This window comes from Pseudoxanthomonas suwonensis, assembly GCF_000972865.1.
In the GTDB taxonomy this organism is placed as follows: domain Bacteria; phylum Pseudomonadota; class Gammaproteobacteria; order Xanthomonadales; family Xanthomonadaceae; genus Pseudoxanthomonas; species Pseudoxanthomonas suwonensis_B.
In genome coordinates this window covers 170,456-620,281 of sequence record NZ_CP011144.1, presented here as the reverse complement: position 1 = coordinate 620,281, position 449,826 = coordinate 170,456, and the positions used below count along the sequence as shown (strand labels likewise).

Genomic DNA, 449,826 nt, shown 5'->3' with positions numbered 1-449,826 from the left:
CATCCCCAGCGGTGCGCCGGTGCAGTACGTGCGCACCGAGCCCGGCCGTGCCGCCTTCGCCGCCTTCACCGGCTACATGGCCGCGCTGGACGCGGCACGCAATTCGCTGCGTGCCTGGGCGACGACCCACGGCTACGAGGTGACCGAGCGCCCGTACGAAGTCTGGAAGGGCGGCGTGGACAAGTCGTTCACCGCCGAGGGCACCTACGACATCTACTGGGCGATCAAGTAACCGGCCGCCGGCAGCGCCGGCACGGATACGAAGTCCCCGATGGAAAGCGCCGCGCAAGCGGCGCTTTTCGTTTAGGCTCGCGCCAGCGTCCGGGCAGGCACGGCGACGGAGGAGCGGCAATGGCGTTCGGAACCCACGGGCGGGCGGGAACCTGGCTGGCGGCCGCCGGCGCGGTGCTGGCGGCGCTGGCGATCGGGCTGTCGGCGTATGCGGCCCACGGCATCGCCGACGCCCATGCGCGCGGCAACCTGCAGACCGCCAGCCTCTACGCCTTCGGCCACGGCGCGGTGCTGGCGGTGCTGGCGCCGGCGGTGGCCCGGCGTCTGCAGTGGTTCGCGTTGGCCGGGCTGCTGTTGGGCACGCTGCTGTTCGCCGGCAGTCTGGCCGGCGGCGCGCTGTTCGGCTGGCCGACGCGGCTGGCGCCGTTCGGCGGCACCCTGCTGATGGCCAGCTGGCTGCTGCTGGCGGTCGACGCGGTGAGGCGCTGATGCCGCGCCACGCCCGCGGGTTCGACGTGGAGGCGGCCTATGCGCACCTGGCGCGCCGCGACCGCAAGCTCGGCGCCTGGATGAAGCGGCTCGGCCCGCTGCCGGCCGAGCCGCGCTGGCGCAAGCCGTTCGACCCGGTCGACGCGCTGGCCCGGGCAATCCTGTTCCAGCAGCTGTCGGGCAAGGCGGCCGCGACCATCGTCGGGCGGGTGGAGGCGGCGATCGGCAGCACCCGCCTGCACCACGACACCCTGGGCCGGATCGACGACGCGGCGCTGCGCGCCTGCGGCGTGTCCGGCAACAAGACCCTGGCCCTGCGCGACCTGGCCGCGCGCGAGGCGCGTGGCGAGATCCCCGACCTGCGGCGGATGTCGACCCTGCACCAGGACGAGATCGTGGCCGCGCTGGTGCCGGTGCGCGGCATCGGCCGCTGGACGGTGGAGATGATGCTGATGTTCCGCCTCGGCCGTCCCGACGTGCTGCCGGTGGACGACCTGGGCATCCGCAAGGGCGCGCAGAAGGTCGACCGCCTGGAGGCGATGCCCACGCCGAAGGAACTGCTGGAGCGCGGCGAAAATTGGGGCCCGTACCGCACCTACGCCAGCCTGTACCTGTGGCGCATCGCCGACCTGGCCAGCGAGGCCAGGGCGCCGACGCCGCGTTCGCAGGAGTGACGGCGCATCCCCGACTGCGCCACGGCGTTCCGCTCTTCCCTGTAGGAGCCGACTTCAGTCGGCGACACGGGTGTCGGAACCCCGGGGGAGTCGCCTGTGCCCATGGCCTTGCCGGCGTGCCTGCTTCCCGCGAAAGGCAAGAGCGCCGTTGCCCCCCCATGCGTCGGAACGACGCGGCGCTGCCTGGGCCCCCGGCGTCGTGTCGCCGGCTGAACCCGGCTCCTACAACAGCCGTGGTGCGCCCGCTCTTCTGTAGGAGCCGACTTCAGTCGGCGACACGGGCGTCGGAACCGCGAGGGAGTCGCCCGTGCCCATGGCCTCGCCGGCGTGCCTGCTTCCCGCGAAAGGCAGGAGCGCCGTTGCCCCCCCTGCGTCGGAACGATGCGGCGCTGCCTGGGCCGCCGGCGTCGTGTCGCCGGCTGAACCCGGCTCCTACAACAGCCGTGGTGCGCCCGCTCTTCTGTAGGAGCTGACTTCAGTCGGCGACACGGGCGTCGGAACCGCGAGGGAGTCGCCTGTGCCCATGGCCTCGCCGGCGTGCCTGCTTCCCGCGAAAGGCAAGAGCGCCGTTGCCCCCCCTGCGTCGGAACGATGCGGCGCTGCCTGGGTCGCCGGCGTCGTGTCGCCGGCTGAACCCGGCTCCTACAACAGCCGTGGTGCGCCCGCTCTTCTGTAGGAGCTGACTTCAGTCGGCGACACGGGCGTCGGAACCACGAGGGCGTCGCCTGCGCCAATGGCGTCGCGTAGTGGGCAAGCCCGGCTCCTACAAAGACGGGTGGTGGCGCCAGTGCCAGGGTTCGTACACGATCCCGTGCGGGTTGCCGCGCGGGTAGCTCATCGCGAAGCCGTGGTCGCCGGCGTGCGCGGCCAGCCAGGCGAAGGCCGGCGTGGCCTCGAACGATTCCTCGGCCGGCGGCTCGCCGGGCGTGCCGATGTCCAGCGCGTCGCCGCCGTGGTGTTCGCTGTAGCCGGGCGCGGCGTTGACCGCCAGGATCTGCGCCAGGTCCTGCCCGCGCGCCCGTTTCCGCTCGAAGATGCCGAGCTGGTAGTCGTGGCTGCGGTAGCCGGAGATGGCTTCGAGCACGACGCCGTCGGCCGCCGCCGCCCGCCGCATCGCCTGCCATGCGCGCGCCGCGCCGGGCAGCAGCCACAGCGGCCGCCGGTAGCGGTCGAAGCCGGCCAGCAGCAGCCAGTCCGGTTCGGGCACCAGGCCCAGGCCGGCGCGCTGCGCGTAGCCGTCGTCGATGCCGAGCGCCTGCAGCCGTTCCTGCAGGCGGTGCAAGGGCAGGGGATACGGCGGCTGGACCGCTGCGCGGCCGCGTGCGTCGCCGGTGTCGAGCAGGTCGAGCGCCTCGTCGATGCCGGCTTCGCGGGCCAGCCGCGGCACCAATGGCAGCAGTCCTTCGGGCAGTGCCGCGGCCAGGTAACGGCCGTCGCGCTTGCGCCGCAGCACGGTGTGGGCGCGCGATAGCGCGCGTGCGTCGGTGTTGCCGCGCGCGCGCAGCAGCGCGGCCGGCCACAACTCGATGTCGGCGGTGTTGAACAGGCGGGCGTGCAGTGGAGCCGGGGGCGTGCGCATCGCGGCAGCTTAGCCGCTCAGCCGCGGCCTGCGGGCGTGGCCAGTTCGCGCAGGCGGGCCAGCAGCGCGCCCGGGTCCTTCGGCTCCAGCAGCAGGTCGTGCTTGCCGTGGGCGGGCAGCCACAGCTTGCGGCGGCCGTCGGCGGTGGCGACGAAGGCGCGCCGGCGGTTGCGCAGCAGGAACCAGCCGCTGTGGAAGCCGGGCAGGGCGAAGCCGTTGGTCTTGAGCATCGGTCGCAGTTCGATGTGCTCGTCCAGGTCGACCACACGGGCCTGGTCCAGCTTCAGCTCCGACAGCAAGGTGCGGCTGCGGTAGAAGCTGGAGCGCACCTCCAGCGCCTCGGCCGACAGCGACAGCGCCTGCCGGCGCATGAACCTCGAAAGCACCTGCCACAGCACGCCGCACAGCAGGATCACCCCGCCCAGGGCCAGGTAATCCGCCAGGCCGGCGCCGCCGCTCCTCGATGCCGACACCGCCACGGCGACCACGGTGATCGCCACGGGAAGCACGAAGGTCAGCGCGAACAGCCAGAAGCCGCTGCGCGCGCCCGGTTGGGCCAGTTGCAGGCGGGGATCGGTGTGGTCGGTCATGGTGCGGATCCCGGAGCGAGCAGGGGAGCGGCGACGTGCAGCACGAGGTCGGCGCTGAAGTGCGCCAGCATCGCCATCTCGATGCCGCGCTTCCAGTACAGCCAGCCGAACGCCACTCCGGCGATGCCGTTGAGCAGCAACGTGCGCAGCACCACCACCGGCTCCAGTCCCCAGATCTGCGCCGCGGCCGGCAGGTGCCCGGCACCGAACAGCAGCGCCGCGGCGACGATCGCGGCCCAGTAGGCCCAGGCCGGCGGCGTGCGGCCGCACAGCCGTGCCACGATCCACAACAGCAGCGTCATCAGGAACAGCCGCAGGATCAGTTCCTCGACGATGCCTCCGTAGAACGAGGCCAGGAAGCCGTTGAGCGCGGTCGCGCCGGCGCTGGCCGTCGCCGGCGGCTGCAGCATCGGCGGCATCGCCCGGTCGATCAGCGGGGCGAGGGCGAGGATGGCCAGGGCGGCGGCGATGCCCAGCAGCGCCGCGCGCGCCGGCTGCAGGCGCGCCCAGTCCGGGCGTTGCCGCCGCACCAGCCAGGCGTGCATCACCGGGCTGCCGAGGCCGACCCGGTGCCCCATGCGCAGGCCGAGCCAGGCCAGTACGCCGGCGACGGCCATGGCCTGCGCGCCCTGCGCGGCGGCGATCACGCCCAGCGGCAGCGGCACCTTGGCGAAGACCTCGGGCATGAGCTGGGCGACGTACGGAATGAGTGCCGCCGCCGACAGGCCGGCGAGCACGGCCCAGGTCGCGGCGATCTTCAGGTCTTCCAGCGCGGAGGCGGGCGCGACGGAGGCAGGGTGCGTGGTGGCCATGGGGCGGGCCGGGTTCAGCGCGCGAGCAGCGCCGCGCCGGCGGCCAGCGCCAGCGACGCCAGCAGGACCAGGAACAGCGCCACGTAGGGCGCGCGCCGGCCGCGGCGGCGTTCGATCAGATGCACGACGTGCAACATGGCGTCTCCTCAGCCTTCGCGCTTGAACACCGCCAGCAGCGCCATCATCGTGCCGGGCGACACGACCCCCACCAGTTCCCAGCCCTGCCGCCCCTGCTGGGCAAGCGCTTCCTGTACCGCCTCGGGCTTGAAGCCGCCCAGCATCGTCGGCTTGATCTCGACCACCTGGTATTGCCAGCGCGTGCTCATGATTCCTTCTCCCGGTTGTCGCCCGGCTTCGGCAGCCGGCCCGCCTTGCGCAGCGCGTCGCGCAGCACGTATTCGATCTGCGCGTTGAGGCTGCGCAGCTCGTCGTCGGCCCAGCGCTGCGCCGCCGCCAGCACGTCGGCGTTGATCCGCAGCGGATAGGCCTTCTTCTCGCTCATCGTCCCGCGTCCCGGTCGCCGCGGCGCAGGTGCAGGACCAGCGACACCGCCAGCGCGTTGACCGCCACCAGCATCGCCACCACCACCGCGGTGGTCCGCGTCCGCTCGCCGCCGGCCCAGTACAGGGCGCCGGCGCCGAGGAATATCGCCAGCGCGATCAGCGCCCAGCGCAGGGCGATGCCGCGGGCGTGGGGACCGGCGGCATCGCTCGTGTACCAGGCGGCGATGCCCAGCGCCGGCAACCCGGACACGGCGACCAGCAGCGGCGCCAGCGCCTCCATCAGTAGATCGACCCGGCGTTGAGGACCGGCTGCATGCCGCGCTCGCCGCACAGCACGACCAGCAGGTTGCCGACCATCTGCGCCTTGCGCTCCTCGTCCAGCTGCACGACGCCGTTCTTCTGCAGTTCGGCCAGGGCCATCTCGACCATGCCCACCGCGCCGGCGACGATCCGGGTCCGCGCGGCGATCACCGCGTTGGCCTGCTGCCGCTGCAGCATCACCTGGGCGATCTCCGGCGCGTAGGCCAGGTGGCTGATCCGCGCCTCGATCACTTCAACGCCGGCGGTGCCCAGGCGCTCGGCGATCTGCGCCTGCAGATGCTCGGAGATCTCCTGCGGGTGGCTGCGCAGCGCGGTCTGGCCCTCGTCGTGCTGGTCGTAGGGGTAGCTGGAGGCCATCGCCCGCAGCGCCGCCTCGGACTGGATGTGGACGAAGCTCTCGTAATCGTCGACGTTGAACACCGCCTCGGAGGCGTCGACGACCTGCCACACGATCACCGCGGCGATCTCGATCGGGCTGCCGTCCAGCTCGTTGACCTTGAGCTTGCCGCTCTCGAAGTTGCGCACGCGCTGGCTGACCTTGCGCTTGGAGTAGAAGGGGTTGTTCCAGCGCAGGCCGGCCTCCTTGACCGTGCCCACGTACTTGCCGAACAGGCTCAGCACCGCGGCCTGGTTGGGCTGGATCGAGTACAGGCCGACGAGCGTCAGCACGACGACCAGGGTCAGCACGGCCGCGGCGGCGACGTAAAGGCCGCCGCCCGGCGGGCCGGCGATACCGACGCCGCGCATGAACAGCCAGACCGCGGCGATTCCCGCGAGGATGGCCGCGATGAGGACGGGGATGCCGGGCAGGGAACGGATCGGAAGCTCTTTCATGGCGAGGTCTCCTGGGTCGCGAATGAAAGATATCAAAATGATATCAATTGTCAACGGCCCCGGCTGCGGCGCCGTCATCGGGCCGGAAAGTGGGGGCCGTTAAACTGTGCGGCCTTCCACCAGCCTCTTTGCCGACCATGGTCCGTATCGGAACCCCGCTGTCCCCCCACGCCACCCGCGTCCTGCTGCTGGGCTCGGGCGAACTGGGCAAGGAGGTCGCCATCGAACTGCAGCGGCTGGGCGTGGAAGTGGTCGCCGCCGACCGCTACGCCGACGCCCCGGCGATGCAGGTCGCCCACCGCAGCCACGTGCTGGACATGCTCGACACCTTCGCCCTGCGCGAGCTGGTCGCGCTGGAGCAGCCCGACCTGATCGTCCCGGAAATCGAGGCGATCCACACCGAGACCCTGATCCAGCTGGAGCAGGAGCACGGGCAGAAGGTGATCCCGACCGCGCGCGCCGCGCGCCTGACCATGGACCGCGAGGGCATCCGCCGCCTGGCCGCCGAGACCCTGGGCCTGCCGACCTCGCCGTACCACTTCGTCGACACCCTCGAGGAATACCGCGCCGCGATCGCCGCGGTCGGCCTGCCGTGCGTGGTCAAGCCGGTGATGTCGTCCTCGGGCAAGGGCCAGAGCACGGTGCGCGCGCCCGAGGAGATCGACGCGGCCTGGGAGTACGCGCAGACCGGCGGCCGCGCCGGCGCCGGCCGCTGCATCGTCGAGGGCTTCGTCGACTTCGACTACGAGATCACCCTGCTGACCGTGCGCCACGCCGGCGGCACTTCGTTCTGCGAGCCGATTGGCCACCTGCAGCGCGACGGCGACTACCGCGAGAGCTGGCAGCCGCAGCCGATGTCGCCGCTGGCGCTGGAGCGGTCGCAGGCGATCGCCCGCGCGATCACCGACGACCTCGGCGGCTGGGGGCTGTTCGGGGTGGAGCTGTTCGTGAAGGGCGACCAGGTGTGGTTCTCGGAGGTGTCGCCGCGGCCGCACGATACCGGCCTGGTGACGCTGATCTCGCAGGAACTGAGCGAGTTCGCGTTGCATGCGCGCGCGATCCTCGGCCTGCCGATCCCTGCGATCCGCCAGAACGGCCCGTCGGCCTCGTGCGCGCTGCTGGCGCAGGGCCATGGCGTGCCGGTGTTCTCGAACGTGGATGCGGCGCTGCAGGCGCCGGACACCGCGCTGCGCCTGTTCGGCAAGCCCAAGGTGGAAGGCCACCGCCGGGTCGGCGTGACCCTGGCGCGCGCCGACGGCATCGACGCGGCCCGCGCCATCGCCCGCGAGGCGGCCGCGGCGATCGGAATCGACGTACGGATCGACTGACCCGCCGGCTGCTTTCCCTGTAGGAGCCGACTTCAGTCGGCGACACGGGCGTCGGGAATACGAGGGCGTCGCCTGTGCCGACGACGTCGGGTCGCCGGATGAATCCGGCTCCTACAAGAAGCGAGGAGCGGCGCCGCTACGGCGCCAGGTCGACCCAGACCAGGTGGTGGTCGCTGCCGTCGGCGATGGCGGCGGCCGGGTCGGCGGACGGCGGCCAGAACACGCCGCTGCCGCGTAGCCCGAAGCCGGTCGACGGCAGCACGTAGTCCAGCCGCATCGCCCCGGTGCGCGGACCGAAATCGCCGGTGACGTGCCCGGGCGCACCGCGCCGCACCAGGCCCTGGGCCGCATACGCGCGCGCGGTTTCCGCACCGCCCTCCGACGCCGGCGTGGCCATGCGCAGCACGCGCGGGTGCTCCAGCAGTTCGAGGATCGCCTCGTGGCGCCCGTCGCCGTCGACCGGGTCGTTGTTGAGGTCGCCGGCGATCACGAAGCGCGCATCGGCATCCAGGCCGCCGCAACGCCCGTCGTCGTCGCACAGCCAGTCGCCGGCTGCGGACGAGATGTACTCCTGCCACAACCGGATCTCGTCGGCGTTGCGCGCGCCGTTGCGGTCCTCCGGGCCGTCGAACACCGGCGGGGTCGGGTGCGAGACCAGGAAGTGCACGGTGCCGCCGGGCGTGCGCACCGGCACGTCCCAGTGCGACTTGGACGACAGCCGCAGCTGCTGCCACACCGCGTCGTCGTGCCACGGCTTGCCGGTGGCCGGATCGAGCGGCCGCCGCGCATCCGGCATCGCCGACCAGCGCAGCAGGCGGAAGCTGCGCACCTGCTCTTCGTCGATCGGATGCTTCGACAGCACCAGCATCCCGTACTGGCCCGGGTGCAGGCCGTAGCCCCAGGCGTCGTTGCCGCGGTCGCGGCCTACGCCGCCCACCGTGCCGTTGCGGTCCAGGTCCAGGCCGCTGGGCACGCCGGTGTTGACCTCGGCGAAGTAGCGGTACGGGTAGTGCAGTGCCTCGCCGCCGCCGGGCTGCGGCCGTTCGAGGTAGTCACGCTGGAACAGGTCGGCCGCCATGCCGGCCGCGTCGTAGTCGAATTCGTTGAGCAGCACCAGGTCCGGGCGCACCTGCTGCAGCACCGCGGCGACCTTGCGCGCGCCGTCGTCGCCGGCCTGCAGCCGCCGCACCAGGCCGCCGGCCTGCTCGTCGTAGAGCGAGACGTTGTAGGTGGCCACGCGCAGGGTGGTCGCAGGCGGGGTATCCGCTGCCGCGTCGTCCGCGGCCGGGGAACTGGCGCAGGCGCAGAGCATGGTCAGGAGCAGGGCCGAAGGCAGGAGGCGGGTGAACGTAGGCATGCGCCGATTCTGGCATGCGCCGATGACGCCGCTGCGTCCTTCCTTCGTCGCTGCCGCATGCTCAGGCGGCGAAGCGCCGCCAGCGCCGGCCGTCGAACGCTTCCAGCGGCCGGAAGCGGCGCTTGTAGTCCATCTTGGCGTGGCCGTCGATCCAGTAGCCCAGGTACAGGTGGTCCAGGTGTTCGCGGCGGGCCCATTCGAGCTGCTGCAGGATCGCCAGCGTGCCCAGCCCGCGCTGCGGCAGCTCCGGCTCGTAGAAGGTGTAGACCGCCGACAGGCCGTTGCCGACCCGGTCGGTGACGGCGACCGCCAGCAGCCTGCCCGGGCCATGCGCGGCTGGTTCGCGCATCTCCACGAAGCGCGTGTCCGACCAGCTGCCGACCAGGAACTGGTCGAACTCGGCCACGCCGTGGCCGTCCATCCCGCCGTCGCGGTGGCGCGCGCCGAGGTAGCGCCGGTACAGCTCGAAATGCTCGGCGGTGCGCCGTGCCGGGGCGATCCGGGTCTCGATGTCGGCATTGCCCGCCAGGCAGCGGCGCTGGCTGCGGTCGGGCGCGAACGCGGCCACCGGGATGCGCACCGCCACGCAGGCGCGGCACTGCGCGCAGTGCGGGCGGTAGACCAGGTCGCCGGAGCGGCGGAAACCCCAGTCCAGCGCCTGCGGATAGACCTCGGGCAGGCGCGGGTCGCGCGGATCCAGCACCAGGTCGCGCGCGCTGCGCTCGGGCCAGTAGCCGCAGGCGTGGCCGCCGGTCTGGAACAGGCGCAGGTCGTCGGTCGGGGAGGAGTCGTTGCCCATGGTGGTGCCGTCGACGGATGGCCGCAGCATACCGCTGCCCGCTCCCATGGGGTGCGACGTGAGGACGGAGATGCGAGTGCCGCGACCCGGCCGCCAGCTGAACGGTGCCGCGGCCCGGTCAACCGCCGGCGGCGCCCGGCGTTTTTCCCTGCGTGGCCAATCGAGTCCACGACTTCTGGAGATGCCCGTGAAAAAGACCCCATTCCTGATCGCCGCCGCGTTGCTGGCCGTCACCGCCGGGGCCGCCCTGGCGCAGTCGGACGCCCCGGCCACGGCTGCCGCGCCTGCGGCTGGCCCGAGCGCCGCGCGCGCGCCGCTGGATGCCAACCGGGACGGCGTGATCGACCGCAGCGAAGCGGCCGCGCATCCGCGCCTGGCCGCGCAGTTCGACACCCTCGACAAGAACCAGGACGGCAAGCTCGACCGCAGCGAGATGCCGCGCCGCGCGCACGGCGGCAAGGGCAAGCATCGCGGCGGCCATCCGTTCGCCGCGCTCGACAAGGACAACGACGGCCGCATCAGCCAGGCCGAAGCCGCCGCCGATCCGAAGTTCGCCGAGCGCTTCGCGAAGCTCGATGTGAACCAGGACGGCTACGTCGACCGCGCCGACCGCGAGCAGGCGGCGAAGCAGCGCCGGGACGCGTGGTTCAAGGCGGCCGACAGCAACAACGACGGCAACCTGAGCAAGGCCGAGTACGACGCCGCGCATGCCAAGCGCGCGGCCGAGGGCCGCAAGCACGGGGGCTGGGGCCGTGGCCCGGCGGCGGACGCCGCGGCGAAGTGACCGGCAACGTGCTGGCGGGAGTCGGGCTTGCCCGGCTCCCGCGCAGTGAAGCGAAGTGCTGAAAGCAGATGGGAAACGCCACGCCCTGCGAACGACCCGATGTTTGTAGGAGCGGGCATGACCGCGACACGGGCGTCGGAACCACGAGGGCGTCGCCTGTGCCACCGTCGTCGCGTCGCGGTCATGCCCGCTCCTACATGGAAAAGCGCGGCGCCGCGGTGGTTGCAGAAGCCGGGTTTGGCTGCGGCACCCCTGCGAAGTTGGGGAGTGGATGTCCCAGCGGCCCCAGCTACGGCGCCTGGTCGGCCGGCGGCGGCGGCGGCGGGGAGATGCGCACGCGGATCTCTTCTTCGTCGTCGCCGACTTTCTCCTGCGTCGGCGCCTGCTCGGTCGCAGGCGTGACCGGCACCGCGGCCGGCTTCGGCTGCCGGCCCATCCAGATGAACACCACCACCGCCGCGATCACCAGCAGCAGGCCGATGCGCACGCGCCAGGCCCAGCGGCTGCCGCCGCCTTCCTCGAAACGCGAGGGGGGGAGCTCGGTGACCGTCTGCGACGCGCCCGAGTACGAGCGCGTGGTCGCCAGCAGGCCGGCCTCGCGCAGCAGTTCGCGCGCGCGCGGCTGGTCTTCGGGGTGGCGCACCCAGACCCCCGGCTGCTGGTTGGCCGGGGTCGGTTCGGAGTAGCTGAACTGCCCACGGCGCTTGCTGCGATAGGAGCGCGGCTGGCTGATGTGCACCGGGATGCCGGCGTCCTCGAGCAGCTTGGCGACGCCTTCGACGGTTTCCAGACGCTGGCTGGTGAATACCTGGCGCATGGTCAGTCCTGCGCCGGGACCAGCCGCGCGCTGCCCGGATCGGGCACTACCCGGATCAGGCCTTCCTGCGCGGTACTGGCCACCAGCCGGCCGGCGCGGTCGAACACCTGGCCGCGGGCCAGGCCGCGCGAGCCCTGGCTACTGGGGCTGTCGAGCGAGTACAGCAGCCACTCGTCGGCGCGGAACGGGCGGTGGAACCACAGTGCGTGGTCGAGCGAGGCCATCTGCACGTTCGGCTGGTAGTAGCTGATCCCGTGCGGGAAGGTCGCCGTGCCCAGCAGGTGGAAGTCGGAGGCGTAGGCGAGCAGGGCCTGGTGCAGTTCGGCCGGGATCTCGCCGACGGGTTCGCGCAGGCGGAACCAGACCTGCTGGTAGGGCGGGCGCTTGGGCGGGTTGAGCTCGTCGCGCGGATACACGTGGCGGAATTCGAACGGGCCGCCGCGCGAGAGCCAGCGCTGGACCTTCGTCGGCAGCGTCGCCATCACCTCCGGCGGCACCGGCGCGGCCGGGGCGATGTCCTCCGGCTGCGGCACCTCGGGCATGGTCAGCTGGTGCTCGGCGCCGGGCTCGTGGTCCTGGAACGAGGCGGCGCAGAAGAAGATCACCTTGCCGTGCTGGATCGCGGTGACCCGGCGCACCGAGAAACTGCCACCGTCGCGGGTGCGGTCGACGTCGTAGACGATCGGGTGGTCGATGTCGCCGGCGCGCAGGAAGTAGGCGTGCAGCGAGTGGGCGTGGCGGCCGTTGTCGATGGTGGCCTGGGCGGCGGCCAGCGCCTGCCCCAGCACCTGCCCGCCGAACACGTACTTGGTGCCGATGTCACGGCTCTGGCCGCGGAACAGGTTGTCCTCCAGCCGCTCCAGGGCGAGCAGGTCGATCAGTTCGGAAGCCACGGGGCCGAGGGCGGGGGACAAGGGCGGAACCATGCGGTGCGGGAAAGGCGGCGATTATACCGGCGCGGGGGTGAGGAACTGTCCGGCGTGCACCGATGGGACCGCCTGCGCCCTGTGTGGCCGGCGGCTTCCTGTAGGAGCCGACTTCAGTCGGCGACACGGGCGTCGGAACTGCGAGGGAGTCGCCTGTGCCAGGTCGTCGTGTCGCCGGCTGAACCCGGCTCCTGCAACGGCAGGGGCGCGGCCGCCATCTTGTAGGAGCCGACTTCAGTCGGCGACACGGGCGTCGGAACTACGAGGGAGTCGCCTGTGCCAGCTCGTCGTGTCGCCGGCTGAACCCGGCTCCTACAACGGCAGGGCGCGGCCGCCATCTTGTAGGAGCTGACTTCAGTCGGCGACACGGGCGTCGGAACTACGAGGGAGTCGCCCGTGCCAGGTCGTCGTGTCGCCGGCTGAACCCGGCTCCTACAACGGCAGGGGCGCGGCCGCCATCTTGTAGGAGCTGACTTCAGTCGGCGACACGGGCGTCGGAAACACGAGGGCGTCGCCTGTGCCCCGGTCGTCGTGTCGCCGGCTGAACCCGGCTCCTACAAGGGCAGGCGCTGCAGGGGGACCTGGGCCAGCACGCGCGGCCACGGGAACAGCGGGCCCGGGTCCAGCTTGCGTTGGACCCGCACGGACGGATCGTCGCTGGCCGGCACCTGCTCGCGATCCAGGTCCTCGTGGCCGGCGATGTGGCGCAGCGCGGGCAGCCGGACGGCCAGGTGCCGCAGTAGCGCGACCAGCGCGTCGATCTGCGCGTCGGGATAGGCCTCGTCCATCGCCTGGTGGCGCGAATCCAGCCAGTGCGGGAAGCGCCCGCTGTTCACCAGTTCGATGCCGATGGCGCGCGTGTTGCAGCCGCGCACGTGGTGCGCGGTGCGGTCGTCGGGCACGTAGCGCAGCACCGTGCCGTCGCGGTCGACGTAGTAGTGGCCGCTGTTGCCGGTGCCGCTGGCGTAGAGCACGCGCTCGCCGTAGGCGCGCGCGGTGGCCAGGTCGGGCAGTTCAGTGCAGTGCACGACGACCAGGTCCACCTGTGCCAGCGGCCGTCGTTCGAGCTGGTCCACGTAGGGCAACGGCGCGTCGACGATGGCGGGCGAGGACGGGGTCGGCATGGGTCGGGATGCTAGCATTCGCGCATGCAACCGGACCCGCAAAGCCCGCTCGGAAAACTGATGGCGACCCTGCCGCGCGGCGGCCGGGTCGAGTGGATCGGGCTGCGCCCGGCGCGCGACGTGGCCATGGTCGAGGTCGATCGCGCCGAGGCCGCCACCGGCGCAGGCCTGGCCGGCGACCGCTACCAGGGCGGCAGCGGCAAGCGCGGGGTGACCCTGATCCAGGCCGAGCACCTGCCGGTGATCGCCGCCCTGGCCGGCCACGCGCAGGTCGCGCCGGCCACGCTGCGCCGCAACCTGGTGGTGTCCGGTATCCCGCTGGTCGCGCTGAAGGGCCGCCGTTTCCGCGTCGGTGACATGGTCCTGGAAGGCACCGAATCCTGCGATCCGTGTTCGCGGATGGAGGACGCGCTCGGTCCTGGCGGCTTCAACGCGATGCGCGGCCACGGCGGCCTGTGCGCGCGCATCGTCGAGGGCGGGACGGTGCGCGTCGGCGATGCGGTGGAGGCGCTGTGAGCCGCGGCCACTGCATCCTGTCGCACGGCTTCGAGAGCGGTCCGGACGCGACCAAGGTCACCGCGCTGGCGCAGGCCGCCGAGGCGCTGGGCTGGACCACCGAACGTCCGGACTACACCGACCTGGACGCGCGCCGCGAGATCAGTTCCGTGGGCGATGTGCCGGCGCGCCTGCAGCGTCTGCTGGGCATCGCCGGGGACGCGGCCACGCGCGGCGGCCCGGTGGTGCTGGCCGGCTCCAGCCTGGGCGCCTACATCTCCGCGATCGCGTCGCTGCAGGTGCCGACCCGCGCGCTGTTCCTGATGGTGCCGCCGACCACGATGGGGCCGATGCCGGTACTGGACGCGGCGCCGGTGCCGACGTCGGTCGTGCACGCCTGGCACGACGAACTGATCCCGGCGGCGGAAGTCATCGCCTGGGCGCGCACGCGCTCGGCGCAGCTGCTGCTGCTCGACGACAGCCACCGCCTGACCGGGCACGTGGACGCCACCGCGCGCGCCTTCGCCGGGCTGCTCGAATCGCTCTAGCGCCGCCTGGCGGTCGCACCGGATTCAGCCTGGCGCCTGCGTGGCGGGTTAGCATGGCCGCCCCGATCGTTCCTGCTGGAGGATGCGCACGATGCGCCACTGATGCCGCCGTCGCCGACGGCCCGAGTCTCCGCCGCCCCCGTGGCCGGCTGGAGTTTCCTGGCATCACACCGGAGCGCACATGCCGCATCCTTCCCTGGCGCTGGAAGGCGTCACCCAGGTCCTGGCCGACGGCCGGACCCTGTTTTCCGATCTCCACGAACGCTTCGATGCGCGGCCGACCGCGCTGGTCGGACGCAACGGTGTGGGCAAGAGCGTGCTGGCGCGGATCCTGGCCGGACGGCTCGTGCCCACGGCCGGGCGCTGCGTGCGCAGCGGGCGCGTGCACTTCCTGCCGCAGCAGGTCGTGCCGGCCGCGGGCGACAGCGTCGCCGATCTGGCCGGTCTCGGTGAGGTACTCGCCGCGCTGGCGCGGATCGAGGCCGGCGGCTGCGATCCGGCCGATTTCGAACGGGTCGGCGAGCGCTGGACCCTGCGTGGCGAGCTGCAGGAGGCACTGCACGCACAGGGCCTGCGCGGCATCGATCCGGATACGCCGGCGACGCGGCTCAGCGGCGGCGAAGCGATGCGCGTGGCGCTGGCCGGCGCCTGGCTGTCGCAGGCCGATTTCCTGATCCTCGACGAACCCGGCAACCACCTCGACCGTGGCGCGCGCCAGCGCCTGCTGGCGCAGTTGCGGCAGTGGCGGCGCGGGCTGCTGGTGGTCAGCCACGAGCGCCCGCTGCTGCAGGCGATGGCGCGCATCGTCGAACTGACGCCGGCCGGCCTGCGCAGCCACGGCGGCGGCTACGGGGAATTCCTGGAGCAGCGCGAGCGCGAGGGCGCCGCCGCGCAGCGCGACCTGGCCCATGCCCGCGCCGAGCGGGCGCGCCTGCGCCGCGAACTGGCGCTGCAGCACGAGCGCGAGCAGCGCCGCCAGTCGCGCGACCGCCGCCAGCGCCGCGACGCCAACCAGGCCGCGATCCTGCTCGACCGCCAGCAACAACGCAGCGAGCAGTCGGCCGGCCGCCGCACGCTGCTGCGGCAGCAGGCCGGCGACCAGGCCGAGCGGCAGGTGCGCGAGGCGGCCGCCCGCGTCGTCGACGAGGCGCCGGTGGCGATGTTCGCGCCGCTGCCGGCGACGGCGACGCAACGGCGCGTGGCTGAACTGGAGGACGTCGAGCTGCCGTTCGCGCCGCGGGCTGCGGGCCGGCTGTCGCTGGCCGTGTCCGGCACGCAGCGGATCGGCGTGGTTGGCGACAACGGCAGCGGCAAGTCGACCCTGCTGCGGGTACTGGCCGGGCAGATGCCGCCGGTGCGCGGCCAACGCCGCGTGCGCGTGCCGGTGGCGTTGCTCGACCAGACCCTGTCGATACTGCCGGCGCAGGCCACCGTGCTGGCGTCGTTGCGCCTGGCCGCGCCGGGCATCGACGAGGCCACGCTGCGCATGTGGCTGGCGCAGTTGGGGCTGGACGCATCGCGGATCGCGGTCCCGGCCGCCGCCCTGAGCGGCGGCGAGCGGCTGAAGGCTGCGCTGGCATGCGTGCTCCATGCCGCCGAGCCGCCGCAACTGCTGCTGCTGGACGAGCCGGACAACCATCTCGACCTGGCCTCGAAGGAGGCGCTCGAGCGGATGCTGTGCGCCTATCCCGGCGCGCTGGCGGTGGTATCGCACGACGACGGTTTCCTCGACCGGTTGCGCCTGGATACGCGCCTGCAGGCTGGCGGCGAGGGCTGGTCGCTGGCGCCGTGGTGACCGTACCGGCGGTGCCGGGCTGGCGTTGCCCGTCCCGATGCCCGACCATTCCCGCCCATCCGCATCCGCGAAGGCCACCGGCCGGCCGGGTCGATCCCCCCGCCGCGAGTCCGTTCCCGACATGAAGTTCTTCGTTTCCTGCGCCAAGGGCCTGGAATACCTGCTGGCCGACGAGCTGGTCGCGCTCGGCGCGGAGAAGGCGACCGCCACCATCGCCGGTGCCAACGCCGAGGGCACGCTGGCCGACGCGCAGCGCGCGGTGCTGTGGTCGCGCCTGGCCAGCCGGGTGCTGTGGCCGCTGGCCGCGTTCGACTGCCCCGACGAGCAGGCGCTGTACGCCGGCGCCGCCGCGCTGCCGTGGCACGAGCACCTGCGCGAGGGCGACACCCTGGCGGTGGACGCGCATGTCTCCGGCGAGACGATCACCCATGCGCGCTTCGCCGCGCAGCGGGTCAAGGATGCGGTGGTCGACGTGTTCCGCGCGCAGGGCCTGGAGCGCCCGTCGGTGGACGTGGAGGCGCCGGGACTGCGCCTGAACCTGTCGCTGCGCAAGGGCCGGGCCACGCTGTCGGTCGACCTGGGCGGCGGCCCGCTGCACCGGCGCGGCTGGCGCGCCTCGGCGCACGAGGCGCCGCTGAAGGAGAACCTGGCCGCGGCGGTGTTGCTGCGCGGCGGCTGGCCGGCCTTGTACACCGAGGGCGGCGCGCTGCTGGACCCGATGTGCGGCAGCGGCACGCTGCTGGTCGAAGGCGCGCTGATGGCCGCGGACGTGGCGCCGGGACTGGGCCGGATGGGCGACGTGGTCGCGCTGGACGCCGGTGACAGCACGGCCGGCAGCGCAGGAGCCGCGAACGGTGCCGACGCCACGGCTGCGGGATCCGCGCCGGTGGGCGGGGTTTCCACGGCCGGCAGTCCCTGGCAGGCGGCCATGGCGAAGCTGGCGCCGGATGCGCCGGATGCGCCGGGCGTCGCCGCGGGCGACATGCGCGCGCCGCCGGAGGCGTCCGCTGCATCCGCCGCCGCACCGTTGCCGACCCGCTGGACCGGCTTCGATGCCGCCGGCTGGAGCGCACTGGTGGACGAGGCCCGCGCCCGTGCCCACACCGGCATGGCCGCGCTGCGGCCGGCCTTCCACGGCAGCGACGTCGATCCGCAGGCGATCGCGGCCGCGCGCGCCAACGCGCAGGCCGCCGGCGTGGCCGGCGCGATCGCCTTCGAGGTGCGCGACATCGACGCCTTGCCGGCACTGCCGGAGCCGCGCGGCCTGGTGGTGTGCAATCCGCCGTACGACCGCCGTCTGGCCGCCGACGGCGCGCTGTACCGCCGCCTCGGCGCCGCACTGCAGCGCGCGGTGCCGGGCTGGCGCGCCAGCCTGCTGTGCGGCGACGCCGAGCTGGCCCACGCCACCGGCCTGCGCGCGGCGAAGAAATACCAGCTGTTCAACGGCGCGCTGGAGTGCGCGCTGATCGTCTGCGACCCGGTGCAACTGCCGGCGCGCGAGGACGCCGCCGCGCGCGCGCTGTCCGAAGGCGCACAGATGGTCGCCAACCGCCTGCAGCGCAACCTGCGCAAGCTGAAGAACTGGCGCAGCGGCGAGGGCGTGACCTGCTACCGCGCCTACGACGCCGACATTCCCGAATACGCGTCGGCGATCGACGTCTATGCCGAGGACGGCGGCGCGCAGCGCACCTTCCTGCACGTGCAGGAGTACGCACCGCCGGCCGAAATCCCCGAGGCCGACGTGCGCCGCCGCCGCAACGAACTGCTGGCCGCCGCGCGCGAGACCTTCGCGGTGCCGGCCGAGCGGGTGGCGCTGAAGACCCGCGAGCGCGGCAAGGGTGGCTCGAAGTACGGCAATTTCCGGCAGCAGGGCGAGCGCTTCGCCGTGCGCGAGCATGGCGCGCGGCTGTGGGTGAACCTGTTCGACTACCTCGATACCGGCCTGTTCCTCGACCACCGCCCGCTGCGCCGGCGCATGGCCGCGGAGGCGAAGGGACGCCGCTTCCTCAACCTGTTCTGCTACACCGGCGTGGCCAGCGTGCAGGCGGCGGTGGCCGGCGCCGCGTCCACGACCAGCGTGGACCTGTCGGCGACCTACCTGCAGTGGTGCGCGGACAACCTCGCGCTCAACGGGCTGGGCGGCACCGCGCACCGGCTGGTCCAGGCCGACGCGGTCGCGTGGCTGGAAGCCGAGCGCAGCCGCTACGACGTGATCTTCTGCGACCCGCCGACCTTCTCCAACTCGGCGCGCGCCGACGACTTCGACGTGCAGCGCGAGCACGTGCGCCTGCTGCGCGCGGCGGTGGCGCGGCTGGTGCCGGACGGGGTGCTGTACTTCTCCAACAACTTCCGCCGCTTCCGCCTGGACGCCGATGCGGTGGCGCAGTTCGCCGAGTGCGAGGAGATCAGCGCCGGCACCATTCCGCCCGATTTCGAGCGCAACGCGCGCATCCACCGCGCCTGGCGGCTGCGGCATCCGCTGGGATGAAAGACGGCCGGGCGCTAGGCGCGCCTGTGCATTCCGCGGCTCAGGCGCCGGGCAGGCGTTCGGCCTGCGCGACCTCGTGCCAGGCGTGGAAGGCCTGCATCGCCTTGGCGGCCAGGGCCTGGCTGTAGAGGAACCCCTGCGCCATCGGGATCCCGGCCTCGCGCAGCACCTGCGCCTGCATCGGCGTTTCCACGCCTTCGGCGATCACCTGCAGGTCGGTGGTGGCCAGCAGCGCGGCCAGGCCCGCGAGCCAGTCGGGCCGGGGCCGTTCCGGCCCGATCTCCGCCAGCAGCGCCGGTGCGATCTTGATGATGTGGAAGGTCGAGCGCGACAGCACCGCCAGGTTCGCTCCGTCCAGGGTCACGTCGTCCAGGGCGAAGCGCACGCCGTTGCGCGCGGCTTCCTCCATCTCGGACACGCCGATGCCGTCCGGGATGCCGCGTTCGGTGATTTCCAGGACGATCTGGTCGCGCAGGCTGTGCTGGTACCCGGTCTTCTGCGCGGCGTAGGCCAGGCCGCCGCGGCCCAGCAGCGCGGGCGGCACGTTGATGCTGATGAACAGGTGCGGACGCTCGAGCAGCCACGCCCCCTGTTCGCGCGCGACCGTCTCGATCGTGTGGTAGGTCAGCAGTCCGCCGAGCGAGGTCTCCTCGGCCACCGGGATGAACTCGCCCGGCCCGAGCACGCGGCCGAAGCGCCGCCAGCGCAGCAGCGCCTCGCAGCCGACGCAGCGTCCATCGGCCAGGGACACGATGGGCTGGTACTGGAGGAAGAATTCCCCGCGTTCCAGGCCTGCCTGGATATCTGCTGGAGTGACCATGGCGCCTCCTGCTGCCGGGCCAGCATAGCAGGGGCGTGGGGCGGCGGCGGGGCGGCTCCGGGGGCTTGTGGAGCCCCCGGATCAGTCGCCGACCAGCAGCACGAACGGCCCCAGCTGGGAGTTCATCAGCAGGGCCAGGCTGCGGTCGCGGTCGGCGGCCAGGCGCTCGGCCGGGGTGGACAGGTCCGGCGGGAACGCGCGGTACTGCACGTCGTCCGGCAGCACGTTGCGCACCACGTAGCCCATCAGCACGTTGACGATCTCGCCCAGCCCGTCCAGCGCCAGCGCGTCGTCGCAGCGCTCCGGGCCGATCTTCAGGAACGCGCAGACCATCGCCCGCATCGTCTCCAGGTTGGTGGCCATGCCGATGAACAGCGGCCGCTCGCCCTCGATGCGCACGTGGGCCGCGTACGGGAACAGGTCCATGTCGTCCGGGCCGAGCAGGCCGGCGGCCTGGCACGGGCCCTCGAGCATGCGCGGGAACAGCCGGCCGCACAGGGCGATGGCGCCGTTGGCCAGTTCGGCCAGGGCGTGGTCGGCCACCCCCACCGCCAGCGCGTGGTTGGCCGCGTCCTGGTCGGCACGGTGCGCGGCCAGTTCCGCCTCCAGCCGCGCCTGGTCGACCACGCCCTGCTCGAGCAGGACCTGGCCGAACAGCTTGCGCCCGGCCTTCTGCGCGGCCAGCAGCGATTCCACCTGCGCGGTGTCCAGCAGCCCCAGTTCCAGCGCGATGTCGCCGAAGCGGCGGTCGTCCACGCGCTGGCGCTCGTTGATGCGGCGCGCCTGCGCCTCGGTCAGCAGGCCCTGGCGCACGGCCAGTTCGCCCAGCAGGGGGTTGGAGGCGCGCTGCGCCTCGATCGCGGCCAGCAACTGCTGCGGCGTGATCACGCCGCGTTCCATCAGGAACTGGCCCAGGAATTTGACAGCCATCGGATGCTCCCTAGCGATAGTGCGGATGATAGCCGTGGCTCAGGCCAGCGCGGCGCGGAGCACGCGTTCCATCGCATCCGGGTCGATCGGCTTCTGCAGGTAGGACTTCGCGCCCAGGCGCAGGCAGTCCTCGATGTCGCTCTGCGCGCCCAGCGAACTGAGGATCACCACCCGCGCCCGCGGGTCGGCCTGCAGGATCCGCGCCAGCGCCTGGCGGCCGTCGGACTGGGGCATGACCAGGTCCAGGAGCACCAGGTCGGGCTTGAGCGCCTGGAACTGGGCGACGGCCTCCAGCCCGTTGCCGGCCTCGCCGGCGACCTCGAAGCCGGCTTCCTCGAGCTGGCCGGCGGCCAGCATGCGCAGCGCGCGTGAATCGTCGCAGAGAAGCACGGTCGGACGTGCGGACATGTGGTGGTTCCCCCTGGTCGGTTGTCTAGTGGGCCGCAGGAAGGCCCTGTACGGCTTAGCGGCAGGTTGCACGGGATTCTTTAGTGACGCCGGTCCGGTTTCGTGGTTCTTCGCCGATCGGGGGGATGTGTCCGCGACGCAACCGCAATCGGGGCGGCAATGGCAACCGCAAAGTCAAAAGCGCCGGGTGTGGTCGGCTTCGGGCTGAGCCGCGGCGGGTCGGGAGTATTGCGGTCGTCTCGGCGGCACATCCCTGTGCCGACTCGCCGACGCGGCCATCCATGGCCGCTGCCGCAATACTCCCGGCCCGCCACGTCTTCGGGAGCTTCCAGGTCGCGGCTTCGTTCACAGGCGATGAGCAGCGCACGGCTTTTGTAGGCGGGCATGACCGCGACCCGACGCCGTCGGCGCAGGCGACGCCCTCGTGGTTCCGACGCCCGTGTCGCCGACTGAAGTCAGCTCCTACAGAAGAGCGGCCGCGCTGTGGCTGTTGTAGGAGCCGGGTTCAGCCGGCGACCCGACGCCGTCGGCACAGGCGACGTCCTCATGATTCCGACGCCCGTGTCGCGGTCATGCCCGCTCCTACAAAAAGCAGCGCCGTCGTGGGCTTGCCCCCTCCCTTCGCAGGTGAAGGGGGAGGGCCGGGGAGGGGTGCCTTTGCTGTTGCACCTCCGATCGAAGCCACGCCCTCAAAGCTCCCGAGGCCGTCGTGCCCAGGGGGTCTGGCGCAAGCAGCACAGGGATGTGCTGCGGTCGCGACTCGGAGGCAGGACGCCGCAGCGGAGCGATGCGCCAGACCCCCTGGGCACGACGGCCCAGTCCGAAGCCGGCGCTTCTGCTTCTGTCTCTGCCTTTGCCCTGGCGCGCCAGACCCCAGGACACGGCGGCCCCTCCGGAGCCGGCGCTTCTACTCTGTCCGGAGAGCCGGCGCTCTTGCTCCAGACATCGAATACAGCGGCCCCTACAACGGCGGGGTGCGGTCGAGCAGGACGATGACGGCGTGCAGGATCAGGCCGATCAGGCCGCCGACCAGGGTGCCGTTGAAGCGGATGTACTGCAGGTCGCGGCCGACGCTCAGCTCCAGCTGCTCGACCAGGTGGCGTTCGTCCCAGGCCTTGACCGTCTGCGCGATGTAGTCGGTGACGCCGCCGCGCAGGCGCAGGGCCAGCTTTTCGGCACCACCGAGCACGTGCTGGTTGATCGCCTCGCGCAGCGCGTCATCCCGCGCCAGCGCCTGGCCCAGCCCGGCCAGCGACTGCTCCAGGTGACGGGCCAGCACCCCGTCCCCGTTTTCCAGGTCGCGGCGCAGGCTGGCGTGGATCTGGTCCCACAGGCCGCGCACGTACTCCTGCACGCTTTCGTGCCCGATCAGGTTCTGCTTGATCGCCTCGACCCTGGCCGCCAGCGCCGGGTCGCGGCGCAGCCGCTGCACGTAGTCCTGCAGCCATTGCTCGTAGTCGCGGCGCAGCGGGTGTTCGGGCTGGGAGAGGATCTCGTTGAGCTCGTCGAGCAGGGCGCGGGCGATGCGGTCGGCCAGGTTGTCGGCGATGCCCTCGATCGGCTTGACGAAGTCGACCGTGCCGACCAGCCGTGGCCATTCCTTGCGCGCGTGCTTGACCAGCAGCCCGGAGGCGCGCTGCTTGACCGCCTCGTCGTCCAGGTAGGCGCCGAGCCGGCGCAGCGCCTCGTCGAGCAGCGCCTGGTGGCGGCCGTCGGCGGTGAGCAGGCCGAGCACGTCGCCGGCGGTGGCCGCAGCGTTCCAGTTGCGCAGGCGGGCGATGACGAAGGCCTGGATGGCCTCGCGCACCGCGCGCTCGTCGAGCAGGTCCAGCGCCTGCAGCGCCCAGCCGCGGGCCAGCTGCGCCAGCCGGCGCGACTGCTCCGGCCGCGACAGCCAGTCGCCCAGCTTCGCCGCCGGGTCGAACACTTCGAGCTTGGCCAGCAGCGTCTGCGGTTCGAGGAAATGGTCGCGCACGAATGCGGCCAGGCTGTCGGCGATGCGGGCCTTGTTGCGCGGGATGATCGCGGTGTGCGGGATCGGCAGGCCGAGTGGATGGCGGAACAGCGCCACCACCGCGAACCAGTCGGCCAGCGCGCCGACCGTGGCCGCCTCGCAGAACGCCGACACCCAGGCCCACACGCCCTGGTTGCCCATCGCGTGGCTGAGCACGAACCCGGCCAGCATCGCCAGCAGCATCGCCAGGGCGATGGCCTTCATGCGGCGCAGCTGCGCGCGGCGCGGGTCTTCGCTGCTCATCCCGGTCCTGTGGAATGGATATTCGCCTTGCCATGCGTGGCGCCAGGAGGCCTGCGGTCCCGGCATGGCGGCGGCGCGATGCAGTGTAGCGGTCCGCGCGTGGATGCCGCATCGACGGCGGGCTGGCGGCGGTGCGCTTGCCGCGTACCCATGTGCTGTTGCTGTTTGTAGGAGCGGGCATGCCCGCGACCCGGGCGTCGGGCAAACGAGGGCGTCGCCTGTGCCGACGGCGTCGTGTCGCGGTCATGCCCGCTCCTACAAGGGGGCGTCGCCGGATTGTGGCTCAGCGCATGGTCGGCATCACGAACTCGGCGCCACCCGCGCCTTCCGGCCAGCGCGCAGTCACGGTCTTGAGCCGGGTATAGAACCGCACCCCGTCCGGCCCGTGCATGTGCAGTGGCCCGAACAGCGAGCGCTTCCACCCGCCGAAGCTGTGGAAGGCCATCGGCACCGGGATCGGCACGTTGATCCCGACCATCCCCACCTGCACCCGCCGCGCGAACTCGCGCGCCGCGCCGCCGCTGCGGGTGAACACCGCGGTGCCGTTGCCGTACTCGTGCGCGTCCACCAGCGCCAGCGCGGACTCGAAGTCCGGCACCCGCACCACGCACAGCACCGGGCCGAAGATCTCCTCGCGGTAGATGCGCATCTCCGGCGTCACCCGGTCGAACAGGCTGCCGCCGAGGAAGAACCCCTCGCGCCGCGTGCAGGCATGCGCGCGGCCGTCGACCACCAGGGTCGCGCCCTCGGCCACGCCCAGGTCGATGTAACCACGCACGCGTTCGCGGTGCGCCGCGTCGACCAGCGGGCCCATGTCCGGGTCGTCCAGGCCCGGGCCGATGCGCAATGCCTCCACCTTCTCCGCCAGCGCCGCGACCAGCCCGTCGGCGGTGGCGTCGCCGACGCATACCGCGACCGAGATCGCCATGCAGCGCTCGCCGGCCGAGCCGTAGCCGGCGCCGAGCAGGGCGTCGGCGGCCGCGCCGAGGTCGGCGTCGGGCAGCACCACCGCGTGGTTCTTGGCGCCGCCCAGCGCCTGCACGCGCTTGCCGGCGGCGCTGCCGCGCTCGTACAGGTATCTCGCCACCGGGGTGGAACCGACGAAGCTCAACGCCTGCACGCGTCCGTCCTCCAGCAGCGCATCCACCGCCTCGCGACCGCCATGGACCACGTTGAACACGCCCTCGGGCAAGCCGGCTTCGCCCAGCAGCGCGGCCAGGTGCAGTGCGGCCGAGGGCACCTTTTCAGAGGGCTTGAGCACGAAGGCGTTGCCGCAGGCCAGCGCCACCGGCGCCATCCACAGCGGGACCATCACCGGGAAGTTGAACGGATTGACGCCCGCGACCACGCCCAGCGGCGCTCGCTCGCTCCAGCTGTCCACGCCGCGGCCGACTTCGGCCGAATGCTCGCCCTTGAGCAGGTGCGGGATGCCGCTGGCGAACTCGACCACCTCCAGTCCGCGGGTGACCTCGCCGCGCGCGTCGGACAGGGTCTTGCCGTGCTCGGCGGTGATCGTGCGCGCCAGCGCATCGCTGTCGCGCTCGATCAGCGCGCGCAGGCGGAACAGCACCCGCGCGCGCTGCAGCGGCGGGGTGGCGGCCCAGGCGGGGAAGGCGGCCCGGGCGGCGTCCACTGCCGCGCGCACGTCGCCGGCGTCGGCCAGCGGCACGTGCGCGGCGACATGGCCGGTGGCAGGGTCGTACACGTCGCCGTGCCTGCCGCTGCTGCCGGGTCGTTCGCGGCCGCCGATGTGGTGGTGGAGCTGTCGGGTCATGGGGCCATGTCCGTTGCTGTGCCATCTCGTCGGCGCGTCGCCGCTTTGCGTGGTGGCGCGCCGGTGAACACACCGCCACCGTCGTCCCGGCGCACGCCGGGACCCAGTGCCTTTACGCTTTAGCCATGCATCGATTCTGCGATGCCGTCGTGCAAGTCGCTGGGTCCCGGCGTGCGCCGGGACGACGGCGGAAGGAATGCACGGGTGGCGCATGAGGGACCGTCGCGGCTACGTCGCCAGCGCCTCGTTGGCCGGCGTGAACGGTAGGTTCAGCCCCTCGGCCACCGCGCGGTAGGTCAACCTGCCGGCGTGCACGTTCAATCCGTTGCGCAAATTCACGTCGTCGGCCAGCGCCTGCACCGCGCCCTTGTCGGCCAGCGCCAGCGCGTGCGGCAGGGTGGCGTTGGTCAGGGCGAAGGTGGAGGTGCGGGCGACGCCGCCGGGCATGTTGGCCACGCAGTAGTGGATGATCCCGTCGACCTCGTAGGTCGGCTCCTGGTGCGTGGTCGGCCGGCTGGTCTCGAAGCAGCCGCCCTGGTCGATGGCCACGTCCACCAGCACCGAGCCGGGCCGCATCAGCTTCAGCTGCGCGCGCGCGACCAGCTTGGGCGCGGCCGCGCCGGGGATCAGCACCGCGCCGATCACCAGGTCGGTGTAGGGCAGGCGGTCGGTGATCGCGTCGTGGTTGGAATAGATCGTGGTCAGGCGGTCGCCGTAGAGCTCGTCGATGTATCTGAGACGATCCAGCGAGCGGTCCAGCAGGGTGACGTGCGCCCCCAGGCCCATGGCCATGCGCGCGGCGTGGAGGCCGACGGTTCCGCCGCCGATGACCATCACCTCGGCCGGCTTCACCCCGGGCACGCCGCCGAGCAGGACGCCGGAGCCGCCCTGGGCCTTCTCCAGCGCGTGCGCGCCGGCCTGGATCGACATGCGCCCGGCGACCTCGCTCATCGGCGCCAGCAGCGGCAGGCCGCCGCGGTCGTCGGTGACGGTCTCGTAGGCGATCGCGGTGCAGCCGGAGGCCAGCAACGCCCGGGTCTGCTCCGGGTCCGGCGCCAGGTGCAGGTAGGCGTACAGCACCTGGCCGGGGCGCAACATCGCGCACTCGGCCGGCTGCGGCTCCTTGACCTTGATCACCATGTCGGCGCGGCCGTAGACCTCGGCGGCGCTGTCGACGATCTGCGCGCCGGCCGACTCGTAGGCCTCGTTGGCCAGTCCGATGCCGGCGCCGGCGTCGCGCTCGACCAGTACCTGGTGGCCGCGCGAGGCCAGTTCGCGCGCGCCGGCCGGGGTCAGGCCGACGCGGTACTCGTGGTTTTTGATTTCCTTCGGGACGCCGATCAGCATGGTGGATCTCCGTGGATGGTTGTCTGCGGCGTGGGGGGCGCAAGCGTTGCGGTGTTTCGTGTGTGGTCCGTCGGTTTCCTGTAGGAGCCGGGTTCAGCCGGCGACGCGACGCCGTCGGCACAGGCGACGCCCTCGTTTTCCCGACGCCCGTGTCGCCAGCAAGCTGTGCTCCTGCAAGGGTCGGCGCAGTTGCGGGGTGCCAGTCACAAACCGTCCAGCACCTCGCCCAGCATGGAGAAGATGTCGTCGATGTGGCGTCGTTCCACGATCAGCGGCGGAGACAGCGCCACCGTGTCGCCGGTGATCCGAACCAGCAGGCCCTTGCGGAACGCGCGCTCCAGAACCTGGTAGCCGCGCGCGCCCGGCGCGCCGTCCTGCGGCGCCAGCTCGACCGCGCCGATCAGGCCGTAGTTGCGGATGTCGATCACGTGAGGCTTGCCGCGCAACGCGTGCAGGCCTTCCTGCCAGTACGCCTCCAGCTCCAGCGCGCGGGTGAACAGCCCTTCTTCCTCGTAGGTGTCCAGCGTAGCCAGCGCGGCGGCGCAGGCCAGCGGGTGGCCGGTATAGGTGTAGCCGTGGAACAGGTCGATGGCGCTGTCGGCGCCCTGCATGAAGGCCCGGTGGATCATCTCCGACACGAATACCGCGCCCATCGGCACGCAGCCGGAGGTCAGGCCCTTGGCCGTGGTCATCATGTCCGGCGTGACGCCGAATCGCTGCGCGGCGAACGGTTCGCCGACCCGGCCGAAGCCGGTGATCACCTCGTCGAAGATCAGCAGGATGCCGTGGCGGTCGCAGATCTCGCGGATGCGCTGCAGGTAACCGGGCGGCGGCAGGATCACCCCGGCCGAGCCGGAAATCGGCTCGATGATCACCGCTGCAATCGTCGAGGCGTCGTGCAGCTGCACCAGCCGCTCCAGGTCCTCGGCCAGTTCCACGCCGTGCGCCGGCAGCCCGCGCGAGAACGCGTTGCGGCCGATGTCGAGCGTGTGGCGCAGGTGGTCCACTGCCGGCAGACCGGGACCGAACCACTTGCGGTTGTTCGGCAGTCCGCCCACCGAGATGCCGCCGAAGCCGACCCCGTGGTAGGCATTCTCGCGCCCGATCAGGCGGATGCGCTGGCCTTCGCCGCGGGCGCGGTGGTAGGCCAGCGCGATCTTCAGCGCCGTGTCCACCGACTCCGAGCCCGAGTTGGTATAGAACACGTGGTCCAGCGGCCGCGGCGCGATCGCCTTCAGCCGCTCGGCCAGCACGAACGGCAGCGGCGAGCCCATCTGGAAGTTGGGCGCGAAGTCGAGGGTGGCGACCTGCCTGGCCACCGCCTCCACGATCCGCGGCCGCGCATGGCCGGCGTTGCAGCACCACAGCCCGGCGGTGCCGTCGAGAATCTGCCGCCCGTCCACGTCGCGGTAGTACATGCCTTCCGCGCTGGCGAGCAGGCGCGGGGTCCCGCGGAACTGGCGGTTGGCGGTGAACGGCATCCAGAACGCGTCCATGGCCGCCGGCGCCGCCAGGTTCTGCGCGGCGTAGTGGTCGGCCAGGGCGGTGCGGCGGAGGGCGTCGTCTTGCGGGCTCATGGGCGCTCCGGGGCAGGGGCGGCGCCCGCGGACGAAGGCGCGGTGCCGTTCGATAAATTCAACGCTGCGGCCGAGTCTACGCCAAAAATTGACCCGGGCGGGGTGGCATGTAAAGTATCCCGCAACACGCCGGGACGCCGGCCGGGACGTATCACATAGGAGCCGCCAGACGGGATGGACATCGGCGCACGCCTGCAGCGGGTACGCACCGCGCGCAACCTCAGCCAGCGCGAGCTGGCCCGCCGCGTGGGCGTCACCAACAGCACCATCTCGCTGATCGAACAGAACAAGGTCAGCCCCTCGGTCGGCTCGCTGAAGAAGGTGCTGGACGGCATCCCGATCTCGCTGGCCGACTTCTTCACCCTGGATTTGGACCCGGGCCCGCCCGAGCAGCCGTTCTATGCAGCCGACGAGCTGCCCGACGTGGGCAACAACGACATCCACTACTACCTGGTTGGCCAGCACCGTCCGCAGCGGCAGATGTGCATCCTGCGCGAGGTGATGCCACCGGGCACCGATACCGGCGAGACGATGCTGGTGCACGAGGGCGAGGAGGGGGGCGTGATCGTCGCCGGCCGGGTCGAGGTCACCGTCGGCGACCAGGTGCGCGTGCTCGGCCCGGGCGAGGCCTACTACTTCGAGAGCCGGGTGCCGCACCGTTTCCGCAACGTCGGCGACGGGGACGCGGTGATCGTCAGCGCAAATACGCCGGCGACGTTCTGAGCGGAGGGCCGGCATCCGATGCATCGTCGAGAACGCGGCCACCCCTCACTATCCGTCGTCCCGGCGCACGCCGGGACCCAGCGACTTCCATGCGCATCCCTGCCGTTCCGCGCGCAGCCTGTCCTGCGACCCTCGATCGAAGAAGCGTCGTTCCCGCGTAGGCGGGAACCCAGTGACTTCCCCTGCATGCTCCTCGCCCCCGCGGCTTTCCACGGACGGATGTCTGTTACTGCGGGGATCCAGCGACTTTCCCCGTCGCAACAAAGTCGCTGGGCTCCCGCCTCCGCGGGAGCGACGGCATAGAGAACCGGAGCTTCCCATGAACACCTCGCGCACCCGCGCCGACTGGCAGGCGATGGCCCACGGTCTCGACCTCCGTACCCGCGCCTTCATCGACGGTCGCTACGTCGACGCCGCCGATGGCCGCACCTTCGACTGCCTCAGCCCGATCGACGGCCGTGTGCTCGGCCAGGTGGCACGCTGCGGCCAGGCCGACGTCGACCGCGCGGTGCGCGCGGCGCGGCGCGGCTTCGAGGCCGGCGGCTGGTCGCAGGCACGGCCGGTCAAGCGCAAGAAGACCCTGCAGGAACTGGTGGCGCTGATCGAGAAGCACGCCGACGAGCTGGCGCTGCTGGAAACCCTGGACATGGGCAAGCCCATCGATGACGCGCGCAACGTCGACATCGCCGCCACGATCCGCTGCTTCGCCTGGACCGCCGAGGCGCTGGACAAGGTCTACGGCGAGATCGCGCCCACCGGCCAGGATGAACTGGGCCTCATCACCCGCGAGCCGCTGGGCGTGGTCGGCGCGATCGTGCCCTGGAACTTCCCGCTGCTGATGGCCGCCTGGAAGCTGGCGCCGGCGCTGGCCACCGGCAACTCGGTGGTGCTCAAGCCGTCGGAGAAATCGCCGCTGAGCGTGCTGCGCCTGGCCGAACTGGTCGCCGAGGCCGGCATCCCCGATGGCGTGTTCAACGTGGTGCCCGGCTTCGGCCAGGAGGCGGGAGAGTCCCTCGCCCTGCACATGGACGTGGACGGGCTGGTGTTCACCGGGTCCACCGCGGTGGGCAAGCGCCTGCTGCAGTGCGCCGGCCTGTCCAACATGAAGCGCGCCTACATGGAGTGCGGCGGCAAGAGCCCGAACGTGGTCTTCGCCGACGCCCCGGACCTGGCCAGGGCCGCCGAGGCCGCGGCGTCGGGCATCTTCTACAACCAGGGCGAGGTCTGTACCGCCGCTTCGCGCCTGCTGGTGGAGCGCGGCATCAAGGACGAGTTCGTCGCCCGCGTGGTCGAGGCCGGCAGGAAGATGCAGCCGCGCCACCCGCTGGAGCCCGGTGCGCCGATGGGCGCGATGGTGGACGAAGGACAGACGAAACGAGTGCTGGACTACATCGGCAAGGGCCAGGCCGAGGGTGCGACGCTCGCCCTGGGCGGCAATCGCGCCGAACCGGTCGCCGGCGGCAGCTACATCGAGCCGACCGTGTTCGACGACGTGCGCCCCGAGCACACCATCGCCCGCGAGGAGATCTTCGGCCCGGTGCTGGCGGTGATCCCGTTCGACGACGAGGCCCAGGCACTGCGCATCGCCAACGACACCGAATACGGCCTGGCCGCGGGGGTATGGACCGCCAACCTGTCACGCGCCCATCGCATGGCCCGCGGCCTGCGTGCCGGCAGCGTCTGGGTCAACTACTGGGACGGCGGCGACATGACCGCACCGTTCGGCGGCTACAAGCAATCCGGCAACGGGCGCGACAAGTCGCTGCATGCGTTCGACAAGTACACGGAGATGAAGGCGACCTGGATCAATCTGTCGGATTGATTGGGGACGTCCGCTCCCGGCCAGAAGGGGGCAGTAGTGCACAATGTGCGGGCAGTGGACGACTGGGTTTGACCGCAGAACCGTTATTTTGGAGTGCCAATGGATCGAAACTTGGGGGGTTCCAGTTTGATGCGGCGACCAAGATACCCAAGCCCCACCCCATGCATCTGTTGATCTTGCCTCGATTGCTCGGGCCTATGCTCATCTGCGCTTTGGCAAGTTGCAGTTCCAGCGATCCATCGATGAGTAGTACTGGATCGCGAGATGACACGGAACGCAGCGCCTTGCGCACTACAGGCGTTGGCGAGGGAACGTTCACGCACTCAATCAATCGCCAGGAAAACGCACCACTCGTCGCCTTGCGCAGCGATGGAGGAGGCTTGCAATACGGTCTTTATGGTGAGCGAGGCACGGTGCTTGCGCGCAACATCGTGCCGGATTTCTCGCGCGCGGGTTACCGGGGCGGCGGCGTCGCCCTGCCTACCCGGGCGAGTATCCCCGTGTACAAGACCCTCGCGCCGACGGGACACGATGACGCCCCGCGCATTCAGGCGGCAATCGACGCGGTCGCCGCATTGCCTCCGGACAGTCGTGGCCTGCGCGGCGTGGTGCTGCTGGAGCGCGGCCGTTACAGGCTGGACAGTACCCTGTTCATTCGTGAGAGCGGCGTGGTGCTGCGCGGCGAGGGACGTGGCGCGGAGGGGACGGTCCTGCGCTCCACGATCCGCGGGAAGCAGGGCAGAATCATCGAGGTGGGCGACGGTGAGCCCCGGATGCCGCGTGCGTCAGACGATCCGCGCCGGACGGCGATCAAGGCCGATTACGTGCCGGTGGGCGCGATGCGGATCGAGGTGGCGTCTGCGGCGGGCTATGGCGTCGGCGACAAGATCGCCATCGCCAGGGAGCCCAACGCCACTTGGCTCGGACCCGCCGGCATCGATACCGCGCGCTACGGCTGGCAAGCCGATGACTACGCCATGTACTACGAGCGTGTCGTCACGGCGGTGGACGGCGACACGATCAGCGTCGATGCGCCCGTCGTGGACGCGATAGAGGCGCGCTTCGGTGGCGGCAGCGTATACCGCATCGACGTGTCCCGCATCGCGGAGGTGGGCATCGAAGACCTCCGTGTCGAAGGTGATCCCGATATTGGTACTGCCAACGGCACTCCGGATACAGGCCCTTTCACCGCGATCCGCTTCGGCGGAGTCCGCGACTCCTGGATCCGCAACGTCACGGTGCGCTACGTGTCACATGGGTTCGCAACCCGCAGCGGCGCCTACTTCAACACGTTCGAGGACATTGCCTACCTCGATCCGCGCTATGGCGAAACCGAGGGTGCCCGGCGCTATGTATTCCTCTACGAGGGCAACTCCGCCTTCAACCTGACCCAGCGCTGCTACAACCGAGGCGGCCGGCACTCGTTCGTGGTCGGCGCGAAGGTGCCCGGCCCAAATGTGTTCCTGGACTGTGTCGCGGTGGATGACAGCAACGACAGCGGGCCTCACCATCGCTGGTCCACCGGCATCCTGTACGACAACACCAAGGGCTACATGCTGCGTGCGCAGAATCGGCGTTACAGCGGCTCCGGCCATGGCTGGGCGGGCGCACAGCAGATGTTCTGGAACACCGAGCACGAGCAATACGTCGTCCAGGCACCGCCCTTCGCGATGAATTGGAGCGTGGGGCAGGTGGGCGATATGACGGCTGGAAAATTCCCGCCCGAAGAACCCACTGGCATCGTGGAGGCGTCCGGCCAGATGGTGATGCCGCGCAGCCTGTATCTGCAGCAACTGCGGGATCGTTTGGGGGAGCAGGCGGTGATCAACGTCACCACCGACACGCAACGGAACGGACGAGTATGGGACATCCTATCGGCACGTGCCGGGGAGTAGGACTCCTCCCAAAGCGATGCGGAGATTGCCAATAGCCGACGGCTGCTTTGGATCGTGAGTGGACTTTGGAGTCGAATGTACGCTTCCGGCCGGAAGCGGAAAGCCGCAAGGCGAGCATCTGGATCATGCCTGTGCGCTTACCTGGCGGCGCTGTGTGAGGCGGGGCTGTTGGATTCATGACAGGCCAACACCCGTGGGCGGTGGTGGGTCGTCGAGCGTGCCGGCGCACGGGTCCGGCGGTTCTTGCCATGTGTTCCGTGCCACAGTAGGGGCGAGTCTGCGTCGCCGTGGTACGTCAACCGGTACCCGCCCTGGGCTCAACCTATCGACTGCCTGCCAGGAAATCCATGAAGAACCAGATCGCAATCTTTAGATTCACCCTAGGCAGCGGGCAAAGCATTGGTCCCGCCGACCTGAAGGCCATGTGGATGGATGCTTGCCAGGCGTCGAACGTGAGTGTCGGGCGCGTCGAGGACACTCGAGGTGCCGACAAGTCGGTCTATTCCCTGTATGCACCCCTGGATATCGCCACCCAGCCGCAGGTCGAGCAACGGCTCCGCGACCTGCTCGACCAGCGTCGCCTGAGGGCTTCGCTGGTTTCCGTCTTCTAGCAAGGTCAGGCGCGGGAGCGATGCGGGCCGCGCCCCAGTCTTCGCCAGCTTCCATCTGGCGCAGCAAGCCGCCATTGCCGGGCGCGGCGTCGCCTTGGGCTTGAAACTGGCGAACCTGTCCGGCTGGACAGGGTCGTCAGCGTCGACGGCATCGGACTTTCCCGTTTCGCCGGGCAGCCCGCCTCGACAGTCGATGCTGCGCGGCTACTGCGGCTCCCCCAGGAAATCCCGTACGGCCGCCGCGACCACGGCCGGATGCTGGTGGTGCGGCGCATGGCCCGTTTCGGAGAAGTAGACGAACCGGGCATTGCGCATGCTGCCGATCAGGGGGAACCAGTTTCCGCCGGCGGTGCTGGTGTCGTGGTCGCCGCACAGGACCAGGATGGGGAGCCCGGTCCGGCCCAGGCGCTCGCGCCTGCCCGCCGCGTCCACGTGGAAGCCCTTGGCGGCCTTGAAGTAACGCTGGAACTGCTCGGCGGACGCGGGTATGCGATCGACCACCCCGGGCCTGGCGTTGATGCGCGCATGCGAGGCCTTCGCCAGCTGCGTGCTCCGCGCCGAATCCGGGACGAAGAACAGGACGTATTCGTCGTCCAGGTCGTTGACCGGCTTGAGTGCGCGCTCGAGGAACCCCGGTTGTAGTTGTATCTGCAGCTGTCCCGGCGGATTGGTCGCTAGCAGGACCGCATGCGTCAACCGTTCCCCATGGTCGAGCAGGTAGGCCTGGGTCGCCAGTCCGCCCCATGACCAGCCGAGCAGGGCGAAGCGGTCGATGCCCAGCGCGTCGGCGAAGCGGTCGATGAAGGCGGATGCTTCTTCCATGCTTTCCGGTATCTGTCCCTCCGAGTACCCGACCCCGGGGAAGTCGAACAGGATGAGCGTGTGGCCTTGCGCCAGAGCATCCAGGAACTGGGGATCCCAGGTATCGAGCGTGCCGCGGAAGCGGTTGGCCAGCAGGAGCGGAGGGCCGGCGCCAAGCCGCCGGTAGGCGACCCGATCTTCTCCGACCGCCACCTCCAGGGTGGGCGCATCGATGGCGGCGGCTTCGCGTGCGCGGACTTGTGGCGCGGGCAGCACCGTGGTCAGCATGGCAAGCAGCAATGCGGCGATATGCGTGGATGCGGCCATCACGGTTTCTCCTTCAGGGCTGGGGAAGGGACTCTCCTCGCTGGACCTGTCGCTGGACCCGAAGCAGTCATCGGCGATGCCGATGGTCCAGCCGCCGCGCCGGTGCCGGATGGGCTCGCCGGACCGTCGACGGTGCCGTGCCCGCTGATCCGTTCAGCCGCCAGGACACGGCTTCCGGCGAGGAAGCCGAGGGTCATCGCCACCACCAGCAGCGCGCCCTGCCAGCGTGGCGGCGCCGGCAACGGCAGGTCGAGCAGGCGGCAGCCGACGCCGATCAGCAGCGCGGTCGCCAGGCCGACGAGGAACAGGATCATGGTGGCTGCCGGCGGCTTTCGCCGCTCGGTCCGCCGCAGTGCGGTCGCTGTCGTGCATCGCGCTGAGCCAGCCATGCATCGGCAGCCTGGTAGCCCAGGGTCATCGCCACCACCAGCAGCGCACCGGCCAGCACTGGCGGCGCCGGCGCCGGGATGCCGGTCGCGCCGCAGGCGAAACCGATCCCCAGCCCGAGCACGACTGCGGTCGCCAGGCGCCAGTTCATGGTGCGGTACCCCCCGCAGGCGGAGCGAATGCGCCGCCGATGAAGTGGCGTACCCGTGGCAACGATTCGCCGCGATGCAGCCGCCGCAGCCTGTCCTGCAATGCGCGTTCCTCGCCGGTCACGCGCTGGTGCTGGCGCAGGTGCTCCAGCCAGGAGCCGACCAGGAAGTACTCCAGGAACACCCCCGGTCCGGCCGCGTCTTCCAGCACGCCCCAGCGCAGCGCGCCGTCGCGGCGGCGGCTGCGGCCGAGCAGGCGCATGCATTCCTGGAAGGCGTCGCGGTCGCCGGCGTCGATGTGGTACTCCACGGTGACCAGCACCGGTCCGCGTTCGCCGGGGTCGGCCAGCGCCAGCACCGGCTGCGGCCAGTGCGCCGACGGCATCAGGTCCAGCGTCTCGCCCGCGGCCAGACGCAGCCGCGACATGGCCAGGGCGGCCAGCAGCAGGCCGCCGCCGGCCAGCGACAGCGCCAGCGGCGTGCCCCAGCGCTGGGCGACGGCGCCCCACAGCAGGCTCCCGGCAGCCATGCCGGAGGCGAACACGAGGATGTACAGCGAAAGCGCGCGCGCCCGCACCCAGGCGGGGACCGCGACCTGGGCGCCGACCTGCAGCGAGGAGAGGACGCAGATCCACGCGATGCCGTTGAGCAGCATCACCGGCACCAGGGCGCCGACCGCGCTCGACCAGGCCACGCCGAACAAGGTCGCCGCGCACAGCAGCGAGGCGACCAGCACGAGCCTGTCGGTACCCAGCCGCGCACGCAGCCGCGGCAGCAGCAGCGCCCCGGCGATGGCCCCGATCCCGATGCAGCCCAGCAGCAGGCCGAAGGCGCCGGGACCGGCGTCCAGGCGAACGCGGACCACGATCGGCAGCAGCGCCGGCAGCGCGCCGGCGAAGACGAAGAAGCCGGCGGCCTTGGCCAGCACCGCCTGCAACGCCGGCGCGTGCGCGGCGAAGCGCAGGCCTGCGCGCAGGCCGCCGAAGAACCGTTCCGGCGGCAGTTCCGGGGCCGGCACCCGGCGCTTCCAGCGCAGCAGCACGATGGCCACGCCGAGGAAAGTGACCGCGTTGATGGCGAAAGCCCATTGCGCGCCCCAGCGCGCCACGACCACGCCGCCCAGCGCCGGCCCGAGCGAACGGGCGATGTTCATCCCCAGCGAGTTGAGCGCGACCGCCGGCGCCAGCATCGGCCGCGCGACCAGTTCCGGGATGACCGCCGCCTGTGCCGGCATGGCCATCGCCGCGCCGCAGCCCAGGGCGAAGGTCAGCGCCAGCAACCAGGCCGGCTGCAGGCGGTCGCTGCCGGCGAGCAACGCCAGCACGGTGGCCACCGCGAACATCCAGCACTGCGTGAGCAGCAGGTAGCGGCGCCGGTCGACGATGTCGGCCAGGGTGCCGGCGATCAGCGCCAGCAGCACCACCGGCAGGGTGGTGGCGGCCTGTACCGCCGACACCCACAGCGGCGAACCGGTGCGCTCGGCCATGACCCAGGCGGCGGCGACGTCGTGCATCCAGGTGCCGACGTTGCCGACCAGGATCGCCAGCCAGAGGGCGCGGAACAGCGGCTGCCGCAGCGGCGACCAGGGGCCCGCTGGCGGCACCGGCACGTCTGCGGCGGGAGCGCCCATGTCAGAAGGCGAAGCAGTTGCAGCCGAACGCGCCCCAGAAGGCGCGCACATCGTCCACCGGGGGCGCCGCGGCGGGCATGCGGCCGTGGTCGTGCACGCAGCAGGCGCGCGAGTGCTGCCGATGTACATGCGCCGGCGGCGGCCGCGGCAGGTTCGCCGGCGACCAGTCCGGCATCGGCCGCGGCAGCGGCGGCGCCAGTCCGGCGAACCCGCCGCTGCCGTGCACGATGCGCCCGCCGACCACGGTCAGCTCGCTCTCGATGTCGGGGATGGAATCCTCGGCCACCGCGAAGTAGTCGGCCGACAGCAGCGCGAAGTCGGCGTAGCGGCCGGGCTCCAGGCTGCCCTTGTCCGCCTCCTCGCCGGAGAACCAGGCGCTGCCGCCGGTCCACAGCCGCAGCGCCTGTTCGCGGTCCAGCACGTTGTCCTCGCCGTACATGCGCAGGCCGCCGACGCTGCGGCCGCTGACCAGCCAGTACAGCGCCACCCACGGGTTGTAGCCGGCCACGCGGGTGGCGTCGGTGCCGGCGCCGACCGGCACGCCGGCCTGCAGCATGCGCCGCACCGGCGGCGTGTGCGCCAGCGCCTGCAGGCCGTAGCGTTGCGCGAAGTACTCGCCCTGGTAGGCCATCCGGTGCTGGATGGCGATGCCGCCGCCGAGCGCGCGGACGCGGTCGATGTTGCGCGCGGAAATGGTCTCGGCATGGTCGATGGTCCAGCGCAGCCCGTCGAACGGCAGGTCGCGGTCGACCTTCTCGTAGACGTCGAGGATGCGGCCGATGCTCTCGTCGTAGGTGGCGTGGATCCGGAACGGCCAGCGCTCGCGCAGCAGCAGGCGCACCACCGCCTCCAGCTCGGCCTCCATGTTCGGCGCGAGCGCCGGGCGCGGTTCGCGGAAGTCCTCGAAGTCGGCGGCGGAGAACACCAGCATCTCCCCGGCGCCGTTGTGGCGCAGCAGCGCATCGCCCTGCCGCGGCCGCAGCATCGCGCTCCAGCGCTCGAAGTCGGCCAGCTCGCCGCCCCGGTTCTGGGTGAACAGATTGTAGGCGATGCGCACGCTCAGCTGATCGCTTGCGTGCAGGGCCTGGATCACTTCGTAGTCTTCCGGGTAGTTCTGGAAGCCACCTCCGGCATCGATCACCGAGGTGATGCCGAGGCGGTTGAGCTCGCGCATGAACTGCCGGGTCGAGTTGGCCTGGTATTCCGCAGGCAGGCGCGGACCCTTGGCCAGGGTCGCGTAGAGGATCAGTGCGTTCGGCCGCGCCAGCAGCAGGCCGGTGGGGTTGCCGGCCTTGTCGCGTTCGATCAGGCCGCCCGGCGGATCGGGCGTGTCACGTCCGTAGCCCACCGCGCGCAGCGCGGCGCGATTGAGCAGGGCGCGGTCGTACAGGTGCAGCAGGAACACCGGCGTGTCCGGCGCGATCGCATTGAGTTCGGCCAGGGTGGGCAACCGCTTCTCGGCGAACTGGTGCTCGCTGAAGCCGCCGATCACCCGCACCCACTGCGGTGCCGGGGTGCGGTCCACCTGTGCCCTGAGCATCGCCATCGCCTCGGCCAGGCTGGACACGCCGTCCCAGCGCAGCTCGAGGTTGTAGTTCAGCCCACCGCGGATCAGGTGCGTATGGCTGTCGTTGAGGCCGGGGATCAGGCGCCGGCCGCCGGCATCGACCATGCGGGTGTGCGCGCCGGCGTGGGCCATGACCGCGGCCTCGTCGCCGATGGCGAGCACGCGGCCGTCGCGCACGGCCACGGCGCGCGCCTGCGCGGGCGTCGGCGCAGCGGCGCCCGCCAGGGTGGCGATGCGGGCATTGCGCACGATCAGGTCGGCCATCGAGGCGCTCCGGTTCCATGCGGATGAGGCAAGCGGCGTGGCGGCCGCAGCGGCGACCAGGCCCTGCACCAGCCGTCGTCGCGCGGGGTCATGCATCGCCGGGGCCGGCGGCGGTCCGCATCGGCCGGGGTGCCGCGGCGGGAGCGACCTGCACGGCTGCCATCGCTTTCGCGCCGGGGGAGGGAGCGGCGAGGCGAAGGCAGCCGGCAGGTCGGTTCGGTGCCACTAGTGGCCTTCCTGCGCGCCGAACATGGACTTGGCGTACTGGATGCCGATGCCGTAGCCGCCGGCGTTGCTGCGGGCGATGCCGGTCACCAGGTCGTAGGTCGCGCCGCGCGCCCAGTCGCGCTGCAGCTCCAGCAGGTACTGCAGGCTGGTCAATGCCTGCGCGCCGGCCTGGAGCATGCGCTGCACGGCGCGCTCGTGGGCCTCGTCGCTGACGTCGCCGCAGGCATCGGTGATCACGTAGACGGGGAAGCCCTGTTCCAGCGCCGACAGCACCGGGCCGACGATGCACACGCTGGTCCACAGCCCGGCCAGCACCAGTTTCTGCCGGCCGACCTCGTTCACGCGCGCGATGAAGCTGGCGTCTTCCCAGGCGTTCATGGTGGTGCGGTCGATCACCGGCGCGTCCGGGAACACCTCGGTGATTTCCGGGAACAGCGGGCCGGAGAAGCTGGCCATGGCCACCGAGGTCAGGATGGTCGGGACGGCGAATCCGTCCGCCGCCTTGCTGATCAGGCCGGTATTGGTGCGCAGCAGGGCGACGTCGATCGAGCGCACCGGGAAAGCCATCTGCGACTGGTGGTCGATCAGGACCAGGACGTGGTCGTCGGGGGTCAGCAGGTTCGCGGCGGCTGCGGGGGTGGCCTTGGCCATGGGTGGACTCCTCGGGGGTCGGGAAGGAAAGGCGGCTCAGCCGTGCAGCCGGATCGCGGTTTCGGCGACCACGCGGCCCTGGTAGCGCGCACCCTGCAATTCGTTGTCGGTCGGCTGGCGGGAGCCGTCGCCCCCGGCGATCGTGCTGGACCCGTAGGGCGAGCCGCCGGTGATCTCGTCCAGGGTCATCTGTCCGGCGTGGCCGTAGTCCAGGCCGACGATGACCATGCCGAAGTGCAGCAGGTTGGTGATGATCGAGAACAGCGTCGTCTCCTGGCCGCCGTGCTGGGTGGCGGTGGAGGTGAACGCCGCGCCGACCTTGCCGTGCAGCGCGCCACGCGCCCACAGGCCGCCGGCCTGGTCGAGGAAGCTGGCCATCTGCGAACCCATGCGGCCGAAGCGGGTGCCAGTGCCGATGACGATGGCGTCGTAGTCGGCCAGTTCGGCCACGGTGGCCACCGGGGCGGCCTGGTCGAGCTTGTAGTGGGCCGCGCGCGCGACCTCGGCCGGCACCAGTTCCGGCACGCGCTTGACGTCGACCTGCGCGCCGGCGCCGGCGGCACCCTCGGCGACCGCGCGCGCCATCGCCTCCACGTGCCCGTAGGCGGAGTAGTAGAGCACCAGGACCTTGGCCATTGTTCGTCGCTCCTCAGGGGCATGCCGGGGCATGCGATGGATGGGGTTCGCCGTGCAGCCGGGCTGCGCCGGACGTCGCCCCGTGCCGGCACTGGCGCGAGAACGCGCGCGGCGAGATGCCGGTGGCGCGGCGGAAGGTGCGGGTGAAGTGGCTCTGGTCGAAGAAGCCAAGCTCGGCGGCGGTGGCGGCGATGCAGCGGTCGCCGTGGGCCAGCATTTCCTTGGCCCGCTCCAGGCGCATCCGCATCACGTAGGCCATCGGGCTGCAGCCGGTGCGCGCCCGGAACAGGCGGGCGAAATGGAAGCGGCTGATGCACGAAGCGGCGGCCAGTTCGGCCAGGGTGAAATGCTCGCCCAGGTGCAGGACGATGAAGGCATGGGCGCGCTGGAAGGCGCGGTCGTTGAGCCCGGGGGCGCCGCGGGCAAGGGTGCGGTGGAGATCCTGGCAAGCCTGCATGATCGGGTACCGGTTGGTCCGGCGGCGTCCGCGGCCGCACGCGATGTGGAGTTCCCCTGGGACACAGGCTGCGCCGCTCCGGCACTGCGCGGCACCCCAATCGGCGTAGCCGGAGCGTCCCCCGATCGGGGTAGGCCGTCGCGACTGCCGATCGACGTTGCTGTCGTTAGGATGGGGGCGGGGATGTCCCCGCGCGGCTGGCGACGGATCCTGGTGACCGGATGCTCTCCCTGGCGGCTCGCATGCGGGCTCGCCCTGACCTGGGCTGCCTGCGTGGCGGCAGCGGCAGCGGCTGTCCCGGCCCCGGTGCGCCCGGGGCTGGCCGACTTCCAGCACACGGCATGGACCACCCGCGATGGTGCGCCGGCCGACATCTGGGTGCTGGCCCAGGCCGCGGACGGCCACCTGTGGCTGGGCACCGGCAGCGGCGTCTACACGTTCGACGGCATCGGCTACTCGCGGGTGCCGGCGCCCAAGGGCAGCCGCTGGCTGTCGGGCAACGTCACCGCGCTGCTGGTGCGCGCGCCGGACGATGTCTGGGTCGGCTACTTCGGTGGCGGCGCGAGCCGGCTGCACGCTGGCCGGCTCGATCATTACCCGCCGGGCTCAGGGCTGCCCACGGGCGCGGTCTACCGCTTGATCCAGGACGATGCGGGCGAGGTCTGGGCCGCGACCAGCGGCGGCTTGGCGCGATGGCGCGATGGCCTATGGATGCAGGCGGATCGCGCGCTGGGCGTGCCGCCGGGTCCGGCCTTCTGGGTGCACGCCGACACGCATGGCGACCTGTGGCTGGCGGCGGGTACGCACTTGCTGCGCAGGCGCCGCGGTCAGGAGGGATTCGACCCGTTGCCGTTCGCGATCGGCGTGGAAGCGGTGATGGCCGAGTCCGCCGACGGGACACTATGGCTTTCGGACGCCGCGCATGGCACCCGTCGCCTGATCGCGGAGGGCGGCACGGTCCGGATCGAACCGGTGCCCGGACTGGCCGACGTGCCGGCCAAGCGCATGGCCTTCGCCGCCGATGGCAGCCTGTGGTTGACCGATGCCCGCAACGGCGGCGTACTGCGGCTCGAATTCCCCGCCCAGGCCGGTGCGGCGGCGCAGGCTTTCCGCCGCCGCGACGGGCTCAGCTCGGACATGGCGGTGCCGGTGCTGCAGGACGTGGAAGGCAACATCTGGATCGGCACCAATCTGGGGCTCAACCGCTTCCGCCGGCGCGACGCGATGATGCTGGCGTCGACCCTGGACATGGCCCATCGCGGGCTCGGCATCGCAGGCACGGCCCAGGGCATCGCGATAGCGACCGGCGGCCGCCTGTTGCGCGAGGACGATGGCCACTGGGTCGCGGCCGACGGATTCCCGGAGGTGCTTTCGATGGTCGCTGCCGGCGACGGCGGCTTGTGGCTCATGGGCCGGGCGCTGTGGCACTGGCGCGAAGGCGCTCTGCAGGAAGTGCCGCTTCCGTCGCCGGCCTCGGTCACCACCTACGACGTCCAGGCGATCGCGACCGCGCCCGATGGTGCGTTGTGGATGAGCCTGCTCGGCGCCGGGTTGTACCGGCGGGACGAGCCAACCGGATGGCAGTTGCAGATGCCGGCGAGCGTGTCGCAGCCGCGGGCCATGGCGTTCGACGCGGCCGGGCGCCTGTGGACCGGCGATGCGGCCGGCCGCGTGTTCTGGCACCACGCGGGCCAGCGCGGGCGCCTGCCGACGACCGGCCTGGACGTGGGCGCGATCACCGCGCTGCTGCCGGGCAGGCGCCATTTCCTGGTCGCAGGCGAACGCGGACTGGCGCGCTTCGACGGCCGCCGCTTCCATACCCTCGACGAAACGCGCGTGGCCGAACTGGTCGCCGTCACCGGCATGGCCGAGGCAGGCGACGGCCGTCTCTGGCTCAATGGCGGGCGTGGCGTGGTGCTGTTCGAACCGGCGCAGGCCGCCGCCGCGTTCATGCCAGGCGCACGCCCGGCCTACCGCCTGTTCGACGAACGCGATGGCCTGCTGGGCGTGGCGGTCCAGTCCAATGCCACTCCCACGCTGGTGCAGGGCGGCGACGGGCGCCTATGGTTCTCGACCAACCAGGGCGTGGCCTGGATCGACCCGACGCGCATCGGGCGCAACCCGCGTCCGCCCCAGGTCCTGCTGCGCTCGGTTTCCGCGGGCGACGTGGATTACCCGCCGGGTCCGCCGCTGGAGTTGCCGGCGCATACCCGGAACCTGCAGGTCGATTACACGGCCACCAGCCTGGGCATGCCCGAGCGCGTCGCCTTCCGCTATCGCCTCAAGGGCGTGGACGACACCTGGCAGGAGGCCGGCACCCGACGGCAGGCGTTCTACACGAACCTTGCGCCCGGCAGATATCACTTCGAGGTGCTCGCCGCCAACGAGGACGGCGTATGGAGCCCAGAACCGGTCACGCAGGTGCTGCGCATCCGGCCGGCGTTCTACCAGACCTGGTGGTTCATGCTGCTGTGCCTGCTGCTGGTGGCCGGAGGCTTATGGCTGGCCTACCTGATGCGGCTGCGGCAGCTGGGCCAGCACATCCGCGGGCGCCTGCAGGAGCGCCACGCCGAGCGCGAGCGCATCGCCCGCGAGTTGCACGACACGCTGCTGCAGAGCATCCAGGGCCTGATCCTGCGCTTCCAGGCCGTGTCGGTGACGCTGCCGCCGCTGGATCCGGCACGCAGCGCGATGGAGCAGGCCCTGCAGCGTGCGGACGAAGTGCTGGTGGAGGGGCGCGACCGCGTACTGGACCTGCGCGCCACCGCGCCCGACGCCGGCGACCTGGAGGACCTGCTGGCCGCATTCGGCGAGGAGCTGGCGCAGGCGACGGACGTGCGGTTCGACGTGAGCGTGCAGGGCACGGCCGAGGCGCTGGACCCGATCGTCCGCGACGAGCTCTACCGCATCGGCCGCGAGGCCATGCTCAACGCCTGCCGCCATGCCGAGGCCGGACGCATCAGGGTCGAGGTGGACTATGGTCCCGGCGAGCTGCGGTTGCGCGTGTTCGACGACGGCCGCGGGATCGATCCGGACATGCTGCAGCGTGGCGGCCGGCCCGGCCACTGGGGCCTGCACGGGATGCGCGAGCGCGCCAGCCGGATCGGCGCGCGGCTGCGGATCTGGTCGCGTCCCGGTGCCGGCACCGAGGTCGAACTGCGGATGCCGGCCGGCAGCGCCTACCGTCCGTGCCTGCAGGCCTCGCGCCAGGCCTGGCTGCGCGCTATCTTCGGCGGCAAGCCCGCCTGATACCCGTCCCATGGCGCCGCTGTCCGTCCCCGCTCCCGTGTGCGCCGCCGCCGGCCCGATCCGGGTCATGGTCGTGGACGACCATCCGCTGCTCCGCGAAGGCATCGCCGCGGTGCTCGGCACCCAGCCGGACATGCTCCTGCAGGCCGAAGCCGAAGAGGGCGGGGAGGCGGTCGCGCTCTACCGCCTGCACAGGCCCGACGTGGTGCTGATGGACCTGCAGATGCCGGGCATGGACGGCATCACCGCGATCGGCGCGATCCGCGCGCAGGACCCTTCGGCGCGGATCGTGGTGCTGACCACCTACCGCGGGGACGTGCAGGCCCTGCAGGCACTGCGGGCGGGTGCCCAGGGCTACCTGCTCAAGAGCATGCTGCGGCGCGAACTGGTCGACACGATCCGCGCGGTGCACGCCGGCGGGCGACGGGTGCCGCACGAGGTCGCGGATGCGTTGGCCGCGCATGTGGGCGAGGACTCGCTCAGCATGCGCGAGATCGAGGTGCTGCGTGAGGTCGCCGATGGCAACGCGAACAAGCGCGTGGCGCGCTGCCTGGGCATCTCGGAAGAGACGGTCAAGGCGCACATGAAGAGCATCATGTCCAAGCTCGACGCAAACGACCGTACCCACGCGGTCACCATCGCGATCAAGCGGGGAATCATCCAGCTCTGATCCGCCAGCTCCGGCGCGGGGTGGAGCGCACGGATATGCAAGAGCAAAGCGTTGCCTGCAGGCACGCTCAGGCCACTCGCAGCACCCTCACAGGCTCGCCGCCGCATGAATGTTCCGACCGACAAGCCCGGTGATCCCGAGCGACGCCGCGTGATCCTCGCCGGCGCGGCGGCGATGGTCTTGCCTGCGTGGCCGTGGCCGGCCACGGCCGCGCCTCCTTCCCCGCAGCATCCAGACGAGCACGCACGCATGGGCACTTTCACCACCCGCGATGGCACCACGATCTACTTCAAGGACTGGGGCAGTGGCCCCGTCGTCTCCTTCAGCCACGGCTGGCCGCTGTCGGCTGACGCCTGGGATCCGCAGGTGTTCCACCTGGCCAGTCATGGCTTCCGTTGCATTGCCCATGACCGGCGCGGCCATGGGAGATCCAGCCAGCCCTGGCACGGCAACGAGATGGACACCTACGCCGACGACCTGCAGCAGCTGTTCGAGCACCTCGGGGTCAAGGACGTGATGATGGTCGGCCACTCGACCGGTGGCGGCGAAGTGGCTCGCTATATCGGCCGGCACGGCACCGGCCGGGTCGGCAAGGCGGTGCTGATGGGTGCGGTGCCGCCGATCATGGTGCAGACGCCGGCCAACCCGGGCGGGCTGCCGCTGTCGGTGTTCGACGGTTTCCGCCAGGCCTACCTGGCCGACCGTGCGCAGTTCTTCCTCGACGTGGCCAGCGGTCCGTTCTTCGGCTACAACCGGCCTGGCGCCAAGGTGTCCGAAGGCAATATCCGCTCGTGGTGGACGCAGGGCATGCAGTCCGGATTCAAGAACGCCTACGACTGCATCAAGGCGTTCTCCGAGACCGACTTCACCGAGGACCTGAAGAAGTTCGACGTCCCGACCCTGATCATCCATGGCGATGACGACCAGATCGTTCCGATCGATGCATCGGCCAGGCTGTCCGCCAAACTGGTTCCTGGCGCCACGCTCAAGGTCTATGCGGGCGGCTCGCACTCGCTGGGAGATACGAGCCGGGACCAGCTCAATGCGGACCTGCTTGCCTTTGCCCGTGCCTGAAGCCCGCGCCGCGGGCGCGGGTCCCGGTGCCCCCTACGGAGAACCGCCATGCTGGATACGCTGACTCTTTCGACATTCGGTGCGTTCCATACCCTGATCGCACTGGTTGCGGTGGCGTGCGGCATCGCCGCCCTGGTGCGCCATGGCGAGATCGCCACCGCTTCCCGGTCCGGACTTGCCTACGTCGTGCTGACCGTGGCGACGTCGGTCACCGGCCTGTTCATCTTCCGGCACGGCGGCTTCGGCGCGCCGCATGCACTGGCGATCCTCACCCTGGTGGTCCTGGCGGTCGCGTATGTCGCGGAGAAGCGGGGGCGCACTGGTGGCTTGGCCCGCTACGTTGCGGTGCTGGGGTACTCGCTTACGCTCTTCTTCCATCTGATTCCGGGGCTTACCGAGACCGGCACGCGGCTGCCCTTGGGAAGCCCGGCGTTCAGCAGCCCCGAAGACCCGTTGCTCAAGGCGCTGGTGGGCGTCGGGTTCGTCGTCTATCTGGCCGGCGCCGCGTGGCAGGTCCTGCGGATACGCCGATCGTCCCGGATTCCGGTGGGCGTCGCGGCGCGCTAGTCCCGATCCGGGGCCGGGCGACGTCGAAGTTCCGGGCCGTCGGGATCTGCCATGAGGGCCGAGAGAAATCCTCACCGGCCCGGTTGCCGGCACCGGGCCCGAAGCAATCCGTGGCCATGGCTTTGCCTGCTGGGAGCCGTACTCGTCACCGGCTGCACCTCGCTGCCGGTGGAGGTGGATGCGTCCGGGCATGCCGGCCCGTCGGCGGGCGCAGACGCTTCTCCCGGTTCGGTGGATGCGGCACTGAAGCTGGCCCGGCGGGCCGAGCTGCTCCCGGATTCGCCTGCGCGGACGCGTTTGCTGCTGGACTGCATCCGCATCGCCCAGGCCGCGCTTCCCGCAGCGGAATCCGCTTCCGACGTCGGCGTGGACCTGATTGGACGCTGCTCGGACCAGGCGCTGCTTTCCGAATTCCGCCGCCGCCCGCGTGGATGGAGCGACGGCAGGACCACCATCGCGGGACGGACCGTCGACGTTCGGATCGTCGGGACGAGCCGGATGTTCCGGGGCGCCTACGCGATCACGCCTGCGTGGGACGTCGAGCTCCCTCCCGGCTGGAACTTCAGGCAGCCCGGATTCGGGCTCCCGGTGGTGCTCAGGACCGACCGCTGCGTGGACGATCCGAGATGCGAGCTGTATCCGGCCGAGGGCATCTACCAGTGGGCGACCGCCTGGATCGAGTATGGCGAAGACGGATCGCCGGTCCTGCATGTCGTCGACCCGGCCCGGTCCGATCCGGTGGTCGTGGCCGGACGCAGCGTGCATCCGTATTTCGACGCGTTGTCGTTCTACCAGCTCGGCGCTTCCGCATCGCGCCTTCCGCGGCAGGGCGTCTATGGCCTGATCGGCGGCAGGGGCATCGGCGCGCGTGCAGGGGTCTACCTGCTCCAGGACTACGATCCGGACCGGGTTCCGGTCGTCATGATCCATGGGCTGGGCAGCAACCCCATCATCTGGTCCGAACTGTCCGGTGCGATATGGGCCGATCCCGCGCTGCGGGAGTCCTACCAGGTGATCCATGTCGTCTTCCAGACCAATGCACCGCTGCTGATCTCCAGGCTCCGGGTCCAGCACTACCTGGACCGGATGTGGATGCTGCTGGATCCGGAGCAGGACGATCCGGCGCGTGGGAAGATGATCGTGATCGGGCACAGCCTGGGTGGCGTGGTATCCAGGCTGCTTGCGGTCGACAGCGGGACGACGCTGTGGGATGCCGCGTTCACGGTGCCCCCCGACCGGCTCGAGGGCTCGGCCGAGGACGTGGCGGGAATCCGCGCCACCTTCCTGATCAAGCCCTATCCAGGGGCCTGTGCGTTGATCCTCCTGGCCGCGCCGCACAAGGGAAGTCCCAGGGCCACGAGTCTCACCGGGAGAATCGCCCGCCTCCTGGTCGGAAGGCGCGCCCCGGAGATCCAGGCTTTGCGGCGCGTGGCGGACGCCTATCCGGAATCGGTCCGGCCGGAACTGCTCGACAGCTATCGCCTCGCCAGGCTCAACAGCATCACCACCCTGCAGGCGATGCAACCGGTACGCCGCGCGGGCGAGGCGTTGCTGCCGGCGGCGGGCATCCGCTACCACACCATCGCCGGCGATCTCGATGGGCAGGGCAGCGACGGCGTCGTTCCGCTCGAGAGCTCGCTTCTTCCGGGTGCGCATTCGACCCTGGTCGTCGACGCCGGCCACACCCTGTACCGGAACCCGGAAGCCATCGCCAGGATCATCTGGATCCTGCGCGAGGAACAGGGTCGCCGCTGCGACGCGGGCGCCGAAGCCGGCCAAGGACTGGATCGCAACGGCGCGTCCGCAGGAACGCCGGGCAGCCCGCGAGCGATCAATGCGGACCGGCCGCGGATCGACCCCGCATCCCGGAGTTCCAGGCGCGACGACATCGAGGTGCAACCATGAACAGCGAAGACGCATCGGTCTATCCCGCGAATCCGGCGCGGCGCGCGTCCAGGTGTTCGCGCGGGGAAGCTGGGGCGGAGAATGACACCCGGATTTCGCCCCCCGGGACGGCAACCTGATCGCCAAGGAGCACTGGGGCGGGAGCGAGTTCGCGAACACGGACCTGGACTTCCTGCTGAGGCAGCATGGCATTGGCCATGTCGTCCTGATCGGATTGATCACCAACACCTGCATCGAAACGACCGGGCGGTTCGCCTCCGAACTCGGCTACCACGTGGCCCTGGTGACCGACGCGACGGCCGCGTTCACCCCCTGAGGCAATGCGCGCGGCGCATGCGATCAACGGCCCGACGCATGCGCACATCATATGCACCACGAACGAACTGCTGGGCCGGATGCCCGAAAATTGATCGTTCGAATCGAACCTGCGTCGCAGGGCACGAGGCCCATCGAACGCAAAGATGGGCGCAGGTCGCCAGACTGCCGCCCGCCCGCAAGACGAATGCGGGGAAACCTCGGCCTCCGTCGCCTTTTGGCCAAGCGCTTGGCCGTTGTTTCCCCGCCTTCCCGTTGGCTCCGTTGATGAGCCAGGACCGGCCTTGCCGGTTCCTGGCCATTGCTGTCCTGAACGGAGAGCCGGACGTGGCAGAAGCGGCGGAACGAATCTTCATTTCCATCGCCGTCTCCAGGCCAGGGGGCGGACTGGACGAACTGCCCGGGGCCATCAAGGCCGCGGAAAGAATGGCGGCCTGGGCGGCCGCCCAGGGCTATGCGACGGTCCTTGTCCATGACCGGAAGCACAAGGAAATCACCGTCGACCTGCTGCGCAAGAAGATCGCGGCGGCCATCAAGCGGGTTACCGATGAAACCGAGCTCAAGCGCCTGGTGGTGTTCTTTGCCGGGCATGGCGCGGCGCTGGCCGTCGGCGACCAGTACTGGATCCTGACCCACTGGAAGAAGCGCCCGACCGAAGCCATCAAGGTGTCTTCGCTCCAGCGCATGCTGGAGTACTACGGCCCCAGGCAGGTCGCCATCATCGGCGACGCGTGCCAGGAGTTCTCGGCCAGCTTCCTCGACATCGTCGGCAGCCCGGTGCTGGACATGCCCGACGAGGAGCAGCGTCCGTACGAGCTGGACCAGTTCTTCGCGGTCGATGTGGGGAAACAGGCCTTCATGATCAAGGCCGCGGGCGGCCAGGACGATTTCTGCCTGTTCACCGAGGTGCTGCTCGATGCGCTGGAGGGCGATGCGGCGCAAGCCTCGTTCGAGCAGATCGGCCAGGACAGGGTCGTCACCAGCCAGTCGCTTGCCCGCTACCTGGACAGCAATGTCGCGCAGGAGGCCGGGAAATACGGCGTGCGGATGATTCCGCGTCCCAAGCCTGGCTTCTATACCGACCGCACCTATCTGAAGGTGCCGCCGCCGGCGACCGAAGGCCGGCCGGAGCCCGAGATCGGCGACTCCGTTGCAGATGCCGTGCTTGAGGATGACGCGTCCAGTTCCGCCGGCGCTGCGGCCCCGCCGCGCGCCAGCAGCGGGAGGGGGGGCTCTCGCCCAGGCAAGGGCTCCACGCAGGCGTCTCGCGCGGTGGAAAGGATCGCGCTGGCCAGGCCGAAGGCGCCGGCGCCTGCGCTGGCCGCCCGGAACAATGCAATCGCCAAGGCGCGCGAGGCGCGGCGCCGGGCGTTCGCCGACGAGGTGGGCAGTGCCACCGTTCGCGACCATTTCGAAAGCGGTTGCGGCATCTGCGTCAGCGGCGCCGAGGTCGCCAAGGTCGAGGCCTCGTTCGGCGAGGAATCGCGCGTGGATGGACAACCCAACTGGTTCCGCATCTGGCTGGGAGGCGAGAGCAACAGCCTGGGGTGGAGCGACACGCTGGTCACGCTGGCGGATGGGCGCATCTATTCGGTCTGCGTGGTCCAGGGTTTCGTCGCCGCGCTGCACGTCATGGGCGATGGGTTCCTCAGCCTGTTCCATCGTCCCATCGGAGCCGGCGCATACGAAGGCCAGATGGCCATCGATCTGCTTGCACAGGCGCATTCCGGCCTGCTGAGCCAGGAGGAGATCATCAGCACGGCGGCCTTCCTCCGGCACGGCAAGCACCGGATCATCACCCTGGGCTGCATCGCGGCGCAGTTCTACGACACTATCCGGGATGTCGACAGCCTGCGTTCGATGGCGAGTTTCTATGCCTCGCACGCCCAGCCGGTCCCGCTCGACATCGTCCTCTACGGCGGCGGCACCATCAGCGAATCGGAGGGACGGCTGTACGCCGACATCCCCGCGGTGGCCGCGCGCAAGCCGCGTACCCCGGAAGAGCAGAGGCAGAGCTTCACTTTCGATCCCACGCCGGGTTTCGAGCGGCATCCGATCGCCGGGCGGATACCCTGGATGCGCCAGGCCTGGGGGGCGGTCGTGACCGCCAACTGCGACAAGAGCGCAGAGGGCTGGCGCAAGCAGGCGCTGGCGGCGATGGCCCATCTGGCGCCCGGCGCATTCACCAATGTGGCGCCCGGCGGGCGACAAGCGCTCGTCAAGCTGGCGGGCATCAAGACCGGCAAGCGGAAGGCCCGACAACTTCTGTCCGTATAGCTAGCGGAGTGAACAACCATGCGCATGGTCCTGGTCCACGGCATCAACCAGCAAGGGAAAAGCGCCCAGAAGATCCAGGATGATTGGCTGGGCGCACTGCGCGCCACCTACGCCAGGCATGGCCCCGATCCCCTGGGCAAGCTGTCGCGTATCGACGCCGCGTTCTATGGCGATACGCTCGAGCAACTGAGTTCGGCCAGGGTGACCAGCCAGGCCATCGCACTGGGTGCGGAAGACGCGCCTGCCGATTTCGACGAATTCGCGGTCGATGCGCTGAAGGAAATGGCGTTGCGCATGGGCGCGACCGAGGAACAGATCCAGGCCGAGGTTGCGGTGACGGCGGTTCCCCAGGGCGCCGGACTGCACAAGAAGTGGGTCAAGGCGATTTCGCGCGTCGTCGAAACCGTTTCTCCCTTCCGCGGGACGCTGGCCTTGCGCGTCCTGGGGCAGGCGCATGCCTACATACGCAACCAGCATGTCCACGACGAGGTCAACAAGCTGGTCCGGCCGATCTTCGAGGACGACGAGCCGGTGATCGTGGTGTCGCATTCGCTGGGCACCATCGTGGCCTATTCGCTGCTGCGGGAGTTCGCCCGCAACGGGCGCCCCCGGCAGTCGCCGCTGTTGATCACCCTGGGCTCGCCGCTGGGCATCGACAGCGTCCGCAAGGGCTTCCCGAAGCCACGGACCCGGCCGGACAACGTACAGCGGTGGATCAACGGCTCCGATCCGGAAGACTTCGTTGCGCTGCGCGCCGAACTGACCCAGGGCAACTTCGGTCCAGGGATCGAGAACTACCCGGACTTCGAGAACGGCTACGACGACCCGCACTCCATCGCCGGCTACCTGGGTGACCCGCGTGTTGCCAAGGCTATCGCGGAGGCCATCGGCTGACGGAAGCAAGACAACCCGTCGCTGCCCCGACAGGGGACCGCCAGCGAAGCCTGCAAGCAGTGGACCGGAGGCGCGCCGACTTCCCGATGTCCGTTCCCGCGGAAGCAGCTCCCGGTTGAGGGTGGATCCCGACTCGAAGCGGACGGCCATCAATCAGTCGGCGCCTCACGAACCCCCTCGCGCATAGCGACCGGGCGACCGCCCCACATGCCGGCTGAAGGCCGTGCTGAAGGTACTGGCCGAGGCGTAGCCCACGCGCTCGGCGGTCTCGGCGATGCCCAGGTCATGGCGGCGCAGCAGGTCCTTGGCCAGCGCCATGCGCCACGCCAGCAGGTATTCCATCGGCGCCACGCCCAGCGTGCGCGTGAAGCGGTCGAAGAACGCCGAGCGCGACAGCGCCGCCGCGTCCGCCAGCTGCGCCACGGTCCATGCGCGCGCGGGGTGCGCGTGCAGCTGCCGCAGTGCCGGCGCCAGGCGCGCATCCGCCAGCCCGCCCAGCAGGCCCGTCGGCGCATCGCGTCCGGGCGCCGCGCGCAGCGCCTCCACCAGCAGCAGTTCCACCAGCCGGGTCAGCACCACCTCGCGCCCGGGCCGGTCGTCGCCGGCTTCCTCGCCCAGCATCCGCACCAGCTGCGACAGCCGCGCCACGCCGCGGACATGCACCAGCGCCGGCAGCAGCGACGCCAGCAGCCCGGGTTCGTCCGCGTCGAACAGGAACCAGCCGCCGAGCAGCCGTACGTCCGGCGGCCCGTCCTGCACGCCGTGGCGCACCTCGGCGGTGGGCGCGGGCGCCTGTTTCGGATCGATGTGCGTGGGCGTGTCCGCTTCCTCTCCCGACAGGGTGAAGCCCGGCGTGGCCGGCAGCAGCACGAAATCGTCCGCCTCCAGCGTGATCGCGTCGTGGCCGTCGACGGCCAGCCGGCAGCGCCCCTCCAGCACCGCGCAGAAGCTCGGCTCGCCGAATTCCGAGTAGCGCACCGCCCACGCGCCGGCGCCGCCGATGCCCTTGGAGAACACCGCGCGGGGCCGCAGCAGGTGGACGACGTCGGTCAGGGGGTCGCTCATCTCTGGACGATGGCAAATTAAATATGGACTTTGGCGCGTAGATGGTCCTGGGATGCTCCCCTATCGTGTGCCCCGGATCAACTGCTCCCGATAGGAACCCCCCCATGAAGACCGTGCTGATCACCGGCTGCTCCTCCGGCTACGGGCTGGAGACCGCCCGCCACTTCCATGCCCGCGGCTGGCGCGTCATCGCCACCATGCGCACGCCGCGCCCCGAACTGCTGCCCGTCGACGACCGCCTGCGCGTGCTGGCGCTGGACGTGACCCGGCCCGAGAGCATCGACGCCGCGCTGGAGGCCAGCGGCCCGATCGACGTCCTGGTCAACAACGCCGGCATCGGGCTGTTCGGCGCGTTCGAGGCCACGCCGATGGCGACGGTGCGCGAGGTGTTCGAGACCAACACTTTCGGCGTCATGGCGATGACCCAGGCGGCGATACCGCAGTTGCGCGCGCGCCGGGACGGGGTGATCGTCAACGTTACTTCCAGCGCGACCCTGGCGCCCATGCCGCTGGTGGCCGCCTACACGGCCAGCAAGACCGCGATCGAGGGATTCACCGCCTCGCTCGCGCACGAACTCGGCGCGTTCGGCGTGGCGGTGAAGCTGGTCGAACCGGGCTATGCGCCCAGCACGCGCTTCACCGCCAACGGCGAGGAGCGGATGCAGGGCCTGATTCCCGAGGCGTACGCGCCGTACGCGCAGCGCATCTTCGCCGGGCTCGCCGGGGTCGCTGCCGTGACGCAGGAGTCCGACGTGGCCGATGCGGTCTGGCACGCGGCCACCGATACGGCGGGCCGGCTGCGCTTCCCGGCGGGTGCCGACGCCGTTGCGCTGGCGGGGCAGGGCTGACGGACACGGCGAAAGGCGGCGGGAATCCTTTCCCGCCGCCCGTTTCACACTCGATCGCTCAGTTCTTCCTGGCCTGCGGGATATTGACCTTGTCGATCCCGTGGATCATGCCGTTGCTGGACTCGATGTCCTGCGAGGTCACATTGGCGCCATCGATGCTGAGGTTGCCGCGCGACAGCTGGATCGGCGCGTTCTGGCCGTGGACCGTGCGTGCCGCTTCCCACTTGCCGACGTCCACCGCGTTCCGGCGGCCCTTGACGACGTGGTAGTTGACGAGCGCCGCCAGTTCTTCCTTGTTACCAGGCTGGAACAGCTCGTCCAGCCTGCCGGCGGGAAGCTTGGCGAACGCTTCGTCAGTGGGTGCGAACACCGTCATCGGGCCCGGGCCGGCGAACATGTCGTTGAGCCCGGCCTTGTCGACGGCGCTGGAGAACGTCTTGAAGGTGCCTTTCTGGGCGAAGGTGGACAGGATGTCCTGCTGCGTGCCGGAGGGGTTCTGCCCGGAATCTTTCCGTTGGGTTTCCATGGGGTATGTTCCTATCTCATTTCAGGATCCGCATCGCGTCCGATGGGCGTTTCGCGAATCGAGCAAGCGGCCGAGGCCGTGGCCTGCCTCGTCGAGGCAGGCGTGGTCTCAATGCGGGAAATGGGATGGGTTGCGCGGCAGAGGGGCCGATACGGTGTTGCACCGTAGCCGGGGCACCATGTTCCCTTCACGGTGACGGCCGCGTGAGGGAGGCCTCCGGAGGCGTGTCTCGCATGGAGTGCGGCGTATGATTCAGTGCTAGCTTGCGACTGTGCACGATCCGGTTGCAGCGGCATTTCCTGCGCCCGAAGCGTGCCGGCCCGCACGGTACCCGGGAATCCGCATGCGAACCACAAAACTCCATCGTGTCGTCACGCAGGACTTCCCTGTCCTGCTGGCTGTCCTGCAGTCCGCCGAGGCAGTGGCATGTGCGGAGAACGAAGGCTGGCCGATTCCGGAAGACGGACTGGATCCATCGGCGGACCTCGCCGGATCAAGCACGGTGACTAACCTCGATGTGTCCCCGATCCGCTTCTGAGCGACACATCGGGCCGACAGCCGGCGGTTCACTCCCTGGCAGGTAGTTGACCAGTCTGTCTCGCGAGGTTGCCTTCCTTCCTATCGGTTTCCGGAACAACGATCGCGTGGTCAGGAGGGCATGCCCCGGTCACTGGTTCGCCGTGGCGCTTAGAATCGGCGTCTTCCGTCAAGTCAGCGCCTGCCGATACCCATGACCCTTCCTTCTATCCCCCTCCGCGGCAGCATCGTCGCGCTCGTCACCCCCATGCATCCGGACGGCAGCGTCGACTACGGCGCGCTGCGCCGGTTGGTCGACTGGCACGTGGCCGAGGGCACCGACTGTATCGGGGTGGTCGGCACCACCGGTGAGTCGCCGACCGTGGACGTGGAGGAGCACTGCGAGATCATCCGGGTCGCGGTTGAGCAGGCTGCCGGGCGGGTGCCGGTGATGGCCGGCTGCGGCGGCAACTCCACCGGCGAGGCGATCGCGTTGGCGCAGTTCGCACGCCAGGTCGGCGCCGACAGCCAGCTGCAGGTGGTGCCGTATTACAACAAGCCGGGACAGGAAGGGCAGTACCGCCACTTCAAGGCGATCGCCGAGGCCACCGGCGAACTGCCGATCGTGCTCTACAACGTGCCCGGCCGCACCGCCGCCGACCTGCAGCACGACACCGTGCTGCGGCTGGCGCAGGTGCCGGGCATCGTCGGCATCAAGGAGGCCACCGGCAACATCGAGCGCGCGCAGTGGCTGGTACGCGAGGCGCCGGAAGGCTTCGCCATCTATTCCGGCGACGACGCCACCGCGGTGTTCCTGATCCTGGCCGGTGGCCATGGCAACGTCAGCGTCACCGCCAACGTGGCCCCGCGCCTGATGCGCGAACTGTGCGCGGCAGCGCTGGCCGGCGACGTCGCCACCGCGATGGCGATCCAGATGCGCCTGCTGCCGGTGCACAAGCAGCTGTTCGTGGAGGCCAACCCGATCCCGGTGAAGTGGGCCGTGCAGCGCCTGGGGCTGTGCGGCGGCGTGCTGCGCCTGCCACTGACCGAGCTGGAACCGGGCAACCAGGCCAGGGTCGAGGCGGCGCTGCGCGAGGCGGGCCTGCTGCCCGCATAAGGCCCGGTCCGGCTGCCGGGCGCGGCCATCCGGCCCGGTCAGCGATCCGCGAGGCGGACCGCCGCCCCGGGATATCCAGCAGCGCATGCTCCGGTCCCGACCGGGGAATTGTTCCTCCGGGGACAATGTGCCGCCCTGCCTTCGGATAGGGTCCGAGCCGCCCCCTGTACGAATCATGGGGCGGCGGCTGTTTGTCCTCCTGCGCACGAACGGAGCGGAAAAATGAACCTGACCCTATTACGGCATGCCTTCGTGCTGGTGGCAGTGTTGATGGCCGCCGGGTGTTTGTCGAAACAGGAGGCGGAGATGCCGGCGGCAACTTCGGTGGCTCCCGCGACGGAGGCCACGACGACCCAGGTTCCGGGGCCCGTGCCAGGCACCCGCATCACCGAAGCCTATGCCCGGATGCTGGCGCGGGACGCGTACCTGTGGGGCTGGCCGATGGCCAACATCTACAACAAGCGCTTGGGGTTCGGCCAGGCGCCCGAACCTGGGCTGCTCGGTGGCGTCCTGCCCTTCGCGCCGGTCAACCGCATGGCCATGCTCACCGACTACATCGATCCGGCGGAACGCGCTGTCGCCTGCCCGAACCAGGACGTCGTCTATGGCGGCGGCCCGCTGGCGCTGGACGTGAGCCCGGTCGTACTGCAAGTCCCCGATTTCGGCGACCGCTTCTGGGTCTACCAGATCGTCGACCTGCGTACCGACAGCTTCGCGGACATGGGCGCCATGTACGGTACCGAGCCGGGGTTCTACCTGCTGGTCGGGCCGGATTGGGATGGCGAGGTGCCGGCGGGCATCAAGAAGGTCTTCCGCTCGCCGACGAACACGGGCTTCTTCGCCCCGCGTGCGTACCAGGACGACACGCCGGAAGACAAGCGCGCCATCCAGGACGTCATCAACCTCATCGACGCGTACCCGCTCGCCGAGTTCGACGGCACAGTGAAGAAGCGCGACTGGTCCAAGCTGCCGGTGTTCCCGCAGCCTGAAGGCGACGGCGCCGAGACGAAGTGGGTCTTCCCCGAGACGTTCCTCGACCAGCTGGCGGTGCTGCTGGACGATGCGCCGCCGCTGCCGGGCGAGGAGCCGCGCTATGCCGCGCTGCGGGAACTGCTCGCGGCGGCGGAGCGGGACCCGAAGCTGAAGGCGGCGATGGTCGACGAGGTGAAGAAGGCGGACAAGGACCTGGTCGCGCCACTGTTCGAATTCCGCAACTACGGCGTCCCGTTGCCGCACCACTGGACCACGATCGACAACGGCGCGGCGTTCGGCACCGACTACTTCACCCGCACCGCCGTCGCCAAGTCGAACATCCTGGTCAACAAGCCGCAGGAGACCAAGTACTTCTACCAGGACCTGGACGCTGACGGGCAGCGGCTGAGCAGCGCCCACCGCTACACCGTCACCTTCGCGGACGGCGAGCTGCCGCCGGTGAAGGGCTTCTGGTCGCTCACCATGTACAACCGGCACCACTTCTTCGAGCCCAACGACATCGGGCGCTACTCGGTGGGCACCAAGAACAAGGACCTGCAGAAGGCGGCGGACGGGTCGCTCACGATCTACGTGCAGCCGGACGAGCCGCAGGATCCGGTCCAGCGCGCCAACTGGCTGCCGTCGCCGAAGGATGGCGAATTCTCGCTCTATGTGCGGTCGTACTGGCCGGAAGAAGCGATCACCAGCGGCAAGTGGACGCCGCCGGCGGTCGTGAGGGCGCGTTGAAAGCCGATCGGGCCGTGAAGGAATAGGGAGGTTGCAATGATGCGCTTCAGGGATATCGCAGCGGTCGGGATTCTTCTCGGCTGCTACGCCATGGCGGAAGCCACCGAGCTCAAGCACTGGCCCGCGCCGGCGGCGGAGGCGCTGGACAGGATCATCGCGGCCAACGCCGATTCTGGCGCATATGCGGTGTTCGACATGGACAACACCAGCTATCGCCACGACCTCGAGGAGGCGCTGATCCCCTTCCTCGAGATGAAGGGCGTCCTGACCCGCGAGACGATGGACCCGTCGCTGAAGCTCCTCCCGTTCAAGGACGTGGACGGGAACAAGGAAAGCCTGACCAACTACGCCGCCCGGCTCTGCGCCATCGACGAGAAGGTCTGCATGCCTTGGGCCGCGCAGATCGTCTCGGGCTTCAGCCTGAAGGAGTTGAAGGGTCATGTCGACGAGCTGATGGCCCGGGAGGAGCCGATCAAGACGACCTACTACGGCGAGAACGACGTCGTGGAGACGATCGAGATCCCCCCGCCGAGGATCTTCGCCGGCATGACCGAGCTCTACAGCCGGCTGATGGAGCACGGCATCGAAGTCTACGTCGTCACCGCCGCCCACGAGGAGCTGGTGCGGATGATCGTCTCGGACCCGAAGTACGGCTACAACGTGAAGCCGGAGAACGTCATCGGCGTCTCCACGCTGCTCGAGAACCCGGCCACGGGCGAACTGACGACTGCACGCAAGATGATCGCCGAAGGCACCTACGACTGGAAGGCGACCATGGACTACATTGTCCGCCCTTACCTCTGGACGCCCGGCACCTGGATGGAGGGGAAGCAGGCGGCGATCCTCGCCTACATCGACCAGTGGCGCCCTGCCGCGCTCGTCGCCGGCGACTCGCCCGACAGCGACGGCTACATGCTGCTGCACGGCGCCGATACGGCCAAGGGCGGCCGCATCTGGGTCGGCCGGAGCGAAAAGTCCCGCAAGCTGCTCGACGAGAAGTGGATTGCCGGCAACGCCAGGCAGCAGCAGGCGCTCGGCCAGCCGGTGACGGCGGACAAGGGCTGGATATTCGTCACACCCGAAGAGATCCAGTAGCCGGGATCCGGGTCAATCTCTTTTCCGGTCCTGCGGGCCCGCTAATCGCGTTCCCCGCCGCTGGCGAACGCCTGCAGCCCCGCGATGTCGCGCAGGATGACGGTGCGGTAGCTCTTGCTGATCCAGCCCTTCTCGGAGAAGCGCTTGAGCGCGCCGTTGACCTGCTTGCGCGAGGCGTTGGACATCAGGCCAAGCTCGGACTGGGTCAACGGGATCGGGATGTCGTTGGCCCCGCCGATGCGGCACAGGGTGGCGGCGATGCGCCGGTTCTCGTCGGGGTTCTGGATGTCGCAGAAGGCACGGACGAGGATGTCGGTGTTGATCAGCAGGATCTGGGCGAAGCGACGGATGGCGGCAGGGTCCTCGGCCGCGATCCGGTCCATCGTCTCCAGAGGCAGGTAGGCCATCCAGGTGTCCAGCACCGCGGCCAGGCCGACGCGGCGCGGCTCGCGGGAAAGGAACGGGCCCTCGCCGATCCAGCTGCCCGCGGTCGCGTAGTGGAACAGGTGCGGCGACGCCTGCGGCGGGGCCGTGGTCACGATCACCGAACCGGAGACCAGTCCGTAGACGCCGCCGATCGGTCCACCCAGCCGGTAGACGGTCTCGCCGGCGGCGTAGTGGCGCAGGACGAGGCCGGAAAGCACCTTTTCCTGGAACGCTTCCGGTTGCCGCGACAGCCAGCCGACGCGGGTGAGGAGGGTGCCGGCGGTCTCGATGTCCAATCGATCTCCTTCGGGTCGGATCGGGTCGAGTCGGAATAGGAACAGGAACGGATGAAATGTTCCTGCAGGGACAAACTGCGGTCCATGGAAGGCGTAGCGTCCACCCATCCGCCGGGAGGAATGTGCCACAGGCGCGTCTCGGACGGCCGCTGGACGTTCCCGGAGCGCAGCCCGTGCGATGGGTCCGTTCCGGACCGACAAACAAGGAGGAACGTCATGAAGTCATGGTTCGGGCTGGTCGCCACGCCCCTGATCACCGCCTCGGTCGCGGTGAGTGGCCACGCGCCGGCGCAGCCGCTGGACAAGAAGGCGGTCGCCGATGCCTACGTCTACCTGCTCGGACGGGCCATCCCGATCCGGCAGGAGCATACCGACCTCAAGGAGCCCGGGGTCGACTACAACGTCATCAAGTACAACCCGCGCGGTTCGGCGGATTTCGTCAACCCCAACCTGGACGTGGCCTATCTGGAGGCGTGGATTGCGGTCGACGACGACACTCCCGTGCTGCTGGAGGTGCCGAAGGTGGAGGGGCGCTACTACGTCGCCCAGATCCTGGACGAGTGGGGCGAGGTCATCACCAACATCCACGGCCGCGACTACCCGCACAATCCCTACGGCAAGTTCGCCTTGGTCGCCCCCGGCTCGCAGGCGAAGATCCCCGCGGATGCGGTACGGATCGAGCTGAACTCCTACAAGGCCAAGCTGCTGGGCCGGGTGGAACTGAAGGACGATCCGGACGGGGCAATGGCCCTGCAGAAGCAGTTCAGGCTGACCCCGCTGGGCACGCCGAAGATCCGGCCGGCGGTGCCGATCCCGATGTTCGACAACAAGAGCCTGATGGGCGTGGAGATATTCGATCACGCCGACGCGATCATCGACAGCGCGCACGACGTCTCGCCTGTCGCCGCGCAGATGCAGGCCCGCGCGCGCCACTACGCCAGACTGGCCAAGGACCCGGTGCAGCGCAAGGCGCTGGACGAAATGATCCGCAAGGAGGTCGTGCCGGAGTTCCTCGACTATGCGGTCACCAAGTCCGCGGTCTACGAGAACCAGTGGCTCGGTTCGCTGGGTATGGGCAACTACGGGTCCAACTACTGGACGCGCACCTCGGTGAATCTGGTGGGCCTGTGGGGCAACACCAACGCCGAGGTCGTGTATTACGTGGGCACCGTGGATGCGGACGGCAAGCCGCTGAACGGCGCCAACCGCTACGTCCTGGAGTTCCCGGCCGACAGCCGCCCGGAGACGGTGGTGGACGCCTACTGGTCGATCATCCTGGTGGACGTGCCCGATTACCGGGTCGTGCCGAATTCGCTGAACCGGTTCAACTTCAACAACTATTCCGGGCTCAAGGACCAGGCGGACGGTTCGTTGAGGATCCTCGTCTCGGCCAGGCCGGACGAGGCGATCGCACCGGAATCGAACTGGCTGCCCGCCCCCGACGGCAAGGGATTCTCGTTGACCCTGCGCCTCTACGTGCCCAAGGAGGCGGTCAGGAAGGGCCAGTGGTTCCCGCCGGCACTGAAGCGGGTTCCGTAAGGAGAAACAGGACATGGAAGTGAACGGCCAGCACACCGGTGCAGGTCCGCTCCCGGCGCCGGTTGTTCCCGCCACGCGTCCCGCCATCCGCAGGGCAGTCCCTCTCCTGCTGCTTGCGGTGGCGGGCGCATCCCAGGCCCGGGACACCGGCTGGAACTGGATGATCGAGCCGTACGCCTGGGCGGCGACCATCGGCACGGACCTGCAGACGCGTTCGCCTCCCATCGAAGGCGAGGGGGAGCTGCGCTTCCCGGACATCCTGGACAAGCTGGACGGCGTGTTCCAGCTGCGCGTCGAGGGCCAGGGCGACCGCGCCGGCCTGTTCGCCGACTTCACCTACATGGGCATATCCAGCGACAGGACCGGCCGGGTGGCCGAAACGAGTACGGACCTGGACATGCGGCTGTTCGAGGCCGCCAGCACCTGGCGCACGGGCAGTGCGCGCGGGCAGGGACTGGAACTGTTCGCCGGCGTCCGCCATATCGATGTCGACCTGAAGGTCGGCTTCGATCCGGTCAATCCGCTGCTCGTCGGCCGGGTACTGGACGAGGGACGCAGTTTCACCGACCTCATGCTGGGCGCCCGCTACACCTGGGCCCTGTCCGATCGCTGGGGGCTGACGTTGCGCGGCGATGGGTCCCTCGGCGATACCGAGGGGACCTGGAACGCCGGTCTGACCGCCCACTACCGCACCGGCGGCGGCGCATGGCTGTTCGGCTACCGCCATCTCCAGGCGGACCTGGAGACGGACAACGCCCAGGCCGAAGTCGCCATGAGCGGACCGACGATCGGCTACGGATTCAGGTTCTGACCTTCATTCCGACACAGAACAGGATGGCCTCCACCATGAAAACCGCACCCGTTTCCCGTCCGTTGCTGCAGCTGGCGGGCCTGCTGGCGATCGTGGCGATCGCCGCGACCGCGATCGCCAGGCCCTCCAACAAATGGCGCCTGGAATTCGCTGGCAAGTCGAAAGTCGCCGGCGAGATCGAACTTTCGGTGACGCCGCAGGGCGGTATCGCGACGTCCGTGGTGGTCGTGGTTCCGGCGAGGTCCGGCGAGAACGCCACGGCCCGCCTGGTCAGCGACAGCCTGAAAGCCACGTTCGGCGACGTCTACCACGTCGAAGTCGACGACGGCGAGGACGTGCTGGTCAAGGCCCGTGGCGGTGCGCCGGATTTCGAGGTCGTCACGATCCGCAACACGGCCGAAGGCATCAGGCTGGGGATCGATCGTGAATGATCCGGGCCGCGGCGATGCTCCAGGGAGGAATGCATCCATGGGAATGATCCGTCTCGCCGGGATCGCGGCCTTGTGCCTTGGCGCCGCTCCATGGCCGGCGCATGCGCAGGAGCAGCCCGAAGCGGCGAACAACGGCACCGATCCGACCAAGTTCATCACCACGGCCGCGGCCATCTACGAATACAACGACCTGATCCCCGGGATGTCGCGCCATGCGCCCAGGCTGGAGTACATCCAGCCCTTCGGCGGGAAGCGCGATTACCAGCTCCGCGTGCAGCTGCCGATGGTCAGCAACGATGTCGCCGGCAACGATGGTTTCGGCCTCGGCGACATCGCGGTGCGGCTGGGCCACGTGTTCGGCGTGACCCGCGAGCACGGCATGGTCGTGCAGGGCGAGATGATCTTCGACACCGCCTCGCGCGACGAACTGGGCACCGGCCAGAACGTGTTCAAGGGGACCTTCATCTATGCCCGGTTCCTGCCCGGCGGCATCTTCGCGCCGGCGATCGTGCACAGCGTCGACGTATGGGGCGACAGCGACCGCGCCGGGGTGAACAGCACCACGCTCGATTTCTACTACGTGCCCAGGTTCGAGGATCCGCGGAATTTCATGACCCTGGACCCGGCATTGACCTCGGACTGGCATAACGACCGGCAGTTCGCCAGCTTGGCGGTGACTTTAGGACGCACGCTGGGCCAGGCCTTCGGCGGCAACTGGCAGCTCTACGCCAAGCCGACGGTGTTCGCCGGCGCCGAGCGTCCGGGCGACTGGAGCATCGAGGTCGGCTACAAGGTGCTGGGGTTCTGACGATCGGGTCTGCGCGCAGTCGCGGCACGACCGGGGCCGGTCAGGGCAGGGGACGGACCCGGGCGCGCCACGGCTCACCGCGCGCAAGCACGTAGTGCCGCCACACATAGCCCCACGGCAGCGCCAGCGGCACCAGCACCACGCCCATCAGGCAGGCGAACAGGGTCTCGCTGCCGTAGGCGTCCAGGGTGCCCGCGCGCCAGGCCGGCAGCGCGGTGGCGACCACCCAGATGACCTTCCAGGCCAGCTCGAACAGCAGCAGCGGCAGCATCCGCAGCGGGTAGCGCAGGCCGAGCAGGCACATCAGCGACAGCCCGCCAAGCAGGGCGCGGATCACCGAGTGCGGGTCGGCCGCGGTGCCGGTCGGGAACAGGATCGAAGGCCACAGGGTCAGGCCCAGCCCCACCGCGATGAGCAGATACATGCCGCGCAGCAAGAGCAGGCGCAGGGTCGAGACTTCGGACATGCACGTTCCCCATCGGGCGACGGCTGCAGGATAGCCGGCGCCGCGGCGCCGGCCATGTGCCGGTGGTGGGTTGAACCACGGTCATGGGTTGCGCGCCTGAACGTTCCCGCTATTGCGGATGTCGGATGGCAAGCGCAGGCCTGATCCTTGACGCCTGCTTACGCAGGCCGGATCCATCTTGGCTGCAAGCATCCGACCCCGGAGAACGAGATGGCCAAGTCCAATCCCGGCGTGCCCGACGCGCCGGAAGACGGGATCCGCCTCGGCGATGCCAGCGTGCCGTTGACCGATGGCAGCGGACCGGCGCTGAAGGACCCGCGCGCGCAGGCGGCGATCGACAACATCGGCGTGGACGACCAGGCCGACCTGCTCGATCCCGAACTCGACGAACAGCCCGGCGACCGCGATGCCAGCGGGCGCTCATTCGCCGACGACGTGCGCAGCGACGCGCAGGGCGCGGGCATACGCGAAAGCGGCGACAGCTGATCCCGCACCCGAACGTGCCCCGGCACCGGGGCGCGAGAGCCACGCACGCGATGCGCGGCGGTTCGTGCATCGCGAGCCGGCTAGCCCAGCGGCAGCGAAGAGGCCATCGCCTGCAGCCGTGCGCTCACGTACGAGGCATGCTCCGGGCCGGCCGCTTCGGCGATGGCCTCGGCCTCGGCGGCGAAGACCTGCATCAGGTCGTCCGGCGGCGTGTCCATGACCAGGCGGACCAGGTTCGCCTCGAGCGCATCGAGCATCGCGACGACTTCGGGATCGACTTCGTACATGCGCGCGCCGGTGTCCGTGGAGGGCGGTATCGGTGCCGAGGATAGCGCAGGGTGGATGGCATCTCACGCTTCGCGCCTGTTTCGCAGTGGCGGCACGGCGCTGTCCCGAGCCGATCCCTTCCCTGGCGCGCGCCGGATTCACGACCATCCGCTGATCCGGCCGGCCGTCCCGGGTGGGAGCCGTGGCGGTGCCCGTCGCCGGGTACCGCCTGCGGCGCTCAGTGCGGCTGCGGCTCCGGCTCGCCCGGCGCGCCGTCGGTCTCGGTCTCGGTCGCGTCGGCGCGGTCCAGGCCATGGTCGCGGGCCAGGTACAGGTACACCGCCGGCAGCACGAACAGGGTGAACGCGGTGCCGATGGTCATGCCCGAGGCGATGGTCATCCCCATCGAGAAGCGCGCCGCGGCGCCGGGGCCGTCGGCGATCAGCAGCGGGACCATGGCGAACACCAGCGCGGCGGTGGTCATCAGCACCGGGCGCAGGCGGATGCCGGCGGCCTGCTCGATCGCCTCGCGCTTGGACAGGCCCTGCTGCTGCAGCTTGTTGGCGAACTCCACGATCAGGATGCCGTGCTTGGCGATCACGCCGATCAGGGTGACCAGGCCGACCTGGGTGTAGATGTTGATGCTCATGCCCGGGAACGCCTCGATCCCGGCGAACTGCAGCACCCCGGACAGCAGCGCCAGAGCGTTGAGCACCAGCAGCGCGCCGGAGATCGCCATCGGCACGGTGATCAGCATGATCAGCGCGTCGCGGAAGCTCTCGAACTGCGCGGCCAGAACCAGGAAGATCGCGATCAGGGCGAACGCCAGGGTCACCATCATCGCCGCGCCTTCCTGCTTGAACTGGCGCGACTCGCCGGCGTAGTCGACGCTGTAGCCCTGCGGCAGGACCTCGGCTGCGGCCTGCTCCAGCACCCGCAGCGCCTCGCCCTTGGACACGCCGGGGCGCGGGGCGAAGGTGATGCCCACGGCATTCAGCTGCTGGAAGCGCTTGAGCGTCTGCGGCTGCGCGGTCTCCTTCAGGGTGACCAGGGTCGACAGCGGCACCAGCTGCCCGTCGCGGGTGCGGGTGTAGTAGTTCTCCAGCTGCTGCGCGTTCAGGCGGTCGCTGCGCTGCACCTGCGGGATCACCCGGTAGGAGCGGTTCTCCATGGCGAAGCGGTTGACGTAGCCGCCCGACAGCATCGCCGCCATGTCCGCGGCCAGGGTGCGCATGTCGATGCCGAGCATGGCCGCCTTCTCGCGGTCGATCTGCACTTCGATGCGCGGCTTGTCGATCTTCAGGTCCTTGTCCAGGAAGATGAAGCGGCGGCTCTCCATCGCCTTCTGCAGGATCGCGTCGGACAGTTCGCTGAGCTGCTCCAGCGAGCCGATGCCCAGTACCAGGAACTCGCCGCCGCCGTCGCCGCCGGCGCTGGGCAGCGAGGGCGGGACCATGGCGAAGGTGTTCAGGCCGGTGATCGAGCCCAGCTTCGGCTGCAGGTCCTGCTGCAGGACCTGGTTGGTCGAGCGGTCGCGCTCGCTCCACGGCTTGAGCACGAAGCCGCCCATGGCGCTGTTGCTGGCGCCACCACCGCCGCCGAAGCCGCCGTTGAACAGGAAGAAGTCGCTGATCTCGGGGACGTCCCTGACCGCGGCCTCCAGCTCCTCGGTGTAGCGCTCCACGTAGTCCAGGGTGGTGTAGGCGTCGGCCATGCCGACGGCGAAGATGAAGCCCTCGTCCTCGATCGGTGCCGGTTCCTTCGGCGCGATCATGTACAGCAGCGCGCACGACACCAGCACCAGCACGCCGAACACCGCGATCACCCCGCGCGTGTCCAGCGCGCCGTGCAGGCGCCGCTCGTAGCCGGTGCGCAGCCATTCGAAGCGCGCGTCCAGCCACGCCTCCAGCCGGGTCTTGCCGTGCGCGCTGTGCGGCTTGAGCAGCCTGGCGCACATCATCGGCGACAGGGTCAGGGCGATGATGCCCGACAGCAGCACCGCGCCGGCCAGGGTGAAGGCGAACTCGGTGAACAGCACGCCGGTCAGCCCGCCCTGGAAGCCGATCGGCAGGTACACCGCCACCAGGGTGGTGGTCATCGCCACCACCGGCCAGGCCAGTTCGCGCGCGCCCTTGATCGCCGCGTCGTGCGGGCTCATGCCCTCCTCGATGTGGCGGTGGATGTTCTCCAGCACGATGATCGCATCGTCGACCACGATACCGATCGCCAGCACCATCGCCAGCAGGGTCAGCAGGTTGATGGTGAAGCCCATCAGCAGCATCAGGAACAGCGCGCCGATCAGCGACAGCGGTACCGTCACCGCCGGGATGATCACGCTGCGCAGCGAGCCCAGGAACAGGAAGATCACCACGATCACGATCACCACCGCCTCGATGATGGTCTTGACCACCTCGTTGATCGCGTCCTGGATCGATTCGGTGCTGTCGTAGGGGATGGTGGCGACGATGCCTTCCGGCAGCTGCGGCAGGATCTCCTGGTCCCACACCCGGCGGACCTCGGCGATCACGTCCAGCGAGTTGGCGTCCGGGGAGACGAAGATGCCCATGAAGGTGGCGGCATCGCCGTTGATCCGCACCGAGGTGCCGTAGTTCTCCGAGCCAAGCTCGACGTCGGCGATCTCGCCCAGGCGCACGATCGCGCCGTCCTGCTCGCGCACGATCAGCCGGCGGAACTCCTCGGCGCTGCGCAGGTCGGTACGCGCGGTCAGGTCCACCGACACCATCTGGCCCTTGGTCGAGCCCAGCGCGGAGAGCACGTTGTTGGCCTGCAGCGCGGCGTGCACGTCGCTGGCGGTCACGCCCAGCGCCGCCATCCGGTCGGGCTTCATCCACACGCGCATGGCGAAGGTGCCGGCACCCATGATGTCGGCGCGCTGCACCCCGGGGATGGTGGCGATCCGCGGCTCCACCGCGCGCATCAGGTAGTCGGTGATCTGGTTGTTGTCGAGCTGGTCGCTGGCGAAGGACACGTACATCGCCGCGATCTGCTGGCCCTGCTGCAGGTCGATCACCGGGTCCTCGGACTCGGCCGGCAGCTGGCTGCGCAGCTTGTTGACCTTGGCCGCGATCTGGGTGAGCGCCTCGTTGGCATCGTGGTCCAGGCGGATGTAGGCCTGGATGGAGCTGATGCCGGCCGCACTAGTCGAGGTGAGGTAGTCGATGCCCTCGGCACTGGCGACCTCGCGCTCGAGCGGGGTGGTGACGAAGCCCTGCATCAGGTCCGCGTCGGCGCCGTAGTAGGCGGTGCTGACCGTGACCACCGCGTTCTGCAGCTCCGGGTACTGGCGCACGTTCAGTTCGTTGAACGAGCGCAGCCCGAGCAGCAGGATGAACAGGCTGACGACCATCGCCAGCACCGGCTTGTTGATGAAGATGTCGGTGAATTTCATCCGGGTCCTCCGCCGCTCCGCTCGGGAGCCGGCCGGAAAGGGAAGGGCGGCGCCGTCGCCGGCGCCGCGGGGTGCGTCAGCGGTTCTCGGGCTTCGGCGCGTCCTGTGCGTCCGGCTGCACCTTGTTGTTGATGGTCACGCCGGCGTCGTTGCGCAGGCGCAGCAGGCCGCTGGTCACCACCACCTCGCCGGGCTCCAGGCCCTGGGTGATGCCGACCAGGTCGCCGCGCGCCGGGCCGGTGGTGACGAAGCGCTGCTTGACCACGTGGGTGGCCTGCGGCATGCCTTCGACGGGCTTGGCGTCGCCAGCCGGCTTTGGCGCGTCGACCACCACGTAGACCGAATTGCCGTACGGGTTGAAGCTGACCGCGGTCTGCGGCACCACCACCACGTCGCTGGCCTGGCCCAGTTCGAAGCCGACCCGGCCGAAGGTGCCAGGGCGCAGCACCGCGTCCGGGTTGGGCAGGGTCGCGCGGACCTTGAAGTTGCGGGTGCTGGCGTCGACCGACGGCTCGATCGCGGTGACCTTGGCCTCGAATTGGCGGCCGGGCAGGGCGTCCACGTCCAGCCGCACCGGCGTGCCGATCGCGACCTGGTTCATGCGTTGCTCGGGCAGGGTGAAGTCGATGTGGACCGGGTCCAGCGCCTGCAGGCCGACGATCGGGTCGCCGGGGTTGAGGTACTGGCCGACGTTGACCTTGCGGATGCCGAGCACGCCGGAGAACGGCGCACGGATGGTCTTCTGCGCGATCAGTGCGCGCTGCGCATCGGCCTGGGCCTGGGTGGTGGCCGCATCGGCGATGCGCTCGTCCACTTCGGAACGGGAGACCAGCTTCTGTTCGCCCAGCTCGCGCCAGCGGTCGCGCTGGGTGACGGCCAGCCGCGCCGCAGTGTCCAGCGCCTTCAGCTGCGCCTCCTCGTTGGCGGTGTTCAGCTGGATCAGCAGGTCGCCCTGGCGCACGGCCTGGCCGGACTCGAACGCGATCTGCCGGACCACGCCGCCGGCCTCGGTGGTGACGTCGGTGCCGTTGTCGGCCACCAGCGTGCCCACCGCCTCGGCGGTGCTGCTCCAGTGCTCGGCGCGCGCCTCGAAGGTGCTGACCTCCACCGGCGGCTGCGGCATGTTGTCGAAGAACTCGTTGGTCATGCGGCTCATGACCGCCTTGACCGCGAACACGCCGCCGAAGGCCACGGCGACGCCGATCAGCATCAGGGTCATGCGGCGCGCGAAGGCGGGCTTGCGCGCGGTACTGGGGGAGGGGCTGCGTGGGGCCATGGTGATTCCGTTCTGCTGCTGCGTCGGGCGATGGGCAGGCCGCTTCGGCGCGCGAGCGTCGGAGGCCTGGGCGGTCACTGCGTGTGCGGGGCGGCGCGCGTGGGGGGGGCGGGCGTTGCCGGCTGCGGTCGCGATGCGGCGGGGTACGGCGGATTTTGCCGGCGAAGCGCGCGTCGGGCAACGCTTGCGTCCGGACCGAATCCGTGGACAACGGCCGTGGCCGGTTCCGGGCTCGCGCCGGAAGGCCGTACCACCAGGTCGGTGCGGAGGCCCTGCGGGAATGAAGATCGGTTCCGGCAGCCGTGCGCATGGCCGAGGGTGGCGGAGGTGAGGGCGATGGCGCGGCTGTTGCCGATCCGGCCGCGGCGACCGGAATCGGGCCGATGTTTATCTGCCAGAATCGGCCCGACTTCACGCCACCTTCACTGCCCGCCGATGAGTGCACCCGCTTCGCCACGCCGCATCCTGTTCGCCAGCCTCATCGGTACGACGATCGAATTCTTCGATTTCTACATCTACGCCACCGCCGCGGTGCTGGTGTTCCCGCACCTGTTCTTCCCCTCGGCCGACCCGGCGGCGTCGACCCTGCAGTCGCTGGCGACCTTCGCCCTGGCGTTCTTCGCCCGGCCGCTGGGCTCGGCCCTGTTCGGCCACTACGGCGACCGGGTCGGGCGCAAGGCCACCCTGGTGGCGGCGCTGCTGACCATGGGCATCTCCACCGTGGTGATCGGCATGTTGCCGACCTACGCGCAGATCGGGGTGGCCGCGCCGGCGCTGCTGGCGCTGTGCCGCTTCGGCCAGGGTCTGGGCCTGGGCGGCGAGTGGGGCGGGGCGGTGCTGCTGGCCACCGAGAACGCGCCACCGGGCAAGCGCGCCTGGTACGGCATGTTCCCGCAGCTGGGCGCGCCGCTGGGATTCCTGTGCTCGACCGGCGTGTTCCTGCTGCTGGCGCACTTCCTCGACGAAGGCCAGTTCATGGCCTGGGGCTGGCGCATCCCGTTCCTCGCCAGCGCGGTGCTGGTGCTGGTCGGGCTGTGGGTGCGGCTGCGGATCACCGAGACCCCGGCGTTCCAGAAGACCCTGGACCGCGACGAGCGCGAGCGGCTGCCGATGGCCACCGTGCTGACCAAGCATGCGGGCACGCTGGCGGTCGGCATGCTGTCGCTGATGGCGACCTTCGTCCTGTTCTACCTCATGACGGTATTCGCGCTGAGCTGGGGCACGTCGGCGCTGGGCTACGGTCGCCAGGAATTCCTGCTGCTGCAGATGGTGGGCGTACTGTGCTTCGCCGCGACCATCCCGCTGTCGGCGATATACGCCGACCGCAGCGGCCGGCGCCGCGCGATGATCCTGGCCACGCTGGCGATCATCGGCTTCGGCATGCTGTTCGAGCCGCTGTTTGCCGCCGGCAGCGTCTGGAGCGTGCTGCTGTTCCTGTGCCTGGGCCTGGGCTTGATGGGCCTGACCTACGGGCCTTGCGGCACGATCCTGGCCGAGATGTTCCCCACGCCGGTGCGCTACACCGGCGCCTCGCTAGCGTTCAACCTGGCCGGCATCCTCGGCGCCTCGCCGGCGCCGTACATCGCCACCCGCCTGGCCGGCAGCCACGGCATCGGCGCGGTCGGCTGGTACCTGAGCGGGATGGCGGTGCTGACCCTGCTGGCCTTGCTGCTGGTCCGCCGCGATACCAACTGAGCCGCCGCACTCCGTTTTTTGTGTAGGAGCCGGGTTCAGCCGGCGACACGCCACCTCGGCACAGGCCACACCCTCGCATTCCCGACGCCCGTGTCGCCGGCTGAACCCGGCTCCTACAGGAGACGTCGGTCCGTCCCGCGCGGCCCGCCGTACCACTCAACTCAATGGAACAGCCGCCTCACCGTCCGCGCCAGCCAGCCGCCCTGCTCATGCTCGCGCGCGAAGCGGTCCAGGTGCCGGCGCACCTGCCTGGAATAGGCGCGGTCATCGTTGCGGATGTGGTTGAACAGCCAGCGCGAGAGCAGGCTTTCGAGCTCGTCGACCACGTCCTCGCCGGCCTGGTAGCGCAACCGGTACTCGCCCACGCGCCTGGTGAACACCTCGTGCGCGCGCCTGTGCGCGGCGCAGAACGGGTAGCCGGCCTCCTCCATCAGTTCCTCCTCGAAGGCGAAGTGGGACAGGGTGTAGTCGACCAGTTCGTCGATCACCTCGCCCACCACCCACGGCGAGGCGCCGGTCCGCGCCTGATGCAGCTGGTTGACCATCGAGACGATCCGGCGGTGCTGGTCGTCGATCACCTCGATGCCGGTGTCGAGGTCGTCTTGCCAGAGCAGGAGTGCCATGCGCGGTCAGGGGGATTGCGGGGGGTGTACGCAGGCTAGTGGCGGTCGCTGCGGATCGCCTTGATCGCGATCAATCTTCCTTCGCTTCGAGCTCTCACTGCAGGAGCCGGCTTCAGCCGGCGACACGGGCGTCGGAACCATGAAGGCGTCGCCCGTGCCGACGGCACCTGAAATGGGGTCAGGTTCATTTTCCCTGGAAAATGAACCTGACCCCATTTCAGGCGCTCACCACAGCGCGTCGCGCAGCTTGTACCAGGCCATCGCCAGCACCAGCAGCGGCGTGCGCAGGGCGCGGCCGCCGGGGAAGGGCGCGTGCGGGATCTTCGCGAACAGGTCCAGGCGCTCGGACTGGCCGCGGATGGCCTCGGCGATCAGCCGGCCGGCCAGGCCGGTGCTGGCCACGCCGTGCCCGGAGAAGCCCTGCGCGAAATACACGTTCGGCGCCAGCCGGCCCCAGTGCGGGGCGCGGTTGAGCGAGATGTCGACGTAGCCGCCCCACAGGTACTCGATGGGCATGTCGTCCAACTGCGGGAACACGTTGTGGATGCGCCGGCGCATCACTCCGCGCAGGTTCGGCGGCGGCCAGCTGGAGTAGCTGGCGCGCCCGCCGAACAGCAGGCGGTGGTCGCGACTGAGGCGGAAGTAGTCCAGCGCCCAGTTCACGTCGGCCACGGCCATGTCGTTGCGGATCAGAGCGCGCGCGCGTTCGACGCCCAGCGGTGCGGTGGCGGCGATGTAGGTGCCGACCGGCATCACCCGCGATTCCAGCTCCGGCGCCACGCCGCGCAGCCAGGCGTTGCCGGCGAGCACCGCGAAGTCGGCGGCGACCTCGCCCTGCGGGGTGCGCAGCCGCGGCCGGGCCCCTCGTACCAGTTCGACCACCGGCGAGCGCTCGAAGATGCGCACGCCGGCGGCCAGCGCCGCACGGGCCAGGCCGAAGGCGTATTCCAGCGGGTGCAAGTGGCCGCTGGCCGGGTCGTACACCGCGCCCAGGTAGCGGTCGCTCTCCAGTTCGTCGCGCAGGCGGCGGCGGTCCCACCACCGCAGAGGGTAGTCGTACTTCTGCGCCATCTCGACGATGCCGGCGCGCAGTGCGCGCTCCTGGCGCGGCTTGACCGGCACGTGGGCATGGCCGTCGCGCCAGTCGCATTCGATGCGGTGGCGGGCGATGCGCGCGCGCAGCAGGTCCATGCCTTCGCGCGAGAGGCCGAACAGCGTGCGTGCGGCGTCGTGGCCGAGCAGGTCCTCCAGCGTCGACTGCTCGCAGCCGTAGCCGACGATGGCTTGGCCGCCGTTGCGGCCGGAAGCGCCCCAGCCGATGCGCTCGGCTTCCAGCACCACCACCCGGTAGCCGGCCTCGGCCAGTTCCAGCGCCGCCGACAGCCCGGTGTAGCCGGCGCCGAGGATGCACACGTCCGCGTCGTCAATGCTGCCGCGCAGCGCCGGCTGTTCCTGCAGCGGCGCGGCGCTGTCGGCGTACCAGCTGGGTGGATAGGTGGACGCGGCGTTCATGGGTTCGTCGGAGACACCGGCGTGCCTGCTTTTTGTAGGAGCGGGCATGACCGCGACACGGGCGTCGGAACCATGGAGGAGTCGCCTGCACCGACATGACGTGTCGCGGTCATGCCCGTTCTTACAAGCGAGCGGCTGCGGTGGGCAGGCATGTCCCGCCGCTCACACCGTGCGCAGGTACCAGGCATAGTCCAGGTCCGGGACCAGGGCATGGAAATCGCGCATCTCCTTGAGCTTCTGCTGCCCGTAGATGTGCCGGAAGGATTCGCCGTACCAGCGCGCGGCGAACCCGCTGCCGAGGAAGTCGTCGATCGCGTCGCGCCAGTACGGCGTCTGCACCGGGTATTGCTCATAGGCATTCCCGGTCGTCGGCGGGCCCGGATCCAGCTGCTGCTCGATCCCGTCGAGCATGCCGGCCAGCACCGCCGCGGCGACCAGGTAGGGGTTGGCGTCGGCGCCGGCGATGCGGTGCTCGATCCGGGTGTCGGCCGCGCCGCCGTGCGGGATGCGCATGGCCACGGTGCGGTTGTTGTGGCCCCAGCTGTCGTTGAGCGGGACGAAGGCGTTGGCCACGAAGCGGCGGTAGCTGTTGGCGTGCGGCGCGAACAGCAGCAGGTTGTCGCGCGCGCTGGCCTGCAGGCCGCCGACCGCGTGGCGCAACGCGTCGGCCGGCGCATCGGTGCGATCGCCGGCGAACAGGTTGCGGCCGCCGCCGTCGAGCAGGCTCACGTGCAGGTGCAGGCCGCTGCCGGCCTGGCCGGCCAGCGGCTTGGCCATGAAGCTGGCCAGCGCGCCCTGCTGCTGCGCGATCGCCTTGATCGCGCGCTTGAGCAGCACCGCGTCGTCGCAGGCGGCCAGCGCGTCGGCGCGGTGCTTGAGGTTGATCTCGAACTGGCCCGGCGCGTACTCGGCCACCGCAGTGTCGGCCGGAATCCCCTGGGCGCGGCAGGCGCGGGCCACCGCGTCGATGAAGCCGGCGTTCTCGTCCAGGTCGTCGATCGAATAGACCTGGGTACTGGCGTTGCGCGCGCCGTCGCTGGCATTGAGGGTGGGCTGCGGCCGGCCATCGGCGCCGGGCAGGCGGTCGAACAGGTAGAACTCCAGTTCCACCGCCATCACCGGGACCAGGCCGAGCGCGCGGTAGCGCTCGAGCACGCGTTCCAGCACCCGGCGCGGGTGCGCCTCGAACCAGCCGCCGGCGCCGTCCTCCATCGCCAACAACAGCTGCAGCGCTGGCCGCGGCGACCACGGCACCGGGCGCAGGCTGCCGGGGACCGGCCGGCAGATCCGGTCCTCGTCGCCGATGGCGTAGCCCAGGCCGGTTTCCTCCACCGTGTTGCCGGTGATGTCGGCGGCGACCAGCGACATCGGCAGGCACACGCCACCGGCGTAGACCTTTTCCAGTGCGTCGGCGGGGACCCGCTTGCCGCGCAGCAGGCCGTTGCAGTCCGGCAGCAGCAGGTCCACGTGCGCGGCGTCGTGGCCGGGCAGCGCGCGCAGCGTGGCCAGGTCCTCCGGCGGCAGCGCGGACGGGGCGGATTCGCGGTTCATCGGAAGCCTCGCGGGTGGCCGGACGAGAGTAGCAGGCGGGCGCCTCGTCAAGAATACTCAACGGATTCCCGGCCGCCCGGGCCGAATCTGTGCACCAAAGCGGGGCATTGGCCTCGCCGGGCGTCCTCGTGTTGTAAAAATAAAACGGCCGGGGTAAGTTGCCCGGACGCCACCGGACCCTTCCGCGCATGGCCCTGCCGCCCTTGGTCGGCCTGCCTTCCGACCGCAAACAGATCGGCCCGCATCCGTTCCTCGCGGTCGGCGAGAAGTACGTGCGCGCGGTGGTCGACGGGGCCGGTGCCACCCCGGTGCTGCTGCCGGCACTGGAGCCGCCGGTGGCCGCGGACGAATGGCTGGGACGGCTGGACGGCCTGCTGTTGACCGGCGCGGTCAGCAACATCGAGCCGCACCACTACGGCGACGAGCCCAGCTGGGAAGGCAACCTGCACGATCCGGCGCGCGACGCCACCACCCTGGGCCTGATCCCCCGCGCGGTGGCGATGGGCCTGCCGATCCTGGCGATCTGTCGCGGCTTCCAGGAGGTCAACGTGGCCTTCGGCGGCAGCCTGTTCCAGAAGCTGCACGAGGCCACCGGCTTCGCCAACCATCGCGAGGACCCGGACGATCCGCTGGAGCTGCAATACGCCCCCGCGCACGAGATCCGCCTGGCCGATGGCGGGCGGCTGGCGGCGATCGCCGGCGCCACCCGGGTGCGGGTCAACTCGCTGCACGGGCAGGGCGTGGCCCGGCTCGGCGACGGCCTGGTGGTCGAGGCGATCGCGCCGGACGGGGCGATCGAGGCATTCCGCCGCGACGGCGGCGGCTTCCTGCTCGGGGTGCAGTGGCACCCGGAATGGCAGGTCACGCAGAACCCCTTCTACCTGGGCATCTTCCGCGCCTTCGGCGATGCCTGCCGCGCCTATGCCGTGCGCCGCACCGCCGCGCGCCCGGGCGTCCCGGAGCCGGCATGAGCGTCCGGCCCGCCCGCCGCAAGCCGGCCAGCACCGCGCAGCAGGAAAGCTCGCTGCGGCGCTGGCTCAAGGAGCGCCGCATCACCGAGGTCGAGTGCCTGGTCCCGGACATCACCGGCAATGCCCGCGGCAAGATCATCCCGGCCGACAAGTTCAGCCATGACTACGGTACGCGCCTGCCCGAGGGGATCTTCGCCACCACCGTCACCGGCGAGTACCCGGACGACTACTACGAACTGACCTCGCCGTCGGACTCGGACATGATCCTGCGCCCGGACCCGGACACCGTGCGCATGGTGCCGTGGGCCACCGACCCGACCGCGCAGGTCATCCACGACTGCCAGACCAAGGATGGCCAGCCGCACGAGCTGGCCCCGCGCAACGTGCTGCGCCGGGTGCTGGCCGCCTACGAGGAACTGGGCCTGCAGCCGGTGGTGGCGCCGGAGCTGGAATTCTTCCTGGTGCAGAAGAACACCGACCCGGACTTCCCGCTGCTGCCGCCGGCCGGCCGCAACGGCCGCCCGGAAACGGCACGGCAGTCGTACTCGATCGATGCGGTCAACGAGTTCGACCCGATCCTGGACCTGATGTACGACTACTGCGAGGCGATGGAGCTGGACGTGGACACGCTGATCCACGAGTCCGGCGCCGCCCAGCTGGAGGTCAACTTCACCCACGCCGACGCGCTCTCGCGCGCCGACCACGTGTTCCTGTTCAAGCGCACCATGCGCGAGGCGGCGCTGCGCCACGGCATCTACGCCACCTTCCTGGCCAAGCCGATGGAGAACGAACCGGGCAGTGCCATGCACATCCACCAAAGCCTGGTGGACGTCAGGCGCGGAACCAACGTGTTCGCGGGCAAGAAGGCCGGCGAGCACAGCACCGTGTTCAGGCATTACCTGGGCGGCCTGCAGAAGTACGTGCCGATGGCGATGGCGTTCTTCGCCCCGAACGTGAATTCCTACCGGCGCCTGGCCCTGGGCCAGGTGGCGCCGATCAACGTGCACTGGGGCTACGACAACCGCACCTGCGGCCTGCGCGTGCCGATGGACACGCCGGAGAACACCCGGGTGGAAAGCCGCTTCGCCGGCTCCGACGCCAATCCCTACCTGGCCATGGCCGGCACCCTGGCCTGCGGCCTGCTCGGCATCCGCGAGAAGCTCAAGCCGATGCCGGCGATGGACAGCAGCGCCCAGGACGCCGGCTTCGCCCTGCCGCGCTCGTTGAACCAGGCGCTGGACGGGCTGGAAGGCTGCGCCGAGCTGCAGGAGCTGCTCGGCCCGCGCTTCGTGCGCGCCTACGTCTCGGTCAAGCGCAAGGAATACGAGACCTTCTTCCGCGTTATCAGTTCGTGGGAGCGGGAGTTCCTGCTGTTGAACGTTTGAGTTGGCGCTGTTGTTCTTGCTCGTCATCCCCGCGCAGGCGGGGACCCAGTGACTTTCGCTCTCGAAGGTTTGGACGTCGTCGGTATTCCCGAGACGACGGCACTATCGGACTTGGACACGGATCCCAGGGAAAAGCCGCCCACGATGACGATGGACATCCGCGAACTGCAACGGCTCGACGCCGCCCACCACCTGCACCCGTTCAACGACAACGCGGCGCTGGCGAAGCGGGGCACCCGGGTGCTGACCTGCGGCGAGGGCTGCTACGTCTGGGACGCCGACGGCAACAAGCTGCTGGACGCCTTCGCCGGCCTGTGGTGCGTGAACATCGGCTACGGCCGTCCGGAGCTGGGCGCGGCCGCCTCGAAGCAGATGACCCAGCTGGCCTACTACAACAGCTTCTTCCAGTGCACCACCGAGCCGACCATCCGCCTGGCCGCCAAGCTGGCCGAGCTGGCGCCGGGCGACATCAACCACGCCTTCTTCGTCAACTCCGGCTCGGAGGCCAACGACACCATCCTGCGCCTGGTCCGCCACTTCTGGGCGGTGCAGGACCAGCCGCGCAAGAACATCTTCATCGGCCGCCACAACGGCTACCACGGCACCACCATGGCCGGTGCCAGCCTGGGCGGGATGAAGGCGATGCACGGGCAGGGCGGGCTGCCGATCCCGGACATCCACCATATCGAGCCGCCGTTCTGGTTCGCCGACGGCGGCGACCTGGACGAGGACGAGTACGGCCTGCTCGCCGCGCGCCGGCTGGAGGACAAGATCCTGGAACTTGGCCCGGAGCGGGTGGCCGCGTTCATCGGCGAACCGATCATGGGCGCGATCGGCGTCTACATCCCGCCGCGCAGCTACTGGCCGGAGATAGAACGGATCTGCCGCCGCTACGACGTACTGCTGGTGTCCGACGAGGTGATCTGCGGCTTCGGCCGCACCGGGCAGTGGTTCGGTGCGCAGTACTTCGGCTTCCAGCCGGACATCATGCCGGTGGCCAAGGGGATCACCTCGGGCTACATCCCGCTGGGCGCGGCGCTGTTCAACGACCGCGTCGCCGGCGTGCTCAAGGACGCCGGCGGCGAACTGGCGCATGGCGCGACCTATTCGGGCCACCCGGTGTGCGCGGCGGTGGCGCTGGAGAACCTGCGCATCCTGGAGCAGGAACGCATCGTCGAGCACGTCCGCGACCAGATCGCCCCCTACCTGGCGCAGCGCTGGGCTGAACTGGGCGAGCACCGCCTGGTCGGGCAGGCGCGGATCGCCGGGCTGATGGGCGCGCTGGAGCTGGTCCCCGACCGCGGCCGGCGCGCGTTCTTCGAGGAGCGCGGCAAGGTCGGCGCGCTGTGCCGGGACATCGCCCTGCGCCACGGCCTGATCCTGCGCGCGACCTGGGATTCGATGCTGCTGTCGCCGCCGCTGGTGATCACCCGCGCGCAGGTGGACGAGCTGTTCGACAAGGCCTGGAAGGCGCTGGACGAGACCGCCGCCGAACTGGGCAAATGACCATGGCGGCGGTACGCTGCCCCGACCCCCCGAAACCGTGACAAGGAGCACCCTCATGAAGCTGCGCCTGCTGACCACGAGCCTGCTGACGGCCGGCATCGCCGCCACGCTGCTAGCCGCCTGCGGCGGCAAGGACGGCGGATCCGCCGCCGGCGCGGAGAAGGTGCTCAACGTCTACAACTACTCGGACTACATCGCCGAGGAAACCATCCCCGACTTCGAGCAGCAGACCGGAATCCGCGTCACCTACGACGTCTACGACAGCGACGAGGTGCTGGAGACCAAGCTGCTGGCCGGTTCCAGCGGCTACGACATCGTGGTGCCGACCCTGAACTTCTTTGGCCGCCAGATCCAGGCCGGCGTGTTCAAGCCGCTGGACAAGAGCAAGATCCCGAACCTGGCCAACCTGGACCCGGCGATGATGGAACGCATCGCCTCGCAGGACCCGGGCAACCAGTACGGCGTGCCGTACATGACCGGCACCACCGGCATCGGCTTCAACGTCGACAAGATCGAAGCGGTGTTCGGCAGCACCGACGTGACCGACAGCTGGAGCCTGGTGTTCGATCCGGCCAAGCTCAGCAAGCTCAAGGACTGCGGCGTGACCCTGCTCGACACTCCGTCGGACATGATCCCGATCGCGCTGCACTACCTGGGCGAAGACCCGCACAGCAGCGATCCGGCGACGATCCAGAAGGCGGCCGAGCTGATCAAGGGCATCCGCCCCTACGTGCAGAACTTCCACTCCAGCCAGTACGTCAGTTCGCTGGCCAACGGCACCACCTGCCTGGTGGTGGGCTGGTCGGGCGACATCATCCAGGCGCGCGACCGCGCCGAGGAGGCCGGCAACGGCGTCAACGTCGGCTTCTCGATCCCGCAGGAAGGGGCGCCGCAGTGGTTCGACATGCTGGCGATCCCGGCCGACGCCCGGCACCCGGACAACGCCTACGCGTTCATCAACTACCTGCTGGAACCGCAGGTGGCGGCCAACAACACCAACTACATCCAGTACGCCAACCCGGTGCTCACCGCCACGCCGCTGGTGGACGAGGCGATCCGCGACGACCCGACGATCTATCCGCCGGACGACGTGAAGGCCAAGCTGTTCACCTACGCGATCAATTCGCCGGAGACCGACAAGCTGTACACGCGGCTGTGGACGGAGATCAAGACCGGCCGCTGACGCCGGCGGCGTGAACCCGGCCGGCCGCGACCGCGGCCGATCGGGGGGCGGGAGCGGCGGTGGACACGGTCGCGTCGCGGTGGAGTGCAAGGCAGGTGTGGGGGAGGGTCGAAGGGAGGGGAACCCGGGGACGCCCGCCGCATGGTGGCGTCGTGGACAACCGACAGGCCCTGCGGGGCGATGGGGATACGACGATGGGCATGAGCAAAGTGGATTGGCGGCTGACGGGACTGGCCGCGGGCATCGCGATACTGGCGCTTGCCGGGTGCGGCAGGCAGGAACCGGCCGCGGGGAATGCGGCGGCGAACGCGGCGGGCGTGCTGAACGTCTATAACTGGTCCGACTACATCGCCGAGGACACCGTGCCGGACTTCGAGCGCGAGTACGGCACCCGGGTCAACTACGGCGTGTTCGACAGCAACGAGGTGCTGGAGGCCAAGCTGCTGGCCGGCGGGTCGGGCTTCGACGTGGTGGTGCCCTCGCTGAACTTCCTCGGCCGGCAGATCCAGGCCGGCGTGTTCCAGCCGATCGACAAGTCCAGGCTCAAGAACTACGGCAACCTCGATCCGGCACTGCTGGAGAGCATCGCGGTGCAGGACCCGGGCAACCAGTACTCGGTCCCGTACCTGTGGGGCACCACCGGCATCGGCTACAACGTCGACAAGCTGACCGCGGCCTTCGGCGGCACCGAGATCGCCGACAGCTGGGACCTGGTGTTCAAGCCGGAGAACATCGCCAGGATGAAGGACTGCGGGGTGATTTTCCTCGACACCCCGTCCGAGGTGGTGCCGGTCGTCCTCAACTACCTGGGCGAGGACCCCAACAGCACCGACCCGGCGGTGATCGACAAGGCCACTGCGCTGCTCAAGCGGGTGCGCCCGTACGTGCAGACCTTCCACTCCAGCCAGTACATCGACGCGCTGGCCAACGGCAGCGCCTGCCTGGTGTTCGGCTGGTCCGGCGACGTGCTGCAGGCGCGCGACCGCGCCGCGGAGTCCGGCAACGGCGTCAACGTGGCCTACTCGATCCCGAAGGAGGGCACGTCGCTGTTCTTCGACATGCTCGCCATCCCGGCGGATGCGAAGAACCTCGACAACGCCTACGCGTTCATCGACTACCTGCTGCGCCCGGAGGTGGCGGCGGCCAACACCAACTACGTCAGCTTCCCCAACCCGGTGGCGCCGTCGCTGCCGCTGGTGGACGAGGCGATCCGCGACGATCCGACCATCTACCCGCCGGACGAGACCGCGGCCAAGCTGTTCACCCTGGCGGTGCTGCCGCCGGAGGTCGACCGCCAGTACACCCGGCTGTGGACCGAACTGAAGACCGGCCGCTAGGCTGATCGCAGCGGCGCGGGCCGGTCCACCGGTCCGCCCGCCTTCCCACCTCCTGGAGCGGCCATGGTGGCGAACAACGAACGCGGCAACGGATTCCCGGCCGAAGCCGGCAGCGAGCGCTACCTGCGGATCGAGGGCGTGCGCAAGGAGTTCGACGGCTTCGTCGCCGTCGACGACGTCAGCCTGGACATCCGCAAGGGCGAAATCTTCGCCCTGCTGGGCGGCTCGGGCAGCGGCAAGTCGACCCTGCTGCGCTGCCTGGGGGGCTTCGAGAAGCCGACCAAGGGCAAGATCGTGCTCGACGGCGAGGTCATGAACGAGCTGCCGCCGTACGAGCGGCCGATCAACATGATGTTCCAGTCCTACGCGCTGTTCCCGCACATGACCGTGGAGCAGAACATCGCCTTCGGCCTCAAGCAGGACGGGCTGGGCAAGGACGCGATCAGGAAGCGCGTGGCCGAGATGCTGGAGCTGGTGCAGCTGGGCAAGCTGGCCAAGCGCAAGCCGCACCAGCTCTCCGGCGGCCAGCAGCAGCGCGTGGCGCTGGCACGCTCGCTGGCCAAGGGGCCCAAGCTGCTCCTGCTCGACGAGCCGATGGGCGCGCTGGACAAGAAGCTGCGCTCGCGCATGCAGCTGGAGCTGGTCAACATCATCGAGGGCTCCGGGGTGACCTGCGTGATGGTCACCCACGACCAGGAGGAGGCGATGACCATGGCCACCCGGATCGCGCTGATGGACCAGGGCTGGATCCAGCAGGTCGGCACCCCGGACGAGATCTACGAGCAGCCGGCCAACCGCTTCGCCGCCGAGTTCATCGGCTCGGTCAACCTGGTCGACGCCACCATCGACCAGGACGAACCGGACTACGTGACCCTGCGCACCCCGGCGTTCGACGGGACCATCCACATCGGCCACGGCATCACCGGCTTCGAGGGCCAGCAGGTGTCGTTCGCGCTGCGCCCGGAGAAGCTGGGCATCGGCAAGGACGAGCCGGGCCAGCCCTACAACAAGGCGCGCGGCACCATCGAGGACATCGCCTACTTCGGAAGCCATTCGGTCTACCACGTGCGCCTGCCCAGCGGGGTCAGGCTGATGGCCAACTTCACCAACCAGCAGCGCTGGGCCAGCGAGGGCATGACCTGGGGCGACCAGGTGTGGCTGTGGTGGGGCGACAACGACGGCGTGGTGCTGACCTCATGAACGCGCGCGCGCTGAAGCGGTTCGTGCCGGGCGGCCGCTGGGCGGTGATCGCGGTGCCGTTCCTGTGGCTATTAGTATTCTTCGCGATCCCGTTCCTGATCGTGCTGAAGATCTCGTTCTCGCGGCTGGCCATCGCGATGCCGCCGTACACGCCGGTGCTGGAGTACGTGGACAAGGCGCTGACCCTGCGCCTGAACCTGGGCAACTACGTGGCCCTGTTTACCGACGCCCAGTACGTGCTGGCCTACCTGAGCTCGATCAAGATCGCGGCGGTGTCGACCCTGCTGTGCCTGGCCATCGGCTACCCGATGGCCTACTTCATCGCGCGGATGAAACCGTCGACCCGCAACATCGCGCTGATGGCGGTGGTGCTGCCGTCGTGGATCTCGTTCCTGCTGCGGGTCTACGCCTGGGTCGGCATCCTCGACGCCAACGGCATCCTCAACCGCACGCTGCTGTCGCTGGGCGTGATCGACACGCCGCTGCGCATCCTCTACACCCCGCTGGCCGCCTACATCGGCATCGTCTACTGCTACCTGCCGTTCATGGTGCTGCCGCTGTACGCCAACCTGGTCAAGCTGGACCTGCGCCTGCTGGAGGCGGCCTACGACCTGGGCGCCAAGCCCTGGCAGGCGTTCCTGCGCATCACCGTGCCGCTGTCGCGCTCGGGGATCATCGCCGGCTGCATGCTGGTGATGATCCCGGCGGTGGGCGAGTTCGTGATCCCGGAGATGCTGGGCGGGCCGGACACGCTGATGATCGGCCGGGTGCTGTGGGGCGAGTTCTTCAACAACCGCGACTGGCCGGCGGCCTCGGCGGTGGCGATCGTGATGCTGTTGCTGCTGCTGGTGCCGATCCTGATCTTCAACCGCTTCCAGCAGAAGGAAATGGAGGGCCGGCTGACATGAACCCGACCTTCGGACAACGCCTGCTGCGCTGGTCGGTGCTGGCGCTGGGCTTCGCCTTCCTGTACCTGCCGATCGTGCTGCTGATCGTGTACTCGTTCAATTCCTCGCGCCTGGCCACGGTCTGGGCCGGGTTCTCGGTCAAGTGGTACGGCGAACTGCTGCGCGACCGCCAGATCCTGGAGGCGGCCTGGGTCAGCCTGCGCATCGCCTTCTGGACCGCGACCGCGGCTACGGTCATCGGTACCCTCGGTGCGATGGTGATGACCCGCTTCCGCCGCTTCCCCGGCAAGACCGTGTTCGGCGCGCTGATCACCGCGCCGCTGGTGATGCCGGAGGTGATCATCGGCCTGTCGATCCTGCTGATGCTGGTCTCGGTCGGTGCGTCGATGGGCATCCCGTCCAAGGGCATGGTCGCGATCTGGATCGCGCACGTGACCCTGACCGTGTCCTTCGTCACCGTGGTGGTGTCCTCGCGCCTGCAGGACCTGGACAAGTCGCTGGAGGAGGCGGCGATGGACCTGGGCGCCAACCGGCTCAAGGTGTTTTTCCTGATCACCCTGCCGATAATTGCTCCTGCCCTGGTCAGCGGCTGGCTGCTGGCCTTCACCCTGTCGCTGGACGACGTGGTGATCGCCAGCTTCGTCGCCGGGCCGGACTCGACCACGCTGCCGATCAAGATCTTCTCCTCGGTGCGGCTGGGGGTGAGTCCGAAGATCAATGCCCTGGCGACGCTGATGATCATGTTCGTGTCGATCGCCGCGGTGATCGGCTGGTGGCTGATGTTCCGCGAGGACAGGCGCCGCCAGCGCGACATGCAGCTGGCGCTGCAGGAGAACGGGTGAGGCGGCGCGAATACGGCGATGGACCGACTCAGTTCTTGCTCGTCGTTCCCGCATAGGCGGGAACCCGGCACTGCCAGCTCCCTTGGTGACCACATGCGTACGCGATTTGTTGCCGCGCTCCTTTTTTTACTGCAGGCAGCCTGTGCGCAGGAGGCGCCTGCGCCTGAGCAGGTTCCCGCCACATATGAGAGGGACTCCTCCAGATCCGAGCAGCTCGAAGAGGTTGTTCGATGCGTAGTTTTCGGAGCCGATACAGTGGTTCTAGCCCAAGATCGAGTTACGGACAGCGAAGTGTTGTCAGACTTGGGAGGCACGGTTTATGTGACTGATATCGATGTGCTCCGCCAATACAAGGGGAATCCTGTCTCCTCCTTTAAGCTGCTTGTCAGGCGAGACGACCCTCATGAACCCGGACACAGGACAAGGGACGGAAAAGCAAGAATTCTATTCTTGAGAGACGGAAAGTCTGGTCCGACGTTTGTTAGCAATCGAATTCCATTCTTGGATTACGACGATGGCATTCACATGGGTGAGAGGGTGCTTACGGAGGAGCAGTTCACTGATATGACAAGTAGAGCTGACGGTAGGGCGTGTGAACTTCTAGGTATAGACATCTGGAGTGACAGACTATGATGTCGAAGGTAGAGCTGGGCTCAGTAGCAAGTCACCTGGTATTCGGCTACGAACTGCCGGAAAAGTAGGTACCCTGAAAGCAAAGTCAGTGGATCCAAGTCTCCGTGGGGATGGCCCCACTATTCAGACCTTCCTAACGCCACGGACGCGACACTTCCGTTCCGTGCATAAGCCGAGGGCAGGCGATAACGCGATGACCGTCGAGACCATCAACCCCGCGACCGGCCAGGTCGAATACCGCCACGAGCTGATGGCGCCGGCGCAGGTCGACGCGGTGCTGGCCGCCGCGCAGGCGGCGTTCCCCGGCTGGTCGCAGCGCAGCCTGGAATCGCGAGGAGAGGTGCTGCGCGCGATCGCCGCCGCGCTGCGTAGCCGTCGTGGCGACCTGCAGCAAACCATGACCGCCGAGATGGGCAAGCTGCGCAAGGAGGCGCTGGCCGAGGTCGACAAGTGCGCTGATGCCTGCGACTACTACGCCGCGCACGCCGCCGGCTACCTGCAGGACCAGGCCATCGCCACCGACGGCCGGCGCAGCTACGTGCGCTACGAACCACTGGGCTGCGTGCTGGCGGTGATGCCCTGGAACTTCCCGGTCTGGCAGGTATTCCGCTTCCTTGCCCCGGCGCTGATGGCCGGCAATGTCGCCGTGCTCAAGCACGCCAGCAACGTGCCGCGCTGCGCCGACCTGATCGCGCAGGCGCTGGAGGAGGCCGGATTGCCGCCGGGCGTGTTCGGTGTGCTGCACATCGACAACGAGCAGGCCGCCGCGGTCCTGCGCGACCCGCGCGTGGTCGCGGTGACCCTGACCGGCAGCGAGCGCGCCGGCCGCTCGGTGGCCGGCACCGCCGGCCAGCAACTGAAGAAGTGCGTGATGGAACTGGGCGGCAGCGACGCCTTCGTGGTGCTGGAGGACGCCGACCTGGACCAGGCCGTGGCCGGTGCTGTGGCCTCGCGTTTCGGCAACTCGGGACAGACCTGCATCGCGGCCAAGCGCTTCATCGTGGTGGAAGCCATCGCCGACCGGTTCGTGGAGCGGTTCGCCGAGGCCGCGGCGAAGCTGCGCCTGGGCGATCCGGACGACGCGGCCACCACCCTGGCGCCGCTGGCGCGCCAGGACCTGCGCGACGAACTGCACAAGCAGGTGCGCGACAGCATCGCCAAGGGCGCCAGGCCGCTGCTGGGCTGCGAGCCCGATGCGTCCTACGCCGGCTACCCGGCATCGATCCTCGACGCGGTCGCACCGGGCATGCCGGCCTACGAGGAGGAGTTGTTCGGCCCGGTCGCCAGCATCCTGCGGGTCAAGGACGAGGCCGAGGCCGTGCGGGTGGCCAACGACACGACCTTCGGCCTCGGCGGCAGCGTCTGGAGCGGCGATCCGGAGCGTGGCGAGCGGGTCGCACGGCAGCTGCAGGTCGGCGCGGCCTTCGTCAACGCCATCGTCCGCAGCGACGTGCGCCTGCCGTTCGGCGGGACCAAGCGTTCGGGCTTTGGCCGCGAACTGGCCGAGCACGGCATCCACGAATTCATGAACATCAAGTCCGTCTACGTTGCCTGAGTTGCGCGCGCGGGCGCATGCTGCACGGGGATAGGGAGGGGGCGATGCGCTGGAACCGCCTTGGCTGGGTGGCGATGGCCGTGCTGGCGTTGGCGGTGGCGGCGTACGCCTTTGCCGTCGCGCTCACACCGGAGTGGCGTCCGCCACTGGTGCGCGACCTGTTCGGGCAGCGGCCGCTGGCGGCCTGGGGCCATCTCCTGGGCGGCGGCGTGGCGTTGGCGGCCGGTGCGTTCCAGTTGAACACCCGACTGCGCAACCGCTGGCTGGGCCTGCACCGCTGGCTCGGCCGCGTGTATGCGGCGGCCGTGGGCGTCGGCGGACTGTCGGCGCTGGTACTGGCCCCGCACGCGCTGACCGGGGCGGTGGCCGCGACCGGCTTCGCGCTGCTGGGCCTGTGCTGGCTGGCGACCACCGCGCTGGCGGTGCGGGCGATCCGCGGTCGCCGCCTGGCCGCGCACCGCGACTGGATGGTGCGCAGCTACGCGCTGACCCTGGCGGCGGTGACGCTGCGGATCTACCTGGGATCGAGCCAGCTGGCCGGCATCTCGTTCACGGTCGCGTATCCGGCCATCGCCTGGCTGTGCTGGGTGCCGAACCTGCTGCTGGCGGAGTGGTTCGTGCGCTCGCCGCGGGCGCGCGCCATGCTGGCGGCCAGCGCCGTTCCGGAGCGCTGGCGGCGGATGCCGGAGCCGCCACGCGCCTGAGCGTGCCGCCGCTGCTTGGCGCGGATCGGCGACGGCGATGGAACGGACGGTTACGCGGTTGCCGGTTCCGCGGCGGCCGGTACGCCGCCATCTTGCCGGTCATGCCCATGCCGGAACTGGAGACCCATGCCATGAACGCGTCGCTCGACACCACCCCCGCCCGCATCGTCCGCACGATCCGCGGCCGCGCCACTTCCGACGGCGCCGGGGTCAAGCTGACCCGGGTGATCGGTGGGCCGGACCTGCCGGAACTGGACCCGTTCCTGCTGCTGGACGAGTTCGGCACCGACAAGGCCGAGGACTACATCGCCGGCTTCCCCAGCCATCCGCACCGCGGCTTCGAGACGGTCACCTACATGCTCGACGGGCGCATGCGGCACCAGGACAACCACGGCAACGAGGGCCTGCTGACCCCGGGCAGCGTGCAATGGATGACCGCCGGCCGCGGCCTGGTCCATTCGGAGATGCCCGAGCAGGAGTCCGGGCGCATGCGCGGCTTCCAGCTGTGGGTGAACCTGCCGGCGCGCGAGAAGATGACCGACCCGCGCTACCAGGAGTTCGCCCCCGACCGGATCCCGGTCGCGCGGCCGGCGCCGGGGGTGGAGGTGAAGGTGATCGCCGGCCGGGTCGGCGACACCGTCGGCCCGATCGCGCAGCCGGCCACCGATCCGCTGTATCTGGACATCGCGCTGGAACCGGGCGTGGCCTGGCAGTACGCGCTGCCCGCGGGCCACAACGCCTTCGCCTACGTGTTCGAGGGCGCGCTGGCGGTGGGCGAGGGCGAGGACGCGCGCCCGCTGGAGAACCATGAGATGGGCGTGCTCGGCGGCGGCGGCGCGCTGGCGCTGCGCGCCGGCAGTGGCGGCGCGCGCCTGATCCTGGTCGCCGGCACGCCGCTGCGCGAGCCGGTGGCGCGGCACGGGCCGTTCGTGATGAACACCCGCCAGGAGCTGATGCAGGCCTTCGTCGACTTCCAGGAAGGCCGCTTCTGACGAACGCGCGCCGCGCCGGCCGGCCCGGCGCCGGCGCGGAAGGTCCGCGGCGTCAGTACAGGGCGATACCCCGCGCCAGCGACAGCAGCTGCTGCAGTTCGTCGTCGCTGGCCGCGTCGACCCAGACCTGGGCGTAGCGCTTCTTGCCCAGTTCCACCACCGTGACCCGTTTGCGCTCGCTGGTCGGTGCGACGATTTCCGGCTGGTACCAGTGCACCTCGTGCAGGCCGATCGCGCCTTGCTCCTCGCGGTAGCGGCGGCGCAGGGTGACGGTCGGCTGGCTGGTCAGCATCACCCCGAGCACCTGCCGCTCGCCGTCCAGCGCCCGGCAGACGGTGAAGCCGTCGCCGGCCTGCTGCTGCCAGTGCAGGTGGGAGCCGGCGGGCAGGGCCGGGCAGGCGGCCTCCTGCGCAGCGGCGGGCACCGCCCAGGCGGCGGCGAGCAGTGCCAGCAAGCGAAGCTTGTTCATGACGCGTTCCCCCGGCCTGCGTGCAGGCCCATGTTCCCCGGATCGCGTGCGGGCGGCGCAGCCGCGTGGCGTGGGCGGTGCATGCCGGAGCCGGCGCGATCCGCTGCGCCCGCACGTTGCTTCCTCCCCCGAGGCCGTCCGTCGCATGTTCGCGCAGGCCGGCCTCCCTCGGCCCGAACTTAACCAGCCTGCCGGGACGATGCAAACGCCGGCCTCAGAAACTGCGCTGGAAGTCGAATTCCTGGCGGCGGCCGTCGGCGACCACGGTGACCCGGGTCCGCAGCGTGTCGCGCGGGCTGATCCGGACGATGCCGACGTGGTCGATGTAGTCGCCGGTGGCGACCTTGCGCAGGGCCACCGCCTGGCGGCGCCCGGCCAGGTCGACCACCTCGGCGGTGACCTCGCCGTCGGCCGCGGTCTCGTCGCCGTCGCCGGTCGGGCGGCGCAACGCCACCACCAGCAGGGCCGAATCGGGCGCCCGGACCACGCCGTACTCGCGCGCCACCGCCTCGCCCAGCGCCAGGGTGGGCAGCAGGTTGTAGCGGGCGCGCAGCGGGCCCTGCAGGTCGGTGGCGCTGGGCGCGGGCGGGACGAAGCGGGCCGGCTCCGGCGCCGGCCCGCCGCAGGCGGCCAGGGCCAGGACCACTCCCAGGGCCGCCAGCCGGAAGCGGGCGCGGCTCACGGATCGCCCGCCGCGGCCAGCGCGGCGCCCCGCTCGCGGGCGGCATGCACGGCGCGCGCGACCAGCGCCTCGAAGCCGCCGGCCTGGAAGGCCTCGATCGCCGCCTGGGTGGTGCCGCCGGGCGAGGTGACCCGCCGGCGCAGTTCGGCCGGCGCCTCGCCGGCCTCGTCGAGCATGCGCCCGGCGCCGAGCAGGGTCTGCACCACCAGGGTGCGCGCGTCGGCGGCCGGCAGGCCCTCGGCCACCGCCGCCGCCTCCATCGCTTCGGCCAGCAGGAAGGCATAGGCCGGGCCGCTGCCGGAGACCGCGGTCACCGCGTCGACCAGCTCCTCGCGCTCGACCCAGACCGTGGCGCCGGCGCTGGACAGCAGCTCGTCGGCGCGGTTGCGCTGCGCCGCATCGACGCCGTTGCCGGCGTACAGGCCGGTCACGCCGGCGCCGAGCAGGGCGGGGGTGTTGGGCATGCAGCGCACCACCGGCAGCCCGCCGCCGAGCCACTGCTGCAGCCGGGCCACCGGGATGCCGGCGGCGATCGACACCACCAGCGGCCGCTGCGCCTGCGCCGCCGCGGCCAGCGGCTCGCAGGCCGCGCGCATCATCTGCGGCTTGACCGCCAGCAGCCACAGGCCGGCGCCGGCGACCGCCGCCTCGCCGCGCTCGAACGCCTGCACGCCGAAATCGGCCACCAGCGCCTCGCGCGCCGCCGCCACCGGTTCGGCGACGCGGATCCGGCGGGTGTCGGCGCCGCGCCGGGCCAGGCCGCCGATCAGGCTGCGGGCCATGTTGCCGCCGCCGATGAAGGCGAGGCTGTCGTGTTCGCGGGTCGGTTCGGTCATCGCAGGGGATTCTCTGAAGAAGGGGGGCGGGAATGCGCCCGGCCGCTCACCCGGGCCGCGGCCCGAACAGGGCAGTGCCGATCCGCACCAGGGTGGAGCCCTCGGCGATGGCGACGGCGAAGTCGTCGCTCATGCCCATCGACAGGGTATCGACCCCGGCGTGGCGGGCGGCCAGTTCGTCGAACAGCACGCGCATGCGCCGGAACGCCGGGCGCCGCTGCTCGGGATCCGGGTGCGGCACCGGGAGTGACATCAACCCGCGCAGCGCCAGCCGCGGCTCGTCGGCGACCCGTTCGGCCAGTGCCGGCAGCTCGTCGGGTCGGCACCCGGACTTGCCGGCCTCGTCCTCCACGTTCACCTGGATGAGCACGTTCAGCGGACTGCGCGCCGGGTCGCGGTGGCGGGCCAGGGCGGCTGCCACGCTCGGCCGGTCCACGCTCTGCACCCAGTCGAACACCTCCGCGGCCAGCGCCGCCTTGTTCGACTGCAGGTAGCCGATCAGGTGCCATTGCAGGGACGGATGTGCCTCGCCCAGGGCCCGGCGCTTGGCCGCGGCCTCCTGCACGTAGTTCTCGCCGAAGGACCGCTGGCCGGCCGCGGCCAGTGCCGCGACCGCCTCGGGCGGATGGGTCTTGGACACCGCCAGCAGGGCAGGGGGTGGCCGGCCCGCCGCGTCGGCCGCGTTCACAATGCGCTGCAACACGGTTCGCAGGCGGTCGGCGGGCATGGATGGACGGACCATTGGCGGCAGCGATGGGAGCGCTATACTGCCCCGCGGGGATGTATCGTTCCAGCCTGCGCCGATGCGCAGGCTACTGGTGGATCAAGGGGGAACACGCGCATGGATATCGCCGAACTGCTGGCCTTCTCGGTCAAGAACAAGGCTTCCGACCTCCACCTGTCGGCCGGCCTGCCGCCGATGATCCGGGTCGACGGCGACGTCCGCCGGATCAACATCCCGGCCCTGGACCACAAGCAGGTGCACGCGCTGGTCTACGACATCATGTCGGACAAGCAGCGGCGCGACTACGAGGAGTTCCTCGAGGTCGACTTCTCGTTCGAGATCCCCTCGCTGGCCCGCTTCCGCGTCAACGCGTTCAACCAGAACCGCGGCGCCGGCGCAGTGTTCCGCACCATCCCCTCCGACGTGCTGACCCTGGAGGACCTGGGCTGCCCGCCGATCTTCCGCGAACTGATCAACCAGCCGCAGGGCCTGATCCTGGTCACCGGCCCGACCGGCTCGGGCAAGTCGACCACGCTGGCGGCGATGATCGACCACATCAACAAGGACGAGTACGGGCACATCCTCACCGTCGAGGACCCGATCGAGTTCGTCCACACCTCGCAGAAGTGCCTGATCAACCAGCGCGAGGTGCACCGCGACACCCACGGCTTCAACGAGGCCCTGCGCTCGGCGCTGCGCGAGGACCCGGACTACATCCTGGTCGGCGAAATGCGCGACCTGGAGACCATCCGCCTGGCGCTGACCGCCGCCGAGACCGGCCACCTGGTGTTCGGCACCCTGCACACCTCCAGCGCGGCCAAGACCATCGACCGCATCATCGACGTGTTCCCCGCCGGCGAGAAGCCGATGGTCCGCTCGATGCTGTCCGAGTCGCTGCGCGCGGTGATCTCGCAGGCGCTGCTGAAGAAGGTCGGCGGCGGCCGCACCGCGGCCTGGGAAATCATGGTCGGCACCCCGGCCATCCGCAACCTGATCCGCGAGGACAAGGTCGCGCAGATGTACTCGGCGATCCAGACCGGCCAGCAGTACGGCATGATGACCCTGGACCAGCACCTGCAGGACCTGGTCAAGCGTGGCCTGGTCACCCGCCACCAGGCCAAGGAATACGCCAAGGACAAGCGTCTGTTCGAGTGACGGCCGCGGCATAGCCCGGCCCGACACCCACGCACTTCCGGAGCACCGCCATGAGCAGCATCGACTTCACCTCGTTCCTCAAGCTGATGGCGCACCAGAAGGCGTCGGACCTGTTCATCACCGCGGGCATGCCGCCGTCGATGAAGGTCCACGGCAAGATCAGCCCGATCACGCAGACCCCGCTCACGCCGCAGCAGAGCCGCGACCTGGTGCTGAACGTGATGACGCCGGCGCAGCGCGAGGAGTTCGAGAAGACCCACGAGTGCAACTTCGCGATCGGCGTGGCAGGCGTCGGCCGCTTCCGCGTCAGCTGCTTCTACCAGCGCAACCAGGTGGGCATGGTCCTGCGCCGGATCGAGACCAAGATCCCGACGGTGGAGGAGCTGAACCTGCCGCCGATCATCAAGACGCTGGCGATGACCAAGCGCGGCATCATCCTGTTCGTCGGCGCCACCGGCACCGGCAAGTCGACCTCGCTGGCGGCGATGATCGGCTACCGCAACCAGAACTCGACCGGCCACATCATCACCATCGAGGACCCGATCGAGTTCGTGCACAAGCACGAGGGCTGCATCATCACCCAGCGCGAGGTCGGCATCGACACCGACACCTGGGAGAACGCGCTGAAGAACACCCTGCGCCAGGCGCCGGACGTGATCATGATCGGCGAGGTCCGCACCCGCGAGGGCATGGACCACGCCGTCGCCTTCGCCGAGACCGGCCACCTGGTCCTGTGCACCCTGCACGCCAACAACGCCAACCAGGCGATGGACCGCATCATCAACTTCTTCCCCGAGGACCGGCGCGGCCAGCTGTTGATGGACCTGTCGCTGAACCTCAAGGGCGTGGTCGCCCAGCAGCTGATACCGACCCCGGACGGCAAGGGCCGCCGGGTGGCGATGGAGATCCTGCTGGGCACGCCGCTGGTCCAGGACTACATCCGCGACGGCGAGATCCACAAGCTCAAGGAAGTGATGAAGGAGTCCACCAACCTGGGCATGAAGACCTTCGACCAGAGCCTGTTCGAGCTGTACCAGGCCGGCGAGATCAGCTACGAGGACGCGCTGCGCTACGCCGACTCGCAGAACGAGGTGCGCCTGCGCATCAAGCTGTCCCAGGGCGGCGACGCACGCACCCTGGCGCAGGGGCTGGACGGCGTCGAGATCGCAGAAGTGCGGTAACGGATGCAGATGCAGCGGGCGCCGTCCTGCGGCGCCCGGCCGGTCGTGCGCGGGCGACGGTATGGCCGGTTCCACAGGGGGTCGCCATCACAGGGGGAATCCATGCAGTCGGACGTTCCGAATCCGTACCAGGCGCCTGCCGCCATCGCCGCACCTCAGGGCCTGCCGCCCCGCCTGGAGGCCGCGGCGGTCGACACCACCGCGCTGTTCGCGCCACCCGCCCTCAAGCTGGTGGTGATGTCGTCCTGCACCTTCGGCCTGTACGTGCTGTACTGGTTCTACTGCAACTGGAAGGCGATCAAGCTGATCGACCGCCCGGACGTCATGCCATTCTGGCGCGCGCTGTTCTCGCCGATCTGGGCCTACAGCTGCTTCAAGGCGATGGCGGGCATCGCCGAAGGTCGCCGCCGCTCCCTCGGCTTCTCGCCCGGCGCGCTGGCGATCAGCTATTTCCTGCTCAACCTGGCCTCGCGCCTGCCCGATCCGTACTGGGTGCTCAGCTTCCTGATCTTCGTGCCGCTGCTGCCGGTCAATTCCCTGGCGCGGGCCTACAACCAGGCCGAGCGCATCGGCGACCCGGTCGCCGATGAGTATTCGGTCTGGAACTGGTTGGCGATCGTGTTCGGCGGCGGCGTCCTGCTGCTGCTGCTCCTGGGCCTGATGCTTCCCGATACTTCCTACTAGTTGCGGCTCGGGCGCCGCACCGTCGGTCAGTACCATCGAGGCCGCCTTCGGGCGGCCTCGCCGTTTTCGGCGGAGGAGGCGCGGGACCGCATGCGGCCAGGAGCCGGCTGGTGTCTAATACGCGCCCCCAACGCGGTACCGCAAACGTGAATCCCCCCGATCCGGACCTCCGGCCCGGGCAGGAAACCCTGCCCGAAGACGGCGCCGTCGTCACCGCCGGCCCGCTGACCCCGCCCCCCGATTCCGCAGGAACCGAGGCGGGCGACCGTGCTTTTCACCATTCGGTGGCCGAGGACGTCCAGGGCATGGTCCTGGCCACGCTGGTGGCCTCGCTGGGCCTGACCGTGTTCGCCCAGGGCGGGATCATGATCGGCGGCATGGCCGGGGTCTCGTTCCTGCTGCACTACGCGCTGGGCTGGAACTTCGGCCTGGTTTTCGTGCTGGTGAACCTGCCGTTCTACTGGATCGCGGTGCGGCGGATGGGCTGGGAGTTCACCCTCAAGACCTTCGCCGCGGTCGGCGCCTGCGGCCTGCTCACCGACCTGCTGCCGCGCTGGGCGTCCTGGTCGCAGATGACCGGCCTGTATTCGGCGCTGGTCGGCGGGGCTCTGTGTGGGCTGGGCATCCTGTTCTTCATCCGCCACCGTGCCAGCCTGGGCGGCATCGGCATCCTGGCGGTGTACCTGCAGCGCGAACGCGGGATCAGCGCCGGCAAGGTGCAGCTGGCGTTCGACTCGGTGCTGATGGCCTCGGCGTTGTTCGTGCTGGCGCCGTCGAAGGTGCTTTACTCGGCGATCGGCTCGCTGGTGCTGAGCCTGGTGCTGATGTTCAACCACCGCCCGCACCGCTACATGGGCGTGTAGGGCGGGGCGCGCCGCTCGTGGCCGAACCGCCCGCCGCGCGCGGGACGCCGCGGCGCTAGAATGTCGGCATGTCCGTGCCGAACGACAACCTGGCCAACCAGCTGCTGATCGCGCTGCCGGCCCTGGCCGACCCCAATTTCGCCCGCACCGTGGCCCTGATCTGCCAGCACGACGAGCAGGGCGCGATGGGCGTGGTGGTCAACCGCGCCTCCGAGTACACGCTGGGCCAGGTGCTGTCGCAGATGGGCATCGGCAGCGACGACGAGGCGCTGTGCGCGCGCACCGTGCTGCACGGCGGGCCGGTGCACCAGGAACGCGGTTTCGTCCTGCACGACGGCGGCCGGGAATGGGATTCGAGCCTGCAGGTGGGCGAGGGCCTGTACCTGACCACCTCGCGCGACATCCTCGAGGCGATGGCCGCCGGCGAGGGCCCGGCGCACGCGATCGTGGCCCTGGGCTGCGCCGGCTGGGGCGCCGGGCAGCTGGAATATGAGCTGGGCGAGAACACCTGGTTGACCGCGCCGGTCGACGCCGAGGTGCTGTTCGACCTGCCGCTGGAGCGCCGCTGGCAGACCGCCGCCGGGCGCATCGGCGTGGACGACCTGTTCCGCCTGGCCGACTACAGCGGGCATGCCTGACCCGTCGCCGGCCGCCGCCGCGATGCCGCCGGCCGACGCGATCGTGCTGGGCTTCGACGTCGGCGCGCGGCGCATCGGGGTCGCCGTGGGCAGTGCCCTGGGCGGCGCGCGCGCGGTCGCGGTGGTCGACGTGCGCGAGTCCGGGCCGGACTGGAAGGCGATCGAGCGCCTGCACGGCGAGTGGCGCCCGCGCGGGCTGGTGGTCGGCGATCCGATGACCCTGGACGGCGGCGACCAGCCGATCCGGCGCCGCGCCCGTGCCTTCGCCGGCGAGCTCAAGGCGCGTTTCCGGCTGCCGGTGGCGATGGTCGACGAGCGCTCCAGCTCGGTCGAGGCCGCGCAGCGCTTCGCCCGCGACCGTGCGGCCGGCAACTGCCGCCGCCGCGACGCGGCCGCGCTGGACGCGGCAGCCGCCGCGGTGATCGTCGAGCGCTGGCTCGCCGCGCCGGAGGACGCCACGCCGGTGTAGGAGCCGGGCTTGCCGGCGACTCGCCACCTCTTGTACACAGCTTGCCCATGAAGTCCTGACCCTTGTCCGTCCAGCACCCCGCAACCGGAAGCACCCGTGTCGCGGGCAAGCCCGGCTCCTACACACAGAACCCGAACGACGCCATGACGCCCCAACTCGATTCCGATGGCCGCCTCCGCCACCTGCTGACCCTGGAGGGACTGCCGCGCAGCACCATGCTGCAGCTGCTCGACCGCGCCGGGCAGATCCGCGACGCGGCCGTCGGCCGGGTCGGCAAGCGCACCGTGCTGGCCGGCACCGCGGTGTGCACGCTGTTCTTCGAGCCGTCCACGCGCACGCGCAGTTCGTTCCAGCTGGCCGCGCAGCGGCTGGGCGCGGACGTGCTCAACTTCGACGCCTCGACCTCGTCCACGCGCAAGGGCGAGACCGCGCGCGACACGCTGAAGAACCTGGAGGCGATGGGCGTGCGCGGCTTCGTCGTGCGCCACCCGGACGACGGCGCGGTGCAGGCGCTGGCCGACGTGGCCGGCGAGGGCACCGCGCTGGTCAACGCCGGCGACGGCCGCAGTGCGCACCCGACCCAGGGCCTGCTCGACATGCTGACTCTGCGCCAGGCCAGGGGTGGCGACTTCGCGAAGCTGAAGGTGCTGATCGTCGGCGACGTGAAGCATTCGCGGGTGGCGCGTTCGGACCTGCACGCGTTGCGTGCGCTCGGCGCCGGGGAGGTCCGCGTCTGCGGCCCGGCGGCGTTGCTGCCGGAGGCGGACATCACCGCCGGTTGCGTGGTCGGCACGGACTTCGACGCGATGCTCGAGGGCGTGGACGCGGTGATGATGCTGCGCCTGCAGCGCGAGCGGATGGAGGAGGGGCTGGTGCCGTCGCTGGAGGACTACCACGCGCGCTACGGCCTGACCGTCGAGCGGCTCGGGCGTGCGGCGCCCGAGGCGGCGGTGCTGCATCCGGGCCCGATCAACCGCGGGGTGGAGATCACCGACGAGGTCGCGGACGGTCCGCAGTCGTGGGTGCTGCGCCAGGTTGCCAATGGCGTGGCCGTGCGCATGGCGGTGCTGGAGCATCTGCTCGGCTGACGCCGGGTAGGGCGGGTGCCTGCGATGGCAACCGCGACGGTGGTAACCGCAACCGCAACCGCAACCGCACAATCAAAAGCGCCGGGTGTGGTCGGCTTCGGGCTGAGCCGTGGCAGGCCGGGGGTATTGCGGTCGTCTCGACGGCACATCCCTGTGCCGACTCGCCGACGTGGCCATCCATGGCCACTGCCGCAATACCCCCGGCCCGCCACGTCTTCGGGAGCTTTTGGGTCGTGGCTCCGTTCACAGGCGATGAGCCGCGCACGGCTTTTTGTAGGAGCGGGCATGACCGCGACCCGACGCCGTCGGCGCAGGCGACGCCCCCGTGATTCCGACGCCCGTGTCGCGGTCATGCCCGCTCCTACAAAAAGCGGCGCTGTCGCGGATTCGCCCCCCTCCCTTTCGCCGCAGACGAAGGGGAGGGCCGAAGGGTGCCTTTGCCTTTGTTCGTCCAATCGAAGCCACACCCCCAAAGCTCCCGAGGCCGTCGTGCCGAGGGGGTCTGGCGCAAGCAGCACATGGATGCGCTGCGGTCGCGACTTGGAGGCAGGACGCCGGAGCGGAGCGATGCGCCATACCCCCTGGGCGCGGCGACCCCTTCCGAAGCCAGCGCTTTTTCTCCAGCTACCAGACACACGCGGCCCGATCCGGGGCCGAGGCTTGTGATCTGGAGCAAAAAAGCAAAGCACCCCTCCCCGGTCCTCCCCTTCACCTGCGGCGAAAGGGAGGGAGAAGAGCACGGCTGCTGCTGGCGCGGTCGGTCACTTCAATATCGCGTGGATGACCGCGCCATGCGCATCAGTCGGCCGCGATCGCCGCTGCTGCACCGGTGGAGTCGGCGGCGGTGATCTGCCGCGCCGACTCGACCAGGTCGACGAACTCGCGGCGCAGGCCCCAGCGGTCCTCGCCGACGGCGCCGCGGGCGCTGGTGGCCACGTCGTCCCAGGTCCAGCCCTCGACATTGGTGCCGCCGCGCAGCAGGTCGGCGTAGCCGGCGACCGCGGCGGCGAAGTGCAGCGATTCGCTCGGCTGCGCGCGCAGCGAGGAGCGCAGCACCGGGGTTTCGACCAGCCGGCTGCGCTCCTGCCCGGGCAGCTTGTAGCGCAGGCGCAGGTGGGCCAGTTCGCCGCCCTTGGCGTCACCCGTCGTGGCGCTGCCGTAGCGCAGCGGCGGCAGACGTTCGCCACCGGAGCCGACCAGCGCGATCTCGTACAGCGCGGTGACCTCGTGGCCGGCACCGATGTCGCCGGCGTCGACCCGGTCGTTGGCGAAGTCCTCGCGGGCCAGCAGCCGGTTCTCGTAGCCGACCAGGCGGTACTCGGCCACCTGCGCCGGGTTGAACTCGATCTGGATCTTGACGTCGTTGGCGATGGTCAGCAGCGTGGCCTGCATCTGTTCGACCAGTACCTTGCGCGCCTCCTCGGGCGTGTCGATATAGGCGTGGTTGCCGTCGCCGGCGTCGGCCAGGCGCTCGGCCATCGCGTCGTGGTAGTTGCCCTGGCCGAAGCCGAGGGTGGACAGGGCGATCCCGGACCTGCGCTGGTCGGCGACCCAGGTCTCCAGCGTGCCGCGGTCGACGGTGCCGACGTTGAAGTCGCCGTCGGTGGCCAGCAGGATCCGGTTCACGCCGCCTTCGACGAAGCCCTGGCGCGCCACCGCGTAGGCCAGGCGGATGCCGTCGCCGCCGTTGGTGCTGCCGCCGGCCTGCAGCCGTTCCAGCGCGGCCAGGATCTCGGCGTGGCGGTCGCCGGGCGTGGGCGGCAGCACCAGACCTGCCGAACCGGCGTAGACCACGATCGAGACCCGGTCCTGCGCGCGCAGCTGCGGCACCAGTTGGGCGAAGGCCTGCTTGAGCAGCGGCAGCTTGTCCGGCGAGTGCATCGAGCCGGAGGTGTCGATCAGGAACACCAGGTTGGCCGGCGGCAGCTGCGCCTTGGCCACGTCGTAGCTCTTGATCCCGACCATCAGCAGCTGCCGCTTCGGGTTCCAGGGCGAGGGCGCCAGTTCGGTGGTCACCCGGAACGGCACCTCGCGGGTGGCCGGCGCCGGATGCCCGTAGCCGAAGTAGTTGAGGAACTCCTCGACCCGCACCGCGTCGGCCGGCGGGCGCACGCCCTGGCGCAGCATCCGCCGCACGTTGGCGTAGCTGCCGGTGTCCACGTCGATGGAAAAGGTCGACAGCGGCTGCTCGCCAGTGCGCTGCACCGGATTGTCGTCGCGCGCCGCATAGCGTTCGGTGTTGGCCGGTGGGGCGATGGGGACCTGGAGGTAAGCCGTGGCCGGCGCGATGGCCGCCTGCCGCCGCTGCATGTCCATCAACGCGGCGGGGGCGGGCGGGGACGGTGGAGGCGCGGCGGCGTAGGTGTCGGTCGGCCGCGGCCCGGCGATTTCCTTCGCCGTTGCCGCGGCGGCGTCGGCCTCGGCCGCTTCGGTGCGCGCGGTGGAGGGGCCGGAGCGGCAGGCGGACAGGGCCAGGGCCAGCAGCAGGATGCCGCCGCTGGCGGCGGCCTGGAACAATGGGGACGGCGGGGCGTTGCGCATGTCGGTACTCCCGGGTTGGACGGGAGATCGAACGCGCCAGCCGCGGCGGCGGGGTTAAACCCCGGCGATGCGGTCCCGGGCTAGCCGAGGAACAGCCACACCGCGCTGAGGCCGCCGGCGAACAGCAGGCCCAGGCTGATCGCGAACACGGCCCGGTAGTGCGGGACGAAGCGGTCCTGCTCGATGTCGCGGCTGACCCGCCAGAACCGCCACAGCGACCACAGCAGCAGGCCCAGGCCGATCACCACCATGCCCAGGCCGATGTTGCCGGTGTCGCGCAGCATGCGCGAGGGCGCCTCGGCGATCTGGTCGTTCTGCTGCAGGTAGATGCTGAAGCGGTTGAGGGTGATGCCGAAGCCGATCAGCGACACCGTGGTGCGCAGGTAGGCCAGGTGGGTGCGCTCGTTGGCCAGGTGCGAACGCAGGTCCGCCAGGCTGGTGCGCTCGGCGGCCAGTTCGTTGGAGGTCTTGGCGGGCTCGGTCATCGCGGTCTCCTCGTGCAGGTTGCGTCCTCGTCCCGGCCGCCGGCACCGCCGGGCGTCAGGCGACCATCGGCTGGAATTCGATGCCCAGCCCGGGCATGCCTTCCTTCTCCGCCAGCAGGTCGGCGCGCAGCAGCGGGCGGGTCTCGATCCAGTCCCGGTCCAGCACCAGCTGCAGGCGGTTGCCGCCGACCGATGCGGCCAGCATGGCGATGTCGTCGCCATCGTGCGAGCGGTGCAGCAACACCGCCAGGCGCAGCAGCGCGGCCTTGCGCCGGGCCGACAGCAGCAGGCGGTCGGGCAGGGCGTCGAAGGCGCTCTTCGGCACGCCGCGACGGTGGGTGCGGACCAGCGCGGCCAGGACCTGCTGTTCCTGCCGCGAGAAGCCGGCGATGTCCGAGTGCTCGAGCACGTAGGCGCCGTGCACGTGGTACTGGCTGTGGGCGATGGCCAGGCCCAGCTCGTGCAGGCGCGCGGCCCAGCCGAGCATGCGCGCGTCGTCATCGTCCAGCGCCCAGTCGCTGGCGACCTGTTCGAACAGGCGCATCGCGGTGCCTTCCACGCGCGCGGCCTGGATCTCGTCGATGCCGTAGCGCCGGGTCAGCGCCTGCACCGAGGCGTCGCGCGGGTCGGCGGCGCCGCCGCGGCCGAGCATGTCGTAGAGGATGCCTTCGCGCATGGCCGCCTTGCTCACCAGTAGTTTCTGCAGGCCCAGGGCCTGGAATGCGGCCTCCAGCACCAGCACGCCGCCGGCGATGATCGGGCGGCGGTCGCCGGACAGGCCGGGCAGGTCGATCTCGTCGATGCTGTCGGCCTGCAGCAGGCGCTCGCGCACCTGCGGCAGCGCCTCGGCGGTGATCGCGCCCTTGGTCAGCTTCATCGCCGCGCAGATCTCGCCGATCGACTTGTGCGTGCCCGAGGAGCCCAGCGCCTCCTGCCAGCCCAGCGCGCGGTACAGCCCGGCGAACTGCTGGAACTCGGCGCTGATCTCGGTCAGCGCGTCCTTCCACTTCTTCTTCGACAGCCGGCCGTTGGGGAAGAAGCGGCGGGTGCTGGCGATGCAGCCGGCCTGCAGGCTCTCGCGCTCCACCGGCTCGAAGCCGTGGCCGATGATGAACTCGGTCGAACCGCCGCCGATGTCGATCACCAGGCGCAGCTGGCCGGGCTTGGGCGGCTGTGCGTGGGCCACGCCCAGGTAGATCAGGCGCGCCTCCTCGCGGCCGGACACCACCTCGATCGGATAGCCCAGCGCCGCCTCGGCCGGTGCCAGGAACGACTGCGGTTGGCGCAGCTGGCGCACGGTGTTGGTGGCCAGCGCGCGCACGTGCAGGCGGCGCACGCCGCGCATGCGCTGGCCGAAGCGGGCCAGGCAGTCCAGCGCGCGCTGCCGCGCCGGCGCGGACAACCCGCCCTCGCCGTCCAGGCCGTCGGCCAGGCGCACGGTCTCGCGCAGACGGTCGACCACGCGCAGCTGGCCCAGCATGTGCTGGGCCAGGACCATGTGGAAGCTGTTGGAGCCCAGGTCGATCGCGGCCAGCGCGTCGCCGTCCTGGACCTGGGGACGGGAAGAGGCGCGTGTCTGCAGGGAGCCGGGCATGGCGCGAATCTTAGCGGATGGCCGGGCCGGCGCCTCCGCGTCCACGCTACAGCGCCTCCAGCAGGGCCTGCTGCGCCGAGTAGGGGGCCTCGCCCTCGCCGGGCGCGCACTTGTGGTAGCGGCCGTCGGCGCCCAGTTCCCAGGCGTTGAGGTTGTCGGCCAGGTAGTTCTGCAGCGCCTCGCGCTGCACCCGTTCGGCCAGCGCCGGCTCGAGGATCGGGAAGCAGGTCTCGACCCGCCGCAGCAGGTTGCGCTCCAGCCAGTCGGCGCTGGCGCCGTACAGGTCCGGCTTGCCGTCGTTGCCGAACCAGTAGACCCGGCTGTGCTCGAGGAAGCGGCCGACGATCGAGCGCACCTTGATGTTGTCCGACACGCCCGGGATGCCCGGGCGCAGGGTGCAGGCGCCGCGCACGATCAGGTCGATCTTCACCCCGGCCTGCGAGGCCGCGTACAGCGCGCGCACCACCTGCGGTTCGTTGAGCGCGTTCATCTTGGCGATGATCCGCCCGGGCCGCCCGGCGGCGGCCAGCCGCGCCTCGCGTTCGATCCGCTGCAGGATCCCGCTGTGCAGGGTGAACGGCGACTGCAGCAGGCGCTTGAGCCGGATCGAGGGCGCCAGCCCGGACAGCTGCTGGAACAGCATGTGCACGTCGTTGCCGATGTCCGCGTCGGCGGTGAGCAGGCTCAGGTCGGTGTAGGCGCGCGCGGTGCCGGAGTGGTAGTTGCCGGTGCCCAGGTGCGCGTAGCGGCGCAGGCGGCGGCCCTCGCGGCGCACGATCAGCAGCATCTTGGCGTGGGTCTTGAACCCGACCACGCCGTACACCACCTGCACCCCGGCCTCCTGCAGGCGGTCGGCCACGCCGAGGTTGGCGTCCTCGTCGAAGCGCGCGCGCAGTTCGACCACCACGGTCACGTCCTTGCCGTTGCGCGCGGCCTGGACCAGCGCGTCGACGATCGCCGAGTCCTTGCCGGTGCGGTACAGGGTCTGCTTGATCGCCAGCACGTCCGGGTCGGTGGCGGCCTGGCTGAGCAGTTCGAGCACGCCGGCGAAGGAGTCGAACGGATGGTGCAGGAGCACGTCGCCGCGCGCGATCCTGCGGAAGATTGCCTCGTCCTCCAGCCGCTTGCGCGACGTGAACGGCGGGTATTTCAGTTCCGGGCGCTGGACCAGGTCGTGGACCTGGATCACCCGGTTGAGGTTGACCGGGCCGTCGATGTAGTAGACCGCGTTCTCGCCCAGTTCGAAGTTCTGCAGCAGGGTGCGCACGATCGGCCTGGGGCAGTCGTGGGCGATCTCCAGCCGCACCGCCGGGCGGTAGCCGCGGCCGACCAGTTCGCTGCGCAGCGCCGAGGCCAGGTTCTCGACCTCGTCCTCGTCCACCACCAGTTCGGAGTTGCGGGTCACCCGGAACTGGTAGGCGCCGCGCACGGTCATGCCCGGGAACAGTTCGTCGACGAACGCGGCCAGCATCGACGACAGCAGCACGAACGCCTGCTTGCCCTTGCCGGCCAGGCTCGGCGGCAGTGCGACGATGCGGCTGAGCGAGCGCGGCGCGCGGACGATGGCCAGGTGGCTGGGGCGCCCGAACGCGTCCATCCCCTCCAGCACCACCACCACGTTCAGCGACTTGTTGAGGATGCGCGGGAACGGATGCGAGGGGTCCAGCCCCAACGGCGACAGCACCGGCATCACCTTGTTGCGGAAATAGGCGCGCAGCCAGCGCCGCTGGCGCGCGTTCCAGCTGTTGCGGCCGAGCACGCCGACCCCGGCCTCGGCCAGCGCCGGCCGGATCACCTCGTTCCAGCAGTGGTACTGCGCGTCGACCAGCTTGGCGGCGCGGTCGTGGATCAGGTCCAGCAGCTGCGCCGGGGCGATGCCGTCGGACTGCGCCGGCAGGCCGAGGTCGACCGCGTGGCGCACGGTGGCGGCGCGGATCTCGAAGAACTCGTCGAGGTTGGTGCAGGAAATGCACAGGAAGCGCAGCCGCTCCAGCAGCGGCACCTGCGGATCCTGGGCCTGCGCCAGCACGCGGAAGTTGAAGTCCAGCTGCGACAGCTCGCGGTTGAGGTACAGCGCCGGGTCGCGCAGGGCGTCGCCGTGCGCGTCGTGCTCGTGGATCGCGGGTCGGGAGTCGGGCAGGGGGGTGTCGGTGTCCATGACGGGGCCTGGGAACGGGAAGTCAGTGGCCGGTGCCGCCGGCCACCGGAAGGGCGAGGGGATCCGCTTCGCGGACCTGCACGCGCTCAGGGCCGAAGTGGACGGCGAACACGCTGCCCTGGCCGACCGTGCTCTCGATCGACAGCCGCGCCTGGTGCAGGCCGAGCACGTGCTTGACGATCGACAGGCCCAGGCCGGTGCCGCCGCTCTCGCGCGATCGGCTGCTGGAGACCCGGTAGAAGCGCTCGGTCAGGCGCGGGATGTGGGTCTCGGGGATGCCGTAGCCGGTGTCGCGCACCGCCAGCATCGCACCCCCGTCGGGCGTGCGCGAGAACTCGACGTCCACCCGGCCGCCGGCGGGGGTGTAGCGGATCGCGTTGGTCACCAGGTTGGAGAAGGCGCTGTGCAGTTCCTGGGTCGAGCCGAGCAGGTCGCAGCCGGCGTGGTCGTGCACTTCGACCGCGTGCCGGCCCTGGCTGTAGGCCTCGGCCTCGCGGCGCAGCGTGGCCAGCATCGGCGCCATCGCCACGGTCTCCTCCGGCAGGCTGTCTCGCGATTCCAGCCGCGACAGGGTCAGCAGGTCCTCGACCAGCCGGGTCATGCGTTGCGACTGCTTCTGCATCTCGGCCAGCATCGGCTGCCACTGCGGGAAGTCGGTCGGGTCGAGCATGTCCAGGTAACCATGGACCACGGTCAGCGGCGTGCGCAGCTCGTGCGAGACGTTGGCGACGAAGTCGCGGCGCATCTGCTCCAGCCGCAGCAGCTTGCTGACGTCGCGCGCCACCAGCAGCCAGTAGTCGTCCGAGTAGGGGATCAGGCGCAGGTTCAGGCGCACGCGGTCGTCCACCGGCGACGGCGCGTCGAGCATGGGCTCGGCGTTGCGCCCGGAGGCCAGCCAGCGCGCCAGCGGCAGCGGCTGCAGCCGGTCGACCACCGAGGCGCCCAGGTCGCGCGGGTGGCGCAGGCCGAGCAGGTCGGTGGCCGCGCGGTTGAACCAGATCGTGCGCTGGGTGTTGCGGTCGACCACCACCACCGCGTCCGGCAGCGCGGCGGCGGCGGCGCGGTAGGCGCGCAGCATGTCCAGCAGGCGGCGCTTGCGCGCGCGCATCTCGCTCTGGCTGCGGTGCAGCAGGTGGTCCAGCTCGTTCCAGGCGCCGGTGCCGTGGGCCGGCTCCCAGCGGCGGCGCGCGGTCAGCCCGAGCAGCACCCGGCGCAGGCGCCAGTAGTGCCAGGCCAGTACGCCCAGCGCGGTGGCGGCCAGCACCCAGCCGACCTGGCCGACCAGCAGCCCCGCCAGCACCGCACCGGCCAGCAGCGCGGCCAGCACCGCGAGCGTGCGCCGCCAGGCCGCGCGCAGGTGCGGCGGCATCCGCTCGATGTTCGTGGCCTTGTCCCGGATGCGCGGTGGCGGCGTGGCGTGGGGGTCGTTCATCCGGTCCGGCGCATCCTGCGCCCTCAGGTGGCGGTCGAGAAGCGGTAGCCGGCGCCGCGCACGGTCTGCACCATGTTGTCGGCGCCAAACGGCTCGAGCGTCTTGCGCAGGCGGCGGATGTGCACGTCGATCGTGCGTTCCTCCACGTACACGCTGCCGCCCCAGACGTGGTCGAGCAACTGCGCGCGGCTGTAGACCCGCTCGGGGTGGGTCATGAAGAAGTGCAGCAGCCGGTACTCGGTCGGGCCGATCGGCACCGCCGCCTCGCCGGCGAACACGCGGTGCGCGGCGCCGTCGATCCGCAGCGTGCCGACCGCGACGCTGCCGTCCTCGTCGTCCTCGCGCGCGCGGCGCATCACCGCGCGGATCCGCGCCAGCAGCTCGCGCGCGGAGAACGGCTTGACCACGTAGTCGTCGACCCCGGCCTCCAGGCCGCCGACCCGGTCGTTCTCCTCGCCGCGGGCGGTGAGCATGATGATCGGCACCTCGCGGGTCAGCGCCTCGCGGCGCCAGCGCCGGGCCAGTTCCAGGCCGCTGGTGCCCGGCAGCATCCAGTCCAGCAGGATCAGGTCCGGCACGCGGTCGGCGATGGCGGCCTGGGCCTCGCGCGCGTCGCCGGCGTGCACGGGCGCGTAGTCGCCCTTGCGCAGGGCGAAGGCGACCATGTCCCGGATCGCGGGCTCGTCATCGACGATCAGGATCTGCTTCTGCACGGCATACCCGACAGGTTGGGGGTGACGGCGGGATTAGACTACCGTCCGATGACCGAATTGTGACAGCGACGGCCGCGCGGGGCAGCGGCGTGTCAGCGGCGTTGCATGTCCGGGTCACGGATGCCCTGGCGGCGCAGTTCCAGCACGGTGGGCGTGATCGCCGCGATGCGGGCATCGACCCGGGCGCGAGTCACGTAGTCCAGGTCGCCGCGCTTCTTCAGGGTCTCCAGCTGGATCAGCGCCTGCTCGGGCCGGCCGTTGAGGAAGGCGGCCTCGGCAAAGGCTTCCGCGGCGCGGTGGGTGTCGCCGGCCTGTTCGCTGGCGCGGGCGTAGGTCTGCTGGAACACCGGGTCGGCGCCGGAGCGGGCCAGCAGCGGGCGCAGCACTTCCTGGGCACGGCGCCCGGCAGCGGCGCCGCCCTGTTCGACCAGCACGCGGGCGTAGGTCAGCGCCACCGGCCGGCTGCCTGGCATCCGCCGCAGCAGTTCGTCGAAGCGGCGGTTGGCCTCGGCGGCGTGGCCGGAGCGCGATTCGGCCTCGGCCAGGGCCAGGACGACCCAGAGGTTGTCGGGATGCTCCTCCAGCAGCGCGGCCAGCTCGCCGGCCGCGGCTGCGGGCTGCCGCGCCATCTGCGCCAGCGCCAGACCGTATTGCTGGGCGTCGGACAGGCCCTTGGGAGAGGCCCGGCGCAGCGCCTCGTACTCGCGGATCGCCGCATCGGGCGTGTTGGCAGTCAGCGCGCGCAGCCGCTCCTGCGCCCAGCCGAACTGGCTGCCGGCGACTTCGGCAACCGGATCGAAGGCCTCGATGCGGAAGCCGGCCGGCAGCAGCGGGTTGCCGGCGGCCGGCGGTGGCGCCTGGATCCGCGTCGGGTCCAGGCGCTCGACCCGCTCGCCGCCGCCGGGCACCGAGGTGGTGGCGGTGACCGTGCCGCGCTTGAGCTGCTCGGCGCGCTGCTTGGCCTCGCCGATGCGGGTGGTGTTGACCGGGTGCGTGCGCAGGTAATCCGGGACGCTGTAGCCGCCCTCGTTGCCGCGCATGGCAAACGACATGCGCTCGAAGAACCCGGCCATCGCGTCGACGTCGTAGCCGCTGCGCGACAGGGTGCGGATGCCGAGCCGGTCGGCTTCCGATTCGTTGGAGCGGGTGTAGTTGATCTGGTTCTGGTGGATCAGCGCCATCGCGCTGGCGATTGCCGCCTGGGTGGCGTCGCCGGAGGAACTGCCGCCGGCGGCCTGCGCGGCCACGATCGCCGCCAGCATGCCCAGCAGGATCGGCACCTGGTCGCGCTGGGCGCGCTCGACCCCGCGCAGCACGTGCTGCTGGGTGACGTGGGCGACCTCGTGCGCCAGCACCGCGGCGACCTCGTCCTCGCGCTCGGCGGTCAGCACCAGGCCGGCGTTCATGCCGATGTAGCCGCCCAGGGTGGCGAAGGCGTTGATCTGCCGGTCCTTGAGCATGAAGAAGGTGTACGGCTGCTCCGGCCGGTCGCTGTTGGCGCCGAGGCGGTTGCCCATCGACTGCAGCCAGTCGTCCAGCAGCGGATCCTCCAGCAGGTAGCCGTAGTTGCGCAGCTCGCGCAGCAGCATTGCGCCGTACTCGGCCTGCTTGGCCGGGGTCAGCAGCTCGCCGGCGGACGATCCGATGTCGGGCAGGCGTGGCTCGTCCTGCGCCGGGGCGCGCAGGGGGGCCAGGGTCAGCGACAGGGCGGCGGCCAGCAGCAGGATGCGCAATCGGGTTCTCCGTGGATCGGCGGGAGGATGGGGGCGGCGCCGCGGATCCGGGTGAATCGGCGGTTAACCCGATGTGTTCCATCCGTGGAGGCTGCCCGGGACGGCGCCGCTACCATATCGGTATTGACCCCATCCGTCCCGCGGAGTTTCCCGTGTCGCTGTCTGCGCCCCCGATCACGATCTATTCCACCGCCATCTGCCCGTACTGCGTGGCCGCCAAGAACTTCCTGAAGAGCCAGGGCCGGGAGTGGACCGAAGTCCGCATCGACCTGGACCTGGCCGAGCGCGAGAAGATGCTGAGCCTGGCCCGCCGCACCAGCGTGCCGCAGATCTTCGTCGGCGACGTCCACGTCGGCGGCTACGACGACATGATGGCCCTGCACCGCGCCGGCCGGCTGCTGCCGCTGCTGGACGGCAAGGCGCCGGAGGCCTCCGCATGAGCGCCGGCCAGGATTCCGCCGGGGATCCGGGTGCCGACCGCGTCCGCGAGTTCACCGAGTTCCGCCAGCGCATGAACCAGCGCATCCTGGCCGAGCCCAACCAGGTGGTGCGCCGCTTCTTCGCCCTCGACACCCAGACCTACCAGGCCGGCGCGCTGGACGTGAAGACCAAGGAACTGCTGGGCCTGGTCGCCTCGCTGGTTCTGCGCTGCGACGACTGCATCAGCTACCACGTGGCCCAGTGCCGGGAAGCCGGGGTGAACCGCGACGAGTTCTTCGAGGCGTTCTCGGTCGGGCTGGTGGTGGGCGGCTCGATCGTGATCCCGCACCTGCGCCGTGCGGTGGATTTCCTGGACCGGCTGGAGACGGGCGAGGGCACCGCAGTGCAGGCCCACGACCACGGCTGAGCGCGCCGGCCCGCCCGTCCGGCGGGCCCCTCCCAAGGTCGATCTGGGGCGTTCACCGCGGATCGGGCATAATTTCACCACAAACTTTCCCCTCCCCCCACGCGCCGCGCCCGCCTTCCGGGCCCGTGCGCCTGTTCCCGGAACACACTACCCATGACCCAGAAGATCACGGTCATCCGCGGCGATGGCATCGGCCCGGAGATCATGGACGCGACCCTGCACGTGCTCGAGGTGCTGGGCGCCGGCCTGGCCTACGAGGAGGCCGATGCCGGCCTGGTCGCGCTGGAGAAGCACGGCGAGCTGCTGCCGCAGGCGACCCTGGATTCGATCAAGCGCAACGGCATCGCCCTGAAGAGCCCGCTGACCACCCCGGTGGGCGAGGGCTTCAGCTCGATCAACGTGGCCCTGCGCCGCCATTTCGACCTGTACGCCAACGTGCGTCCGGCCAAGTCGTTCCCCAACACCAAGTCGCGCTTCCCGACCGGCGTGGACCTGATCACGGTGCGCGAGAACACCGAGGGCGCCTACATCGGCGAGGGCCAGTCCATCTCCGAGGACGGCGAGACCGCGCTGCTGACCCAGAAGATCACCCGCAAGGGCTCCGAGCGCATCGTCCGCTACGCCTTCGAGCTGGCCCGCGCCACCGGCCGCAAGAAGGTCACCGTGGTGCACAAGGCCAACATCCTCAAGACCACCTCGGGCCTGTTCCTGAAGGTGGCGCGCGAGGTCGCCGCGCTGTACCCGGAGATCGAGTGCAACGAGATGATCGTGGACAACACCTGCATGCAGCTGGTGATGCGTCCGGAGCAGTTCGACATCATCGTCACCACCAACCTGTTCGGCGACATCATCTCCGACCTGTGCGCCGGCCTGGTCGGCGGCCTGGGCCTGGCCCCCGGCGCCAACATCGGCAAGGACGCGGCGATCTTCGAGGCGGTGCACGGCTCGGCCCCGGACATCGCCGGCAAGGGCATCGCCAACCCCTGCGCGCTGCTGCTGGGCGCGGCGCAGATGCTGGACCACATCGGCCAGCCGCAGAACGCCGAGCGCCTGCGCAAGGCGATCGTCGCCACCCTGGAGGCCAAGGACTCGCTGACCCCCGACCTGGGCGGCACCGGCAACACCATGTCCTTCGCCCAGGCGATCGCCAGCCGCGTCTGAGCGGGGCGACAACCGGGACCACGGAAACGGGACGCGCAGCGTCCCGTTTTTGTTGGCGGCTGTGCCATCCATGGCGTTGGTCGTGGCGATGATGCAATGCACAATCCGCGGCCTGCGTCCCAAGGTCCTCCCGCCATGTCCGTCCGCCCCAGCGCACTGGCGCTGACCCCGCTGCTGCTGTTCCTGGCCCTGTTCTTCGGCGCCGGGCTGTACTACACGGCGCAGGGCGAGCCGATGGGCTTCTACCAGCTGCGCGCGCCGGTCGCGATCCTGCCGGCACTGGCCCTGGGCCTGTGGCTGGCGTACCGCCGCGGCGTCCCCGGGCAGCCGACCCTGCTGGCCGGCATGGGCGACGCCAACGTGATGCTGATGTGCCTGATCTTCCTGCTGGCCGGCGCGTTCGCGATGGTGTCCAAGGCCATCGGCGCGGTCGACGCGGTGGTCGCGCTGGGCCTGGGCACGCTGCCGCCGGCGCTGATCCTGCCGGGGTTGTTCCTGGTCGCCTCGTTCGTCTCGCTGTCGATCGGCACCTCGATGGGCACGGTCGCGGCGGTGACCCCGATCGCGCTGGGCGTGGCCGACGCCTCCGGCCTGGACCGGGTGCTGGTGACCGGTGCGGTGGTGGGCGGGGCGATGTTCGGCGACAACCTGTCGATCATCTCCGACACCACCATCGCCGCCACCCGCAGCCAGGGCGCGGAGATGCGCGACAAGTTCCGCGAGAACTTCAAGATCGCCGCGCCGGCCGCGATCGCCACCGCGCTGCTGCTGGCCACGCTGGGCGACAGCGCGCCGGTGCTGGAGGCCGAAGCCGCCTCGCCGTGGCTGGTGCTGCCGTACGTGCTGGTGCTGGTGCTGGCCCTGGCGGGCCTGGACGTGGTGCTGGTGCTGGGCATCGGCCTGCTGGCGTCGGGCGTGTTCGGCCTGGTGCTGGCGCCGGGCTACGGCGCGGTCGAGTTCGCCGGCGACATCTACCTCGGCTTCGAGAGCATGGTCGAGATCACCCTGCTGTCGATCCTGATCGGCGGCCTGGCCGCGCTGATCAAGGTCACCGGCGGGCTGGACTGGCTGGCGCAGGTCATCGCCCGGTTCGCCCGCGGCCATACCGGCCGCCGCTCGGGCGAGTTCAGCATCGCCGCGCTGTCCGCAGGCGCCGACGCGCTGACCGCGAACAACACCGTGGCGATCCTGGTGACCGGCAGCCTGGCCAAGGACATCGCCCAGCGCCACGGCATCAGCCCGCGCCGGTCGGCCAGCGTGCTCGACATCTTCGCCTGCGTGGTCCAGGGCGTGCTGCCGTACGGCGCGCAGATCCTGCTGGCCGCCTCGCTGGCGGCGGTGTCGCCGCTGGCGCTGGCCGGCAGCGTGCACTACTGCTGGCTGCTGGCGCTGTCGGCGGTGGCGTTCATGCTGTGGCCGCAGCGGAGCAAGCCCCCCGCATCGGTGCCGGCCGCGGCAGACTGATCCGCGGGCCCGAAAGGCCGGGTATCGTCAAAAGAAAACGGGGCGCCAGAGCGCCCCGTTTCCGTATCCGACAGCTGGCTGCCGGGATTAGCGCGACTGCAGCTTCGACAGCAGGCGCAGGAATTCCAGGTACAGCCACACCAGGGTGACCATCAGGCCGAAGGCGCCGTACCACTCCATGTACTTCGGCGCGCCCCGCTCGACGCCGGTCTCGATGAAGTCGAAGTCCAGCACCAGGTTCATCGCCGCGATCACCACCACGAACAGGCTGAAGCCGATGCCGATGATCCCCGACTCGTGGATCAGCGGGATCTGGATGTTGAAGAAGCCCAGCACGATCGTCGCCAGGTAGACCAGGGCGATGCCGCCAGTGGCGGCGACCACGCCGAGCTTGAAGTTCTCGGTGGCCTTGATCAGCCCGCTGCGGTAGGCGAACAGCATCGCGAACAGCGTGCCCATGGTCAGCAGCACTGCCTGCATGACGATGCCGTTGAAGCGCGCGTCGTACATGGCCGAGATCGCGCCGAGGAACACGCCCTGGGCCAGCGCGTACAGCGGCGCGGTGACCGGCGCCCAGGTCTTCTTGAAGATGGTGACCAGGGCCAGCGCGAAGCCGGTGAGCAGGCCGCCCCACAGGTAGACGCCGATGGCCGGGTTGACCGTGCCGTCGGCGCCGAACGCCTGGCTCCAGGACCAGGTGCCGGTGAGCACCGCCAGCAGCAGGAGCAGGCCGGTCTTGTTGCTGGTGCCGGTCAGGGTCATCGTCCCGCCGTCGCGGGAGACCACCGTGCCGGTGCCGAGGTCGAGGAAGGTGGATTCCTGGAGGGCGGGGTTGCCGCTGCGCATCGGGACTGACTCCGTGTGTGGCGTGGATGGGGGAAGGATACACGGATGGCGTGCAGGCTCCCTCCCTGCGCGTGAGGTGCGCAGGGGGAGGGCTGGGGAGGGGCTCTAGGGACGGTCCGAACGGCTCGGTTTTTGCTCGTCATTCCCGCGTAGGCGGGAACCTAGAGACTTTCATCTTTCAAGGCAAAGCCCATGCGCTTGCAGGGCGCAACTCGCGACGGCTCGTTCATCCGGCGCCTGCGCTTCGGTGCATTCCCGGCGTGGTGCGAAAGGCGGGACTCGAACCCGCACGGGGGTTACCCGCTGGAACCTAAATCCAGTGCGTCTACCAGTTCCGCCACTTTCGCGAGGCCGCCGGCATTCTAACCGCCCGGCCGCCGTCGGGTGCGGTGCCGGAAAACGAAAAAGCCCCGCCGGGGCGGGGCCAAGTCGCTGTATCGGTGGTGGGCCGTCAAGGATTCGAACCTTGGACCTACTGATTAAGAGTCAGCTGCTCTACCAACTGAGCTAACGGCCCGATGCAACAGGTACAACCGAGTCGCGCATTCTAGCGGATTCCGCTTTCCTGGCAAACTCCGCGGCCTGCGCCGCGATGGAACAAGTGGGGTGGCTGAGGGGATTCGAACCCCCGACCACTGGAATCACAATCCAGTACTCTAACCAACTGAGCTACAGCCACCACCGAAAAAACAAGACCTGAAACCGCATCCGCCGGCGCCCTGGATGGCGCGCCCGGCAGGAATCGAACCTGCAACCGCCGGCTTAGAAGGCCGGTGCTCTATCCGGTTGAGCTACGGGCGCACAACTCGGCGTCGAACCGCCTGCCTGACGGGAAGATGGTCGGGGTAGAGGGATTCGAACCCCCGACATCCTGCTCCCAAAGCAGGCGCGCTACCAGACTGCGCTATACCCCGGTGTGCTGGGTCGGTCCGGCATCGCCTCGAGCTTCGGCCCGCCGGGCCCGGCTCCCGGGTGCCCGGAGGCCCCTGGAAGGCCGGCTATTGTTCGGGAAGCGCGCCGGGGCTGTCAATGCCGCCGCCGCCGCGGACTGGCGCGCCCGCGGCCGATAGGCGAAACTAGCGCGTTCCGCCGGGCCGGCAGGAAAGCCGGTGCCGAACCCCAACATACCCGTCGATTTCCGCTGCGGCAGGAGCCGCGGCCGCAGGAGCCAGACCACCATGCAAGTTTCCGTCGAATCCACCGGCAACCTCGAGCGCCGCATGAACTTCAGCCTGCCGGCGGAGCAGCTGGAGTCCAGCGTCAGCGGCCGCCTGCGCGAAATCGCGCGCACCGCGCGGATCAAGGGCTTCCGCCCCGGCAAGGTGCCGGCCAAGGTGATCGAGCAGCGCTACGGCGAGCAGATCAAGGCCGAGATCCTGGGCGGCCTGGTCCGCCAGACCTTCGATTCGGCCGTGCGCGAGCACGACCTGCGCCTGGCCGGCAACCCGCGCATCGACCGCTCCGGCGAGGGCGAGCTGGACTTCGTCGCCACCTTCGAGGTGGTGCCGGACTTCGGCGACGTCGACGTGTCCAAGCTCACCGTCGTGCGTCACGCCGCCGAGGTGGCCGAGGCCGACATCGACCAGATGATCGAGAACCTGCGCCTGCAGCGCCGCACCTGGAACCCGGTCGAACGCGCGGCGCAGGAGGGCGACCTGGTCGCCGGCGCGCTGTGGACCCAGGTCGAGGACTTCCGCCAGCCGGCCGAGGGCGCCGAGCAGTTCAATACCCTGATCGGTTCGGGCCAGCTGCTGCCGGCGCTGGAGAACGCGCTGGCCGGCCTGGAGCCGGGCGTGGAAACCATCATCGACGTCGCCTTCCCGGAGGGCTGGCGCCAGCCGCAGCTGGCCGGCAAGACCGCCCAAGTGCACGTCACCCTGGCGCAGGTGTCCGAGCCGGTGCTGCCGGAGGTCGACGCGGCCTTCATCAAGAGCTTCGGCGTGCGCAGCGGCGAGACCGACAAGTTCCGCGAGGACATCCGCAGCAATCTGGAGCGCGAGCTGAAGGGCGCACTGATGAACCGCCTGCGCCGCGAGGTCGGCGAGCAGCTGACCGCGACCTGGGCCCACGTCGAGCTGCCGCCGCGCCTGGTCGAGAACGAGGCCCGGGCCATGCTCGCCCAGCAGCTGGAGCAGGTGCGCCGCGGCGGCCGCGATCCCGGCCAGGTACCGGCCAACGCCCACGAGGCGTTCCTGGAGCCGGCGCGCAAGCGCGTCCTGGCCGGCCTGCTCGTCGGCGAGGTCGCCCGCCGCCACGACCTGCGCCTGGACCCCAAGCGCCTGAACGAGACCCTGCGCCTGATCGCCTCCACCTACGAGGAGCCGGAGCAGGTCATTGAGATGTACCGCAACGATCCCCAGCTCATGTCGGGACTGCAGAACCGGGTGATGGAGGAGCAGGTGATCGACTGGATCGCCGAGCGCGCCCAGCACACGGAAACGCCGCTGTCGTTCCAGGAGGCGATCCGGGTATGACGGCGGGCGGGTGCGGCCTGATCGCCGCCCCCGCTATGCTGGTCCCGCGCATCCGTCCCCGGCGGATGCCGACCCCTTCCCTGGAGCGCACGCACCGATGAGCATGATTCCGACCAAAGCCCTGAACCTGGTCCCGATGGTGGTCGAGCAGACCAGCCGCGGCGAGCGCGCGTACGACATCTACTCGCGCCTGCTGAAGGAGCGGGTGATCTTCCTGGTCGGCCCGGTCGAGGACCACGTCGCCAACGTGATCATCGCCCAGATGCTGTTCCTCGAGGCCGAGAACCCCGAGAAGGACATCAGCCTGTACATCAACTCGCCCGGCGGCCTGGTCACGGCCGGCATGGCGATCTACGACACCATGCAGTACATCAAGCCGGATGTGAGCACGATCTGCGTCGGCCAGGCGGCGAGCATGGGCGCGGTGCTGCTGGCGGCCGGCGCAGCCGGCAAGCGCTATGCACTGCCCAACTCGCGGGTGATGATCCACCAGCCGCTGGGCGGCTTCCAGGGCCAGGCTACCGACATCGACATCCACGCGCGCGAGATCCTGAGCATGCGTGCCCGGCTGAACGAGATCCTGGCCCAGCACACCGGCCAGAGCATCGAGACCATCGCCCGCGACACCGAGCGCGACAATTTCAAGAGCGCGGCCGAGGCCAGGGTCTACGGCCTGGTCGACGAGGTGCTGGAGCGCCGTTCGGACGAGTCGATCCAGGCCGGCTGAACCCAGCCCGCGACAGCCCCCGTACGGCCCGTGAAACCGGTCCGGTACGGGGCTTGCAAGCCCCTGAAAGCCCGGTCCGGCGCGCTTCTGGCGCGATTCCGGCCCTGTGCTATTCTCGCCCCGAAGTCCGCCCCAGCGGGCTGCAACACTGGATAGAACCAAGCATGAGCGAAGACCGCCAAGGCCGTTCCGGCGACAGCAACAAGATCCTGTACTGCTCGTTCTGCGGAAAGAGCCAGCACGAGGTACGCAAGCTGATCGCCGGCCCGAGCGTGTTCATCTGCGATGAATGCGTGGAGCTCTGCAACGACATCATCCGTGAAGAGCTGGAGGAGAAGGCCCAGTCCGCGCGCAGCTCGCTGCCCAAGCCGCGCGAGATCCTCGAGGTCCTGGACCAGTACGTGATCGGCCAGCAGCGGGCGAAGAAGACCCTCGCGGTGGCGGTGTACAACCACTACAAGCGGATCGAGAGCCGCCAGCGCAACGAGGACGTGGAGCTGGCCAAGTCCAACATCCTGCTGGTCGGCCCGACCGGATCGGGCAAGACCCTGCTGGCCGAGACCCTGGCACGGCTGCTCAACGTGCCGTTCACGATCGCCGATGCGACCACGCTGACCGAGGCCGGCTACGTCGGCGAGGACGTGGAGAACATCATCCAGAAGCTGCTGCAGAAGTGCGACTACGACGTCGACAAGGCGCAGCAGGGCATCGTCTACATCGACGAGATCGACAAGATCTCGCGCAAGAGCGAGAACCCGTCGATCACCCGCGACGTGTCCGGCGAGGGCGTGCAGCAGGCGCTGCTCAAGCTGATCGAGGGCACCGTGGCCAGCGTGCCGCCGCAGGGCGGGCGCAAGCACCCGCAGCAGGAATTCCTGCAGGTGGACACCAAAAACATCCTGTTCGTGGTCGGCGGCGCGTTCGCCGGGCTGGACAAGATCATCCAGCAGCGCAGCAGCGACGCCGGCGGCATTGGTTTCGGCGCCAAGGTGAAGAGCCAGGCGCGCAAGGCCGACACCGGCAAGCTGCTGGCCGAGGTCGAGCCGGAGGACCTGATCAAGTTCGGCCTGATCCCCGAGTTCGTCGGCCGCCTGCCGGTAGTGGCGACCCTGGAGGAACTGGACGAGGCCGCCCTGGTCAAGATCCTGACCGAGCCGAAGAACGCCATCACCAAGCAGTTCAAGAAGCTGTTCGAGATGGAGGGCGTGGAGCTGGAGTTCCGCCCCGACGCGCTGGCGGCGATCGCGCGCAAGGCGCTCAAGCGCAAGACCGGCGCGCGCGGCCTGCGCACCATCGTCGAGTCGGTGCTGCTGGACACCATGTACGACCTGCCGTCGCAGGAGAACGTCGGCAAGGTGGTGGTGGACGAGTCGGTGATCGAGCACAAGACCGAGCCGTACCTGATCTACCAGACCCCGCCGGCGGCCCCGCCGAAGGTGGCCTCGGCGGAGTGAGCCGGCGCGTCCGCACCGGACTTGCATTCAGGAAGTTGAAGAAGCCCCGGCCCCGTCCGGGGCTTTCCGCATCTGGCTGATCCGTAAGGATATTCCGGACCCTTCTTGCAACGCTCCCGGCTTGCCCCCATAACGGGGCCAGGACGGCGCCAGCCGTCATCCCACGTCCCCCGGAGCCTTCATGTCCCGCAACCGATCCGACGCCCTCGACCTGCCCGTCCTGCCGCTGCGGGACGTGGTGGTGTTCCCGCACATGGTCATCTCGCTGTTCGTCGGCCGGGACAAGTCCATGCGTGCGCTGGAACAGGCGATGGAGGCCGACAAGCAGATCCTGCTGGTCGCGCAGAAGTCGGCCGAGACCGACGACCCCGACGCTGGCGACCTGTACGCGGTCGGCACCCTGGCCCAGGTCCTGCAGCTGCTCAAGCTGCCCGACGGCACGATCAAGGTGCTGGTCGAGGGCACCGCGCGCGTGCACGTGGACCGCATCGCCGAGCGCGACGGCGCGCTGCACGGCCGCGGCGAGCTGATCGAGGCCGGCAGCGGCCGCAGCGAGCGCGAGGTCGAGGCCGTGGCGCGGACCCTGACCGGGCTGTTCGAGCAGTACGTCAAGACCAATCGCAAGCTGCCGCCGGAGCTGCTGCAGACCCTGTCGGGCATCGATGATCCCGGCCGCCTGGCCGACACCATCTCCGCGCACATCGGCGTGCGCCTGGCCGACAAGCAGCGGCTGCTGGAAAGCGCCGACGTCGGCGAGCGGCTGGAACTGCTGGTCGGCTTGGTCGAGGGCGAGATCGACGTGCAGCAGATGGAGAAGCGCATCCGCGGCCGGGTCAAGTCGCAGATGGAGCGCAGCCAGCGCGAGTACTACCTCAACGAGCAGATGAAGGCGATCCAGAAGGAACTGGGCGACCTGGACGATTCGCCCGGCGAGATGGAGGAGCTGGTGCGCCGCGTCGCCGAGGCCGGCATGCCCAAGGCGGTGGAGGCCAAGGCCCGCGCCGAGTTGAACAAGCTCAAGCAGATGTCGCCGATGTCGGCCGAGGCCGCGGTGGTGCGCAACTACCTGGACTGGCTGCTGGGCGTGCCGTGGAAGAAGCGCAGCAAGGTGCGCAAGGACCTCAAGGCCGCGCAGGACACGCTGGACGCCGACCACTACGGCCTGGAGAAGGTCAAGGAGCGGATCCTCGAGTACCTGGCGGTGCAGACGCGGGTCAAGCAGATGAAGGGCCCGATCCTGTGCCTGGTCGGACCGCCGGGCGTGGGCAAGACCTCGCTGGGGCAGTCGATCGCCAAGGCCACCAACCGCAAGTTCGTGCGCATGTCCCTGGGCGGGGTGCGCGACGAGGCCGAGATCCGCGGCCACCGCCGCACCTACGTCGGTTCGATGCCGGGCCGGATCGTGCAGAACCTGAACAAGGTCGGCACCAAGAACCCGCTGTTCGTGCTCGACGAGATCGACAAGATGTCGATGGACTTCCGCGGCGACCCGTCCTCGGCGTTGCTGGAGGTGCTGGACCCGGAACAGAACCACTCGTTCAACGACCATTACCTGGAGGTCGACCTGGACCTGTCCGAGGTGATGTTCGTGGCGACCTCCAACTCGCTGAACATCCCCGGCCCGCTGCTGGACCGCATGGAGGTGATCCGCATCTCCGGCTACACCGAGGACGAGAAGCTCAGCATCGCGCTGCGCTACCTGGTCCCCAAGCAGCTCAAGGCCAACGGCCTGAAGCCGGAGGAACTGGCGATCGCCGAGGACGCGATCCGCGACATCGTGCGCTACTACACGCGCGAGTCGGGCGTGCGCAACCTCGAGCGCGAGATCGCCAAGATCTGCCGCAAGGTGGTCAAGGAGATCGCGCTGAAGGGCCCGCAGCCGGCGAAGAAGGCCGCCACCAAGAAGGCATCCGCGCGCAAGGCCAAGGCCGCGCTGGTGCAGGTGTCCTCGAAGAACCTGGACAAGTACCTGGGCGTGCGCCGCTTCGACTACGGCCGTGCCGAGGAGCAGAACGAGATCGGCCTGGTCACCGGCCTGGCCTGGACCGAGGTCGGCGGCGACCTGCTGCAGATCGAGGCCACCCTGGTGCCGGGCAAGGGCCAGCTGATCCTGACCGGCCAGCTCGGCGACGTGATGAAGGAGTCGGCCTCCGCCTCGCTGTCGGTGGTGCGCGCGCGCGCCGAACGGCTGGGGATCGAGACCGATTTCCTGCAGAAGCACGACGTGCACCTGCACGTGCCCGACGGTGCCACGCCCAAGGACGGCCCCAGCGCAGGCATCGCGATGGTCACCTCGCTGGTGTCGACCCTGACCAAGGTGCCGGTGCGCGCCGACATCGCCATGACCGGCGAGATCACCCTGCGCGGCAAGGTCACCGCGATCGGCGGGCTCAAGGAGAAGCTGCTGGCCGCGCTGCGCGGCGGCATCCGCACCGTGGTGATTCCCGAGGAGAACCGCAAGGACCTGGCCGACATCCCGGCCAACGTCACCGAGGGGATGAAGATCGTGCCGGTGCGCTGGATCGACGAGGTCCTGGACCTGGCCCTGGAGCGGCCGTTGCGGCCGGCGGCGGACAAGGCCGGTGGCCGCGGCAAGGCCGGCGGCCGACGCCGCTCGCCGGCGCAGGACCAGGCCGGCGTCAAGCACTGACGCGACCGCGAACAGGCACCGGCAGGCGATGGCGCGGGCGGCAGAAACCCGCGCCATTGCTGCATTTTCGGCTTGCGGCAGGGGGGCGGCGCCCTGTATAACGGGCGCACCCGCCAGCGGCCAGGTCGCGTGGCGGCACAGGACCATCGGGCACGCCCGACACGGCGCGGGCCCGGTCACTCATCTCGCGGCGCGGCCGCACAGGGAGCAAAGAAGAATGAACAAAACCGATCTGATCGACGCCGTCTCCGGCGAAGCCGAAGTCACCAAGGCCGAGGCCGCCCGCGCGGTGGACGCGGTCATCAACAGCATCACCAAGGCGCTGAAGAAGGGCGACGCGGTGACGCTGGTGGGCTTCGGTACCTTCCAGGTGCGCAAGCGCGCCGCCCGCACCGGCCGCAACCCGAAGACCGGCGAGACCATCAAGATCAAGGCTTCGAAGAACCCGGCGTTCAAGGCTGGCAAGGCCCTGAAGGACGCGGTAAACTAATCGGCCCGCCGCCAAGGGCAGGGTGCATGCACCCGGGTGCTTAGCTCAGCGGTAGAGCGTCGCCCTTACAAGGCGAGGGTCGGGGGTTCGAAACCCTCAGCACCCACCAGCTTTTGGTGCGGCGCAGGAAAATTTGTACGGTGGTCTAGCGCATATGCGGGAAACCGGCGTACAATAGCTGTCTCGACGCGGAGTGGTAGTTCAGTCGGTTAGAATGCTGGCCTGTCACGCCGGAGGTCGCGGGTTCGAGTCCCGTCCACTCCGCCACAATCCGGAAAGGCCCTTGGGAAACCAGGGGCCTTTCTCTTTTCCGGATCCGGGCGCGCGATGGCTCCGCCGCGCGCTGCCATGAGCGGACCAACGGCCGCCCGGCCCGGGTTCCCCGGCGGCGCCAGGGTCGCCCGCGACAGGTTAAACTGCCCCGCTTAATTCTTCCGCCGTTTATCGACTGGACTGGCAACAATGCTGCAGAAACTCCGCGACAGGTCATCGGGCTGGGTGGCCACGATCATCATCGGCCTGTTGATGATCCCGTTCCTCTTCGTCGTCGACCAGAGTTATCTCGGCGGCATGGGTGCCAACAACGTGGCCCAGGTCAAGGCGCCGCCGACGTGGTGGGAAGGCGCACCGAAGTGGTGGCCGGCGTCGATGCTGTGGGAGCACCGCGAGGTCGGCGTGAACGAATTCCGCCAGCGCTTCGAACAGGAGCGCATGCGCCAGCGCCAGGAGCAGGGCGACGACTTCGACCCGCGCGCGTTCGAGACGGTGGAGAACAAACGCAAGGTGCTGGACCAGCTGATCGACGAGACGATCCTGCAGCTGGCCGCCGAGCGTGCCGGCGTGGTGGTCGGCGACGCGGCGGTGCGCGAGTACATCGCCACGATCCCGGCGTTCCAGGTCGACGGCAGGTTCGACGCGAACACCTATCAGCTGGCGCTGGCCTCGCAGGTGCCGGCGCGCACGCCGATGCAGTTCGAGCAGCTGGTGCGCGAATCGCTCCAGCAGTCGCTGGTGCCGCTGGCCGTGGGCACCTCGGCATTCGTGACCGACGCCGAGTTCGACCGCATCCTGCGCCTGTCCGGCGAGAAGCGCGACGTCGAGCTGGCGCTGCTGCCGGCGGCCGTCGAGGACGATGCGGCGGTCGGCGACGACGAGATCCAGGCCTGGTACGACGCGCATCCCGGCGACTTCACCCGTCCGGAGGCGGTCACCATCGAATACGTGGAAGTCGACGGCAACCGGCTGCAGGTGGCCGCGCCGGCCGACGAAGCCGCGCTGCGCAAGCGCTACGAGGAAGAGAGGGCGCGCTTCGTCGAGCCCGAGCAGCGACTGGCCTCGCACATCCTGATCCGGGTCGAACCCGATGCCGATGCGGCCACGCTCAAGGCGGCCGAAGACAAGGCCCGGCGCCTGGCCGACGAGGCCGCCGCGTCCGGCGCCGATTTCGCCGCGCTGGCCCGTGCCCATTCGGAAGATCCGGGTTCGCGCGACGATGGCGGCGAGCTGGGCTGGGTCGAGCGCGGCATGATGGTGGGGCCGTTCGAGGAGGCGCTGTTCGCGATGCAGCCCGGCGAGGTGCGCGGCCCGGTGAAGACCGACTTCGGCTTCCACGTGCTGCAGCTGCGCGAGCTCAAGCAGGGCGCGCAGGTCGAGTTCGAGCAGGTGCGCGAGGACCTGGCGCGCGAACAGGCCCAGGTCGACCGCGAGCGTGCCTACAGCGAGCTCACCGGCCGCCTGACCGACCTGGTCTACCAGAACCCGTCCTCGCTGGCGCCGGCCGCTGAGCAGGTCGGCCTGCAGGTGCAGACGCTGGGACCGTTCACCCGCCAGGACACGATCGGCATCGGCGCTTCGCCGGACGTGAAGCGGGCTGCCTTCTCCGAAGTCCTGATCGAGGACGGCACGGCCAGTGATCCGATCGAGCTGGGTCCGGACCACAGTGTCGTGATCCGCGTGATCGAGCATGTGCCCGAGCAGCCTCGGCCGCTGGCCGAGGTGCGCGACCAGGTGATCGCCGCGATCCGCGCCGACCGCACCGGCAAGGCCGCCGCCGCCGCTGCCGATGCGCTGGTCGAGCGCCTGCGCGCGGGCGAGGCGCTGTCCGTCGTGGCCGCGTCGGTCGACGCCGATGTGATGCCGCTGCCGGGCCTCCCGCGCGGCGTGCCGGTGCCGTCGCCGGCGGCCAACCGCGGGATCTTCGCCGCGCCCGCGCCTGCCGAGGGCCAGGCGTCCGCGGGCCGCTTCGAGATGCCTGACGGTCGCTACGTGGTGTTCACGGTGACCGGTGTGCATCCGGGCAACCCGGAGGAACTGCAGCCGGAGCAGCGCGAGATGGTGCGCAGGCAGTTCGAGCAGGTCGACGGTGCCGCCGCAGCCGAGGCCTACGTCCGCGAGCTCCGCAAGGGCTTCCAGGTGGTGGTCGAGGAAAGCCAGCTGTAAGCCGTGCGTTCCCCGCGCACCGCGTGCACGGGAGACGAAAGCGAAGGGCGTGGAGGCATCGCTTCCACGCCCTTCGTGTTTCCTGGGCCCGGCTTCGCTGCGTGCGTCGGCCGGGTGCGGTCGAGCGCCCATGCGTGACCAGGAAGCCCGCGTGCCCGGTGGGCCGCTCCGGCGTCACTGCACCCGCAGCACCATTCCCGGACGCAGCACGCTGTCGGCGCGCAATCCGTTCAGTTCGAGCAGGTGGCGCGGACTGACGCCGTAGCGTCGCGCGATGCTCCAGGCCGAATCGCCCTTGCGCACGGTGTGCGTCGCGGCCTGCGGATCGGCTGCGGCGCCGGCCATACCCGCGGCGGTGGCGGCGGCCGTGGCACCGGACGCCGTTGCCGTTTCCGGCACCAGCGCCCACGGCGTGTCGCGGCTGGGCCAGCGTCCGGCCAGGGCAGGGTTGAGGCGCCGCAGCGTGGCCGGGTCCTGGCCGTGCCTGGCCGCCCACGCATCCAGCGACCGCGCGTCCTCCAGCGCCCGGGCCTGCAGTCGCGGCACCGGGTGATCGAGGCCCGCGCGCCATTGCGGCTGCTCGCCGGCCTCTTCGATCAGGCAGGCCAGCGCATGCAGCTTCTCGACATAGGCATAGGTCACCGGCGGCAGGCCCCTGATGCTGCCGGGCGCGACGCCCGCCGCGTCGCCGCCGCTGTGCCGCAGCGCCTGCAGCACGCGGTATTCGCCCGCGTTGTAGGCCATGGCGGTGAGCCGCCAGTTGCCGTCGAACCGGTCGTACAGCGTCTTCAGGTACTGCACGGCTGCGCGGGTGGACTCGGCGGGCGACAGCCGTGCGTCGTAGCCGGGCTCGATGCGCAATCCATGGTGGCGCGCGGTGACGCCGATGAATTGCCACAGCCCGGCCGGGCCGGCCTTGCTGCGTGCACCCGGCGCGTAGCCGCTCTCGATGAACGGGATCAGGGCGAACTCGGTCGGCAGCCGCGCTTCGCGCAGCGTTTCCACGACATGCCCGAACAGCGCCAGCGTGTCCGAACCGGGATCGCCCAGGCGCCGCGGCGCGTGCGCGAAATGCTTGTGCCAGCGCGGCTGGGCGTTGCCGCACTGCGGCTCGGCCAGGCCACCGCGGAACGCGTCGTAGATGGACAGGCCGGTCGCGGTGGACGGGGGCGGAGGCAAGACGATGTGATCGCCCTGCGCCGCGGCCGGCGGGGACGATTCCTCCGGCTGGATATCCGCTGCCGCGGCCTCGGGCGCGCTCACCGGCGTGCCGGCATCCGGCGCGACCGGCCGCGACGGCGCGCCGGTGCAGCCCGGTAGTACCAAGGCCGCCACCGCCAGTGCGCAGCACAAGGCCAGGCCGCGATCCGGACTCATGCGCGGAAGCCGTCCTTCCAGCCGCGAAGGACGGCGAAGGTCTCAACCTCGTCGGCCGGTGCGCGGCCGAGGTGGCGTGCGGCGGCTTCGCGCACCGCCGGCACCGCGCAGCGCAGGAATGGATTGCAAGCGCGTTCGTCGTCCAGCGTCGTCGGCAGGGTCGGCACGCCCGAGGCGCGTTGTTGCACTGCCTCGGCGCGGCGCGCCGCCAGTGCCGGATTGCCGGGTTCGACCTCGCAGGCGAATCCGGCGTTGGCGAGCGTGTACTCATGGCCGCAGCAGACCCGGGTGTCGCCGGGCAACGCCGCCAGTCGCTGCAGCGAGCCGAGCATCTGCGCCGGCGTGCCCTCGAACAGGCGCCCGCAGCCCAGGCTGAACAGCGTGTCGCCGCAGAACAGGTGGCCTTCCACCACGTAGGCCACGTGGCTGCGCGTATGCCCCGGCACGGCGAGCACCTGCGCCTGCCAACCGAGCAGCTGCAAGCGGGTACCGTCGCCGACCCGTTCGCTGGCCAGCTCGATCCGCGCGTCGTCCGGCGCGTACACCGGCAACCCGGGCCAGCGTTCCAGCAGCGCGGGCACGCCGGCGCAGTGGTCGGGGTGGTGGTGGGTGAGGAGGATCGCGGCCGGCTCCAGGCCGTCTCGGGCGGCGGCCAGCACCGGCGACGCGTCGCCTGGATCCACCAGCAGCGCGCGCCGCGCGTCCCGCAGGACCCAGATGTAGTTGTCCTCGAATGCGGGCAGAGCGCTCAGTCGCATAGAATCGCGACCATGCCCGCCGCCGTGTCCAGCCGTCAACCCGGCGCCTCGATCCGGTTCAGCGGGCGGGAGGCGGGATGGCTGCTGGCGCAAGAGCGACGGTGGCTGTCCGCGCGGATGGCGTCCCGCCCGGCGCGCCCATGGCTGTGGCTGGCGCCGCCCACCGGATCGCCTCCGGACTGGGACACGCCGCCGCCGCGCGGGCTGCTGTTGCAGGAGAACGGCGACGGCTTCGCCGGGACCGTGCGCTGCGGCCTGCCGCTGCCGCTGCCCAACGAATGCCTGGGCGACGTGGTGCTGCAGCATCCGGCGCGCGACCACGCCGGCGACCTGCTGGAGGAGTGCGTGCGCGTGCTGATCGACGGTGGGCGCCTGTGGCTGTTCCTGGTCAACCCGTGGAGCCCGTACCGGTTGCGTCGCCCGCGCGACCTGCCCGCGTCGGCCGGTGGGTATTGGGAACAGCGCCTGCGCGCGCAGGGCCTGCAGGTCGACGTGCCGCGGTTCATCGGCCCGCGCTGGCGCATGCTCGAACGCGCCGACGCGGAAGACGCACTGACCGCACCGCTGCGCGCCTGCCGCGTCGTCGTCGCCGAGAAGCGGGGGCTGGCGCCGGTGGCGCCGGCGCCGGTGGCCTGGCGGCGCGGCGCGGCGCCGGCGGCATAGAACGAAACCAGAAGGAACGGATGAAGACGATCGAGATCCACACCGACGGCGCCTGCCTGGGCAATCCCGGCCCCGGCGGCTGGGCCGCGCTGCTGCGCTACAACGCCCACGAGCGCGAACTGGCTGGCGGCGAGGCGGACAGCACCAACAACCGCATGGAACTGACCGCCGCGATCATGGCCCTGGAGACGCTGCGCGAGCCGTGCGTGGTGGCGCTGTACACCGATTCGCAGTACGTGCGCCAGGGCATCACCGAATGGATGCCGGGCTGGGTGCGCCGCGGCTGGAAGACCGCCGGCGGCGATCCGGTGAAGAACCGCGACCTGTGGGAGCGGCTGCATGCGGCCGCCGCCCGCCACCGGGTGGAGTGGCACTGGGTCAAGGGCCATGCCGGCAATCCGGACAACGAGCGTGTGGACCTGCTGGCGCGAGCCGCCGCCCAGCAGGTACGCGACGCGAGCGCGGTAAACTGACCGCGCATGCGCCAGATCATCCTCGATACCGAAACCACCGGCCTGGAATGGAAGAAGGGCAACCGCGTGGTCGAGATCGGCTGCGTTGAACTGCTGGAGCGGCGCCCGAGCGGGCGCAACTTCCACCGCTACCTGAAACCGGATTGCGAGTTCGAGGCCGGCGCGCAGGAAGTCACCGGACTGACCCTGGAGTTCCTCGCCGACAAGCCGCCGTTCGAGGACGTGGTCGACGAGTTCCTCGCCTACATCGACGGCGCCGAGCTGATCATCCACAACGCTGCCTTCGATCTGGGCTTCCTGGACTACGAACTGTCGCGGCTGGGCGACGGCTATGGGCGCATCGCCGACCGGGCCAGCGTGGTCGACACCTTGCGACTGGCGCGCGAGCGGTTCCCGGGACAGCGCAATTCGCTGGACGCGCTGTGCAAGCGGCTGGGCGTGGACAACTCGCACCGGCAACTGCATGGTGCGCTGCTCGACGCGCAGATCCTGGCTGACGTCTACGTCGCCCTGACCTCCGGCCAGGAGGAGATCGGCTTCGGCGAGGCGCAGGCCGCGTCGCAGCCGGCCGCGGTGGCAAGCTTCGCCCCGGTGGCCGGTGAGCGCCCGCGCATCGCCGCGTCGCCGGCCGAACGGGAGGCGCACCTGCGGCGGATGGAGACGCTGCGCAAGAAGGCCGGGCGTGCGCTGTGGGACGAATCCGAGGCAGCCGCGGAGCCGGCCCTGGCCGGCTGAACGGTGGTCCGCCGCTGCGCTGTGCGGCCTGCTACTGGCAGCGCACCAGCACCGCGGTGACGTTGTCCGAGCCGCCGCCGTCCAGGGCCGCGGCGACCAGCGTGTCCACGCATTCCTGGGCGCTGCACTCCTGCTCGCCCAGCGCGTTGGCGATGCGCTGGTCGTCCACCTCCTCGGTCAGCCCGTCGCTGCACAGCAGCAGCTGCATCCCCGGGCGCAGTTCGCCGGCCATGGTCGATACGTTCAGGTGGTTCGGGTCGGTCACGCCCAGCGCCTGGGTGACCACGTTGCGGTGCGGGTGCGAGCGGGCCTGCTCGGGGGTCAGCGTGCCCTGCGCGATCAGGTCCTGCACGTAGCTGTGGTCCTGGCTGAGCTGGGCCAGCTTGCCGTCGCGCCACAGGTAGGCGCGGCTGTCGCCGACCCAGGCCACCTCGAAGCGCTGGCCCTGGACCCGCGCGGCGACCACGGTGGTGCCCATCGGCAGGGCGTCGTTGCGCCGGCGCGAGACCCGGATGATCTCCTCGTCGGCGATACGGATGGCCTGGGTCAGCGGGGTGCCGCTGCGGATCTCGCGGACGATGGTCTCGCGGGCCAGGGCGCTGGCCACCTCGCCGCAGGCGTGCCCGCCCATGCCGTCGGCCACCAGCCACAATCCCAGTTCGCCGTCGCCGTAGTAGGTGTCCTCGTTGAGCTGGCGGCGCAGGCCGACATGGGTCAGGTGTCCGAATTCGATCATGTCGTCCCAACGGGAGGGTCTCAAGGATGCATACGCGATCATCCGGGCGGACAGGACAGTCGGCAAGGCGACGCCCGCGATGCCTTCATCGCCGGTATCGGCAGGCCGTACGGGAAGTCGAGGGGGAGCCGTGCACCGGCTTGTCCGGCGAAGGCCGGCCCCGTATCATTCACGGCCCCGGCCGCGCCGGGGACCGCGGAGAGGTGGCAGAGCGGTTGAATGTACCTGACTCGAAATCAGGCAGGCGTTTATAGCGCCTCGAGGGTTCGAATCCCTCCCTCTCCGCCAACGAATTCAAGGGGTTGTGCCCATGGGCACAACCCCTTTTTCATGGTCTTCGCCGATCCGAGGGGGATGGCCGCACCGCAACCGCAACGACGCGGGAAGCGAAGCGGCACGGCAACGGCAACGGCCAGAGCGTTCGGGGTGGTCGGCTTCGGTCTGAGCCGCGGCAGGCCGGGTGTGTTGCGGTCGTCTCGGCGGCACATCCGTGTGCCGACTCGCCGACGCGGCCATCCTTGGCCGCTGCCGCAACACACCCGGCCTGCCACGTCTTCGGGGCGCTTTGGGGTCGTGGCTTCGTCATCGCCAACGGCCTGTCCGGCTCCGTTCGTCGCCCGAGGACCTGCTCTTGTGCAGGAGCCGGGCTTGCCCGCGACGCGACGCCGTCGGCACGGGCGACGCCCTCGTGATTCCGACGCCCGTGTCGCCGACTGAAGTCAGCTCCTACAGAGAGCGGTGACGGCGCGGCTGTTGTAGGAGCCGGGTTCAGCCGGCGACCCGACGCCGCCGGCACAGGCAGCGTCCCCCGCTGTTCGACGCCTGCACGGCGGCCCCCGGCCGAAGCGATGCTTTTGCCCTGCAGGCGGCGGCTTCACGCCAAGCCGAAACTCGCGGAGCCGGCCGAGCCCGGCGGCGGCGAGTGTTGGCGGTAGACTGGCGGCCTTCCCGCACGCGCATGCCGCCATGTCCGAAATCCTGGTGCCCGTTTCCTTCGGCGAACTGCTCGACAAGATCGCGATCCTGCAGATCAAGTCCGAGCGCATGACCGATCCGGCCAAGCTGGCCAACGTGCGCAAGGAGCTGTCGGCGCTGGAGCGCACCTGGATGCAGCACCCGGCCGCCGGCGGCGCCCCCGGATCGGGATCCGGGGCGGGCATCGCCCAGCTGCGCGCGCAGCTGAAGGCGGTCAACGAGCGCCTGTGGGACATCGAGGACGAGGTCCGGGTCAAGGAGAAGGCGCAGGCGTTCGACGCGGATTTCGTGCGCCTGGCGCGCAGCGTGTACTTCGAGAACGACGAGCGCGCGCGGGTGAAGAAGGAGATCAACCTGGCGCTGGGCTCGGCCTACGTCGAGGAGAAGTCCTACCGGGACTACCGCGGCGGCCCGGCGCCCTGAACCGCCGCCGCCTGCGCGCGGCGCCCGTCCTCCAGTTCCAGCGCGCGGATCCGCACGAAGTGCCGGACCATGCGCAGCCGCGCGCTGTGCGGCAGCGCCACGCCGTAGCCGGCGTGCAGCCGTTCCACCTCGTCCGGCCGGCCGATGCCGATGGCGCCGAGCTGGGCGATCAGCAGCGCCTGTTCCTGCACCTGCGGCGGCAACGCCTGTGGCAGCTGCAGCAACGCTTCGCCGCTGGCGCGCATGGCCGCCGCGTCGCGGGCGGCGGCGGCGGCGTACATCGCCAGCATGCGCCGCACCGGTTCCGGTTGCAGCGACGGATCGATCCAGGCCGGTTCGATCCAGGCGCCGCGCAGGTCGTCGGCGGGCAGGTGCCCGAGCGTGGCCATCGCCATGGCCGACGCGGCGTCGGCCCAGGTGGCCGGGTCGGCCACCGCGCCGCGCGACAGGCCCAGCAGCGCCTGCAACTGAGCCTCGGCGGCGGGCGCGTCGCGTTCGCGCAGGGCCAGGACGCTGGCGTGGCCGCCGTCGCGCAGCGCGCCGGCCAGCATGATCGCCCGTTCGCGCGCCAGCAGCAGGCCGTGGCCGGGCAGGGCGCGGGCGGGCTCGGCGGCCGGCGGCGGGGTGCGCCCCTCCAGCAGGTCCAGCACCGGCAGGCCGTTGTCGGCCAGGCGCTGCAGGGTGTCGGCGCGGTCGCCGCGGAAGCGGGTGCGCGGTCCCTGCAGGGCCACGACCGGGTGGAAGTCGCTGTGCGGCTCGGCCTGCAGCGCGCGGACGTAGGTCTGCAGCAGCCCGCGTCCGCCGATCCGGCGCAGCTGCAGCGCGGCATCGCTGTCGAAGCCGACCCGCGCGGTCTCGCGCGCCAGCGCCGCGGTCGCTTGCAGGCGCTGCGCATCGGCGGCCGGGCAGCGACTGCGGCAGGCGACCACCACCAGGTCGTTGTCCTGCGCCACGTATACCTCCGCGTCCGGGAATGCCTGCAGCAGCGCGGCCACGATCCGCGCCAGCAGCGCGTCGTCGATCTCGTAGGTCTGCAGCCACTGCACCAGCAGCCCGTCCTCGGCCAGGTGCCCGTGCAGGAACGCGTAGAACTCGGCCGTGAACAGGCTGGCGACGCCGCTGACCCAGGGGTTGGACGGTTCGGAGACGACGACGTCGTAGCGGCGCCGCTGGCTGGCGAAGAAACGCCGTGCGTCGTCGAAACGGATCGCCGAGCGCGGGTCGTGCAGCGCGCGCTCGATGCGCGGGGCGAAATGGCGCGAGGCGGCGGCGTGGACCATCGGCTCGATCTCCACCGTCTCCACCCGCTGCACGCGGTCGCTGCCCAGCAGGGTGTGGGTCGACAGGCCCAGGCCCAGGCCGATCACCCCGACCTGCCGCGGCTGCGGGTGCAGCGCCAGCGGCAGCGCGCCGAGGCTGACCATGGTCAGCTCATCGCCACCGGGTGGCCCCTGCAGGGTGGCCGACATCGCGCCGTCGGACTTGCCGTTGGTCAGCAGCGACAGCGTCCCGTGCGCCGGCGAGCGGGCGACGCCGATCGTCGCGGTCTTGCCGTCGCGCAGGAACGGCACCTGCAGCCCCTCGTCGAGCCGGGCGAAGCCGGTGCGGAACACGCCGGACAGCTGCGCGCGCGGATCGGGCCGCCCCCACGTCGCCACCACCGCGAAGGCAGCGGCCGCGGCCAGCGCCAGCCCGGCGATCCGGCGTGGCGCCAGTTCGCCGCGGGCGTGCGCGAGCAGCCAGAAGCCGAGCAGCACGTCGCCGCCGGCGGCCAGCATGATGCCGATGCGCACGCCGACCAGCGGGATCAGCAGGTGGACCATCAGCAGCACGCCGACGATGGCGCCGATGGTATTGGCGGCGTACAGCCGGCCGATCGACGCCTCGCCGGCGCCGGTGCGGAGCAGGGCCAGAGTGAACAATGGCAACGTGGTACCGGCGAAGAACGCGGCCGGCAGCATCACCGCCAGCGCGATGCCGGCGCTGCCGAGCAGGTACAGCCGGTAGCCGCCGTCGGTGCGCGACAGCGACTGCACCAGCGCCGCGGTCCATTCGAACGAGTGGGCGAAGGCGAGCAGCGACAGCAGCGCGGCCACGCCCATCGCAACCTGTGCCAGCGCCGCGGTGCGCAGCGGATCGGCCAGCCGCGGCGCGCGCCGGTAGACCCAGGCGCCGCCGAAGGCCAGGCCCAGCAGGAACGCGGCCAGCATCAGTTCGAAGCTGTGCAGGGTCGTGCCCAGCGCCTGGTTGAGCAGGCGGATCCAGCCGATCTCGTAGACGAACGAGCAGGCGCCCGACAGCAGCGCGATCCACAGCACTGCGCGCGTCAGCCCGGTACGCGCCGCCACGCGTTCCTCCGGCCACGCAGCGACGGCCGCCGCAGGGGCGGACGCGCACTCGTGGCGCTGCGACAGCCACCACGCGGCCGCGGCCACCGCCAGGTTGGCGATGCCGGCCACGGCCATCGCCCCGGGCATGCCCAGCCGCGGCAGCAGCAGGAAGGTCGCGCCGAGCGCGCCCGCCGCCGCGCCCAGGCTGTTGGCGAAATACAGCCCGCCGAGCACGCGCGCGTCCTGGCCCCGGCCACGATTGCGGTCGCGCTCCGCGGCACGCAGCCAGCCGGCGCTGAGCAGGGGGAAGGTCGCGCCGAGCAGCAGGCAGGCCGGCAGGATCAGCAGCGCCGCCGACAGCCACGGATACGCGCGTCCGGCCATCCCGTCGCCGAGCGCCGGCAGCACCGCGTCCGACAGGCCCAGGTAGCCGAGGAACAGCGGATGGAAGGCCAGGCCGAGCACGCCGATGGCGGCCTCTGCCAGCGCGTAGGCGCGCAGCAGCCGGGTCCAGTGCAGGCCCATCCGCGCCGCCAGCCACGCGCCCAGCGCCATCCCGCCCATGAAGATCGCCAGCACCAGGCTCTGCGCGTAGGCGGCATGGCCCAGCACCAGGCCCAGGTAGTGCGACCACAGCGACTGGTACACCAGCCCGGCGAAGCCGGAGACGACGAACAGGACCAGGACCGCCGAGCCGGGCAGGGGGCGGAAGGCGGCCGCTGCGGCGACGCTGGCGCCTGCTTTCATGCCGCCGGCGTCCCGGCCGGACATGCCGGCTCAGCCGCCGTGATCGGCGCGATAGCGTTCGAAGGCATCGATCGCGTCGTCCACGGTGACCAGCTCCATCACGCCCTCGTGCTCGATCTTGGTCCCCCACTTGAGCGCCGCGGCCGGCTTGCCCAGGTAGCGGCGCGCGGCGTCGTCGTAGCGGTCCACGCAGTAGCGGCGATCCGAATAGGGGCCGCTGCGGGCCGGGTTGCTGGCCGCGTGCAGGCCCAGCACCTTGGTGCCCATCGCGTTGCCGATGTGCATCGGCCCGGAGTCGGGGGTGACCAGCAGGCTGGCGCGTTCGAGCAGCGCCGGCAGCTGCTTGAGCGTGTCCTTGCCGACCAGGTCCAGGGCCGGGGCGCGCATCGCCGCCAGGATCGCGTCGGCGGTCTGCCGTTCCAGTTCGCTGCGGCCGCCGCACAGCACCACCCGCCAGCCGCGTGTGGCGGCATGGTCGGCCAGCGCGGCGTAGCGGTCGGCGTACCAGTTGCGGCGCACGTGGCTGGAGCAGGGCGAGACCATCAGCACCGGGGCGCCGTCGTCGGGCCACTGGTCGTGGGCCCACGCCCGCGCCGCCTCGGGCACCGGCAGGTCCCAGGTCACGTCGGTCTGCTGCAGTCCCAACGGTTCGCAGAAGCTGCCGATCGCATCCAGCACATGGATGCCGGGGCGGTCGGGAATGCGTTCGTTGATGAAAAGCCCGTGCAGGTCCTTCGAGCGCGACCGGTCGTAGCCGATCCGCCGGCGCGCCGGGATGTACGCGGACAACAGGTTGGCCCGGAACGCGACCTGCATCTGCAGCAGCACGTCGAAGCCGCCCGACGGCAAGGCGCGGCGCAGGGCGCGCATGCCGGCCAGGCCGCTGCGCTTGTCGTAGACGTGGAACACCACCCCGTCCAACCCGTCGAGCAGGCGCAGGCCGGCCGGGTCGATGACCCAGTGCAGCGGCGGGGCGTCCGGCCAGGCGCGCTGCAGGGTGCGCACCAGCGGCACGACGTGGGTCACGTCGCCGAGGGCGGACAGGCGCAGCAGGCAGAGTGAGGGGCGCATCGCTTGCGGGTGTTGTTAGACTCGTGCGGATGGTCGCCTTCGACGCCAGCGAAGCCCTGACGCCGTACCGCGCGGAGAGCGGGTACGGTGCCATTCTCTTCGACCGTCAACGGCTGCGGCAAGCCGGCGCCGATCTGTTCTCGCCGGCGGCCTGGGGCGAGCGGGCTCGGCCGGTGGGCTCCGGCGGCCGCGGTGGCGCCTGGTTCGTCGACGCGCCATTCGGTCCCTGCGTGCTGCGCCAGTATCTGCGTGGCGGCCTGGCCGCCCGCTTCAGCCGCGACCACTACCTGTGGCGCGGCGCCTCGCACACGCGCAGTTTCGCCGAGTTCCGGCTGATGCGCGAACTGCTGGGCCGTGGCCTGCCGGTGCCCAAGCCGCTGGCCGCCAGTTATGCCCGCGACGGTTTCCGGTACCGCGCGTCGATCCTGCTGGAGCGGCTGATGGACGTGCGCTCGCTGGCCGACCGCGCGCTGGTGGCCGGCAACGGCGCGCCGTGGGAGGAGGCCGGCCGGCTGATCGCGCGCTTCCACCGCGAGGGCCTGGACCACGCCGACCTCAACGCGCACAACCTTCTGTTCGACGGCAACGGCCGTGGCTGGATGATCGATTTCGACCGCGGCCGCATGCGCATCCCGGCCACGCACTGGCGCGAGGCCAACCTGCGCCGGCTGCAGCGCTCGCTGCTCAAGCTGCGCGGCGAGCGCGCCTCGGCCGAGGTCGAGGCCGACTTCGCCCGCCTGCGCCGGGCCTACGACCTAGCCTGGAAGCGGGGCTGCTGATGGACGCCTGGTCGCTGCGGTTGCACGGGGTCGGCAATGCGTCGGCGGTGGAGCTGGGCTCGGCCATGGCCAGCATCGAGCACCAGGGCAAACCGTGGCTGACCATCGACTGCGGCGCCGAGGGGCTGAGCGCATTCGAGGCGCAGTACGGCCATCCGCCCGGGGCGGTGTTCATCACCCACGTGCACATGGACCACGTGGCCGGGCTGGAGCGGCTGTTCGTGTCGACCTACTTCGATCCCGAACGCCAGGGGCGCACGCGCCTGTACGTGCCGGCGCCGGTGGTGCCGCTGCTGCAGCGGCGGGTGGGCGACTATCCCAACGTGCTGGCCGAGGGCGGCGCCAATTTCTGGGACGCGTTCCAGCTGGTGCCGGTCAGCGATGCGTTCTGGCACGACGGGCTGCGGCTGGAGGTGTTCCCGGTGCGCCACCACTGGCCCGACACCGCCTTCGGCCTGCGCCTGCGCGGCAGCGTGGTCTGGAGCGGCGACACCCGGCCGATCCCGGAGATGCTGGCGCGCCACGCCGACGCAGGCGAGCTCATCGCCCACGATTGCGCGCTGCACGGCAATCCCTCGCACACCGGGCTGGACGACCTGGAGCGCGAGTACGGCGAGGCGCTGCGCAAGCGCATGCTGCTCTACCACTACGCCGGCCACGCCGACGCCACCGCGATGGTGGCCCGCGGCTACCGGGTGGCGCGCCCGGGCGAGTCGTGGCCACTGGCCGCGCCGCGGGCGACGATGCCGGCGCTGCCATGAACCTGGCCCGGCCGCTGCAGGCGCTGCCGCACGACCGCCTTGGCCGGCCGCTGCGCGACCTGCGCCTGTCGGTGATCGACGCCTGCAACTTCCGCTGCGGCTACTGCATGCCGGCCGACCGCATTCCCGACGACCACGGGCTGGATTCGGCCGCGCGGCTGGACTTCGACCAGATCGAGACGCTGGTGCGCGGTTTCGCCACGCTGGGCATGCACAAGCTGCGCCTGACCGGCGGCGAGCCGCTGCTGCGCAGGCACCTGCCGGAGCTGGTCGCGCGGCTGGCCCGGATCCCCGGCATCGACGACCTGGCGCTGACCACCAACGGCTCGCTGTTGGCTGCGCAGGCACGCGCGTTGCGCCAGGCCGGGCTGCACCGGATCACGGTCAGCCTCGATGCGCTCGATCCGCAGGCGTTCCGCGCGATGTCCGGCGGGCGTGGCGAGGTCGGCGCGGTGCTGGCGGGCATCGCCGCGGCCGAGGCGGCCGGCTTCGGCGCGCTGAAGATCAACTGCGTGGTTCGCCGCGGCGCCAACGAGGACCAGGTGCTGCCGCTGCTGGAGCGCTTCCGCGGCAGTGGCCACGTGGTCCGCTTCATCGAGTACATGGACGTGGGCACCTGCAACGGCTGGCGCCAGGACCAGGTCGTGGCCTCGGCCGAACTGCGCGACCGCATCGCCGCGCGCTGGCCGCTGCGCCCGCTGCAGTCCCGCTACCGCGGCGAGGTGGCCGAGCGCTACGCCTTCGCCGACGGCGGCGGCGAGGTCGGTTTCGTCAGTTCGGTCAGTGCGCCGTTCTGCGGCGACTGCCACCGTGCGCGCGTGTCCGCCGACGGCCGGCTCTACACCTGCCTGTTCGCCGGCGAGGGGCATGATCTGAAGCCGGCGCTGGCGCAGGGCGCGGCGGCGCTGGCCAGCCGCGTGTCCGGCCTGTGGGCGCGGCGCGGCGACCGCTACAGCGAGATCCGCGGCAATCCGCAGGCGCCGCGCAAGCACATCGAGATGTACCTGATCGGAGGTTGAGTGGCGACATCCAGGTTTTCCAGCGGTGGCAAGTCTTCCCTCGCCAAGCCGACCCACCTGGACGCCGCCGGGCGCCCGGCGATGGTCGACGTCTCCGGCAAGGCCGTGTCCGCACGCAGCGCCACCGCCGAGTGCCGGGTGAAGTTCCCGGTGCAGGTCGCCGCGCAGCTGCGCGCCAGCGGCCTGCGCGCGGGCAAGGGCGGGATCGTCGAGACCGCGGTGATCGCCGGCACCCTGGCGGCCAAGCGCACCCACGAGCTGATCCCGTTCTGCCACGCGCTGCCGCTGGAAGGACTGCGCATCGCCATCGACTGGCACGGCGAGCGCGAGCTGCGGATCGAGTGCAGCGCGCGCACCACCGCGCGCACCGGGGTGGAGATGGAGGCGCTGACCGGGGCGACGGTGGCGGCGTTGACCGTCTACGACATGAGCAAGTCGCTGTCGCATGCCATCGTGCTGGGCCCGGCGCGGCTGCTGGGCAAGCGCGGCGGCAAGCGCGACTTCGGGAAGGCGGGCTGATGGCGATGGTGCGCCTGCTGTATTTCGCCAGCCTGCGCGAGGCGGCCGGCTGCGACGGCGAGACGGTGGACAGCGCCGCGGCCGACCTGGCCGCGCTGTATGCCGAGGCCGCCGCGCGCCACGCGCTGCACTGGCCGCGCGAGCGCCTGCGGGTGGCGGTGGACGGCGCGTTCGCGCACTGGGACGACACGCCGCGCGAGGGCAGCGAAGTCGCGTTCATCCCGCCGGTATCGGGAGGCTGAGATGGCGGCTCTGGAGCGCGAACCCGGCGAGCCCGTCCTGGCGCGTTTTGAACTGGCGGAGGCACCGTTCGATGTCGCCGCGCTGCGCACCCGGCTGCTGCGCGACGAGGCCGGCGCCTACGCCAGCTTCGAAGGCTGGGTTCGCGACCACAACGAAGGCCGCCCGGTGCTGGGCCTGCGCTACGAGGCCTACGCCGCGCTGGCGGCCGCGGAGGGGCAGCGCATCGTCGAGGAGGCGGTGGTGCGTTTCGGGGCCTGCGGCGTGCACTGCGTGCACCGCACCGGCGAGCTGGCGATCGGCGAGCTGGCGGTCTGGGTCGGGGCCAGCGCCGCGCACCGCGACGCCGCTTTCGCCGCCTGCCGCTTCGTGATCGACGAGGTCAAGGCGCGGGTGCCGATCTGGAAGCACGAGCGCTACGCCGACGGCGCGCGGCAATGGCTGCACCCGCAGCCGGCGCCGGCCGCCCGCGAACCTGCCCCGGAGGAACCACGATGAAGCGCATGTCCCTGCCCCTGCTCATGGCGGCGATGGCCGCCGCGTTCGCATTGCTGGTCGCGCCGCGCACGCACGCGGCCGAACTGCTCGTCGGCAACAAGTCCGCCGACACGCTCTGGCGGCTGTCGCTGGAGGACGGCCGCAAGCTGGGCGAGGCGCCGACCGCGCCCGGGCCGCACGAGATCGCGGTGAGTCCCGATGGCCGCCTGGCGGTGGTCAGCGAGTACGGGCGGCAGGCGCCGGGACACACGCTGGGGGTCTACGACACCGCCGGTGGCCAGCTGCTGCGGCGGATCGAGCTGGGCACGCACACCCGTCCGCACGGCATGCGCTTCACCGTCGATGGGCGGCGCCTGCTGGTCACTACCGAGGGCAGCGACGCGTTGCTGCTGGTTGATCCGGCCGGTGGGGTGGAGCGTGCGATCGACATCGGGCCCGGTACGGGCCACATGGTGGCGCTCGCCCGCGACGGCGCGGTGGCCTACGTCAGCAAGCTCCGTGCCGGCACCGTGGCACGCATCGAGCTGGCCAGCGGCGAGGTACTGGAGAAGCCGGCCGGTGGCGGCGCCGAAGGCATCGCCATCGCCGCCGACGGTACGGTGTGGGTGAGCAACCGCGAGGACGGGACGGTGACCGTGCACGATCCGGCCACGCTGGACGTGCTCGACACCCTGGACAGCGATGGTTTCCCGATCCGCGTGGTGTTCACGCCCAGCGGCCGGCATGCGCTGGTGACCAACGCGCGCGCCGCCACCCTGGCGGTGTTCGATGCGGTCTCGCGCAGGCAGGTGGCGTTGGTCGAGCTCGCGCGCCCGGACGTGGAATACCGCGACACCATGCTCGGCCGCGCCGCGCTGCCGATCGGCGCGATCGCCGATCCCTCGGGACAGCGGGTGTACGTGGCCATCAGCGGCGGCAACGAGATCGCCGTGGTGGATACCGCCAGTTGGGCGGTGGTGGAGCGCTGGCCCACCGGCGACGAGCCGGACGCGCTGGGGATCGTGGCCGTGCCGGCGGCGCCCGGCGCCGGCCCGTAGCGGGATAGCTCTCGCCATACGTCGTCACGACAACGACAACGGCAACCGCAACCGCAACCGCATAGTCAAAAGCGCCGGGTGTGGTCGGCTTCGGGCTGAGCCGCGGCGGGCCGGGAGTATCGCGGTCGTCTCGGCGGCACATCCCTGTGCCGACTCGCCGACGCGGCCATCCCTGGCCGCTGCCGCAATACTCCCGGCCCGCCACGTCTTCGGGAGCTTTGGGGTCGTGGCTTCGTTCGCAGTGAGGCGATCAGGGCCCGGCTTTTGTAGGAGCGGGCATGACCGCGACTCGACGCCGCCGGCCCAGGCGACGCCCTCGTGGTTCCGACGCCCGTGTCGCCGACTGAAGTCAGCTCCTACAGAAGAGCGGCCGCGCTGTGGCGGTTGTAGGAGCCGGGTTCAGCCGGCGACCCGACGCCGTCGGCACAGGCGACGCCCTCGTGGTTCCGACGTCTGTGTCGCCGACTGAAGTCGGCTCCTACAGAAGGCAGCGCCGTCGCAGGCTTCGCTCCCTTCCTTTAGCCGCAGGCGAAAGGGGGTGAAGAGGGCTGCTTGCACGCCATTGGCGTGCAGTCCGATGAACGCCCGAAGGCTATGCCTGAGGGCCGGACGGGTCGGGGAGGGGGCTTGCCTCGGCCGCACCCTGGCGTTCATTCCCAGTGAGAAGGCATGAGCCATCGCCACGGCGCGTCGCGGCATCAACGGCTGGCGTTGCTTCACCGGCCCCGAAAAGGTGGCGGCCCCGCCGGCTTGCCTCGGCGCCCGCGTCGATCGATACCGTTGCTGCCTTCCGGCCCTGGCGGGATTTTCGACCTAGCGTCGCGAGGGGCCGACGGGGCCACCATAGGACTGGACCGCCTGGCGCGCGATCCGGAGAGCGCGGCGGAACGGGACGGCCACCGGGGGCCGGCCGCCGCGCATGCGGGATGCGGATTCTAGCCGATCCGCGGGGCGAGCCGCCATGGCACGGTGCCCTGCCGGGCGCGGGTTTCGTTCCCGCTCAGGCCGGCATGCCCTCTGCCGCGCCCGTGCCACGCTTCACGAACGGCACGTCCCAGGTCAGGTAGGTGCCGGCGCGCCACAGCCATTCCAGCGGCCCATACCAGAACCGCCTGAACCACAGGTGGGCGAAGACCAGCTGCGCCGCGAACGCGGCCAGCCCCAGCAGCAGCGCCTGCACCTGGCTCATGCTCGCGTGCAGGCCCAGGCCGTACCCGTAGAACACCGGCACGAACACCAGCGATTGCAGGACGTAGAGGGTCAGCGTCATCCGCCCGGCGGGCGCGAGCAGGCCCAGCGCCCGGTCGCCGCCGCCGTAGTAGATGCCGATGAAACCCAGCATCAGCACGGCCATGGCCGCCAGGTCGAACAGGCTGGCCAGCAGCGCGCCGGTCAGCGCGCGCGGCATGGACATCGCGTCGGTCGCGGGAACCAGCTGGGTGAGCGGTTCCCGGGCGAGGTACAGCGCCACCGCGCAGGTCAGTGCGATCGCCAGGCCCACGGTCCGCGCCCGCACGAATGCTTCGGGACGGGCGAAGAAGCCGATCCGGCCGAGCAGCATCCCGACCAGCGACAGGCCGAGCAGCTGGCTGAGGCGACCGGACTCGTACATGAACAACCACTTGAAGCCGTGGCCGTCGACCACGTTCATCCGTACCGTGCCGGCGAAGTCGCCGTCGAGGTAGACCTGCGGAATGGTGGCGCTCCAGAAGCGCAGCGGCTGATTGGCCCATTCCGCGCCCGCCAGGCCGGCGGCGATGCGGACCAGCATCAGCGGCTGCAGCAGGAAGAACACCGCCACAGCCAGCAGCAGCCGGTTCGAGCGCACCCGCTGGAACGGGACCAGGAACAGGCCCATCACCGCCAGCACTTCGAGGATGTCGCCGCGATACCAGAGCCCGTGCAGCAGGCCCATCGCCGCGAGCAGGACCAGGCGCCAGACGAAGCGCCCGGTGAAGTCCACGCCCCGGCGCGCGGCCCGGTCCATGATGATGAAGAAGCTCACGCCGAAGCTCAGGGCGAGCAGGGCGAAGGCCTTGCCGGCGAACACCAGCCACACGGCGTCGTGCACGGCCAGCTGCAGCGGATCGGTGGCCGGGTGCGCCCAGTACAGTTCGAACAGCTCGGGCATGTGCACGATGAACAGCCCGAACAGGGCGAAGCCGCGCAGGGCGTCGAGCCCTTCCATGCGCGGGATGTAGCCGACGTTGCCCATGATGGTTTTTCCCCGCCCCCGGTCCGGGCAGCAAGGCCGGCGCATGCCGTCCGCGGTTGGCGGCAGGCATGTCCGGCGGTTGCTCCCGGTGGCGCGAGGATAGCCGGCGCGGCGTTGCGGACGACAGGGAGGGCCGATCAAGGGCGGAGCGTCGAGCGGTCCCCGGAAAGCAAAAGCCCCCGCCATCGGGCAGGGGTTTTCGGCGGATATGGTGGAGAGAGAGGGATTCACTCGGCCCCTGCGGGGCCTCGCCCTTCGGGCGGTGGCTGCGCCACCGTGCAACCCGCTGCACGGGTTGTCGAACCCGTTGGGGGTTCTCGTCAGATCACCTCTCTCCGCCAGATACGCAAAAGCCCCCTTGCGGGGGCTTTCGCATATCTGGCGGAGAGAGGGGGATTCGAACCCCCGAAGCGCGGTTTAGACGCTTACACACTTTCCAGGCGTGCTCCTTCAACCACTCGGACACCTCTCCGGGACCTGTCCGGAGCTCGAATCAGCCACGATCAGGGTCGCGGATTCTAGCGCCCGCGGGCACTTGCCACAAGCGCGGCCGGCGTGTGGGGCGGGCGTGGCACAATGCCGGTCCTGGTCCAAACGGTCGTCCGATGTCCTACCTCGTCCTGGCCCGAAAGTGGCGCCCGAAGCGGTTTTCCGAGCTGGTCGGGCAGGAGCACGTCGTGCGCGCGCTGGGCAACGCCCTGGACACCGGCCGGATCCACCATGCCTTCCTGTTCACCGGCACCCGCGGCGTGGGCAAGACCACCATCGCCCGGATCTTCGCCAAGTCGCTGAACTGCGAGAAGGGCACCAGCGCCGAGCCTTGCGGTGTCTGCCCGGCCTGCACCGACATCGACGCCGGCCGCTACATCGACCTGCTGGAGATCGACGCGGCCTCCAACACCGGCGTGGACGACGTGCGCGAGGTGATCGAGAACGCGCAGTACATGCCCTCGCGCGGGCAGTACAAGGTGTACCTGATCGACGAGGTGCACATGCTGTCCAAGGCGGCGTTCAACGCGCTGCTCAAGACCCTGGAGGAGCCGCCGGGGCACGTGAAGTTCCTGCTGGCCACCACCGATCCGCAGAAGCTGCCGGTGACCGTGCTAAGCCGCTGCCTGCAGTTCAACCTCAAGCGCCTGGATGAGGGCCAGATCGAAGGCCAGATGACCAGGATCCTGGCCGCCGAGGAGATCGAGGCCGATGCCGGCGCGATCCGCCTGCTGGCGCGCGCGGCCGACGGCAGCCTGCGCGACGGCCTGTCGCTGCTGGACCAGGCGATCGCCTACGCCGGCGGCGCGCTGCGTGAGGACGTGGTGCGGGCCATGCTCGGCAGCGTCGACCGCACCCAGGTGGCCGCGCTGCTGGACGCGCTGGCCGACGGCGACGGGCAGAAGCTGCTGGCCACGATCGAGACCCTGGCCGGCTTCGCCCCGGACTGGGGCAACGTGCTGGAGGCGCTGGCCGAGGCGCTGCACCGGATCCAGGTGAAACAGCTGGTGCCGGGCGCCACGCGCGAGGACGAAGGGCTGGACGTGGCGCGCTACGCCGCGCGCCTGCGTCCGGAAGTGGTGCAACTCTGGTACCAGATGGCGGTCAACGGCCGTCGCGACCTGGAACTGGCGCCGGCGCCGCGGGTGGGCTTCGAGATGAGCGTGCTGCGGATGCTGGCGTTCAAACCGGAGGCCGATGCCAATCCGGCGGCGGACGGGCAGGGCGCCGGCACCGGCGCCAGTGCCGGCACGGCCCGCGTCGCGGCCACCGCGGCAGCGGCTTCCACGCCGCCGGCAGCTACCGCCCGGTCGGTTGCCGCCGCCTCCGATCCGCCCCCCTGGGATCCGCCCGCGCCGGCCGCGCGGCCGCCGGTGAGCGACCCGGGTGTGGCTGTCGCTGCCGCCGCGCACCGGCCACCTGCCGTGGAAACGCCGCCGCCGCGCCCGGCCACCGGCAGCGCGGTGCCCGCCGCTGCGGCTGCGCTCGACCGCGGCATCGTCGTGGCGCCGCCGCAGCAACAGCCACCTGCGCCGCCGCCGGAAGCGCGCCCGCCGCAGCCCGCGGTCGCCGGCGTGGCGATCGCCGACGCCGAGGACTGGCTGCAGCGCGTGGCCGCCTGCGACCTGAAAGGTCCGGCGCGCGAACTGGCCGCGCACACCGCCTTCGTGTCGCATGCCGACGGCGTGCTGACCCTGGCGCTGGCGCCGGGGTTCGAATACCTGAGCACCGAGCGCTCCACCGGTGCGCTGGCGGCAGCGCTGGCGGCTTCGCTGGGCGCGGCGCCGCGCATTGCGATCCAGAACGTCGTTGCGCCGGCCGAGACGCTGAACGAGCGCCGCGACCGCGAGCGCGATTCGCGCCAGAGCGCGGCAGAGGACGCCTTCCTCAACGATCCGGGCGTCAAGCGCCTGATCGAACAGCACGGCGCCCGCGTCGTGCCCGACTCCATCCGACCTCTAGACGAGAACTGACGACATGCGCGGCAATATCGCCCAGCTGATGCAACAGGCGCAGAAGATGCAGGAGAACCTGCAGCGCGCCCAGGAGGAACTGGCCAAGCTGGAAGTCACCGGCAGCGCCGGCGGCGGCATGGTCAGCGTGACCCTCACCGGCGCCAAGGAGTGCCGCAAGGTGCGGATCGACCCCAGCATCCTCTCCGACCAGGAAATGGCCGAGGACCTGATCGCCGCAGCGTTCAACGACGCCGCCAACAAGGTCGACGCCGAATCCAAGGCGAAGATGGCCGAGGCCTCGGCCGGCATGCCGCTGCCGCCGGGAATGAAGCTGCCGTTCTGATCGCCACCGCGCGCCGCCGTCCATGAGTTCGCCGCTGCTGGAGCAGCTGATCGAAGCGTTCCGGGTGCTGCCCGGCGTGGGCCGCAAGACCGCCCAGCGCATGGCCTACCACGTGCTCGAGCGCGGCCGCGACGGCGGCCGCCGCCTGGCCGAGGTGCTGGCCGAATCGGTCGAGCGGATCGGCCATTGCAGCCAGTGCCGCGACTTCAGCGAGACCGACGTGTGCGCGACCTGCGCCAGCGCCGGCCGTGACCGCCAGCAGCTGTGCGTGGTCGAATCACCGGCCGACCGCCTGGCGATCGAGACCGCCACCGGCTACCGCGGCCTGTACTACGTGCTGCAGGGCCGGCTGTCGCCGCTGGACGGCATCGGCCCGCGCGAACTGGGGCTGGACGCGCTGGCCGCGCGGCTGGCGGCCGGCGAGGTCGCCGAACTGATCGTGGCCACCAGCGCCACGGTCGAGGGCGAGGCCACCGCGCATTACCTGGCGCAGCTGGCCCGCCGGCACGGCGCGCGGCCGAGCCGGCTGGCGCAGGGCCTGCCGCTGGGCGGGGAACTGGAGTACGTCGACCGCGGCACGCTGTCGCATGCGTTCGGCACGCGTGGCGAGATGCCCGAGTGACGTGGTGAGGCGGAAGTGAAGGGAGTGGGGGAGCGGAGTAGGGGAATGCGCCCCGGTTGCCGCAGCGCTAAGCTCCATGCCATCCCCTTCACTTCCCGCGCGCCCATGAACGACACCCTCTTCGGCAGGATCATCCGCCGCGAGATCCCCGCGGCAATCGTCTACGAGGACGACGACATCCTCGGCTTCAAGGACATCGCGCCGCAGGCGCCGGTGCACGTGCTGTTCGTGCCCAAGGGCGAGGTCATCCCGACCCTGGACGACACCACGCCGGAACAGGCGCAGCTGCTGGGCCGGCTGATGCTGGCGGCGGCCGACTATGCAAGGCGCGAGGGTTTCGCGCGGGACGGCTACCGGGTGGTGATGAACTGTCGGGAGCACGGCGGGCAGACCGTGTTCCACGTGCACCTGCACTTGCTGGCCGGCGCGCCGCTGGGGCATTTCGGTACCGCGTAGGGCGATCTGAACACCCGCCCGGGTGAATCCTTCAGGTCTAGCCCGAGCCCCGCCTTCCTGAGCCCGCCCGCATTCTTGGTGCGTCGCAAAGCAAAGCGCCGCCCGAAGGCGGCGCTTGCACGTTGCACGGCGGCGCAGAAGGGCGTCGGGACTACCAGCCCCACCAGCCCCAGCGTCCCCACGGGCCCGGACCCCAGGGACCCCAGGGACCCCACGGATCGTGCACCACCCGCACTTCGCGAATGATCGGCCACAGGTAGACGACGTCGGCGGCCATCCTCGGCAGCCGGTAGTCGTACTCGCCGATGCGCACCGACTCGGTGTCCTGCACGCGGCCGACGAAGGTGACTTCGCGGCCGGGCGTGAACACCGCCGGATCGTAGAAGCCGGCGCGGCAGGCGACGAAGCGGCCCTGGGCGTTGTCGGCGGCGTTGCTGTCCGGGCGGCCGCTGGCGTTCAGCGGCGTGGCCACGACCTGGAAGCAGGTGCTGTCGGCGCCGGGCGTGGTCTGCACGATCCGGCCGCCCCAGCGGACGCTGGCGCCGACCTGCTGGCCGATCACTGCCTGCTCGGGGGTGACGGGAAGGAAACTGCCCTGCAGCGGCTGCGGGGCGGTGGCGCAGGCGCCGAGCAGCGCGGTCGCCGCGGCGGCGAGTACGAGGCGGAACGAGGTGCGGACAGACATGGCGGGCCTCCGGTTCAGGGGCGGTGCCGCGCCAGGTCATCCAGCAGCCGGCGCATCCCCCCATGCCGGCCAGCGTAACGCGCCTCGGCGAAACGCCGGCTGAGCGCGAGCAGCGCCTGGCCCGAGCGCGGATGCGCGGCCGCCACGCGCACGGCCCAGGCCAGCGCCGGCTCGTGCGGCGCCCGCCCCAGGCCCAGCCGCGCGTAGCGGCGGCCCAGGCGGTGCCAGGCGCGCAGCAGCGGATCGCGCTCGCGTTCGCCACGGGCCAGCAGCCAGACCATGCCGGCCAGGGCCAGGGCCGCGGTGGCCACGAACAGCAGCAGCAGCTGCGACGGCTGCAGCCGCTGCAGGCCCAGCGGGCGCAGCAGCGCCTGCTGCCGGTTGGCGTCGAAGCCCAGCACCAGGTCGTTCCAGCCGCGCCGCAGCCAGTCGGTCAGGTCGCCGAGGCGATCCAGCCGCAACGCATCCAGCCCGCCGCCGCCGGTGCCGATGCGCCGCTCCAGGGTGTCGTAGATCCGTTCCGGCGCCACCGCCGCGGTCGGGTCCACCCGCACCCAGCCCGGACCATCGAGCCAGACCTCGACCCAGGCGTGCGCGTCCATGCGCCGGATGATCCAGTAGTCGCCGAACGGATTGCGGTAGCCGCCGGTGTAGCCGGTGACCACCCGCGCCGGGATGCCGGCTGCGCGCATCAGCACCGTGAACGCGGAACTGAAGTGCTCGCAGTAGCCGGCCCGGGTCTCGAACAGGAATTCGTCGACCGCGTGGCGGCCAGGCAATGGCGTGTCGAGCGTGTAGGCGAAGTCGCTGCGGATCCAGCCCAGCGCACGGTCGACGATGGCCTGGTCGTCGGTGCCGGCGTCCTGCCGCCATTGCCGGGCGAGGGCGTGCGTGCGCGGGTCGCGGTCCGGCGGCAGGGCCAGCGCGCGCTGGCGCACCAGTTCGCGCAGCTGTGGCTCGAACCGCGTGGGTGGCGCCGACTGCAGTTGCCAGCGGCTGGGAGCCGACAGCGGGCGCGGCGTCACCAGGCTCAGGCCGTGCAGCTGCTGGGTCCCTTCAGGCACGACCAGCGGCAGGTCCAGCGCCGGCAGGTCGCGGCGGTCGGTGGCCTCGACCTCCAGTTCGTAGCGCCAGCGGATCGCACCCGGCTCGGTGCGCGCCGGCGGCAGCGATTCCAGCCAGCGGCTGCGGGTCCAGGTACGGCCGTCATAGTCCAGCAGCACCGGGCCGCGCCAGTACATCTGCTCCGGCCGCGGCACCGGGCCCTGGAACTTCGCACGCATCGCCGGGGTGTCGTCGGCCATCAGGTCCAGCCAGCCGCCCGGGCTCATGCTGTCGGACAGGCCGAGCTGGGCGATCGCGCGTTCGGGCACGCCCCACAGCGGTGTGTCCAGCCGCGGGAACAGCCAGAAGGCGAGCAACGCCAGCGGCAGGCCGATCGCCACCAGCCGTCCCATGGTGGCCAGCCGTTGCCGCGGCCGCGGCGGAGGGATGCCGGCCTCCAGGTCCGCCAGCCGCTGCAGGGTGAGCAGTCCGGCCAGCACCGCCGCCAGCGCGAAGGCCATCACCAGCGGTCCCTGGTCGAGCAGGAACGCGGCGAACGGCGCGAACAGCGCGAAACCGACCAGGCTGCGCGCATCGCGCAGGGTGCGCAGCTCGGTCGGCTTGATCGCCAGCATCGCCGCCAGCAGCGCGCTGCCGGTGTCGCGGCCCAGGCGTGTGCCCATCACCGCCAACACCGCCATGACCATGGCCAGGGCGAGCAGCATGCGCAGCCAGCCGGGCAACGGGCGCCGCCATGCCAGCCACGCCATCACCGGCGCGGTCAGGCCGAAGCCGAAGCCGAGGCCGGACGGCAGCGTCATCAGCAGCGGCAGCAGCGCCAGGCCGGCCGCCGCCAGCGCCCAGCCGCGGCTGCCACGATCCAGCAGCACCGGGGTTCCGGCGGAGGGGGCGATGGCGCTGGTGGCGAGGGCGCTCATGCGTCCGGCAGCAGCGCCAGCGCGCGCAGGCAGGCGTGGCGATGTTCCGGACCACGGCCCGGGCCGAGCTCGGGCTGCGCCGGCAGGCGCAGGCGGTAGCGACGCCCCTCGCGCTCGGCCTGGTCGACCCAGGCCGCCAGGCGCGAGATGCGCGGTTCCCGCGGCAGCGCGCGCAGCGTGTCCCAGTCGAGCGGCACGTCCTGCTGCAGCGCGCGTTCGTATTCGCGTACCACCAGGCTGTCGCGCCGCGCGCTGTGCTTCCAGGTGATCGTGCGCGGCGCATCGCCGCTGCGGTAGGGGCGCAGCTGGTGCGGTTCCTCGCCCAGCGGATGCACGCGGCTGTGCTGCGCGTCGCCGCCGCTGTCCGGCAGCGGCGGCGGGTTGGCCTCGGCGCGCGGGTACACCAGCAGCGGCTGCCGCGGCCACACCCGCGACCAGGCGCGGGCCAGGCCGAGCGGCTGGGTGGTCGACAGCCGGATCCGGCCGGGGTCGAGCCAGCCGCGGTGGTGGGTGGGAACGGACAGTGCGAGCTCGGCGTTGCCGTCGGCGCCGGTGCCGGTCCAGGCAACGGCGTCGTCGAGGTCGCCGCGCAGGCCGCGGCGTCGGCGTCCGTCGCGGGTCGACAGCGACAGGCGCAGCCACAGTACGTCGCCCGCCGCGACCGGTTCGGCCGACAGGGCTTCCACCTGCAGGCCCGACAGCTGCAGGTGGCCGGCGATCAGGCTGGCCAGTCCGGCCGCGCCCAGCAGCAGGGCCAGCAGCAGCGCCGGGTTGTTGTTGTAGTTGAGCGCGCCCAGGGTCATGGCCAGCACCAGCAGCCCGTAGAACAGGCCGAACGGCGTGGGCAGCACGTAGATGCGGCGGCGTCCGATCCGGACCGGCAGCGGCTCCGGTGCGCGCGGCCGCTCGAACGCCTGCAGCCGCGCGTGCAGGCGGCGCAGCGCGGCCCGCATCAGTCCACCGGCACCGCGTGCAGCACCGCCTTGGCCAGCGCTGCGCCGCTGCCGGCCTCGGCTTCACCGGCCAGCCGGTGTCCGGCGACGGCGATGAACAACGCTTGCACGTCCTCCGGCAGTACGTGGCCGCGGCCGAGCAGCAGCGCGTACGCGCGCGCGGCGCGCAGCAGCGCCAGGCCGGCGCGCGGCGACAGGCCGACGCGGATGCCCGGGTGCTGGCGGCTGCGCGCGAGCAGGGCCTGCACGTAGCCGATCAGCGCCTCGCTGGCGTGTACCTGTTCCGCGGCGCGGCGCAGCGCCTGCACCTCGCCGTCGGCCAGCACCGGCAGCGCCCGTGCGATCAGTTCGCGGCGGTCGGCACCGGTCAGCAGGGCGCGCTCGGATTCGGCATTGGGGTAGCCGAGCGAGAAGCGCAGCAGGAAGCGGTCCAGCTGCGAATCGGGCAGCGGGAAGGTACCGGACAGGTCGACCGGGTTCTGGGTGGCGATCACGAAGAACGGGTCGGGCAGGTTGTGGGTGACGCCATCGACCGTCACCTGTTGCTCGGCCATCGCCTCCAGCAGCGCGCTCTGCGTGCGCGGCGGCGCGCGGTTGATCTCGTCGGCGAGCAGCACCTGGGTGAACACCGGCCCGGGATGGAACCGGAACTGGCGCGAATCGGCCTCGTAGACCGAGACGCCGAGCACATCGGCGGGCAGCAGGTCCGAGGTGAATTGGATGCGCTGGAACCCCAGGCCCACGGTCGCCGCCAGCGCATGCGCCAGAGTGGTCTTGCCCAGCCCCGGCAGGTCCTCGATCAGCACATGACCGCCGGCCAGCAGTGCGACCAGGGCCAGCCGCACTTCCTGCGGCTTGCCCAGCACCAGGGCATTGACCTGACGTTGCGCCTGCGCGAGCGAGTCGTGCAGGGCGTCGGTTAGGATGGGGCTCGATGGTTCCGCGGTCCGCGTCATCGTCTTCCTGTGGGCTGGGATCGGAATGGAGTGTAGCGGCAGAGATGGAGGCTGAGCACCGCGCGCGGCGCGCATTCATCGCCTGGTGGACGCTGGCCTGCGCGGTCAAGCTGGTGCTGGCCTCGCGCTTGCCGTTGTTTGTCGATGAAGCGTTCTACTGGCAGGAAGGCCGGCATCTGGCGTCGGCCTATTCCGACCTGCCGGGAATGACCGCCTGGCTGGCGCGCCTGGGCACGGCCCTGGGTGGCGAGCATCCGCTCGCGCTGCGCCTGCCGTTCCTGGCGATGGCGGCGCTGCTGCCGTGGTGGGTGGCGCGGATCGGGCGGCGCTGGTTCGGTGCGATCCATGGCTGGCGCGCCGGCACCCTGGCGGTGCTGCTGCCGCTGCTGGGCACGCTGGGCCTGCTCGCGCTGCCGGACGTGCCGATGGCGCTGGCCACCGTGCTGTGCCTGCATGCGGCCGCGCGCCTGCTGCACGAGGTCACGCCGCTGGCGGCGGTGGAGCTGGCGCTCGGACTGGCGCTCGGCGCGCTGAGCCACTACCGGTTCGCCGGCGTGGTCGTGGTCGGCGCGCTGGTGGTGCTGTACCTGCCGCAGGGCCGGCAGCTGCTGCGCGATCCGCGGGTGCTGCTGGCGCTGGTGGTCGGGCTGCTGGCATGGCTGCCGCTGCTGCTGTGGAACCTGGAGAACGGCGAAGCCGGGCTGCGTTTCCAGCTGGTCGACCGCCATCCGTGGACGCTGCACGCCGGCGGCCTGGCGTTCCTGCCGCTGCAGGCGCTGCTGGTCACCCCGCTGCTGGCCTGGGCCATCCTGCAGGCGGCCTGGGTCACCGGTTGGAAACGGCGGCTGGCGCGCCCGCAATGGCGCTTCCTGGCCCTGTTCGGTTCGCTCGTGCTCGCCGGCCTGTTCGTGCTGGGCTTCTTCACCGACAGCGAACGCGTGAGTTTCCACTGGCCGGTGCCGGCCTACCTGGCGCTGTTGCCGGCGGCGGCGATGCTGCTGGGCAACTGGCCGCGGGCATGGCGCCGCCTGGCCTGGGTCACCGCCGGGCTGGGGCTGTGCGCGGCCCTGGCCTGGATGGCGATGGTGGCCTCGCCGCAGTGGCGCCAGGCCAGCGCCAGCTCCAAGCACTATCCGCGCAATTTCGCCGGCTGGGAGCCGCTGGCGGCGGCCGTGCGCGAAGAACTGGCGGCGATGCCGCCGGGAACACGGCTGCTGGCCGAGAACTTCAAGCTCGGCGCCGAGCTGGGTTTCGCCCTGGGCGATCCGGGCATCGCCGTGCTCGACCATCCGCTCAACCATGCGCACGGGCGCGCGCCGCAGTTGCGCTTGTGGGGCCTGCAGGCCGACGCCGTTCCCGCCGCGCCGACGCTGCTGGTGCTGGCGCCCGGTGACCTGCCATTCAAGCAGTGGCTGCAGCGCTACCACGAACTGTGCGCATGGCTCGGTCCGCTGCCGCCCGCGCGCAGCGTGCGGGTGGACCATGGCGCGCAGCGATTCCTGCTGATGCGGCTGGTGCCGCAGCCGTCCCCGGGCGCCTGCGTCACCCCGGCGATGGCCTGGATCGACACGCCGCGTCCGGGGCAGTCGCTGCCGCCGCATTTCGAGGTGCGCGGCTGGGCGTTCAAGGACGGCGTCGGCCTGTCGCGGGTGGAGATCACCCTGGACGGCGCGGTGGTGGCGCGTGCCGAGTACGGTTCGGAGCTCGACGTCGCCGGACATTTCCCGCATTCGGTGGATCCCAATCATCCGCGGGTCGGCTTCCACGCGCGGGTCGACCTCCCCGACAGCCAGGCGGGCCGGCGCTGGCTCGGCCTGCGCCTGCATGGAGCCGACGGCAGCGTGGAGGAGTGGCCCGAACAGCCGGTGCGGATCGCCGCCGGCGGCGGCGACCGGTAACATGCGCGCCGGTTCGAGGGAGCACGGCATGCGTGGCGTGGACAGGAAGGCACACGGGGATGGCGGCGACGGCGGGCCGCTGCGGATCGCGTTGCTGGTGCCGTGCCGGAACGAGGCGGCGACCGTCGCCTCGGTGGTCGAGGCCTTCCGCGCCAGCCTGCCGGCGGCGCGCTGCCATGTGTTCGACAACCGCTCCGACGACGCCACCGCGGCCATCGCCCGCCAGGCCGGTGCCGACGTGCATGCGGTGGCGCTGCGCGGCAAGGGCAATGTGGTCCGCCGCGCGTTCGCCGACATCGAGGCCGATGTCTACGTGATGGTCGACGGCGACGCCACCTACCACGCGGCGGCCGCCCCGGCGCTGGTGCGGCACCTGCTCGACCACGGGCTGGACATGGTGGTCGGCGCGCGCGTCGACCGGGACCCGGCGGCCTACCGCGCCGGGCACCGCTTCGGCAACCGCCTGCTCACCCGCTGCGTCGGGCTGCTGTTCGGCGACAGTTTCGACGACATGCTGTCGGGCTACCGCGTGTTCTCGCGGCGCTACGTGAAGTCGTTCCCCGCGCACGCGGCCGGCTTCGAGATCGAGACCGAGCTGGCGGTGCACGCACTGCAGTTGCGCATGCCGGTGGCCGAGTTGCCCACCGCCTACGGCGCACGGCCGGAAGGCTCGACCAGCAAGCTCAACACCTGGCGCGACGGCGTCCGCATCCTCGGCACCATCGCGCGCCTGTTCAAGGCCGAGCGGCCGCTGCTGTTCTTCTCGCTCGGCGCCGGCGCCAGCCTGCTGCTGTCGCTGCTGCTGGCGGTGCCGCTGGTGCTCACCTACCTGGAGACCGGGCTGGTGCCGCGCTTCCCGACCGCGATCCTGTGCTCGGCGCTGGTCCTGCTGGCGGCGGTGCTGCTGGCCTGCGGCCTGATCCTGGACACGGTCACGCGCGGGCGGATCGAGGCCAAGCGCCTGGCCTACCTGGCCATCCCGACCACCCGCGGCGCCGTGCCGGACGTGCCGGCGGCCCTGGGTGGCGGCAACCGAGACGCGGAATCCGCCGAGGCCACGCCCGGTGGCCGCTGACCCGGGCGCGGTACCGGGACGGCTGGCGCGCCTGCGGGCGCGGTTGCGCCCGCAGCTGGCACGGCTGGAACGCACGTTCGGCTTCGGCACGCGCGGTGGCGTGATCAACGCGACGCTGGCCGTTTCCGCGCTTTGCGCGCTGCTGTCCCTGCTGCGCGGCCAGGACGCGAACTGGGACCTGCGCAACTACCACGTGTACAACGCCTGGGCGCTGCTGGAAGGGCGCCTCGGCATCGACCTGGCGCCGGCGCAGCTGCAGAGCTACTTCGTGCCGCTGCTCGACGTGCCGTACTTCCTGCTCGTACAGCACGCGCCGGCGCCGCTGGCCGGCATCCTGCTCGGCCTGCTGCACGGGCTGGCGTTCCTGCCGGTGGCGTGGATCGCCCGCTGCGCGCTGGCCGGCGACCCGCGCCGCGACTGGCTGGCGCCGCTGCTGGGCCTGGCCGGGCTGGCCAGCGCGGCGTTCCTGTCGGAACTGGGCAACACCATGGGCGACGCCAGCACCGCGCCGCTGGTGCTCGGCGCGCTGGCGCTGATGCTGCCCGACGACCACGGGCGGTGGCGCACGCGCCGGACCGTGCTGGCGGGCGCGCTGCTGGGCGCCGCGGTGGCGTTCAAGCTGACCAATGCCATCTACGCCGTCGCGCTCGGCCTGGCAGTGCTGGCGCCCTCGCTGCCGTGGCGCGCGCGGATCCGCGCCGGCGTGGTCCTGACGTTGGCCGCACTCGCCGTGTTTGCGCTGCTGGCCGGACCGTGGCTGTACCGGCTGTGGAGCGTGTTCGGCAATCCGCTGTTCCCGCAGTTCAACGCCTGGTTCCAGGCGCCGCTGGCCGCGCCGGTGGCGGTGGCCGATACGCGCTGGCTGCCGCAGGGCTGGGGCGAGGCGCTGCTGCGGCCGCTGCTGTTCACCGCCAATCCGTACCTGGTCAGCGAGATCGCCCTGCTGCAGGTGACCTGGGCACTGCTGTACGTGGCGGCGCTGGCCGCATTGGCGATGTGGCTGATCCGCCTGCCCGGCCGGCGCCGCGAGGGAGCGCCGCGCGACGGCACCCGTGCGCGGCGCATGCTCGGCGTCTTCTTCCTCGCCGGGTTCGCGCTGTGGCTGGCGATGTTCAGCATCCACCGCTACCTGGTGGTGCTGGAACTGCTGGCGCCGCTGGCGCTCTGGCTGCTGCTGCACGGGCTGCTGCCGCACCGGATCGCCGGTCGCGCGGCGGTCGCCGCGATCGGGCTGGGTGCGCTGGTGGCGCTGGCGGGCTGGAACGACTGGGGACATGCGGGCTGGGCGCGCACCGCGTTCCGGGTGCAGCCGCCGCCGGGTGCACCGGTCGGCACGGTGCTGCTGGTGGGCAGCGAACCGCAGGCCTGGCGGGTGCCGTTCCTGCCGCCGGGACCCGCCTACGCCTCGGTCGGGTCCAACTTTCCCGAATCGCCGGCTTATGCAGCGCGGGTCGAAGAACTGCTCCGCGCAGGCGGCGGCGAGGCCGCGGCGATCCTGCCGGTGGTGATGGACCGGCGGGCCGAGAGCGTCGACCGCCGCAACCGCTGGGCGGGCAGGCTGGGCCTGGATGCCGGCGACTGCCGGGTGCTGCGCTGGCTGGCCGGACGCAGCCGCAGCCTGCGGCTGGTCGAACCCGCGCAGTCGCCTTCCGGGCGCTGCCGCCTGGCCCAGGCTGCCGACCGCGTGCAACGCGCGGAAGACGCCAACCAGGCCCTGCTCGCCGATGCCGCCACGGTCCTGGCCCGCTACGGACTGCGCCTGGATCCGGCCGCCTGCGCGGTCGTGGACAGCCGCATCGGCCGGCAGGCGCACCCGTACCACTGGTGCCGGCTGGCGCCGGAGCCGGGCTGAGCCGGCGCCGGTTCAGGGCACCGCGTAGCCGGTCTGGCGCAGCAGCGCGGCCAGCGCGATCAGCGGCAGGCCGACCAGCGCGGTCGGATCCTGCGACTCGATCGCGTCGAACAGTGCGATGCCCAGGCCTTCGCACTTGAAGCTGCCGGCGCAGTCGAACGGCTGCTCGGCGGCGACGTAGCGCTCGATCTCGGCGGCCGACAGCTCGCGGAAGCGGACCCGGGTCAGGTCCGCCGCCGCCAGCTCCCGCTCGCCGCGACGCAGGCAGACGGCGGTATGGAAGAGGACGCTGCGGCCGCCCATCGCCGCCAGCTGGGCGAGGGCGGCGGCCTGGCCACCGGGTTTGCCCAGGATCCGCCCGTCCAGGTCGGCGGCCTGGTCCGAGCCGATCACCCAGGCCTGCGGATGCAGGCGGGCCACCGCCGCCGCCTTGGCCCGGGCCAGCCGGTGGACCAGTTCGGCCGGCCGTTCACCTGCCAGCGGGGTTTCGTCCACCTCGGGGCGGGCGCATTCGAACGGCAGGCGCAGGCGCTGCAGCAGTTCGCGGCGGTAGGGCGAGGTCGAGGCGAGGATCAGCATGGGCGGCGCGGACGGCGGGGCGGGGACGGGCAGTGTCGGATGCCGCCGCCCGGCGCGGCAATGCGCCGGCTCGCCGCTCGGCCGGTTTGACACGGGACCGGGCGGTCCTTAACATTCAGCGGCTTATGTCCGCAGGTGGGTCCGTCGTGCAGCTTCCCGAAACGCTGGATGCCTGGCGGATGGTCGCTGCAAGGCGGCAGTTCGAAGGCTCCTTGCCGTTGTCGGCGATGCCCCGGCTCGCCGGCAGCCTCGCCGACAGCGAGGGCGAATGCCGCTTTGCGCTGGAATTCGGCCAGGACACGCTGCAGGTACCGTTCGTCGAGTTGTCGATCGAAGCGGGCCTGCCGCTGCTGTGCCAGCGCAGCCTGGAGCGGTTCGTGTTCCCGGTGCAGACCGTGCAGCGGCTCGGCCTGATCCGCGACGAAGCCGACGAGGCCGCGTTGCCGCCCGGGTACGAGGCGCTGCTGGTGCCGGAGGACGGCCAGCTGCGTCCGGCCGAGCTGGTCGAGGACGAGCTGGTCCTGGCCATCCCGGTGGTGCCGATGGCGTCCGACAGCGCGCCGGTCGAACGCACCTGGTCGGCGGGCGAAGAGGAAATCCAGGCGGCCAGCCCGTTCGCGGCGCTGGCATCGCTGAAGAAGAAGTAGGACGGTCGCGCCACCGACGAAGGCGCCCTGGAACGGCACCGGCGGGTGGCTTCGAGGTCCCACAAGACACGCAATTCAACCGAGTTTGGAGCAATCCCATGGCTGTGCAGAAATCCCGAGTCACTCCGTCCCGCCGCGGCCAGCGCCGTTCCCATGACGCGCTGACGGCCAAGCAGCTGGCGACCGACCCGACCACGGGCGAGATCCACCTGCGCCATCACGTCACCGCCGACGGCTACTACCGCGGCAAGAAGGTCATCGCCACCAAGACCTCGGCGGTCGAGGAAGACTGAGCCTGACCTCCGGCGCGCGCGGCCCGCGCGCGCCCGGCCTGCGGTAAACAACGTCCCGGCTCCCGCAGGGAGCCTCCAGCGGGAATGCGCATGAGCGAGCGGATCTATTCGCGCATCGCCGGAACCGGCAGCTACCTGCCGGAGAAGGTGGTGACCAACGACGACCTGGCCAAGGTGGTCGACACCAGCGACGAATGGATCCACTCGCGCACCGGCATCCGCGAACGGCGCGTGGTCGCCGAAGGGCAGACCACCAGCGACCTGGGCTACCAGGCCGCGCTCAAGGCGATCGAGGCGGCGGGCGTGACCGTCGACGAGATCGACCTGATCGTGGTCGGCACCACCACGCCCGACCTGATCTTCCCGTCCACCGCCTGCCTGATCCAGCAGAAGCTGGGCGCGCGCGGCTGCCCGGCGTTCGACGTCAACGCGGCCTGCTCGGGCTTCGTGTTCGCGCTGAGCGTGGCCGACCAGTACGTGCGCAGCGGCGCGGCCAAGACCGCGCTGGTGATCGGCGCCGAAACGCTGACCCGCATGGTCGACTGGAGCGACCGCACCACCTGCGTGCTGTTCGGCGACGGCGCCGGCGCGGTGATACTCAAGGCCGATGCCGAGACCGGCATCCTCAGCACGCACCTGCATGCCGAAGGCAGCAAGAAGGAACTGCTGTGGAATCCGGTCGGCGTGTCCGCCGGCTTCGACGCCGACGCGCCCAACGCCGGCGTGCGCATCGTCATGGCCGGCAACGAGGTGTTCAAGCACGCGGTCAAGGCGCTGGACTCGGTGGTCGACGAGACCCTGGAAGCCAATGGCCTGGACAAGCACGACCTGGACTGGCTGATCCCGCACCAGGCCAACCTGCGCATCATCGAGGCCACCGCCAAGCGGCTGGACATGCCGATGGAGCGCGTGATCGTCACCGTCGACCGCCACGGCAACACCTCCGCCGGTTCGGTGCCGCTGGCGCTGGACGAGGCGGTGCGCTCCGGACGCGTGCAGCGCGGCCAGCTGCTGCTGCTGGAAGCCTTCGGCGGCGGCTTCACCTGGGGTTCGGCGCTGCTGCGCTATTGAGTCGCCCAGCCCGGTCCGGTATTGACCGGTAGCGTTCCGTTGCGGCCGACGCGCCGCTCCCAGGAGGCGACATGTCCGTGCAACCGATGGACCTGGCGGGCCGAACGGCCTGGATCAAGCGCTATGCGCTCGGTCGCCGCAGGCTGAGCCTGGGCCCGCTCGACCTGGTGACCCGCAAGCTCGGGCTGGCGCCGCTGCGCCCGCCGCCGCACCACGGCGGCAGCCGGGCCAAGGAAACCGAGCGGCGTCGCATCGCCGAACTGCGTGCGCTCGGCGTGCGGGTGCCCGAGGTGCTCGGCGAGAACGACGACACCCTGCTGCTCGGCGACATCGGTGATTCGCTCGCCTCGCGCCTGCGTGCCGCCGCCGGCGATGCGCGGGCGCTGGACGCGCTGACCCGCACCGCGACCGCGGCCATCGCCGACGCGCACCGGCGCGGCGCCTACTTCGGCCAGCCGGTGCCGCGCAACATCACCGTGGACGCGCATGGCGCGGTGGGGTTCATCGATTTCGAGGAAGATCCGCTGGAGGTGATGACCCTGGCGCAGGCGCAGGCGCGCGACTGGCTGCTGTTCGCGTTCGGCATGGCCAGGCACTACGACGCGCGGCCTGAGGCGCTGGCGGACATGCTCGGCGAGGTCATGCGGATCGAGCCGCGGCCGGTGGGGCGGCATGCCCGCCGTGTCGGCCGTCGCCTGCACGGACTGGCCCGCATCGTTCGCCGCCTGGGGCGTTCGGCGCGGGCTTTCGCCCACGCCGTGTTCGTGATCCGCGGTGCGACGACCTGGATGGTGCTGGCGCTGATCCTGCTGCTGGACTGGAGCGGCGACGGCGAACTGGACCTGCTGCTGGGCATCTTCAGCTGAGGCGCGCGCCGGCGACGGCGTCGAGCGCATACGCCCGGGTACAGACAAACCCGCGGGATCGCCCGTATCATCGCCGCTCTTTCCCGCACTGCGCCCGCGCGTGACCGAACCGACGCTCGCCTTCGTTTTTCCCGGACAGGGTTCCCAGTCCGTGGGCATGCTCGCCGAACTGGCCGAACTGCATCCGCAGGTCCGCGAAGCCTTCGCCGAGGCTTCCGACGGCGCCGGCGTCGACCTGTGGGCGCTGTCGCAGGGCGGCCCGGAGGAAATGCTCAACCGCACCGAATACACCCAGCCGGCGCTGCTGGCCGCGGGCATCGCGGTGTGGCGCGCCTGGCAGGCGCAGGGCGGCGCGCAGCCGGCGCTGCTGGCCGGGCACAGCCTGGGCGAGTACACCGCGCTGGTCGCCGCCGGCACGCTGTCGCTGCGCGACGGCGCGCACCTGGTGCGCCTGCGCGGCCAGCTGATGCAGGACGCCGCGCCCGCCGGCACCGGCGCGATGGCCGCGGTGCTCGGCGCCGAGGACGCGCTGGTGCAGGAAGTCTGCGAACAGGCCTCCGGCAGCCAGGTCGTGGTCCCGGCCAACTACAACTCGCCCGGGCAGATCGTGATCGGCGGCGACGCGGCGGCGGTGGACCGCGCGCTGGCGCTGCTGGCCGAGCGCGGCGTGCGCAAGGCGGTGAAGCTGGCGGTGAGCGTGCCCTCGCACACGCCGCTGATGCGCGAGGCCGGCAACCGCCTGGCCGAGGCCATGGCCGGCCTGGAATGGCATCCGCCATCGCTGCCGGTCGTGCAGAACGTCGACGCACAGGAACACGACGGCCTCGACGCGATCCGCGGCGCGCTGGTGCGCCAGCTGTACCTGCCGGTGCAATGGACCGGCTGCGTGCAGGCGCTGGCCGCGCGTGGCGCGACCCGGGTGGCCGAGTGCGGCCCGGGCAAGGTCCTGGCCGGCCTGGTCAAGCGCATCGACAAGTCGCTCGACGCGCGCGCGATCGGCGCGGTCGGCGATTTCGAGTCCGCGCTGGCGGACTGGCGCTGATACGCTACGCGGCGCTGCGGGCCGTGCCCGCGCCGCTTTCTCCGCACACAAGAGGTCCACGATGAGCAACCTGCCCCTTACCGGCGAAGTGGCGCTGGTCACCGGCGCCAGCCGCGGCATCGGCGCGGCGATCGCCGACGAGCTGGCCGCGCGCGGCGCGACCGTGGTCGGCACCGCCACCAGCGACGGCGGCGGCGAGGCGATCGGCCAGCGCCTGGCCGGCAAGGGCGGCCACGGCCGCAAGCTGGACGTCACCGACGCGGCCGCGGTCGAGGCGCTGATCGACGGCATCGCCAAGGAATTCGGCCCGGTCTCGATCCTGGTCAACAACGCCGGCATCACCCGCGACAACCTGCTGATGCGGATGAAGGAAGAGGACTGGCAGGCGATCCTGGACACCAACCTGACCAGCGTCTACCGCACCTCCAAGGCGGTGATGCGCGGGATGATGAAGGCGCGCAAGGGCCGCATCGTCAACATCGCCTCGGTGATCGGCGCCACCGGCAATGCCGGCCAGGCCAACTACGCCGCGGCCAAGGCCGGAATCATCGCCTTCTCCAAGTCGCTGGCCAAGGAGATCGGCAGCCGCAACGTCACCGTCAATGTCGTGGCGCCGGGCTTCATCGACACCGACATGACCCGCGACCTGCCCGAGGACGCCAAGGGCGCGATGCTTGGCCAGATCGCGCTGGGCCGCCTCGGCGAGCCGGCCGACATCGCCCGTGCAGTGGCGTTCCTTGCCGGCCCGGACGCCGGCTACATCACCGGCGAAACCCTGCATGTCAACGGCGGCATGTACATGGCCTGAGCCCGGCACGAAGCCAGGAATGCAAGAAGAAGGATTTCAAAAGCCGCGTAAGCTTTTGATCCGGTTGCGGTTGCAGGCCAGTGCCCGCTGCCGCGGCTTTTGACTACACTATCCGCCCTGTGGACAGTGAACCCCGCGCCGCCGCCTGAGCGACGGAACGTATCGACAACCACTCCGCCTGGAGCAGCAAACCCATGAGCACCATCGAAGAACGCGTCAAGAAAATCGTCGTCGAACAGCTCGGCGTCAAGGAAGAGGAAGTGACCAACAGCGCATCGTTCGTCGACGATCTGGGCGCCGATTCGCTCGACACCGTCGAGCTGGTGATGGCGCTGGAAGAAGAGTTCGAGTGCGAGATCCCGGACGAGGAAGCCGAGAAGATCACCTCGGTCCAGCAGGCGATCGACTACATCAAGGCGCACGTCAAGAGCTGATGCGCGTCGCGACCGCGGGCCGGGTTCCGGCCCGCGGAGCCGCAACACAACCGGGGCCGCTGCGTGCGGCCCTGTGCGCGTCTGGCGCATCGCGCCGGCGCCACCGCAACACATCGATACCGAAGAACCCGTTCCGAAACACAGAAGGGAGCCGTCTATGAGCCATCGTCGCGTCGTCGTCACCGGCATGGGCGCGGTCACGCCGCTGGGCAACGACCTGGCCAGCAGCTGGGACGGCATCGTCAACGGCCGTTCCGGGATCGGCCCGGTCACCCATTTCGATGCTTCGGGCTTCACCACCCGCATCGCCGGCGAGATCCGCGATTTCGACCCCACCGCCTTCGTGTCGCCCAAGGACGCGAAGAAGATGGAGCCGTTCATCCACTACGGCCTGGCGGCCTCGTTCATGGCCCTGGACGATTCCGGGCTGGAGATCACCGAGGCCAACGCCGAGCGGATCGGCGCGATCATCGGCTCGGGCATCGGCGGCATCCTCGGCATCGAGGAGCAGACCGCCAAGTACATCGAGGGCGGCCCGCGCAAGATCTCGCCGTTCTACGTGCCCAGCACCATCATCAACATGCTGCCGGGCCAGCTGAGCATCATCCGCGGCCTGAAGGGGCCGAATTTCTCCGCGGTGTCGGCCTGCGCCACCTCCAACCACTCCATCGGCACGGCCATGCGCATGATCCAGCACGGCGACGCCGACGTGATGGTCGCCGGCGGCGCCGAGCGCGGCTCCTCGCCGACCTCGATGGGCGGCTTCTGCTCGATGAAGGCGATGTCGACCCGCAACGACGAGCCCGAGCGCGCCTCGCGCCCGTGGGACGCCGAGCGCGACGGCTTCGTGCTCGGCGACGGCGCCGGCATCCTGGTGCTGGAGGAGTACGAGCACGCCAAGGCGCGCGGCGCGCGGATCTACGCCGAGCTGGTCGGCTTCGGCGCGAGCGCCGATGCCAACCACATGACCGCGCCCAGCGAGGACGGCGACGGCGCGGCGCGCTGCATGCTGGCCGCGCTGCGCGACGCCAAGATCGATCCGGCGCAGGTCGGCTACCTCAACGCGCACGGCACTTCCACGCCGCTGGGCGACCTGGCCGAGACCCTGGCCATGAAGCGCGCCTTCGGCGACCACGCCTACAGGATGATGGTCAGCTCGACCAAGTCGATGACCGGCCACCTGCTCGGCGCGGCCGGCGGCGTGGAGGCGATCTTCTCGGTGCTGGCGATCCACGACGGCATCGTCCCGCCGACCATCAACCTGGAGAACCCGGGCGAGGGCTGCGACCTGGACTACGTGCCCAACGTGGCGCGCCAGGCCAGGGTCGACGTGGCCGTATCCAACGGCTTCGGCTTCGGCGGCACCAACGGCACCCTGGTGTTCAGGCGGGTCTGAGCGGCATGGCCTGACCGCGGCGGCCGCCCGCCGCGCGGCCAGGACGGCCGGGGCCGGCTTCCCCCGCATCGCGGCGTCCTGGGCCGCGTGCGGGCGGCACCGGCCCCGCGCCGTTTCCGCATCGTCCGACCTCCGACAGGCACGCATGCTCCGTTTCCATCCGCTCCCCGCTGATACCGACCTGCTGGCGCTGCACCGGCTGGCGCCGTCGCGCTACCCGCTGCTGCTGGAATCGGTGGCCTCGGGCACGGCACAGGGGCGCTGGGACCTGCTGCTGGCCGCGGACGGGAGCGGCCTGCGCCTGGATGCCGACGGCACCACCCGCGACCTGGCCGGCGACGTCCAGGCGGGCGGCTTCCTCGATGCGCTGGATGCGCAGTGGCGGCGCCAGCGCAGCGCGGCCGAGGAACCGCGCTGGCCGTTCCACGGCGGCTGGGCGCTGCTGCTGGACTACGAACTGGCCGCGCAGGTGGAACCGGTGCTGGAGCTGCCGATGCGCGAGGCGGGCGGCCGCCCGCGGGCGCTGGCCCTGCGCTGTCCCGCGGCGGTGCTGCGCGATCGCGCCAGTGGCGAGTGCATCGCGGTGGCCGAAGCGGCCCATGCGGCGTTGCTGCAGTCGGTCGCCGCCGACGTCGAGGCCGCGCGCGGCCTGCCGCCGTTGCCGCAGTGGCGGCCGCCTGGCGAGATCGTCGAGGACCCGCCGCAGCGCTTCCTCGACGGTGTCGGGCGCATCCTCGACTACCTGCGTGCCGGCGACGTGTTCCAGGTGAACCTGTCGCGCGGCTGGCGCGCGCGCTTCGACGCACCGCTGGACCCGGCCGCGCTGTACGCGCGCCTGCGCCAGGCCAACCCGGCGCCGTTCGCCGGGCTGTTCGCCGGCGACGGCTGGGCGGTGGCCAGTTCCTCGCCGGAACGGCTGGTCTCGGTGCGCGGGCGCGTGGTCGAGACCCGGCCGATCGCCGGCACCCGTCCGCGCTTCGAAGGCGACGACGACGCGGCGCGGATCCGCGAACTGGTCGGCCATCCGAAGGAGCGCGCCGAGCACGTGATGCTGATCGACCTGGAGCGCAACGACCTCGGCCGGGTGTGCGTGCCGGGCAGCGTGCAGGTCGACGAGCTGATGACGGTGGAAAGCTACGCCCACGTCCACCACATCGTCAGCAACGTGCGCGGCATCCTGCGCGAGGACGCCACGCCGGGGCAGGTGATCGCCGCGGTATACCCCGGCGGCACCATCACCGGCTGCCCGAAGGTGCGCTGCATGCAGATCATCGCCGAGCTGGAGGCCACCCCGCGCGGCGCCTACACCGGCGCGATCGGCTGGCTCGGCCGCGACGGCGACCTCGACCTCAACATCCTGATCCGCAGCGCGGAAGTGCAGGGCGACGAAGCGATCTTCCGCACCGGCGCGGGCATCGTCGCCGACTCGGTGCCGGAGCGCGAGCTGGACGAGACCCGGGCCAAGGCGCGTGGCCTGCTGCGCGCGCTGGAGCCGGCAGCATGAACATGGCATGCCAGTACGCCAATGACCAAGGGCTCCGTCATCCCCGCGCAGGCGGGAGGCGCATCACGACAGCGCGCAGCGCTGGTCATCCAGCGACTTACGCTTTTCGCCGCTGAAAGACACCGGGTTCCCGCCTCCGCGGGAACGACGGTCGGTTTTCCGCGGCATGGCGAGTCGGGGCCGGTGCGCCGGAACCCCGCACAAGCGCGGCAAGGACACCCGCCCGGCGCGGTATGCTGGCGGCATCGCATTCGAAGAGGTGGCTGTGGCTGCAGGACGTAGGAGCGCGCTGCGCTGGGTGTTGGGAGTGCTGTGCCTGCTGCTGCTCACCGCGGCCGCGCTGGGCGGCTGGGGCTGGATGCATTACCAGCGTTTCGCCGACGCGCCGGCCGCCAGTGGCGGCACCGCCGAAAGCGTGCGGATCGAACGTGGCGACGGCTTCACCCGGGCCCTCGGACGCTTGCGCGAAGCCGGCATCGACGCCGGCCACGACCTGGAATGGCGGCTGCTGGCGCGGCAGATGGACGCCGCCGGCCGGCTTAAGGTCGGCGAGTACGCGCTGGACCCCGGCCTGACCCCGCGCGAGCTGCTGCAGCGCATGCGCGACGGCCGCGTCATCCACTACCGGGTGACCCTGGTAGAGGGCTGGAACTTCCGCCAGCTGCGCGCGGCGCTGGCCGCGGCCGATCCGCTGGCGCACGAGACTTCCGACCTGGATGACGCAGCAGTGATGGACGCGCTCGGCCATCCCGGCCGGCACCCGGAAGGCCGCTTCCTGCCCGAGACCTACCTGTACCAGCGCGGGGACAGCGACCTGGACATCCTGCGCCGCGCCCACGCGGCGATGGAGCAGGCGCTGGCCCAGGCCTGGGAATCGCGCGCGGCCGACGTGCCGCTGAAGTCGCCCGACGAGGCGCTGATCCTGGCCTCGATCGTGGAGAAGGAGACCGGGCAGGCCCACGAGCGCCCGCAGATCGCCGGCGTGTTCGCCCGGCGGCTGCAGAAAGGCATGCTGCTGCAGACCGACCCGACCGTGATCTACGGCATGGGCAGCGCCTACGACGGCAACATCCGCAAGCGCGACCTGACCACCGACACCCCGTACAACACCTACACCCGCGCCGGCCTGCCGCCCACCCCGATCGCCATGCCCGGCCGCGCCGCGCTGCAGGCCGCGGTGAACCCGGCGCCGGGCGATGCGCTGTATTTCGTCTCGCGCAACGATGGCAGCCACGTCTTCTCGGCGACCTATGCCGAGCACCGCGCGGCGGTGGACTGCTACCAGCGGCGCCGTTGTCCACCTTCGGCGGGCAACGATGGGCGTGCGGCCCCGCCTTCGGCGGTCAACGACAATGGCGCGAACCCGCCGGCCAGGACGGAACGGCGATGAGCGCCGCGATCCTGACCCACCCGCGCTTCATCAGCCTGGAAGGCGGCGAGGGCGCCGGCAAGAGCACCGCCATCGCCTCGCTGCGCGACGCGCTGCAGCGGCGCGGGCACGAGGTGGTACTGACCCGCGAGCCCGGCGGCACGCCGCTGGCCGAGCGCATCCGGGAACTGATGCTCGGCCACCGCGACGCACTGCGTGGCGACGGCGAGGACGAGCCGCTGGCGGCCGAGGCCGAACTGCTGCTGGTGTTCGCCGCGCGCGCCCAGCACGTGCGCCAGGTGATCCGCCCGGCGTTGCAGCGCGGCGCGTTCGTGGTCAGCGACCGCTTCACCGACTCCAGCTACGCCTACCAGGGCGACGGCCGCGGCCTGGACCCGGCCTGGATCGCCGAGCTGGAGCGGCGCGCGGTCGGCTTGCGCCCGGGCCTGACCCTGCTGCTGGACCTGGACGTGCGCGAGGGCCGTGCCCGCACCAGCGGCCGCGACCTGTGGCCGGACCGGATCGAGAGCGAACAGGACGATTTCTTCGAGCGCGTGCGCGCCGGCTTCCGCCGCCGTGCCGCCGCCGAACCGGAACGCTTCCGCGTGATCGACGCCTCGCGCCCGCCGCGCGAGGTCGGCGAGGCGGTCGCCGCCACCGTCCACGCCTGGCTGGATTCGCAGTCGTGAGCGCGGCGTTCTCGCCCTGGCAGCAGCGCATCCACGACCAGGCGATGGCCTCGCTGGGCGCCGGCCGGCTGGGCCATGCGCTGCTGCTGTGCGGACCTGCCGGGCTGGGCAAGCGCGCGGTGGCCGACCGGCTCGCCGCCTACGTGCTGTCCGGCGGCGAGCCGGCCGCCGAGGCGCGCAACCGGCCGCTGATCGCCGCCGGCACGCACCCGGACCTGCACGTGGTCTCGTTCGTGGCCAACCGCGAGGGAACCCGCCTGCGCACCGAGATCGTGATCGAGCAGATCCGCGAACTCGGCCGGCAGCTGTCGTTGACTCCGCAGTACGGCGTGGCCCAGGTGGCGATCATCGACCCGGCCGACGCGCTCAACACCGCCGCCTGCAACGCGCTGCTCAAGACCCTCGAGGAACCGGCGCCGGGCCGCTACCTGTGGCTGGTCAGCGCGCGGCCCGCGCGGCTGCCGGCGACCATCCGCAGCCGCTGCCAGCAGCTGGAGTTCCGCTTGCCGCCGCGCGGCGAGGCGCTGGCCTGGCTGCGGCAGCAGGGCCACGAGGACGCCGTGGCCGCCGACGCGCTGGACGCCGCCCGTGGCCATCCCGGCCTGGCCGACGAATGGCTGCGCGGCGCCGGCCTGGCGCTGCGGCGCGAGGTCGCCGCCGACCTGGGCGCGGTGCAGGCCGGCCGCGCCGATCCGCTGGAGGCTGCGCTGCGCTGGAGCGGCGACGAGCAGGCCGGCGAGCGCCTGCGCCATGCCGCCGAGCATGTCCTCGACCAGGTGCGCGACCAGGCCGGTGACGCCGGCTTGACCGATCCGGATCGATTGCACAAGCTGGCGGCCTGGTTCGACGCCGCCAACCGTGCCCGCGAATTGCTGCGCAGCACGGTGCGCGCGGATCTGGTGATGGCCGATCTGCTGCTGGCCTGGCGCGACGCGATGCGTCCGCAGGCGGGCAAAGGGGACAACCGATGAGTGCTGCAAGCGGGCGCCAGGGCATCCTGTCGCTGGCGGTCAAGGACAAGGCCGCGCTTTACAACGCCTACATGCCGTACATCCGGCATGGCGGCATCTTCGTGCCCACGCCCAAGCGCTACTTCCTCGGCGACGAAGTGTTCCTGCTGCTGACCCTGCCCGATTCCAGCGACCGCCTGCCGATCGCCGGCAAGGTGGTGTGGGTGACCCCCGCCGGCGCCCAGGGCAACCGCACCGCCGGCATCGGCGTGCAGTTCCCCGAGGGCGTCGAGGGCGAGGCGGTCAAGAACCGGATCGAGACCCTGCTGGCCGGCACCCTCAACGCGGACAAGCCGACCCAGACCATGTGAGCGGCGACGGCCGCGACCGCCGGCCGGGGAGGATGCGATGCGGCGTGCGCTGATCGTGGGATCGGGGCTGCTGGCCGGCGTGCTGGCGACGGTCGCGTTCGAGGCGGTGCCGGCGGATACCGCCGTGCCCTCGCAGGTGCGCCTGGAGAGCCCGAAGCTGCGGATGGAAGTCTCGCCGCGCCTGGGCGGTCGCGTGCTGCATTTCTCGCTGCCGGACTCCCCGAACCTGCTGCGGATCGGTGCGGCGGTGGAGGCGCAGCCGGAGCCGAAGGTGCAGGCCGCCGGCGGGAACATTCCCTACCTCGGCCACGAGGTGTGGGTGGGACCGCAGGCCGACTGGTGGCGCGACCAGGCCGTCAATCCCGCGCGGCGCAAGGCGGGCGCGCAATGGCCGCCGGATCCGTGGCTGGCGCATGCGCCGGCGCGGGTGGTCGCGCACGGAGACGACCGGCTGGTGCTGGAGGGGGCGGCCAGCCCGGTCAGCGGCGTCCGTCTGACCCAGACCTTCTCGATCGCGGCGGACCGGCCGCACACCGCCGAGCTGGCGGTGGAGATGCGCAACATCCGCAAGGCGCCGGTGTCGCGCGACATCTGGTTCAACACCCGCGTGCATCCGGAGACGCGCGTCTACGTGCCGGTCGCCGCCGACGGCAGCCGCGTGCGCGTGCGCTCGGACACCGGCGACGGTTTCGACGGCCTGGTCAGCAGCAGCGCCGACGGGCTGTTCTCGCTGGAACTGCTGCCGCCTTCGGACGGACTGAGGGGGCGCCGCGGCAAGGTCTTCATCCAGCCGCGCGCCGGCTGGATCGCCGGCTTCAATGCCGGCCAGGCCTTCCTGATCCATTTCGAGCGGCAGCCGCTCGAGCGCATCCACCCGGACCAGGGCCAGGTCGAGCTGTACCTGGACTGGCGTCCCGGGCAGGACGATACCGGCGTGCTGGAACTGGAAGTGCACGCGCCCTACGTGACCCTGGCGCCGGGCGATTCGACCACCGCGCACGAGTGGTGGGTGGTACGCCGCTACGACGGGCCGGACCGGCGGGATGCGCAGGTCGCATTCCTGCAGCGGATGCTGGCCGAGGCGGGCGTCGAGTAGAGCTTGGTAGACGGCTCCTTCTCTAAAGAGAGGACCAGCATGCTTTTCCTTCTCCCTCCGGGAGAAGGTGCCCGAAGGGCGGATGAGGGTAGGGGGCGCGACGGACATCTGGACCATCGCAGGCTTCCCGACCCTCACCCCCCAACCCCTCTCCCGGAGGGAGAGGGGCTTTCGAGCCCTGGCTCGTTATCCAGGTACGCCGTCTTCGCGCGGACAAGCGTTCCCGGAGGGAGAAGGGAAAACCCCCGTTACTCCGGCGGCTGCCGCAGCACGGAGGCGTCCCAGCCCGGCCGCGGCACGAAGCGGTCGCCGTAGCGCGCCTGCAGCGCCTTGAGCCGCTCCAGCAGCGCATCGGCGCCGGTGGCGCGGATGTGCTGGATCGGGCCACCGCGGAACGGAGCGAAGCCGGTGCCGAAGATCACCCCGGCGTCGAGCAGGTCGGCATCGGCGACCACGCCGTCGTGCAGGCAGGCCACCGCCTCGTTGAGCAGCGGCAGGATCAGCCGGTCTTCCAGGTCCGACGGCGCCTGGTAGCCGGCCGGCGCTTCCGGCTTGACCGGCTTGCTGCCCTTGTCGGTCCGTTCCCACTTGTACAGGCCCTGGCCATCCTTCTTGCCGCGCTTGCCTGGCTCGACCGACGCCAGCGCCGCCGGCACCTGCAGGCCGAGGAACGGCGACAGCTCCGCGCCCACGCCCTGGGCCACGTCCAGGCCGACGGTGTCGATCAACTCGATCGGTCCCATCGGCATGCCGAACTTCACCGCGGCCTTGTCGATCACCACGCCGGGCACGCCCTCGGCATGCACCGTGGCGGCCTCGAGCATGTACGGGAACAGCACGCGGTTGACCAGGAAGCCCGGGGTGCCGGCCACCGGCACCGGGAACTTGTCCAGCGCCTTGCAGAACGCGGCCAGGCGCCGGACCACCGCCGGGTCGAGGCGGTCGTGCTGGACGATCTCCACCAGCGGCATCTGCGCCACCGGGTTGAAGTAGTGCAGGCCGGCGAAACGCGGCGCGCGCGCGATGTGCTCGCGCAGTTCGTCCAGCGGGATCGACGAGGTATTGGTGGTGAGCAGCGCATCGTCCTTCAGCCGCGGCTCGAGCAGGTGGTACAGGTCGCGCTTGGCCTCGGGATTCTCGATGATCGCCTCGATCACCAGGTCGGCCTCGCCTACACCCTGACCCGCCAGGTCGCCCTTCAGCCGCGCGGCCACCGCCGGGCGCTTGGCCTCGTCCTTCACCTTCCTGGCGAACAGTTCCTGCGCGCGGGCGAGGGCGCCGTCGATGAAGCGCTGCTCGCGGTCCTGCAGGGTGACCTCGAAGCCCTTGTAGGCCGACCAGGCAGCGATGTCGCCGCCCATCACCCCGGCGCCGACCACGTGCACGTGGCGGATGCCATGGTCCTTGCCGCCCAGTCCCTTGAGCCGTTCGGTCAGGAAGAAGATCCGGATCAGGTTGCGCGCGGTCGGGGTGCCGGCCAGCTTGACCACCGCCTTGCGCTCGGCGTCGAGCCGGGCCTGGATGCCGCTGCCACCGCTGCGCTCCCATGCGCCGATCAGCGCGTAGGGCGCGGGGTAGTGGTCCTTCTTCGCCTTGCGCGCGACCTGCTTGGCCATCTGCGGGGCGAGGACCTTGCGCGCCGGCCAGGTGTTGGTCGCCCAGCCCAGGAAGCGCTGCTTGAACGGCCGCTGCGTCCCCTTGAGCGTCAGCGCGGCAGCCGCATCCTCGAGCAGGGCCGGCTCGACCACCTTGTCGACCAGACCCGTCCCGCGCGCGGCCGAGGCCGACAGCGTGCGTCCGGTCAACATCATGTCCATCGCCGCCGGCGCGCCGACCAGGCGCGGCAGCCGCGCGCTGCCGCCCCAGCCGGGGAAGATGCCCAGCTTGACCTCGGGGAGACCGATCCGGGTGGAGGCATCGTTCGACGCCACGCGGTAGTCGCAGGCCAGCGCCAGCTCGGTGCCGCCGCCCATGCAGAAGCCGTGGATCGCGGCCGCGGTCGGGCAGGGCAGCTCGGCCACCTTCTGGAACACGACCTGGCCGCGGCGGATCGCGTCGTTGACCGTGCCCTTGCGGTCGAAGTCCTGGAATTCCTTCAGGTCGGCGCCGGCGATGAAGCCGGAGGCCTTGGCCGAGCGGAACACCACGCCCTTGGGCGGGTCGATCGCCAGCCGCTCGACGATGTCGCCCAGCTCGATCAGCACGTCCTGCGAGAGGGCGTTGACCGGCGCACCCTGCCGGTCCAGCGCCAGCACCACGACGCCGTCGTCGCGCTGCGTCGCTTGCCAGTGGCTGAATCGCAGTCCATCGAAGCCTGGGAGCATGGCCTGACCATCCGGTTGTGTATGGAAGGGGCCGCTATCATCCCGAGGTTGTTTCCGCGGCGTCAAATCCCAATCAAGGACCGGAGCCGTCGCGGATGGCGGCTTGCCCGACCATACTGGGCACGCGGTTAAGGTCCTGCATGTCGCCCCGGACAGGCGATGGCGCGGGGCGGCGAGCGCGGTGCCCGCGGCGCGCGGCCCATCCGGACAGCGGCTTCCGCCAGGCCGCTGAACTTTTTCCGGCAACGGCGGTCACAGGGCCCGGATCGCTGGGCCGACAGGAGTGTGGCCCGGCATGGCCGAAGGAACGTCCAAGGATCCGACCCAGGAGCTGGACCTCGAGCTGGTCCGTCGCGTGCAGCGCGGCGACAGTGCGGCATTCGACCTGCTGGTGCGCAAGTACCAGCACCGGATCACCGGGCTGATCGGGCGCTACGTCGCGGACTGGAGCGAATGCCAGGACGTGGCCCAGGAAACCTTCATGCGCGCCTACCGCGCGCTGGGGAATTTCCGTGGCGACGCCCAGTTCTATACCTGGCTGCACCGGATCGCCGTGAACACTGCCAAGAACCACCTGGTCGCCCACAACCGCCGTCCGCCCACGGACGACATCGACGCCAGCGACGCCGAGCAGTACGACGTCGGCACCCGCCTGCGCGACACCGACACGCCCGAGCGCGAGGCCATGCGCGAGGAGCTGGAGCGCACGGTGATGAAGGCGGTGGACGCGCTGCCGGAGGAACTGCGGACCGCCATCACCCTGCGCGAGGTGGACGGCCTGAGCTACGAGGAGATCGCGCAGAAGATGGATTGCCCGATCGGCACGGTGCGCTCGCGCATCTTCCGCGCGCGCGAAGCCATCGACGTCGAACTTCGGCCCCTGCTTGATGTCCAAAGCGCCACACGCGAACGAAACCGTCCATGAGCCACGATCCCCGCGATACCGACGACAAGTTCGAGAACCACTACCGGCAGCAGCTGTCGGCGCTGGTCGACGGCGAGCTGGCGCCCGACGAGGCGCGGTTCCTGCTGCGCCGCCTGCAGCACGACGACGAACTGTCCGGCCGCTTCGAACGCTGGCAGCTGTGCGGCGACGTGCTGCGCGGCCAGGTCAGCCGCGTCGTCGCCGCCGATTTCAGCGCGCGCGTCGCGGCCGCGATCGCCGCGCCGGCGCCGGCCGGCGAAGCCCTGCCGCCGATGGCCGCCGCCGGCGGACGCCGGCTGGCCCTGACCCGCTGGGGCGGGGGCGCCGCGTTGGCCGCCTCGGTCGCTGCAGTGGCGATGCTGGTCGGACGCCAGGCCGCGCCCGATCCGGCGGGCATGCCCGCACCGGCGGTGGCCGTGCAGACGCTGCCCTCGACCGACGCGGTGCTGGTGGCGAGTGCGCCGGCACCGGCCGCTGCTCCCGCCGCCGCGGTGCCGGCCAGCCCGTCGCAGGCCACGCGTGCCGCCGCGCCGCCGCGCGTACAGCGCGAGTCGCTCGGCGACGTGGCGGTGGCGTCCGCATCCACCGGTACCGGTCGCGCCCCGGCCCAGGCCGCTGCCGCCGCTGCCGCACCGGTGTTCGTCGCCCTGGCCGATACCCAGGTGGCTGCCGCCGCCATGCCGGCGCTGTCGCCGGCCGACCCGTTCGCCTCCTCGGCGCCGCTGCAGGCACGGCCGTGGCCGCGCGCCGTGCTCCCGCAGCCGTCGGGCAGCGGCTACACCGCCAACCTCGGCGGGCAGGGCCAGGCCCGCGCCTTCTATCCGTTCGAACCGAGCCTGCCGGCGCAGCCGCCCGCGTCCGATGGCAGCGATCGCGCCGCGCCCAATGGCAGCGACCGCGGCGAGCTGCCGGCGCCACCGGACGATGACGGGCAGCGTTGACCTGTCCGTCGCGCCGGCCAGGCCGCTCCCGCATCCCTCCGTTCCCTGCTTCCAGCTAACCCCGTCCGTGTTGCCACGGCCCGGCCCGCCGTGGCCGAACAACCCAAGTCCAAAGGCATGACCCTGATGAACTCCCGTGTCCGTCCCAGTCTCCTCGCCGCCCTGGTCCTGACCGCGCCGCTGATGGCTTGCGCCCGCGCGCCGGAGGCCGACGCTCCCGCCGCCCAGGCCGCTCCCGCCGCCGTGGCCGCGCCGGCCGCGCCGCTGGTCACCGGCCTGCCCGACTTCACCCGCCTGGTCGAGCAGGTCGGCCCGGCCGTGGTCAACATCGAGGCGCGCATCCCGGCGCGCTTGGCCGGCCGCAGCATGCCCGGCAACGACCAGGTGCCGGAGATCTTCCGCCGCTTCTTCGGACCGGGTTTCCCGGGGCAGCCCGGCCAACCCGGCCAGCCGGGACCCGACGCGCCGTCGGGCCGTTCGGTCGGCTCGGGCTTCCTCATCTCCAACGACGGCTACATCCTGACCAACCACCACGTGGTCGATGGCGCCGACAGCATCACGGTCCGCCTGTCCGACCGCCGCGAGTTGACCGCCAAGCTGGTCGGCAGCGACGAGACCTACGACGTGGCCTTGCTGAAGGTCGACGGCAAGGGCCTGCCGGCCCTGCGCCAGGGGCAGTCGTCCGCGATCAAGCCGGGCCAGTGGGTGGTGGCGATCGGTTCGCCGCTGGGCCTGGACCAGTCGGTCACCGCCGGCATCGTCAGCGCGGTCGGCCGCACCGGCGGCCCCGGCCAGCAGTACGTGCCCTTCATCCAGACCGACGTGGCGATCAACCGCGGAAATTCCGGCGGTCCGCTGCTCAACACCTCCGGCGAGGTGGTCGGGATCAACTCGCAGATCCTGAGCAATTCCGGCGGCTACATGGGCGTGAGCTTCGCCATCCCGATGGACCTGGCGATGGGCGCGGTCGAGCAGATCAAGAAGACCGGCAAGGTCAGCCGCGGCATGCTGGGCGTGCAGATCCAGGGGATCGACGCGACCCGGGCCCGGGGCCTGGGCCTGCCCAACAACAACGGCGCGCTGGTCAACAGCGTCGAGCCGGACAGTGCCGCGGCCAAGGGCGGCATCGAGATCGGCGACGTGATCGTGTCGGTCAACGGCCAGCCGGTCGCCACCAGCGCCGACCTGCCGCCGATGGTCGGCATGCTGCCGCCGGGCAGCAAGGCCAAGGTCGGCGTGATCCGCGACGGCAAGCCGCGCGATCTGACCGTGACCCTGGGCGAGCTGCCCAGCGATGCGCAGCGCGTGGCCAGCGCGCCGGATGCCGGTGACGGCGGTCCGGCGGCGGTCTCGAACGTGTCGCAGCTGGGCCTGCGCGTGGCCGACCTGGACGTGCAGTCGCGGCGCCAACTGGGCCTGGAGGCGGGCCAGGGCGTGCGCATCACCAGCGTGGATGGCGTCGATGCGCGCGAGGCCGGCCTGCAGCCGGGCATGGCGATCCTGCGCGTGGGCCGCACCCCGGTGGGCAGCGTCGCCGAGCTCGAGCGGCAGCTGCGCGGCAGCCGTGCCGGCGATGCGGTAATGCTGCTGGTGCGCGATCCGGCCGGCAGGACCAGTTTCGTAGCCCTGACCGTCGGCTCCTGAGCGGGCCATGACGCCGCGCGGCGCCCCGGGCGGGCGCCGCGCCGGCAGGCCGGGCGGCCCGGCGGGACCGGGCGCCGGGCGGGGAACCGCGCCGGCGTGCGATAATCCGCCGTTGTCCGACGACGGCCGAGACCGCCGCCCCCATGTCTTCCGATTCCATGCGGTTCATCCGCAACTTCTCCATCATCGCGCACGTCGACCACGGCAAGTCGACCCTCGCCGACCGCATCATCCAGCTGTGCGGCGGGCTGGAAGCGCGCGAGATGGAAGCGCAGGTGCTCGACTCCAATCCGATCGAGCGCGAGCGCGGCATCACCATCAAGGCCCAGTCCGTCTCGCTGCCGTACACGGCGAAGGACGGCAACACCTACCAGCTGAACTTCATCGACACCCCCGGCCACGTCGACTTCTCCTACGAGGTCAGCCGCTCGCTGGCCGCCTGCGAGGGCGCGCTGCTGGTGGTCGACGCCGCCCAGGGCGTGGAGGCGCAGTCGGTGGCCAACTGCTACACCGCGGTGGAGCAGGGCCTGGAAGTGGTGCCGGTGCTGAACAAGATCGACCTGCCCACCGCCGACATCGAGCGGGCCAAGGCCGAGATCGAGGCGGTGATCGGCATCGACGCCGAGAACGCGATCGCGGTCAGCGCCAAGACCGGCCTGAACGTGGGCGACGTGCTCGAGGCCATCGTCCACCGCATCCCGGCGCCGGTGCCGCGCGACACCGACAAGCTGCAGGCGCTGATCATCGATTCCTGGTTCGACAACTACCTGGGCGTGGTCTCGCTGGTGCGGGTCATGCAGGGCGAGATCAGGCCGGGCAGCAAGATCCTGGTGATGTCCACCGGCCGCACCCACCTGGTCGACAAGGTCGGCGTGTTCACCCCCAAGCGCAAGGAGCTGCCGAAGCTCGGCGCCGGCGAGGTGGGCTGGATCAACGCCTCGATCAAGGACGTGCACGGCGCGCCGGTCGGCGACACCCTGACCCTGGCCGGCGACCCGGCCCCGAAGCCGCTGCCGGGCTTCCAGGAAATGCAGCCGCGCGTGTTCGCCGGCCTGTTCCCGGTCAACGCCGAGGACTACCCGGACCTGCGCGAGGCGCTGGAGAAGCTGCGCCTGAACGACGCTGCGCTGCGCTTCGAGCCGGAAAGCTCCGAGGCGATGGGCTTCGGCTTCCGCTGCGGCTTCCTCGGCATGCTGCACATGGAGATCGTGCAGGAGCGGCTGGAGCGCGAGTACGACCTGGACCTGATCAGCACCGCACCGACGGTGGTCTACGAGGTGCTGCGGACCGACGGCACGGTGATGCCGCTGGACAACCCGGCCAAGCTGCCGCAGAGCAACCTGGTCGACGAGGTCCGCGAACCGATCATCCGCGCCAACATCCTCACCCCCGAGGCGTACATCGGCGCGATCATCAAGCTGTGCGAGGACAAGCGCGGCGTGCAGGTCGGCATCCAGTACCTGGCCAGCCAGGTGCAGATCAGCTACGAGCTGCCGATGGCCGAGGTGGTGCTGGACTTCTTCGACAAGCTCAAGTCGGTCAGCCGCGGCTATGCCTCGCTGGACTACCACTTCCTGCGCTTCGAGCCCGGTCCGTTCGTGCGCGTGGACACGCTGATCAACGGCGACCGGGTCGATGCGCTGTCGCTGATCGTCCACCGCAGCCATGCCGACCGCCGCGGCCGCGAACTGTGCGAGAAGATGAAGGACCTGATCCCGCGCCAGCAGTTCGACGTGGCCATCCAGGCCGCGATCGGCTCGCAGATCATCTCCCGCTCCACGGTCAAGGCGCTGCGCAAGAACGTGCTGGCCAAGTGCTACGGCGGCGACATCTCCCGCAAGAAGAAGCTCCTCGAGAAGCAGAAAGAGGGCAAGAAGCGGATGAAGCAGGTCGGCCGCGTCGAGATCCCGCAGGAGGCCTTCCTGGCGGTGCTGCAGGTGGATAGCAAGTGATGATGAAGCGGGGGACGGGGAACAGGGAGCGGGGAATGTCCGTATCCGGCGTGCCGGTGAGGAACGGTTCCCGTCCCATTCCCCGTTCCCTGTTCCCCGTTCCCGCTACTTAGGATCCCGCATGAAATGGTTTGAACTCGGCCTGGTCGTGCTGACCTTCGCCACCGGCCTGATCTGGCTGGTCGACCGCCTGTTCTTCGCCAGGCGCCGCGCCGCCGAGGGCGGGCTGCTGGACGAGGAGCCGGTGATCGTCGATTACTCGCGCGCCTTCTTCCCGGTGCTGGCGGTGGTGCTGGTGCTGCGCAGCTTCGTCGCCGAGCCGTACAAGATCCCGTCCAGTTCGATGATGCCGAACCTGCTGATCGGCGACTTCATCCTGGTCAACAAGTTCTCCTACGGCCTGCGGCTGCCGGTGAACAACCACAAGTTCCTGGCCCTCGGCGAGCCCGATCGCGGCGACGTGGTCGTGTTCAAGCCGCCGCACGCACCGGACCAGAACTGGATCAAGCGGGTGGTCGGCCTGCCGGGCGACCGCATCGGCTTCCACGGCGATACCCTGTACATCAACGGCGAGGCGGTCCAGTACGAGAAGCTGGGCGAGTTCGTCGGCACCGGCCGCGGCGCGGAGATGACCGGCGCCTCCCTGCTGCTGGAAAAGCTGCCCGGGCGCGAGCACCAGGTGCTGGAATGGCTGGACCGGGCCAACCCGGCCGGGCAGGGCGAGTGGACGGTCCCGGCCGGCCACTATTTCGTAATGGGCGACAATCGTGATAATAGCGAGGACAGCCGGTTCTGGACCCAGACCCATTTCCTGCCCGAGGAGCACCTGCGGGGCAGGGCGTTCCTGATCTGGCTGAACTGCGAGGGCTGGTTCTGCAAGGGGAGTTTCGATCCTTCGCGGATCGGGACGAAGATCAAGTAACGCGCTGCCGGGATGGCATACAACCGGCGTGCGTCCGAGGCATCCGAGTCAAGGGGAATGGCAATGAAGCGCAAGCAAAGCGGTCTGAGCCTGTTGGGGTTCCTGGTGGTGCTGGCCGTGGTCGGCTTCGCCGCCTACATCGGCATGAAGCTGTTCCCGATGTACCAGGAGTACTACTCGGTGCAGTCGGCGATGAAGGGCCTGGCCAACGAGCCGGGCGTGGCGGACATGGACCCGGCCAAGGTCCAGGACCTGTTCTTCCGCCGCCTGTACATCAACTACTCCGAGAACGTGAAGCCGCAGAACGTCAAGTTCGAGCGCATCGAGAGCGGCTGGCGGATGCGGGTCAACTACGAGGTACGCCGTCCGCTGGTCGGCAACCTGGACGTGGTCGGCCGTTTCGACAAGACCCAGGACCTGACCCGGCGCGGTGGTGGCGGCTGAGCGCACCGTCGTCCGCGACCGGATCGGCCACGACTTCGCCGATCCGTCGCTGCTGGCGCAGGCGCTGACCCACCGCAGCGCCGGCACCCCGCACAACGAACGGCTGGAATTCCTCGGCGACGGCGTGGTCAACCTGCTCGCCGCCGAGGCGCTGTACCGGCGCTGGCCCGGTGCCGACGAGGGGGTGCTGACCCGGGCCCGGGCCGAACTGGTGCGCGAGGCCTCGCTGGCCACGATCGCCCGTCGGCTGGAACTGGGCGAGCGGCTGACCCTGGGGCCGGGCGAGCTGAAGTCCGGCGGTTTCCGTCGTGATTCGATCCTGGCCGACGCGCTGGAGGCGGTGGTCGCGGCGGTCTACCTGGACGCCGGCTACGAGGCCTGCCGGCACGTGGTGCTGCCGTGGTTCGAGGAGGCCCTGGCCGCGCTGCCCGTCGGGCGGCCGGAGAAGGACGCCAAGACCCGGCTGCAGGAGTGGCTGCAGGCGCGGCAGCGCCCCTTGCCGGCCTATGAACTGGTTTCCGAGAGCGGCGAGGACCACGCCAAGGTCTTCCTCTCCCGGTGTACCCTGAGCGAACCCCCGGTCAGCGCCGAGGGGCAGGGCACCTCGCGCCGGCTGGCCGAACAGGCGGCGGCGGCGGCGGTGCTGGAACGGCTGGAGCCTTCGCCCCGGCAGCCATGAGCGTTTCTCTCCAGCTTTGAGTCAAAGTGAATTCCGAACAGAATCCAGATTCCCACCGCTGCGGCAGCGTCGCGGTGATCGGCCGGCCCAACGTCGGCAAGTCCACCCTGGTCAACGCCCTGGTCGGGGCCAAGGTCAGCATCGTCTCCAACCGGCCGCAGACCACCCGGCACCGGCTGCTGGGCATCGCCACCGTCGAGGGCGGCCAGCTGCTGCTGGTCGACACCCCCGGCCTGCACCGCGGCCAGGGCCGGTTCAAGGCCTCGGCGATGAGCCGGGTGATGAACCGCACCGCGCGCAGCGCGGTGGAGGACGTGGACGCGGCGCTGATGGTGGTCGAGGCCGGGCGCTGGGACGAGGAGGACACACTGGTCTTCAACGTGCTGCGTGCCGGCGGCATCCCGGTGGTGCTGGCGGTCAACAAGGTCGACCGGCTCAAGGACAAGAGCGCGTTGCTGCCGTTCCTGGCCCAGGTCAGCGAGGGCCGCGACTTCGCCGCGATCCACCTGGTGTCCGCGCTCAAGCGCAAGGGCCTGGAGCAGCTGCTGCGCGACCTGCTGAAGCTGGTCCCCGAGGCGCCGCCGGTGTACGAGGAGGACGAGATCACCGACCGCAGCCAGCGCTTCCTCGCCGGCGAGCTGGTCCGCGAGCAGCTGATGCGCCAGCTCGGCGACGAGCTGCCGTACGCGACCACGGTGGAGATCGAGCGCTTCGCCGAGGACGGCGAGCTGCTGCGGATCGGCGCGGTGGTCTGGGTCGAGCGCGAGGGCCAGAAGCCGATCGTGATCGGCAAGGGCGGCGTGCGGCTGCGCGAGATCGGCAGCAAGGCGCGGCAGCAGATGGAACGCCTGTTCGGCCGCAAGGTGTTCCTGGAAACGTGGGTGCGCGTGCGCGAGGGCTGGTCGGACGACGAGGCGGCGCTGAAGGCGTTCGGGTACGAATGAGGGTCGGGGAACAAGGAATGGGGGAATGAAAAAGCGGGAATGACAGGGCGCTGCTGCCCGGGCCTCGCGATTTCCTTCATTCCCCATTCCCTGTTCCCCGCCCTTACTCCATGCGTATCGAAGGCGACACCGGCTTCGTCCTGCACGCGCGGTCCTGGCGCGAGACCAGCCTGCTGGTCGAGGTGCTGAGCGCCGGACACGGTCGCATTGGCCTGGTCGCGCGCGGGGTGCACTCGCCGAAGCGGCAGGTGCTGCGCGCGGCGCTGCAACCGCTGCAGCACATCCGCTTCGACGCGGTCCTGGTCGGCGAACTGGCGCAGCTGCGCGCGGCCGAGGCGCTGGACGCAGCCCCGCCGCTGGCCGGCGACGCGCTGCTGGCCGCCTTCTACCTCAACGAACTGGTGCTGCGGCTGGCCCCGCGCCAGGATCCGCTGCCCGAGCTCGGCGCCGCCTATGCGCGCACCCGCGAGCGGTTGCGTGGCGGCGAGCCGCTGGCCTGGACCCTGCGCCGGTTCGAACGCGACCTGCTCGAGGCGCTGGGCGTGGGTTTCGAGCTGCATTGCGACGGCGACGGCGAGCCGCTGGATCCGGCTGCGCGCTACCGACTGGATCCGGAACACGGCCCGCGCCGCCTGCTCAGCGACCGCGGCCAGGCCGAGCGCAGCGCCGCGGCCACCGGCCGCGCGCTGCTGGCGCTGGCCGTCGACACGCGTCCCGACGCCGCCGACCTGGCCAGCCTGCGCCTGCCGCTGCGCGCGGTGCTGGCCCACCACCTTGGCCCGCGCGGGCTCAAGTCGTGGGAGATGGCCGCGCTGGGTCGTTTCGCCCCATCGCGCTGACCCATGCCGCGTGTAGGAGCCGGGTTCAGCCGGCGACACGGGCGTCGGGAGAATGAGGGAGTCGCCTGTGCCGAGGTGGCGTGTCGCCGGCTGAACCCGGCTCCTACAGGAAGCGGCGATCGCCAGGTTGTGCCGGGTCTGGTTGCAACCGTTGCCACTGCGTCATCAGCCTGCGCCGGACATGCGGCCTGCCGTGCAGGCCGGTCGCGTCCGCCTGTCTTCGACCACCTGCGGCACGCCGCCACGAAGTCGCTGGCGGATAGAATCCGCGCATGTCCAATCAGCCCGAAATCCGCCGGCTGCGCGGCCACGCCATCGCGCCGTGGCTCGACGACATCGCCCGCCTGCGCATCGCCGTGTTCCGCGAGTGGCCCTACCTGTACGACGGCCAGGCCGACGACGCCTACGAGCGCGAGTACCTGTCGGTCTACCTCGGTTCGCCCGACAGCGTAGCGGTGCTGGCCCTGGATGGCGGCCGGGTGGTCGGCGCGTCCACCGGGCTGCCACTGGCCGACGATCCTGATGCGTTTTCCAGGCCGCTGCGCGCTGCCGGCCTGCCGGTCGCGCAGGTCTTCTATTTCGGCGAATCGGTGCTGCTGCCGGGCTACCGCGGGCTGGGCGTGGGCCATGCGTTCTTCGACGAGCGCGAGGCGCATGCGCGTGCGCTGGGACGGTTCCGCTGGACCGCCTTCTGCGCGGTGGACCGCGACGCCGACGATCCACGGCGGCCGCCCGGCTACCGTTCCAACGATTCGTTCTGGCACAAGCGCGGCTACGCGCGCCTGCCGGGGATGACCGCCTGGCTGCCGTGGAACGAGGTCGACCGCGGCGAGGTGCAGCACCCGCTGACCTTCTGGCTGCGCGAACTGAAGGACGCGGCATGAGGGTGGCCGTCTGCAAGTACCGGGTGGGCCAGCCGGCCGACTTCGAAGCATTCGCGCGCCGGCAGCGCGCGCTGCTGGGCGATGCCGCCGACTCCGGTGCCCAGGTCGCGGTGTTGCCCGAGTACCTGTCGCTGGAACTGGCGGCGGTCTTCCCCCCGGAGGTGCATCGCGACCTGCGCGCGTCGCTGGCGGCGATCCAGCCCCTGCGTGCGGCATGGCTGGAGTTGTTTGCCGGCCTGGCGCGCGAGACCGGCATGCACGTGGTCGCCGGCAGCTTCCTGCTGGCGCAGGACGATGGCCGCCATCGCAACCGCAGCGACCTGTTCGCGCCCGACGGCGGCCACCTGTGGCAGGACAAGCTGCAGCTGACCGGCTTCGAGAAGGCCAGCGGCGCGATCGCCGGTGGTGACGCGTTGAAGGTCGCCGAACTCGGCGGCATCCGCGCCGGTATCGCGGTCTGCTACGACAGCGAGTTCCCGTTGCCGGTACGCGCCCAGTACGAAGCCGGCGCGCGGCTGCTGCTGGTGCCCAGCTGCACCGACACCGCCGCTGGCGCCACCCGGGTGCAGGTCGGCTGCCTGGCGCGCGCGCTGGAGAACCGCATGTTCGTCGCCCAGTCGGTCACCGCCGGGCAGGCGCCGTGGAGTCCGGCGCTGGACGAGAACACCGGCGAGGCCACGCTGTACGCGCCGATGGACGCGGGCTTTCCCGCTGACGGCATCCTCGCCCGCACCCGCGGCGACGAGGCCTGGGCGGTGGCGGACCTGGACTTCGACCTGCTCGAGGCCACGCGCGGCCGCGCCCAGGTCGCCAACGACCGCGATTGGCCCGGCCAGCAGCAGCCGGCGCTGGCCCGCGCCCGGGTCGAGGGCTTCACGTCGTTGTAGGAGCCGGGTTCAGCCGGCGACACGGGCGTCGGGAGAATGAGGGAGTCGCCTGTGCCAGCGTGGCGTGTCGCCGGCTGAATCCGGCTCCTACAACAGCACCGCGCCGAGCCAGAGCGAGGCACCGGCCAGCAGCGATCCGATCGCGGTTGCGGCCAGCACGTCGCTGGGATAGTGCAGCCCCAGTACCACCCGCGACACCGCCACCGAGGCGGTGAACGGGATCAGCAGCGCCGCCAGCCATGGGTAGTACGCCAGCGCGACTACGCTGAAGGCGACCGCGTGCAGCGTGTGTCCGGAGGGAAAACTGAACTCGTCCAGCGGCGCGACCCAGGCGCGGATGCGCCCGTCGGCGGTGAACGGCCGTGGGCGCCGGGTCCAGCGCTTGAGCCGCTTGTACAGGGTCAGCGCGACCACGCCGGTGGCGGCCAGGTGCACGGAGGCGGACAGGCCCTGCAGGCCGTCGAACACCACCAGCGCGCCCATGAGTCCATACCAGAACACGCCGTCGCCGAGCCGGCTGACCACGGCGAAGTAGCGGCGCACCGCGCCACGCGCGCCCCAGCGGTTGGCGCGCACGCACCAGCCGCGGTCGCGGGCGCGCAGGCGCGCGGCGCGGCGGCGCGACGGCGCCAGCGCGGGCAGGATGCGTTCAGGCGGCGAGGGCGGCACGGCTGTCTCCCCGGCGGGCCAGTCCCGCCAGCAGTGCATCGAAATCCGCGGCGACCTGCTCCGGGCGCAGCCGCAGCACCGCCGCGCGCGCGGCCCGGCCCATCGCCCACAGGGTCTCGTCGTCGCCGGCCAGGCGCACGGCGGCATCGATGAACCCGGCCTCGTCGCGCGCCAGCGCGCCGTGCACGCCGTCGCCCAGGTGCTCGCGCGCGGCGCCGGAGTCGAACGCCAACGTCGGCACGCCGCTGGCCATCGCTTCAAGAGTGACATTGCCGAAGGTCTCGCTGCGGCTCGGGAACAGGAACAGGTCGCCGCTGGCGAAATGCCGCGCCAGTTCGGCGCTACGCTGCACGCCGCAGAACACGAAGTCCGGGTTGGCCTGCGCCAGCGTTTCGCGCGCCGGCCCGTCGCCCACCCAGACGAAGCGGGCCTGCGGACGCCGCCGCTGGATCGCGCGGAACGCACGCACCGCCAGGTCCAGGTTCTTTTCCGGCGCGATCCGGCCGACGTGGATCGCCACCAGCGTGTCCGCGCCGGCGCCCCAGGCGGCGCGCAGGGTGTCGTCGCGCAGCGCCGGCGACAGTTGCGTGGTGTCGACCGCGCGCGCCAGCCGGGTCACGCGCTCGAAACCGCGCATGCGCAGGAAGTCCAGCAGCTCGACGGTCGGCACCAGGGTCGCGTCGGCGCGGTTGTGGAAGCGGCGCATCCAGGCCAGCGCGGTGCCTTCCAGCCACGGCATGCCGTAGTCGCGCATGTAGTGGTCGAACCGGGTGTGGAGGCCGGTGGCCACGGGGATGCCCAGCCTGGCCGCCGCGCGCAGCGCGGACCAGCCCAGCGGGCCTTCGGTGGCCACGTAGAGCGCGTCCGGCGGCGCATGCTTCCAGTGGCGCAGCAGGGTGCGCGTCGCCGGCAGGCCGAAGCGCAGTCCCGGATAGCGTGGCAGCGCGGCGCCGCGCAACAGCAGGGTCGCGATCGCACCTTCGCCGGTGCCGTCCGCCGGATCTTCTGGTTGACGCGGCCGCACCACTTCCACTGCGTGTCCGCGGGCGAGCAGGCCGTGGGCCAGCCCTTGCACGGTCAGGGCGACGCCGTTGACCTCCGGCGGCCAGGTTTCGGTGACGAGGGCGTAGCGCATGCGCGGCGGCTCCGGGTTTTGCCCATCCTCCGCCGCATGGATGCAAGCGCCGTTACGCTGGGATGACCGCCGGGTGACGCACCTTCCTGTGCAGGAGCCCACCAATGGGCGACACGGGTACCGCAATCACGGGGGTATCGCCTGTGCCGACGGCGTCGGGTCGCCGGCTGAACCCGGCTCCTGCAGAAAGCAGCGTGGTCGCTACGGATTCGGCTCCGGAGGATCAGGCAGCACGCCCTCGACCGACAGCGCCAGCACGCCGTCGCGCACGCGCGCCTGCAGGCGGTCGCCGGGCGCGGCCTGCGCCACCGACTGGACCAGCCGGCTGTCGTCGGCACGGGTGAGGATCGAATAGCCGCGCGCCACGGTGGCCAGCGGGCTGCAGGCCTCCAGTGAACGGGCCAGCGCGCGCAGCTGCAGCGCATCGCGCTGCAGGGTGCGGGCGATGGCCGCCTGCGGCCGGGCACCGAGCCGCTGCAGCCGTGCCTGCAGCTGCGCCATCCGGCGCGCCGGATGGTGTGCGCGCAGCACCGCGGCGGCATGGCGCAAACGCGCCTGCCGGTCCAGCAGGCGCTGCTGCCACAGGGCCTGCAAGCGGCGCTGCAGTTCGGCGTGGCGCTGCCGGAGCAGGCGCAGCCGCGCCTGCGGCGATTGCGCCTGCAGCCGCAGCGCGGCGCGGTCGGCGCGCTGCATGGCCTGGCGCAGGCGATGGCGCTGCAGCGAATGCACGCGCTCCTGCAGCGCGCGCAGCCGCGCCTGCAGGTCGCGCCGGTCCGGCACCAGCAGTTCGGCGGCGACCGACGGAGTGGGCGCGCGCACGTCGGCGGCGAAGTCGGCCAGGGTGAAGTCGGTCTCGTGGCCGACCGCCGACACCACCGGCACCGGCGAGTCGGCGATCGCGCGCACCAGGCGTTCGTCGTTGAACGCCCACAGGTCTTCCAGCGAGCCGCCACCGCGGGCCAGCAGCACCGCGTCGTAGCGGCCGCTGGCGCCGGCGCGGCGCAGCAGGTCGGCGATCTGCGCCGCGGCGGTCTCGCCTTGCACCAGGCTGGGCAGGATATCCACCTCCAGCAGCGGGCAGCGCCGCGCCAGCACGCTGAGCACGTCGCGCACGGCCGCGCCGGTGGGCGAGGTGATCACCGCCAGCCGCCGTACGAAGGCCGGCAGTTCGCGCTTGCGCCCGGTGTCGAACAGGCCCTCGGCTTCGAGCTTGGCCTTCAGTGCCTCGAACGCGCGGCGCAGCGCGCCTTCGCCGGCTTCCTCGAGGTGGTCGAGCACCAGCTGGTAGTCGCCTCGCGCCTCGTACAGGGTGAGGCGGCCGCGGCCGAGCACTTTCAGGCCCTCGCGCGGGACGAACTTCAGCCATTGGCTCTTGGGCTTGAACATCGCGCAGCGCACCTGGGCGCGCGCGTCCTTCAGGGTGAAGTACAGGTGCCCGGAACCGGGGCGGGTGATGTTGCCCAGCTCGCCCTCGACCCAGACCAGCGGGAACGCGCTCTCCAGCAGGTCGCGCGCCAGCGTGTTGAGCTGGCTCGGGGTGAGGACGGGATTCTGCTCGGACATCGGGCGCGTGGCGGTCGGTGGGACAGGATAGCGCGACGGTGATGGGCCTGCTTTCGCGCGCTTGCCACCTGGGAGAGTGGCGGAAGGAACCGCAACCGCAACCGCGAAAAGCGTCGGGTGTGCGTCGGCTTCGGTCTGAGCCGCGGCAGGCCGGGGGTATTGCGGTCGTCTCGACGGCACATCCATGTGCCGACTCGCCGACGTGGCCATCCCTGGCCACTGCCGCAATACCCCCGGCCCGCCACGTCTTCGGGAGCTTTGGCGTCGTGGCTTCGTTCAGGCGTGGAGCAGCGCACGGCTTTTGTAGGAGCGGGCATGACCGCGACCCGACGCCGTCGGCCCAGGCGACGCCCTCGTGATTCCGACGCCCGTGTCGCGGTCATGCCCGCTCCTACAACAAGCAGCGCCGTCGTGGGCTTGCCCGCCGGCGAAGGAGAGGCCTGGGGGATGCCGGTGCCATTGCTGTTGCTGTTGCTCGTCCGATCGAAGCCATGCCCTCAAAGCTCCCGAGGCCGTCGTGCCCTGGGGGTATGGCGCAAGCAGCACAGGGATGTGCTGCGTTCGCGACTCGGAGGCAGGACGCCGGAGCGGAGCGATGCGCCATACCCCCAGGGCACGGCGGACCCTTCCGAAGCCAGCGCTTCCGCTTCGCCTTTAGAGCTTTCGCTTAGCTAGGCCCAGGCACGGCCATGGGAAGAAAGCTAGCGTCCCCGCCACCGATCCACGATCACGATCCCCCCGCAGGCGACAACCCCCGCACGCCATCCGCATGCCGCGCCAGCGCCCACTGCACATGCTCCCGCACCACCGGCGACGCATGCTCGCGGCGCGACGCCAGCGCGGCGAGCACCTCCGGCGTGGATGGCGCATTGCCCAGCGCCACGGCGATGTTGCGCAGCCAGCGCTCGTGGCCGCTGCGGCGGATCGGGCTGCCCTCGGTGCGGCGCAGGAACTCGTCCTCGTCCCAGGCGAACAGCTGAGGCAGGGTCGCGGTGTCCAGGTCGTTGCGCGCGCGGAAGTCGGGTTCGTCGGTGCGCCGGGCGAACTTGTTCCAGGGGCAGACCAGCTGGCAGTCGTCGCAGCCGAAGATGCGGTTGCCGATCGCCGGGCGCAGGTCCTCCGGGATCGGGCCGTCATGCTCGATGGTCAGGTAGGCGATGCAGCGCCGCGCGTCGAGCCGGTACGGCGCGACGATGGCCTGGGTCGGGCAGACCTCGATGCAGCGCATGCAGGTGCCGCAGTGCGCGCTGGCCGGCGCGTCCACCGGCAACGGCAGGTCGACATAGATCTCGCCGAGGAAGAACCACGAGCCGCCGTCGCGATCGATCAGGCAGGTGTGCTTGCCGATCCAGCCCAGCCCGGCGTTGCGTGCCAGCGCGCGCTCCAGCACCGGCGCGGAGTCGACGAACACCCGGTGGCCGAACGGGCCGATCTCGGCCTGCACGCGTTCGGCCAGCTTCTGCAGGCGGTTGCGCATCAGCTTGTGGTAGTCGCGCCCCAGTGCGTAGCGGGCCACATAGGCGCGTTCGCCGGCGCGCAGCGTGTCCCAGGCCTCCTCGCTGTCGTTGCGGCCGTAGTCCAGCCCGACCGAGATCACCCGCAGCGTGCCCGGGATCAGATCCTGCGGCCGCGAGCGCTTGTCGCCGTGTGCGGCCATCCAGTCCATGGTCCCGTACAGGCCGCGGGCGAGCCAGTCGCGCAGGTGTGCTTCGTCCTCGCCCAGCTCGATGCCGGTGATGCCGCAACGCTGGAAACCGAGCTCGCGGGCCAGTTCGCGCACGCGCCGGGCCACCGCCGCCGGATCGGCGGGGACGGGAACGGCGGCGGGCAGGGCGCGGGACATGGGCGGATTATAGGGATCGGGTCGTTCGGGCCCGGTTTCCGGCAGCGCGTGGTCCGGGCGCGCCGCGGCTAGAATTGCCCGGTGCCCAGCATGACCGCCCTCTACGACTCGGCCGCCGCGCGCGAGCTTGACCGCCTTGCCACCGCCGCGCTGGGCGACGACGGCTACGTGCTGATGCAGCGCGCCGGGCAGGCCGCGTGGCGCGTGCTGCTGCAGCGCTGGCCGCAGGCGCAGCGGATCGCGGTCGCCTGCGGCAGCGGCAACAACGGCGGCGACGGCTACGTGCTGGCGCGGCTGGCGCTGCAGTCGGGCCGTCGCGTGCGGGTGCTGCACCCGGCCGACGGCGGCCCGCGCACGCCGCTGGCGCAGCGCGCCTGCACCGACTACCTGGCCGCTGGCGGCCACGTCGACCTGTTCCCGGCGCCGCTGGACGATGCGGACGTGCTGGTCGACGCGCTGTTCGGCATCGGCCTGCAGCAGGCGCCGCGTGACGACATGGCGGCCCTGGTCGAGGCGCTGGACGCCGCCGCCGCGCCGGTGTTCGCATTGGACGTGCCCAGCGGCGTCGACGCCGACCACGGCAGCCTGCCGGGAGCCGCACTGCGCGCCGACTGCACGCTGCAGTTCATCGTCGCCCATGCCGGCCTGTACACCGGCGCCGCGTTGGACCGTACCGGCGAACTGCTGCTCGACCGCCTCGATGTCGATGCCGGGTCGTACGCCGATGCCGTTCCGCCGGTAGCCGGCCTGCTGGACGCGTCCGCGCTGCGTGGCTGGTTGCCGCCGCGCCGCCGCGACACGCACAAGGGCGAATCCGGCCGCGTGCTGTGCGTCGGCGGCGACCATGGCAGCGGCGGTGCCATCCTGCTCTGCGCCGAAGCGGCGCTGCGCGCTGGCGCCGGGCTGGTGGCCGTGGCCACGCGCGCCGAGCACGTGCCGGCGGTCCTGGCGCGGCGCCCGGAGGCGATGGTGCGCGCGGTGGAAGGCACCGGCGAGTTCGCGCCGATGCTCGACGCGGCCGGCGTGGTCGCCTGCGGCCCGGGCCTGGGACAGGACGAATGGGGCGCGGCGCTGTTCCAGCGCGCGCTCGACAGCGGCAAGCCGCTGGTACTCGATGCCGATGCACTGAACCTGCTGGCCGCCGCGCCGCGCTCGCTCGCCGACGCGATCCTGACCCCGCATCCGGGCGAGGCCGCGCGCCTGCTCGGTACCGACACCGCCGGCGTGCAGTGCGACCGTCTCGCCGCCGCGGCGGCACTGGCCGAGCGCTACGCCAGCACCGTGGTACTGAAGGGCGCCGGCACGATCGTGGCCGCACCCGGCCACCTGCCGCGCGTGCTCGACGCCGGCAATCCCGGCATGGCCGTGGGCGGGATGGGTGACCTGCTCACCGGCACGATCGCCGCGCTGCGCGCGCAGGGACTGCCGGCATTCGACGCGGCCTGCGCCGGCGCGCTGCTGCATTCGCTGGCCGGCGACGCGGCCGCGGGCGAAGGCCAGCGCGGCCTGCTGCCGTCCGACCTGCTGCCGCACCTGCGGTGGCTGGCCAACCCGCAGGACCCATGATGCGCATCGCCCTGGCCGACAGCGAAGCCACCGAGCAACTCGGGCGCCTGCTCGCCGCCAGCCGGCCGGCGCAGGCAGTGGTGCACCTGCAGGGCGACCTCGGCGCCGGCAAGTCCACCCTGGCGCGCGCGCTGCTGCGCGAGCTCGGCGTCCAAGGCCCGATCCGCAGCCCGACCTACACCCTGGTCGAGCGCTATCCGGTACCCGGGGGCGAGGCCTGGCACCTGGACCTGTATCGCATCGGCGACGCCGGCGAACTGGATTTCCTCGGCCTGGACGGCGACGAGGCCACGCTGTGGCTGGTCGAATGGCCCGAACGCGGCGCGGCGGCCTTGCCGGCGCCGGACCTGCGGGTGCGCCTGGCGCAGGACGGGCCAGGGCGGCAGGCCGGGCTGGAAGCCGGCACGCCGGCCGGCGAGGACTGGCTGGTGGCGGTAGGGGGAATGGCCGGTTTGCGGCCTGTTTCTCTGGATCGACCCTAGGAAGGTTTCCCAGGCCCCGGATTATTAAGGGAAAAGTGCTTGCATTCCCCGGGGCATGGTGCTTGAATCCCGGCCATGCGCCAGGGGATTACCCGGATCGGACGGTGGAGGGTGGGCTTCGTGCTCGCCGCGCTGTCGTTCGCCGGCGCCGCCTGGGCCGGCCAGGTCAGCTCGGTGGCGCTGGAGCAGGGTGCCACCGGCACCGGCACCCGCGCCGAAGTCCAGTTGCAGGGCGCGGGCCAGTACAAGACCCTGTCCCTGTCCGATCCGCACCGGCTGGTGCTGGACCTGCCCGATTCGCAGGCGGTCCGCGGCCTGCAGCTGCCGGCGCCGACCGGCGTGGTCACCGCGGTGCGTACCGGGCAGCCGGTGCCGGGTACCTTCCGCATCGTCTTCGAACTGGCCGCTCCGGTGGCCGCGCTGCCGCTGCGCGTGGAGCCGTCGAGCGGCGGCGCGCGGCTGCTGATCGAGTGGCCGGGCGACGGTCCGGCTTCTTCTGGCGCGTCCGTGGCCACGGGCGTGGCGACCGCCGCACCATCGCCGGCGGAGGCCGTGCCGGCCGCCGCTTCCAGCGGGAACGCCACGCCGCCGCCGCAGGATCCGCGTTCCGAGGCGGCGCGCGCCACCGCGCTGCTGACCGCGCAGGTCACCGAAGCACTCAATCGCCCGGCCGCCACCGGCGCACCCGGCGAGGTGCCGCCATCAGGCACGACGGTGTCGCCGCAGGCGATCCTCGAGGGCCGCGCCGCCAGCGCGGCGGCAGCCGCGACGACGGCGCCGGCGACCGCAGGCGTGGCCGCGCAGGACGGCGTCGCCGCATCGTCTGCCGCGCCTGCACCGGTGGCCACCCAGGCGCCGGCTCCCGCGCCACCGCGCCCGGCCATCTCCGCCGCCGGCATGCGCACGCTGGTCGTGGCCATCGACGCCGGCCACGGCGGCCAGGACCCCGGTGCCATCGGCCCGACCGGCAAGCGCGAGAAGGACGTGACCCTGGCCATGGCCCGCGAACTGGCGCGCCAGGTCAACGCCACCCCGGGCCTGAAGGCGTTCCTGGTGCGCGACTCGGACGTGTTCCTTCCGCTGCCGATGCGCGCCCAGCGCGCGCGCGCGGCCAAGGCCGACATCTTCGTCTCCATCCACGCCGATGCGGCGGAGAACCGCAACGCGCGCGGTTCCTCGGTGTACGTGCTCTCGACCAAGGGCGCGTCCTCGCAACGCGCGCGCTGGCTGGCCGACAAGGAGAACGCGGCCGACCTGGTCGGTGGCGTGCGCCTGCAGCAGACCGAAAACGTGCTGGCCAGCGTGTTGCTGGACCTGGCCCAGAGCGGGCACATGCGCGCCTCCGAGGACGCGGCCAACCACGTGCTCGGTGGGCTCAAGCGGGTCGGCAACAACCACAAGCCGAACATCGAGCGCGCCAACTTCGCGGTGCTGCGCACCGCCGACATGCCGGCGATGCTGGTGGAGACCGCGTTCATCTCCAACGCCGAGGAAGAGAAGCGGCTGGTGGATCCGGCCTACCAGCGCAAGGTGGCGGGCGCGGTGGTGGACGGCATCAACACCTACTTCACCCGGCAACCGCCGCCGGGCACGTTGTTTGCCGCGCGCGCCGAGGCCGAGAGTCTGGCGATGGCAGGGGGCGGCACGCCCTGATCCTGTCGCCGTGCGTCGGGCAGGGGTCGGTCCTGCGGCGGCATGGGCGGATGTCGGAACCGCATGGGTCATGGGCCGAAACGCGCCGCCGCGCTCGATCGGAGCGATCGATCCGGTTTTTTTGTAGGAGCCGGGTTTGGCCGGCGACCGCCACGTCTGCACAGGCGACTCCTTCGTGGTTCCGACGCCCGTGTCGCCGGCTAAACCCGGCTCCTACACAGCTGCGCAGCATCCAGGCTGTGGGCATCGCCATCGTGAGGCGCCCGACTGCCGCGTGGCACACCGGGCAGGAAAATCTCCGGCACGGGCGGCCGCCGGCGCCCGGCTGCGGCTATCATCACGTGCATGTCTTCCGATCCGGCGCCCGACGCCGCGACGCCGTGCCGATCCGACCGCTTCCGGACACCCTGATCAACCAGATCGCTGCTGGCGAAGTCGTCGAACGGCCGGCCTCGGTGGTCAAGGAACTGGTCGAGAACGCGCTGGACGCCGGCGCACGCCGGGTCGACATCGACCTGGAGGAGGGCGGCGTCCGCCTGATCCGGATCCGCGACGACGGCGGTGGCATCGCCGCCGAGGAGCTTCCATTGGCGGTGTCGCGCCACGCCACAAGCAAGATCGCCTCGCTGGACGACCTGGAGGCGGTGGCCACGCTCGGCTTCCGCGGCGAGGCGCTGCCGTCGATCGCTTCGGTCAGCCGCTTCCAGCTGGCCTCGCGCCGGCCCGGCGACGAGCACGGCGCGGCGCTGCAGGTCGATGGCGGCCGGGTCGGCGAGATCGTGCCCAAGGCGCATGCGCCTGGCACCACGGTGGAGGTGCGCGACCTGTTCTTCAACGTGCCGGCGCGGCGCAAGTTCCTGCGCGCCGAACGCACCGAGCTGGGCCACATCGAGGAATGGCTGCGCTCGCTGGCGCTGGCGCGCCCGGACGTGGAACTGCGGGTGAGCCACAACGGCAAGCCATCGCGCCGCTACAAGGCAGGCGACATCGACGCGGCCGCACGCCTGGCCGAGACCCTGGGCGAGGATTTCGCCCGCAGCGCGCTGCGCATCGACCACAGCGGCGCCGGACTGCGGCTGCACGGCTGGATCGCGCAGCCGCACTACTCCCGGGCAAGTGCGGACCAGCAGTACCTGTACGTCAACGGCCGCTCGGTGCGCGACCGCAGCGTCGCCCACGCGGTGAAGCTGGCCTACCAGGACGTGCTGTTCCACGGCCGCCAGCCGGCCTACGTGCTGTTCCTGGAGCTGGATCCGGTGCGGGTGGACGTGAACGTGCACCCGGCCAAGCACGAGGTGCGCTTCCGCGACGCGCGCCTGATCCACGACTTCGTGTTCCGGACCCTGCAGGAGGCGCTGGCGCACACGCGCGCCGGCGGCGAGGCGGCGGTGCCGGCGGTGATGGAGGCCGGGGGTGCCGTGCGGCTGCCGTCGACCGGCGCGCCGGCGTGGACGCCGCAACCGCAGCCGCTGGGACTGCGCGTGGACGATGCCGTCGGCGCCTACGCCGCGCTGTACGCCGCGCCCGCCGCGGCCAACGACCTGCCCATGCCGCTCCCGCGCCAGGACGCCGCGCTGCCGGCAGGCGACGGGCAGGTGCCACCGCTGGGCTACGCCATCGCCCAGTTGCACGGCATCTACATCCTGGCCGAGAACGCCGACGGCCTGGTGGTGGTGGACATGCACGCCGCGCACGAACGCATCGGCTACGAAAGGTTGAAGAATGCGCACGACGGCATCGGCCTGCGCGCGCAGCCGCTGCTGGTGCCGCTGGCGCTGGCGGTGGGCGAGCGCGACGCGGACGTAGCCGAGCGCGAGGCGCAGACCCTGGCCGAACTCGGCTTCGACGTGGTCCGCAGCGGACCGCAGACGCTGAGCGTGCGCAGCGTGCCGGCACTGCTGGCGCACGCCGAGCCGGAGGCGCTGCTGCGCGACGTGCTGGCCGACTTGCGCGAGCACGGCGCCAGCCGGCGGGTGGCCGCCGCGCGTGACGAACTGCTGTCGACGATGGCCTGCCACGGCGCGGTACGCGCACACCGGCGCCTGACGGTGCCGGAGATGAACGCCCTGTTGCGCGACATGGAAGCCACCGAGCGCTCGGGGCAATGCAACCACGGCCGCCCGACCTGGGCGCGCTTCAGTCTGGGGGAGATCGATCGATGGTTCCTACGGGGAAGATGAGGGTCCTGTGCGTCGCCGGCATCGCCATGGGGATGGCGCTGCTGGCCGGGTGCGACGGCGGTACGGACGGAGGCGATGCGCAGAAGGCGGCCGCGCCCAAGGTCGACCAGGCGTTCGTCGCCGAGCAGCAGGCCTGGCGCAACCAGCGCGTGGAGGACCTGCTGCGGCCGGACGGCTGGACCAGCCTGGTGGGCCTGCACTGGCTGGAACTGAAGGCGCACTACGTGGGCAGCGGCGAGCGCATCGGCAACGGCGTGCGCTTCGCCTTCGGCCCGGCGAAGATGGGCATGGTCTCGCGCGACGCGGCGGGCTGGTGGTTCACGCCGGAAAGCGGGGTCGACCTGACCTTCAACGGCGAGCCGCTGAAGGGACGGGTGGCGCTGCGCAGCGACCACGATCCCGAGCCGAGCACGATCGGCTTCGACGAGGGCAAGGGCGTGGTCACGCTGCTCAGGCGCGGCGACCGCCACGCGCTGCGGGTCAAGCACGCCGACGCGCCGACCCGGCTGCAGTTCGCCGGGCTGAAGTACTGGCCGACCGATCCATCCTGGCGGATCGAGGGGCGCTTCGTGCCGAATCCGCCGGGCAGGACCCTGCCGATCGCCGACATCGTTGGCACCCAGAGCGATTCGCCCCATCCCGGCGCGGTGGAGTTCCAGCGCGACGGCCGCACCTTCCGCCTGGAGGCGCTGGGCGAGCCGGGCCGCGACCTGTTCTTCGTCTTCGCCGACCGCACCAGCGGCCACGGCAGCTATCCGGCGGGCCGCTTCCTCGAGGCGGCCTGGCCGGGCGCCAACGGCAAGGTGGTCCTGGACTTCAACCGCGCCTACAACCCGCCGTGCGCCTTCACCCTGTACGCGACCTGCCCGCTGCCGCCGCCTGAGAACCGGCTGGACGTGGCGATCGAGGCCGGGGAGAAGAACTACGTGTCGCCGTTGCAGTGACGGCGCCGGCCATCGCCCAGCCGCCGCCACCTCCAGGATGACGCCGATGTACCGAGCCTTGCGCCGCTTCGCCGCCGTACTCCTCGCCTTCGCCGTCGCCCTGCCGGCCAGCGCGGAGCCACCGGTGCCACTGCTGTGGAAGGTGTCCGACGCCGACAATTCGGTCTACCTGCTGGGCTCGTTCCACCTGCTCTCCGCCGGCGACTACCCGTTGTCGGCCGACGTCGATGCCGCGTTCGCCGATGCCGAGGCGCTGTTGTTCGAGCTGTCGCCGGAGGAAGCCGGTTCGCCGGCGCTGGCGGGCCTGATGGCGCAGGCGGCGCTGCGCCAGCGCGCGGGCAGCCTCGAACAGGACCTGGGGCCGGCGCTGTGGGCACGGCTGCAGGCGTACGCGGCGGCCGGCCAGTTGCCGCTCGCGCAGATGGCGATGTTCGATCCGTGGTTCATCGGCCTGACCGTCGGCCTGATCGAGATGCAGAAGCAGGGCCTGGATCCGGCGCTGGGCCTGGACCGGCATTTCATGGATGCCGCCGCGCACGCGGGCAAGCCGGCGGCGGGACTGGAACTGGCGGCCGACCAGATCCGGGTCCTGGCCGGGATGACCCTGGAGGAGCAGAAGCAGCTGCTGGCCGAGGCGCTGGAGCAGGCCGAGCAGGGCGCGGAGCAGTCGCGCGAACTGCATGCGGCCTGGCGCGCCGGCGACGCGGAGCGGTTGTGGAACGACATGGCCGCGCAGCTGAAGCGCGACTACCCGGCGCTCTACCGGCGCATCAACATCGAGCGCAACGACGCCTGGCTGCCCAGGCTGGAACAGCGGCTGGCGCAGGAGCAGGACGACACCCTGGTCGTGGTCGGCGCGCTGCACCTGCTGGGCGGGGACGGGCTGGTCGAGAAGCTGCGCGCGAAGGGTTACCGGGTCGAGCGGATCTGTTCGGCCTGCGCGCCGTGATTGCCTTTGTAGGAGCGGGCATGACCGCGACCCGACGCCGTTGGCCCAGGCGACGCCCCCCATGATCCCGACGCCTGTGTCGCCCTTGTAGGAGCTCACTTCAGTGGGCGACTCCCGACACCTCGGCGCAAGCGACGCCCTCATCTTCCTGACGCCCGTGTCGCCCACTGAAGTGAACTCCTACAAGGAGGGCGCCGGCTCCATCACGATGCAGTCCACCGGGCACGCCGGAACGCACAGTTCACAGCCGGTGCACAGCGGGTCGATCACCACGTGCATGAGCTTGGAGGCGCCGACGATCGCGTCCACCGGACAGGCCTGGATGCACTTGGTACAGCCGATGCAGTCGGCTTCGACGACCACGGCCACCTGCGGCGGCTTGTGTTCGCCGCGGCTGCGGTCGTAGGAGGGCGGCGGCGCCACCCCGAGAAGCAGCGCCAGCGCGCGCGCGCCGGCGTCGCCGCCGGGCGGGCAATGGTCGGGACCGGCCTCGCCACGCGCCATCGCCTCGGCGTAGGGACGGCAGCCCGGATAGCCGCACTGGCCGCACTGGGTCTGCGGCAGCAGGCGGTCGAGGCGTTCGACCAGGTCGATCGGGAGCGGAGCGGCGGTCATGCGTGGCGGAAGGCTTGCGCGTCCGGCGTTGCCGGGTGCGCATTATCGCCTGTTGCCGTGCCGAAGGGCCGCGCCGCCGCTTGCACGGGCGTCGGAACCCGAGGGTGTCGCCTGGGCGAGGTCGTCGCGTCGCCGGCTGAACCCGGCTCCTACAACAGCCACGGTGCGGCCGCTCTTCTGTAGGAGCCGACTTCAGTCGGCGACACGGGCGTTGGAAACACGAGGGAGTCGCCTGTGCCAGCGGCGTCGCGTCGCCGGCCAAACCCGGCTCCTACAACGGCGGCCGCATCGGCCTTGCTGTAGGAGCCCGGCTTGCTGGCGACACGGGCGTCGGCACTGCGAGGGCGTCGCCCGCACCGAAAGCTGGCACATCACCGGTAACACCGCATTCCCGCGGCAGTGCGACCGGGATCAGCCGATGCGCCGGCCGCGGTACCAGCGCTCGTGGGCTAGGGCCAGCATCGGCCGGTCCTCGCGGCTGTCGCCGTAGGCGTGGATGCGCGGGTAGCGGGCAAGGTCGTAGCGCGCGCGGATGTCGGCGGCCTTGTGCGCGCCGCGGTCGCCGTCGAGGTAGTGGCCGGTCAGGCGGCCATTGCTGCTTTCCAGGCGGTTGCACACCAGTTCCAGCCCGTGCCGTTCGCACCAGGGGCGCAGGTAGGCATCCAGCGATCCGGAGACCACCACCACCGTGTCGCCCTGCCCGCGGTGCCAGGTGATGCGTTCCATCATGTCCGGGCGCAGCAGGCCGGGCAGCACCTCGTCGGCATAGCACAGGCCCGCCGCCTCGACTTCCTGCGTGGTGCGCCCGGCGAACACCAGCCGGGTGACGCGGATGCGCAGCGCGGCGGCCGACACCAGGCCGAGGCGGTAGCCGGCCAGCCAGGGGCCGACGCTCCACTTCGCGCCCGCCAGCTGCTCCGGGGTGGCAATGCCGCGCAGGAAGCGCGCGTAGGTGTCGCAAGTGGTGACGGTGTGGTCGAAGTCGACCAGGGCGAGGTTCATCGATGCAGGGTGCCGGCTGGGAGCCCCCTTTGGTAAAGGGGGCGGCCGCGAAGCGGCGGGGGATTTGGCGGGCAGGAAGCGGGGCCCGCGGTTTGCGTCAGCAAGCCGTGGTGGACTTGTCCGCGCAGCGGGCAAGGCCGCGCTGTCAGCGCACCGGCATGCCGGGCAGGGCGCCGGCGTCGGCGTCCAGCAGCGCCAGTGCGCCGCCGTCGAAGCCGGCCGACAGGATCATCCCTTCGCTGACGCCGAAGCGCATCTTGCGCGGAGCCAGGTTGGCGATGAACACCACGTGCCGGCCGACCAGCTGGTCCGGCTCGCCGTAGCTGGCGCGGATGCCGGAGAAGATCTGGCGCTGGCCCAGGTCGCCGGCGTCGAGCAGGAAGCGCAGCAGCTTGTCCGAGCCGTCGACGAAGCCGCACTCGAGCACCTTGCCGATCCGCAGGTCCAGCCTGGCGAAGTCCTCGATGCCGATGTACTGCGATGCGGCGCCGTCCGCGGCGGGAGCGGCCGGCTTCTCCTCGGCCTTCTTCGCCGGGGCAGCGGCGGGGGTGGCGGCGAGGGTGTCCTTCGAAGCGTCGGTCATGGCGTCGATCAGTTTGGGGTCAATGCGGGTGAACAGCGGCGAGTAAGCGTTGATGCCGTGCGCGACCAGCGGCGCGTCCAGGTCGGACCATGCGCGCACTGGCGCGCCGAGGAATCCGGCGGCTTGCGCGCTGGTGCGAGGCAGCACCGGCGCCAGCGCGGCGGCCAGCACCCGGAACAGGTTCAGGCCCTGGGTGCACACGGCCTGCAGTTCGGCATTGGCGCCGTCCTGCTTGGCGATCACCCAGGGTTTCTTCTCGTCGATATAGCGGTTGGCCTCGTCGGCCAGGGCCATCACCTGGCGCAGCGCGGCCGCCGGGTCGTTGCGCTCGTAGGCCGCGCGCACGTGTTCCAGTACGCCGACGAAGCGCGCGTACTGGCCCGGGTCGGGCAGGGCGTCGGCCAGGCGGCCGCCGAAGCGCTTGTCGACAAAGCCGGCGCAGCGGCTGGCCAGGTTGACGAACTTGCCGACCAGGTCGGCATTCACGCGTGCGGTGAAGTCGGCCAGGTTCAGGTCCAGGTCGTCGACGCCACCGGAGGACTTGGCCGCGTAGTAGTAGCGCAGCGCTTCCGGGTCCAGGCCCGCGTCCAGGTAGGTGCGGGCCATGATGAAGGTGCCGCGCGACTTGGACATCTTGGCGCCGTCCACGGTCAGGTAGCCGTTGACGTGCAGCCGGGTGGGCGCGCGCAGGCCGGCGCCGTGCAGCACCGCCGGCCAGAACAGGCCGTGGAAGTTGACGATGTCCTTGCCGATGAAGTGGTGCAGTTCGGCCTCGCTGTCCGGCGCGAGGAACGCGTCGAAGTCGGCGCCGTTCTCCGCGCACAGGTTCTTGAAGCTGCTCAGGTAGCCGATCGGCGCGTCCAGCCACACGTAGAAGTACTTGCCCGGCTGGCCGGGGATCTGGAAGCCGAAATAGGGCGCGTCGCGGGAGATGTCCCAGGCGCGCAGGCCGCCCTCGGTGTCCAGCCACTCCATCAGCTTGGCCTTGACCCCGGGCAGGGCCACGTCGCCGGCCAGCCACTGGCGCAGGAAGCCCTCGAAGCGGCCGACCTCGAAGAAGAAGTGCTCGGAGTCGCGCACTTCGGGCGTGGCGCCGGACAGCACCGACTTCGGTTCCTTCAGGTCGGTGGGCGAGTAGGTGGCGCCACAGACCTCGCAGTTGTCGCCGTACTGGTCGGCCGCGCCGCAGTTGGGGCAGATGCCCTTGATGTAGCGGTCGGGCAGGAACATGCCCTTGGCCGGGTCGTAGAACTGGGCCACGTTGCGGTGGGCGATATGGCCGCCGGCCTCGAGCCGGGCGTAGAACTGCTCGGTCAGTTCGCGGTTGGCCTCGGAGTTGGTCGAATCGTAATGGTCGAAGTCCACGCCGAAGGCGGCGAAGTCGCGCTCGTGGCTGGCCTGCATGCCGGCGATGAAGGCTTCCGGGGTGATCCCGGCCTTCTCCGCGGCGAGCATGATCGGGGTGCCGTGGGTGTCGTCGGCGCAGACGTAGTGCACGGTGTCGCCGCGCAGGCGCCGCGCCCGGACCCAGATGTCGGCCTGGATGTAGCCGACCAGGTGGCCCAGGTGCAGCGGGCCGTTGGCGTAGGGCAGGGCGTTGGTGACGAGCGCGGAGCGGGGCATGGGAGGCGTGCGGCTGGGGGTTGGCGATTATCGCATGGGGCCTGGCACCGGACCGGCGCCCCGATTGCCGTGGTGGCTCCCAAAAGAAGCGACCCGGTCGAAGCCGGGTCGCGGGCGCGGTGCGTGGGCGGGGCGCGTGCTACTGCCGCAGCCAGGTCTGCGACTTGCAGATGAAGGCGACGCAGCCGGACACCTCCAGCTTCTTGCCGCCCTCGACCAGCTCGATCTTCGACTTGTAGACCTTGCCCTCGTCGGGCTTGAGGATGGTGCCGCCGGCGTACTTGCCGCCGCCTTGCGGCTTCATCCCGCGGATGATCTCCATGCCGGTGATCGGCTTGTTCTTGCGGTCGTCGCTGCACTTGTCGCAGACCGGATTCGGCTTGCTCGGGTCGAGCAGCTCGACGATGTGGCCGCTGAGGGTGCCGTCCGCCGACTGGGTGATCTCGACGATCGACTTGGGCTTGCCGGTGTCGCTGTCGACGGTCTTCCAGCGGCCGACCGCCGAGTCGGCGGCCATCGCCGAACCGGCCGCGGCGGCACCGCCCAACAGCAGGGCAGGCAACAGCAGGGCGGCGAGAAACGATTTGGAACCGGTACTGCGCATGTCCCCTCCAGGATGTGGCGCCCCGGCCATGGTGGCCGAGGCGTGGCTGCACTCTAGCGCAGCCGGTCCCGGCTGCCTACGCCTGCGTACGGTGGCGGTGGCCAGCGGGTGCCGGGACAGGTGGCGTCGGTTCCCCCCGGTCCAGCCGAAGGCCAGACGGCCGGTGCGCCTGGCGGTGATCCAGGGCAGGGCCAACCGCGACGGCCTCAATCCTGATCGTCGGGCACCGGCTCCGGATCGACCTCGCCCTGTATCGCGGGTGCCGACAGCGTCGCAGGGGACGCGTCCCTTACCTGCTCCACATCGCCCACGTCCACCCTTCCTATGCGGACGTCGTGCCAGATCGAATCCTGATATTCGCGATACTGCTTCGGATCCCAGTACCTGGGGTTGTAGTACTGGGTCGAGTCGATCGTGCCTACACCCGGCACGACGATCTGCACCGGGCTGGTCGCGGATCCCACACGGCTGCCGGTCGCCTTGTTGAGTTCCCGGCGCAGGACGACTGCCAGGCGCGGCTCCGCGACCGAATCGGCGTACTCGGCGCGGATGGCCGGGCCCTCGCTCTCGGCCCGGGCGCGCTCGGTTTCGTCGAGCTGCTGCCAGTACAGGTCGCGCTTCTCGCTGAAGCTGCGGTAGCCCCGTTCGGCGGCCAGGCTCATCCACACATGGGCCAGCGCCCGGTCCTTCTCCGTGCCCAGGCCGATCCAGAGCATCTCGCCGACGATCGCCTGCGAAGGCTTGTCCGAATACCAGGCAGCCCGCTTGAACGCATTGAACGCCTTCTCGTGGTCCTTCTTGCCATAGGCGTCCAGTCCCCGAGATCGGTGAAGCAGGTCCGGATGGCTGTCGAGGAAGCCTGCAGCCACCAGCATTGGATCGATGGTGGGGTCGCCGCCCCGGGCCTTCTGCTGGGCGAGAAGGGGTGCAGTGGGGATCGTGAGAACCGCCAAGAGCAAGGGGGCCAGGAATTTTGGGGACATGCTCGGGATCGGCTGGAAGGGCTCCAGGGAATCGTACAGGGTGGAGGCGCTCCGGGAATCCCTCGTAAGTCATGCCCCCACGTTGCCGTAGCCCGGCCAGTGGAGAAGGGGCACCTGGAAAAAGAAGCGGCGCTTTCGCGCCGCTTCTGGTGTTGCCGTGGTTGGTTCCGTTCCGCGATCAGAACTTGTAGTTGTAGCGGACGAACAGCGAACGTCCGAACAGGTCGTACTGCGTTGCACTCCACGGGACATTGCCGATGCGGGTGTAGCCGACGCTGTTGGAAATGGTATCCGGTTCGGCATCGAACAGGTTGCGGACGCCGACCAGAACGTCCCAGTTGGGCTGCTGATAGCGCACCGAGACGCTGTGGTACAGGCGGTCTTCGGCCACGGTATCGTAGACGGCCCGGATCCATCCGAAATAGTTGGCTTCATTCGGGGCGTAATCGGCAGTGGCACCGGTGGCGGGAGTGAGGCGGGTCAGGCGCTTGCTCTTGCCCACGTACTCCATGCCCCAGGTGTAGGTCCAGTCGCCGCGCCTCAGCCTGGAGATCAGGTTGCCCACCAGCTTCGGCCGGCCAATGGCGCCGTTGCGATCGTTGGTGGCCAGGCCGTCGGCCGCAGTCGCGCTGAAGGTGCGGGCGTAGTCCTCGGTCATGTAGGTGAATTCACCCTGGATGTCGAGCTTGCCGTACGAGTAGTCACCTTCGTAGCGGGCCAGCAAGTCATAGCCGCGCACCTTCTGCTTGTCCACGTTGACGTAGGTCGGATACACCACGTTGATCCGGTTCGGATTCGTCGCGGCGGTCGACGGGTTGCGCTCCAGCCTCGTGCAGTAGTAGTTCGGGAACACCTCGGCGTAGTAGCAGCCGGCGAGGATCTGCGCGGAGGTCAGCTCGGCGATCTGATTGTTGACCTCGAACTCGAAGTAGTCCAATGCCAGGCTGAGCGGAACGAACGTCGGCGTCCACACCATGCCGGCAGTGAAGGCCTGGGAGGTTTCCGGCTCCAGGTAGTCGCCTGCGCCCTGCTTGAACGCTTCGAAGGTGACCGCATTGCCGTTGTAGGTTTCGGGAATGCCGACGGCGGCGCAGTTGGCGCGCAGGAAGGCATTCTGCGACAGTCCCCACTGGACGCAGGGGTCGGTGCCGCTGGCCGCGGTCTGGCTCACGAAGCTGGACTGGTCGCCCAGGAACAGCTCGTACAGGCCGGGGGCGCGGAAGGAGGTGCCCTTGGTGGCGCGCAGCTTGAACGAAGGCACGACCTGCCAGCCCAAGCCGGCCTTCCACACCGAGTCCGAGGTGTTGATGGTGTCGTAGTCGAAGGCGCGGGCGGAGAGGTTGAGGGTCAGGGCCTCGACGGCCGGCAGCCCCTTGAGCAGCGGCACTTCGATTTCAGTGAAGAGTTCCTTCACCTTCTCGGTACCCTTGGTTTCCTGCGCAGTGCTGACGCCCCAGACCGCAGCGGTCTTCTCCAGTTCGTCCGGCTGGTCGTCGATGCTGAACTGGCGGTATTCCACTCCGAACGCCGCAGCGACGGCGCCGGCCGGCAGGTCGAACAATTCGCCGGTAGCAACCGCGTTGAACACAAACTGGTCGTACACGGTATTGCCTTCGTACCAGACGCCTGTGGCTGCGACCAGGGCATCGATACCAGTACCGTCCAGATAGCCCTTGCTCTGGTCGTAGTAATCGACCACCGGGGAAGTGCTGACGTACTGCAGGTCGCCGCTCTTGCTCTTGTCGATACCCAGTACGTTGTAGTCGCCGCTGGAGCGCGAGTACGAGCCGTTCACGGTCCAGGCCCAGGTATCGGTGGACTTGAACAGGCCGTCGAGGCTGGAGTTCAAGTAGAAGTAGTCGATATCGATTTCCTGCTTGTACCAGTACGGCATGACCGGCTGGGCGATGCCGGAAGGCACCGGCGTGGAGAAGCTGCTGCCGTCCGTGTACCTGTAAGACGGAATGACCGCAGTGGTGCCACCGGTCAGCGGGAAGAACTGGCGCAGGCTCTGCGAACTGGTCTGGCGCTTGTTGTACAGGAGCTCGGTGTTCCAGTTCACATCGCCCAGCGAGAAGCTGGCGCTGGAGAACACGCTGTAGCGCTCGTTCTTCGGGATGATCTGGACGTCTTCAAAGAACGGAAAGTTCAGCCAGTCCTCGTAAGACGCCTGGCCGCTGTTGCCGGGGCCGTAGTTGGGGTTCAGGCGCGGGCGATAGCCCGGCATCAGGCCCACCGTGACGCCGTTTGGCGAGGGGACGTAGCGCAGGCCGGAAACCGCATCGATGACCGTGTTGGCGTACAGGTTGGTGGAGTTGCAGCCTTCCAGGCCGGTGCCGACCAGGCTGGAGCGGTCTTCGCGGTCGATGATGTTGCCGCTCTGGTCGCGGACCAGGTCCTGGGCGCACCTCAGGTATCTGCGGGCCCCGGCAGTCAGCGGATTGATCCGGTAATACTCGGCGGCAAGGACGATGTTGCCGCTGTCGAAATTCCAGCCGGTGGCGCCGGAAACCTGCCAGATCTCGCCGCCACCCAGCACGAAGGGCAGGCGGGTGTTGAAGGTGAGCTCGGGCCGGTCGATGTTCTTGCGGGTGATGATGTTGGCCACGCCGGCCAGTGCGTCGGAACCGTAGATCGACGAGGAGCCGTCCTTCAGGATTTCGATGCGCTGGACGATGGACGAGGGGATCACGTTCAGGTCGAAGGCCGCGACGGCGCCGCGGGTACCGGCCGGGCCGGGGCGGTGGCCGTTGAGCAGCACGGCGGTGCGTTGGGCACCCAGACCGCGGAGGTTGACGGTCTGCACGCCGGCGCCGCCTTCGATGACGGAACTGCTGAACTGCTCGCCGATCTGGGTGGAGCCGGCGGCGATGCTGGAGTTCTGCAGGAATTCGGCCGTATCCACCATGCCGACCGCGACGCTGGCTTCGGCGGTGATGATTTGGACGGGCGAAATGGAGTCGTACTCGACCCGGCGCAGCAGCGAGCCGGTCACGGTGACCTTGTCCAGAGTGGTGGTGGCGCCCGATGTGCTCCGCTGCTCCTGCTCCTGCTCCTGGGCTTCTTCGGTTTCATCCGCAGGAGTGGACTGGGCGAGGGCGGAACCGCCATAGAGGCAGCCCATCACCGCGACGAAGAGCGGCAACTTATTGAATTTGCGCGTGTTTTTCTCGAGTCTCATGTGCGTCCCCATGTTTTCCCCAAAAAAAGAAGTGATGCAGATCACAACCCAGTCGTTATGCTTGGGTTAAGGCTGAGTATAGGGAGCGTTTCGTGGCTTTCGCAACTAATGGCACATGCGTACGTCATGCGATTGTCATAGCGGGAGTGCATAAGCGTCCGGACGGTGGTCCCGGAGCGACAAAAAAACCCGGGCCGCCCCCCGGCCCGGGTTCTGGCTGGCTGGCGATGGCCAGCCGGCGTTGCCGCTAGGCCCGTCAGGGGCGGGCTGGCGGCATCAAAGTCCCCCCGGCCCGCAATCCTTCGCCAGGTACTGTTCGATCAGCGCCAGCGTCTGCGTCTGGTGGCGCGGGTACCACGGCATGCTGTGCGGCATGTCGGCGATCAGTTCGAACCTGGCCGGCACATTGCCCTTCACCGCATTGTAGAAGTCGCGGGCGTGGAAGGAGGGGGTGCGCACGTCGCGGTCACCGACGTAGGTCAGCAGCGGGATGTTGGCCTTGTGGGTATTGAGCATCGGATCCATGCCAGTCACCGTGCGGCCCTGCAGGATGCGTTGCACGCGGTTGTCGCTCCAGGAGCGGCCCAGCTTGCCAAGGTTGGCGACCGGGGCGCCGGCGATGGCGCACTGGTAGGGACTGTCCGGGCGAACGACCGCCGCTGCGGCGGCGAAGCCGCCGTAGGAATAGCCGAAGATCGCGATGCGGTTGGGGTCGGCGATACCCTGCTGGACCAGCCAGGCCGCGCCGTCGTCCTTGTCGTCCTGCATCTTATGCCCCCATTCGGCATCGCCGGCCAGCCACAGCTTGCGTCCGAGCCCGGCCGAACCGCGGTACTGCGGCCGCAGCACGGCATAGCCACGCGAAGTCAGGAATGGCACCCAGCCAGAGCCGTCCCACCCGGTGTAATCGCGCGCCCAGGGGCCGCCGTGCGGATGGATGATGGTGGGCAGCGAGTCGTCGCCCTGTTTCCAGCCTGCCGGGAGGTCAAGGATGGCCGGGATCTTCATGCCGTCGCGTGCGGTGTAGGTCACCCAGCGCTGCTCGCCGATCTGCTTCGAATCGATCCAGGGACGCTGGCCGCCCAGGAGCTTCGACCTACTGCGGTCCAACAGCAGGTAATAGGCCGGTGCGCTGCTGGCGCTGGACGTGGCGTACAGCACCCGTGACAGGTCGTCATTGTAGCCGGTGATGGAGACCGTCTTGCCCGGATAGGCCTGCTTCAACCCGTCGTGGATCGATTTCATGGCCGGGTCGACGTAGGTCGTTTCAGGTTGCGGGCCGTCGATGCTGAAGCCCAGCACGCGGTTGAAGTTGCTAGGCTGTGAGCCGAGGATCAGGTTCCTGATCGAGAACTCGGGATGTGCCAGCAGGGGCTCGGCATCGAACTGGCGAGTCGCCGGATCGTACATCCAGGCCTGCACCAAGTCGGAGAACAGGTCGGTGAGCACGTAGAACTTGCCGGTTTCCTCGTCGATGCCGACGATGTCGACGGTGTAGCGCTCGCTGAGCTTGCGGGTGAGGTTGTCGTGGACCTCGAACTTGCCGGACTGGCGGTTCTTGATATGCACGCGCTGCTCGTACTCGCCGGAGGCCACGCCTTCGAGTTCGGTGCGGGTCAGCAGGTCGCCGGTGCGGGGGTCGAACAGGCCGGGGCTCGTGCGCCCACCGGCGCGCAGCAGCAGCTTGGTCTCGTTGGTGCGCAGGTTGTACAGGTAGTAGTCCCCGCTCAACGTCAAGATGTTGAACTGCTGGATGATGACGTTGTCCGGATCCAGCGGCAGCGTGTTGACCAGGCTGGCCGAGCCGCCGATCTCCAGGCAGCGCTTCATCTCCTCGCTGACCCCCAGCTTGCGGGTGTTGTCGGCGAACGCCTCGCCGAAGCGCTTGTGCCTGGCATCAGTGAGATAGGCCTTGGTGACGAAAGTCTTGGTCGCGCCGGTGGCGCTGCCCTCGCCGCAGCCGGCCAGTTGCCCGGTCCATTCCTGACGGCCGATGGCCAGAACCCTATCCGCCTTCATCGCATTGGCGCCGATGAACTTCATGCGGTCATTGGAGGGCGTGATCATCGGGCCGGCGTCCAAGTTGGCCAGGTCCCAGGTGGCCAGCGCCGTGTCCTGTCTATCGCCGACGGGGGAGACGACCAGCGCGACCAGGTTCTTGCCATCGGTGCTCATGGAGACCGACTGGATCTCCGGCATCTTGGCGAATGCTTCGGCGGGAATCGGCTCACGCGCCAGGACGCTCCCGGAGATGAGCAGTAGCGAGGCTGCAACGGCCTTGGTGATCTTCATGGGCATGGATGATCTTGTCCTCGTGGTCGCTGGCGGGCGCGAAGGCCGGCCACCTTGGGATTTCCCTATCGGATTCGGTGTTCCGCCGCCATCGGGGCCAGGCCGCGGATGGATGCTCGGGCAGATGTCCCCGAGTGGACCATGAAAAGCATGCAACTCCCCGTCCGGCATAATGTGGCAGGACACCGCCCGTGTATAGGCCCGGGACCGGGGCGCGGTGGACAGTCCCGGTCGCTCGCCTTCACTTTGGATCAAGCACATGCACGTCCGCGCCCACGCCGTACAGCCGGGTCTTTCGCCTTCTCCGCGCGTGCGCAACGTCATCGCCGTCGGCTCGGGCAAGGGCGGGGTCGGCAAGTCCACCACCGCGGTCAACCTGGCCCTGGCCCTGCAGCGGCTGGGGGCGAAGGTCGGCGTGCTGGACGCGGACGTCTACGGCCCCAGCGTGCCGGCCATGCTTGGCCTGTCGGGGCGACCGGAAAGCCCGGACGACAAGTCGATCGAGCCGATGCGCGCGTTCGGGGTGGAGGCCATGTCGATCGGCCTGCTGGTGGATGCCGACACGCCGATGATCTGGCGCGGGCCGATGGCCACCTCGGCGCTGACCCAGCTGTTCGCCGACACCCGCTGGGGCGACCTGGACTACCTGCTGGTCGACCTGCCGCCCGGCACCGGCGACATCCAGCTGACCCTGGCGCAGAAGATCCCGGTGGCCGGCGCGGTGATCGTGACCACGCCGCAGGAGATCGCCACCCTGGATGCGCGCAAGGCGCTGAAGATGTTCGAGAAGGTGCACGTGCCGGTGCTGGGCATCGTCGAGAACATGGCGGTGCACGTGTGCTCGAACTGCGGGCATGCCGAGCACCTGTTCGGCCAGGGCGGCGGCGAGGCGATGGCGCGGCAGTACGGGGTGCCGTTGCTCGGGTCGCTGCCGCTGGACCTGCGCATCCGCGAGCAGGGCGACGCCGGCGTGCCGGTGGTGGCCGCCGCCCCCGACTCGGCGCCGGCCCAGGCCTACCTGGCCGCGGCCCAGGCGATGGCCGCGCAGCTGGCCACGCGGCCGCGCGCCTCGATCCCGATCGCCTCGACGCTGGCCTGAACCGGGCGTTTCCCTTGTAGGAGCGGGCATGACCGCGACACGGGAGTCGGAATCACCGTGGGCGTCGCCTGTGCCAACGGCGTCGTGTCGCGGTCATGCCCGCTCCTACAAGGGAAGTGGGCTCGGCTAGAATCGGCCGGTCACGGGCCGCCGCGCCCCAGGAAACACCGCATGAGCATCAAGAGCGACCGCTGGATCCGCCGCATGGCCGAGCAGCACGGGATGATCGAGCCGTTCGAGCCGGGCCAGGTCAAGCACGCGGCCGATGGCCAGCGCATCGTCAGCTACGGCACTTCCAGCTACGGCTACGACGTGCGCTGCTCGCGCGAGTTCAAGGTGTTCACCAACATCAACTCGACCATCGTCGACCCCAAGCACTTCGACCCGAAGAGCTTCGTCGACGTCGAGGCCGACGAGTGCATCATCCCGCCCAACAGCTTCGCCCTGGCGCGCACGGTCGAGTTCTTCCGCATCCCGCGCGACGTGCTGGTGGTGTGCCTGGGCAAGAGCACCTATGCGCGCTGCGGGATCATCGTCAACGTGACCCCGCTGGAGCCGGAGTGGGAAGGGCACGTGACCCTGGAGTTCAGCAACACCACGCCGCTGCCGGCGCGGATCTACGCCAACGAGGGCGTGGCGCAGATGCTGTTCTTCCAGTCCGACGCCGACGACGTCTGCGAGACCTCGTACCGGGACCGCGGCGGCAAGTACCAGGGGCAGACCGGGGTCACCCTGCCGCGGACCTGATCGATCGCGTGCCGGCAGGCGGTAGCGCGGAAAGCACCGTCGGCCGTCGTCCCGGCGAACGCCGGGACCGGCGCCTTGGCTTTCCGTCCCTGAGACAAACAGCAGAAGTCGCTGGATCCCGGCGTTCGCCGGGACGACGGTGTTGCGCGTGCACGGGCCCGCTGTGACCGATGGAGACGTTGCGCCGCGGACCGGTGGATCCGGGGCTACTTGCGCTTGAACAGCAGCCCCACGCCGACCGCGACCAGCAGCGCCGGCCACCAGGTGGCCAGCAGGCTGCCCAGCCCGCTGTCGATCCATCCCAGGTTGCGGGCCAGGAAGAACAGGCCCAGGACGATCAGGACGAGCGCGGCGAACAGGTTGGAGCCCATGGCGGAGGGTCGGCGATAGGGATGAGGGCGCCTATCCTAGCCGCGAACGCCACGCCGCGGCACGTGCGGCCAGCGCGTCGGCCTCGTGGCGCACCGCCGCGCCGCTGCCCCAGACCGGGCCGGGCCAGGCCGGATCGCCGGCATGGCGGCCGACCAGGTGCACGTGCAGCTGGCGGACGATGTTGCCGAGCGCGCCGATGTTGAGCTTCTCCACCCCCGGCTCGCCGTGCAGCAGCTGCGCGGCGCGGTTGAGCTCGGCCAGCAGCAGGCGCTGCTGGCCGCCGTCCAGGTCGATCCACTCGCTGGCGCCGGGCACGCGCGGCACCAGCAGCAGCCAGGGAAAGCGGGTGTCGTCCATCAGCCGCACCTGCGACAGCGGGCCGTCGGCGACGAACACGCTGTCGGCGGCCAGCCGCGGATCCAGTTCGAACGCGCCGCCGTCGCTCATTGCAGGTGCTCGGCGAGGAAGTCCAGGCTGCGCTCGCGTGCCAGCCGGGCGCTGCCCTTGTCGTAGGCTTTCGGGTCGACGTCGCGGTTGAAGGCGTGGCCGGCCGGATAGGTGAACACCGGCATGGCCGGCAGCCGCCGCCGGTGGGCGTCCACCGCCTCGGGCTTGATCGAGGAATCGTGTTCGCCGAAGTGGAACATCACCGGCGCCTTAGGCGCGTCCACCAGCGCCGGGTCGTCGAGGTGGGGCAGGTTGCGCGCGCCGTAGTAGCTGACCGAGGGCAGGCCGAGCCTGAGCGCCGAGAGCATCGCCACGGTGCCGCCCCAGCAGTAGCCGACGGTGCCCACCGCGGGGTTCGCCTGGAAGGCGGCCAGGTGCGCGCGCAGGTGCGAGGCGGCGGACTCGACGATGCCCAGCGCGCGGTCCATGCCCAGCCGGTCGACCAGTTCGCGGCCGCGGGCGAAGCCGGCCTCGTCGTAGCCCAGTTCCATGCCGGGCTCGACCGGATCGAAGAACGCCGGCGCCAGCACCGCATAGCCTTCGGCGGCGTAGCCGTCGGCCACGTCGCGGATGTGCGGGTTGACCCCGAAGATCTCCTGGATCACGACCAGGCCGGCCTTCGGCTGCGCGGCCGGGTCGGCCTGCCAGGCGGCGACGGTGCCTGCGGGGGTGTCCAGCTGGATCCACTGGCCCATGGGGCTGCTCCGGTGGGAAGGGCCGCCCAGTGTAGGCGCCGGTTGGTGGGCGTGCCGTCATGCCCGGCGTTCCGGTGCGCCGTCCATGGAGGGAGGGGCCTGCCATCCGGCAGCCCAGAGAATGAGGGTTCCGGGAAAAACCAGTCACCGTCGTCCCGGCGTCCGCCGGGACGACGGGCGCGGAGGACGGGCCGGTTACTGAACGCCGGTCCAGGCGGCGCGGGCCGGCCGCGTATAATTCCGCGCCCCGGCCGCGCCGGGTCCGCCACCGTTCCGGCAGCCCGTTCACCGAATCTCCTATGTCCCTGCAGAACCCCAAGGTCGGCTTCGTCAGCCTCGGCTGCCCGAAGGCGCTGGTCGACTCCGAACGCATCCTCACCCAGCTGCGGGTCGAGGGCTACGCCATCGTGCCCAGCTACGACGACGCCGACGTGGTGGTGGTCAACACCTGTGGCTTCATCGACTCGGCGGTGGCCGAGTCGCTGGACGCGATCGGCGAGGCGATGAACGAGAACGGCAAGGTCATCGTCACCGGCTGCCTGGGCAAGCGCTCGGAACTGATCCGCGAGCAGTACCCGGACGTGCTGGCGATCTCCGGCCCGCAGGACTACGGCAGCGTGATGGAGGCGGTGCACGCGGCGCTGCCGCCCAGGCACGATCCGTTCGTCGATCTGGTTCCCCGCGGACGCCTTGGCGTCCGCGATGAAGAGGATGTCGGGATCAAGCTCACGCCGCACCACTACGCCTACCTGAAGATTTCCGAGGGCTGCAACCACCGCTGCAGCTTCTGCATCATCCCCTCGATGCGCGGCGACCTGGTCTCGCGCCCGGTGGACGAGGTGCTGCGCGAGGCCGAGCGGCTGGTCAAGGGCGGCGTGCGCGAACTGCTGGTGGTCTCGCAGGACACCTCGGCCTATGGCGTGGACCTGAAGTACGCCGCGCGGCAGTGGCGCGGCCGCGAGTACCAGACCCGGATGAAGGCGTTGTGTGAGGGCCTGTCCGAACTGGATGCGTGGACCCGCCTGCACTACGTCTACCCGTATCCGCACGTGGACGACGTCATCCCGCTGATGGCCGAGGGCAAGGTCCTTCCCTACCTGGACATCCCGTTCCAGCACGCCAGCCCGCGCGTGCTCAAGCTGATGAAGCGCCCGGGCGCGGTCGACAAGACCCTCGAGCGCGTGCAGCGCTGGCGCGCGGCGTGCCCGCAGCTGACCCTGCGCTCGACCTTCATCGTCGGCTTCCCCGGCGAGACCGAGGCCGAGTTCGAGGAACTGCTCGACTTCCTCGACGAGGCGCAGCTGGACCGGGTCGGTGCCTTCGCCTATTCGCCGGTGGATGGCGCGGCGGCCAACGCGCTGCCCGACCCGGTACCCGAAGAGGTCAAGCAGGAACGCCTGGCCCGCTTCATGGAGCGCCAGGGCGAGATTTCCGCCGCGCGTCTGGAAGCCAAGGTCGGCACCGTGCAGCGCTGCCTGGTCGACCTGCTCGATGGCGAGCTGGCGCTCGCCCGCTCGATGGCCGATGCCCCGGAGATCGACGGCACCGTGCAGATCCAGGACGGACGCGATGCCGGCCTGCAGCCGGGCGAGTTCGTCGACGTGCGGATCATGGGCAGCGACGAGCACGACCTGTACGGCGAGGTGGAGTATGCCGAGGCGTCGGGCGATTCCGCGCCGCTGGGGCTGCGCCTGGTCTAGGCCGTTCGCTCCGTAGTGAGGCGCTCCTTCCTGCAGCCGACCGTCATCCGACCCAACGCCGCCACCATCACCGTCGTTCCCGCGAAGGCGGGAACCCAGCGACTTTGCACGCCGTGGCCGATAGCGGCGCATCAAGTCACTGGGTGACCAGCCATTCGGCTGTGGAAAAGCGCCTCACGCCTTCGCGGGAACAACGGCTTCCTTGTCCCTAGCGCGGACGACGGTTTTTTCTTGCGGTGGATTGCCGATACGGCGCGGGCTCAGCCGCCGTACTCCACCGACACGATGGCGAACCGCGCCGCCCCACCCGGCAGCTGCGCCTCCATTTCGTCGTCGACCCGCTTCTTCAGCAGCGCCCGCGCCAGCGGTGAGTCGATGCTGATCCAGCCGGCCGCCGCGTCGGTTTCGTCCGGGCCGACGATGCGGTAGCGGACCAGTTCGCCGCTGTCGATCCGCTCCAATTCGACCCAGGCGCCGAAGAACACCGCCTCCGGATCGGACGGTGCCGCGTCGATCACCCGCAGCGCCGGCACGCGCTTGCTCAGGTAGCGCACGCGCCGGTCGATCTCGCCCAGTTGCTTCTTGCGGTAGGTGTACTCGGCGTTCTCCGAGCGGTCGCCCTCGGCCGCGGCGGCGGCCAGCGCCTTGACCACCTCCGGGCGCCGCACCCGCCACAGCTCGTCCAGTTCGGCCTTCAGCCGCTCGTGGCCGGCGCGGGTGATCAGCGCGGTGCTCTTCTCGGGTGGGGGACGCCAGCGGGACATGCGGGTCTTGCGGCAGTGACGGGCCGGTATTGTGTAGGAGCCGGGTTCAGCCGGCGACACGCCACGTCGGCACAGGCGACGCCCTCATGATCCGACGCTCGTGTCGCCGGCTGAACCCGGCTCCTACAAGAGCGTCAGCGCTTCTTGCCGCCGAACACGCCCAGGATCCCGCGCACCACCTGGTTGGTGATGGTGCGCGCGGCCTGCTTGCTGGAGGCCTCGATCACGCCCTGGCGGCGGCCGTTGCCGAACAGCACGTCCTGCACCGCCTTGCCGAAGCCGCCGTCCTGCGCCGGTGCCTGGGTGCGCCCGCCCGTGCCACGGCCACGCGCCGGTGGCGCCTCGGCGGCGTCGGCCGCGGCCTGCGCGCGGGCGGCCAGCATTTCCGCCGCCGATTCGCGGTCGATGGCCTTGTCGTAGCGCGTGCCCAGCGGGCTGCCGGCACGCACCTGCGCGCGCTCGGCTTCGCTGATCGCGCCCATCCGGCAGCGCGGCGGCGCGATCAGGGTCTGCTGCACCGGCGAGGGCACGCCCTTGTCCTGCAGCGTGGAGACCAGCGCCTCGCCGGTGCCCAGCTGCGACAGCACCGAGGCCACGTCGAGTCGTGGATTGGTCACGAAGGTCTCGGCCGCGGTCCTGACCGCCTTCTGGTCGCGCGGGGTGTAGGCGCGCAGCGCGTGCTGCACGCGGTTGCCGAGCTGGCCGAGGATGTTGTCCGGCACGTCGTCGGGGAACTGCGAGCAGAAGTACACGCCCACGCCCTTGGAACGGATCAGCCGCACCACCTGCTCGATGCGCTGGCGCAGCGCCGGTGGCGCGTCGTCGAACAGCAGGTGGGCCTCGTCGAAGATGAAGGCCAGCCGGGGCTTGTCCAGGTCGCCGACCTCGGGCAGGTTCTCGAACAGTTCCGACAGCAGCCACAGCAGGAAGGTGGCGTACAGGCGCGGCTTGAGGATCAGCTGGTCGGCGGCGAGGATGCCGATCACGCCGCGGCCGTCGTGGTTGACCCGCATGATGTCGGCCAACTCCAGGGCCGGTTCGCCGAAGAAGCCCTCGCCGCCGTCCTGCGCCAGGCGCAGCAGCGCGCGCTGGATCGCCGCCACCGACTGCGGGCTGACCAAACCGTATTCGGTGGAGACCGCCTTGCGCTCCTCGGCCACCAGGTTGAGCAGGGCGCGCAGGTCGGCCAGGTCCAGCAGCAGCAGGCCGCGGTCGTCGGCCAGCTTGAACACGATGTCGAGCACGCCGGCCTGGGTGTCGTTCAGTTCCAGGATGCGGCCGAGCAGGGTCGGGCCCATCTCGCTGACCGTGGTCCGCACCGGGTGGCCCAGCTTCCCGTACAGGTCCCAGAACACCACCGGGCTGGCGGCGGGCGCGTAGCCGGCCACGCCGATCTCGTTGGCGCGGTCGAGCAGCTTGCCGCTGGCCTCGCCGGCCACCGCCAGTCCGGCCACGTCGCCCTTCACGTCGGCCATGAATACCGGCACCCCGATCCGCGAGAAGCCCTCGGCCAGGGTCATCAGGGTCACGGTCTTGCCGGTGCCGGTGGCACCGGCGACCAGGCCGTGGCGGTTGCCGTACTTCGGCTGCAGGACGACAGGAATGTCGTCGGTGATGCCCTTGCCCAGCAGGATCGGGTCCATTCGCTGCCTCCTGGCGGAATCGTATGGGTGTCCCAGCCGATTCTAGCGGCACGTCCAGCGGCCCGCCGCGGCTTGCCGCGCGCGCCGGCGGGGGGCTAACCTGCCAGTCGCTCCGTCTGCCGATGTGTCCCGATGTTCTCCCGTTTGCGTAAAGGCTGGCCGCTGGCCGCCGTCCTGCTGTTCTGCTTCACTCCCTCCGCCTTCGCCCAGCGCGTCCCGGCCAAGGACAAGGCCGCCGCCGACGTGCTGGTCCAGCGCATGGCCGCCGCCGAGCAACGCTACCGCGACGCCCTGGTCCTGGCCGCCAACGGCGATCCCAAGGGCACGACCGAGAGCAACGAGGCGCTGGAGGACATGGAGGACGTGGTCGATGCCTGCGTGAAGCAGCGCGGCTGCCCGATGTCCGACCTGCTGGCGACCTGGAAGCGCCTGCTCAAGGCCGAGGTCGACGTCGCCGGCGAGGAACTGGACGAGGACCCGGGCGAGGACGAACTGCTCGAGGCCGACACCGCGCTGGCCGCCGACATCCCCGAGGCGGCGCGCACCGCCCGGCTGGTCGGCGACGACAACCGCCACGCCTTCGACCGCATGGTCCAGTTCAACCCGGCAGTGCAGGCCGGCATCCGCCGCTGGCTGACCGACATGCGGCCGGCGCTGATGACCAGCTACGAGAACTACCAGGCGATGCGCCACCTGATGTGGCCGGAGTTCGAGCGCCAGGGGCTGCCCGAGGCGCTGCTGTTCGGGATCATGGCCAAGGAATCCAATGGCCGCGTGCACGCGGTGTCGCGCGCCGGCGCGGCCGGGCCGATGCAGTTCATGCCCGCCACCGGCCGCCGTTTCGGCCTGGGCCCGGACGACACCGGCTTCGATAGCCGTTACGACCCGCGCAGCGCGGCCATGGCCAGCGCGGCCTACCTCAACGAACGGTTGCGGCAGCTCAACAACGACATGGAACTGTCGCTGGCCGGCTACAACGGCGGCGAGGGCCGGGCCCTGCGCGTGCACCGGGCCAGCGGCGGCACCGGGTTCTGGAACGCCTCGGTCTACGACCAGTTCCCGGCCGAGACCCGCGATTACGTGCCGATGGTGATCGCCGCGGCCTGGATCTACCTGCACCCGCGCCAGTATGGCGTGACCTTCCCGAAGGTCGACGCGCACCCGGCCCAGTTCAAGCTCACCCGTCCGGCCAGCATCTACGAACTGACCATCTGCCTGGGCAACCAGGGTTCGCACAACGGCTACATGCGCACCCTGCGCAACCTCAATCCGCGCTACGAGGCCGATGCCTGGATCCCGGCCGGGACCACGCTCAACGCCACCACCCGGATCGCCGGCCTGTACCACCGCCACTGCAGCGGCGGCGCGCGCGCCGACCTGGCGCGGGCGCTGGTCACCGCCGACGTCAACATGGCGCTGGTGCGCGACACGCCGTACGGGAATGTCGCCGTGGGCAACGTGACCCCGCTGCCGGGCGCGCCACGGGCCGCGGCCGCGCCGGCGGCCAAGCCGAAGGTCCGCAGCTACAAGGTCGCCCAGGGCGACACCCTGGGCCGCATCGCCCAGCGCCACGGCTGCGACGTGAAGACACTGGCCCGCGCCAACGGTCTCAAGGCGCCCGCCTACAGCGTGCGCCAGGGCCAGCAGCTGCAGCTGGAAGGCTGCCGCATGTAGGAGCCCACATCAGTGGGCGACACGGGCGTCGGGATCACGAAGGCGTCGCCTGTGCCGAGGGCGTCGTGTCGCCGGCTGAACCCGGCTCCTACAACAGCTGCGACGCGGCCGCTTTCCTGTAGGAGCTGACTTCAGTCGGCGACACGGGCGTCGGGATCACGAAGGTGTCGCCTGTGCCGAGGGGGTCGTGTCGCCGGCTGAACCCGGCTCCTACAACCGCCGCGACGCGGCCGCTCTTCTGTAGGAGCTGACTTCAGTCGGCGACACGGGCGTCGGGATCACGAAGGTGTCGCCTGTGCCGAGGGGGTCGTGTCGCCGGCTGAACCCGGCTCCTACAACCGCTACGACGCGGCCGCTCTTCTGTAGGAGCTGACTTCAGTCGGCGACACGGGCGTCGGAAACACGGGGGCGTCGCCTGTGCCGACGGCATAGCGTCGCGTGCAAGCCCGGCTCCTACAAAGGGTTCAGCGCGTGCGGTAAGCCAGCGCTTGCCCCAGCCGCACCGGTGATTCGGCCGCCAGCCCCGGCGCCAGCGTCGCCGCGCCCGGCGGCAGCAGCACGATCACCGTGGAGCCATAGTTGAAGCGTGCCATCTCGGCGAAGCGCTCCAGCACGATGCCCTTGCCGCGCCAGTCCTTGCGGGTGACGGCGTCGCCATAGGCGGGGATCTCCTCGCCGCTCCACACCGTCTCCACCCCCGAGACCAGCAGCGCGCCGACCATCACCGAGGCCATCGGCCCGAAGTCGGTGTCGAAGTGGCAGACCAGGCGCTCGTTGCGGGCGAACAGCCGCGGCACCTTCGCCACCGCCGCCGGGCCGACGCTGAACAGCCGCCCGGGCACGTGCACGGTCTCGCGCAGGGTGCCGGTCCAGGGCATGTGCACGCGGTGGTAGTCGCGCGGCGACAGGTACACGGTGGCGTAGCGGCCGCCGGCAAACGCGCGTGCGGCCTCCGCGTCGCCGAGCAGTTCCTCGACGCCGAACGACTGGCCCTTGGCCTGGAAGCAGCGCCCGTCCTCGATCGCGCCGAGTTGGCTGATCCGGCCGTCGGCCGGCATCAGCAGCGCGCGCGGGTCCGGATCGGGCATGCGCGCACCGGGCTTCAGCGCGCGGGTGAAGAAGGCGTTGAAGCTCGGATAGGCGGCCGGGTCCGGCTGCGCGGCCTCGTCCAGGTCCACGCCGAAGCGGCGCACCACCGTATCGATCAGCCGCTGCTTCAACCACGGCTTCTGCGAATACGCGGCGCGGCGCGCGAGCGAGGACAGCAGCCGGTGCGGCAGCGCCCAGCTCAGGGTGGTCGCCAGGCTCACGGCGCGCGGTCCTGCGCGGTCAGGCGTGCCAGGTCGTCGGCGATGGCCGCCGGCTGGAACGGCGGCCGGATCAGCCCGGCCAGCCGGCCCTGCGGGTCGAGCACGGCGATGTTGGCCGAATGGTCGACGCTGTAGTCCTGCGGGTTCTGCTCGAAGCCCTTGCCCGGCACCTTCATGAACACGAAGCCGACCGAGGTGGCGAACTTTTCCAGCGCCGGCACGTCGCCGGTCGCGGCCAGGGTGTCGGGGTGGAACGCGTGCGCGTATTCGCCGGCCTTGCGCGGGTCGTCGCGCTCGGGGTCCACCGACACGAACAGCACCCGCGGGCGGGTCGATTCGGGCAGCGCCTCCCACTGCTTCTGCGCCTGGGCCAGCTCGGCCAGGGTGGTCGGGCACACGTCCGGGCAGAAGGTGAAGCCGAGGAACACCAGGGTCCAGTGCCCGGCCAGTTCGCCCGGCACCAGCGGCGTGCCGTCGGACTGGCGCAGGTTGAACGGCGGCAGCTCGCGCGGTTGCGGCAACAGGGTGACGGTCTGTAGGGCCGGGGCGGACGGGACGTCGTCGCGGCCGAGCAGGTGGTAGGCGGCCAGCAGCCCGAGGCCGGCGGCGAGCGCGGCGACGAGGATGTAGCCGAAGGTGCGGTTGAACATGCGTCAGCGGTCCGGAGGCGGCTTTCAGGCCGGCCATGATACCGGCAGCGCCGGGAGGCCGACGTCATGGCCCCGGGGGCGATGGCCTATAATCGCCGGCCTTTCCCGACCGACGCGCCCGCGCGGCGCCGCGCCATGACCGCCGACCCGGCCGCCGAGCTGCACACGATCATCGACCTGATCCGCTACGGCGGCAGCCGCTTCAACGCGGCCGGGCTGACCTTCGGCCACAGCTACGACAACGCCATGGACGAGGCGACCCAGCTGGTCCTGCACGCCCTGCACCTGCCGCACGACCTGAGCCCGGTCTACGGCCAGTCGCGGCTGACCACGGAAGAGAAGCGCACGATCCTGGCCCTGTTCCAGCGCCGCATCGACGAGCGCGTGCCGGCCGCCTACCTGACCGGCGAGGCCTGGTTCGCCGGGCTCAGCTTCAAGTCCGATGCGCGCGCGCTGGTGCCGCGCTCGCCGATCGCCGAACTGATCGAGAACGGCTTCGAGCCGTGGCTGGGCGGGCGCGAGGTGCGCCGCGCGCTGGACCTGTGCACCGGCTCGGGCTGTATTGCCATTGCCATGGGCCACCACAACCCGGACTGGCAGGTCGACGGCGTGGACATCAGCGACGACGCCCTGGCCCTGGCCTCCGAGAACAAGGCGCGCCTGCACGCCGACAACGTGACCCTGCTCAAGTCCGACCTGTTCGCCGGCCTGACCGGGCGCCACTACGAGCTGATCGTCAGCAACCCGCCGTACGTCACCGACGACGAGACCGACGCGCTGCCGAAGGAATATTCGTACGAGCCGGAACTGGGCCTGCGCGCCGGCCCCGACGGGCTGGACCTGGTGCTGAAGATCCTGCGCGACGCGCCGCTGCACCTGTCGCAGGACGGCCTGCTGATCTGCGAGGTCGGCGAGTCCGAGCGGCACCTGGTCGAACTGCTGCCGGAACTGGACCTGGCCTGGATCGAGTTCAAGGTCGGGCAGATGGGCATCTTCGCGGTCGAGTGCCGCGACCTGATCGCGCACAACGCGCGCATCGCCGAGTTGGCCGCGGCGCGGAGCTGAGGTTTCGCAGGCCGGAAGGGCAAAGGCAAACGCGAACGCGCTGGCTTCGGAGGGAGTCCGCCGTCCTGCGGGGAGGGGGCGCACCCTTCGGGACGACATCCTGTCTTTACTCAGGGCCGTGGCACATCCATGTGCCACTTGCCCCCCCCTCCCCGCAGGCCGACGGCCTTCGGTGCGGGTCCGGGTATGCGCTTCGGTGGAGCAAGAGCTACGGCCAGGCCAAAGCGCTGCTTTGTCTCCCGCGCGACCGAAGACACAGGTCTTAAAGATCGCGAAAGTCCGCCACCGCATGGGGGATGGACCAAGTGGCACATGGATGTGCCACGACCCGAGTAAAGACAGGATGTCGTCCCGAGGGATGGGCCATCCCCCACGCGGTGGCGGACTCCGTCCGAAGCCAGCGTTCTTGCCTTGTCCGGTTGGTGTGCGGGTAACGCTCCCCGTTTCGATCCGCCGAAACCGTTGCCAAGGCAACGTTTCGACCTGGCCTGACGCACTGCAGCAACCGCGCCGATATGCGATCCTTGCGCGTCTTCCACCGGTTCTCCCCCGCGGAGCGCGCCTTGAGCAGCAACACCTTCGGCAAGCTGTTGTCGATCACCACCTTCGGCGAGTCGCATGGCCCGGCCATCGGCTGCGTGGTCGACGGCTGCCCGCCAGGACTGGAGCTGGCGCCGGAGGAGTTCGCCCACGACCTGCAGCGCCGCGCCACCGGCAAGTCGCGCCACACCTCGGCGCGGCGCGAGGCTGACGAGGTCGAGATCCTGTCCGGCGTCTACGAAGGCCGCACCACCGGCACCCCGATCGCGCTGCTGGTCCGCAACACCGACGCGCGCAGCAAGGACTACGCGAACATCGCCGCGCAGTTCCGCCCGGGCCATGCCGACTACAGCTACTGGCAGAAGTACGGCATCCGCGACCCGCGCGGCGGCGGCCGCAGCTCGGCGCGCGAGACCACCATGCGCGTGGCCGCCGCGGTGATCGCCAAGAAGTGGCTCAGGCAGCGTTACGGCGTGACCGTGCGCGGCTTCCTGGCCCAGTTGGGCGAAGTCGCACCGGCCGGCTTCGACTGGAGCGCGGTGGAAGACAACCCGTTCTTCTGGCCGCACGCGGCGCAGGTGCCGGAGCTGGAGGCGTACATGGACGCGCTGCGCAAGTCCGGCGATTCGGTCGGAGCACGGGTCACGGTGGTCGCCGATGGCGTGCCGCCGGGCTGGGGCGAACCGATCTACGGCAAGCTCGACGGCGAACTGGCCGCGGCGCTGATGAGCATCAACGCGGTCAAGGGCGTGGAGATCGGCGACGGTTTCGGCGTGGTCGCGCAGAAGGGCACGCACCACCGCGACCTGATTGCGCCGGAAGGCTTCGCCAGCAACCACGCCGGCGGCATCCTCGGCGGCATCTCCACCGGCCAGCAGGTGGTCGCCTCGCTCGCGCTCAAGCCCACCTCCAGCCTGCGCCTGCCCGGGCCGACCGTGGACGTGGACGGCAACGCGGTGGAGGTGGTCACCACCGGCCGCCACGATCCGTGCGTGGGCATCCGCGCCACGCCGATCGCCGAGGCAATGGTCGCGCTGGTGCTGATGGACCAGGCGCTGCGCCACCGCGCCCAGTGCGGCGACGTCGGCGAGGTCGCGCCGCGCATTCCCGCGGGCGCCGGCGATATCGGCGCGGCCGGGCAGGGGAGCCGGGACTAGGGCCATGGCCGGATCGCGTCCGCGCGTATGGGTGTCGCAGCCACTGTTCGACGACATTGTCGGGCAGCTCGCGGCGCACTGCGACGTGGATGCGGTCGCGGAGGTCACCGAGCACGACCCGGCCGCCATCGCCGCCGCGCTGCGCGAGGCCGACGGCGCGCTGGTCACGCTCAACGAGCGCATCGGTGCGCAGGAACTCGCTGGCGCCCCGCGCCTGCGCGCCATCGCCAACGTCGGCGTCGGCTACAACAACCTCGACATTCCCGCGCTGGATGCGGCCGGCATCGTCGCCACCAACACGCCCGAGGTGCTGAGCGAGACCACCGCCGACCTCGGCTTCGCACTGCTGATGGCCGCCGCGCGCCGGATCACCGAGTCCGAGCGCTGGTTGCGCGAAGGCCGCTGGAAGCAGTGGTCGTTCTCGACGATGCTCGGCGCCGACATCCACGGCAGCACCCTGGGCATCCTTGGCATGGGCCGGATCGGGCAGGGCATCGCCCGCCGCGGCCACCACGGCTTCGGCATGAAGGTGCTGTACCACAACCGCTCGCGCTTGCCGGAGACGGTCGAGCGCCGGGTGGGCGCGCGCTACGTCGATTTCGACACCCTGCTGGCGCAGGCCGACCACCTGGTGCTGGTGCTGCCGTATTCGCCGGCCAGCCACCACCTCATCGACGCGGCTGCGCTGGCGAAGATGAAGCCCACGGCCACGCTGGTGAACGTCGCCCGCGGCGGCCTGGTCGACGAACCGGCGCTGGCCGACGTGCTGGCCCACGGCCGCCTGGCCGCGGCCGGGCTGGACGTGTACGAGGGCGAGCCGGCGGTGCGCCCGGAGCTGCTGGCGCTGCGCAACGTGGTGCTGACCCCGCACATCGGCAGCGCCTCGCTGGCCACGCGCCGGGCGATGGTGCAGCTGGCGGTGGACAACCTGCTGGCCGCGCTCGGCGTCGGGCCGCGGGCCGGCCACCCGGCCAACCCGGTCACCGCGAAAAAGACGACCGCCATCGCCGGCCAGGGCGAGGGCAAAGCCGCGGCCGGCAAACGACAGGGAACCTCCGCCTAGCCCGACGGGCTGCACCCGGAGGGAGGTTCCCCGAACCCGGCCGCACGCGCGCACTGCGCGACCCCGCAACGAATCCGAATACCCCACGAATCCGAGAACACCCCATGAGCAATGCAGAACGTCGTTTCACCGTCGCCGTCGTCGGCGCCACCGGCGCGGTCGGCGAGACCATGCTGGCCATCCTGGCCGAGCGCCAGTTTCCGGTCGGAAAGATCATCGCCCTGGCGTCCGAGCGCTCGGCCGGGGGCGACGTTGAATTCGCCGGCCGCAAGATCGAGGTCCAGGACCTGGCCGGCTTCGATCCGACCGGCGTGGACATCGCCCTGTTCTCGGCTGGCGGCGGCGTGTCCAAGGAATACGCGCCGAAGTTCGCCGCGGCCGGCGCGGTGGTGATCGACAACTCCTCGGCGTTCCGCTACGACGACGACGTGCCGCTGGTGGTCTCGGAGGTCAACCCGGAGGCCGCGAAGCACCGTCCGCGCGGGATCATCGCCAACCCCAACTGCTCGACCATGCAGATGCTGGTCGCGCTGGCGCCGCTCCACCGCGAGTACGGCATCGAGCGGATCAACGTGGCCACCTACCAGTCGGTGTCCGGCGCCGGCCGTTCGGCGCTGGAGGAGCTGGGCCGGCAGACCGGCGCGCTGCTCAACTTCCAGGACGCCGATCCGCAGCGCTTCCCGGTGCAGATCGCCTTCAACCTGATCCCGCACATCGACGACTTCCAGGACAACGGCTACACCAAGGAGGAGATGAAGCTGGTCTGGGAGACCCGCAAGATCCTCGGCGACGACTCCATCCAGGTGAACCCGACCGCGGTGCGCGTGCCGGTGTTCTTCGGCCATTCCGAGGCGGTGGCGATCGAGACGAAGAAGAAGGTCACGCCGGAGGCCGCGCGCGAGCTGCTGGAGCGCTCGCCCGGCGTGGAGGTGGTGGACGAGCGCAGGGCCGGCGGCTACCCGACCCCGGTCACCCACGCCTCGGGCAACGACGCGGTGTACGTGGGCCGGATCCGCGAGGACTTCTCGCACCCGCGCGGCCTGAACCTGTGGATCGTGTCCGACAACATCCGCAAGGGCGCCGCGCTCAACGCGGTGCAGGTGGCGGAGCTGGTGGCGCAGGAAGGCTGAGGCCGGTGCGGCGCGGGCTCGCAGCCTGCGCCGCGCTTTCTTGCAGGAGCGGGCATGACCGCGACCCGGGCGTCGGAATCCAGAGGGCGTCGCCTGGGCCGACGGCGTCGGGTCGCGGTCATGCCCGCTCCTACAATGGCGGGGCCTCGGCTATAGTGCGGCGCATGAGAAGCAGGGGACGGGGCGCCACGCGCCCGTGGCATTGGTTGCTGGCGCTCGCGCTGTTGCTGCTGAGCGGCGGCGCGATGGCGCTCGGCCTGGGCCAGATCCGGGTGCTGTCCGCGCCCGGCCAGCCGCTGCTGGCCGAGATCCCGATCATTTCCAACGAACCGGGCGAGCTCGAGAACGCGCGTGCGCGCCTGGCCTCGCCGGAGACTTTCGCCCGCGTCGGCCTGCAGCCGCCGTCGGGGCTGGTCCGCGACCTGCAGTTCGAGATCACCACCGATGCCCAGGGCCGCGCCGTGGTCCGGGTCACCAGCAGCGCGCCGGTCGACGTGCCGGCCGTGGGTTTCCTGGTCGAAGTCGACTGGGGCCAGGGCCGGCTGGTGCGCGAATACTCGGCGCTGGTCGCCGCGCCGCGGACCGCCGAGGCGATCGAGGCGCCGGTGATCGAAGCGCCGCGGGCGATGCCTTCGGACGCCATCGTGCGCGAACCGCAGCCCGTGCCCGTCGCGCCCGCGGCGGTACCCGCGCCGCCTGCCGCACCCGCCGCGCCGGCGCCGGCGCCTGCGCCTGCGCCTGCGCCTGCGCCACGCGCCGCGGCCAGCGTCGCCACCGCCGCGCCCGGCGAGGTGCTCGCGCGGATCGAGCGCGGCCAGACCCTGTCGCAGATCGCCGCGGGCATGGACCGCGGCGGCCGCAGCCTCAACGAAGCGATGGTGGCGCTGCTGCGGGCCAATCCCGAGGCCTTCATCGGCGGCAACATCCATCGCGTGCGCGCCGGTGCGGAGTTGCGGATGCCGGGCGCGGCCGACTACGAGGCCGACGCGGCCAGCGCCGCGGCGCTGGTGCGCGAACAGACCGCGCAGTGGCGGCAGGCCGTGCGCCCGATCCCACAGCCGGCCGATGCCGGCACGGTGCCGGCGACCGCCGCCGCGTCCGCTCCGGCCGCGGCGCCGCCAGCGGCAGCGTCCGGCGCGCGGCTGGAAATCGCGCCGGCGGCCGCAGCGGCCGGCACCCAGGCGACAGAATCCGGACTCGGCGCCGGTGGCGAGGGCGACATGCTGGCAAACGAACAACTGCGCCAGGCCCGGGAAGACCTGGCCACGCGCGACTCGGAACTGGCGGAACTGCGCAGCCGGGTCGAGGAACTGGAGAAGCTGCAGCAGCAGCAATCCAGGCTGATCGAGCTCAAGGACAGCGAACTGGCCGCCGCGCAGCAGACGCTGGCGAAAACCAATGCCGCGTCCGCGGCGCAGGGCGACGGCGCCGCCCCGGCCTGGCTGTGGGCCGGCGTCGGCCTGCTGCTGGTGGCCGCGCTGGTGTGGTGGCTGGCGCGCCGGCCCAAGCCGTTGCCGATCCCGGTCGCCCGCAGTGGCGGTTTCGACGCGGCGGCGCTGGCCGCGGCGGTGCCACAGCCGCAGACGTCGGCCGATCCGACGCTGGCGGCCGACACCCCGGAAGAGGCGCACCATCCCTACGAGGACACCCCGTACCCGGCCGCGACCCATCCGGACGACGGCACGGCGCCGGCCTGGCATACCGGCACGGCCGGCGCGGCGATCGGCCTGGCGCCGCTGAACCCGGCCCCGGCCGGGCGCGAGCGCCTGGAGCTGGCCATCGCCTACCTCGACCTGGGTGACGTGGAGACCGCGCGGACCCTGCTGCACGAGGTCGCCGCCGGCCACGATCCGTCCGCGCGCGACGAAGCGGCGCAGCTGCTTCGCGAGATCGGCTGATCCGGGAAGCGCCGCGGTCATGCGTTACGCGCTGGGCGTCGAATACGACGGCGGCGGCTTCCAGGGCTGGCAGGCGCTCGGGCCGTCCGGGCCGCCGACCGTGCAGGCTGCGCTCGAGCGCGCGCTGAGCTCGGTGGCCGACCAGGCCATCACCGTGACCTGCGCCGGGCGCACCGACGCCGGCGTCCACGCCGAATGCCAGGTCGTGCATTTCGACAGCACCGCCGAGCGCGACCCGCGCGCATGGACCCTGGGCGTGACCGGCCGCCTGCCGCCGGCCGTGTGCGTGCGCTGGTGCGTGCCGGTGCCGCTCGAATTCAGTGCGCGCTTCTCGGCGCGCGCGCGCCGCTACCGCTACCGCCTGGTCAACCGCCAGGTGCGGCCGGCGCTGTACCGGCAGCTGATGGCCTGGGAACGCCGGCCGCTGGACGCCGAGGCGATGCACCGCGCCGCCCAGGCGCTGCTGGGCGAGAACGACTTCAGCGCCTTCCGCACCGTGCACTGCCAGGCGCCGCACGCGCGCCGCGACCTGCAGGAGATCGGGGTGCGACGGGTCGGCGAGACGGTGGAGATCGAAGTGCAGGCCAACGCTTTCCTGCACCACATGGTCCGCAACATCGTCGGCTCGCTGCTGGAAGTGGGCGCTGGCGCCCAGCCGGAGGACTGGATCGCGCAGCTGCTGGCAGGCCGCGACCGCACCCTGGCCGGGCCGACCGCGCCGCCGCAGGGGCTGGTGTTCCTGCGTCCGCTGTATCCTCCGGAATGGGGCCTGCCCGCGGAGGTGACGCTGTGAACCGCACCCTGTACCGCACCCGGATCAAGTTCTGTGGCATGACCCGCCCGGGCGACGTGCGCCTGGCCGGCGAACTGGGCGTGGACGCGGTCGGCTTCGTCTTCGCCGAGGGCAGTCCACGCCGGCTGGCGCCGACCGAGGCGCGGCAGCTGCGCCTGGCGGTGGCGCCGATGGTCAGCGTGGTGGCGCTGTTCCGCGACAACGGCGCCGCCGAGGTGCGCGAGGTGGTGCGCCAGGTGCGCCCGCACCTGCTGCAGTTCCACGGCGAAGAGGACGACGCGTTCTGCCGCGCGTTCCGCGTGCCGTGGATGAAGGCCGTACCGATGGGAAATGGCGAAGCCTGGGACGCGCGCACGCTGCAGCAGCGCTGGCCCAACGCCGACGGCTTCCTGTTCGACAGCCACGGCAAGGGGCAGGGCGGCGGCACCGGCCATGCCTTCGACTGGAGCCGCATCCCCACCGGGCTGCACCGGCCGTTCGTGCTGGCCGGCGGCATCACCCCCGACAACGTCCAGGATGCGGTCCTGGCCACTCTGCCCTGGGCGGTCGACGTGGCCAGCGGCATCGAGGTGGCGCCCGGGATCAAGGACGGCGAGAAGATGCGCCGGTTCGTCGCCGAGGTGCGACGGGCCGATTGCAGCGAGTAGGGCGCGCGTTCGCTGTGCCTGGATACGTGGTGCGTCGCTTTCGGTGACGGCGAGGCGGCGTAGTGCGGCCGCTCCATCTCCACCGTCGTCCCGGCGTAGGCCGGGACCTAGCGCCTTTCCGCCGTTTGATGCCAACGTAGAAGCCTGAAGTCACTGGGTCCCGGCCTACGCCGGGACGACGGGGCGGGGTTGTAGGAGCCGGGTTCAGCCGGCGACTCGACGCCATTGGCACAGGCGACGCCCCCGTGATTCCGACGCCCGTGTCGCCGACTGAAGTCAGCTCCTACAGAAGAGCGGCCGACGCCGCAGCTGGTTTGTCGGCCGCGCCGCCCGATTGGTGGCCCGGCGCATGGTGGGTGAAGTGCGAATGGCGCGCGCTGCGTGCCGCTGTCATCCACCGGCAAGAAAGGCAGGGCAGCATCGCGCCGGTTGGCACAGCATGGCAGCGCCGGTGCGTCGGCCAGTGGCGCCATGCCCGGGCACGATCGACTTTGCGCCGCCGAGCAAACCGCGTTAGCGTTCGGCAGGCAGGGGATGGCGGTGCCGCCGGCATCCGCATCCAGCGTGTCCTGGGGAGGGCATGGACCGGTGTCGGCCTCCGCGCGGCGGATGCAGGCAGGCGGTTCCGTTTGCCAGTCCCGTGTCCCGGTCAGGATCAGACGCCATGCCTGTTGCGCCCCGCCGCCCGCCTGCCACCGCCTCCAGCCGCGCCGGCACCCGCAAGAAATCCTCGCCTGCGAAGACCACCCGCCGCGGCACGCTGCTGGTCGATCTCGCCCTGCAGGGCGGCGGCGCGCATGGCGCCTTTACCTGGGGCGTGCTCGACCGGCTGCTGGAGGAGGAGTGGCTGCAGATCGACGGCATCTCCGGCACCTCGGCCGGGGCGATGAACGCGGCGGTGCTGGTCGACGGCTACGGCAAGGGCGGCCGCGAGGGCGCGCGCGCCGCGCTGGCCGCGTTCTGGCGAGCGGTGTCCGACGCCGCGCTCTTCAGCCCGTTCCAGCGCGGACCGCTGGACGTGATGCTGGGCCGCTGGAGCCTGGACGGGTCGCCGCTGTTCGTCGGCATGGACCTGGCCACGCGGCTGTGGTCGCCCTACGACTTCAATCCGTTCGGCTTCAATCCGCTGCGCGACCTCCTCGAGGCCTCGATCGACTTCGAGCAGCTGACCCGGGCGCCGGTCAAGCTGTTCATCACCGCGACCAACGTGCGCACCGGCCGCGGCCGGGTGTTCCGCAACGCTGAGCTCAGCCCCGACGTGCTGCTGGCCTCGGCCTGCCTGCCGAACATGTTCCAGGCGGTCGAGCTCGACGGCGAGTACTACTGGGACGGCGGCTACTCGGGCAACCCGACCATCACCCCGCTGGTGCGCGACTGCGACTCGCGCGACACCATCCTGGTGGCGATCAATCCGGTCGAGCGCGCGGGCCGGCCGACCACGGCGCGGGAGATCCTCAGCCGGATCAACGAGGTCTCGTTCAACGCCGGGCTGCTGAAGGAACTGCGCATGATCGCGCTGCTGCGCCAGGTGGTGGACGCCGGCAACTGCGAGGGTGCGCGCTGGGCGCAGATGCGCATCCACCTGGTCCGCAACGAACTGGCGGCCGAACTCGACCACTCCTCCAAGCTCAACGCCGAATGGTCGTTCCTGAAGATGCTGCACGGGGAAGGCCGGCGCGCGGCGGCGGATTTCCTGGCGCGCGACGGCGGCAACCTCGGCCGGCGCTCGTCGGTCGACCTCGACATCCTGCTGGAAGGAGTCTGAGCCATGGGACTGCTCGGCATCCTCGCCGGCCTCGGCCTGCTGGTATTCCTGTCCTACCGCGGCTGGAGCGTGCTGCTGCTGGCGCCGGCCGCCGCGCTGGTGGTGGCGCTGTTCGCCGCCGAGCCGCTGCTGGCGCACTGGACCATCACCTTCATGTCCAGCGCCGCGGGCTTCATCGCGCAGTTCTTCCCGATCTTCCTGCTGGGCGCGCTGTTCGGCAAGCTGATGGAGGACAGCGGCTCGGTGACCGCGATCGCGCGGTTCATGACCGACAAGCTGGGCACCCGGCGGGCGATGCTGGCGGTGGTGCTCTCCGGCGCGCTGGTGACCTACGGCGGCGTCAGCCTGTTCGTCGCCTTCTTCGTGCTGGCGCCGATGGCCGCGGTGCTGTTCGGCGGCGCCGGCATCCCGCGCCGGCTGATGCCTGCCGCGCTGGCGCTGGGCACCTCCACCTTCACCATGTCGGCGATGCCGGGCACGCCCTCGATCCAGAACGCGATCCCGATGCCGTTCTTCGGCACCACGCCATTCGCGGCGCCGGGGCTGGGCCTGATCGCCTCGGCGATCATGCTCGGCTTCGGCCTGTGGTGGCTGGGGCGTGCGGAGTCGCGCGCGCGCGCCGCGGGCGAGGGGTTCGGCGAGCTGTTGCCGACGCCGGCCGGCGCGGTGGCCACCGACGAACTGGTGCGCGAGCGCGCCACGGTGTCGCAGGCCTTCGATCCGGCCGAGGCGATCCACGGCGCGCCGGGAACCAGTCCGCCGCCGGTGGCCGCGGCGTTCGCGCCGCTGGTGGTGGTGATCGGGGTCAACCTGCTGATGTCGCTGGTGCTGCTGCCGCGCATGGACGTGTCCTACCTGGCCGAGCCGCGCTTCGGCCCGACCGTGCTGTCGGCGGTCGGCGGCGTGTGGTCGGTGTCGGTGGCGCTGGCGGCGGCGATCGTTACCGTGGTCGCGCTCAACTTCCGCCGCTTCCCGGCGCTGCGTTCCAGCGTGGACGCCGGCGCCAACGCCTCGGTGCTGCCGATCCTGTCGGTGGCCAGCCTGGTCGGCTTCGGCTCGGTGGTCGCGGCGATGCCTGCGTTCGAGGTGGTGCGCGACTGGGTGCTAGGCATCGGCGGCGGCCCGCTGGTGTCGCTGGCGGTGGCCACGAACGTCCTGGCCGGGCTGACCGGCTCGGCGTCCGGCGGCCTGACCATCGCCCTGGATTCGCTCGGGCCGACCTTCATGCAGATCGCCGCCGACTACGGCATCGACCCGGCGCTGATGCACCGCATCGCGGTGATGGGCTCGGGCACGCTGGACATGATGCCGCACAACGGCGCGGTGGTGACCCTGCTGGCGGTGTGCGGCTGCAAACACCGGCAGAGCTACTTCGACCTGGCCATGGCCGCGGTGCTGGGACCGCTGCTCGCGCTGGTGGTCGTGATCGTGCTGGGTTCGGTGTTCGGTTCGTTCTGAGCGCGCAGGCCTTGGGTTGCTGTTTCAGCCGCCAGGTCGGCCAGCACTCGGATGGGCGCAGGCGCGACAGCCAGCCGAGTGGCTCAGGCGCTGCGTTTCCCGCTGGCCGACAGCTGTGCTTCGGTGATGTTGAGCAGTACGCGGCGAACGTGTCTGTCGGCGACGCGGAAGGCCTGCAGCAGGCGCCGCTCGTCGGGGTCGTGGACGAGCTCGGCGTCGAGCGCAGGGATGTCCTCGGGTTCGGCCTGGTAGGCCATGGGGCCGCGCCCCGTCGCAAGCCATTCGAAACGCACCTCGGTGGCGTGCGCCAGCCGGCCCAGGCGCGATGTGGTGGGTAGCGCTCCCATCGAGCATTCCCAGTTGGCGACCGCTCCCCGGCTGACGCCGAGCTGCAGGGCCAGTGCTTCCTGTGACATCCGTGCGCGCTGGCGCGCGATCCGGATCCGCATCGAAAGTTCCATGCCGATTCCCCTCTGGCCTTCCTGGACAGATTGGCCAGCGTAGCCTCCGGGTCCTGGCCCTGCAACCACAGCGCAGATGCAAGCGATACTGGCTGAAATTCGTACAGTTCCGCTTGCAGATGGCGGCCAGCCCTTGAGCATGGGCCGAGACTCAGGCGATGCAAGCGCTATTGGCTTCATCTGCATGACCTCGTGACTTGCCAGTCCATCGGACCGATGGCGAATATCGGTGTGCCGTCGGCTGCGGATGCCGCTGGCGGGAACGTCTCCATCGTCAGCGCAGGGAAGCGGATGACACAGGAACTCTTTCGCAGGGAAGCGCTGGAAGCCAGGCGGACGCAGGGGCTTGGCGGCATCTCGCTGGCCCAGCCGCTGCGCCTTTGGCTGCTGGTCGTGGCAGCGGCGCTGGCGGCCACCGCCATCGTCCTGTTCCTGGTACTGGGCAGCTATACCCGCCGTTCCAGCGTGACCGGGCAGCTGGTGCCTTCCGCCGGCCTGGTCACGGTGCTGTCGCCGGCCACCGGGGTGGTGGGGCGATTGGAGATCGCCGAAGGCGACCGGGTGGAGGATGGCCGGCCACTGGCGGTGGTGACCGTGCCGCGCACCACGCGGGGCAGCGGCGATGCGCAGACGGCGCTGGAGCAGCGTCTGCAGGAACGGCAGGACGGACTGGCTTCCGTGCAGCAGGCGCAGCAACAGCAGTTGGAGGCGCAGGCCGACGGCCTGCGCGCGCAACTGGCCAGCGCCCGCCGCGAACTGGCGCATGCCGAGGCCGAGGTGTCCACCCGCCAGGAGCAGATCCGCATTGCCCGCGAGACGCTGCAGCGGCTGCGGCAGCTGGAGGATGGGCAGTACGTCAGCGTGCTGCAGATCAAGCAGCAGGAGTCGCTGGTGCTGGAATACACCAGCCAGAGGCAGGCATTGCAGCGCCAGGCCATCGGCGCGCGGCGGACCATCGTCCAACTGGAACAGGCATTGCGGGAGTTGCCGGGGCAGCGCCAGACCGCCGAGGCCGGCTACCGCGGCGAACTGGCGCGCCTGGAGCAGGAGCGGGTGCAGACCGAGGCCAGTGGCGCGCTGGTGGTGACCGCACCGGTGGACGGGGTGGTGGCAACCCGGATGGTCAAGGCAGGACAGGCCGTGCAGGCCGGCCAGCCGCTGATGAGCCTGCTGCCGGGCCGCGGCGAACTGGAGGCCGAACTGCTGGTGCCCAGCCGCGCCATCGGCTTCATCGCGCCCGGCGACAGCGTGTTGCTGCGCTACCAGGCTTTCCCGTACCAGAAGTTCGGCCACCACGCAGGCAGCGTGGCCAGCATCAGCCGCAGCGCGCTGGGCGCCGGTGAGTCGGGCGGCCAACAGGGTGAGTCGTTCTACCGGGTGACCGTGGCGCTGGAGCGGCAGGCGGTGACCGCCTACGGACGACCGGAGCCGCTGAAGCCGGGGATGCGGCTGGAGGCGGACATCCTGGGCGAGAAGCGCCGGCTGATCGAATGGATTTTCGAACCCTTGTATTCGCTCACGGGGAAGGTGGGTGGCGCTTGACCTTCTCGCGGGCGACGAATCGCCGGGTGTGTGTCCGGTCCCATGGCACAGGGGTTTCTGTGCCGGACAATCGAGGAGAAAACGTGATGCGCGAGTTGACTGTGGAGGAGTTCGACGAGGTCGCGGGTGGTCCGGGTCCGCTGCTCTATCTTGCAGGGGCGGCCATCGTCGCGGCAGGATCGGCCGTCGGTGGCTATCTGGCAGGGAAGTCGGCAGGTGAGAAGTCCGCCCAGGCATCTGCAACCGTCGATACGGGATCGGGAAGTGTCGAGGTCAGCTGCTCGGCGAGTTCGCAGTAGGGTCAACGCGTCAGGGCCAGGTGGCGGCAGCTTTGCCGCCACCTTCAATGTGGCGAAAAATGAAGACGAATGTCGTCGTATCCTCGATCGCAGCGTTCATCATCCTTGCGTTCTTTTCATTCGCGGCCGCATTCCTGTTCGGCGTCAGGAAGGGCGCATCGGCGCCGGCGGATCGCGCGCGGGAGGAATGTTCGGGCGCCCTCTCCGGGAGGCCGCTTGTCGACCAGCGGTACGTCGAGTTGCGTGAAAGCAGGACCGCATCCGCGGATGGCGAGGTGGTTTCCTGGAACATCGTCATCAGGAAGTTCGACGGATTCGACATTTGGGTGCTCCTGGACGGAATCGACCCTGGCCTGGATGGGGGCGGCAACAGGATCTATGTCGAAGTCGGCGACGAAGAACGGACATTCAGGACGCAACCCTCGCGCAGCGGAAAAATAAGCTTCTACCGTGAATTCGCGTATGGCTCGGTTACCGATGCGTGGCCCGAGCGCGGCGCCGAGCGAATGCTGGTCGACTATCCCGTGCGAGGCCGCAGCAGGATCGTCCAGGCGGACGGAAAGCATTCGCTGTTCGGCAGGGATACCCATTCCGGAAAGATGATGCATGCGGTGGACGTTTCCGCGGGCATCGGTGCTGTCGTCGTCGCGGTGAGGGACGGCCTGGTGGTGCATGCTGTCGACGGCTACCCCGACGCCGGGTGCTACCTGCCTGAGCTGAAGGCAAGGTCCAATACCGTCGTTGTCCTTCATGACGACGGGACCGAGGCGGTGTATGGCCATCTCATGCAGGGCTCGATAGGGGTCGACGCAGGGAGCCGCGTGCGGGCGGGGGAATCGATCGCCAGGGTCGGAAATTCCGGGATGTCTTCGCAGCCGCATCTCCACCTCCAGGTCGGCGGCCTGACCGAGCACGGGTATCGGACCATTCCACTGGGTTTCCAGGGCTGTGGAAGCGGAAGCTTCCTGCCCAGGCTGGGCGAGGTGTCCTGTGAGTAACCATCAGGCTCTTCCCCGGACTGCTTGACGCATCCCCATGCCGGAAATCAGGACCAGGGCGATAGTTTCGACGGAAGCCGCCGAATGCGGCCTGGCCTCCTTGTCGATGGTGGCCGACGCGCACGGAATGCGGCTGGGCCTGGTCGAACTGCGCCGGCGCTTCCCGATGTCGCTCAAGGGCGCCAGGCTCTCGAACCTCGTCCATATCGCCCAGCAGCTCGGCTTCTCCACCCGCCCGCTGCGGCTGGACCTGGAAGACCTGGGCAGGCTGAAGTTGCCCTGCATCCTGCACTGGGACCTGAACCACTTCGTGGTGCTGGCCAGGGTCGGCAAGTCCAGGGTCACGATCCTCGATCCTGCGGTCGGCGAGCGGAAGCTGTCCCTGGCCGAGGTTTCCGGGCACTTCAGCGGGGTGGCGCTGGAACTGACGCCCACCGCCGAGTTCAGGCCGCGGCAGGCGGCGCCCGCAGTGTCGGCCCGGCAATTGACCGGCCCCATCGGCGGACTGTGGAGTGCGCTGGCGCAAATCCTGCTGTTGTCGGTGGCCTTGCAGGTCTTCGTGGTGCTGGCCCCGTTCCTCATGCAGTGGGTGGTGGACCAGGTGCTGGTCTCCGCCGACAAGGACCTGCTGACGGTACTGGGCCTGGGCTTCGGCCTGGTGCTGCTGCTGCAGATCGGCATCGGCCTGCTGCGCGGCTGGTCGGTGGTTTTCCTGTCCTCGCGGCTGGGCCTGCAGTGGATGGGAGGCGTGTTCGCGCACCTGCTGCGGCTGCCGCTGGACTTCTTCGGGAAGCGCCACCTGGGCGACATCACCTCGCGCATGGCCTCGGTGCAGGCGATCCAGCGCACGCTGACCACCAGCTTCGTCGAGGCGATCATCGATGGCCTGATGGCGCTGGTCACGCTGGGCCTGATGCTGGTCTACAGCTGGAAGCTGGCGCTGGTGACGCTGCTGGCGGTGGCGCTGTACCTGGGCATCCGCGCGTTGGCCTACCGGCCGGTGCGCGACCGCACCGAGCAGCACATGGTGGCGGGGGCCAAGCAGCAGACCCACCTGCTGGAGTCGTTGCGCGGCATGCAGAGCCTGAAGGTGGCCGGCGAGGAGCCGCAGCGGCGCGCCACCTACGAGAACCTGATGGTGGATACGGTCAACCACGAGGTGCGGCTGGCGCGCATGGGCCTGGGTTTCAACAGCGCCAGCCAGCTGGTGTTCGGCATCGAGCGGATCGCGGTGATCTGGATCGGTGCGCTGCTGGCACTGCAGAATGTGTTCTCGGTGGGCATGCTGATCGCCTACCTGGCCTACAAGGACCAGTTCGCCGGGCGCATGGCGGCGCTGATCGACAAGTGGGTCGAGTTCCGCATGCTGCGCCTGCACGGCGAGCGCCTGGCCGACATCGTGCTGACGCCGCCGGAAGACGCCGCCGGCCAGCCAGAGCTGCCGCCGCCGCCGGACACGCGGATCGAGGTCGAGGGCCTGTGGTTCCGCTACGGCGAGGGTGAGCCCTGGGTGCTGCAGGACTGCAGCTTCGTGATCGAACCGGGCGAATCGGTGGCGGTCGTCGGCGCTTCCGGTTGCGGCAAGACCACCCTGGTCAAGCTGCTGCTCGGCCTGCTGCAGCCGTCGCAGGGACGCATCTGCATCGGCGGCTACGACCTGCGCAAGGTCGGGCCGCGCAACGTGCGCGCGATCGTCGGCGCGGTGATGCAGGACGACCAGCTGTTCGCCGGCAGCATCGCCGACAACATCGGCTTCTTCGACGGCCACTTCGACCCGGCGCGGATCGAGGCCGCCGCGCGCCTGGCCGCGGTCCACGACGAGATCGCGGCCATGCCGATGGGCTACCACAGCCTGATCGGCGACATGGGCAGCAGCCTGTCGGGCGGACAGAAGCAGCGGGTGGTCCTGGCGCGGGCGCTGTACCGTGAGCCGAAGCTGCTGTTCCTGGACGAGGCCACCAGCCACCTGGACGTGGGCAACGAGCGCCTGGTCAACGAGGCGGTCCAGCGCCTGGCGCTGACCAAGGTGATCGTGGCGCACCGGCCGGAGACCATCGCCAGCGCCGACCGGGTACTGGTGCTGGAACAGGGCAGGATCGTGCAGGACCTGCGACCGTGCCCGGCGACTCCGGAGACGCAGGCGATGCAGGAGTTTGCCGTGAACTGAGCGCGGCCGGTGGTACGCGCGATGGGCGCCCGGGTAGTGGGGCGCGGAGCAGGGCTCCAGGGCCCATGGGCCGCATCCGCCAGCCCGCCCGGTTAGGTATCCGGCCGGTTCCGGGTGCGCCCGCTAACCGGCGGTAGTCGGGTCGATGACGGCGACCACCTCGGAGACGTGGTCGGCGGGGAAGCCGCCGCGGCGCGCGTGCTCACGCACCAACGCCTCGTCGGGCGCGGCCAGTCGCTCAGCCGGCCAGTTCGCGGCGCAACCAGCTGGCCAGCGCGGCGATGCGCGCGTCGTCCTGGCCGCGCGACGTGCACAGCGCCCAGCTGCCGCCGGTTTCCGTGAAGCCCCAGGGCGCGACGAGGCGGCCGCTGTCCAGGTCGGCCTGAACCAGCTCCTGCGGCGCGATCGCCACGCCCAGGCCGGCGGCGGCGGCTTCCAGCAGGTAGGTGAGGTGGTCGAAACCCGTGCCCGGGCGCAGCCGCGTGGCGTCCAGCCCCTGGCTGGCTAACCAGCGCGGCCAGGCCTGCGGACGCGAGGTGGTGTGCAGCAGCGGCTCGTCCAGCAACGCGGCGGCCGGTGCGTTGGATAGCGTTGGATAGCGCGCATGGCGCGGGCTGAGCACCGGCCCGATGCGTTCCGGGCCCAGCGCATGCACCCGCCACTCGGCCGGCCACGGCGCCTGGCCCAGCAGCAGGGCCGCGTCCAGGCCGGTCAGCGCGGCATCGAATCCGGACTCCTGCGCGGACAGGTGCAGTTTCAGGTCGGGAAGCTCGGCCGACAGGCGCTCGAGGCGCGGGATCGCCCAGCGCGCCAGCACGCTGCCGGGACAGCCCAGCACCAGGGCCGACGCCTGGCCGTCGCGCCGCAGGCCCGACCAGGCGCCGCGCAGCACGTCGAAGGCATCGCCGGCCGCATCGCGCAGGCGCAGGCCGGCGGCAGTCAGGGCCAGGCCGCGCCCCTCGCGTTCGAACAGTGGCGCGCCCAGCGCCTCCTCCAGGGTGCGGATGTGCCGGCTGACCGCACCGTGGGTGACGTGCAGTTCCCCGGCGGCGCGGCTGACGCTGCCCAGCCGGGCCGCGGCCTCGAAGGCACGCAGGGCATTGAGGGGCGGCAGGGGGCGCGGCATCGTGTGAGTTTATCTGACAAATGAGCCAGATATTGTCATCATTCCTGGTGATCCATGTGCGTTAACCTGAGGGAACAGAAAAGCTTCAGATGCCTGCCATGCCCACGCCTACGGACTTCCACGCCTTCCCCGACGCGACCGGCCACTTCGGCCGCCACGGCGGCCGCTTCGTCGCCGAGACCCTGATCGGCCCGTTGCAGGAACTGGCGGCGGCCTACGACGCCGCGCGGGTCGATCCGGCCTTCGTCGCCGCCTTCGAGCAGGACCTCAAGCACTACGTCGGCCGGCCCAGCCCGATCTACCACGCGCAGCGGCTGAGCCGGGAAACCGGCGGCGCGCAGATCCTGCTCAAGCGCGAGGACCTGAACCACACCGGCGCGCACAAGATCAACAACACCATCGGCCAGGCGCTGCTGGCCAGTCGCATGGGCAAGAAGCGGATCATCGCCGAGACCGGCGCCGGCCAGCACGGCGTGGCCAGCGCCACCGTGGCCACGCGCCTGGGCCTGGAGTGCGTGGTCTACATGGGTGCCACCGACATCGAGCGGCAGAAGATCAACGTCTACCGGATGAAGCTGCTCGGCGCCACGGTGGTGCCGGTCACGTCCGGCTCGGCCACGCTCAAGGACGCGCTCAACGAGGCCATGCGCGACTGGGTGACGAACGTGGCCGACACCTTCTACATCATCGGCACGGTGGCCGGCCCGGATCCGTACCCGCGCATGGTCCGCGACTTCAACGCCGTGGTCGGGCGCGAGGCGCGCGCGCAGATGCTGGCCGACTACGGCCGCCTGCCGGACGCGATCACCGCCTGCGTGGGCGGCGGCAGCAACGCGATCGGCCTGTTCCATGCGTTCCTCAACGATCCGGGCGTGCGCATCGTCGGCGCCGAGGCCGCCGGCGACGGCATCGACACCGGCCGCCATGCGTCCTCGCTGTCGGCCGGCCGCATCGGCGTGCTGCACGGCAACCGCACCTACGTGATCTGCGACGACGACGGGCAGATCATCGAGACCCACTCGATCTCCGCCGGCCTGGATTACCCGGGCGTCGGTCCCGAGCACGCCTTCCTCAAGGACAGCGGTCGCGCCGAATACGTCGGTGTCACCGACGAGGAGGCGCTGGCCGCGTTCCACACGCTCACCCGCACCGAGGGCATCCTGCCGGCGCTCGAGTCCAGCCATGCCGTCGCCCAGGCGATCAAGCTGGCGCGCGAGCTGCCGAAGGACGCGCTGGTGCTGTGCAACCTGTCCGGCCGCGGCGACAAGGACGTGCACACCATCGCCGCGCGCGAAGGCATCATGCTTTGAAGCTATTCCTTCTCCCTTTGGGAGAAGGTGCCCGAAGGGCGGATGAGGGTCGGTTTACCAGCGACCTTCCCGCGTGCTGCAAAACCGAACCCTCTCCCCAACCCCTCTCTCCCACGGGGACTTCCTTCGGTCGCCGTAGGGAGAGGGGCTCCAGAACATACCGAGTCGTCGCATGAGCCGTTTCGAAACGAAATTCGCGCAACTGTGCGCCTCCGGCCGCAAGGCCCTGATCCCGTTCGTCACCGCCGGCGATCCGTCGCTGGAGGCCACGGTGCCGGTGATGCACGCGCTGGTCGAGGCGGGCGCCGACGCCATCGAGCTGGGCGTGGCCTTCTCCGATCCGATGGCCGACGGCCCGGTAATCCAGCGCAGTTCCGAGCGCGCGCTGGCGCGCGGCGCCGGGACCGACTACGTGTTCGACTGTGTGCGCCGCTTCCGCGAGCGCGACGGCGACACGCCGGTGGTGCTGATGGGCTATCTCAATCCGGTGGAGATCCGTGGCGCGGCGCGCTTCGCCGCCGAGGCGGTCGCCGCTGGTGTCGACGGCGTGCTGCTGGTCGACCTGCCGCCTGAGGAGGCGGCCGATTTCCAGCGCCCGTTCAACCAGGCCGGCCTCGCGCTGGTGATGCTGGCTGCGCCGACCACTTCGCCGGAACGCGCGGCGATGCTGTGCGCGAACGCACAAGGCTATCTCTACTACGTCAGCTATGCCGGCGTGACCGGCGCCGACCGCCTGGATACGCATGAGGCCGGTCGCCGCCTGCAGGAGCTGCGCGCCGCCTCGAAGGTGCCGGTGGTGGCCGGCTTCGGCATCAAGGACGCGGCCAGCGCCGCGGCGATGGCGGCCGACGCCGACGGCGTGGTGGTGGGCAGCGCGCTGGTGTCGGCGCTGGCCGACGCGTCCGGTGGGGACGAAGCGGCGGCGCGGGCGAAGGCGTTCCTGGCGCCGCTGCGGCAGGCGATCGACAACCCGTAGGAGCTGGCTTCAGCCGGCGACGCGCCACGTCGGCACAGGCGACACCCTCGTTTTCCCGACGCCCGTGTCGCCGTCATGCCGGCTCCTAGAGGGGAGTCAGCCGCCTCGCTGCCATTGTAGGAGCTGGCTTCAGCCGGCAACGCGCCACGTCGGCACAGGCGACGCCTTCGTCTTTCCGACGCCCGTGTCGCCGTCATGCCGGCTCCTACAGGGGGGGCAGCCGCCTCGCTGCCGTTGTAGGAGCTGGCTTCAGCCGGCGACGCGCCACGTCGGCACAGGCGACGCCCTCGTCTTTCCGACGCCCGTGTCGCCGTCATGCCGGCTCCTACAGGGGAGTCAGCCGCCTCGCTGCCGTTGTAGGAGCTGGCTTCAGCCGGCGACACGCCACGTAGGCACAGGCGACACCCTCGTTTTCCCGACGCCCGTGTCGCCGTCATGTCGGCTCCTGCAGGGGTGGCGCGGCGCCGTTGCCGGGTCAGGTCGCGAACAGGTCCGGTGCGGGCGTTTCCCGCGGCAGCGCGCCTTCCAGTTCCAGCAGGAAGCGCTTGGTCGGCAGGCCGCCGCCGAAGCCTGTGAGCGAGCCGTCGGCGCCGATCACGCGGTGGCAGGGCAGCACGATCGGCAGCGGGTTGCGGCCGTTGGCCGCGCCGACCGCGCGCGTCGCCGACGGCCGGTCCACGCGCGCGGCCAGCTGCGCGTAGCTGGCGGTTTCGCCGTAAGGAATGGCGGCCAGCGCGAACCAGACCTCGCGCTGGAACGGCGTGCCCTGCGGTGCCAGCGGCAGGTCGAACGTGCGGCGCTCGCCGGCGAAGTATTCGTCCAGCTGCGCCTGCGCCCGGCGCAGCAGCGGATGGTCGCCCTCGCGCCAGTCGCGGTCGCGGCGCACCGGGTGGCGGTTGCTGGGGAACTCGATCGCATGCAGGCCGGCGTCGGAGGCGGCGATGGTCAGGGGGCCGACCGGGCTGTCGATGCGGTGGTAGTGGATGGTGCTCATCGTTTCTTCTCCGTGGGAGTGGGCGACGCCATCACGTCGCGCCAGAGATGGATCACGGCGTAGCCGCGCCACGGCCGCCAGGCCTCGGCGCGCTCGCGCAGGCGGCGCGCGGTGAGGCGGCTGCCGTCGGCGGGCACCGCCTTCTGCAGCACCAGGTCCTCGGTCGGGAACGCATCGGGATGGCCGAGCGCGCGCAGCGCCAGGTACTGCGCGGTCCACGGGCCGACGCCCGGCAGCGCATTCCAGGCAGCGGCGAATTCGTCCAGGGTCTGTTCGGCGCCGAAGCCGACCCGGCCGTCGAGCAGGGCGCGGGCGATGCCGCGCACGGTGGCCGCGCGCGCGGCGGTCAGGCCCAGGCCGTCCAGGTCGCCGTCGGCCAGCGCCGCGGGCGTGGGAAACAGGTGGGTCAGTTCCGGGAGCGATGGAGCCGCCAGCGCATGGCCGTGGCGCTGCGCCAGGCGCGTGGTCAGCGTGCGCGCGGCGGCGACGCTGACCTGCTGGCCGATCACTGCGCGCACCGCGATCTCGAAACCGTCCCAGCCGCTGGGCAGGCGCAGTCCCGGGCGCCGGCGCAGCAGTGGGCGCAGGCGCGGATCGGCCGACAGCGCCGCGGCGATCGCGGTTGGATCGGCGTCCAGGTCGAACATGCGGCGCACGCGTTGGACGATGTCGGCCAGCTGCGCCGGCGCGGCGCCGTGCAGTTCCAGCTTCAGCGCGTGCTGGCGGCCGTCGCGTCCGCCCGGCCAGGCGCTGATCCGCAGCCAGCCCGGCGCCTGCGGCGTGCCGATGACGCGCGCGTAGCTGCGCGCATCGACCGCCTCGACCCCGGGCAGGGCGCGGCCGCGCAGGAAGTCGAGCATGGCGGTGAAGTCGTACGGGGGCCGGTAGCCCAGCCGCAGCACCAGCGGCTGGGCCGGGTCGATCGCCGTCTCGGCCGGCGCGCGCTTGCGCAGTTCACGCGGGGCCATGCGGTAGGCCTCGAGGAACGCGGCGTTGAAGCGGCGCAGGCTGGAGAAACCGGCGGCCAGCGCCACCTCGGTGACCGGCAGGGGAGTCTCGGTCAGCAACTGCTTGGCGAACAGCAGGCGGCGGGTGCCGTGCACGCCGATCGGTGCCGCACCGAGGCGTTCGACGAACAGCCGCCGCAGTTGCCGTTCGCCCAGGTGCACGCGCTCGGCCAGTTCGGCCAGCGGGCGTTCGGCCAGGAAACCCTGGTCGATCAGCTTGAGCGCGCGGGCCACGGTTTCGTCGCCGCGGCGCCAGGCGCCTTCACCGGGGGCCAGTTCCGGCCGGCAGCGCAGGCAGGGGCGGAAACCGGCGGCTTCGGCCGCGGCGGCGCTGGGGTAGTAGCCGACGTTCTCGCGCCTGGGTGCCGGTGCCGGGCACACCGGCCGGCAGTAGATGCCGGTGCTGCGCACGGCGGTGAAGAACAGGCCGTCGAAGCGCGCGTCGCGGCTCAGCCGCGCGCGCTCGCAGACGCGCGGATCGGGCAGGGCGGCAATGGCGGGAGTGGAGGACATGGGTGCAGGCTAGCACCGCGAGCGGGGATGGACTCGCCGTTTTCGGACATCAATGCGGTGCGGTCAACATGGGCGGCCGGTGGAAGACTGCCTGCCACGATTCAGGTAGGCGATTCACTGGCTTCTGCTGCTGACGACCGCTTCCTGTAGCGCAGTCCCCCTAGCCCCGTCGTCCCGGCGCATGCCGGGACGACGGGCGTGGGAAACGGCCACCAAGGCTGCCGGCAACCGGCGCCTGCATGCCGCGGCGCTCAGGGCTCCCGCAGCGCCGGCAGCAAGGTGCCTGGATCGCCGTCGTTCGGCTGCGCTTCGATTCCCAGCAGCCGCGCCAGCAGCGGATACACGTCGACGTTGTCGAACGGCGGCAGCACTGTGCCCGTGCGGAACGCCGGGCCGTGGGCGATGAACACCGCGCGCATGGCCGGCGAATCGGGGTCGTAGCCGTGCGCGCCGCGGTCGTGGCTGCCGTCGGCATTGCGCCGCTGCACGGTGGTGCGCGGCAGCGCGTTCCAGCCCTCGTCCATCTGGCAGACGATCGGCGGGACGCGCGGATGGCGGCCGTAGTGCAGGCGCGCGGGGATGTCCGCCTTGCGCCAGCACTCGTAGTGCGCATGGCGCCCGAGCAGGCGCGCCTCCACCGTCGATTCCTGCCCCGGCCGCGGGACCAGGCCGATCACCTGGCCGATGCCGACCACCTCGGCCTCCGCCATCGCGGCCATGTCCTCGACCGCGAGGTAGTGGCCTTCGGGCACGTCGGCCATGCCGTGGTCGGAGACCACCACCACGTTGACCCGGTCGTCCAGGCCGGCGCGGTCGAACCGGGCGAGCAGGTCGCCGAGTGCCGCATCCACGGCACGGATCGCGGCGCGGGTTTCCGGCGCCTGCGGTCCGTGGTCGTGGCCGGCGCCGTCGACGTTCTCCAGGTACACGGCGAGCAAACCCGGGCGCGGGCCGTCGGGCGCCAGCAGCCACCCGGCGACCTGCTCCATGCGTGCCGGCAGCGGGACCGTGGCGTCGAACTCGCGCCGGTAGCGCGGCAATATGCCGTCGCGTGGTGCCGCGGCGCCCGGCCAGGCCCACACGCCGGTGGCAATGCCGGCATGCTCGGCGCTGGTCCACAGCGGCACGCCCTGCCACCAGTCCGGGACGCGGCCGGCTTCCTTGTCGGCGACGACGAAGCGCCCGAGCACGGCGTCGTTCATCGAGTTGTGGATGACGCCGTGCCGGTCCGGGCGCAGCCCGGTCGCCAGTGTGTAGTGGTTGGGAAAGGTCAGCACCGGATACGAAGGCCGCATCCACTGCGCGCGCACGCCGGACGCGGCCAGGCGGTCGAGGTTCGGCGTATCGCCGCGACCCAGCGCGTCGGCGCGCAGGCCGTCGATCGAGACCAGCAGCAGCGGCGCGGGTCCAGTGGCGGCGGATGCGGAGTCGGGACGGAGGGCGGGCGCCGCGCAGGCCGCAGGCGACAGCAGCAGGACGAGACAGGCGAGACGGACCAGGCGACCGGACATTGCGCAACGCGTGAGGGATGACCTCCACAGCTTGGCAGACTCCCGCGCAGCGCGCATGACAGCCATCGGCCCCTGGCTTGACGCGGCGATGGCCGGCGCCGATGCTCGGCGAAGTCGCGATGGAGACGGCACGCATGAAATTCCTGGCCTTGCCGCTGTGCCTGGCGCTGGCATCCGTGCCGGCGGCGCATGCTTCCGCCCAGAGCGCCAGCGTCCACGATGCCGCAGCGGCATCGCGCCTGCCGCCGGTCGACGGTGACCGGATGGCCGACCCGGCCGGGGAGCCTGCGCAGGCCGACCCGGACTCGCCGCGCCGCAGCCGGATGGACCAGACCGCCGCCGAGGAAAGACCGGTGTTCAGATTCTCGGCGATGTACCGCGTGGTCGATCGAGACGAGGCGAGCAAGGACAACTGCCTGAAGAATACCGGCAGCCGGGTCAGGCGCGAATCGGGATGCGTCGCCGGCAATGGCCAGGTATTCGTGCCCGAGCGCTGAGGTCGAGGCGCTCGAACCGGTGGATGCGACGACCGGACCGATCCGGTGCCGGCCGACGCCGCGCAGATGCAGGCCTTCATGCACAGGCGGGTCCACCTGCGGTCCACCCGGCTGACGCCGGCCTGAAGCGGGCGCACGCGTTCGCGTGCGCCGCGCCGCGGAAGGGCTATAACGACGGACATGTCCCGCAGCACACCCCTCGGCCTGCTGCTGGCGCTGGCGGTCGCTGCCTCGGCCGCGCAGGCGCAGTCGGTCGCCCCCAACCGCTACGGCAAGCCGCCGCCGGCGGCGACCGGCAACGCCTACGAGCGCCAGCAACAGGCCGCCGGGGACGCCCGCCGCCGCCAGGACGAGGCCACGCGCCGCGCCGAGCGCGACCGCCTCGGCATCGCCATCGACGCCAACCGCCAGCGCCTGGAGGCCGACCGCGCCCGCACCGATCGCCGCCGCGCCGCGGCCGCCAACCCGGCCGAATCGGAGCGCCTGCGCCTGGACTACGAGCAGCGCCGCCAGGCCTACGAGCGCGAGCGCGAGGAACTGGAGCGCCGGCGTGCCGCCGCCGAGTCGCGGCCCGCACCGCCGGCGAAACCCTGATCCGGCCTGAGGCACCGGGCCTCGCCGCGCCGCCGCATGGTCCGCTCGCGCCGGCCTGCGATAATGCCGGCCTGTCCTTCGAGATTCCCGGCATGTCCGATCCGCGTCACGATCCGTCCCGCGTCGTCCGCGCCCCGCGCGGCGACCAGCTCAACTGCCGCAGCTGGCTCACCGAAGCTCCGTTCCGCATGTTGCAGAACAACCTCGACCCGGACGTGGCCGAACGGCCCGAGGACCTGGTGGTCTACGGCGGCATCGGCCGCGCCGCGCGCGACTGGGCCAGCTACGACGCGATCCTGGCCACGCTGAAGACGCTGGGCGACGACGAGACGCTGCTGGTGCAGTCGGGCAAGCCGGTCGGCGTGTTCCCCACCCACGCCGATGCGCCACGGGTGCTGCTGGCCAACTCCAACCTGGTGCCGCACTGGGCCACCTGGGAGCACTTCAACGAGCTCGACCGCAAGGGCCTGATGATGTACGGGCAGATGACCGCCGGCTCGTGGATCTACATCGGCAGCCAGGGCATCGTCCAGGGCACCTACGAGACCTTCGTCGAGATGGGGCGCCAGCACTATGGCGGCGACCTGGCCGGCAAGTGGATCCTCACCGCCGGCCTGGGCGGCATGGGCGGCGCGCAGCCGCTGGCGGCCTCGCTGGCCGGCGCGTCGAGCCTGACCATCGAATGCCAGCAGAGCCGCATCGACTTCCGCCTGCGCACCCGCTACGTGGACGAACAGGCGGCCGACCTGGATGACGCGCTGGCGCGGATCACGAAATACACCGCCGCCGGCGAGGCCAAGTCGATCGCGCTGTTGGGCAATGCCGCCGAGGTCCTGCCGGAGCTGGTCAAGCGCGGCGTGCGTCCGGACTGCGTCACCGACCAGACCAGCGCCCACGACCCGGTGCACGGCTACCTGCCGGTCGGCTGGACCGTGGAGCAGTGGCTGGACGGGCAGAAATCGAACCCGGAGCAAGTGCGCGACGCGGCCAAGGCCTCGATGCGCACCCACGTGGAAGCGATGCTGGCATTCCACGCGCAGGGCATCCCGACCGTGGACTACGGCAACAACATCCGGCAGATGGCCTTCGACGAAGGCTGCACCAGCGCGTTCGACTTCCCCGGCTTCGTGCCGGCCTACGTGCGCCCGCTGTTCTGCCGCGGCATCGGCCCGTTCCGCTGGGTCGCGCTGAGCGGCGACCCGGAGGACATCTACCGGACCGACGCCAAGGTCAAGGAACTGATCCCCGACGACCCGCACCTGCACCGCTGGCTGGACATGGCGCGCGAGCGGATCAGCTTCCAGGGCCTGCCGGCGCGGATCTGCTGGGTCGGCCTGGGCCTGCGCCACAAGCTGGGCCTGGCGTTCAACGAGATGGTGCGCAACGGCGAGCTGAAGGCGCCGGTGGTGATCGGCCGCGACCACCTCGATTCAGGCAGCGTGGCTTCGCCCAACCGCGAGACCGAGGCGATGGCCGACGGCAGCGATGCGGTGTCGGACTGGCCGCTGCTCAACGCGATGCTCAACGTCGCCGGTGGCGCGACCTGGGTATCGCTGCACCATGGCGGCGGCGTGGGCATGGGCTACAGCCAGCACAGCGGCGTGGTCATCGTCTGCGACGGCAGCGAGGCCGCCGACCGGCGCATCGCCCGGGTGCTGTGGAACGACCCCGGCACTGGCGTGATGCGCCATGCCGACGCCGGCTACGACATCGCCAGGGACTGCGCCCGGGAGCAGGGGCTGAAGCTGCCGATGCTTTGAGGGAGCGCTGCCGGGCGTTGGCGGCGTGCCCGGACTGCGGTCGTGCCGCGGTCCGGGAATCCGGCGACAAGGGGATAGTCCGATGACGGGACGTTGCGGGTCGTTGCTGCTTCTGGTGTCGCTGCTATGCGGCTGCGCGACCGCGCCGCCCGCCACGCCCGCCGGCGTGCCGCTGGATTATCTGCCGGCGCTGAAGGGCGGCTATTTCCCGTTGGTGTCGCATTTCAGCGGGCGCGTCCACCATGTCTACGTACGCCTGCCGGAGGGCTACGACGCCGCGGCGGAACGGACGTACCCGGTGGTCTACGCGCTGGACGGCGACATCCTGTTCCCGTTGCTGGCGTCGACACACCTGCTCCTGCACTACGACGAGGATCTGCCCGAAGCCATCGTGGTCGGGATCGCCTACGGTGGATTCGACCCGGCGATCAACAAGCGCAACATCGACTTCACCGCCCGGGGCGCAGACACGCTGCCCGGCGAGGGCGGCGCGGAAGCGTTCATGCGCTTCCTGGACGAACAGCTGCTGCCCGAGGTGGAGCGCCGCTACCGCGCCGACGCGACCCGGCGCGTGCTGGTGGGGCAGTCACGGGGCGGCTACTTCGTGCTCTGGTCCGCGCTGCGCGACCCGGACCTGTTCTGGGGCCGCATCGCCAGAAATCCTTCGCCCGGGCCGGCGCGCGAGAGCCTGTTCGCGGCGCCGGCCGCGCACCGGCGCGACGATCTGGGCGTGGTGGTGGCCAGCGGCGCCCGCGACACCGCCCCGCGCGTGCAGCACGCCAGGGACTGGACGCAGAGCTGGGCGCAGCGCGACGACGCCCCTTGGCGGGTGCAGCTCGTCGTGCTGCCCGAGGGGACCCATGCCGCCAGCATCGGCGAGGCCTACCGGCAGTCCATGCTCTGGCTGTTCCGCGACGCGATCGGGCACGAATCACCGTAGCGCACCGACGGACCTGGGCCAGGCGGCGCGACGACGGCGTGGCCTTCGGCTGTGGCACTGGGTCGGCAGGCGCCAGGGCGGACTGCCGCCTTTCGAGGCCGGCTCAGCTGACCAGCGCGTGCAGCCATCGCCCGAAGAGGAAATAGCCGCCGTAGGCGATCGCAATGGTCGACAGGATGATCGCGAACGGGTGGCGTATGACGTCGCAGAACGTGGTCTTGTCCTTCATGGGCAGGCTCGCGGCAGGCGCTGGATGCGGCGGGGATCCGTCGGCCAGCGTGTCAGCACCGGACCGCCTGGCGCGCATGCCGGCGGTCATGTGACTTTGGTCATGCGCGCCTGGCCGCCCGGACGGTGCCGGGCGGTCGCGCTCAGCCCGGCTGGCGCGGGAACGCCTTCAGTGCCGGATCGATGTACGCCCAGGAGGGTGCCGAATCGGTCCAGATCACCACCGTCGGAGCGATGCCGGTCGCATCGTCCAGCGTGCCGACGCGGATGACCATGTGCCGGGTGTTCTCCAGCGCCTCGCTGAAGACCTGCGTGCCGCACTGGCCGCAGAACGAGCGGCACATGTGGTTGCCGCTGTCGGCCAGGCTCTCCCAGCGGCGCGGCTCGCCCTGCACGGTCACCGCCGCGCGCGGCACCATGATGTTGACTGCGGCGTTGCCCAGAGCCCAGTACTGGCAGTCGCGGCACCAGCACAGCCGGGTGGCGACCGGCTCGGCCGACAGCGTGTAGCGGACCGCGCCGCATCTGCAGCCACCGGTGCGGGTCATGGCGGGCTCCTTCCGACGGGCCAGCGGCAACTTTACCCGCGCCGCGGCATCGCCGGCCATCCGCCTGGAACGGTGGCCGGATCCGTCGCGTCCCGCGCGCGTGCAGGCGGCGGAAGCCGCCGCCGATCGCCGCTCAGCCGCCCAGTTCGAACACCGGGCTGAAGCCGCCGAAGATCATCCGCTTGCCGTCGAACGGCATCGGGTTGGCGGACGGATCCATGCGCGGGTCGTCCATCATCTTCTTCATGCCGGCGTCGCGGGTGGCCTTGTCCGGCCATTCAACCCAGGAGAACACCACGGTCTCGTCCTCGGTGGCCTGCACCGAGCGGTAGAAGTCGGTGACCTGGCCGTGCGGGACGTCGTCGCCCCAGCACTCCAGCACCCGGGTCGCACCGTATTCCAGGAACACCGGGTCGAAATCGCGGGCGTGGGCGATGAATTTCTCCTTGTTGGCGGTGGGGACGGCAAGCACGAAACCATCGACGTAGGACATGGCAGGTCTCTCCTGGTAGTGTCGGTTGCGGGCGGGGATGAACTTTTCTCCCACGGACATGCGACGGGCCATCGATGCCCGGATCGACAGCATGGCGGCAATCTGCGCCGGCGTGCGTTCAGGACGCGGCAAGACCGGGTGAAGCTGCGTCCACGCCCCCGGGCGTAGCCTGTGGCGACGTTCCCGACCGGGCCACCGCGATGATCGAGATCCTGCCCGCGCCGCCACACGTGGCTGCCTACCGTTTCACCGGCACGCTCACCGCCGAGGACCACGACCGCTGCATCCAGGACCTGGAGGCGCGGCTGGCCGGCCACCGGCGCATCGGCATCTATTGCGACATGCGCGGATTCACCGGCGTCACCCCGGCGGCGGTGGGCCGCGACCTGCGCTACACGCTGGGCAAGATCGGCCAGTTCGACCGGTTCGCCCGCGGCGCGGTCGTGACCGGCCGGCAGTGGCTGGCGTCGGTCACGGATTTCGCCGCGCGCTTCTTCCCGCAGATCGAGATCCGCAGCTTCGGCGAGGACGAAGCGGAGCAGGCGATGGCCTGGGCTGCAGCGGTGGATCCGGACGGCACCGCGGCGGACGACCGCTGACCGCGGCGGTCACGCGCAGCGCGGGCCGTGCCTGATACGCTGCCCGGTATTCCTGGCTGGGAGATCGTGCATGGGCATCGAACTGCAGTTCCTGGGCTGGGTGATCGTGCTGGGCCTCGTGCAGCTGCTGCTGGCCGCCGGGCTGTCGACCCGGCAGCGCGGCCTGGCCTGGAACACCGGGCCGCGCGACAGCTCGCCGCCACTGGCTGGCGTGGCCGGACGCAGCGACCGCGCGTTCCGCAATTTCCTCGAGACCTTTCCGTTCTTCGCCGCCGCGGTGCTGGCGGTGACCCTGGCCGGCCGAACCGGCGAGGCGACCGCGCTGGGCGTGCAGCTGTACTTCTGGGCGCGGGTGGCCTACGTGCCGCTGTACCTGGGTGGCGTGCGCTACGTGCGTTCGCTGGTATGGACGCTGGCGATGGCCGGCCTGGTGCTGGTGCTGTGGCCGCTGCTGCCTGCGGCATGAGCGCTGACCGGCACTAGCCGGTTCCTCGCGTTCATCGCAGGTTGGCCGCGCGGGCGGCGCTGCGCCTAGACTGGGTGCAGTCTCCCTTGCTTTCGCGTTGTGCCCGTCATGTCGATCCTGCGTGCCTGCCTGTTCCTGGCCTGTACCTGCCTGCTGGCCGGATGCGGGCGGCAGCCCGCGCCGGCGCCGGTCGAGGAGGCGCAGACCCAGACGGTGGCCTCGCCGGAAGAGGGCGGGGCGGTCAGTCGCGCGCCGATGGCGACGCCGCCCGCCCAACCGGTGCCTGTTCCCGCGCCGGTGCCGCCGCCGGTGGCCGGGGTGCCCGACTGGTCGCCGGTCGAACTGGTGTCCGGCCAGGCCTGGATCGATTGCCGGCTCGACTACCGCGACGGCGACGGCGAGCCGCTGTCCTCGCCCAGCCGCGCCAACCTGCGCCACCTGCTCGAACCCTGCCGCGAAGGCGACGTGCTGCGACTGCGCTACCGCGGCAAGATCGCCAGCGACTTCACCACGCTGGTGGAGCGGGTGACCCGGGTCGCCGACAGCCTGGGCATCGGCAGCCGGGTGCTGGACCTGGATTCCACCGGCGGCCAGGTCGAGGACGCGATCCGCACCGGCGACCTGATCGGCGGCAACCGCTGGACGATCTGGGTGCGCGAGGACTCGGTCTGCCACAGCGCCTGCGTGTTCGTGCTGGCCGGCGGTGACAGCCGGCGCCTGGCCGGGCGGGTCGGCATCCACCGCATCATCCGTCTCAGTTCCACCGCCACCAGCCGCACCGAGCTCAACACCGAGCTGCAGGCGGTCTACGCCACCGTGCGCGCCTACCTGGAACGCAATGGCGCCTCGCCGCTGCTGGCCGACGTGATGAAGACCGTGCCCAACCGCAGCCTGCGCCTGCTCACCGGCGACGAACTGCAGGTGTACGGGCTGGACGGCAACAACGCCGCGCAGGACGACCTGGACCGGGTGCGCCTGCTGGACAAGTGCGGCGACGACTTCATGCGCCGGCGCGACGCCTGGGTCCGCGCCTTCGACGAACGTTGCCGCGGGCAGGCGGAGGTCTTCGCGCTCAACAGCTGCGGCCTGCAGCTGCGCCGCGACTTCGGCTTCCCCGACGACGACTGCCCGGCGGAAAGCCCGCTGGCCGAGTTCAACGAACTGCCGGAAGCGGCGCTGCCGACCGCCGTGCCCGAACAGGTCACCGGGGATGCGACGGCCACCGGGGAGGCGACGGACGCGCCGGTGACGGCGGCGGCGACCGCCGGCGAAGCCGCGCCCGTACCGGCCGGCCACGGCGGCTGATCCCGCGGCCCGCGGGTCCGTTGTAGGAGCCGGGTTCAGCCGGCGACACGGGCGTCGGAACCACGAAGGAGTCGCCTGCGCCAAAATGGGGTCAGGTTCATTTTCCCGTCCCAGAGGTTCTATCGGGGAGTCGGAGGAAAATGAACCTGACCCCATTTCGGGCGGCCTCGACCGCCGGCGAAGACGCGTCCGTGCCGGCCGGCCGCCGCTGCACTGAACGGGGGCAGGGGCCCCTATTCAGCCGCGGCGCGACAAGGCGCGGCCTTCGGCGCACAATGGCGCCCCTGTTCAGCCTTTTCGCCGCGCCGTGCCGGCGCGCCGCCGCCGGAGTCCCGGATGTCCGCCCCCGCCCAAGAAACCCCTGCCGCGCCGCGCTTCGGCGACCTCGGCCTGCCCGAGCCGTTGCTGGCCGCCCTGGCCGAGGTCGGCTACGAGTCGCCGTCGCCGATCCAGGCCGCCACCATCCCCGCATTGCTGTCCGGCCGCGACGTGCTGGGCACCGCCCAGACCGGCACCGGCAAGACCGCCGCGTTCGCGCTGCCGGTGCTGGCCAAGCTGGATCCGTCGCGCAACAAGCCGCAGGCGCTGGTGCTGGCGCCGACCCGCGAGCTGGCGATCCAGGTGGCCGAGGCGTTCCAGCGCTATGCGACGAAGATGCCCAGCTTCCACGTGCTGCCGATCTACGGCGGGCAGGGCTACGGCCCGCAGCTGGCGGCACTGCGCCGCGGCGTGCAGGTCGTGGTCGGCACCCCGGGCCGGGTGATCGACCATCTCACCCGCGGCTCGCTGGACCTGTCGCAGCTGGAATGCCTGGTCCTGGACGAGGCCGACGAGATGCTGCGCATGGGCTTCATCGACGACGTCGAGGCGGTGCTGCAGAAGACCCCGCCGACCCGCCAGGTCGCGCTGTTCTCGGCGACCATGCCGCCGCCGATCCGGCGCATCGCCCAGACCTACTTGCGCGATCCGGTTGAGGTCAACATCGCGGCCAAGACCACCACCGCGGCCAACATCCGCCAGCGCTACTGGTTCGTCAGTGGCCTGCACAAGCTCGACGCGCTGACCCGAATCCTGGAGGCCGAGCCGTTCGACGCGATGATCGTGTTCGCCCGGACCAAGGCCGCCACCGAGGAACTGGCCGAGAAGCTGCAGGCGCGCGGCGTGGCCGCCGCGGCGATCAACGGCGACATGCAGCAGCAGCAGCGCGAGCGCACCATCGCCCAGCTCAAGGACGGCAAGCTGGACGTGCTGGTGGCCACCGACGTGGCCGCGCGCGGGCTGGACGTGGAACGGATCAGCCACGTGCTGAACTACGACATCCCGTACGACACCGAAAGCTACGTGCACCGGATCGGCCGCACCGGCCGTGCCGGGCGCAGCGGCGAGGCGATCCTGTTCGTCACCCCGCGCGAGAAGGGCATGCTGCGCGCGATCGAGCGCGCCACCCGGCAGCCGATCGAGGAGATGCGCCTGCCGTCGGTCGAGGCGGTGAACGATCGCCGTGTCGCGCGCTTCTTCGAGAAGATCTCCGGCACGCTGGAAACCGGCGGGCTGGAGCCGTACCGCGAGCTGATGGACCGCTATGCGGGCGAGCACGACGTGCCGTCCTCGGAAGTCGCCGCGGCGCTGGCCAAGCTGCTGCAGGGCGGCACGCCGCTGCTGCTGGACGCCTCCGAGCCGCCGCCGCGCTTCGAGCCGCGTTTCGAGCGCGAGCCGCGCGAGCGGGCGGCGCGTCCGGGGCCCGGCACGCGCGCGCCGCGCGATCCGGCGGCAGGCGACGCCGACGGTTCCGGAGCGCGTCCGCCGCGGACGCACGACGCGTCCGATTTCGGGTCGCGCCCGCCGCGCGCGGCCAAGCCGCCGCGTTCGCCGCCCGAGCAGGGCATGGAGACCTACCGGGTCGAGGTCGGCCACATGCACGGGGTCAAGCCCGGCAACATCGTCGGCGCGATCGCCAACGAGGCCGGACTGGAAAGCCGCTTCATCGGCCGCATCGACATCCATGACGACCACTCGATCCTCGACCTGCCCGAGGGCATGCCGCCGGAAATCATGATCCACCTGCAGAAGGCCTGGGTGGTCGGCCAGCAGCTGCGGATCAGCCGCTGGGACGGCAGCCACGCGCCCTCGGCGCAGGCGCCGAAGGGCAAGTTCCGGCCGCATGGCGGCGCCCGTCCGGGCAAGTTCGGCGGCAAGCCGGGTGGCCCCGCCAAGCCGCACCGCAAGGGACCGCCGAAGCCGCACGGCTGATCCGGCATCGCCTGCCGGCCGCATCCGGCAATGCTTCCCACAGGCCGGCCCCCAGGGGCCGGCCTGCTTTTTTTTCCACCGGATCCTGCCGTTCGTCGGCCAGCTGGCAGGCGGGGCTTGACTTGCTCAATTAAGCAATTAGCATTTTAGTTAAATAAGCAAACATTCAACCCGAAGCCAACCTGAAGGAGCGTCGCCATGATCCTGGAACTCGGTTACCTGCTGTACCTGGGCATTTCCATCGCCATGACCGTCTGGGTGGCGCGCACCCTGTCGAAGAACGGCGAGGTGTTCCTGGTCAAGTGCTTCGGCCAGGACGCGCAACTGGCCAAGTCGACCAACCACCTGCTGGTGGTCGGCTTCTATCTGGTCAACATCGGCTTCATCGCCCTGCGCATGGACGGCTGGAACGAGCAGAAGGCGATGGCCTCGATGATCCCGTACGTGGCCGGCAAGGTCGGCCTGTCGGTGCTGGTGCTGGGCGCGATGCACTTCTTCAACATGGCGATGATCGCTCGCTACGGCCGCACGGTCGCCCACTGGGCGCAGGACCAGGAAGCCGTCCAGGCCCTGCCGCTGCCGGCCGCGATGCCGCCGCTGCCGCGCGAGGGACGCTGAGTGGGGCGGCCCGGCACCCGGGTGAAGCAGTCGGCCGTGGCACAAGGCGCGGCCGGCCGCCTGCACTGGCCGGCCGTGTTCGCCGGCCTGCTGGCGTCGGCGCTGGTATTCCCGGTGCTGCTGCTGGTGTTCCTGATCGGAAGCGGTGAAGTCCCCACGGCAGCGGCGCAGGTGGAGGGAATGCTGGTGGTGCTGGGGATATCGGTCCTCGTGACCTTCCTGCATGCGCTGCTGCTCGGCCTGCCCGCGTTCCTGCTGCTGCGCCGGTTCGGGTGGCTGTCCGCCAGGACCCTGTCCGTCGCCGGCTTCGTGGCCGGGGCGTTGCTGGTCGGCATGGCCGGCTGGCCGTGGCGCGGCGGCGCGCCCGGGTCGTCGTACTCGACCAGCTGGCACGGCCGCTTCGTGGAAATGCAGCGCGACGGCGTGCCGACCCTCTACGGCTGGCTGTCGTGGCTGGAATCGGTGGCGGTCTTCGGTCTGGTCGGGATCGCCAGTGCGCTGGCGTTCTGGTACGGCTGGCGATACTTTCAACGGCAGGCGGATGCCCGGCGGCAACGCGGCTTCCTCCCGCGCCAGCCAGGGCACCCCGCGCAGTGAACCGATGAGCACCGACAAGATCTTCGAAGCCCTCGCCTCCGGCCCGCGCCGGCAGATCCTGGCCTACCTGTCCGAGCAGGAGTTGCCGGCAGGCGACATCGCCGCGCGCTTCGAGATGAGCGCGCCGGCGGTGTCGCGGCACCTGGCCGTGCTCGAGAACGCCGGGCTGGTCGCCAGCGAGCGCCGCGGCCAGTACGTGGTCTACCGGCTGGTGCCCGACAGCCTGGTCAATACCCTGACCCAGTTCGCCTTCGAGATCTGCCCGGTCGGCGGGCCGCTCAAGCGCGAGTCGCGGCGCGCGAAGAAGACTGCCGGCTGAGCCGCCCCGGCGCGTCCTGCGGACGCAGGGCGCGTCCGTCGCCGATAATGGCGCCATGACCGTCCGCCTCAACAAGCACATCGCCGAATCCGGCTTCTGTTCCCGCCGCGAGGCCGACCGCCTGATCGCCGAGCGCCGCGTCACCGTCAACGGCCAGCCGGCCGGGATGGGCGCGGTGGTGGGCGAGGGCGATACGGTGCTGGTCGACGGCCAGCCGCTGAAGGCGCGCACGGCCAAGGCCGGCAGGCGCCGCCACGTCTACATCGCGCTGAACAAGCCGGTCGGCATCACCTGCACCACCGAGTCGGCGGTGGACGGCAACATCGTCGACTTCGTCGGCCACGAGCAGCGGATCTTCCCGATCGGGCGCCTGGACAAGGAGTCGGAAGGCCTGATCCTGCTGACCAGCAACGGCGACATCGTCAACCAGATCCTGCGCGCGGAGAATCGCCACCAGAAGGAATACCTGGTCGCGGTCAGCAAGCCGGTCAGCGACGAGTTCCTGCGCGGCATGGCCCGCGGCGTGCGCATCCACGGCCAGACGACCCTGCCGTGCCGCACCGCGCGGATCGCCAGGTTCGGCTTCCGCATCGTCCTGGAGCAAGGCCTGAACCGGCAGATCCGGCTGATGGCCGCGGCCTTCGACTACCGCGTGACCCAGTTGCGCCGGGTGCGGATCGACAACATCAAGCTGGGCGCGCTCAAGCCCGGCCAGTGGCGCAACCTGACCGACGCCGAGCTGCGCGGCCTGCTGCCCGAGCACCGGGACTGGTAACCGCCGCCGGATTGATCCGGATCATTCCAGGCCGCCCGCGGCGGCATTACCATCGTCTCGCACAGGCAACGATGGAACCGGAGGCGACGCGATGAAGATCCTGCTGGCGGTGGACGACAGTGCGGTGGGTGCGGCGGTGGTCCGTCGCGTGGCGAAGCTGGCCAAGCAACTGAAGGCCACGCCGGAGCTGTACGTGGTGCATGTGGCTCCGCGGCTGTCGAAGGCGGCGGAGAAGGAGTTCGGCAAGGCCGGCCCTGGGCGCTACTACGACCGCCAGTCGGAGCTGGCGCTGGAACCGCTGCGTCCGCTGCTCGCCCGTACCCGCCTGGCGTTCGAGGAGCGCAAGGCGGTCGGCGAGGTCGCGCCGACCCTGCTGGCCGAGGCCAAGGCGGTGAAGGCCGACCTGATCGTGATCGGCAGCCACGGCAAGGGCGCACTGAAGAGCCTGCTGATCGGTTCGGTGACACAGAAGGTCATCGCCCTGAGCCCGGTGCCGGTGCTGGTGGTCCATTGAGCCGGCGCGATGCCGGCCGCCACAGGTGGCCGGTGGTGCGCGCGATTCGCAGTTTCCGGCGTCGCGAGGACGGCCGGTGCCTTTCCGGCCGGCGATGCCACGCCACGGCTTCCGCGTCGAACCGCCGTGGCACGGCGGCCGGTACCGGAAGCCGGGAGGACGCGGGCATACTGTCGCCGACCATCCCGGGGCACGCATGCTCAGACCCGCCAAACCGGACAACGAATCCGAACGCCTGGCCGCGCTGCGCGCGACCCGTCTACTGGACACGCCGCGCGAGCAGGCCTTCGACGATCTGGTGAAGCTGGCCACCTCCGTCTCCGGCACCGCCATGGGCGCGGTGACGCTGGTCGACGAGGACCGGCAGTGGTTCAAAGCCCGGCAGGGCTTCGACCTCATGGAGACCCCGCGCGAGGAGTCCTTCTGCGCGCATGCCATCCTCGAGCCGCAGCGGCTCATGCTGGTCGAGGACACCCTGCAGGACACGCGTTTCGCCGGCCATCCGGCGGTCACCGGCGAGCTGGGCGTGCGCTTCTACGCCGGTATCCCGCTGCTGGACGGTGACGGCATGGCGCTGGGCAGCCTGTGCGTGTTCGACAGCCGGCCTGGCACGCTGAGCGAGGCCCAGGCCGACGCGCTGCGCGCGCTGGCGCGGCAGGCCGCGCACCTGATCGAGTTGCGCGGCGCCACCCGCGCGCTGGACCGGCACATGCGCGACCGCGACTGGTACGAGCAGCAGCTGGCGCAATACTCGGACCTGCTGGAGCAGCAGAACGCGGACCTGGCCGAGCAGACCCGCACCGACCCGCTGACCGGCCTGCCGAACCGGCGTGCCTTCACTGTGGCCCTGGGCGCGGCGATCGAGCGCGCCGACCGCGAGGGCCTGCCGCTGTCGGTGGCGCTGCTGGACCTGGACCACTTCAAGACGATCAACGACGTCAACGGGCACGCCGAGGGCGACCGCGTGCTGGCCGAAGTCGCCACGCTGCTGAAATCGCACTTCGCCGCGGCCGGCATGGCCGCGCGCTACGGCGGCGAGGAGTTCGCGGTGCTGATGCCCGATACCGCGCTCGACCAGGCGCGGCTGCAGTGCGAGTTCCTGCGCCAGGGCATCGCGGTGCTGCCGGTGGGGATCGTGGTCAGCGGCAGCCTGGGCGTCGCCCAGTACCGGCCGGGCGAGACGGCGGGCGAGGCGATCGCGCGCGCCGACGAGGCGCTGTACCGGGCCAAGCGCGGCGGACGCGACCGGGTCGAGGCCGCGGACTGAGCACGCCGTTCGGCACGAGGCCTTCGGCTCAGTCCACCAGTTGCTTGGCCTCGGAGGTGCCCAGTACCTCCGGATGCTGCACCTCGTCCGTGGGCGGTCGGCGTCCGCGCTGGGCCAGCAACGGGTCGAGGAACACCGCGAACAGGATGACCGCCACGCCCAGGTAGAACAGCGGGGTCAATTCACGCTGCTCGCCCAGCAGCACCGCGGCCAGCACGATCGCGTAGACCGGCTCCAGGTTGGTCGCCAGCTGCACCGTGTAGGCGCTGAGGTGGCGGAGCGCGACCAGCCCAAGCACGAACGGCAGCAGCGTGCAGCCCAGCGCCAGCACCAGCAGCAACGCGCCGTCGCGCAGCCCGGGCAGTACCAGCAGGTCGCCGGCGAAGGCCGGCAGCAGCAGCGGCATCAGCGGTGCCAGCGCGGTCAGGGCCAGGGTGCCGGCGCCGAGCTCGACCGCGGTCACGGTCAGCGGGTCGGCGTGTTCGACCAGGCGCTTGTTGAGCGAGCCGAACACCGCCACCAGCAACGCCGACAGCGCACCCACCGCCACGCCCAGGCGCATGCCGTCGGGCACCCCGCCCACCACCAGCGCCACGCCCGGCAGCACCGCCACGCCCAGCACCAGTTCGCGCAGGCGGAACGGGCGTCGCGCCACCCACGGCTCGATCACCGCGGTGAACACCGGGGCCAGCGCGATGCAGGTGGCGGCCACCGAGGCGTTGGCCAGCTTGATCGCGCCGTAGAAGGTCAGCCAGTGCAGCGCGACCAGCACGCCGATCCCGGCGTAGGCCAGCGCCAGCCGCGGCGGCAGGGTGCTCAGACCGCGCCATACCCGCGGCACCAGCGCCAGCGCCGCGACCACCAGCAGCATGCGCCACCACACCAGCGGCAGCGCCGCCAGGCTGATCAGCTTGCCGAGGATCGCGGTAAAGCCCCACAACAGGACGCAGAAATGGATCTGGAGTTGCGCGCGGGCGCGGTCGGTCATCGGCATGGGCGCATTATCGCCCGGCGCCGGCGGGTTGCGTGCGTGGGCTCGTCAGCATGGGTGGCCGCGTACGGCCATGACGCGTACGAAGCCGCGCGCACCCTGATGCCGCATTCGTAGGAGCCCAGCTTGCTGGCGACACGGGCGTCGGAACCAGATGGGTTTTCGCCCGTGCCCGCCAAAATGGGGTCAGGTTCATTTTCCCGTCCCAATGGCCGTGTCGGAAAGTCGCGGAAAAATGAACCTGACCCCATTTTGGGAGCCGCGGGGGCGTCGCCTGCGCCGACGGCGTCGCGTCGCGGGCAGGCCCGGCTCCTACACGCGCGGCGCGAGCCAGCCGCGCATGCCCAGCACGCATACCGTAAGCGCCGAGCCGAGGGTGGCCATCAGCATGTCCTTCTGCGCGTCCCATTCATCGCCCTGGGTGCCGAGGTAGGCCTGGCCAAGGTCGCCGCCGAACACGCTGGCGGCCAGCCACTCGAACATCTCGAACAGCAGCGAGTGCGACATGATGAAACTGACCGGCAGCACGTAGCGCCAGATCCCCCGCGGCGGCGCGACCCGGTCGAGCAGTTCGATGCAGGCCGGAGTCACCAGCGCGCCATAGAGGAAATGCACCAGCCGGTCGAAGGAGTTGCGCTCAAGACCGAGCGCGGCGTCCAGTGAGAACCAGAAGGTGCTCTGGAAGAAGGCGTCGTAGGGCACTTCGGCGTAGGTGTAGTGCGCGCCGATCTCGTGCAGCACGCCGAACACGAACAGGCAAGTGTAGCTGAGCCGGGTCAGCGGCATCCGGCGCCAGCCCCAAGCCAGCACCGGCACGGCCACCACCACCAGCACGTTCTCCAGTGCCCAGTCCTGGCGGTACCAGGGCGAGATCGCCAGCGCGATCCAGACCGCGGCGAACAGGCCGAGCAGGACCAGCGCATAGCGGGAGGAGGCGGGCGTGCGCCGGAATCCGTCGGCCATGGCCGCATCCTCGCACGGAATCCCGCTTTCTGTAGGAGCCGGGCTTGCCCGCGACGCGACGCCGTCGGCTCAGGCGACGCCTTCATGATTCCGACGCCCGTGTCGCCGACTGAAGTCAGCTCCTACAGAAGAGCGGCGGCGCCGTGGTTGTTGTAGGAGCCGGGTTCAGCCGGCGACCCGACGCCGTCGACCCAGGTGACGTCCGCATGTTTCCGACGCCCGTGTCGCCAGCAAGCTGTGCTCCTACAGACGCTGGATCAGCGCCTGGGCTGCGGCGGGGTTGCGCTCCTTCGCGCTGGCGATGAAGAACACGAACACTTCGCGTGCCTTCGCGTCCGGTTGCGGGGTGGCCACGTGCGGCAGGTCGTCCGGATCGCCGCCCTCGGCCCAGTCGCGGGCGCGGCGCGCCCAGGCGTCCAGTTCCGCGTCCGGGTAGCCCTGCGCCAGCCCGGTCCGGGCGCGCATCAGGCGCGCATAGACGAAGTCGGCGGTGAGGTCGTCGAAGGAAGGATGTTCGTCCGAGCCGGCGAACACCAGCGACACGTTGCGCTCGCGCAGCAGCGCCAGCAGGTCGCGGTCGAACACGGCCGGGTCGCGCAGCTCCAGTGCGTGGCGCAGGCGCCGCCCATCCGCCTGTGCGGGCAGCAGTTGCAGGAACGCGGCCAGCTGGTCCAGCGCCGGCGCCTGGCCGCGGTCGAACTGCCACAGCAGCGCACCGAGCCGGTCGCCAAGCGTGGCGATGCCGCCGACGAAGTCGTCGATCTGCGCGCCGGTGCCGGCCAGGCTGCGGCTGGCCATGATCCGCTTCGGCGCCTTGGCGGTGAACATGAAGCCGGCCGGAGTTTCGTCGCGCCATTTCGCGTACGTGTCCGGCTTCTGCGTGCCGTAGTAGGTGCCATTGATCTCGATCGCGGTCAGCTGGCGGCTGGCGTACTCCAGCTCGCGGCGTTGCACCAGCCCGGGCGGATAGAACGCGCCGCCGCGCCATGGCGCATAGGTCCAGCCGCCGATGCCGACGTGGATGCGCGTGGCGGGAGCGGTGGAGGGAGCGGGGGCGAACAGGTCGTGCATGGGTGGTCGCTATCGACTTTCCTGTCGCGGATCATAGCCGCCGTGGCGCGCGCCCTGTCGCGCCATCATGTGGTCCGGATGGCGGTTGCAGAGTGATTCGCCTGCAATGGCCTGAAGTCACTGGATCCCCGCCTTCGCGGGGATGACGGCAAGAGTGAGAGGAACGCGCCGCCATGCGCTGCGGAATCAGGTAACCGGCGCGATCTCAGTCCTTCCAGGGGGCATGGCTGTCGAACCGTGCCCTGATGTGGTCTGAGTGGCCAGTGCGGAAGAACGCGCCGCCGCGCGCTGCGGAAATCGTTGGCTGGCGTGGCTTCAATCCTTCCATGGGTCATAGCTGCCGAACCACCAAAGATGCCCTTCCACATCCCGGCACGAGTACCCGCGCCCGCCATAGTCCTGGTCGGCGATGTCCTGGACGATGGCGGCGCCGGCGGCCTTCGCCCGGGCGTAATGCGCGTCGGCGTCGGCGACGATCACGCAGGGGCTCTGCGTCTCGCGCATCCCGATCTCGTCGGGCTGGACGATCTGTTCGCTCCATTCGCTGACGGTGTGGGCCGAGCCGAGCATGAGCATGCCGTTGCCCCAGGTCAGCTGCGCGTGGTGGACGGTGTCGCCGTCGGCGTAGACGGCGTGCTTCTCGAAGCCGAAGGCGCGGCACAGCCATTCGATGGCGGCGTGGGCGTCGCGGTAGCGCAGGCAGGGGATGATGGTGCTGCTGGTCGTGGCCGGAAGGGGCATGGGTCGATCTCCGCAGGCGGTCGGGAACAGGACGGGGGCCAGCGTGGGCGGCACCGTGTAAAGCGGCGGTGAGCCGGAGGGACGGGCGGCCCGGATGCCGGCCGGAGGGTCCCGGCTTCCGTCACTGCGTCGTCCCGTTGCGCAGCCCCTAGAATCGGCCCTTCATGCCTTCCGGATCCCGCCCCATGCGCCTGCCTTCCCCGTCGTTCCGCTGCCTGCTCGTGCTCGGCCTGTCCCTGCTGGCGCCATTGCCGGGCATCGCAGCCGATACGCCGGCGACCGTTGCAGCGTCGGATGCCGCCGCGCTCGATCCGGCCGAACTGGACGCCTGGGTCGAACAGGTGCGCGAGCGCTTCGAGGTGCCGGGCATCGCGATAGCCGTGGTCAAGGACGGCCAGGTGCTGCTGGAGCGCGGCTGGGGCGTGCGCGAACTGGGCAGGCCGGCGCCGGTGGACGAGCGCACCCTGTTCGCGATCGCTTCCAACACCAAGGCCTTCACCGCCGCGTCGCTGTCGATCCTGGCCGACGAGGGCAAGCTGTCACTGGACGACCGGGTGGTCGACCACCTGCCGTGGTTTCGCATGTCGGACCCGTACGTGACCCGGGAGATGCGCCTCCGCGACCTGCTGACCCACCGCAGCGGCCTGGGCTTGGGCGCCGGCGACCTGCTGTTCTGGCCAGGCAGCGGCTACAGCACCGAGGAGGTGGTGCAACGGCTGAAGGACGTGCCGCTGAAGACCGGACTGCGCGAGCGCTACGCCTACGACAACATCCTCTACGCGGCCGCCACCCTGGTGATCGAGCAGGCCTCGGGCCAGTCCTACGCGCAGTTCCTGCAGCAGCGCTTCTTCGACCCGCTGGGCATGGCCGATACCCGCTTCAACGCCGACGCGCTGCGGCCGGGCGACAACGCGGCCACCGGGCACGCCAGGGCCGACTTCACCGACCTGCGCACGACCTTCCCGCTGACCTGGCACAACGCCGCCGGCGCCGGCGGCCTGTACTCCAGCGTGCACGACATGACCCGCTGGATGCAGGCGCAGCTGGCCGGCGGCAGCTACACCGACGCGCAGGGACGCGAGCAGCGCCTGTTCTCGCCGCAGCGGCACAAGGCGATGTGGTCGTTGCACTCGCCGATGAACATCCCCGAGCCGTCGGTGCCGGAACTGGCGCCGGCCAGGCCGGACTTCCTCGGCTACGGCGAGGGCTGGATCACCTCGACCTTCCGCGGCGAGAAGCTGGTCTGGCACACCGGCGGCTGGCCGGGCATGGTCTCGCGGGTCACCCTGGTGCCCGGCCGCGACCTGGGCATCGTGGTGCTGACCAACCAGGAGGTCGGCGGTGCGTTCAACGCGCTGACCCTGCAGATCCTCGACGCGTTCCTGCAGCCGGCGCAGCGCACCGACTGGATTGCCGCCTATGCCGCATCGGCCGCGAAGACCAGGGCGAAGGCCGATGCCGCATGGCAGGAGCGCGTGGCCGCGCGTGACCCGCGCTCGAAGCCGTCGCTGCCGCTGTCCGGATATGCGGGGACCTACCGCGACGCCTGGTACGGCGACGTGGAAGTGGCGCAGGACGGTTCCCGGCTGCGGATGCGGTTCAAGCCCAGCCCGCTGCTCGCCGGCACGATGCAGCACTGGCAGCACGACACCTTCCTGGTGAAGTGGGACGACCGCACGCTCAATGGCGACGCCTTCGTCACCTTCGTGCTCGACGCCGACGGCAAGGTGCGCGAGGCACGGATGGAGGCGGCCTCGGACCTGACCGACTTCAGCTTCGACTTCCACGACCTGGTGCTGAAGCCGGTGCGCTGAGGTTGCCGGCGCGATTGCTCTTCATGTAGGAGCTGACTTCAGTCGGCGACGCGACGCCGTCGGCACAGGCGACTCCCTCATGGTCCCGACGCCCGTGTCGCCGACTGAAGTCAGCTCCTACAGAAACCGACGCAGAAGCGCGGGGAGTGGCCAAGGGAAACGACCCGGCGGAATTTCCGCCGGGCCGCCCGAACCAGGGATCCCGTCTGCCGGCATCCAGGCCGGCACCATCAATGCCTACTTGATCGGCTCGTCCAGCATCAGCTGGCGCACGAAGCGCACCGGCGGGGCGCCGTAGGACAGCACCTGGTCGTGGTAGGCCTTCAGGTCGAAGTCCGCGCCCAGTTTCTGCTCGACCGCCGCGCGCGTGTCGAAGTGCTCCTGCACGCCGACGAAGTAGGTCGGCAGCTGCGCGGAGGTGAGCTGCGCGCGGGTCCACTTGCCGGCCGCCTCGCTCTCCTGCTGGAAGGTCTGGTTGACCATCAGGTCCATCGCCTGCTCGCGGGTCCAGCCGTCCACGTGCACGCCCTGGTCGAGGATCGCGTTGGCGATCGTGCGCAGGTAGAACTTCAGCTGCACCAGGCGGAACAGCGGGTCGTTGTCCAGGTAGCCGGCGTCGGCCATCATCTTCTCGGTGTAGACCGCCCAGCCCTCGGCGAACATGCCCGAGCGCAGCACCGCGCGCAGAGTCGAGGGGAACTTGGCCGAGTGCCAGCCTTCCAGGTAGTGGCCCGGGGTGCCCTCGTGGATGCTCAGCAGTTCGATCATGCGCGAGTTGTATTCGCGCAGGAACGAGTCGACCTGCGCCTGGCTCCAGTCCTCCGGAATCGGCGAGACCGCGTAGAAGGTCTTCAGGTTCTTGTCCAGCGGCCCGGGCGAGTCGGCATAGGCCACCGCCACGCCACGCTGGAACTCGGGCATCTCGATGATCTCCACCGGCGCGTCGGGCAAGGTCACCAGATCCTTGGCGCGGACGAACTCGGTGGCGCGATCAAGGGCGGCCTGGGCGTCGGCCACGACCCGGTCGCGCGCCGGGCGCTCGGCGTAGGCCAGTTCCAGCGCCGCCTCGATCGCCGCCTGCTGCTGCGCGGGGGTGGGGTTCCCGGGCAGTTCGGGCGCGTCCGGCCTGCCGGCCAGCACCTGCTGGGCGATGCCGTACATCTCCCCGCGCACGCGCGCCAGTTCGGCCTCGGCGCGCTGCTTGATCTCCGCGCGCGACAGCGAGGACAGCAGGGCGAACTGCAGCTTCTGGTCGTACAGCTCGGCACCGATGCGGAACTCGCCCCTGGCATTGGGCACCAGGGTCCCGTCCAGCCATTGCTGGTGCTCGGCCACCGCCTGTTTCAGGCCTTCGATCGCCGCATCCGCCCGCTGCCGGTCGGCGTCGCCCAACTGGTCCAGGTTCGGGGTGATGTAGTTGTCGACGATGCGCAGGATGCCGGCGTTCTGCCTGGCCACGGTCTCGGCATGGACCTTCGGCACGCGCGCCGGATCGAGGTTGGCGCGCGCCTGCGCCAGCAGCGCGGGGATCTTCTCCATGCGCGCGGTCGCCGACTGCAGCCGCTCGGGCAGCGGCGCGAACTCGCGCGCCATCAGGCCGTAGATCGCGCTGCCGGCCAGGCTGTTGTAGATCTGCGGGTCGGTGGCCCAGCTCTGCAGGGTCTCGCCGATCCACAGCTCGTAGCGCAGTTGGTTGCGCAGGATTGTGGCGTCGACCTGGTTCTCGCGCGACAGCCCGGCGATGTCCATCGCCTCCAGCTCGGCGAGGATCGTGCGGGCGAACGCCAGGCGCTCGCGCCGGCTGTCGTCGCCGAGGTCGTCCAGTTCGCTGTCGTAACGGTGCTCGCCGATCCGGGTGGCGCGGACCGGCGAGGACCGCAGCCAGCCGTCGAGCGCGCGCTGCGACAGGTCGGCGAAGGCGGCGTCGGCGGCGGTGTCGGCGGCGGCCACCGTGCTGGTGCCGGCGGGCGCGGTAGGCGACTCGGCCTTCTGGCAGGCGGCCAGGCTGGCGAGGAGGGCGACGGCGAGCAGGGTGTGGCGCATGGGTGGTTCCAGCGGACGGAAAGCGCCAAGCATAGGCCGCGGCGGCGACCCCGCGCACGTGCCGGGGGAAGGGACTGGTGCGCGGACGCGAAGCGGTTACCCTGTGCGCCCGGCCACGGAGCACAGCCATGAAGTACGCGGGAAGCTGCCATTGCGGCCGCATCGCCTTCGAACTGGAAACCGGCGAACCGATCGCCGAGGCCTACGACTGCAACTGCTCGATGTGCCGGCGCCGCGGCGGCCTGCTCTGGTTCGGCACGCGCGACGCGCTGAACCTGGTCTCCCTGCCGGAGGACGTCGCCACCTACCGCTTCAACCGCCACCACATCGACCACCACTACTGCACGGCCTGCGGCATCGCGCCGTTCAGCGAGGGCGTCGATCCGGAGAGCGGGGCGAAGACGGTCGCGGTCAACGTGCGCTGCCTGCCGGACGTGGACCTGGCGACGCTGAAGATCGTGCCGGTGGACGGCGCCAGCTTCTGAGGCGCCGGCCGAGCCAGGGTCACTCCTCGTCGGTCTCGAACTCCACCACCAGGCCCAGGCGGATCGCCAGTTCCTCGACCGCCTCGCGCACGCGCCCGGCGGTGTATTCGTTGGGCGCGTCCACTTCCAGTTCGTGGGTGCCCGGGCCGATGTCGTCCGACAGCCCGGCCGAACTGGAATCGTCGTCGTCCATGCGCGGCATCAGGTCGGCCACTTCCTCCACATGCTCGATGCCTTCCACGCTCTGCAGCAGGTCGGCCACCGCGCGCAGGTCGTCGTCGCTGCCGGTGATGCGGATTCGGAGCTGGGGCATGGCGTCGGTTCCGTGCGGGACGCGACCAGCCTGCCGCCGTCGCGATCAAGGACGGGTGATGGCGTACGTGGCTGCGGCGGTCAGGCGTGGCGATGGCTGCGCGGGGCAGAGGAAGCGGCCGGCCGCGCCCGGTGCGGAGTCTCCGGCAGCGGCGTGCGCGGCTCCAGCGCCTGCTGCTTGAGCCAGTCCAGGAACAGCATCGCTGCCGGGCTTGGCGCGCGGTGCGACGGATGCACCGCGTAGTAGGCGAAGCGCGCCTTCAGCGCCGGGCCGGGCAGGCGCACCAGTTCGTAGCGTTGCAGGTAGGGCTGGGCGACGTGGGTGCGCGCCAGGACCGCGCCGATGCCGTACACCGCCGCGCGCATCGCGTCGGTGCTGTCGCAGAAGGTGTGCATCGGCGGCAGCGACAGCCCGCGCACGCCGGCGGCCTGGAACCAGTCGCGCCAGCCCTGCAGGCCCATGTCCGAGACCAGCGGCAGCGCGGCGATGTCGCGCGGGGTCCTGGTCCCGGCCAGGCCGGGCAGCGCGGGCGAGGCGACCGGGAACAGTTCGTCGTCCATCAGGTGGTGCGCGGTGAGCCGCGGCCAATGGCCGGGCCCGTAGCGGATCGCCAGGTCAGGCCCGCCTTCCTCGAAACGGGCCAGCGCCGGACTGGCGTCCACCTCCAGGCGCACGTGCGGATGCGCCGCGAAGAACGCCGGCAGCCGCGGCAGCAGCCAGCAGTAGGCAAGCGAATGCAGGGTACTGATCCGCAGCACCGAGATGCCCGCGACTGGCTGCAGGTTGCCGGCGACCGCGGCCACGTCGGCCAGCGCGGCCGAGGCGGCGTCGGCGAGCTGGCGTCCTTCGGGCGTGAGCGAGACCCCGCGCGCATGGCGCAGGAACAAGCGCGCGCCGAGCAGCGACTCGAGCTTGCGCACGTGGTGGCTGACCGCACTGGCGGTCAGGTGCAATTCCTCGGCGGCGTGGGCGAAGTTCTGGTGGCGCGCGGCGGCGGCGAACACGCCCAGGGCGGGCAGCAGGGTGGGGCGCAGGTTCATGGTCCAGGCATGAATCAGATTTGTGGCTCGCATGGATACTACGCGCTTGTCGCAGGCGGGCGCGGGGAGGATGCTGCGCTCCCGGCTACTACCCGGATGAGATGTCCGAAAACGGCCGGTACCGCAAAGGAAACGGAGGCAGGATGGACCCCACGGCACAGCATCGGGTGGTGTTCGATTTCGAGATCGGCTTCGGCAACGGCGGCGACCTGCGCGGACGCGACTTCCGCCTGGACATCGAGGGTCGCGACATCGACGACGCGGCGCTGGCGCGGCGGCTGGTCGACGACCTGCGCCTGCTGATGGTCGAAACGGTGCGCGTGCGCAACAAGCGGATCGTGGCCGAGCCGCACAAGCGGCCGGCGGCGGCTGCCCACGAAGGAGAGCTGCGGCAATGAGCGACATGGAACGATGTCTGGAACGGGACGCCGGTGTGCCGGCGATGGCGGCGACGCGCGACTGGCGCACGCCGCTGGAACTGCTGGTCCTGGGCGCGGTATGGGGCGGCTCGTTCCTGTTCATGCGGGTGGCCGCGCCGGTGTTCGGCCCGTACGCGCTGGTCGAGCTGCGCCTGGCGCTGGGCGCGCTGGTCCTGCTGCCGTTCCTGTGGCTGGCGCGCGCGCAGTTCCCGCTGCGGCTGTGGCCGCGCCTGGCGGCGATCGGGGTGGTCAATTCGGCGCTGCCGTTCCTGCTGTTCGCCTGGGCCGCGCAGCGCGCGCCGGCCGCGATCGGCGCGATCTGCAATGCGATGACCGTGCTGTTCGCCGCGCTGGTCGCCTTCCTGGTGTTCGGCGAGCGCATCGGCGTGCGCCGCGCGCTAGCGCTGTTGACCGGTTTCGCCGGGGTGGTGGTGCTGGCCACCGCCAAGGTCTCGGGCCTGAGCCTGGGCCCGGCGGTGCTGGCCGGCTCGGCCGCGGCGCTGCTTTACGGCGTCGGCCTGAACCTGGTGAAGCGCTACATGGTGGGACTGCCGCCGGCCGCCTCGGCGGCGGTGACCCTGGGCTGCTCGGCGGTGCTGCTGCTGCCGCTGGCGGTGGTCCACTGGCCGGCCGGCCCGGTGCCGCCGCTGGCCTGGGCCGCGGCCGTGGCCCTGGGCGTGCTGTGCACCGGCCTGGCCTTCATCTACTTCTACCGGCTGATCCACCGCATCGGCGCGGCGCGCACCTCCACGGTGACCTACCTGATCCCGCTGTTCGGCGCGCTGTTCGCCTGGCTGCTGCTGGACGAGCCGGTGACGGTGAAGATGTTGCTGGCGGGCGGACTGATCCTGGGCAGCGTGGCGATCAGCCAGCGCGGGCCCTGAACCCGGTCAGTCCCTGGCCGCGCGTACCGGCAGCGGCACGTTGCACAGGTCGATGTGGCCGGCCGGGCGCTTGTAGAAGTCGTCGCGGCGGTTGCGGCGGGCCTCGACCACGTCGCGGAAGCTCTGCGTGTCGGTGCGCAGCAGCTGCAGGCGGGTGCGCTCGGCCTCGGGCACTTCGCTGGCCAGGAGGATCGCGCGGATCGGCGTGCGCTGTGCCGGGTCCTGGTAGAAGCCCATCGGTTCGGGACCGCGCGGCAGCGCGCTGAGCAGCTCGATGCCCTGGATCACGCGGCCGACCTGGGTGATGTTGCGGTCCAGCTGGCGCGGCGACTGGCCGATGACCACGTACAGTTCGGCGCCGATGCTGCTGTCGGCCTCCAGGTTGCGGCCGGCGCCGAGCACGCCGTAGCAGTGTGCCATCCACGCCTTGCCTGAAGCCGGGTCGCGCCCGGCGGCGAAGCCGTCGGCGAAGCCGACCTGCGGCGCCCAGCCGTCCACGTCCGCCAGCACCTCGAACGCCAGTCCTTCCGCGTCGCGCTCGAATTCGGCCGGCAGCTTGTGCCTGGCCGTGCCCAGCGGCTTCGCTTTGGCAGGGTCGTCGGCCTCGGCGTCGCCGAACTGGGCCACGAAGTTGTCCTGCACCCGGTAGATGCTGGTCCCGTCCCAGAAACCCGCGCGGGCCAGGGTGCGGATGTTGGCCACGTGCTCCGGGGCGAAGCCCGGCGCCAGTTCGATCACCACCCGGCCCGCCTCCAGCTCCAGGTACAGGGTGCTGGCCGGATCCGGGGTGCGCCAGTCCGCCGCCGGGGAGGCGTCGAGGATCTGCTGCATGCTGCGGTAGGGGGTGGCGGCGGACGCTGCCAGCGGGACGGAGGCCAGCAGGCAGGCGAGCAGGACGGGGCGCAGGGTCATGGCGTGGGCAGGCAGCGAAGGTTGGCCGATTCTCGCCGCGCTCCGCGCGGCCGCCAAGCGTCGGCGGCCGGAACCGGCGAATGCGGCCACCAGACACGGTCCCTGGCCGGCATGACTACCGGCACATACGCTATACCGAAGTTGAGGATAGATTGGTCTCCAGCCTAGCGAACCTGACGCTAGGGGGAGACGCCGCGATGGGCGAGATCGAAGCGCAACTGAAGAAGTTCCAGAAGGAGCTCAGCGCCGGCACGGTGTCGCTGGCGCTGCTGGCGGTCCTGGCGCAGGCGCCTGAGCCGCTGTACGGCTACCTGATCGCCAAGCGCCTGGAGCAGGTCGGCGAGGGCGTGCTGAGCGGCAAGCAGAGTGCGCTGTATCCGGTGCTGCGCAACCTGGAGGGGGCGGGGCTGCTGGAAAGCCACGTCGAGCCCTCGGTATCCGGCCCGCCGCGCCGCTACTACCACATCACCGGCGAGGGTCGCGAGGCCCTCGGCCAATGGACCGCCGCCTGGCGCGCCACCCGAGATTCCGTCGATTCCGTGCTGGAGGGAGTATCCGCATGAACGCCACCACATCCGCGCAGCCGTCGAACCCGCGGCCCCTGCCGACCACCATCCCCGAATACCTGGCGCAGCTGCGCGAGGCGCTAAAGGGTGCCGACTCGGCCATGATCCAGGACGCGCTCTACGACGCCGAGGAATACCTGCGCTCGGAACTGGCCGAGCAGAGCGGCAAGAGCGAGGCCGAGGTGATCGCCGCGGTCGCCGGCAGCTACGGCGCGCCGGAAGAGGTCGCCGAGATCTACCGCGAGACCGAGGTCACGGTGAACCGCGCGCTGCGGCCGCCGCGGCCGCCGAAGCGGCGCTCGCTGGCCGGCCGCTTCTTCGGCGTGGTCGCCGATCCGTACACCTACGGCTCGCTGTTCTACATGCTGCTGGCGATGGCCACCGGCGTCTTCTACTTCAGCTGGGTGGTCACCGGCGCCAGCCTGTCGCTGGGCCTGATGGTGCTGATCATCGGCATCCCGCTGCTGCTGCTGTTCCTGATGTCGGTGCGGCTGCTGTCGCTGGTGGAAGGACGCATCGTCGAGGTGCTGCTGGGCGTGCGCATGCCGCGCCGGCCGCTGTACACCCAGCGCGACAAGCCGTGGCTGACCCGGCTCGGGGAGCTGTTCACCGACTGGCGCACCTGGACGGCGATGGGCTACCTGCTGCTGATGCTGCCGCTGGGGACCGCCTATTTCAGCGCCGTGGTCACCCTGGTGGCATTGTCGGCAGGCCTGATCGCAGCGCCGGTGGCGCTGGCGCTGGGCGCGACCGGCGTGGTCTCGCTGGATGGGGTCGACATCACGCCGAGCGCACCCTGGCTGTGGCCGCTGTGTTTCGCCGCCGGCGTGCTGCTGCTGTTCGCGACCCTGCACCTGGCGCGCTTCGTCGGCCACTTCCACGGCTGGTTGGCCAAGCACCTGCTGGTGCGCGACCCGGTGGTGTGAGTCGCGACCGCCGCTTCGAAAAAGCGAAAGCCCCGCATCTGCGGGGCTTTCGTCTTTCCGGCCTGGGGTATCAGCCGGCGTATCTGGCGATGAACTCGCGTACCTGCGGGTAGACGTTCTCGCGCCAGCGGCGGCCGCTGAAGATGCCGTAGTGGCCGGCGCCCTCGACGGTCAGGTGCCGCTGCCGGGTCTTGGGGATGCCGGTGCACAGGTCGTGCGCGGCCTGGGTCTGGCCGAGGCCGGAGATGTCGTCCAGTTCGCCCTCGATGGTCATCAGCGCGGTGCCCTTGATCGCCGCCGGCTTGACCAGCTCGCCGTTGACCTTCCACTTGCCGCGCGGCAGCAGGAATTCCTGGAACACGGTGCGGATCGTGTCCAGGTAGTACTCGGCCGGCATGTCCAGCACCGCGTTGTACTCGTCGTAGAAGCGGCGGTGGCCTTCGGCGTCCAGCAGGTCGCCCTTGACCAGGTCCGAGTAGAAGTCCCAGTGCGACATGAAATGGCGGCTGGGATTCATGGCGAGGAAGCCGGCGTGCTGCAGGAAACCGGGGTAGACCTCGCGGCCCTGGCCCGGATACGGCTGCGGCACGCTGTGGATCACGTTGTTCTCGAACCACGACAGCGGGTTGCGCGTGGCCAGGCTGTTGACCGCGGTCGGGCTGCGGCGCGCGTCGATCGGCCCGCCCATCATCACCAGCGAGCGCGGCACCGGCTCGCCGCGCGCGGCCATCAGCGACACCGCCGCCAGCACCGGCACGGTCGGCTGGCAGACGCTGATGACATTGAGGTGGGCCGCGCCGATGTGGCGGATGAAGGCCTCGATGTAGGCGACGTAGTCGTCCAGGCCGAAGGCACCGTCCTCCGCCGGGACCATGCGCGCGTCGATCCAGTCGGTGACGTAGACCTTGTGGTCGCGCAGCAGGGTGCGCACGGTGTCGCGCAGCAGGGTGGCGTGGTGGCCGGACAGCGGCGCCACCACCAGTACCACCGGATCGTCCTTGAGCGCGGCGATGGTGGCCGCGTCGTCGCTGTAGCGCTTGAAGCGGACCAGCCGGCAGAACGGCTTGCGCAGTTCCTCCTGCTCCAGCACCGGGACCTTGCGGCCGGCGACCTCGACCTCGTGGATGCCCCACGGCGGCTTCTCGTAGTCCTTGCCGAGCCGGTGCACCAGTTCGTTGCCGGCGGCGATGCGCTCGGCGCCGGGCAGCGAGGAGGCCCAGCTGGACGGGTCGGAGAAGATGCGCGAGTTGGCTTCTGCCAAGTGGACCCAGGGGGCCATCATCGCGCGGTTGAGTTCGTGGAGCTGGTAGAGCATGGAAGGGCCACGCTTCGGGCTGGGCTGTTGCATCGCAACATACTAACCGGATTCGCGGAAGGGGAAATCAATGCATCGCAGGAGGAGCTGAGACGGATGCCATGACCCGCTGGCCCGCTTCCTGTGTAGGAGCCCAGCTTGCTGGCGACATGGGCGTCGGAATCAGGAAGGCATCGCCTGGGCCGACGGCGTCGGGTCGCCGGCTGAACCCGGCTCCTACAACACAGCCACGACGCGACCGCTCTTTGTAGGAGCTGACTTCAGTCGGCGACACGGGCGTCGGAATCCCGAGGGCGTCGCCTGTGCCGACGACGTCGCGTCGCGGGCAAGCCCGGCTCCTACACACATACGGGTGGATCGCCTGGCCGCGCCCGCCATCGGGGCGCGGCCAGGCAATGGGCTATTCGTTGTTCGGCCGCAGCCAGGCGTAGACGATGCCGCCCAGGGCGCCGCCGACCAGCGGGGCGACCCAGAACAGCCACAGCTGGCCCAGCGCGCCGGAGCCGGCGAACACGGCCACGCCGGTGGAACGGGCCGGGTTCACCGAGGTGTTGGTGACCGGGATGCTGATCAGGTGGATCAGGGTCAGGGCCAGGCCGATGGCGATCGGTGCGAACGCGGCCGAGGCCTTGCCGTGGGTGGCGCCCATGATCACGACCAGGAAGAACGCGGTCAGCACGACCTCGCACAGGAAGGCGGCGGCCAGGGTGTAGCCGCCGGGCGAGAGTACGCCGTAGCCGTTGGTGGCGAAGGTGCCCGCCGCGGTCGGGTCGATGCTGAAGCCGCCGCCGCCGCGGGCGATCTGCAGCAGGATGAAGCCGGCGGCGATCGCGCCCAGCACCTGGGCGACGACGTACGGTGCCAGGTCCTTGGCCGAGAAGCGGCCGCCGGCCCACAGGCCCAGGCTGACCGCCGGGTTGAAATGGCCGCCGGAGATGTGGCCCAGCGCGAACGCGCCGGTCAGCACGGTCAGGCCGAAGGCCAGCGACACGCCGAGCAGGCCGATGCCCAAGGGATTGCCGTCGCCGCCGAAATTCGCCGCCAGCACCGCGCTGCCGCAACCACCCAGCACCAGCCACAACGTGCCGAGGAACTCGGCCGCCAATCGCTTCGTGAGAGTCATCGTCGTCCCCGTCCTTGACGCCCGGGAATGGGCCGGCCGAGCGTACGCCTCCGCGCGCGCGCCGGCGTTGCATTCCGGTTAAACGGCGTCGGCGGCTCGGGGGCGGTCCCGGGGACCCGGGGGGCTGGCGGCTCAGCGCTGCGGCAGCGGGATGAACTCGTCGTCGCCCTCGATCCTGCCGAAACGGCCGTCGACCCAGTCCTGCTTGGCCTGCTCGATCCGTTCCTTGGAGCTGGAGACGAAGTTCCACCACAGGTGGCGATGGCCGTCCAGCGGTTCGCCGCCCAGCAGCATGGCCTTCAGCGGGGTCTTGGCGCGCAGCTTCGGCCGGGTGCCGCGGTCGGGAATGACCAGGTGGCGGGCGGGGATGTCCACGCCGTCCAGCTGCGCCTCGCCGTCGAGGATGTAGAGCGCGCGCTCGACGTGGCCGTCGTCCAGCACCAGCTCCGCGTCCGGTTCCAGGTCCAGGGCCACGTTGAGGGTGTCGGCAAACACCTTCACCGGCGACTCCTCGCCGTAGCCGCGTCCGGCAATCACCCGCAGCCAGGCGCCGTCGCGGCGTTGCTGCGGCAGGGTCGCGGCGGGGTGGTGGTAGAAGGCCGGGTCGGTCTCCTCGTGCGCCTGCGGCAGCGCCACCCAGGTCTGCATGCCGTGCGCCTCGCTGCCGGCGGCGCGCTCGGCGGTGGGCGTGCGTTCGGAGTGGGCAATGCCGCGGCCGGCGGTCATCCAGTTTACGTCGCCGGGGCGGATCACCTGCTCGGAGCCGAGCGTGTCGCGGTGGTTGATCGCACCGGCCCAGAGGAAGGTCACCGTGGCCAGGCCGATGTGCGGGTGCGGGCGCACGTCCAGGCCGCGCCCGCCCTCGAACACCACCGGGCCCATGTGGTCGACGAACACGAACGGGCCGACGCTGCGCGCCTGGATCGAGGGCACCGCGCGCCGCACCAGGAAGCCTTCGCCGAGGTCGTGCACGCGGGGTTCGATGATTGTGGTCATGTCGCTCTCCTGGCTGGCGGGCTGGGCGCAGGATCGCATGGATGCCGCCGCCAGCATGGCACGCGGTTGCGACAAACCGTTGCGCGCGCTCAGGCCGCGGCGTCGCGGCGCGAGGCCAGGCGATCGGCCAGGCGGGTGGGCTCGGGCAGCCGGTAACCGGCGAGGAAGCGCAAGGTGAGCGCGACCGCCGTCTCCAGCGAAACGCGGTGCCCGGGCGAAACGATCAGCGGATTGCAGCGCGGCTTGCTGCGCAGTGCGTAGCCGACCAGTTCGCCGCGGTGCAGGATCGGGTTGCGGTCGCCGCGTTCCGGTCCGGGTTCGTCGAAGCGGCCGGCGAGCAGGGTCTTGGCCACGCCCAGGCTGGGCAGGCCGGTGGCGACGCCCAGGTGCGCGGCGATCCCCAGCCGGCGCGGATGGGCGATGCCCTGGCCATCGACCATCGCCAGGTCCGGCGGCCGCGACAGCATCGCCAGTGCCTGCAGCAGCGCCGGCAGTTCGCGGAAGCTGAGCAGGCCGGGCACGTAGGGCATCGAGGTCGGCAGCCGCGCCACGTGCGATTCGAGCGGTTGCCGGGTCCCGGCGTCGAGCAGCACCACCGCGGCGCGGGTGGTCTCGCCCTGGTCCTCGAAGCCGACGTCGAAGCCGGCGACGGTGCGCAGCGGTTCGGCGAAGGCGTCCTGCAGCGATACCTGCGCGGCCAGCTGCGCCTGCAACGCGCGCGCGCCGGCGATGCTGCCGTCCCAGCCGGGGAAGGGGGAGGATGCGTCGGCCGTCATGCCGGGATTATCGCCGCCGGTTCGGTGATGCCGGCGCGATGGGTCGCCGCCAGCCGGGCGGCGAGGAGTGCCTGCCCAGGGAGTCCGTCGCCGCGCGAAATGCACACCGACGCCCCGGTCTTCTGTAGGAGCCAGCTTGCTGGCGACACGGGCGTCGGAGCCATGAGGGCGTTGCCTGTGCCGAGGGCGTCGTGTCGCCGGCTGAACCCGGCAGGAGCTGACTTCAGTCGGCGACACGGGCGTCGGGAACATGAGGGCGTCGCCTGTGCCGAGGGCGTCGTGTCGCCGGCTGAACCCGGCTCCTACAACAGCCACGGCGCGGCCGCTCTTTGTAGGAGCTGACTTCAGTCGGCGACACGGGCGTCGGGAATACGAGGGCGTCGCCTGCGCCGAGGGCGTCGTGTCGCCGGCTGAACCCGGCTCCTACAACAGCCGCGGCGCGGCCGCTTTTCTGTAGGAGCTGACTTCAGTCGGCGACACGGGCGTCGGGAACATGAGGGCGTCGCCTGCGCCGAGGTCGTCGTGTCGCCGGCTGAACCCGGCTCCTACAACGGCGGCGGTCGCGCAGTCCGGATGGAACCCCGGCCGGCGGCCACGTCAAAGGTCGCTGATGTCGTTGTCGCGCCACGGATCCGGCAGGGCCGACTGCGGGCAATGCTCGGCGGTGTACTGCCAGCCGTATTCCTCGTGGCGGGCGGTGAAGGCGGTGGGGCTGGCGATCTCGTAGGTCAGCGTGGTGTCTTCGCTGTCGCCGCCCATGATGTCGCGGCAGGCCTGGGTGGCCACGAAAGTGGCCGGTCCGGTCTGCTCGATGCGGGTGAACTCGCAGGCCTCGCGCGCGCCATTGATGCCGGCGCGGCCGTGGAGCAGCAGGGTGGCGTTGGAGGCCTGCGCGCACGGGGTCCCGTCGCGCACGAAGAAGCCGCGTTCCAGCGGCAGACGGTCGACCACGCTGGCGGCGGGCGACGGCGCATCGGTCGTCGCGCCGGCAGGGGACTGCGCGCCGCAGGCGGCGAGCGCCAGGACGCAGACGGCAAGCGGACAGGTCTTCATGGGAATCTCCCCAGGTGCGGCCTGCGGAAGAAGCCCCGGAGCGCGGCGACCGGGCCGTGCGGTCGCGGCGGGGCGGTAGTCGCCGGCGAAGATACCGCACGCGGCGGCCGCGGGCGGCACGGGTACAATCCCGGTCCGCCTTTTCACCGCCGATAGGGAGCCCCCACAGTGACCCGCAAGCTCGTCCTGCTGCGCCACGGCCAGAGCCAGTGGAACCTCGAGAACCGCTTCACCGGGTGGGTCGACGTCGACCTGACCGAGCAGGGCCGCGCCGAGGCCGCCGCCGGCGGCCGGCTGATGCGCGAGGAGGGCCTGCACTTCGACGTGGCCTATACCTCCACGCTCAAGCGCGCGATCCGCACCCTCAATCTGGCGCTGGGCGAGCTGGACCAGGACTGGCTCCCGGTGCACAAGAGCTGGCGCCTCAACGAGCGCCACTACGGCGCGCTGCAGGGCCTGGACAAGGCCGAGACCGCGGCCAAGCACGGCGAGGAGCAGGTCAAGATCTGGCGCCGTTCCTACGACATCCCGCCGCCGCCGATGGCGCTGGACGATCCGGGCCACCCGGCCAACGACCCGCGCTACGCCGGGCTGGACCGCAACGCGCTGCCGTCGACCGAATCGCTGGCCACCACCCTGGACCGGGTGCTGCCGTACTGGCATGACGCCATCGCCCCGGCGCTGAAGGAGGGCAAGGACGTGCTGGTGGCCGCGCACGGCAACTCGCTGCGCGCGCTGTACAAGTACCTCAACGACGTTTCGCGGGAAGAGATCCTGGAGCTCAACATCCCCACCGGCATCCCGCTGCTGTTCGAGCTGGACGACGAGCTGAAGGTGCAGTCGTACCGCTACCTGGGCGATCCGGAAGCGGCGAAGCGCGCGGCCGAGGCGGTGGCCAACCAGGGCAAGGCGAAATAAGCACCGCGTCGGGCAGCCGCATCGCGTCGAACGACACCCGGCTCAGGCCGGGTGTCTTCGTTCAGGCATCGGGAAAACCGCGGGAGGGCGGGGCGCCTCTCCGGCGAGCGGAAGCAGGCCGCATCAGGTCGGCATGAAGCTGCGCGTGGCCTTCTTCTCGTTCTTCTCAGCCCGCTTTTCCTTCATCGTCTTGGCGGGCTTCTTCTTCTGCTCTTTCTTCTTGTCCAGGCCCTTGGCCATTGCCGTGCCCTCCGGTGGTGACGCTGGAGCATGGCACGTCCGGGGGCGCAGCGGGACGTCGCCAGAGAATGCCCACCCGGCAACTCGACCGGGCCCCTGCTTCTCACGCCTCCATCACGCAGGATCGAGTTCCCACAGCACGTTGATGATGCGCCATTGACCCTGGTCGTCGCGTACGACGTGCAAATAGTCCACCCATCCATCCATCTTCAGTCGGACCGAAGCGGCATTGCCGTAGCGGTCGAGTATCTCCACTTCCGCCTGCCTCGGCGCATCGCGGTAGCGTTCCAGGTTCGCGGGGCGATTCGCGGCAAGCAGTTCGTCCTTGTCCATCCCGTTCAACATCCGTTTGCCTGCGGCATCGGGCAGATAGGCGCGTTTGGCCAGCGACTCGTGCAACGAGCGCGCCATGCGTTCGCGATCTCCGCTGTACCAGCCTTCGGCGTAGTCGAGCGCGGCGCTCCGGATGGCCGACAGGTCATCGTCCACGGGCGCGGCACGTTCGGAGGCAGGCGCGGATGCGGCGGTGGCGATCAAGGCAAGGGCGAACGGCAGGTGGCGCAGGCTCATCGAATGCATCTCCGGGGGGGGCATGGTGGCGATGGAACGCGTGCGGCAGGCGCATCGGCATTATCGCTGGCCACCGCCCTGGAGTGACTGCTGCCATACGGACACTACGCCCTCGCCATGGCGCCGAATGACGGCAGGAGCGTGCTGATGGTCGGCCGCGGCAACTCCCTGCGCGCGCTGTATCAAGTACCTGGGCGACGTGTGCCGGGGAGAGATCCCGGAGCCCAACATCCGCCCGGCATGCCGCTACCTCGGCGACTTCGAGGCGGCGAAGGGGACTGCCGAAGCCGTGGCCAACCAAGGCAAGGCGAAGCAGGTGCCATGCCGGATAGCTGCGATGCGTCGAACAACACCCGGCTCCGGCCGGGTGTCGCCATGCCCATGGGCACAGCCCGGTGCCCGTGCAAGGTCCTTGTGGAATGAGATTGATTCGCATTTAATATGCCGGCGATTCCGCATCCCATCCGGTCCCCCAGGCCTGGACGCGGCACGGCGGCACCGACCCGGACGGGCGATCGGAACGGTTCCGATCGCTTCGTCCCTTCGACCTCCCCCTACGAACAGGCGCCTCACCCGATGTCCCCGATCCGTCCTTCCCGCCCGGCCGCCCGCACGCCGGCCGGCGGCAACCTGCCGCTCGCGATCGCACTGGCCCTGTCCTGCATGCCGGGCCTGGCGCTGTCCGCACCGCAGTCCGCGGCCGCCGAAGGCCAGGCTGGCGGCGCCGACACCGCCACCGAGCTGGACGCGGTCCTGGTCGTCGCCCAGCGCGCCAACCGGGTCAGCAACGGCGCGACCAACCTGGATCTGGACATCAAGGACACCCCGCAGTCGATCAGCGTGGTGAGCGGCGAGCACATGCGCCAGTTCGGCGCCAACAGCGTCAACGATGCCCTGCGCCTGGCCACCGGCGTGCGGGTCGACGAGTGGGAGACCAACCGCACCAGCTACAGTGCGCGCGGTTTCGACATCCTGAACACCCAGATCGACGGCGTCGGCATGCCCAACAGCTGGGGCATCGCCACCGGCGCGATGGACACCTTCGGTTTCGAGAAGGTGGAGGTGATCCGCGGTGCCAACGGCCTGCTCACTGGCGTCGGCAACGCCGCCGGCACGATCAACTACGTGCGCAAGCGCCCGACCAACGAGGCGCATGGGGCTTTCGGCCTCAGCTACGGCTCTTGGAACACCGTGCGCGCCGAAGCCGATTATTCGACCCCGTTCACCGACGACGGCACCTGGGCCGGGCGCGTGGTCGCCGCGCACGAGGACGGCGAGTCCTGGCTCCAGGCCAACGAGAACAGCCGCAACTACGCATATGGCGTGATCGATGGCCAGGTCGGCGAGAACGGCACCCTGGCGTTCGGCTATTCGTACCAGCGGGCCAAGTCCGACGGCATCATGTGGGGCGCACTGGTGTTCATGAACAGCGACGGCACCCAGAACGAATGGCCGCGCGATGCCACGACCACCCAGGACTGGACGTACTGGAACACCACCGACCAGACCGCCTTCGTCGAGTACACCCACCAGCTCGGCGCGGACTGGCAGCTCAAGGCGTCGTACAACTACCGCCGCGCCGAAGGCGACGAACGGATGTTCTACGCCTATGACGGGCTGGGCACCGGCCTGGATCCGGACACCGGCCTGGGCCTGGCCGGCTATCCGTGGGGGGGCAACGACGAGTCCAGCGCGCACCTGGGCGCGGTCACCCTCGACGGCCGCTTCGAACTGTTCGGCCGCGAGCAGCAGGCGATGCTGGGCGCCAGCCTGTCCCGCGCCGAAGGCAACAGCTGGGAGCGCAGCGCCGACTTCTCCTCGCCGGCCTGGGGCCCGCTGCCGCCGTTCCCGTATCCGACCGACGCCATCCCCGAGCCGGCCTGGAGCGATCCTTCGCTCTACTCGGTGCTGAACCAGCGGCTCAAGCGCGTGTTCGGTGCCACCCGGATCTCGCTCGGCGAGCGCCTCAACGCGATCGTCGGCGCCAACTACGCCCAGTACCGCCGCGACGGCAAGTCCTATGCGCTGACCTTCGACCAGACCACCAGCCACACCAGTCCCTATGCCGGCCTGACCTTCGATTTCACCGACAACGTCCTCGGCTACGTCAGCTATTCGGACATCTACCAGCCGCAGGACCAGGTCGACGCGAACGACCGCTACCTCGATCCCAGCAAGGGCGTGAACTACGAGGCCGGCATCAAGGCCGAGTGGCTGGACCAGCGCCTGCTGACCACGCTGGCGGTGTTCAAGGCCGACCAGCAGGGGCTGGCCACGCCGACCGGCCAGTACAACCAGTACGGCCAGACCATCTACGCGCCGGTGGACGTGAAGTCCAAGGGCGTCGAACTCGAGGCGGTCGGCAGGCTCACCGACAACCTGGACCTGGTGGTCGGCTACACCGCGCTGAAGATGGACGGCCTGAATGGCGAGGACACCTATCCGTGGGTGCCGCGCCGCAGCGCCAACCTGATCCTGAGCGCGCGAGCGCCGGGCTACGCCGCGCTGTCGTATGGCATCGGCGGGCGCTGGCAGAGCGGGATCTCCAACACCGAGAGCAGCGGCTTCACCGTACGCCAGGGCAGCTACGCCGTGCTCAACGGCTTCATCGGCTGGGATTTCGTCGAGAACGCCAGCGTCCGGCTGAACGTCAACAACCTGTTCAACGAGAAGTACATCAACACCCTGCGCTACAGCGGCTACTACGGCGCGCCGAGCAACTACACCGTCACCCTCAACTGGCGGTTCTGATCGCCGCGCCCGCCCCCGCAGAGACACCAGCCGCCGCCATGTCCCGCACGTTTTCCGCTCTCGATCCTTCCCGTACCCCGCGCCTGCATCTCGCCGCGCGCGTGGCAGCCGCGGTGCTCGGCGGCTACGCCTTCGCCTGGGGCGTGGTCGCCCTGGGCGCGGCCGCGCTGTTCGCCGCCGGCATGGGCTTCCACGACGCCGAGTTCCTCGCCAGCATGATCGGCATCCTGGCCTACCTGGTCGCGTTCCTGTGGGCGGTTGCCACGCCGCGGCCGGGCCGGTGCTGGCTGGTGCTGCTCGGCGGCGGCGCGCTGATGGCCGCCGCCGCCTCGGCGGTGCAGGCGGCGCTGGCATGAGCGCGGGCAACGCCGTGTTCTCCAGTTTCCGCCAGGCCATGGCCTGGCTGCACACCTGGTTCGGCCTGGTACTGGGCTTCGTGCTGATGGCCGCATTCTTCTTCGGCGCGCTGTCGGTGTTCGACCGCGAGATCGACCGCTGGGCGATCCCGTCCACACGCTTCGAGCCGCAGCCGATGCCCTCGTACGAGAAGATCCTGCGGCCGGCGTTCGAGCGCATGCAGCCGCTGCCGGCGGCGGTGGCGGCGATGGCGCCGCGGGTCGACGGGCCGATGCCCGAACGCTTCGATAGCGTCGGCAGCTGGAGCGCCTACACCACCCATCGCGATCCGGTGCTGGCCCTGTACGCCGGCTACCTGGTGCCGAAGGCGAAGGACCCGGAGGAGCAGATCTGGGCCTACGCCACCATCGATCCGCGCGACGGCACGCCGCTGCCGGACGACCGGCTGAAGGTCGGCAGCGGGTTCTTCTACCCGATGCACTACAGCCTGACCCTGGACTGGAAGAACCTCGGCTTCTGGATCGTCGGCCTGTCGGCGCTGGTGATGCTGGCCGCGCTGGTCAGCGGCGTGGTCATGCACCGCAAGCTGTTCCGCGAGATCTTCACCTTCCGCCCGGAGAAGGCGCGCCTGCGCAGCGTGCTGGACCTGCACAACCTCACCGGGGTGGTCGCGCTGCCGTTCCACTTCTTCTTCGCCTTCACCGGCCTGCTGATTTTCGCCGCCGCCTATTACTTCCCGGTCGGCCACACCCAGCTGCACGACCTGCACGACCTGCACGCGCAGGTGGAGGCGCAGGAGACCGGCCTGCCGCACGAACGCGCCGGCGTGCCGGCCGGGCTGGCCGACGTCGACGCGATGGTCGCCGAGGCGCAGCGGCGCTGGGAGGCCCACGGCAAGGCCGGCGAGGTCGGGTTCCTGGTGCTGCAGCACGTGGGCGACGCCAACGGCTACGTCAGCGTCTACCGCGCCGGCACCGACCGTATCGCCCTGGTCGGTGACGGCATCCACTTCCAGGCCGCCACCGGCGAGCTGATCCGCGAGGATCCGCCGGCCACGCCGGTCGGCCGCATCGCCGAGTTCCTCACCGGCCTGCACCTGCAGCACTTCCGCCACTGGCTGCTGCGCTGGCTGTACGTGCTGGGCGGGTTGCTGGGCGCGGTCTGCATCGCCACCGGCTTCGTCTTTTTCGTCGAGAAGCGCAAGCGCCAGCACGCCCGCCAGGGCAGCCAGGGCGCGCGCATCGTCGATGCGCTGGCGGTGGCCGCGGTGACCGGCATGGTCGTCGCGGCGCTGTCGATCCTGGTCGCCAACCGCCTGCTGCCGGAAGACCTGCCGGCGCGGGGCGACTGGGAACGCTATGCGTTCTGGGGGGCGTGGATCCTGGCGCTGCTGCATGCGGCCTGGCGCAGCGCACCGGTCGCGCAGGGGCTGCCCAATCCGGCCTGGCGCGAGCAGTGCTGGGCGATCGCCGTGCTGGCGCCGGCCGCGGTGCTGGCGAACTGGATCAGCACCGGCGACCACCTGCTGCGCACGCTGGCCGCCGGCTACTGGCCGGTGGCCGGCGTCGACCTGGCGCTGCTGGCCGTCGCCGCGATCGCCGCCGGCGCCGCGCGCCGCCTCGGCCGCCGCGCCGGGCAGCAGGCGGCCGCGACCGCGAGCAGCGGGGAGGCCGCGCATGCCTGAGTCCGTGCACGCCGCCTGGCTGCTCGGCGGGGCATTGCTCGCCTGCACGGCCGGCGTGGGCTGGCTGGCGCTGGCGATGCCGGGCCACGCGCAGCAGGTGTGGGGCGCACCGGTACCGCGGGCGACGGCACGGATCCTGCGCGTGCTGGGCGCGCTGGGGCTGGCCGCCTCGCTGGCGCTGTGCCTGGCGGCCGACCATGCCTCGATGGCGGTCCTGGTATGGGCGATGGCGCTGGCGGCGGCGGCGTTGACCGTCGCGTTCGCCCTGGCCTGGCGGCCACATTGGCTGCGGGTCCTCGCCCCTTGGAGGCAGGCGCCACAGGCGCGCCAGGAGCCGCTGCCGCAACGGCAGGATGGGCGCGGCGCGCGCTGAACGGAGGCCGTCGCTGCCCGCGCAGGCCGGCCCAGCGGGCAGGGCGCAATCGTTTCACCCGTGACTTCTGGCCTACATCCACCCCGGCGCGATCGCCTAGGCTGGCCGATTGGCACCTCGTCCGCGGTCTGGTGTCCCGCGCCCTGGAGTTCCCGATGTCCCTGTACAAGCTCGCCCCGCTGTCCCTGGCGGTGGCCGTCGCCGCGTCGCTCGCCGCCTGCGGCAAGACCGAAGGCCCGGCCGATGCCGCGGTGAAGTTCGACCTGTCGCAGGTCGATGCCCCCGGAATCGCCTTCAGCGTGGCCGACCTGGATCCGTCCGTCGCCGCCTGCGTCGACCTCAACGGCCACGTCAACGGCAAGTGGCTGGCGGCCAACCCGGTGCCGGGCGACCGCACCAGCTGGGGCAGCTTCGAGGTGCTGGGCGAGCGCTCGCTGGCGATCCAGCACGCGATCGTCGAGCAGGTCGCCGCGGCGCAGCCGGCTGCCGGTTCGATCGAGGCCAAGATCGCCGACATCTGGCGCACCGGCATGGACCAGGCCGCGATCGACGCGGCCGGGCTGGCGCCGCTGCAGCCGACCCTGGACGCCATCGCCGGCCTAAACGACGGTGCTGCGGTCGCCGAATGGCTGCGCGGCCAGTACGCCGTCGGCCAGGGGCCGCTGTTCTCGTTCTTCGCCAACGCCGACTTCAAGGATTCGGAGAACGTCATCGCCTACGCCGGGCAGGGTGGGCTGGGCCTGCCGGAGAAGGGCTACTACTTCGACGCCGACAAGGCGCCGATCCGCGAGGCCTACGTGGCCTACATCGCCCAGTTGCTGGAGCTGTCGGGCGTCGAGTCCGCCGAAGCCGCGACCCAGGCGCAGGCGGTGCTGGACTTCGAGACCCGCCTGGCCAAGGCCTCGCTGTCGCGGATCGAGCTGCGCAACCCGGCCCTGCGCTACAACCCGGTCAGCGCGGCCGAGGCCAACGCGATCACCCCGAACTTCGACTGGAACGCGTTCTTCGACACTCTGCAGGTGCCGGCGGCCGACAAGTTCTCGCTGGCCCAGCCCGGCTTCTTCGCCGAGCTCGACCGGATGCTGGCCGACACCCCGGTGGAGGCCTGGCAGGCCTACCTGCGCTTCCACGCCATCGACGACGCCGCGCCGTACCTGGCCGCGCAGTTCGAGCAGGCCAACTTCGGCTTCTACAGCCAGACCCTGCGCGGGCAGAAGGAAATGCTGCCGCGCTGGAAGCGCGTGCTCGGCTCGGTCAACAGCGGCATGGGCGAGGCGCTGGGCCAGCTGTACGTGCAGGCCGCGTTCCCGGCCGAGTCCAAGGCGCAGATGCAGCACCTGGTCGACAACCTGTCGGCGGCGCTGAAGGTGCGCCTGGAGAACCTGGACTGGATGGGCGACGAGACCAAGCAGCGCGCGCTGGAGAAGTGGGCCAGCTTCACCCCGAAGATCGGCTACCCGGACAAGTGGCGCGAATGGGACGGCCTGCAGACCGGCGGCGACAGCTACCTGGCCAACATGCAGGCCGCGCGCGCGTTCAACTACCGCTACGTGCTGGACAAGATCGGCAAGCCGGTGGACCGCACCGAGTGGGGCATGAGCCCGCAGACGGTCAACGCCTACTACAACGCGACCAAGAACGAGATCGTGTTCCCGGCGGCGATCCTGCAGCCGCCGTTCTTCGACCCCGAAGCCGATCCGGCGCTGAACTACGGCGGCATTGGTGCGGTGATCGGCCACGAGATGATGCACGGCTACGACGACTCCGGCAGCCAGTTCGACGCCAAGGGCAACCTCGACAGCTGGTGGACCGCCGACGACCGCCAGCTGTTCGACCAGCGCGCCGACCAGCTGGTGGCGCAGTTCGACGGTTACGAGGCCATTCCCGGCAAGAACGTGAAGGGCCGGCTGACCCTGGGCGAGAACATCGGCGACCTGGGCGGCCTGACCGTGGCCTACGACGCGCTGCAGATGGCGCTGAAGGAGAACCCCGAGTCCGCGGGCCTGAGGGTCGACGGCCTGTCCCAGGACCAGCGCTTCTTCGCCAACTGGGCCACGGTGTGGCGTCGCAACTTCACCGACGGCGAGCTGCGCGTGCGCCTGGAGACCGATTCGCATGCGCCGGCCAACTTCCGCGCCGTCGGCGCGCCGTCGAACATGCCGGCGTTCGCCGCGGCGTTCGAGTGCAAGGCGGGCGATCCGATGGTGCGCGGCGAGGGCGAGCGCATCGTGATCTGGTAAGAGCGCAAGGCCGCTGTGGATAGGGGAGGGCCCGGCGGATGCCGGGCCTTTTCCGTTTGCGGCGGGCTGCCGTTGTAGGAGCGGGCATGACCGCGACCCCGACGCCGTCGGCACAGGCGATGCCCTCGTGGTTCCGGCGCCCGTGTCGCGGTCATGCCCGCTCCTGCAGGGGGGTGGTGGGGCGCCCACATGGCCATCGCGCCGGGCGCCTACAATCGACTGGCCCGGGATCGACCGGTGCACGCACGGGACCGCCATGAAGAGGAAGACGTTCATGTGGATCGGCATCGCCCTGGCCGCGTTCGCGGTCGCCTCGCTGTTGTCGCTCTACGCCTACGGGCGCTTCGCCGAGAGTGCGCGCGGTCCGGAAGGGCACGCGCTGCCGATCGCCGGCGAACCCACCCCGATCGACCGGGTGGTCGAATCGCTCACCGCCGACCGGCCCGGGGAGGCCGGCCTGGTGATCCTGTCCGACAACCTCGACGCATTCGCGATCCGCGCCTCCACCGCGCGCGCGGCCGGCCGCAGCCTGGACCTGCAGTACTACATCTGGCACCCGGACCTCACCGGCAACCTGCTCTACAACGAACTGCTGCGCGCCGCCGATCGCGGCGTGCGCGTGCGCCTGCTGCTGGACGACATGAACGTGCACGGCAGCCATTCGGTGCTGGCCGCGCTGGACACGCATCCGCAGATCGAGGTGCGCCTGTTCAATCCCACCCGCGCCCGCGAGGGCACGCTGGTGCGCGGCGCCGAACTGCTGCTGCGCTTCTTCAGCGTGAACCGGCGCATGCACAACAAGACCTGGCTCGCCGACGGGCGGATCGCGGTGGTCGGCGGGCGCAACGTCGGCGACGAGTACTTCGACGCCGCTGCCGACGTGAACTTCATGGACACCGACGTGGCGGTGGTCGGGCCGCCGGTGCGCCAGGCCGAGCAGATCTTCGACGCCTACTGGAACAGCGTCTCCGCCATCCCGCTGGAGGCGCTGGTCGAAGCCAAGCCCGGGGCGCTGGACCGGCTGCGCGGCAGCATCGACGCCGGCCTGCAGGCCGACCGCGCCGGCCCCTACGCGCGCCGGCTGCAGGGCTCGCAGGGCGTGCGCGAGCTGCTCGAGGGGCGGCGCCGGATCCACTGGACGCGCGACGCGGCGATCGTGTCCGACCCGCCGGAGAAGGCGGAGGGAGCGACGCCGGAGCCGGACTGGATGACGCCGCTGCTGCTGGAAAGCGCCTCGCGCGTGCAGCGCGACCTGAAGGTGATCTCGCCGTACTTCGTGCCCGGCGAGGACGGCGTGCGCTGGCTCGACGGCCTGCGCCGGCGCGGCGTGGAGGTGAGCATCCTGACCAACTCGCTGGCGGCCAACGACGTGCTGGCGGTGCACGGCGGCTACGCGGGCTACCGCGCGCCGCTGCTGGAGTCGGGCGTGTCCCTGTTCGAGCTCAAGCCACAGGGCAGCGGTGGTGGCAGGGCCAGCGTGTTCGGCTCCAGCGGCGCCAGCCTGCACACCAAGGCCTTCGTCGTCGACGGGGCGCACGGCTTCATCGGTTCGTTCAACCTGGACCCGCGCTCGATGAACCTCAACACCGAGATGGGGCTGCTGTTCGAATGCCCGGACGCGGCCGCCGAGCTGGAGGCGCTGTACGGGATGAAGACTTCGGCGCACACCAGCTACCGGCTGGAACTGGCCGATGGCGGGCTGCGCTGGCACGACGACGAAGCGCAGCCGCCGACGGTCTGGGACCGCGAGCCGGAGGCCGGCTTCTGGAGCCGCGCGATCGCCCGCGCGATCGGCTGGCTGCCGGTCGAATCGCAGCTGTAGCGGCTGGACCGGGACCGGCCCGGCCGGCCCGGCGCGATCCCGGACGCTTGCGCTTTGCCGGAACGCGGATAAGGATGCCGGGACGGTGTGGGTCCGTGCGCTGGCATGCCGGGAGGAGAAGCGATGCAGGATCCGCAGGCGGTCCCGACGCGAAGCCCGCTGCCCTGGTTGCGGGCGGGCCTGCCGCGACCGCTGCGCTGGCTGCTCGGCCTGCTGCTCACCTTGCCGCTGCTGTGGGGCGCGCTGGCGATCGCCTGGGCGCCGGTGGAGCTGCCCGGCGCGTCCGCGCTGGCGCTGGGGTTCGCCGCGTTCGCGGGCTGGGCGCTGTGGTTCTCGCCGCGGCGCTGGCCGATCCTGGCCACCGCGCTGCTGTTCGCGGCGCTGCTGGCCGGATGGAGCCTGGTCCGGCCATCGCACGACCGGCCCTGGCGCCCGGAGGTGGCGGTGATGCCGCGGATCGCGATCGACGGCGACCGCGTCCGCATCAGCGGCTACCGCAACTTCGAGTACCGCAGCCGCGACGATTTCAGCGAGCGCTGGGAGCAGCGCGAACTGCGCCTGTCGGACCTGCAGGGCGTGGATTTCATCGTCTCGTACTGGAACCCGGACGGGCCGATCGCGCATACCTTCCTGAGCTTCGACGTCGCCGGCGCCGACCCGGTGGCGATCTCGATCGAGATCCGGCCGGAAGTGGGCGAGGGCTTCCACCCGCTGCCGGGGTTCTTCCGGCATTTCGAGCTGGTCTACGTGGTCGGCGACGAGCGCGACATCGTCGGCGTGCGCAGCAACCACCGCGACGAGGAGGTGTTCCTGTACCGCACCCGGGTATCGGCCGAGGCCGCGCGCCGGCTGTTCCTGGTGTACGCGGAGCGGATCAACGCGCTGGCCGACGCGCCGGAGTTCTACAACGTGGTCAGCAACAACTGCACGGTCAACATCGTGCGCTACGCCAACCGCATCGGGCGGGTGGGGCGCTGGGACCTCCGCCACCTGCTCAACGGCTGGAGCGACCGCTACCTGTACGACGCCGGCCTCATCGACACCTCGATGCCGTTCGCCGAGCTGCGCGCCCGCTCGCAGGTCAACGCCGCCGCGGCCGCCGCCGACGGGGATCCCGCGTTCGCGCGGATCATCCGCGAGGGACGCCCGGTGCCCGCCGCGACCGACTGAGCCGACCGATTCGCCGAGCCGGATGACCGCCTACCGCCGCCGATGAGCCACGAACTCCTCCTCGTCCTGTGCCTGCTGGGCGTGGCCATCGCCCTGTTCTCGCTGGGCCGGCCGCGCGCCGACGTGGTCGCCCTGCTGATGGTGGCGGCACTGCCGTTCACCGGCGTGATCGACGTGTCCGAGGCGATCGCCGGCTTCGCCGACCCGAGCGTGGTGCTGATCGCGCTGCTGTTCGTGATCGGCGAAGGGCTGGTGCGCACGGGTTTGGCGCAGAGGATCAGCGCCTTGATCCTGCGCGTGGCCCGCGGCGACGAGACCATGCTGGTGGTGGCGCTGATGCTCTCGGTCGGAGTGATGGGCTCGGTGATGAGCTCCACCGGGGTGGTCGCCATCTTCATCCCGATCGTGCTGCGGATCGCCCGCAGCAGCCGGATCGCGCCGGGGCGGCTGATGATGCCGTTGAGCGTGGCCGCGCTGTGCAGCGGGATGATGACCCTGGTGGCCACCGCGCCCAACCTGGTCGTGCACGGCGAGCTGCTGCGCGACGGCTATACCGGCTTCGCCTTCTTCGACTTCCTGCCGTTCGGCGCGCCGGTGCTGGCGCTGGCGATCGGCTACATGCTGTTTGCGCGGCGCTGGCTGACCGGCGGCGCCCCGGCTGCATCGACGCGCGCGCCGCGGCTGGAGGACTGGATCCGCGAGTACCGGCTCGGCGACCGCGCTTTCCGCGTGCGCGTGCTGGCCGACTCGCCGCTGGCCGGGCGCGTCGCCTCGGCGCTGGAGGAGGGCGAACTGGCCGGGATGAACGTGCTGGCCATCGAGCAGCTCGGCCGCTTCGGCCAGCGCCTGCTGCTGTCGCCGCAGGGCCGGCGCCTGCTGCCTGGCGACGCGCTGCTGCTGGACCTGCACGATCCGGGCGTCGATGCCGCCGCCCGGTTCGAGGCGCTGCGGCTGGAGGCGCTGCCGCTGGAAGGCGCCTACTTCTCCGGCTACGCCAACGACATCGGCATGGCCGAGATGATGGTCGCGGTCAATTCGCCGCTGGCCGGGGTGAGCGCGAACCGGGCGCGGCTGCAGGACCGCCACGACCTGGCGCTGATCGGGCTGCGCCACGGCCGCACCGCCGAGGTCAGCGACCTGGCCGAGGAGAAGCTGGAAGTGGGCGACACCCTGCTGGTCGCCGGACCGTGGCCGGCGATCCGCGCGCTGGGTTCGGGCCCGGACGGGCTGATCCTGCTGCACCTGCCGTCGGAGTCGGAGGAGGTGGCGCCGGCCGCGCCGCGCGCGCCGTTCGCGCTGGCCTGCCTGCTGTTGACCATCGGCCTGATGGTCTCGGGCATCGTGCCCAACGTGCACGCGGCGCTGATCGGCTGCCTGCTGATGGGCCTAACCGGCTGCGTCGACCTGCGCAGCGCCTACCGCTCGATCCACTGGCCGAGCCTGGTGCTGATCGTGGGCATGCTGCCGTTCTCGCTGGCGCTGCAGCGCACAGGCGGCGTGGACCTGGCCGCCAGCCTGCTGCTGGAGGCGGTCGGCGATGCCGGGCCGCGGGTGGTGCTGGCGGCGATCTTCGCGGTCACCGCGCTGTTCGGCATGTTCATCTCCAACACCGCCATCGCCGTGCTGATGGCGCCGGTGGCGCTGGCGGTTGCCCAGTACCTGGGCATGTCGCCGTATCCGTTCGCGATGACCGTGGCCCTGGCCGCCTCGGCGGCGTTCATGACCCCGGTGTCCTCGCCGGTGAACGCGCTGGTGGTCGGCCCCGGCGGCTACAGCTTCGGCGACTTCGTCAAGGTCGGCACGCCGCTGGCGGTGCTGACCCTGCTGCTGGTGGTGCTGCTGGTGCCGATCGTGTTCGGGATGTAGCCGGCACCGACCACGCCACCGACGCGTCCGCCGTTGCAGGAGCGGGCATGACCGCGACCCGACGTCGTCGGCCCAGGTGACACCCTCGTGTTTCCGATGCCCGTGTCGCCGACTGAAGTCAGCTCCTACAGAAGAGGCGCGCCGCTGCTGTTGTAGGAGCGGGCATGACCGCGACCCGACGCCGTCGGCCCAGGCGACGCCCTCGTGATCCCGACGCCCGTGTCGCGGACTGAAGTCCGCTCCTACAGGAGAGCCGCCACGCCGTGCCCTTCTTGTAGGAGCGGGCATGACCGCGACCCGACGCCGTCGGCCCAGGCGACGCCCTCGTGATCCCGACACCCGTGTCGCGGACGGAAGTCCGCTCCTACAGGAGAACCGCCACGCCGTGCCCTTCTTGTAGGAGCGGGCATGACCGCGACCCGACGCCGTCGGCCCAGGCGACGCCCTCGTGATCCCGACACCCGTGTCGCGGACGGAAGTCCGCTCCTACAGGAGAACCGCCACGCCGTGCCCTTCTTGTAGGAGCGGGCATGACCGCGACCCGACGCCGTCTGCCGAGTCAACGCCCTCGTGGTTCCGACGCGTCTGCGCGATGTCGCCGGTGCCGGCTCAGCCCGGCGCCAGCGTCGTCAGCAGCGCGCGCGCAGCGTTGAAGCGGTCACCCGGCTCCGGCAGCGGATGGCGGATCCGCAGCTTGTCCGGGCCGTCCATCGCGTACAGCTTCGGCTGCTGCTGGATCATCCGGATCACCGACATCGGGTCGACGTTCGGCTTGGCCTCGAACACGATCCGGCCGCCGCTCTCGCCCAGCTCCAGCTTGCGGATGCCCAGCGCGTTGGCCTGCAGCTTCAGCTCGGCCACCGCGAACAGGTGCTTGACCGGGTCCGGCAGCAGGCCGAAGCGGTCGATCATCTCCACCTGCAGCTCGCGCAGCGCGTCACTGTCGCGCGCCGAACTGATCCGCTTGTACAGGGTCAGGCGGGCGTGCACGTCCGGCAGGTAGTCCTCCGGGATCAGCGCCGGCACGTGCAGCTCGACCTCGGCGCCGCGCGCCTCCTGGCCGGCGTCCAGGTCCGGCAGCTTGCCCTGGCGGATGCTGCGCACCGCGCGCTCGAGCAGCTCGGTGTACAGGCTGAAGCCGACCTCGGCCATCTGCCCGCTCTGGTCCTCGCCCAGCAGCTCGCCGGCGCCGCGGATCTCCAGGTCGTGGGTGGCCAGGGTGAAGCCGGCGCCCAGTTCGTCCATCGAGGCGATCGCTTCCAGCCGCTTCTCCGCGTCGGGGGTCATCGAGCGCCGGTCCGGCGGCACCAGTAGGTAGGCGTAGGCGCGGTGATGCGAGCGGCCGACGCGTCCGCGCAGCTGGTGCAGCTGGGCCAGGCCGAAGCGGTCGGCGCGGTTGATGACGATGGTATTGGCGTTGGGGATGTCGATGCCCGATTCGATGATCGTGGTCGACAGCAGCACGTTGAAGCGCTGCTTCTGGAAGTCGAGCATCACCCGTTCCAGCTCGCGCTCGGGCATCTGCCCGTGGGCGATGCCGATGCGCGCCTCCGGCACCAGTTCGGCCAGCTGGCGCTGCATGCGGCCGATGCTCTCCACGTCGTTGTGCAGGAAGTACAGCTGGCCGCCGCGGGCCAGTTCGCGCTGGAACGCCTCGCGCAGCTGCGCATCGTCCCAGGGCACGACGAAGGTCTGCACCGCCAGCCGGTTGGGCGGCGGAGTGGCGATGATCGACAGGTCGCGCAGCCCGGCCATGGCCATGTTCAGGGTGCGCGGGATCGGGGTAGCGGTGAGGGTCAGCAGGTGCACGTTGGCGCGCAGCGCCTTCAGCGCCTCCTTCTGGCGCACGCCGAAGCGCTGCTCCTCGTCGACGATGACCAGGCCCAGGTCCTTGAACTTCACGTCCGCCTGCAGCAGGCGGTGGGTGCCGACGATCACGTCGATCCCGCCTTCGCTCACCTTCTGCAGCTCGAGTTCGATCTCCTTCTTGGTCTTGAAGCGCGACAGCACCTCGACCTTCAGCGGCCAGTCGGCGAAGCGGTCGTGGAAGTTGCGATAGTGCTGCTCGGCCAGCAGGGTGGTCGGCACCAGCACCGCGACCTGGCGGCCGGCGCTGGCCGCGGCGAAGGCGGCGCGCACCGCGACCTCGGTCTTGCCGAAGCCGACGTCGCCGCACACCACCCGGTCCATCGGCTGGCTGGACTGCAGGTCGCGCAGCACCGCCTCGATCGAGGCGTGCTGGTCGGGGGTCTCCTCGAACGGGAAGCCGGCGGCGAAGCTCTCGTACATCGGCCGGTCGATGTCCAGGGCCAGGCCGGCGCGGGCCTGCCGGCGGGCCTGGATCTCCAGCAGTTCGGCAGCCACGTCGCGGACCTTCTCCTGCGCCTTGCGCTTGGCCTTGGTCCACTGCTCGCCGCCGAGCGAATGCAGCGGCGCGGTCTCCGGCGAGGCGCCGGAGTAGCGGCTGACCAGGTGCAGCTGCGCCACCGGCACGTACAGGCGGTCGCCCTTGGCGTACTCGATGTCGAGGAACTCGCCGGGCATGCCGCCGATGTCCATCGCGACGAGTCCCCGATAACGGCCCACGCCGTGGTCCTCGTGGACAATCGGCGCGCCTTCGGTGAGCTCGCCCAGGTCGCGGATGATCGCTTCGGGTTCGCGCCCGGCGCGGCGGGCGCGGCGCGGCTGGGTGGCGCGCTCGGGGAACAGCTGGCGCTCGGTGAGGACTACGAACGCGGGATCGTCGATCGCAAAGCCGTCTTCCAGCGGGGCGACGGCCAGCGCGAACCGCACCGCGTCGCCGCGCCCAACCCCCGCGCCGCCGGGACGACGGTTGAGGAACGCAGGGAAATCGGGCAGTACCTCCGGCCGCAGCTCCGCCGCCTGCAGCACCTCCAGCAATGCCTCGCGCCGCCCCGGCGAATCGGCGGCCACCAGCACCCGTCCCGGGTAGCTGCCCAGGAACGAGCGCAACGCCTCGCCGGCGACGTGGTGGTCGCGGCCGGCCACCGGCAGCGATGGCGCCGGCTGGTCGCCCAGCGGCGTGGCCTCGGCGGCGCGCGCGTGCTCCGCGCCGCAGACCTCGACGCGGATGCCCAGGTTCAGCCGCTCGCGCAGCGCATCGGGCGGCAGGTACAACTCTTCGGGCGCGAGCACCGGATGCTCGACGTCGTGGCGGCGCTGCTCATGGCGGTTGCGGGTCTGCTGCCAGAACGCGTCGGCGGCGCCATTGGCGCCGTCGGCCAGCACCGGCAGCGCGCTGACCGGCAGGTAGTCGAACAGCGTGGCGGTCGTATCCTGTCCGTCGCGCGTCGGCGGGAAGAACAGCGGCAGGTAGTACTCGATGCCGGCCGGTGCCAGCCCGGCTTTCAGGTCCTGGTACAGCGCACTGCGCCGGGTGTCGACGTCGAAGCGTTCGCGCAGCGCGTCGAGCACGCGGGCAATGCTGGCCTCGTCCATCGGCAGCTCGCGGCCGGGCAGCATCCGCACCGCGTCGATGCGGTCGAGCGAGCGCTGGCTTTCCGGATCGAAGCGGCGGATCGAGTCGATCTCGTCGTCCAGCAGTTCGATCCGCAGCGGCGCGTCGGCGCCCATCGGATACACGTCGAGCAGGCCGCCGCGCACGGCGAAGTCGCCCGGGTCCAGCACCTGCGGCACGTTGCGGTAGCCGGCGCTTTCCAGCCGCCGCTTCTCGGCGTCCAGGTCCAGGCGCTGGCCGGTGGCCAGGTCGAAGCTGCCGCCGGCGATGTAGCGCAGCGGCGGCAGCCGCTGCAGCAGGGTCTGCACCGGCACCACCACGATCCCGCGCTCGAGCTGCGGCAGCCGCTGCAGCGCGGCCAGGCGCTGGCTGATGATGTCCGGGTGCGGGCTGAAGCGGTCGTAGGGCAGGGTCTCCCAGTCCGGGAACGGCACCACCGGCAGCGAGGCGTCGTCGCCTAGCAGGGTGTGCAGGTCCGACTCGACCTGGTGCGCGGACTGGTTGTCGCGGGCCACGAACAGCAGCGGGCCGGGATGCGCGCGCGCGGCCTGGGCCAGGTGCCAGGCCAGGGCCGAGGGCGATGCGGGTGCGCGCCACCAGGCGCGGGCCTGGCCGCGCTTGGGCAACGGGGGGGCGGGGGACACGGGGGAGGAGGAAGCGGACGGCATGGACTGCGCATTGTAGCCGGGCCGCCCTAAACGGCCTGCGCGCTTTTTGTAGGAGCCGGGTTCAGCCGGCGACGCGATGCCGTCGGCACAGGCGACGTCCTGGCGGATGACGCCCGTGTCGCCAGCAAGCTGTGCTCCTACATCCACCCGTCGTCCCGGCGAACGCCGGGACGACGGGGATCGGGTGCCACGGCTTCCGGGCTTGCGCGTGACACGATGCCGTTGGCACAGGCGACGTCCTCGTGACTCCGACGCCCTTGTCGCCGGCTGAACCCGGCTCCTACAAGTCGAGGACCAGGCGGGTCAGGCCGGGCGGGACGCCGGCTTCGAGGCTGGGGCGGAAGCCCATCGAGGCGGCCAGGTCGAGCATCGGCGCATTGCTGTCGGGCGTGTCGCCGTAGAGGCGGTCCAGGTAGCGCCCGCGCGACCACTTCACCAGCTTCTGCATCAGGTGCCGGCCCAGGCCCAGGCCGGCGACGTAGTTGCCGAGCAGGATCGCGTACTCGGCCTCGCGGGTGCCCGGCACGATCCGGGCACGGGCCAGGCCGGCGATCATCGCCTCGCCCGGCGGCAGCGGTTCGGCGCCGACCAGGACCAGTTCGGCCTTCGGGTCCGGACGGCACAGGCGCGCGGCGACCGCGTCGTCCAGTTCGTCGTGGCCCTCGGTGAAGCCGCCGCGGACCTCCACAGGCCCGAGCATCCCGAACACGCCCCGCAGCGGCGCGGCGTCCTCCGGCCGGACCGGACGGATCAGGATCGTCCGCCGGTTGGGCAGGACGAACTCCTCGTGCCAGGGGGGGAGGCGGTTGCGCGGCATGGGGGGATATTCCCACATCGCGGCCTGCCGCGGGTTGCTAGACTCCGCTCGGCCCAGGCTGAGGAGCGCATGCGATGGCAGGCAGCGGCGATTCGGTCCGTGCGATCTTCTTCGCCCTCGGCGCCAATTTCGCCATCGCCGTGGCCAAGGGCGTGGCCGCCTACGTCACCGGCTCGGGGGCGATGCTCGCCGAGACCGTGCACTCGCTGGCCGACTGCGGCAACCAGCTCCTGTTGCTGCTGGGCCTGCGTCAGGCCAAGCGGCCGGCCAGTCCCGAACACCCGCTCGGCCACGGCCGCGCGATCTACTTCTGGTCGTTCCTGGTGGCGGTGATGCTGTTCAGCGTCGGCGGCATGTTCTCGATCTACGAGGGCGTGCACAAGCTGCGCCATCCCGAGCCGCTGCAACAGTGGTGGTGGGCGGTGGGCGTGCTGGTGTTCGCGATCGTGGCCGAAGCCGTCTCGATGCGCGCCTGCCTGCAGGAGGTCGACAAGGCGCGCGGTTCGCGCAGCCTGTGGCAGTGGTTCCGCGAGAGCCGCCAGGCCGAGCTGGTGGTGATCTTCGGCGAGGACCTGGCCGCGCTGCTGGGCCTGGTCTTCGCGCTGGTGGCGGTGGTGCTGGCAGTGGCCACCGGCAATCCGTTCTGGGACGCGCTGGGCACCATCGCCATCGGCCTGCTGCTGATCGTGATCGCGGTGATGGTGGCGGTCGAGGTGAAGGCGATGCTGATCGGGCAGAGCGTGGATCCATTCCTGCAGGCCCAGATCGGCGAGTTCCTCGCCACGCGGCCGGAGATCGCCGAGGTGCTGCACGTGATCACGCTGCAGCAGGGCAACGAGGCGCTGGTCTCGATCCACGCGCGCATGCGCCGGGTCCACGACGGCGAGGCGATGCTGCGCGACATCGACCAGGTCGAGCGCGCCCTCAAGCAGCAGTTCCCGGTGGTGCGCTGGAGCTTCTTCGAGCCGGAGGGCGTGGAGGCGGATCCGGCGTGACGGGATCGCGGGGATTTCCGGTAGCATCCCGCGACTCGATGCCGACAAGGTGTGCCGTGCAATCCATGCCCAGGAAGATCGCGCCGGCCCTGCTGTTCTGCGGCATCGCCGGCGGCTCCTTTGCCGTGCTGGCGCTGCAGCCGTCGGATGGCGGCGACGCTTCGGCCGCCCCGCAACAGCGATGGACCTGCCACACGGCTGACGGTGCGCTTGAGCGGCAGCAGCAGGTCGAGCGCAACCTGTTGCCCGTGGTCGCGTTCCTGGGCGAAACCCGGCCGGCCGCAGTCCAGGAGCGCATGGACGTGCACAAGATCCCGGCGCTGGCGGTGGCGGTGATCCGCGACGGCGAACTGGACTGGAGCGCGGCCTGGGGAAGCCTGCACGCAGGCGGCGCGGCGGCCGAGTGCGACAGCCTGTTCCAGGCCGGCTCCCTGGCCAAGCCGGCGACGGTGCTCGCCGCGCTGCGCATGCAGCAGCAGGGAATCATCGACCTCGACGCAGACATCGACACCTACCTCTCCTCGTGGCAGCTGCCGGCCGGCGCGCAGACGGACGACAATCCGGTCACGTTGCGCAACCTGTTCACGCACACGGCCGGCATCACCGCTGGCGGCTACGAGGGGTATGCGCGGGAGGCGCCCATGCCCAGCGACCGGCAGACGGTGCAGGCGGAAGCGCCGGCCAACGGCCGCAAGGTCGAGGTGCTGGAAGCGCCGGGAACCTCGCTGCGGTACTCCGGAGGCGGCTACACGGTGGCGGAAATCGCCCTGCAGGACCGGCTGCAGCAACCGTTCGAGCGGATCATGCACACCTGGCTGACCGCGCCGGTCGGCATGAGGCAGGCGGATTTCACCCAGCCGCCGCCTGGGTCGAGTGAAGGGCATACGGCGCATGGCCACCAGGCGGACGGCAGCCCCGTTCCGGGAGGCTGGCACAACCACCCCGAACAGGCCGCCGCCGGCCTGTGGGCGACGGCCAGCGACCTGGCCGCTTTCCTCATCGAGATCCGCAAGGGCTGGCAAGGCCGCAGCGCCGTCTTCGGCCAGGACAGCATCCGCGAGCTGCTGGCCGATCCCATCCACGGTCACGCCTACGGCTTCCGCCTGATCGGCGAAGGCGACCAGGTGTTCATGACCCACTATGGCGGCACGGTCGGCTACCGCGCCGGCATGACGATCAACCTCCGTACCGGCAACGGCGCGGTGTACCTGAGCAATTCCGACAACGGCTCGGCCCTGGGCCGCGAGTTCCTCGGCGCCGTGTCCGACGCCTACGGCTGGCCGGGGTTCCGCCCGGCGCGCGTGGAGCGGGCCGCGCCGCAACCGGCGCACGTGCTCGAATCGCTGGCGGGCCGCTACGGCTTCGGGGACGGGCCGGTGGTCGCGGTGGCGTACGAGCGGGATGCGCTGACCCTGCTGTTCCCCAATGGCGACCGCTACGTGATGACGCCGATCGTCGGCGCGCCGCGCGAGTTCATCCACCCGGATACCGGCGTGCGCGCCCGCTTCGATGGCGACGGCGCGGACACGACGTTGCAGCTGTACGGAGAGACCGGGCGCCGGCTGCCGGGCGATGAATAGCTCGCGAGTGCCCGATCGGGCCGTTGCTCAGCCCACGTCGCGCTTGAGCCACTCCAGCCGGGTAGCGGCGCCGGTTTCGCCCAGCTTCTGCTGCAGGAACGGCAGCGCCGGGGCGATCGCCTCGTCCAGCTTCCACGGCGGATTGAGGATCGCCATGCCGCTGCCGTTGAGACGCAGCGGCGAGTCGTCGGGACGGACCAGCAGCTCGGCCAGCAGCAGCGAGCGCGCCGGGATCGCTTCGAGCTTGCGGAAGAACGGCTGCAGGCTGCGCCGCTGCTTGATCGGATACCAGATCGCGCAGGTCGCCTGCGGCCAGCGCTCCAGCGCCTCGCGCACCGCCCTGGCCACGCGCGGGTACTCCTCGTCCTGCGCCTCGTAGGGCGGGTCGACCAGGACCAGGCCGCGGGCGATGCGCACCCCGTCCACCCGCGGCGGCAACAGGGCGCGCACGGCGTCGTAGCCGTCGCGGGCATGCACCGCCACCCGTGCGTCGCGGGCGAACAGGTCCTTGAGCGCGGCCGCTTCCTCCGGCTGCAGCTCGCAGGCCGCCAGCCGATCCTGCGCGCGCATGGCCTGGGCGGTGAGCAGCGGCGAGCCGGGGTAGACCAGCAGCGCGTCCACGGGATTGTCCGCGGCCACCGCTTGCAGGTAGCGGGCGATGACCGCGGGCGGCTTCTTCGCGCCGGCCAGCCGCAGGATGCCGGTGGCGGCCTCGGCGGTGCGTCCGGCCTGGCCACCCTGCAACAGGTAGCGCCCGCGCCCGGCGTGCGTGTCGAGGACGAAGAACGGCGCGTCCTTGCGCATCAGCGCTTCGAGCAGGGCGAGCAGGACGACGTGCTTGAGCACGTCGGCGTGGTTGCCGGCATGGAAGCCGTGGCGGTAGTTCATGCGCGCAGCATAGCCGCCGCCACGGGCGCGGACTATGCTTGCGCGATGCCGCCCAGCACGATGCCGTCCGCCCCGCTGATCCTGGTCGCCGAAGACGAACCGGCCATCGCCGACGCGCTGCTGTACGCGCTGCGAAGCGAGGGCCTGGCGGCCGAGCACTGCCTGCTGGGCGGGCAGGCGCTGGAGCGGGTGCGCGCCGGCGGCGTCGACGTGCTGGTGCTCGACGTGGGCCTGCCGGACCTCAGCGGCTTCGACGTGTGCCGCCGGCTGCGAGGCTTCAGCGAGGTGCCGGTGATCTTCCTGACCGCGCGCAACGACGAGATCGACCGGGTGCTGGGCCTGGAACTGGGCGCGGACGACTACGTGGCCAAGCCGTTCTCGCCGCGCGAACTGGTCGCGCGGGTCCGCGCCCGGCTGCGCCGCAGCCAGGTTCCGGCGGTGGCAGCCGACGGCTGGGTGGAGCGCGGCGACTTCGCCGTGGACCGCGCCGGCCACCGCGTCCGCTACCGCGGGCGCACGCTGGAACTGACCCGCTACGAATACGCGCTGCTGGAAGCGCTGCTGCAGCGTCCCGGCGCGATCCTCAGCCGCGCCCAGCTGATGGACCGCGGCTGGGACGGTGACGCCGACAGCGGCGACCGCACCGTGGACACCCACATCAAGACCCTGCGGGCCAAGCTGCGCGCAGCCGGCGCCGAACCCGACCCGATCCGCACCCACCGCGGTGTCGGCTACGCGATCGAGGCCTGAGTGCGGCTGGGACTGCGCCTGTTCCTGGGTTTCTTCCTGATCGTCGGCCTGGCCGCGTTCTTCGTGATGCGGGTGTTCGTCGACGAGGTCAAGCCGGGCGTGCGCCAGGCGATGGAGTCGACCCTGGTCGACACCGCCAACGTGCTGGCGGCGATGGCCGCCGACGACATGAAGGCCGGGCGCATCGCCGACGGCCGCTTCGCCGCCGACCTGGCCCGGGTCAGGGAGCGCGACCCCGGGGCGATGATCTGGAGCTTCCCCAAGCGCAGCATCGACTACCGGGTCACCGTCACCGACGCGCGCGGGATCGTGGTGTTCGACTCGGAAGGGCGCGAGCTGGGCCGCGACAACTCGCGCTGGAACGATGTCTACCGCACCCTGCGCGGCGAGTACGGCGCCCGTTCCAGTCCGGAGGCGCCAGACAGCGAGCGCACGGTGATGCACGTGGCCGCGCCGATCCACGACCCGCAGGCGCCGGACACCCTTATCGGCGTGCTGACCGTGGCCAAGCCCAACCACAGCATCGAGCCGTTCATCGAGGCCAGCCAGCGCAGCATCATGCGCCAGGGCGCCTGGCTGATCGGGCTGTCGGCGCTGGTGGGCGTGCTGATGACGGCGTGGCTGATGCGCGGGATCGGGCGGCTGAACCGCTACGCGCAGGCGGTCGCCGCCGGCGAGCCGGTGCCGCCGCCGCCGCCGCGCCGCGACGAGATCGGCGACCTGGGCCGGGCGCTGGAGGACATGCGCAGCAAGCTCGAGGGCAAGGCCTACGTCGAGCAGTACGTGCAATCGCTGACCCACGAGATGAAGGGCCCGCTGGCGGCGATCCGCGGCGCGGCCGAGCTGCTGCAGGAGCCGTTGCCGGAGGCCGAGCGCCAGCGCTTCGCGCGCAACATCCAGGAGCAGCAGCAGCGCCTGACCGAGACCATCGACAAGCTGCTGGCGCTGGCCGAGGTGGAGCAGCACGGCTGGCTGCAGCGGCGCGAGCCGGTGGACCTGGCCGCGCTGCTGGGCGAGGCGGCGGAGGCGATCGGGCCGCGGCTGGCGGGCGCGCGGCTGCAGCTGCGGATCGAGGGTGCCGAGCGCCCGTTACGGGTCCAGGGCGATACCTTCCTGCTGCGCCAGGCGATCGCCAACCTGCTCGACAACGCGGTCGGGTTCTCGCCGGCAGGCGGCACGGTCGCGCTGGTGCTGGAGGCTGGCGATGGCCATGCCCGGGTGCGGGTGCTCGACCAAGGGCCGGGCGTGCCGGACTACGCGGCCGCGCGGGTGTTCGAGCGGTTCTATTCGCTGGCCCGGCCCGGTGGCCAGCGCAGTTCCGGCCTGGGCCTGCCGTTCGTGCGCGAGGTGGCGCGGCTGCACGGCGGCGAAGCCTGGCTGGCCAACCGCGACGCCGGCGGCGCCGAAGCCGGCCTGTCCCTCCCGCTGTTGTAGGAGCGGGCATGACCGCGACCCGACGCCGTCGGCCCAGGCGACGCCCTCGTGGTTCCGACGCCCGTGTCGCCGACTGAAGTCGGCTCCTACAGAAGAGCGGCCGCGCCGCCGGCTCGCACTTCACCCCCGCTTCAAACAACGCCCACGCCCGCCCCACGCGGCCGCGCCACGCTTCGCCCCGTCATTCCATCCGGGGCGAACCCATGAAATCGCTGAGACTGCTGTTGCGCTTCCTCACCGTCGGCGGGCTGGTGCTGCTCCTGCTGATCCCGCTGTCGATGATCCGCGGGCTGATCCACGACCGCTCGCACTACCGCGGCCAGGCGGTGGAGCGGGTGTCGCAGAGCATGGCCGGGCCGCAGCAGCTGGTCGGCCCGCTGCGCGTGCTGCCGTGGAAGGAAACGCGCCGGGTGAACGCCGCCGGCCGCGATGGCCGCCTGGAAGTGCGCGAGGAGACGGTCGAGGGCTACCTGTTGCAGACCCCGGAAAAGCTGGAGGCCGGCGGCGTGGTCGAGCCGGACGTGCGCCGCATCGGCCTGTACGACGTGCGCGTGTTCCAGTGGCAGGCCGAGGTGCAGGCCCGGTTCGCGCCGATGCCGGTGCCGGCGGTGGCCGGGCGCGAGTACGGCGAGCCCTACCTGGTGCTGGGCCTGGCCGACGTGCGCGGCCTGGTCGGCACGCCCGTGCTGCAGGCGGACGGCAGGACGCTGGAACTGCAGCCAGGCGCCGGCGCGATGGCCGCGCGCATGGACGGCATGCATGCGCGGCTGCCTTCGCCGGTCGCCGACGCGACCGACGCCGAGGGTCCGGTGACGGTGCGCGCGCTGCCCGGCAGCCAGGTGAGCCTGGCGATGGCGATCGCCGGCACCCAGTCGCTGGCGATCGTGCCGGTGGCCGACGACAACCGCATCGCGCTGAGTTCGGCCTGGCCGCATCCGCAGTTCAGCGGCCGCTTCCTGCCCAACCAGCGCAGCATCGGCGCCGACGGCTTCGACGCGTCCTGGAACATCTCCTCGCTGGCCAGCGCCGCACAGTCGCAGCTGCACGATCCGCACGCGCCGCGCCTGACCGTGCGCCCGGGAAGCGCGGGCGCCTACGCGGGCGAGGCGGCGGTGGACAGCGTGGTGCTGAGCCTGGTCGATCCGGTCGACGTCTATACCCAGGCCGACCGTGCCAGCAAGTACGGGATCCTGTTCGTGCTGCTGACCTTCGTCGGCTTCGCCCTGTTCGAGCTGGTCAAGCAACTGCGCATCCACCCGCTGCAGTACCTGCTGGTCGGCCTGGCGCTGGCGATCTTCTTCCTGCTGCTGCTGGGCCTGTCCGAGCACATGGCGTTCTGGAAGGCCTACGTGATCTCGGCGGCGGCGTGCATCGGCCTGCAGTTCGTCTACCTGTCGGGAGTGCTGAAGAGCTGGTGGCGGGCGGGGCTGTTCGCGACGATGCTGACCGCGCTGTACGGCGCGCTCTACAGCCTGCTGGTGTCGGAGGACAACGCGCTGCTGATGGGCTCGCTGCTGCTGTTCGGCGTGCTGGCCGGGATCATGTGGATCACCCGCAAGGTGGACTGGTACGAGCGTGCCGCGAGTCTGGGGTGAGCGCGAACTTCGACGACGTCATTTCCGCGTAGCACCGTCCGGAATGACGTCATCCCCGCGTAGGCGGGACGCGCTCCACAGCAGCCCAATGGCTGATCATCCAGTGCCTTCGGCTTCACGGGCTTTAAAGTCACTGGGTTCCCGCCTGCGCGGGAACGACGGCTGTATCAGCCAAGCAGGTCGCGCGCGGCGTGGTCGAAGCGCTCCAGCGCGGTGCGCGACTCCGGCGTGCGCCGCAGCAGTTCCACCGCCGCGCCGAGCCGGCGCGCGCCGACCAGGCCGCAGCCGGCCTGCAGCCGGTGCAGGCGCGCGCGCAGGGCGCCAGCGTCGCCGCGCCGCGCGCTGCGCAGCACCTCGTCGCGGGCGCCGGGCAGTTCCTCCAGAAACAGCCGGCGCAGCGCCTGGATGTTGGCCGGATCGTGGTTGAGCGCGACCGCGGCGGCGGCGTTGTCCCAGTCGGGCAGGCCACCGGCTTCGGCCAGCGCGCTGCGCACCGCGCCGGCCAGTTCGGCGGTCGCCAGCGGCTTGACCAGCACCTCGCGGAACCCAGCGTGCAGCGCCGGGGCGCGGACGGCGGGGTCGGCGTCGGCGGTATGCGCCAGCGCCGGCGGCGATTGCGGCCAGCGCGCCCGCAGCCGGCGCAGCAGGTCGATGCCGGAGCCGTCGGGCAGGGTCAGGTCGATCAGCCACAGGTCGTGGCGGCTGGATTCGGCCCGCGCCAGCGCGCAGGCCTGGGTCGCGACCGTGTCGACCGCGGCGGGCAGCGCCTCGAGCACGGCGCGGAAATAGGCCTGGCTGATCGTGTCGTCCTCGACCAGCAGGATCCTCGGCACGGGAGGAAGCGGGGCGGGATCCCGGGGTTCCATGCGGCTGACTCCATGTCGGCTGGGGCCATCTTAGCGCTACCAGTCCCGGGGGCAACGGGCGCAGGTCACGGTCCCGGGCCGCGCCCGCGGTGGGCCGGCCCGCGCCGATCTGGGACAATGGCCGGCCTTTTTGCCCCGCAGCCTGCGCCACGTGGCCCGATTCGACCGCACTCCATTCCAGACCGACATCCTCGACCTCAGCCACGACGGCCGCGGCGTGGCCCGCCGCGACGACGGCAAGACCGTGTTCGTGGCCGGCGCGCTGCCCGGTGAGACGGTCATTGCCGAGCCCACCGCGCGCAGCCGCCGCTTCGACGAGGCGCGCACGCTGGAGGTGCTCACGGCCTCGCCCGAACGGGTGGCGCCGCGCTGCCCGCACTTCGGCACCTGCGGAGGCTGCGTGCTGCAGCACCTGGCCGAGGACCGCCAGATCGTGGCCAAGCAGCGGGTGCTGCTGGAGAACCTGGAACGGATCGGCAAGGTCGCCCCGGGGCGGGTGCTGCCGCCGCTGACCGCCGACAGCTGGGGCTACCGGCGCAAGGGCCGGTTCTCGGTGCGCCGGGTCAACAAGAAGGACAAGACCCTGGTCGGCTTCCGCGAGCAGGATCCGCGCTTCGTCGCCGACCTGCGCGAATGCCACACCACCATTCCCGAAATCGGGATGAAGATCGAGGCGCTGGCCGCGCTGGTCGACGGCCTGCAGGCACGCGAGCACATCCCGCAGATCGAGTTCATCGCCGGCGACGACGCCATCGCCCTGACCGTGCGCCATCTGGTGCCGCTGTCGGAGCCGGACCGCGCCGCGCTGGCCGGGTTCGGGCGCGAGCACGGTTTCGCGATCTTCCTGCAGCCCAAGGGCATCGACAGTGTGCATCCGCTGGAGGGCGAGGCGCCGGCGCTGTCGTTCCGGCTGCCGCAGTGGGACGTGGAACTGGCGTTCGAGCCGGCGGACTTCATCCAGGTCAACGCGCGGCTCAACGAGAAGATGATCGCGCTGGCGCTGGAGATGCTCGACGCCCGGCCGGAGCAGCGGGTGCTGGACCTGTTCTGCGGGCTGGGCAACTTCACCCTGCCGCTGGCACGGCAGGTACGCGAGGTGGTCGGGGTGGAGGGTGACGCCGGGCTGGTGGCGCGTGCGCGGGCCAATGCGCAGCGCAACGGGCTGGAGAACGCGCAGTTCTTCTCCGCCGACCTGACCCAGGACCAGCGCGGCACGCCATGGATGCGCCAGGGCTTCGACCGTCTGCTGCTGGACCCGCCACGCTCGGGCGCCGACGAGGTGCTCAAGCAGCTGCCGCTGCAGGACATCGAGCGGGTCGTCTACGTGAGTTGCCACCCGGGTTCGCTGGCCCGCGACGCCGGCTTCCTGGTGCACGAGCGCGGTTACCGGCTGGTATCGGCGGGGGTGATAGACATGTTCCCGCACACCGCGCACGTGGAGAGCATCGCGCTGTTCGAGCGCTGAATCTGGCGGAAGCAACCGCAACCGCGAGGTCAAAAGCGCCGGGCGTGGTCGGTTTCGGGCTGAGCCGCGGCGGGCCGGGAGCTTCCAGGTCGTGGCTTCGTTCACAGGTGATGAGCAGCGCACGGCTTTTGTAGGAGCGGGCATGACCGCGACCCGACGCCGTCGGCCCAGGCGACGCCCTCGTGGTTTCGACGCCCGTGTCGCCGACTGAAGTCAGCTCCTACAGAAAATCGGTCGCGCCGTGGCTGTTGTAGGAGCCGGGTTCAGCCGGCGACCCGACGCCGTCGGCCCAAGCGACGTCCTCGTGATTCCGACGCCCGTGTCGCCAGCAAGCTGGGCTCCTACAGAAGGTGGTGCTGCATGGGGTTTGCTCCTCCCTTTCGCCGCAGGCGAAGAGGGAGGGCCGGGGAGGGGGCCTTTGCTGTTGCTTCCTGGATCGAAGCCACGCCCCCAAAGCTCCCGAGGCCGTCGTGCCCAGGGGGTCTGGCGCAAGCAGCACAGGGATGTGCTGCGTTCGCGACTCGGAGGCAGGACGCCGCAGCGGAGCGATGCGCCAGACCCCCTGGGCACGGCGGCCCCCTCCGGAGTCAGCGCTCTTGCTCCAAGGCCACGAGTCGCGACTGCGCGTCCAGAGCCGACGCTCCGCTATCAGACGCGGAAGTCACTGGACGATCAGCCACGACCAGCCATGCGGCTGTTGTGAAGGCACCTCGGCTGTCGTGAGGCGTTTCGGCTGCTGTAAAACGCTTCCCGCCTACGCGGGAACGATGGCAAGCGCTCTCAGGCCGCCCGCACCACGTCGCCGCCTTCCGGCTGCAACCGGAACTGCGCCATCGCCGCGCGCAGCGCCTGGGCGCGTTCGCGCAGCGAGGCGCTGGCCGCGGCCACTTCCTCCACCAGCGCGCTGTTCTGCTGGTTGACCGACTCCAGGTCGCCGACCGAACGGCTGAGCTGCTGCAGACCCTGCGACTGCTCCTGCGCCGAGTCGGCGGCCTGGCGAGCCAGGCCGGCGATGGTCTCGTTGGAGTGGGCGATCGCCTCCAGCTGCCGGCGCGACTCGTCGACCAGGCCGCTGCCTTCGCCCACGCGCGAGATGGCGTCGGCGATCAGGTCGCGGATCTCCTTGGCCGAGGTCGCGGTGCGGTGGGCGAGGCTGCGTACCTCGGTGGCGACCACGGCGAAGCCGCGGCCGTGCTCGCCGGCACGCGCGGCCTCGACCGCGGCGTTGAGCGCGAGGATGTTGGTCTGGAAGGCGACCGAGTCGATCAGCGAGATGATCTCGCCGATCCGGCGGCTGGCCTCGGTGATCGATACCATCGAGTTGCTGGCCTGGCCGGCCACGTCCACGCCCTGGCGCGAATTGCCCAGCGCGCCATGGGTCAGGTCGTTGGTCTGACGGCTGTTGTCGGCGGCGTTGCGCGCGGCGGCCAGCAGCTGCTCGATGCTGGCGGCGCTGTCCTGCAGCGCGCTGGCCTGGCGCTCGGTGCGGCCGGACAGGTCGGCGTTGCCGCGTGCGATCTCCTCGATGCCCAGGCCGACTTCCTCGGCGTTGAACATGCTTTCGCGGATCACCTGGGAGACGCTGTCGAGCGAGCTGTTGAGCGCCTCGGTCAGAGTTTTCAGGGTGCCGGCGTAGTCGTTGCGGATGCGCCGGGTCAGGTCGCCCTCGGCCAGCGCCTGGGCGGTGGCGCCGATCTCGTCGAAGGCTGTTTCCAGCGCCGACAGCGCGCTGTTCACCGCGCGCTTGAGCTGGTCCAGCTCGCCGGGCAGTTCGGCCTCGATCCGGCGGGTGAAGTCGCCCGCCGCCGCGCCGCTGAGACTGCGCTCCAGCGCCGCCAGCGACTGCTGCAGCAGGCCCATGGCCCGGTCGACCTTGCCGCGCGACTCGCCCTGGACCTCGGCGCTCATGCGCGCGGAGAAGTCGCCGCGCGCCATCGCGTCCATCACCGCGTCGAGCGCGTCCATGGTCTTCTGCACGCTGTCGGCACTGGCGTTGACGCCGGTCTTCAGGCGCGCCAGGTCGCCGGGCAGGTCGGCGTCGACGCGGCGGGTGAAATCGCCGCGGCCGACCGCGGCCAGCACGTCGTTGGATTCGGCGATCGCCGAGTTCAGCGCCGCCAGCAGCGCGTTGAAGGAGTGGCACATGGCGCTGATCGCGTCGCGGCCCTCGGCCTCCACGCGCACGCCGAAATTGCCGCGCGCGACCTCGGCGATGGCCTGGTCCAGGCGCTCGATCGGATGGCGGATGGCCGCGTCGACCAGGATCACCGCCACCACCGCCAGCAGCGCCAGCACCAGCACGATGCCCAGGCCGACCTTGAGCGCGCCGCGCGAGCGCGCGGTGGCGCCGGCCAGCGCGGCCTGCGATGAGGCCTCGCTGTCCTGGGCCAGCTGCGCCAGTTCGTTGTGCACTTCCTCGAACGCGGCCTGCTTCTCGGCGGCCAGCGCCTGGAAGGTTTCCATGTCGCCGTCGCCGGCGATCATCCCGGCCACCGCGGTGCCGCTGCGCTCCACGTAGCGGTCCCACAGCGCGGCCAACTGGTCCATGCGCTCGGCATACGCCGGGTCGGTGGCCTTGATCGCCAGCAGGCGCTCGCGGGTGGCCGCGGCCTGGGTGTTGGCGTCCTCGATCAGGAATTCGTCGCGGTCGCCCAGGGCCTGGGTGAACAGCCCCTGGGTCTCGATCAGGCCCTGGTTGGCCTGCGCGGCGAGGGTCATCACCGGCAGGGTGCGCTCGGCGAAGCCTTCCAGGGTGCCGGTGTTGGCGCGCAGCACCAGCGCCGAGTAGACGAAGTAGACCAGCAGCCCGGCCAGTGCGATCGCCGGCAGCAGCAGGATCTTGCTGCGGATCGACAGGTAGCGCAGACGCCGGGAGGCGGACGCGACCAGGGGCGCGACGCGGAGGTTGGGGACAGGAAGCTTGTTCAGGCTTCCGCGGACGGACGACATGGGACGACTCCGGACATGCGGGATGCCGGGGCGGAATGTGCGACCTCCGGCACGGTTGCTATCGGCCCGCGGTGGCGCCGGCTTGAATCCAGGGGTTCAGGAATCCGTTAGCGAAAGGTTAAAGGCGGCTGCGCGGGGGCCGATACCGGGTTACGCCCCGCCGGGGCCCTCTCTCTCCAGCCCAGGAACCCAGAAGTGAATACCAAGCATTTCCCCGCGGTCGCGCTGCTCGCGCTGGCCGTGGCACCGGTCGCGCAGGCCGAGGTGACCTTCAACGGCTTCGGCCAGGTGGTCGCCGGCGCGACGCTCGACGACGGCAGCCGCGTGTCCGGCCTGTCCTACGACGACCGCATCAGCTTCGACCCCGAATCCCTGTTCGCCCTGCAGGCCACCGCCACCCTCGGCGACCGCGCCGACGCGATCGCCCAGGTGGTCGCCCGCGGCGACGAAGGCTACGAGCCCGAGTTCGCCTGGGCCTACCTGCGCTACCGGTTCAGCTCCTCGTGGTCGGTGCAGGCCGGCCGCCAGCGCACCCCGTACTTCCACTATTCGGACTATCTGGAAGTGGGCGCCGCCTATCCGTTCATGCGCGTGCCGCTGGGCGTGTACAACCTCCCGTACAGCAACTACAACGGCGTCAACCTGATCGGCAGCCGCCACTTCGACAAGTGGAGCCTGCGCACCCAGCTGATCTATGGCACCGTCGACGAGGAACAGGACGGCCTGCACGTGGAAGTCCGCGACCAGGCTGGCGCCACCTTCGAGGCGCAGTACGACGAATGGCTGTCGCTGCGCGCCAGCTACGTGGTCGGCGAAGCCTCGGTGCAGGTCGACGCGGCCGAGCCGCTGATCGCGGCGGTGATGGCGGTCAGCCCGCGGGCCGGCGCGGCGCTGGCTTTCGACCGCGATGACGCCTCCTTCCTCGGCCTGAGCGCCGAGATCAACCGCGGCGGCGCCACGGTCGGCGTGGAGTACACCGACATCGACTACGGCGACAACTACATCGGCGGGCAGAAGGCCGTGGCGGTCAACGCCGCCTACCGCGCTGGCGACTGGACTCCGTACGCCAGCTGGTCGCGCAGCCGCACCGAGCCGGACGCGACCGTGCTGGGCCTGCTGCCGGTGCCGCCGGCGCACCCGCTGTACCAGATGGTGGCCGGCCTGCTGGCCAGCCAGGGCGGCGACAAGAAGTACACCAGCGTGGGCGTGCGCTACGACGTCAACGCCAACGTCGCGGTGAAGGCGGACTACACCCGCTTCAAGAGCACCGTCGCTGCCGGTTCCGATGCGGACCTGGTCGCGGCCGGCGTCGTCTTCACCTTCTGAGCCGGGAGCACATCATGAATCGCAAGTTCTTCATGGGCCTGGCGCTGTGCGCGCTGAGCTTCCCGTGCCTGGCAGGTTCGGTGGTGGTGGGGGCCGATTCGTCGGCCGGCGCGATGGACGCCGAGGCGGTCAAGCGCGTGTTCCTGGGCCGCGAGGCCACGGTCGGCGGCAAGCCGGCGGTGGTGGTGTACCAGAAGGCCGGCGCGACCAAGCAGGCGTTCGAGGACAAGGTCCTAGGCCGTTCCGGCGCCGACCTGGCCGGCTACTGGTCCAAGCTGATCTTCACCGGCAAGGCCAAGGCGCCGGAGGAGTTGTCCAGCGACGCGGCGGTCAAGGCCAAGGTCGCCTCGACCCCGGGCGCGGTCGGCTATATCGACGACGCGGCGGTGGACGGCACGGTCAAGGTGCTGTTCAAGTTCTGAGCCGGTGCGGGCCGTACGCCCGCTCCGGTAGTCGCAGCAGAACGCCACGGCTCCGGCCGTGGCGTTCTGCTTTCCGGGCTTTGGCCGATCCGCTGTCTCTGCTGGAGGCGGCATGTGGCAACCGCAACCGCAACCGCAACGGCAAGGTCAAGGTCAAGGTCAAGGTCAAGGTCAAGGTCAAGGTCAAGGTCAAGGTCAAGGTCAAGGTCAAGGTCAAAAAGCGCCGGGCGTGGTGGGCTTCGGTCTGAGCCGCGGCGAGCCGGGAGTATTGCGGTCGTCTCGGCGGCACATCCATGTGCCGACTCGCCGACGCGGCCATCCATGGCCGCTGCCGCAATACTCCCGGCCCGCCACGTCTCCGGGAGCTTTGGCGTCGCGGCTTCGTTCAGGCGTTGAGCAGCGCACGGCTTTTGTAGGAGCGGGCATGACCGCGACCCGACGCCGTTGGCCCAGGCGACGCCCCCGTGATTCCGACGCCCGTGTCGCGGTCATGCCCGCTCCTACAGAAAGCAGCGCCGTCGAGGGCTTGGTCCCTCCCTTTCGCCGCAGGCGAAGGGGAGGGACGGGGAGAGGGCCTTAGCCGTTGCTGTTGCTTCCTGATCGAAGCCACGCCCCCCAATAGCTCCCGAGGCCGTCGTGCCCAGGGGGTCTGGCGCAAGCAGCACAGGGATGTGCTGCGGTCGCGACTCGGAGGCAGGACGCCGCAGCGGAGCGATGCGCCAGACCCCCTGGGCACGGCGGCCCCCTCCGAAGCCGAAGCACCCGCCTCTGCTCTTGCTCCCGTTCCCGCACAGCCGTCGCCGCAAAGGCAACGGCGGCCTACAGCGGCCGCTTCCCCGTATCGCCCTGGACTTCGCGGACCAGCTTCGGCACCAGGTAACCCGACAGCCGCGCAGCTAGCGCCGCGTGCAGCGCGCGTGCCTCGTCGTCGGGTACCTCGAAGTGGGCCACACCTTCGACCCGGTCAAGCTGGTGCAGGTAATAGGGCAGCACCCCGGCGGCGAAGCTGCGCTCGGACAGGGCGGCCAGCGCATCGACGCTGTCGTTGACCCCGCGCAGCAGCACCGCCTGGTTGAGCAGCTGCGCGCCGGTGCCGCGCAGCGCCGCCAGTGCGGCGTCGACCGAGGCGTCGAACTCGTTGGCATGGTTGGCGTGGATGACGAACGCCACCGGCCAGGGCAGGGCGGACAGCCACTGCAGCAGTCCGGCGTCCACCCGCTCGGGCAGCACCACCGGCAGGCGGCTGTGGATGCGCAGCCGCTTCAGTTGCGGGACGTCGGCGAGCAGCGCGGTCAGTTCGGCCAGCTTGGGCGTGGCCAGCGACAGCGGATCGCCGCCGGACAGGATCACCTCGTCGATGTCAGGATCGGCGGCGATCGCGGCCACCGCTTCGCGCCAGCCGTCACGCGCGGCGGTCTCCTCGGCGTACGGGAAGTGGCGGCGGAAACAGTAGCGGCAGTGCACCGCGCAGCTGCCGGTGGCCACCAGCAGGGCGCGGCCGCGGTATTTCTGGATGACCCCGTCCGCCTTCTTCGCCGCGCCGTCGCCCACCGCGTCGAGGCCGAAGCCGGACACGATCCGTTCCTCGGCGTCGACCGGCAGCACCTGCCGCAGCAGCGGGTCGTCCAGGTGGCCGGCGCGCATGCGCGCGACGAAGCCGCGCGGCACCCGCAGCGGGAACTGCGCGGCGGCCGCGTCGGAGATGCCGGCGGCGGCCGCGTCCAGGCCCAGCAGGGCTAGCAGTTCGCGCGGGTCGCGCACGGCCTCGCGCCACAGCCGCTGCCAGCGCGGGGCGCCGGCGGCGACGGCAGGGACGGGCGCCGGGACCGTGTCCGGCTGCATGGGCAGGGGGGCTGCGGGTATCATGTGGGGCCTGGAAGACACGCCTGCCGGGCTCCGGCGGCTCCCCACATTCTAACTGCCCGGCCGCCGTCTTCCGCGGCGGCCCTGCCATACCCAAGGAGTTCCCATGGCCTCTTACGGCATGAACGACGTCAAGAACGGGATGAAGATCCTGATCAACAACGAGCCGGCGATCATCAGCGACACCGAATACGTCAAGCCGGGCAAGGGCCAGGCCTTCACCCGGGTGAAGTACCGCCTGATCAAGAGCGGCCGCGTGCAGGAAATCACCATGAAGTCGACCGACTCGGTCGAGGCCGCCGACGTGGTCGACACCGACATGCAGTACCTGTACTCCGACGGCGAGTACTGGCACTTCATGCAGCAGGAGACCTTCGAGCAGGTCCAGGCCGACAAGGCCGGCATGGGCGGCGCCGAGAAGTGGCTGAAGGGCGAGGAGCCCTGCGTGGTCACGCTGTGGAACGGCACCCCGATCCAGGTCACCCCGCCGAACTTCGTCGAGCTGAAGATCACCGAGACCGACCCGGGCGTGCGCGGCGACACCTCCGGCGGCGGCGGCAAGCCGGCCACCCTGGAGACCGGCGCGGTGGTCCGCGTGCCGCTGTTCGTCGGCCAGGACGAGGTGATCAAGGTCGACACCCGCTCCGGCGAATACGTCTCGCGGGTCAAGTGAGCCATGGGCGAAGCCGGCCTGCGTGAAGCCTGCGACCTCCTGATCGAAGCCGGCTGGGTCATCCCGGTCGAACCGCACGGCGTGGTCCTGGAGGACCACGCCGTCGCCGTTTCCGGAGGCGTGATCGTCGCCGTGCTGCCGGTGGCCGAGGCGCGGGCGCGTTTCGCTGCGGCCGAGGTGGTGCAGCGGCCGGATGCGGCGCTGATCCCCGGCCTGGTCAACGCCCACACCCACAACCCGATGACCCTGCTGCGCGGGGTGGCCGACGATCTGCCGCTGATGACCTGGCTGCAGCAGCACATCTGGCCGGTCGAGGCGGCGGTGATCGGGCCGGAGTTCGTCGCCGACGGCGTGGCCCTGGCCATCGCCGAGATGCTGCGCGGCGGCACCACCTGCGCCAACGAGAACTACTTCTTTCCCGACGTGCAGGCCGCCGTGTACAAGCGGCACGGCTTCCGCGCCCTGGTCGGCCTGCCGGTGATCAACTTCCCCACCGCCTGGGCCGCCGGCGACGACGAATACTTCGACAAGGCCGGCGAGGTGCACGACGCCTGGCGCGCCGACCCGCTGATCGCCACCGCCTTCGCACCGCACGCGCCGTACACTGTCAGCGACGCCAACTTCGAGCGGGTGCGGATGCTGGCCGATCAGCTCGACATGCAGGTCCACCTGCACACCCACGAGACCGCGCAGGAAATCGCCGACTCGCTGAAGGAACACGGCCAGCGCCCGCTGGCGCGGCTGGACCGGCTGGGCCTGGTCAGCGAGCGCCTGATCGCGGTGCACATGACCCAGCTGACCGAGGCCGAGATCCACCTGTGCGCCGAGCGCGGCGTGCATGTGGCGCACTGCGCCGAGTCCAACCTCAAGCTGGCCTCCGGCTTCTGCCCGGCCTGCGCGCTGCAGCGGGCAGGGGTGAACCTGGCCATCGGCACCGACGGCTGCGCCAGCAACAACGACCTGGACATGTTCGGCGAGCTGCGCACCGCCGCGCTGCTGGCCAAGGCCGTGGCCAACGACGCTACCGCGCTGGACGCGGCCAGCGCGCTGCGCGCGGCGACCCTGGGCGGCGCGCGCGCGTTGGGTTTCGGCGAGCGGATCGGCTCGATCGAGCCGGGCAAGGAGGCCGACCTGGCCTGCGTCGACCTGTCGGTGCTGGAGACCCAGCCGCTGCACCACGTGCTGTCGCAGCTGGTCTACGCCAGCGGGCGCCAGCAGGTGACCGACGTGTGGATTGCCGGCCGCCGCAAGCTGGACCAGCGTGAACTGGTGGACATCGACACCGCGGCGTTGATCGCCAATGCACGCCAGTGGCGCACGCGGATTGCTACGATCCGCATCCAGTAGTCCGTCGTTCCCGCGCAGGCGGGAACCCAGTGTCTTCCGTGACGCAACCGCGATCTGGATGAAAGTCGCTGGGTTCCCGCGAGACCAGCCATTCGGCTGTGTTGAAGCGCTTCGCGGGAACGACGGCATAGCGAGAATGCAGCCATGACCCACGCCGAAACGACCCACAACTACCACCAGGCCGAACTGGACAAGTTCGCCGCCTTGGCCAACCGCTGGTGGGACCCGGACGGCCCGCAGCGCGCGCTGCACGTGCTCAACCCCGTGCGCCTGGACTACGTGAGGCGGCGCGTGGCGCTGCCCGGCCTGCCGGTGTTGGACGTGGGCTGCGGCGGCGGCCTGCTCAGCGAGGCGCTGGCCAGGGCCGGCGCCCAGGTCACCGCGATCGACCTGGCCCCGGAACTGGTCAAGGTCGCGCGCCTGCACACGCTCGAATCGGGCGTGCAGGTCGACTACCAGGTCAAGGCGGTGGAGGCGCTGGCCGCCGAGCGGCCCGGCAGCTTCGGCGCGATCACCTGCATGGAGATGCTGGAGCACGTGCCGGACCCGGGCGCGATCGTCGCCGCCTGCGCCACGCTGCTGCGTCCGGGCGGGCGCCTGTTCCTGTCCACGCTCAACCGCACGCCGGCCGCGTTCGCGCTGGCGATCGTCGGCGCCGAGTACGTGGCGCGACTGCTGCCCCGGGGCACGCACCGCTACGCCGACTTCATCCGTCCCTCCGAACTGGCGGCCTGGCTGCGTGAGGCGGACCTGCAGATCGAGGACGTCAGCGGCCTGTTCTACGACCCGCTGCGCCAACGCGCGAGCCTGTCCAGGCGCACCGAGGTCAACTACCTGGCCTGCGCGGTCAAGGCGGAGGCCTGAGCATGGGCGTCGCGGTATCGCGCTTCCCGCGCGTGGCTCTGTTCGACCTGGACGGCACCCTGCTGGACAGCGCGCCGGACATGCTGGCCACCGCCAACCGCATGCTCGCCACCCGCGACCGCGCGCCGACCACGCTGGCGATGCTGCGCCAGCACGTATCCAAGGGTGCGCGGGCGATGATCGCGGCCAGCTTCCCTGAGCTGGATGCCGGGGGGCGCGAGGCGCTGGTGCCCGAGTTCCTGGCCATCTACCGCGAGGAACTGGGCCGGCACAGCGTGCTGTTCGACGGCGTGGCGGACATGTTGCAGGCGCTTGAGGACGACGGTGCGCGCTGGGGCATCGTCACCAACAAGCCCGAATACCTGGCCCGCGACGTGGTCGCCGGGCTGGGCTGGCAATCGCGCTGCGCGGTGCTGATCGGCGGCGACACCCTGGCCGAGAAGAAGCCGCACCCGCTGCCGCTGACCGAGGCGGCGGCGCGACTGGGCACGGACCCGGGCGCGTGCGTGTACGTCGGCGACGACGAGCGCGACGTGGCCGCCGCGCGCGCCGCGGGCATGCCTTCGATCGCGGTGCTGTGGGGCTACCGGCTCGACGGGGAGGACCCTGAGACCTGGCAGGCCGACGCCATCGCCCACCGGCCGCCGGAACTGCTGCAACCCGCCCTCTGGCCCCGCCGCCTGTAGGAGCCGGGTTCAGCCGGCGACACGGGTGTCGGAACCATGAAGGAGTCGCCTGTGCCGGCGTGGCATGTCGCCGGCTGAACCCGGCTCCTACAACAGCCAAGTGCGACGCAACGACCTTCGATGACCACCCCCACCGCCCTCGACAGCTTCCTCGACAAATGGCGCGCCCGCTGGCCGGAATGGGCCGTGGCCGAGGTGTTCGCTCCCGAAGGGCAGCGTGCGCGGACCCTGGCCTGGTTCGCCCTGCTGCAGGAGTTCGACGACATCCTCAACGTCGCTGGCGACCCGCTGCCGGCCGACGCCAAGCTCGGCTGGTGGGCGACCGAGCTGCGCGACTGGTCCGGGCATCGTTCCCGGCATCCGCTCGGGCGCCTGCTCGAACCGGTCCAGGCGCCATGGGCGCGGCTGGCCGATGCGCTGCCCGACCTGGTGCCCGCCCGCGGGCGGCCGGTCGACGGCGCCGCCGCGCTGGCGTCGCTGGCGGCCTATGCCGATGCCGTGGCCGACGCCGAGGCGGCGGTGCTGGGCGGGCCGCGGGCCTGGCCACAGGCGCTGGCCGCGCAGGTGCTGGCGACGCGGCTGGCCGAAGCCGGGCTGGAGGCGGTACCGCTGGCCCGGCCAGTGGACGAGGCCGGTGGCGCCGCCGCGCGCGAGCGCGCCCAGCGCGACTGGGCCGGCGAACTGCTCGACGCCTGGCCCTCGCGGCCGGGCGGGGCACCCGCGCGGCGGATGTGGTCGGCCTTCGCCCGCCATCGCCTGGGCCTGTTCGCCGATGGCCACCTGCCGCAGCCGGGCCGGCGCCCGCTGCGCACGCTCTGGCAGGCCTGGCGCGCGGCGCGGGCGTAGGGAGAGTCCCGGGCCGGCGCCCATCTTCGTCGGCCGTCCCGGATGCGCCACGGCGCCGTCGCCCATCCCCACGCCCCCACCCGTCGTATGGCCGTCATCCCCCCGCGCGACAGTCCGTTGCACGCCGTTCGGCAGCTGTGCGGCCGGCAGCGGCTACAATCCGACCCGAATCGGTCCCGATTCGATCATTTCCCGGATCGCCAGGCCCTCGAGCCGATCCGCCTTCCCCGCCGTTTCCAGTCGACCCCATGTCCGTTCCCGCCCCCGCAGCCCCCCACGTCGCCTCGCTGCCCGACGTCGCCCACCAGCCCGCCACCCTGGCGCGCCCGCTGGACTGGGTCGGCATGGAAGGCATCGCCCTCCCGGTGCGCGTGTCCGACGGCGCCGGCGGGCACGTCCAGGTCGCCGCCCGGGTGGACCTGTCGGTCGACCTGAAGCAGGCCGGCGAGCGCGGCATCCACATGTCGCGGCTGTACCTGCGGCTGCAGGAGGAACTGGCCCGCAACGAGGTCACCCCGGCCGGGCTGCGCCACGTCCTGCAGGGCAGCGTCGATTCGCAGGCCGGCCTGTCCAGCCGTGCGCGCCTGCGCCTGCGCTACGAGGCGCTGCTGCTGCGCCGCGCGCTGCGCAGCGACAACGCCGGCTGGAAGCGCTACCCGGTCGAGATCGAGGCGGTGCTCGAGCACGGCCACCTGAAGCTGGTGCTCGGCTTCGGCGTCGAATACTCCAGCACCTGCCCGTGCTCGGCCGCGCTGTCGCGGCAGGCCAACGCCGAACGCTTCGCCGAGGATTTCGCCGACGCACGGCCGATCTCCACCGGCGTGGTCCGCGACTGGCTCGCCTCCGAGCGCGGCATGGCCGCCACCCCGCACGCGCAGCGCAGCGAGGCCAGGGTCAAGGTCGAACTGCGCCCGCAGTTCGACGAACTGCCGCTGGTGGCGCTGGTCGACGCGCTGGAGGCGGCGCTGGGCACGCCGGTGCAGACCGCGGTCAAGCGCGAGGACGAGCAGGCCTTCGCCATGCTCAACGCCGAGAACCTGATGTTCTGCGAGGACGCCGCCCGCCGGGTGGCCTCGGTGCTGTCGGCCGACCCGCGCATCGAGCGCTACGAGGCCACCGTCTCCCACTTCGAGAGCCTGCACCCGCACGACGCGGTGGCCAGCGTCAGCGGGACCAATCCGGCACGCTGATCCGCCGCCGGCAGCCGCCGGCGCGAAGTCGACGTCACGCCCATGCGCGCCGGGTCGTCGCACGATCCGGCGGCCGTCGCCGGCGGTGCTATCCTGCGGCGCCCTCCGCGGCGCACGCCATGCAAGCGCAGCCCTCCGGCACCGGCAGCCATCTCTCGCACCTGTATTGCCCGAAGAGCGGCGAGCGCTACGACGCCGACCGGATCCAGCAGCTGAGCCGGATCGGCGCGCCGCTGCTGGCGGCCTACGACCTGGCGTCGCTGGCGCGGTCGTGGCGACCGGCGGACCTGGCCGGGCGCGAACCCACGCTCTGGCGCTACCGCGAACTGCTGCCGGTGCGCGATCCGGCGCACGTGGTCAGCCTCGGCGAAGGCTTCACGCCGTTGCTGCCATTGCCGCGTCTGGGTCGCGAACTGGGCATCGGCGGGCTGTGGATGAAGGACGAGGGCATCGTCCCGACCGGCTCGTTCAAGGCGCGCGGCGCCGCGGTCGGGGTTTCGCGGGCGCGCGAGCTCGGCGTGACCCGGCTGGCGATGCCGACCAACGGCAACGCCGGCGCGGCCTGGGCGCTGTACGCGGCGCGCGCGGGCATCCGCGCGACCATCGTGATGCCGAAGGACGCGCCGGCGATCACCCGTCAAGAGATAGCGATCTGCGGCGCCGACCTGTACCTGGTCGAAGGCCTGATCAGCGACGCCGGCCGGATCGTGGCCCAGGCGGTGGCCGAGGGCGGCCTGTACGACGCCTCCACGCTGAAGGAGCCGTACCGGATCGAGGGCAAGAAGACCATGGGCCTGGAGCTGGCCGAGCAGTGCGGCTGGCGCCTGCCCGACGTGATCCTGTACCCGACCGGCGGCGGCGTCGGTCTGATCGGCCTCCACAAGGCGTTCAAGGAACTGCGCGAACTGGGCTGGATCGACCCGTCGCGTCCGTTGCCGCGGCTGGTGGCGGTGCAGGCCAGCGGCTGCGCGCCGATCGTGCGCGCCTGGGAGGCGCGCGCGACGGTCTCGGAGTTCTGGCCGGATTCGCGCACGGTGGCCTTCGGCATCAACGTGCCCAAGGCGCTGGGCGACTTCCTGGTGCTGGAGGCGCTGTACGAGAGCGAAGGCTGCGCGGTCGCGGTGGACGACGACGACCTGCTGGCCGCGCAGCGCCGCGCGGCCGAATGCGAGGGCGCCTTCGTCTGCCCGGAGGGCGCGGCCTTGTTCGCCGCCGCGCGCGAGCTGCGCCGCAACGGCTGGATCCGGGGCGGGGAGCGGGTGGTGGCGCTCAACACCGGCGCTGGGATCAAGTACCCGGATACCTTCCGCGCCGACCCGCCGCTGCTGCAGCCCGGCGACCGCCTGCCGCTGTAGGAGCCGGGCTTGCCCGCGACCCGGCGCCGTCGGCACGGGCGACCAGGGCAAGTCCCTTGTTCGCATTCGCCGCGCGGCGGCGCGTGTGGCGCCCCTGCAAGCCACGTCGCGTCCACGTCGCGGTCCGGCAACCGATGGGAGACCGGCCCGTATGCCCGTCGCGGCACCCGTCCTGCGGTTTCGTTGCCCTCGGCGTGGGCGCAAAGTCACTGGGTCCCCGCCTGCGCGGGGATGACGGATGCGGAACGCTTGCATGGGTGGTTGAACGCGCCGCGCGCTGCGCAGAAAAACACCGGCGTGGCTACGGCGTCCGTTCCAATACCAGCAGCGGGTCGATGCGGGTATCGAACCAGTTCATCCCCCAGTGCAGGTGCGGTCCCGTCGCCCGCCCGGTCGCGCCCACCGCGCCGATCGTCTGCCCCTGTTCGACCCGGTCGCCGACCTTCACGTCGATCCGCGACAGGTGCAGGAAATTGGAGCTGATGCCGAAGCCGTGGTCGAGCAGCACGGTGCCGCCGGTCAGGTACAGATCGGGATCGGCGAAGGTGACCACGCCGGCGGCCGGCGCCTTGACCGGGGTGCCGGTCGGCGCGGCGATGTCCATGCCCGAGTGCGGCGAACCGGGCTTGCCGTTGTAGACGCGCTGGTTGCCGAAGCGGCCGCTGATCCGGCCCTGCACCGGCCACACGAAGGGCCGGGCGAAATCGGCGCGGTCGTCGTCGCGCGCGCGCGCGGCGGTGACCCGGGCCTGTTCGCGGCGGATGCGCTCGGCGATCGCCGGAGGTGGATCCACTGTCTTCGGCGGCACGCCGTCCACGCGCTGCACCGGCCAGTCGCGCGGCGTCACCGCGATGCTGGCGTCGGCGCGGCTGCCGTCCGGGCGGACCACGGCCACCCGCACCGGCCCGGCTTCGTCGCGGCCGATGCCGAACACCACGGTGCCGTAGCCGGTGGTGCGCAGCCGCCGGCCGGCGACCTCGACGCGGCTGCCCGGCGGCACCTTGCCCAGCACCATCGAGCCCTGCGGGACGCTGGCGGGGAACACGACGCGTTGGTCGGCGGCGACCTGTGCGTCCTGGGCTTGCGCGGGCAGGGCAGGCGAAAAGAACGCCGCGAAGGCGGAAAGGACAACGACCGTCATCCCGGCGAAGCGCTTCATCACAGCCGAAGCGATCTATAACAGCCGAATGGCTGGTAATGGCTGGTCACGCCGGGACCCAGTGCCTTTCGGACAGGCCGCGGCGATCCGCACGGAAGTCGCCGGGTCCCGGCGTTCGCCGGGACGACGGGCGAACGTGAATTCCCGCCTCGCTCAACGCGCGAATTCCAGCCGCTGCCCGGCCGGCGTGCCGATCAGTTCGCGGCCGTTCCAGGCCAGGCGCCCGTTGACCCAGGTCGCGCCGATCCTGGACCGGAACGTCGTGCCCTCGAACGGCGACCAGCCGCACTTGGACAGCACGTCCTCGCGGCGCACGGTCAGCGGTTCGTCGTCCACCAGTACCAGGTCGGCCCAGTAGCCCTCGCGCAGGTAACCGCGCTCGGCCACGTCGAACAGCTGCGCCGGCGCGTGCGCGGTCTTCTGCACCACCCGGGCGATGTCCAGGCGCTTCTCGTGCACCAGCTCGATCGCCGCCAGCAGCGCGTACTGCACCAGCGGCAGGCCGGACGGCGCCTGCAGGTAGGGCTTCTGCTTCTCCTCCAGCGTGTGCGGCGCGTGGTCGGTGGCCAGCACGTCGACCACGTCCTCCACCAGCGCCTTGATCAGCGCCTCGCGGTCGGAAGCGTCCTTGATCGCCGGGTTGCACTTGATGAAGTTGCCCAGCCGCGCGTAGTCGGCGCGGTCGAAGCGCAGGAAGTGGACGCAGGTCTCGGCAGTGATGCGCTTGCGCGCGCCGTCGGCGTGGACCAGCGGGCCGCGCTGGAACAGGGCCAGCTCGTCGGCGGTGGAGATGTGCAGCACGTGCAGGCGGGTGCCGTGCTTGCGCGCCAGCGACAGCGCCAGCCGGGTCGACTTGATGCAGGCCTCGCGCGAGCGGATGTCCGGGTGCATCTCCGCGGTCAGGCCGTCCTCGCCGTACCTGGCCTTGAATTCGGCCAGGGTGCGGTCGATGGTCGGCGTGTCCTCGCAGTGGGTGATGATCGGCGTGGGCGCCTCGCGGAAGATGCCGTCCAGCGTGTCCGGGTCGTCGACCAGCATGTTGCCGGTGGACGCGCCCATGAACACCTTGATGCCCGGCGCGGACTTCGGGTCGAGCGTGCGCACCGCCTCGAGGTTGTCGTTGCTGGCGCCCAGGTAGAAGCCGTAGTTGCCCCAGGCACGGCTCTTGGCCAGGTCGTACTTGGACTCCAGCTTCGCCGCGTCGAGTGCGGGCGGGTTGGTGTTGGGCATGTCCATGAAACTGGTCAGCCCGCCGGCCACCGCCGCGGCCGATTCGCTGGCGATATCGCCCTTGTGGGTCAGGCCGGGCTCGCGGAAATGGACCTGGTCGTCGATCATGCCCGGCAGCAGCCAGCGGCCGGCCGCGTCCACCACCTTCTCGTCCGAGCGCGCCTGCAGCCCGCTGCCGATCGCGGCGATGCGGCCGTGCTCGATACGCAGGTCGCCGTCGAACTCGCGGCCTTCGTTGACCAGGCGGGCGTTGACGATCAGTGTGCTCATCGATGGTGTCCTGCGCAGGAGCGGGAGTGGGCGTGTCCGGGTTTTTCCGGCACCGGATCGATGCCGCCCGGGTGCAGCGGATGGCAGCGGGCCAGGCGGCGCATGGCCAGCCAGCCGCCGCGCAGGGTCCCGTGGCGCGCGATCGCCTGCATCGCGTATTCAGAGCAGCTGGGCACGAAGCGGCAGCGCGGGCCGAGCAGGGGGCTGATGAAGCGCTTGTAGCCGCGCAACACCAGAATGAGCATGCGGTCGATCACCCGGCCATGATACCCGCCGGCGCTCGAGGTTGCCGCGTCGGGTGGGGTGAGCTATAAAGGCGCGCTTTCCCGGCAACGGGGAAATCCAGAGAGGAACCTTCGTACGTGGCTGCCAAGAAACCCGTGAAGAAGGCCGCCAAGCCGGCCAAGAAGCCCGCCGCTCCCGCCAAGAAGGCCGTCGCCAAGAAGCCTGCGGCCAAGACCCCGCAAAAGGGGGCCAAGGCTGCCGCACCGGCCAAGCCGGCCAAGAAGGCTGCGCCCAAGCCGGCGGCGAAGAAGACGGTGAAGGCGCCGGCCAAGGCCGCCAAGCCGGTGGCGAAGAAGCCGGCCGCGAAGGCCCCGCAGAAGGTGACCAAGGCGGCCCCGGTGGCCAAGGCGCCGGCGAAGAAGGTTCCCGCCAAGAAATCCGCGAACAAGCCGGCCCCCAAGCCCGCTCCGACGCCCGCCCCCACCAAGCCGACGCCCGCCAAGGCCGCGCCTGTGAAGTCCGCTCCCGCGAAAGCGCCGGCGGCTGCCAGGCCGGTCCCGGCCCCGGCTCCAGCAGCATCCAAGCCAGTGCCCGCATCGAAATCCCCCAGCAAGAATCCCGTCAAACCCGCCGCCCCGGCGCCGGCCCTGCCCAAGGGCAAGGTCGCCGTCGCCGTGGTCTCCAGGAAGACCGAAGCGCCGCAACCGCGTGCCTCCGGCCGCCCCGTCGACTACAAGGTCGACGAGGCCACCGGCCGCCCGCTCCTGCCCAAGGGCTACCGCCCCTCGGTCGGCGAGGAGTACATGAACCCGCTGCAGCAGGAGTACTTCCGCCAGCGGCTGCTGCAGTGGCGCGCCGACCTGGTCGAGGAGTCCAAGCAGACCATCGAGAACCTCAAGGACGAAGTGCGCGACATCGGCGACGAGGCCGAGCGTGCCACCCGCGAGACCGAGAACTCGCTGGAACTGCGCACCCGCGACCGCTACCGCAAGCTGATCGGCAAGATCGACAGCACGCTCAAGCGCCTGGAAGCCGGCGACTACGGCTATTGCGTCGACACCGGCGAGGAAATCGGCCTGGAGCGCCTGGACGCGCGCCTGACCGCCGAGCGCACCATTGACGCGCAGGAACGCTGGGAGCACATGCAGAAGCAGCAGGGCGAGTAGTCCGCCCCGCGCCGCCGATGTACCGAGCGAAGCCCGCCATCCGGCGGGCTTCGCCGTTTCCGGGTTCCTTTTTGTAGGAGCCGGGTTCAGCCGGCGACACGGGCGTCGGGAAAATGAGGGCGTCGCCTGTGCCGACGTGGCGTGTCGCCGGCTGAACCCGGCTCCTACACGCACGACCTATTGGAGCTCCTTGAGGTCCAGCCGCCGCAGCCGCGGCGCCTTCACCGCGGTCACCCCGACCACGCCCAGGGTCACGAAGCCGCCCAGCACCACCGCCGGCACCAGCCCCAGCAGCCGCGCCATCGAGCCGGCGTAGAACGCGCCCAGTTCGTTGGACGAGCCGATGAAGATGCCGTTGATCGAGGCCACCCGGCCGCGCATGCCGTCGGGCGTGACCAGCTGCATGATGGTCGTGCGCAGCACCACCGACACGCCATCGCACACGCCCGACAGCAGCAGGAACAGCGCCGACAGCCAGAAGTGCCGCGACAGGCCAAAACCGATGATGCACAGGCCGAACCCGGCCACCGCCCACAGCAGCAGGCGCCCGGCGTGGCGTCCCGGCGGCCGCCGCGCCAGCACGATGCCGACCGCCACCGCGCCCAGCGCCGGCGCCGCGCGCAGGATGCCCAGGCCCTGGGGCCCGTAGTGCAGGATTTCCTGGATGAAGGCCGGCGCCAGCGAGATCGCGCCGCCGAACAGCACCGCGAACAGGTCCAGCACCTGCGCGGCGAGCATGACCTGGTTGTTGAACACGAAGCGCAGGCCCACGGCGATACTGCCGAACACCGGCGCGCGCGGCCCGTCGGTGCGTGGCTCGGCCACCCGCAGCGCCAGCAGCACGCCGCCGGCTACCAGCGCCAGCAGGGCCGCCAGCGCGTAGGCGGCGGTCTTGCCGGCCCAGCCGACCATGATCCCGCCCAGTGCCGGACCACAGACCAGCGCGGTCTGGAACGCGATGCTGCCGATGCTGGCGCCGCGCGCGAATTGTTCGCGGCGCAGCACCTGGGCGAACAGCGCGGTGTAGACCGGGGTCAGGAACGAGCGGACCAGGCCGGTGAGCACGATCGCCGCGTAGATCGGCCAGGTCTGGCCGGGCGCCAGGTGGCCGGCGGAGATCAGCGTGAGCAGCAGCGCGGTGGTGGCCAGCCCGGCGCAGGCGGCGGCACCGAGCCGGCGCTTGGGCAGGTGGTCGACCAGGTAGCCGGCGAACAGTGCCGTGCCGATGAACGGCAGCACCTCGGCCAGGCCGACCAGGCCCAGCGAGAACGGATTGCGGGTCAGCTCGTAGACGTGCCAGCCGACCGTGACCGCGACGATCTGGTAGGACAGGATCGCGCACAGCCGGTAGCCGAGCAGGACGCGGTAGCCCGGCTCGCGCAGCGGCGACGGGACCGCCAGGGCCGGCGCCGCGTCCACCTCAGGCCTGGTGGCGGGCGGTGTCGCGGATGAAGGCCAGCAGCGAGGCCAGGCCGTTGCTGCGGGTCGGGGAAAGGTGCCTGGCCAGGCCGATGTCGGCGATGTAGTCCGGCTCGGTGGCCAGGATCTCCGCCGCGGAGCGGCCCGAATACACGCGCAGGGCCAGGAAGATCAGTCCGGAAACGATGGCCGAGTCGCTGACCGCGTGGAAATCCAGCCGCTCGCGGTTGCCCTGCGGCACGATCCAGACCAGCGACTGGCAGCCGAGCAGGCGGTGCTGCTCGCTCTTCCATTCCTCCGGGAACGGCGGCAGCTTGCGGCCCAGGTCGATCAGGTACTGGTAGCGCTCGGACCAGTCGGCGAAGAAGGCGAACTCTTCCTTGATCGCGGCTTGCGCGAGCGCGGCGGTGGGTTCGAGCGGGAAGGGGGTATCGGGCATTGCGGTTCCTGTGTGGGCTCCCCCTCGCAGGAAGGAGCCGCTCTTGCTTGAGCCCCTCTCCCGCCGGGAGAGGGGTTGGGGAGGGTAGGGGAGCGAAGCCCCTTCGCGGCGCGCGGCCACCCGTCGCTTTTCCGAACCCTCATCCGGCCCTTCGGGCCACCTTCTACCCCGAGGGCACCTGGTCCCGGAGGGAGAAGAGAAAAGCATGCAGTCGTCTCCCGAGGAGGGGAGTCCCAAAAGGAAAAAGCTAGCCGCGTTTCCAGCGCACGCCCTGCGGCGTGTCCTCCAGCAGCACACCCTCCGCCGCCAACTGCTCGCGGATCGCATCGGCCCGTGCGAAGTCGCGCGCCTGCTTGGCCGCAGTGCGTTCCTCCACCAGCGCCTGGATGCGCGCATCGTCCTCGCCGGAGGCGCCGCGGTTGAACCACTCCCCCGGCGCCTGCTGCAGCAGGCCCAGCGCCAGGCCGGCGCCGAGCAACTCGCCCTTGAGCCGGGCCTTGTCCGCGTCGATCGCGGCCTTGCGCGCCTCGCCGGCGATCCGCGCCACCTCGGCCAGCGCCAGCGGCGTGTTGAGGTCGTCCTCCAGCGCGTCCTCGACCGAGGTGGGAATGGCGGCCTGCGCCTCGACATCGGCCAGGTCGCGCAGCGTCCCGTACAGCCGGTCCAGGGTGCGCACCGACTGCTCGATCAGCGCGTCGGACCAGTCCAGCGGCTGCCGGTAGTGGGCCGAGAGCAGCGCGTAGCGCAGCGCCTCGGGCGGGTGCCGGCGGACCAGGTCGTGGACCTTCTCGATGTTGCCCAGCGACTTGCTCATCTTGGCGCCGCCGAAGTTGAGCATGCCGTTGTGCAGCCAGAAACGGGCGAAAATCGCGCCGCCGTGCGCGCACTGGCTCTGCGCGATCTCGTTCTCGTGGTGCGGGAACTGCAGGTCGATGCCGCCGGCGTGGATGTCGATGGTCCGGCCCAGGTGCGCCCCGGCCATCGCCGAGCACTCGATGTGCCAGCCCGGGCGACCGCGGCCCCACGGCGAGTCCCAGCCGGGCAGATCGTCGCTGGAGGGCTTCCACAGTACGAAATCGCCCGGATCGCGCTTGTAGGGCGCCACTTCCACCCGGGCCCCGGCCAGCATTTCCTCCGGGTCGCGGCGCGAGAGCTGGCCGTACTGCGGGAAGCTGGCGACCGCGAACAGCACGTGGCCCTGGGCCGCGTACGCGTGGCCGGCCTCGATCAGCCGCTCGATCATGGCCACGATCTGCGGGATGTGGGCGGTGGCCTCCGGCTCGATGTCCGGCGGGGCCACGCCGAGGGCGGCCATGTCCTCGCGGAAGGCCGCGGCGAAACGGTCGGTGATCGCCGAGATCGGCACGCCCTGCTCGGCGGCGGCGGCGTTGATCTTGTCGTCCACGTCGGTGATGTTGCGCGCGTAGCGCAGGCCGCCGTGGCGCCGGCGCAGCAGCGCGGCCAGGACCCCGAACACCACCGGGCCGCGGGCATTGCCGATGTGCACGTAGTTGTAGACCGTCGGCCCGCACACGTACATCGTCGGGCTGGCGGGATCGAGCGGGGCGAACGGCTCGACCTGGCGCGTGAGGCTGTTGTACAGGCGCAGGGGCATCGGCACGGGCGGTGGGGGCGGAAGAACCGTGGATTCTAGCCTGCCGCGGCCGCGCGCCGGCCCGGCCCCGCCTGGACGGAGGGGAAGGAAGGCGATGGATGGCGCGGCCCGGGCTCCCGGTTCAGCGGGCTGCAAGGCGCGTCGCCTAAACTGGCGTCTGATTCCTGTCGTCACCGGACCCGATGCGCCGCTTGCTGGAACTCACATTGCTGGGCATGGCCTGCTGCGCGTGGCAGCCGGCGATGGCGCAGGAAGGAGGCCAGTCCGGGGACCGGATCCGCGTGGTGCCGGTGGAGAACGTCAGGATCGACTATGCTCAGGTGCTGCGCGTGGAGCCGGTCTACCAGACCCTGCGCGCGTCGCGCACCGAGGAGCGCTGCGACCCGGTGCCGGCGGAGAAGCAGAAGCCGGCCGAGCAGCGGCAGGAGCCGGGGGTGTTCTCGCGGATGGTCGACTCGGTCAAGGGCATGTTCTCGCATGAGCAGGACGCCCCGTCGCCAGCGCCCGTTGCCCCGGCCACGCCCGAGAACTGCCGCCTGGTCCAGGTCGACCGCCAGTTCCAGCGCCCCATCGCCTACGACGTGGACTACGTCTACAAGGGCACCAAGTACCGCTCGCGCCTGGCCGAAGACCCGGGCAACCGGTTGCGCGTGCGCGTGGCGGTGACACCCTGGGAAGCCGAAGCGCCGCCCCTGCCGCCGCCCTGAGGCCGGTGTGCTGCGCCTCGCCGGGACGACGGTAGGCAATACTCCCCGGCGCCTGGGCGGCCCTCGGCGCTTGCGCGCCATGCGGGCGCATGCGACCATTCGCGCCCGATGAACACCGACCTGCAGCCGCACGCCGCCAGCGCCGCCCGGATGGCCTCCGGGATGACCTCGCGCGCGCGTCGACCGGAACCCCACCTTTCCGCTGGGTGACCGGAGCTTCGTGCTGTCCGTTCGGAAAACCCAGCCCCAGGCTGGGTTTTTTCGTTTCCGGCCCGGCGAAAGTTTCAGGCGCAAGAGAACCGCAACAACCAGGCCCGAATCTCGGGCATCCACCACCGCAAGGGAACGATCGATGTCGCTCAAGCACTTCCTCAACACCCAGGACTGGAGCCGTCCCGAGCTGGATGCGCTGCTGACCCAGGCCGCGCTGTTCAAGCGCAACAAGCTGGGCGGCGAGCTCAAGGGCAAGTCGATCGCGCTGGTGTTCTTCAACCCGTCCATGCGCACCCGCACCAGCTTCGAGCTGGGCGCGTTCCAGCTTGGCGGCCACGCCATCGTGCTGCAGCCGGGCAAGGACGCCTGGCCGATCGAGTTCGACCTGGGCACGGTGATGGACGGCGATACCGAGGAGCACATCGCCGAGGTGGCGCGGGTGCTGGCCCGCTACGTCGACCTGATCGGCGTGCGCGCGTTCCCGAAGTTCAAGGACTGGGCCTACGACCGCGAGGACCACGTGCTCAAGGCCTTCGCCAGGTACTCGACCGTGCCGGTGATCAACATGGAGACGATCACCCATCCGTGCCAGGAGCTGGCCCACGCGCTGGCCCTGCACGAGCACTTCGGCACCACCGACCTGCGCGGCAAGAAGTACGTGCTGACCTGGACCTACCACCCCAAGCCGCTGAACACCGCGGTGGCCAATTCGGCGCTGACCATCGCCACCCGCCTGGGCATGGACGTGACCCTGCTGTGCCCGACGCCCGAGTACCTGCTCGACGAGCGCTACATCGGCTGGGCGCAGCAGAACGTGGCCGAGAGCGGCGGCGCGTTCCAGGTCAGCCACGACATCGAGTCGGCCTATGCCGGCGCCGACGTGGTCTACGCCAAGAGCTGGGGCGCGCTGCCGTACTTCGGCAACTGGGAGCCCGAGAAGCCGATCCGCGACCGCTACCAGCACTTCATCGTCGACGAGGCGAAGATGGCGCTGACCAACAACGGCGTGTTCTCGCATTGCCTGCCGCTGCGCCGCAACGTCAAGGCGACCGACGCGGTGATGGATTCGCCCAACTGCATCGCGATCGACGAAGCCGAGAACCGCCTGCACGTGCAGAAGGCGGTGATGGCCGCACTGGTGTCCTGAGCCTCCGTCCCGCCCGACCCAACGAATTCCCCACGGAAATCCCGAAATGAGCACCAGTCCCAACACCTCCCGCGACATCGTCCTGGCCTTCTCCGGCGGCCTGGACACCAGTTTCTGCGTCCCGTACCTGAAGGAGCAAGGCTGGAACGTGCACACCGTGTTCGCCGACACCGGCGGCGTGGACGCCGAGGAGCGCGCCTACATCGAGCAGCGCGCCGCCGAGCTGGGCGTGGCCAGCCACGTCACCGTCGACGGCGGCGCGGCGATCTGGAACGGCTTCGTCAAGCCGTTCGTGTGGGCCGGCGAGGGCTACCAGGGCCAGTACCCGCTGCTGGTGTCCGACCGCTACCTGATCGTGGACGCGGCGCTGGCGCGCGCGGCCGAGCTGGGTACCAACGCGATCGCCCACGGCTGCACCGGCATGGGCAACGACCAGGTCCGCTTCGACCTGGCGGTCAAGGCGCAGGGCGACTACCGCATCGTCGCCCCGATCCGCGAGATCCAGAAGCAGCACACCCAGACCCGCGCCTACGAGCAGAAGTACCTGGAGGAGCGCGGCTTCGAGGTGCGGGCCAAGCAGAAGCACTACACCATCAACGAGAACCTGCTGGGCGTGACCATGTCCGGCGGCGAGATCGACAAGTGGGAAGCCCCGGGCGACGGCGCCCGCGGCTGGTGCGTGCCGCGCGCCTCCTGGCCGGCCGAGCCGCTGACGGTGACCCTGAAGTTCGTGCAGGGCGAGGCGGTGGAGCTGGACGGCAAGCCGCTGGAGGGCGCGAAGATCCTGGCGAAGCTCAACACCATGTTCGCCCAGTACGGCGTCGGCCGCGGCATGTACACCGGCGACACGGTGATCGGCCTGAAGGGCCGGATCGTGTTCGAGGCCCCGGGCCTGACCGCGCTGCTGGCCGCGCACCGCGCGCTGGAGGAGGCGGTGCTGAGCAAGCAGCAGAACCGCTTCAAGCCGGACGTGGCGCGCAAGTGGGTGGAGCTGGTCTACGAGGGCTTCTACCACGACCCGCTGAAGACCGACCTCGAAGCCTTCCTGGCGTCGTCGCAGGCGCAGGTCGACGGCGAAGTGGTGCTGGAGACCCGCGGCGGCCGCGTCGACGCGGTCGCGATCCGCTCGCCGCACATCCTCAACGCCAAGGGCGCCACCTACGCGCAGTCGGCCGACTGGGGCGTGGAAGAGGCCGAGGGCTTCATCAAGCTGTTCGGCATGAGCAGCACGCTGTGGGCCGAGGTCAACCGCTGAGGCCGATGGCGCGATGAGCGATGCAACCGCCACCGTGATCGAAGTACGCAGCGCCGGCCTGGACGACCTGCCGGCGCTGGCCGCGCTGTTCGACGGTTACCGGGTGTTCTACGGGCAGCCATCGGACCCGGTGCGGGCCGGCGCGTTCCTGCGCGAGCGGCTGGAGCGCGGCGATTCGTGGCTGTTGCTGGCGGTGGACGGGCAGGGTGCGGCGCTGGGCTTCGTCCAGCTGTATCCCTCGTTCACTTCGGTGGGCACGGCGCCGATCGAGATCCTCAACGACCTGTTCGTGGCGCCCGAGTCGCGCGGCCGTGGCGTGGCCCGGGCGCTGCTGCGCCGTGCGGCGGACGATGCGCGGGCGCGCGGCGCGGTGAAGCTGGTGCTGTCGACCGCGGTCGACAACGGGCCGGCGCAGGCGCTGTATGCCAGCGAGGGGTGGGAGCGGGACGGCGGCTTCGTTGAATATGCGAGGAGGCTGTAGTGGAGTATCTAGCCGCCATTTCCCCGGTTTCCGCGGACATCTCCAGTACCGTCGTTCCCGCGCAGGCGGGAACCCAGTGTCTTTGCTGCACGCCGGTAGGACACGTGGCGTCAAGTCGCTGGGTCCCCGCCTACGCGGGGACGACGGTGGTTCTTGCAGGGGAGTTCGATTGGCCATGAACGCACTGCGCATCAGCACCGACCGCGGCGAACTTGACGTGGACACCATCCACCGGTTCCTGTCGGAGGAGGCCTACTGGAGCCCCGGCATCCCGCGGGAGACGGTGGAGCGGGCGATCGCCGGTTCGCTTTGCTTCGGCGGGTACCTCGACGGCGCGGGCCAGGTGGCGTTCGCGCGGGTCATCACCGACTGCGCCACGTTCGCCTACCTGGCCGACGTGTTCGTGCTGCCGGAGCACCGCGGCCACGGCCACGGCAGGGCGCTGGTCGCCGCGGTGGTGGCGCACCCGGACCTGCAGGACCTGCGCCGCTTCATGCTGGCCACGTCCGATGCCCATGCGCTGTACGCCAGCTTCGGTTTCGAACCGGCCGAGCCGGGCAAGATGATGGAAATCGTCCTGGACGATCCCTACGGCGCCGCGGCAACCGGCCACTGACACGACCGATCCGATGACCGACCTGCTCGAATCCACCCTCGCGCACCTGGAGAAGCTGGTGTCCTTCGACACCCGCAACCCGCCGCGCGCGATCGCCGCCGAGGGCGGCATCTTCGGCTACCTGGCCGCGAACCTGCCCGGGTTCGACCTGCAGGTGGTCGATCACGGTGCCGGCGCGGTCAGCCTGTACGCGGTGCGCGGCAGGCCGAAGTACCTGTTCAACGTGCACCTGGACACGGTGCCGGACTCGCCGCACTGGAGCGCCGACCCGCACGTCATGCGCCGGCTGGACGACCGCGTGGTCGGCCTGGGCGTGTGCGACATCAAGGGCGCGGCCGCCGCGCTGGTGGCCGCTGCCCATGCCGGCGATGGCGATGCCGCGTTCCTGTTCTCCTCGGACGAGGAGGCCAACGATCCGCGCTGTATTGCTTCGTTCCTGGCCCGCGGCATCCCCTACGAGGCGGTGCTGGTGGCCGAGCCGACCATGGGCGAGGCGGTGCTGGCCCACCGCGGCATCGCCTCGGTGCTGATGCGGTTCACCGGCCGCGCCGGCCATGCCTCCGGCCAGCAGGACGCCGCGGCCAGCGCGCTGCACCAGGCCGTGCGCTGGGGTGACCGCGCGCTGGACCACGTGCAGTCGCTGGCCCACGCCCGCTTCGGCGGATTGACCGGCCTGCGTTTCAACATCGGCCGCATCGAGGGCGGGATCAAGGCCAACATGATCGCGCCGGAGGCCGAGCTGCGCTTCGGTTTCCGGCCGCTGCCGTCGATGGACGTCGACCAGCTGCTGGCCACCTTCGCCGGTTTCGCCGAGCCGGCCGCCGCGCACTTCGAAGAGACCTTCCGCGGGCCGAGCCTGCCTTCGGGAGACATCGCGCGTGCAGAAGAACGCCGCCTGGCCGCACGCGACGTCGCCGACGCGCTGGAGCTGCCGATCGGCAACGCGGTCGACTTCTGGACGGAGGCCTCGCTGTTCTCCGCCGGCGGCTACACCGCGCTGGTCTACGGCCCGGGCGATATCGCCCAGGCGCACACCGCCGACGAGTTCGTGACCCTGGAGCAGCTGCGGCGCTACGCCGCCTCGGTCCACCGGATTGTCAACGGCACCACTATCAACGGCACGACCATCCACGGCGCGGCGTGAGCGCGTCGCCGCCCCTTTCCACCGCTACCGCAGTACTGAAGCAGACCCCACCCCAGTGAACGTTCCCGCAACCCAGACCCAGACCCGCCAGACCATCGTGCGCCTGCTCTCGAGCATGGCCAGCGCGAAGGAGATCAGCCAGTACCTCAAGCGCTTCTCGCAGCTGGACGCCAAGCGCTTCGCCGTGGTCAAGGTCGGCGGCGCGGTGCTGCGCGACGACCTGGAGGCGCTGACCTCCTCGCTGACCTTCCTGCAGGAGGTCGGGCTGACCCCGATCGTGGTCCACGGCGCCGGCCCGCAGCTGGACGAGGAGCTGTCGGCGGCCGGGATCGAGAAGCAGACCGTCAACGGCCTGCGCGTGACCACGCCGCAGGCGCTGGCGATCGTGCGCAAGGTGTTCCAGGCCTCCAACCTGCAGCTGGTGGAGGCGCTGCAGCAGGCCGGCGCGCGCGCCACCTCGATCACCGGCGGCGTGTTCGAGGCCGAGTACCTGGACCGCGACACCTACGGCCTGGTCGGCGAGGTCAAGGCGGTGAACCTGGCGCCGATCGAGGCCAGCCTGCAGGCCGGCTCGATCCCGGTGATCGCCAGCCTCGGCGAGACCGCCGGCGGGCAGATCCTCAACGTCAACGCCGACTTCTCGGCCAACGAGCTGGTGCAGGTGCTGCAGCCGTACAAGATCATCTTCCTCACCGGCACCGGCGGCCTGCTGGACGAGCAGGGCAAGGTGATCGATTCGATCAACCTGTCCACCGAGTTCGAGCACCTGATGCAGCAGCCGTGGATCAACGGCGGCATGCGGGTGAAGATCCAGCAGATCAAGGACCTGCTCGACCGGCTGCCGCTGACCTCGTCGGTCTCGATCACCCGCCCGGCCGACCTGGCCAAGGAGCTGTTCACCCACAAGGGCTCCGGCACGCTGGTGCGGCGCGGCGAGAAGGTGCAGCGCGCCACTTCCTGGGACGAGCTGGACCTGGTCGCGCTGAAGACGCTGATCGAATCGAGCTTCGGCCGCGAGCTGGTGCCCGACTACTTCGAGCGCACCCGGCTGCTGCGCGCCTACGTCAGCGAGAACTACCGCGCCGCGGTGATCCTGGTCGACACCGGGGAGGGCGTGTACCTGGACAAGTTCGCCGTGCTCGACGACGCGCAGGGCGAAGGCCTGGGCCGGGCGGTGTGGAACGTGATGCGCGAGGAGACCCCGGCGCTGTTCTGGCGCTCGCGGCACAACAACCAGGTCAACATCTTCTACTACGCCGAGTCCGACGGCTGCATCAAGCAGGAGAAGTGGAAGGTGTTCTGGTACGGAATCGACGGGCTCGACCAGATCGGGCGCTGCGTCGCCCACTGCGCCACCCACCAGCCGACCCTGCTGGGCTGAGGAGAACAGCATGACTGCCGCGAAGAGAAGCATCGGCATCGTCGGCGCACGCGGGCACACCGGCGCCGAGCTGATCCACCTGGTGGCCGCGCACCCGGGGCTGGAACTGGCGTTCGTGTCCTCGCGCGAGCTGGACGGCCGGCGCGTGGCCGAGCACAGCGACGCCTACCGCGGCGAGCTGCGCTACGAGAACCTGGCCCACGAGCAGGTCGCGGCCAAGGGCGCCGACGTGGTCGTGCTGGCCCTGCCCAACGGCAAGTCGGCCGAGATCGTCGCCGGCATCGACGCGGCTGCGCCGGACACCCTGGTGGTCGACCTGTCGGCCGACCACCGCTTCGACCCAGCCTGGTATTACGGGCTGCCGGAGATCACCCGCGGCCACTACGCCGGCCAGAAGCGGATCAGCAACCCGGGCTGCTACGCCACCGCGATGCAGCTGGCGATCTGGCCGATGCTCGAGTACCTGGCCGGCCCGCCGCAGTGCTTCGGCGTCTCCGGCTATTCCGGCGCCGGCACCACGCCGTCGGACAAGAACGACGTCGGGCTGCTGCGCGACAACCTGATGCCGTACGCGCTGGTCGATCACCTGCACGAGCGCGAGGTCTCGGCGCAGCTGCGGGTGCCGGTGGAGTTCATGCCGCACGTGGCCCCGCATTTCCGCGGCATCACCCTGACCGCGAACCTGTGGCTGCGCGAGCCAGTGACCGCCGACTGGGTCCGCGCGCGCTACGAGCAACGCTACGCCGGCGAGCCGCTGGTGGACGTGGTCGAGCAGGCGCCGTGGGTCAGCCGCATCGCCGGCCGGCACGGGGTGGAGATCGGCGGCTTCGCGGTGGCGCCCGGTGGCAAGCGCCTGGTGGTGGTCGCCACCCTGGACAACCTGCTCAAGGGCGCGGCCACCCAGGCGATGCAGAACATCAACCTCGCGCTCGGGTTCGACGAGTTGACCGCGATTCCGGTGTAGGTTCTTGAGCCCCTCTCCCTTCGGCGACCGAAGGAAGTCCCCGTGGGAGAGAGGGGTTGGGGAGAGGGTACGGCGAAGCTGCGATTGTTCGAACGCCCGCCACTCCTCCGTACCCTCATCCGGCCCTCCGGGCCACCTTCTACCCCGAGGGCACCTTGTCCCGAGGGGAGAAGGAAGAGCAGTAGCGAGAAGCTGAAAAAGCCCGTCTTCTTGGAGTCACCAATGGCAGACCTGTTGTGGCAAAAACCCGGCGTGGCCGTGGACGCGCAGATCCAGCGCTTCCTCGCCGGCGACGACGTGCTCCTGGACCGCGAGTTCTTCCTCTACGACATCGCCGCCAGCAAGGCGCACGCCGAGGGCCTGCAGCGCATCGGCATCCTGTCCGAGGGCGAACTGGCCGGCCTGCTGCGCGAGCTGGACCTGCTGGCCGACGACTTCCGCTCCGGCGCCTTCGTCCTGGACGAGTCCTACGAGGACGGCCACTCGGCGATCGAGGCACGGCTGACCCAGCGCCTGGGTGACGCCGGCCGCAAGATCCACACCGGCCGCAGCCGCAACGACCAGATCCTGGTCGCGACCCGGCTGTGGCTGAAGCAGAAGCTGGCGCGCGTGGCGCAGCTCTCGCGCGAGATCGCCAAGGTCGCGCTGGACCGTGCGCAGGCCGAGGGGCCGCTGCCGGTGCCCGGCTACACCCACATCCAGCGCGCCGTGGTGTCCTCGGCCGGCATGTGGTGGGCCGGCTGGGCCGAAGCCTTCATCGACGACGCGGTCCGCGCCGCCGACACGCTGAAGCTGGTCGACGCCAACCCGCTGGGCACCGCCGCCGGCTACGGGGTCAACCTGAAGCTGGACCGCGGGCACACCACTGCCGCGCTCGATTTCGCGCGGATGCAGGTCAGCCCGGTCTACGCGCAGCTGTCGCGCGGCAAGTTCGAGATGGCCGCGCTGGAAGCGCTGGGCAGCGCCACCCTGGACCTGCGCCGCATCGCCTGGGACCTGTCGCTGTTCACCAGCGCCGAGTTCGGCTTCGTCGCGCTGCCGGCGCAGTACACCACCGGCAGTTCGATCATGCCGAACAAGCGCAATCCGGATGTGATCGAGCTGATGCGCGCCACCCACGCCAGCGTCGCTGCCGCGCGCACCGAGATCGAGCAGCTGCTGTCGCTGCCGTCGGGTTACCACCGCGACCTGCAGGCGTCCAAGGGCGCGATCTTCCACGGCTTCGGCCGCGGCCTGGCCGCGCTGGAACTGCTGCCGGCGCTGCTGGCCAACCTGGAGTGGCGCGAGGACCGGCTGCGCGCTGCGATCGACTCGGGCATGTACGCCACCGACGTCGCGGTCGAGGCGGCCGCGGCCGGGGTGCCGTTCCGCGAGGCGTACCAGGCCGCCGCGGCCGGCGCGGACACCGCCGGGCAGGGCCGCACGCCGGAGGGCAGCCTGGAAGCGCGGGTCTCGCCGGGCGCAGCGGCCGACCTGCGCTTGGATGAATTGCGGGCGCGCTGGGAGGCTTTGGCCGAATACCCGCAATAACCCTCAAGAACCGTCGTTCCCGCGCAGGCGGGAACCCAGAGACTTACGCTCTACCCGTACGAAAGTCACTGGGTCCCCGCCTACGCGGGGATGACGATCCTGATCGGAATGGGTGGATCTCGTGCTCCGGCCGGACCGGGGCGCAACCAAAGGCAGGAACGCATCGTCATGACGTATTACCTTGTCCTTGCAATGCGTAGGCCGGAATTCGACGAGGCCGTGGTCGCCCCGCACCTGGCCTGGCTCGACGACCTGCGCGCCCGCGGGCTGCTGGCCCTGACCGGCGGCTTCGGCGACCGCAGCGGCGGCGCCTACGTGCTGGAGAACGTCGCCAGCCTGGCCGAGGCGCAGGCGCTCGTCGCCACCGATCCGCTGGCCGTCACCGGCAGTTCCGACCTGACCGTCCACGAATGGAACGTCCGCGACTGGAGCGCACGCTGAGCGCATGAACGCCGAACCCGCCGCAACGCAGAACATCCAGGTCCTGCCGTCGTGGCGGCGGGCAGTGCTCAAGGTCGGCAGCAGCCTGCTCGCCGCCGATGGCGGCGGCCTGTCGCCGCGCTTCGCCCTGGGCCTGGCCCAGTTCGTCTCCGCCAGCCTGGCCGCCGGGCGCGAGGTGGTGATCGTCTCCTCCGGCGCGGTCGCCGCCGGCCGCGCGATCCTGCCCAGGGCCGAGGAGGCCGGTGCGGCGATGGCCGCACGGCAGGCGCTGGCCGCGCTCGGCCAGGCGCAGCTGATCGGCCTGTGGCAGCGCTTCTTCGAGCGCCCGGTGGCGCAGGTGCTGCTGACCCACGACGACCTGCGCAACCGCCGCCGCTACCTCAACGCCCGCGCCACCCTCAACGAGCTGCTGCGGCTGGGCGCGCTGCCGGTGGTCAACGAGAACGACACCGTGTCGGTGGACGAGCTCAAGCTCGGCGACAACGACAACCTCGCTGCGATCGTCGCCGCGCTGATCGACGCCGACGTGCTGTTCATCGCCACCGACATCGACGGCCTGTACGACGCCAACCCGCGCACGAATCCTGCTGCGAAGCTGCTGCCGGAAGTGGCCGAGCTGACCCCGGAGGTGTTCGCCATGGCCGGCGGCAGCGACAACGCCATGGGCACCGGCGGCATGCGCACGAAACTGGAAGCGGCGGCCAAGGCCGGCGCTGCCGGCATCGACACGGTGCTGTTCAACGGTCGCCGCGCCGAGGTGCTGCGCGAGCTGGCCCACGACCGCCTGCAGGGCACCCGGATCCGCGCCGCGCGCAGCCGGATCGCCGCGCGCAAGTACTGGCTGCGGCATGCGCCGGTGGAGCCGGGCGCGATCCTGGTCGACGCAGGCGCGGCCGCGGCGCTGGCGGGGAAGGGTGCCTCGCTGCTGCCGGGCGGGGTGGTCGGTGCCGAGGGCGACTTCCGCCGCGGCGACATGATCGAGGTGGTACTGCGCGACGGCGACGGCGAGCACCGCGTCGCCCGCGGCATCAGCCAGTACTCGGCGCTCGACGTACGCCGCATCGCGCGCCGCCACTCGCGCGACATCGAGTCGATCCTGGGCTACAACTACGGCGGCAACGTGATCCACCGCGACGACCTGGTGCTGCTGTGACTCCAGTCGTTGCGCCATCGGTTGCCGACGCAACTTGTAGCAGCCGGGTTCAGCCGGCGACACGGGCGTCGGAATCGCGCCATGATGTGGCGTGTTGCCCAAGGTAGAAGAATGCGCCACCGCGCGCAGCGAAGTTGAATGATCCGTGCGGTTCTTCTGTAGGAGCTGGCTTCAGCCGGCGACACGGGCGTCGGAACCATGAGGGAGTCGCCTGTGCCGACGGCGTCGTGTCGCCGGCTGAACCCGGCTCCTACAGCAGCAACGGCGCGGCGTCGTACGACGTCTTCCGCCTGAGGCGACCAGACCCCCGGCCCGGCCGGGAACGCGAGGAACCGGAAATGACCGAAGTCGGCGGTACGGCCAGTGGAATCAGGGACCAGGCGCTGCGCTGCCGCGCCGCCGCGCAGGCGCTGGCACAGCTGGACACCGCGGCCAAGGACGCGCTGCTGCGGGCGATGGCGCAGGCGCTGGAGGACGACGCCGACGCCATCCTCGCCGCCAACGCGCGCGACCTGGAGGCAGCGCGGGCCAAGGGCATCGCCGGGGCCATGCTCGACCGCCTGGCCCTGGACGGCAAGCGCCTGTCCGGCATCGCCGACGCGCTGCGCGAGGTCGCCGCGCTGCCGGACCCGGTCGGCCAGGTGACCCGGCGCGAAACCCGTCCCAACGGCATCCGCGTCGAGCGCGTGCGCGTGCCGCTGGGCGTCATCGCCATGATCTACGAGGCCCGTCCCAACGTGACCGCCGACGCGGCGGCGCTGTGCATCAAGGCCGGCAACGGCGTGATCCTGCGTGGTGGCTCGGAGGCGATCCATTCCAACACCGCGATCGCCGCGGCGCTGCAGCGCGCCCTGCGCGAGGCCGGCCTGGACGAGGCGGTGCTGACCCTGGTCGCCGACCTGCGCCGCGAGACCATGCTCGAGCTGCTGCAGCTCACCGATATCGTCGACCTGGCCATCCCGCGCGGTGGCGAGGGCCTTATCCGCTTCGTCGCCGAGCACGCGCGGGTGCCGGTGATCAAGCACTACAAGGGCGTGTGCCACCTGTACGTGGACCGCGCCGCCGACCTGGAGTTGGCGCTGCGCCTGCTGCTGGACGGCAAGGCCTCGCGCCCAGGCGTGTGCAACGCGCTGGAGACGCTGCTGGTGCACGCCGACGTGGCCGCGGCGTTCCTGCCGCAGGCCGCCGCGGCACTGCGCGCCCGTGGTGTGGAGGTCCGCGGCGACGAGGCCACGTGCGCGCTCGTGGCCGATGCGAAGCCGGCGACGGAGGACGATTACGCCGCCGAGTTCCTCGACCTGATCATCGCCGTGCGCGTGGTCCCGGACCTGGACGCGGCCATCGACCATGTCCGCCGCTACACCTCCGACCACACCGAGGTGATCGCCAGCGGCGACGAGGCCGCGGCGCGGCGCTTCGTCGACTCGCTGCGCTCGGCGGTGGTGATGGTCAATGCTTCCTCGCGCTTCTCCGACGGCGGCGAGCTGGGTCTGGGCGCGGAGATCGGCATCTCCACCACGCGCCTGCATTCCTACGGGCCGATGGGCCTGGAGGCGCTGACCGTGGAGCGTTTCGTGGTCCGCGGCGACGGCCAGGTACGCCACCCCGACCTGCTGTGACGCCCGCCCGGCGTCGCACCTTCCTGTAGGAGCCGGGTTCAGCCGGCGACACGACGCCGTCGGCGCAGGCGACTCCCCCATGGTTCCGACGCCCGTGTCGCCCACTGAAGTGGGCTCCTACAGTTGAGAGCACGGCTTGCAGCGCCGCCTGCATGGACGGCATCGCGTCGCAGGCAAGCCCGACGCCTACCAGCGCTCCTCGAGCAACCCCGGCCGGCACGCCAGCCAGGCCCCGGCCAGCATCACGCCCACGCACAGCACCAGGAACGCGAACGGCAGTCCCCAGCCGTGGCTGCGCTCGTGCAGCCAGCCGAACAGCAGCGGGCCCAGGCAGCTCAGGCCGTAGCCCACGCCCTGCGCGAAGCCGGACAGGGCCGCCGACGCGGCCGGCGTGCGCGTGCGCAGGTTGACCAGGGTCAGCGCCAGCGGGAAGGTGCTCGGGCCCAGCCCCAGCAGCGCCACCCACAGCAGCGGCGCGGCCATCGGCGCCCACAGCAGGCCGGCGAAGGCGGACAGGTGGCACACCGCGCAGAACAGCGCGATCGGCAGCGGATTGCGCATGCGCGCGGCCAGTGTCGGCATCGCCAGTGCGCCGACCAGGCCCAGCGCGGAGAACAGCGCCAGCATCGTGCCGCCGAAGGCCGGGCTGGCCCCGGCCTCGACCAGCAGCTTCGGCAGCCAGGTGAACATGGCGTAGGTCACCAGCGAGGTCATGCCGAACATCAGCGCCAGGCCCCAGCCCAGGCCCGTGCGCCAGACCCTTCCGCGCGGCGGCGGCGCGGCCAGTTCCGGGGCCTCGTCGCCCGGCCGCACCGCGCGGTCGTGCAGCCGCGCCAGTTCGCTGCCGGCGCGGCGCTCGATCCGCAGCACGCCCAGCCAGGGCAGGATCGCGGCCGCCGCCAGCAGGGTCCACACACCCATCGAGATCCGCCAGCCGGCGGCATCGGCCAACGGCACGGCCAGCAGCGCCGGCAGGATCGTGCCGACCTGCAACACGGTGATGTACAGGCTGCTGACCGGCCCGACCCGGTCCGGGAAATAGCGCTTGACCAGCGGCGGCAGGATCACGTTGCCGATGCCCATGCCGGCCAGGGCCACGGTCGAGGCGACCAGCAGGCCGCCGGTGCCGCCGGTCAGCGAGCGCCAAAGCAGGCCGGCGGCGGCCAGTGCCATCGACAGCACGGCGGTGCGCTCCAGCCCGAGGCGATGGGCCAGCCGCGGGGTGCCGACGCCGGCCACCGCGAAGGCGGCGGTGGGAACCATGCCGAGCAGGCCGGCGACGGTCGGGCCGAAGCCGAACTCGGCGCCGAGCACGTCGAGCAGCGGCGTCAGCGAGGTGACCGCGGTGCGCAGGTTGAATGCCGACAGCAGGATGCCGGCCAGGACCAGTGCCCGGCCGGCGAGCGGGGCGGTGGTGTGCTGCGGGGGCGTGCGAGCGGTCATCGGCGGCCGGGGCGGGCGATACGGCCGGGCCTGCGAGGCCCGGAAAAGCAAAAACCGGCGCGAGGCCGGTCTGCGTGCCATACCGCATGGCGTTGGATCAATGGTCGGGGAGACAGGATTCGAACCTGCGACCTCTACGTCCCGAACGTAGCGCTCTACCAGCCTGAGCTACACCCCGACAAGGCCGCGCATGATACTGGATCGGTCGCGTCGAGGGCAAGGATTCGGGTGGTTTTTTGCTTCCTCGCCGATCCGGGGCGCTGGGTCCGCGCTGCGACTGCAACGGCAGCGGCAAGAGCGATTGGGGTGGTCGGCTTCGGGCTGAGCCGTGGCAGGCCGGGTGTGTTGCGGTCGGCTCGACGGCACATCCATGTGCCGACTCGCCGAAGCGGCCATCCATGGCCGCTGCCGCAACACACCCGGCCTGCCACGTCTTCGGGAGCGCCCGGGGCGTGGCTGCGTTCCAGTGCCGGGAGGAAACAGCCGTCGTCGCGCTGTTCTGTAGGAGCCGGGCTTGCCCGCGATCCGACACCGTTGGCCCAGGCGACGCCCTCGCAATCCCGACGCCCGTGTCGCCGACTGAAGTCAGCTCCTACAGAAAAGCGGCCGCGCCGTGGCTGTTGTAGGAGCCGGGTTCAGCCGGCGACCCGACGCCGTCGGCACAAACGATGCCCTTGTGGTTCCGACGCCCGTGTCGCCAGCAAGCTGTGCTCCTACAGAAGGCAGCGCCGTCGCAGGCCTTGCTCCCTCGCTTTCGCCGCAGACGAAGGGGAAGGTTGAGGGATGCCTTTGTCTTTAGTTATTGCTCTTCTGATCGAAGCCACGACCGTCATACCCCGATGGGACGGCGGCCCCGGCCAAAGCGACGCTTTTGCCTCACAGGAGGGCCACTCATACCGAAGACGGCGTCCCCCGTCTCGCGATGGCAGCCGCCTTCCACCCAGGAACCGGGCCGCCTTCCCGTGGAGTCCGGCGACGAACCCGTTTTCCGGTCCGCGGCCTTCTCGCCGCGCAGGCCTGCGTCGGCTATTCGCCCGGCTTGGCCGCCGCGCTGGCGCCCTCGGAGGAGGCGCGGCGGGCCAGGGTTGCTTCGCGGTGGGCGATGTAGGCGTTGGCGCCCAGGATCACCGCCGCGCCGACCACGGTCCAGCGGTCCAGCGTCTCGTCGAACAGCAGCCAGCCGAACAGGACCACGAGCGGCAACTGCATGAAGCTGATCGGGGTCAGCGCCGAGACCTCGCCCAGCTTGAGCGCGCGCGTCCACAGCATGTGTCCGGCCGTGCCGCATACGCCGGCGGCCACCACCCACAGCCAGACGATGCCCTGCGGCCACTGCCACACGCCCAGCGCCGGCAGCAGCGACATCGGCACCCACAGCAGGGTGGTCCAGATGACGATGCGGTCGGCCGGCTCGGTGGCCGACAGCTGCTTGATCTGGATCGCGACGATGCTCGACAGCAGCGCCGCCAGCAGCGCCACCAGCGTACCCATGCTGAACTCGGCGCTGCCCGGGCGCACGATCAGCAGCACGCCGACGAAGCCCAGCGCCACCGCCAGCCAGCGCCGCGCGCGCACCTGTTCGCCGAGCAGCGCGGCCGCGGCGATGGTCACGAACAGCGGCGTGGAATACGACAGCGACACCGCCTGCGCCAGCGGCAGGTGGCCGATCGCCCAGAAGCCGGCCAGCATCGAGCAGATCCCGACCAGGCAGCGGAACAGGTAACGCGGGAACTGGGTGGTGCGCAGGAACCCCGGCCCGTGGCGCAGCAGCAGCGGCAGCGCCGCCAGCAGGCCGAAAAAGTTGCGGAAGAAGGCGATCTCGAAGGTGTGCAGGTGCGCCGAGGCCAGGCGGATCACCACCGCCATCAGCCCGAACATCACCGTGCTGCCGAGCATCAGCCGCGCCGCGCGCCAGTGGGTGGAATGGGTGGAGGTCATGCCAGCATCGTGCGCGTCCGCGCGGGGATCGGTGGAGTCGCGTTCACCAGCCCGCGCCGACGATGCGCGGCTCCGGTTCCAGCGCCACGCCGAAGCGCTCGCGCACCGAGCCGGCGATCCGGCGCGCCAGTTCCAGCAGATGCAGGCCGCTGGCATCGCCATGGTTGACCAGCACCAGCGCGTGCGCGGCCGAGACCCCGGCGTCGCCTTCGCGCGTGCCCTTCCAGCCGCAGGCGTCGATCAGCCAGGCGGCCGACAGCTTGCGCGTGCCGTCGCCGTCGCCGGGGAACGCCGGCAGGCGCGGATTCGCGTCCTGCAGCGCCTGCGCCTGCGCGGCCGGCACGATCGGGTTCTTGAAGAAGCTGCCGGCGTTGCCGACCACGGCCGGGTCGGGCAGCTTGCGCCGGCGGATGCGGATCACCGCCTCGGCCACGTCGCGCGCGGCCGGCGTGGCCACGCCCATGGCCGCCAGTTCCTCGCCGATGCCGGCATAGTCCAGGCGCGGCGCCGCGCCGCGCGGCAGTTCCAGTTCCACCGCGGTGACGATCCAGCGCTCGGGCTGGCGCTTGAACGCACTGTCGCGGTAGCCGAAGGCGCAGCCGGCGCGGTCCAGCCGCAGCATGCGCGCGGCGTCGCGGTCCCAGGCCTCCACCGCGACGATGCGTTCGCCGATTTCCACGCCGTAGGCGCCGATGTTCTGGATCGGTGCGGCGCCGACGCTGCCGGGGATCAGTGCCAGGTTCTCCAGTCCGCACAGCCCCTGGTCCAGGCTCCACATCACCAGGCCGTGCCAGTCGGCGCCGGCCTCGGCGCGCACGATCGCACGGTCGCCGCGGTCCCCGATGATGGCCATGCCGCACGCGCGCAGCGCCACCACCACGCCCGGGGCGTCGCCGGCGAACAGCAGGTTGCTGCCGCCGCCCAGCATCAGCAGCGGCAGGCCACGGACCTGTTCCAGGTCCAGCGCTTCGGCCAGCGAGCCGGGGTCGTTGACTTCCAGCAGCCACGGCGCGCGCGCGGGAACCCGGAAGGTGTTGCGGGCGGAGAGGTCGGCGTCGTGCAGCAGGCGGAACAGTGCGGTCATGCCGGCGCGTTCACTGGCGGCATGTGCGATGCAGGCTCTTTCATTCGGCGTTGGCCGTGCCGCGGCTGGGCGATTCCTTGCGCCGGCGCATCGCGTCGACGCACTCGCCGATCAGCTCCGGGCCGCGGTAGACCAGGCCGGTGTAGCACTGCACCAGGCTGGCGCCGGCGGCCATCTTGGCCACCGCGTCGGCGCCGGAGAGGATGCCGCCGACACCGACCAGCGGGATCGATTCGGGCAGGCGCGTGCGCAGCCGGCGCAGCACCAGCGTGGCCTGGCCCATCAGCGGCGCGCCGGACAGGCCGCCGGCCTCCCTGGCATGGCGATGGCCGTGCACCGCGGTGCGGGCGACGGTGGTGTTGGTCGCCACCACGCCGTCCACGGCCAGGTCCGACAGCACACGCGCGGCGGCGTCGATGTCCGCGTCGCTCAGGTCAGGGGCGACCTTGACCAGTACCGGCACGCGCTTGCCGTGCCGCGCGGCCAGGCGCTCCTGCGCCTCGCGCAGGGTGCCGACCAGGCGGCGCAGCGCCTGTTCCTCCTGCAGTTCGCGCAGGCCGGCGGTGTTGGGCGAGGAGATGTTGACGGTGATGTAGTCGGCCAGCGGGTAGACCCGCTCCAGGCAGTGCAGGTAGTCGCTGGCGGCGTCCTCGTTGGGCGTGTCCTTGTTCTTGCCGATGTTGATGCCGAGCAGGCCGTCCTTGCGCTGCGCGCGTTCCACGTTGCGCACCAGTGCATCGACACCGGCGTTGTTGAAGCCGAGCCGGTTGATCAGCGCCTCGTCGCCGACCAGCCGGAACATGCGCGGCCTGGGGTTGCCCGGCTGCGCGCGCGGGGTGACCGTGCCGACCTCGATGAAGCCGAAGCCCAGCGCCAGCAGCGCGTCGATGTGCTCGCCGTTCTTGTCCAGGCCGGCGGCCAGGCCGACCGGATTGGGGAAGACCAGGCCCAGCAGCTTGGTCGGCAGCGGCACGCGCGGGCGCGCCAGCAGGCCGATGCCGCCGCTGCGCCAGGCCAGGTCCAGCGCCCCCAGGCCCAGTCCGTGGGCGCGTTCGGCATCCAGGGTGAACAGGAGCGGGCGTGCGAGGGAATACATCGCCGGTGCGTTCCTCAGGCGTTGATCGCGGCCAGCCAGGCGATGCCGCCCAGGAACGCGAACACGACCACGATCGCGACCAGGATCAGCGCCATCGACACCCAGCCCAGCACCAGCCCGGCGACCGCCAGGCCGTCGCCGTCGAGCTGCCCGTTGGCGGCGCGGATCTCGCCGCGCGCCATGTGCCCGGTGATGATCGCCACGAGCGCGCCGAGGAAGGGCAGCAGGGTCCAGCCGAGGATGCCCGATACCAGGCTGGCGATGGCGAGGGAACTGGTCTGGCGGATCTGGCTCATGGAGGAGAAGTCCTGTCGGGGGGCAGGCGGGTGCGGCGGCGGACGCGGAGCGGCCACGGGGGAATGGCGGGTCCGGCGGGCGGTGATTATCCCAGAACGCGGCGCCGGCCGCGTGGCGTGCAGCGTGTCCCGGGTCACGGCATCCGGCCGTGGCGCAGGGCATGGGCCCAGTCGGCGCGGCCGAGCGTGGCCGCGCGCGCAGCCGCCTCGGCGTGCGGGTACGGGACCGCCAGCAACTGCGCGTGCCACTGTCCGCCGCGCCGTTCCAGCAGGGCGTAGCGCGCGTCGGGCGAGCCGGTCTCGGCCCGGTGCGGCACCGGCCATTCGGTGGCGAAGGCCGGCAGGCCGACGCTGCCGGGATTGCAGGCCAGCCGGCCGTCGGCCAGGCGCAGCGCGCGCGGGGTGTGCGAATGCCCGCACAGCACCAGGCCGGCGCCGGCGGCGGCCGGATGCGCGAGGCGCGCGGCCACGCTGGCTGCGTCGGCAGGGCCCAGCACCGGTGCGGTGATCTGGTCGAGCAGGTAGTCGAGGTCGCTGTCCGGGGTGCCGTGGCACAGCAGCACGTCGTCGATGCGCAGCCGCGGCGGCAGCGCACGCACCCAGTCCAGCTGCGCCGGCGCCAGCGCGTGCCGCGCGTGCGCGTCGGACGGGGCGAGCGTGGCCGGTTCGCCGAGCAGTTGGCGTTCGTGGTTGCCGGCGATGGTCGGCAGCGCCAGCGGGAGCAGCCGTTCCAGCGTCTCGCGCGGCCACAGCGGTCCGGAGACGATGTCGCCGAGGTTGACGACCCGGTCGCAGCCGCGGCGCCGGATGTCGGCCAGCACCGCGTCCAGCGCGGGCAGGTTGCCGTGGATGTCGGAGAGGGCGGCGATGCGCATGGCGGCTGCGCGTCAGTCCGGCACGCCGACGAAGATGCGGGTGTCGTAGTCGAAGTCGACCTGGCCCTCCATGGCGGTCGCCTCGAACAGGTGCTCCAGCGCCTGGAGCATCGGCGCGTGCCGCGGGTGGCCGGCGCGCGGCGTGTACGAGGACGACAGCAGGCGCCCGCGCAGTGCCTCGAAGTCCAGACGCTGCGAGTGCGGGAAGCGCGCCATCCCGCGCAGGCCGTCGCCGAACCAGCGGCGCATGTGGTCGTCGTCGCCGTAGCGCTCGGAGACGCTGGAGTAGTCCAGGCCGTAGTCCAGCAGCAGGCGCTCGTAGCCTTCCAGGAACGGCGTGCCGGCCAGCCGCCGCGAGTTCCAGTAGACCGCGACCCGGCCCGGCGTTCCATCGGGGCGCTGGCGCAGGATGCGGCGCCATTCCGGCTTGACCGCCTGCTGGTCGAACCAGTGGAAGGCCTGCGCCGCGCAGACCAGGTCGACGCTCGCATCGGACAGCGTGGTCGCCTCGGCGCGGCCGTCGACGACGCTGAAGCGCGGGTTTGCGCCCAGCCATGTGGCCGCCGCCTCGCGCATCGCCGCGTTCGGCTCGACCGCGACCACCTCGTGGCCGGCATCGAGGAACAGCCTGGAGGAGATGCCGGTGCCGGCGCCGATGTCGGCCACCCGCCAGTCCGGCCCGATGCCGTGTTCGCGCCGCAGCCAGTCCAGCAGCGCCGGCGGATAGTCGGGCCGGTAGCGGACGTAATCGGCGACGCGGTCGCTGAAGCGTTCGGTCGGCGAGAGGTCGCTCATGGTCGCTTGGTCGCCATGGATGGCTCGGTGGACGGACGGCCAGGGTAGGGCCGGACGCGTTCGTCCGTTGTCATCGAACGATCACCGCTTGCTGCGCATTTCTCCAATTCCCGTCATGCCCGCGTAGGCGGGAAACGTTCCTCAGCAGCCGGATGGCTGATCATCCAGCGACTTGGCACTGCCCGCAGTCCTGCAAGATCAAAGTCGCTGGGCCCCCGCCTACGCGGGGGCGACGGGAATTGGAGTCGCTATTGTGGTTGGTCGATGCGCAGCCCAAGGCGAACGCCCCGCGCCGTCACAAATCGAACTTGATCCCCTGCGCCAGCGGCAACGAATCCGAGTAATTGATCGTGTTGGTCTGCCGGCGCATGTACACCTTCCATGCGTCCGAGCCGGACTCGCGGCCGCCGCCGGTGTCCTTCTCGCCGCCGAAGGCGCCGCCGATCTCCGCGCCGGAGGTGCCGATGTTGACGTTGGCGATGCCGCAATCGCTGCCGGCCGCCGACAGGAAGCGCTCGGCCGCCTTCAGGTTCTGGGTGAAGATCGAGGACGACAGGCCCTGCGGCACGCCGTTCTGCATCTCGATCGCCTCGTCCAGGGTCGAGTACTTCATCACGTACAGGATCGGGGCAAAGGTCTCGTGCTGGACGACCTCGTCGCTGTTCTTCAGCCCGGTGACGATGGTCGGCAGGACGAAGTGGCCGGCGCGGTCCAGCGCAGTGCCGCCGGTTTCCACCTTGCCGCCGGCGGCCTTGGCCTTCTCGACCGTGGCCAGGAACTGCTCGACCGCGCCGCGGCTGTTGAGCGGGCCCATCAGGTTGGCCGTGTCCTGCGGATCGCCGATCTTGCCCTCGACCTGCTGGTAGGCCTTGACAAGGGTCGCCAGCACGTCGTCATAAATCGATTCGTGCACGATCAGTCTGCGGGTGGTGGTGCAGCGCTGGCCGGCGGTCCCGACCGCGCCGAACACGATGCCGGGGATGGCCAGCTTCAGGTCCGCGCTCTCGTCGAGGATGATCGCGTTGTTGCCGCCCAGCTCCAGCAGGCAGCGGCCAAGGCGCCGGGCGACCTTCACCGCGACCTCGCGGCCGACCTGGGTCGAACCGGTGAAGCTGATCAGCGGGATGCGCCGGTCATCGACCAGCTTCTCGGCCAGCGCGGTGCCGGCGTCGTTCACCAGGAAGAAGATGTCAGGGAAGCCGCCTTCCTTCAGCGCCTCGTTGCAGATCTTCATCGAGGCGATGGCGGTGAGCGGGGTCTTGTTCGATGGCTTCCACAGGCACACGTCGCCGCAGATCGCGGCCAGGAACGAGTTCCATGCCCACACCGCGACCGGGAAGTTGAACGCGCTGATGATGCCGACCAGGCCCAGCGGCTGGTACTGCTCGTACATGCGGTGGCCGGGCCGCTCCGAATGCATGGTGTAGCCGTAGAGCATGCGGCTCTGGCCCACCGCGAAGTCGGCGATGTCGATCATCTCCTGCACTTCGCCGTCGCCCTCGGCCTTGCTCTTGCCCATCTCCAGCGCCACCAGCGAGCCGAGCGCGTCCTTGTTCCGGCGCAGCGCATCGCCGCACAGGCGGATGGCCTCGCCGCGGCGCGGCGCCGGCACCGTGCGCCAGTCCTTGAACGCCGCCTGGGCGCGGGCGATCACCGCCTCGTAGTCGGCCTCGGTGGTGGCCTGGACCTCGGCGATGACCTCGCCGGTGGTCGGGTTGGCCGGGCGCAGCACGCCGGCGCCGCTGGCGCCGGACCAGCGGCCATCGCCGAGGTAGGTGCCGGAATTGGTGGCGCCAAGGCCCAGGGCCTGGAGCAGGGATGCGGACATGGAATCTCCTGGAAACGGGGCGGGCGCGTGGCCCGGAGTCGCGCCGCGGGTGGGGGACGGCGGCGTCTCGATGCGTGCGGCGATTCTAGCAAAGGGGTGCCTCGGCCCTGCCGGCGACGCATCGGCATTGGACGTACAGGGGCGCCGTGCGACAATCCGCGGCCGTGGCCCCGTAGCTCAGCTGGATAGAGCGGTCCCCTCCTAAGGGACAGGTCGTGCGTTCGAATCGCGCCGGGGTCACCATCCTTCCTTCTTCATGCACGATCGCGCAGGCCCGTATTGCGCGTCGCTCCCGGGCCGCGCGCGCCCTGCAACCGGATGCGGCGCGCGTCGGGGATTGCCGCCGCGCCCCTCGGGCCACGCTAACTGTTTCTTCCGCAACGGAAAATTTTCCACGCATGTGGCGCTGCAACACTTGACAGCCCCCCGCGCGGTCGTGTCCTCTTGGTGCCCATGTCGAAGATGAATGCCAGCGCCTCCCGGATTCCGTCCTGCGGACGGTTGCGCGCCCGTGCGTCCATCTTCGGCATCACCACCATTACCGCCACCGGTATTACCCGCCCGGTGCGGTCCGTCGTCTTCGTGTAACCCGCGAAACCACGGCCCCGCACCTGGATCAGGTAGCGGGGCGACCCGCCACCGGATGCGCGCGGGGCCTCCACCACCGAGGTCCTCCATGTCGTCGCACGCCGCAGAAGCCCACGTCCTCCCCGCCGCCGGCGCCGTCGCGCCTGCCCGCACGATCGTGCACAAGTTCGGCGGCACTTCCGTGGCCGATGCGGAGCGCTACCGGCATGTCGCGCGGCTGCTGCTGGCCCGCGACGAGGCGGTGCAGGTCGCCGTGGTCTCGGCGATGAAGGGCGTGACCGACGCGCTGATCGAACTGGCGACGCTGGCGGCGGCCACCCCGGTCGACGCCACCGTGCCGGAATGGCGCGAGCGCTGGCACGAACTGCGCGCGCGGCACCGCGGTGCGGCGGTGGCCCTGCTCGGCGAGCATGCCGGCACCGCGGTGGAGTGGCTGGACCAGCGCTTCGACGAACTGGCCCAGGTGCTGGCCGCGCTGAGCGTGATCGGCGGCCTGCCCGGCGAAGTGCTGCAGCGGGTGCAGGGGCAGGGCGAGGTGTACTCGGCCAAGCTGCTCGGCGAGCACCTGCGCACGCTGGGCGAGGACTGCGCAGTGCTGGACGCGCGCGAGGTGCTGGTGGTCAGCCACGGCGAACTGGGCGTGGACGTGGACTGGGAGCTGAGCGCGCAGCGGCTGCACGAATGGCGCCAGCGCAACCCGCAGGCGCGGGTGGTGGCCACCGGCTTCGTCGCCCGCGACGCGCAGGACCGGATCACCACCCTGGGCCGCAACGGCAGCGACTATTCCGGCGCGATCTTCGCCGCGCTGTTCGATGCCGACGAGCTGCACATCTGGACCGACGTGGACGGCGTGCTCTCGGCCGACCCGCGGGTGGTGCCCGAGGCGGTGCAGCTGGGCTCGCTCAGCTACGACGAGGCCTGCGAGCTGGCCTATTTCGGCGCCAAGGTCGTGCACCCGCAGACCATGGCGCCGGCGATCGAGCGCGGCCTGCCGATCATCATCCGCAACACCTTCCAGCCCGATCATCCCGGCACCCGCATCACCGCCGAGCGCGACTTCACCGGCCCGGTGAAGGGCCTGACCCTGAGCCCGGACCTGGCCCTGGTGAACCTGGAGGGCACTGGCCTGATCGGCGTGCCGGGCACGGCCGAGCGCGTGTTCGCCGCGCTGCGCAACGCCAAGGTCTCGGTGGTGATGATCTCGCAGGGCTCGTCGGAGCATTCGATCTGCTGCGTGGTCAGGCAGGGGGACGCCGACCGCGCCCAGGCGGCGCTGGTCAACGCCTTCGCCCATGAGCTGACCGTCGGCCAGGTGCAGCGGGTGCAGCAGGTGCCGGGGATCAGCGTGCTGGCCGCGGTCGGCGACGGCATGGCCGGGCAGCCGGGCGTGGCCGCGCGCCTGTTCGAGTCGCTCGGCCGTGCGCAGGTCAACATCCGCGCCATCGCCCAGGGCTCGTCCGAGCGCAACATCTCGGTGGCGATCGACAGCGACCACGCCACCCGCGCATTGCGGGCGGCGCATGCCGGCTTCTGGCTGTCGCCGCAGACCTTCGCGGTGGGCGTGATCGGCCCGGGCAACGTCGGCGCGACCCTGCTGGACCAGTTGCTGGCCGCGCGCGGCGGGCTGCTGGAGCGCACCCACCTGGACCTGCGCCTGCGCGCGATCGCCTCGCGCGGCCGCCAGCTGCTCGACCCGCGCGGGATCGAGGGCGACTGGCGCAGCCGCTTCCAGGCCGCCACCGAGCCGGCCGACCTGGACCGCTTCACTGCGCACCTGCTCGACTCGCACCTGCCGCACGTGGCGATCGTCGACTGCAGCGCCAGCCCCGAGGTGGCCGACCGCTACCCGCAGTGGCTGGCCGCCGGCATCCACGTGGTCACCCCGAACAAGCAGGCCGGCGCCGGCCCGCTGCCGCGCTACGCCGCGATCCGCGAGGCGGCCGCGGCCAGCGGCGCGCGCTTCCGCTACGAGGCCACGGTCGGCGCCGGCCTGCCGGTGATCTCCACGCTGCGCGACCTGCTCGACACCGGCGACGCGGTGGTCTCGATCGAGGGCATCTTCTCCGGCACCCTGGCCTGGCTGTTCAACAAGTACGACGGCAGCGTGCCGTTCTCGCAGCTGGTGGCCGAGGCGCGCGCGCTGGGCTACACCGAGCCGGATCCGCGCGACGACCTGTCCGGCACCGACGTGGCGCGCAAGCTGGTGATCCTGGCGCGCGAGGCCGGGCGCGAACTGAGCCTGGAGGACGTGGAGGTCGAGAGCCTGGTGCCCGAGGTGCTGCGCCAGGCCAGCGTCGAGGACTTCATGGCGCGGCTGCACGAGGTCGACGCCGGCTTCGCCGCGCGGCTGGCCGCGGCGCAGGGGGCGGGCAGAGTGCTGCGCTACGTCGCCCGGCTCGATGCCGATGGCCGCGCCAGCGTCGGCCTGGTCGAGCTGCCGCACGAGCACGCCTTCGCCAACCTGCGCCTGACCGACAACATCGTCCAGTTCACCACCCGCCGCTACTGCGACAACCCGCTGATCGTGCAGGGCCCGGGCGCGGGGCCGGAGGTGACCGCCGCCGGCGTGTTCGCCGACCTGCTGCGGGTGGCGGCCGGTCGGGGAGCGCGCCTGTGAGCGAGGCGCACGCGGCGAACAGCGCGCCGGCACTGGCTACCGCTGCGGCGCAGCGCCAGGCCACGGCGTTCTCGCCGGCGTCGGTGGGCAACGTGGCGGTCGGCTTCGACATCCTCGGCCATCCGCTGGCCGGGGTCGGCGATACGGTCACCGCGCGGCGCATTCCCGAACCGCAAGTGCGGATCGCCGCGATCCGTGGCGCGCCGTTCCCGCTGCCGCTGGAGGCGGCGCGCAACACCGCAGGCGCCGCGCTGCTGGCGCTGCGCGAGGCGCTGGCGCTGCCGTACGGGTTCGAGATCGAGATCGACAAGGGCATCGCCCTGGGCTCGGGCATGGGCGGTTCGGCCGCCTCCTGCGTGGCCGCACTGGTGGCGGCCAATGCGCTGCTGGACGCGCCGCTGCCGCGGCAGGCGCTGTATCCGTTCGCGCTGTCGGGCGAGGTGGTGGCCAGTGGCGGCCGCCATGGCGACAACCTCGGGCCGATGCTGCTGGGCGGGCTGGTGCTGGCCACCGCCGACCGGCTGGTGCGGATCCCGGTGCCGGAGGCCTGGCACAGCCTGCTGGTGCATCCGGAGGCGGTGCTGGAGACGCGCCGCGCGCGCGAGGCGCTGGCCGGCGGCTACGAGTTGAAGGACTTCGTGGCGCAGAGCGCGAACCTGGCGCTGGTGCTGGCCGGCTGCCATGCCGGCGACGCCGCGCTGGTTCGCGCCGGCCTGCGCGACGTGTTGGTGGAGCCGCGCCGCGCGCCGCTGATCGCCGGCTTCGACGCGGCCAAGGCCGCGGCGCTGGACGCGGGGGCGATGGGCGCGAGCATCTCCGGCGCCGGGCCGAGCGTGTTCGCCTGGTTCGAATCGCGCGAGCGCGCGCAGGCCGCGGCGCCGGCGGTGCAGGCGGCGTTCGCCGAGGCCGGGTTCGAGAGCCAGGCCTGGGTGTCGCCGGTCGACAGCCCGGGGGCGGTGCTGCTGTAGGACACGACAAGGCCGTCGTCCCCGCGCAGGCGGGGACCCAGCGACTTGCAGGCAGTTGCAAGAAGCGAAAGTCGCTGGGTTCCCGCCTACGCGGGAACGACGATGGATCCACCACCATCGGATGCACGGACCCGCAATGAACTTCGTTTCCACCCGCAACAGCGCACCCGCCGCTAGCCTCAGCGCCGCCATCGCCGCCGGACTGGCGCCGGACGGCGGCCTGTACGTGCCGGCGAAACTGCCTGCCGGCCGCGACCTGCAGCCCGGCGACAGCCTCGCCGCGACGACCACGACATTGCTGGCGCCGTTCTTCGAGGGCGACGCGCTGGCACCGGAGCTGGCCGCGATCTGCGCCGAGGCCCTCGACTTCCCGGTGCCGCTCAAGCCGCTGGCCACCCCGGGCGACCACGTGCTCGAGTTGTTCCACGGCCCGACCGCGGCGTTCAAGGACGTCGGCGCGCGCTTCCTCGCCGCCAGCCTGGCGCGGATCCGCCACGGCGAGGACCGGCCGCTGACCATCCTGGTCGCGACTTCCGGCGACACCGGCGCGGCGGTCGCGGCCGCCTTCCACGGCCAGCCGGGCCTGCGGGTGGTGGTGCTGTACCCGGACGGGCGCGTGTCGCCGCGGCAGGCGCACCAGCTGGGCTGCTTCGGCGGCAACGTGTCCGCGCTGCGGGTGGCCGGCTCGTTCGACGACTGTCAGGCGCTGGTCAAGCGCGCGCTGGGCGATGCGCAGCTGCAGGCGCAGGTCCCGCTGAGTTCGGCCAACAGCATCAGCCTGGGCCGGCTGCTGCCGCAGATGAGCTACTACGCGCATGCCGCGCTCGCGCACCGCGCCGCGACCGGGCGGGAACTGGATTTCGTCGTCCCCACCGGCAACCTAGGCAACGCGCTGGCCGCGATCCTGGCGCGCGCGCAGGGCGTGCCGCTCGGCCGCATCGTGCTGGCGACCAATGCCAACCGGGTGCTGCCGGAGTACTTCGCCGGCGACGCCTGGCTGCCGCGCGCCAGCGTCGCCACCCTGGCCAATGCGATGGATGTCGGCGCGCCGAGCAACTTCGAGCGGCTGCGCTGGCTGTACGCCGGCGACGACGCGGCGCTGCGCACGGCGTTCACCGCGGTGTCGGTGGACGACGCCACCATCCGTGCCACCATCCGCGCGCGCTGGGAACGCCATGGGGAGGTGTTCTGTCCGCACACCGCCACCGCGGTGCACGTACTGGACACGCTGCGCGCCGAGGGCATCGATGGCGACTGGGCGGTGGCGGCGACCGCGCACCCGGCCAAGTTCGAGTCGGTGGTCGAACCACTGGTCGGGCACGCGGTCGAAGTGCCGCCGGCGCTGGCCGAACTGCTGGCGCGCCCGGCGCATGCCGAGCCGGTGCCGCCGGAATACGACGTATTGCGCGCGCACCTGCTGGGCTGAGCGGCGTTGCCGGCCCGAGCAGTATCCGCACCGGCAGCCACCTCCGCCCCGTCGTCCCGGCGAACGCCGGGACCTAGCGTCTTTCCGCCCTGCATGTCTGCGTAGCGAAGCTGAAGTCACTGGGTCCTGGCGTGACCAGCCATTCGGCTGTGGTGAAGCGTTTCGCCGGGACGACGGGATATGGGGTCACAGTGTACGTGTTCCCGGACGCTGTGGATACAGCGCGGTTCCGGCACCGGCATCGCAATCGTTCGATGCGGCCACCCCGGCTCGCCGTCCGGCATCGGGTCGACTAGCATCGGCCTCGCACCGTCCCCGCAGCGCGCGAGCGTCGTGCCGCCCGCGCGGGGGAATCTGTCCGAAGGGGGTATGCATGGCGGGATGCAATGGGGAGGCGGTGGACACCGGCCCGTTGCGGCGCGCCCTGCGCGCCTTGGCGGCCGCGCTGCTGCTGGCCGCCACCGCGGCGCTGGCCCAGGACGTCCCGCGCGGGCCGCTGGACCTCAAGCCCGGCGAGTTCCTTTGGCACCCCGAGATCGCCCCGGAGGGGCCGGTGGTGCTGGTGGTCAGCCTCGACGAGCAGCGCGCCTACGTCTACCGCAACGGCATCGCGATCGGCGTGTCCACGATCAGTTCCGGCAAGCCGGGCAAGGAGACGCCGACCGGTGTCTTCACCATCCTGCAGAAGCACAAGGACCACCGCTCCAATCTCTACAACAACGCGCCGATGCCGTACATGCAGCGGCTGACCTGGGATGGCATCGCCCTGCACGGCGGCGCGTTGCCTGGCTACCCGGCCTCGCACGGCTGCGTGCGCCTGCCGCATCCGTTCGCCGAGAAGCTCTACGCGATCACCCGCAACGGCGACACCGTGGTGGTTTCCGACGCGCGTGCCGCGCCGACCACGCTGGTGTATCCGGCGGTGCTGGCGCCGGTCACGGCCAAGGGCCTGCCGCTGGCGGTGCCGGAAGGAGGCGGGGTGGACTACAGCTGGGACGAGGCGGCCGCGCCGGCCGGGCAGGTGGGAGTGGTGGTGAGCCTGGCCGACAAGCGGGTCTACGTACTGCGCGGCGGCGTGCCGATCGGCGATGCGCCGCTGGAGCTGCTGTCGGACGACTTCGCCTTCCATGGCACCACGCTGTTCGTGATGGGCGAGGGCAGCGGCAGCCATCCCAGCCTGCTCGATCCGAGCCGGCCGGCGCACCGCTGGACGGCCTATCCGATCCTGGCCGACGGCGGCGACGGAAGCGGTGCCGGCGCCCCCGGGGTCGACCTGCTGGAGAGGCCGAGCCTGCCGGTGCGGCTGCCGCCGGACTTCGCCCGGCGCCTGTACGATGTGCTGGTCGCGGGCACCACCGTGCTGGTTACCGACCTGCCGGCGATGCGTCCGCTGGACGCTGAACAGCAGCCACAGCCGGTGTTGGAATCGGATGCGGGCGACCCCAGTCCCTGAGTGCGGGTCGGCGGATGCCGGGCCGGCGCCTGTCCATGGAAGTGCCGCTGCATGAAGTCGTTCGTTTCCGCCGCCCGCTGGCTCGCCCTGGCCCCGCTGCTGGTGCCGGCCGCCGGCAATCCGTCCTCGAGTCGTTCGCCGGCGCTGCCTCCGGCGATATCCGCCGCTGCGCCAGCAGCAGACGCCGCCGCCGGCCACGACCTGACCGGGCTGCTCGCGCACGCCGCACCGGCGGCCAGCCGCGAGGTGCTGCAGCTGGCCGCGCGGGCGATGTCGTGCGCGCTGCGCTACCCCGAATTCGGCGTCGACCCGCACCGGCTCGGCGTGATCGACTACTCGCGTCCCTCCACCGAACCGCGGCTGTGGGTGTTCGACCTGGCCGGGCGCAAGCTGCTGTTCGAGGAGTGGGTCGCGCACGGCCGCAACAGCGGCGAGAACCTGACCGAGCGCTTCTCCAACCGCGACGGCAGCTACATGACCAGCCTGGGCGGCTTCACCGCGCAGGAGACCTACATGGGCGGCAACGGCTATTCGCTGCGCCTGCGCGGGCTGGAGCCGGGTTTCAACGACCGCGCGCGCGACCGCGCCATCGTCATCCACGGCGCCCCGTACGTGAATCCGGCGGCGGCGAGGCTGCAGGGGCGCCTGGGCCGCAGCCTGGGCTGCCCGGCGGTGCGCCCGGCGGTGGCGCGGCACCTGATCGACTCGATCCAGGGCGGCACCTTCGTCTTCGCCTACTACCCGGACCGGGAGTGGCTGCAGGGCTCGCGGCTGCTCAGTGGCGACTGCGGCGGTGGCGCGGCGCCGGTGCTGGCCGCAAGCAAAGAGGCGGACGTACCCGGCGGCGCCAGGAACTGACCGGTTCCCCGTACCCATTTTTTTGGCTTTTTGTAGGAGCTGACTTCAGTCGGCGACACGACGCCGCCGGCACAGGCGACGCCCTCGTGATTCCGACGCCCGTGTCGCCGACTGAAGTCAGCTCCTACAAGGAGCAACGGCGTGGCGCCCCCGGCCGTGCACGGCTTTCCACTCGGCAGTCGGTCAACGGTGTCGATGCCGGGAACGAGGCACGCGGCGTGCCCGCAGCCGCACCGCGTACCCGGACGAAACGCCCCGGCCGTCAGACCCAGCCGGTCGCGTAGAACACCGCGATGATGAAGAACACCGCCAGCGTCTTGATGATGGTGATGGCGAAGATGTCCTTGTAGGACGTGCGGTGGGTCAGGCCGGTCACCGCCAGCAGGGTGATGACCGCCCCGTTGTGCGGCAGGGTGTCCATGCCGCCGGAGGCCATCGAGGCCACGCGGTGCAGCACGTCCATCGGGATCCCGTAGGCCTGGGCGTTGGCGATGAAGGTGTCGCCCATCGCCGCCAGGGCGATGCTCAGGCCGCCGGAGGCCGAACCGGTGATGCCGGCCAGCACGGTAATCGACACGGCCTGGTTGACCAGCGGGTTGGGGATCGCGCCGAGCGCGTCGGCGACCAGCAGGAAGCCGGGCAGGGCGGCGATCACCGCGCCGAAGCCGTACTCGGAGGCGGTGTTCATCGACGCCAGCATCGCGCCGTTGACCGCGTTCTTCGTGCCCTCGGCAAAGCTGGCGACCACCGGCTTCCAGGCGAAGGCCAGCACGGTCAGGATGCCGACCAGCAGCGCGCCCTGGACCGCCCAGATCGCCGCCAGTCTGGCCACTTCCTGGACCACCGGCGCCGGGTTGCCGATGGTCGACGGCACGAACTCGTGGGTGGTCCCGTACAGCATCGGGATCCAGCGGGTGAACAGGAAGTTGGAGATGCCCACCAGCAGCAGCGGCAGCACCGCGACCAGGGGATGGGCCAGGCGGTCGCCGCGGAACGGGTCCGGTTCGTTGCGCAGCTCCACGCCGCTGGCGTAGCCGTCGCCGTTGCGCGCGGCCACCCGCCGGCGCCATTCGAGGTACGCCATGCCAAGCACCAGGATGAACACGCCGCCGATCGTGCCCAGCACCGGTGCCGCCCAGGCGGTGGTGCCGAAGAAGGCGGTGGGGATGATGTTCTGGATCTGCGGCGTGCCCGGCAGCGCGTCCATGGTGAAGGTGAACGCGCCCAGGGCGATCGTGCCGGGGATCAGCCGCTTGGGGATGTCGTTCTGGCGGAACAGTTCGGCGGCGAAGGGGTAGACCGCGAACACCACCACGAACAGCGACACGCCGCCGTAGGTCAGCACCGCGCAGACCAGCACGATCGCCAGCATCGCCCGCTTGGCGCCGACCAGCTTGATGGTCGCCGCCACGATCGACTTGGAGAAGCCGGAAATCTCGATCAGCTTGCCGAACACCGCGCCCAGCAGGAACACCGGGAAGTACAGCTTCAGGAAGCCGACCATCCTCTCCATGAACAGGCCGGTGAACATCGGCGCGACCAGCGACGGGTCGGTCAGCAGCACCGCGCCCATCGCCGCCACCGGGGCGAACAGGATCACGCTGTAACCGCGGTAGGCCACGATCATCAGGAACGCCAGCGCCGCCAGCACGATCAACAACGACATCAGCCACCCCGCCCGCCTCCCATGGCGGTCGCGAGGCAGTATCCGCAGCGCCCCCGGGCCGGCCCACTGTACCAACGGACGATGCCGCGGCCCCGGGCGGCCGCCTAAGGTGCGCAGCATTGGCGGCATGTGCCTGCCACAACGTCCTGCACTTGGGAGGAGGGGACTGATGAAGCGCAAGTATCTGAGCCTGGCGATCGGTTGCGTGCTGGTGTCGCCGGCGCTGCCGGCGTGGTCGCAGGAGGAAACGGCGGCCGAGTACCAGAGGGACGTCCGGACCACGCAGCTGGACACCATCACCGTGACCGCGCGCAAGCGCGAGGAAACCCTGCAGGACGTGCCGGTGGCGGTGACCGCCTTCACCGCCGAATCGCTGGACCGGTTGAACGTACGCGACCTGGCCGACCTCGGCGCGCAGGTGCCCAACCTGACCATCTATGCGGCGCGCGGTTCCAACACCACCCTGACCGCCTACATCCGCGGCGTCGGCCAGTCCGACCCGCTGTGGGGCGTGGACCCGGGCGTGGGCCTGTACCTGGACGACGTCTACCTGGCCCGGCCGCAGGGCGCGCTGCTGGACATCGTCGACGTGGAGCGGGTGGAAGTGCTGCGCGGGCCGCAGGGCACGCTGTACGGCAAGAACACCATCGGCGGCGCGATCAAGTACATCACCCGCGGCCTGCCCCGGGAGACCTCAGGCAACGCTTCGGTGACCGTGGGCAACTACAACCAGCTCGACGTGAAGGCGTCGCTCGCCGGGCCGATCGCCGGCGACGAGGCGCTGCGCGCACGCATCTCCGCGGCTAAGCTCAGCCGCGACGGCTTCGGCGAGAACATCCTCACCGGCGACCAGGTCAGTGACAAGGACATCACCGTGGTGCGCGCCCAGCTGGGCGCCTACGTCGACGACGGGACCGACATCCAGTTCTCCATCGACTGGCTGAAGGACGGCTCCGGCGTGCGCGGCGCGCAGATGCTGGAGCTGAACCGGTTCGACCCGCTCCTGACCCCGGGCACCGGTCCGTTCCTGCCCATGGACAGCCGCTATGACGTGCGCAACGGCATGTCCAACCTCAACGAGACCACCCTGAAGGGTGCCTCGATGACGATCAACCACAGCTTCAGCGACGACTGGGCGTTCAAGTACGTGCTGGCCAAGCGCGAGTCGGACACGGTCACCAACATCGACTTCGACACCACGCCGGACCAGATCACCGACGTCAAGGCGTACTACAGCGACGAGCAGGTCAGCAACGAGCTGCAGCTGAACTACGACGGCGGCGGCCGCTTCCGCGGCGTCACCGGCCTGTACTTCTTCACCGGCTCGGCCGGCGGCCAGGTGCTGAACAACTTCTTCAACCTGAGCTTCGGCGACACCCAGGGCACGGTCTACACTGAAAGCGCCGCGTTCTACACCGACTGGACCTTCGACCTCACCGACCGGCTGAAGCTGGACGTGGGCGCGCGCTACACCGACGAGGACAAGCGCGCGGTCGTGCTCAACCGCGCCTACTCCGGCCCGGACTTCACCACGGTGATCGCCACCCCGGCCAACTTCGACAAGACCGTCAACTTCACCAACCTCTCGCCGAAGGTCTCGCTGGACTACCAGCTCAGCCAGGACGTGATGGTCTACGGCCTGTTCTCGCGCGGCTTCAAGTCCGGCGGCTACAACATCCGCGCCAACGCCACCGCGGTGCCGCGCTCGGCCGAGCCGTTCGACGACGAGCAGGTCGACAGCTTCGAGATCGGCTCGAAGATGTCGCTGCTGGACCAGCGGCTGTTCCTGAACCTGTCGGCGTTCCACAACAAGTACGAGGACATCCAGCTGTCGGTGTTCACCGAGCTGCCGGGCGGCGGCTTCTTCGGCGACTTCACCAACGCCGGCCGCGGCACGGTGCAGGGCTTCGAGGCCGAGTACCAGTGGCTGCCCAGCGAACACTGGGCGGTCAGCGGCAACCTGGCCTGGCTCGATGCCAAGTACGACCAGTACAACTTCTACGATCCGTCGATCGGCGCCACGGTCAACATCGCCGACGAGGAAACCTTCACCAATGCCCCGGACTTCTCCGGCGCGATCAACCTGGAGTGGCGCAACGACCTGGCCAACGGCGGCAGGATCTCGGCGCGGGTCGGCTACAGCTACCAGAGCGAGGTGGTGGCCACCACCGAGACCCTGCGCGCCACCACGCCGCCGCTGGCGCCGTTCGGGCGCCCGGCGATCTCGCAGGACGGCTACGGCCTGGTCAATGCCGGCGTGATCTGGAACGTCAACGACGCCTGGACGCTCTCGCTGCAGGGCACCAACCTGGCCGACAAGGAGTACCTGACTACCGGCTACAACCTGAACCAGGCGGTGGGCGTGTACACCGGCTTCTATGGCCCGCCGCGCCAGTACAGCCTGACCGCGCGCTACGACTTCTGACGCGGGCGCTGCATTCCGCGATCGGTACGGCACGGCGGCGGACTTCGGTCCGCCGTCGTCGCGTTATGCTTGCGGCGGAAGTGAATCCACGGGGAAACCAGTGCATCCGGAAGTCGAGGCGCCATGCTGAGCCTGTGGCTGGTCGCCCTGGCCGGCCTGCTGTGGCTGGCGCTGATGTTCGGCACCGCGCTCTACGGCGAGCGTCATCCGACCCTGTTCGCCAGCCGCTGGCGCCACGTCTACGCCCTGTCGCTGGCGGTGCACTGCACCAGCTGGACCTTCTACGGCACCGTCACCCAGGCCGCCCGCTACGGCTGGCCACTGCCGCCGACCTTCGTCGGCGCGATCCTGTTCTATGCGCTGGCGATGGGCTTCATGGTGCGGCTGGTGCGGCTGGCGCGCGAGACCAACGCCACCTCGCTGGCCGACCTGATCGCCACCCGCCTGGGCAAGGACGCGTGGCTGGCGGCCACGGTCACCGCGGTGGCCGCGCTCGGCCTGATCCCGTACATCGCCCTGCAGCTCAAGGCGGTGACGATGAGCTTCGCCACGCTCACCCGCAGCGCCGCCGAAGGCGGGCCGTTCTGGCGCGACGGGGCGCTGTACGTGGCCCTGGCGATGGCCCTGTTCGCGATGCTGTTCGGCACCCGCCGCGCCAGCGCGGCCGAGCACAACCGCGGGCTGGTGCTGGCGATGGCGTTCGAGTCGCTGTTCAAGCTGGCGGCGATGCTGGCGCTGGGCGCGTTCGTCTGGTTCGGGCTTGAAGCACTGCCGGAGGCGGGCGTACCGCCGCCGCCAGCCTCGCCGACGGCGGGCTTCCTGCCGCTGGTGCTGCTGGGCGCACTGGCGATGTTCATCCTGCCGCACCAGTTCCACGTCGGCGTGGTCGAGTGCCGCGACGAGCGCGACGTGCGCACCGCGCGCTGGCTGTTCCCGCTGTACCTGCTGCTGATCGCCGCGCCGACCCTGCCGCTGGCCCACGCCGGTCGCGCGCTGCTCGGCGGCGAGGTGCCCTCGGACATGTACGCGCTGGCGCTGCCGTTCTCGCAGGGGCACGAGGGCGTGGCCCTGTTCGCCTTCCTCGGCGGGCTCAGCGCGGCTACAGGCATGGTCGTGGTCAGCACCCTGACCCTGAGCCTGATGATCGGCAACCACTGGTTCGCGCCGGGCCTGCTGCGCGGCGCCTGGGCGCGCGGCGACGGTGGCGACCGCCGTGGCGACCTGCTGCGCCTGCGCCGCGCCGGCATCGCCGCGATCATGCTGCTGGCCTGGGCCTACAGCCGGCTGGTGGCGGGCAACGAGACGCTGGCCGACGTCGGCGCGCTGTCGTTCTCGGCGCTGGCCACGCTGGCGCCGGTGCTGGCGTTCGCGGTGTGGCGGCCGCAGACGCCGCCGCGCGCGGCGATCCTGGGCGTGGTCGCCGCCTTCCTCACCTGGGCCTGGGTACTGCTGGCGCCGACCCTGGCGGTGGCCGCCGGACTCGATGCGCGCTGGCTCGACGTGTCCTGGCTGGAGCAGGGCCCGTTCGGCCAGCGCTGGCTGGCGCCCAACGGCCTGTTCGGCCTGACCGGCTGGAGCCCGCTCGGCCGCGCGGTCGGCGCCAGCCTGTTCATGGGCACGGCGGTCACGGTGCTGGCGATGGCCTGGCGACGCGAGGCGCCGCACCGGGCCAGCCGCAACCTGGACGCCGACGCGCTGCGCGACGCCGGCCGCCGCTTCCTGCCCGGCGAGAAGGTGGTCGAGCTGCTGGCGCAGGCACCGCGCAGCGGGCCGGTGCCGGCGGTGATCGAGGCGCGGGTCGAACGCGAGTTGTCGGCGGTGCTGGGCGCGGCGTCCGCTCGCCTGCTGCTGGACGCGGCGCGGCGCGAGAGCGGCGACCTGGACACGGTGGCGGCGATCGTCGGCGAGGCCTCGCAGGACCTGCGCTTCAACCAGCAGGTGTTGCAGGCCGCGCTGCAGAACATGAGCCAGGGCATCAGCGTGATCGACCGCGAGCAGCGGCTGGTGGCCTGGAACCGGCGCTACGCCGAACTGTTCGGTTTCCCGGAGGAACTGCTGCAGGTCGGCCGGCCGATCGCCGACCTCACCCGCTGGTCGCTGCAGCGCATGGCAGTGACTACCGCCGCCGACGAGCGTCCGTTGGCGCGCGCGGTGGAGCGGCGCCTGGCGTTCATGCGCGCCGGCACGCCGCACCTGGCCGAGCGGGTATTCCCCGATGGCGGCATCGTCGAGATCCGCGGCAACCCGATGCCCGGCGGCGGCTTCGTCGCCACCTTCACCGACGTCACCGCGTTCCGCCGGGCCGAGCAGGGCCTGATCCGCGCCAACGAGACCCTGGAACAGCGCGTGGCCGAGCGCACCACGCTGCTGGAGACGGCCAAGCAGGAGGCCGAGCATGCCAACGACGCCAAGAGCCGGTTCCTGGCCGCGATCGGCCACGACCTGCTGCAGCCGCTGCACGCCGCGCAACTGTTCGTCGACTCGCTGTCGCAGCAGCTGAGCACCGCGCCCGGTGCGGCTGCTGGTGCGGCCGTATCGGCGCCGCCGCCGCGCGAGATCGTGCGCCAGCTCGGCGGCGCGCTGGACTCGACCACCGACCTGCTGACCGGGCTGCTGGACATGTCGCGGCTGGAGGCCGGCGGCCTGGTGCCGGCGCCGCGCGCGTTCCCGCTGGACGAGGTGCTGGCGCCGCTGGCCGAGCAGTTCCGCGCGCTGGCCGGCGAACGCGGGCTGCGCTTCGGCTACCGGCCCACCGCGGTGTGGGTGCACAGCGACCCGCAGCTGCTGCGGCGCGTGCTGCAGAACTTCCTCGCCAACGCCGTGCGCTACACCGCCAGCGGCCACGTGGTGTTGGGCGTGCGCCGCCGCGGCGGGCGCGTGCGGATCGAGGTGCACGATACCGGGCCGGGCGTGCCGGCGCGGTCGCGCGAGGCGATCTTCGAGGAGTTCCGCCGCGGCGACGATGCGCCGGGGCAGGGGCTGGGCCTGGGACTGTCCATCGCCGACCGCATCGCCCGGCTGCTGCAGGCGCCGCTGACCCTGCGCAGCCGCGACGGGCGCGGTTCGGTGTTCGCGGTGGAAGTGGAACGCGCGCAGCCGCCGGCGGCGCCCAGGCCGGCGCCGGCGACCGGCGTCGCGCGCGGACTGGCCGGATGCCGCGTCCTGCTGGTCGACAACGATCCCGACGCGCTGGCGGCGCTGGCGCAGCTGCTGGCGCGCTGGGGCTGCGAAGTGGCCACCGCCGCCGACGGCGAGGGCGCGGCCGCGGCGCTCGCACAGCGGCCGGCGGACCTGTGGCTGTTCGACTACCACCTCGACCGCGGCGACACCGGCGTGGCACTGGCGGCGCGCCTGCGTGGCCGCTATGGCGCGGCGCCGTGCCTGATCCTGTCCGCCGACGCAGGCGAGGCGACCCGCGGCGCGGTGCAGGAGGCCGAGCTGGCGCTGTTGCCCAAGCCGGTGCGTCCGCTGGCGCTGAAGTCGGTGCTGGACCGCATGCTCGCCGCCACGCGCGTGTAGGAGCCGACTTCAGTCGGCGACACGGGCGTCGGATTCACGAGGGAGTCGCCTGTGCCGACGGCGCCGTGTCGCCGACTGAAGTCAGCTCCTACAAGAGCAAGGTGCCGGCGCCCGGCCTCGATTCCTGCCGGCGCCCTTAGAATCGCGGTCTTCCCGCGCCAGGCCCGATCCATGCCCTACACCCCCATCGTCGCCACCCTTGGCTACGTGCTCTCGCCCGACCGCCGGCGGGTGCTGATGATCCACCGCAACGCGCGTCCCGGCGACCAGCACCTGGGCAAGTACAACGGCCTGGGCGGCAAGATCGAGCGCGACGAGGACGTGGTCGCCGGCATGCGCCGCGAGATCCGCGAGGAGGCCGGGATCGAGTGCGAGGCCATGCGCCTGCGCGGCACGATCAGCTGGCCCGGCTTCGGCAAGCACGGCGAGGACTGGCTGGGCTTCGTCTTCGTCGTCGACGCCTTCAGCGGCACGCCGCTGGAACGCAACCCCGAAGGCACCCTGGAGTGGGTGGACGTGGACCGGATCCTGGAGCTGCCGCTGTGGGACGGCGACCGCCGGTTCCTGCCGCTGGTGTTCGACGACGACACCCGCGCCTTCCACGGAGTGATGCCGTACCGCGACGGTAAGATGCAGTCCTGGAGCTGGTCGCGGATCTGAGCGCCGATCCTGCGGCGCGTGTTCCACGCGAGCCGCGCTTGTCCACACCGGATGTGGATGGACGCGGGAGAAGGATGTGGATAACCGCCGCGGCGGCTTACCCGGCAAGGCTGTCAAGTCGTGTGGCGAAATTTTGACCAGCCCGCGTCCGGCGCGTGACCGCGTTTTCCACACCCGGTGTGGATGAATGCTGGAGAAGCATGTGGATAACCGCCGGAGCGCCTTGCCTGGCGGGCTCGTCAAGAGGGTTGGCGGAAAATTGACCAGCGCATGACACGGGCCGCGCGGCGGCGGCGATGTTCCACGCGCAGCGGCTCAGCCTTCCAGCTGGCGGCTCGGGTCGCTCAGTTCCAGTTCGCGCAGGACCACGCCGGCCTGGGTGCGGTTGCGCACGCCGAGCCGTTCGAAGATCGCCGACAGGTGCGCCTTGACCGTGCGTTCCTGCACGTCGAGCCGGTCGGCGATCTGCTTGTTGAGCAGGCCCTGGGCGACCAGGCTGAGCACGCGGAACTGCTGCGGCGACAGGCTGGCCAGGCGCGCAGCCAGCGCGGTGTCCTGGTGCGAGGACTGGGCGCGCGACACCGCCGCGCGCAGCGAGGCCGGCAGCCACTGCTCGCAGGCCAGCACGCTGCGGATCGCCTCGCGCAGCTCGTCCAGTCCCGAGCTCTTGGGCAGGTAGCCGGCGGCGCCATGGTCGAGCGCGCGGCGCACCACCCGCGGATCGTCGTTGGCCGAAACCACCACCACCGCCACCGCCGGGAACTGCGCGCGGATCGCGGCCAGGCCGGCCAGGCCGTGGTTGCCGGGCATGTGCAGGTCGAGCAGGACCAGGTCCACGTCCGGGCGCGATTCCAGCGCGGCCAGCACGCCGTCCAGCGATTCGGCCTCCAGTACCTGCAGCTGGGCCACGGCGTCGGCCGCCGCACCGCGCAGCGCGGCGCGGAACAGCGGATGGTCATCGGCGATCAGCAGGGTGGGCATGTACCTGCTACTGCACCGTCCAGCCGCCGTCCAGCACCAGTGTCTGCCCGGTCATGTTGCGCGCAGCTGCGGAGATGAGGAACGCGGTGGTGCCGGCCAGTTCGTCCATCTCGATGAACACGCCCTTGGGCATCGGCTTGAGCATGACCTGGCTGACCACGTCGGCCTCGGAGATGCCGCGGGTGCGCGCCTGGTCGGCGATCTGCCTGTCGACCAGCGGGGTCTTAACGTAGCTGGGGCAGATGGTGTTGATGGTGATGTCGGTATCGGCCGTCTCCAGCGCGATCACCTTGGAGAAACCGACCAGGCCGTGCTTGGCCGCCACGTAGGCGCTCTTGTACGGGCTGGCGACCAGCGCGTGGATGCTGCCGATGTTGACGATGCGGCCGAAGCCGCGCTCGCGCATCCCCGGCAGCACCGCGCGGGTCAGGCGGGCAACGCCGACCAGCATCACCTGGACCAGGAAGTCCCACTTGGCCAGCGGGAACTCCTCGAGCGGCGAGACGTGCTGCAGGCCGGCGTTGTTGACCAGCACGTCGACCGGACGGCTGACCGCGGCCAGCGCCGCGGCCACGCTGTCGTCGGAGGTCACGTCCAGCGCCACCGCCTCGGCCGAACCGCCCGAGCCGCGGATCCCGGCGGCGACCGCTTCGGCGCCGTCCAGGGCCAGGTCGCTGACGATGACGTGGTGGCCGGCGGCGGCCAGTGCGTGGGCGATGCCGGCGCCGATGCCGCTGGCCGCGCCGGTGATGAGGATGCTGCGCATGGGGACTGTCCGCTACTTGTATTGAACTCCGCGGCCAGCTTAGCAAGCCGTGCCGCCACCGGCGTGGTACCAAAGTACGATGACGCCGGTGGTGCGCGCCGGTAGCGTGCGAGCATCCCTCCATGCGGGTATCCGACATGCCACGCCAGACGCGCCTGCCGCTCCTGTTCCTCCTGGGCACCTGCCTGCTGTCCGCCTGCGCCAGTGCCCCCACGCCTGGATCCACCGCCGCCATGATCGAACCGCAACGCGTCACCGAGCACCGCGGCAGCGACGACCTGCTCACCGCAGGCCTGGGCCTGGACGGACTGCGCGCGATGGCGCCGCCGGCGTTCGCCGACGCCGCCGCGCCGACCGCGGCCGAACTGCGCCGCCGCGCGATCTGGAACAACTGGCGCGGCATCGCCGACCTGTCGCCGACCGGTGGCTACGGCACCGTGTACGGCAGCGTGGCCGCGGTTCCCGGGCGCGAGTACGCCGCGCTGGCCCGGCTGCCCGGGGCAAAGCAGCCGCACCGGGTGCTGGTGCAGGTGCCGGACGCGTTCGACCAGGCACGACGCTGCGTGGTGGTGGCGCCGGCCTCCGGCTCGCGCGGCGTGTACGGCGCGATCGCGGTGGCCGGCCCCTGGGCGCTGCCGCGGGGCTGTGCGGTCGCCTATACCGACAAAGGCGCCGGCACCGACTACGTCGACCTGGACGCCGGGATCGGCGTGCGCCTCGACGGCACGCCCGGCCGCCTGGGCGAGGCGGTCGACCTGGCGTTCGCGCCGGAGGTCCCGGCCGGGGCCACCGGGGTGGCGTTCAAGCACGCGCATTCGCAGGACAACCCGGAGGCCGACTGGGGCCGCCACGTGAAGCAGGCCGCCGAGTTCGCGCTGTCGGCGCTGGGCCAGGCGTTCCCCGCGGCCGGGCCGTTCACCTTCGACAACACCCGGGTGATCGCGGTCGGCGTCTCCAACGGCGGTGGCGCGGTGCTGCGCGCGGCCGAGCTGGACGGCGGCTGGCTCGACGCGGTGGTGGCCGGCGAGCCCAACGTCCTGGTCGAGGGCCATGGCAGCCGCCCGCTGTACGACTTCTCCACCGAGGCCGCGCTGCTGATGCCCTGCGCGCTGCTGCACCTGCCGGCCGACAGCCTGCCGCAGCCGCCGCTGCGTGCCCAGGTCGAACCGCTATGGACCCTGCGCTGCGCCACCCTGCAGGCCGCGGGCCTGGTGCAGGGCGCGGATACTGCCGCGCAGGCACGCTCGGCCTACGAACAGATGGAGGCGTCGGGCTGGACCGACGAGGCGTTGAAGGCCGGCGCGCTGAGCGTGGGCTTCGACCTGTGGCGCTCGGTCGCGGCCACCTATGCCTCGGCCTACGGCCGCCACGGCATCGGTGCGCATCCGTGCGGCTTCTCGTTCTCCGCGCAGAACCCGGACTTCAGCGCGCGCCCGGCGACCGGGGCCGAGCGTGGCGTGTGGTGGTCCGACGCCGCCGGCATCCCGCCCGGCAATGGCGTGGGCATCGTCGACACGAAGCTGGCGCCGCCGGACTTCACCCTGCCGGGCCTGCAGTGCCTGCGCGACCTCTACACCGGCCAGGATGCGGCTGCCGCCGGCGTGCGCGAGGGCATCGCCGCCACCCGCGCGGCGATGCCGCGTGCCGACCTGCCGGTGCTGGTGGTGCACGGCAGCGACGATGGGCTGGTGCCGCCGGCGTTCACCAGCGATCCGTACGTGGCCGCGGCGCGCGCCGCCGGCCGCGACCAGGTGCGCTACTGGCAGGTCCGCAACGCCGAGCACTTCGACGCGTTCCTCGCGTTGCCGGCCTACGGCGCGCGCTACGCGCCGATGCTGCCCTACGTATACGCGGCGCTGGACCGCGTGGCGGCGCACCTGGACGGCCAGGGCGCGCTGCCGGCAGACGCGGTGATCGAGGCGCGCGGGCGCGGCGCCGGCGCGGTGGACGCGGCGCAGCTGCCGCTGCCTCAGTAGGGCCGCAACCGCAACCGCAACGACAACCGCAAAGTCAAAGGCGCCGGGTCTGGTGGGCTTCGGTCTGAGCCGCGGCGAGCCGGGAGTATTGCGGTCGTCTCGGCGGCACATCCCTGTGCCGACTCGCCGACGCGGCCATCCCTGGCCGCTGCCGCAATACTCCCGGCCCGCCACGTCTTCGGGAGCTTCCAGGTCGTGGCTCCGTTCACAAGCGACGACCAGCGCACGGCTTTTGTAGGAGCGGGCATGACCGCGACCCGACGCCGTCGGCCCAGGCGACGCCCTCGTGATTCCGACGCCCGTGTCGCGGTCATGCCCGCTCCTACAGAAAGCGGCGCCGTCGTGGGTTTGCCCCCTCCCTTTCGCTGCAGGCGAAGGGGAGGGCCGGTGAGGGGTGCCGTTGCTGTTGCTCGTCCGATCGAAGCCACATCCTCAAAGTTCCCGAGGCCGTCGTGCCCAGGGGGTCTGGCGCAAGCAGCACAGGGATGTGCTGCGGTCGCGACTCGGAGGCAGGACGCCGCAGCGGAGCGATGCGCCAGACCCCCTGGGTACGGCGGCCCCCTCCGAAGCCGACGCTTGCGCATTTGCCCACAACATTCGTGAGGAGAGGGAGATCCGAGCCCCCCGCACCCACGCCGCCTCCACCCCGCCGCTGGGTATGCTGTCCCCGCCCTCCGACCTGGCCGCCCGCATGACCCGCCACTTCTCGATGCTGCGCGACTTCCAGCTGGCCGACTGGTTCACCCTGGCCAACGCCTTCTGCGGTACCGGCGCGATCTTCGCGGCGATGCGCTTCCTCCAGGAGGGCCGGGTCCGCGACCTGCTGCTGGGCATGGCGCTGATCCCGCTGGCCTTCGTCTTCGACGCGCTCGATGGCCGCATCGCGCGCTGGCGCAAGTCCTCCTCGACCCTGGGCCGCGAACTTGACTCGCTGGCCGACGTCGTCTCCTTCGGCGTGGCCCCGGCCGCACTGGCCTACGCCTGCGGCATGCAGGGCGGCTGGGACTGGCTGGTGCTGTCGTACTTCGTCTGCTGCGGGGTCAGCCGCCTGGCCCGCTACAACGTCACCGCCGAGCAGCTGTCCGAGGGCCAGGACAAGGTGAAGCACTTCGAGGGCACGCCGATCCCGACCAGCCTGGTCCTGGTGGTGGTGCTGGCGCTGGCCGCCGCCACCGGCAACATCGGCCAGGACCTGTGGTGGGGCTACTGGCAGCTCGGCCCGTGGCGGCTGCACCCGCTGGTGCTGCTGTTCGCCCTGTCCGGCTCGCTGATGATCAGCAAGACCCTGCGCATCCCCAAGCCCTGAGCGTGCGCCCAGTGACCCGCGGAGGGCGCTAGAATCCATCCCGTACGGGAGGGTTCATGGCAAACGCACCGTTCGCGCAATTTCCGGGCGACTTCGAATCGCTGGCCCGGCAGTACTGGAACACCTGGAACGAACTGCTCGGGCGCGGCACCGCGTTCGACGGCTGGGGGCTGGCCGGCGGGCTGCCGCCGGGCCTGGGCGGGATGGATCCGGGCAGCTACGACTGGTACCAGCGGATCCAGCGCCTGGCCGCCGACTTCAGCGGCGGCGGCAGCGCCGGGGACGTGGCCCGCGCCTGGCGCGACATGCTGGGCGGGCAGGGTGCCGATCCCTTCGCCGGCATGCTGCGCTCGATGCACGGCGGGCTGGCCGGCGGCGAGTGGCTGGAACAGATGCGTCCGCTGCTGGACATGCTGCTGCGTCCGGTGCGCCAGCAGAGCGCAGAATGGTTGCAGCGGCCGGCGTTCGGGCCGGCGCGTGAGCACCAGGAACGGTTGCAGGCGCTGGCCCTGGCCTGGCAGGAATGGGAGGAGCGCAACGAGGCCTTCACCGCGCTGCTGGCGCGGGCCGGGCAGGCCGCGTTCGAGCGCTTCGAGCGCCTGCTCGAGCAGCATGACGCGCCGGGCAAGCGGCTGGAATCGGCGCGCGCGCTGTTCGACCTGTGGATCGATGCGGCCGAGGATGCCTGGGCCGAGATCGCGCTGTCGGACGAGTACCGCCACGCCTACGCGGAGATGACCAACGCGCTGATGCGGCTGCGGCTGCGCCTGCAGCGCGAGGTCGAGCAGTTCGGCGCGCTGCTGGGCCTGCCCGGGCGCGGCGAGCTGGACGCCCTGCACCGCAAGGTCGCCGATCTGGGGCGCACGCTGCATGCGGCGCGCCGGGGGGCGCAGGCCGCGCAGCGGCCGGCACCGGCGGCGCGCGCGGGCGGGTCGGCGGCGTCCAGACCCGCACCGGCGGATGTCGCTGGTGCGTCGGCGCCGGCTGGCGCTGCTGCGGCGGCCACCGCTTCGGCCACCGCGACAGCGCCGCGGAAGGGCGCACGCAAGGCCGTGCGCAAGACCACAAAGGCCAAGCGCCCGGCGAAGAAGTCTGCTGCGCCCAAGGCACGCCCCACTGCCGCGCGTCCGGCACGTGCCGCGGCGGTACCCACCACGGCGCCGGCAGTGTCCGTCGTCGCCGCTCCTGCGCCTGCCGCAACCGCAGGCATGCAGGCCAGGAAGAAGTCCGCCGCGCCGGCCAGTAGCGCGGCCAAGGGCAAGGGCAGGCGCGGCAAGACGGCGGCGAAACCGGCCGTTGCGCGCACGCCCGCACCGGCGCCGGTGCGCAGCGCCGCCGCGGCCAAGCCGGCACCGGCACCTCCGGCTGCCGCCGCGCCGCGCAAGGCCGCGACCGCCGCGCCGCGGCGGGCCCCGGCCAAGGCGGCCGCCAAGCGCGTCCCGCAGCCGTCGACCGCCACCGCGCGCAAGGCCAAGGTGGCCAGCACCGGCGGCGCGCGCAGGACGCCAGTGGCGGCCGACCCCGCGCCGGCCACCACCAAGGTCGTGTCGATGAAGGACTGGGTCAGCCGCAACCTGACCGCGGCGCAATCCGAGAACGGTCGCCGCGGCGGCAAGCGCAGAGGGCGTAGCCGATGAGTCCGATCAACATGGGATCCCTGGGCCCGCTGCAGTTCAATCCGCTCGACCTGGCGCAGGAAGCCTGGAACTTCCAGAAGCGCCTGGCCGACGGCACCCGCGTGCTCGGCCAGGTCGAGGACGTCGAGTACGGCGCCACCGCGCGCGAGGAAGTCTGGCGCGACGGCAAGACCGTGCTGTACCGCTTCGTCGGCGACCGGCCGGTGTCGGGCCCGCCGCTGCTGATCGTCTACGCACTGGTCAACCGGCCGTACATGGTCGACCTGCAGCACGACCGCTCGCTGGTCAAGGGCCTGCTGGCGCTGGGCCTGGACGTGTACGTGGTTGACTGGGGCTACCCGGACCGCTCCGACCGCTACCTGACCCTGGACGACTACATCAACCGCTACATCGACGGCGCGATCGACCACCTGGTCGAGGCCAGCGGCGGGCCGGTCAACCTGCTGGGCGTCTGCCAGGGTGGCTCGTTCTCGCTGTGCTACGCCGCGCTGCACCCGGACAAGGTCCGCAACCTGGTGACGATGGTCACCCCGGTCGATTTCCAGACCCCGGACAACATGCTCTCCGGCTGGGTGCGCGAACTGGACGTGGACCTGCTGGTCGACGCGATGGGCAACATCCCTGCCGACCTGATGAACGCCAGCTACCTGATGCTCAAGCCGTTCCGGCTGAACCTGCAGAAGTACGTCGGCCTGGTCGACACGCTCGACAACCCCAAGGCGGTCGAGGACTTCCTGCGCATGGAGAAGTGGATCTTCGATTCGCCCGACCAGGCCGGCGAGGCGTTCCGCGACTTCATCAAGCAGTTCTACCAGGGCAACGCCTTTGTCCAGGGCACCGCCAGCATCGGCGGCCAGAAGGTGGACCTGGGCTTCGTCGACATGCCGGTGCTGAACATCTATGCCGAGCAGGACCACCTGGTGCCGCCGGACGCCTCGCGCGCCCTGGCCGGGCTGGTCGGCAGCGACGACTACACCGAACTGGGCTTCAAGGGCGGTCACATCGGCATCTACGTCTCCAGCCGCGCGCAGCGCGAGGTGCCGGCGGCGATCCACCGCTGGCTGGCGGCGCGGCAGGGCGACTGAGGCGCGGCGGGGCGTGTCGCCGGCACGGCAGCGCAGCCGCGTGACCGTGGCAGCGAGGGCACTCCTGGCCTGGGCCGCGTGCGTGGCCTGGCTGCCGGTGCCGGGCGCCGCACAGGACCTCGCGTCGTCCCGGCGCACGCCGGGACCCAGTGACTTCAAACAAGCGGCGGTGGCGGAGGAGGCCAAGGCGCCGGGTCCCGGCGTGCGCCAAGACGACGGGGAATCTGCGCAGGCCGACGCCGAGATCCGCGCGCTGATCGCCGGCCTCGCCGATTCCGGTTGCCGCTTCCAGCGCAACGGCCGCTGGCACGACGCCGACGACGCAGGCGCGCACCTGCAGCGCAAGTACGACTGGGCGCGCCGCCGCCAACTGTCCGGCGACGCCGAGACGTTCATCGAACGGGCCGCCAGCCGCAGCAGCCTCACCGGGCGCGCCTACCGGGTGGCCTGTCCGGGACGGGCCGAGGCCGATGCCGGCGAGTGGTTCCGCGCGCGGCTGGCGGCGCTGCGCGCGTCCGCCGCGCTAGACTGGCCGCGCCAGCCCGACGGAGCCAGCGCATGAACGCGAGCAACGCCAGTCCCGGACTGTCCCGTTCCCTGAACGACCGCATGATCGCCGGGGTCATCGGCGGCATCGCCCACCGCTACGGCTGGAGCTCCACCTGGCTGCGGATCGGTTACGTGGTGGTGTCGCTGCTGTCGGCCGCGTTCCCCGGCATCCTCGTCTACCTGGTCCTGTGGCTGCTGATCCCCAACGAGGCCGATTGAGCGACGGCAGCATCCGCGGGCGCTGGTACCCGTCCTGGCTGCCGGTCGCGGGCATGCTGCTGGGCGCGGTCTGGGCCTCGCCCTGGACCCTGGCAGGACTGGTCGCGGGACTGGCCGGCATGGCCGCGGGCGCATCGGCCCGCTTCAGCCGCCGCGACCGCGCGCTGGTGTTCGTCCGCTGGCCGTGGGGGCCGGGCGGGGCGATGACCCTGGGCAACGTGATCCTGGCCACCGGTGGCGACCTGGAGGCCAGCTGCGCCACCTACGAGCACCGCGCCGGCCGCTGCTCGCATCCGCCGGTGCGCCTGGGCGACCACGAGCGCGCGCACGTCTACCAGTACATGCTGCTCGGGCCACTGTTCGTGCCGGTGTACTTCCTGTGCGGCGGCATCTCGGTGCGCAACCCGTTCGAGCGCGCCGCCGACCACTACGCGCTGCACGGCCACGGCTGGTGGCCGCCGAGCCTGCGTTCATACCGCTGAATCGCCGGGTCCGTGCACAAGACGCAACCTGCGCGTCAGCGTGCGGAAACATGCCGCGGCTAACTTCTGTTGTACGCAATGCTAACGGCATGCCGGGCACACTTGCCCGCATCGACCGACGGCAACAACAGAACAAAAGAACAAGAAGAGGAGCGGCCGAATGAGCATCGTCCTGTACGTGGGTGGCAGCAAGGACGGCACCCGCGGCTTCGTCCCGCACGGATTCACCAAGTCGATGCGCGAGACCGTCGAGCACGGCCGCGAGATCTATGTCGAGCGCATCATCCGCCTGGCCCGCTACGGCACGGTGCGGATCATGGCGCTGGAGACGCTGTGCGAGGAGCTGATCGCCGGGCTGGTCACGCGGCACTTCGAGGCGGCGCCGGCGTAGGGCAGCCACCCGGCCGACCGGCCGGGCTCACTGGAAGCGGATCGCGCGCGACGTGCGGATGTCGACATCGAAGGCGTCGCGCATCAGCGCCAGCGCCCGGTCGCGGCGTGCCGCGGTCTGCGCCGCCACGCAGTCGCGCGGCACCTGCACCTCGAAACCGCGCATGTGCGCATCGTGCGCGGTGACCAGGATGCAGGAATCGGCCGCAATCCCGCACACCACCAGCCGTCGCACCCGCAGCTGGCGCAGCAGCAGTTCCAGCGGCGAGTCGAGGAAGCCCGAATGCCGCGGCTTGAGCACGAAGCGGTCCTCCGGTCCCGGCGCCAGCAGTGCGACGATGTCCGCGCCGGGCATGCCGTCGCGGCCGCAGCAGGCGACGATGTCGGCGAACCCGCCCTTCCAGTCCACGAAGTTGTCGTTGACGTAGACCACCAGGCCGCGGTTGTCGCGGAACCGGCGTTGCAGCGCGGCGATGCGCCGCGCCGCCGGCCGCGCCGCGCGCAGCAGCGCCGCGCCCCCCGCGAAGTCGAAGGGGTTGATCATGTCCACGATCAGCAGGGCTTGGCGCATGGCGTTGTGGCGCGAGGGCAGGGCCTCAGGCTGTCGCAGGCGGGTGCAATCGGGTGTGAAACGCGCTGCTGTCGCCTTCCGGACTAGGCGCTGCCAGCCGGACCACCTCGACCAGCCGGTCCAGCCACAGGTAGCGTGGCAGCGCGTCGCCGGCCAGCGGCTCCAGCCGCAGCAGGGCGTTGAAGCCCTCGCCTTCGCCGTCGCGGAACACCTGCACCGTCGGCCGCGCCGCGACCACGCCTTCCAGCACGCTGCCGTCGTCGAAGCGCAGGCGCACCTGCTCCTCGTCGTCCAGCAGCGCGCACACCGCGGTGAGCCGGTCGATGTCGGTGCCGGCGGTCAACAGCCGTTCGGGAAATTCGTTCATGGCCTCGCCCTCGGCGGGTGCGGTTGCCAGTATGCGGTTGCCTGCGCGAGGGGAGCGTGGAGGCGGCTGGGGTGGCCATCGAGGGGGGCGCCGCGCGTGCCGCGGGTCGACCGTCCAGGGCGATCCTCCTATCCTGCCGTCCTGTCGCCAGCCGGCGAAGCGGGAGCACAACGATGAGTGCCACGATCCCCGGGCCCGACGGAAAGCCGCGTTGCCGCTGGTGCGCAGCGGCGCCGGAATTCCTGCACTACCACGACACCGAGTGGGGATTCCCGGTGGCCGACGACCGCCGGCTGTTCGAGAAGCTGAGCCTGGAGGGATTCCAGTCCGGGCTGAGCTGGCGCACGATCCTGGTCAAGCGCGACAACTTCCGCGAAGCCTTCCACGGCTTCGATTTCGACCGCATCGCCGGCTACACGTCACGGGACGTGGAGCGCCTGCTCGCCGATGCCGGCATCGTGCGCCACCGCGGCAAGATCGAGGCGGTGATCAACAACGCCCGACGCGCCTGTGCCCTGGCCGAGCGCGGGGAGTCGCTGGCCGCCTTCGTCTGGAAGTTCGAACCGGACCCTGCCGCGCTCGCCGCGCCGCAGACCGTTTCGACCTCGCCCGAGTCGATCGCGCTGTCCAAGGCGCTGAAGAAGGACGGCTGGAAGTTTGTCGGCCCGACCACGGTCTACGCCTTCATGCAGGCGATGGGCCTGGTCAACGACCACGTCGACGGCTGTGTGGTGCGCGGTCAGGCCGAGCGGGCGCGTGGCGGATTCGGGTGTCCCGGCGCGAGGGGCTGAGCGGATAGACTGGTCGGCCGTGGGTCGAGTGGATGGCGCGATCTGTCCCTTATTGGTCGGAAACCGGCATTTCTGCGCACTTCATCGGCGCCTAGAATGATTCAACGCCGCCCATTGGAGATGCCAAAAATGTCTGCCCATACCGCGCTGCTGGTGATCGACGCCCAGGAGTCGTTTCGTCATCGTCCGTACTTCCGCGAGGAAGGACTGGCCGCCTACATCGAGCGCCAGCAGGCATTGATCGACGGCGCCCGGGCCGTGGGGATCCCGGTGGCGCAGATGTTCCATGTCGAGCCTGAAGGCGCGTTCTCCGAAGCCTCGGGCTGGGTGAAGGCGCTAGCGCCGCTGCGCGTTGAGGCCGACGCCGTGTTCAGGAAGCGGCGCCACAGTGCGCTGGTCGGCTCGGGCCTGGAGGTGTGGCTGATCGAGCACGGCATCCGCCGCGTCATCGTCTCGGGCATCCGTACCGAGCAGTGCTGCGAGACCACGGCCCGGCACGCCTCCGACCTGGGCTACGCGGTCGACTACGTGAGCGAGGCGACGCTGACCTTTCCGATGACCGATGCCACCGGCCGGGAGTGGAGCGCCGCGGAGATCCGCGCGCGTACCGAACTGGTCCTGGCCGGCCGCTTCGCCCGCATCGCGACCGTGGAGCAGGCGCTGGCGCACATACCCGAGCGGGCCGCCGCCTGATGCCGGCGGCGCCGCGCCAGCGCATCGCCGTGTTCGTGGTGGTGCCGCCGCGCACCCTGTTGCTCGACATCGCCGGTCCCATCGAAGCCCTGCGCAAGGCGAACCTCGAACAGGATGCGGTGCGCTTCGATGTCGCCTACATCGGCCCCGCGCCGCGCGTCGGCAGTTCCATCGGGCTGGAACTGTCCGGCATCGCGCCGCTGCCGGTATCGCTGCCGCAGGATGCGCTGGTCGTCGTCGCCGGCCAGGTCGCCGAGCCACTGGGCGGCCGCGCCGGCAGTGCGGAAGACGCGGGGCTCGAAGCGCGGATCGTCAACTGGCTCCGGCGCAGCATCGGCCCGGACACGCGCCTGGCGACGATCTGCTCGGGCGCCTTGCTCGCCGCGCGCGCGGGGCTGCTCGATGGCCACGAATGCACGACCCACCACGCCGCGATCGTCGAACTGCAGCGGCTGGCCCCGGCGGCGCGGGTGCGCGAGAACCGGCTGTATGTCGAGGATGGCCCACGCCTGACCAGCGCTGGGATCACCGCCGGCATCGACCTGATGCTGCACGTCATCGCGCAGCAGGCCGGCCATGCCACGGCGCTGGCCGTCGCGCGCTACCTGCTGGTCTACCTGCGTCGCGGCGGCGCCGATCCGCAGCTCTCGCCGTGGCTCGAGGGGCGCAACCACATCCATCCGGCGATCCACCGCGCGCAGGACGCGATCGCCGCGGAGCCGGCGCGCGCCTGGTCGGTAGCGGCGCTGGCGAAGATCGCCGGCACCAGCCCGCGCAACCTGTCGCGCCTGTTCAACGAACACGCGGGCAGCAGCGTCACCGATTACGCCAACCGCATCCGCGTCGCGCTCGCGCGCGAACTGGTCACCGGTTCGCAGCTCGACATGGAGAGCGTCGCCGAACGGGCCGGATTCGCCTCGACCCGGCAGTTCCGCCGCGCCTGGCGGCGTGTGTACGACACGCCGCCGGCGCACAGCCGCGGCGCCCCGGCGCCGGCACGACCCCGCGACGCCTAATTGGCCGGTGTCCGCGTCGGCCAGTTCCGCCGACCGGGACAGCCAGGCATGGCTCGGCCTGTGGCACTACGCGCTGGTGTGCGGCACGAAAAAGAAGGGGCTGGGCTGCGAAGCCCAATCCCTTGTCCTTCATTGGTGAAGGTGAGACTCGAACCCACACGTTGTCGCTAACGGCGGATTTTGAGCTGGAGAATGTGCCCAGCTCCGCATGTACGCCCCAACACCACCACGTACTACGGAGCTGGTTTTCCTTGCCGTAACAAGTAGTTACGGTTGAATACGAGCACGCCGTTGTGCGCAGGTACCAGTCGACGTTCCCGACAGTCCCAGCACTTGGCGCGCTCCTGATTCTCTGAAGTTGGGAATACATCCATGCCGCTGTTGAGGCTAAGCAAGTCCGTCATAGACGACGCCACAGCCCGAGAAAAGGACTACGAGCTGCGCGATACGCTCGTTCCTGGGTTCCTTTGCAAGGTAACTCCGACAGGGCGGAAGGTCTTCATGCTGGCCTACCGCACCAACTGGGGCGAGCGGCGGAAGCCGTCCATCGGAAAGTTCGGTGAGCTGACCGTGGAGCAAGCGAGGGCGATCGCCAAGGACATGCTGGCAGACATCCGGCGAGGCGAAGATCCCAGCGCGGAAAAGCGTGCAATGCGCCAGGCGCCTACCGTGTCGCGAGGCCTTTGTCGACGAGCCAATAGCCCTCCAGCACGAGCCCGATGGCCAGCAACAGCGCGCCCAAGACAAAGATGGTCGTATGCACGCCGCGGTAGGTAATACCGTCCAGTACGCAGACGAATGCCGCCAGGGCTACCAGGACTCCTGCCGAATACAGCCGTGCCGGCCATGGCTGCTTCTCCCACCAATACCCTAAAACGACTCCACGCTGGAAGGCACCATCACGAGCCCGTTTGAGCAAACTGACCATTAGCTTGTTTCCCCTTGCTGACTTTCTGGCGGCTGCCAAACATCTCGACGGCGGATTGAAGGGACTTGTGACTTCCCTCGGCAAGGTTGGCGATCGGTGATTCCTCTCAGCCGTTACAAAGCGCCGCCTTTGGCAAGCCACTGCTTGTTCCATACAATCCGCCAGCTTCCGGCAACTTCCGCGGTCGAATCGAGGATGTCGATGACCCTGATCGTTCTTGTCCGTATTGTCCGGTGCAACTGCAAAGTGCAGACGAGTTGACGCCCTAGGCCGAACCCGTCCAGGCGCCGTCGCCGGAAATCCTCGCAATAGATGTCGATGTGCGCGAAGGCGAGTGGGACGTATCGTCCTCTGTCAAAACGAGGCAGGCCGGATCTTGCCGCGGTGGCTACTTTTCGCAGGATGCGGCGTTTGTGCCTGCGGATAACCTGCGACATCGACTGGCCTCCGCTGATGGTGATGACCACTTTTCCCCGCAGGTGGGACTTCCAAGATCTTCGTTCGATCTCGGAATTTCGGCAAACGATTTTCGGATAATTCATCGCATCGCGCATTTGTGTGCGGATGAGACTGCTATGGGATTTCGCGATGCCAGAAAATGTCTCGATTTGCCCCAGAATGCGAGGTGGCGTCGATTTCGGGTGGAAGAAAAATCCAATCTCCTCGAATGCACCGATGTACTGATGAACCTGGTGGGCGCCAGACAATCTGAGCGCTTCCAGCTTCTTGCCGTCAAAGGCCGCAAAGCCGAGAGACTCTTTCGATGCGTTCATGGGTATGAAGTAGCGTTTGTAGCCTGGCGTCAGAGACTCGGCGACCATAGCGGTGTGCGTCGAGGCCCACCAGATCTTCAGCTCGTGCCGCGAATCCGGCTTCGCGTAGATCAGAAGCTGTTCTCCACCTGGAACTTCAGATTCTATGCAGCTATCAACCGACCACCATGGCGAACGGGTGCTTTCGCGGAGTTCTTCGATCATCAGCTCAAGGGGCAGCGTGTAGCCATGTTGCTTATGGCTGAGGAGAAATACCTTGAACGCCGTAGCGAAGCCGTTGCAGGTGTCAAGCATGTCGTCAAACAAGCGAACAACGTCCCGGGCCGCGATTTCCTCCGAGCCCCCTTTCTTGTCCTGGTACCGAATGCTGTTATTCCGATAGATCACGCCGCCATGACCGATGCCATTGCGCACGGTCGGGTGATAGTGTCTGAGGCATTCAGCGAAATCCGTTTTGGAGAGCGCCTCAACTACATTGAAAATGTCGAGTCTTTCGGTGCCTTTGCCGCGATCGAGCAGTGAGAAGTGAGCGGGCATCCGAACGAGGGGAGCCAGTACGGCTTCCGTAAGACGCAAGTAGGCTGGATGGACCACTTTGTCAATTAGTCGCATGACCTCATAGTCACCGCCACCCTTGATCGGATCGTCGTGCCAATCTTCGGAGTTGACTTGTCTTAGGAAATGCAAGGCCGAGTTCAGGCTAGCCTTGTTCTCGGACAGATATGCCTGCAGCGTGCCTCTGTTGGTTGCATCACGATCCTTGAGCCAATCCAGCATTATTGAGTATGCGCTCCGGTCAAAGAATCTCTCCGGGCAGCCGTCCAGAAGTGGCCGTAACGCCAAGAACCGTGTCGAATCGAGGGCGGCGAGATCCGGGAAGATAGCGACCAGTTGAGCGCGATCGGCGGCATTAATGGCGGCCAGGTAGGAAATGTCCAGCCTCTGATTCGAGTGTCCTACGGGAGGCGCGGGTGAGGTTGTAGTCACGGCGATCAAGGTTCCGGGATGCTTGAAAGGTCAAGACTGCAAAGACTTTTCTATGGGCAAAACGCTATCACACTGCACCATTCCCGCAGGCACAACACCCTTCGAGTTCACTGCAGGCAACAACATCCTGAGAGGGTTCATCGACTTTCCGGCCGGCGTAGGCAAGCATCCGGCAATCGTGATTGTTCATGGTTCTGGTGGAACCGATGTCACGCGAGGCGACGAGCCATGGAACGGTTCGTACGATGAGGTGCGGGCGGCATTCCGGTCGGCGGGAACCGCGACAGTCGTTTGGGACAAGGCTGGGAACGGATGCAGTGAAGGCCGCTACCTGCACGTTGACGATGTCTACTTGCAGCCGACGCTGACGGTGCGGGTAGGTCACCCGGTGAGGGTGCTGGTCAACCGGGATCTGATGCTTCCCGCAAGATGAAGAGCTTGTGGATTGAAGGAGCCCGTTGATCCCTAGGAGGCCTGCGCGACCTTCAGCACTTCTCGCGGCAAAGGATAAATAGTGCGGGTCTCGCCGATCTCAGCGGATCCAGTGCTATCAGTCTTCAACTCGAACAGCATGCCGGTCTGCAGCGTGCTGCTACGCAAGCGACGGCACAGCACATCTGCGAGTGCAGAATCCTCGACTGCGACGATAACCTGGCGTCCAGTACGGCGTATGGCAGAAAGTACCTCGACCATATTGAGTGCTCTGTAGTCATCGATATGCTGGATCGGATCATCCATCATCAATGTTCGTAGCCGGCACCAAGGCCTGGAAAGATGGATCGCAAGTAGAAAGGCCAGTCCGGCCGCACGCCGCTGACCGCTGCTGAACAGGAACTGGGGATTCCGTCCATCCCCTACGGTGAAGTTCAAGGACGCGCGAACCCGTCCGCCAAAATCCGTCTCAATCTCTCGCCAATCCGCATGCGGTCGGAGTCTTTTGTATAGCTCTTTCAGCAGTGGAAGCACCGTATCGAATTGCTCGGCAAGAATCTGATTGACGACCGTCTTCGATGCGGAATCTATTTGTCTGGTCGACTCGAATGTGCTGTTGATCGATGAAAGCTTGATTGACTCGTCGTCGATGAGTGCACGTAGTTTGGCGGCATTCGCCTCAAGTGAGGAAACCCGATCCTGCGCGGTCGAGCTTTCCAAGGTGTAAACCGCACGTTCGAGTTGCGCAGTCTGCTCACGATGAACCAGTAGCGCCGATCGAACCGAGTTGATGTCGTCGATTGCAAGCTGAAGGTTGTGGGAGGCGAACAAGGCCTGTAGCGATGCAAACCTCTCTTCATCCCGGGCGTGCTTCGCGGTCATTGTCGAAACAGTGGCTTGGGCCGAAACATGCTCAAGGTTTGCCTTTTCTGCTTCAATTTTGGCGACCTTCCATTCGTCTTCGGCCGCAGCAGCACGCGCACCCGCTTCGTCCAGCCGTGCCCGGGCAGCGGCAATGGCGGCATTGAACTCGTCCTGCGTTCGATTTGCGGCGCACAAGGGGCAGTGGTCGTCCTGTAAGCCGATCGCTTCGCCATGACTCAGCAATGACACCATCTGCGATACAAAGTCGTTGTTGCTTCTCTCCTTCTCAAGACGTTCCTCGGCAGCCGCCAGGCGGCTGACAGCCTGCTCGCTTGTCCGTTCTGCCAAACTCAGCGCGTCGGTCGCAGCCTTGACTCGTCCTTGCGCATCTTCTGATCGTGCTTCGATGATCTCGCGGGCCAGTTGTTCGGCCAACGCCAAGGATTCCGTCAGATTGTTGTTGTCCAGTCGGCGCTTTGCCAACCGCTTGCGGAGTTCCTCAGCTCGCTGCGCAGTACTTCCTGCGATATCGGGAGCGACGAGCGCTATCAATTGACTGGCCGCGGCGGTGTCTTCCTGCCGTTCGGCAATACTCCTGGCCTCGGTCAGAGCGCTCAAGGTACGGCCAAGCTCCGCTTGCAGATCATTTACACGCTTTTCCTGGGCTTCCTTAGCGGCACTGGCCGCGCGAACGAGTGAGGCGATGCGTTCACTATGATCCTGACCGGTCATTCCTCCGATCGCGCCACGCACACTGGCAAAGCGTGCCTGTTCGGGAAGATCCAAGCTCAGCGCCGCGATAGTCTCGTCGCGAATCAGCGATGTCTTCAGAAAGACATCCGGCCACGAGGGCGACGGCAGGTTGTCGCCGCAAATCCAGCCTCCGACTTCTTCCAAAGGCTGCTCAAGTCCTCGCTCGCGGCTGCGGGTCACGGATAGCTCACGGCCCTCCTTGTCCGTGAAGCCAATACGAACGAACTGCTCAGCTGCAGCACCTTCGCCTACCCACCATATGTGCTCATCTAGGCCGCCACCTTTCGCGCCCTTGACTTCGTACTTGCTAAGTGTGCCGGTAAGCGCGAAATCCACGGCATCGAGGATTGTGCTTTTCCCCGCGCCGTTTCGCCCGGTGAGGACAGCAAATCCGTCAGGTAAGTCCAGACGAACCTTGTTCCTGAACCCGCGGAATCCGGCCACTTCGACGAAAGAGAGCCTCATGACGTGGCACTCATAAGGCGAACCACTTCCGACGGTGAGACTGCCGAATCGAGCACCACGTCGGCAGCTTTTGCCGATATGCCCCGAATCTGTCTCGTCAGCCTTGCGGTAGAGTCTTCTGTCTGGAGCTTCGGCTCGTACTGAATCGGCAAGATCGCTAGAAGCGCGTTCACTAGATCCTCTCGGGATACAACGCCGCAACCGGTGATTTTCCTGGTGCGCTCGAGATCTTCCTCAATCCAGCGAATCTGTCGGCTTTCATCCGGGCTTGCCTCTTGTGTGCACAGAAATACGGTGTACACGTTCCAAGCCTTGTCTGGGGCCTCTCGAAAGTTGGCCGCGAAGCGCCGAAGAATTCCCAGCTCTGCCGTGCGCCAGTTGGAGAGAAGCGATTGAGGGCTGTCGAATACCTTGCAGAACCCCATGACTGATTCGTCCTCGAAGCAAAGAATCGAATCGTCATCCAAAGCTATCAACCGAGCCTCGAACTTGGATTCCTGCAACAAAGCGTGCATTGTCGACAACACGTCAATCATATTCCCAACTCCAGTTGCGCCTGTTCCCACGTCAGCCAACGGGCTCCGCCACCAGGAGCAGGCCGCACGATGCTCGCTCCGCTACCGCTGGCGATCAATGACGCAGGAACGGCTAGATCGATGGCGCCGGCGCAGACGACCATGTCGGCCTGTGATCGCGTCGATGGTTCCTTGTAACTTGCTTCGACGCTGGCCAGATCGCGGCCTGCTCCATTCACGATACGGATGGTTTGCCCGCCATAGTCGAGCCAGGATGCTTGCTGTGTAGCGCCGGCGTGGAGAAACCTCAGCCGCGCGAATGCGGACAAAGCGCCTGCCTGGGGAGGGGCCTTTGTCTTCGCGGCGCGAGTGTAGGGGACGCCTTCGCCATCTCGACGAAGATCATAGAGAGCGTCACAGTCCAACAGATCCGGATTGGCAGTAGCGGGAACTCCCTGTCCTACCGCCTGCAGCATGGGTTGCCCCAGCGCGAAGAAGCGTCTAGCCCAGACCTTCGAATGGGCGACACGTAGTTGCTCCAGAGCCTCAGCCCCCGAGATCTGAACGTGCTCGAATCGATTGCTCAGACCGTTCAGCTTGGTCCATAGATCTGGCGCTTTCTGCTGAAGCTCCGCGGTCGTGCCGATGTCGAAAACCGTTACGGAGCGGGCATTCGCGATCGCAAATGCATTCGCAAAAACCTCGTTCAGATAGCCCCAATCAGTCCAGAATCCGACTACCACCAGATCCTTTTGCGGCAAATGCAGGTTCATCCACTGGGAGCAGCTTGCTACTCGCGCTTGAACTTCCGGTTCGAGCAGCTGTGGTTTCGTCCATAAGGTCTGTTCCCGGTCCCGTTGCAGGCAGCCATGGAACTTCACCAAAGGGCTGATCGCATTGCTGAACGCCACGGCTTCCTGCCCGTCGAGGGCGCCACGCATCGCTACCTTGTGCTCCTCTGCCCAATGTTCTATCAGCGTGTCAAAGTTCGCTGTCAGTGCCGCGTGTGCAGCTCGACAGATCAGGAGATCCGCGATCGCTGCATGACCGGCATTGGGGCGCCCGACCAAGTCATCCCATGGCACAAGCTGGTTGATGAAAATTGGCTTGAAGTCTCCACGCTGGTGGAAATGCTCGGCGAGCTGGTCGATGTCCGCGCGCAGTGCAGGCGGAAGCGCGGCGATATGTTGATAGGTGTCGTAGCAGATCTCGGCCACTCGAGCCGCCGCCGGGATCGAGCTGGGCGCCGGCACGGACAGTCCGGCACCGCACAGGAAAACCAGCGAATTGGCTTCAATCGCTTCGAGCAGCCGGGTGACGAGATCAGTGCCGAGGGGCATCCGGGCCGCACTCATGGGAACGGTTGGGGAGGCGCTTCGAGAGCCGCGTGCTGACTAGCCGTTCATTCACCGAGTTGGCGCCCCCAAACTCCGTACTGGACAAAGGCAGCCTTCGGTGTCTGGTGCGAGAGGAGGGACTCGAACCCTCACGGTGTTTCCACCGGCGGCTTTTGAGGCCGCTACGTCTACCGATTCCGTCACTCTCGCATGCTGGCCCCTACGAGACACCTAGGGCTGAACCTCAACGTTCCCCGATTTTCATCGTCATCTTCAAGTAGCTGATCCTAAAGGGGTCATCTACTACTGTCACGCCGGAAGGTGACTTGACACGACGAGTTTTGAGTCCGCTGCGTCTACCATTCCGCCACTTCGGCTGAGGGCGGGAAGTATAGCCGCCGGGGCGGGGAGGCGGCTATCCGGCCGCGTCGGTGCACAACAGGCGTTCCTCGCGGCGCAGCCAGCCGTCGTTGCCGCCATCGCCTTCGTCCGGTACGAACACGTGGCAGCGCAGCAGCGGGCGCTGGTAGACGTGCAGCGATACGGCGATGTCGTCGTCGCTGGGATTGCGGATGGCGTGGTACTCGTGCGGCGGGATCAGGCTGCCGGCCGAGCCGGGACTGGCCTCGATCGTGCCCATGCCGGCGAAGCGCCAGCGCTCGCCGTCGCGTCCGCTGGGTTCGTACTGGGTGATCGCCAGGCGGCCATGCCAGACCCCTTCCACGCACCAGGCGCCGTCGTGGTCGTGGATGCGGGTGCCCTGGCCCGGGCCCCAGGTCATCGCGATCACGCTGTAGCCCAGTTCCGGGCTCACGTGCAGTTCGCGCCGTGCGTAGTGGTCGGCGATCGGCTCCAGCACGCTGCGCGGCAGGCCGACGTCGCGGTCGGCGAACAGTGCCACCAGCGCCTCGCGCAGCGCGTCGGTGACTGCGGTTTCGTCTTCGAGCCGGACCGCCGCGTCGAGCGCGGCGACGAATCTTTCTCTGCCGGGGAAATGCACGGGGGAACGGTTCCGGTTTGACTGCCGGACAGGGTAGGCCCCGGACCGTTAGCATAATGTTTCCCGTGCAACCTTATCCGAGGCGGTCGAGGAAGTCGCGTACGGCCGGGCCGAAGCGTTCGAAGTCGACCAGGAAGGCGTCATGGCCCTGCGGCGAGTCCATGCCGACGAACTCCGCCTGCGCGCCGCCGCGGGCCAGGCCCTCGGCCACTTCCTGCTGCTGCTGCACCGGGAACAGGATGTCGGTGCTGGCGCCGATGGCCAGGGCGCGTTCGACCCGGATCGACGCCAGGCCGGCCAGCACGTCGCCGCCGGCGTGCTCGGCCAGGTCGAACCAGTCCATCGAGCGGCTCAGGTAGAGGTAGCAGTTCGGGTCGTAGCGGCGCACGAAGCGGCGGGCGTGGCCTTCCAGGTAGCTCTCGACCTGGAACTCCAGGCCGAACGGGTCCTCGTCGTCGGCCGCCGACTCGTCCAGGCGCACGCGGCCGAAGCGGCCGTCCCATTCCAGTGCCGAGCGGTAGGTGATCACGCCCAGCTTGCGCGCGATGCGCATGCCCGACTCGGGGTAGGTGGCGTCGTCGTAGTCGCCGTCGTTCCAGTTCGGGTCCAGCCGGATCGCCTCGCGCTGCAGCGAGCGCACCGCGATGGAGAACGGCAGCGCGCGGGCGCTGCCGGAGATGTTGACGTGCGCGCGGGCGATGCCTGGGTGGCGCTGCAGCAGCGCCAGCGCGGTCATGCCGCCCATCGAGTTGCCGACCGCGCAGGCCAGCCGCTCGATGCCCAGCCCGCGCACGACCGCGGCCGCGGCGTCGGCGATGTCCTCGATCGACAGTTCCGGGAACGACAGCCGGTACGACTCGCCGGTGGCCGGGTCGATGGACGCCGGACCGGTCGAGCCCTTGCAGCTGCCCAACGAATTGACGCAGACCACGAACCAGCGGTCGCTGTCGATCGGCCGGCCGGGGCCGAGCATCGGCTCCCACCAGCCGGGTGCCGGATCGTCGGCGTTCGACGCGGCGTGCGCATCGGGCGACAGGCCGGTGACGATCAGCACCGCGTTGTCGCGCGCGGCGTTCAGCGTGCCCCAGGTCTCGTAGGCCACGCGTGCGCCGTGCAGCGCGCCGCCGCGCTTCATCGGGAACGGCGAGGGCAGTGCGTGGAAGCGGCTGCCGGGCGGGATGAATTCGTGGGGATGGGCGGGGGACATAGGGGCCGGAGTTTAACGGCATCGGCGGGCCTGTCGCAGGCGCGATGCGGGAAGCTGCTTCCCGCGGCGACGGTCGAGGTCTCGACAATCGTCTCGTCCCGTCGTCCCCGCGCAGGCGGGGACCAGTGACTTGTGCGTGGTATTCGGTCGCGTTTCCCGACGAGAGTGAGAGCAAAGTCGCTGGATCCCCGCCTACGTGGGGATGACGGTGGTGGTCTGGATCGGTGCGGGGCTTTCCGTTGTCCCTAGCGCGCCGGGTCGGTGCCCGCGCCGATCACCAGTTCCACCGGCCCCGCAGCGGGCAGGGCGACGCGCACCGCCGGCGACTCCAGGTCGCCCTCGCCGCGGTTGGCGCTGCCATCGGCCGACACGCGCGCCAGCACCTCGACCTCCTGCAGCGCCGACAGCTTCTGCGTCGGCATCGGGCTGTCGGCATCGTCCAGCACCACCTGCAGCGGCAGGTCCCGCAGCGCGTGGCGCTCCACCGCCACCGGCATCGGCGGGCCGTCGGGAAGGCGTGCGATCACGAACACGGTGGCGTCGCCGCGCAGGCGCACGCGCTCGGCGAAGTCCGGGTCCAGCGACACCTTCACCGTCAGCGCGTTGGCCGAGGCGGGTGCGGCGGGGGCCGCTTCGCCGGCCGGCAAGGGCGGCAGGCCGGCGTCGGCGCGGGCCGCGTCGATCTGCACGCGCAGGCTGCGCGCGGTGGCCGCATCGACCGAGCCGAGCAGGGATTCCCAGGTCCGGGCCGCTTCGGCGTGCTCGCCGGCCTGGCGCTGCGCCACGCCGAGGAACCAGGTCGCGCGCGAGGCGGCCGGGTCCAGTTCCTGCGCGCGCTGCAGCCAGGCGATGGCCTGCGCGTCGAAGCGGCGCTGTGGATCGGCCAGCGCACGCGCTTCGGCCGCGTCCACCAGCAGCGCCGGTTCGTCCGGGGCCAGCTGCACGGCGCGGGCGTAGGCGTCGCGCGCGGCCGCCGGATCGCCCAGCGCGGCCTGCGAGCGGGCCAGCAATGCCCAGCCTTCGGGTTGGGCCGGGTTGCGTTCCAGTTCGGCCTGCAGCCGGGCCACGGCCTGCTCCAAGCTTTGCGGCGCAGCGCCCGCGGTTTCCTGCAGCGCCGCCGGCGTGCCGACCAGCCGGTACAGCGCCAGCACGCCCACCGCCAGCACCAGCACGGCGCCGGCCCAGGGCCAGCGGCGGCCGCCCCGCAACGGCCACAGCACCCAGGCCAGCACGGCCAGGGTGACGGCGGCGGCGAGCGCGGCGAAGACGGCGGTCGCGCTCACCATTCCTGCTCCCCGGTGTCGTCGTCGCGCGCGGCGGGCACGGTCGACGCGCGGCGGCGCACGACCAGCCAGACCAGCGCGGCGCCGCCCAGCAGCACCAGGCCGGGACCGAACCACAGCAGCCAGGTGTGCGAGGCGACCTCGGGCCGGTACAGCACGAACTCGCCGTAGCGCTCGACCAGGAACCGCTTGACCTCGGCGTCGGTCTTGCCCTGGCGCACCAGCGCCAGCACCTCGCGGCGCATGTCCTGGGCGATCTGCGCATTGGAGTCGGCCAGCGACTGGTTCTGGCACATCACGCAGCGCAGCTCGGCGGTGAGGGCGTGGAAGCGCTTCTCCTCGGCGGCGCTCTCGAACACCAGTGGTGCGGCGTCGCCAGCCGGCTGCGCGCGCACGCCACCGATGCCCGGCAGCAGGGCCAGCAGCAGGGCGCAGGCCGCCGCGCGCAGGCCGCTCATCGCGCCCGCTCCACCTGTTCCAGCGCCGGCAGCAGCTGGGTGCGGACCACGTCCTCGGTCAGCGGACCGGTGTGCTTCCAGCGGACGATGCCGCCGCCGTCGACCAGGAAGGTCTCCGGCGCGCCGGCCACGCCCCAGTCCAGCGCGTAGCGGCCGTCGCGGTCGGCCAGCACCACGAAGAACGGGTTGCCGAACTGCTCGAGCCAGCGCAGCGCGTCCTCCGGTTCGTCCTTCCAGTTGTAGCCGACCACGCGCACGCGGCGGGTCTCGGCGAATTTCGTCAACACCGGGTGCTCGTCGCGGCAGGCCGCGCACCAGCTGCCCCAGACGTTGAGCACGTAGGGCGCGCCGCGCAGGTCGGCAGCGGCGACCTGGACCGACGGATCGTGCAGGATCGGCAGCACGAATTCCGGCGCCGGCTTGCCGATCAGCGCCGAGGGCAGCACGTCGCGGTCGGCGTCGCCCGAGCGCATCACCCCGTACAGCATCAGTCCGAGCAGGCCGATGAAGAACAGGGCGCCGATGACCACGGCGACCACGGGCAGGCCCTGCCGGCTCTGAATCGGATCGCCGGGCGCTCCGCCGTCGTGCGGTACGTTCATGCGCAGCTACTCATGGAGATGTCTCCTGCGGGAGTCGGCGGAAACGGCGGTCGGCCGCGGCCACCAGGCCGCCCAGCGCCATCAGCAGCGCTCCGGCCCAGATCCAGCGCACGAACGGCTTGAGGTGCACGCGCACCGCCCAGGCATCGTCGCCCAGCGCCTCGCCAAGGGCCACGTAGACGTCGCCGGTCAGGCCCGGGCGGATGCCGGCCTCGGTCATCACCTGGCCGCCGCTGGCGTAGGCGCGCTTCTCCGGGTGCAGCAGCGCCAGCTCGCGGCCGTTGCGCAGCACCTGCACGTGGCCACGGTCGGCCAGGTAGTTCGGGCCCTGGATCTGGTCCACGCCCTGGAACTCGAAGACGTAGCGGCCGACCTGCAGCGACTGCCCCGGCTTGAGCGCGACCTCGCGCTGCACGTTCTGCGCCTCCACCAGCAGCGCGCCGGCCAGGAACACGCCGATGCCCAGGTGGGCCAGGGTCATGCCCCACATTTCGGCGGTCAGGCGCCCGCCGTTGCGCAGCCGCTCCCAGACGAAGCGCAGCGTGCCGAAGCCGACCCAGGCCGCGCCGGCCACGCCCAGCGCGGTCTTCCACGCACCCTGCGGCGCGGTGAAGTACGCGGCCACGCCAAGGCCCAGGGCGACGCCCAGCCACGGCAGCAGCAGCGCCAGTACCCGCGAGGGCTGGTCGCGCTGCCAGCGGGTCAGCGGGCCGAATGGCACCAGTGCCACCAGCGGCGCCATCAGCACGAAGAACAGCAGGCCGAAGTAGGGCGGGCCGACCGAGATCTTGCCCATGTCCAGCGCGTCGGCCAGCAGCGGGTACAGGGTGCCGAGCAGGACCATCGCGCAGGCGCTGGCCAGCAGCAGGTTGTTGAGCAGCAGCAGGGTCTCGCGCGAGGCCGGCTGAAAGCCGGCGCCCGGCGCCAGCCGCCCGGCGCGCAGCGCGAACAGCAGCAGCGAGGCGCCGACCACGGCCGACAGGAACACCAGGATGAACAGGCCGCGCGAGGGATCGGCGGCGAAGGCGTGCACGCTGGTCAGCACGCCCGAGCGGACCAGGAAGGTGCCCAGCAGCGACAGCGAGAACGCGGCGATGGCCAGCAGCAGGGTCCAGCCGCCGAAGCTGCCGCGCTTCTCGGTGACCGCCTGCGAGTGGATCAGCGCCGCGCCGGCCAGCCACGGCATGAAGCTGGCGTTCTCCACCGGGTCCCAGAACCACCAGCCGCCCCAGCCCAGCTCGTAGTAGGCCCACCAGCTGCCCAGAGCGATGCCCAGGGTCAGGAACGCCCAGGCCACGTTCGTCCAGGGCCGGGTCCAGCGCAGCCAGCGCGCGTCCATGCGCCCGTCCAGCAGCGCGGCGATGGCGAAGGCGAACGGTACGGCGAAGCCGACGTAGCCGAAGTACAGCATCGGCGGATGGATGATCAGGCCCGGGTCCTGCAGCAGCGGGTTGAGGTCGCGGCCCTCGAGCGGCGCCGGCAGCAGGCGGGTGAACGGATTGGAGGTGAAGATCAGGAAGGCGATGAAGCCGACCGCAACCACGCCCATCACCCCGAGCACGCGCGCCACCACCGGCGCCGGCAGCGCGCGCGAGAACCGGGCCACCGCGCCGGTCCACAGGGCCAGCACCAGCGCCCACAGCAGCAGCGACCCCTCGTGCGCGCCCCACACCGCCGAGTACCGGTACATCATCGGCAGCAGCGTGTTGGAGTTCTCGGCCACGTACTTGACCGAGAAATCCTGGACCACGAAGGCCCAGGTCAGGATCGCGAACGCGCCGGCCAGCAGCAGCAGCTGGGCATAGGCGGTCGGTCGGGCAACCGCCATCCATGCGGCGTTGCCGCGCTGTGCGCCGGCCAGCGGCAGAACGGTCTGCAGCATGGCCACCAGCAGCGCCAGGGCCAGCAGGACCTGGCCCAATTCAGGCAGCATCGCCGCCTCCGTTGGCAAGCCAGGCATGCGCGCGCCCGTGGCCGTCGCTGCCGGCCCGCGGCGGCGCCGTCAAGGCGCGGCCTCCGTCGTCGCCGGCACCTGCACCTCGTGCTTCTGGTGCGCGATGCCCATCTTGTCGGCCACTTCCTTGGGCATGTAGTTCTCGTCGTGCTTGGCCAGCACGTTCTCGGCGACGAACACGCCGTTCTCCATGCGCCCGGTGGCGACCACCGCCTGGCCCTCGCGGAACAGGTCCGGGAGGATCCCGGTATAGACCACCGGCAGCTGGGCATCGCCGTCGGTGACCCGGAAGTGCGCGTCCATCGAACCGGGCGCGCGCGCGAACGAGTCCTTCTCGACCATGCCGCCGAGGCGGAAGCGGGCCTGCCCTGAAACAACTTGGGCGCCGGCGTCGCCGCGCAGCACCTCGGCCGGGGTGTACAGGTAGGCGACGTTGCGCTGCAGGGCCATGGCCACCAGCGCGGTGGCCGCCGCGGAGGCCAGCACCAGCAGGGCCACGAACAGCAGGCGGCGGCGACGGGTCGGGTTCATCGGCTCAGTTCCACGGCCGGGTCGGCCGGCTTGCGTTCGCGGCGCGCGCGCAGGCGCGCGGCACGCAGTTCGCGCCGCACCTGCAGGCGCGGGGCGAGGAAATCCCACAGGAAGACCAGCACGAACACCGCGTAGGCGCCGATCACGTAGGGCAGGTAGCTCATGCGGCGTCCTCGGCCAGCTTGCGCACCCAGTCCTTGCCGGACTCGCGGCGCAGGTTGTCGGCGCGCGCGCGCGCCAGCAGCGAGCCGGCGAACCAGAACTTGGTGCCGATCACCATCCACCACAGCGGCGCCATCATGCTCGGGTCCAGGCTGGACTGGCCGAACACGCGGATGGTCTGGCCCTGGTGCAGCGAGTCCCACCATTCCACCGAGTAGCGGATGATCGGCAGCAGGGCCACGCCGACGATCGCCAGCAGCCCGGCGGCGCGCGCCGAGGCGCGGCGGTCGTCGCCGGCGTGGTACAGGCCGATCACGCCCAGGTACAGGAACAGCAGGATCAGCTCGGTGGTCAGGCGCGGATCCCAGTCCCACCAGGTGCCCCACATCGGCTTGCCCCAGATCGAGCCGGTGGCCAGGGTGATGACGGTGAAGGCCGCGCCGATCGGCGCGCAGGCCATGGCCAGGATCTCGCACAGCTTGATCCGCCAGACCAGGGCGATGGCCGCGTACAGCGCCATCAGCGCGAACACGAACAGGCTCATCCAGGCCGCCGGCACGTGGATGTAGAGGATCCGCGCGCTGTCGCCCTGCTGGTAGTCGGCCGGGACCACGAACAGCGCCTGCCACAGGCCCACGCCCATCACCAGGACCGCTGCCAGCCAGCACCACGGCGCCCAGCGCGCGGCGAAGCGGTCGAAGTACGGCGGCGAGCCGAGGAGGTGGAACCAGCGGATCACCGGGTTCATGGGGCAGGTCGCATTGCTCGCTGGATGGCGCCGGCTGGCCGTGTGGACGGCGGGCCGGTCAGGCTGGACGGGCAGGAATGGTGCATTTTTTCAGACTCGGCCCCCCGCGCCAAGCGAACCGGACCCCGGCTTGTTCAGGAGGCGCGGGATATCGCCCGCGTGGCGCTGCGGATTCAGCCACTGGTGGATCGTGTGCATTGTCCATGCGGGGGCGGCGGACGCATTGATCTGACGCAAGCCAGGCTTGCAGCGCTGGACGGCATCGCTGTTGGTAGGAGCCGGGTTCAGCCGGCGACACGGGCGTCGGGAATACGAGGGAGTCGCCTGTGCCAGGGCGTCGTGTCGCCGGCTGAACCCGGCTCCTACAAGAAGCCGCAAAGGCAGGCGTGGCGGAAACAGAAAGCGGCGCGCCGATGCCGGTCTCAACCCTGCGCGATCCGGATCGCCGCGGCCGCCGCCAGCGGCGCCAGCGCCGCCGACGCCACCAGCATCGCCGCCATCAGCAGCAGCGCCCCGGTCGGGTCCAACCCCTGCGCGGCGGCTGCCACGCTGCCGGCGCCGAACACCAGCACCGGCACGTACAGCGGCAGCGCCAGCAGCGCCACCAGGATGCCGGAGCGCTTCAGGCCCACGGTCAGCGCCGCCACCACCGCGCCGAGCAGGCTCAGCACCGGCGTGCCCAGCAGCAGGGTCAGCATCAGCAGTGGCAGCTGCGCCCGCGGCAGGTACAGGAACTCGCCCAGCACCGGCACCACCAGCAGCAGCGGCACCGCGGTGGTCAGCCAGTGGCCGAACGTGCGCACCGCCACCAGCCAGGCCAACGGTACCGGCGCCAGGATCCATTGCTCCAGCGAGCCATCCTCGGCGTCGCCACGAAACAGGCTGTCCAGCGACAGCAGGCCGGCCAGCAGCACCGCCACCCAGACCGCGTAGGGGGCGACGAAATCGCGCAGCACCTGGCGCCCGCCGCCCAGCGCCAAGGCGAACATCACCACCACCAGGAGCGCGAACAGCGCGGGCTGCAGCGCGTCGCCGCGCCGGCGCCAGACCAGGCGCAGATCGCGCAGGAGCAGGGCGCGGGCGGCCTGGAGCAGGGAAGGCGTGGCGCTCATCGGCGTGCTCCCGCCGCGCCGCGGCCACGCGGGCGCGCCACGGCCGGGCAGCGGTGCGCATGCCGGTCAATGGCCGCACCGCGCGCGGTCCCCCGGCCATGAACGCCGGCTGCCGTCCTGCGGCGGATGCCATGGATCATGCCGCCGCTCCCAGTTCCAGCATGCGCGTGCGCACCGGCGGCGCGGCGTAGGCGCCGTGGGTAGTGACCAGCGCGGCGCCGCCGTCGCGCAGGTGCGCCGAAATCATCCGGTTGACCAGGTTGATGCCTTCCAGGTCGAGGTTGGCGTAGGGCTCGTCGAGCAGCCACAGCGGTGCCGGCGACAGCCACATCCGCGCCAGGGTGACGCGCTTCTTCTGTCCGGCCGACAGCTGCCGCGCCGGCGCGTCCTCGTAGCCGGCCAGGCCGACGATGGCCAGCGCGTCGCCCGTCAGCTGGCGCGGGCGGCGGCCGTGCAGGCCGCAGAGGAACTCCAGGTTCTCCAGCACCGATAATTCGCCCTTCAGCGCCGGCAGGTGGCCGAGGTAGGCGATCGCGTGCGCGCGCAAGGCTGGCGCGGCGGGGCGGCCGTCGATCTCGACCCGGCCGGAATCCGCGCGCAGCAACCCGGCCAGCACCCGCAGCAGGGTGGTCTTGCCCGAGCCGTTGCTGCCCTGGACCAGCAGCGCCTCGCCGGCGTCCACCGCGAAATCGAGCGGGCCGAACACCGGCTCCTCGTTGCGGGCGAACGCCAGGCCACGGGCGGCCAGCAGCGGGGAATGGGCGGCGTCGGTCATTGGCGCGCATTGTAGCGGCGGCTGTGGCGGCGGCACCGCCACGCCAAGGGTCATGGCTGCTGGAGATGCCCGATTGGCGGATTCCCGCGTCGTTGTAGGAGCCGGGTTCAGCCGGCGACACGGGCGTCGGGAATACGAGGGAGTCGCCTGTGCCACGGCGTCGTGTCGCCGGCTGAACCCGGCTCCTACAACAACGGCCAGTCGACGTGCGGAGTGGCGTCTCCGCCCGGCCGCGGGCGGTACATGCGCAGCCGCACCGGCTGGCCCTGCGCCCAGTGCAGGATGCCGGCCTGGCCGTAGCGGCGGGCGAGGGCGTCGGCCGCGGCGGCGTCCAGCCCGGCCACCAGCCAGCCGCGTTCCTCCCAGTCGCCATCGTCGCTGCCGCCGCCGGCGCGCAGCTTCGCCAGTCCCAGCGCATCCAGCTCGGCCCGCAGCATGGCGTCGGCGGCGTCGTTGGCCGCTCCCGAACGCGGCACCGATTGCGGATTCCACGCGGTGACCAGCGTCCATGCCGTCGCCGGCATCGCCCGTTCTAGCGCGGCCGGCGCCGGCTGGCCGACATGCAGCGGCAGCGTCGTGCCGTCGTCCAGCTCCACCCGGTAGACCGCGGCCAGGTAGGCCTCGAGCAGCGCCTGGGTCGAAGGTGCGCCGGAGGGAATGCTGTTTTGCGCCATGACCCATCATCCCCGGCCACCGCCATTGCGTACACTCCGGCCTCCGAACCCCCGACGCCGGAACCGCGATGCCGCTGCCGACCCCGCAGACCAAGCTGCCCAAGGTGGGCACCACCATCTTCACCGTGATGTCGCAGCTGGCCGCCGAGCACGGCGCGGTGAACCTGGGACAGGGCTTCCCCGACTTCGCGGTGCCGCAGCGTCTGGTCGACGAGCTCGACGTGGCCATGCGCGCCGGCCACAACCAGTACGCGCCGATGACCGGCGTGCCGGTGCTGCGCCAGGCTATCGCCGGCAAGGCGCTGCGCTGCTACGGCGCCACCGTCGATCCGGATGCCGAGGTCACGGTGACCAGCGGCGCCACCGAGGCGATCTTCAACGCGATCCATTGCGTGGTGCGCCCGGGCGAGGAAGTGATCGTGCTCGACCCGGCCTACGACTGCTACGAGCCGGCGATCGACCTGGCCGGCGCGCGCGCAGTGCACGTGCCGCTGGACCCGTGGACCTTCGCGGTGGACTGGGACCGGGTGCGGGCGGTGATCACGCCGCGTACCCGCCTGCTGATGATCAACAGCCCGCACAACCCGTCCGGGGCGATGCTGTCGGCCGACGACATGCGCGCGCTGGCCGATCTCCTGCGCGGCACCGGTATCTACCTGGTCTCGGACGAGGTCTACGAGCACATCGTGTTCGACGGCCGCCGCCACGAATCGGTGCTGCGCTGGCCGGAGCTGCGCGAGCGCGCCTTCGTCGTCTCCAGCTTCGGCAAGACCTACCACTGCACCGGCTGGAAGGTCGGCTACGCGATCGCGCCGCCGGCCTTGACCCAGGAATTCCGCAAGGTCCACCAGTACAACGTGTTCTGCACCTTCGCCCCGGCCCAGCACGCGTTCGCGGCGATGATCCGCGACGAACCCGAGCACGACGAGCAACTCGGCGCCTTCTACCAGGCCAAGCGCGACCGCTTCCGCGAACAGCTGTCGGGCACCCGGCTCAAGCCGCTGCCGGTGCCGGGCGGCTATTTCCAGCTGGTGGACTATTCGGCGGTGAGCGACCTGCCGGATCACGAATTCGCGAAATGGCTGACCGTGGAGAAGGGCGTGGCCGCGATCCCGCTGTCGCCGTTTTACGAAAATCCGCCGCCGGGCCAGCGCCTGGCGCGGCTGTGCTTCGCCAAGAACGAGGCCACGCTGGACGCGGCGATCGAGCGGCTGCGGGCGCTGTGATGGAGAACCAAGCGATGCAGGACCTGCGCATCTCCCTGGTCCAGGGCGACACCCGCTGGCACGACCCGGCGGCCAACCGCGACTACTACGCCGCGCTGGTCGCGCCGCTGGCCGGCACGACCGACCTGGTGGTACTGCCGGAGACCTTCACCAGCGGTTTCTCCAACGACGCGATCGACCAGGCCGAAGGCATGGACGGGCCGACGGTGGCATGGATCCGCGAGCAGGCCCGCCGCCTGGATGCGGCGGTGACCGGCAGCGTGCAGCTGCGCACGCCGGACGCGGCCGGCGCCTCGAAGGTATTCAACCGGCTGCTGTGGGCGACGCCGGACGGCGCCCTGGCGCACTACGACAAGCGCCACCTGTTCCGCTACGCCGGCGAGCACAAGCGCTACGCCGCCGGCCGCGAGCGGCTGGGGGTTGAATGGAAGGGCTGGCGGATCAATCCGCAGGTCTGCTACGACCTGCGCTTCCCGGTGTTCTGCCGCAACCGCTATGACGTCGAACGGCCCGGGCAGCTGGACTTCGACCTGCAGATCTTCGTTGCCAACTGGCCGGCGCCGCGCGCCCACGCCTGGAAGACGCTGCTGCGCGCGCGGGCGATCGAGAACCTGTGCTACGTGGCCGCGGTCAACCGTGTCGGCACCGATGGCAACGGCCTGGCCTACGACGGCGACAGCGCGGTGATCGACTTCCTCGGGCAGCCGCAGGTGGAAACGCACGGCAGCGAGCAGGTGCTGACCACCACGCTGTCGGCCGCGGCGCTGGCCGCGCACCGCGAACGCTTCCCGGCGATGCTCGACGCCGACGCCTTCGAGCTGCGCTGAGGCCTTTTCCGGCAGAAGCAGGCATCGGCGGAGACCGGGGGCGCTGAAGCGGGTGTCTCTCTCCCGTCGTCCCGGCGAACGCCGGGACCCGGCGTCTTGCGCACTCGATCCGCGCCTGGCCAGCCTGAAGTCACTGGGTCCCGGCGTTCGCCGGGACGACGGACGAGTCGTGGTCCGATGGAGGGGGCCGCGGGCGGCACCCGCGCGCTGCGACGACGATATTCCTGGCACGGGCCGACGCGGATTGCGCGATGCTGTACGCCTCCCGCGACCGGAACCCAGGCATGGCCGCCGATCCCCTGCAGCTCGCCTGCCCGCAATGCAACGCGCTCAACCGCGTGCCCGCCGCGCGGCTCGGCGACAACCCGGTCTGCGGCCGCTGCCGCGCGCGGCTGTTTCCGGGCGAACCGTTCGCGCTGACCGGCGCCGGCTTCGACGCGCACGCGCAGCGCTCGGATCTGCCGCTGCTGGTCGACTTCTGGGCGCCGTGGTGCGGCCCGTGCCGGACGATGGCGCCGGCCTACGCCCAGGCCGCCGCGCTGCTGGAGCCGCAGCTGCGCCTGGCCAAGGTCGACACCGAGGCCGAGCCGGCGCTGGGCGCGCGCTTCGGCATCCGCAGCATCCCGACCCTGGCCCTGTTCCTGCAAGGCCGCGAACTGGCGCGGCAGGCAGGCGCCATGCCGCTGCAGGCGATCGTGCAGTGGACCCGCCAACACCTGCCGCACGGCCGCTGAACCGCCGGCGGCGCAGCGGACGCCGCCGCCCCGCGGGCTGCTATATGCTCGGCGCCATCCTTTGCAACGCCAGCTGGAGGTCGTCATGTCCCGTTTCCTGCGGAGCACGTCCCTGCGCATCGCGCTGCCCGGCCTGCTCGTCCTGGCCGCCATACCGAGCGCCCACGCGGCCGGCGACGTCGATTGCCGGCTGGACTTCAACCTGTCCGGCTGGTCGGCGTTCTACAAGACCGCCAAGGGCTCCGGCACGATCAGCTGCGACGACGGCAGCCGCCTGCCGGTGAGCATCAGCGCCAAGGGCGGCGGCATCACCTTCGGCAAGTCCAGGATCGAGAACGGCGTCGGCGAGTTCTCCGGCGTTGCCAATATCCGCGAGACGCTGGGCACCTACGCCGCCGCCGAGGCCCACGCCGGCGCGGTCAAGTCGAGCAAGGCGCAGGTGATGACCAAGGGCGAGGTCTCGCTGGCCCTGGCCGGCACCGGCAAGGGCTGGGACCTGGGCGTGGCGTTCGGCAACTTCGTGATCGAGCCGCGCTGAACCCGGGCGCGGGCGTCGCCGCTGCGTCCGCCTTCAGCGGCCGGCGGCGTCCACCAGGTACAGCGTGCTCGGCCGCTCGAGCAGCCATTCGGTGAACACGGCCATGCAGCGGATGTCCTGGTCCAGCGGCAGGTCCCGGCCCAGTTCCAGTTCCAGCAGGATGAAGCCGTAGGCCCGCTGCGGTGAGGTGCGCTCCGCCACAGCAGGGTCCGTGGATTCTTCACCGGCCGCGGCGAGCGCGCGCCAAACCGGAGTGAACTCCACGCCGTAGGCCATGGCCTGATGCCGGAAGTCGGGGGCATAACCGTCGCGGTGACCGGGATCGGTGCATTCAAGCAGCACCCGCGGTCCCGGCAGGGTCCAGTCAAGATGATCGTCCGGGTCGACGTGCAGCTCCAGCTGCAGGCGCCGCGGCACCGCGCTGCGCAGGTCCAGCCTGCGCTCGGCGCGGGTGTCGTCGATCCGGGCGATGGGACGCTCGATCAGGGGTGCGGTGGGCCATGGCGGCAGCTGCCGCGGCGTCCGGTTGCGCCGATGCAATTCCGCGTTGCGCGTCTGGTAGGCGGCAACCAGGCAGTCGTAGTCGGCGCAGCGGTTGCGCACGTCGCGCAGCCAGCGCCGCTGTTCGCGGCGCAGTGCCGTGCGGTCGGTGCGGTCGGCCTGCTTGGCCAGCAGCGCCTCGTACAGCACCGCCATCCGCCGGTCGGCCGCGGCCAGGTCTGCGTCGCCGCAGATCGTCTTCTCCACCGGCGATGCGGCGCGCGCGCAGTCGAACGCGGGAAAGTGGACGGGAGCCGGCTGCGACGTGGCGGGCGCCGCGTGCAGCATCAGCAGGAGGGCGAGCGGACGCCACGGTCGCAGGGTCATGGTCGGGCAGTCTGGCAAGCCTGCTTCCGACCGTCCATCCCGCACGATGGCGTCGCGCGTCCGCGCGTGCGGGACTCAGCCCTGGCCGCGCGGCCCGCGGTTGCCGCCGCGCGGGGCGCCACCGGGGCGGTTGCCGCCCGGACGCGGTCCGCCGCCCGGCCGACCGGCCGGCCGCGGTCCGCCGGGGCGGGCATTGTTGCCGCGCGGTCCGCGATTGCGGTCCTGCGGGTGGCCGCCCGGGGTGGCGTGGTCGGACGGGAAGTGCGGGGCGCTGCCGGGATGGCCGTAGGGGCGGGCGTTCTTGCGCGGACCCTGGCCCTGGCCTTGGCCCTGTCCGCCGCCGCCGCCAGCGCCACCTCCCGGCTTGCCGTAGCGCGGCTTGCCGCCGGGACCGGCGTTGCGGTGGCCGCTGGGGCCGGTGCTCACGCCCTCGGGCACGTACCAGCTGCGGAACGCGGCCGGGTTGCCGTCCGGCAGCGGCTTGGGGCCCTTCTGCTTGCGCTGCTTGAACGGCTTCTGCGACTGCTTGGCTGCCATTTCGCCGCTCACTGTCAGCCCGCCATGTGGCTTCTTGCCGCCGCGGCCGCCGCGGCGGTCTTCGCGCACGTGGTCGAAGCGGCGCAGCTCGCGGCCTTCGTCGGCGGTGTTGTGGCCGTTGACGTAGGCCTGGCCGGGACCGCGCTCGCGGCCGACGTGCACGGTCGACTTGGCCGCGCGGCGCTGGCCGATCACCGGCTGCAGGGTCAGGGTCGAGGCGCTGTTGTCCTCCAGCGCCAGTTCCTTGCGCAGCGCTTCGACCTGCGGCGCCGGCAGTTCCTGCGACTGGCCGCGCAGCAGTTCGCGCGGCAGGCTGATGCTGCCGTAGCGCACGCGCTTGAGCCGGCTGACCTGGCAGCCCTGCGATTCCCACAGGCGCCGCACTTCGCGGTTGCGGCCTTCCTTGACCACCACGCTGAACCAGTCGTGCCGGCTCTCACCGGGTGTGCTGGTGCCGCCGATGCGCTCGATCCGATCGAACTTGGCCGGGCCGTCCTCCAGCGCCACGCCGCGGGCGAGGCGGTCGACGAGGTTGTCCGGCACGCTGTCCTGGCCTTCCGGCGCGCGCACGCGCACCACGTACTCGCGCTCGACCTCGTGCGAGGGGTGCATCATCGCGTTGGCGATCTCGCCGTCGGTGGTCAGCAGCAGCAGGCCGGTGGTGTTGATGTCCAGGCGGCCGACCGCGATCCAGCGCGCGCCCTTCAGCCGCGGCAGCGCCTCGAAGATGGTCGGGCGGCCCTCGGGATCCTCGCGGGTGGTCACTTCGCCCTCGGGCTTGTTGTAGACCAGAACGCGCGCAGGCTCGGTCAGCGCCGAGGCGACGAAGGCCTTGCCATCGAGCTCGACGCGGTCGCCGCTGCGGATGCTCTGGCCGACCTGGGCGACCTCGCCGTTGACCTTGACCAGGCCGTCGGCGATGCGCTGCTCCAGCGCGCGGCGCGAGCCGAGCCCGGCCTGGGCCAGGACCTTGTGCAGGCGTTCCTCGAGCTTGGCGGGAGCGGCGGCTTCTTCGCCGCGCTTCAGCGACAGCTTGCCGAGGGGCTTGCGGGGGGTTGAATCAGTCATGGATCTTGCTCCGGCCGTCGGTGTCTTCCGTGGCCTGGGTTTCGGGATCGCCGGAGGCGTCGTCGGCCTCTGGCGGGGAGGGAGTATCGGTGTCTTCCCCGGCGTCGGCAGCGTCGGCCACGTCGTCGGGAACGGATGCGGGGCTGGTGTCGTCGCCGGCAGCGGCGCCGGCCGGGTCTTCTTGCGCGCCGGCGTCGACGTCCGGCGCGGCATCGGGTGCCGAACCGGCGTCGCCGGATTGCACGCTGTCGTCCTGCGCCGCCGCGTCAGCCTGCGGTGCATCGTCCTGGCCGCCGGCGGTACCGGCATCGTCGTCGTTGTCGCGGGCGATGCCGGCCTGCGCCGGCGCCGCTTCCGGATCCAGCGGCAGCTGCGGTTCCAGTTCGCCGATGTCCTTCAGTTCCGACAGCGGCGGCAGTTCGTCCAGGCGCTTGAGCCCGAAGTAGTCGAGGAAGCCCTTGGTGGTGCCGTACAGCGCCGGCCTGCCGGGCACGTCGCGGTGGCCGACCACGCGGATCCACTCGCGCTCCTCCAGCGCCTGGATGATGTTGCTGCTCACCGCCACGCCGCGGACCTGCTCGATCTCGCCGCGGGTGATCGGCTGGCGGTAGGCGATCAGCGCCAGGGTCTCCAGGGTGGCACGGGTGTACTTGGTCTTGCGCTCGGTCCACAGCCGCGCGACCCAGCCGTGCACCTCGGCCTTGACCTGGTAGCGGAAGCCGGAGGCGACCTCGACCAGTTCCACGCCACGGTCGGCGCAGGCCTCGGCCAGCTGCTCGAGCGCGGCCTCGACGCTGCCGGGCGGCGCCGGGGCGTCCTCGGGGAACAGCGCGTGCAGCTGGGCCAGCGCCAGCGGCTGGTTGGCGGCCAGCAATGCGGCCTCGACGATACGGTTGATCAGCGCCTGGTCCATGGATCTCGCAGGGTCTGGTGGATGGGCGGCACGGGCGGTCAGCCCGCGGCCGGCTCGTTGGCGGCGTCGCCGTCGTCGAACTCGCTGTGGAACTGCAGCGGTTCGTTGGTGTTGCCGATCGCCAGCGACTTGACGTAGATCGGTGCCAGCGGTGCGTCCTGGACGATGTCCAGCAACTGCTCCTTGGCCAGTTCCAGCAGCGAGAGGAAGGTCACCAGCACCCCGAGCTTGCCTTCCTCGGCGGTGAACAGGGTCTCGAAGCGGTGGAACTTGCCGTCGTCCAGCCGCTGCAGCACCTCGCCCATGCGCTGGCGCACGCTCAGCGCCTCACGCTTGATGTGGTGGCCGCTGAACAGCTCGGCGCGCTTGAGCACGTCGTGCAGGGCCAGCAGCATCTCGCGCAGGTCCACCGGCGGCGGCAGCCGGACCACCGCGCGGTCCGGCACGAACGCCTGCACCGGGGTGGTGTCGCGGTCCTGGCGCGGCAGGGCGTCGATGTCCTCGGCGGCCTGCTTGAAGCGCTCGTACTCCTGCAGCCGGCGGACCAGCTCGGCGCGCGGGTCGGCCTCGTCGCCGTCCTCGCTCACCGGCCGCGGCAGCAGCATCCGCGACTTGATCTCGGCCAGGATCGCGGCCATGACCAGGTATTCGGCCGCCAGCTCGAAGCGCAGGTCCTGCATCGCGCCGATGTAGTCGACGTACTGGCGGGTGATCTCGGCGACCGGGATGTCGAGGATGTCCAGGTTCTGCCGGCGGATCAGGTACAGCAGCAGGTCCAGCGGTCCCTCGAACGCGTCGAGGATCACCTCCAGCGCGTCCGGCGGGATGTACAGGTCCTGCGGGATCTGCAGCAGCGGCTGCCCATGCACTACCGCCAGCGGCATTTCCTGCTGCTGCGGGGCCGAAGGCGGCTGCGTTGTCGGGGTCGCGTCTTGCGCGGGTTCGGAACTCATCTGCTCGGAAGCCAGGCCCGGTACGGGGGCGCGCAGCGGCGCGGGGAAGGCGCGTGCTGCGCCTGCGATGGCGGACGTCGCCGGAAGGCCGGGACGGGCGCCGATACAAGCACATCAAATACAGGCCCGGCGCCGCGGAAGGGGCGGCGGCCGACAGCCGGGGAGGTCGTCTGCGTGTGGCGGGGAGGGGCAGCGATTCGGTCGCCGGGAGTGGCGGGCACCCTCTTGGCGGGGCGTCCCGTGTCGTTCCCTGGTCCGGCGGGCCGCTGCTTCCGGCCAACGTGTGAAGGCAAGGGTAAGCGCTGCCCCGGCGGCTGTCCAGCGGCAGCACACGCGGGCCGGCGGCGGGGATGCACTGCGGTCGGGCCCGGATCCACGCGCCAGACCGGGCCGGTCGTTCCGGCGACTGCGGAACCGGCGTTGCCCGGGCGGGATCCCGATGACCATGGCATGCCTTTGATGCACTGCAACATGAGGAATGCAGGATATCTTGTTGATAGCGCTATCAATCATCCCGGTTCGCCCACGGTTCCCTTGCGCTCTGAAAACGGTTACAGTGCCGCACCGGTCGCTCGCTCGACCGGGCGAGGAGCGTAATGGGACGCCAGGCGGTCACCATCCGCGATGTCGCACGCGAGGCCAATGTCTCGGTGGCCACCGTGTCCCGTGCCCTGAACGGACACAGCAACGTCGCCGAGCCGGTACGCCGGCAGGTGCTGGAAGTGGCCCACCGCCTGCGCTACAGCCCGCACGCGGCCGCGCGCAGCCTCAGCAGCCGCAGCACCCAGACCATCGGCGTGGTGCTGCCGGACCTGCATGGCGAATTCTTCTCCGAACTGATCCGCGGCATCGACTCGCGGGCGCGCGCCGCCGGGCGCCACCTGCTGCTGTCCAGCTACCACGGCGATCCCGACGAGCAGGCCGCCGCGCTGCGCGCGATGCGCGGGCGGGTGGACGGGCTGCTGGTGATGTCGCCCTACGCCGAGCGCCCGGGCTTCCTGGCCGAGAACCTGCCGCAGTCGCTGCCGGTGGTGCTGATCAGCACCCAGCAGCACGAGCCGGCCTGGCCGGTGTTCGAGATCGACAACCATGCCGGCGCGGTGGCGATGACCCGCCACCTGCTCTCGCTGGGCCACCGGCACCTCGCCTTCATCGGCGGGCCCGAGCACAACCACGATGCGCGCGAGCGCCTGCGCGGCTTCCGCGACGCCATCGCCAGCGAGAGCGGCGCGCGCGGCAGCGAATACCCGGGTGATTTCGGCGAGGCCTCGGGCCATCGCGCCGGACGCGCGATCCTGGACACGGGCGATCGCCCCGATGCGGTGTTCGCCGCCAACGACATGATGGCGCTGGGTTGCCTGTACGCCTTCGCCCAGGCGGGCCTGGAAGTGCCGCGCGACATCGCGCTCGCCGGGTTCGACGACATCCCGCTGGCGCGGTTCGTTCACCCTTCGTTGACCACGATGCGGGTGAGTATCGCCGAACTCGGCGGAAACGCCCTGAAGCGCCTGCTGGTGGAGATCGAGGCCGGCGAGGCGGTGTTGGAACCACGCCATGTGCTGGTGCCCGAACTGGTCGTGCGCCAGTCCAGCGCCGCGCCGGCGCGGCCGGTGGCCGCCAGGCGTACGAAGAAGTCCGAATAGACAACCCGATCGATATCTGTCCTGGGAGGGAAGATCGATGAACGGCAAACGCAATGGCAGGCCCGTACGCAAACTGCTCACGGTGGCCCTGGCCGGCTGCCTGGTGCTGGGGGCCGCGCCGGCACTGGCGCAGAGCACCGGCGCCACCATCCGCGGCCAGGTCATGGCCGATTCGGCGCCTGCGTCCGACGCGCAGGTGGTCGTGGTCAACACCGCCACCGGCCTGCGTCGCAGCGTTCAGGCTGGCGCCAACGGCGGCTACAGCATCACCGGCCTGCCGCCCGGCACCTACCGCATCGAGGCCCAGTCCGGCGGGCAGACCACCACCCGCGAACTGACCGTGCAGGTGGGACAGACCGCCACGCTCAATCTCGGCGTGGGCGGCGTGGCGGAAACGGGCCCGGCCGGCGAGGCGACCACGCTGGATACCGTGCAGGTCGTGGCTACGGCGGTGGAGACGCGCACCTCGGAAGTGGCCACCTACATCAGCACCCGGCAGATCGAGGCGCTGCCGCAGAACAGCCGCAACTTCCTCGCCTTCGCCGACACCGTGCCGGGCGTGCAGTTCATCACCGACGCCAGCGGCAATACCCGCCTGCGCTCGGGCGCGCAGAGCGCCAACGCGGTCAACGTGTTCATCGACGGCGTGGGCCAGAAGAACTACGTCACCACCGGCGGCATCAGCGGCCAGGACACCAGCCGCGGCAACCCGTTCCCGCAGTCGGCGATCGGCGAGTACAAGGTCATCACCCAGAACTACAAGGCCGAGTACGACCAGCTGAGCAGCGCCGCGGTCGTCGCCGCCACCCGCTCGGGCAGCAACCAGTTCGAGGGCAGCTTCTTCTGGGACCTCACGATGACCGACTGGCGCGCCCGTACCGATTTCGAGCGCAGGCCGGGCGCGACCAAGGCCGAAAGCAGGCAGGAGCAGTACGGCGTGTCCTTCGGCGGGCCGATCGCGCAGGACGTGGCGCACTTCTTCGTGGCCTACGAGGCCAAGGAGTTCAGCTCGCCGAGGACGTTCCGTCTCGGTGCCGGCTACGACCTGAGCGGACTGCCCGAGGAGTTCCAGCGCGAATTCGGGAACGGCACCTACACCTCGCCGTTCAAGGAGGACCTGTACTTCGGCAAGGTCGACTGGCTGATCGGCGAGAACCACTATTTCGAGTTGACCGCCAAGTACCGGGACGAAAGCGAGACCATCCAGGTCGGCGACGAGCGCATGCCGTCGGCGGCCACGTTCAACACCAACGAGGAGACCCGGGTCGACCTGCGCTGGCAGTGGACCGCGGGCGACTGGCTCAACGACGCGCACATCACCTACGAGGACGCGTTCTGGAGCCCGCAACCGGCCAACTTCATCCCGGGCTACTACCTGGTCACGGGCAACAACGGTACGTCCCGGGACGGCACCCTGATCGTCCGCAGCGGCGGCAGCGACAACTACCAGGACAAGGGCCAGAAGGGCTGGTCGTTCCAGGACGACCTGACCTTCACCGGCTGGAGCGGCCACACGCTCAAGATGGGCATCAAGTACAAGCGCGTGGACCTGGAGACGCTGGAGCAGAACCGGTACAACCCGCAGTTCTACTACGACATCAACGAGAGCCTGTCGGTGCCGATCCAGGTGCGGTTCGGCGCGCCGGTGGCCGGGTTCGGCGACGGCACCGCCAGTTCGGCGAACACCCAGTTCGGCATCTACATCCAGGACGACTGGGAGGTCAACGAGCACCTGACCCTGAACCTGGGCGTGCGCTGGGACGTGGAGACCACGCCCAGCTACGAGGATTACGTGACCCCGGTGGAAGTGGTCACCGCCCTGCAGAACTCCAACACCAACCTGTCCAACTCCGGCATCGACATCAACGACTACATCAGCACCGGCGGCAACCGCGATCCGGACCGCAACAACTGGGCGCCGCGCTTCGGTTTCTCGTACGACCTCAACGCCGACCAGCGGCACGTGATCTTCGGCGGCGCCGGCCGTTCGTACGACCGCAACCTGTTCGACTACCTGCAGAACGAGCAGTCCAAGGCCAGCTGGGGCCAGTACGTCTACGACTTCAACACGGCGATGCATCCGTGCGACACCGCCACCAGTGCCATCTGCCGCGAGTGGGATCCGAACTACCTCGACCCGGACTACCTGCGCGGCACAGCCGTCGCCGGTTCCGGGCGCGAAGTGTTCCTGATGAATAACAACCTGGTGGTGCCGTATTCGGACCAGTACGGCCTGGGCATGCGCAACATGTTCGGGGCCTGGGGCCACGACTGGCACACCGAGGTCATGTACTCCTACGTCAGGAGCCACGACGGCATCGCGTTCCTGCTCGGCAACCGGCGTGACGACGGGCTGTTCTTCCCGCCCGACCCGCCGGGCGCGACCGATCCGCCGCCGTGGGGCCAGGGCTTCGCCCCGTTCTCCAACCTGATCCTCGGGCAGAACGCGCTGGAGACGCGCACCCATGCGGTCTACCTCAAGCTCGAGAAGCCCTACACGCGTTCGTCCGGCTGGGGCGCGACGCTGGCCTACACCTGGACCGATTCGGAGCAGAACAGCCCGATCGACGGCTGGCCCGGCGCGTTCAACGCCGAGTTCATCGAGGACTACGGCTGGTTCCCGGGCAAGGTCCCGGAGAACCGGGTGGTCGCCTCCGGCATCTGGGACGGGCCCTTGGGGCTGACGTTCTCCGGCAAGGGCGTGTGGTCCGATGCCACCCCGCGCTACTACCAGAACTGCAACATGCCGGAATGGGCCTTCTGCCATTTCGCCAGCTACACGCCGGACGACGACTTCAAGCAGGTCGACCTGGCGGTGGAGAAGGTGTTCGACACCGGCAGCAACGTGCGCCTGCGGCTGCGCTTCGACGTGCTCAACGTGTTCGACTGGACCAACTACGCCGGCTACGAGGACTGGCGCGGCGGCGCCGGCGAGCCCCAGAATCCGCTCTGGGGCACGCCCAACGCGATCGCACTGCCCACGCGGACCTTCAAGCTGGGCATCGGCATCGACTGGTGAGTCCACGGCGGCCGGGCCCGGCCTCCTCTCCCGCCGGGCCGGCCGTTGCGTTCCGTCCCGTCCGCGCGCCGCGAGGCGCCGGGCGGGACGGGCCGGGTGGCAAGACAGGGCGGGTTGCGTGAGATGGGGGTCAGAGTGAACTGGCGGCATCTGCGAATCGGGGCGACGATGGCCATCGCGGCATGGCTGGCGGCGGCGTGCGGACGCGACCAGCCGCCGCCGCAACTGCCGCCGCCGCCCAAGCCCGACGTGATCCTGATCGAAGCGGTCCTGCCCGAGCGGCCACCGCGGCCGGAGCTGCCGCCGCTGTTCCGCGACATCGAGAAGCGCACCTTCCAGTTCTTCTGGGACACCACCAACGAGCAGAACGGCCTGACCCCGGACCGCTACCCGTCGCGCCCGTTCGCCAGCATCGCCTCGATCGGCTACGCGTTGACCGCCTATCCGATCGGCATCGAGAACGGCTGGGTCAGCCGCACCCAGGCGGTGGACCGCACCCTGACCACGCTGCGCTTCCTGCGCGACATCCCGGAGGGGCCGCAGCGCACCGGAAAAGGCGCCTACAAGGGCTTCTACTACCACTTCCTCGACATGCAGCACGGCCATCGCTACGACAGCTGGGTGGAACTGTCGAGCGTGGACACCGCGCTGATGATGATGGGCGTGCTGTTCGCCCAGGCCTACTTCGACGGCGACGACCCGCGCGAGCAGGAGATCCGCCGGCTGGCCGACCAGCTGTACCGCAAGGTCGACTGGACCTGGCTGCAGCAGCGCGAGCCGCTGGTGTCGATGGGCTGGTTCCCGGAAAGCGGCTTCATCGTCCATGACTGGATGGGCTACAACGAGGCGATGCTGCTGTACGTGCTGGCGCTGGGCTCGCCGACCCATCCGGTCAGCGAGGACGCCTGGACGGTGTGGACCCGCACCTACGACCACGACTGGGGGGTCTACTACGGACAGGAGTACCTGTCCTTCGGCCCGCTGTTCGGCCACCAGTACAGCCACGTCTGGATCGACTACCGCGACATCCAGGACGCCTACATGCGCGGGCGCGGGATCGACTACTTCCTCAACAGCCGCCGCGCCGCGCTGGCCCAGCGCGAATACGCCATCGCCAATCCGATGAAGTGGAAGGACTACGGCGAGAACGTGTGGGGCCTGACCGCCGGCGACGGGCCGCAGAACACCCGCCAGATCTACCGCGGCGAGGAGCGCGAGTTCCGCCACTATTCCTCGCGCGGGGCCGGCCTGCGCGAGAACTTCGACGACGGCACCATCGTCCCGACCGCGGCGATCTCCTCGATCGTGTTCGCGCCCGAGGTGGTGATCCCGGCCACCGAGGAGATGCACCGCCGCTACGGCGACTTCCTGTACTCCAGCTACGGTTTCCTCGACTCGTTCAACCCCAGCTTCGACTTCGACATCCCGCTCAAGACCGGGCGGCTGGTGCCGGGCAAGGGCTGGGTGGCCAGCGACTACATCGGCATCGACCAGGGGCCGATCCTGGCGATGATCGCCAACTACCGCAACGAGTTCGTGTGGACGGTGATGAAGAAGAGCCCGTACATCCGCACCGGGCTGGAACGGGCCGGTTTCCGCGGTGGCTGGCTCACCCCGGAGGACGAGACGCCCGAGGCGCCGCAGTCCGATCCCGGCGCCGCGTCGGCACGCGCGCTGGGCGTGGCCGAGTCGCGCGCGGCGGCGGCCGAGGCGCAGAAGCAGCAGGAGCAGCCTCCCAGCAACCGCGCGCAGCCGCCACCGTGAGCGCCCCGGCCCACTGGCGCGGCGCGGCGCGCGCGGCGGCCGCGTGCGTGCTCCCGATCCTGGTGCTCGTCCTGGCCGCCTGCGGCCGCGACGCGCCCGAGCCGGTGCGCTTCTGGGCGATGGGCCGCGAGGCCGAAGTGGTCGCCGAACTGGTCCCCGAGTTCGAGCGCGAGACCGGCATCCGCGTGGAGATCCAGCAGGTCCCCTGGACCGCCGCGCACGAGAAGCTGCTGACCGCCTTCGCCGCCGAGGCGCTGCCGGACGTGTGCCAGCTCGGCAACACCTGGCTGCCGGAGTTCGCCGCGCTGGGCGTGCTGGAGCCGCTGCAGCCGTTCGTCGACGCCTCCGAAGTGGTCGACCCGGAGGATTTCTTCCCCGGCATCTGGGACACGGCGGTGATCGACGGGGAACTGCTCGGCATCCCGTGGTACGTGGACACGCGCCTGCTGTTCTACCGCAAGGACATCCTGCGCGAGGCCGGCGTGGAGCGGCCGCCGCGGACCTGGGCCGAGTGGGAGCAGGCGATGGCCGCGGTCAAGCGCCATGTCGGCCCGGACCGCTACGCGGTGCTGATGCCGCTCAACGAGTTCGAGCAGCAGCTGTCGTTCGCGCTGCAGCAGGATGACCCGCTGCTGCGCGACCACGACAACCGCGGCAACTTCCGGAGCCCGGGCTTCCGCCGCGCGCTGGCCTTCTACGCCAACATGTTCGAGCAGGGCTGGGCGCCGAAGATGTCCGAGACCCAGATCTCCAACGTCTGGGACGAGTTCTTCAACGGCTACTACGCGTTCTACCTGTCCGGACCGTGGAACGTCCGCGAGTTCCGCCGGCGCCAGCCGCCGGCGCTGGAAGGGCAGTGGGGCACCATGCCGCTGCCCGGTCCCGACGGCCCGGGCGCGGGCATCGCCGGCGGCACCAGCCTGGTGCTGTTCCGCGACTCGCCGCGCCAGCCGGAGGCATGGAAGCTGATCGAGTTCCTGTCGCGGCCCGACATCCAGCAGCGTTTCCACGCCATGATCGGCAACCTGCCGCCGAGGCGCAGCACCTGGGAGCATCCGGCGCTGGCGCAGGACGAGCTGTCGCACGCCTTCCGCGACCAGCTCGAGCGGGTCGAGCCGACCCCGAAGGTGCTGGAATGGGAGCGGATCGTGCAGGAGATGCGCATCGCCACCGAGCGCGTGGTCCGCGGCGGCGAGCCGCAGGACCAGGCCCTGCGCGAACTGGACCGGCGGGTCGACGCGATCCTGGAGAAGCGGCGCTGGATGTACGAACGCGAACATCCGGACGCCGCGGCCGTCGAGGCGACGCCATGAGCCGTTCGCTCGCCGGCTGGATGTTCGCCGCGCCGGCGTTGCTGGTGCTCGGCGTGTTCTTCGGCCTGCCGGTGCTGGCAGCGCTGGCGCTGAGCCTGACCGACTTCGACCTGTACGCGCTGGCCGACCGCGACAACCTGCGCTTCATCGCGCTGGACAACTACATCGAGCTGCTGCGCACGCCGATGTTCTGGAAGGCGCTGTGGAACACCACCTACTTCGTGGTGGTCGGGGTGCCACTGTCGATCGCGGTGTCGCTGGGCGCGGCGCTGCTGCTCAACGCACCGGTGGCGCGGGCCAGGGCGCTGTTCCGTACCGCGCTGTTCGCGCCGGTGGTGACCACCCTGGTGGCGGTGGCGGTGATCTGGCGCTACCTGTTCCACACCAGCTACGGCCTGGTGAACTGGGCGCTGGGCCACGTCGGCATCTCGCCGGTGGACTGGCTGGGCGACCCGCGCTGGGCGATGCCGACCATCATCCTGTTCGCGGTGTGGAAGAACTTCGGCTACAACATGGTGATCTTCCTGGCCGGCCTGCAGGCGATCCCGCAGGACCTGTACGAGGCCGCGCGCATCGACGGCGCCTCGCGCTGGCGCCAGTTCCTGCACATCACCCTGCCGCAGCTGGGGCCGGTGCTGCTGGTGGTCGGTGTGATCACCGTGTCCGGCTACTTCCAGCTGTTCGCCGAGCCCTACGTGATGACCCGCGGCGACCCGCTGCAGAGCACGGTCAGCGTGCTGTACTTCATGTTCGAGGAGGGCTTCAAGTGGTGGAACCTGGGCCGCGCCTCGGCAGTGGCGTTCCTGCTGTTCCTGATCATCCTGGGCGTGACCACGCTGATGCTGCGCCTCGGGCGCAGGAAGGGGCTGGTATGAAGCACCGGCGGGCAGGCGCATGAGTCGCGAGGTCGGGCAGTCGCGCGCACATGCGCTGCTGGTCAACGGCGCGCTGCTGGCGCTGGCCGCGGTCAGCCTGGCGCCGCTGCTGTGGATGCTGTCGGTGTCGTTCATGCCGGCCGGCGAGGCCAGCCGCTTCCCGCCGCCGCTGCTGCCGTCGTCGGTCACGTTCGACAACTACCACGAGATGTTCGGCCGCACCGGCATGGCCCGCAACTTCGCCAACAGCGTGCTGGTGTCGGTGGCCATCACCCTGGGCGCGCTGCTGTTCAACACCCTGGCCGGCTACGCCTTCGCCAAGCTGCGCTTCGCCGGCCGCGAGCGGGTGTTCCAGCTGCTGCTGGCCGCGCTGGTGGTCCCGGCGCAGGTGGCGATGCTGCCGCTGTTCCTGCTGATGAAGCAGCTGGGCCTGGTCAACACCTACGCCGGGGTGGTGGTGCCGGCGCTGGCCGGGGTGTTCGGCATCTTCCTGGTGCGCCAGTACGCGCGCTCGATCCCGGACGAGCTGCTGGAGGCGGCGCGGATCGACGGGGCGGGCGAGTGGCGGATCTTCTTCACCATCGTGCTGCCGATGCTCAAGCCGGTGCTAGTGACGCTGGCGATCTTCACCTTCATGGCCGCCTGGAACGACTTCATGTGGCCGCTGATCGTGCTGACCGACCAGGCGAACTACACCCTGCCGGTGGCGATGGCCTCGCTCTCGCGCGAGCACATCCAGGACGTGGAGATGATGATGGCCGGCGCGGTGGTCACGGTGATCCCGGTGCTGGCGCTGTTCCTGCTGCTGCAGCGCTACTACATCCAGGGACTGTTGCTGGGCAGCGTGAAAGGATGAGGTGGGTTCGATGTTCTCAGATGGATTGCTGGGCGGTTGGCTGAAAGCATTGGCTTGCCGGCATGGTCGCGGGGCCGGTGCGGTGCCCCGGGCCGGGACACGCCGTGAATCCATCCCTGGAGGCTCGACGGCGGCATCCATGCCGCCGACGGTCCCGGCCCGGGGCACCGCACCGGCCCTCCGGTCCTGGCTGGATGCGGGTAGAAAAAGCAGGGGGTCGCTCAAGCCCATCCAGTCACGCGACCTGGGAGTCCTCAGTGGATTTGCCGATGGGCACATAGATCGCAGTGTTGTTGCTTTTCCCGTCAGGTCGCCGCGGACGCTTGCAGGCGAGACATGGTCTCCCTTGGCGAAACGCGCCGTAGATCCATCCATGGAGGCTCGACGGCGCCATCCATGGCGCCGTCGGTTTCGCCAAGGGAGACCATGCCTCGCCCTACGCCACGCTGGTTTGGCTCTTGCTCTTGGCCTCGTCGCTGCGGAGACGGCAAGCGCCCAAACGCAGGTGCTGGACGACTTCGAAGACGCATCTCCCTGGGGCGTGGTGGTCTCCAACCAGGTCAGCGGCAGCCTGCGCCAGGTGGAGGGCGTCGAGGGCAGGGCGCTGTGCCTGGACTACGACTTCAACGGCGTGTCCGGCTACGCCGGGATCCAGCGCGAGCTGCCGCTGGAGTATCCGGAGAACTACCGCTTCGGCTTCCGGTTGCGCGGCGACTCGCCGGCCAACGACCTGCAGTTCAAGCTGGTCGACGCCAGCGGCGACAACGTGTGGTGGGTGAACCGGCCCCGCTACGATTTTCCCGTCGGCTGGACCGAGGTGAGCTACCGCACCCGCCACATCGACAAGGCCTGGGGCCCGGATCCGGACAGGACCCTGCGCCGCAGCGCGAAAGTCGAGTTCACCGTCTACAACAACGCCGGCGGCGCCGGCTCGGTGTGCTTCGACCAGCTGACGTTCGAGCCGCTGCCGCCCGATCCGGCGACGCCGCCGCGCGCGGTCGCGGCCGAGGCGACCGCCTCGCCGGCCACCGCCGCACTGGCCATCGACGGCGACCTGGCGACCGCCTGGCGCACTGGCGGCGCGCAGCGGCTGGTACTGGACCTCGGGCAGGTCCGCGAATTCGGCGGCTTGCGCCTGCACTGGGCCGCGGCCGGGCAGCGGCCGGCGCGCTATGCCGTGGAACTGGAGGACGGGCAGGGCGGTTGGCGCGTAGTACGCGAGGTCGAGGCGGGCCGCGGCGACACCGACTGGATCGCGCTGCCGGAGGCCGAATCGCGCCGCATCGCGCTGGCGCTGGAAGGCGCGCGCTACGCGCTGGCCGAGGCGCAGGTGCAGCCGCTGGCGTTCTCCACCCATCCCAACGACTTCGTCAAGGCGGTGGCCGCCGACCTGCCGCGCGGCTGGCTGCCGCGCGGGTTCACCGGCGAGCAGCCGTACTGGACCATCGTCGGCATCGACGGCGGCCTCGAGCAGGGGCTGATTGGCGAAGACGGCGCAGTGGAGGTCGCGCGCGGCGGCTTCAGCATCGAACCGTTCCTGGTGGAGGACGGGACGCTGCTCACCTGGGCCGACGTGCAGACCGGACAGGGCCTGCGCAGCGGCGGCATTCCCATGCCCAACGTGACCTGGACCCGGGCCGATGACGACACGCCGCTGCTCGACGTGCTGGCCTTCGCCCAGGGCACGCCGGAGGACTCGCAGCTGGTCGCGCGCTACCGCGTGACCAATCCGGGCGAGCGGACGCGCGAGGTCACGCTGGCGCTGGCTATCCGGCCGTTCCAGGTCAATCCGCCCAGCCAGTTCCTCAACACCATCGGCGGCGTCAGCCGGATCGAGCGCCTGGCGATCGCCGAAGGCACCGTCGAGGTGGACGGACGGCCGCGCGTATTCGCGACCGGCGCGCCGGATGCCGCGTTCGCCACCCCGTTCGACGCCGGCCTGGAAGTGATGCGGCTGGCCGCCGGAGACATCCCGGCCGCGACCGCGGTCGCCGATCCGACCGGACTGGCCTCCGGCATGCTGCTCTACCGCTGGCGGCTGGCACCGGGCCAGACCCGCGAAGTCGCGCTGGTGGCGCCGCTGAGCGGACCGGCGCGACTGCCGGCAGGCTTCGATCCGCAGGCCGCGACGCAGCGCGCCGAGGCGCAATGGCAGGAGCTGCTCGGCCAGGTCCGGTTGCGCCTGCCGCCGCAGGCACAGGAGTTCTCCGATACGGTACGCACCGCGCTGGGCCACATGCTGGTCTCGCGGGTCGGCCCGCGCCTGCAGCCGGGCACGCGCTCGTACTCGCGCAGCTGGATCCGCGACGGGGCGATGATCTCCGAGGGCCTGCTGCGGCTGGGCCGGCCGGAGGTCGTGCGCGAGTACCTGGAGTGGTACGCGCCATTCCAGTTCGACAACGGCAAAGTGCCGTGCTGCGTCGACGACCGCGGCAGCGACCCGGTGCCGGAGAACGACAGCCACGGCGAACTGATCTTCAACATCGCCGAGTACTGGCGCTACACCGGCGACCGCGCGTTCCTGGAGAAGATGTGGCCGCACGTGGCCGGCGCGTTCGGGTACATGGAGCAGCTGCGCGCCAGCGAGCGCACCGCGGCCAACCGCAGGCTGGATCCGGCCTTCTACGGGATGATGCCGGCCTCGATCAGCCACGAGGGCTATTCGGCCAAGCCGATGCACTCGTACTGGGACAACTTCTGGGCGCTGCGCGGCTACAAGGACGCGGTGGAGATCGCGCAGGCGCTGGGCCGCGACGCCGACGCCCGGCGCATGGCCGCCGCGCGCGACCAGTTCCGCGCCGACCTGGCCGCCTCGCTGCGCGCGGCCACCCGCCGCCACGGCATCGACTACCTGCCGGGCGCGGCCGAGCTGGGCGACTTCGACCCCACTTCCACCACCATCGCGCTGGCGCCGGGCGGCGAGCAGGACTGGCTGCCGCGCGACCTGCTGGAGAACACCTTCGAGCGCTACTGGCGCGAGTTCGTGCAGCGTCGCGACGGCCAGCGCGAATGGAAGGACTACACCCCCTACGAGTGGCGCAACGTGGCCGCGTTCGTGCGCCTGGGCTGGCGCGAGCGCGCCTGGGAGGCGACCGAGTATTTCTTCAGGGACCGCGCGCCGCAGGACTGGAACCAGTGGGCCGAAGTCGTCTCGCGCACGCCGCGCACGCCGTTCTTCGTCGGCGACCTGCCGCATGCCTGGGTGGCCTCGGACTTCCTGCGCTCGGCGCTGGACATGTTCGCCTACGTGCGCGAGCGCGACGACAGCCTGGTGCTTGCCGCCGGGGTGCCGGTGGACTGGCTGGAAGGGGAGGGCATCGCGGTCGAGGGCCTGTACACGCCGCACGGACGGCTCGGCTATTCACTGCAGCGTATCGATGGCGAACTGCGCCTGGACGTGGCCGCCGATGCCGGCCTGCCGCCGGGCGGGCTGGTGCTGCCGTGGCCGTATGCCGGCGAGCCGGGCGCGGTGACCATCGACGGGGCGCCGGCGCAGTGGCGCGACGGCGAGTTGCGGGTCGTCCGGCCCGGGGCGCAGGTACGGATCGCCGTGCCCGCGCCGTGATGCGCCTGGGCACCCGGACCGGCGACCGCGTCGCCGAGCGCGATGGACGCAGCCGATCCGATGGTTTCCTGTAGGAGCCGGGTTCAGCCGGCGACACGCCACCTTGGCACAGGCGACTTCCTCATTCTTCCAACGCCCGTGTCGCCGGCTGAACCCGGCTCCTACAATGCCCGCAGGCGAACGGAGACCGTCCATGCCGCGCACCACCATCCCGTTGTGGGCCATCCCGCTGGCGATCGCACTGATCATGCTGGTGGCCGCGCACCTGGCCTGGTGGCTGTCCTTGCGCGCGGGCTACATCGAGGCCTGCAATCCCTACTGGGACGGCTGCACCTCGATCAGCCGCGCCGCCCGCCACGGCCTGGGCAACCACCTGTTCCGCCTGCTGATGCTGCCCTGCGCGCTGCTGCTGGCCATCCACTGGTGGCTGGCGTCGCGCTGGATCTCCGCGCGCGGTACGCCCGCGGCGCTGCTGGCCGGATTCGGCCTGGCCGCCGCGCTGGCGTTGGGCGTCTATGCGACGTTCCTGGGTACCGACGGCGCCGCCTACGCGTTCCTGCGTCGCTACGGCATCACCCTGTTCTTCGGTTGCGGCTTCCTGGCCCAGCTGCTGTTCCTGCGCCGCTGGCGCAGGAGTGAGCCTGCAGCCGCGGCGGGCCGGCAGTGGCGGGCGATGGCCGCGGTCTGCGTCGCGATGCTGCTGCTGGGCGTGACCAACGTGCTCGCCGACGCGCTGCTGCAGGACCGGCAGCGCCAGGACCGGCTCGAGAACGCGCTGGAATGGCAGTTGGGCCTGCTGCTGGCGGGCTGGTATTTGCTGCAGGCCTGGCAGTGGCGGAAGGAGCGGCTGGTGGTGGCTTTCGCCGAGCGCTCCTAGAACGGAGTGGGCCTCGCCGTCGCGACGCCTGCAGGGAGAAGCGGGGCACCCGCGCTGCGCGCGGTTGCGCTAAAGGATCAGCGCGCGCGCACGCCGGCGACGATCGCCGCGGCCTTGGCAGCGCTGGCCTCGACCTTGTCCCACTCGCCGGCCTTGAGCCACGGCTTGGGCACCATCCACGAACCGCCGATGCAGACCACGTTCGGCTGCGACAGGTATTCGGCGGCGGTCTCCTCGGTGATGCCGCCGGTGGGGCATATCTTCAGTTCCGCCAGCGGACCGGCCAGGCCCTTGAGCATGGTCAGGCCGCCGACGGCGGTGGCGGGGAACAGCTTGCACACGCGGAAGCCGCGCGCCATCAGCGACAGGAACTCGGTCGGCGTGGCGCCGCCGGGCACCGCCGGGATCCGCGCCCGCGCCAGCGCGTCGGCCAGTTCCGGCGGCGTGCCGGGCGTGACCAGGAAGTCGGCCCCCAGTTCGATGCACTTTTGCATCTGCTCGACGGTCAGCACGGTGCCCATGCCGACCGCGATCCCCGGTAGTTCCTTCTTCAGCGCGACCAGCGCATCGAGCGCGGCCGGCGTGCGCAGGGTCAGCTCGATCGCAGTCAGCCCGCCCCGCAGCAGCGCGGCCGACAGCTTGCGCGCCTCGTCGACGCTGTCGGCGGTGACCACCGGCAGGATGCCGGACTTGCGCAGCAGCTGTTCGGCCTGGGCCTGGGTGTCGGCGATGCTCATGGGGGTGGAGTGCTCCGTGGAGGTATGCGTGCAGCACGGGATTCTAACCCGTGTGCCTTGTGGCGAACGGTCGGTTGCCGTCGTATCCATCCCGTGGGCCGGCGATCTCGAAGGCGCCGGCTCCTGCCTTCTGTAGGAGCCGACTTCAGTCGGCGACACGGGCGTCGGGAACACGAGGGAGTCGCCTGTGCCGACGGTGCAGCGTCGCCGGCTGGACGGGGCCCCATGAAAACGCCCGCGCGGATACCGGAATCATGGGGGCGTCGCCTGTGCCTGCGGCGTCGTGTCGCCGACTGAAGTCAGCTCCTACAAGGAAGCGGCCACGCGGCCGGGCAAACGACCACGTGGTGACCTGGGGAGGACCGCCGCCGGTTGCCGGCGCCTCAGGCGTCCTTGGCCTCGTGCGGTGCCAGCGCCGCGTCGGCGTCGCAGCCGAGTTCGTACTCGGCGTCGTAGTCCCAGGCGGCGCCGTCGTGCGCCGGCGGGCCGCAGGAGATCGATAGCGCGCCCTGGTCGGCCGGGCCTACCATCGCGCGGCTGAAGGCGAACAGGTTGCGGCCCAGGTCGTGCGCGTCGGGGCTGGTGTTGGCCGCGACCTCGCGCGCGTTGAACTCGGCTGCGTCGACCAGTACCTCCAGCGTGCCGGCCTCGCTGTCCAGCCGCACCAGGTCGCCATCGCGGACCTTGCCGATCGCCCCGCCGCGCGCCGCTTCCGGGGTGAAGTGGATCGCCGCCGGGATCTTGCCCGACGCGCCGGACAGGCGGCCGTCGGTGACCAGCGCCACCTTGCGGCCCTGGTTCTGCAGCATGCCCAGCAGCGGCGCCAGCGAATGCAGCTCGGGCATGCCGTTGGCGCGCGGTCCCTGGTAGGTCACCACCGCGACGAAATCCCGCGGCAGCACGCCGGCGGCGTGCAGCTTGTTGAGTTTCTGCGGCGCATCGACCACCACCGCCTGCGCCTCGACGTAGCGGTGCTCGGGCTTGACCGCTGACAGCTTGATCAGGCCGCGGCCGATGTTCCCGCGCAGCAGGCGCAGGCCACCCTGCGCCTCGAACGGCGCGGCGACCGTGCGCACCACCGATTCGTCGGCCGATACCGCCGCCGCCGGCACCGAGGACAGGACGCCGTCGTCCAGCCGCGGCTCGCGGGTGAACGCGCGCATGCCCTCCGGCACCACCGTGGCCAGGTCATGCATCATCCCCGCGTCGAGCAGCTCGCGGAACACGAACGGCACGCCGCCGGCGGCCTGGAAGCGGTTCACGTCGGCCTCGCCGTTCGGGTACACGCGCGCCAGCAGCGGTACCACCTGCGAGATCTGGTCCATGTCGTCCCAGGTCAGCACGACGCCGGCCGCGCGTGCCACCGCGATCCAGTGGATGGTGTGGTTGGTCGAACCGCCGGTGGCCATCAGCGCCACCACCGCGTTGACGATCGCGCGCTCGTCGATCAGCCGGCCCAGCGGCCGGTAGTCGTCGCCCAGCGCGGTCATCCGCAGCACCCGGCGCACGGCCTCGTCGTCCAGCGCGGCGCGCAGTGGCGTGTCCGGGTTGATGAACGAGCTGCCCGGCAGCTGCACGCCCATCGCCTCCAGCAGCACCTGGTTGGAGTTGGCGGTGCCGTAGAAGGTGCAGGTGCCCGGCGCGTGGTAGGACTGCGCCTCGACCTCCAGCAGTTCCTCGCGGGTGGCCTCACCGGCGGCGTAGCGCTCGCGCACCTCGGCCTTCTTCTTGTTCGGGATGCCCGCCGGCATCGGCCCGGCCGGCACGAACAGCGCCGGCAGGTGGCCGAAGGCCAGCGCGCCGATCAGCAGGCCCGGCACGATCTTGTCGCAGATGCCCAGGTACAGCGCCGCATCGAAGGCGTCGTGGCTCAGGCCCACCGCGGCGCCCTGGGCGATCACGTCGCGCGAGAACAGCGACAGTTCCATGCCGCCGCGGCCCTGGGTGACGCCGTCGCACATCGCCGGCACGCCGCCGGCGACCTGCGCGGTGGCGCCGAGGCTGCGGGCGAGGGCGCGAATGCGCTCGGGATAGTGCTCGTACGGCTGGTGCGCCGAGAGCATGTCGTTGTAGGCGGTGATGATGCCCAGGTTGGGCGTGGCCTCGCCGCGCAGGCGCGCCTTGTCGGTGTCGCCGCAGGCGGCAAACACGTGCGCCAGGTTGGCGCAGCTCAGCGGCTGGCGGTTGGGGCCGTTGCGCACGGCCTGCTCGATCCCGGCCAGGTAGGCGGCGCGCGAGGGCGCGCTGCGCCGGCGGATGCGCTCGGTGACTTCTTCGATCTTCGGATGCAGGCTCATTGGCGGGGGGCTATGAGGCGTATTGCCTTGGAAAACGGTGGGGAATGCCCTGCGAAATCAATCAACGCCGGGGTCTTAATTTGAATCCCCGCACATGGATGTGCGGGCTTTTGCGAGGGACTCGCATCAAATGGAGGGACGCGCACCGAACTATCGCACTACAAGCACCAATGCACCCGCATCGGCTCGATCCCGATCCCGATCGCGGCCCGGATCGGCAGTTCGCGCACGTCGTCGCCGTCGAGCGCGCGCAGGAACACCTCGCGCTTGGCCTCGCCGCGCAGCAGCAGCAGCCGGTGGCGGGTGCGCGCCAGGCCGGCGGGGGTGAGGGTGATGCGCAGCGGCCAGTCGCCGGAGACCGGGCAGCCGGTGGCGTCCAGGGCGGCGTAGGGCAGCTTGCTGGCCAGCGCGCGGTCCAGGTCGACCGCGCCGGGGAACAGCGAGGCGGTATGGCCGTCGTTGCCCATGCCCAGCACCGCCACGCAGGCTTCCTGCGCGTGTTCGGCCTCCAGGTTGGCGGCATGGACCGACTCGGCCAGGGTCAGGCCCTCGCGCACCAGCGGCTCGAAGTGGCCGACCTCGGCGCGGTCCAGCAGGCTCTCGCGGACCAGGCGCGCGTTGCTGGCGCTGTCCTGGGGCGACAGCCAGCGTTCGTCGACCAGGCCGACGGTGATCTTGGACCAGTCCAGCGGCGCCACCGCCAACTGCGCGTAGGCCGGTGCCGGGGTGGTGCCGCCGGACAGCAGCATGCGCGCGCGGCCGCGGATGGCCAGTTCGACCGCCAGCATGCGCTCCATGTCCTCGACGATCGCGTGGATCCAGGATTCCGGATCAGGGTGCTCGAACCACTCGATGCGCGAGTCGCGCTTCATCGGCTTGCTCTTCACCGGGCCTCCCGGCGCAGCAGGTCGACCGCGTAGGCGGCGGCGCCGAGCAGGCCCGCGCGCGGGTGCACCACCGCCAGCGACGGCACCCGCGCCATGGTCGGCGAGAAGCGGCCCTTGTACTCGAAGCGCTGGCGGAACCCGGAATGGCGCAGCGAGTCGAGCATCTTCGGCACCAGCCCGCCGGTGAGGAACACGCCGTCCCAGGCGCCCAGGGTCAGCACCAGGTCGCCGGCGATGGCGCCGAACACCGCGCAGAACACGTCGACCGCGCGCATGCCCAGCGGATCGCCGGCGGCGGCGCGGGCGGTGATGTCCTTGGGCTCGAGCAGGCCCGGGTCGACCCCGGCGATCTCGCACAGGGCGCGGTGGATGTTGACCAGGCCAGGCCCGCAGATCAGGCGCTCGTTGGAGACCCGGCCGAACTGCGCCGAGAGGATGTCCAGGATGCGGATCTCCTCCGGCGTGCCCGGCGGGAAGCTGACGTGGCCGCCTTCGGTCTCCAGCGGGTAGCAGCGGCCGTCACGGATGATCAGCCCGCCCACGCCCAGGCCGGTGCCCGGGCCGAGCACGGCATAGGTACGTGGCTGCTCCACCGGCGCCGGGGTCCAGGCCGCGCCGCCGATGGCGACCACGTCCTCGGGCCGGTACAGGCTGATCGCCATGCCTTGCGCGGCGAAGTCGTTGAGCAGGTGGACCTGGTCGAAGCCGAGCATCTCGCAGGTGCGGCTGCGCGAGATGACCCAGGGATGGTTGGTGATCCGCGCCTCGTCGCCGTCGACCCGGCCGGCCACCGCGAACACGCCGCGGCTGGCCTGCGCGCCGGCCTGCTCCAGGTAGTGGCGGGCGGCGTCGGCCAGCGACGGGAAGTCGGCCACCGCGAACTCGCGCACGCTGTCTTCCACCAGCGGCACCGCCGCGTGCGGGTCGGCCAGGGCGAAGCGGGCGTTGGTCCCGCCGATGTCGGCGATCAGCAGCGAAACGGACATGCTCAGGCCCTGCGCCCAGCCGGGCGGCCGACCGCATCGAACTGCGCGGGCAGGTAGCCGGCCGCCTCCCGCGGGCCCCAGGTGCCGGCCGGGTAGTACTCCAGCGGCACGTCGCCGCTCTTCCAGCCGGCGACCACGCTGTCGATCCAAGCCCAGGCCGCCTCGACCTCGTCGTTTCGCACGAACAGGGCGTGGCTGCCGTGCAGCGCGTCCAGGAACAGGCGCTCGTAGGCGATGCGGCGGTTGCGGCCGGTTTCCGAGGACAGCTCCAGTTCCAGCGGCTGCAGCTCCAGGGTGCCCCATTCCGGGCCGGCCAGGCTGCTCATCAGGCCCAGCTCGATGTCCTCCTGCGGCTGCAGGCGGAAGGTCAGGCGGTTGGGCGCGGCGTGGGCGCCGTCGGGGCGCTCGAACAGCCAGTGGGTGACCGGCTTGAGCGTCACCGTGACCACGGTCGAGCGTTCGGCCATGCGCTTGCCGGTGACCAGATGGAACGGCACCCCGGCCCAGCGCCAGTTGTCGATGTGCGCGGTGACGCCGACGAAGGTTTCGACATCGCTGTCATCCGGCGGCGCGTAAGCCTGCACCGGCGCACCGTCGATCAGGCCGGCGATGTAGCGGCCGCGCACGCTGTGGCGCTCGGCCTCGGTGGCACTGAACGGACGCATCGCGCGCAGCACCTTGACCTTCTCGTCGCGGATGCGGTCGGCGCCCAGCGAGGCCGGCGGCTCCATCGCCACCAGGCACAGCAGCTGCAGGATGTGGCTCTGGACCATGTCGCGCAGCGCGCCGGAACGGGCGTAGTAGGCGTTGCGGCCGTCCACGCCCTCGGTCTCGGAGACCAGGATGTTGACCGAGTCGATGTAGTTGCGGTTCCACACCGCCTCCAGCAGGGTGTTGCCGAAGCGCAGGGCCAGCAGGTTCTGCACCGCCGCCTTGCCCAGGTAGTGGTCGATGCGGAAGATCCGGTCCTCGTCGATCAGGCCGCCGATGGTGGCGTTGATCTCGCGCGCCGAGCCCAGGTCGTGGCCGATCGGCTTCTCCAGCATCAGCCGGTTGGGCGCCTTGAACGCGCCGCCCAGGGCCAGCCCCTCGCAGGTGCTGATGTACAGGCCCGGCGGGATCGACAGGTAGCTCACGCAGGGGCGGTCGACCAGGTCGCGCACCGCCTCGGCCACCGATTCGGGGGTGCGCATGTCGACCGAGCGGTAATCGACCCGGGCCAGGAACTGCTCGATCTGCTCGTCGGTGGGCGTGTAGTGGCTCAGGTGGGCGAAGCGCTCGCGCAGGATCGCGCGGAACTTGTCGGTGTCGTGCGGCGACAGCGCCAGCGCGCGCACGCGGAAGTCCTCCGGCAGCAGGCCGTCGCCCTGCAGGCGCAGCAGCGAGGGGAACAGGTAGCGCTGCGCCAGGTCGCCGGTGGCGCCGAACAGCAGCAGGGTGTCATGCATCCGGTGGGCTTCCGTGGCGTGTGGCATCGGGTCCGTGGCTTCTCGAGGGTCGTGTCCGTGGGGTGGACGGGTGCGGCGGTACGGAGGTGAAGGTTACCGTACGGGTGCGTTCAAACTGTCGAAATATCGCCGTCCACGCCGCCACTTGTCCAGTGGTCAGACCGTGTCCGCGGAAACGGTCTGCTCCATTCTGCGGCGCACGGTCCGCGGCATGTCTCCTGCATGCGCAGCGGAGGACACGGCGTGGACAGCATGCGTGGAACTCCTTTGTCGCGCAGGGTTTGCCGACACTGGCGCCGCGGCTCCGGCGGCGCGGGGCGGTCGCCGCCGGCGGCTGCGCCGTGACATGATCGCGGTGCCGGAGCGCTGCCCGTGGCCGGATGTGCGCGCCGGCAACGCATACGTATTCCCGGAGAGGCCGATGGCGGGCGTGCAGCTGGAAGAGGTTCGCAAGGTCTACCGCAACGGCCAGGTCGCCGTGCACGGCGCCAGCTTCGAGGTCGCCGAGGGCGAACTGATGGTGCTGGTCGGGCCGTCCGGCTGCGGCAAGTCGACCCTGCTGCGGATGATCGCCGGACTGGAGGAGATCAGCGCCGGCACCCTGCGCATCGGCGGTCGCGTGGTCAACGACGTGGCGCCGAAGGACCGCGACATCGCCATGGTCTTCCAGAGCTATGCGCTGTACCCGCACATGACCGTGGCCGAGAACCTGGCCTTCGGCCTGAAGCTGCGCGGCATGCCGCGCGCCGATGTCGAGCGGCGGGTGGCCGAGGCGGCGGCGATGCTCGGCCTGGAAGGCATGCTCGGCAAGCGCCCGCGCGAGATGTCCGGCGGCCAGCGCCAGCGCGTGGCCCTGGGCCGGGCGCTGGTGCGCGAGCCGGCGGTGTTCCTGCTCGACGAGCCGCTGTCCAACCTGGACGCCAAGCTGCGCCATTCGACCCGCACCGAGATCGCCCGGCTGCACCAGCGGCTGGGCGCGACCATGGTCTACGTCACCCACGACCAGGTCGAGGCGATGACCCTGGGCCAGCGCATCGTGGTGCTCGACGCCGGCCGCATCCAGCAGATCGACACGCCGATGGCGCTGTACGAGCGCCCGGCCAACCTGTTCGTGGCCGGTTTCCTCGGCAGCCCGGCGATGAACGTGCTCGAGGGCGAGTTGCAGGCCGCCGACGGCCTGCGCCTGGTACTGGACGGGCAGGGCGACGTGCCGCTGCCCGGGGCCGACGTGCCGGACGCCTGGCTGGGCCGGCGGGTGGCGCTGGGTGTGCGCCCGGAGCACCTGCTGCCGGCCGGCGAGGGCCTGCAGGCGCGGGTGGACGTGGTCGAGCCGGTCGGCAGCGAGGCGTTCCTGCACCTGGATTTCGGCGGCCGGCCGCTGGTCTCGCGGCTGCCGCCGCAGAAGCTGCCGGAGCCGGGTGCCCAGTTGCGCCTGCGCGCCGACCCGGCGCACCTGCACTTCTTCGATCCCAGCGACGGAGTGCGGCTGGCGGCCTGAGCCAGCCTTGTAGCGCTGAACGGCGCTTGCAGGAGCCCAGCTTGCTGGCGACACGGGCGACCGGATTGCGGGGGCGTCGCCTGTGACAACGGCGTCGTGTCGCCGGCTGAACCCGGCTCCTACAAAGGGCAACGTCGTGTCGCCCTCCTGTTCGCGCTCTTACTTGTAGGAGCTGACTTCAGTCGGCGACACGGGCGTCGGAAACACGAGGTCGTCGCCTGCGCCCGCACTGCCGCCGCGCCGGCCGAACCCGGCGCCCACGAAAGGCGCTGGCGTCAGCGCGCCAGGCCTTCCACGAAAGGTTCCACCACCGCCTCCTGGCCCCCGGCCAGCAGCGGGGCCGCCTCGCGTTCCAGCGGCAGCACCGCCAGGGCGATCCGCGGCACGACGCCGGCCGTGCCGACCACGCTGCCGATGGCCCGCCCGGACTGGAACACTTCGTCGCCCGCTTCGACCGTATCGGGCACCCGCAGCAGCAGCGTCTCGCGCTTGGCCTTGCCCAGGAAATGGGTACGGGCCACGATCTCCTGGCCCGGGTAGCAGCCCTTCTTCACGCTGAAGGCGGCCAGCCGGTCCAGCGCCAGCTGCTGCGGCGTCCACTGTTCGCGCTGCGACGCCGGCAGGCGCGGCAGGCCCAGGCGCAGGTCGGCGACGGTCCAGGCCTCGCTGGCCGCGGCGTCGGACACCGCCGGGGCAGGGGAGATGCGCAGGCGGCGGGGCAGGCCCGCGGCGCCGTAGTCCAGTTCCAGCGCGGTGTCCTCGCTGCCGGCCAGGTCGGCGCCAAGGGCCTGCGCCGGCGCAGCGAACGCGCCGGCGACATGCAGGTCCGGCCGCGGCGCGATCACGACCTTGCGCCGGAACACGAAGCGGCGCAGCGCCTCGCCCAGTTCCGCCGCGTCGAAGTCCGGCAGCAGCAGCCGCAGCGAAGCCTCGCCGGTGCGCAACAGCGCGAACACGGCGATGACGCGGCCCTTCGGCGTCAGCAGCGCGCTCCACTGCCACTGTCCCGCCGCCAGCGCCGCCACGTCGTTGGCGAACTGCGCCTGGGCGAAGGCGACCGCGTCGGGGCCATCCAGCGCGAGCACGGAATGGCCGTCCAACGCGAAGGAATCCACCGGAAATCCCTGTGGAATCAGGGGGGATACGAAAGGCTGGTTGTCAGGCACGTTAACCGGGGCTTAAAATTTTGTGCGTTGCAAGGAGTCCCATGATAGGTCAAAGCCCCGCGGTTCCCGAGCCTGCCGACGCGCAGGAGCGTGGAACACAGCCGCCCGCCGACGCCGCCATTCCGGCGTTGCCGCGCGAAATCGGCGGGCGCGAGGGTCTGGAGCCCACCCGCTACGGGGACTGGGAAAAGAACGGACGCTGCGTCGATTTCTGACGCCGCGCCATCAGCCACGCGGCCCGCAGGCCGCACAGCCGAGACAAACCAGCGAATGAGCAGTCGCGAACGCCCCCTGTCACCGCATCTGCAGGTGTACCGCTGGCAGATCCAGATGGTGACCTCGATCCTGCACCGCGCCACCGGCGTCGTCCTGGCCGCCGGCGCCCTGGTCATCGCCGCAGGCCTGCTGTCGCTGATGCTCGGCCCGTCCGCATGGAGCTGCTTCACCGGCGTGGCCGGCGCCTGGTATGGCCAGCTGTTCCTGTTCGGCTGGAGCTGGGCCTTCGCCTACCACCTGTGCAACGGCATCCGCCACATCGTGCAGGACTTCGCCATCGGCCACAGCATCCCGGCCTTCGTCCGCAGCAGCTGGCTGTCGGTGGCCGGCAGCCTGGTCATCACCGCCGTCATCTGGGTCTGCGCGCTGAATGGAGGTGCCGCATGAGCCGTTACCGCACCCCGCTGAAGAACGTGCGCGGCCTGGGCTCGGCCAAGACTGGCACCGAGCACTTCATCCACCAGCGCCTGACCGCCACCGCGCTGGCCATCCTCGGCCTGTGGTTCGTCTGGTTCGTCCTGAGCCTGGTCGGCAGCGACTACCTGACCGCCACCGACGCGGTGTCCAAGCCGTGGAACGCGGTGTTGCTGGTCGGCTTCCTGGCCGCCATGTTCTGGCATGCGCAGCTGGGCCTGCAGGTCGTGCTCGAGGACTACATCCACCATTCGCTGCTGGCGCTGATCCTGCAGACCGGCGTGAAGTTCATCGCGGTGCTGGGCGCGATCGTCAGCATCTTCGCCGTGGCCCGCATCGCGCTGGCCGGCTGACCGCCGCGCAAAGGAAATAGAGACCCGATGTCCGCCTACAAGATCACCGAACACAAGTACGACATGGTCGTCGTCGGCGCCGGCGGCGCCGGCCTGCGCGCCACCTTCGGCCTGGCCCAGAAGGGCCTGCAGACGGTGTGCCTGACCAAGGTCTTCCCGACCCGCTCGCACACCGTGGCCGCGCAGGGCGGTATCTCCGCCGCGCTGGGCAACATGGGCGAGGACGACTGGCGCTACCACTTCTTCGACACCATCAAGGGCTCGGACTGGCTGGGCGACCAGGACGCGATCGAGTACATGTGCCGCGAGGCGATCCCGGCGATCATCGAGCTGGAGCACTACGGCGTGCCGTTCTCGCGCACCGAGGAAGGCAAGATCTACCAGCGCCCGTTCGGCGGCATGACCACCCGCTACGGCGAGGGCCCGCCGGCGCAGCGCACCTGCGCGGCGGCCGACCGCACCGGCCACGCCATGCTGCACACGCTGTACCAGCAGTCGCTGGCGCATGACGCGCGCTTCATGATCGAGTACTTCGCGCTCGACCTGATCTTCGACGAGGAAGGCGCCTGCCGCGGCGTGCTGGCGCTGGACATGGCCGAGGGCTCGCTGCACCTGTTCCGCGCCCACGGCGTGGTCCTGGCCACCGGCGGCTACGGCCGCGCCTACTTCAGCGCCACCTCGGCCCATACCTGCACCGGCGACGGCGGCGGCCTGGTGATGCGCGCCGGCCTGCCGATGCAGGACATGGAGTTCGTCCAGTTCCACCCGACCGGCATCTACGGCGCCGGCTGCCTGATCACCGAGGGCGTGCGCGGCGAAGGCGGCATCCTGCGCAACGCCAGCGGCGAGCGCTTCATGGAGCGCTACGCCCCGCACTACAAGGACCTGGCCTCGCGCGACGTGGTCAGCCGCTCGATGACCATCGAGATCCGCGAAGGCCGCGGCGTGGGCGAGCACAAGGACCACATCCTGCTCGACCTGACCCACCTGGGTCCGGAGGTGATCAACGAGAAGCTGCCGGGTATTGCGGAAAGCGCGCACATCTTCGCCGGCGTGGACGTGACCAAGCAGCCGATCCCGGTGCTGCCGACCGTGCACTACAACATGGGCGGCATCCCGACCAACTACCACGGCGAAGTCGTGCGCAAGGTCGGCGACAACCCCGACGCGGTGGTGCCGGGCCTGTACGCGATCGGCGAAGCGGCCTGCGTCTCGGTGCACGGCGCCAACCGCCTGGGCTCCAATTCGCTGCTGGACCTGGTCGTGTTCGGCCGCGCGGTGGCCAACCGCTGCGCCGACACGATCAAGAAGGGCGCCTCGCACAAGCCGCTGGCGTCCGACGCCTGCGACAAGGCGCTGTCGCACCTGGACAAGCTGCGCAATGCCAATGGCGACACCCCGACCGCGGTGATCCGCGACCGCATGCAGCGCACCATGCAGTCCGACGCGGCGGTGTTCCGCACCAGCAAGACGCTGAAGGAAGGCTGCGACAAGATGGCCGACATCTTCGCCAGCTTCGAGGACGTGAAGGTTTCCGACCGCTCGCTGGTCTGGAATTCGGACCTGATCGAGACCTACGAACTGCACAACCTGCTGCTCAACGCGGTGGCCACGATCAACTCGGCCGAGCAGCGCCACGAGAGCCGCGGCGCCCATGCGCACGAGGACTACCCCGAGCGCGACGACGTCAACTGGCAGAAGCACACGCTGGTGTCGGTCGACGGGAGCGGCGGCTGCAGCTTCGACTATCGCCCGGTGCACATGTACACGCTCAGCGACGACGTGGCCGTGGTGCCGCCGAAGCCGCGCGTGTACTGAGGCCGTGATGCAGCGACCGACCGCCTACTTCAACGACGCGCGCACCGCGCGCGCCACGCTCGCCCCGCGGGCCGCCTGAGCCAACGAGATCAGCCATGGCAGAGTTCACCCTCCCGAAGAATTCCCGCATCACCAAGGGCAAGCACTTCCCGGCCAAGGGAGCGAAGAACCCGCGGGTGTTCAAGGTCTACCGCTGGAACCCGGACGACGGCGCCAACCCGAGCACCGACACCTACGAGGTCGACCTGGCCGCGTGCGGGCCGATGGTCCTGGACGCGCTGATCAAGATCAAGAACGAGATCGACCCGACCCTGACCTTCCGCCGCTCGTGCCGCGAGGGCATCTGCGGTTCGTGCGCGATGAACATCGACGGCACCAACACGCTGGCCTGCACCAAGGCGATCGCCGACTGCGGCAAGGCCGAGGTGCCGATCTACCCGCTGCCGCACATGAACGTGGTCAAGGACCTGGTCCCGGACCTGACCCACTTCTACGCGCAGTACGCCTCGATCAAGCCGTGGATCCGCACCCAGACCCCGGCGCCGCCGGACCGCGAGCGGCTGCAGTCGCCGGAGGACCGCAAGAAGCTCGACGGCCTGTACGAGTGCATCCTGTGCGCGTGCTGCTCGACCAGCTGCCCGAGCTACTGGTGGAACGGCGAGCGCTACCTGGGCCCGGCGATCCTGCTGCAGGCCTACCGCTGGATCATCGACTCGCGCGACGAGGACACCGGCGCGCGCCTGGACGACCTGGAAGACCCGTTCAAGCTGTACCGCTGCCACACCATCATGAATTGCGCGCGGACCTGCCCGAAGGGCCTGAACCCGGCCCTGGCGATCGCCGAGATCAAGAAGCTGATGATGGCGCGGCGTGCCTGATCTTCCCGTTCGTCGCGTTCTCCAAGAGGCCCGGTGATCCCGGGCCTCTTCTTTTGGCTCTTCCCAAGGCCGGGGATAGAAGCATCAGGCCACGAAAGGCCGCTTGGCTCCCGCAGGAGCCCGTCGTGCGGACGTCGAACAGCGGAGGACGACGCCTGGGCCGACGGCGTCGGGTCGCCGGCTGAACCCGGCTCCTACAACAGCTGCGCCGCCGCTCTTCTGTAGGAGCTGACTTCAGTCGGCGACACGGGCGTCGGAATCATGAAGGCGTCGCCTGTGCCGACGGCGTCGGGTCGCCGGCTAAACCCGGCTCCTACAAGAGCGCGTCGTCGGACGACGAACGGAGCCGGGCAGGCCGTTGGCGATGACGAAGCCACGACCCGAAAGCACCCCGAAGACGTGGCAGGCCGGGTGTGTTGCGGCAGCGGCCAGGGATGGCCGCGTCGGCGAGTCGGCACACGGAGGTGCCGCCGAGACGACCGCAACACACCCGGCCTGCCGCGGCTCAGCCCGAAGCCGACCACGCCCCAACGCTGTTACCGTTGCCCTTGCCGTTGTCGCTGCGGTCGTAGCCACCGTCACCGTCACGGCTCAATCTCTTCGGATAGGCGAAGAACCACACCAAGGAAGAAAAGACCCTACTTGACCTGCTGCTTCCCCAGCTTCCGCGCCAGCGTGCGCCGGTGCATGCCCAGCCGGCGTGCGGTCTCGGAGACGTTGAAGCCGGTCTCGGCCAGCACCTCGTGGATGCGCTCCCATTCCAGAGTCTTGATAGAGGTCGGCCGCTGGCCCAGGCCGACCGCAGCGTCGCCCTCGGCGCGGCCAAACGCCGCCTCGATGTCATCGGTGTTGGACGGCTTGGCCAGGTAGTGGCACGCGCCGAGCTTGATCGCCTCCACCGCGGTGGCGATGCTGGCGTAGCCGGTCAGCACCACGATCAGCATCTCCGGGTCGCGCTCGTGCAGTGCCTGCACGCAGGCCAGCCCGGAGCTGCCGCCGGCCAGCTTCAGGTCGACCACCGCATAGCCCGGAGCGAAACCGGCCAGCACCGCGTCGAGCTCGGCCTGGCCGGCGGCGTGGCGCACCTCGTAGCCGCGCCGCTCGAAGGAGCGGATCAGCGTGCGCGCGAACGCCGCGTCGTCCTCGACGACCAGCAACCTGCGCGGCGCGTTTTCTTCAGCCGTCATTCGATTCATCCGGTTCTTCCGCGGGCAGGGCCAGCGCGGACAGTGGCAGTTCCAGCACCACCTCGGCGCCACCCTGCGGGCGGTTGGCCGCCGATAGCCGGCCGCCGAAGCTGCGGGCGACGTTGAGCGAGAGGAACAGGCCCAGGCCGCCGCCCGGGCGTCCCTTGCTGGAATTGTAGGGCTTGCCGAAGTTGGCCAGGGTCTCGGCGGTGAACCCCGTTCCGGCGTCGCTCACCTTCAGCCGCAGCCATTCGCCGTCATCGCCCTCGCGGCTCACCTCCAGCCCGACCCAGTGCGGCGAGGCCTCCAGCGCGTTGTCCAGGATGTTGCCGATCATCTGCTGCAGGCCCGAGTCGGAGACGATCGGCACGTCCTCGTCCAGGTGCCGGCGGTAGTCCAGCGTCTCCACCGGACGGGTGGCGCTCCATTCGCTGACCAGCTCGTCCAGGAACACCGCCAGGGTGGTCTGCGCCGGCGCCTCGCCGCGCGCGTCGCCGGCCGACAGCAGGATGCCGGTCACGATCGCCTTGCAGCGGCCGAGCTGGGTCTGCATCTCGTCCAGGTCCTGCTGCAGCTCGGGGTGGCCGGTGAACGGCGCCATCCGCCGCCAGTCGCCGAGCAGCACCGACAGCGTGGCCAGCGGCGTGCCCAGTTCGTGCGCGGCGCCGGAGGCGAGCAGGCCCATGCGCACGATGTGCTCCTCCTCGGCGGCCTGCTGGCGCAGGTCGGCCAGGCGTGCGTCGCGCTCCCGCAGGATCCGGGCGATGCGGCCGATGAACAGCCCGGCCAGCACCGCGGTGAGCAGGAAGCAGGCCAGCAGGCCTTGCACGTACGGGTCGGCGATGCCCTGCTCGGGATTGGCGGCGATGGTCACGGGACCGGGAAACACCACCAGCCCGAGCACGCCGGCGCTGCCGGCCGCCACCACCACCCAGCTGGCCCAGGCCGGCAGCAGCACCGCGCCCAGCGCCACCTGCAGCAGGTACAGGAACACGAACGGGTTGGTGATGCCGCCGCTCAGGTACAGCTGCGCGGTCAGCGCGGCCACGTCGACCAGCAGCGCCGACAGCAGCGCCGCGTCGCCCACGTCCTGGCGCGGCCGCCAGTAGAGCAGGCTGGCCAGGTTGAACGCGGCCAGGCAGGCGGCGACGCCGAGCATCGTCGCCAGCGGCAGGCGGATCTCCAGCGCGAAGTGCACGAACAGGATCGTGGCCACCTGGCCGACCAGCGCTATCCAGCGCAGCTGGATCAGCTGCTGCATGTTGCGCACGCCGGCACCGCGGGTGGTGTCGCTGCGCGCCGACTCGATCGACTGGCGCTTATCGGCGCCGGGGGACGGCGCTGCCTGCGTCGGGGTCATCCATGGGCTCCTGCGGACCGGACTGGCGCCAGCGACGGCGGACGCGCACTTCCTCCAGCGCGAAGCGCCAGGCGCCGCCGGCCACCAGCAGGGCCAGCGCGAACCAGGTCAGCGCATAGCCCAGGTGGTTGTCGCGGAACCGTACCACCGTCAGCCCGCCGCGGGGCCAGGGCGTGCCGGCCCGCGCGCCCGAGCCGACATCGGCATCGACGAAATACGGCGCCACATCCGCCAGCCCGTGGTGGGCGGCGATCGCGGCCACGTCGCGCGAATACCAGCGTTCCTCGTCCGGCGCGTTGTCGCGCAGGAAGCCGCCACCGGGCTCGGACAGGCGCAGCAGGCCGATGATCTCGACCGGACCCGGTACAGGTGGCGACACGGTCCAGTCTTCCGGCACGTAGCCCAGGTTGACCAGCACCACGCCGCCGCCGTCGCGGCGCAGCGGGCGCAGCAGCCAGCGCCCGGCGCCGGCCTCGGTCACCGCCTGCACGCGGGTGTCCTGGCCGGGCAGCCACTCGCCCTGCAGGTATACGCGGCGGTACTCCTGTTCCTTCGGCGTGGAGGCTGCCCAGGCGGCCGCATCGGGCGCGGGTGCGGGATCGGCGTGGATGCGCGCGTCGACCCGGGCGACCAGGTCCTGCTTCCAGGCCATGCGCTGCACCTGCCAGACACCCAGCGCGGCGAACAGGAGCAGGCCGAAGGCGAAGCCCACCGCCAGCAGGCCCAGCGCCAGCGGCCCGCGCGGTGGCCGTGGCGTCGCGTCCTTGTGCCGGGTCCGCGAATCGGGCGCGTCATGCTGCCGGCTCATGGCGTTTGGCCCCGAGGCCGGGCTCAGGGCTGGATCCGCGCCTCGTGCGGCGACATCGGCATCATGTTGGTGTTGAGGTGGTGCATCACCCACAGCGAGCCGGCCAGCACGATCACCACCAGCACCACCGTGAACATCAGCGCCAGCATGTTCCAGCCGCCTTCCGAGCGCGGGTTCATGTGCAGGAAGTAGACCATGTGCACCACGATCTGCACCGCGGCGAAGCCCAGGATCACCAGCGCGGTGGTGCCCGAGTCGGCGATCACGCCGTTCATCACCAGCCAGAACGGGATCGCGGTCAGGATCACCGACAGCACGAAGCCGGTGACGTAGTCGCGCATCGTGCCGTGCGAGGCTTCCACGTGCGGCCCGTGCTCGTCGCCATGCTCGTCGTGGGTATGGCCGTCGTGGCCGTGGGTGGCGTGCGGGTCATGGGGCAGGCTCATGGCAGCACTCCCATCAGGTAGACGAAGGTGAAGACGCCGATCCAGACGACGTCGAGGAAGTGCCAGAACATCGACAGGCACAGCAGGCGGCGCTGGTTGGCCGCGTGCAGGCCGTAGCGCTGCACCTGCACCATCAGCACCACCAGCCAGACGATGCCGAACGCCACGTGCAGGCCGTGGGTACCGACCAGGGCGAAGAACGCCGACAGGAACGCGCTGCGCTGCGGCCCGGCACCCTGGTGGATCAGGTGCGAGAACTCGTACAGCTCGATGCCGAGGAAGGCCAGGCCGAACAGGCCGGTGACCGCCAGCCAGGCCAGCACGCCGGGGATGTGCCGGCGCTGCATCGACAGCATGGCGAAGCCGTAGGTGATCGAGGACAGCAGCAGCATCGCCGTGTTCAGCGCGATCAGGCGCAGGTCGAACAGGTCCGCGCCGGTCGGACCGGCGGCGAAGCTGCGGCCCAGCACGCCGTACACCGCGAACAGGCAGGCGAAGATGAGCAGGTCGCTCATCAGGTACAGCCAGAAGCCGAGCAGGGTGCCCTGCTGCGGGTGGTGTTCGCCGGCCAGGTCGTAGCACCCGGCCGGGGTGGCGGCCGACGGCGGAGCGGCCGCGGAAGTGGTCAGGGCAATGGCGTCAGACATGGGCGTTCAGCAGGGCGGTGCGCTGCTCCTCGGTCCGGGTCACGGTCTCGGCCGGGATGTGGTAGTCGCGCTGGTAGTTGAAGCTGTGCACGATCGTGGCGATCACGGTGGCGGCGAACGAGGCGATTACCAGCCACCAGATGTGCCAGACCAGGGCGAAGCCGAGCACCGTGCTCAGGCCGGCCAGGACCACGCCGGCGGCGGTGTTCCTGGGCATGTGGATCGGCAGGTAGCCGGACAGGGGACGCTGGGCGCCGCGCTGTTTCATGTCCCACCAGGCGTCGTTGTCGTGCACCACCGGGGTGAAGGCGAAGTTGTATTCCGGCGGTGGCGAGGAGGTGGACCACTCCAGGCTGCGCGCGTCCCACGGGTCGCCGGTGACGTCGCGCAGCTGCTCGCGGCGGCGGAAGCTGATGTAGATGCAGTAGATGAAGGCGGCGATGCCGATGGCCACCAGCACCGCGCCGAAGGCGGCGATCTGGAACCAGATCTGCAGCGACGGATCGTTGAAGTGGCTCATGCGCCGGGTCACGCCCATCAGCCCGAGCACGTACAGCGGGGTGAAGGCGAACCAGTAGCCGGCCAGCCAGAACCAGAACGAGACCTTGCCCCAGAAGTCGTCGAGCTTGAAGCCGAACGCCTTGGGGAACCAGAAGGTCATGCCGGCGAACAGGCCGAACACCACGCCGCCGATGATCACGTTGTGGAAGTGGGCGACCAGGAACAGGCTGTTGTGCAGCACGAAGTCGGCCGGCGGCACCGCCAGCAGCACGCCGGTCATGCCGCCGACGACGAAGGTGACCATGAAGCCGACCGTCCACAGCATCGGCACCTCGAAGCGGATCCGCCCGCGGTACATGGTGAACAGCCAGTTGAAGATCTTCGCGCCCGTCGGGATCGAGATGATCATCGTGGTGATGCCGAAGAACGAGTTGACGCTGGCGCCCGAGCCCATGGTGAAGAAGTGGTGCAGCCACACCAGGTAAGACAGGATGGTGATCACCACCGTCGCATAGACCATCGAGCTGTAGCCGAACAGGCGTTTGCCGGACAGCGCGGCGACGATCTCCGAGAACACGCCGAACACCGGCAGGATCAGGATGTAGACCTCGGGGTGGCCCCAGATCCAGATCAGGTTCACGTACATCATCGGGTTGCCGCCGAGGTCGTTCGTGAAGAAGTTGGTCCCCACGTAGCGGTCCATCGCCAGCAGCGCCAGCACCGCGGTCAGCACCGGGAAGCTGACCACGATCAGCACATTGGTGCACAGCGCCGTCCAGGTGAACACCGGCATGCGCATCAGGGTCATGCCCGGTGCGCGCATCTTGACGATGGTCACGATCAGGTTGACGCCCGACAGCAACGTGCCGACGCCGGCTATCTGCAGCGCCCATATGTAGTAGTCGACACCGACATCCGGGCTATAGTCGATCCCCGACAGCGGCGGGTAGGCCAGCCAGCCGGTCTTGGCGAACTCGCCCACGAACAGCGACAGCATCACCAGCACCGCGCCGGCGGTGGTCATCCAGAAGCTGAAGTTGTTGAGGAACGGAAAGGCGACGTCGCGGGTGCCGATCTGCAGCGGCACCAGGTAGTTCATCAGGCCGGTGACCAGCGGCATGGCCACGAAGAAGATCATGATCACGCCGTGGGCGGTGAAGATCTGGTCGTAGTGGTGCGGCGGCAGGTAACCGAGGTTGTCGCCGAAGGCCATGGCCTGCTGCAGGCGCATCATCAGCGCATCGGCGAAGCCGCGCAGCAGCATCACCAGGCCCAGCACCATGTACATGATGCCGATCTTCTTGTGGTCGATGCTGGTGAACCAGTCGCGCCACAGGGTGCCCCACAGCTTGTACCTGGTGACCAGCGCCATGATGGCGATGCCGCCCAGCGCGGTGCCGACGAAGGCCGCCATGATCACCGGGTCGTGCAGCGGGAACGATTCCCAGCCCAGGTAGCCGGTCAGCGGGTTGTGGGGAGCGGAGGTGGAATGCGGGGAGGACATCGCTTGGAACTTCCGTCGTCAGGCCGCCGACCCGGGCAGGGTGGAGCGGCGGCGTGGTCCGCTCAGGGAGCGAGGCGGGAAAGGGAGGTGTTCAGGCCGTTGGCGGGCGCGTCGGTGGCCGCGCACATGGCCGACTGCACGTAGCGGCGGCCGCGCAGGTCGCCGACCCGGCGCTCCTCCAGGCCCTCGATGCCGGTGCGGCCGGGGCCGCTGCCGGCGTCGATGGCCATCATCTCGTGCATGCACATCCGCCGCGGATCGACGCAGCGGTTGAGGATGGCGTCGTACAGGCCGCCCTCGACGCTGCCGAAGTGCCGCACCGGTTCGCGCTCGCTGGGTTTTTCCAGCGCCAGGTAGGCGTCGCGGTCGAGCTTGTCGCCGTCGCGCACCTGCTGCACCCAGCCGTCGAAGCCGGCGTGGTCGAAGGCGTGGAAGCGGAAGCGCATGCCGGAGAAGCCGGCGCCGCTGTAGTTGGCCGAGAAGCCCTCGTAGTCGCCGGGCGAGTTCATCACTGCGTTGAGCTCGGTCTGCATGCCCGGCATGGTGTAGATCATGCCGGCCAGCGCCGGGATGTAGAACGCGTTCATCACCGTGGAGGAGGTGAGCTTGAACTGGATCGGCCGGTCCACCGGCGCGGCCAGTTCGTTGACCGTGGCGATGCCCTGTTCGGGATAGAGGAACAGCCACTTCCAGTCCAGCGCCACCACCTCGACCACCAGCGGCTCGGTGCCCTCGGGCACCGGCTTGCCCTCGGCGATGCGGTCCAGCGGCCGGTACGGGTCCAGGGTGTGGGTGCTGATCCAGGTGATCGCGCCCAGCGCGATGATGATCAGCAGCGGCGCGGCCCAGATCACCAGTTCCAGCTGGATCGAGTGGTCCCAGTCCGGCTTGTAGGTGGCCTCGCGGTTCGAGGCCCGGTAGCGCCAGGCGAAGAACAGGGTCAGCGCGATCACCGGGACGATGATGATCAGCATCAGCAGGGTGGAGACGATGATCAGGTCGCCCTGCTGGCGGGCGATGTCGCCCGGGGCGTTGAGCAGGATCGTATTGCAGCCGGCCAGGGGAAGGGCCAGGCCGGCCGCCAGCAGCAGGCGGCGCAGGGGCGTCAAGGTGGACATCTGAATAGGCGGCTGGTGGGGGTCGCAGCGGCCTGCCACTCTACTCCCGCGGCGTGAAAGGGGCGATTGGGCGTTTTGTCCTATGGCCCCGCCGTGCGGATGGTGGGAACCTGTACCGCCGGCCCCGGCCCGGTGGCGCACACCTCCGCTACGCGACCCGGTGTAGCCTCCCCCGCAGGCACAGTACAACCCCTTCCCGCGATGTCCTCCACTCCTTCCAGCCCCACCGTTTCCGTCCACGGCCAGGACGCCGCTTCCCATGCCCAGGTCGCGCCCGGCGAGATCGCCGTGGGCGTGGTGATCGGCCGCACCTCCGAGTATTTCGATTTCTTCGTCTACGGCATCGCCTCGGCGGTGGTGTTCCCGAAGGTGTTCTTCCCCTTCGCCGAGCCGTTGCTGGCCACGCTGTACTCGTTCGCGGTGTTCGCCCTGGCGTTCGTCGCCCGGCCGGTGGGCACGGTGCTGTTCCTGTGGATCCAGGATCGCTGGAGCCGCGGCACCAAGCTGACCGCCGCGCTGTTCCTGCTCGGCACCAGCACCGCCGGCATCGCCTTCGTGCCCGGCTACGAGAAGATCGGCGCGGCCGCGATCGTATTGCTGGCCGCGTTCCGTACCAGCCAGGGCATCGCCCTGGGCGGTTCCTGGGACGGCCTGCCGTCGCTGCTGGCGCTCAACGCGCCCAAGCACCGCCGCGGCTGGTACGCCATGCTCGGCCAGCTCGGCGCGCCGGTGGGGTTCATCGTCGCCGCGGCGCTGTTCGCGTTCCTGTATTCGAGCCTGTCCACCGCCGACTTCTACGACTGGGGCTGGCGCTATCCGTTCTTCGCCGCGTTCGCGATCAACGTGGTGGCGCTGTTCGCGCGCCTGCGCATGGTCGTGACCCGCGAGTACGAGAGGCAGATGGGCCAGCGCGAGCTGGAGCCGGTGCCGGTGGCCGAACTGTTCCGCGAGAAGGGCCGGCACGTGTTCATCGGCGCCTTCGCCGCGCTGGCCAGCTATGCGATGTTCCATATCGTCACCATCTTCCCGCTGTCCTGGGCGCAGCTGTTCACCGAGCAGGAGATCAGCCGTTTCCTGATGGTGCAGGTGGTCGGCGGCTTCCTGGCGGTGGGCGGCGTGCTGGCTTCGGGCCTGATCGCCGACCGCTTCGGCCGGGTGTCGACCCTGGGCGCGACCGCGGTGGCGATCGCGGTGTTCAGCGGCTTCGCCCCGACCCTGCTCGGCGGCGGCCCGGTCGCGCAGCAGGTGTTCATGCTGGTCGGCTTCCTGCTGCTGGGCCTGTCCTACGGCCAGGCCTCCGGCGCGGTGACCCGCAACTTCGGCGGGCGCTACCGCTACACCGGCGCGGCCCTGACCACCGACCTGGCCTGGCTGATCGGCGCGGCCTTCGCCCCGCTGGTGGCCCTGCTCCTGGCCGCGGAGTTCGGCCTGCCGTACGTGGGCCTGTACTTGCTGTCCGGTGCCCTGGCTACGCTGGCCGCGCTGATGGTCAACCGCTGGCTCAAGCAGCGCGAGGCGACGGCGCAGGGCTGACTTCCCTGAGCTTTGCCCCCTGCCTTGCGCCGCAGGCGAAGGGGAGGGCCGGGGAGGGGTGTTCCCCTGCTGACGCCACGCCAGCCCAGGCGACTCCCTCGTGGTTCCGACGCCCGTGTCGCCGACTGAAGTCAGCTCCTGCAGAAAAGCGGCCGCGCCACAGCTGTTGTAGGAGCCGGGTTCAGCCGGCGACGCGACGCCGTCGGCCCAGGCGGCTGAAATGGGGTCAGGTTCATTTTCCTAGGGAAAAAATGAACCTGACCCCTTTACGGGCTTGCCCGCGCCCCCTCGACGTCAGGCCGGGCGACGCCCTCGATATTCCGACCCCTTGTCGCAGCAAGCTGGACACCTACAAAAGCCGCGCTGCCGTGGGCAAAATGGGCGCTTCGCCTGCACCACACATCCGATGACGGACCTGCCCATCGCCGATCCCGCCGCCGACCTGCGCCGCCTGCGCTGGCGCTGCCGCCGCGGCATGCGCGAACTGGACCAGCTGTTCGAGCGCTGGCTCGCCCACGCCTATCCGACCGCGACCGACGCCGAACGCGGGGTTTTCCTACGCCTGCTGGACTGCGAGGACGATAGGCTCTGGCGCTGGTTCATGGGCTACGAGGCCTGCCCGGATGCCGAGCTTTCCGACCTCATCGCCCGCATCCGCGCCCTGCCGGCTTGAGTGGCGCCCCTCGTGCTGGCTGCTGGCCGCGCTCCTGCTCTTGACCCTGCTCGCGCCGCTGTCGGTGCTCGGCTCGGACCTGCCGCGCATCGCCGCCTGGCCGCTGGCCGCGGCGGCCGCGGCCTACGGGTTGTGGCAGCTCCGCCGCGAGGCGGGCAGGGCGCCGCGCCAGCTGGTGCTGGCGACCACCGCCGGCGGCATCGACACCCTCGACGGCCAACCGCTGCAGGCCTGCCGCATCGCCTGGCGCGGCCCGTTGGCCTTCGTCCACGCCATCGGCCACGACGGCCGCGGCCAACGCCTGGCCTGGTGGCCGGACACGCTGCCGCGGCCGCTGCGGCGTGAACTGCGGCTGGCCGCCGCCGCCCGCGCCGCTTCGCGCCGCGACCGGCCGATGGCACCATAGCCGCCATCGACCGCCGGGATGTGCCGGCAACGGACATCCAGCCGGCCCATGTTCAAACCCGTCCAAGTGGCCATCGGCCTGCGTTACCTGCGGGCCAAGCGCCGCAACGGCTTCATCTCCTTCATCTCGCTGGCCTCGATCCTCGGCATCGCCCTGGGCGTGACCGTGCTGATCACCACCATGGCGGTGATGAGCGGCTTCCAGAAGGAGATCCGCGACCGCCTGCTGCAGTTCGCCGCCCACGCCACCGTGGTCGCCGACGGCGTGCCGATGCAGGACTGGCGGCACGCGCTGGAGGTCGCCAAGCAGGATCCGCGGGTGGCCGGCGCGGCGCCGTTCATCGAGACCGAGGCGCTGCTGTCGGGCCCGCGCAAGCAGCCGGCGATGGTCCGCGGCATCGAGCCGGCGCTGGAGGACGAGGTCTCGGTGCTGTCGCAGAAGATGAAGCGCGGCGCGGCCGACACCCTCACCGACGGCAGCTACAACATCCTGCTCGGCCAGGAACTGGCGCTGTGGCTGGGCGTGGACGTGGGTGACCAGGTCACGGTGATGCTGCCCGAGTTCCAGGGCACGCCGATGGGCGCGATGCCGCGCTACAAGCGCTTCACCGTCAGCGGCGTGTTCGAGGCCGGCTACAACGAGATCGACCGCGGCCTGGCCGTGGTCCACATGGCCGACCTGCAGCGGGTGCTGCGCATGGACGGCGCCAGCGGCGTGCGCCTGATGCTGCACGACATGGACCGCGCCTACGAGGTCGCCCGCGACCTGGCCCTGCAGCTGCCCGGCTTCTACCGGGTCAGCGACTGGACCCGCGAGAACGCCAACCTCTACCACTCGCTGAAGATGGAAAAGACGGTGATGGGCATCCTGCTGTCGCTGATCATCCTGATGGGCGCCTTCACCCTGGTGAACTCGCAGGTGATGCTGGTCACCGACAAGCAGGCCGACATCGCCATCCTGCGCACCCTGGGCCTGACCCCGGGCGGAGTGATGCAGGTGTTCATGGTCCAGGGCACGCTGATCGGCATCATCGGCACGGTGTTGGGCTTCATCGGCGGCGTCACCCTGACCTGGAACCTGGAACGGATCCTCGACGGCATCGAGGCGCTGTTCAACATCACCCTGCTGCCGGAGGACGTGTACTACATCACCGGCCTGCCGACCGACATGCAGACCCCGGACGTGGTCACCACCCTGGTGATCGCGCTGGTGATGAGCTTCCTGGCCACCTTGTACCCGGCCTGGCGCGCCGCGCGTACCCAGCCGGCGGAGGCGCTGCGCTATGAGTGAGAACCACGCTTCCGCAGGAGCAGGCGCCATGCACGACGCCGCCGAGGCGCTGCGCGCCGAAGGCCTCGGCAAGACCTACGCCGAGGGCCGGCTGCAGACCCACGTGTTCGACGGCCTGGACCTGCGCGTGGCCACCGGCGAGACCGTGGCCATCGTCGGCGCGTCCGGCGTCGGCAAGAGCACCCTGTTGCACCTGCTCGGCGGGCTGGACACGCCGACCGCGGGCGAGGTGTACGTGGCCGGGCAGAAGATGTCGGCGCTGTCCGACGCCCAGCGCGGCCGCCTGCGAAACCGCGCGCTGGGCTTCGTTTACCAGTTCCACCACCTGCTGCCGGAGTTCACCGCGCTGGAGAACGTGATGATGCCGGTGCTGCTGGCCGGTGGCGAAACCGCCGAGGCCGCCCAGCGCGCCACCGCGCTGCTGGAGTCGGTGGGCCTGGCCCATCGCTTGGGCCACAAGCCCGGCGAACTTTCCGGCGGCGAGCGCCAGCGCGCCGCCGTGGCCCGCGCCCTGGTCAACCGCCCCGCGTGTGTGCTCGGCGACGAGCCCACCGGCAACCTCGACGAGAAGACCGCCGCGACCGTGTTCGAGCTGATGCTCGAGCTCAACCGCGCCCAGCGCACCAGCCTGGTCCTGGTCACCCACGACCGCCGTCTGGCCCGCCGCCTGGACCGCGTGCTGGAACTGCACGAAGGCAAGCTGCACGAACTGTCGCCGCAGGAACTGGCGGCGGGCTGACCCGTTTCCGCCACCCACAACTGCGGCGCCGGCTTCCTGTAGGAGCACAGCTTGCTGGCGACACGGGCGTCGGGATCACGAGGACGTCGCCTGTGCCGAGGGCATCGCGTCGCGGGCAAGCCAGGCTCCTACAACAGCTGCGGCGCCAGCCTTCTGTAGGAGCACAGCTTGCTGGCGACACAGGCGTCGGTACTACCGCTGCGTCGCCTGCGCCGACGCGGCCTGCTGCCAGCCGCCAGCCACATCAGGTGCCTACGCCGACCCGGCATCGCCATCGCCCGCCGGCCGGGCAACGGCAGGCGAGGGCGACGCCCACCCGGCCGCCGGCATGAACAGCCACAACGCCACGTAGGCGACGAAACCGACGCCGATGCCCAGGCTGGTGGCCAGGAACAGCGCCCGCCACAGCCACGCCGGCAGCGGCGTGTGCTCGCCCAACCCACCGCAGACTCCGGCCAACCAGGCATCCCGGCGCGACTTGCGCAGGCGTTGCAGGTTCCAGGTCATGGCCGTCATCCTTTCCGGCGCCGGGCCGGTGTTGCAGATGCGACCAGCTTGGCCTTGCGCGCCGATCGCCGCCGTCGGCCTGCGCCGCGGCCCGGTGTCGGAATAGTCCCCTGTCGCTGCGGCGTCTCCACCTAGCGCTCCGCATCGGCCACGAAGCGGCCTGCGCCGCCGGCCTGGAAGCGTCCGTCCTGTGTGGTGGTGAAGGCGAACCGGGCAATTACTTGAAATCACAAGCCCCCTTTATCCGGGCATGTGCCTTGCCCTCATCCGGTTCCGTTTCGGGTGGAAGGCGTGCTTCCCATCCTTGTTCGAGCAGGCTGCGCACCAGAACCGTATCTTCGGTGAGGCTCGTTTCGTTGGTCCCGGGGAAAGTCACGCCGGCAAGTTCGATATCGGACTGCCCCCGTGCGCGCCAGGGCAGCGCGTTCGGAAGGAACGACTGCAGCGCGTGCTCGAAATCGAAGGTATGTGCAGCTACATGGACGACCCAGGGAGCGGCGCCGTAGTGGATCCTCCCGGAACCATCCGGGAACATCATCAGCGTGCATCCGCCGGCTGGCAATGACAGGACCAGCCTTCTGTTGTCCTGGCCTCCACTTACCGGCAGCGTCGGCGACGAAACGAGAAGAATGGACAGGAAGGCGATTGTGGATACTTGCTTCATGGGGATGTCGCTCCGTGAAGTGGCGTCGGATTGAACGAGCTGCCGGAGGAGGCGGCAGGCTCGGCTACCCGTACCGGGCGAGCGGATGGTCCGCGGCTGGCGTCCTGCGTCGCCGACGGCTCAGCGAGCGTCGCCCACCCGCCGCCACACCTCCCGCTCCACCCGCCTGCCGTCCTCGTGCCGCTCCAGCGTCCAGGTATCGCCTTCCAGCGTGTAGCTGAAGCGGTAGCTGCCGTCGCCGTGCAGCGGATAGGACGCCATCGTCGGCGTTTCGACATAGCGCTCCGCATCGGCCACGAAGCTGCCCGAGCCGCCAGCCCAGAAGCGCCCGTCCTGGGTGCTGGTGAAGGCGAAATGGCCGTCGGCGATCACCTTCAGTCCCTGCAGCTTCAAGGCCGCGTAGTCGACCAGCTGGCCTTCGCCGTCGACGAACTCGCCGGCCTCCAGCCGCCAGGCCCCGTCGAGCGTGGACGAAGCGACCGCCGGCAGGCAGGCGAGGGTAGCGACCAGCAGCAGCGACAGGCGCGAGGCGCGGAGCAGGGGAGTCATGCAGTTTCCGTCGGGACCGGGGAATGGCGAGTGTATCCGCCGGCCTCGACGCCGACGGTGCAGCCGGTCACGCCTCGCCGGGCGTGGCCGCGCGCGGCCGGTCGACATGGCCCAGGTCGCGTCCCGGCGCGATGCGGTCGCGCACCCGCTGCTTCAGCACCGCGATCTCCGGGAAACCGCCGTCGTCGGCGCGCGACCAGATCCGTTCGCCGTCCACGCGGATCTCGAACACGCCGCCGCTGCCGGGCTGCAGCACCAGCTCATCCAGTTCGCCGTCAAAGGTGGCGAGCAGTTCCTGGGCCATCCAGGTGGCGCGCAGCAGCCAGCGGCACTGCGTGCAGTAGTGGATCTCGACGCGATGCGGCATGGAGTGTCCCGGTCCGGTCGGCTGCCCAGGCCGGCACTGTAGCGGAACCCGCGCCGGGTCGGAGGCGAGCGGGCCAAGGCCGGGCGCAAGCCGGCCGCACACGCAACGCCAGCCGGCGATCGCCGGAACCGCTCACGCCGCCGCCACGCACTTGCGGACGGTGTCCCAGGTGCGGGTGGTGACGTTCTTGCCGAAGGTCTTCTCGATCAGAGCCATGAAGACCGGACCGTCCGCGCTGGGCACGTAGGCGGTGAACACGTCCTCGCCCGTCACCGCCAGGATCCGTGCCCCGTCCTGCTCGATGGGCAAGGGCGGCTGCTCCCGGCAGGGCTTGCCCAGGAAGGTCACCACCCGCTTCGCCTGCGGCGGGATCCGGAAGCCCGCGTACGGATCGGACTCGACCAGTGCCCGCAGATGCCCGGCGCTGCGCACGATGACCGGGAAGCTGCGTGGCAAGTGCCGGGCCATCGCCGATTCGATGGTGCCGGCCAGGCCGGACTCCGGCGCCGCCGCCGCGGTGAAGACCACGTTGCCGCTGGACAGCACCGTCCTGACCCCGGTGAAGCCGGCCTTCTCGAAGCACGCCTTGAGCTCGGCCATCCTGGCATTCATCGGGCTGACGCCGCGGAGGAAGGCAACGTAGCGGGACATGTCGCTCCCCGACGGTTGGATCCTGGACTAGGGGGTCATCCGCCTGCGGCCCTGTGCGCGCCACGAGACGCGACCCGATGCGCCAGCCATGCCGCCGGCAGGTACGCGAGCACCAGGTCCAGCACGCTGAACCACAGCGGCGCCGGCAGCATGAACACGCTGGCGATCCCGCCGAGCAGGAACGCGCAGCCCACCACGTACGCTGGCCCCGCCGTCCTGCCCGGGGTCAGCAGCGTCGCGACCAGCGCGCCGGCGAACGTGCCGAGGCTGTGCGCCAGGAACGGGAACAGGAAGTGGCGGGGCTCGAACAGGTGCAGCGAGGCCCTCAGGCCCTCGGTGGTGGTCACGTCCGCGCCAGGCGGCGGCGGGATCACATGGCCGCTGGCCATGATCAGTCCCATGTTGACCAGGCTGCCGACGACCAGGCCGACGGCCACGGCCAGGATCAGGCGGAGAATTCGCATGCGTGCCTCCGATGGTGGGCGCCGATGGCCGAGTCTAGCGAAGCTGGCCGGGTCCGGCGAACGGCGCCGGTCCCGCTAGCGCAGCTCCTTGCGGATCACCAGCTTGAGGCCGGACCAGACGTCGCTGACCGCGCACACCTTGACGTCCACGAAGCCCAGCGGCAGGCAGGCCTCGCGGATGACGTCCTCGCTGACGTCCGTCGGAACCTTCGACGCCTTCTTCGGCCAGGAAACCCAGACCGCGGCGTCGGCCCTGACGGCCTTGCGCAGGGACACCAGTTCCCGTTCCAGCACCGACCTGTCCACCACGAAGACATGCACCAGGTCCGTCGCTTCCGTCACCCGCCGGCCGAAGGAAACGTCCGGCGGAAGCGGCGCGACCCACTGCGCGTATTCGTCGGGCGCGTGCCGGGCCACGAGCCTGGAGCCGGCGGTGATGCCGAGTTTCCTGGCAAGCGGGGTGCCCGAGTAGCCGGTGGGATTCGTCATGGCTGCAACGCTCGATTGCGCCGATCCCGTCCATCCTGGCATCCGCGCGCGACGCGATGGCGGGCGAGGGCGGTGGGCATCGGCCGCCGAAGTTGGTCTTGCTCAACTAGCTAATGGCCCACTGGGCGGCGATCCTGCCCACCTCGGCGAGAACGGCTTCATGCCTGGCCTCAGTCTGTTCAGTATATTCGCCGCTATCGAAGTAGGTAGCGATGATGATCGGGCTCCGGCTTGGCGGGAAAGTGATCGCGATATCGTTGCATTTGTTGGTTGTTCCCTCCGTGCGTCCGGTTCCGGTCTTGTTCCCGGAACGCCACTCAGCGGGGAGACCAGCACGCAGCCGATTGAAGCCAGTTTTCGTGTTTTGCATCCAGTGCAGAAGGCGTTCCCTTGAGCCACGCTGCAAAATGTCGCCGGTCGTAATCCGACGAACGAGCTGTGCCATCGCCAAGGGCGATGTGGTATCGCGAAGATCAGCGGAAAGCACCAATCCCAGATCCGGTTCATAGCGGTCAAGCCGGGTCACAATGTCGCCCATCTCGCGGATCTTGGCCGTGACGGCGGCCGGACCGCCAAGGCGTCTGACCAGAAGATTGGCCGCAGCACCATCGCTCATCTCCTGGGCCGCCTGCGCCAGTTCGGCAATGCTCAAGCCGCCTTTGGCAAGATTCTTGCGCGTCACAGGTGCCCAAGGTAAGAGATCGGCTTCTGTATAGACCAGGACCTCATCAAGATTAATTCGCCCCTGATCTGCTTCGCGCAGGTAGGCGGAGACGAGTGCCAGTTTGAACGTCGAGCACAGTGCGAAGTATTCCTCGATGCGGTTGCCACTGGCTTCGCCGGTGGCAGTGTCTAGGAAACAAACGCCCAGACGTGCAGGGCCCACTTCGAGCGTCCGAAGCTGCTCGGCGGCGTCAAAGCGGCGAGCAGCAGGTTTTGCGGCGGCAGGCATGGCTAGAAGTGCGCCTGCTGCCATGGAGGTAGTCAGGAAATCGCGCCTTGTGAACATTCAGTTGATCCTATTGCTGAGCAGCCGAGAGTGCTTCATGTGAGGTCCAGCGCCTGAATCAAGCCGACCCGCGAAGCGCGTTCGGTTTGAATGGAATGGTCAGCCCCCACCTACGGCTGTGCAGAGGTAACGCTTTCAATCCAGTCTTTGTAATGGCTCAGGCGGACATTGCAACTGATCTGGCCATATCGGCCGGGCGTCCTGATAGTGCTTTGAGGGTCTGCCCATGAAGTCAGTCCGGCCAACAACCAATCCCTCTCAGCCTGGACGAGGATTGGCCCACCGCTGTCACCACTCCCTGAACCACCCTCCAGGGGCAGGGCTTCCGATGGCTTGTCGAACATGTAGCAGAGCCAGCGGCCGTGGGCGCTGGTGACTTTGTTGTACGCACGGCGAAGCTCGGTGCGGTGGGAATCACCGAATTCGTAGCCAGTGACTCCGTTGCCCGTAGCGCCTTTTCCCATGATCTTGATGATTTGTCCGAACTCCTCATCGCTCTTGTTGATTGCCACAGGAGAGACGTCAGTAACGGGCTGCGCCAGTCTTACAAGCGCGATGTCATCCGAGGAGGAGAGCAGCGCCCTGAAAAGCGTCCAATCCCAAGTGGCCAGCGCCTGGTCAAGGAGTTCGTGCGGGGGCTTTTTGTATCCGGGGTGGATCACGATGTGGTCAACGTCTCTCGGTACCCCGTTAATGCTTGCCTGTTTGATTTCAGATTGCCATGTGATGGCATGCGCAGCGGTAACAACCCACTGCGAAGCAATCAATACACCGTGCCCCTCGCCAGGCATGTCAACTAAAGCAGGAAACTCAGACGCCGGAGCCCGATATCTTGAGTCATCAACGTCATCTCGAATCACGATCGCGCTTGCATTGAAGGACATGGAAAGCAGTGCGAGCAACAAGAGTCGGGGCATATGCGATTCCTTCGGAAGTATCTCAACGGGACTAACGTAGAGCTGAGCCGCGCGCGGAGTAAGGCAGTCCTGGCCGCGCGGAGCAACCACAAGCGTAGCGCGGCCGGCAGTGGCGTCGTGGCGCGTCGGCTTGATCGTCGGGTTAGGTGTCACCGCGACGACTCTTCCGCCAATAGCTCCGAAACAGTCACGAATTGAAAACCCTGTAGTTGAAGCCCTTCAATGATTCCAGGAACTGCTTCCAGAGACGCGCGACGACTGTTGTACATGACGTGCAGCAAGATTATATCCCCGGGTTTCGAGTTATCAATTACATGCTTCGTGATGGTGTTGCTTGACGATGCAATTTGACTGCCTGAATCGGGTTCGAGGCTCCACATCACGGTTCGACGGCCCGTTTTTTTCAGAAAATATGGCAAGGAAATAGCCTTGATTCCATGCGGGGGGCGAAAGTGGATGTCGCCAAGCTGTCCGGCCGCCCGAATCAGTTCATCTGTTCTCTCGACCTCCGATGCGACTTTCGCTTGACTGATGAACACCATTCTCGGGTGTGAGTAGGAGTGGTTGCCTAGCTCATGCCCGGCTGCCACCAGGGCTGCCGCTGCTTCTGGATAACGCTCAAGTTCGGCGCCAGTGACAAAGAATGTCGCTTTGACTCCATGCTCATGCAGCACCGGGAGTAGCTTGGATACTGCTTCAGGCGCAGGCCCGTCATCGAACGTGAGGGCAACAAGGCGGCTCTCCGTATGTACTTCGGAGATCAGTTCTCCAAACGTCTGGTACGTCCGTGACTTGGCGATCTGCCACCCTGTGACAGCCAAGCCGACTGTGACCGCTGCAAGTAAAGCGAAGAATCTGACAGTACGCATAAGAAGGTGACCAGCGCGGATGTGTGTTCTGGGTGGGCGAGTGACCAGCGAACTTGCTTGTGACGCCTGACGTTCGAGCCAAGCCGCGTCCGGAGGCGGACGCGGCTTGGGCGCGGAAGGATAATATGCAGCGACCGCCTAAAGCGGCCAGACGGTGGCTGCCTTAAGGCGTCGGCGCTTGAGCGAGAGGTGCTTGAGCGAGGGGTTAGGCCGCACCGAACCGGCGCCTACTTGACGTCTTCCCATTTGCCACCGAACTGTACGCACAGATTTCGGACGACTTCCAACTCCTCCTGGTTCTTGCCAAGGCCGTAATAGAAGACATTGGCCGCCCCACCTGCGGCGGGTGGCTTCAGGCCCATGCATCGAAAGTCAACCGGTTCAACCCGGACGCTGCCCTTGCTGAGGACTTTGGCTGTCGCCGGACAAGAGGCAGCAGTTCGGGGTTCATCGCTCTGAACGCGTGACCTGCAGACTCGATCGATGTTTGGGATCGAAACGTTCTGGGTGCAGTTCGTTCGTATGAGCCACTCGCCATCTCGTTCCCACTCGGACCAGCAGGCCTGAGCCAGAACGTTGCCAGTGAAGGGCAGGATTGCCAGGCACAGTAGAAAATTCTTCATGTTCGTCGAGGTTCAGATGTGAAAGTGCGGTCTAACGCCTGAACTAAGCCACGCAGCGAAGCGGCTTCGGCTTGAATGAATTCTTAGGCCGTGGCGGCCTATCAGGATTCAATCTGGCATCTGTCGTATGAGCTTGTACAGCTTCTGTATGTCCGCTGGATGTCCCTGCTTCTTGAGTCCGCTGAATACTAGGAATCCAAGAATTGAGTTCCCTGTGTCTCGGCGAGTCACTAGTGTCAGGTCGTGATCCCGATCCACTAGCATGTATTGGCCACCCCAGCCATCAGCCATCACGGCATTGAGCCCGGAGTTCAACCACCATGAATAACCGAACCCGTCGTAGAAGGGGCCTTCGGTAGCTGAGTAGGCCGTCGTGCTTCTATCAATCCATTCGGCCGAAACGATCCTGGTCTGGTTCCACATGCCGTCTTGCGCTACCAGTGCCCCAAGCCGAGCAAGGTCGCGTGCGCTCATATGGATTCGATACGTTCTGTAGTCAGAGTCGGACCCCTTTCGATCATAAAGAACGTGCTCGCGGCTGAAATCCTGCATTCCCAGGGGCACAGCAAGCCAAGCGTCCAAGGCTTCTCCGATGGAAAGGCCGGTCTTCTGCTCGAAGATTGCACCTAGAACATTGAAGTCCCAGTTGTTATAGAAATAGTGTTCCCCCGGGGAAAACTGGCCACGGCCAGGGCGGCCTTCTTTAATCTCAACCGTCTCCGCACCAGACTGAAGGTAAATTCCTGACCGGGATTGCAGAAGATGTTCAACCGTGGCTTGCTTCTCTACATCTCTCAATGGAGTTCGACTTTCATTGATGCCGAGCTCTCCAAGTGTTTCGTTTAAATCGATCAACCCGCGGTCGGATGCTATGCCGAACAGCAAGCTAACGACGCTCTTCCGAGCGGAGGCCAAGTTCATGGGGATGTCGACATCCCCGTATTCCATCAGAATCTTGTCTCCACGCAACGCAACGAATGCATCGATTGGGTTTGCCTCGGCCTCTATGTATCTCCGGACATTCTCAGCCTCTTCTGGCGGTAGCGGAGACTCCACCAGAGGGACGGGATTGGTAGCGGCTGCGTCTCGATCGATGAAGGGGCGAAGCCCAACCACAAGCAGTATCGCGATGGTTGCGATCAGTACAAAGCCTAGAATCTTCACGATGCGTCGCACTGATGTGTACCCCATTTGAGTTCCATGAGTTTGACGGGATGGTTCTTCCACGGCCTAGCGCCTGAATTAAGCCGACCCGCGAAGCGGGCCCGGCTTGAGTGAATTGTTAGGTTGCTGCATGAACTGCCCAATACCCGAGCAGCCATACTCCAGCAGCGACCTGGGTGACGAGAACATAGCGCATGACGCGCCTAGATGCTCCGTGTTGAGTGCGAGACGCCAGAAAGCCTAAGAGCAAGGCGAGGGCATATGCTCCAGACCAGGCGAGCCAAGCAATTCCAATGCCGGTACAACCAAACCCCTCGCAGTACGTGTGCCAGAGTTTGACGCCGAAGAAGGCCAAAACAATCCAGCCGCAGATATATGCAATAGCTAAGGCGGCAAAAGACGCTCTTTTAACTGGCGAATGTGCATTCATGCTGGTGTTCGGCCTAACGCTTGAATTAAGCCGATCTGCGAAGCAGGTTCGGCTTGAACGAATTGTTAGACCGCGCGCCGGACTGTGTAGGACACCGGTACCGCACGATCTCCTTGCCAGGAATGGTTGTACTGTCCGTCAGCTTGGTCCCATCGGAAGACAATTCGAATTTTGCCGTAGCAAGCCAAGTCTCCCCCTCACCGGAGAGCTCCGAGATCAGCGCGATCTCATAGCCACCGCGAAGAACAACCGACTTAATTGGGCCGTCGCTCTCCCAATAGGAGATGTGATGAGGGTCTATGCGGAGGGTTAGGTCGTCAGCGTCGGAGTCGCAGGAGATAGGGCTGCCGGCCCAGCTGCCGACAAACCGGTCTGGAATCGTTACCCCATGATCGGCCGCGAGGGCGGTTATTGGGAGCAGCAATAAAGCTGCGAGGACTGTGGCCTTCATTGCTCTCCCTTAGCGGTCTAACGCCTGAATTGAGCCGCGCCGCGAAGCGGCGTCGGCTTGAATGAATTGTTAGGCGCCGCAGGTTAACAAGGTAAGTGCAACACCTGCGCCGCCCATGGATGGAGAGGTGAGCTGGCAGACTGGAGGGGATCACTCGGCCAAGAGACGATCCCTCATGTACAGCCAGCTCACCGAGCCGGAACGATACACCTTGGGCGTCCTGAATCGACAGGGCCTGTCACGGCGCTCGATCGCCCGGATCCTGGGAAGGAGCCCCAGCACAATCAGTCGCGAGATTCGCCGCAATGCCTGTCACGCCACCGATGGTGCCTACCGGCCCAGCAAGGCCCAGGAGCGCACCAATGGCCGCCGCCGACGGTCGCGTCGCGTGCGCCACCATGGCGAGGCCGTCTACGAAGCCATCGAGTACCTGCTCCAGCACGAGCAGTGGAGTCCCGAGCAGATCGCCCACTGGCTCGTGCTCAATGACGTGGCCCGGATCAGCCACATGACTATCTATCGGCACGTATGCCAGGACACCCGGTGCGGAGGCGTGCTGCGATCGTCCCTGCGCCAGGGAGGCAAACGACGTCGCAAACGTGCCATCGGGCCCGAGAAGCGCGGGCGGCTGCAGGGTAAGCCCATGATCGACACCCGACCAGAAGTGGTCGAGACCAGACTTGAACCCGGCCACTGGGAAGGCGACACCGTCATCGGCACCGTCGACGAACGCGACTGCCTGCTCACGCTGGTGGAGCGCAGTTCCGGAATAGCCCTGGTCGCCAAGCTCCCTCATCGCACCGTCACTGCCGTGAACCGCGCCACGCTGAAACTCATCCGCGACAGCGGCATGCCTTTCAAGACCATTACCTGGGACAACGGCACCGAGTTCCATGGCTACAAAGCACTGGAAGACGCCACCGGAGTACGCTGCTACTTCGCCTACCCGCACCGCCCATGGCAGCGTGGCAGTAACGAGAACTTCAATGGTTTGCTTCGGCAGTACTTCCCAAAACGACGCAGCCTCGCACGACTACGGCAACACCACTGCGACCTCATCGCTCACAAGCTCAATTCCCGACCGAGGAAGCGCCATGGCTACAAAACGCCCATCGAACGAATCAAAGAGCTATGCGGGTCGTTGCACTTCGAGTGTTAATTCACCGACCGACTCCTCCGTAGCAAATGCACCGCCATTCTTGGCAATGGCCTCATCCGTTTGTCCGCCCCCGCCGCTGCATACATGCGCACATCCACCCCCAATGTTTGACAGTCCGCCTTTAGCCTCACATTGGATCTGGCAGCGGTCAGATGTGGCACACCGCTTTGCCAGCACACGCAGTTCACAAGCTCTCTGAGGAGAGAGTTGACTGCCTTCAATCCATGAAACGTCGCACTCACTTGCCGCGGTGCCAGACTCGCCAGTGGCGCAGCCAGCAAGTAAGGAGGCAATCAACACAATGCAGAACCTGTTGAGTCTCATAGCGGCCTAACGATTGAGTTAAGCCGACTTGCGAAGCAAGTTCGGCTTGAACGGATTGTTAGACCGCGCTCCGGACTGTGTTGGGCACCGGTACCGCACAATCTCCTCACCAGGAATGGTTGTGCTGTCCGTTAGCCTGGCCCCATCCGAAGATAATTCGAACTTTGCCGTAGCAAGCCAAGTCTCGCCCTCGCCGGAGAGTTCCGAAATCAACGCGATCTCGTTGCTACCGCGAAGAACAACCGATTTGATTGGACCACCGCTCTCCCAATAGGAGATGTGATGAGGGTCTATACGGAGGACTAGATCGTCAGCGTCGGAGCCGCAGGAGGTAGGGCTGCCGGCCCAGCTGCCGATGAACTGGGCTGGAATCGTTGTCCCATGATCGGTCGCGAGAGCGGTGATTGGGAGCAGCAATGCGACTGCGAGGACTGTGGAGTTCATTGCTCTCCCTTAGCGGTCTAACGCTTGAATTAAGCCGACCTGCGAAGCAGGTTCGGCTTGAATGAGTTGTTAGGCGGTAGTGCCCAGCGAGCCCCCAAGGCCTGGCCCCGTGCTCCCCAGCACCGCCGCCGCTGGGCGAGCATGCCATAAGCACTGGCAATGTGGCTTGCCCGAGATGCCATGAGGTAGGCGGCCGCCGAAGAAGTGGGACGGTGATCGCAGGCGGGCAATGAAGCGACCTGGCGGAGCGGTGTACGGGCAGGTGGCGAGGACGGTAAGGACTACGAACCGGAGCCGATGCGGGACGCCGCGATGACCTGGCCGAAGGAAGAAGCGGCGAGGCGCCTTCCGCACTACCGTATAACGCTTGAATTAAGCCGCGCCACGAAGTGGCGTCGGCTTGAATGAATGGTTATGCGGTGGTGCCCGGCGAGGCTGGCCGATTAGGCCTGTGCTCCCCAGCACCGCCACTGCCAGCCGAGCATGCCACAAGTGGCGGCGACAGGGCTTGCCCGACCTAGGCATCAGCTGGGCGGCGGCCGAAGAAGCGTGACAGTGGGCGCAACTGGGCAATGAAGTTGCCGAACGGAGCGATGTGCGGGCCGGTGACGGGGCGCTGAGGACTGCTAAACGGAGCCGATGCGGGACGCCGCAATGACCTGGCCCGAAGGAGGATGCGCGAGGACAGCCATGCACCACCGGATAACGCCTGAATTAAGCCGTGCCGCGAAGCGGCATCGGCTTGAATGAATTGTTAGGCAGCTCTCGACTCACCACCAGAACCAGAGTCTAGAGCTACCGTTGCCAACAGAGCCAATAGAGTAGTCACCACGTCCGCGAGGAATACCAGAGATGCCCTCCCGAAGTGGTGCTAGCCAGTCCGAGCCTATTGTAAGAACTGCCGGCTCCAAGTCAGGCGGGAACGACCACTCTGCCGGGTCGCTGGAGAAGGTTGCCCGAAGCTTGCTAGGGGAGCGCCAAGCAGCTAAGCCGCCCTTGTTGTTTGGGACGCCTAGTTGAGCCTTGGAGGGCGGCTTGATCTCGACAGCTCGAAATGCAGGGATGCCATCAACGGCTAAAGCATCAAGCAGGGCAATGAGCGACTCGCAGCCAGCCGCATCAGCCGTGAGGTGCCAGCCCGGATAGTTGCGCTCGTTCTCCGTGTAGTGCCAGAGCGAGACATTGCCGGTTTGCTTCCATGAGTGAGCGCGATGCATCAGAGCTGCCTAACGCTTGAGTTAAGCCGACTTGCGAAGCAAGTTCGGCTTGAACGAATTGTTAGACCCAACCGCAGACACTGCTGCAAGCAGTGCCGTGATGATGGCTAGCCAGAATCCACCTTTGACCTCTCCCCAGAGCTGGATGCTTGCGAAGTACAAGAAAGCGCAGAACGCAGCTGAAGCAGCAAACCCTAACCATGGACGACGATAAATCATGATGAACGTAATGACACCAATGACGCAGAGAGTGGCCCACAGTACTTTGGCCCACAGCGGAATGCCCCACATGGCTATAAATTCAGGGGTCGCTGGAAAGAAATTGAAGAACAGATCGAGCGTAATTAAGAGATGTCCGGCGATAAGCAGCGCCATGCTCGTTGCTGCAATTCCAGTCGTTAGTGTTATCAGCGGTGACTTGCTACGCATGCTTCTTCCTTCCGCCTAACTCTAAGTAGACCCCGTTTCCGGGGGTATGTAGCGGATGTTCATCCGGTGCTGGCGGGGTCGTCAAGGAGAAATCCTACCTTCGATCAGTGCCTTGCCTGATCGGCCTTGGCCAGAGGATGGTGCCAGGCTGATCTGGAAATGCTTCAAGGACGAAGCGCTATGTCTTATCCGCCCGGAAACGGGGAAATATCCAACGCAGGCCGAGGGTCCAGGCCTGGGTTGTTCGAGGAAGTCCGGCGCCGGCTTCGCCTGAAGCACTACAGCCTGCGTACGGAGAAGGCTTACCTGGGATGGGTCCGCCGGTTCGTGGCGGCCAACGGGCGCCGGCATCCGCGCGAGCTCGGCGTGGTGGAGGTGGAGCATTTCCTGTCCGGGTTGGCCATGCTGGGGCAGGTGGCATCGAGCACCCAGAACCAGGCGTTGTCGGCGCTGCTGTTCCTGTACCGGGAGGTTCTGGGGACGGAGCTGCCGTGGCTGGAGAACGTGGTGCGCGCCAAGCGGCCGCAGCGGTTGCCCACGGTCCTGTCGGCGCCGGAGGTAGCGCGTCTGCTGGCGCACATGCAGGGGCGCACCTGGTTGCTGGCCAGCCTGCTGTATGGCACCGGCATGCGCCTGATGGAGGGGCTGCGCCTGCGGGTGAAGGACGTGGACTTCATGCGGCAGGAGATCCTGGTGCGCGACGGCAAGGGAGGCAAGGACCGGCGCACGGTGTTGCCGCGCTCCTTGGCCGAGCCGCTGCAACGTGAGCTGGAGCGCGTACGCCTGCTCCACGAGCAGGACCTGTCCGCCGGCGCAGGCAGGGTCTGGTTGCCGCACGCGCTGGCCAGGAAATACCCGCAGGCCGCCAGTGACCTGGGCTGGCAGTACCTGTTCCCGGCCGACCGGCGTTCGCGCGATCCGCGTACCGGGGCGCAGGGACGCCATCACATCGACGATGCGGTCCTGGCGCGTGCGCTCAAGCGCGCCCGTGCCCATGCGGGGATCGCCAAGCCGGTCAGCGCCCACACCCTGCGCCATTCCTTCGCCACCCACCTGCTGGAGGCCGGCTACGACATCCGCACCGTGCAGGAACTGCTCGGGCACAAGGACCTGTCGACCACGCAGATCTACACGCACGTGCTGGGCCGTGGCGCTTCGGCGGTGCGCAGTCCGCTGGATCTCTAGGCATGGCGTCGGTCGCGTCCGCCGTCGCCGCATGGGCCAGGTCGTCCGCGAGCACCGGGCCGGCGCCGCCGCATCCACTGGGCCTGGGCTGCGCGGCGGCGTTGCTGGCCGGGGCGGTGGCCGGCCTGTTCCTGCCGGCGCTGCCGCCGGCGCCGCTGCGCTGGCTGGCGCTGGTCGCCGGCGTGCTGGCATGGACATGGCCGTGGCGCGGCCGCGCCGCCGGTGCGCTGCTGGTCGGGGTGGGCTGGGCCGGCCTGCATGCGGGCTGGGCGCTCGCCGCGTGGCTGCCGCCGGACCTGGAGGCACGCGAGGTGCGCGTCGCCGGGCAGGTGCTGGGCCTGCCGCAGCACGAGGCGCGGCGCACGCGCTTCCAGTTCCGGGTGGAGGGCGACGACGCACCGGAGCCGCTGCGCGGGCGGCGCCTGCAGCTGTCCTGGTACGACGATTTCGGGGCGCAGGAGGCCGGGCCGCGCATGGCGCTGCAGCCGGGTGCGCGCTGGGAGTTCCAGCTGAAGCTGCGCGCGCCGCGCGGGCTCGCCAATCCCGGCGGGTTCGACGCCGGCCGCCATGCACTGGCGCAGCGGATCGCCGCCACCGGCTACGTGCGTGCGCCGCAGCTGGCGCGCGAACTGGCGCCGGCCGCGGGCATCGACGCCTGGCGCGCGCGCATGGCCACGCGGATCGAGGCGGCCGTGCCGTCGCCGTCCTCGCGCTTCGTGCGGGCGCTGGCGCTGGGCGACACGCGTGGGCTGGACGATGCCGACTGGGAGACGTTGCGCGCGGTCGGGTTGACCCATCTGATCGCGATCTCCGGCTTCCATGTCGGCCTGGTCGCGGGGTTCTTCGCCTGGCTGGCGGTGGTGGCCTGGTGGCTGTGCCCGTCGCTGGGGCGGTGGTGGCCGCGCCCGCAGGCCGCGGCGGTCGCGGCGGTGCTGGGTGCGGCCGGCTATGCGGCGGTGGCCGGGTTCGCGCTGCCGACGGTGCGCACGCTGTTGATGATCGCGGTGGTGGCCGGCGCGCGGTTGGGGCGGCGGCCGCTGGGCGCGTGGCAGGCGTTGTCGCTGGCGCTGGCGGTGATGCTGCTGGTGGATCCGCTGGCGGTGCTGCAGGCGGGGTTCTGGCTCAGCTTCGCCGGCGTGGCCTGGCTGGTGTGGTGCTTGCCGGCGCAGGCTGGGCGACGCTGGCTTCGCGATTTCCTGACGGCGCAGGGCGTGGCCACGCTGGGGCTGCTGCCGCTGGGGGCGGTGCTGTTCCTGCAGGCCTCGCTGGCCGGGCCGCTGGCCAACCTGCTGGCGGTGCCGTGGTGGAGCCTGGTGGTGGTGCCGCTGTCGTTGCTGGGTACCGGGCTCGAAGCGTTGCATGCCGGCGCTGGCGGTTGGGCCTGGCGCGCGGCGGCGGCGTGTTTCGATCCGAGCTGGGCGCTGTTCGAGCGCATGGCGGCCAGTCCGCTCGCCTTGTGGTGGCTGCCGGAGGCGCGTGCCTGGGCGTTGCCGCTGGCGCTGTTCGGTGCGTTCTGGCTGTTGCTGCCGCGCGGCGTGCCGGGTTGGCCATTGGCGCTGCTGCTGTGGCTGCCGCTGCTGTGGCCGGCGCGCGAACTGCCGCGCCCGGGCGGGGTGGAACTGCACGTGCTGGACGTGGGGCAGGGCCTGGCGGTGGTGGTGCGCAGCGCCGACCACGCGCTGCTGTACGACGCCGGCCCGGCGGTGCGCGACGGCTGGGATGCGGGCGAGCGCGCGGTGATGCCGGCGTTGCGCGCGTTGGGCATCGCGCGGTTGGACCGGGTGGTGATCAGCCATGCCGACCAGGACCACGCTGGCGGTTGGCCGGCGGTGCGCCGCGGTGTGCCGGTGGACGCATCGCTGGCGCCGGCCGGCGCGCCGGTGGACGTGCAGGGCGCCTGCGAGGCGGAGCAGGGCTGGACCTGGGACGGGGTGCGGTTCGGCTTCCTGCATCCGCCGCCGCATTTCCCCTACCTGCGCAACGAGGCCAGCTGCGTGCTGCGGATCGAGTCGCCGCATGGCGTGGTGCTGTTGCCGGGCGACATCGGCGAGGTGGTCGAGCGGCGCCTGCTGCGCGAGCCGGCGGCGTTGCGTGCCGACGTGGTGGTGGTC

The 449,826-nt window shown here is 70.4% G+C and carries 404 protein-coding genes, 13 tRNA genes, 1 other RNA gene and 3 pseudogenes (2 of these 421 only partly in view); 238 read left to right on the top strand and 183 right to left on the bottom strand.

Features of this window, described 5'->3' with window-relative positions:
• From WQ53_RS02725 to WQ53_RS02715, 3 genes are all read left to right on the top strand, one after another.
• On the top strand, positions 1-232 hold the 3' portion of the coding sequence (locus tag WQ53_RS02725) for an SRPBCC family protein (RefSeq protein WP_052630178.1). 932 nt of this gene lie to the left of the window's left edge; only the last 232 of its 1,164 coding nucleotides appear in the window; the start codon falls outside the window, past its left edge; its stop codon occupies positions 230-232.
• Between the two features lie 119 nt (positions 233-351).
• Entirely contained in the window at positions 352-720 is a 369-nt protein-coding gene (locus tag WQ53_RS02720) for a DUF423 domain-containing protein (protein WP_052630176.1), read from the top strand.
• Positions 720-1,394 (top strand): DNA-3-methyladenine glycosylase family protein, encoded by a 675-nt coding sequence (locus tag WQ53_RS02715; RefSeq protein ID WP_052630174.1) that lies wholly within the window; start codon positions 720-722, stop codon positions 1,392-1,394. Before WQ53_RS02720 ends, WQ53_RS02715 begins: the two co-directional genes overlap by 1 nt.
• 763 nt (positions 1,395-2,157) lie before the next feature.
• On the opposite strand, the gene WQ53_RS02710 is transcribed toward WQ53_RS02715, so the two are convergent.
• The 8 genes and pseudogenes from WQ53_RS02710 to WQ53_RS02680 all read right to left on the bottom strand — a co-directional run.
• Complete coding sequence (locus tag WQ53_RS02710; protein WP_052630172.1) at positions 2,158-2,973, bottom strand: M15 family metallopeptidase; 816 nt, start codon at positions 2,971-2,973, stop codon at positions 2,158-2,160.
• Between the two features lie 17 nt (positions 2,974-2,990).
• Entirely contained in the window at positions 2,991-3,563 is a 573-nt protein-coding gene (locus WQ53_RS02705; protein ID WP_052630170.1) for a hypothetical protein, read from the bottom strand.
• Positions 3,560-4,375, bottom strand: a complete 816-nt coding sequence (locus WQ53_RS02700) for a CPBP family glutamic-type intramembrane protease (RefSeq protein WP_052630168.1) — start codon at positions 4,373-4,375, stop codon at positions 3,560-3,562. The genes WQ53_RS02705 and WQ53_RS02700 overlap by 4 nt, the downstream gene beginning before the upstream one ends.
• A gap of 14 nt (positions 4,376-4,389) precedes the next feature.
• Complete coding sequence (locus tag WQ53_RS17315; protein ID WP_269078957.1) at positions 4,390-4,512, bottom strand: hypothetical protein; 123 nt, start codon at positions 4,510-4,512, stop codon at positions 4,390-4,392.
• 9 nt (positions 4,513-4,521) lie between these two features.
• Entirely contained in the window at positions 4,522-4,701 is a 180-nt protein-coding gene (locus tag WQ53_RS02695; protein WP_052630165.1) for a DUF4177 domain-containing protein, read from the bottom strand.
• The gene (locus WQ53_RS02690; RefSeq protein WP_052630163.1) at positions 4,698-4,877 is read right to left on the bottom strand and encodes a hypothetical protein; all 180 of its coding nucleotides are present in this window, start codon (positions 4,875-4,877) and stop codon (positions 4,698-4,700) included. The genes WQ53_RS02695 and WQ53_RS02690 overlap by 4 nt, the downstream gene beginning before the upstream one ends.
• On the bottom strand, positions 4,874-5,158 hold the full coding sequence (locus WQ53_RS02685) for a hypothetical protein (RefSeq protein ID WP_052630161.1): 285 nt from the start codon (positions 5,156-5,158) through the stop codon (positions 4,874-4,876). Before WQ53_RS02685 ends, WQ53_RS02690 begins: the two co-directional genes overlap by 4 nt.
• A pseudogene (locus WQ53_RS02680) lies at positions 5,158-5,904 on the bottom strand (SPFH domain-containing protein); the annotation flags it as partial. The pseudogene WQ53_RS02680 and the gene WQ53_RS02685, both read right to left, overlap by 1 nt.
• 266 nt (positions 5,905-6,170) lie before the next feature.
• Here WQ53_RS02680 and purT point away from each other — a divergent pair.
• On the top strand, positions 6,171-7,361 hold the full coding sequence (gene purT, locus WQ53_RS02675) for a formate-dependent phosphoribosylglycinamide formyltransferase (RefSeq protein ID WP_052630158.1): 1,191 nt from the start codon (positions 6,171-6,173) through the stop codon (positions 7,359-7,361).
• A gap of 136 nt (positions 7,362-7,497) precedes the next feature.
• Here purT and WQ53_RS02670 read toward each other — a convergent pair whose 3' ends face one another.
• Together WQ53_RS02670 and WQ53_RS02665 are read right to left on the bottom strand one after the other, a co-directional pair.
• Positions 7,498-8,718, bottom strand: coding sequence for an endonuclease/exonuclease/phosphatase family protein (locus WQ53_RS02670; protein WP_082112814.1), 1,221 nt, complete (start codon positions 8,716-8,718; stop codon positions 7,498-7,500).
• 61 nt (positions 8,719-8,779) lie between these two features.
• Positions 8,780-9,547, bottom strand: a complete 768-nt coding sequence (locus tag WQ53_RS02665; protein ID WP_236685893.1) for an arginyltransferase — start codon at positions 9,545-9,547, stop codon at positions 8,780-8,782.
• A 157-nt stretch (positions 9,548-9,704) separates the two neighbouring features.
• Between WQ53_RS02665 and WQ53_RS02660 the strand changes: the two genes are divergently transcribed.
• On the top strand, positions 9,705-10,301 hold the full coding sequence (locus WQ53_RS02660; protein ID WP_052633881.1) for an EF-hand domain-containing protein: 597 nt from the start codon (positions 9,705-9,707) through the stop codon (positions 10,299-10,301).
• 289 nt (positions 10,302-10,590) lie between these two features.
• On the opposite strand, the gene WQ53_RS02655 is transcribed toward WQ53_RS02660, so the two are convergent.
• The 3 genes from WQ53_RS02655 to WQ53_RS02645 all read right to left on the bottom strand — a co-directional run bounded on the left by WQ53_RS02655 (position 10,591) and on the right by WQ53_RS02645 (position 13,168).
• Entirely contained in the window at positions 10,591-11,118 is a 528-nt protein-coding gene (locus WQ53_RS02655) for a hypothetical protein (protein WP_052630156.1), read from the bottom strand.
• A 2-nt stretch (positions 11,119-11,120) separates the two neighbouring features.
• Entirely contained in the window at positions 11,121-12,044 is a 924-nt protein-coding gene (gene tesB / locus WQ53_RS02650) for an acyl-CoA thioesterase II (protein WP_052630154.1), read from the bottom strand.
• Between the two features lie 554 nt (positions 12,045-12,598).
• Positions 12,599-13,168 (bottom strand): N-acetylmuramoyl-L-alanine amidase, encoded by a 570-nt coding sequence (locus WQ53_RS02645; RefSeq protein ID WP_052630152.1) that lies wholly within the window; start codon positions 13,166-13,168, stop codon positions 12,599-12,601.
• Between the two features lie 24 nt (positions 13,169-13,192).
• On the opposite strand from WQ53_RS02645, the gene WQ53_RS02640 reads away from it, so the two are divergent.
• From WQ53_RS02640 to rlmKL, 4 genes are all read left to right on the top strand, one after another.
• Positions 13,193-13,684, top strand: a complete 492-nt coding sequence (locus WQ53_RS02640) for an MOSC domain-containing protein (RefSeq protein WP_052630150.1) — start codon at positions 13,193-13,195, stop codon at positions 13,682-13,684.
• Positions 13,681-14,211 (top strand): alpha/beta hydrolase, encoded by a 531-nt coding sequence (locus tag WQ53_RS02635; protein ID WP_052630148.1) that lies wholly within the window; start codon positions 13,681-13,683, stop codon positions 14,209-14,211. Before WQ53_RS02640 ends, WQ53_RS02635 begins: the two co-directional genes overlap by 4 nt.
• Positions 14,212-14,392: 181 nt before the next feature.
• A complete protein-coding gene (locus WQ53_RS02630) occupies positions 14,393-16,006 on the top strand; it encodes an ATP-binding cassette domain-containing protein (RefSeq protein ID WP_052630145.1) in 1,614 nt (537 codons plus the stop codon).
• A gap of 121 nt (positions 16,007-16,127) precedes the next feature.
• Positions 16,128-18,494, top strand: coding sequence for a bifunctional 23S rRNA (guanine(2069)-N(7))-methyltransferase RlmK/23S rRNA (guanine(2445)-N(2))-methyltransferase RlmL (gene rlmKL, locus WQ53_RS02625; RefSeq protein WP_052630142.1), 2,367 nt, complete (start codon positions 16,128-16,130; stop codon positions 18,492-18,494).
• A 40-nt stretch (positions 18,495-18,534) separates the two neighbouring features.
• Here rlmKL and WQ53_RS02620 read toward each other — a convergent pair whose 3' ends face one another.
• The 7 genes from WQ53_RS02620 to WQ53_RS02590 form a co-directional block, all read right to left on the bottom strand.
• Positions 18,535-19,314 (bottom strand): EAL domain-containing protein, encoded by a 780-nt coding sequence (locus WQ53_RS02620; RefSeq protein WP_052630140.1) that lies wholly within the window; start codon positions 19,312-19,314, stop codon positions 18,535-18,537.
• 81 nt (positions 19,315-19,395) lie between these two features.
• On the bottom strand, positions 19,396-20,244 hold the full coding sequence (locus WQ53_RS02615) for a hypothetical protein (RefSeq protein WP_052630138.1): 849 nt from the start codon (positions 20,242-20,244) through the stop codon (positions 19,396-19,398).
• A 39-nt stretch (positions 20,245-20,283) separates the two neighbouring features.
• Positions 20,284-20,652, bottom strand: coding sequence for a response regulator (locus tag WQ53_RS02610; protein WP_052630136.1), 369 nt, complete (start codon positions 20,650-20,652; stop codon positions 20,284-20,286).
• Between the two features lie 961 nt (positions 20,653-21,613).
• Positions 21,614-22,909, bottom strand: coding sequence for a DUF445 domain-containing protein (locus tag WQ53_RS02605; RefSeq protein WP_428992260.1), 1,296 nt, complete (start codon positions 22,907-22,909; stop codon positions 21,614-21,616).
• A 283-nt stretch (positions 22,910-23,192) separates the two neighbouring features.
• Positions 23,193-24,683: a CoA-acylating methylmalonate-semialdehyde dehydrogenase gene (locus WQ53_RS02600; protein WP_052630134.1), complete on the bottom strand. Its 1,491-nt coding sequence runs from the start codon at positions 24,681-24,683 to the stop codon at positions 23,193-23,195.
• Positions 24,684-24,911: 228 nt separating this feature from the next.
• Positions 24,912-26,030: an alanine dehydrogenase gene (gene ald, locus WQ53_RS02595; protein WP_052630133.1), complete on the bottom strand. Its 1,119-nt coding sequence runs from the start codon at positions 26,028-26,030 to the stop codon at positions 24,912-24,914.
• A gap of 203 nt (positions 26,031-26,233) precedes the next feature.
• Positions 26,234-27,526, bottom strand: a complete 1,293-nt coding sequence (locus WQ53_RS02590; RefSeq protein WP_236685933.1) for an aspartate aminotransferase family protein — start codon at positions 27,524-27,526, stop codon at positions 26,234-26,236.
• A gap of 255 nt (positions 27,527-27,781) precedes the next feature.
• Between WQ53_RS02590 and WQ53_RS02585 the strand changes: the two genes are divergently transcribed.
• The 4 genes from WQ53_RS02585 (at position 27,782) to WQ53_RS02570 (ending at position 32,658) form a co-directional block, all read left to right on the top strand.
• On the top strand, positions 27,782-28,330 hold the full coding sequence (locus tag WQ53_RS02585; RefSeq protein ID WP_052630129.1) for a cupin domain-containing protein: 549 nt from the start codon (positions 27,782-27,784) through the stop codon (positions 28,328-28,330).
• Positions 28,331-28,649: 319 nt separating this feature from the next.
• A complete protein-coding gene (locus WQ53_RS02580) occupies positions 28,650-30,152 on the top strand; it encodes an aldehyde dehydrogenase (protein WP_052630127.1) in 1,503 nt (500 codons plus the stop codon).
• 380 nt (positions 30,153-30,532) lie between these two features.
• Entirely contained in the window at positions 30,533-32,047 is a 1,515-nt protein-coding gene (locus WQ53_RS02575) for a hypothetical protein (protein WP_144409204.1), read from the top strand.
• Positions 32,048-32,394: 347 nt separating this feature from the next.
• Positions 32,395-32,658 (top strand): hypothetical protein, encoded by a 264-nt coding sequence (locus WQ53_RS02570; RefSeq protein WP_052630123.1) that lies wholly within the window; start codon positions 32,395-32,397, stop codon positions 32,656-32,658.
• A gap of 204 nt (positions 32,659-32,862) precedes the next feature.
• Here the strand turns inward: WQ53_RS02570 and WQ53_RS02565 are convergent, their stop codons facing one another.
• The 8 genes and pseudogenes from WQ53_RS02565 to WQ53_RS16955 all read right to left on the bottom strand — a co-directional run bounded on the left by WQ53_RS02565 (position 32,863) and on the right by WQ53_RS16955 (position 39,755).
• Complete coding sequence (locus WQ53_RS02565) at positions 32,863-33,786, bottom strand: alpha/beta fold hydrolase (RefSeq protein WP_201774022.1); 924 nt, start codon at positions 33,784-33,786, stop codon at positions 32,863-32,865.
• Positions 33,787-33,947: 161 nt separating this feature from the next.
• Positions 33,948-34,100, bottom strand: a pseudogene (locus WQ53_RS17230) (XapX domain-containing protein); the annotation flags it as partial.
• Positions 34,097-34,324 carry a DUF1427 family protein gene (locus WQ53_RS02560; RefSeq protein WP_052630121.1) on the bottom strand — a complete coding sequence of 76 codons (228 nt, stop codon included), beginning with the start codon at positions 34,322-34,324 and terminating at the stop codon, positions 34,097-34,099. The pseudogene WQ53_RS17230 and the gene WQ53_RS02560, both read right to left, overlap by 4 nt.
• Entirely contained in the window at positions 34,321-35,952 is a 1,632-nt protein-coding gene (locus tag WQ53_RS02555) for an MFS transporter (RefSeq protein ID WP_052630119.1), read from the bottom strand. Before WQ53_RS02555 ends, WQ53_RS02560 begins: the two co-directional genes overlap by 4 nt.
• Position 35,953: 1 nt before the next feature.
• Positions 35,954-37,783 (bottom strand): amidohydrolase, encoded by a 1,830-nt coding sequence (locus WQ53_RS02550; RefSeq protein ID WP_052630118.1) that lies wholly within the window; start codon positions 37,781-37,783, stop codon positions 35,954-35,956.
• 225 nt (positions 37,784-38,008) lie between these two features.
• On the bottom strand, positions 38,009-38,662 hold the full coding sequence (locus WQ53_RS02545) for a hydrolase (protein WP_052630116.1): 654 nt from the start codon (positions 38,660-38,662) through the stop codon (positions 38,009-38,011).
• A gap of 36 nt (positions 38,663-38,698) precedes the next feature.
• Positions 38,699-39,298, bottom strand: a complete 600-nt coding sequence (gene wrbA, locus WQ53_RS02540; RefSeq protein ID WP_052630113.1) for an NAD(P)H:quinone oxidoreductase — start codon at positions 39,296-39,298, stop codon at positions 38,699-38,701.
• A 13-nt stretch (positions 39,299-39,311) separates the two neighbouring features.
• Positions 39,312-39,755 (bottom strand): helix-turn-helix transcriptional regulator, encoded by a 444-nt coding sequence (locus WQ53_RS16955; RefSeq protein ID WP_052630111.1) that lies wholly within the window; start codon positions 39,753-39,755, stop codon positions 39,312-39,314.
• A 183-nt stretch (positions 39,756-39,938) separates the two neighbouring features.
• Here WQ53_RS16955 and WQ53_RS02530 point away from each other — a divergent pair, with 183 nt between their 5' ends.
• The 8 genes from WQ53_RS02530 (at position 39,939) to WQ53_RS02495 (ending at position 50,706) form a co-directional block, all read left to right on the top strand.
• The gene (locus tag WQ53_RS02530; RefSeq protein WP_158497802.1) at positions 39,939-43,004 is read left to right on the top strand and encodes a sensor histidine kinase; all 3,066 of its coding nucleotides are present in this window, start codon (positions 39,939-39,941) and stop codon (positions 43,002-43,004) included.
• 10 nt (positions 43,005-43,014) lie between these two features.
• Positions 43,015-43,674, top strand: coding sequence for a response regulator (locus WQ53_RS02525; RefSeq protein ID WP_236685892.1), 660 nt, complete (start codon positions 43,015-43,017; stop codon positions 43,672-43,674).
• A 105-nt stretch (positions 43,675-43,779) separates the two neighbouring features.
• Complete coding sequence (locus WQ53_RS02520) at positions 43,780-44,748, top strand: alpha/beta fold hydrolase (protein WP_428992259.1); 969 nt, start codon at positions 43,780-43,782, stop codon at positions 44,746-44,748.
• A gap of 48 nt (positions 44,749-44,796) precedes the next feature.
• Positions 44,797-45,315: a hypothetical protein gene (locus WQ53_RS02515; protein WP_052630103.1), complete on the top strand. Its 519-nt coding sequence runs from the start codon at positions 44,797-44,799 to the stop codon at positions 45,313-45,315.
• Positions 45,316-45,366: 51 nt separating this feature from the next.
• Positions 45,367-47,220, top strand: a complete 1,854-nt coding sequence (locus tag WQ53_RS02510) for an esterase/lipase family protein (protein ID WP_082112810.1) — start codon at positions 45,367-45,369, stop codon at positions 47,218-47,220.
• A 115-nt stretch (positions 47,221-47,335) separates the two neighbouring features.
• Positions 47,336-47,536, top strand: a complete 201-nt coding sequence (locus WQ53_RS17170; protein ID WP_201774037.1) for an isochorismatase family protein — start codon at positions 47,336-47,338, stop codon at positions 47,534-47,536.
• A gap of 266 nt (positions 47,537-47,802) precedes the next feature.
• Positions 47,803-49,812, top strand: coding sequence for a caspase family protein (locus WQ53_RS02500; RefSeq protein WP_144409202.1), 2,010 nt, complete (start codon positions 47,803-47,805; stop codon positions 49,810-49,812).
• Positions 49,813-49,830: 18 nt separating this feature from the next.
• Positions 49,831-50,706 (top strand): hypothetical protein, encoded by an 876-nt coding sequence (locus WQ53_RS02495; protein WP_144409201.1) that lies wholly within the window; start codon positions 49,831-49,833, stop codon positions 50,704-50,706.
• Between the two features lie 165 nt (positions 50,707-50,871).
• Here WQ53_RS02495 and WQ53_RS02490 read toward each other — a convergent pair whose 3' ends face one another.
• Positions 50,872-51,771, bottom strand: coding sequence for an AraC family transcriptional regulator (locus tag WQ53_RS02490; RefSeq protein WP_052630095.1), 900 nt, complete (start codon positions 51,769-51,771; stop codon positions 50,872-50,874).
• A 104-nt stretch (positions 51,772-51,875) separates the two neighbouring features.
• Here WQ53_RS02490 and WQ53_RS02485 point away from each other — a divergent pair, with 104 nt between their 5' ends.
• Positions 51,876-52,619, top strand: coding sequence for an SDR family oxidoreductase (locus WQ53_RS02485; RefSeq protein WP_052630093.1), 744 nt, complete (start codon positions 51,876-51,878; stop codon positions 52,617-52,619).
• Positions 52,620-52,677: 58 nt separating this feature from the next.
• Here WQ53_RS02485 and WQ53_RS02480 read toward each other — a convergent pair whose 3' ends face one another.
• A complete protein-coding gene (locus WQ53_RS02480; protein WP_052630091.1) occupies positions 52,678-53,145 on the bottom strand; it encodes a fasciclin domain-containing protein in 468 nt (155 codons plus the stop codon).
• A 343-nt stretch (positions 53,146-53,488) separates the two neighbouring features.
• On the opposite strand from WQ53_RS02480, the gene WQ53_RS16560 reads away from it, so the two are divergent.
• The 4 genes from WQ53_RS16560 (at position 53,489) to WQ53_RS02465 (ending at position 57,592) form a co-directional block, all read left to right on the top strand.
• A complete protein-coding gene (locus WQ53_RS16560; protein ID WP_144409200.1) occupies positions 53,489-53,683 on the top strand; it encodes a hypothetical protein in 195 nt (64 codons plus the stop codon).
• Positions 53,684-53,875: 192 nt separating this feature from the next.
• Complete coding sequence (gene dapA, locus WQ53_RS02475) at positions 53,876-54,778, top strand: 4-hydroxy-tetrahydrodipicolinate synthase (RefSeq protein ID WP_052630089.1); 903 nt, start codon at positions 53,876-53,878, stop codon at positions 54,776-54,778.
• 222 nt (positions 54,779-55,000) lie between these two features.
• Entirely contained in the window at positions 55,001-56,497 is a 1,497-nt protein-coding gene (locus WQ53_RS02470) for a DUF1254 domain-containing protein (RefSeq protein ID WP_052630087.1), read from the top strand.
• Between the two features lie 36 nt (positions 56,498-56,533).
• Entirely contained in the window at positions 56,534-57,592 is a 1,059-nt protein-coding gene (locus WQ53_RS02465) for a phosphorylcholine phosphatase (protein WP_052630085.1), read from the top strand.
• A 41-nt stretch (positions 57,593-57,633) separates the two neighbouring features.
• Here the strand turns inward: WQ53_RS02465 and WQ53_RS02460 are convergent, their stop codons facing one another.
• Positions 57,634-58,314, bottom strand: a complete 681-nt coding sequence (locus tag WQ53_RS02460; RefSeq protein WP_052630083.1) for a Crp/Fnr family transcriptional regulator — start codon at positions 58,312-58,314, stop codon at positions 57,634-57,636.
• 216 nt (positions 58,315-58,530) lie between these two features.
• Here WQ53_RS02460 and WQ53_RS02455 point away from each other — a divergent pair, with 216 nt between their 5' ends.
• The 4 genes from WQ53_RS02455 to WQ53_RS02440 all read left to right on the top strand — a co-directional run bounded on the left by WQ53_RS02455 (position 58,531) and on the right by WQ53_RS02440 (position 61,903).
• Positions 58,531-59,853 (top strand): DUF1214 domain-containing protein, encoded by a 1,323-nt coding sequence (locus WQ53_RS02455; protein WP_052630081.1) that lies wholly within the window; start codon positions 58,531-58,533, stop codon positions 59,851-59,853.
• Positions 59,854-60,013: 160 nt separating this feature from the next.
• Positions 60,014-60,664, top strand: coding sequence for a hypothetical protein (locus tag WQ53_RS02450; RefSeq protein ID WP_144409199.1), 651 nt, complete (start codon positions 60,014-60,016; stop codon positions 60,662-60,664).
• A gap of 35 nt (positions 60,665-60,699) precedes the next feature.
• Entirely contained in the window at positions 60,700-61,095 is a 396-nt protein-coding gene (locus tag WQ53_RS02445; RefSeq protein WP_144409198.1) for a hypothetical protein, read from the top strand.
• 37 nt (positions 61,096-61,132) lie between these two features.
• Entirely contained in the window at positions 61,133-61,903 is a 771-nt protein-coding gene (locus tag WQ53_RS02440) for a hypothetical protein (protein ID WP_144409197.1), read from the top strand.
• 40 nt (positions 61,904-61,943) lie between these two features.
• Here the strand turns inward: WQ53_RS02440 and WQ53_RS02435 are convergent, their stop codons facing one another.
• Complete coding sequence (locus WQ53_RS02435; protein WP_052630073.1) at positions 61,944-62,369, bottom strand: hypothetical protein; 426 nt, start codon at positions 62,367-62,369, stop codon at positions 61,944-61,946.
• Between the two features lie 210 nt (positions 62,370-62,579).
• On the opposite strand from WQ53_RS02435, the gene WQ53_RS02430 reads away from it, so the two are divergent.
• Positions 62,580-62,855 (top strand): hypothetical protein, encoded by a 276-nt coding sequence (locus WQ53_RS02430; protein WP_052630071.1) that lies wholly within the window; start codon positions 62,580-62,582, stop codon positions 62,853-62,855.
• A gap of 80 nt (positions 62,856-62,935) precedes the next feature.
• On the opposite strand, the gene WQ53_RS02425 is transcribed toward WQ53_RS02430, so the two are convergent.
• The 3 genes from WQ53_RS02425 to WQ53_RS02415 form a co-directional block, all read right to left on the bottom strand.
• Positions 62,936-63,142 carry a hypothetical protein gene (locus tag WQ53_RS02425; RefSeq protein WP_052630069.1) on the bottom strand — a complete coding sequence of 69 codons (207 nt, stop codon included), beginning with the start codon at positions 63,140-63,142 and terminating at the stop codon, positions 62,936-62,938.
• Between the two features lie 218 nt (positions 63,143-63,360).
• A complete protein-coding gene (locus WQ53_RS02420; protein ID WP_052630067.1) occupies positions 63,361-66,531 on the bottom strand; it encodes an efflux RND transporter permease subunit in 3,171 nt (1,056 codons plus the stop codon).
• A gap of 76 nt (positions 66,532-66,607) precedes the next feature.
• Positions 66,608-67,807 (bottom strand): efflux RND transporter periplasmic adaptor subunit, encoded by a 1,200-nt coding sequence (locus WQ53_RS02415; protein WP_082112808.1) that lies wholly within the window; start codon positions 67,805-67,807, stop codon positions 66,608-66,610.
• A 435-nt stretch (positions 67,808-68,242) separates the two neighbouring features.
• On the opposite strand from WQ53_RS02415, the gene WQ53_RS02410 reads away from it, so the two are divergent.
• Positions 68,243-69,502: an MFS transporter gene (locus WQ53_RS02410; protein ID WP_082112807.1), complete on the top strand. Its 1,260-nt coding sequence runs from the start codon at positions 68,243-68,245 to the stop codon at positions 69,500-69,502.
• A 161-nt stretch (positions 69,503-69,663) separates the two neighbouring features.
• On the opposite strand, the gene WQ53_RS02405 is transcribed toward WQ53_RS02410, so the two are convergent.
• From WQ53_RS02405 to WQ53_RS02395, 3 genes are all read right to left on the bottom strand, one after another.
• Positions 69,664-70,125: a bacteriohemerythrin gene (locus WQ53_RS02405; protein WP_052630063.1), complete on the bottom strand. Its 462-nt coding sequence runs from the start codon at positions 70,123-70,125 to the stop codon at positions 69,664-69,666.
• 225 nt (positions 70,126-70,350) lie between these two features.
• Positions 70,351-71,637 carry an NAD(P)/FAD-dependent oxidoreductase gene (locus WQ53_RS02400; protein ID WP_082112806.1) on the bottom strand — a complete coding sequence of 429 codons (1,287 nt, stop codon included), beginning with the start codon at positions 71,635-71,637 and terminating at the stop codon, positions 70,351-70,353.
• Positions 71,638-71,799: 162 nt separating this feature from the next.
• Positions 71,800-73,188 carry a glutamine synthetase family protein gene (locus tag WQ53_RS02395; protein WP_052630059.1) on the bottom strand — a complete coding sequence of 463 codons (1,389 nt, stop codon included), beginning with the start codon at positions 73,186-73,188 and terminating at the stop codon, positions 71,800-71,802.
• A gap of 188 nt (positions 73,189-73,376) precedes the next feature.
• Between WQ53_RS02395 and WQ53_RS02390 the strand changes: the two genes are divergently transcribed.
• The 11 genes from WQ53_RS02390 to WQ53_RS02340 all read left to right on the top strand — a co-directional run bounded on the left by WQ53_RS02390 (position 73,377) and on the right by WQ53_RS02340 (position 86,404).
• The gene (locus WQ53_RS02390; RefSeq protein WP_052630057.1) at positions 73,377-74,159 is read left to right on the top strand and encodes a gamma-glutamyl-gamma-aminobutyrate hydrolase family protein; all 783 of its coding nucleotides are present in this window, start codon (positions 73,377-73,379) and stop codon (positions 74,157-74,159) included.
• The gene (locus tag WQ53_RS02385; RefSeq protein WP_052630054.1) at positions 74,156-75,544 is read left to right on the top strand and encodes a glutamine synthetase family protein; all 1,389 of its coding nucleotides are present in this window, start codon (positions 74,156-74,158) and stop codon (positions 75,542-75,544) included. The genes WQ53_RS02390 and WQ53_RS02385 overlap by 4 nt, the downstream gene beginning before the upstream one ends.
• 144 nt (positions 75,545-75,688) lie before the next feature.
• The gene (locus WQ53_RS02380) at positions 75,689-77,050 is read left to right on the top strand and encodes an aspartate aminotransferase family protein (protein WP_428992258.1); all 1,362 of its coding nucleotides are present in this window, start codon (positions 75,689-75,691) and stop codon (positions 77,048-77,050) included.
• Between the two features lie 55 nt (positions 77,051-77,105).
• Positions 77,106-78,233 (top strand): polyamine ABC transporter substrate-binding protein, encoded by a 1,128-nt coding sequence (locus WQ53_RS02375; protein WP_052630050.1) that lies wholly within the window; start codon positions 77,106-77,108, stop codon positions 78,231-78,233.
• 200 nt (positions 78,234-78,433) lie between these two features.
• On the top strand, positions 78,434-79,570 hold the full coding sequence (locus tag WQ53_RS02370; protein WP_052630048.1) for a polyamine ABC transporter substrate-binding protein: 1,137 nt from the start codon (positions 78,434-78,436) through the stop codon (positions 79,568-79,570).
• Between the two features lie 63 nt (positions 79,571-79,633).
• Positions 79,634-80,770 carry an ABC transporter ATP-binding protein gene (locus WQ53_RS02365; protein ID WP_052630046.1) on the top strand — a complete coding sequence of 379 codons (1,137 nt, stop codon included), beginning with the start codon at positions 79,634-79,636 and terminating at the stop codon, positions 80,768-80,770.
• On the top strand, positions 80,767-81,678 hold the full coding sequence (locus WQ53_RS02360; protein ID WP_052630044.1) for an ABC transporter permease subunit: 912 nt from the start codon (positions 80,767-80,769) through the stop codon (positions 81,676-81,678). The genes WQ53_RS02365 and WQ53_RS02360 overlap by 4 nt, the downstream gene beginning before the upstream one ends.
• The gene (locus WQ53_RS02355) at positions 81,675-82,520 is read left to right on the top strand and encodes an ABC transporter permease subunit (protein WP_052630042.1); all 846 of its coding nucleotides are present in this window, start codon (positions 81,675-81,677) and stop codon (positions 82,518-82,520) included. The genes WQ53_RS02360 and WQ53_RS02355 overlap by 4 nt, the downstream gene beginning before the upstream one ends.
• Before the next feature lie 826 nt (positions 82,521-83,346).
• The gene (locus WQ53_RS02350; RefSeq protein WP_052630040.1) at positions 83,347-84,708 is read left to right on the top strand and encodes an NAD-dependent succinate-semialdehyde dehydrogenase; all 1,362 of its coding nucleotides are present in this window, start codon (positions 83,347-83,349) and stop codon (positions 84,706-84,708) included.
• 44 nt (positions 84,709-84,752) lie between these two features.
• Positions 84,753-85,412 carry a DUF2306 domain-containing protein gene (locus tag WQ53_RS02345; RefSeq protein WP_052630038.1) on the top strand — a complete coding sequence of 220 codons (660 nt, stop codon included), beginning with the start codon at positions 84,753-84,755 and terminating at the stop codon, positions 85,410-85,412.
• 131 nt (positions 85,413-85,543) lie between these two features.
• Entirely contained in the window at positions 85,544-86,404 is an 861-nt protein-coding gene (locus WQ53_RS02340) for a pirin family protein (protein ID WP_052633873.1), read from the top strand.
• Positions 86,405-86,456: 52 nt separating this feature from the next.
• On the opposite strand, the gene WQ53_RS02335 is transcribed toward WQ53_RS02340, so the two are convergent.
• The 4 genes from WQ53_RS02335 to WQ53_RS02320 form a co-directional block, all read right to left on the bottom strand.
• A complete protein-coding gene (locus WQ53_RS02335; RefSeq protein WP_052630036.1) occupies positions 86,457-86,873 on the bottom strand; it encodes a hypothetical protein in 417 nt (138 codons plus the stop codon).
• Positions 86,874-87,087: 214 nt separating this feature from the next.
• Entirely contained in the window at positions 87,088-87,555 is a 468-nt protein-coding gene (locus WQ53_RS02330; protein ID WP_052630034.1) for a DUF4426 domain-containing protein, read from the bottom strand.
• The gene (gene proC, locus WQ53_RS02325; RefSeq protein WP_052630032.1) at positions 87,552-88,391 is read right to left on the bottom strand and encodes a pyrroline-5-carboxylate reductase; all 840 of its coding nucleotides are present in this window, start codon (positions 88,389-88,391) and stop codon (positions 87,552-87,554) included. The genes WQ53_RS02330 and proC overlap by 4 nt, the downstream gene beginning before the upstream one ends.
• A 46-nt stretch (positions 88,392-88,437) precedes the next feature.
• A complete protein-coding gene (locus WQ53_RS02320) occupies positions 88,438-89,118 on the bottom strand; it encodes a YggS family pyridoxal phosphate-dependent enzyme (RefSeq protein WP_052630030.1) in 681 nt (226 codons plus the stop codon).
• 114 nt (positions 89,119-89,232) lie between these two features.
• On the opposite strand from WQ53_RS02320, the gene WQ53_RS02315 reads away from it, so the two are divergent.
• The 7 genes from WQ53_RS02315 to WQ53_RS02285 all read left to right on the top strand — a co-directional run bounded on the left by WQ53_RS02315 (position 89,233) and on the right by WQ53_RS02285 (position 95,193).
• On the top strand, positions 89,233-90,270 hold the full coding sequence (locus WQ53_RS02315) for a type IV pilus twitching motility protein PilT (RefSeq protein ID WP_052630028.1): 1,038 nt from the start codon (positions 89,233-89,235) through the stop codon (positions 90,268-90,270).
• 50 nt (positions 90,271-90,320) lie between these two features.
• Positions 90,321-91,451: a PilT/PilU family type 4a pilus ATPase gene (locus WQ53_RS02310; RefSeq protein WP_052630026.1), complete on the top strand. Its 1,131-nt coding sequence runs from the start codon at positions 90,321-90,323 to the stop codon at positions 91,449-91,451.
• 102 nt (positions 91,452-91,553) lie between these two features.
• Positions 91,554-92,135: a hypothetical protein gene (locus WQ53_RS02305; protein WP_052630024.1), complete on the top strand. Its 582-nt coding sequence runs from the start codon at positions 91,554-91,556 to the stop codon at positions 92,133-92,135.
• A gap of 188 nt (positions 92,136-92,323) precedes the next feature.
• Complete coding sequence (locus WQ53_RS02300) at positions 92,324-92,998, top strand: YitT family protein (RefSeq protein ID WP_052633871.1); 675 nt, start codon at positions 92,324-92,326, stop codon at positions 92,996-92,998.
• Between the two features lie 68 nt (positions 92,999-93,066).
• Positions 93,067-93,636 carry a YqgE/AlgH family protein gene (locus WQ53_RS02295; protein WP_052630022.1) on the top strand — a complete coding sequence of 190 codons (570 nt, stop codon included), beginning with the start codon at positions 93,067-93,069 and terminating at the stop codon, positions 93,634-93,636.
• Positions 93,629-94,105: a Holliday junction resolvase RuvX gene (gene ruvX, locus WQ53_RS02290; RefSeq protein WP_052630019.1), complete on the top strand. Its 477-nt coding sequence runs from the start codon at positions 93,629-93,631 to the stop codon at positions 94,103-94,105. The genes WQ53_RS02295 and ruvX overlap by 8 nt, the downstream gene beginning before the upstream one ends.
• Positions 94,106-94,248: 143 nt before the next feature.
• The gene (locus WQ53_RS02285) at positions 94,249-95,193 is read left to right on the top strand and encodes an aspartate carbamoyltransferase catalytic subunit (protein WP_052630017.1); all 945 of its coding nucleotides are present in this window, start codon (positions 94,249-94,251) and stop codon (positions 95,191-95,193) included.
• A 798-nt stretch (positions 95,194-95,991) separates the two neighbouring features.
• Here the strand turns inward: WQ53_RS02285 and WQ53_RS02280 are convergent.
• The 7 genes from WQ53_RS02280 to WQ53_RS02250 form a co-directional block, all read right to left on the bottom strand.
• Positions 95,992-97,734: a vWA domain-containing protein gene (locus tag WQ53_RS02280; RefSeq protein WP_082112803.1), complete on the bottom strand. Its 1,743-nt coding sequence runs from the start codon at positions 97,732-97,734 to the stop codon at positions 95,992-95,994.
• 80 nt (positions 97,735-97,814) lie between these two features.
• Positions 97,815-98,219, bottom strand: coding sequence for a YidH family protein (locus WQ53_RS02275; RefSeq protein ID WP_052630013.1), 405 nt, complete (start codon positions 98,217-98,219; stop codon positions 97,815-97,817).
• Between the two features lie 55 nt (positions 98,220-98,274).
• Positions 98,275-99,813, bottom strand: coding sequence for an exopolyphosphatase (ppx, locus tag WQ53_RS02270; protein ID WP_052630011.1), 1,539 nt, complete (start codon positions 99,811-99,813; stop codon positions 98,275-98,277).
• A gap of 46 nt (positions 99,814-99,859) precedes the next feature.
• Complete coding sequence (ppk1, locus tag WQ53_RS02265) at positions 99,860-101,971, bottom strand: polyphosphate kinase 1 (protein ID WP_082112802.1); 2,112 nt, start codon at positions 101,969-101,971, stop codon at positions 99,860-99,862.
• 22 nt (positions 101,972-101,993) lie between these two features.
• Positions 101,994-103,340, bottom strand: coding sequence for a phosphate regulon sensor histidine kinase PhoR (phoR, locus tag WQ53_RS02260; RefSeq protein WP_052633867.1), 1,347 nt, complete (start codon positions 103,338-103,340; stop codon positions 101,994-101,996).
• An 86-nt stretch (positions 103,341-103,426) separates the two neighbouring features.
• Positions 103,427-104,116 (bottom strand): phosphate regulon transcriptional regulator PhoB, encoded by a 690-nt coding sequence (phoB, locus tag WQ53_RS02255; RefSeq protein ID WP_052630009.1) that lies wholly within the window; start codon positions 104,114-104,116, stop codon positions 103,427-103,429.
• A 92-nt stretch (positions 104,117-104,208) separates the two neighbouring features.
• Positions 104,209-105,849 carry a M48 family metalloprotease gene (locus WQ53_RS02250; protein ID WP_052630007.1) on the bottom strand — a complete coding sequence of 547 codons (1,641 nt, stop codon included), beginning with the start codon at positions 105,847-105,849 and terminating at the stop codon, positions 104,209-104,211.
• A gap of 71 nt (positions 105,850-105,920) precedes the next feature.
• Between WQ53_RS02250 and grxC the strand changes: the two genes are divergently transcribed.
• The 4 genes from grxC (at position 105,921) to WQ53_RS02230 (ending at position 109,321) form a co-directional block, all read left to right on the top strand.
• A complete protein-coding gene (grxC, locus tag WQ53_RS02245) occupies positions 105,921-106,289 on the top strand; it encodes a glutaredoxin 3 (protein WP_082112801.1) in 369 nt (122 codons plus the stop codon).
• Positions 106,286-106,696, top strand: a complete 411-nt coding sequence (locus WQ53_RS02240; protein ID WP_052630005.1) for a carboxymuconolactone decarboxylase family protein — start codon at positions 106,286-106,288, stop codon at positions 106,694-106,696. The genes grxC and WQ53_RS02240 overlap by 4 nt, the downstream gene beginning before the upstream one ends.
• A 153-nt stretch (positions 106,697-106,849) precedes the next feature.
• Complete coding sequence (locus WQ53_RS02235) at positions 106,850-107,857, top strand: isocitrate dehydrogenase (RefSeq protein ID WP_052630003.1); 1,008 nt, start codon at positions 106,850-106,852, stop codon at positions 107,855-107,857.
• Between the two features lie 135 nt (positions 107,858-107,992).
• Positions 107,993-109,321 carry a Na+/H+ antiporter NhaC family protein gene (locus WQ53_RS02230; RefSeq protein WP_052630001.1) on the top strand — a complete coding sequence of 443 codons (1,329 nt, stop codon included), beginning with the start codon at positions 107,993-107,995 and terminating at the stop codon, positions 109,319-109,321.
• Positions 109,322-109,408: 87 nt separating this feature from the next.
• Here the strand turns inward: WQ53_RS02230 and WQ53_RS02225 are convergent, their stop codons facing one another.
• The 6 genes from WQ53_RS02225 to WQ53_RS02200 form a co-directional block, all read right to left on the bottom strand.
• Positions 109,409-110,167, bottom strand: a complete 759-nt coding sequence (locus WQ53_RS02225; RefSeq protein WP_052629999.1) for a Bax inhibitor-1/YccA family protein — start codon at positions 110,165-110,167, stop codon at positions 109,409-109,411.
• A gap of 261 nt (positions 110,168-110,428) precedes the next feature.
• Positions 110,429-110,514, bottom strand: a tRNA-Leu gene (locus WQ53_RS02220).
• 94 nt (positions 110,515-110,608) lie between these two features.
• Positions 110,609-110,684: transfer RNA gene (locus WQ53_RS02215), tRNA-Lys, on the bottom strand.
• Between the two features lie 85 nt (positions 110,685-110,769).
• Positions 110,770-110,846: transfer RNA gene (locus tag WQ53_RS02210), tRNA-His, on the bottom strand.
• Between the two features lie 45 nt (positions 110,847-110,891).
• Positions 110,892-110,968, bottom strand: a tRNA-Arg gene (locus tag WQ53_RS02205).
• Between the two features lie 36 nt (positions 110,969-111,004).
• Positions 111,005-111,081 (bottom strand) — tRNA-Pro (locus tag WQ53_RS02200).
• Positions 111,082-111,345: 264 nt separating this feature from the next.
• Between WQ53_RS02200 and tig the strand changes: the two genes are divergently transcribed.
• The 8 genes from tig (at position 111,346) to WQ53_RS02160 (ending at position 120,401) form a co-directional block, all read left to right on the top strand.
• Positions 111,346-112,641, top strand: a complete 1,296-nt coding sequence (gene tig / locus WQ53_RS02195; RefSeq protein WP_052629997.1) for a trigger factor — start codon at positions 111,346-111,348, stop codon at positions 112,639-112,641.
• A gap of 103 nt (positions 112,642-112,744) precedes the next feature.
• Positions 112,745-113,368 (top strand): ATP-dependent Clp endopeptidase proteolytic subunit ClpP, encoded by a 624-nt coding sequence (gene clpP / locus WQ53_RS02190; protein ID WP_428992278.1) that lies wholly within the window; start codon positions 112,745-112,747, stop codon positions 113,366-113,368.
• Between the two features lie 164 nt (positions 113,369-113,532).
• Entirely contained in the window at positions 113,533-114,822 is a 1,290-nt protein-coding gene (gene clpX, locus WQ53_RS02185; RefSeq protein ID WP_052629993.1) for an ATP-dependent Clp protease ATP-binding subunit ClpX, read from the top strand.
• 181 nt (positions 114,823-115,003) lie between these two features.
• The gene (lon, locus tag WQ53_RS02180; RefSeq protein WP_052629992.1) at positions 115,004-117,472 is read left to right on the top strand and encodes an endopeptidase La; all 2,469 of its coding nucleotides are present in this window, start codon (positions 115,004-115,006) and stop codon (positions 117,470-117,472) included.
• A 217-nt stretch (positions 117,473-117,689) separates the two neighbouring features.
• On the top strand, positions 117,690-117,962 hold the full coding sequence (locus WQ53_RS02175; RefSeq protein WP_052629990.1) for an HU family DNA-binding protein: 273 nt from the start codon (positions 117,690-117,692) through the stop codon (positions 117,960-117,962).
• A gap of 34 nt (positions 117,963-117,996) precedes the next feature.
• Positions 117,997-118,071, top strand: a tRNA-Val gene (locus WQ53_RS02170).
• 81 nt (positions 118,072-118,152) lie between these two features.
• A tRNA-Asp gene (locus tag WQ53_RS02165) sits at positions 118,153-118,229 on the top strand.
• Between the two features lie 195 nt (positions 118,230-118,424).
• Positions 118,425-120,401: a peptidyl-prolyl cis-trans isomerase gene (locus tag WQ53_RS02160; protein WP_052629988.1), complete on the top strand. Its 1,977-nt coding sequence runs from the start codon at positions 118,425-118,427 to the stop codon at positions 120,399-120,401.
• A 174-nt stretch (positions 120,402-120,575) separates the two neighbouring features.
• Here WQ53_RS02160 and WQ53_RS02155 read toward each other — a convergent pair whose 3' ends face one another.
• Together WQ53_RS02155 and gloB are read right to left on the bottom strand one after the other, a co-directional pair.
• Positions 120,576-121,778 carry a transglycosylase SLT domain-containing protein gene (locus WQ53_RS02155; protein ID WP_052629986.1) on the bottom strand — a complete coding sequence of 401 codons (1,203 nt, stop codon included), beginning with the start codon at positions 121,776-121,778 and terminating at the stop codon, positions 120,576-120,578.
• Positions 121,775-122,536: a hydroxyacylglutathione hydrolase gene (gene gloB / locus WQ53_RS02150; protein WP_052629984.1), complete on the bottom strand. Its 762-nt coding sequence runs from the start codon at positions 122,534-122,536 to the stop codon at positions 121,775-121,777. The genes WQ53_RS02155 and gloB overlap by 4 nt, the downstream gene beginning before the upstream one ends.
• Positions 122,537-122,653: 117 nt before the next feature.
• On the opposite strand from gloB, the gene WQ53_RS02145 reads away from it, so the two are divergent.
• The 3 genes from WQ53_RS02145 to dnaQ are packed head-to-tail and all read left to right on the top strand — an operon-like array spanning position 122,654 to position 124,407.
• Entirely contained in the window at positions 122,654-123,199 is a 546-nt protein-coding gene (locus WQ53_RS02145; RefSeq protein ID WP_236685890.1) for a hypothetical protein, read from the top strand.
• 20 nt (positions 123,200-123,219) lie between these two features.
• A complete protein-coding gene (rnhA, locus tag WQ53_RS02140) occupies positions 123,220-123,672 on the top strand; it encodes a ribonuclease HI (RefSeq protein ID WP_052629980.1) in 453 nt (150 codons plus the stop codon).
• A gap of 6 nt (positions 123,673-123,678) precedes the next feature.
• Positions 123,679-124,407: a DNA polymerase III subunit epsilon gene (gene dnaQ / locus WQ53_RS02135; protein WP_052629978.1), complete on the top strand. Its 729-nt coding sequence runs from the start codon at positions 123,679-123,681 to the stop codon at positions 124,405-124,407.
• A gap of 31 nt (positions 124,408-124,438) precedes the next feature.
• Here the strand turns inward: dnaQ and WQ53_RS02130 are convergent, their stop codons facing one another.
• Complete coding sequence (locus WQ53_RS02130) at positions 124,439-125,143, bottom strand: PP2C family protein-serine/threonine phosphatase (protein ID WP_052629976.1); 705 nt, start codon at positions 125,141-125,143, stop codon at positions 124,439-124,441.
• A gap of 197 nt (positions 125,144-125,340) precedes the next feature.
• On the opposite strand from WQ53_RS02130, the gene WQ53_RS02125 reads away from it, so the two are divergent.
• A tRNA-Ser gene (locus tag WQ53_RS02125) sits at positions 125,341-125,431 on the top strand.
• Positions 125,432-126,109: 678 nt separating this feature from the next.
• Complete coding sequence (locus WQ53_RS02120; protein ID WP_052629974.1) at positions 126,110-126,541, top strand: hypothetical protein; 432 nt, start codon at positions 126,110-126,112, stop codon at positions 126,539-126,541.
• On the opposite strand, the gene WQ53_RS02115 is transcribed toward WQ53_RS02120, so the two are convergent.
• A complete protein-coding gene (locus WQ53_RS02115) occupies positions 126,517-129,618 on the bottom strand; it encodes a spermine synthase (protein WP_052633863.1) in 3,102 nt (1,033 codons plus the stop codon). The two genes, WQ53_RS02120 and WQ53_RS02115, sit on opposite strands and share 25 nt — an antisense overlap.
• Before the next feature lie 30 nt (positions 129,619-129,648).
• On the bottom strand, positions 129,649-130,689 hold the full coding sequence (locus WQ53_RS02110; RefSeq protein ID WP_052629972.1) for a glycosyltransferase family 9 protein: 1,041 nt from the start codon (positions 130,687-130,689) through the stop codon (positions 129,649-129,651).
• Positions 130,690-130,718: 29 nt separating this feature from the next.
• On the opposite strand from WQ53_RS02110, the gene WQ53_RS02105 reads away from it, so the two are divergent.
• The 7 genes from WQ53_RS02105 to WQ53_RS02075 all read left to right on the top strand — a co-directional run bounded on the left by WQ53_RS02105 (position 130,719) and on the right by WQ53_RS02075 (position 135,542).
• Positions 130,719-131,468, top strand: coding sequence for a 3-deoxy-D-manno-octulosonic acid kinase (locus WQ53_RS02105; protein ID WP_052629971.1), 750 nt, complete (start codon positions 130,719-130,721; stop codon positions 131,466-131,468).
• Positions 131,468-132,229, top strand: a complete 762-nt coding sequence (locus WQ53_RS02100; RefSeq protein WP_052629969.1) for an MBL fold metallo-hydrolase — start codon at positions 131,468-131,470, stop codon at positions 132,227-132,229. Before WQ53_RS02105 ends, WQ53_RS02100 begins: the two co-directional genes overlap by 1 nt.
• Complete coding sequence (gene moaA / locus WQ53_RS02095; protein ID WP_052633861.1) at positions 132,226-133,248, top strand: GTP 3',8-cyclase MoaA; 1,023 nt, start codon at positions 132,226-132,228, stop codon at positions 133,246-133,248. Before WQ53_RS02100 ends, moaA begins: the two co-directional genes overlap by 4 nt.
• 81 nt (positions 133,249-133,329) lie before the next feature.
• Positions 133,330-133,767 (top strand): cyclic pyranopterin monophosphate synthase MoaC, encoded by a 438-nt coding sequence (moaC, locus tag WQ53_RS02090; RefSeq protein ID WP_052633859.1) that lies wholly within the window; start codon positions 133,330-133,332, stop codon positions 133,765-133,767.
• Positions 133,764-134,009 (top strand): MoaD/ThiS family protein, encoded by a 246-nt coding sequence (locus tag WQ53_RS02085; RefSeq protein WP_173427224.1) that lies wholly within the window; start codon positions 133,764-133,766, stop codon positions 134,007-134,009. Before moaC ends, WQ53_RS02085 begins: the two co-directional genes overlap by 4 nt.
• 1 nt (position 134,010) lies before the next feature.
• A complete protein-coding gene (locus WQ53_RS02080; RefSeq protein WP_052629965.1) occupies positions 134,011-134,505 on the top strand; it encodes a molybdenum cofactor biosynthesis protein MoaE in 495 nt (164 codons plus the stop codon).
• A 5-nt stretch (positions 134,506-134,510) separates the two neighbouring features.
• The gene (locus WQ53_RS02075) at positions 134,511-135,542 is read left to right on the top strand and encodes a gluconolaconase (RefSeq protein ID WP_236685889.1); all 1,032 of its coding nucleotides are present in this window, start codon (positions 134,511-134,513) and stop codon (positions 135,540-135,542) included.
• A 739-nt stretch (positions 135,543-136,281) separates the two neighbouring features.
• Here the strand turns inward: WQ53_RS02075 and ffs are convergent.
• The 3 genes from ffs to WQ53_RS02065 form a co-directional block, all read right to left on the bottom strand.
• Positions 136,282-136,378: signal recognition particle sRNA small type (gene ffs / locus WQ53_RS16150), an RNA gene on the bottom strand.
• A gap of 164 nt (positions 136,379-136,542) precedes the next feature.
• Complete coding sequence (locus WQ53_RS02070) at positions 136,543-137,757, bottom strand: DUF418 domain-containing protein (RefSeq protein WP_201774021.1); 1,215 nt, start codon at positions 137,755-137,757, stop codon at positions 136,543-136,545.
• Between the two features lie 379 nt (positions 137,758-138,136).
• Positions 138,137-138,229: transfer RNA gene (locus WQ53_RS02065), tRNA-Ser, on the bottom strand.
• Between the two features lie 133 nt (positions 138,230-138,362).
• Here WQ53_RS02065 and dnaX point away from each other — a divergent pair.
• The 4 genes from dnaX to WQ53_RS02045 all read left to right on the top strand — a co-directional run bounded on the left by dnaX (position 138,363) and on the right by WQ53_RS02045 (position 141,622).
• Positions 138,363-140,219: a DNA polymerase III subunit gamma/tau gene (gene dnaX, locus WQ53_RS02060; protein WP_052629963.1), complete on the top strand. Its 1,857-nt coding sequence runs from the start codon at positions 138,363-138,365 to the stop codon at positions 140,217-140,219.
• Positions 140,220-140,223: 4 nt separating this feature from the next.
• Entirely contained in the window at positions 140,224-140,544 is a 321-nt protein-coding gene (locus WQ53_RS02055; RefSeq protein WP_052629962.1) for a YbaB/EbfC family nucleoid-associated protein, read from the top strand.
• A 22-nt stretch (positions 140,545-140,566) separates the two neighbouring features.
• Positions 140,567-141,166 (top strand): recombination mediator RecR, encoded by a 600-nt coding sequence (gene recR / locus WQ53_RS02050; protein ID WP_052629960.1) that lies wholly within the window; start codon positions 140,567-140,569, stop codon positions 141,164-141,166.
• Positions 141,167-141,271: 105 nt separating this feature from the next.
• Positions 141,272-141,622 (top strand): histidine triad nucleotide-binding protein, encoded by a 351-nt coding sequence (locus WQ53_RS02045; protein WP_052629958.1) that lies wholly within the window; start codon positions 141,272-141,274, stop codon positions 141,620-141,622.
• A 151-nt stretch (positions 141,623-141,773) separates the two neighbouring features.
• On the opposite strand, the gene WQ53_RS02040 is transcribed toward WQ53_RS02045, so the two are convergent.
• From WQ53_RS02040 to WQ53_RS02025, 4 genes are read right to left on the bottom strand one after another with little or no spacing between them, the layout of a single operon-like run.
• Entirely contained in the window at positions 141,774-142,307 is a 534-nt protein-coding gene (locus tag WQ53_RS02040) for a Slp family lipoprotein (protein WP_052629956.1), read from the bottom strand.
• Between the two features lie 14 nt (positions 142,308-142,321).
• Complete coding sequence (locus tag WQ53_RS02035) at positions 142,322-144,289, bottom strand: transglutaminase TgpA family protein (protein WP_052629954.1); 1,968 nt, start codon at positions 144,287-144,289, stop codon at positions 142,322-142,324.
• Positions 144,286-145,242, bottom strand: coding sequence for a DUF58 domain-containing protein (locus tag WQ53_RS02030; RefSeq protein WP_052629952.1), 957 nt, complete (start codon positions 145,240-145,242; stop codon positions 144,286-144,288). The genes WQ53_RS02035 and WQ53_RS02030 overlap by 4 nt, the downstream gene beginning before the upstream one ends.
• A complete protein-coding gene (locus WQ53_RS02025) occupies positions 145,242-146,198 on the bottom strand; it encodes an AAA family ATPase (protein ID WP_052629950.1) in 957 nt (318 codons plus the stop codon). The genes WQ53_RS02030 and WQ53_RS02025 overlap by 1 nt, the downstream gene beginning before the upstream one ends.
• A 44-nt stretch (positions 146,199-146,242) precedes the next feature.
• Here WQ53_RS02025 and WQ53_RS02020 point away from each other — a divergent pair, with 44 nt between their 5' ends.
• The 3 genes from WQ53_RS02020 to WQ53_RS02010 are packed head-to-tail and all read left to right on the top strand — an operon-like array spanning position 146,243 to position 151,023.
• Positions 146,243-148,096, top strand: coding sequence for an ArnT family glycosyltransferase (locus WQ53_RS02020; RefSeq protein ID WP_052629949.1), 1,854 nt, complete (start codon positions 146,243-146,245; stop codon positions 148,094-148,096).
• A 28-nt stretch (positions 148,097-148,124) separates the two neighbouring features.
• Positions 148,125-149,171: a glycosyltransferase family 2 protein gene (locus WQ53_RS02015; protein ID WP_082113101.1), complete on the top strand. Its 1,047-nt coding sequence runs from the start codon at positions 148,125-148,127 to the stop codon at positions 149,169-149,171.
• Positions 149,161-151,023 carry a glycosyltransferase 87 family protein gene (locus WQ53_RS02010; RefSeq protein WP_052629947.1) on the top strand — a complete coding sequence of 621 codons (1,863 nt, stop codon included), beginning with the start codon at positions 149,161-149,163 and terminating at the stop codon, positions 151,021-151,023. Before WQ53_RS02015 ends, WQ53_RS02010 begins: the two co-directional genes overlap by 11 nt.
• Before the next feature lie 12 nt (positions 151,024-151,035).
• Here the strand turns inward: WQ53_RS02010 and WQ53_RS02005 are convergent, their stop codons facing one another.
• Entirely contained in the window at positions 151,036-151,602 is a 567-nt protein-coding gene (locus tag WQ53_RS02005; protein ID WP_052629945.1) for a Maf family protein, read from the bottom strand.
• A 125-nt stretch (positions 151,603-151,727) separates the two neighbouring features.
• On the opposite strand from WQ53_RS02005, the gene WQ53_RS02000 reads away from it, so the two are divergent.
• The 14 genes from WQ53_RS02000 (at position 151,728) to WQ53_RS01935 (ending at position 164,138) form a co-directional block, all read left to right on the top strand.
• Complete coding sequence (locus tag WQ53_RS02000) at positions 151,728-152,249, top strand: YceD family protein (RefSeq protein ID WP_052629943.1); 522 nt, start codon at positions 151,728-151,730, stop codon at positions 152,247-152,249.
• A 98-nt stretch (positions 152,250-152,347) separates the two neighbouring features.
• Complete coding sequence (gene rpmF, locus WQ53_RS01995; protein ID WP_052629941.1) at positions 152,348-152,542, top strand: 50S ribosomal protein L32; 195 nt, start codon at positions 152,348-152,350, stop codon at positions 152,540-152,542.
• A 90-nt stretch (positions 152,543-152,632) separates the two neighbouring features.
• Positions 152,633-153,613 (top strand): beta-ketoacyl-ACP synthase III, encoded by a 981-nt coding sequence (locus WQ53_RS01990; protein ID WP_052629939.1) that lies wholly within the window; start codon positions 152,633-152,635, stop codon positions 153,611-153,613.
• Between the two features lie 71 nt (positions 153,614-153,684).
• Positions 153,685-154,479 (top strand): hypothetical protein, encoded by a 795-nt coding sequence (locus tag WQ53_RS01985; protein WP_052629937.1) that lies wholly within the window; start codon positions 153,685-153,687, stop codon positions 154,477-154,479.
• A 100-nt stretch (positions 154,480-154,579) separates the two neighbouring features.
• A complete protein-coding gene (fabD, locus tag WQ53_RS01980) occupies positions 154,580-155,521 on the top strand; it encodes an ACP S-malonyltransferase (protein WP_052629935.1) in 942 nt (313 codons plus the stop codon).
• Positions 155,522-155,582: 61 nt separating this feature from the next.
• Positions 155,583-156,329: a 3-oxoacyl-ACP reductase FabG gene (gene fabG / locus WQ53_RS01975; protein ID WP_052629933.1), complete on the top strand. Its 747-nt coding sequence runs from the start codon at positions 155,583-155,585 to the stop codon at positions 156,327-156,329.
• Between the two features lie 194 nt (positions 156,330-156,523).
• Positions 156,524-156,763, top strand: coding sequence for an acyl carrier protein (gene acpP / locus WQ53_RS01970; RefSeq protein WP_013535667.1), 240 nt, complete (start codon positions 156,524-156,526; stop codon positions 156,761-156,763).
• A 157-nt stretch (positions 156,764-156,920) separates the two neighbouring features.
• Positions 156,921-158,159, top strand: coding sequence for a beta-ketoacyl-ACP synthase II (gene fabF, locus WQ53_RS01965; protein ID WP_082112800.1), 1,239 nt, complete (start codon positions 156,921-156,923; stop codon positions 158,157-158,159).
• Positions 158,160-158,304: 145 nt separating this feature from the next.
• Positions 158,305-159,663: an aminodeoxychorismate synthase component I gene (locus tag WQ53_RS01960; RefSeq protein ID WP_052629929.1), complete on the top strand. Its 1,359-nt coding sequence runs from the start codon at positions 158,305-158,307 to the stop codon at positions 159,661-159,663.
• Positions 159,664-159,922: 259 nt separating this feature from the next.
• On the top strand, positions 159,923-161,053 hold the full coding sequence (gene mltG, locus WQ53_RS01955) for an endolytic transglycosylase MltG (RefSeq protein WP_173427196.1): 1,131 nt from the start codon (positions 159,923-159,925) through the stop codon (positions 161,051-161,053).
• Positions 161,050-161,721, top strand: coding sequence for a dTMP kinase (tmk, locus tag WQ53_RS01950; RefSeq protein ID WP_052629927.1), 672 nt, complete (start codon positions 161,050-161,052; stop codon positions 161,719-161,721). Before mltG ends, tmk begins: the two co-directional genes overlap by 4 nt.
• Complete coding sequence (locus tag WQ53_RS01945; protein WP_052629925.1) at positions 161,718-162,692, top strand: DNA polymerase III subunit delta'; 975 nt, start codon at positions 161,718-161,720, stop codon at positions 162,690-162,692. Before tmk ends, WQ53_RS01945 begins: the two co-directional genes overlap by 4 nt.
• Positions 162,689-163,042: a PilZ domain-containing protein gene (locus WQ53_RS01940; RefSeq protein ID WP_052629923.1), complete on the top strand. Its 354-nt coding sequence runs from the start codon at positions 162,689-162,691 to the stop codon at positions 163,040-163,042. The genes WQ53_RS01945 and WQ53_RS01940 overlap by 4 nt, the downstream gene beginning before the upstream one ends.
• Positions 163,043-163,079: 37 nt before the next feature.
• Positions 163,080-164,138: a DUF4380 domain-containing protein gene (locus WQ53_RS01935; RefSeq protein WP_052629921.1), complete on the top strand. Its 1,059-nt coding sequence runs from the start codon at positions 163,080-163,082 to the stop codon at positions 164,136-164,138.
• Positions 164,139-164,386: 248 nt separating this feature from the next.
• On the opposite strand, the gene WQ53_RS01930 is transcribed toward WQ53_RS01935, so the two are convergent.
• Positions 164,387-166,462 carry a 3-hydroxyacyl-CoA dehydrogenase NAD-binding domain-containing protein gene (locus tag WQ53_RS01930; RefSeq protein ID WP_052629919.1) on the bottom strand — a complete coding sequence of 692 codons (2,076 nt, stop codon included), beginning with the start codon at positions 166,460-166,462 and terminating at the stop codon, positions 164,387-164,389.
• A 295-nt stretch (positions 166,463-166,757) separates the two neighbouring features.
• Here WQ53_RS01930 and rpoE point away from each other — a divergent pair, with 295 nt between their 5' ends.
• The 11 genes from rpoE to WQ53_RS01875 all read left to right on the top strand — a co-directional run bounded on the left by rpoE (position 166,758) and on the right by WQ53_RS01875 (position 177,523).
• On the top strand, positions 166,758-167,387 hold the full coding sequence (gene rpoE, locus WQ53_RS01925; RefSeq protein WP_052629917.1) for an RNA polymerase sigma factor RpoE: 630 nt from the start codon (positions 166,758-166,760) through the stop codon (positions 167,385-167,387).
• The gene (locus WQ53_RS01920; RefSeq protein ID WP_052629915.1) at positions 167,384-168,328 is read left to right on the top strand and encodes a sigma-E factor negative regulatory protein; all 945 of its coding nucleotides are present in this window, start codon (positions 167,384-167,386) and stop codon (positions 168,326-168,328) included. Before rpoE ends, WQ53_RS01920 begins: the two co-directional genes overlap by 4 nt.
• Before the next feature lie 126 nt (positions 168,329-168,454).
• Complete coding sequence (locus tag WQ53_RS01915; RefSeq protein ID WP_052633853.1) at positions 168,455-169,972, top strand: Do family serine endopeptidase; 1,518 nt, start codon at positions 168,455-168,457, stop codon at positions 169,970-169,972.
• Positions 169,973-170,130: 158 nt separating this feature from the next.
• The gene (lepA, locus tag WQ53_RS01910) at positions 170,131-171,924 is read left to right on the top strand and encodes a translation elongation factor 4 (RefSeq protein ID WP_052633851.1); all 1,794 of its coding nucleotides are present in this window, start codon (positions 170,131-170,133) and stop codon (positions 171,922-171,924) included.
• Between the two features lie 121 nt (positions 171,925-172,045).
• Complete coding sequence (lepB, locus tag WQ53_RS01905) at positions 172,046-172,846, top strand: signal peptidase I (RefSeq protein WP_052629913.1); 801 nt, start codon at positions 172,046-172,048, stop codon at positions 172,844-172,846.
• A 63-nt stretch (positions 172,847-172,909) separates the two neighbouring features.
• Complete coding sequence (locus WQ53_RS01900) at positions 172,910-173,290, top strand: DUF4845 domain-containing protein (RefSeq protein WP_052629911.1); 381 nt, start codon at positions 172,910-172,912, stop codon at positions 173,288-173,290.
• Entirely contained in the window at positions 173,280-173,969 is a 690-nt protein-coding gene (gene rnc / locus WQ53_RS01895) for a ribonuclease III (protein ID WP_052633849.1), read from the top strand. Before WQ53_RS01900 ends, rnc begins: the two co-directional genes overlap by 11 nt.
• A 26-nt stretch (positions 173,970-173,995) precedes the next feature.
• The gene (gene era, locus WQ53_RS01890; protein ID WP_052629909.1) at positions 173,996-174,913 is read left to right on the top strand and encodes a GTPase Era; all 918 of its coding nucleotides are present in this window, start codon (positions 173,996-173,998) and stop codon (positions 174,911-174,913) included.
• Positions 174,914-175,023: 110 nt separating this feature from the next.
• The gene (gene recO / locus WQ53_RS01885) at positions 175,024-175,752 is read left to right on the top strand and encodes a DNA repair protein RecO (RefSeq protein ID WP_052629906.1); all 729 of its coding nucleotides are present in this window, start codon (positions 175,024-175,026) and stop codon (positions 175,750-175,752) included.
• Positions 175,753-176,024: 272 nt separating this feature from the next.
• Positions 176,025-176,636, top strand: a complete 612-nt coding sequence (locus WQ53_RS01880) for a GNAT family N-acetyltransferase (RefSeq protein WP_052629903.1) — start codon at positions 176,025-176,027, stop codon at positions 176,634-176,636.
• On the top strand, positions 176,633-177,523 hold the full coding sequence (locus tag WQ53_RS01875; RefSeq protein ID WP_052629901.1) for a carbon-nitrogen hydrolase family protein: 891 nt from the start codon (positions 176,633-176,635) through the stop codon (positions 177,521-177,523). The genes WQ53_RS01880 and WQ53_RS01875 overlap by 4 nt, the downstream gene beginning before the upstream one ends.
• Before the next feature lie 87 nt (positions 177,524-177,610).
• On the opposite strand, the gene WQ53_RS01870 is transcribed toward WQ53_RS01875, so the two are convergent.
• From WQ53_RS01870 to queG, 4 genes are all read right to left on the bottom strand, one after another.
• Entirely contained in the window at positions 177,611-178,192 is a 582-nt protein-coding gene (locus tag WQ53_RS01870) for a phosphatase PAP2 family protein (protein ID WP_428992257.1), read from the bottom strand.
• A complete protein-coding gene (locus WQ53_RS01865) occupies positions 178,173-179,327 on the bottom strand; it encodes a glycosyltransferase family 4 protein (RefSeq protein ID WP_052629898.1) in 1,155 nt (384 codons plus the stop codon). The genes WQ53_RS01870 and WQ53_RS01865 overlap by 20 nt, the downstream gene beginning before the upstream one ends.
• 201 nt (positions 179,328-179,528) lie before the next feature.
• Positions 179,529-180,890: an exodeoxyribonuclease VII large subunit gene (gene xseA, locus WQ53_RS01860; protein WP_052629895.1), complete on the bottom strand. Its 1,362-nt coding sequence runs from the start codon at positions 180,888-180,890 to the stop codon at positions 179,529-179,531.
• A 727-nt stretch (positions 180,891-181,617) separates the two neighbouring features.
• Positions 181,618-182,733, bottom strand: coding sequence for a tRNA epoxyqueuosine(34) reductase QueG (gene queG, locus WQ53_RS01855; RefSeq protein ID WP_052629893.1), 1,116 nt, complete (start codon positions 182,731-182,733; stop codon positions 181,618-181,620).
• 90 nt (positions 182,734-182,823) lie between these two features.
• Here queG and WQ53_RS01850 point away from each other — a divergent pair, with 90 nt between their 5' ends.
• The 6 genes from WQ53_RS01850 to WQ53_RS01825 all read left to right on the top strand — a co-directional run bounded on the left by WQ53_RS01850 (position 182,824) and on the right by WQ53_RS01825 (position 190,507).
• The gene (locus WQ53_RS01850) at positions 182,824-184,299 is read left to right on the top strand and encodes a bifunctional ADP-dependent NAD(P)H-hydrate dehydratase/NAD(P)H-hydrate epimerase (RefSeq protein ID WP_052629890.1); all 1,476 of its coding nucleotides are present in this window, start codon (positions 182,824-182,826) and stop codon (positions 184,297-184,299) included.
• Positions 184,296-184,781 (top strand): tRNA (adenosine(37)-N6)-threonylcarbamoyltransferase complex ATPase subunit type 1 TsaE, encoded by a 486-nt coding sequence (tsaE, locus tag WQ53_RS01845; RefSeq protein ID WP_052629888.1) that lies wholly within the window; start codon positions 184,296-184,298, stop codon positions 184,779-184,781. The genes WQ53_RS01850 and tsaE overlap by 4 nt, the downstream gene beginning before the upstream one ends.
• A 75-nt stretch (positions 184,782-184,856) precedes the next feature.
• Complete coding sequence (locus tag WQ53_RS01840) at positions 184,857-186,434, top strand: N-acetylmuramoyl-L-alanine amidase (RefSeq protein ID WP_052629885.1); 1,578 nt, start codon at positions 184,857-184,859, stop codon at positions 186,432-186,434.
• A gap of 380 nt (positions 186,435-186,814) precedes the next feature.
• Entirely contained in the window at positions 186,815-188,614 is a 1,800-nt protein-coding gene (gene mutL, locus WQ53_RS01835) for a DNA mismatch repair endonuclease MutL (protein WP_052629882.1), read from the top strand.
• Positions 188,611-189,558 carry a DUF1684 domain-containing protein gene (locus WQ53_RS01830; protein WP_052629879.1) on the top strand — a complete coding sequence of 316 codons (948 nt, stop codon included), beginning with the start codon at positions 188,611-188,613 and terminating at the stop codon, positions 189,556-189,558. The genes mutL and WQ53_RS01830 overlap by 4 nt, the downstream gene beginning before the upstream one ends.
• Positions 189,559-189,604: 46 nt before the next feature.
• Positions 189,605-190,507 (top strand): TraB/GumN family protein, encoded by a 903-nt coding sequence (locus WQ53_RS01825; protein WP_236685888.1) that lies wholly within the window; start codon positions 189,605-189,607, stop codon positions 190,505-190,507.
• A 180-nt stretch (positions 190,508-190,687) separates the two neighbouring features.
• Here the strand turns inward: WQ53_RS01825 and rnfB are convergent, their stop codons facing one another.
• The 7 genes from rnfB to WQ53_RS01790 all read right to left on the bottom strand — a co-directional run bounded on the left by rnfB (position 190,688) and on the right by WQ53_RS01790 (position 201,396).
• Entirely contained in the window at positions 190,688-191,122 is a 435-nt protein-coding gene (gene rnfB, locus WQ53_RS01820) for an Rnf electron transport complex subunit RnfB (RefSeq protein WP_052629873.1), read from the bottom strand.
• 411 nt (positions 191,123-191,533) lie between these two features.
• Entirely contained in the window at positions 191,534-192,124 is a 591-nt protein-coding gene (locus tag WQ53_RS01815; RefSeq protein ID WP_052629870.1) for an HAD family hydrolase, read from the bottom strand.
• A 145-nt stretch (positions 192,125-192,269) separates the two neighbouring features.
• Complete coding sequence (metG, locus tag WQ53_RS01810) at positions 192,270-194,330, bottom strand: methionine--tRNA ligase (protein ID WP_052629868.1); 2,061 nt, start codon at positions 194,328-194,330, stop codon at positions 192,270-192,272.
• A gap of 139 nt (positions 194,331-194,469) precedes the next feature.
• Positions 194,470-194,934, bottom strand: a complete 465-nt coding sequence (locus WQ53_RS01805; protein ID WP_052629865.1) for a DUF2147 domain-containing protein — start codon at positions 194,932-194,934, stop codon at positions 194,470-194,472.
• 206 nt (positions 194,935-195,140) lie between these two features.
• The gene (locus tag WQ53_RS01800) at positions 195,141-195,917 is read right to left on the bottom strand and encodes a sel1 repeat family protein (protein ID WP_144409193.1); all 777 of its coding nucleotides are present in this window, start codon (positions 195,915-195,917) and stop codon (positions 195,141-195,143) included.
• Between the two features lie 178 nt (positions 195,918-196,095).
• Positions 196,096-199,143, bottom strand: a complete 3,048-nt coding sequence (locus tag WQ53_RS01795; protein WP_236685887.1) for a TonB-dependent receptor domain-containing protein — start codon at positions 199,141-199,143, stop codon at positions 196,096-196,098.
• Positions 199,144-199,374: 231 nt separating this feature from the next.
• On the bottom strand, positions 199,375-201,396 hold the full coding sequence (locus tag WQ53_RS01790) for an alpha/beta hydrolase family protein (protein WP_052629856.1): 2,022 nt from the start codon (positions 201,394-201,396) through the stop codon (positions 199,375-199,377).
• A 253-nt stretch (positions 201,397-201,649) separates the two neighbouring features.
• On the opposite strand from WQ53_RS01790, the gene apbC reads away from it, so the two are divergent.
• A complete protein-coding gene (gene apbC / locus WQ53_RS01785) occupies positions 201,650-202,489 on the top strand; it encodes an iron-sulfur cluster carrier protein ApbC (protein WP_052629854.1) in 840 nt (279 codons plus the stop codon).
• A 171-nt stretch (positions 202,490-202,660) separates the two neighbouring features.
• Complete coding sequence (gene dcd / locus WQ53_RS01780; protein ID WP_052629851.1) at positions 202,661-203,236, top strand: dCTP deaminase; 576 nt, start codon at positions 202,661-202,663, stop codon at positions 203,234-203,236.
• Positions 203,237-203,442: 206 nt separating this feature from the next.
• Here the strand turns inward: dcd and WQ53_RS17130 are convergent, their stop codons facing one another.
• Genes WQ53_RS17130 through WQ53_RS01770 form a run of 3 tightly spaced genes read right to left on the bottom strand, consistent with a single transcriptional unit; the run spans position 203,443 to position 204,750 of the window.
• The gene (locus WQ53_RS17130; RefSeq protein WP_173427195.1) at positions 203,443-203,607 is read right to left on the bottom strand and encodes a LiaI-LiaF-like domain-containing protein; all 165 of its coding nucleotides are present in this window, start codon (positions 203,605-203,607) and stop codon (positions 203,443-203,445) included.
• Positions 203,608-203,638: 31 nt separating this feature from the next.
• The gene (locus tag WQ53_RS01775) at positions 203,639-204,055 is read right to left on the bottom strand and encodes an HIT domain-containing protein (RefSeq protein ID WP_052629848.1); all 417 of its coding nucleotides are present in this window, start codon (positions 204,053-204,055) and stop codon (positions 203,639-203,641) included.
• Positions 204,052-204,750, bottom strand: a complete 699-nt coding sequence (locus WQ53_RS01770; protein ID WP_052629845.1) for a dienelactone hydrolase family protein — start codon at positions 204,748-204,750, stop codon at positions 204,052-204,054. The genes WQ53_RS01775 and WQ53_RS01770 overlap by 4 nt, the downstream gene beginning before the upstream one ends.
• 299 nt (positions 204,751-205,049) lie before the next feature.
• On the opposite strand from WQ53_RS01770, the gene rimO reads away from it, so the two are divergent.
• Positions 205,050-206,450 (top strand): 30S ribosomal protein S12 methylthiotransferase RimO, encoded by a 1,401-nt coding sequence (gene rimO, locus WQ53_RS01765; protein WP_052629843.1) that lies wholly within the window; start codon positions 205,050-205,052, stop codon positions 206,448-206,450.
• Between the two features lie 260 nt (positions 206,451-206,710).
• On the opposite strand, the gene greB is transcribed toward rimO, so the two are convergent.
• Both greB and WQ53_RS01755 read right to left on the bottom strand, forming a co-directional pair.
• Positions 206,711-207,214 (bottom strand): transcription elongation factor GreB, encoded by a 504-nt coding sequence (gene greB, locus WQ53_RS01760; RefSeq protein WP_052629840.1) that lies wholly within the window; start codon positions 207,212-207,214, stop codon positions 206,711-206,713.
• Between the two features lie 134 nt (positions 207,215-207,348).
• Entirely contained in the window at positions 207,349-208,857 is a 1,509-nt protein-coding gene (locus tag WQ53_RS01755; protein WP_052629837.1) for a helicase HerA-like domain-containing protein, read from the bottom strand.
• A gap of 132 nt (positions 208,858-208,989) precedes the next feature.
• Between WQ53_RS01755 and WQ53_RS01750 the strand changes: the two genes are divergently transcribed.
• Complete coding sequence (locus tag WQ53_RS01750; protein WP_052629834.1) at positions 208,990-210,531, top strand: transglycosylase SLT domain-containing protein; 1,542 nt, start codon at positions 208,990-208,992, stop codon at positions 210,529-210,531.
• A gap of 464 nt (positions 210,532-210,995) precedes the next feature.
• Here the strand turns inward: WQ53_RS01750 and asd are convergent, their stop codons facing one another.
• Both asd and WQ53_RS01740 read right to left on the bottom strand, forming a co-directional pair.
• Entirely contained in the window at positions 210,996-211,841 is an 846-nt protein-coding gene (gene asd, locus WQ53_RS01745) for an archaetidylserine decarboxylase (protein ID WP_052629830.1), read from the bottom strand.
• Entirely contained in the window at positions 211,838-212,491 is a 654-nt protein-coding gene (locus WQ53_RS01740) for an SCO family protein (protein ID WP_052629828.1), read from the bottom strand. Before WQ53_RS01740 ends, asd begins: the two co-directional genes overlap by 4 nt.
• Before the next feature lie 135 nt (positions 212,492-212,626).
• On the opposite strand from WQ53_RS01740, the gene prmB reads away from it, so the two are divergent.
• From prmB to WQ53_RS01695, 9 genes are all read left to right on the top strand, one after another.
• Positions 212,627-213,556 (top strand): 50S ribosomal protein L3 N(5)-glutamine methyltransferase, encoded by a 930-nt coding sequence (gene prmB, locus WQ53_RS01735; RefSeq protein ID WP_052629825.1) that lies wholly within the window; start codon positions 212,627-212,629, stop codon positions 213,554-213,556.
• Positions 213,557-214,119: 563 nt separating this feature from the next.
• Positions 214,120-215,253, top strand: a complete 1,134-nt coding sequence (aroC, locus tag WQ53_RS01730) for a chorismate synthase (protein ID WP_052629822.1) — start codon at positions 214,120-214,122, stop codon at positions 215,251-215,253.
• Between the two features lie 4 nt (positions 215,254-215,257).
• A complete protein-coding gene (locus WQ53_RS01725; protein ID WP_052629819.1) occupies positions 215,258-216,316 on the top strand; it encodes a 2-hydroxyacid dehydrogenase in 1,059 nt (352 codons plus the stop codon).
• Between the two features lie 104 nt (positions 216,317-216,420).
• Complete coding sequence (locus WQ53_RS01720; protein ID WP_052629816.1) at positions 216,421-217,446, top strand: aspartate-semialdehyde dehydrogenase; 1,026 nt, start codon at positions 216,421-216,423, stop codon at positions 217,444-217,446.
• A 164-nt stretch (positions 217,447-217,610) separates the two neighbouring features.
• Positions 217,611-219,344, top strand: coding sequence for a FimV/HubP family polar landmark protein (locus tag WQ53_RS01715; protein ID WP_082112797.1), 1,734 nt, complete (start codon positions 217,611-217,613; stop codon positions 219,342-219,344).
• Positions 219,345-219,363: 19 nt separating this feature from the next.
• A complete protein-coding gene (gene truA / locus WQ53_RS01710; protein WP_052629809.1) occupies positions 219,364-220,137 on the top strand; it encodes a tRNA pseudouridine(38-40) synthase TruA in 774 nt (257 codons plus the stop codon).
• Complete coding sequence (locus tag WQ53_RS01705) at positions 220,134-220,784, top strand: phosphoribosylanthranilate isomerase (RefSeq protein WP_052629807.1); 651 nt, start codon at positions 220,134-220,136, stop codon at positions 220,782-220,784. Before truA ends, WQ53_RS01705 begins: the two co-directional genes overlap by 4 nt.
• A 664-nt stretch (positions 220,785-221,448) precedes the next feature.
• A complete protein-coding gene (locus WQ53_RS01700) occupies positions 221,449-222,549 on the top strand; it encodes a patatin-like phospholipase family protein (protein WP_082112796.1) in 1,101 nt (366 codons plus the stop codon).
• 3 nt (positions 222,550-222,552) lie between these two features.
• Complete coding sequence (locus tag WQ53_RS01695; RefSeq protein WP_052629804.1) at positions 222,553-224,007, top strand: GntP family permease; 1,455 nt, start codon at positions 222,553-222,555, stop codon at positions 224,005-224,007.
• Between the two features lie 83 nt (positions 224,008-224,090).
• Here WQ53_RS01695 and WQ53_RS01690 read toward each other — a convergent pair whose 3' ends face one another.
• The gene (locus WQ53_RS01690; protein WP_052629801.1) at positions 224,091-224,468 is read right to left on the bottom strand and encodes a helix-turn-helix domain-containing protein; all 378 of its coding nucleotides are present in this window, start codon (positions 224,466-224,468) and stop codon (positions 224,091-224,093) included.
• Positions 224,469-224,759: 291 nt separating this feature from the next.
• Here WQ53_RS01690 and WQ53_RS01685 point away from each other — a divergent pair, with 291 nt between their 5' ends.
• The 4 genes from WQ53_RS01685 to WQ53_RS01675 all read left to right on the top strand — a co-directional run bounded on the left by WQ53_RS01685 (position 224,760) and on the right by WQ53_RS01675 (position 229,474).
• Positions 224,760-226,010: an HlyD family secretion protein gene (locus WQ53_RS01685; protein ID WP_052629798.1), complete on the top strand. Its 1,251-nt coding sequence runs from the start codon at positions 224,760-224,762 to the stop codon at positions 226,008-226,010.
• A gap of 86 nt (positions 226,011-226,096) precedes the next feature.
• Complete coding sequence (locus tag WQ53_RS16555) at positions 226,097-226,309, top strand: hypothetical protein (protein ID WP_144409192.1); 213 nt, start codon at positions 226,097-226,099, stop codon at positions 226,307-226,309.
• Between the two features lie 59 nt (positions 226,310-226,368).
• Entirely contained in the window at positions 226,369-227,307 is a 939-nt protein-coding gene (locus WQ53_RS01680; RefSeq protein WP_052629795.1) for a murein hydrolase activator EnvC family protein, read from the top strand.
• A gap of 37 nt (positions 227,308-227,344) precedes the next feature.
• The gene (locus tag WQ53_RS01675) at positions 227,345-229,474 is read left to right on the top strand and encodes a peptidase domain-containing ABC transporter (RefSeq protein WP_052629792.1); all 2,130 of its coding nucleotides are present in this window, start codon (positions 227,345-227,347) and stop codon (positions 229,472-229,474) included.
• A 238-nt stretch (positions 229,475-229,712) separates the two neighbouring features.
• Here WQ53_RS01675 and WQ53_RS01670 read toward each other — a convergent pair whose 3' ends face one another.
• Positions 229,713-230,600, bottom strand: a complete 888-nt coding sequence (locus tag WQ53_RS01670) for a LysR family transcriptional regulator (RefSeq protein WP_052629789.1) — start codon at positions 230,598-230,600, stop codon at positions 229,713-229,715.
• A gap of 98 nt (positions 230,601-230,698) precedes the next feature.
• Between WQ53_RS01670 and trpB the strand changes: the two genes are divergently transcribed.
• Both trpB and trpA read left to right on the top strand, forming a co-directional pair.
• Positions 230,699-231,910: a tryptophan synthase subunit beta gene (trpB, locus tag WQ53_RS01665; protein WP_428992256.1), complete on the top strand. Its 1,212-nt coding sequence runs from the start codon at positions 230,699-230,701 to the stop codon at positions 231,908-231,910.
• A gap of 172 nt (positions 231,911-232,082) precedes the next feature.
• Entirely contained in the window at positions 232,083-232,886 is an 804-nt protein-coding gene (trpA, locus tag WQ53_RS01660; RefSeq protein ID WP_052629783.1) for a tryptophan synthase subunit alpha, read from the top strand.
• Between the two features lie 475 nt (positions 232,887-233,361).
• Here the strand turns inward: trpA and WQ53_RS01655 are convergent, their stop codons facing one another.
• From WQ53_RS01655 to WQ53_RS01645, 3 genes are all read right to left on the bottom strand, one after another.
• Positions 233,362-233,880, bottom strand: coding sequence for a methylated-DNA--[protein]-cysteine S-methyltransferase (locus tag WQ53_RS01655; RefSeq protein WP_052629779.1), 519 nt, complete (start codon positions 233,878-233,880; stop codon positions 233,362-233,364).
• Complete coding sequence (locus WQ53_RS01650; protein WP_052629776.1) at positions 233,877-235,400, bottom strand: DNA-3-methyladenine glycosylase 2; 1,524 nt, start codon at positions 235,398-235,400, stop codon at positions 233,877-233,879. Before WQ53_RS01650 ends, WQ53_RS01655 begins: the two co-directional genes overlap by 4 nt.
• 251 nt (positions 235,401-235,651) lie before the next feature.
• On the bottom strand, positions 235,652-236,911 hold the full coding sequence (locus WQ53_RS01645; RefSeq protein WP_052629775.1) for an ectonucleotide pyrophosphatase/phosphodiesterase: 1,260 nt from the start codon (positions 236,909-236,911) through the stop codon (positions 235,652-235,654).
• Between the two features lie 134 nt (positions 236,912-237,045).
• Here WQ53_RS01645 and WQ53_RS01640 point away from each other — a divergent pair, with 134 nt between their 5' ends.
• From WQ53_RS01640 to WQ53_RS01625, 4 genes are all read left to right on the top strand, one after another.
• Positions 237,046-237,408, top strand: a complete 363-nt coding sequence (locus tag WQ53_RS01640; protein WP_144409191.1) for a hypothetical protein — start codon at positions 237,046-237,048, stop codon at positions 237,406-237,408.
• Positions 237,409-237,588: 180 nt separating this feature from the next.
• Entirely contained in the window at positions 237,589-238,002 is a 414-nt protein-coding gene (locus WQ53_RS01635) for a hypothetical protein (protein ID WP_052629770.1), read from the top strand.
• 92 nt (positions 238,003-238,094) lie between these two features.
• Positions 238,095-239,762, top strand: a complete 1,668-nt coding sequence (hutU, locus tag WQ53_RS01630; protein WP_052629768.1) for a urocanate hydratase — start codon at positions 238,095-238,097, stop codon at positions 239,760-239,762.
• An 82-nt stretch (positions 239,763-239,844) separates the two neighbouring features.
• Entirely contained in the window at positions 239,845-240,702 is an 858-nt protein-coding gene (locus WQ53_RS01625; protein WP_082112794.1) for an alpha/beta hydrolase, read from the top strand.
• Between the two features lie 103 nt (positions 240,703-240,805).
• On the opposite strand, the gene WQ53_RS16545 is transcribed toward WQ53_RS01625, so the two are convergent.
• From WQ53_RS16545 to WQ53_RS01615, 3 genes are all read right to left on the bottom strand, one after another.
• Positions 240,806-241,021: a hypothetical protein gene (locus WQ53_RS16545; RefSeq protein WP_144409190.1), complete on the bottom strand. Its 216-nt coding sequence runs from the start codon at positions 241,019-241,021 to the stop codon at positions 240,806-240,808.
• Positions 241,022-241,073: 52 nt separating this feature from the next.
• Entirely contained in the window at positions 241,074-241,478 is a 405-nt protein-coding gene (locus tag WQ53_RS01620; protein WP_052633843.1) for a GFA family protein, read from the bottom strand.
• A gap of 133 nt (positions 241,479-241,611) precedes the next feature.
• Positions 241,612-241,971 carry a DUF1428 domain-containing protein gene (locus WQ53_RS01615; protein WP_052629763.1) on the bottom strand — a complete coding sequence of 120 codons (360 nt, stop codon included), beginning with the start codon at positions 241,969-241,971 and terminating at the stop codon, positions 241,612-241,614.
• 200 nt (positions 241,972-242,171) lie between these two features.
• Here WQ53_RS01615 and WQ53_RS01610 point away from each other — a divergent pair, with 200 nt between their 5' ends.
• From WQ53_RS01610 to WQ53_RS01565, 10 genes are all read left to right on the top strand, one after another.
• Complete coding sequence (locus WQ53_RS01610; protein ID WP_052629761.1) at positions 242,172-242,570, top strand: STAS/SEC14 domain-containing protein; 399 nt, start codon at positions 242,172-242,174, stop codon at positions 242,568-242,570.
• A 70-nt stretch (positions 242,571-242,640) separates the two neighbouring features.
• A complete protein-coding gene (locus WQ53_RS01605) occupies positions 242,641-243,036 on the top strand; it encodes an MAPEG family protein (protein WP_052629759.1) in 396 nt (131 codons plus the stop codon).
• Between the two features lie 108 nt (positions 243,037-243,144).
• Positions 243,145-244,341, top strand: a complete 1,197-nt coding sequence (locus tag WQ53_RS01600; protein ID WP_082112792.1) for a hypothetical protein — start codon at positions 243,145-243,147, stop codon at positions 244,339-244,341.
• 336 nt (positions 244,342-244,677) lie between these two features.
• Positions 244,678-246,591, top strand: coding sequence for a DEAD/DEAH box helicase (locus tag WQ53_RS01595; protein WP_052629757.1), 1,914 nt, complete (start codon positions 244,678-244,680; stop codon positions 246,589-246,591).
• 198 nt (positions 246,592-246,789) lie between these two features.
• Positions 246,790-247,209, top strand: coding sequence for a hypothetical protein (locus WQ53_RS01590; protein WP_052629755.1), 420 nt, complete (start codon positions 246,790-246,792; stop codon positions 247,207-247,209).
• A 36-nt stretch (positions 247,210-247,245) separates the two neighbouring features.
• On the top strand, positions 247,246-247,806 hold the full coding sequence (locus WQ53_RS01585) for a hypothetical protein (RefSeq protein ID WP_144409189.1): 561 nt from the start codon (positions 247,246-247,248) through the stop codon (positions 247,804-247,806).
• 4 nt (positions 247,807-247,810) lie between these two features.
• Positions 247,811-248,125 carry an ArsR/SmtB family transcription factor gene (locus tag WQ53_RS01580; protein ID WP_052629751.1) on the top strand — a complete coding sequence of 105 codons (315 nt, stop codon included), beginning with the start codon at positions 247,811-247,813 and terminating at the stop codon, positions 248,123-248,125.
• A gap of 55 nt (positions 248,126-248,180) precedes the next feature.
• Positions 248,181-248,900, top strand: a complete 720-nt coding sequence (locus WQ53_RS01575; protein ID WP_052629749.1) for a pseudouridine synthase — start codon at positions 248,181-248,183, stop codon at positions 248,898-248,900.
• 91 nt (positions 248,901-248,991) lie between these two features.
• Positions 248,992-249,414 (top strand): universal stress protein, encoded by a 423-nt coding sequence (locus WQ53_RS01570; RefSeq protein WP_052629747.1) that lies wholly within the window; start codon positions 248,992-248,994, stop codon positions 249,412-249,414.
• Between the two features lie 196 nt (positions 249,415-249,610).
• Positions 249,611-250,681: a sensor domain-containing diguanylate cyclase gene (locus WQ53_RS01565; RefSeq protein ID WP_052629745.1), complete on the top strand. Its 1,071-nt coding sequence runs from the start codon at positions 249,611-249,613 to the stop codon at positions 250,679-250,681.
• Between the two features lie 28 nt (positions 250,682-250,709).
• Here the strand turns inward: WQ53_RS01565 and WQ53_RS01560 are convergent, their stop codons facing one another.
• The 4 genes from WQ53_RS01560 to WQ53_RS01545 all read right to left on the bottom strand — a co-directional run bounded on the left by WQ53_RS01560 (position 250,710) and on the right by WQ53_RS01545 (position 254,447).
• Positions 250,710-251,675 (bottom strand): DMT family transporter, encoded by a 966-nt coding sequence (locus WQ53_RS01560; RefSeq protein ID WP_052629743.1) that lies wholly within the window; start codon positions 251,673-251,675, stop codon positions 250,710-250,712.
• A 309-nt stretch (positions 251,676-251,984) separates the two neighbouring features.
• Positions 251,985-252,635, bottom strand: coding sequence for a DUF2238 domain-containing protein (locus tag WQ53_RS01555; RefSeq protein ID WP_052629741.1), 651 nt, complete (start codon positions 252,633-252,635; stop codon positions 251,985-251,987).
• A gap of 243 nt (positions 252,636-252,878) precedes the next feature.
• Positions 252,879-253,706, bottom strand: coding sequence for a DUF72 domain-containing protein (locus tag WQ53_RS01550; protein WP_052629739.1), 828 nt, complete (start codon positions 253,704-253,706; stop codon positions 252,879-252,881).
• Positions 253,707-254,021: 315 nt separating this feature from the next.
• Positions 254,022-254,447 (bottom strand): VOC family protein, encoded by a 426-nt coding sequence (locus tag WQ53_RS01545; RefSeq protein ID WP_052629737.1) that lies wholly within the window; start codon positions 254,445-254,447, stop codon positions 254,022-254,024.
• 185 nt (positions 254,448-254,632) lie between these two features.
• On the opposite strand from WQ53_RS01545, the gene WQ53_RS01540 reads away from it, so the two are divergent.
• Positions 254,633-256,261 (top strand): serine hydrolase, encoded by a 1,629-nt coding sequence (locus tag WQ53_RS01540; RefSeq protein ID WP_052629735.1) that lies wholly within the window; start codon positions 254,633-254,635, stop codon positions 256,259-256,261.
• A gap of 237 nt (positions 256,262-256,498) precedes the next feature.
• Here the strand turns inward: WQ53_RS01540 and WQ53_RS01535 are convergent, their stop codons facing one another.
• The gene (locus tag WQ53_RS01535; RefSeq protein WP_052629733.1) at positions 256,499-258,304 is read right to left on the bottom strand and encodes a DUF885 domain-containing protein; all 1,806 of its coding nucleotides are present in this window, start codon (positions 258,302-258,304) and stop codon (positions 256,499-256,501) included.
• A 128-nt stretch (positions 258,305-258,432) separates the two neighbouring features.
• Here WQ53_RS01535 and WQ53_RS01530 point away from each other — a divergent pair, with 128 nt between their 5' ends.
• The gene (locus tag WQ53_RS01530; protein ID WP_052629731.1) at positions 258,433-258,789 is read left to right on the top strand and encodes a GFA family protein; all 357 of its coding nucleotides are present in this window, start codon (positions 258,433-258,435) and stop codon (positions 258,787-258,789) included.
• Positions 258,790-258,808: 19 nt separating this feature from the next.
• Here WQ53_RS01530 and WQ53_RS01525 read toward each other — a convergent pair whose 3' ends face one another.
• Complete coding sequence (locus WQ53_RS01525; protein ID WP_052629729.1) at positions 258,809-259,102, bottom strand: hypothetical protein; 294 nt, start codon at positions 259,100-259,102, stop codon at positions 258,809-258,811.
• A gap of 80 nt (positions 259,103-259,182) precedes the next feature.
• Positions 259,183-260,142, bottom strand: a complete 960-nt coding sequence (locus WQ53_RS01520; RefSeq protein WP_052629727.1) for a LysR substrate-binding domain-containing protein — start codon at positions 260,140-260,142, stop codon at positions 259,183-259,185.
• A 143-nt stretch (positions 260,143-260,285) separates the two neighbouring features.
• Between WQ53_RS01520 and WQ53_RS01515 the strand changes: the two genes are divergently transcribed.
• Together WQ53_RS01515 and WQ53_RS01510 are read left to right on the top strand one after the other, a co-directional pair.
• Complete coding sequence (locus WQ53_RS01515; RefSeq protein ID WP_052629725.1) at positions 260,286-260,540, top strand: hypothetical protein; 255 nt, start codon at positions 260,286-260,288, stop codon at positions 260,538-260,540.
• A gap of 44 nt (positions 260,541-260,584) precedes the next feature.
• On the top strand, positions 260,585-261,445 hold the full coding sequence (locus WQ53_RS01510; protein ID WP_173427223.1) for a DMT family transporter: 861 nt from the start codon (positions 260,585-260,587) through the stop codon (positions 261,443-261,445).
• Positions 261,446-261,451: 6 nt separating this feature from the next.
• On the opposite strand, the gene WQ53_RS01505 is transcribed toward WQ53_RS01510, so the two are convergent.
• Positions 261,452-262,357 carry a peptidylprolyl isomerase gene (locus WQ53_RS01505; protein WP_052629721.1) on the bottom strand — a complete coding sequence of 302 codons (906 nt, stop codon included), beginning with the start codon at positions 262,355-262,357 and terminating at the stop codon, positions 261,452-261,454.
• Positions 262,358-262,554: 197 nt separating this feature from the next.
• Here WQ53_RS01505 and WQ53_RS01500 point away from each other — a divergent pair, with 197 nt between their 5' ends.
• Both WQ53_RS01500 and WQ53_RS01495 read left to right on the top strand, forming a co-directional pair.
• On the top strand, positions 262,555-262,920 hold the full coding sequence (locus tag WQ53_RS01500) for a PadR family transcriptional regulator (RefSeq protein WP_052629719.1): 366 nt from the start codon (positions 262,555-262,557) through the stop codon (positions 262,918-262,920).
• The gene (locus WQ53_RS01495; protein ID WP_052629717.1) at positions 262,917-263,849 is read left to right on the top strand and encodes a sensor domain-containing protein; all 933 of its coding nucleotides are present in this window, start codon (positions 262,917-262,919) and stop codon (positions 263,847-263,849) included. The genes WQ53_RS01500 and WQ53_RS01495 overlap by 4 nt, the downstream gene beginning before the upstream one ends.
• Positions 263,850-263,919: 70 nt before the next feature.
• On the opposite strand, the gene WQ53_RS01490 is transcribed toward WQ53_RS01495, so the two are convergent.
• From WQ53_RS01490 to WQ53_RS01470, 5 genes are all read right to left on the bottom strand, one after another.
• Positions 263,920-265,164: a polyhydroxyalkanoate depolymerase gene (locus WQ53_RS01490; RefSeq protein ID WP_052629715.1), complete on the bottom strand. Its 1,245-nt coding sequence runs from the start codon at positions 265,162-265,164 to the stop codon at positions 263,920-263,922.
• Between the two features lie 400 nt (positions 265,165-265,564).
• A complete protein-coding gene (gene aqpZ, locus WQ53_RS01485) occupies positions 265,565-266,287 on the bottom strand; it encodes an aquaporin Z (protein ID WP_052629713.1) in 723 nt (240 codons plus the stop codon).
• 132 nt (positions 266,288-266,419) lie between these two features.
• Positions 266,420-267,283 (bottom strand): pirin family protein, encoded by an 864-nt coding sequence (locus tag WQ53_RS01480; protein WP_052629711.1) that lies wholly within the window; start codon positions 267,281-267,283, stop codon positions 266,420-266,422.
• A gap of 89 nt (positions 267,284-267,372) precedes the next feature.
• The gene (gene nfi / locus WQ53_RS01475) at positions 267,373-268,059 is read right to left on the bottom strand and encodes a deoxyribonuclease V (RefSeq protein ID WP_052629709.1); all 687 of its coding nucleotides are present in this window, start codon (positions 268,057-268,059) and stop codon (positions 267,373-267,375) included.
• Between the two features lie 597 nt (positions 268,060-268,656).
• On the bottom strand, positions 268,657-269,112 hold the full coding sequence (locus WQ53_RS01470) for a hypothetical protein (protein WP_052629707.1): 456 nt from the start codon (positions 269,110-269,112) through the stop codon (positions 268,657-268,659).
• 168 nt (positions 269,113-269,280) lie between these two features.
• Here WQ53_RS01470 and gpmA (WQ53_RS01465) point away from each other — a divergent pair, with 168 nt between their 5' ends.
• Complete coding sequence (gene gpmA, locus WQ53_RS01465; protein ID WP_052629705.1) at positions 269,281-270,030, top strand: 2,3-diphosphoglycerate-dependent phosphoglycerate mutase; 750 nt, start codon at positions 269,281-269,283, stop codon at positions 270,028-270,030.
• 354 nt (positions 270,031-270,384) lie between these two features.
• On the opposite strand, the gene WQ53_RS01460 is transcribed toward gpmA (WQ53_RS01465), so the two are convergent.
• Positions 270,385-270,840 carry a nuclear transport factor 2 family protein gene (locus tag WQ53_RS01460; protein WP_158497801.1) on the bottom strand — a complete coding sequence of 152 codons (456 nt, stop codon included), beginning with the start codon at positions 270,838-270,840 and terminating at the stop codon, positions 270,385-270,387.
• Positions 270,841-270,927: 87 nt separating this feature from the next.
• On the opposite strand from WQ53_RS01460, the pseudogene gpmA (WQ53_RS17225) reads away from it, so the two are divergent.
• The 9 genes and pseudogenes from gpmA (WQ53_RS17225) to WQ53_RS01420 form a co-directional block, all read left to right on the top strand.
• Positions 270,928-271,153 (top strand): annotated as a pseudogene (gene gpmA, locus WQ53_RS17225) (2,3-diphosphoglycerate-dependent phosphoglycerate mutase); the annotation flags it as partial.
• Positions 271,154-271,416: 263 nt separating this feature from the next.
• Positions 271,417-273,591: a TonB-dependent siderophore receptor gene (locus WQ53_RS01455; protein ID WP_236685886.1), complete on the top strand. Its 2,175-nt coding sequence runs from the start codon at positions 271,417-271,419 to the stop codon at positions 273,589-273,591.
• 38 nt (positions 273,592-273,629) lie between these two features.
• Complete coding sequence (locus WQ53_RS01450) at positions 273,630-273,947, top strand: hypothetical protein (RefSeq protein ID WP_052629701.1); 318 nt, start codon at positions 273,630-273,632, stop codon at positions 273,945-273,947.
• A complete protein-coding gene (locus tag WQ53_RS01445; protein WP_236685885.1) occupies positions 273,944-275,632 on the top strand; it encodes a PepSY-associated TM helix domain-containing protein in 1,689 nt (562 codons plus the stop codon). The genes WQ53_RS01450 and WQ53_RS01445 overlap by 4 nt, the downstream gene beginning before the upstream one ends.
• Entirely contained in the window at positions 275,625-276,005 is a 381-nt protein-coding gene (locus WQ53_RS01440) for a DUF3325 domain-containing protein (protein ID WP_052629699.1), read from the top strand. Before WQ53_RS01445 ends, WQ53_RS01440 begins: the two co-directional genes overlap by 8 nt.
• 155 nt (positions 276,006-276,160) lie before the next feature.
• Entirely contained in the window at positions 276,161-278,245 is a 2,085-nt protein-coding gene (locus tag WQ53_RS01435; RefSeq protein ID WP_052629697.1) for a M13 family metallopeptidase, read from the top strand.
• Between the two features lie 256 nt (positions 278,246-278,501).
• A complete protein-coding gene (locus WQ53_RS01430; protein WP_052629695.1) occupies positions 278,502-280,067 on the top strand; it encodes a phospholipase D family protein in 1,566 nt (521 codons plus the stop codon).
• A 123-nt stretch (positions 280,068-280,190) separates the two neighbouring features.
• Positions 280,191-281,237: a DUF4105 domain-containing protein gene (locus WQ53_RS01425; protein WP_052629693.1), complete on the top strand. Its 1,047-nt coding sequence runs from the start codon at positions 280,191-280,193 to the stop codon at positions 281,235-281,237.
• Positions 281,238-281,279: 42 nt separating this feature from the next.
• Positions 281,280-283,103, top strand: coding sequence for an SLC13 family permease (locus WQ53_RS01420; protein ID WP_052629691.1), 1,824 nt, complete (start codon positions 281,280-281,282; stop codon positions 283,101-283,103).
• 609 nt (positions 283,104-283,712) lie between these two features.
• Here the strand turns inward: WQ53_RS01420 and mfd are convergent.
• A complete protein-coding gene (gene mfd / locus WQ53_RS01415) occupies positions 283,713-287,249 on the bottom strand; it encodes a transcription-repair coupling factor (protein ID WP_052629689.1) in 3,537 nt (1,178 codons plus the stop codon).
• A 280-nt stretch (positions 287,250-287,529) separates the two neighbouring features.
• On the bottom strand, positions 287,530-288,066 hold the full coding sequence (locus tag WQ53_RS01410) for a GNAT family N-acetyltransferase (RefSeq protein WP_052629687.1): 537 nt from the start codon (positions 288,064-288,066) through the stop codon (positions 287,530-287,532).
• A gap of 74 nt (positions 288,067-288,140) precedes the next feature.
• Between WQ53_RS01410 and WQ53_RS01405 the strand changes: the two genes are divergently transcribed.
• Positions 288,141-289,061: a cation diffusion facilitator family transporter gene (locus tag WQ53_RS01405; protein WP_052629685.1), complete on the top strand. Its 921-nt coding sequence runs from the start codon at positions 288,141-288,143 to the stop codon at positions 289,059-289,061.
• A complete protein-coding gene (locus WQ53_RS01400; RefSeq protein WP_144409188.1) occupies positions 289,058-290,641 on the top strand; it encodes a serine hydrolase domain-containing protein in 1,584 nt (527 codons plus the stop codon). The genes WQ53_RS01405 and WQ53_RS01400 overlap by 4 nt, the downstream gene beginning before the upstream one ends.
• A 27-nt stretch (positions 290,642-290,668) precedes the next feature.
• Here WQ53_RS01400 and WQ53_RS01395 read toward each other — a convergent pair whose 3' ends face one another.
• Positions 290,669-291,529, bottom strand: a complete 861-nt coding sequence (locus WQ53_RS01395) for a 23S rRNA (adenine(2030)-N(6))-methyltransferase RlmJ (protein WP_052629681.1) — start codon at positions 291,527-291,529, stop codon at positions 290,669-290,671.
• Positions 291,530-291,589: 60 nt separating this feature from the next.
• On the opposite strand from WQ53_RS01395, the gene creB reads away from it, so the two are divergent.
• The 3 genes from creB to creD all read left to right on the top strand — a co-directional run bounded on the left by creB (position 291,590) and on the right by creD (position 295,308).
• Entirely contained in the window at positions 291,590-292,279 is a 690-nt protein-coding gene (gene creB / locus WQ53_RS01390; RefSeq protein WP_052629679.1) for a two-component system response regulator CreB, read from the top strand.
• Positions 292,280-293,713, top strand: a complete 1,434-nt coding sequence (creC, locus tag WQ53_RS01385; protein ID WP_052629677.1) for a two-component system sensor histidine kinase CreC — start codon at positions 292,280-292,282, stop codon at positions 293,711-293,713.
• Positions 293,714-293,916: 203 nt separating this feature from the next.
• Entirely contained in the window at positions 293,917-295,308 is a 1,392-nt protein-coding gene (gene creD, locus WQ53_RS01380) for a cell envelope integrity protein CreD (protein ID WP_052629675.1), read from the top strand.
• A 167-nt stretch (positions 295,309-295,475) separates the two neighbouring features.
• Here creD and WQ53_RS01375 read toward each other — a convergent pair whose 3' ends face one another.
• Complete coding sequence (locus WQ53_RS01375; protein WP_236685884.1) at positions 295,476-296,141, bottom strand: response regulator; 666 nt, start codon at positions 296,139-296,141, stop codon at positions 295,476-295,478.
• A 175-nt stretch (positions 296,142-296,316) separates the two neighbouring features.
• On the opposite strand from WQ53_RS01375, the gene rlmD reads away from it, so the two are divergent.
• Complete coding sequence (gene rlmD, locus WQ53_RS01370; RefSeq protein WP_052633837.1) at positions 296,317-297,639, top strand: 23S rRNA (uracil(1939)-C(5))-methyltransferase RlmD; 1,323 nt, start codon at positions 296,317-296,319, stop codon at positions 297,637-297,639.
• A 780-nt stretch (positions 297,640-298,419) separates the two neighbouring features.
• On the opposite strand, the gene WQ53_RS01365 is transcribed toward rlmD, so the two are convergent.
• Positions 298,420-300,588 (bottom strand): methyl-accepting chemotaxis protein, encoded by a 2,169-nt coding sequence (locus WQ53_RS01365; RefSeq protein WP_052629671.1) that lies wholly within the window; start codon positions 300,586-300,588, stop codon positions 298,420-298,422.
• Between the two features lie 195 nt (positions 300,589-300,783).
• Here WQ53_RS01365 and WQ53_RS01360 point away from each other — a divergent pair, with 195 nt between their 5' ends.
• The 3 genes from WQ53_RS01360 (at position 300,784) to WQ53_RS17105 (ending at position 302,584) form a co-directional block, all read left to right on the top strand.
• Positions 300,784-301,914, top strand: coding sequence for a porin (locus WQ53_RS01360; RefSeq protein WP_052629669.1), 1,131 nt, complete (start codon positions 300,784-300,786; stop codon positions 301,912-301,914).
• A gap of 14 nt (positions 301,915-301,928) precedes the next feature.
• On the top strand, positions 301,929-302,336 hold the full coding sequence (locus WQ53_RS01355) for a hypothetical protein (protein WP_052629668.1): 408 nt from the start codon (positions 301,929-301,931) through the stop codon (positions 302,334-302,336).
• 80 nt (positions 302,337-302,416) lie between these two features.
• The gene (locus tag WQ53_RS17105) at positions 302,417-302,584 is read left to right on the top strand and encodes a hypothetical protein (RefSeq protein ID WP_162488660.1); all 168 of its coding nucleotides are present in this window, start codon (positions 302,417-302,419) and stop codon (positions 302,582-302,584) included.
• Between the two features lie 571 nt (positions 302,585-303,155).
• Here the strand turns inward: WQ53_RS17105 and epmB are convergent.
• The gene (gene epmB / locus WQ53_RS01350; RefSeq protein WP_052629666.1) at positions 303,156-304,202 is read right to left on the bottom strand and encodes an EF-P beta-lysylation protein EpmB; all 1,047 of its coding nucleotides are present in this window, start codon (positions 304,200-304,202) and stop codon (positions 303,156-303,158) included.
• A 103-nt stretch (positions 304,203-304,305) separates the two neighbouring features.
• Between epmB and efp the strand changes: the two genes are divergently transcribed.
• The 7 genes from efp (at position 304,306) to WQ53_RS01315 (ending at position 311,160) form a co-directional block, all read left to right on the top strand.
• Positions 304,306-304,872: an elongation factor P gene (gene efp / locus WQ53_RS01345; protein WP_052629664.1), complete on the top strand. Its 567-nt coding sequence runs from the start codon at positions 304,306-304,308 to the stop codon at positions 304,870-304,872.
• 3 nt (positions 304,873-304,875) lie between these two features.
• Positions 304,876-306,219 carry a TRZ/ATZ family hydrolase gene (locus WQ53_RS01340; RefSeq protein ID WP_052629662.1) on the top strand — a complete coding sequence of 448 codons (1,344 nt, stop codon included), beginning with the start codon at positions 304,876-304,878 and terminating at the stop codon, positions 306,217-306,219.
• A gap of 144 nt (positions 306,220-306,363) precedes the next feature.
• On the top strand, positions 306,364-307,083 hold the full coding sequence (gene ubiG / locus WQ53_RS01335; RefSeq protein WP_052629661.1) for a bifunctional 2-polyprenyl-6-hydroxyphenol methylase/3-demethylubiquinol 3-O-methyltransferase UbiG: 720 nt from the start codon (positions 306,364-306,366) through the stop codon (positions 307,081-307,083).
• A gap of 2 nt (positions 307,084-307,085) precedes the next feature.
• On the top strand, positions 307,086-307,769 hold the full coding sequence (locus tag WQ53_RS01330) for a phosphoglycolate phosphatase (protein ID WP_052629659.1): 684 nt from the start codon (positions 307,086-307,088) through the stop codon (positions 307,767-307,769).
• A gap of 120 nt (positions 307,770-307,889) precedes the next feature.
• Entirely contained in the window at positions 307,890-308,615 is a 726-nt protein-coding gene (locus WQ53_RS01325) for a squalene/phytoene synthase family protein (protein ID WP_052629657.1), read from the top strand.
• Positions 308,616-308,863: 248 nt separating this feature from the next.
• Positions 308,864-309,805 carry a GTP cyclohydrolase FolE2 gene (folE2, locus tag WQ53_RS01320; RefSeq protein ID WP_052629655.1) on the top strand — a complete coding sequence of 314 codons (942 nt, stop codon included), beginning with the start codon at positions 308,864-308,866 and terminating at the stop codon, positions 309,803-309,805.
• A gap of 119 nt (positions 309,806-309,924) precedes the next feature.
• Positions 309,925-311,160 carry a threonine synthase gene (locus WQ53_RS01315; protein WP_052629653.1) on the top strand — a complete coding sequence of 412 codons (1,236 nt, stop codon included), beginning with the start codon at positions 309,925-309,927 and terminating at the stop codon, positions 311,158-311,160.
• Positions 311,161-311,461: 301 nt separating this feature from the next.
• Here the strand turns inward: WQ53_RS01315 and WQ53_RS01310 are convergent, their stop codons facing one another.
• The 3 genes from WQ53_RS01310 to yidD all read right to left on the bottom strand — a co-directional run bounded on the left by WQ53_RS01310 (position 311,462) and on the right by yidD (position 314,064).
• Positions 311,462-312,301 (bottom strand): M23 family metallopeptidase, encoded by an 840-nt coding sequence (locus WQ53_RS01310; protein ID WP_052633835.1) that lies wholly within the window; start codon positions 312,299-312,301, stop codon positions 311,462-311,464.
• Between the two features lie 171 nt (positions 312,302-312,472).
• Positions 312,473-313,819, bottom strand: a complete 1,347-nt coding sequence (locus WQ53_RS01305; RefSeq protein ID WP_052629651.1) for a dihydroorotase — start codon at positions 313,817-313,819, stop codon at positions 312,473-312,475.
• The gene (gene yidD / locus WQ53_RS01300; RefSeq protein WP_236685968.1) at positions 313,816-314,064 is read right to left on the bottom strand and encodes a membrane protein insertion efficiency factor YidD; all 249 of its coding nucleotides are present in this window, start codon (positions 314,062-314,064) and stop codon (positions 313,816-313,818) included. The genes WQ53_RS01305 and yidD overlap by 4 nt, the downstream gene beginning before the upstream one ends.
• 117 nt (positions 314,065-314,181) lie before the next feature.
• Between yidD and dksA the strand changes: the two genes are divergently transcribed.
• Positions 314,182-315,210: an RNA polymerase-binding protein DksA gene (gene dksA / locus WQ53_RS16140; RefSeq protein WP_082112787.1), complete on the top strand. Its 1,029-nt coding sequence runs from the start codon at positions 314,182-314,184 to the stop codon at positions 315,208-315,210.
• A 177-nt stretch (positions 315,211-315,387) separates the two neighbouring features.
• Here the strand turns inward: dksA and WQ53_RS01285 are convergent, their stop codons facing one another.
• The 3 genes from WQ53_RS01285 to cysS all read right to left on the bottom strand — a co-directional run bounded on the left by WQ53_RS01285 (position 315,388) and on the right by cysS (position 318,683).
• Positions 315,388-316,611 (bottom strand): MFS transporter, encoded by a 1,224-nt coding sequence (locus WQ53_RS01285; protein WP_428992297.1) that lies wholly within the window; start codon positions 316,609-316,611, stop codon positions 315,388-315,390.
• Positions 316,612-316,630: 19 nt separating this feature from the next.
• The gene (locus tag WQ53_RS01280) at positions 316,631-317,068 is read right to left on the bottom strand and encodes a SufE family protein (protein WP_052629647.1); all 438 of its coding nucleotides are present in this window, start codon (positions 317,066-317,068) and stop codon (positions 316,631-316,633) included.
• A 247-nt stretch (positions 317,069-317,315) separates the two neighbouring features.
• Positions 317,316-318,683 carry a cysteine--tRNA ligase gene (gene cysS, locus WQ53_RS01275; RefSeq protein ID WP_052629646.1) on the bottom strand — a complete coding sequence of 456 codons (1,368 nt, stop codon included), beginning with the start codon at positions 318,681-318,683 and terminating at the stop codon, positions 317,316-317,318.
• Between the two features lie 182 nt (positions 318,684-318,865).
• On the opposite strand from cysS, the gene WQ53_RS01270 reads away from it, so the two are divergent.
• From WQ53_RS01270 to WQ53_RS01215, 12 genes are all read left to right on the top strand, one after another.
• Positions 318,866-319,390: a hypothetical protein gene (locus WQ53_RS01270; protein ID WP_052629645.1), complete on the top strand. Its 525-nt coding sequence runs from the start codon at positions 318,866-318,868 to the stop codon at positions 319,388-319,390.
• Between the two features lie 352 nt (positions 319,391-319,742).
• On the top strand, positions 319,743-320,750 hold the full coding sequence (locus tag WQ53_RS01265; RefSeq protein ID WP_052629644.1) for an N-acetylornithine carbamoyltransferase: 1,008 nt from the start codon (positions 319,743-319,745) through the stop codon (positions 320,748-320,750).
• A gap of 46 nt (positions 320,751-320,796) precedes the next feature.
• Positions 320,797-322,005 carry an argininosuccinate synthase gene (locus WQ53_RS01260; RefSeq protein WP_052629643.1) on the top strand — a complete coding sequence of 403 codons (1,209 nt, stop codon included), beginning with the start codon at positions 320,797-320,799 and terminating at the stop codon, positions 322,003-322,005.
• A gap of 13 nt (positions 322,006-322,018) precedes the next feature.
• Positions 322,019-322,486 carry a GNAT family N-acetyltransferase gene (locus WQ53_RS01255; protein ID WP_052629642.1) on the top strand — a complete coding sequence of 156 codons (468 nt, stop codon included), beginning with the start codon at positions 322,019-322,021 and terminating at the stop codon, positions 322,484-322,486.
• Positions 322,487-322,661: 175 nt separating this feature from the next.
• The gene (locus tag WQ53_RS01250; protein WP_052629641.1) at positions 322,662-323,102 is read left to right on the top strand and encodes a GNAT family N-acetyltransferase; all 441 of its coding nucleotides are present in this window, start codon (positions 322,662-322,664) and stop codon (positions 323,100-323,102) included.
• 13 nt (positions 323,103-323,115) lie between these two features.
• Entirely contained in the window at positions 323,116-324,246 is a 1,131-nt protein-coding gene (locus tag WQ53_RS01245; RefSeq protein ID WP_052629640.1) for an acetylornithine deacetylase, read from the top strand.
• A 115-nt stretch (positions 324,247-324,361) separates the two neighbouring features.
• Complete coding sequence (locus WQ53_RS01240; protein ID WP_236685967.1) at positions 324,362-325,627, top strand: acetylglutamate kinase; 1,266 nt, start codon at positions 324,362-324,364, stop codon at positions 325,625-325,627.
• A gap of 10 nt (positions 325,628-325,637) precedes the next feature.
• The gene (gene argC / locus WQ53_RS01235; protein WP_052629638.1) at positions 325,638-326,591 is read left to right on the top strand and encodes an N-acetyl-gamma-glutamyl-phosphate reductase; all 954 of its coding nucleotides are present in this window, start codon (positions 325,638-325,640) and stop codon (positions 326,589-326,591) included.
• Between the two features lie 222 nt (positions 326,592-326,813).
• Positions 326,814-328,121: an argininosuccinate lyase gene (gene argH, locus WQ53_RS01230; protein WP_052629637.1), complete on the top strand. Its 1,308-nt coding sequence runs from the start codon at positions 326,814-326,816 to the stop codon at positions 328,119-328,121.
• Positions 328,122-328,289: 168 nt separating this feature from the next.
• Entirely contained in the window at positions 328,290-328,562 is a 273-nt protein-coding gene (locus WQ53_RS01225) for a YciI family protein (RefSeq protein WP_052629636.1), read from the top strand.
• A gap of 4 nt (positions 328,563-328,566) precedes the next feature.
• Positions 328,567-329,715, top strand: a complete 1,149-nt coding sequence (gene proB, locus WQ53_RS01220; RefSeq protein ID WP_052629635.1) for a glutamate 5-kinase — start codon at positions 328,567-328,569, stop codon at positions 329,713-329,715.
• A gap of 338 nt (positions 329,716-330,053) precedes the next feature.
• A complete protein-coding gene (locus WQ53_RS01215) occupies positions 330,054-331,334 on the top strand; it encodes a glutamate-5-semialdehyde dehydrogenase (RefSeq protein ID WP_052629634.1) in 1,281 nt (426 codons plus the stop codon).
• Positions 331,335-331,520: 186 nt separating this feature from the next.
• On the opposite strand, the gene WQ53_RS01210 is transcribed toward WQ53_RS01215, so the two are convergent.
• From WQ53_RS01210 to amaB, 9 genes are all read right to left on the bottom strand, one after another.
• Complete coding sequence (locus WQ53_RS01210) at positions 331,521-332,777, bottom strand: CynX/NimT family MFS transporter (RefSeq protein ID WP_052629633.1); 1,257 nt, start codon at positions 332,775-332,777, stop codon at positions 331,521-331,523.
• Positions 332,778-332,878: 101 nt separating this feature from the next.
• A tRNA-Pro gene (locus WQ53_RS01205) sits at positions 332,879-332,955 on the bottom strand.
• An 848-nt stretch (positions 332,956-333,803) separates the two neighbouring features.
• On the bottom strand, positions 333,804-334,715 hold the full coding sequence (locus WQ53_RS01200) for a DMT family transporter (protein ID WP_052629632.1): 912 nt from the start codon (positions 334,713-334,715) through the stop codon (positions 333,804-333,806).
• A gap of 43 nt (positions 334,716-334,758) precedes the next feature.
• On the bottom strand, positions 334,759-335,799 hold the full coding sequence (gene murB, locus WQ53_RS01195) for a UDP-N-acetylmuramate dehydrogenase (RefSeq protein ID WP_052629631.1): 1,041 nt from the start codon (positions 335,797-335,799) through the stop codon (positions 334,759-334,761).
• A gap of 40 nt (positions 335,800-335,839) precedes the next feature.
• Positions 335,840-336,895, bottom strand: a complete 1,056-nt coding sequence (locus tag WQ53_RS01190; RefSeq protein ID WP_052629630.1) for a quinone-dependent dihydroorotate dehydrogenase — start codon at positions 336,893-336,895, stop codon at positions 335,840-335,842.
• A 14-nt stretch (positions 336,896-336,909) separates the two neighbouring features.
• Entirely contained in the window at positions 336,910-337,191 is a 282-nt protein-coding gene (locus WQ53_RS01185) for a DUF4190 domain-containing protein (protein ID WP_052629629.1), read from the bottom strand.
• A gap of 134 nt (positions 337,192-337,325) precedes the next feature.
• Positions 337,326-338,066 carry a metallophosphoesterase family protein gene (locus WQ53_RS01180; protein ID WP_052629628.1) on the bottom strand — a complete coding sequence of 247 codons (741 nt, stop codon included), beginning with the start codon at positions 338,064-338,066 and terminating at the stop codon, positions 337,326-337,328.
• A gap of 12 nt (positions 338,067-338,078) precedes the next feature.
• Positions 338,079-338,861 (bottom strand): class I SAM-dependent methyltransferase, encoded by a 783-nt coding sequence (locus WQ53_RS01175; RefSeq protein WP_052629627.1) that lies wholly within the window; start codon positions 338,859-338,861, stop codon positions 338,079-338,081.
• A gap of 295 nt (positions 338,862-339,156) precedes the next feature.
• The gene (gene amaB, locus WQ53_RS01170) at positions 339,157-340,689 is read right to left on the bottom strand and encodes an L-piperidine-6-carboxylate dehydrogenase (RefSeq protein ID WP_052629626.1); all 1,533 of its coding nucleotides are present in this window, start codon (positions 340,687-340,689) and stop codon (positions 339,157-339,159) included.
• 166 nt (positions 340,690-340,855) lie between these two features.
• Here amaB and WQ53_RS01165 point away from each other — a divergent pair.
• The 6 genes from WQ53_RS01165 (at position 340,856) to WQ53_RS01140 (ending at position 348,599) form a co-directional block, all read left to right on the top strand.
• A tRNA-Arg gene (locus tag WQ53_RS01165) sits at positions 340,856-340,932 on the top strand.
• A gap of 433 nt (positions 340,933-341,365) precedes the next feature.
• Positions 341,366-343,894 carry a bifunctional aspartate kinase/homoserine dehydrogenase I gene (thrA, locus tag WQ53_RS01160; RefSeq protein WP_052629625.1) on the top strand — a complete coding sequence of 843 codons (2,529 nt, stop codon included), beginning with the start codon at positions 341,366-341,368 and terminating at the stop codon, positions 343,892-343,894.
• A 32-nt stretch (positions 343,895-343,926) separates the two neighbouring features.
• Positions 343,927-344,862, top strand: a complete 936-nt coding sequence (locus tag WQ53_RS01155; protein ID WP_162488664.1) for a homoserine kinase — start codon at positions 343,927-343,929, stop codon at positions 344,860-344,862.
• A 136-nt stretch (positions 344,863-344,998) separates the two neighbouring features.
• Positions 344,999-346,288 carry a threonine synthase gene (gene thrC, locus WQ53_RS01150; RefSeq protein WP_052629623.1) on the top strand — a complete coding sequence of 430 codons (1,290 nt, stop codon included), beginning with the start codon at positions 344,999-345,001 and terminating at the stop codon, positions 346,286-346,288.
• 373 nt (positions 346,289-346,661) lie between these two features.
• A complete protein-coding gene (locus WQ53_RS01145; protein WP_052629622.1) occupies positions 346,662-347,741 on the top strand; it encodes a L,D-transpeptidase in 1,080 nt (359 codons plus the stop codon).
• 51 nt (positions 347,742-347,792) lie between these two features.
• Positions 347,793-348,599, top strand: coding sequence for a murein L,D-transpeptidase catalytic domain family protein (locus tag WQ53_RS01140; RefSeq protein WP_052629621.1), 807 nt, complete (start codon positions 347,793-347,795; stop codon positions 348,597-348,599).
• A 262-nt stretch (positions 348,600-348,861) separates the two neighbouring features.
• Here WQ53_RS01140 and WQ53_RS01135 read toward each other — a convergent pair whose 3' ends face one another.
• Positions 348,862-350,265, bottom strand: a complete 1,404-nt coding sequence (locus tag WQ53_RS01135) for a GntP family permease (protein ID WP_052629620.1) — start codon at positions 350,263-350,265, stop codon at positions 348,862-348,864.
• Positions 350,266-350,434: 169 nt separating this feature from the next.
• Between WQ53_RS01135 and WQ53_RS01130 the strand changes: the two genes are divergently transcribed.
• The 3 genes from WQ53_RS01130 (at position 350,435) to WQ53_RS01120 (ending at position 356,869) form a co-directional block, all read left to right on the top strand.
• On the top strand, positions 350,435-352,690 hold the full coding sequence (locus WQ53_RS01130; RefSeq protein ID WP_052629619.1) for a TonB-dependent receptor: 2,256 nt from the start codon (positions 350,435-350,437) through the stop codon (positions 352,688-352,690).
• 123 nt (positions 352,691-352,813) lie between these two features.
• Positions 352,814-356,209, top strand: a complete 3,396-nt coding sequence (locus tag WQ53_RS01125) for a hybrid sensor histidine kinase/response regulator (RefSeq protein ID WP_052629618.1) — start codon at positions 352,814-352,816, stop codon at positions 356,207-356,209.
• 171 nt (positions 356,210-356,380) lie between these two features.
• Positions 356,381-356,869 (top strand): NUDIX hydrolase, encoded by a 489-nt coding sequence (locus WQ53_RS01120; protein WP_052629617.1) that lies wholly within the window; start codon positions 356,381-356,383, stop codon positions 356,867-356,869.
• A 315-nt stretch (positions 356,870-357,184) separates the two neighbouring features.
• On the opposite strand, the gene WQ53_RS01115 is transcribed toward WQ53_RS01120, so the two are convergent.
• The gene (locus WQ53_RS01115) at positions 357,185-357,850 is read right to left on the bottom strand and encodes a response regulator (protein WP_052629616.1); all 666 of its coding nucleotides are present in this window, start codon (positions 357,848-357,850) and stop codon (positions 357,185-357,187) included.
• Positions 357,851-357,857: 7 nt separating this feature from the next.
• Positions 357,858-358,616, bottom strand: coding sequence for a 3-hydroxybutyrate dehydrogenase (locus WQ53_RS01110; RefSeq protein ID WP_052629615.1), 759 nt, complete (start codon positions 358,614-358,616; stop codon positions 357,858-357,860).
• Positions 358,617-358,753: 137 nt separating this feature from the next.
• On the opposite strand from WQ53_RS01110, the gene WQ53_RS01105 reads away from it, so the two are divergent.
• The 8 genes from WQ53_RS01105 to WQ53_RS01070 all read left to right on the top strand — a co-directional run bounded on the left by WQ53_RS01105 (position 358,754) and on the right by WQ53_RS01070 (position 366,261).
• Positions 358,754-360,592, top strand: coding sequence for a 3-hydroxybutyrate oligomer hydrolase family protein (locus WQ53_RS01105; protein WP_144409185.1), 1,839 nt, complete (start codon positions 358,754-358,756; stop codon positions 360,590-360,592).
• 691 nt (positions 360,593-361,283) lie between these two features.
• Positions 361,284-361,898 (top strand): CDP-diacylglycerol--serine O-phosphatidyltransferase, encoded by a 615-nt coding sequence (gene pssA, locus WQ53_RS01100; protein WP_052633829.1) that lies wholly within the window; start codon positions 361,284-361,286, stop codon positions 361,896-361,898.
• Between the two features lie 56 nt (positions 361,899-361,954).
• Positions 361,955-363,535 carry a poly(R)-hydroxyalkanoic acid synthase subunit PhaE gene (locus WQ53_RS01095; RefSeq protein WP_052629614.1) on the top strand — a complete coding sequence of 527 codons (1,581 nt, stop codon included), beginning with the start codon at positions 361,955-361,957 and terminating at the stop codon, positions 363,533-363,535.
• Between the two features lie 11 nt (positions 363,536-363,546).
• Positions 363,547-364,620 (top strand): class III poly(R)-hydroxyalkanoic acid synthase subunit PhaC, encoded by a 1,074-nt coding sequence (locus WQ53_RS01090; RefSeq protein WP_052629613.1) that lies wholly within the window; start codon positions 363,547-363,549, stop codon positions 364,618-364,620.
• A gap of 82 nt (positions 364,621-364,702) precedes the next feature.
• Entirely contained in the window at positions 364,703-365,182 is a 480-nt protein-coding gene (locus tag WQ53_RS01085; protein WP_082112786.1) for a DUF5329 domain-containing protein, read from the top strand.
• Complete coding sequence (locus tag WQ53_RS01080; RefSeq protein WP_052629611.1) at positions 365,179-365,388, top strand: PspC domain-containing protein; 210 nt, start codon at positions 365,179-365,181, stop codon at positions 365,386-365,388. The genes WQ53_RS01085 and WQ53_RS01080 overlap by 4 nt, the downstream gene beginning before the upstream one ends.
• Positions 365,389-365,441: 53 nt before the next feature.
• Positions 365,442-365,870, top strand: coding sequence for a hypothetical protein (locus WQ53_RS01075; RefSeq protein WP_052633827.1), 429 nt, complete (start codon positions 365,442-365,444; stop codon positions 365,868-365,870).
• 160 nt (positions 365,871-366,030) lie between these two features.
• Complete coding sequence (locus WQ53_RS01070; protein WP_052629610.1) at positions 366,031-366,261, top strand: hypothetical protein; 231 nt, start codon at positions 366,031-366,033, stop codon at positions 366,259-366,261.
• Positions 366,262-366,288: 27 nt separating this feature from the next.
• Here the strand turns inward: WQ53_RS01070 and WQ53_RS01065 are convergent, their stop codons facing one another.
• The gene (locus WQ53_RS01065) at positions 366,289-366,831 is read right to left on the bottom strand and encodes a cysteine hydrolase family protein (RefSeq protein WP_144409184.1); all 543 of its coding nucleotides are present in this window, start codon (positions 366,829-366,831) and stop codon (positions 366,289-366,291) included.
• Between the two features lie 25 nt (positions 366,832-366,856).
• A complete protein-coding gene (locus WQ53_RS01060; protein ID WP_052629609.1) occupies positions 366,857-367,198 on the bottom strand; it encodes a DUF3247 family protein in 342 nt (113 codons plus the stop codon).
• A 173-nt stretch (positions 367,199-367,371) separates the two neighbouring features.
• Between WQ53_RS01060 and WQ53_RS01055 the strand changes: the two genes are divergently transcribed.
• The 4 genes from WQ53_RS01055 to WQ53_RS16135 all read left to right on the top strand — a co-directional run bounded on the left by WQ53_RS01055 (position 367,372) and on the right by WQ53_RS16135 (position 370,475).
• Positions 367,372-367,989 (top strand): DNA-3-methyladenine glycosylase I, encoded by a 618-nt coding sequence (locus WQ53_RS01055; RefSeq protein ID WP_052629608.1) that lies wholly within the window; start codon positions 367,372-367,374, stop codon positions 367,987-367,989.
• A 129-nt stretch (positions 367,990-368,118) separates the two neighbouring features.
• A complete protein-coding gene (locus WQ53_RS01050) occupies positions 368,119-368,682 on the top strand; it encodes an isochorismatase family protein (RefSeq protein ID WP_052629607.1) in 564 nt (187 codons plus the stop codon).
• The gene (locus WQ53_RS01045) at positions 368,682-369,698 is read left to right on the top strand and encodes a GlxA family transcriptional regulator (protein WP_052629606.1); all 1,017 of its coding nucleotides are present in this window, start codon (positions 368,682-368,684) and stop codon (positions 369,696-369,698) included. Before WQ53_RS01050 ends, WQ53_RS01045 begins: the two co-directional genes overlap by 1 nt.
• Positions 369,699-370,070: 372 nt before the next feature.
• A complete protein-coding gene (locus WQ53_RS16135) occupies positions 370,071-370,475 on the top strand; it encodes an Arm DNA-binding domain-containing protein (RefSeq protein ID WP_082112785.1) in 405 nt (134 codons plus the stop codon).
• Here the strand turns inward: WQ53_RS16135 and WQ53_RS17100 are convergent.
• Positions 370,363-370,626, bottom strand: a complete 264-nt coding sequence (locus WQ53_RS17100) for a hypothetical protein (RefSeq protein ID WP_162488659.1) — start codon at positions 370,624-370,626, stop codon at positions 370,363-370,365. The genes WQ53_RS16135 and WQ53_RS17100 overlap by 113 nt on opposite strands.
• A 113-nt stretch (positions 370,627-370,739) precedes the next feature.
• Positions 370,740-372,395, bottom strand: a complete 1,656-nt coding sequence (locus WQ53_RS16535) for a hypothetical protein (RefSeq protein ID WP_144409183.1) — start codon at positions 372,393-372,395, stop codon at positions 370,740-370,742.
• A 43-nt stretch (positions 372,396-372,438) separates the two neighbouring features.
• On the opposite strand from WQ53_RS16535, the gene WQ53_RS16530 reads away from it, so the two are divergent.
• The gene (locus tag WQ53_RS16530) at positions 372,439-372,819 is read left to right on the top strand and encodes an alpha/beta hydrolase family protein (protein ID WP_144409182.1); all 381 of its coding nucleotides are present in this window, start codon (positions 372,439-372,441) and stop codon (positions 372,817-372,819) included.
• Positions 372,820-372,851: 32 nt separating this feature from the next.
• On the opposite strand, the gene WQ53_RS16130 is transcribed toward WQ53_RS16530, so the two are convergent.
• The 17 genes from WQ53_RS16130 to WQ53_RS00970 all read right to left on the bottom strand — a co-directional run bounded on the left by WQ53_RS16130 (position 372,852) and on the right by WQ53_RS00970 (position 387,258).
• Positions 372,852-374,900 (bottom strand): AAA family ATPase, encoded by a 2,049-nt coding sequence (locus tag WQ53_RS16130; protein WP_082112784.1) that lies wholly within the window; start codon positions 374,898-374,900, stop codon positions 372,852-372,854.
• Positions 374,897-375,436, bottom strand: a complete 540-nt coding sequence (locus tag WQ53_RS16525; RefSeq protein ID WP_144409181.1) for a hypothetical protein — start codon at positions 375,434-375,436, stop codon at positions 374,897-374,899. Before WQ53_RS16525 ends, WQ53_RS16130 begins: the two co-directional genes overlap by 4 nt.
• Positions 375,433-376,755 carry an SIR2 family protein gene (locus WQ53_RS16520; RefSeq protein WP_144409180.1) on the bottom strand — a complete coding sequence of 441 codons (1,323 nt, stop codon included), beginning with the start codon at positions 376,753-376,755 and terminating at the stop codon, positions 375,433-375,435. Before WQ53_RS16520 ends, WQ53_RS16525 begins: the two co-directional genes overlap by 4 nt.
• A 120-nt stretch (positions 376,756-376,875) precedes the next feature.
• Positions 376,876-376,962 (bottom strand) — tRNA-Leu (locus WQ53_RS01030).
• Positions 376,963-377,064: 102 nt separating this feature from the next.
• Positions 377,065-377,129: transfer RNA gene (locus WQ53_RS16950), tRNA-Leu, on the bottom strand.
• A gap of 38 nt (positions 377,130-377,167) precedes the next feature.
• Positions 377,168-377,752, bottom strand: a complete 585-nt coding sequence (locus tag WQ53_RS01025; RefSeq protein WP_052629603.1) for a cysteine dioxygenase family protein — start codon at positions 377,750-377,752, stop codon at positions 377,168-377,170.
• A 73-nt stretch (positions 377,753-377,825) separates the two neighbouring features.
• Positions 377,826-378,959: a homoserine O-acetyltransferase MetX gene (gene metX, locus WQ53_RS01020; protein ID WP_052629602.1), complete on the bottom strand. Its 1,134-nt coding sequence runs from the start codon at positions 378,957-378,959 to the stop codon at positions 377,826-377,828.
• Between the two features lie 245 nt (positions 378,960-379,204).
• Positions 379,205-380,245, bottom strand: a complete 1,041-nt coding sequence (locus WQ53_RS01015; protein WP_052629601.1) for a tetratricopeptide repeat protein — start codon at positions 380,243-380,245, stop codon at positions 379,205-379,207.
• Positions 380,239-380,700 (bottom strand): cytochrome c-type biogenesis protein, encoded by a 462-nt coding sequence (locus WQ53_RS01010; protein ID WP_052629600.1) that lies wholly within the window; start codon positions 380,698-380,700, stop codon positions 380,239-380,241. Before WQ53_RS01010 ends, WQ53_RS01015 begins: the two co-directional genes overlap by 7 nt.
• Positions 380,697-381,302, bottom strand: a complete 606-nt coding sequence (locus WQ53_RS01005; RefSeq protein WP_052629599.1) for a DsbE family thiol:disulfide interchange protein — start codon at positions 381,300-381,302, stop codon at positions 380,697-380,699. The genes WQ53_RS01010 and WQ53_RS01005 overlap by 4 nt, the downstream gene beginning before the upstream one ends.
• Before the next feature lie 10 nt (positions 381,303-381,312).
• The gene (locus WQ53_RS01000) at positions 381,313-383,235 is read right to left on the bottom strand and encodes a heme lyase CcmF/NrfE family subunit (RefSeq protein WP_052629598.1); all 1,923 of its coding nucleotides are present in this window, start codon (positions 383,233-383,235) and stop codon (positions 381,313-381,315) included.
• 69 nt (positions 383,236-383,304) lie between these two features.
• Positions 383,305-383,787: a cytochrome c maturation protein CcmE gene (gene ccmE, locus WQ53_RS00995; protein ID WP_052629597.1), complete on the bottom strand. Its 483-nt coding sequence runs from the start codon at positions 383,785-383,787 to the stop codon at positions 383,305-383,307.
• Positions 383,784-383,951, bottom strand: a complete 168-nt coding sequence (gene ccmD, locus WQ53_RS00990) for a heme exporter protein CcmD (RefSeq protein WP_052629596.1) — start codon at positions 383,949-383,951, stop codon at positions 383,784-383,786. Before ccmD ends, ccmE begins: the two co-directional genes overlap by 4 nt.
• A complete protein-coding gene (locus WQ53_RS00985) occupies positions 383,948-384,697 on the bottom strand; it encodes a heme ABC transporter permease (RefSeq protein ID WP_052629595.1) in 750 nt (249 codons plus the stop codon). The genes ccmD and WQ53_RS00985 overlap by 4 nt, the downstream gene beginning before the upstream one ends.
• Before the next feature lie 422 nt (positions 384,698-385,119).
• A complete protein-coding gene (gene ccmB, locus WQ53_RS00980; RefSeq protein WP_052629594.1) occupies positions 385,120-385,809 on the bottom strand; it encodes a heme exporter protein CcmB in 690 nt (229 codons plus the stop codon).
• 136 nt (positions 385,810-385,945) lie between these two features.
• Positions 385,946-386,584, bottom strand: coding sequence for a heme ABC exporter ATP-binding protein CcmA (gene ccmA, locus WQ53_RS00975; protein WP_052629593.1), 639 nt, complete (start codon positions 386,582-386,584; stop codon positions 385,946-385,948).
• A gap of 185 nt (positions 386,585-386,769) precedes the next feature.
• Positions 386,770-387,258: a DUF3293 domain-containing protein gene (locus WQ53_RS00970; RefSeq protein WP_052629592.1), complete on the bottom strand. Its 489-nt coding sequence runs from the start codon at positions 387,256-387,258 to the stop codon at positions 386,770-386,772.
• 68 nt (positions 387,259-387,326) lie between these two features.
• Between WQ53_RS00970 and WQ53_RS00965 the strand changes: the two genes are divergently transcribed.
• From WQ53_RS00965 to WQ53_RS00950, 4 genes are all read left to right on the top strand, one after another.
• On the top strand, positions 387,327-388,484 hold the full coding sequence (locus WQ53_RS00965) for a pyridoxal phosphate-dependent aminotransferase (RefSeq protein WP_052629591.1): 1,158 nt from the start codon (positions 387,327-387,329) through the stop codon (positions 388,482-388,484).
• A 14-nt stretch (positions 388,485-388,498) separates the two neighbouring features.
• Positions 388,499-389,311 carry an amidohydrolase gene (locus WQ53_RS00960; RefSeq protein ID WP_052633823.1) on the top strand — a complete coding sequence of 271 codons (813 nt, stop codon included), beginning with the start codon at positions 388,499-388,501 and terminating at the stop codon, positions 389,309-389,311.
• Positions 389,312-389,595: 284 nt separating this feature from the next.
• Positions 389,596-390,045: a thioredoxin TrxC gene (gene trxC / locus WQ53_RS00955; RefSeq protein ID WP_052633821.1), complete on the top strand. Its 450-nt coding sequence runs from the start codon at positions 389,596-389,598 to the stop codon at positions 390,043-390,045.
• Between the two features lie 85 nt (positions 390,046-390,130).
• The gene (locus WQ53_RS00950; protein WP_052633819.1) at positions 390,131-390,583 is read left to right on the top strand and encodes a hypothetical protein; all 453 of its coding nucleotides are present in this window, start codon (positions 390,131-390,133) and stop codon (positions 390,581-390,583) included.
• A gap of 33 nt (positions 390,584-390,616) precedes the next feature.
• Here WQ53_RS00950 and WQ53_RS00945 read toward each other — a convergent pair whose 3' ends face one another.
• The 4 genes from WQ53_RS00945 to WQ53_RS00930 form a co-directional block, all read right to left on the bottom strand.
• Positions 390,617-391,450: a lysozyme inhibitor LprI family protein gene (locus tag WQ53_RS00945; protein ID WP_052629590.1), complete on the bottom strand. Its 834-nt coding sequence runs from the start codon at positions 391,448-391,450 to the stop codon at positions 390,617-390,619.
• Positions 391,451-391,525: 75 nt separating this feature from the next.
• Positions 391,526-393,055 carry a pseudouridine synthase gene (locus tag WQ53_RS00940; RefSeq protein WP_052629589.1) on the bottom strand — a complete coding sequence of 510 codons (1,530 nt, stop codon included), beginning with the start codon at positions 393,053-393,055 and terminating at the stop codon, positions 391,526-391,528.
• Positions 393,048-393,968 carry an SMC-Scp complex subunit ScpB gene (gene scpB, locus WQ53_RS00935; RefSeq protein ID WP_052629588.1) on the bottom strand — a complete coding sequence of 307 codons (921 nt, stop codon included), beginning with the start codon at positions 393,966-393,968 and terminating at the stop codon, positions 393,048-393,050. The genes WQ53_RS00940 and scpB overlap by 8 nt, the downstream gene beginning before the upstream one ends.
• A gap of 38 nt (positions 393,969-394,006) precedes the next feature.
• Positions 394,007-394,921, bottom strand: a complete 915-nt coding sequence (locus WQ53_RS00930; protein WP_052629587.1) for a segregation and condensation protein A — start codon at positions 394,919-394,921, stop codon at positions 394,007-394,009.
• A gap of 596 nt (positions 394,922-395,517) precedes the next feature.
• Here WQ53_RS00930 and WQ53_RS00925 point away from each other — a divergent pair.
• The 8 genes from WQ53_RS00925 (at position 395,518) to WQ53_RS00890 (ending at position 408,833) form a co-directional block, all read left to right on the top strand.
• Complete coding sequence (locus tag WQ53_RS00925; protein ID WP_052629586.1) at positions 395,518-396,564, top strand: LacI family DNA-binding transcriptional regulator; 1,047 nt, start codon at positions 395,518-395,520, stop codon at positions 396,562-396,564.
• A gap of 37 nt (positions 396,565-396,601) precedes the next feature.
• Complete coding sequence (locus WQ53_RS00920; RefSeq protein WP_052629585.1) at positions 396,602-399,583, top strand: TonB-dependent receptor; 2,982 nt, start codon at positions 396,602-396,604, stop codon at positions 399,581-399,583.
• A 135-nt stretch (positions 399,584-399,718) separates the two neighbouring features.
• Positions 399,719-401,347 carry a glucoamylase family protein gene (locus tag WQ53_RS00915; RefSeq protein WP_428992255.1) on the top strand — a complete coding sequence of 543 codons (1,629 nt, stop codon included), beginning with the start codon at positions 399,719-399,721 and terminating at the stop codon, positions 401,345-401,347.
• A 47-nt stretch (positions 401,348-401,394) separates the two neighbouring features.
• Positions 401,395-402,660 carry a sugar ABC transporter substrate-binding protein gene (locus tag WQ53_RS00910; RefSeq protein WP_052633818.1) on the top strand — a complete coding sequence of 422 codons (1,266 nt, stop codon included), beginning with the start codon at positions 401,395-401,397 and terminating at the stop codon, positions 402,658-402,660.
• Entirely contained in the window at positions 402,657-403,535 is an 879-nt protein-coding gene (locus WQ53_RS00905) for a carbohydrate ABC transporter permease (protein WP_052629583.1), read from the top strand. The genes WQ53_RS00910 and WQ53_RS00905 overlap by 4 nt, the downstream gene beginning before the upstream one ends.
• Before the next feature lie 19 nt (positions 403,536-403,554).
• Positions 403,555-404,391 (top strand): carbohydrate ABC transporter permease, encoded by an 837-nt coding sequence (locus WQ53_RS00900; RefSeq protein ID WP_052629582.1) that lies wholly within the window; start codon positions 403,555-403,557, stop codon positions 404,389-404,391.
• 451 nt (positions 404,392-404,842) lie between these two features.
• Positions 404,843-407,956, top strand: coding sequence for a discoidin domain-containing protein (locus tag WQ53_RS00895; protein ID WP_052629581.1), 3,114 nt, complete (start codon positions 404,843-404,845; stop codon positions 407,954-407,956).
• Positions 407,957-408,149: 193 nt separating this feature from the next.
• Complete coding sequence (locus tag WQ53_RS00890) at positions 408,150-408,833, top strand: hypothetical protein (protein WP_052629580.1); 684 nt, start codon at positions 408,150-408,152, stop codon at positions 408,831-408,833.
• A gap of 77 nt (positions 408,834-408,910) precedes the next feature.
• On the opposite strand, the gene eda is transcribed toward WQ53_RS00890, so the two are convergent.
• The 5 genes from eda to zwf form a co-directional block, all read right to left on the bottom strand.
• The gene (eda, locus tag WQ53_RS00885; protein ID WP_052629579.1) at positions 408,911-409,570 is read right to left on the bottom strand and encodes a bifunctional 4-hydroxy-2-oxoglutarate aldolase/2-dehydro-3-deoxy-phosphogluconate aldolase; all 660 of its coding nucleotides are present in this window, start codon (positions 409,568-409,570) and stop codon (positions 408,911-408,913) included.
• A gap of 383 nt (positions 409,571-409,953) precedes the next feature.
• Positions 409,954-411,867, bottom strand: coding sequence for a phosphogluconate dehydratase (gene edd / locus WQ53_RS00880; protein WP_052629578.1), 1,914 nt, complete (start codon positions 411,865-411,867; stop codon positions 409,954-409,956).
• A gap of 158 nt (positions 411,868-412,025) precedes the next feature.
• Positions 412,026-412,739, bottom strand: a complete 714-nt coding sequence (gene pgl, locus WQ53_RS00875) for a 6-phosphogluconolactonase (RefSeq protein WP_052633816.1) — start codon at positions 412,737-412,739, stop codon at positions 412,026-412,028.
• Positions 412,740-412,750: 11 nt separating this feature from the next.
• The gene (glk, locus tag WQ53_RS00870) at positions 412,751-413,740 is read right to left on the bottom strand and encodes a glucokinase (protein ID WP_052629577.1); all 990 of its coding nucleotides are present in this window, start codon (positions 413,738-413,740) and stop codon (positions 412,751-412,753) included.
• A gap of 2 nt (positions 413,741-413,742) precedes the next feature.
• On the bottom strand, positions 413,743-415,188 hold the full coding sequence (gene zwf / locus WQ53_RS00865) for a glucose-6-phosphate dehydrogenase (protein WP_052629576.1): 1,446 nt from the start codon (positions 415,186-415,188) through the stop codon (positions 413,743-413,745).
• A gap of 421 nt (positions 415,189-415,609) precedes the next feature.
• On the opposite strand from zwf, the gene WQ53_RS00860 reads away from it, so the two are divergent.
• Positions 415,610-416,686, top strand: a complete 1,077-nt coding sequence (locus WQ53_RS00860) for an ABC transporter ATP-binding protein (RefSeq protein ID WP_052633814.1) — start codon at positions 415,610-415,612, stop codon at positions 416,684-416,686.
• A 275-nt stretch (positions 416,687-416,961) separates the two neighbouring features.
• Here the strand turns inward: WQ53_RS00860 and WQ53_RS00855 are convergent, their stop codons facing one another.
• On the bottom strand, positions 416,962-417,852 hold the full coding sequence (locus WQ53_RS00855; RefSeq protein ID WP_052629575.1) for a YgfZ/GcvT domain-containing protein: 891 nt from the start codon (positions 417,850-417,852) through the stop codon (positions 416,962-416,964).
• A gap of 41 nt (positions 417,853-417,893) precedes the next feature.
• Between WQ53_RS00855 and WQ53_RS16125 the strand changes: the two genes are divergently transcribed.
• The 5 genes from WQ53_RS16125 (at position 417,894) to WQ53_RS00835 (ending at position 421,591) form a co-directional block, all read left to right on the top strand.
• Positions 417,894-418,067, top strand: coding sequence for a DUF1674 domain-containing protein (locus WQ53_RS16125; protein WP_082112781.1), 174 nt, complete (start codon positions 417,894-417,896; stop codon positions 418,065-418,067).
• A 55-nt stretch (positions 418,068-418,122) separates the two neighbouring features.
• Positions 418,123-418,515 (top strand): succinate dehydrogenase, cytochrome b556 subunit, encoded by a 393-nt coding sequence (gene sdhC, locus WQ53_RS00850; RefSeq protein WP_052629574.1) that lies wholly within the window; start codon positions 418,123-418,125, stop codon positions 418,513-418,515.
• Positions 418,512-418,895: a succinate dehydrogenase, hydrophobic membrane anchor protein gene (sdhD, locus tag WQ53_RS00845; protein ID WP_052629573.1), complete on the top strand. Its 384-nt coding sequence runs from the start codon at positions 418,512-418,514 to the stop codon at positions 418,893-418,895. The genes sdhC and sdhD overlap by 4 nt, the downstream gene beginning before the upstream one ends.
• Positions 418,896-418,922: 27 nt before the next feature.
• Positions 418,923-420,713, top strand: coding sequence for a succinate dehydrogenase flavoprotein subunit (gene sdhA / locus WQ53_RS00840; RefSeq protein WP_052629572.1), 1,791 nt, complete (start codon positions 418,923-418,925; stop codon positions 420,711-420,713).
• A 95-nt stretch (positions 420,714-420,808) separates the two neighbouring features.
• Entirely contained in the window at positions 420,809-421,591 is a 783-nt protein-coding gene (locus WQ53_RS00835) for a succinate dehydrogenase iron-sulfur subunit (protein ID WP_052629571.1), read from the top strand.
• 638 nt (positions 421,592-422,229) lie between these two features.
• On the opposite strand, the gene WQ53_RS00830 is transcribed toward WQ53_RS00835, so the two are convergent.
• The 7 genes from WQ53_RS00830 to cyoA form a co-directional block, all read right to left on the bottom strand.
• Positions 422,230-422,778 carry a response regulator transcription factor gene (locus WQ53_RS00830; protein ID WP_052629570.1) on the bottom strand — a complete coding sequence of 183 codons (549 nt, stop codon included), beginning with the start codon at positions 422,776-422,778 and terminating at the stop codon, positions 422,230-422,232.
• On the bottom strand, positions 422,768-424,138 hold the full coding sequence (locus WQ53_RS00825) for an ATP-binding protein (protein ID WP_052629569.1): 1,371 nt from the start codon (positions 424,136-424,138) through the stop codon (positions 422,768-422,770). Before WQ53_RS00825 ends, WQ53_RS00830 begins: the two co-directional genes overlap by 11 nt.
• Positions 424,098-424,946, bottom strand: a complete 849-nt coding sequence (locus WQ53_RS00820) for an SURF1 family protein (RefSeq protein WP_052629568.1) — start codon at positions 424,944-424,946, stop codon at positions 424,098-424,100. The genes WQ53_RS00825 and WQ53_RS00820 overlap by 41 nt, the downstream gene beginning before the upstream one ends.
• A gap of 23 nt (positions 424,947-424,969) precedes the next feature.
• Complete coding sequence (cyoD, locus tag WQ53_RS00815; RefSeq protein ID WP_052629567.1) at positions 424,970-425,392, bottom strand: cytochrome o ubiquinol oxidase subunit IV; 423 nt, start codon at positions 425,390-425,392, stop codon at positions 424,970-424,972.
• Complete coding sequence (gene cyoC, locus WQ53_RS00810; RefSeq protein ID WP_428992296.1) at positions 425,389-426,021, bottom strand: cytochrome o ubiquinol oxidase subunit III; 633 nt, start codon at positions 426,019-426,021, stop codon at positions 425,389-425,391. The genes cyoD and cyoC overlap by 4 nt, the downstream gene beginning before the upstream one ends.
• Positions 426,022-426,031: 10 nt before the next feature.
• Positions 426,032-428,005 (bottom strand): cytochrome o ubiquinol oxidase subunit I, encoded by a 1,974-nt coding sequence (gene cyoB, locus WQ53_RS00805; protein ID WP_428992295.1) that lies wholly within the window; start codon positions 428,003-428,005, stop codon positions 426,032-426,034.
• A gap of 101 nt (positions 428,006-428,106) precedes the next feature.
• Positions 428,107-429,153 (bottom strand): ubiquinol oxidase subunit II, encoded by a 1,047-nt coding sequence (cyoA, locus tag WQ53_RS00800; RefSeq protein ID WP_236685881.1) that lies wholly within the window; start codon positions 429,151-429,153, stop codon positions 428,107-428,109.
• Positions 429,154-429,363: 210 nt separating this feature from the next.
• On the opposite strand from cyoA, the gene WQ53_RS00795 reads away from it, so the two are divergent.
• The 5 genes from WQ53_RS00795 (at position 429,364) to lolD (ending at position 433,803) form a co-directional block, all read left to right on the top strand.
• Positions 429,364-430,695, top strand: a complete 1,332-nt coding sequence (locus WQ53_RS00795; protein WP_052629563.1) for an MFS transporter — start codon at positions 429,364-429,366, stop codon at positions 430,693-430,695.
• Between the two features lie 406 nt (positions 430,696-431,101).
• Complete coding sequence (locus tag WQ53_RS00790) at positions 431,102-431,368, top strand: succinate dehydrogenase assembly factor 2 (protein ID WP_052629562.1); 267 nt, start codon at positions 431,102-431,104, stop codon at positions 431,366-431,368.
• A 40-nt stretch (positions 431,369-431,408) separates the two neighbouring features.
• Positions 431,409-431,774, top strand: coding sequence for a hypothetical protein (locus WQ53_RS00785; protein ID WP_236685880.1), 366 nt, complete (start codon positions 431,409-431,411; stop codon positions 431,772-431,774).
• A gap of 48 nt (positions 431,775-431,822) precedes the next feature.
• Complete coding sequence (locus WQ53_RS00780) at positions 431,823-433,064, top strand: lipoprotein-releasing ABC transporter permease subunit (protein WP_052629560.1); 1,242 nt, start codon at positions 431,823-431,825, stop codon at positions 433,062-433,064.
• A gap of 28 nt (positions 433,065-433,092) precedes the next feature.
• Positions 433,093-433,803, top strand: a complete 711-nt coding sequence (gene lolD / locus WQ53_RS00775; protein ID WP_144409179.1) for a lipoprotein-releasing ABC transporter ATP-binding protein LolD — start codon at positions 433,093-433,095, stop codon at positions 433,801-433,803.
• A 252-nt stretch (positions 433,804-434,055) separates the two neighbouring features.
• Here the strand turns inward: lolD and WQ53_RS00770 are convergent, their stop codons facing one another.
• The 11 genes from WQ53_RS00770 to WQ53_RS16120 all read right to left on the bottom strand — a co-directional run bounded on the left by WQ53_RS00770 (position 434,056) and on the right by WQ53_RS16120 (position 442,076).
• Positions 434,056-434,310 (bottom strand): PspC domain-containing protein, encoded by a 255-nt coding sequence (locus tag WQ53_RS00770; RefSeq protein ID WP_052629558.1) that lies wholly within the window; start codon positions 434,308-434,310, stop codon positions 434,056-434,058.
• A gap of 217 nt (positions 434,311-434,527) precedes the next feature.
• On the bottom strand, positions 434,528-434,974 hold the full coding sequence (locus WQ53_RS16515) for a hypothetical protein (RefSeq protein ID WP_144409178.1): 447 nt from the start codon (positions 434,972-434,974) through the stop codon (positions 434,528-434,530).
• A gap of 120 nt (positions 434,975-435,094) precedes the next feature.
• Entirely contained in the window at positions 435,095-435,523 is a 429-nt protein-coding gene (locus WQ53_RS00765; protein ID WP_052629557.1) for a hypothetical protein, read from the bottom strand.
• Positions 435,524-435,590: 67 nt separating this feature from the next.
• Entirely contained in the window at positions 435,591-435,890 is a 300-nt protein-coding gene (locus tag WQ53_RS00760; RefSeq protein ID WP_052629556.1) for a SelT/SelW/SelH family protein, read from the bottom strand.
• A gap of 132 nt (positions 435,891-436,022) precedes the next feature.
• Positions 436,023-436,541 (bottom strand): DUF1697 domain-containing protein, encoded by a 519-nt coding sequence (locus tag WQ53_RS00755; protein WP_052629555.1) that lies wholly within the window; start codon positions 436,539-436,541, stop codon positions 436,023-436,025.
• 35 nt (positions 436,542-436,576) lie between these two features.
• Positions 436,577-437,005 (bottom strand): hypothetical protein, encoded by a 429-nt coding sequence (locus tag WQ53_RS00750; protein ID WP_052629554.1) that lies wholly within the window; start codon positions 437,003-437,005, stop codon positions 436,577-436,579.
• A 75-nt stretch (positions 437,006-437,080) separates the two neighbouring features.
• Positions 437,081-437,494, bottom strand: a complete 414-nt coding sequence (locus WQ53_RS00745; RefSeq protein ID WP_052629553.1) for a DUF3052 family protein — start codon at positions 437,492-437,494, stop codon at positions 437,081-437,083.
• Between the two features lie 106 nt (positions 437,495-437,600).
• The gene (bla, locus tag WQ53_RS00740; RefSeq protein ID WP_052629552.1) at positions 437,601-438,503 is read right to left on the bottom strand and encodes a class A beta-lactamase; all 903 of its coding nucleotides are present in this window, start codon (positions 438,501-438,503) and stop codon (positions 437,601-437,603) included.
• 110 nt (positions 438,504-438,613) lie between these two features.
• Positions 438,614-439,420, bottom strand: coding sequence for a trypsin-like serine protease (locus tag WQ53_RS00735; protein ID WP_052629551.1), 807 nt, complete (start codon positions 439,418-439,420; stop codon positions 438,614-438,616).
• 149 nt (positions 439,421-439,569) lie between these two features.
• On the bottom strand, positions 439,570-440,289 hold the full coding sequence (locus WQ53_RS00730; protein WP_052629550.1) for a polysaccharide deacetylase family protein: 720 nt from the start codon (positions 440,287-440,289) through the stop codon (positions 439,570-439,572).
• 731 nt (positions 440,290-441,020) lie between these two features.
• Complete coding sequence (locus tag WQ53_RS16120) at positions 441,021-442,076, bottom strand: serine hydrolase domain-containing protein (protein ID WP_158497800.1); 1,056 nt, start codon at positions 442,074-442,076, stop codon at positions 441,021-441,023.
• A 1,056-nt stretch (positions 442,077-443,132) separates the two neighbouring features.
• On the opposite strand from WQ53_RS16120, the gene WQ53_RS00725 reads away from it, so the two are divergent.
• A complete protein-coding gene (locus WQ53_RS00725) occupies positions 443,133-444,116 on the top strand; it encodes an IS30 family transposase (protein WP_201774020.1) in 984 nt (327 codons plus the stop codon).
• A gap of 2,006 nt (positions 444,117-446,122) precedes the next feature.
• Here the strand turns inward: WQ53_RS00725 and WQ53_RS16510 are convergent.
• A complete protein-coding gene (locus WQ53_RS16510; RefSeq protein WP_144409176.1) occupies positions 446,123-446,476 on the bottom strand; it encodes a hypothetical protein in 354 nt (117 codons plus the stop codon).
• Positions 446,477-446,710: 234 nt separating this feature from the next.
• Here WQ53_RS16510 and WQ53_RS00720 point away from each other — a divergent pair, with 234 nt between their 5' ends.
• Both WQ53_RS00720 and WQ53_RS00715 read left to right on the top strand, forming a co-directional pair.
• Positions 446,711-447,715: an integron integrase gene (locus tag WQ53_RS00720; RefSeq protein WP_052629548.1), complete on the top strand. Its 1,005-nt coding sequence runs from the start codon at positions 446,711-446,713 to the stop codon at positions 447,713-447,715.
• A 2-nt stretch (positions 447,716-447,717) separates the two neighbouring features.
• On the top strand, positions 447,718-449,826 hold the 5' portion of the coding sequence (locus WQ53_RS00715; RefSeq protein WP_082112777.1) for a DNA internalization-related competence protein ComEC/Rec2. Its footprint extends 267 nt past the window's final position; only the first 2,109 of its 2,376 coding nucleotides appear in the window; its start codon is at positions 447,718-447,720; its stop codon lies beyond the right edge, outside the window.

What these genes read in the sequence shown, in the direction of transcription:
- WQ53_RS02720 (WP_052630176.1), top strand. Translation starts at nt 352, where the DNA reads ATGGCGTTCGGAACCCACGGGCGGGCGGGAACCTGGCTGGCGGCCGCC.
- WQ53_RS02715 (WP_052630174.1), top strand. Translation starts at nt 720, where the DNA reads ATGCCGCGCCACGCCCGCGGGTTCGACGTGGAGGCGGCCTATGCGCAC.
- WQ53_RS02710 (WP_052630172.1), bottom strand. Translation starts at nt 2,973, where the DNA reads ATGCGCACGCCCCCGGCTCCACTGCACGCCCGCCTGTTCAACACCGCC.
- WQ53_RS02705 (WP_052630170.1), bottom strand. Translation starts at nt 3,563, where the DNA reads ATGACCGACCACACCGATCCCCGCCTGCAACTGGCCCAACCGGGCGCG.
- WQ53_RS02700 (WP_052630168.1), bottom strand. Translation starts at nt 4,375, where the DNA reads ATGGCCACCACGCACCCTGCCTCCGTCGCGCCCGCCTCCGCGCTGGAA.
- WQ53_RS17315 (WP_269078957.1), bottom strand. Translation starts at nt 4,512, where the DNA reads ATGTTGCACGTCGTGCATCTGATCGAACGCCGCCGCGGCCGGCGCGCG.
- WQ53_RS02695 (WP_052630165.1), bottom strand. Translation starts at nt 4,701, where the DNA reads ATGAGCACGCGCTGGCAATACCAGGTGGTCGAGATCAAGCCGACGATG.
- WQ53_RS02690 (WP_052630163.1), bottom strand. Translation starts at nt 4,877, where the DNA reads ATGAGCGAGAAGAAGGCCTATCCGCTGCGGATCAACGCCGACGTGCTG.
- WQ53_RS02685 (WP_052630161.1), bottom strand. Translation starts at nt 5,158, where the DNA reads ATGGAGGCGCTGGCGCCGCTGCTGGTCGCCGTGTCCGGGTTGCCGGCG.
- purT (WP_052630158.1), top strand. Translation starts at nt 6,171, where the DNA reads ATGGTCCGTATCGGAACCCCGCTGTCCCCCCACGCCACCCGCGTCCTG.
- WQ53_RS02670 (WP_082112814.1), bottom strand. Translation starts at nt 8,718, where the DNA reads ATGCCTACGTTCACCCGCCTCCTGCCTTCGGCCCTGCTCCTGACCATG.
- WQ53_RS02665 (WP_236685893.1), bottom strand. Translation starts at nt 9,547, where the DNA reads ATGCTGCGGCCATCCGTCGACGGCACCACCATGGGCAACGACTCCTCC.
- WQ53_RS02655 (WP_052630156.1), bottom strand. Translation starts at nt 11,118, where the DNA reads ATGCGCCAGGTATTCACCAGCCAGCGTCTGGAAACCGTCGAAGGCGTC.
- tesB (WP_052630154.1), bottom strand. Translation starts at nt 12,044, where the DNA reads ATGGTTCCGCCCTTGTCCCCCGCCCTCGGCCCCGTGGCTTCCGAACTG.
- WQ53_RS02645 (WP_052630152.1), bottom strand. Translation starts at nt 13,168, where the DNA reads ATGCCGACCCCGTCCTCGCCCGCCATCGTCGACGCGCCGTTGCCCTAC.
- WQ53_RS02640 (WP_052630150.1), top strand. Translation starts at nt 13,193, where the DNA reads ATGCAACCGGACCCGCAAAGCCCGCTCGGAAAACTGATGGCGACCCTG.
- WQ53_RS02630 (WP_052630145.1), top strand. Translation starts at nt 14,393, where the DNA reads ATGCCGCATCCTTCCCTGGCGCTGGAAGGCGTCACCCAGGTCCTGGCC.
- rlmKL (WP_052630142.1), top strand. Translation starts at nt 16,128, where the DNA reads ATGAAGTTCTTCGTTTCCTGCGCCAAGGGCCTGGAATACCTGCTGGCC.
- WQ53_RS02620 (WP_052630140.1), bottom strand. Translation starts at nt 19,314, where the DNA reads ATGGTCACTCCAGCAGATATCCAGGCAGGCCTGGAACGCGGGGAATTC.
- WQ53_RS02615 (WP_052630138.1), bottom strand. Translation starts at nt 20,244, where the DNA reads ATGGCTGTCAAATTCCTGGGCCAGTTCCTGATGGAACGCGGCGTGATC.
- WQ53_RS02610 (WP_052630136.1), bottom strand. Translation starts at nt 20,652, where the DNA reads ATGTCCGCACGTCCGACCGTGCTTCTCTGCGACGATTCACGCGCGCTG.
- WQ53_RS02605 (WP_428992260.1), bottom strand. Translation starts at nt 22,909, where the DNA reads ATGAGCAGCGAAGACCCGCGCCGCGCGCAGCTGCGCCGCATGAAGGCC.
- WQ53_RS02600 (WP_052630134.1), bottom strand. Translation starts at nt 24,683, where the DNA reads ATGACCCGACAGCTCCACCACCACATCGGCGGCCGCGAACGACCCGGC.
- ald (WP_052630133.1), bottom strand. Translation starts at nt 26,030, where the DNA reads ATGCTGATCGGCGTCCCGAAGGAAATCAAAAACCACGAGTACCGCGTC.
- WQ53_RS02590 (WP_236685933.1), bottom strand. Translation starts at nt 27,526, where the DNA reads ATGGACGCGTTCTGGATGCCGTTCACCGCCAACCGCCAGTTCCGCGGG.
- WQ53_RS02585 (WP_052630129.1), top strand. Translation starts at nt 27,782, where the DNA reads ATGGACATCGGCGCACGCCTGCAGCGGGTACGCACCGCGCGCAACCTC.
- WQ53_RS02580 (WP_052630127.1), top strand. Translation starts at nt 28,650, where the DNA reads ATGAACACCTCGCGCACCCGCGCCGACTGGCAGGCGATGGCCCACGGT.
- WQ53_RS02570 (WP_052630123.1), top strand. Translation starts at nt 32,395, where the DNA reads ATGAAGAACCAGATCGCAATCTTTAGATTCACCCTAGGCAGCGGGCAA.
- WQ53_RS02565 (WP_201774022.1), bottom strand. Translation starts at nt 33,786, where the DNA reads ATGGCCGCATCCACGCATATCGCCGCATTGCTGCTTGCCATGCTGACC.
- WQ53_RS02560 (WP_052630121.1), bottom strand. Translation starts at nt 34,324, where the DNA reads ATGAACTGGCGCCTGGCGACCGCAGTCGTGCTCGGGCTGGGGATCGGT.
- WQ53_RS02555 (WP_052630119.1), bottom strand. Translation starts at nt 35,952, where the DNA reads ATGGGCGCTCCCGCCGCAGACGTGCCGGTGCCGCCAGCGGGCCCCTGG.
- WQ53_RS02550 (WP_052630118.1), bottom strand. Translation starts at nt 37,783, where the DNA reads ATGGCCGACCTGATCGTGCGCAATGCCCGCATCGCCACCCTGGCGGGC.
- WQ53_RS02545 (WP_052630116.1), bottom strand. Translation starts at nt 38,662, where the DNA reads ATGGCCAAGGCCACCCCCGCAGCCGCCGCGAACCTGCTGACCCCCGAC.
- wrbA (WP_052630113.1), bottom strand. Translation starts at nt 39,298, where the DNA reads ATGGCCAAGGTCCTGGTGCTCTACTACTCCGCCTACGGGCACGTGGAG.
- WQ53_RS16955 (WP_052630111.1), bottom strand. Translation starts at nt 39,755, where the DNA reads ATGCAGGCTTGCCAGGATCTCCACCGCACCCTTGCCCGCGGCGCCCCC.
- WQ53_RS02530 (WP_158497802.1), top strand. Translation starts at nt 39,939, where the DNA reads ATGTCCCCGCGCGGCTGGCGACGGATCCTGGTGACCGGATGCTCTCCC.
- WQ53_RS02525 (WP_236685892.1), top strand. Translation starts at nt 43,015, where the DNA reads ATGGCGCCGCTGTCCGTCCCCGCTCCCGTGTGCGCCGCCGCCGGCCCG.
- WQ53_RS02520 (WP_428992259.1), top strand. Translation starts at nt 43,780, where the DNA reads ATGAATGTTCCGACCGACAAGCCCGGTGATCCCGAGCGACGCCGCGTG.
- WQ53_RS02515 (WP_052630103.1), top strand. Translation starts at nt 44,797, where the DNA reads ATGCTGGATACGCTGACTCTTTCGACATTCGGTGCGTTCCATACCCTG.
- WQ53_RS02510 (WP_082112810.1), top strand. Translation starts at nt 45,367, where the DNA reads ATGAGGGCCGAGAGAAATCCTCACCGGCCCGGTTGCCGGCACCGGGCC.
- WQ53_RS02500 (WP_144409202.1), top strand. Translation starts at nt 47,803, where the DNA reads ATGAGCCAGGACCGGCCTTGCCGGTTCCTGGCCATTGCTGTCCTGAAC.
- WQ53_RS02495 (WP_144409201.1), top strand. Translation starts at nt 49,831, where the DNA reads ATGCGCATGGTCCTGGTCCACGGCATCAACCAGCAAGGGAAAAGCGCC.
- WQ53_RS02490 (WP_052630095.1), bottom strand. Translation starts at nt 51,771, where the DNA reads ATGAGCGACCCCCTGACCGACGTCGTCCACCTGCTGCGGCCCCGCGCG.
- WQ53_RS02485 (WP_052630093.1), top strand. Translation starts at nt 51,876, where the DNA reads ATGAAGACCGTGCTGATCACCGGCTGCTCCTCCGGCTACGGGCTGGAG.
- WQ53_RS02480 (WP_052630091.1), bottom strand. Translation starts at nt 53,145, where the DNA reads ATGGAAACCCAACGGAAAGATTCCGGGCAGAACCCCTCCGGCACGCAG.
- WQ53_RS16560 (WP_144409200.1), top strand. Translation starts at nt 53,489, where the DNA reads ATGCGAACCACAAAACTCCATCGTGTCGTCACGCAGGACTTCCCTGTC.
- dapA (WP_052630089.1), top strand. Translation starts at nt 53,876, where the DNA reads ATGACCCTTCCTTCTATCCCCCTCCGCGGCAGCATCGTCGCGCTCGTC.
- WQ53_RS02470 (WP_052630087.1), top strand. Translation starts at nt 55,001, where the DNA reads ATGAACCTGACCCTATTACGGCATGCCTTCGTGCTGGTGGCAGTGTTG.
- WQ53_RS02465 (WP_052630085.1), top strand. Translation starts at nt 56,534, where the DNA reads ATGATGCGCTTCAGGGATATCGCAGCGGTCGGGATTCTTCTCGGCTGC.
- WQ53_RS02455 (WP_052630081.1), top strand. Translation starts at nt 58,531, where the DNA reads ATGAAGTCATGGTTCGGGCTGGTCGCCACGCCCCTGATCACCGCCTCG.
- WQ53_RS02450 (WP_144409199.1), top strand. Translation starts at nt 60,014, where the DNA reads ATGATCGAGCCGTACGCCTGGGCGGCGACCATCGGCACGGACCTGCAG.
- WQ53_RS02445 (WP_144409198.1), top strand. Translation starts at nt 60,700, where the DNA reads ATGAAAACCGCACCCGTTTCCCGTCCGTTGCTGCAGCTGGCGGGCCTG.
- WQ53_RS02440 (WP_144409197.1), top strand. Translation starts at nt 61,133, where the DNA reads ATGGGAATGATCCGTCTCGCCGGGATCGCGGCCTTGTGCCTTGGCGCC.
- WQ53_RS02435 (WP_052630073.1), bottom strand. Translation starts at nt 62,369, where the DNA reads ATGTCCGAAGTCTCGACCCTGCGCCTGCTCTTGCTGCGCGGCATGTAT.
- WQ53_RS02430 (WP_052630071.1), top strand. Translation starts at nt 62,580, where the DNA reads ATGGCCAAGTCCAATCCCGGCGTGCCCGACGCGCCGGAAGACGGGATC.
- WQ53_RS02425 (WP_052630069.1), bottom strand. Translation starts at nt 63,142, where the DNA reads ATGTACGAAGTCGATCCCGAAGTCGTCGCGATGCTCGATGCGCTCGAG.
- WQ53_RS02420 (WP_052630067.1), bottom strand. Translation starts at nt 66,531, where the DNA reads ATGAAATTCACCGACATCTTCATCAACAAGCCGGTGCTGGCGATGGTC.
- WQ53_RS02415 (WP_082112808.1), bottom strand. Translation starts at nt 67,807, where the DNA reads ATGGCCCCACGCAGCCCCTCCCCCAGTACCGCGCGCAAGCCCGCCTTC.
- WQ53_RS02410 (WP_082112807.1), top strand. Translation starts at nt 68,243, where the DNA reads ATGAGTGCACCCGCTTCGCCACGCCGCATCCTGTTCGCCAGCCTCATC.
- WQ53_RS02405 (WP_052630063.1), bottom strand. Translation starts at nt 70,125, where the DNA reads ATGGCACTCCTGCTCTGGCAAGACGACCTCGACACCGGCATCGAGGTG.
- WQ53_RS02400 (WP_082112806.1), bottom strand. Translation starts at nt 71,637, where the DNA reads ATGAACGCCGCGTCCACCTATCCACCCAGCTGGTACGCCGACAGCGCC.
- WQ53_RS02395 (WP_052630059.1), bottom strand. Translation starts at nt 73,188, where the DNA reads ATGAACCGCGAATCCGCCCCGTCCGCGCTGCCGCCGGAGGACCTGGCC.
- WQ53_RS02390 (WP_052630057.1), top strand. Translation starts at nt 73,377, where the DNA reads ATGGCCCTGCCGCCCTTGGTCGGCCTGCCTTCCGACCGCAAACAGATC.
- WQ53_RS02385 (WP_052630054.1), top strand. Translation starts at nt 74,156, where the DNA reads ATGAGCGTCCGGCCCGCCCGCCGCAAGCCGGCCAGCACCGCGCAGCAG.
- WQ53_RS02380 (WP_428992258.1), top strand. Translation starts at nt 75,689, where the DNA reads ATGACGATGGACATCCGCGAACTGCAACGGCTCGACGCCGCCCACCAC.
- WQ53_RS02375 (WP_052630050.1), top strand. Translation starts at nt 77,106, where the DNA reads ATGAAGCTGCGCCTGCTGACCACGAGCCTGCTGACGGCCGGCATCGCC.
- WQ53_RS02370 (WP_052630048.1), top strand. Translation starts at nt 78,434, where the DNA reads ATGAGCAAAGTGGATTGGCGGCTGACGGGACTGGCCGCGGGCATCGCG.
- WQ53_RS02365 (WP_052630046.1), top strand. Translation starts at nt 79,634, where the DNA reads ATGGTGGCGAACAACGAACGCGGCAACGGATTCCCGGCCGAAGCCGGC.
- WQ53_RS02360 (WP_052630044.1), top strand. Translation starts at nt 80,767, where the DNA reads ATGAACGCGCGCGCGCTGAAGCGGTTCGTGCCGGGCGGCCGCTGGGCG.
- WQ53_RS02355 (WP_052630042.1), top strand. Translation starts at nt 81,675, where the DNA reads ATGAACCCGACCTTCGGACAACGCCTGCTGCGCTGGTCGGTGCTGGCG.
- WQ53_RS02350 (WP_052630040.1), top strand. Translation starts at nt 83,347, where the DNA reads ATGACCGTCGAGACCATCAACCCCGCGACCGGCCAGGTCGAATACCGC.
- WQ53_RS02345 (WP_052630038.1), top strand. Translation starts at nt 84,753, where the DNA reads ATGCGCTGGAACCGCCTTGGCTGGGTGGCGATGGCCGTGCTGGCGTTG.
- WQ53_RS02340 (WP_052633873.1), top strand. Translation starts at nt 85,544, where the DNA reads ATGAACGCGTCGCTCGACACCACCCCCGCCCGCATCGTCCGCACGATC.
- WQ53_RS02335 (WP_052630036.1), bottom strand. Translation starts at nt 86,873, where the DNA reads ATGAACAAGCTTCGCTTGCTGGCACTGCTCGCCGCCGCCTGGGCGGTG.
- proC (WP_052630032.1), bottom strand. Translation starts at nt 88,391, where the DNA reads ATGACCGAACCGACCCGCGAACACGACAGCCTCGCCTTCATCGGCGGC.
- WQ53_RS02320 (WP_052630030.1), bottom strand. Translation starts at nt 89,118, where the DNA reads ATGCCCGCCGACCGCCTGCGAACCGTGTTGCAGCGCATTGTGAACGCG.
- WQ53_RS02315 (WP_052630028.1), top strand. Translation starts at nt 89,233, where the DNA reads ATGGATATCGCCGAACTGCTGGCCTTCTCGGTCAAGAACAAGGCTTCC.
- WQ53_RS02310 (WP_052630026.1), top strand. Translation starts at nt 90,321, where the DNA reads ATGAGCAGCATCGACTTCACCTCGTTCCTCAAGCTGATGGCGCACCAG.
- WQ53_RS02305 (WP_052630024.1), top strand. Translation starts at nt 91,554, where the DNA reads ATGCAGTCGGACGTTCCGAATCCGTACCAGGCGCCTGCCGCCATCGCC.
- WQ53_RS02295 (WP_052630022.1), top strand. Translation starts at nt 93,067, where the DNA reads ATGTCCGTGCCGAACGACAACCTGGCCAACCAGCTGCTGATCGCGCTG.
- ruvX (WP_052630019.1), top strand. Translation starts at nt 93,629, where the DNA reads ATGCCTGACCCGTCGCCGGCCGCCGCCGCGATGCCGCCGGCCGACGCG.
- WQ53_RS02285 (WP_052630017.1), top strand. Translation starts at nt 94,249, where the DNA reads ATGACGCCCCAACTCGATTCCGATGGCCGCCTCCGCCACCTGCTGACC.
- WQ53_RS02280 (WP_082112803.1), bottom strand. Translation starts at nt 97,734, where the DNA reads ATGCGCAACGCCCCGCCGTCCCCATTGTTCCAGGCCGCCGCCAGCGGC.
- WQ53_RS02275 (WP_052630013.1), bottom strand. Translation starts at nt 98,219, where the DNA reads ATGACCGAGCCCGCCAAGACCTCCAACGAACTGGCCGCCGAGCGCACC.
- ppx (WP_052630011.1), bottom strand. Translation starts at nt 99,813, where the DNA reads ATGCCCGGCTCCCTGCAGACACGCGCCTCTTCCCGTCCCCAGGTCCAG.
- ppk1 (WP_082112802.1), bottom strand. Translation starts at nt 101,971, where the DNA reads ATGGACACCGACACCCCCCTGCCCGACTCCCGACCCGCGATCCACGAG.
- phoR (WP_052633867.1), bottom strand. Translation starts at nt 103,340, where the DNA reads ATGCCGCCGCACCTGCGCGCGGCCTGGCGGCGCACGCTCGCGGTGCTG.
- grxC (WP_082112801.1), top strand. Translation starts at nt 105,921, where the DNA reads ATGTGTTCCATCCGTGGAGGCTGCCCGGGACGGCGCCGCTACCATATC.
- WQ53_RS02240 (WP_052630005.1), top strand. Translation starts at nt 106,286, where the DNA reads ATGAGCGCCGGCCAGGATTCCGCCGGGGATCCGGGTGCCGACCGCGTC.
- WQ53_RS02235 (WP_052630003.1), top strand. Translation starts at nt 106,850, where the DNA reads ATGACCCAGAAGATCACGGTCATCCGCGGCGATGGCATCGGCCCGGAG.
- WQ53_RS02230 (WP_052630001.1), top strand. Translation starts at nt 107,993, where the DNA reads ATGTCCGTCCGCCCCAGCGCACTGGCGCTGACCCCGCTGCTGCTGTTC.
- WQ53_RS02225 (WP_052629999.1), bottom strand. Translation starts at nt 110,167, where the DNA reads ATGCGCAGCGGCAACCCCGCCCTCCAGGAATCCACCTTCCTCGACCTC.
- tig (WP_052629997.1), top strand. Translation starts at nt 111,346, where the DNA reads ATGCAAGTTTCCGTCGAATCCACCGGCAACCTCGAGCGCCGCATGAAC.
- clpP (WP_428992278.1), top strand. Translation starts at nt 112,745, where the DNA reads ATGATTCCGACCAAAGCCCTGAACCTGGTCCCGATGGTGGTCGAGCAG.
- clpX (WP_052629993.1), top strand. Translation starts at nt 113,533, where the DNA reads ATGAGCGAAGACCGCCAAGGCCGTTCCGGCGACAGCAACAAGATCCTG.
- lon (WP_052629992.1), top strand. Translation starts at nt 115,004, where the DNA reads ATGTCCCGCAACCGATCCGACGCCCTCGACCTGCCCGTCCTGCCGCTG.
- WQ53_RS02175 (WP_052629990.1), top strand. Translation starts at nt 117,690, where the DNA reads ATGAACAAAACCGATCTGATCGACGCCGTCTCCGGCGAAGCCGAAGTC.
- WQ53_RS02160 (WP_052629988.1), top strand. Translation starts at nt 118,425, where the DNA reads ATGCTGCAGAAACTCCGCGACAGGTCATCGGGCTGGGTGGCCACGATC.
- WQ53_RS02155 (WP_052629986.1), bottom strand. Translation starts at nt 121,778, where the DNA reads ATGAGTCCGGATCGCGGCCTGGCCTTGTGCTGCGCACTGGCGGTGGCG.
- gloB (WP_052629984.1), bottom strand. Translation starts at nt 122,536, where the DNA reads ATGCGACTGAGCGCTCTGCCCGCATTCGAGGACAACTACATCTGGGTC.
- WQ53_RS02145 (WP_236685890.1), top strand. Translation starts at nt 122,654, where the DNA reads ATGGCGTCCCGCCCGGCGCGCCCATGGCTGTGGCTGGCGCCGCCCACC.
- rnhA (WP_052629980.1), top strand. Translation starts at nt 123,220, where the DNA reads ATGAAGACGATCGAGATCCACACCGACGGCGCCTGCCTGGGCAATCCC.
- dnaQ (WP_052629978.1), top strand. Translation starts at nt 123,679, where the DNA reads ATGCGCCAGATCATCCTCGATACCGAAACCACCGGCCTGGAATGGAAG.
- WQ53_RS02130 (WP_052629976.1), bottom strand. Translation starts at nt 125,143, where the DNA reads ATGATCGAATTCGGACACCTGACCCATGTCGGCCTGCGCCGCCAGCTC.
- WQ53_RS02120 (WP_052629974.1), top strand. Translation starts at nt 126,110, where the DNA reads ATGTCCGAAATCCTGGTGCCCGTTTCCTTCGGCGAACTGCTCGACAAG.
- WQ53_RS02115 (WP_052633863.1), bottom strand. Translation starts at nt 129,618, where the DNA reads ATGAAAGCAGGCGCCAGCGTCGCCGCAGCGGCCGCCTTCCGCCCCCTG.
- WQ53_RS02110 (WP_052629972.1), bottom strand. Translation starts at nt 130,689, where the DNA reads ATGCGCCCCTCACTCTGCCTGCTGCGCCTGTCCGCCCTCGGCGACGTG.
- WQ53_RS02105 (WP_052629971.1), top strand. Translation starts at nt 130,719, where the DNA reads ATGGTCGCCTTCGACGCCAGCGAAGCCCTGACGCCGTACCGCGCGGAG.
- WQ53_RS02100 (WP_052629969.1), top strand. Translation starts at nt 131,468, where the DNA reads ATGGACGCCTGGTCGCTGCGGTTGCACGGGGTCGGCAATGCGTCGGCG.
- moaA (WP_052633861.1), top strand. Translation starts at nt 132,226, where the DNA reads ATGAACCTGGCCCGGCCGCTGCAGGCGCTGCCGCACGACCGCCTTGGC.
- moaC (WP_052633859.1), top strand. Translation starts at nt 133,330, where the DNA reads ATGGTCGACGTCTCCGGCAAGGCCGTGTCCGCACGCAGCGCCACCGCC.
- WQ53_RS02080 (WP_052629965.1), top strand. Translation starts at nt 134,011, where the DNA reads ATGGCGGCTCTGGAGCGCGAACCCGGCGAGCCCGTCCTGGCGCGTTTT.
- WQ53_RS02075 (WP_236685889.1), top strand. Translation starts at nt 134,511, where the DNA reads ATGTCCCTGCCCCTGCTCATGGCGGCGATGGCCGCCGCGTTCGCATTG.
- WQ53_RS02070 (WP_201774021.1), bottom strand. Translation starts at nt 137,757, where the DNA reads ATGGGCAACGTCGGCTACATCCCGCGCATGGAAGGGCTCGACGCCCTG.
- dnaX (WP_052629963.1), top strand. Translation starts at nt 138,363, where the DNA reads ATGTCCTACCTCGTCCTGGCCCGAAAGTGGCGCCCGAAGCGGTTTTCC.
- WQ53_RS02055 (WP_052629962.1), top strand. Translation starts at nt 140,224, where the DNA reads ATGCGCGGCAATATCGCCCAGCTGATGCAACAGGCGCAGAAGATGCAG.
- recR (WP_052629960.1), top strand. Translation starts at nt 140,567, where the DNA reads ATGAGTTCGCCGCTGCTGGAGCAGCTGATCGAAGCGTTCCGGGTGCTG.
- WQ53_RS02045 (WP_052629958.1), top strand. Translation starts at nt 141,272, where the DNA reads ATGAACGACACCCTCTTCGGCAGGATCATCCGCCGCGAGATCCCCGCG.
- WQ53_RS02040 (WP_052629956.1), bottom strand. Translation starts at nt 142,307, where the DNA reads ATGTCTGTCCGCACCTCGTTCCGCCTCGTACTCGCCGCCGCGGCGACC.
- WQ53_RS02035 (WP_052629954.1), bottom strand. Translation starts at nt 144,289, where the DNA reads ATGAGCGCCCTCGCCACCAGCGCCATCGCCCCCTCCGCCGGAACCCCG.
- WQ53_RS02030 (WP_052629952.1), bottom strand. Translation starts at nt 145,242, where the DNA reads ATGCGGGCCGCGCTGCGCCGCCTGCACGCGCGGCTGCAGGCGTTCGAG.
- WQ53_RS02025 (WP_052629950.1), bottom strand. Translation starts at nt 146,198, where the DNA reads ATGACGCGGACCGCGGAACCATCGAGCCCCATCCTAACCGACGCCCTG.
- WQ53_RS02020 (WP_052629949.1), top strand. Translation starts at nt 146,243, where the DNA reads ATGGAGGCTGAGCACCGCGCGCGGCGCGCATTCATCGCCTGGTGGACG.
- WQ53_RS02015 (WP_082113101.1), top strand. Translation starts at nt 148,125, where the DNA reads ATGCGTGGCGTGGACAGGAAGGCACACGGGGATGGCGGCGACGGCGGG.
- WQ53_RS02005 (WP_052629945.1), bottom strand. Translation starts at nt 151,602, where the DNA reads ATGCTGATCCTCGCCTCGACCTCGCCCTACCGCCGCGAACTGCTGCAG.
- WQ53_RS02000 (WP_052629943.1), top strand. Translation starts at nt 151,728, where the DNA reads ATGTCCGCAGGTGGGTCCGTCGTGCAGCTTCCCGAAACGCTGGATGCC.
- rpmF (WP_052629941.1), top strand. Translation starts at nt 152,348, where the DNA reads ATGGCTGTGCAGAAATCCCGAGTCACTCCGTCCCGCCGCGGCCAGCGC.
- WQ53_RS01990 (WP_052629939.1), top strand. Translation starts at nt 152,633, where the DNA reads ATGAGCGAGCGGATCTATTCGCGCATCGCCGGAACCGGCAGCTACCTG.
- WQ53_RS01985 (WP_052629937.1), top strand. Translation starts at nt 153,685, where the DNA reads ATGTCCGTGCAACCGATGGACCTGGCGGGCCGAACGGCCTGGATCAAG.
- fabG (WP_052629933.1), top strand. Translation starts at nt 155,583, where the DNA reads ATGAGCAACCTGCCCCTTACCGGCGAAGTGGCGCTGGTCACCGGCGCC.
- acpP (WP_013535667.1), top strand. Translation starts at nt 156,524, where the DNA reads ATGAGCACCATCGAAGAACGCGTCAAGAAAATCGTCGTCGAACAGCTC.
- fabF (WP_082112800.1), top strand. Translation starts at nt 156,921, where the DNA reads ATGAGCCATCGTCGCGTCGTCGTCACCGGCATGGGCGCGGTCACGCCG.
- WQ53_RS01960 (WP_052629929.1), top strand. Translation starts at nt 158,305, where the DNA reads ATGCTCCGTTTCCATCCGCTCCCCGCTGATACCGACCTGCTGGCGCTG.
- tmk (WP_052629927.1), top strand. Translation starts at nt 161,050, where the DNA reads ATGAGCGCCGCGATCCTGACCCACCCGCGCTTCATCAGCCTGGAAGGC.
- WQ53_RS01940 (WP_052629923.1), top strand. Translation starts at nt 162,689, where the DNA reads ATGAGTGCTGCAAGCGGGCGCCAGGGCATCCTGTCGCTGGCGGTCAAG.
- WQ53_RS01935 (WP_052629921.1), top strand. Translation starts at nt 163,080, where the DNA reads ATGCGGCGTGCGCTGATCGTGGGATCGGGGCTGCTGGCCGGCGTGCTG.
- WQ53_RS01930 (WP_052629919.1), bottom strand. Translation starts at nt 166,462, where the DNA reads ATGCTCCCAGGCTTCGATGGACTGCGATTCAGCCACTGGCAAGCGACG.
- rpoE (WP_052629917.1), top strand. Translation starts at nt 166,758, where the DNA reads ATGGCCGAAGGAACGTCCAAGGATCCGACCCAGGAGCTGGACCTCGAG.
- WQ53_RS01920 (WP_052629915.1), top strand. Translation starts at nt 167,384, where the DNA reads ATGAGCCACGATCCCCGCGATACCGACGACAAGTTCGAGAACCACTAC.
- WQ53_RS01915 (WP_052633853.1), top strand. Translation starts at nt 168,455, where the DNA reads ATGAACTCCCGTGTCCGTCCCAGTCTCCTCGCCGCCCTGGTCCTGACC.
- lepA (WP_052633851.1), top strand. Translation starts at nt 170,131, where the DNA reads ATGCGGTTCATCCGCAACTTCTCCATCATCGCGCACGTCGACCACGGC.
- lepB (WP_052629913.1), top strand. Translation starts at nt 172,046, where the DNA reads ATGAAATGGTTTGAACTCGGCCTGGTCGTGCTGACCTTCGCCACCGGC.
- WQ53_RS01900 (WP_052629911.1), top strand. Translation starts at nt 172,910, where the DNA reads ATGAAGCGCAAGCAAAGCGGTCTGAGCCTGTTGGGGTTCCTGGTGGTG.
- recO (WP_052629906.1), top strand. Translation starts at nt 175,024, where the DNA reads ATGCGTATCGAAGGCGACACCGGCTTCGTCCTGCACGCGCGGTCCTGG.
- WQ53_RS01880 (WP_052629903.1), top strand. Translation starts at nt 176,025, where the DNA reads ATGTCCAATCAGCCCGAAATCCGCCGGCTGCGCGGCCACGCCATCGCG.
- WQ53_RS01875 (WP_052629901.1), top strand. Translation starts at nt 176,633, where the DNA reads ATGAGGGTGGCCGTCTGCAAGTACCGGGTGGGCCAGCCGGCCGACTTC.
- WQ53_RS01865 (WP_052629898.1), bottom strand. Translation starts at nt 179,327, where the DNA reads ATGCGCTACGCCCTCGTCACCGAAACCTGGCCGCCGGAGGTCAACGGC.
- xseA (WP_052629895.1), bottom strand. Translation starts at nt 180,890, where the DNA reads ATGTCCGAGCAGAATCCCGTCCTCACCCCGAGCCAGCTCAACACGCTG.
- queG (WP_052629893.1), bottom strand. Translation starts at nt 182,733, where the DNA reads ATGTCCCGCGCCCTGCCCGCCGCCGTTCCCGTCCCCGCCGATCCGGCG.
- WQ53_RS01850 (WP_052629890.1), top strand. Translation starts at nt 182,824, where the DNA reads ATGACCGCCCTCTACGACTCGGCCGCCGCGCGCGAGCTTGACCGCCTT.
- tsaE (WP_052629888.1), top strand. Translation starts at nt 184,296, where the DNA reads ATGATGCGCATCGCCCTGGCCGACAGCGAAGCCACCGAGCAACTCGGG.
- WQ53_RS01840 (WP_052629885.1), top strand. Translation starts at nt 184,857, where the DNA reads ATGCGCCAGGGGATTACCCGGATCGGACGGTGGAGGGTGGGCTTCGTG.
- WQ53_RS01830 (WP_052629879.1), top strand. Translation starts at nt 188,611, where the DNA reads ATGAGGGTCCTGTGCGTCGCCGGCATCGCCATGGGGATGGCGCTGCTG.
- WQ53_RS01825 (WP_236685888.1), top strand. Translation starts at nt 189,605, where the DNA reads ATGTACCGAGCCTTGCGCCGCTTCGCCGCCGTACTCCTCGCCTTCGCC.
- rnfB (WP_052629873.1), bottom strand. Translation starts at nt 191,122, where the DNA reads ATGACCGCCGCTCCGCTCCCGATCGACCTGGTCGAACGCCTCGACCGC.
- WQ53_RS01815 (WP_052629870.1), bottom strand. Translation starts at nt 192,124, where the DNA reads ATGAACCTCGCCCTGGTCGACTTCGACCACACCGTCACCACTTGCGAC.
- metG (WP_052629868.1), bottom strand. Translation starts at nt 194,330, where the DNA reads ATGCCCCGCTCCGCGCTCGTCACCAACGCCCTGCCCTACGCCAACGGC.
- WQ53_RS01805 (WP_052629865.1), bottom strand. Translation starts at nt 194,934, where the DNA reads ATGCGCAGTACCGGTTCCAAATCGTTTCTCGCCGCCCTGCTGTTGCCT.
- WQ53_RS01800 (WP_144409193.1), bottom strand. Translation starts at nt 195,917, where the DNA reads ATGTCCCCAAAATTCCTGGCCCCCTTGCTCTTGGCGGTTCTCACGATC.
- WQ53_RS01790 (WP_052629856.1), bottom strand. Translation starts at nt 201,396, where the DNA reads ATGCCCATGAAGATCACCAAGGCCGTTGCAGCCTCGCTACTGCTCATC.
- apbC (WP_052629854.1), top strand. Translation starts at nt 201,650, where the DNA reads ATGCACGTCCGCGCCCACGCCGTACAGCCGGGTCTTTCGCCTTCTCCG.
- dcd (WP_052629851.1), top strand. Translation starts at nt 202,661, where the DNA reads ATGAGCATCAAGAGCGACCGCTGGATCCGCCGCATGGCCGAGCAGCAC.
- WQ53_RS17130 (WP_173427195.1), bottom strand. Translation starts at nt 203,607, where the DNA reads ATGGGCTCCAACCTGTTCGCCGCGCTCGTCCTGATCGTCCTGGGCCTG.
- WQ53_RS01775 (WP_052629848.1), bottom strand. Translation starts at nt 204,055, where the DNA reads ATGAGCGACGGCGGCGCGTTCGAACTGGATCCGCGGCTGGCCGCCGAC.
- WQ53_RS01770 (WP_052629845.1), bottom strand. Translation starts at nt 204,750, where the DNA reads ATGGGCCAGTGGATCCAGCTGGACACCCCCGCAGGCACCGTCGCCGCC.
- rimO (WP_052629843.1), top strand. Translation starts at nt 205,050, where the DNA reads ATGTCCCTGCAGAACCCCAAGGTCGGCTTCGTCAGCCTCGGCTGCCCG.
- greB (WP_052629840.1), bottom strand. Translation starts at nt 207,214, where the DNA reads ATGTCCCGCTGGCGTCCCCCACCCGAGAAGAGCACCGCGCTGATCACC.
- WQ53_RS01755 (WP_052629837.1), bottom strand. Translation starts at nt 208,857, where the DNA reads ATGGACCCGATCCTGCTGGGCAAGGGCATCACCGACGACATTCCTGTC.
- WQ53_RS01750 (WP_052629834.1), top strand. Translation starts at nt 208,990, where the DNA reads ATGTTCTCCCGTTTGCGTAAAGGCTGGCCGCTGGCCGCCGTCCTGCTG.
- WQ53_RS01740 (WP_052629828.1), bottom strand. Translation starts at nt 212,491, where the DNA reads ATGTTCAACCGCACCTTCGGCTACATCCTCGTCGCCGCGCTCGCCGCC.
- prmB (WP_052629825.1), top strand. Translation starts at nt 212,627, where the DNA reads ATGACCGCCGACCCGGCCGCCGAGCTGCACACGATCATCGACCTGATC.
- WQ53_RS01725 (WP_052629819.1), top strand. Translation starts at nt 215,258, where the DNA reads ATGGCCGGATCGCGTCCGCGCGTATGGGTGTCGCAGCCACTGTTCGAC.
- WQ53_RS01720 (WP_052629816.1), top strand. Translation starts at nt 216,421, where the DNA reads ATGAGCAATGCAGAACGTCGTTTCACCGTCGCCGTCGTCGGCGCCACC.
- WQ53_RS01715 (WP_082112797.1), top strand. Translation starts at nt 217,611, where the DNA reads ATGAGAAGCAGGGGACGGGGCGCCACGCGCCCGTGGCATTGGTTGCTG.
- truA (WP_052629809.1), top strand. Translation starts at nt 219,364, where the DNA reads ATGCGTTACGCGCTGGGCGTCGAATACGACGGCGGCGGCTTCCAGGGC.
- WQ53_RS01700 (WP_082112796.1), top strand. Translation starts at nt 221,449, where the DNA reads ATGCCTGTTGCGCCCCGCCGCCCGCCTGCCACCGCCTCCAGCCGCGCC.
- WQ53_RS01695 (WP_052629804.1), top strand. Translation starts at nt 222,553, where the DNA reads ATGGGACTGCTCGGCATCCTCGCCGGCCTCGGCCTGCTGGTATTCCTG.
- WQ53_RS01690 (WP_052629801.1), bottom strand. Translation starts at nt 224,468, where the DNA reads ATGGAACTTTCGATGCGGATCCGGATCGCGCGCCAGCGCGCACGGATG.
- WQ53_RS01685 (WP_052629798.1), top strand. Translation starts at nt 224,760, where the DNA reads ATGACACAGGAACTCTTTCGCAGGGAAGCGCTGGAAGCCAGGCGGACG.
- WQ53_RS16555 (WP_144409192.1), top strand. Translation starts at nt 226,097, where the DNA reads ATGCGCGAGTTGACTGTGGAGGAGTTCGACGAGGTCGCGGGTGGTCCG.
- WQ53_RS01680 (WP_052629795.1), top strand. Translation starts at nt 226,369, where the DNA reads ATGAAGACGAATGTCGTCGTATCCTCGATCGCAGCGTTCATCATCCTT.
- WQ53_RS01675 (WP_052629792.1), top strand. Translation starts at nt 227,345, where the DNA reads ATGCCGGAAATCAGGACCAGGGCGATAGTTTCGACGGAAGCCGCCGAA.
- WQ53_RS01670 (WP_052629789.1), bottom strand. Translation starts at nt 230,600, where the DNA reads ATGCCGCGCCCCCTGCCGCCCCTCAATGCCCTGCGTGCCTTCGAGGCC.
- trpB (WP_428992256.1), top strand. Translation starts at nt 230,699, where the DNA reads ATGCCCACGCCTACGGACTTCCACGCCTTCCCCGACGCGACCGGCCAC.
- trpA (WP_052629783.1), top strand. Translation starts at nt 232,083, where the DNA reads ATGAGCCGTTTCGAAACGAAATTCGCGCAACTGTGCGCCTCCGGCCGC.
- WQ53_RS01655 (WP_052629779.1), bottom strand. Translation starts at nt 233,880, where the DNA reads ATGAGCACCATCCACTACCACCGCATCGACAGCCCGGTCGGCCCCCTG.
- WQ53_RS01650 (WP_052629776.1), bottom strand. Translation starts at nt 235,400, where the DNA reads ATGTCCTCCACTCCCGCCATTGCCGCCCTGCCCGATCCGCGCGTCTGC.
- WQ53_RS01645 (WP_052629775.1), bottom strand. Translation starts at nt 236,911, where the DNA reads ATGTCCGGTCGCCTGGTCCGTCTCGCCTGTCTCGTCCTGCTGCTGTCG.
- WQ53_RS01640 (WP_144409191.1), top strand. Translation starts at nt 237,046, where the DNA reads ATGAAATTCCTGGCCTTGCCGCTGTGCCTGGCGCTGGCATCCGTGCCG.
- WQ53_RS01635 (WP_052629770.1), top strand. Translation starts at nt 237,589, where the DNA reads ATGTCCCGCAGCACACCCCTCGGCCTGCTGCTGGCGCTGGCGGTCGCT.
- hutU (WP_052629768.1), top strand. Translation starts at nt 238,095, where the DNA reads ATGTCCGATCCGCGTCACGATCCGTCCCGCGTCGTCCGCGCCCCGCGC.
- WQ53_RS01625 (WP_082112794.1), top strand. Translation starts at nt 239,845, where the DNA reads ATGACGGGACGTTGCGGGTCGTTGCTGCTTCTGGTGTCGCTGCTATGC.
- WQ53_RS16545 (WP_144409190.1), bottom strand. Translation starts at nt 241,021, where the DNA reads ATGACCGCCGGCATGCGCGCCAGGCGGTCCGGTGCTGACACGCTGGCC.
- WQ53_RS01620 (WP_052633843.1), bottom strand. Translation starts at nt 241,478, where the DNA reads ATGACCCGCACCGGTGGCTGCAGATGCGGCGCGGTCCGCTACACGCTG.
- WQ53_RS01615 (WP_052629763.1), bottom strand. Translation starts at nt 241,971, where the DNA reads ATGTCCTACGTCGATGGTTTCGTGCTTGCCGTCCCCACCGCCAACAAG.
- WQ53_RS01610 (WP_052629761.1), top strand. Translation starts at nt 242,172, where the DNA reads ATGATCGAGATCCTGCCCGCGCCGCCACACGTGGCTGCCTACCGTTTC.
- WQ53_RS01605 (WP_052629759.1), top strand. Translation starts at nt 242,641, where the DNA reads ATGGGCATCGAACTGCAGTTCCTGGGCTGGGTGATCGTGCTGGGCCTC.
- WQ53_RS01600 (WP_082112792.1), top strand. Translation starts at nt 243,145, where the DNA reads ATGTCGATCCTGCGTGCCTGCCTGTTCCTGGCCTGTACCTGCCTGCTG.
- WQ53_RS01595 (WP_052629757.1), top strand. Translation starts at nt 244,678, where the DNA reads ATGTCCGCCCCCGCCCAAGAAACCCCTGCCGCGCCGCGCTTCGGCGAC.
- WQ53_RS01590 (WP_052629755.1), top strand. Translation starts at nt 246,790, where the DNA reads ATGATCCTGGAACTCGGTTACCTGCTGTACCTGGGCATTTCCATCGCC.
- WQ53_RS01580 (WP_052629751.1), top strand. Translation starts at nt 247,811, where the DNA reads ATGAGCACCGACAAGATCTTCGAAGCCCTCGCCTCCGGCCCGCGCCGG.
- WQ53_RS01575 (WP_052629749.1), top strand. Translation starts at nt 248,181, where the DNA reads ATGACCGTCCGCCTCAACAAGCACATCGCCGAATCCGGCTTCTGTTCC.
- WQ53_RS01570 (WP_052629747.1), top strand. Translation starts at nt 248,992, where the DNA reads ATGAAGATCCTGCTGGCGGTGGACGACAGTGCGGTGGGTGCGGCGGTG.
- WQ53_RS01565 (WP_052629745.1), top strand. Translation starts at nt 249,611, where the DNA reads ATGCTCAGACCCGCCAAACCGGACAACGAATCCGAACGCCTGGCCGCG.
- WQ53_RS01560 (WP_052629743.1), bottom strand. Translation starts at nt 251,675, where the DNA reads ATGCCGATGACCGACCGCGCCCGCGCGCAACTCCAGATCCATTTCTGC.
- WQ53_RS01555 (WP_052629741.1), bottom strand. Translation starts at nt 252,635, where the DNA reads ATGGCCGACGGATTCCGGCGCACGCCCGCCTCCTCCCGCTATGCGCTG.
- WQ53_RS01550 (WP_052629739.1), bottom strand. Translation starts at nt 253,706, where the DNA reads ATGCACGACCTGTTCGCCCCCGCTCCCTCCACCGCTCCCGCCACGCGC.
- WQ53_RS01545 (WP_052629737.1), bottom strand. Translation starts at nt 254,447, where the DNA reads ATGCCCCTTCCGGCCACGACCAGCAGCACCATCATCCCCTGCCTGCGC.
- WQ53_RS01540 (WP_052629735.1), top strand. Translation starts at nt 254,633, where the DNA reads ATGCGCCTGCCTTCCCCGTCGTTCCGCTGCCTGCTCGTGCTCGGCCTG.
- WQ53_RS01535 (WP_052629733.1), bottom strand. Translation starts at nt 258,304, where the DNA reads ATGCGCCACACCCTGCTCGCCGTCGCCCTCCTCGCCAGCCTGGCCGCC.
- WQ53_RS01530 (WP_052629731.1), top strand. Translation starts at nt 258,433, where the DNA reads ATGAAGTACGCGGGAAGCTGCCATTGCGGCCGCATCGCCTTCGAACTG.
- WQ53_RS01525 (WP_052629729.1), bottom strand. Translation starts at nt 259,102, where the DNA reads ATGCCCCAGCTCCGAATCCGCATCACCGGCAGCGACGACGACCTGCGC.
- WQ53_RS01520 (WP_052629727.1), bottom strand. Translation starts at nt 260,142, where the DNA reads ATGAACCTGCGCCCCACCCTGCTGCCCGCCCTGGGCGTGTTCGCCGCC.
- WQ53_RS01515 (WP_052629725.1), top strand. Translation starts at nt 260,286, where the DNA reads ATGGACCCCACGGCACAGCATCGGGTGGTGTTCGATTTCGAGATCGGC.
- WQ53_RS01510 (WP_173427223.1), top strand. Translation starts at nt 260,585, where the DNA reads ATGGCGGCGACGCGCGACTGGCGCACGCCGCTGGAACTGCTGGTCCTG.
- WQ53_RS01505 (WP_052629721.1), bottom strand. Translation starts at nt 262,357, where the DNA reads ATGACCCTGCGCCCCGTCCTGCTCGCCTGCCTGCTGGCCTCCGTCCCG.
- WQ53_RS01500 (WP_052629719.1), top strand. Translation starts at nt 262,555, where the DNA reads ATGGGCGAGATCGAAGCGCAACTGAAGAAGTTCCAGAAGGAGCTCAGC.
- WQ53_RS01495 (WP_052629717.1), top strand. Translation starts at nt 262,917, where the DNA reads ATGAACGCCACCACATCCGCGCAGCCGTCGAACCCGCGGCCCCTGCCG.
- WQ53_RS01490 (WP_052629715.1), bottom strand. Translation starts at nt 265,164, where the DNA reads ATGCTCTACCAGCTCCACGAACTCAACCGCGCGATGATGGCCCCCTGG.
- aqpZ (WP_052629713.1), bottom strand. Translation starts at nt 266,287, where the DNA reads ATGACTCTCACGAAGCGATTGGCGGCCGAGTTCCTCGGCACGTTGTGG.
- WQ53_RS01480 (WP_052629711.1), bottom strand. Translation starts at nt 267,283, where the DNA reads ATGACCACAATCATCGAACCCCGCGTGCACGACCTCGGCGAAGGCTTC.
- nfi (WP_052629709.1), bottom strand. Translation starts at nt 268,059, where the DNA reads ATGACGGCCGACGCATCCTCCCCCTTCCCCGGCTGGGACGGCAGCATC.
- WQ53_RS01470 (WP_052629707.1), bottom strand. Translation starts at nt 269,112, where the DNA reads ATGAAGACCTGTCCGCTTGCCGTCTGCGTCCTGGCGCTCGCCGCCTGC.
- WQ53_RS01460 (WP_158497801.1), bottom strand. Translation starts at nt 270,840, where the DNA reads ATGAGCCTGCGCCACCTGCCGTTCGCCCTTGCCTTGATCGCCACCGCC.
- WQ53_RS01455 (WP_236685886.1), top strand. Translation starts at nt 271,417, where the DNA reads ATGTCCCCGATCCGTCCTTCCCGCCCGGCCGCCCGCACGCCGGCCGGC.
- WQ53_RS01450 (WP_052629701.1), top strand. Translation starts at nt 273,630, where the DNA reads ATGTCCCGCACGTTTTCCGCTCTCGATCCTTCCCGTACCCCGCGCCTG.
- WQ53_RS01445 (WP_236685885.1), top strand. Translation starts at nt 273,944, where the DNA reads ATGAGCGCGGGCAACGCCGTGTTCTCCAGTTTCCGCCAGGCCATGGCC.
- WQ53_RS01440 (WP_052629699.1), top strand. Translation starts at nt 275,625, where the DNA reads ATGCCTGAGTCCGTGCACGCCGCCTGGCTGCTCGGCGGGGCATTGCTC.
- WQ53_RS01435 (WP_052629697.1), top strand. Translation starts at nt 276,161, where the DNA reads ATGTCCCTGTACAAGCTCGCCCCGCTGTCCCTGGCGGTGGCCGTCGCC.
- WQ53_RS01430 (WP_052629695.1), top strand. Translation starts at nt 278,502, where the DNA reads ATGAAGAGGAAGACGTTCATGTGGATCGGCATCGCCCTGGCCGCGTTC.
- WQ53_RS01425 (WP_052629693.1), top strand. Translation starts at nt 280,191, where the DNA reads ATGCAGGATCCGCAGGCGGTCCCGACGCGAAGCCCGCTGCCCTGGTTG.
- WQ53_RS01420 (WP_052629691.1), top strand. Translation starts at nt 281,280, where the DNA reads ATGAGCCACGAACTCCTCCTCGTCCTGTGCCTGCTGGGCGTGGCCATC.
- mfd (WP_052629689.1), bottom strand. Translation starts at nt 287,249, where the DNA reads ATGCCGTCCGCTTCCTCCTCCCCCGTGTCCCCCGCCCCCCCGTTGCCC.
- WQ53_RS01410 (WP_052629687.1), bottom strand. Translation starts at nt 288,066, where the DNA reads ATGCCGCGCAACCGCCTCCCCCCCTGGCACGAGGAGTTCGTCCTGCCC.
- WQ53_RS01405 (WP_052629685.1), top strand. Translation starts at nt 288,141, where the DNA reads ATGGCAGGCAGCGGCGATTCGGTCCGTGCGATCTTCTTCGCCCTCGGC.
- WQ53_RS01395 (WP_052629681.1), bottom strand. Translation starts at nt 291,529, where the DNA reads ATGAACTACCGCCACGGCTTCCATGCCGGCAACCACGCCGACGTGCTC.
- creB (WP_052629679.1), top strand. Translation starts at nt 291,590, where the DNA reads ATGCCGTCCGCCCCGCTGATCCTGGTCGCCGAAGACGAACCGGCCATC.
- creD (WP_052629675.1), top strand. Translation starts at nt 293,917, where the DNA reads ATGAAATCGCTGAGACTGCTGTTGCGCTTCCTCACCGTCGGCGGGCTG.
- WQ53_RS01365 (WP_052629671.1), bottom strand. Translation starts at nt 300,588, where the DNA reads ATGTCGTCCGTCCGCGGAAGCCTGAACAAGCTTCCTGTCCCCAACCTC.
- WQ53_RS01355 (WP_052629668.1), top strand. Translation starts at nt 301,929, where the DNA reads ATGAATCGCAAGTTCTTCATGGGCCTGGCGCTGTGCGCGCTGAGCTTC.
- epmB (WP_052629666.1), bottom strand. Translation starts at nt 304,202, where the DNA reads ATGATACCCGCAGCCCCCCTGCCCATGCAGCCGGACACGGTCCCGGCG.
- efp (WP_052629664.1), top strand. Translation starts at nt 304,306, where the DNA reads ATGGCCTCTTACGGCATGAACGACGTCAAGAACGGGATGAAGATCCTG.
- WQ53_RS01340 (WP_052629662.1), top strand. Translation starts at nt 304,876, where the DNA reads ATGGGCGAAGCCGGCCTGCGTGAAGCCTGCGACCTCCTGATCGAAGCC.
- ubiG (WP_052629661.1), top strand. Translation starts at nt 306,364, where the DNA reads ATGACCCACGCCGAAACGACCCACAACTACCACCAGGCCGAACTGGAC.
- WQ53_RS01330 (WP_052629659.1), top strand. Translation starts at nt 307,086, where the DNA reads ATGGGCGTCGCGGTATCGCGCTTCCCGCGCGTGGCTCTGTTCGACCTG.
- WQ53_RS01325 (WP_052629657.1), top strand. Translation starts at nt 307,890, where the DNA reads ATGACCACCCCCACCGCCCTCGACAGCTTCCTCGACAAATGGCGCGCC.
- folE2 (WP_052629655.1), top strand. Translation starts at nt 308,864, where the DNA reads ATGTCCGTTCCCGCCCCCGCAGCCCCCCACGTCGCCTCGCTGCCCGAC.
- WQ53_RS01315 (WP_052629653.1), top strand. Translation starts at nt 309,925, where the DNA reads ATGCAAGCGCAGCCCTCCGGCACCGGCAGCCATCTCTCGCACCTGTAT.
- WQ53_RS01310 (WP_052633835.1), bottom strand. Translation starts at nt 312,301, where the DNA reads ATGACGGTCGTTGTCCTTTCCGCCTTCGCGGCGTTCTTTTCGCCTGCC.
- WQ53_RS01305 (WP_052629651.1), bottom strand. Translation starts at nt 313,819, where the DNA reads ATGAGCACACTGATCGTCAACGCCCGCCTGGTCAACGAAGGCCGCGAG.
- yidD (WP_236685968.1), bottom strand. Translation starts at nt 314,064, where the DNA reads ATGCTCATTCTGGTGTTGCGCGGCTACAAGCGCTTCATCAGCCCCCTG.
- WQ53_RS01280 (WP_052629647.1), bottom strand. Translation starts at nt 317,068, where the DNA reads ATGCCCGATACCCCCTTCCCGCTCGAACCCACCGCCGCGCTCGCGCAA.
- cysS (WP_052629646.1), bottom strand. Translation starts at nt 318,683, where the DNA reads ATGCCCCTGCGCCTGTACAACAGCCTCACGCGCCAGGTCGAGCCGTTC.
- WQ53_RS01270 (WP_052629645.1), top strand. Translation starts at nt 318,866, where the DNA reads ATGCGCCGCTTGCTGGAACTCACATTGCTGGGCATGGCCTGCTGCGCG.
- WQ53_RS01265 (WP_052629644.1), top strand. Translation starts at nt 319,743, where the DNA reads ATGTCGCTCAAGCACTTCCTCAACACCCAGGACTGGAGCCGTCCCGAG.
- WQ53_RS01260 (WP_052629643.1), top strand. Translation starts at nt 320,797, where the DNA reads ATGAGCACCAGTCCCAACACCTCCCGCGACATCGTCCTGGCCTTCTCC.
- WQ53_RS01255 (WP_052629642.1), top strand. Translation starts at nt 322,019, where the DNA reads ATGAGCGATGCAACCGCCACCGTGATCGAAGTACGCAGCGCCGGCCTG.
- WQ53_RS01250 (WP_052629641.1), top strand. Translation starts at nt 322,662, where the DNA reads ATGAACGCACTGCGCATCAGCACCGACCGCGGCGAACTTGACGTGGAC.
- WQ53_RS01245 (WP_052629640.1), top strand. Translation starts at nt 323,116, where the DNA reads ATGACCGACCTGCTCGAATCCACCCTCGCGCACCTGGAGAAGCTGGTG.
- WQ53_RS01240 (WP_236685967.1), top strand. Translation starts at nt 324,362, where the DNA reads ATGGCCAGCGCGAAGGAGATCAGCCAGTACCTCAAGCGCTTCTCGCAG.
- argC (WP_052629638.1), top strand. Translation starts at nt 325,638, where the DNA reads ATGACTGCCGCGAAGAGAAGCATCGGCATCGTCGGCGCACGCGGGCAC.
- argH (WP_052629637.1), top strand. Translation starts at nt 326,814, where the DNA reads ATGGCAGACCTGTTGTGGCAAAAACCCGGCGTGGCCGTGGACGCGCAG.
- WQ53_RS01225 (WP_052629636.1), top strand. Translation starts at nt 328,290, where the DNA reads ATGACGTATTACCTTGTCCTTGCAATGCGTAGGCCGGAATTCGACGAG.
- proB (WP_052629635.1), top strand. Translation starts at nt 328,567, where the DNA reads ATGAACGCCGAACCCGCCGCAACGCAGAACATCCAGGTCCTGCCGTCG.
- WQ53_RS01215 (WP_052629634.1), top strand. Translation starts at nt 330,054, where the DNA reads ATGACCGAAGTCGGCGGTACGGCCAGTGGAATCAGGGACCAGGCGCTG.
- WQ53_RS01210 (WP_052629633.1), bottom strand. Translation starts at nt 332,777, where the DNA reads ATGACCGCTCGCACGCCCCCGCAGCACACCACCGCCCCGCTCGCCGGC.
- WQ53_RS01200 (WP_052629632.1), bottom strand. Translation starts at nt 334,715, where the DNA reads ATGACCTCCACCCATTCCACCCACTGGCGCGCGGCGCGGCTGATGCTC.
- murB (WP_052629631.1), bottom strand. Translation starts at nt 335,799, where the DNA reads ATGACCGCACTGTTCCGCCTGCTGCACGACGCCGACCTCTCCGCCCGC.
- WQ53_RS01190 (WP_052629630.1), bottom strand. Translation starts at nt 336,895, where the DNA reads ATGTATTCCCTCGCACGCCCGCTCCTGTTCACCCTGGATGCCGAACGC.
- WQ53_RS01185 (WP_052629629.1), bottom strand. Translation starts at nt 337,191, where the DNA reads ATGAGCCAGATCCGCCAGACCAGTTCCCTCGCCATCGCCAGCCTGGTA.
- WQ53_RS01180 (WP_052629628.1), bottom strand. Translation starts at nt 338,066, where the DNA reads ATGCGCATCGCCGCCCTCTCCGACATCCACGGCAACCTGCCCGCGCTG.
- WQ53_RS01175 (WP_052629627.1), bottom strand. Translation starts at nt 338,861, where the DNA reads ATGAGCGACCTCTCGCCGACCGAACGCTTCAGCGACCGCGTCGCCGAT.
- amaB (WP_052629626.1), bottom strand. Translation starts at nt 340,689, where the DNA reads ATGTCCGCATCCCTGCTCCAGGCCCTGGGCCTTGGCGCCACCAATTCC.
- thrA (WP_052629625.1), top strand. Translation starts at nt 341,366, where the DNA reads ATGTCGTCGCACGCCGCAGAAGCCCACGTCCTCCCCGCCGCCGGCGCC.
- thrC (WP_052629623.1), top strand. Translation starts at nt 344,999, where the DNA reads ATGAACTTCGTTTCCACCCGCAACAGCGCACCCGCCGCTAGCCTCAGC.
- WQ53_RS01145 (WP_052629622.1), top strand. Translation starts at nt 346,662, where the DNA reads ATGGCGGGATGCAATGGGGAGGCGGTGGACACCGGCCCGTTGCGGCGC.
- WQ53_RS01140 (WP_052629621.1), top strand. Translation starts at nt 347,793, where the DNA reads ATGAAGTCGTTCGTTTCCGCCGCCCGCTGGCTCGCCCTGGCCCCGCTG.
- WQ53_RS01135 (WP_052629620.1), bottom strand. Translation starts at nt 350,265, where the DNA reads ATGTCGTTGTTGATCGTGCTGGCGGCGCTGGCGTTCCTGATGATCGTG.
- WQ53_RS01130 (WP_052629619.1), top strand. Translation starts at nt 350,435, where the DNA reads ATGAAGCGCAAGTATCTGAGCCTGGCGATCGGTTGCGTGCTGGTGTCG.
- WQ53_RS01125 (WP_052629618.1), top strand. Translation starts at nt 352,814, where the DNA reads ATGCTGAGCCTGTGGCTGGTCGCCCTGGCCGGCCTGCTGTGGCTGGCG.
- WQ53_RS01120 (WP_052629617.1), top strand. Translation starts at nt 356,381, where the DNA reads ATGCCCTACACCCCCATCGTCGCCACCCTTGGCTACGTGCTCTCGCCC.
- WQ53_RS01115 (WP_052629616.1), bottom strand. Translation starts at nt 357,850, where the DNA reads ATGCCCACCCTGCTGATCGCCGATGACCATCCGCTGTTCCGCGCCGCG.
- WQ53_RS01110 (WP_052629615.1), bottom strand. Translation starts at nt 358,616, where the DNA reads ATGCGCAGCATCCTCATCACCGGCGCGGCCAGCGGCATCGGCGCCGGC.
- WQ53_RS01105 (WP_144409185.1), top strand. Translation starts at nt 358,754, where the DNA reads ATGCCACGCCAGACGCGCCTGCCGCTCCTGTTCCTCCTGGGCACCTGC.
- pssA (WP_052633829.1), top strand. Translation starts at nt 361,284, where the DNA reads ATGACCCGCCACTTCTCGATGCTGCGCGACTTCCAGCTGGCCGACTGG.
- WQ53_RS01095 (WP_052629614.1), top strand. Translation starts at nt 361,955, where the DNA reads ATGGCAAACGCACCGTTCGCGCAATTTCCGGGCGACTTCGAATCGCTG.
- WQ53_RS01090 (WP_052629613.1), top strand. Translation starts at nt 363,547, where the DNA reads ATGGGATCCCTGGGCCCGCTGCAGTTCAATCCGCTCGACCTGGCGCAG.
- WQ53_RS01080 (WP_052629611.1), top strand. Translation starts at nt 365,179, where the DNA reads ATGAACGCGAGCAACGCCAGTCCCGGACTGTCCCGTTCCCTGAACGAC.
- WQ53_RS01075 (WP_052633827.1), top strand. Translation starts at nt 365,442, where the DNA reads ATGCTGCTGGGCGCGGTCTGGGCCTCGCCCTGGACCCTGGCAGGACTG.
- WQ53_RS01070 (WP_052629610.1), top strand. Translation starts at nt 366,031, where the DNA reads ATGAGCATCGTCCTGTACGTGGGTGGCAGCAAGGACGGCACCCGCGGC.
- WQ53_RS01065 (WP_144409184.1), bottom strand. Translation starts at nt 366,831, where the DNA reads ATGCGCCAAGCCCTGCTGATCGTGGACATGATCAACCCCTTCGACTTC.
- WQ53_RS01060 (WP_052629609.1), bottom strand. Translation starts at nt 367,198, where the DNA reads ATGAACGAATTTCCCGAACGGCTGTTGACCGCCGGCACCGACATCGAC.
- WQ53_RS01055 (WP_052629608.1), top strand. Translation starts at nt 367,372, where the DNA reads ATGAGTGCCACGATCCCCGGGCCCGACGGAAAGCCGCGTTGCCGCTGG.
- WQ53_RS01050 (WP_052629607.1), top strand. Translation starts at nt 368,119, where the DNA reads ATGTCTGCCCATACCGCGCTGCTGGTGATCGACGCCCAGGAGTCGTTT.
- WQ53_RS01045 (WP_052629606.1), top strand. Translation starts at nt 368,682, where the DNA reads ATGCCGGCGGCGCCGCGCCAGCGCATCGCCGTGTTCGTGGTGGTGCCG.
- WQ53_RS16135 (WP_082112785.1), top strand. Translation starts at nt 370,071, where the DNA reads ATGCCGCTGTTGAGGCTAAGCAAGTCCGTCATAGACGACGCCACAGCC.
- WQ53_RS17100 (WP_162488659.1), bottom strand. Translation starts at nt 370,626, where the DNA reads ATGGTCAGTTTGCTCAAACGGGCTCGTGATGGTGCCTTCCAGCGTGGA.
- WQ53_RS16530 (WP_144409182.1), top strand. Translation starts at nt 372,439, where the DNA reads ATGGGCAAAACGCTATCACACTGCACCATTCCCGCAGGCACAACACCC.
- WQ53_RS16130 (WP_082112784.1), bottom strand. Translation starts at nt 374,900, where the DNA reads ATGAGGCTCTCTTTCGTCGAAGTGGCCGGATTCCGCGGGTTCAGGAAC.
- WQ53_RS16525 (WP_144409181.1), bottom strand. Translation starts at nt 375,436, where the DNA reads ATGATTGACGTGTTGTCGACAATGCACGCTTTGTTGCAGGAATCCAAG.
- WQ53_RS16520 (WP_144409180.1), bottom strand. Translation starts at nt 376,755, where the DNA reads ATGCCCCTCGGCACTGATCTCGTCACCCGGCTGCTCGAAGCGATTGAA.
- metX (WP_052629602.1), bottom strand. Translation starts at nt 378,959, where the DNA reads ATGTCCCCCGCCCATCCCCACGAATTCATCCCGCCCGGCAGCCGCTTC.
- WQ53_RS01015 (WP_052629601.1), bottom strand. Translation starts at nt 380,245, where the DNA reads ATGGTGAGCGCGACCGCCGTCTTCGCCGCGCTCGCCGCCGCCGTCACC.
- WQ53_RS01010 (WP_052629600.1), bottom strand. Translation starts at nt 380,700, where the DNA reads ATGAGCGGCCTGCGCGCGGCGGCCTGCGCCCTGCTGCTGGCCCTGCTG.
- WQ53_RS01005 (WP_052629599.1), bottom strand. Translation starts at nt 381,302, where the DNA reads ATGAACGTACCGCACGACGGCGGAGCGCCCGGCGATCCGATTCAGAGC.
- WQ53_RS01000 (WP_052629598.1), bottom strand. Translation starts at nt 383,235, where the DNA reads ATGCTGCCTGAATTGGGCCAGGTCCTGCTGGCCCTGGCGCTGCTGGTG.
- ccmE (WP_052629597.1), bottom strand. Translation starts at nt 383,787, where the DNA reads ATGAACCCGACCCGTCGCCGCCGCCTGCTGTTCGTGGCCCTGCTGGTG.
- ccmD (WP_052629596.1), bottom strand. Translation starts at nt 383,951, where the DNA reads ATGAGCTACCTGCCCTACGTGATCGGCGCCTACGCGGTGTTCGTGCTG.
- WQ53_RS00985 (WP_052629595.1), bottom strand. Translation starts at nt 384,697, where the DNA reads ATGAACCCGGTGATCCGCTGGTTCCACCTCCTCGGCTCGCCGCCGTAC.
- ccmB (WP_052629594.1), bottom strand. Translation starts at nt 385,809, where the DNA reads ATGAGCGCCACGCCTTCCCTGCTCCAGGCCGCCCGCGCCCTGCTCCTG.
- ccmA (WP_052629593.1), bottom strand. Translation starts at nt 386,584, where the DNA reads ATGACCGACGCCGCCCATTCCCCGCTGCTGGCCGCCCGTGGCCTGGCG.
- WQ53_RS00970 (WP_052629592.1), bottom strand. Translation starts at nt 387,258, where the DNA reads ATGGCGCAAAACAGCATTCCCTCCGGCGCACCTTCGACCCAGGCGCTG.
- WQ53_RS00965 (WP_052629591.1), top strand. Translation starts at nt 387,327, where the DNA reads ATGCCGCTGCCGACCCCGCAGACCAAGCTGCCCAAGGTGGGCACCACC.
- WQ53_RS00960 (WP_052633823.1), top strand. Translation starts at nt 388,499, where the DNA reads ATGCAGGACCTGCGCATCTCCCTGGTCCAGGGCGACACCCGCTGGCAC.
- trxC (WP_052633821.1), top strand. Translation starts at nt 389,596, where the DNA reads ATGGCCGCCGATCCCCTGCAGCTCGCCTGCCCGCAATGCAACGCGCTC.
- WQ53_RS00950 (WP_052633819.1), top strand. Translation starts at nt 390,131, where the DNA reads ATGTCCCGTTTCCTGCGGAGCACGTCCCTGCGCATCGCGCTGCCCGGC.
- WQ53_RS00945 (WP_052629590.1), bottom strand. Translation starts at nt 391,450, where the DNA reads ATGACCCTGCGACCGTGGCGTCCGCTCGCCCTCCTGCTGATGCTGCAC.
- WQ53_RS00940 (WP_052629589.1), bottom strand. Translation starts at nt 393,055, where the DNA reads ATGACTGATTCAACCCCCCGCAAGCCCCTCGGCAAGCTGTCGCTGAAG.
- scpB (WP_052629588.1), bottom strand. Translation starts at nt 393,968, where the DNA reads ATGGACCAGGCGCTGATCAACCGTATCGTCGAGGCCGCATTGCTGGCC.
- WQ53_RS00930 (WP_052629587.1), bottom strand. Translation starts at nt 394,921, where the DNA reads ATGAGTTCCGAACCCGCGCAAGACGCGACCCCGACAACGCAGCCGCCT.
- WQ53_RS00925 (WP_052629586.1), top strand. Translation starts at nt 395,518, where the DNA reads ATGGGACGCCAGGCGGTCACCATCCGCGATGTCGCACGCGAGGCCAAT.
- WQ53_RS00920 (WP_052629585.1), top strand. Translation starts at nt 396,602, where the DNA reads ATGAACGGCAAACGCAATGGCAGGCCCGTACGCAAACTGCTCACGGTG.
- WQ53_RS00905 (WP_052629583.1), top strand. Translation starts at nt 402,657, where the DNA reads ATGAGCCGTTCGCTCGCCGGCTGGATGTTCGCCGCGCCGGCGTTGCTG.
- WQ53_RS00900 (WP_052629582.1), top strand. Translation starts at nt 403,555, where the DNA reads ATGAGTCGCGAGGTCGGGCAGTCGCGCGCACATGCGCTGCTGGTCAAC.
- WQ53_RS00890 (WP_052629580.1), top strand. Translation starts at nt 408,150, where the DNA reads ATGCCGCGCACCACCATCCCGTTGTGGGCCATCCCGCTGGCGATCGCA.
- eda (WP_052629579.1), bottom strand. Translation starts at nt 409,570, where the DNA reads ATGAGCATCGCCGACACCCAGGCCCAGGCCGAACAGCTGCTGCGCAAG.
- edd (WP_052629578.1), bottom strand. Translation starts at nt 411,867, where the DNA reads ATGAGCCTGCATCCGAAGATCGAAGAAGTCACCGAGCGCATCCGCCGG.
- pgl (WP_052633816.1), bottom strand. Translation starts at nt 412,739, where the DNA reads ATGAAGCGCGACTCGCGCATCGAGTGGTTCGAGCACCCTGATCCGGAA.
- glk (WP_052629577.1), bottom strand. Translation starts at nt 413,740, where the DNA reads ATGTCCGTTTCGCTGCTGATCGCCGACATCGGCGGGACCAACGCCCGC.
- zwf (WP_052629576.1), bottom strand. Translation starts at nt 415,188, where the DNA reads ATGCATGACACCCTGCTGCTGTTCGGCGCCACCGGCGACCTGGCGCAG.
- WQ53_RS00860 (WP_052633814.1), top strand. Translation starts at nt 415,610, where the DNA reads ATGGCGGGCGTGCAGCTGGAAGAGGTTCGCAAGGTCTACCGCAACGGC.
- WQ53_RS16125 (WP_082112781.1), top strand. Translation starts at nt 417,894, where the DNA reads ATGATAGGTCAAAGCCCCGCGGTTCCCGAGCCTGCCGACGCGCAGGAG.
- sdhC (WP_052629574.1), top strand. Translation starts at nt 418,123, where the DNA reads ATGAGCAGTCGCGAACGCCCCCTGTCACCGCATCTGCAGGTGTACCGC.
- sdhD (WP_052629573.1), top strand. Translation starts at nt 418,512, where the DNA reads ATGAGCCGTTACCGCACCCCGCTGAAGAACGTGCGCGGCCTGGGCTCG.
- sdhA (WP_052629572.1), top strand. Translation starts at nt 418,923, where the DNA reads ATGTCCGCCTACAAGATCACCGAACACAAGTACGACATGGTCGTCGTC.
- WQ53_RS00835 (WP_052629571.1), top strand. Translation starts at nt 420,809, where the DNA reads ATGGCAGAGTTCACCCTCCCGAAGAATTCCCGCATCACCAAGGGCAAG.
- WQ53_RS00830 (WP_052629570.1), bottom strand. Translation starts at nt 422,778, where the DNA reads ATGACGGCTGAAGAAAACGCGCCGCGCAGGTTGCTGGTCGTCGAGGAC.
- WQ53_RS00825 (WP_052629569.1), bottom strand. Translation starts at nt 424,138, where the DNA reads ATGACCCCGACGCAGGCAGCGCCGTCCCCCGGCGCCGATAAGCGCCAG.
- WQ53_RS00820 (WP_052629568.1), bottom strand. Translation starts at nt 424,946, where the DNA reads ATGAGCCGGCAGCATGACGCGCCCGATTCGCGGACCCGGCACAAGGAC.
- cyoD (WP_052629567.1), bottom strand. Translation starts at nt 425,392, where the DNA reads ATGAGCCTGCCCCATGACCCGCACGCCACCCACGGCCACGACGGCCAT.
- WQ53_RS00795 (WP_052629563.1), top strand. Translation starts at nt 429,364, where the DNA reads ATGTCCTCCACTCCTTCCAGCCCCACCGTTTCCGTCCACGGCCAGGAC.
- WQ53_RS00790 (WP_052629562.1), top strand. Translation starts at nt 431,102, where the DNA reads ATGACGGACCTGCCCATCGCCGATCCCGCCGCCGACCTGCGCCGCCTG.
- WQ53_RS00780 (WP_052629560.1), top strand. Translation starts at nt 431,823, where the DNA reads ATGTTCAAACCCGTCCAAGTGGCCATCGGCCTGCGTTACCTGCGGGCC.
- lolD (WP_144409179.1), top strand. Translation starts at nt 433,093, where the DNA reads ATGCACGACGCCGCCGAGGCGCTGCGCGCCGAAGGCCTCGGCAAGACC.
- WQ53_RS00770 (WP_052629558.1), bottom strand. Translation starts at nt 434,310, where the DNA reads ATGACCTGGAACCTGCAACGCCTGCGCAAGTCGCGCCGGGATGCCTGG.
- WQ53_RS16515 (WP_144409178.1), bottom strand. Translation starts at nt 434,974, where the DNA reads ATGAAGCAAGTATCCACAATCGCCTTCCTGTCCATTCTTCTCGTTTCG.
- WQ53_RS00765 (WP_052629557.1), bottom strand. Translation starts at nt 435,523, where the DNA reads ATGACTCCCCTGCTCCGCGCCTCGCGCCTGTCGCTGCTGCTGGTCGCT.
- WQ53_RS00760 (WP_052629556.1), bottom strand. Translation starts at nt 435,890, where the DNA reads ATGCCGCATCGCGTCGAGATCCACTACTGCACGCAGTGCCGCTGGCTG.
- WQ53_RS00755 (WP_052629555.1), bottom strand. Translation starts at nt 436,541, where the DNA reads ATGTCCCGCTACGTTGCCTTCCTCCGCGGCGTCAGCCCGATGAATGCC.
- WQ53_RS00750 (WP_052629554.1), bottom strand. Translation starts at nt 437,005, where the DNA reads ATGCGAATTCTCCGCCTGATCCTGGCCGTGGCCGTCGGCCTGGTCGTC.
- WQ53_RS00745 (WP_052629553.1), bottom strand. Translation starts at nt 437,494, where the DNA reads ATGACGAATCCCACCGGCTACTCGGGCACCCCGCTTGCCAGGAAACTC.
- bla (WP_052629552.1), bottom strand. Translation starts at nt 438,503, where the DNA reads ATGTTCACAAGGCGCGATTTCCTGACTACCTCCATGGCAGCAGGCGCA.
- WQ53_RS00735 (WP_052629551.1), bottom strand. Translation starts at nt 439,420, where the DNA reads ATGCCCCGACTCTTGTTGCTCGCACTGCTTTCCATGTCCTTCAATGCA.
- WQ53_RS00730 (WP_052629550.1), bottom strand. Translation starts at nt 440,289, where the DNA reads ATGCGTACTGTCAGATTCTTCGCTTTACTTGCAGCGGTCACAGTCGGC.
- WQ53_RS00725 (WP_201774020.1), top strand. Translation starts at nt 443,133, where the DNA reads ATGTACAGCCAGCTCACCGAGCCGGAACGATACACCTTGGGCGTCCTG.
- WQ53_RS16510 (WP_144409176.1), bottom strand. Translation starts at nt 446,476, where the DNA reads ATGGCGCTGCTTATCGCCGGACATCTCTTAATTACGCTCGATCTGTTC.
- WQ53_RS00720 (WP_052629548.1), top strand. Translation starts at nt 446,711, where the DNA reads ATGTCTTATCCGCCCGGAAACGGGGAAATATCCAACGCAGGCCGAGGG.